387 protein-coding genes, 3 tRNA genes, 7 pseudogenes and 1 riboswitch (1 of these 398 only partly in view) are annotated in these 461,373 nt (G+C 74.6%); of the genes and pseudogenes, 257 read left to right on the top strand and 140 right to left on the bottom strand.

Features of this window, described 5'->3' with window-relative positions; translation table 11 throughout:
• From ACVMYR_RS07935 to ACVMYR_RS07875, 13 genes are all read left to right on the top strand, one after another.
• Positions 1–503, top strand: the 3' portion of a protein-coding gene (locus ACVMYR_RS07935) for a DUF4397 domain-containing protein (protein WP_077936547.1). It extends 331 nt beyond the left edge of the window; the window shows 503 of its 834 coding nt (coding positions 332–834); the start codon falls outside the window, past its left edge; it ends in the stop codon at positions 501–503.
• The gene (locus tag ACVMYR_RS07930; RefSeq protein WP_077936548.1) at positions 500–1,165 is read left to right on the top strand and encodes a class F sortase; all 666 of its coding nucleotides are present in this window, start codon (positions 500–502) and stop codon (positions 1,163–1,165) included. The genes ACVMYR_RS07935 and ACVMYR_RS07930 overlap by 4 nt, the downstream gene beginning before the upstream one ends.
• A gap of 89 nt (positions 1,166–1,254) precedes the next feature.
• Positions 1,255–2,430, top strand: a complete 1,176-nt coding sequence (locus ACVMYR_RS07925) for a cysteine desulfurase family protein (protein ID WP_091274403.1) — start codon at positions 1,255–1,257, stop codon at positions 2,428–2,430.
• Positions 2,431–2,466: 36 nt separating this feature from the next.
• Positions 2,467–3,540: a tRNA 2-thiouridine(34) synthase MnmA gene (gene mnmA / locus ACVMYR_RS07920; RefSeq protein ID WP_457121447.1), complete on the top strand. Its 1,074-nt coding sequence runs from the start codon at positions 2,467–2,469 to the stop codon at positions 3,538–3,540.
• 94 nt (positions 3,541–3,634) lie between these two features.
• Positions 3,635–4,639, top strand: coding sequence for a uroporphyrinogen decarboxylase/cobalamine-independent methonine synthase family protein (locus ACVMYR_RS07915; RefSeq protein ID WP_077936554.1), 1,005 nt, complete (start codon positions 3,635–3,637; stop codon positions 4,637–4,639).
• 36 nt (positions 4,640–4,675) lie between these two features.
• A complete protein-coding gene (locus tag ACVMYR_RS07910) occupies positions 4,676–5,044 on the top strand; it encodes a VOC family protein (protein ID WP_457121446.1) in 369 nt (122 codons plus the stop codon).
• Between the two features lie 59 nt (positions 5,045–5,103).
• The gene (locus ACVMYR_RS07905) at positions 5,104–6,117 is read left to right on the top strand and encodes an ADP-ribosylglycohydrolase family protein (RefSeq protein WP_457121445.1); all 1,014 of its coding nucleotides are present in this window, start codon (positions 5,104–5,106) and stop codon (positions 6,115–6,117) included.
• A 770-nt stretch (positions 6,118–6,887) separates the two neighbouring features.
• A complete protein-coding gene (gene ligA / locus ACVMYR_RS07900; RefSeq protein WP_457121444.1) occupies positions 6,888–9,023 on the top strand; it encodes an NAD-dependent DNA ligase LigA in 2,136 nt (711 codons plus the stop codon).
• Positions 9,024–9,214: 191 nt separating this feature from the next.
• A complete protein-coding gene (locus ACVMYR_RS07895) occupies positions 9,215–11,614 on the top strand; it encodes a putative bifunctional diguanylate cyclase/phosphodiesterase (RefSeq protein ID WP_457121443.1) in 2,400 nt (799 codons plus the stop codon).
• A gap of 148 nt (positions 11,615–11,762) precedes the next feature.
• Positions 11,763–12,068, top strand: coding sequence for an Asp-tRNA(Asn)/Glu-tRNA(Gln) amidotransferase subunit GatC (gene gatC, locus ACVMYR_RS07890; protein WP_007075103.1), 306 nt, complete (start codon positions 11,763–11,765; stop codon positions 12,066–12,068).
• Positions 12,065–13,540 carry an Asp-tRNA(Asn)/Glu-tRNA(Gln) amidotransferase subunit GatA gene (gene gatA, locus ACVMYR_RS07885; RefSeq protein ID WP_077936556.1) on the top strand — a complete coding sequence of 492 codons (1,476 nt, stop codon included), beginning with the start codon at positions 12,065–12,067 and terminating at the stop codon, positions 13,538–13,540. Before gatC ends, gatA begins: the two co-directional genes overlap by 4 nt.
• 13 nt (positions 13,541–13,553) lie before the next feature.
• Complete coding sequence (gene gatB, locus ACVMYR_RS07880) at positions 13,554–15,050, top strand: Asp-tRNA(Asn)/Glu-tRNA(Gln) amidotransferase subunit GatB (protein ID WP_457121442.1); 1,497 nt, start codon at positions 13,554–13,556, stop codon at positions 15,048–15,050.
• Positions 15,051–15,170: 120 nt separating this feature from the next.
• Positions 15,171–17,528 carry a transketolase-like TK C-terminal-containing protein gene (locus ACVMYR_RS07875; protein ID WP_457121441.1) on the top strand — a complete coding sequence of 786 codons (2,358 nt, stop codon included), beginning with the start codon at positions 15,171–15,173 and terminating at the stop codon, positions 17,526–17,528.
• 556 nt (positions 17,529–18,084) lie between these two features.
• Here ACVMYR_RS07875 and ACVMYR_RS07870 read toward each other — a convergent pair.
• Positions 18,085–19,611: a metallophosphoesterase gene (locus ACVMYR_RS07870; protein ID WP_077936560.1), complete on the bottom strand. Its 1,527-nt coding sequence runs from the start codon at positions 19,609–19,611 to the stop codon at positions 18,085–18,087.
• Between the two features lie 71 nt (positions 19,612–19,682).
• The gene (locus tag ACVMYR_RS07865; protein ID WP_457121440.1) at positions 19,683–20,855 is read right to left on the bottom strand and encodes a PQQ-dependent sugar dehydrogenase; all 1,173 of its coding nucleotides are present in this window, start codon (positions 20,853–20,855) and stop codon (positions 19,683–19,685) included.
• Positions 20,856–20,918: 63 nt separating this feature from the next.
• Between ACVMYR_RS07865 and ACVMYR_RS07860 the strand changes: the two genes are divergently transcribed.
• Positions 20,919–21,845, top strand: coding sequence for a 2-hydroxyacid dehydrogenase (locus ACVMYR_RS07860; RefSeq protein ID WP_431892561.1), 927 nt, complete (start codon positions 20,919–20,921; stop codon positions 21,843–21,845).
• A 23-nt stretch (positions 21,846–21,868) separates the two neighbouring features.
• Here the strand turns inward: ACVMYR_RS07860 and ACVMYR_RS07855 are convergent, their stop codons facing one another.
• Positions 21,869–22,243: a PH domain-containing protein gene (locus tag ACVMYR_RS07855; protein WP_077936563.1), complete on the bottom strand. Its 375-nt coding sequence runs from the start codon at positions 22,241–22,243 to the stop codon at positions 21,869–21,871.
• 289 nt (positions 22,244–22,532) lie between these two features.
• On the opposite strand from ACVMYR_RS07855, the gene ACVMYR_RS07850 reads away from it, so the two are divergent.
• Positions 22,533–25,184, top strand: coding sequence for a putative bifunctional diguanylate cyclase/phosphodiesterase (locus ACVMYR_RS07850; protein WP_457121439.1), 2,652 nt, complete (start codon positions 22,533–22,535; stop codon positions 25,182–25,184).
• 33 nt (positions 25,185–25,217) lie between these two features.
• Here ACVMYR_RS07850 and ACVMYR_RS07845 read toward each other — a convergent pair whose 3' ends face one another.
• Positions 25,218–26,237, bottom strand: coding sequence for a LacI family DNA-binding transcriptional regulator (locus ACVMYR_RS07845; RefSeq protein ID WP_043962251.1), 1,020 nt, complete (start codon positions 26,235–26,237; stop codon positions 25,218–25,220).
• A gap of 304 nt (positions 26,238–26,541) precedes the next feature.
• Here ACVMYR_RS07845 and ACVMYR_RS07840 point away from each other — a divergent pair, with 304 nt between their 5' ends.
• The 7 genes from ACVMYR_RS07840 (at position 26,542) to ACVMYR_RS07810 (ending at position 36,709) form a co-directional block, all read left to right on the top strand.
• A complete protein-coding gene (locus ACVMYR_RS07840; RefSeq protein WP_077936564.1) occupies positions 26,542–27,825 on the top strand; it encodes an ABC transporter substrate-binding protein in 1,284 nt (427 codons plus the stop codon).
• Between the two features lie 139 nt (positions 27,826–27,964).
• The gene (locus ACVMYR_RS07835) at positions 27,965–28,972 is read left to right on the top strand and encodes a carbohydrate ABC transporter permease (protein ID WP_043962254.1); all 1,008 of its coding nucleotides are present in this window, start codon (positions 27,965–27,967) and stop codon (positions 28,970–28,972) included.
• A gap of 65 nt (positions 28,973–29,037) precedes the next feature.
• Entirely contained in the window at positions 29,038–29,880 is an 843-nt protein-coding gene (locus tag ACVMYR_RS07830; RefSeq protein ID WP_431892625.1) for a carbohydrate ABC transporter permease, read from the top strand.
• Positions 29,877–32,333, top strand: coding sequence for a glycoside hydrolase family 2 protein (locus ACVMYR_RS07825; RefSeq protein WP_457121438.1), 2,457 nt, complete (start codon positions 29,877–29,879; stop codon positions 32,331–32,333). The genes ACVMYR_RS07830 and ACVMYR_RS07825 overlap by 4 nt, the downstream gene beginning before the upstream one ends.
• Positions 32,334–32,486: 153 nt before the next feature.
• On the top strand, positions 32,487–34,529 hold the full coding sequence (locus tag ACVMYR_RS07820; RefSeq protein ID WP_457121437.1) for an FAD-dependent oxidoreductase: 2,043 nt from the start codon (positions 32,487–32,489) through the stop codon (positions 34,527–34,529).
• A gap of 90 nt (positions 34,530–34,619) precedes the next feature.
• A complete protein-coding gene (locus ACVMYR_RS07815; RefSeq protein WP_091274448.1) occupies positions 34,620–35,015 on the top strand; it encodes an ArsR/SmtB family transcription factor in 396 nt (131 codons plus the stop codon).
• The gene (locus ACVMYR_RS07810; RefSeq protein WP_457121436.1) at positions 35,012–36,709 is read left to right on the top strand and encodes a SulP family inorganic anion transporter; all 1,698 of its coding nucleotides are present in this window, start codon (positions 35,012–35,014) and stop codon (positions 36,707–36,709) included. Before ACVMYR_RS07815 ends, ACVMYR_RS07810 begins: the two co-directional genes overlap by 4 nt.
• Positions 36,710–37,272: 563 nt before the next feature.
• On the opposite strand, the gene ilvD is transcribed toward ACVMYR_RS07810, so the two are convergent.
• Positions 37,273–39,120, bottom strand: a complete 1,848-nt coding sequence (gene ilvD, locus ACVMYR_RS07805; RefSeq protein WP_457121435.1) for a dihydroxy-acid dehydratase — start codon at positions 39,118–39,120, stop codon at positions 37,273–37,275.
• A 111-nt stretch (positions 39,121–39,231) separates the two neighbouring features.
• Between ilvD and ACVMYR_RS07800 the strand changes: the two genes are divergently transcribed.
• From ACVMYR_RS07800 to serA, 5 genes are all read left to right on the top strand, one after another.
• Positions 39,232–41,658 (top strand): putative bifunctional diguanylate cyclase/phosphodiesterase, encoded by a 2,427-nt coding sequence (locus ACVMYR_RS07800; RefSeq protein ID WP_457121434.1) that lies wholly within the window; start codon positions 39,232–39,234, stop codon positions 41,656–41,658.
• Between the two features lie 193 nt (positions 41,659–41,851).
• Positions 41,852–43,732: an acetolactate synthase large subunit gene (locus ACVMYR_RS07795; protein ID WP_077936572.1), complete on the top strand. Its 1,881-nt coding sequence runs from the start codon at positions 41,852–41,854 to the stop codon at positions 43,730–43,732.
• A 2-nt stretch (positions 43,733–43,734) separates the two neighbouring features.
• Positions 43,735–44,250 carry an acetolactate synthase small subunit gene (ilvN, locus tag ACVMYR_RS07790; protein ID WP_043962263.1) on the top strand — a complete coding sequence of 172 codons (516 nt, stop codon included), beginning with the start codon at positions 43,735–43,737 and terminating at the stop codon, positions 44,248–44,250.
• A gap of 68 nt (positions 44,251–44,318) precedes the next feature.
• Entirely contained in the window at positions 44,319–45,332 is a 1,014-nt protein-coding gene (gene ilvC, locus ACVMYR_RS07785) for a ketol-acid reductoisomerase (protein WP_043962264.1), read from the top strand.
• A gap of 266 nt (positions 45,333–45,598) precedes the next feature.
• Positions 45,599–47,197, top strand: a complete 1,599-nt coding sequence (serA, locus tag ACVMYR_RS07780) for a phosphoglycerate dehydrogenase (protein WP_043962265.1) — start codon at positions 45,599–45,601, stop codon at positions 47,195–47,197.
• Between the two features lie 138 nt (positions 47,198–47,335).
• Here serA and ACVMYR_RS07775 read toward each other — a convergent pair whose 3' ends face one another.
• Together ACVMYR_RS07775 and ACVMYR_RS07770 are read right to left on the bottom strand one after the other, a co-directional pair.
• Positions 47,336–47,692 carry a hypothetical protein gene (locus ACVMYR_RS07775; RefSeq protein WP_176734050.1) on the bottom strand — a complete coding sequence of 119 codons (357 nt, stop codon included), beginning with the start codon at positions 47,690–47,692 and terminating at the stop codon, positions 47,336–47,338.
• Positions 47,693–48,040: 348 nt separating this feature from the next.
• Positions 48,041–48,916, bottom strand: a complete 876-nt coding sequence (locus ACVMYR_RS07770) for an FAD:protein FMN transferase (protein WP_457121433.1) — start codon at positions 48,914–48,916, stop codon at positions 48,041–48,043.
• A 226-nt stretch (positions 48,917–49,142) separates the two neighbouring features.
• On the opposite strand from ACVMYR_RS07770, the gene ACVMYR_RS07765 reads away from it, so the two are divergent.
• Both ACVMYR_RS07765 and ACVMYR_RS07760 read left to right on the top strand, forming a co-directional pair.
• Positions 49,143–50,174 carry a 3-isopropylmalate dehydrogenase gene (locus tag ACVMYR_RS07765; protein ID WP_077936575.1) on the top strand — a complete coding sequence of 344 codons (1,032 nt, stop codon included), beginning with the start codon at positions 49,143–49,145 and terminating at the stop codon, positions 50,172–50,174.
• A gap of 173 nt (positions 50,175–50,347) precedes the next feature.
• On the top strand, positions 50,348–51,442 hold the full coding sequence (locus ACVMYR_RS07760) for a branched-chain amino acid aminotransferase (RefSeq protein WP_077936576.1): 1,095 nt from the start codon (positions 50,348–50,350) through the stop codon (positions 51,440–51,442).
• Positions 51,443–51,594: 152 nt separating this feature from the next.
• On the opposite strand, the gene ACVMYR_RS07755 is transcribed toward ACVMYR_RS07760, so the two are convergent.
• From ACVMYR_RS07755 to ACVMYR_RS07740, 4 genes are all read right to left on the bottom strand, one after another.
• Entirely contained in the window at positions 51,595–52,335 is a 741-nt protein-coding gene (locus ACVMYR_RS07755; protein ID WP_457121432.1) for a tyrosine-protein phosphatase, read from the bottom strand.
• Positions 52,336–52,432: 97 nt separating this feature from the next.
• Entirely contained in the window at positions 52,433–52,891 is a 459-nt protein-coding gene (locus ACVMYR_RS07750) for a PRC-barrel domain containing protein (protein WP_396791746.1), read from the bottom strand.
• A 167-nt stretch (positions 52,892–53,058) separates the two neighbouring features.
• Positions 53,059–53,589 carry a carboxymuconolactone decarboxylase family protein gene (locus ACVMYR_RS07745; RefSeq protein ID WP_457121431.1) on the bottom strand — a complete coding sequence of 177 codons (531 nt, stop codon included), beginning with the start codon at positions 53,587–53,589 and terminating at the stop codon, positions 53,059–53,061.
• A gap of 2 nt (positions 53,590–53,591) precedes the next feature.
• Positions 53,592–54,152 carry a peroxiredoxin gene (locus ACVMYR_RS07740; protein WP_077936579.1) on the bottom strand — a complete coding sequence of 187 codons (561 nt, stop codon included), beginning with the start codon at positions 54,150–54,152 and terminating at the stop codon, positions 53,592–53,594.
• Positions 54,153–54,523: 371 nt separating this feature from the next.
• Here ACVMYR_RS07740 and cimA point away from each other — a divergent pair, with 371 nt between their 5' ends.
• Positions 54,524–56,107 carry a citramalate synthase gene (cimA, locus tag ACVMYR_RS07735; protein ID WP_077936582.1) on the top strand — a complete coding sequence of 528 codons (1,584 nt, stop codon included), beginning with the start codon at positions 54,524–54,526 and terminating at the stop codon, positions 56,105–56,107.
• Between the two features lie 6 nt (positions 56,108–56,113).
• Here cimA and ACVMYR_RS07730 read toward each other — a convergent pair whose 3' ends face one another.
• Positions 56,114–57,019: an endonuclease/exonuclease/phosphatase family protein gene (locus tag ACVMYR_RS07730; RefSeq protein WP_457121727.1), complete on the bottom strand. Its 906-nt coding sequence runs from the start codon at positions 57,017–57,019 to the stop codon at positions 56,114–56,116.
• 441 nt (positions 57,020–57,460) lie between these two features.
• Between ACVMYR_RS07730 and ACVMYR_RS07725 the strand changes: the two genes are divergently transcribed.
• The 8 genes from ACVMYR_RS07725 (at position 57,461) to ACVMYR_RS07690 (ending at position 64,373) form a co-directional block, all read left to right on the top strand.
• Positions 57,461–57,991: a hypothetical protein gene (locus ACVMYR_RS07725; protein ID WP_043962274.1), complete on the top strand. Its 531-nt coding sequence runs from the start codon at positions 57,461–57,463 to the stop codon at positions 57,989–57,991.
• 167 nt (positions 57,992–58,158) lie between these two features.
• A complete protein-coding gene (locus tag ACVMYR_RS07720; protein WP_091274476.1) occupies positions 58,159–59,208 on the top strand; it encodes an AAA family ATPase in 1,050 nt (349 codons plus the stop codon).
• A gap of 65 nt (positions 59,209–59,273) precedes the next feature.
• Positions 59,274–60,290 carry a DUF58 domain-containing protein gene (locus ACVMYR_RS07715; RefSeq protein ID WP_077936584.1) on the top strand — a complete coding sequence of 339 codons (1,017 nt, stop codon included), beginning with the start codon at positions 59,274–59,276 and terminating at the stop codon, positions 60,288–60,290.
• Positions 60,287–61,246 (top strand): VWA domain-containing protein, encoded by a 960-nt coding sequence (locus ACVMYR_RS07710; protein ID WP_077936585.1) that lies wholly within the window; start codon positions 60,287–60,289, stop codon positions 61,244–61,246. The genes ACVMYR_RS07715 and ACVMYR_RS07710 overlap by 4 nt, the downstream gene beginning before the upstream one ends.
• A gap of 71 nt (positions 61,247–61,317) precedes the next feature.
• Positions 61,318–62,181, top strand: coding sequence for a S1C family serine protease (locus ACVMYR_RS07705; protein ID WP_396791751.1), 864 nt, complete (start codon positions 61,318–61,320; stop codon positions 62,179–62,181).
• Between the two features lie 120 nt (positions 62,182–62,301).
• Complete coding sequence (locus tag ACVMYR_RS07700) at positions 62,302–62,607, top strand: hypothetical protein (protein ID WP_457121430.1); 306 nt, start codon at positions 62,302–62,304, stop codon at positions 62,605–62,607.
• Positions 62,608–62,616: 9 nt separating this feature from the next.
• Positions 62,617–63,042, top strand: coding sequence for an alternative ribosome rescue aminoacyl-tRNA hydrolase ArfB (gene arfB / locus ACVMYR_RS07695; RefSeq protein ID WP_043962281.1), 426 nt, complete (start codon positions 62,617–62,619; stop codon positions 63,040–63,042).
• A 173-nt stretch (positions 63,043–63,215) separates the two neighbouring features.
• The gene (locus ACVMYR_RS07690; protein WP_457121429.1) at positions 63,216–64,373 is read left to right on the top strand and encodes a cellulose binding domain-containing protein; all 1,158 of its coding nucleotides are present in this window, start codon (positions 63,216–63,218) and stop codon (positions 64,371–64,373) included.
• A 211-nt stretch (positions 64,374–64,584) separates the two neighbouring features.
• On the opposite strand, the gene ACVMYR_RS07685 is transcribed toward ACVMYR_RS07690, so the two are convergent.
• The 3 genes from ACVMYR_RS07685 to ACVMYR_RS07675 form a co-directional block, all read right to left on the bottom strand.
• On the bottom strand, positions 64,585–65,301 hold the full coding sequence (locus ACVMYR_RS07685) for an O-methyltransferase (protein WP_091274494.1): 717 nt from the start codon (positions 65,299–65,301) through the stop codon (positions 64,585–64,587).
• Between the two features lie 86 nt (positions 65,302–65,387).
• Entirely contained in the window at positions 65,388–66,254 is an 867-nt protein-coding gene (locus ACVMYR_RS07680; protein WP_077936590.1) for a 3-methyladenine DNA glycosylase, read from the bottom strand.
• 38 nt (positions 66,255–66,292) lie between these two features.
• Positions 66,293–67,750: a hypothetical protein gene (locus ACVMYR_RS07675; RefSeq protein ID WP_077936591.1), complete on the bottom strand. Its 1,458-nt coding sequence runs from the start codon at positions 67,748–67,750 to the stop codon at positions 66,293–66,295.
• 165 nt (positions 67,751–67,915) lie between these two features.
• On the opposite strand from ACVMYR_RS07675, the gene ACVMYR_RS07670 reads away from it, so the two are divergent.
• The 4 genes from ACVMYR_RS07670 (at position 67,916) to ACVMYR_RS07655 (ending at position 69,518) form a co-directional block, all read left to right on the top strand.
• The gene (locus tag ACVMYR_RS07670) at positions 67,916–68,719 is read left to right on the top strand and encodes a fumarylacetoacetate hydrolase family protein (protein ID WP_077936592.1); all 804 of its coding nucleotides are present in this window, start codon (positions 67,916–67,918) and stop codon (positions 68,717–68,719) included.
• Between the two features lie 126 nt (positions 68,720–68,845).
• Positions 68,846–68,917 (top strand) — tRNA-Gln (locus ACVMYR_RS07665).
• Positions 68,918–69,050: 133 nt separating this feature from the next.
• A tRNA-Glu gene (locus ACVMYR_RS07660) sits at positions 69,051–69,123 on the top strand.
• Between the two features lie 322 nt (positions 69,124–69,445).
• Positions 69,446–69,518 (top strand) — tRNA-Glu (locus ACVMYR_RS07655).
• A 175-nt stretch (positions 69,519–69,693) separates the two neighbouring features.
• On the opposite strand, the gene ACVMYR_RS07650 is transcribed toward ACVMYR_RS07655, so the two are convergent.
• Positions 69,694–70,380, bottom strand: coding sequence for an IclR family transcriptional regulator (locus tag ACVMYR_RS07650; RefSeq protein ID WP_013284529.1), 687 nt, complete (start codon positions 70,378–70,380; stop codon positions 69,694–69,696).
• A gap of 49 nt (positions 70,381–70,429) precedes the next feature.
• Between ACVMYR_RS07650 and leuC the strand changes: the two genes are divergently transcribed.
• The 4 genes from leuC (at position 70,430) to ACVMYR_RS07630 (ending at position 75,550) form a co-directional block, all read left to right on the top strand.
• The gene (gene leuC / locus ACVMYR_RS07645) at positions 70,430–71,872 is read left to right on the top strand and encodes a 3-isopropylmalate dehydratase large subunit (RefSeq protein ID WP_077936593.1); all 1,443 of its coding nucleotides are present in this window, start codon (positions 70,430–70,432) and stop codon (positions 71,870–71,872) included.
• Positions 71,873–71,888: 16 nt separating this feature from the next.
• A complete protein-coding gene (gene leuD / locus ACVMYR_RS07640) occupies positions 71,889–72,476 on the top strand; it encodes a 3-isopropylmalate dehydratase small subunit (protein WP_091274509.1) in 588 nt (195 codons plus the stop codon).
• A gap of 172 nt (positions 72,477–72,648) precedes the next feature.
• Positions 72,649–73,371 (top strand): HU family DNA-binding protein, encoded by a 723-nt coding sequence (locus tag ACVMYR_RS07635; RefSeq protein WP_396791760.1) that lies wholly within the window; start codon positions 72,649–72,651, stop codon positions 73,369–73,371.
• Between the two features lie 154 nt (positions 73,372–73,525).
• Entirely contained in the window at positions 73,526–75,550 is a 2,025-nt protein-coding gene (locus ACVMYR_RS07630; RefSeq protein WP_457121428.1) for an endonuclease/exonuclease/phosphatase family protein, read from the top strand.
• A 155-nt stretch (positions 75,551–75,705) separates the two neighbouring features.
• On the opposite strand, the gene ACVMYR_RS07625 is transcribed toward ACVMYR_RS07630, so the two are convergent.
• From ACVMYR_RS07625 to cofC, 4 genes are read right to left on the bottom strand one after another with little or no spacing between them, the layout of a single operon-like run.
• A complete protein-coding gene (locus ACVMYR_RS07625; RefSeq protein WP_457121427.1) occupies positions 75,706–76,584 on the bottom strand; it encodes an NUDIX hydrolase in 879 nt (292 codons plus the stop codon).
• A 15-nt stretch (positions 76,585–76,599) separates the two neighbouring features.
• On the bottom strand, positions 76,600–79,080 hold the full coding sequence (locus ACVMYR_RS07620) for an RNA degradosome polyphosphate kinase (protein ID WP_457121426.1): 2,481 nt from the start codon (positions 79,078–79,080) through the stop codon (positions 76,600–76,602).
• 53 nt (positions 79,081–79,133) lie between these two features.
• Positions 79,134–79,331 carry a cold-shock protein gene (locus ACVMYR_RS07615; RefSeq protein WP_077936598.1) on the bottom strand — a complete coding sequence of 66 codons (198 nt, stop codon included), beginning with the start codon at positions 79,329–79,331 and terminating at the stop codon, positions 79,134–79,136.
• 31 nt (positions 79,332–79,362) lie between these two features.
• On the bottom strand, positions 79,363–79,995 hold the full coding sequence (cofC, locus tag ACVMYR_RS07610; protein WP_457121425.1) for a 2-phospho-L-lactate guanylyltransferase: 633 nt from the start codon (positions 79,993–79,995) through the stop codon (positions 79,363–79,365).
• A gap of 123 nt (positions 79,996–80,118) precedes the next feature.
• On the opposite strand from cofC, the gene ACVMYR_RS07605 reads away from it, so the two are divergent.
• Genes ACVMYR_RS07605 through ACVMYR_RS07590 form a run of 4 tightly spaced genes read left to right on the top strand, consistent with a single transcriptional unit; the run spans position 80,119 to position 83,857 of the window.
• On the top strand, positions 80,119–80,865 hold the full coding sequence (locus tag ACVMYR_RS07605) for a lysophospholipid acyltransferase family protein (protein ID WP_043962296.1): 747 nt from the start codon (positions 80,119–80,121) through the stop codon (positions 80,863–80,865).
• Positions 80,862–81,869: an NAD(P)H-dependent glycerol-3-phosphate dehydrogenase gene (locus ACVMYR_RS07600; protein WP_077936620.1), complete on the top strand. Its 1,008-nt coding sequence runs from the start codon at positions 80,862–80,864 to the stop codon at positions 81,867–81,869. Before ACVMYR_RS07605 ends, ACVMYR_RS07600 begins: the two co-directional genes overlap by 4 nt.
• A 55-nt stretch (positions 81,870–81,924) precedes the next feature.
• On the top strand, positions 81,925–83,052 hold the full coding sequence (locus ACVMYR_RS07595) for a cystathionine gamma-lyase (protein ID WP_077936621.1): 1,128 nt from the start codon (positions 81,925–81,927) through the stop codon (positions 83,050–83,052).
• Between the two features lie 52 nt (positions 83,053–83,104).
• Positions 83,105–83,857 carry a putative protein N(5)-glutamine methyltransferase gene (locus tag ACVMYR_RS07590; RefSeq protein ID WP_077936600.1) on the top strand — a complete coding sequence of 251 codons (753 nt, stop codon included), beginning with the start codon at positions 83,105–83,107 and terminating at the stop codon, positions 83,855–83,857.
• Positions 83,858–84,025: 168 nt separating this feature from the next.
• On the opposite strand, the gene ACVMYR_RS07585 is transcribed toward ACVMYR_RS07590, so the two are convergent.
• Together ACVMYR_RS07585 and ACVMYR_RS07580 are read right to left on the bottom strand one after the other, a co-directional pair.
• Entirely contained in the window at positions 84,026–84,238 is a 213-nt protein-coding gene (locus tag ACVMYR_RS07585; protein ID WP_043962297.1) for a DUF397 domain-containing protein, read from the bottom strand.
• 3 nt (positions 84,239–84,241) lie between these two features.
• A complete protein-coding gene (locus ACVMYR_RS07580) occupies positions 84,242–85,087 on the bottom strand; it encodes a helix-turn-helix domain-containing protein (protein WP_043962299.1) in 846 nt (281 codons plus the stop codon).
• Positions 85,088–85,315: 228 nt separating this feature from the next.
• Here ACVMYR_RS07580 and ACVMYR_RS07575 point away from each other — a divergent pair, with 228 nt between their 5' ends.
• From ACVMYR_RS07575 to ACVMYR_RS07565, 3 genes are all read left to right on the top strand, one after another.
• Positions 85,316–85,519 carry a hypothetical protein gene (locus ACVMYR_RS07575; RefSeq protein ID WP_043962300.1) on the top strand — a complete coding sequence of 68 codons (204 nt, stop codon included), beginning with the start codon at positions 85,316–85,318 and terminating at the stop codon, positions 85,517–85,519.
• Positions 85,516–85,731 carry a hypothetical protein gene (locus ACVMYR_RS07570; RefSeq protein WP_043962301.1) on the top strand — a complete coding sequence of 72 codons (216 nt, stop codon included), beginning with the start codon at positions 85,516–85,518 and terminating at the stop codon, positions 85,729–85,731. The genes ACVMYR_RS07575 and ACVMYR_RS07570 overlap by 4 nt, the downstream gene beginning before the upstream one ends.
• A gap of 203 nt (positions 85,732–85,934) precedes the next feature.
• The gene (locus ACVMYR_RS07565; protein ID WP_077936601.1) at positions 85,935–87,032 is read left to right on the top strand and encodes a D-alanine--D-alanine ligase family protein; all 1,098 of its coding nucleotides are present in this window, start codon (positions 85,935–85,937) and stop codon (positions 87,030–87,032) included.
• Between the two features lie 100 nt (positions 87,033–87,132).
• On the opposite strand, the gene ACVMYR_RS07560 is transcribed toward ACVMYR_RS07565, so the two are convergent.
• Positions 87,133–87,759 carry a DUF3515 family protein gene (locus ACVMYR_RS07560; RefSeq protein WP_457121726.1) on the bottom strand — a complete coding sequence of 209 codons (627 nt, stop codon included), beginning with the start codon at positions 87,757–87,759 and terminating at the stop codon, positions 87,133–87,135.
• A gap of 9 nt (positions 87,760–87,768) precedes the next feature.
• Positions 87,769–88,002 (bottom strand): Lrp/AsnC ligand binding domain-containing protein, encoded by a 234-nt coding sequence (locus ACVMYR_RS07555; protein ID WP_043962303.1) that lies wholly within the window; start codon positions 88,000–88,002, stop codon positions 87,769–87,771.
• A gap of 248 nt (positions 88,003–88,250) precedes the next feature.
• Between ACVMYR_RS07555 and ACVMYR_RS07550 the strand changes: the two genes are divergently transcribed.
• Together ACVMYR_RS07550 and ACVMYR_RS07545 are read left to right on the top strand one after the other, a co-directional pair.
• A complete protein-coding gene (locus tag ACVMYR_RS07550; RefSeq protein WP_457121424.1) occupies positions 88,251–89,189 on the top strand; it encodes a thiamine-phosphate kinase in 939 nt (312 codons plus the stop codon).
• 30 nt (positions 89,190–89,219) lie between these two features.
• Positions 89,220–89,687, top strand: coding sequence for a GNAT family N-acetyltransferase (locus ACVMYR_RS07545; protein ID WP_077936604.1), 468 nt, complete (start codon positions 89,220–89,222; stop codon positions 89,685–89,687).
• Between the two features lie 126 nt (positions 89,688–89,813).
• Here ACVMYR_RS07545 and ACVMYR_RS07540 read toward each other — a convergent pair whose 3' ends face one another.
• Positions 89,814–91,103 (bottom strand): ATP-grasp domain-containing protein, encoded by a 1,290-nt coding sequence (locus ACVMYR_RS07540; protein ID WP_457121423.1) that lies wholly within the window; start codon positions 91,101–91,103, stop codon positions 89,814–89,816.
• A 92-nt stretch (positions 91,104–91,195) separates the two neighbouring features.
• Entirely contained in the window at positions 91,196–91,387 is a 192-nt protein-coding gene (gene rpmB / locus ACVMYR_RS07535; RefSeq protein WP_007075181.1) for a 50S ribosomal protein L28, read from the bottom strand.
• A gap of 221 nt (positions 91,388–91,608) precedes the next feature.
• Between rpmB and ACVMYR_RS07530 the strand changes: the two genes are divergently transcribed.
• Both ACVMYR_RS07530 and recG read left to right on the top strand, forming a co-directional pair.
• A complete protein-coding gene (locus ACVMYR_RS07530; RefSeq protein WP_457121422.1) occupies positions 91,609–93,258 on the top strand; it encodes a DAK2 domain-containing protein in 1,650 nt (549 codons plus the stop codon).
• Positions 93,255–95,480, top strand: coding sequence for an ATP-dependent DNA helicase RecG (recG, locus tag ACVMYR_RS07525; protein WP_077936607.1), 2,226 nt, complete (start codon positions 93,255–93,257; stop codon positions 95,478–95,480). The genes ACVMYR_RS07530 and recG overlap by 4 nt, the downstream gene beginning before the upstream one ends.
• Positions 95,481–95,705: 225 nt before the next feature.
• Here the strand turns inward: recG and ACVMYR_RS07520 are convergent, their stop codons facing one another.
• Positions 95,706–96,986, bottom strand: coding sequence for a hypothetical protein (locus ACVMYR_RS07520; protein WP_077936608.1), 1,281 nt, complete (start codon positions 96,984–96,986; stop codon positions 95,706–95,708).
• A 311-nt stretch (positions 96,987–97,297) separates the two neighbouring features.
• Between ACVMYR_RS07520 and rsmD the strand changes: the two genes are divergently transcribed.
• From rsmD to mutM, 8 genes and pseudogenes are all read left to right on the top strand, one after another.
• A complete protein-coding gene (gene rsmD, locus ACVMYR_RS07515) occupies positions 97,298–97,861 on the top strand; it encodes a 16S rRNA (guanine(966)-N(2))-methyltransferase RsmD (RefSeq protein WP_077936609.1) in 564 nt (187 codons plus the stop codon).
• Positions 97,858–98,346, top strand: coding sequence for a pantetheine-phosphate adenylyltransferase (gene coaD, locus ACVMYR_RS07510; RefSeq protein WP_043962312.1), 489 nt, complete (start codon positions 97,858–97,860; stop codon positions 98,344–98,346). The genes rsmD and coaD overlap by 4 nt, the downstream gene beginning before the upstream one ends.
• 270 nt (positions 98,347–98,616) lie before the next feature.
• Positions 98,617–99,114: an SPFH domain-containing protein gene (locus ACVMYR_RS07505; RefSeq protein ID WP_043962313.1), complete on the top strand. Its 498-nt coding sequence runs from the start codon at positions 98,617–98,619 to the stop codon at positions 99,112–99,114.
• A gap of 109 nt (positions 99,115–99,223) precedes the next feature.
• Positions 99,224–99,787 carry a YceD family protein gene (locus tag ACVMYR_RS07500; protein ID WP_043962314.1) on the top strand — a complete coding sequence of 188 codons (564 nt, stop codon included), beginning with the start codon at positions 99,224–99,226 and terminating at the stop codon, positions 99,785–99,787.
• Between the two features lie 5 nt (positions 99,788–99,792).
• Positions 99,793–99,966 (top strand): 50S ribosomal protein L32, encoded by a 174-nt coding sequence (rpmF, locus tag ACVMYR_RS07495; protein ID WP_043962315.1) that lies wholly within the window; start codon positions 99,793–99,795, stop codon positions 99,964–99,966.
• A gap of 114 nt (positions 99,967–100,080) precedes the next feature.
• On the top strand, positions 100,081–101,106 hold the full coding sequence (locus ACVMYR_RS07490) for a phosphate acyltransferase PlsX (protein ID WP_077936622.1): 1,026 nt from the start codon (positions 100,081–100,083) through the stop codon (positions 101,104–101,106).
• Between the two features lie 97 nt (positions 101,107–101,203).
• Positions 101,204–101,929: pseudogene (gene rnc / locus ACVMYR_RS07485) on the top strand (ribonuclease III); the annotation flags it as partial.
• A 256-nt stretch (positions 101,930–102,185) separates the two neighbouring features.
• Complete coding sequence (gene mutM, locus ACVMYR_RS07480) at positions 102,186–103,043, top strand: bifunctional DNA-formamidopyrimidine glycosylase/DNA-(apurinic or apyrimidinic site) lyase (RefSeq protein WP_077936611.1); 858 nt, start codon at positions 102,186–102,188, stop codon at positions 103,041–103,043.
• A 5-nt stretch (positions 103,044–103,048) separates the two neighbouring features.
• Here the strand turns inward: mutM and ACVMYR_RS07475 are convergent, their stop codons facing one another.
• Together ACVMYR_RS07475 and ACVMYR_RS07470 are read right to left on the bottom strand one after the other, a co-directional pair.
• Complete coding sequence (locus tag ACVMYR_RS07475; protein ID WP_457121421.1) at positions 103,049–103,927, bottom strand: endo alpha-1,4 polygalactosaminidase; 879 nt, start codon at positions 103,925–103,927, stop codon at positions 103,049–103,051.
• A gap of 203 nt (positions 103,928–104,130) precedes the next feature.
• Positions 104,131–105,423 carry a CAP domain-containing protein gene (locus ACVMYR_RS07470; protein WP_457121725.1) on the bottom strand — a complete coding sequence of 431 codons (1,293 nt, stop codon included), beginning with the start codon at positions 105,421–105,423 and terminating at the stop codon, positions 104,131–104,133.
• 356 nt (positions 105,424–105,779) lie between these two features.
• Between ACVMYR_RS07470 and ACVMYR_RS07465 the strand changes: the two genes are divergently transcribed.
• From ACVMYR_RS07465 to ACVMYR_RS07455, 3 genes are all read left to right on the top strand, one after another.
• Positions 105,780–105,974, top strand: a complete 195-nt coding sequence (locus ACVMYR_RS07465) for a hypothetical protein (protein ID WP_036374707.1) — start codon at positions 105,780–105,782, stop codon at positions 105,972–105,974.
• Positions 105,975–106,286: 312 nt separating this feature from the next.
• Positions 106,287–109,955, top strand: a complete 3,669-nt coding sequence (gene smc, locus ACVMYR_RS07460) for a chromosome segregation protein SMC (RefSeq protein ID WP_457121420.1) — start codon at positions 106,287–106,289, stop codon at positions 109,953–109,955.
• Positions 109,955–110,572, top strand: coding sequence for an HAD family hydrolase (locus ACVMYR_RS07455; protein WP_457121419.1), 618 nt, complete (start codon positions 109,955–109,957; stop codon positions 110,570–110,572). The genes smc and ACVMYR_RS07455 overlap by 1 nt, the downstream gene beginning before the upstream one ends.
• A gap of 68 nt (positions 110,573–110,640) precedes the next feature.
• Here ACVMYR_RS07455 and ACVMYR_RS07450 read toward each other — a convergent pair whose 3' ends face one another.
• The 3 genes from ACVMYR_RS07450 to ACVMYR_RS07440 form a co-directional block, all read right to left on the bottom strand.
• Positions 110,641–111,162 carry a DinB family protein gene (locus ACVMYR_RS07450; protein WP_077936614.1) on the bottom strand — a complete coding sequence of 174 codons (522 nt, stop codon included), beginning with the start codon at positions 111,160–111,162 and terminating at the stop codon, positions 110,641–110,643.
• Between the two features lie 125 nt (positions 111,163–111,287).
• Positions 111,288–111,728 (bottom strand): MarR family winged helix-turn-helix transcriptional regulator, encoded by a 441-nt coding sequence (locus ACVMYR_RS07445; RefSeq protein WP_052503669.1) that lies wholly within the window; start codon positions 111,726–111,728, stop codon positions 111,288–111,290.
• Between the two features lie 26 nt (positions 111,729–111,754).
• Positions 111,755–113,473 carry an alkaline phosphatase D family protein gene (locus ACVMYR_RS07440; RefSeq protein WP_457121418.1) on the bottom strand — a complete coding sequence of 573 codons (1,719 nt, stop codon included), beginning with the start codon at positions 113,471–113,473 and terminating at the stop codon, positions 111,755–111,757.
• A 149-nt stretch (positions 113,474–113,622) separates the two neighbouring features.
• Here ACVMYR_RS07440 and ftsY point away from each other — a divergent pair, with 149 nt between their 5' ends.
• From ftsY to ACVMYR_RS07400, 8 genes are all read left to right on the top strand, one after another.
• Positions 113,623–114,810: a signal recognition particle-docking protein FtsY gene (gene ftsY, locus ACVMYR_RS07435; RefSeq protein ID WP_077936616.1), complete on the top strand. Its 1,188-nt coding sequence runs from the start codon at positions 113,623–113,625 to the stop codon at positions 114,808–114,810.
• Between the two features lie 7 nt (positions 114,811–114,817).
• Positions 114,818–115,681, top strand: a complete 864-nt coding sequence (locus tag ACVMYR_RS07430; RefSeq protein ID WP_176734053.1) for a phosphotransferase — start codon at positions 114,818–114,820, stop codon at positions 115,679–115,681.
• A gap of 182 nt (positions 115,682–115,863) precedes the next feature.
• Entirely contained in the window at positions 115,864–117,273 is a 1,410-nt protein-coding gene (locus ACVMYR_RS07425) for an ammonium transporter (RefSeq protein WP_077936617.1), read from the top strand.
• Positions 117,274–117,298: 25 nt separating this feature from the next.
• Positions 117,299–117,637, top strand: coding sequence for a P-II family nitrogen regulator (locus ACVMYR_RS07420; RefSeq protein ID WP_176734061.1), 339 nt, complete (start codon positions 117,299–117,301; stop codon positions 117,635–117,637).
• Positions 117,638–117,651: 14 nt separating this feature from the next.
• Positions 117,652–119,973: a [protein-PII] uridylyltransferase gene (locus ACVMYR_RS07415; RefSeq protein ID WP_457121417.1), complete on the top strand. Its 2,322-nt coding sequence runs from the start codon at positions 117,652–117,654 to the stop codon at positions 119,971–119,973.
• Positions 119,974–120,155: 182 nt separating this feature from the next.
• On the top strand, positions 120,156–121,712 hold the full coding sequence (ffh, locus tag ACVMYR_RS07410) for a signal recognition particle protein (protein WP_077936623.1): 1,557 nt from the start codon (positions 120,156–120,158) through the stop codon (positions 121,710–121,712).
• Positions 121,713–121,781: 69 nt separating this feature from the next.
• The gene (locus tag ACVMYR_RS07405; RefSeq protein WP_077936624.1) at positions 121,782–122,360 is read left to right on the top strand and encodes a Uma2 family endonuclease; all 579 of its coding nucleotides are present in this window, start codon (positions 121,782–121,784) and stop codon (positions 122,358–122,360) included.
• A gap of 18 nt (positions 122,361–122,378) precedes the next feature.
• On the top strand, positions 122,379–123,458 hold the full coding sequence (locus tag ACVMYR_RS07400; RefSeq protein WP_043962330.1) for an amidohydrolase family protein: 1,080 nt from the start codon (positions 122,379–122,381) through the stop codon (positions 123,456–123,458).
• Positions 123,459–123,537: 79 nt separating this feature from the next.
• On the opposite strand, the gene ACVMYR_RS07395 is transcribed toward ACVMYR_RS07400, so the two are convergent.
• Complete coding sequence (locus ACVMYR_RS07395) at positions 123,538–124,128, bottom strand: TetR family transcriptional regulator (RefSeq protein WP_457121416.1); 591 nt, start codon at positions 124,126–124,128, stop codon at positions 123,538–123,540.
• Between the two features lie 405 nt (positions 124,129–124,533).
• Here ACVMYR_RS07395 and proS point away from each other — a divergent pair, with 405 nt between their 5' ends.
• Together proS and ACVMYR_RS07385 are read left to right on the top strand one after the other, a co-directional pair.
• Positions 124,534–125,940: a proline--tRNA ligase gene (gene proS / locus ACVMYR_RS07390; RefSeq protein WP_457121415.1), complete on the top strand. Its 1,407-nt coding sequence runs from the start codon at positions 124,534–124,536 to the stop codon at positions 125,938–125,940.
• Between the two features lie 284 nt (positions 125,941–126,224).
• Positions 126,225–127,799, top strand: coding sequence for a chloride channel protein (locus ACVMYR_RS07385; RefSeq protein ID WP_457121414.1), 1,575 nt, complete (start codon positions 126,225–126,227; stop codon positions 127,797–127,799).
• Positions 127,800–127,861: 62 nt separating this feature from the next.
• Here ACVMYR_RS07385 and fxsT read toward each other — a convergent pair whose 3' ends face one another.
• From fxsT to ACVMYR_RS07355, 6 genes are all read right to left on the bottom strand, one after another.
• Complete coding sequence (gene fxsT / locus ACVMYR_RS07380; protein WP_077936628.1) at positions 127,862–130,852, bottom strand: FxSxx-COOH system tetratricopeptide repeat protein; 2,991 nt, start codon at positions 130,850–130,852, stop codon at positions 127,862–127,864.
• The gene (locus ACVMYR_RS07375; protein WP_457121413.1) at positions 130,849–132,183 is read right to left on the bottom strand and encodes an FxsB family cyclophane-forming radical SAM/SPASM peptide maturase; all 1,335 of its coding nucleotides are present in this window, start codon (positions 132,181–132,183) and stop codon (positions 130,849–130,851) included. The genes fxsT and ACVMYR_RS07375 overlap by 4 nt, the downstream gene beginning before the upstream one ends.
• Positions 132,180–132,416: a hypothetical protein gene (locus ACVMYR_RS07370; RefSeq protein ID WP_457121412.1), complete on the bottom strand. Its 237-nt coding sequence runs from the start codon at positions 132,414–132,416 to the stop codon at positions 132,180–132,182. The genes ACVMYR_RS07375 and ACVMYR_RS07370 overlap by 4 nt, the downstream gene beginning before the upstream one ends.
• Positions 132,417–132,571: 155 nt before the next feature.
• On the bottom strand, positions 132,572–135,961 hold the full coding sequence (locus ACVMYR_RS07365) for an SAV_2336 N-terminal domain-related protein (RefSeq protein ID WP_457121411.1): 3,390 nt from the start codon (positions 135,959–135,961) through the stop codon (positions 132,572–132,574).
• Entirely contained in the window at positions 135,961–136,971 is a 1,011-nt protein-coding gene (locus ACVMYR_RS07360; protein ID WP_043962337.1) for an AAA family ATPase, read from the bottom strand. Before ACVMYR_RS07360 ends, ACVMYR_RS07365 begins: the two co-directional genes overlap by 1 nt.
• A 35-nt stretch (positions 136,972–137,006) precedes the next feature.
• Positions 137,007–138,926, bottom strand: coding sequence for a VMAP-C domain-containing protein (locus tag ACVMYR_RS07355; protein WP_431893888.1), 1,920 nt, complete (start codon positions 138,924–138,926; stop codon positions 137,007–137,009).
• A gap of 286 nt (positions 138,927–139,212) precedes the next feature.
• On the opposite strand from ACVMYR_RS07355, the gene ACVMYR_RS07350 reads away from it, so the two are divergent.
• The 12 genes and pseudogenes from ACVMYR_RS07350 to ACVMYR_RS07295 all read left to right on the top strand — a co-directional run bounded on the left by ACVMYR_RS07350 (position 139,213) and on the right by ACVMYR_RS07295 (position 147,158).
• Positions 139,213–139,860: a DUF402 domain-containing protein gene (locus ACVMYR_RS07350; RefSeq protein WP_077936634.1), complete on the top strand. Its 648-nt coding sequence runs from the start codon at positions 139,213–139,215 to the stop codon at positions 139,858–139,860.
• A 253-nt stretch (positions 139,861–140,113) separates the two neighbouring features.
• Positions 140,114–140,575 carry a 30S ribosomal protein S16 gene (gene rpsP / locus ACVMYR_RS07345; RefSeq protein WP_043962341.1) on the top strand — a complete coding sequence of 154 codons (462 nt, stop codon included), beginning with the start codon at positions 140,114–140,116 and terminating at the stop codon, positions 140,573–140,575.
• 1 nt (position 140,576) lies between these two features.
• Positions 140,577–140,810 carry an RNA-binding protein gene (locus ACVMYR_RS07340; RefSeq protein WP_036374728.1) on the top strand — a complete coding sequence of 78 codons (234 nt, stop codon included), beginning with the start codon at positions 140,577–140,579 and terminating at the stop codon, positions 140,808–140,810.
• Positions 140,810–141,367 carry a ribosome maturation factor RimM gene (rimM, locus tag ACVMYR_RS07335; protein ID WP_043962343.1) on the top strand — a complete coding sequence of 186 codons (558 nt, stop codon included), beginning with the start codon at positions 140,810–140,812 and terminating at the stop codon, positions 141,365–141,367. The genes ACVMYR_RS07340 and rimM overlap by 1 nt, the downstream gene beginning before the upstream one ends.
• 19 nt (positions 141,368–141,386) lie before the next feature.
• Complete coding sequence (trmD, locus tag ACVMYR_RS07330) at positions 141,387–142,175, top strand: tRNA (guanosine(37)-N1)-methyltransferase TrmD (protein WP_043962344.1); 789 nt, start codon at positions 141,387–141,389, stop codon at positions 142,173–142,175.
• A 140-nt stretch (positions 142,176–142,315) separates the two neighbouring features.
• Positions 142,316–142,672, top strand: a complete 357-nt coding sequence (gene rplS, locus ACVMYR_RS07325; RefSeq protein ID WP_043962345.1) for a 50S ribosomal protein L19 — start codon at positions 142,316–142,318, stop codon at positions 142,670–142,672.
• 193 nt (positions 142,673–142,865) lie between these two features.
• Positions 142,866–143,737 (top strand): annotated as a pseudogene (lepB, locus tag ACVMYR_RS07320) (signal peptidase I).
• 9 nt (positions 143,738–143,746) lie between these two features.
• Entirely contained in the window at positions 143,747–144,382 is a 636-nt protein-coding gene (lepB, locus tag ACVMYR_RS07315; RefSeq protein WP_043962347.1) for a signal peptidase I, read from the top strand.
• A 71-nt stretch (positions 144,383–144,453) separates the two neighbouring features.
• Entirely contained in the window at positions 144,454–145,005 is a 552-nt protein-coding gene (locus tag ACVMYR_RS07310; RefSeq protein WP_457121410.1) for an NUDIX hydrolase, read from the top strand.
• Positions 144,999–145,811 (top strand): ribonuclease HII, encoded by an 813-nt coding sequence (locus tag ACVMYR_RS07305; RefSeq protein WP_457121409.1) that lies wholly within the window; start codon positions 144,999–145,001, stop codon positions 145,809–145,811. Before ACVMYR_RS07310 ends, ACVMYR_RS07305 begins: the two co-directional genes overlap by 7 nt.
• A complete protein-coding gene (locus ACVMYR_RS07300; RefSeq protein WP_007075222.1) occupies positions 145,808–146,131 on the top strand; it encodes a DUF2469 domain-containing protein in 324 nt (107 codons plus the stop codon). The genes ACVMYR_RS07305 and ACVMYR_RS07300 overlap by 4 nt, the downstream gene beginning before the upstream one ends.
• Before the next feature lie 391 nt (positions 146,132–146,522).
• A complete protein-coding gene (locus ACVMYR_RS07295; RefSeq protein WP_457121724.1) occupies positions 146,523–147,158 on the top strand; it encodes a murein hydrolase activator EnvC family protein in 636 nt (211 codons plus the stop codon).
• 171 nt (positions 147,159–147,329) lie between these two features.
• Here the strand turns inward: ACVMYR_RS07295 and ACVMYR_RS07290 are convergent, their stop codons facing one another.
• From ACVMYR_RS07290 to ACVMYR_RS07270, 5 genes are all read right to left on the bottom strand, one after another.
• Positions 147,330–148,511 carry an aminotransferase class V-fold PLP-dependent enzyme gene (locus ACVMYR_RS07290; RefSeq protein WP_457121408.1) on the bottom strand — a complete coding sequence of 394 codons (1,182 nt, stop codon included), beginning with the start codon at positions 148,509–148,511 and terminating at the stop codon, positions 147,330–147,332.
• Between the two features lie 96 nt (positions 148,512–148,607).
• On the bottom strand, positions 148,608–149,582 hold the full coding sequence (locus tag ACVMYR_RS07285; protein ID WP_457121723.1) for a tyrosine recombinase XerC: 975 nt from the start codon (positions 149,580–149,582) through the stop codon (positions 148,608–148,610).
• Between the two features lie 197 nt (positions 149,583–149,779).
• Positions 149,780–150,970, bottom strand: coding sequence for a DNA-processing protein DprA (locus ACVMYR_RS07280; RefSeq protein WP_077936640.1), 1,191 nt, complete (start codon positions 150,968–150,970; stop codon positions 149,780–149,782).
• Positions 150,967–152,487: a YifB family Mg chelatase-like AAA ATPase gene (locus ACVMYR_RS07275; protein WP_457121407.1), complete on the bottom strand. Its 1,521-nt coding sequence runs from the start codon at positions 152,485–152,487 to the stop codon at positions 150,967–150,969. Before ACVMYR_RS07275 ends, ACVMYR_RS07280 begins: the two co-directional genes overlap by 4 nt.
• A 13-nt stretch (positions 152,488–152,500) precedes the next feature.
• Positions 152,501–152,860 carry a YraN family protein gene (locus ACVMYR_RS07270; RefSeq protein WP_043962354.1) on the bottom strand — a complete coding sequence of 120 codons (360 nt, stop codon included), beginning with the start codon at positions 152,858–152,860 and terminating at the stop codon, positions 152,501–152,503.
• A 209-nt stretch (positions 152,861–153,069) separates the two neighbouring features.
• On the opposite strand from ACVMYR_RS07270, the gene ACVMYR_RS07265 reads away from it, so the two are divergent.
• The 8 genes from ACVMYR_RS07265 to ACVMYR_RS07230 all read left to right on the top strand — a co-directional run bounded on the left by ACVMYR_RS07265 (position 153,070) and on the right by ACVMYR_RS07230 (position 162,250).
• The gene (locus ACVMYR_RS07265; protein WP_457121406.1) at positions 153,070–154,410 is read left to right on the top strand and encodes a hypothetical protein; all 1,341 of its coding nucleotides are present in this window, start codon (positions 153,070–153,072) and stop codon (positions 154,408–154,410) included.
• 226 nt (positions 154,411–154,636) lie between these two features.
• Positions 154,637–155,500, top strand: coding sequence for a 30S ribosomal protein S2 (gene rpsB, locus ACVMYR_RS07260; protein WP_077936643.1), 864 nt, complete (start codon positions 154,637–154,639; stop codon positions 155,498–155,500).
• 153 nt (positions 155,501–155,653) lie between these two features.
• Positions 155,654–156,481 carry a translation elongation factor Ts gene (gene tsf / locus ACVMYR_RS07255; protein ID WP_077936644.1) on the top strand — a complete coding sequence of 276 codons (828 nt, stop codon included), beginning with the start codon at positions 155,654–155,656 and terminating at the stop codon, positions 156,479–156,481.
• A 194-nt stretch (positions 156,482–156,675) separates the two neighbouring features.
• Positions 156,676–157,443: a UMP kinase gene (gene pyrH, locus ACVMYR_RS07250; RefSeq protein ID WP_077936645.1), complete on the top strand. Its 768-nt coding sequence runs from the start codon at positions 156,676–156,678 to the stop codon at positions 157,441–157,443.
• Positions 157,444–157,524: 81 nt separating this feature from the next.
• A complete protein-coding gene (frr, locus tag ACVMYR_RS07245; protein WP_043962359.1) occupies positions 157,525–158,082 on the top strand; it encodes a ribosome recycling factor in 558 nt (185 codons plus the stop codon).
• 352 nt (positions 158,083–158,434) lie between these two features.
• Positions 158,435–159,754: a phosphatidate cytidylyltransferase gene (locus ACVMYR_RS07240; RefSeq protein ID WP_457121405.1), complete on the top strand. Its 1,320-nt coding sequence runs from the start codon at positions 158,435–158,437 to the stop codon at positions 159,752–159,754.
• 104 nt (positions 159,755–159,858) lie between these two features.
• On the top strand, positions 159,859–161,010 hold the full coding sequence (rlmN, locus tag ACVMYR_RS07235) for a 23S rRNA (adenine(2503)-C(2))-methyltransferase RlmN (RefSeq protein WP_077936647.1): 1,152 nt from the start codon (positions 159,859–159,861) through the stop codon (positions 161,008–161,010).
• 31 nt (positions 161,011–161,041) lie between these two features.
• Entirely contained in the window at positions 161,042–162,250 is a 1,209-nt protein-coding gene (locus ACVMYR_RS07230; protein ID WP_457121404.1) for a DivIVA domain-containing protein, read from the top strand.
• A 106-nt stretch (positions 162,251–162,356) separates the two neighbouring features.
• Here ACVMYR_RS07230 and ACVMYR_RS07225 read toward each other — a convergent pair whose 3' ends face one another.
• Positions 162,357–162,578, bottom strand: coding sequence for a DUF2631 domain-containing protein (locus tag ACVMYR_RS07225; RefSeq protein ID WP_096761598.1), 222 nt, complete (start codon positions 162,576–162,578; stop codon positions 162,357–162,359).
• A 266-nt stretch (positions 162,579–162,844) separates the two neighbouring features.
• Here ACVMYR_RS07225 and ACVMYR_RS07220 point away from each other — a divergent pair, with 266 nt between their 5' ends.
• Together ACVMYR_RS07220 and ACVMYR_RS07215 are read left to right on the top strand one after the other, a co-directional pair.
• Entirely contained in the window at positions 162,845–164,407 is a 1,563-nt protein-coding gene (locus ACVMYR_RS07220; RefSeq protein WP_077936649.1) for a Rieske 2Fe-2S domain-containing protein, read from the top strand.
• Positions 164,408–164,568: 161 nt separating this feature from the next.
• Positions 164,569–165,207 carry a TMEM175 family protein gene (locus ACVMYR_RS07215; RefSeq protein WP_457121722.1) on the top strand — a complete coding sequence of 213 codons (639 nt, stop codon included), beginning with the start codon at positions 164,569–164,571 and terminating at the stop codon, positions 165,205–165,207.
• A 64-nt stretch (positions 165,208–165,271) separates the two neighbouring features.
• Here ACVMYR_RS07215 and ACVMYR_RS07210 read toward each other — a convergent pair whose 3' ends face one another.
• From ACVMYR_RS07210 to ACVMYR_RS07185, 6 genes are all read right to left on the bottom strand, one after another.
• Positions 165,272–166,246 (bottom strand): hypothetical protein, encoded by a 975-nt coding sequence (locus ACVMYR_RS07210; RefSeq protein ID WP_457121403.1) that lies wholly within the window; start codon positions 166,244–166,246, stop codon positions 165,272–165,274.
• Positions 166,247–166,259: 13 nt separating this feature from the next.
• A complete protein-coding gene (locus ACVMYR_RS07205; RefSeq protein ID WP_457121402.1) occupies positions 166,260–167,825 on the bottom strand; it encodes an AAA family ATPase in 1,566 nt (521 codons plus the stop codon).
• Positions 167,826–167,835: 10 nt separating this feature from the next.
• Positions 167,836–168,399, bottom strand: coding sequence for a hypothetical protein (locus ACVMYR_RS07200; RefSeq protein WP_077936652.1), 564 nt, complete (start codon positions 168,397–168,399; stop codon positions 167,836–167,838).
• On the bottom strand, positions 168,396–168,560 hold the full coding sequence (locus tag ACVMYR_RS07195; RefSeq protein WP_158229388.1) for a hypothetical protein: 165 nt from the start codon (positions 168,558–168,560) through the stop codon (positions 168,396–168,398). Before ACVMYR_RS07195 ends, ACVMYR_RS07200 begins: the two co-directional genes overlap by 4 nt.
• A gap of 1 nt (position 168,561) precedes the next feature.
• Positions 168,562–170,337: a hypothetical protein gene (locus ACVMYR_RS07190; RefSeq protein WP_457121401.1), complete on the bottom strand. Its 1,776-nt coding sequence runs from the start codon at positions 170,335–170,337 to the stop codon at positions 168,562–168,564.
• A 258-nt stretch (positions 170,338–170,595) separates the two neighbouring features.
• Entirely contained in the window at positions 170,596–171,333 is a 738-nt protein-coding gene (locus ACVMYR_RS07185) for a Crp/Fnr family transcriptional regulator (RefSeq protein ID WP_198956481.1), read from the bottom strand.
• 483 nt (positions 171,334–171,816) lie between these two features.
• Here ACVMYR_RS07185 and ACVMYR_RS07180 point away from each other — a divergent pair, with 483 nt between their 5' ends.
• The 3 genes from ACVMYR_RS07180 to ACVMYR_RS07170 are packed head-to-tail and all read left to right on the top strand — an operon-like array spanning position 171,817 to position 179,083.
• A complete protein-coding gene (locus ACVMYR_RS07180; protein ID WP_457121400.1) occupies positions 171,817–173,139 on the top strand; it encodes a hypothetical protein in 1,323 nt (440 codons plus the stop codon).
• Complete coding sequence (locus ACVMYR_RS07175) at positions 173,136–175,118, top strand: caspase family protein (RefSeq protein ID WP_457121399.1); 1,983 nt, start codon at positions 173,136–173,138, stop codon at positions 175,116–175,118. The genes ACVMYR_RS07180 and ACVMYR_RS07175 overlap by 4 nt, the downstream gene beginning before the upstream one ends.
• Positions 175,115–179,083: a CHAT domain-containing protein gene (locus tag ACVMYR_RS07170; RefSeq protein WP_457121398.1), complete on the top strand. Its 3,969-nt coding sequence runs from the start codon at positions 175,115–175,117 to the stop codon at positions 179,081–179,083. The genes ACVMYR_RS07175 and ACVMYR_RS07170 overlap by 4 nt, the downstream gene beginning before the upstream one ends.
• Positions 179,084–179,128: 45 nt before the next feature.
• On the opposite strand, the gene ACVMYR_RS07165 is transcribed toward ACVMYR_RS07170, so the two are convergent.
• Together ACVMYR_RS07165 and ACVMYR_RS07160 are read right to left on the bottom strand one after the other, a co-directional pair.
• Positions 179,129–180,754 carry a phytoene desaturase family protein gene (locus ACVMYR_RS07165; RefSeq protein WP_457121397.1) on the bottom strand — a complete coding sequence of 542 codons (1,626 nt, stop codon included), beginning with the start codon at positions 180,752–180,754 and terminating at the stop codon, positions 179,129–179,131.
• An 11-nt stretch (positions 180,755–180,765) separates the two neighbouring features.
• Positions 180,766–181,524 carry a TetR/AcrR family transcriptional regulator gene (locus tag ACVMYR_RS07160; protein ID WP_077936659.1) on the bottom strand — a complete coding sequence of 253 codons (759 nt, stop codon included), beginning with the start codon at positions 181,522–181,524 and terminating at the stop codon, positions 180,766–180,768.
• 110 nt (positions 181,525–181,634) lie between these two features.
• Here ACVMYR_RS07160 and ACVMYR_RS07155 point away from each other — a divergent pair, with 110 nt between their 5' ends.
• Together ACVMYR_RS07155 and ACVMYR_RS07150 are read left to right on the top strand one after the other, a co-directional pair.
• The gene (locus ACVMYR_RS07155) at positions 181,635–183,875 is read left to right on the top strand and encodes an MMPL family transporter (protein ID WP_457121396.1); all 2,241 of its coding nucleotides are present in this window, start codon (positions 181,635–181,637) and stop codon (positions 183,873–183,875) included.
• 66 nt (positions 183,876–183,941) lie between these two features.
• On the top strand, positions 183,942–185,126 hold the full coding sequence (locus ACVMYR_RS07150) for an alkaline phosphatase PhoX (protein ID WP_077936661.1): 1,185 nt from the start codon (positions 183,942–183,944) through the stop codon (positions 185,124–185,126).
• 365 nt (positions 185,127–185,491) lie between these two features.
• Here ACVMYR_RS07150 and ACVMYR_RS07145 read toward each other — a convergent pair whose 3' ends face one another.
• Complete coding sequence (locus ACVMYR_RS07145; protein WP_077936663.1) at positions 185,492–188,686, bottom strand: DNRLRE domain-containing protein; 3,195 nt, start codon at positions 188,684–188,686, stop codon at positions 185,492–185,494.
• A 453-nt stretch (positions 188,687–189,139) separates the two neighbouring features.
• Here ACVMYR_RS07145 and ACVMYR_RS07140 point away from each other — a divergent pair, with 453 nt between their 5' ends.
• A complete protein-coding gene (locus tag ACVMYR_RS07140) occupies positions 189,140–196,483 on the top strand; it encodes a ricin-type beta-trefoil lectin domain protein (RefSeq protein WP_457121395.1) in 7,344 nt (2,447 codons plus the stop codon).
• A gap of 42 nt (positions 196,484–196,525) precedes the next feature.
• Positions 196,526–196,936 carry a hypothetical protein gene (locus tag ACVMYR_RS07135; RefSeq protein ID WP_457121394.1) on the top strand — a complete coding sequence of 137 codons (411 nt, stop codon included), beginning with the start codon at positions 196,526–196,528 and terminating at the stop codon, positions 196,934–196,936.
• A gap of 520 nt (positions 196,937–197,456) precedes the next feature.
• Here ACVMYR_RS07135 and ACVMYR_RS07130 read toward each other — a convergent pair.
• The gene (locus ACVMYR_RS07130; protein WP_457121393.1) at positions 197,457–198,296 is read right to left on the bottom strand and encodes a YhjD/YihY/BrkB family envelope integrity protein; all 840 of its coding nucleotides are present in this window, start codon (positions 198,294–198,296) and stop codon (positions 197,457–197,459) included.
• Between the two features lie 52 nt (positions 198,297–198,348).
• On the opposite strand from ACVMYR_RS07130, the gene ACVMYR_RS07125 reads away from it, so the two are divergent.
• The 6 genes from ACVMYR_RS07125 to ispG all read left to right on the top strand — a co-directional run bounded on the left by ACVMYR_RS07125 (position 198,349) and on the right by ispG (position 203,491).
• Positions 198,349–198,897, top strand: coding sequence for a GNAT family N-acetyltransferase (locus ACVMYR_RS07125; protein WP_077936669.1), 549 nt, complete (start codon positions 198,349–198,351; stop codon positions 198,895–198,897).
• A 214-nt stretch (positions 198,898–199,111) separates the two neighbouring features.
• Positions 199,112–199,519 carry a hypothetical protein gene (locus ACVMYR_RS07120; RefSeq protein WP_457121392.1) on the top strand — a complete coding sequence of 136 codons (408 nt, stop codon included), beginning with the start codon at positions 199,112–199,114 and terminating at the stop codon, positions 199,517–199,519.
• An 84-nt stretch (positions 199,520–199,603) separates the two neighbouring features.
• A complete protein-coding gene (locus tag ACVMYR_RS07115) occupies positions 199,604–199,747 on the top strand; it encodes a hypothetical protein (protein WP_457121391.1) in 144 nt (47 codons plus the stop codon).
• 52 nt (positions 199,748–199,799) lie between these two features.
• A complete protein-coding gene (gene dxr / locus ACVMYR_RS07110; RefSeq protein ID WP_457121390.1) occupies positions 199,800–201,059 on the top strand; it encodes a 1-deoxy-D-xylulose-5-phosphate reductoisomerase in 1,260 nt (419 codons plus the stop codon).
• Positions 201,059–202,309 (top strand): M50 family metallopeptidase, encoded by a 1,251-nt coding sequence (locus ACVMYR_RS07105; RefSeq protein ID WP_077936672.1) that lies wholly within the window; start codon positions 201,059–201,061, stop codon positions 202,307–202,309. Before dxr ends, ACVMYR_RS07105 begins: the two co-directional genes overlap by 1 nt.
• 9 nt (positions 202,310–202,318) lie before the next feature.
• Positions 202,319–203,491 carry a flavodoxin-dependent (E)-4-hydroxy-3-methylbut-2-enyl-diphosphate synthase gene (gene ispG, locus ACVMYR_RS07100; RefSeq protein ID WP_457121389.1) on the top strand — a complete coding sequence of 391 codons (1,173 nt, stop codon included), beginning with the start codon at positions 202,319–202,321 and terminating at the stop codon, positions 203,489–203,491.
• Positions 203,492–203,727: 236 nt separating this feature from the next.
• On the opposite strand, the gene ACVMYR_RS07095 is transcribed toward ispG, so the two are convergent.
• Positions 203,728–204,333 carry a PadR family transcriptional regulator gene (locus ACVMYR_RS07095; protein WP_457121388.1) on the bottom strand — a complete coding sequence of 202 codons (606 nt, stop codon included), beginning with the start codon at positions 204,331–204,333 and terminating at the stop codon, positions 203,728–203,730.
• 174 nt (positions 204,334–204,507) lie between these two features.
• Between ACVMYR_RS07095 and ACVMYR_RS07090 the strand changes: the two genes are divergently transcribed.
• Positions 204,508–205,347, top strand: coding sequence for a GNAT family N-acetyltransferase (locus ACVMYR_RS07090; RefSeq protein WP_091277485.1), 840 nt, complete (start codon positions 204,508–204,510; stop codon positions 205,345–205,347).
• A gap of 210 nt (positions 205,348–205,557) precedes the next feature.
• Positions 205,558–209,124 (top strand): ATP-binding cassette domain-containing protein, encoded by a 3,567-nt coding sequence (locus ACVMYR_RS07085; protein WP_457121387.1) that lies wholly within the window; start codon positions 205,558–205,560, stop codon positions 209,122–209,124.
• Positions 209,125–209,233: 109 nt separating this feature from the next.
• Here ACVMYR_RS07085 and ACVMYR_RS07080 read toward each other — a convergent pair whose 3' ends face one another.
• Both ACVMYR_RS07080 and ACVMYR_RS07075 read right to left on the bottom strand, forming a co-directional pair.
• Positions 209,234–210,301: an NADH:flavin oxidoreductase/NADH oxidase gene (locus ACVMYR_RS07080; RefSeq protein ID WP_077936678.1), complete on the bottom strand. Its 1,068-nt coding sequence runs from the start codon at positions 210,299–210,301 to the stop codon at positions 209,234–209,236.
• Positions 210,302–210,323: 22 nt separating this feature from the next.
• Positions 210,324–211,667 (bottom strand): dicarboxylate/amino acid:cation symporter, encoded by a 1,344-nt coding sequence (locus tag ACVMYR_RS07075; protein WP_457121721.1) that lies wholly within the window; start codon positions 211,665–211,667, stop codon positions 210,324–210,326.
• A gap of 409 nt (positions 211,668–212,076) precedes the next feature.
• On the opposite strand from ACVMYR_RS07075, the gene pcaF reads away from it, so the two are divergent.
• The 5 genes from pcaF to ACVMYR_RS07050 all read left to right on the top strand — a co-directional run bounded on the left by pcaF (position 212,077) and on the right by ACVMYR_RS07050 (position 218,542).
• On the top strand, positions 212,077–213,282 hold the full coding sequence (gene pcaF / locus ACVMYR_RS07070) for a 3-oxoadipyl-CoA thiolase (protein ID WP_077936679.1): 1,206 nt from the start codon (positions 212,077–212,079) through the stop codon (positions 213,280–213,282).
• 180 nt (positions 213,283–213,462) lie between these two features.
• Entirely contained in the window at positions 213,463–214,275 is an 813-nt protein-coding gene (locus tag ACVMYR_RS07065; protein ID WP_077936682.1) for an SAM-dependent methyltransferase, read from the top strand.
• Positions 214,276–214,380: 105 nt separating this feature from the next.
• Positions 214,381–216,561 carry a putative bifunctional diguanylate cyclase/phosphodiesterase gene (locus ACVMYR_RS07060; RefSeq protein ID WP_457121720.1) on the top strand — a complete coding sequence of 727 codons (2,181 nt, stop codon included), beginning with the start codon at positions 214,381–214,383 and terminating at the stop codon, positions 216,559–216,561.
• Entirely contained in the window at positions 216,558–217,058 is a 501-nt protein-coding gene (locus ACVMYR_RS07055) for a DUF456 domain-containing protein (protein WP_431893856.1), read from the top strand. Before ACVMYR_RS07060 ends, ACVMYR_RS07055 begins: the two co-directional genes overlap by 4 nt.
• Positions 217,059–217,987: 929 nt before the next feature.
• Positions 217,988–218,542 carry a hypothetical protein gene (locus ACVMYR_RS07050; protein ID WP_457121386.1) on the top strand — a complete coding sequence of 185 codons (555 nt, stop codon included), beginning with the start codon at positions 217,988–217,990 and terminating at the stop codon, positions 218,540–218,542.
• 119 nt (positions 218,543–218,661) lie between these two features.
• On the opposite strand, the gene ACVMYR_RS07045 is transcribed toward ACVMYR_RS07050, so the two are convergent.
• Both ACVMYR_RS07045 and ACVMYR_RS07040 read right to left on the bottom strand, forming a co-directional pair.
• Complete coding sequence (locus tag ACVMYR_RS07045) at positions 218,662–218,850, bottom strand: DUF397 domain-containing protein (RefSeq protein WP_091277468.1); 189 nt, start codon at positions 218,848–218,850, stop codon at positions 218,662–218,664.
• Positions 218,837–219,634: a helix-turn-helix domain-containing protein gene (locus tag ACVMYR_RS07040; RefSeq protein ID WP_457121385.1), complete on the bottom strand. Its 798-nt coding sequence runs from the start codon at positions 219,632–219,634 to the stop codon at positions 218,837–218,839. The genes ACVMYR_RS07045 and ACVMYR_RS07040 overlap by 14 nt, the downstream gene beginning before the upstream one ends.
• A 243-nt stretch (positions 219,635–219,877) precedes the next feature.
• On the opposite strand from ACVMYR_RS07040, the gene ACVMYR_RS07035 reads away from it, so the two are divergent.
• The 9 genes from ACVMYR_RS07035 (at position 219,878) to ACVMYR_RS06995 (ending at position 230,505) form a co-directional block, all read left to right on the top strand.
• The gene (locus ACVMYR_RS07035; protein WP_457121384.1) at positions 219,878–220,144 is read left to right on the top strand and encodes a hypothetical protein; all 267 of its coding nucleotides are present in this window, start codon (positions 219,878–219,880) and stop codon (positions 220,142–220,144) included.
• Positions 220,145–220,221: 77 nt separating this feature from the next.
• Complete coding sequence (locus tag ACVMYR_RS07030; protein ID WP_457121383.1) at positions 220,222–220,413, top strand: hypothetical protein; 192 nt, start codon at positions 220,222–220,224, stop codon at positions 220,411–220,413.
• Positions 220,406–220,690: a hypothetical protein gene (locus tag ACVMYR_RS07025; protein WP_457121382.1), complete on the top strand. Its 285-nt coding sequence runs from the start codon at positions 220,406–220,408 to the stop codon at positions 220,688–220,690. The genes ACVMYR_RS07030 and ACVMYR_RS07025 overlap by 8 nt, the downstream gene beginning before the upstream one ends.
• Before the next feature lie 67 nt (positions 220,691–220,757).
• The gene (locus ACVMYR_RS07020) at positions 220,758–222,350 is read left to right on the top strand and encodes an amino acid permease (RefSeq protein ID WP_457121381.1); all 1,593 of its coding nucleotides are present in this window, start codon (positions 220,758–220,760) and stop codon (positions 222,348–222,350) included.
• Between the two features lie 23 nt (positions 222,351–222,373).
• Positions 222,374–223,738, top strand: a complete 1,365-nt coding sequence (locus ACVMYR_RS07015) for a glutamine synthetase family protein (RefSeq protein WP_457121380.1) — start codon at positions 222,374–222,376, stop codon at positions 223,736–223,738.
• Between the two features lie 122 nt (positions 223,739–223,860).
• Positions 223,861–225,216: an aldehyde dehydrogenase family protein gene (locus tag ACVMYR_RS07010; RefSeq protein WP_457121719.1), complete on the top strand. Its 1,356-nt coding sequence runs from the start codon at positions 223,861–223,863 to the stop codon at positions 225,214–225,216.
• A gap of 1 nt (position 225,217) precedes the next feature.
• The gene (locus ACVMYR_RS07005) at positions 225,218–225,985 is read left to right on the top strand and encodes a 3-oxoacyl-ACP reductase (protein ID WP_457121379.1); all 768 of its coding nucleotides are present in this window, start codon (positions 225,218–225,220) and stop codon (positions 225,983–225,985) included.
• A gap of 92 nt (positions 225,986–226,077) precedes the next feature.
• Positions 226,078–226,626, top strand: coding sequence for a pyridoxamine 5'-phosphate oxidase family protein (locus ACVMYR_RS07000; RefSeq protein ID WP_457121378.1), 549 nt, complete (start codon positions 226,078–226,080; stop codon positions 226,624–226,626).
• Between the two features lie 150 nt (positions 226,627–226,776).
• A complete protein-coding gene (locus ACVMYR_RS06995) occupies positions 226,777–230,505 on the top strand; it encodes a SpoIIE family protein phosphatase (protein WP_457121377.1) in 3,729 nt (1,242 codons plus the stop codon).
• A 96-nt stretch (positions 230,506–230,601) separates the two neighbouring features.
• Here the strand turns inward: ACVMYR_RS06995 and ACVMYR_RS06990 are convergent, their stop codons facing one another.
• The gene (locus tag ACVMYR_RS06990; RefSeq protein WP_091277543.1) at positions 230,602–230,916 is read right to left on the bottom strand and encodes an STAS domain-containing protein; all 315 of its coding nucleotides are present in this window, start codon (positions 230,914–230,916) and stop codon (positions 230,602–230,604) included.
• Positions 230,917–231,043: 127 nt separating this feature from the next.
• On the opposite strand from ACVMYR_RS06990, the gene map reads away from it, so the two are divergent.
• Complete coding sequence (gene map / locus ACVMYR_RS06985) at positions 231,044–231,901, top strand: type I methionyl aminopeptidase (RefSeq protein ID WP_077936689.1); 858 nt, start codon at positions 231,044–231,046, stop codon at positions 231,899–231,901.
• Complete coding sequence (locus tag ACVMYR_RS06980; protein WP_077936690.1) at positions 231,898–232,611, top strand: VIT1/CCC1 transporter family protein; 714 nt, start codon at positions 231,898–231,900, stop codon at positions 232,609–232,611. Before map ends, ACVMYR_RS06980 begins: the two co-directional genes overlap by 4 nt.
• Positions 232,612–232,624: 13 nt before the next feature.
• Here ACVMYR_RS06980 and ACVMYR_RS06975 read toward each other — a convergent pair whose 3' ends face one another.
• The 7 genes from ACVMYR_RS06975 to ACVMYR_RS06945 form a co-directional block, all read right to left on the bottom strand.
• The gene (locus ACVMYR_RS06975; RefSeq protein WP_077936691.1) at positions 232,625–233,335 is read right to left on the bottom strand and encodes a hypothetical protein; all 711 of its coding nucleotides are present in this window, start codon (positions 233,333–233,335) and stop codon (positions 232,625–232,627) included.
• Positions 233,336–233,399: 64 nt separating this feature from the next.
• Positions 233,400–233,864, bottom strand: coding sequence for a nitroreductase/quinone reductase family protein (locus ACVMYR_RS06970; protein WP_396730716.1), 465 nt, complete (start codon positions 233,862–233,864; stop codon positions 233,400–233,402).
• Positions 233,865–233,891: 27 nt separating this feature from the next.
• Positions 233,892–236,624 (bottom strand): FtsX-like permease family protein, encoded by a 2,733-nt coding sequence (locus ACVMYR_RS06965; protein ID WP_457121376.1) that lies wholly within the window; start codon positions 236,622–236,624, stop codon positions 233,892–233,894.
• On the bottom strand, positions 236,621–237,493 hold the full coding sequence (locus ACVMYR_RS06960; RefSeq protein WP_431893838.1) for an ABC transporter ATP-binding protein: 873 nt from the start codon (positions 237,491–237,493) through the stop codon (positions 236,621–236,623). Before ACVMYR_RS06960 ends, ACVMYR_RS06965 begins: the two co-directional genes overlap by 4 nt.
• Positions 237,490–238,083: a PadR family transcriptional regulator gene (locus ACVMYR_RS06955; RefSeq protein WP_043962407.1), complete on the bottom strand. Its 594-nt coding sequence runs from the start codon at positions 238,081–238,083 to the stop codon at positions 237,490–237,492. Before ACVMYR_RS06955 ends, ACVMYR_RS06960 begins: the two co-directional genes overlap by 4 nt.
• Positions 238,084–238,174: 91 nt before the next feature.
• Positions 238,175–238,624, bottom strand: coding sequence for a ferritin-like domain-containing protein (locus ACVMYR_RS06950; protein ID WP_431893836.1), 450 nt, complete (start codon positions 238,622–238,624; stop codon positions 238,175–238,177).
• The gene (locus ACVMYR_RS06945) at positions 238,621–239,124 is read right to left on the bottom strand and encodes a hypothetical protein (RefSeq protein ID WP_457121375.1); all 504 of its coding nucleotides are present in this window, start codon (positions 239,122–239,124) and stop codon (positions 238,621–238,623) included. Before ACVMYR_RS06945 ends, ACVMYR_RS06950 begins: the two co-directional genes overlap by 4 nt.
• 173 nt (positions 239,125–239,297) lie before the next feature.
• Here ACVMYR_RS06945 and rimP point away from each other — a divergent pair, with 173 nt between their 5' ends.
• The 18 genes from rimP to ACVMYR_RS06855 all read left to right on the top strand — a co-directional run bounded on the left by rimP (position 239,298) and on the right by ACVMYR_RS06855 (position 258,455).
• A complete protein-coding gene (rimP, locus tag ACVMYR_RS06940) occupies positions 239,298–240,005 on the top strand; it encodes a ribosome maturation factor RimP (protein ID WP_457121374.1) in 708 nt (235 codons plus the stop codon).
• Entirely contained in the window at positions 240,002–241,045 is a 1,044-nt protein-coding gene (nusA, locus tag ACVMYR_RS06935; RefSeq protein WP_043962410.1) for a transcription termination factor NusA, read from the top strand. Before rimP ends, nusA begins: the two co-directional genes overlap by 4 nt.
• A 16-nt stretch (positions 241,046–241,061) precedes the next feature.
• Entirely contained in the window at positions 241,062–241,394 is a 333-nt protein-coding gene (locus ACVMYR_RS06930) for a YlxR family protein (protein ID WP_077936697.1), read from the top strand.
• Between the two features lie 93 nt (positions 241,395–241,487).
• A complete protein-coding gene (infB, locus tag ACVMYR_RS06925; RefSeq protein ID WP_228987082.1) occupies positions 241,488–244,511 on the top strand; it encodes a translation initiation factor IF-2 in 3,024 nt (1,007 codons plus the stop codon).
• Positions 244,512–244,601: 90 nt separating this feature from the next.
• The gene (locus ACVMYR_RS06920; protein ID WP_043962412.1) at positions 244,602–244,895 is read left to right on the top strand and encodes a DUF503 domain-containing protein; all 294 of its coding nucleotides are present in this window, start codon (positions 244,602–244,604) and stop codon (positions 244,893–244,895) included.
• A 136-nt stretch (positions 244,896–245,031) separates the two neighbouring features.
• The gene (rbfA, locus tag ACVMYR_RS06915; protein WP_457121373.1) at positions 245,032–245,535 is read left to right on the top strand and encodes a 30S ribosome-binding factor RbfA; all 504 of its coding nucleotides are present in this window, start codon (positions 245,032–245,034) and stop codon (positions 245,533–245,535) included.
• Entirely contained in the window at positions 245,532–246,572 is a 1,041-nt protein-coding gene (locus ACVMYR_RS06910; protein ID WP_043962413.1) for a DHH family phosphoesterase, read from the top strand. Before rbfA ends, ACVMYR_RS06910 begins: the two co-directional genes overlap by 4 nt.
• Positions 246,573–246,636: 64 nt before the next feature.
• The gene (locus tag ACVMYR_RS06905; RefSeq protein ID WP_043962414.1) at positions 246,637–247,044 is read left to right on the top strand and encodes a hypothetical protein; all 408 of its coding nucleotides are present in this window, start codon (positions 246,637–246,639) and stop codon (positions 247,042–247,044) included.
• A complete protein-coding gene (locus ACVMYR_RS06900) occupies positions 247,044–247,253 on the top strand; it encodes a DUF6186 family protein (RefSeq protein ID WP_176734147.1) in 210 nt (69 codons plus the stop codon). The genes ACVMYR_RS06905 and ACVMYR_RS06900 overlap by 1 nt, the downstream gene beginning before the upstream one ends.
• Positions 247,254–247,789: 536 nt before the next feature.
• Entirely contained in the window at positions 247,790–248,302 is a 513-nt protein-coding gene (locus ACVMYR_RS06895; protein WP_457121372.1) for an AAA family ATPase, read from the top strand.
• A gap of 180 nt (positions 248,303–248,482) precedes the next feature.
• Entirely contained in the window at positions 248,483–249,811 is a 1,329-nt protein-coding gene (locus ACVMYR_RS06890) for an MATE family efflux transporter (protein WP_077936702.1), read from the top strand.
• A 116-nt stretch (positions 249,812–249,927) separates the two neighbouring features.
• Positions 249,928–250,812: a tRNA pseudouridine(55) synthase TruB gene (gene truB / locus ACVMYR_RS06885; RefSeq protein ID WP_043962416.1), complete on the top strand. Its 885-nt coding sequence runs from the start codon at positions 249,928–249,930 to the stop codon at positions 250,810–250,812.
• 84 nt (positions 250,813–250,896) lie between these two features.
• Positions 250,897–251,832: a bifunctional riboflavin kinase/FAD synthetase gene (locus ACVMYR_RS06880; protein ID WP_043962417.1), complete on the top strand. Its 936-nt coding sequence runs from the start codon at positions 250,897–250,899 to the stop codon at positions 251,830–251,832.
• 629 nt (positions 251,833–252,461) lie between these two features.
• Positions 252,462–252,731: a 30S ribosomal protein S15 gene (gene rpsO, locus ACVMYR_RS06875; protein ID WP_043962418.1), complete on the top strand. Its 270-nt coding sequence runs from the start codon at positions 252,462–252,464 to the stop codon at positions 252,729–252,731.
• A gap of 414 nt (positions 252,732–253,145) precedes the next feature.
• A complete protein-coding gene (locus ACVMYR_RS06870) occupies positions 253,146–255,527 on the top strand; it encodes a polyribonucleotide nucleotidyltransferase (RefSeq protein ID WP_353899047.1) in 2,382 nt (793 codons plus the stop codon).
• Between the two features lie 135 nt (positions 255,528–255,662).
• Positions 255,663–257,033, top strand: a complete 1,371-nt coding sequence (locus tag ACVMYR_RS06865) for a M16 family metallopeptidase (protein WP_396790466.1) — start codon at positions 255,663–255,665, stop codon at positions 257,031–257,033.
• Between the two features lie 97 nt (positions 257,034–257,130).
• Entirely contained in the window at positions 257,131–257,898 is a 768-nt protein-coding gene (gene dapB / locus ACVMYR_RS06860; RefSeq protein ID WP_077936719.1) for a 4-hydroxy-tetrahydrodipicolinate reductase, read from the top strand.
• 74 nt (positions 257,899–257,972) lie between these two features.
• Positions 257,973–258,455, top strand: a complete 483-nt coding sequence (locus tag ACVMYR_RS06855) for a GNAT family N-acetyltransferase (RefSeq protein WP_396790468.1) — start codon at positions 257,973–257,975, stop codon at positions 258,453–258,455.
• Here the strand turns inward: ACVMYR_RS06855 and ACVMYR_RS06850 are convergent.
• On the bottom strand, positions 258,436–260,550 hold the full coding sequence (locus tag ACVMYR_RS06850) for an amylo-alpha-1,6-glucosidase (protein WP_457121371.1): 2,115 nt from the start codon (positions 260,548–260,550) through the stop codon (positions 258,436–258,438). The genes ACVMYR_RS06855 and ACVMYR_RS06850 overlap by 20 nt on opposite strands.
• A gap of 121 nt (positions 260,551–260,671) precedes the next feature.
• Here ACVMYR_RS06850 and ACVMYR_RS06845 point away from each other — a divergent pair, with 121 nt between their 5' ends.
• From ACVMYR_RS06845 to ACVMYR_RS06830, 4 genes are all read left to right on the top strand, one after another.
• A complete protein-coding gene (locus ACVMYR_RS06845; RefSeq protein ID WP_077936707.1) occupies positions 260,672–261,700 on the top strand; it encodes a LacI family DNA-binding transcriptional regulator in 1,029 nt (342 codons plus the stop codon).
• Between the two features lie 24 nt (positions 261,701–261,724).
• Positions 261,725–262,969, top strand: a complete 1,245-nt coding sequence (locus ACVMYR_RS06840; RefSeq protein ID WP_457121370.1) for a sugar ABC transporter substrate-binding protein — start codon at positions 261,725–261,727, stop codon at positions 262,967–262,969.
• Between the two features lie 70 nt (positions 262,970–263,039).
• On the top strand, positions 263,040–264,119 hold the full coding sequence (locus ACVMYR_RS06835; RefSeq protein ID WP_077936709.1) for a carbohydrate ABC transporter permease: 1,080 nt from the start codon (positions 263,040–263,042) through the stop codon (positions 264,117–264,119).
• Position 264,120: 1 nt separating this feature from the next.
• Positions 264,121–265,023: a carbohydrate ABC transporter permease gene (locus ACVMYR_RS06830; protein ID WP_353899041.1), complete on the top strand. Its 903-nt coding sequence runs from the start codon at positions 264,121–264,123 to the stop codon at positions 265,021–265,023.
• An 18-nt stretch (positions 265,024–265,041) separates the two neighbouring features.
• Here ACVMYR_RS06830 and ACVMYR_RS06825 read toward each other — a convergent pair whose 3' ends face one another.
• Complete coding sequence (locus ACVMYR_RS06825) at positions 265,042–266,085, bottom strand: sigma-70 family RNA polymerase sigma factor (RefSeq protein WP_457121369.1); 1,044 nt, start codon at positions 266,083–266,085, stop codon at positions 265,042–265,044.
• A gap of 68 nt (positions 266,086–266,153) precedes the next feature.
• The gene (locus ACVMYR_RS06820) at positions 266,154–266,750 is read right to left on the bottom strand and encodes an N-acetyltransferase family protein (RefSeq protein ID WP_457121368.1); all 597 of its coding nucleotides are present in this window, start codon (positions 266,748–266,750) and stop codon (positions 266,154–266,156) included.
• Between the two features lie 35 nt (positions 266,751–266,785).
• On the opposite strand from ACVMYR_RS06820, the gene ACVMYR_RS06815 reads away from it, so the two are divergent.
• Entirely contained in the window at positions 266,786–268,030 is a 1,245-nt protein-coding gene (locus ACVMYR_RS06815; protein WP_457121367.1) for a glycosyltransferase family 87 protein, read from the top strand.
• Here ACVMYR_RS06815 and ACVMYR_RS06810 read toward each other — a convergent pair.
• A complete protein-coding gene (locus ACVMYR_RS06810; protein ID WP_457121366.1) occupies positions 267,952–268,503 on the bottom strand; it encodes an N-acetyltransferase family protein in 552 nt (183 codons plus the stop codon). The genes ACVMYR_RS06815 and ACVMYR_RS06810 overlap by 79 nt on opposite strands.
• Positions 268,504–268,582: 79 nt before the next feature.
• Here ACVMYR_RS06810 and ACVMYR_RS06805 point away from each other — a divergent pair, with 79 nt between their 5' ends.
• The 6 genes from ACVMYR_RS06805 to ACVMYR_RS06780 all read left to right on the top strand — a co-directional run bounded on the left by ACVMYR_RS06805 (position 268,583) and on the right by ACVMYR_RS06780 (position 275,651).
• Positions 268,583–269,812, top strand: a complete 1,230-nt coding sequence (locus ACVMYR_RS06805; protein WP_457121365.1) for a winged helix-turn-helix domain-containing protein — start codon at positions 268,583–268,585, stop codon at positions 269,810–269,812.
• Positions 269,809–270,375: a DUF2752 domain-containing protein gene (locus tag ACVMYR_RS06800; protein WP_077936716.1), complete on the top strand. Its 567-nt coding sequence runs from the start codon at positions 269,809–269,811 to the stop codon at positions 270,373–270,375. The genes ACVMYR_RS06805 and ACVMYR_RS06800 overlap by 4 nt, the downstream gene beginning before the upstream one ends.
• Positions 270,376–270,758: 383 nt before the next feature.
• Entirely contained in the window at positions 270,759–271,502 is a 744-nt protein-coding gene (gene thyX, locus ACVMYR_RS06795) for an FAD-dependent thymidylate synthase (protein WP_457121718.1), read from the top strand.
• 46 nt (positions 271,503–271,548) lie between these two features.
• Positions 271,549–272,472 (top strand): 4-hydroxy-tetrahydrodipicolinate synthase, encoded by a 924-nt coding sequence (gene dapA, locus ACVMYR_RS06790; protein ID WP_043962432.1) that lies wholly within the window; start codon positions 271,549–271,551, stop codon positions 272,470–272,472.
• 57 nt (positions 272,473–272,529) lie between these two features.
• Entirely contained in the window at positions 272,530–274,218 is a 1,689-nt protein-coding gene (locus tag ACVMYR_RS06785; protein WP_077936717.1) for a ribonuclease J, read from the top strand.
• A gap of 221 nt (positions 274,219–274,439) precedes the next feature.
• Positions 274,440–275,651, top strand: coding sequence for a S1 family peptidase (locus ACVMYR_RS06780; RefSeq protein ID WP_091277414.1), 1,212 nt, complete (start codon positions 274,440–274,442; stop codon positions 275,649–275,651).
• 66 nt (positions 275,652–275,717) lie between these two features.
• Here the strand turns inward: ACVMYR_RS06780 and ACVMYR_RS06775 are convergent, their stop codons facing one another.
• Positions 275,718–277,529 (bottom strand): YbjN domain-containing protein, encoded by a 1,812-nt coding sequence (locus tag ACVMYR_RS06775; protein WP_457121364.1) that lies wholly within the window; start codon positions 277,527–277,529, stop codon positions 275,718–275,720.
• Positions 277,526–278,005, bottom strand: a complete 480-nt coding sequence (locus ACVMYR_RS06770) for a type III secretion system chaperone family protein (protein WP_043962436.1) — start codon at positions 278,003–278,005, stop codon at positions 277,526–277,528. The genes ACVMYR_RS06775 and ACVMYR_RS06770 overlap by 4 nt, the downstream gene beginning before the upstream one ends.
• A 113-nt stretch (positions 278,006–278,118) precedes the next feature.
• On the opposite strand from ACVMYR_RS06770, the gene ACVMYR_RS06765 reads away from it, so the two are divergent.
• Entirely contained in the window at positions 278,119–280,587 is a 2,469-nt protein-coding gene (locus tag ACVMYR_RS06765; RefSeq protein WP_077936720.1) for an FtsK/SpoIIIE family DNA translocase, read from the top strand.
• A gap of 618 nt (positions 280,588–281,205) precedes the next feature.
• Here the strand turns inward: ACVMYR_RS06765 and ACVMYR_RS06760 are convergent.
• Positions 281,206–281,451 carry a hypothetical protein gene (locus tag ACVMYR_RS06760; protein ID WP_077936722.1) on the bottom strand — a complete coding sequence of 82 codons (246 nt, stop codon included), beginning with the start codon at positions 281,449–281,451 and terminating at the stop codon, positions 281,206–281,208.
• An 89-nt stretch (positions 281,452–281,540) separates the two neighbouring features.
• A complete protein-coding gene (locus ACVMYR_RS06755; RefSeq protein WP_457121363.1) occupies positions 281,541–281,855 on the bottom strand; it encodes a DMT family transporter in 315 nt (104 codons plus the stop codon).
• A 66-nt stretch (positions 281,856–281,921) separates the two neighbouring features.
• A riboswitch (guanidine-III (ykkC-III) riboswitch) is annotated at positions 281,922–281,986 on the bottom strand.
• Positions 281,987–282,077: 91 nt separating this feature from the next.
• Between ACVMYR_RS06755 and ACVMYR_RS06750 the strand changes: the two genes are divergently transcribed.
• The 7 genes from ACVMYR_RS06750 to pspM all read left to right on the top strand — a co-directional run bounded on the left by ACVMYR_RS06750 (position 282,078) and on the right by pspM (position 288,501).
• On the top strand, positions 282,078–283,001 hold the full coding sequence (locus tag ACVMYR_RS06750; RefSeq protein ID WP_077936723.1) for an ornithine cyclodeaminase family protein: 924 nt from the start codon (positions 282,078–282,080) through the stop codon (positions 282,999–283,001).
• An 85-nt stretch (positions 283,002–283,086) separates the two neighbouring features.
• Positions 283,087–284,586 (top strand): 30S ribosomal protein S12 methylthiotransferase RimO, encoded by a 1,500-nt coding sequence (rimO, locus tag ACVMYR_RS06745; RefSeq protein ID WP_077936724.1) that lies wholly within the window; start codon positions 283,087–283,089, stop codon positions 284,584–284,586.
• A 77-nt stretch (positions 284,587–284,663) separates the two neighbouring features.
• On the top strand, positions 284,664–285,266 hold the full coding sequence (gene pgsA / locus ACVMYR_RS06740) for a CDP-diacylglycerol--glycerol-3-phosphate 3-phosphatidyltransferase (RefSeq protein ID WP_431895415.1): 603 nt from the start codon (positions 284,664–284,666) through the stop codon (positions 285,264–285,266).
• A 50-nt stretch (positions 285,267–285,316) separates the two neighbouring features.
• On the top strand, positions 285,317–285,892 hold the full coding sequence (locus ACVMYR_RS06735) for a CinA family protein (protein ID WP_043962443.1): 576 nt from the start codon (positions 285,317–285,319) through the stop codon (positions 285,890–285,892).
• A gap of 156 nt (positions 285,893–286,048) precedes the next feature.
• Positions 286,049–286,507: a helix-turn-helix domain-containing protein gene (locus tag ACVMYR_RS06730; protein WP_457121362.1), complete on the top strand. Its 459-nt coding sequence runs from the start codon at positions 286,049–286,051 to the stop codon at positions 286,505–286,507.
• 207 nt (positions 286,508–286,714) lie between these two features.
• Complete coding sequence (locus tag ACVMYR_RS06725; RefSeq protein ID WP_077936725.1) at positions 286,715–287,596, top strand: PspA/IM30 family protein; 882 nt, start codon at positions 286,715–286,717, stop codon at positions 287,594–287,596.
• A gap of 71 nt (positions 287,597–287,667) precedes the next feature.
• Positions 287,668–288,501: a phage shock envelope stress response protein PspM gene (gene pspM, locus ACVMYR_RS06720; RefSeq protein WP_043962446.1), complete on the top strand. Its 834-nt coding sequence runs from the start codon at positions 287,668–287,670 to the stop codon at positions 288,499–288,501.
• Positions 288,502–288,508: 7 nt separating this feature from the next.
• On the opposite strand, the gene ACVMYR_RS06715 is transcribed toward pspM, so the two are convergent.
• From ACVMYR_RS06715 to ACVMYR_RS06700, 4 genes are all read right to left on the bottom strand, one after another.
• Complete coding sequence (locus ACVMYR_RS06715) at positions 288,509–292,204, bottom strand: multicopper oxidase domain-containing protein (RefSeq protein ID WP_457121717.1); 3,696 nt, start codon at positions 292,202–292,204, stop codon at positions 288,509–288,511.
• 179 nt (positions 292,205–292,383) lie between these two features.
• The gene (locus ACVMYR_RS06710; RefSeq protein WP_457121361.1) at positions 292,384–293,241 is read right to left on the bottom strand and encodes a zinc finger domain-containing protein; all 858 of its coding nucleotides are present in this window, start codon (positions 293,239–293,241) and stop codon (positions 292,384–292,386) included.
• A 63-nt stretch (positions 293,242–293,304) separates the two neighbouring features.
• Entirely contained in the window at positions 293,305–293,580 is a 276-nt protein-coding gene (locus ACVMYR_RS06705) for a CPCC family cysteine-rich protein (RefSeq protein ID WP_043964189.1), read from the bottom strand.
• A gap of 56 nt (positions 293,581–293,636) precedes the next feature.
• The gene (locus tag ACVMYR_RS06700; RefSeq protein WP_457121360.1) at positions 293,637–294,419 is read right to left on the bottom strand and encodes an SAM hydrolase/SAM-dependent halogenase family protein; all 783 of its coding nucleotides are present in this window, start codon (positions 294,417–294,419) and stop codon (positions 293,637–293,639) included.
• A gap of 139 nt (positions 294,420–294,558) precedes the next feature.
• Here ACVMYR_RS06700 and ACVMYR_RS06695 point away from each other — a divergent pair, with 139 nt between their 5' ends.
• On the top strand, positions 294,559–295,092 hold the full coding sequence (locus tag ACVMYR_RS06695; protein WP_457121359.1) for an RBBP9/YdeN family alpha/beta hydrolase: 534 nt from the start codon (positions 294,559–294,561) through the stop codon (positions 295,090–295,092).
• Positions 295,093–295,226: 134 nt separating this feature from the next.
• Here ACVMYR_RS06695 and ACVMYR_RS06690 read toward each other — a convergent pair whose 3' ends face one another.
• Positions 295,227–295,547 (bottom strand): hypothetical protein, encoded by a 321-nt coding sequence (locus ACVMYR_RS06690; RefSeq protein ID WP_091277398.1) that lies wholly within the window; start codon positions 295,545–295,547, stop codon positions 295,227–295,229.
• Between the two features lie 683 nt (positions 295,548–296,230).
• Between ACVMYR_RS06690 and ACVMYR_RS06685 the strand changes: the two genes are divergently transcribed.
• From ACVMYR_RS06685 to ACVMYR_RS06655, 7 genes and pseudogenes are all read left to right on the top strand, one after another.
• The gene (locus ACVMYR_RS06685; RefSeq protein ID WP_457121716.1) at positions 296,231–297,442 is read left to right on the top strand and encodes a helix-turn-helix domain-containing protein; all 1,212 of its coding nucleotides are present in this window, start codon (positions 296,231–296,233) and stop codon (positions 297,440–297,442) included.
• A 177-nt stretch (positions 297,443–297,619) separates the two neighbouring features.
• Positions 297,620–297,790 carry a hypothetical protein gene (locus tag ACVMYR_RS06680; RefSeq protein ID WP_457121358.1) on the top strand — a complete coding sequence of 57 codons (171 nt, stop codon included), beginning with the start codon at positions 297,620–297,622 and terminating at the stop codon, positions 297,788–297,790.
• A complete protein-coding gene (locus tag ACVMYR_RS06675; protein WP_457121357.1) occupies positions 297,780–298,979 on the top strand; it encodes a helix-turn-helix domain-containing protein in 1,200 nt (399 codons plus the stop codon). Before ACVMYR_RS06680 ends, ACVMYR_RS06675 begins: the two co-directional genes overlap by 11 nt.
• A gap of 10 nt (positions 298,980–298,989) precedes the next feature.
• A pseudogene (locus ACVMYR_RS06670) lies at positions 298,990–299,103 on the top strand (hypothetical protein); the annotation flags it as partial.
• A 34-nt stretch (positions 299,104–299,137) separates the two neighbouring features.
• A complete protein-coding gene (locus ACVMYR_RS06665; protein WP_457121356.1) occupies positions 299,138–299,554 on the top strand; it encodes an SgcJ/EcaC family oxidoreductase in 417 nt (138 codons plus the stop codon).
• A 160-nt stretch (positions 299,555–299,714) separates the two neighbouring features.
• A complete protein-coding gene (locus ACVMYR_RS06660; RefSeq protein ID WP_457121355.1) occupies positions 299,715–301,187 on the top strand; it encodes a hypothetical protein in 1,473 nt (490 codons plus the stop codon).
• 171 nt (positions 301,188–301,358) lie between these two features.
• Positions 301,359–302,087: an SHOCT domain-containing protein gene (locus ACVMYR_RS06655; protein WP_457121354.1), complete on the top strand. Its 729-nt coding sequence runs from the start codon at positions 301,359–301,361 to the stop codon at positions 302,085–302,087.
• On the opposite strand, the gene ACVMYR_RS06650 is transcribed toward ACVMYR_RS06655, so the two are convergent.
• From ACVMYR_RS06650 to ACVMYR_RS06640, 3 genes are all read right to left on the bottom strand, one after another.
• Positions 302,062–302,487, bottom strand: a complete 426-nt coding sequence (locus ACVMYR_RS06650) for a hypothetical protein (protein WP_457121353.1) — start codon at positions 302,485–302,487, stop codon at positions 302,062–302,064. The two genes, ACVMYR_RS06655 and ACVMYR_RS06650, sit on opposite strands and share 26 nt — an antisense overlap.
• A complete protein-coding gene (locus ACVMYR_RS06645; protein WP_077936733.1) occupies positions 302,484–302,834 on the bottom strand; it encodes a hypothetical protein in 351 nt (116 codons plus the stop codon). Before ACVMYR_RS06645 ends, ACVMYR_RS06650 begins: the two co-directional genes overlap by 4 nt.
• Positions 302,835–302,925: 91 nt before the next feature.
• Positions 302,926–303,327, bottom strand: a complete 402-nt coding sequence (locus ACVMYR_RS06640) for a nuclear transport factor 2 family protein (RefSeq protein ID WP_077936734.1) — start codon at positions 303,325–303,327, stop codon at positions 302,926–302,928.
• A gap of 182 nt (positions 303,328–303,509) precedes the next feature.
• Here ACVMYR_RS06640 and ACVMYR_RS06635 point away from each other — a divergent pair, with 182 nt between their 5' ends.
• Together ACVMYR_RS06635 and ACVMYR_RS06630 are read left to right on the top strand one after the other, a co-directional pair.
• Complete coding sequence (locus tag ACVMYR_RS06635) at positions 303,510–304,811, top strand: MFS transporter (protein ID WP_457121352.1); 1,302 nt, start codon at positions 303,510–303,512, stop codon at positions 304,809–304,811.
• Between the two features lie 84 nt (positions 304,812–304,895).
• Positions 304,896–305,798, top strand: a complete 903-nt coding sequence (locus tag ACVMYR_RS06630) for an aminoglycoside phosphotransferase family protein (protein ID WP_198956486.1) — start codon at positions 304,896–304,898, stop codon at positions 305,796–305,798.
• A gap of 42 nt (positions 305,799–305,840) precedes the next feature.
• Here ACVMYR_RS06630 and rox read toward each other — a convergent pair whose 3' ends face one another.
• The gene (gene rox / locus ACVMYR_RS06625) at positions 305,841–307,268 is read right to left on the bottom strand and encodes a rifampin monooxygenase (protein ID WP_457121351.1); all 1,428 of its coding nucleotides are present in this window, start codon (positions 307,266–307,268) and stop codon (positions 305,841–305,843) included.
• A 397-nt stretch (positions 307,269–307,665) separates the two neighbouring features.
• Between rox and ACVMYR_RS06620 the strand changes: the two genes are divergently transcribed.
• The gene (locus tag ACVMYR_RS06620) at positions 307,666–309,033 is read left to right on the top strand and encodes an RICIN domain-containing protein (RefSeq protein WP_457121350.1); all 1,368 of its coding nucleotides are present in this window, start codon (positions 307,666–307,668) and stop codon (positions 309,031–309,033) included.
• A gap of 171 nt (positions 309,034–309,204) precedes the next feature.
• On the opposite strand, the pseudogene ACVMYR_RS06615 reads toward ACVMYR_RS06620, so the two are convergent.
• Positions 309,205–313,882, bottom strand: a pseudogene (locus ACVMYR_RS06615) (ATP-dependent helicase).
• A gap of 182 nt (positions 313,883–314,064) precedes the next feature.
• Here ACVMYR_RS06615 and ACVMYR_RS06610 point away from each other — a divergent pair.
• Complete coding sequence (locus ACVMYR_RS06610; RefSeq protein ID WP_077936747.1) at positions 314,065–314,412, top strand: hypothetical protein; 348 nt, start codon at positions 314,065–314,067, stop codon at positions 314,410–314,412.
• A 5-nt stretch (positions 314,413–314,417) separates the two neighbouring features.
• Here the strand turns inward: ACVMYR_RS06610 and ACVMYR_RS06605 are convergent, their stop codons facing one another.
• Positions 314,418–316,007, bottom strand: a complete 1,590-nt coding sequence (locus ACVMYR_RS06605) for a mucoidy inhibitor MuiA family protein (RefSeq protein ID WP_457121715.1) — start codon at positions 316,005–316,007, stop codon at positions 314,418–314,420.
• Between the two features lie 183 nt (positions 316,008–316,190).
• On the opposite strand from ACVMYR_RS06605, the gene ACVMYR_RS06600 reads away from it, so the two are divergent.
• From ACVMYR_RS06600 to ACVMYR_RS06560, 9 genes are all read left to right on the top strand, one after another.
• On the top strand, positions 316,191–319,034 hold the full coding sequence (locus ACVMYR_RS06600; protein WP_457121349.1) for a Na+/H+ antiporter subunit A: 2,844 nt from the start codon (positions 316,191–316,193) through the stop codon (positions 319,032–319,034).
• Entirely contained in the window at positions 319,031–319,504 is a 474-nt protein-coding gene (locus tag ACVMYR_RS06595; RefSeq protein WP_077936750.1) for a Na(+)/H(+) antiporter subunit C, read from the top strand. Before ACVMYR_RS06600 ends, ACVMYR_RS06595 begins: the two co-directional genes overlap by 4 nt.
• Positions 319,501–321,015, top strand: a complete 1,515-nt coding sequence (locus ACVMYR_RS06590) for a Na+/H+ antiporter subunit D (protein WP_457121348.1) — start codon at positions 319,501–319,503, stop codon at positions 321,013–321,015. Before ACVMYR_RS06595 ends, ACVMYR_RS06590 begins: the two co-directional genes overlap by 4 nt.
• Before the next feature lie 156 nt (positions 321,016–321,171).
• Positions 321,172–321,816: a Na+/H+ antiporter subunit E gene (locus tag ACVMYR_RS06585; protein ID WP_228986795.1), complete on the top strand. Its 645-nt coding sequence runs from the start codon at positions 321,172–321,174 to the stop codon at positions 321,814–321,816.
• Positions 321,813–322,076 (top strand): monovalent cation/H+ antiporter complex subunit F, encoded by a 264-nt coding sequence (locus ACVMYR_RS06580; protein WP_043962461.1) that lies wholly within the window; start codon positions 321,813–321,815, stop codon positions 322,074–322,076. The genes ACVMYR_RS06585 and ACVMYR_RS06580 overlap by 4 nt, the downstream gene beginning before the upstream one ends.
• Positions 322,077–322,138: 62 nt before the next feature.
• Positions 322,139–322,462: a monovalent cation/H(+) antiporter subunit G gene (mnhG, locus tag ACVMYR_RS06575; protein ID WP_431895476.1), complete on the top strand. Its 324-nt coding sequence runs from the start codon at positions 322,139–322,141 to the stop codon at positions 322,460–322,462.
• Positions 322,463–322,737: 275 nt separating this feature from the next.
• A complete protein-coding gene (locus tag ACVMYR_RS06570) occupies positions 322,738–324,126 on the top strand; it encodes a hemolysin family protein (protein ID WP_431895456.1) in 1,389 nt (462 codons plus the stop codon).
• Positions 324,123–325,190 (top strand): hemolysin family protein, encoded by a 1,068-nt coding sequence (locus ACVMYR_RS06565; protein ID WP_077936754.1) that lies wholly within the window; start codon positions 324,123–324,125, stop codon positions 325,188–325,190. The genes ACVMYR_RS06570 and ACVMYR_RS06565 overlap by 4 nt, the downstream gene beginning before the upstream one ends.
• 139 nt (positions 325,191–325,329) lie before the next feature.
• On the top strand, positions 325,330–326,259 hold the full coding sequence (locus ACVMYR_RS06560; protein WP_457121347.1) for a sporulation protein: 930 nt from the start codon (positions 325,330–325,332) through the stop codon (positions 326,257–326,259).
• 105 nt (positions 326,260–326,364) lie between these two features.
• Here ACVMYR_RS06560 and leuE read toward each other — a convergent pair whose 3' ends face one another.
• Positions 326,365–327,033 (bottom strand): leucine efflux protein LeuE, encoded by a 669-nt coding sequence (gene leuE / locus ACVMYR_RS06555; RefSeq protein WP_350670613.1) that lies wholly within the window; start codon positions 327,031–327,033, stop codon positions 326,365–326,367.
• Complete coding sequence (locus tag ACVMYR_RS06550; RefSeq protein ID WP_457121346.1) at positions 327,030–328,226, bottom strand: bifunctional pyridoxamine 5'-phosphate oxidase family protein/GNAT family N-acetyltransferase; 1,197 nt, start codon at positions 328,224–328,226, stop codon at positions 327,030–327,032. The genes leuE and ACVMYR_RS06550 overlap by 4 nt, the downstream gene beginning before the upstream one ends.
• An 87-nt stretch (positions 328,227–328,313) precedes the next feature.
• Here ACVMYR_RS06550 and ACVMYR_RS06545 point away from each other — a divergent pair, with 87 nt between their 5' ends.
• From ACVMYR_RS06545 to rny, 7 genes are all read left to right on the top strand, one after another.
• On the top strand, positions 328,314–329,651 hold the full coding sequence (locus ACVMYR_RS06545) for an aminotransferase class I/II-fold pyridoxal phosphate-dependent enzyme (RefSeq protein ID WP_457121345.1): 1,338 nt from the start codon (positions 328,314–328,316) through the stop codon (positions 329,649–329,651).
• A 76-nt stretch (positions 329,652–329,727) separates the two neighbouring features.
• Positions 329,728–330,432 carry a UdgX family uracil-DNA binding protein gene (locus tag ACVMYR_RS06540; protein WP_431895462.1) on the top strand — a complete coding sequence of 235 codons (705 nt, stop codon included), beginning with the start codon at positions 329,728–329,730 and terminating at the stop codon, positions 330,430–330,432.
• A gap of 144 nt (positions 330,433–330,576) precedes the next feature.
• Positions 330,577–331,941 carry an MFS transporter gene (locus tag ACVMYR_RS06535; protein WP_457121344.1) on the top strand — a complete coding sequence of 455 codons (1,365 nt, stop codon included), beginning with the start codon at positions 330,577–330,579 and terminating at the stop codon, positions 331,939–331,941.
• A complete protein-coding gene (locus ACVMYR_RS06530; protein WP_077936762.1) occupies positions 331,932–332,132 on the top strand; it encodes a DUF3046 domain-containing protein in 201 nt (66 codons plus the stop codon). Before ACVMYR_RS06535 ends, ACVMYR_RS06530 begins: the two co-directional genes overlap by 10 nt.
• Before the next feature lie 184 nt (positions 332,133–332,316).
• Positions 332,317–333,363: a recombinase RecA gene (gene recA / locus ACVMYR_RS06525; RefSeq protein WP_043962471.1), complete on the top strand. Its 1,047-nt coding sequence runs from the start codon at positions 332,317–332,319 to the stop codon at positions 333,361–333,363.
• A 14-nt stretch (positions 333,364–333,377) separates the two neighbouring features.
• Positions 333,378–334,154: a regulatory protein RecX gene (locus ACVMYR_RS06520; protein WP_431895463.1), complete on the top strand. Its 777-nt coding sequence runs from the start codon at positions 333,378–333,380 to the stop codon at positions 334,152–334,154.
• 755 nt (positions 334,155–334,909) lie between these two features.
• Entirely contained in the window at positions 334,910–336,676 is a 1,767-nt protein-coding gene (gene rny, locus ACVMYR_RS06515; protein WP_043962473.1) for a ribonuclease Y, read from the top strand.
• A gap of 102 nt (positions 336,677–336,778) precedes the next feature.
• Here rny and ACVMYR_RS06510 read toward each other — a convergent pair whose 3' ends face one another.
• The 4 genes from ACVMYR_RS06510 to ACVMYR_RS06495 all read right to left on the bottom strand — a co-directional run bounded on the left by ACVMYR_RS06510 (position 336,779) and on the right by ACVMYR_RS06495 (position 340,093).
• On the bottom strand, positions 336,779–337,663 hold the full coding sequence (locus ACVMYR_RS06510) for an amino acid ABC transporter permease (RefSeq protein ID WP_457121714.1): 885 nt from the start codon (positions 337,661–337,663) through the stop codon (positions 336,779–336,781).
• On the bottom strand, positions 337,660–338,334 hold the full coding sequence (locus ACVMYR_RS06505; RefSeq protein WP_431895465.1) for an amino acid ABC transporter permease: 675 nt from the start codon (positions 338,332–338,334) through the stop codon (positions 337,660–337,662). The genes ACVMYR_RS06510 and ACVMYR_RS06505 overlap by 4 nt, the downstream gene beginning before the upstream one ends.
• 78 nt (positions 338,335–338,412) lie before the next feature.
• A complete protein-coding gene (locus tag ACVMYR_RS06500; RefSeq protein WP_387159580.1) occupies positions 338,413–339,279 on the bottom strand; it encodes a glutamate ABC transporter substrate-binding protein in 867 nt (288 codons plus the stop codon).
• Positions 339,280–339,337: 58 nt separating this feature from the next.
• Positions 339,338–340,093, bottom strand: a complete 756-nt coding sequence (locus ACVMYR_RS06495) for an amino acid ABC transporter ATP-binding protein (protein WP_043962476.1) — start codon at positions 340,091–340,093, stop codon at positions 339,338–339,340.
• 194 nt (positions 340,094–340,287) lie between these two features.
• On the opposite strand from ACVMYR_RS06495, the gene selD reads away from it, so the two are divergent.
• On the top strand, positions 340,288–341,277 hold the full coding sequence (selD, locus tag ACVMYR_RS06490; protein WP_077936767.1) for a selenide, water dikinase SelD: 990 nt from the start codon (positions 340,288–340,290) through the stop codon (positions 341,275–341,277).
• A 190-nt stretch (positions 341,278–341,467) separates the two neighbouring features.
• A complete protein-coding gene (locus ACVMYR_RS06485) occupies positions 341,468–341,947 on the top strand; it encodes a hypothetical protein (RefSeq protein ID WP_457121343.1) in 480 nt (159 codons plus the stop codon).
• 114 nt (positions 341,948–342,061) lie between these two features.
• Here the strand turns inward: ACVMYR_RS06485 and ACVMYR_RS06480 are convergent, their stop codons facing one another.
• Positions 342,062–342,298, bottom strand: a complete 237-nt coding sequence (locus ACVMYR_RS06480; protein ID WP_043962479.1) for a DUF2277 family protein — start codon at positions 342,296–342,298, stop codon at positions 342,062–342,064.
• 52 nt (positions 342,299–342,350) lie between these two features.
• Between ACVMYR_RS06480 and miaB the strand changes: the two genes are divergently transcribed.
• Positions 342,351–343,850 (top strand): tRNA (N6-isopentenyl adenosine(37)-C2)-methylthiotransferase MiaB, encoded by a 1,500-nt coding sequence (gene miaB, locus ACVMYR_RS06475; RefSeq protein WP_457121342.1) that lies wholly within the window; start codon positions 342,351–342,353, stop codon positions 343,848–343,850.
• A gap of 49 nt (positions 343,851–343,899) precedes the next feature.
• Here miaB and ACVMYR_RS06470 read toward each other — a convergent pair whose 3' ends face one another.
• The 3 genes from ACVMYR_RS06470 to ACVMYR_RS06460 all read right to left on the bottom strand — a co-directional run bounded on the left by ACVMYR_RS06470 (position 343,900) and on the right by ACVMYR_RS06460 (position 348,415).
• Positions 343,900–344,865 (bottom strand): pectate lyase family protein, encoded by a 966-nt coding sequence (locus ACVMYR_RS06470; protein WP_077936768.1) that lies wholly within the window; start codon positions 344,863–344,865, stop codon positions 343,900–343,902.
• Between the two features lie 299 nt (positions 344,866–345,164).
• Entirely contained in the window at positions 345,165–346,817 is a 1,653-nt protein-coding gene (locus tag ACVMYR_RS06465) for a cellulase family glycosylhydrolase (RefSeq protein ID WP_077936769.1), read from the bottom strand.
• Between the two features lie 389 nt (positions 346,818–347,206).
• The gene (locus tag ACVMYR_RS06460; protein WP_077936770.1) at positions 347,207–348,415 is read right to left on the bottom strand and encodes a DUF349 domain-containing protein; all 1,209 of its coding nucleotides are present in this window, start codon (positions 348,413–348,415) and stop codon (positions 347,207–347,209) included.
• Positions 348,416–348,567: 152 nt separating this feature from the next.
• Here ACVMYR_RS06460 and ACVMYR_RS06455 point away from each other — a divergent pair, with 152 nt between their 5' ends.
• Genes ACVMYR_RS06455 through dapF form a run of 3 tightly spaced genes read left to right on the top strand, consistent with a single transcriptional unit; the run spans position 348,568 to position 351,180 of the window.
• Positions 348,568–349,392 (top strand): hypothetical protein, encoded by an 825-nt coding sequence (locus tag ACVMYR_RS06455; protein WP_457121341.1) that lies wholly within the window; start codon positions 348,568–348,570, stop codon positions 349,390–349,392.
• On the top strand, positions 349,389–350,327 hold the full coding sequence (miaA, locus tag ACVMYR_RS06450; protein ID WP_457121340.1) for a tRNA (adenosine(37)-N6)-dimethylallyltransferase MiaA: 939 nt from the start codon (positions 349,389–349,391) through the stop codon (positions 350,325–350,327). Before ACVMYR_RS06455 ends, miaA begins: the two co-directional genes overlap by 4 nt.
• Positions 350,328–350,334: 7 nt before the next feature.
• Positions 350,335–351,180: a diaminopimelate epimerase gene (gene dapF / locus ACVMYR_RS06445; RefSeq protein WP_457121339.1), complete on the top strand. Its 846-nt coding sequence runs from the start codon at positions 350,335–350,337 to the stop codon at positions 351,178–351,180.
• A 120-nt stretch (positions 351,181–351,300) separates the two neighbouring features.
• On the opposite strand, the gene ACVMYR_RS06440 is transcribed toward dapF, so the two are convergent.
• On the bottom strand, positions 351,301–352,776 hold the full coding sequence (locus ACVMYR_RS06440; protein WP_091277321.1) for an NAD-dependent malic enzyme: 1,476 nt from the start codon (positions 352,774–352,776) through the stop codon (positions 351,301–351,303).
• A 206-nt stretch (positions 352,777–352,982) separates the two neighbouring features.
• On the opposite strand from ACVMYR_RS06440, the gene hflX reads away from it, so the two are divergent.
• Together hflX and ACVMYR_RS06430 are read left to right on the top strand one after the other, a co-directional pair.
• Positions 352,983–354,434 (top strand): GTPase HflX, encoded by a 1,452-nt coding sequence (hflX, locus tag ACVMYR_RS06435; RefSeq protein ID WP_091277320.1) that lies wholly within the window; start codon positions 352,983–352,985, stop codon positions 354,432–354,434.
• Between the two features lie 104 nt (positions 354,435–354,538).
• The gene (locus ACVMYR_RS06430) at positions 354,539–356,227 is read left to right on the top strand and encodes a hypothetical protein (RefSeq protein ID WP_457121338.1); all 1,689 of its coding nucleotides are present in this window, start codon (positions 354,539–354,541) and stop codon (positions 356,225–356,227) included.
• Positions 356,228–356,389: 162 nt separating this feature from the next.
• Here the strand turns inward: ACVMYR_RS06430 and lexA are convergent, their stop codons facing one another.
• Positions 356,390–357,175 carry a transcriptional repressor LexA gene (gene lexA, locus ACVMYR_RS06425; RefSeq protein WP_043962489.1) on the bottom strand — a complete coding sequence of 262 codons (786 nt, stop codon included), beginning with the start codon at positions 357,173–357,175 and terminating at the stop codon, positions 356,390–356,392.
• A gap of 584 nt (positions 357,176–357,759) precedes the next feature.
• Between lexA and nrdR the strand changes: the two genes are divergently transcribed.
• The 9 genes and pseudogenes from nrdR to ACVMYR_RS06380 all read left to right on the top strand — a co-directional run bounded on the left by nrdR (position 357,760) and on the right by ACVMYR_RS06380 (position 366,771).
• Complete coding sequence (gene nrdR / locus ACVMYR_RS06420) at positions 357,760–358,272, top strand: transcriptional regulator NrdR (RefSeq protein WP_043962490.1); 513 nt, start codon at positions 357,760–357,762, stop codon at positions 358,270–358,272.
• 64 nt (positions 358,273–358,336) lie between these two features.
• Positions 358,337–358,804 (top strand): annotated as a pseudogene (locus ACVMYR_RS06415) (vitamin B12-dependent ribonucleotide reductase); the annotation flags it as partial.
• Positions 358,805–359,686: pseudogene (locus ACVMYR_RS06410) on the top strand (LAGLIDADG family homing endonuclease); the annotation flags it as partial.
• Positions 359,687–359,863: 177 nt separating this feature from the next.
• Positions 359,864–362,332, top strand: a pseudogene (locus ACVMYR_RS06405) (vitamin B12-dependent ribonucleotide reductase); the annotation flags it as partial.
• A gap of 132 nt (positions 362,333–362,464) precedes the next feature.
• On the top strand, positions 362,465–363,418 hold the full coding sequence (locus tag ACVMYR_RS06400; protein WP_457121337.1) for a DUF2332 family protein: 954 nt from the start codon (positions 362,465–362,467) through the stop codon (positions 363,416–363,418).
• Between the two features lie 77 nt (positions 363,419–363,495).
• Entirely contained in the window at positions 363,496–364,944 is a 1,449-nt protein-coding gene (locus tag ACVMYR_RS06395) for an alpha/beta fold hydrolase (protein ID WP_457121336.1), read from the top strand.
• Between the two features lie 96 nt (positions 364,945–365,040).
• A complete protein-coding gene (locus ACVMYR_RS06390) occupies positions 365,041–365,772 on the top strand; it encodes a class I SAM-dependent DNA methyltransferase (RefSeq protein ID WP_457121335.1) in 732 nt (243 codons plus the stop codon).
• Positions 365,773–365,830: 58 nt separating this feature from the next.
• A complete protein-coding gene (locus ACVMYR_RS06385; protein WP_043962494.1) occupies positions 365,831–366,073 on the top strand; it encodes a DUF5522 domain-containing protein in 243 nt (80 codons plus the stop codon).
• A 146-nt stretch (positions 366,074–366,219) separates the two neighbouring features.
• Complete coding sequence (locus tag ACVMYR_RS06380; RefSeq protein ID WP_396792437.1) at positions 366,220–366,771, top strand: hypothetical protein; 552 nt, start codon at positions 366,220–366,222, stop codon at positions 366,769–366,771.
• 33 nt (positions 366,772–366,804) lie between these two features.
• On the opposite strand, the gene ACVMYR_RS06375 is transcribed toward ACVMYR_RS06380, so the two are convergent.
• Positions 366,805–367,488: a metal-dependent transcriptional regulator gene (locus ACVMYR_RS06375; RefSeq protein ID WP_043962497.1), complete on the bottom strand. Its 684-nt coding sequence runs from the start codon at positions 367,486–367,488 to the stop codon at positions 366,805–366,807.
• A gap of 156 nt (positions 367,489–367,644) precedes the next feature.
• Here ACVMYR_RS06375 and ACVMYR_RS06370 point away from each other — a divergent pair, with 156 nt between their 5' ends.
• From ACVMYR_RS06370 to ACVMYR_RS06360, 3 genes are all read left to right on the top strand, one after another.
• Entirely contained in the window at positions 367,645–368,493 is an 849-nt protein-coding gene (locus tag ACVMYR_RS06370; RefSeq protein ID WP_457121334.1) for a sulfurtransferase, read from the top strand.
• Positions 368,494–368,614: 121 nt separating this feature from the next.
• Positions 368,615–369,796, top strand: coding sequence for an acetoin utilization protein AcuC (locus ACVMYR_RS06365; protein ID WP_077936783.1), 1,182 nt, complete (start codon positions 368,615–368,617; stop codon positions 369,794–369,796).
• Positions 369,797–369,826: 30 nt separating this feature from the next.
• On the top strand, positions 369,827–372,385 hold the full coding sequence (locus tag ACVMYR_RS06360; protein ID WP_457121333.1) for a bifunctional acetate--CoA ligase family protein/GNAT family N-acetyltransferase: 2,559 nt from the start codon (positions 369,827–369,829) through the stop codon (positions 372,383–372,385).
• A 132-nt stretch (positions 372,386–372,517) separates the two neighbouring features.
• Here ACVMYR_RS06360 and sigB read toward each other — a convergent pair whose 3' ends face one another.
• Complete coding sequence (gene sigB / locus ACVMYR_RS06355; RefSeq protein WP_043962501.1) at positions 372,518–373,534, bottom strand: RNA polymerase sigma factor SigB; 1,017 nt, start codon at positions 373,532–373,534, stop codon at positions 372,518–372,520.
• 239 nt (positions 373,535–373,773) lie between these two features.
• Here sigB and ACVMYR_RS06350 point away from each other — a divergent pair, with 239 nt between their 5' ends.
• Positions 373,774–374,562: a sporulation protein gene (locus tag ACVMYR_RS06350; RefSeq protein WP_043964209.1), complete on the top strand. Its 789-nt coding sequence runs from the start codon at positions 373,774–373,776 to the stop codon at positions 374,560–374,562.
• An 85-nt stretch (positions 374,563–374,647) separates the two neighbouring features.
• Here ACVMYR_RS06350 and dtd read toward each other — a convergent pair whose 3' ends face one another.
• Both dtd and ACVMYR_RS06340 read right to left on the bottom strand, forming a co-directional pair.
• Positions 374,648–375,070, bottom strand: a complete 423-nt coding sequence (gene dtd, locus ACVMYR_RS06345; protein WP_077936784.1) for a D-aminoacyl-tRNA deacylase — start codon at positions 375,068–375,070, stop codon at positions 374,648–374,650.
• A gap of 55 nt (positions 375,071–375,125) precedes the next feature.
• Entirely contained in the window at positions 375,126–376,610 is a 1,485-nt protein-coding gene (locus ACVMYR_RS06340; RefSeq protein ID WP_228986788.1) for a DUF7782 domain-containing protein, read from the bottom strand.
• A gap of 131 nt (positions 376,611–376,741) precedes the next feature.
• On the opposite strand from ACVMYR_RS06340, the gene ACVMYR_RS06335 reads away from it, so the two are divergent.
• Positions 376,742–377,326, top strand: a complete 585-nt coding sequence (locus ACVMYR_RS06335) for an HhH-GPD-type base excision DNA repair protein (protein ID WP_077936785.1) — start codon at positions 376,742–376,744, stop codon at positions 377,324–377,326.
• 57 nt (positions 377,327–377,383) lie between these two features.
• The gene (locus tag ACVMYR_RS06330; RefSeq protein WP_431894275.1) at positions 377,384–378,589 is read left to right on the top strand and encodes a low temperature requirement protein A; all 1,206 of its coding nucleotides are present in this window, start codon (positions 377,384–377,386) and stop codon (positions 378,587–378,589) included.
• 92 nt (positions 378,590–378,681) lie between these two features.
• Here the strand turns inward: ACVMYR_RS06330 and ACVMYR_RS06325 are convergent, their stop codons facing one another.
• Positions 378,682–378,993 (bottom strand): hypothetical protein, encoded by a 312-nt coding sequence (locus ACVMYR_RS06325; protein ID WP_043964213.1) that lies wholly within the window; start codon positions 378,991–378,993, stop codon positions 378,682–378,684.
• A 12-nt stretch (positions 378,994–379,005) separates the two neighbouring features.
• On the bottom strand, positions 379,006–379,320 hold the full coding sequence (locus tag ACVMYR_RS06320) for a hypothetical protein (protein WP_457121332.1): 315 nt from the start codon (positions 379,318–379,320) through the stop codon (positions 379,006–379,008).
• Positions 379,321–379,445: 125 nt separating this feature from the next.
• Between ACVMYR_RS06320 and ACVMYR_RS06315 the strand changes: the two genes are divergently transcribed.
• On the top strand, positions 379,446–379,802 hold the full coding sequence (locus ACVMYR_RS06315; RefSeq protein ID WP_077936787.1) for a DUF3099 domain-containing protein: 357 nt from the start codon (positions 379,446–379,448) through the stop codon (positions 379,800–379,802).
• 50 nt (positions 379,803–379,852) lie between these two features.
• On the opposite strand, the gene ACVMYR_RS06310 is transcribed toward ACVMYR_RS06315, so the two are convergent.
• Positions 379,853–380,770, bottom strand: coding sequence for a carbohydrate kinase family protein (locus tag ACVMYR_RS06310; RefSeq protein ID WP_457121331.1), 918 nt, complete (start codon positions 380,768–380,770; stop codon positions 379,853–379,855).
• The gene (locus ACVMYR_RS06305; protein WP_457121330.1) at positions 380,767–381,693 is read right to left on the bottom strand and encodes a pseudouridine-5'-phosphate glycosidase; all 927 of its coding nucleotides are present in this window, start codon (positions 381,691–381,693) and stop codon (positions 380,767–380,769) included. The genes ACVMYR_RS06310 and ACVMYR_RS06305 overlap by 4 nt, the downstream gene beginning before the upstream one ends.
• 87 nt (positions 381,694–381,780) lie before the next feature.
• Between ACVMYR_RS06305 and ACVMYR_RS06300 the strand changes: the two genes are divergently transcribed.
• From ACVMYR_RS06300 to ACVMYR_RS06290, 3 genes are all read left to right on the top strand, one after another.
• On the top strand, positions 381,781–381,999 hold the full coding sequence (locus ACVMYR_RS06300) for a DUF3039 domain-containing protein (RefSeq protein WP_043962508.1): 219 nt from the start codon (positions 381,781–381,783) through the stop codon (positions 381,997–381,999).
• A 38-nt stretch (positions 382,000–382,037) separates the two neighbouring features.
• Positions 382,038–382,688, top strand: coding sequence for a trimeric intracellular cation channel family protein (locus tag ACVMYR_RS06295; protein ID WP_077936790.1), 651 nt, complete (start codon positions 382,038–382,040; stop codon positions 382,686–382,688).
• A gap of 205 nt (positions 382,689–382,893) precedes the next feature.
• A complete protein-coding gene (locus tag ACVMYR_RS06290) occupies positions 382,894–384,627 on the top strand; it encodes a DEAD/DEAH box helicase (RefSeq protein WP_396792424.1) in 1,734 nt (577 codons plus the stop codon).
• Positions 384,628–384,710: 83 nt separating this feature from the next.
• On the opposite strand, the gene ACVMYR_RS06285 is transcribed toward ACVMYR_RS06290, so the two are convergent.
• Together ACVMYR_RS06285 and ACVMYR_RS06280 are read right to left on the bottom strand one after the other, a co-directional pair.
• Positions 384,711–384,944 (bottom strand): DUF7455 domain-containing protein, encoded by a 234-nt coding sequence (locus ACVMYR_RS06285; protein WP_036374862.1) that lies wholly within the window; start codon positions 384,942–384,944, stop codon positions 384,711–384,713.
• 245 nt (positions 384,945–385,189) lie between these two features.
• Positions 385,190–386,791 carry an RNA polymerase sigma factor gene (locus tag ACVMYR_RS06280; RefSeq protein WP_043964218.1) on the bottom strand — a complete coding sequence of 534 codons (1,602 nt, stop codon included), beginning with the start codon at positions 386,789–386,791 and terminating at the stop codon, positions 385,190–385,192.
• 287 nt (positions 386,792–387,078) lie between these two features.
• Here ACVMYR_RS06280 and ACVMYR_RS06275 point away from each other — a divergent pair, with 287 nt between their 5' ends.
• Positions 387,079–387,894, top strand: coding sequence for an inositol monophosphatase family protein (locus tag ACVMYR_RS06275; RefSeq protein ID WP_077936792.1), 816 nt, complete (start codon positions 387,079–387,081; stop codon positions 387,892–387,894).
• A gap of 32 nt (positions 387,895–387,926) precedes the next feature.
• Here the strand turns inward: ACVMYR_RS06275 and ACVMYR_RS06270 are convergent, their stop codons facing one another.
• Positions 387,927–388,442: a LytR C-terminal domain-containing protein gene (locus ACVMYR_RS06270; protein WP_431894270.1), complete on the bottom strand. Its 516-nt coding sequence runs from the start codon at positions 388,440–388,442 to the stop codon at positions 387,927–387,929.
• A gap of 434 nt (positions 388,443–388,876) precedes the next feature.
• On the opposite strand from ACVMYR_RS06270, the gene ACVMYR_RS06265 reads away from it, so the two are divergent.
• Both ACVMYR_RS06265 and ACVMYR_RS06260 read left to right on the top strand, forming a co-directional pair.
• Positions 388,877–389,173: a DUF4193 domain-containing protein gene (locus tag ACVMYR_RS06265; protein ID WP_007075406.1), complete on the top strand. Its 297-nt coding sequence runs from the start codon at positions 388,877–388,879 to the stop codon at positions 389,171–389,173.
• 228 nt (positions 389,174–389,401) lie between these two features.
• A complete protein-coding gene (locus ACVMYR_RS06260) occupies positions 389,402–390,307 on the top strand; it encodes a hypothetical protein (RefSeq protein WP_256091812.1) in 906 nt (301 codons plus the stop codon).
• A gap of 49 nt (positions 390,308–390,356) precedes the next feature.
• Here ACVMYR_RS06260 and ACVMYR_RS06255 read toward each other — a convergent pair whose 3' ends face one another.
• A complete protein-coding gene (locus tag ACVMYR_RS06255) occupies positions 390,357–390,860 on the bottom strand; it encodes a DUF3093 domain-containing protein (protein WP_431894266.1) in 504 nt (167 codons plus the stop codon).
• Between the two features lie 83 nt (positions 390,861–390,943).
• Here ACVMYR_RS06255 and dut point away from each other — a divergent pair, with 83 nt between their 5' ends.
• From dut to ACVMYR_RS06235, 4 genes are all read left to right on the top strand, one after another.
• Positions 390,944–391,450 (top strand): dUTP diphosphatase, encoded by a 507-nt coding sequence (gene dut, locus ACVMYR_RS06250; protein ID WP_043962514.1) that lies wholly within the window; start codon positions 390,944–390,946, stop codon positions 391,448–391,450.
• 25 nt (positions 391,451–391,475) lie between these two features.
• Positions 391,476–392,111 carry a DUF3710 domain-containing protein gene (locus ACVMYR_RS06245; RefSeq protein WP_091277287.1) on the top strand — a complete coding sequence of 212 codons (636 nt, stop codon included), beginning with the start codon at positions 391,476–391,478 and terminating at the stop codon, positions 392,109–392,111.
• Positions 392,112–392,277: 166 nt separating this feature from the next.
• Positions 392,278–392,661: an OB-fold nucleic acid binding domain-containing protein gene (locus ACVMYR_RS06240; protein ID WP_043962516.1), complete on the top strand. Its 384-nt coding sequence runs from the start codon at positions 392,278–392,280 to the stop codon at positions 392,659–392,661.
• Between the two features lie 31 nt (positions 392,662–392,692).
• Positions 392,693–393,403 (top strand): DUF3159 domain-containing protein, encoded by a 711-nt coding sequence (locus ACVMYR_RS06235; protein ID WP_457121329.1) that lies wholly within the window; start codon positions 392,693–392,695, stop codon positions 393,401–393,403.
• Positions 393,404–393,470: 67 nt separating this feature from the next.
• Here the strand turns inward: ACVMYR_RS06235 and ACVMYR_RS06230 are convergent, their stop codons facing one another.
• Both ACVMYR_RS06230 and ACVMYR_RS06225 read right to left on the bottom strand, forming a co-directional pair.
• The gene (locus tag ACVMYR_RS06230; RefSeq protein WP_043962518.1) at positions 393,471–394,160 is read right to left on the bottom strand and encodes a potassium channel family protein; all 690 of its coding nucleotides are present in this window, start codon (positions 394,158–394,160) and stop codon (positions 393,471–393,473) included.
• Positions 394,161–394,162: 2 nt separating this feature from the next.
• Positions 394,163–394,828 carry a potassium channel family protein gene (locus ACVMYR_RS06225; RefSeq protein ID WP_043962519.1) on the bottom strand — a complete coding sequence of 222 codons (666 nt, stop codon included), beginning with the start codon at positions 394,826–394,828 and terminating at the stop codon, positions 394,163–394,165.
• A gap of 162 nt (positions 394,829–394,990) precedes the next feature.
• Here ACVMYR_RS06225 and ACVMYR_RS06220 point away from each other — a divergent pair, with 162 nt between their 5' ends.
• From ACVMYR_RS06220 to dxs, 4 genes are all read left to right on the top strand, one after another.
• Complete coding sequence (locus ACVMYR_RS06220) at positions 394,991–397,063, top strand: APC family permease (RefSeq protein ID WP_431894263.1); 2,073 nt, start codon at positions 394,991–394,993, stop codon at positions 397,061–397,063.
• Entirely contained in the window at positions 397,060–398,445 is a 1,386-nt protein-coding gene (locus ACVMYR_RS06215) for a class I SAM-dependent RNA methyltransferase (protein WP_457121328.1), read from the top strand. Before ACVMYR_RS06220 ends, ACVMYR_RS06215 begins: the two co-directional genes overlap by 4 nt.
• An 85-nt stretch (positions 398,446–398,530) precedes the next feature.
• Positions 398,531–399,676, top strand: a complete 1,146-nt coding sequence (locus ACVMYR_RS06210; RefSeq protein ID WP_457121327.1) for an anhydro-N-acetylmuramic acid kinase — start codon at positions 398,531–398,533, stop codon at positions 399,674–399,676.
• Positions 399,677–399,749: 73 nt separating this feature from the next.
• Positions 399,750–401,681: a 1-deoxy-D-xylulose-5-phosphate synthase gene (gene dxs, locus ACVMYR_RS06205; protein ID WP_396792409.1), complete on the top strand. Its 1,932-nt coding sequence runs from the start codon at positions 399,750–399,752 to the stop codon at positions 401,679–401,681.
• 124 nt (positions 401,682–401,805) lie between these two features.
• Here dxs and ACVMYR_RS06200 read toward each other — a convergent pair whose 3' ends face one another.
• The gene (locus tag ACVMYR_RS06200; RefSeq protein ID WP_457121326.1) at positions 401,806–402,996 is read right to left on the bottom strand and encodes a hypothetical protein; all 1,191 of its coding nucleotides are present in this window, start codon (positions 402,994–402,996) and stop codon (positions 401,806–401,808) included.
• Between the two features lie 308 nt (positions 402,997–403,304).
• Between ACVMYR_RS06200 and ACVMYR_RS06195 the strand changes: the two genes are divergently transcribed.
• Together ACVMYR_RS06195 and ACVMYR_RS06190 are read left to right on the top strand one after the other, a co-directional pair.
• Complete coding sequence (locus ACVMYR_RS06195) at positions 403,305–405,089, top strand: hypothetical protein (protein ID WP_457121713.1); 1,785 nt, start codon at positions 403,305–403,307, stop codon at positions 405,087–405,089.
• On the top strand, positions 405,089–407,035 hold the full coding sequence (locus tag ACVMYR_RS06190; protein ID WP_457121325.1) for a hypothetical protein: 1,947 nt from the start codon (positions 405,089–405,091) through the stop codon (positions 407,033–407,035). The genes ACVMYR_RS06195 and ACVMYR_RS06190 overlap by 1 nt, the downstream gene beginning before the upstream one ends.
• Before the next feature lie 91 nt (positions 407,036–407,126).
• Here the strand turns inward: ACVMYR_RS06190 and ACVMYR_RS06185 are convergent, their stop codons facing one another.
• Positions 407,127–408,995 (bottom strand): hypothetical protein, encoded by a 1,869-nt coding sequence (locus ACVMYR_RS06185; RefSeq protein ID WP_457121324.1) that lies wholly within the window; start codon positions 408,993–408,995, stop codon positions 407,127–407,129.
• A gap of 112 nt (positions 408,996–409,107) precedes the next feature.
• On the opposite strand from ACVMYR_RS06185, the gene ACVMYR_RS06180 reads away from it, so the two are divergent.
• The 4 genes from ACVMYR_RS06180 to ACVMYR_RS06165 all read left to right on the top strand — a co-directional run bounded on the left by ACVMYR_RS06180 (position 409,108) and on the right by ACVMYR_RS06165 (position 415,236).
• Complete coding sequence (locus tag ACVMYR_RS06180) at positions 409,108–410,415, top strand: outer membrane protein assembly factor BamB family protein (protein WP_457121323.1); 1,308 nt, start codon at positions 409,108–409,110, stop codon at positions 410,413–410,415.
• Positions 410,416–410,537: 122 nt separating this feature from the next.
• The gene (locus ACVMYR_RS06175) at positions 410,538–411,206 is read left to right on the top strand and encodes a response regulator transcription factor (protein ID WP_457121322.1); all 669 of its coding nucleotides are present in this window, start codon (positions 410,538–410,540) and stop codon (positions 411,204–411,206) included.
• Positions 411,203–412,384: a sensor histidine kinase gene (locus tag ACVMYR_RS06170; protein ID WP_457121321.1), complete on the top strand. Its 1,182-nt coding sequence runs from the start codon at positions 411,203–411,205 to the stop codon at positions 412,382–412,384. Before ACVMYR_RS06175 ends, ACVMYR_RS06170 begins: the two co-directional genes overlap by 4 nt.
• 314 nt (positions 412,385–412,698) lie before the next feature.
• Positions 412,699–415,236 (top strand): malectin domain-containing carbohydrate-binding protein, encoded by a 2,538-nt coding sequence (locus tag ACVMYR_RS06165; RefSeq protein ID WP_457121712.1) that lies wholly within the window; start codon positions 412,699–412,701, stop codon positions 415,234–415,236.
• 156 nt (positions 415,237–415,392) lie between these two features.
• On the opposite strand, the gene ACVMYR_RS06160 is transcribed toward ACVMYR_RS06165, so the two are convergent.
• A complete protein-coding gene (locus ACVMYR_RS06160) occupies positions 415,393–415,536 on the bottom strand; it encodes a hypothetical protein (RefSeq protein WP_158229390.1) in 144 nt (47 codons plus the stop codon).
• On the opposite strand from ACVMYR_RS06160, the gene ACVMYR_RS06155 reads away from it, so the two are divergent.
• Entirely contained in the window at positions 415,514–415,897 is a 384-nt protein-coding gene (locus ACVMYR_RS06155) for a VOC family protein (RefSeq protein WP_457121320.1), read from the top strand. The genes ACVMYR_RS06160 and ACVMYR_RS06155 overlap by 23 nt on opposite strands.
• Positions 415,898–415,987: 90 nt before the next feature.
• On the opposite strand, the gene ACVMYR_RS06150 is transcribed toward ACVMYR_RS06155, so the two are convergent.
• From ACVMYR_RS06150 to ACVMYR_RS06135, 4 genes are all read right to left on the bottom strand, one after another.
• Positions 415,988–416,701 carry a hypothetical protein gene (locus ACVMYR_RS06150; RefSeq protein WP_457121319.1) on the bottom strand — a complete coding sequence of 238 codons (714 nt, stop codon included), beginning with the start codon at positions 416,699–416,701 and terminating at the stop codon, positions 415,988–415,990.
• Between the two features lie 163 nt (positions 416,702–416,864).
• Positions 416,865–418,934 carry a 3-hydroxyacyl-CoA dehydrogenase NAD-binding domain-containing protein gene (locus ACVMYR_RS06145; RefSeq protein ID WP_457121318.1) on the bottom strand — a complete coding sequence of 690 codons (2,070 nt, stop codon included), beginning with the start codon at positions 418,932–418,934 and terminating at the stop codon, positions 416,865–416,867.
• Positions 418,931–420,151 carry a thiolase family protein gene (locus ACVMYR_RS06140; protein ID WP_457121317.1) on the bottom strand — a complete coding sequence of 407 codons (1,221 nt, stop codon included), beginning with the start codon at positions 420,149–420,151 and terminating at the stop codon, positions 418,931–418,933. Before ACVMYR_RS06140 ends, ACVMYR_RS06145 begins: the two co-directional genes overlap by 4 nt.
• Before the next feature lie 241 nt (positions 420,152–420,392).
• Positions 420,393–421,721: a ribonuclease D gene (locus tag ACVMYR_RS06135; protein ID WP_457121316.1), complete on the bottom strand. Its 1,329-nt coding sequence runs from the start codon at positions 421,719–421,721 to the stop codon at positions 420,393–420,395.
• A 385-nt stretch (positions 421,722–422,106) separates the two neighbouring features.
• On the opposite strand from ACVMYR_RS06135, the gene ACVMYR_RS06130 reads away from it, so the two are divergent.
• Both ACVMYR_RS06130 and ACVMYR_RS06125 read left to right on the top strand, forming a co-directional pair.
• Entirely contained in the window at positions 422,107–423,273 is a 1,167-nt protein-coding gene (locus tag ACVMYR_RS06130; protein ID WP_396792464.1) for a S1C family serine protease, read from the top strand.
• A gap of 86 nt (positions 423,274–423,359) precedes the next feature.
• A complete protein-coding gene (locus ACVMYR_RS06125; RefSeq protein WP_457121315.1) occupies positions 423,360–424,442 on the top strand; it encodes a hypothetical protein in 1,083 nt (360 codons plus the stop codon).
• Positions 424,443–424,625: 183 nt separating this feature from the next.
• Here the strand turns inward: ACVMYR_RS06125 and ACVMYR_RS06120 are convergent, their stop codons facing one another.
• Complete coding sequence (locus ACVMYR_RS06120; protein ID WP_043962537.1) at positions 424,626–425,198, bottom strand: DUF3000 domain-containing protein; 573 nt, start codon at positions 425,196–425,198, stop codon at positions 424,626–424,628.
• Between the two features lie 206 nt (positions 425,199–425,404).
• Here ACVMYR_RS06120 and hemE point away from each other — a divergent pair, with 206 nt between their 5' ends.
• Genes hemE through hemQ form a run of 3 tightly spaced genes read left to right on the top strand, consistent with a single transcriptional unit; the run spans position 425,405 to position 428,624 of the window.
• On the top strand, positions 425,405–426,496 hold the full coding sequence (hemE, locus tag ACVMYR_RS06115) for a uroporphyrinogen decarboxylase (protein ID WP_077936815.1): 1,092 nt from the start codon (positions 425,405–425,407) through the stop codon (positions 426,494–426,496).
• Positions 426,497–426,510: 14 nt separating this feature from the next.
• Entirely contained in the window at positions 426,511–427,926 is a 1,416-nt protein-coding gene (gene hemG, locus ACVMYR_RS06110; RefSeq protein WP_396792390.1) for a protoporphyrinogen oxidase, read from the top strand.
• Positions 427,923–428,624 (top strand): hydrogen peroxide-dependent heme synthase, encoded by a 702-nt coding sequence (gene hemQ / locus ACVMYR_RS06105; RefSeq protein WP_043962540.1) that lies wholly within the window; start codon positions 427,923–427,925, stop codon positions 428,622–428,624. The genes hemG and hemQ overlap by 4 nt, the downstream gene beginning before the upstream one ends.
• Positions 428,625–428,727: 103 nt before the next feature.
• On the opposite strand, the gene ACVMYR_RS06100 is transcribed toward hemQ, so the two are convergent.
• From ACVMYR_RS06100 to ACVMYR_RS06090, 3 genes are all read right to left on the bottom strand, one after another.
• Positions 428,728–429,753 carry a lytic polysaccharide monooxygenase auxiliary activity family 9 protein gene (locus ACVMYR_RS06100; protein ID WP_457121711.1) on the bottom strand — a complete coding sequence of 342 codons (1,026 nt, stop codon included), beginning with the start codon at positions 429,751–429,753 and terminating at the stop codon, positions 428,728–428,730.
• A 200-nt stretch (positions 429,754–429,953) separates the two neighbouring features.
• Positions 429,954–430,544, bottom strand: coding sequence for a GNAT family N-acetyltransferase (locus ACVMYR_RS06095; protein ID WP_308291159.1), 591 nt, complete (start codon positions 430,542–430,544; stop codon positions 429,954–429,956).
• Between the two features lie 115 nt (positions 430,545–430,659).
• Positions 430,660–430,920 carry a hypothetical protein gene (locus ACVMYR_RS06090; protein ID WP_043962543.1) on the bottom strand — a complete coding sequence of 87 codons (261 nt, stop codon included), beginning with the start codon at positions 430,918–430,920 and terminating at the stop codon, positions 430,660–430,662.
• A gap of 161 nt (positions 430,921–431,081) precedes the next feature.
• Between ACVMYR_RS06090 and ACVMYR_RS06085 the strand changes: the two genes are divergently transcribed.
• The gene (locus tag ACVMYR_RS06085; protein ID WP_077936819.1) at positions 431,082–431,357 is read left to right on the top strand and encodes an isoamylase early set domain-containing protein; all 276 of its coding nucleotides are present in this window, start codon (positions 431,082–431,084) and stop codon (positions 431,355–431,357) included.
• A 39-nt stretch (positions 431,358–431,396) separates the two neighbouring features.
• Here ACVMYR_RS06085 and msrB read toward each other — a convergent pair whose 3' ends face one another.
• A complete protein-coding gene (gene msrB / locus ACVMYR_RS06080) occupies positions 431,397–431,807 on the bottom strand; it encodes a peptide-methionine (R)-S-oxide reductase MsrB (protein WP_077936820.1) in 411 nt (136 codons plus the stop codon).
• A gap of 47 nt (positions 431,808–431,854) precedes the next feature.
• On the opposite strand from msrB, the gene ligD reads away from it, so the two are divergent.
• Complete coding sequence (gene ligD, locus ACVMYR_RS06075) at positions 431,855–432,883, top strand: non-homologous end-joining DNA ligase (RefSeq protein WP_457121314.1); 1,029 nt, start codon at positions 431,855–431,857, stop codon at positions 432,881–432,883.
• Between the two features lie 27 nt (positions 432,884–432,910).
• Here ligD and ACVMYR_RS06070 read toward each other — a convergent pair whose 3' ends face one another.
• On the bottom strand, positions 432,911–433,207 hold the full coding sequence (locus ACVMYR_RS06070) for a hypothetical protein (RefSeq protein ID WP_043962547.1): 297 nt from the start codon (positions 433,205–433,207) through the stop codon (positions 432,911–432,913).
• Between the two features lie 164 nt (positions 433,208–433,371).
• Between ACVMYR_RS06070 and ACVMYR_RS06065 the strand changes: the two genes are divergently transcribed.
• From ACVMYR_RS06065 to ACVMYR_RS06050, 4 genes are all read left to right on the top strand, one after another.
• Positions 433,372–436,563 (top strand): FtsX-like permease family protein, encoded by a 3,192-nt coding sequence (locus ACVMYR_RS06065; protein ID WP_457121313.1) that lies wholly within the window; start codon positions 433,372–433,374, stop codon positions 436,561–436,563.
• On the top strand, positions 436,560–439,373 hold the full coding sequence (locus ACVMYR_RS06060) for an FtsX-like permease family protein (protein WP_457121312.1): 2,814 nt from the start codon (positions 436,560–436,562) through the stop codon (positions 439,371–439,373). The genes ACVMYR_RS06065 and ACVMYR_RS06060 overlap by 4 nt, the downstream gene beginning before the upstream one ends.
• A gap of 145 nt (positions 439,374–439,518) precedes the next feature.
• A complete protein-coding gene (locus ACVMYR_RS06055) occupies positions 439,519–440,511 on the top strand; it encodes an ABC transporter ATP-binding protein (protein WP_077936825.1) in 993 nt (330 codons plus the stop codon).
• A complete protein-coding gene (locus tag ACVMYR_RS06050; protein WP_457121311.1) occupies positions 440,508–441,266 on the top strand; it encodes an ABC transporter ATP-binding protein in 759 nt (252 codons plus the stop codon). Before ACVMYR_RS06055 ends, ACVMYR_RS06050 begins: the two co-directional genes overlap by 4 nt.
• 109 nt (positions 441,267–441,375) lie before the next feature.
• On the opposite strand, the gene ACVMYR_RS06045 is transcribed toward ACVMYR_RS06050, so the two are convergent.
• Positions 441,376–441,828, bottom strand: coding sequence for a GNAT family N-acetyltransferase (locus ACVMYR_RS06045; protein ID WP_091277239.1), 453 nt, complete (start codon positions 441,826–441,828; stop codon positions 441,376–441,378).
• 74 nt (positions 441,829–441,902) lie between these two features.
• Here ACVMYR_RS06045 and ACVMYR_RS06040 point away from each other — a divergent pair, with 74 nt between their 5' ends.
• Positions 441,903–442,379 (top strand): potassium channel family protein, encoded by a 477-nt coding sequence (locus tag ACVMYR_RS06040; protein ID WP_091277237.1) that lies wholly within the window; start codon positions 441,903–441,905, stop codon positions 442,377–442,379.
• A 46-nt stretch (positions 442,380–442,425) separates the two neighbouring features.
• Here the strand turns inward: ACVMYR_RS06040 and ACVMYR_RS06035 are convergent, their stop codons facing one another.
• Both ACVMYR_RS06035 and ACVMYR_RS06030 read right to left on the bottom strand, forming a co-directional pair.
• Positions 442,426–443,988 (bottom strand): alpha/beta hydrolase, encoded by a 1,563-nt coding sequence (locus ACVMYR_RS06035; protein ID WP_396792460.1) that lies wholly within the window; start codon positions 443,986–443,988, stop codon positions 442,426–442,428.
• A 69-nt stretch (positions 443,989–444,057) separates the two neighbouring features.
• Entirely contained in the window at positions 444,058–445,170 is a 1,113-nt protein-coding gene (locus tag ACVMYR_RS06030; RefSeq protein ID WP_043962554.1) for an ATP-dependent DNA ligase, read from the bottom strand.
• Positions 445,171–445,317: 147 nt separating this feature from the next.
• Here ACVMYR_RS06030 and ACVMYR_RS06025 point away from each other — a divergent pair, with 147 nt between their 5' ends.
• The gene (locus ACVMYR_RS06025; protein WP_043962555.1) at positions 445,318–445,530 is read left to right on the top strand and encodes a hypothetical protein; all 213 of its coding nucleotides are present in this window, start codon (positions 445,318–445,320) and stop codon (positions 445,528–445,530) included.
• A 14-nt stretch (positions 445,531–445,544) separates the two neighbouring features.
• Here ACVMYR_RS06025 and ACVMYR_RS06020 read toward each other — a convergent pair whose 3' ends face one another.
• Entirely contained in the window at positions 445,545–446,033 is a 489-nt protein-coding gene (locus ACVMYR_RS06020; RefSeq protein WP_457121310.1) for a GNAT family N-acetyltransferase, read from the bottom strand.
• A gap of 71 nt (positions 446,034–446,104) precedes the next feature.
• Between ACVMYR_RS06020 and ACVMYR_RS06015 the strand changes: the two genes are divergently transcribed.
• Positions 446,105–446,620 carry a DUF1990 family protein gene (locus ACVMYR_RS06015; protein ID WP_396792372.1) on the top strand — a complete coding sequence of 172 codons (516 nt, stop codon included), beginning with the start codon at positions 446,105–446,107 and terminating at the stop codon, positions 446,618–446,620.
• Positions 446,621–446,667: 47 nt separating this feature from the next.
• On the opposite strand, the gene ACVMYR_RS06010 is transcribed toward ACVMYR_RS06015, so the two are convergent.
• The 9 genes from ACVMYR_RS06010 to ACVMYR_RS05970 all read right to left on the bottom strand — a co-directional run bounded on the left by ACVMYR_RS06010 (position 446,668) and on the right by ACVMYR_RS05970 (position 457,642).
• A complete protein-coding gene (locus ACVMYR_RS06010; RefSeq protein WP_457121309.1) occupies positions 446,668–447,585 on the bottom strand; it encodes a DNA-3-methyladenine glycosylase family protein in 918 nt (305 codons plus the stop codon).
• Positions 447,586–447,926: 341 nt separating this feature from the next.
• A complete protein-coding gene (locus tag ACVMYR_RS06005; RefSeq protein WP_043962560.1) occupies positions 447,927–448,586 on the bottom strand; it encodes a COG4315 family predicted lipoprotein in 660 nt (219 codons plus the stop codon).
• Between the two features lie 207 nt (positions 448,587–448,793).
• Positions 448,794–449,579, bottom strand: a complete 786-nt coding sequence (locus ACVMYR_RS06000; protein ID WP_077936834.1) for an anti-sigma factor family protein — start codon at positions 449,577–449,579, stop codon at positions 448,794–448,796.
• Positions 449,576–450,274, bottom strand: coding sequence for a sigma-70 family RNA polymerase sigma factor (locus tag ACVMYR_RS05995; RefSeq protein ID WP_043962562.1), 699 nt, complete (start codon positions 450,272–450,274; stop codon positions 449,576–449,578). Before ACVMYR_RS05995 ends, ACVMYR_RS06000 begins: the two co-directional genes overlap by 4 nt.
• An 84-nt stretch (positions 450,275–450,358) precedes the next feature.
• Complete coding sequence (locus ACVMYR_RS05990) at positions 450,359–451,216, bottom strand: spermidine synthase (RefSeq protein WP_043962563.1); 858 nt, start codon at positions 451,214–451,216, stop codon at positions 450,359–450,361.
• A complete protein-coding gene (locus ACVMYR_RS05985; protein ID WP_043962564.1) occupies positions 451,216–452,187 on the bottom strand; it encodes a hypothetical protein in 972 nt (323 codons plus the stop codon). The genes ACVMYR_RS05990 and ACVMYR_RS05985 overlap by 1 nt, the downstream gene beginning before the upstream one ends.
• 68 nt (positions 452,188–452,255) lie before the next feature.
• Positions 452,256–454,730: an AAA family ATPase gene (locus ACVMYR_RS05980; RefSeq protein ID WP_457121308.1), complete on the bottom strand. Its 2,475-nt coding sequence runs from the start codon at positions 454,728–454,730 to the stop codon at positions 452,256–452,258.
• Positions 454,730–455,878 (bottom strand): exonuclease SbcCD subunit D, encoded by a 1,149-nt coding sequence (locus tag ACVMYR_RS05975; protein ID WP_077936836.1) that lies wholly within the window; start codon positions 455,876–455,878, stop codon positions 454,730–454,732. Before ACVMYR_RS05975 ends, ACVMYR_RS05980 begins: the two co-directional genes overlap by 1 nt.
• 9 nt (positions 455,879–455,887) lie before the next feature.
• A complete protein-coding gene (locus tag ACVMYR_RS05970) occupies positions 455,888–457,642 on the bottom strand; it encodes an ATP-binding protein (protein WP_043964232.1) in 1,755 nt (584 codons plus the stop codon).
• Positions 457,643–458,025: 383 nt separating this feature from the next.
• Between ACVMYR_RS05970 and ACVMYR_RS05965 the strand changes: the two genes are divergently transcribed.
• Positions 458,026–459,570, top strand: coding sequence for a M4 family metallopeptidase (locus ACVMYR_RS05965; RefSeq protein WP_457121307.1), 1,545 nt, complete (start codon positions 458,026–458,028; stop codon positions 459,568–459,570).
• Between the two features lie 82 nt (positions 459,571–459,652).
• Here ACVMYR_RS05965 and ACVMYR_RS05960 read toward each other — a convergent pair whose 3' ends face one another.
• On the bottom strand, positions 459,653–460,480 hold the full coding sequence (locus tag ACVMYR_RS05960; RefSeq protein ID WP_457121306.1) for a pyrimidine reductase family protein: 828 nt from the start codon (positions 460,478–460,480) through the stop codon (positions 459,653–459,655).
• Between the two features lie 152 nt (positions 460,481–460,632).
• On the opposite strand from ACVMYR_RS05960, the gene ACVMYR_RS05955 reads away from it, so the two are divergent.
• The gene (locus ACVMYR_RS05955) at positions 460,633–461,178 is read left to right on the top strand and encodes a plasmid pRiA4b ORF-3 family protein (RefSeq protein ID WP_396792364.1); all 546 of its coding nucleotides are present in this window, start codon (positions 460,633–460,635) and stop codon (positions 461,176–461,178) included.
• The last annotated feature ends 195 nt before the right edge of the window (positions 461,179–461,373 follow it).

Here is a 461,373-nt window from a genome sequence, read left to right as displayed (position 1 = left end):
CGCACCTCGACGAGGCCGGCAAGCCCAGGATCACGCCGTTCGCCAACGACACCGCCAAGGTCGACGCCGGCAAGGCCCGGCTGATCGTCCGGCACACCGCCGCCGCCCCGGCCGTGGACGTGCGGGCCGGCGGAAAGCCCGTCTTCGAGGACCTGACCAACCCGAACGAGGCGAAGGCCGACGTCGACGCCGGCACCGTCTCCGCCGACGTGGTGCTCGCCGGCACCGACACCGTGGCGATCGGTCCCGCCGACCTGGACCTGAAGGAGGGCACCGCCACCATCGTCTACGCGATCGGCTCGGCCGAGGCCAAGAACCTCGACCTGGTCGCGCAGACCATCACCGGCCTGCACTCCGCCCCGGGCGGCGTGCCCAGCGGCACCGGCGGCCAGGCCGGCACCGGCGTGCAGACCTGGTGGTACGTGCTGGCCGGCGCCGGCGTCCTGCTGCTGGTCGGCGGCGGCGTCCGGGTCGCCGCCACGGCCCGGACGTCCCGCCGGTGACGGTGCGCAACCGCGGCGCGCTGGCGGCGATGGCCGCCGGCGCTGCCGCGCTCACCGTCGCCGCCGTGGTCGCCTGCGGCTCGCAGCCCGCCGAGGACGTCGGCGCGGACGACGCGGCGGCCCTGGCCGTGGCCACCGGATCGCCGGCCGCGAGCGCCCCCGGTGGCCCGTCGGTGCCGGTCACGGCCGGCGAGCTGCCCGCCGGCGACGCGACCGTGCCGCCGGTGCGGCTGCGCATCCCGGCGATCGACGTCACCGCCCGCGTCGACCCGGTCGGGGTCAACCCGCGCACCGACGAGTTCGAGGTCCCGCCCAGCGTGGACCGGATCGGCTGGTACCGGTACGGCCCCGGCCTGTCCGCCGACGCCGGGTCGGTGGTGATCGCCGGCCACGTGGACAGCGCCGAACAGGGCAGGGGGGCGTTCTTCCGGCTGCGGGAGCTGGACCGGGGCGACACCGTCACCGCCACCGGCGGCGACGGGACGACGCGCGAGTACCGGGTCGTCGCCCGCGAGGAGTACGCCAAGACGAAGATCCCGCTGGACCGGTACTTCGCCCGCGACGGCAGCCCCCGGCTCACGCTGATCACCTGCGGCGGCCCGTTCGACCCGCAGACCCGCCGATACCGGGACAACATCGTCGTCACCGCCGTCCCGGTGTGAGCGGTCGCGCCCCGGGGTCCTGGCGCCCCGGGGCGCGGGTGACCTCCGGAGTCGGGCCGGCGCGAGGCCGGTCAGTAGGCTGAGCGGCGATGGCATACCTGGATCACGCGGCGACGACTCCGATGCTCGACGAGGCACTGGAGGCGTACGTGGCCGCCGCTCGCGAGGTCGGCAACGCGTCGTCACTGCACGCGGCGGGCCGGCGCGCCCGTCGCCGGGTGGAGGAGTCCCGCGAGCGGGTGGCCGCCGCGCTGGGCGCCCGCCCCTCCGAGGTGATCTTCACCGGCGGCGGGACGGAGAGCGACAACCTGGCGGTCAAGGGCATCTTCTGGGCCCGCCGGGCCGCCTCCCCGGCCCGCCGCCGGGTGGTCTCCAGCGCCGTCGAGCACCACGCCGTCCTCGACACGGTCGACTGGCTGGCCGAACGCGAGGGCGCCGAGGTGGGCTGGCTGCCGGTGGACGCCGCCGGCCGGCTCGACCCGGAGGCGCTGCGCGCCGAGCTGGCCGACCACGGCGACGCCGTCGCCGTGGTCACCGCGATGTGGGCCAACAACGAGGTCGGCACCCTGCAACCGGTGGCCGCGCTGGCCGCCGTCGCCGCCGAGCACGGGGTGCCGTTCCACACCGACGCGATCCAGGCGGTCGGCCAGGTGCCCGTCGACTTCGCCGCCAGCGGCGTCTCCGCGCTGACGGTCACCGGGCACAAGCTCGGCGGCCCGGCGGGGGTGGGCGCGCTGCTGCTCGCCCGCGACGTCGCGGCCACCCCGCTGCTGCACGGCGGTGGCCAGGAACGCGACGTGCGCTCCGGCACCCTCGACACCGCCGGCATCGTCGCCTTCGCGGTCGCCGTTGAGGCGGCGGTGAAGGGCCAGCAGGAGTACGCGGCCCGCGTCGCCGCCCTCCGCGACGACCTCGTGCGGCGGGTCCGGCACGCCGTGCCCGAGGTCGTCTTCAACGGCGACCCCGACGACCGGCTGCCCGGCAACGCGCACTTCTCCTTTCCCGGCTGCGAGGGCGACGCGCTGCTGCTGCTGCTCGACGCCCAGGGCATCGCCTGCTCCACGGGCTCGGCCTGCTCGGCCGGGGTGGCCCAGCCCTCCCACGTGCTGATCGCGATGGGCGCCGACGACGACCGGGCCCGCTCCTCGCTGCGCTTCAGCCTCGGCCACACCAGCGGCCAGGCCGACGTCGACGCGCTCGTGGCGGCCCTGCCGGCGGCGGTGGAGCGGGCCCGCCGCGCCGCCGCACTGCGCGCGCCCCGCTGACCGGTACGCTCGGAGCGGGGAAGGGAGCGTGACGGGGTGAGGGTGTTGGCGGCCATGTCCGGCGGGGTCGACTCCGCCGTGGCGGCGGCGCGGGCCGTGGAGGCCGGGCACGACGTCACCGGCGTGCACCTGGCGCTGGCCCGCAACCCGCAGACGTACCGCACCGGGGCGCGCGGGTGCTGCACGCTGGAGGACTCGCGGGACGCCCGCCGCGCCGCCGACGTGCTCGGCATCCCGTTCTACGTGTGGGACATGGCCGACCGGTTCCACGCCGACGTGGTCGACGACTTCGTCGCCGAGTACGCGGCCGGCCGCACCCCGAACCCCTGCCTGCGCTGCAACGAGAAGATCAAGTTCGCGGCGGTGCTGGACCGGGCCGTGGCGCTGGGCTTCGACGCGGTGGTCACCGGCCACCACGCCCGGCTCGGCCCCGACGGGCTGCTGCGCCGCAGCGTCGACGCGGCCAAGGACCAGTCGTACGTGCTCGCGGTGCTGACCCGCGCCCAGCTCGACCGGTCGGTCTTCCCGCTCGGCGACTCGACCAAGGCCCAGGTCCGCGAGGAGGCGGCCCGGCGCGGCCTCGCCGTCGCCGACAAGCCCGACTCGCACGACATCTGCTTCATCGCCGACGGCGACACCCGGGGCTTCCTCGCCGGCCGGCTCGGCGAGGCGCCGGGCCAGGTGGTCGACGTGCTCACCGGCGCGGTCGTCGGCAGCCACACCGGCGCGTACGCGTACACGGTGGGGCAGCGCCGGGGCCTGCATCTGGACCGGCCCGCCCCCGACGGCCGCCCCCGCTACGTGCTCTCCATCACCCCGAAGACCAACACCGTCACGGTGGGGCCGGCCGAGGCGCTGGAGGTCTCCACGGTGCGCGCCGACCGTCCCGTGTGGACCGGCGGCGAGCGCCCCGACGGGCCGATCGAGTGCGAGGTGCAGCTGCGCGCCCACGGCGACGTGGTGCCCGCCACGGTCGAGCTGACCGGCGACACGCTGCGCGCCGAGCTGCGCCGCCCGGTGCGCGGGGTCGCCGCCGGCCAGGCCATCGTCGCGTACCGGCCCGACCCGGCCGGCGACGTGGTGCTCGGCTCGGCCACCATCGCCGGCTGACGCGCCGCCCGGCTCGACCAGCGCCGCGTGCGCGGTGCCCGGCTGTGCGACACATCGCCGCGTGCCGCCGGCCGCCGACCGGTACCCTTCGCCCGTGACAGCTAGCGCGTGGCCCTGGCCCCTCGGCGCGGCGACCGGCATCGGTTCGTTGCCCGGCACCGACATCGCCGAGGCGCAGCGGATCGTCCTCGGGGAGCTGCCCGCCCTGCCCCACCTGCCCGAGCTGCCGGCGCGCGGCCCCGGGGCGGACCTGATCGGCCGCACCGGCGGCCTGCTGGTCGAGCTGCCCGTCGAGCTGTACGCGGCCCACTGGCGGGTCGCCCCCCGCCCGGGGCGGGAGCTGCGCCGGGCCCGGGACCTCATGGAACGCGACCTCGACCAGCTCGCCGAGCAGGCCGAGGAGTACGCCGGCCCGGTCAAGGTGCAGGCCGCCGGCCCGTACACCCTGGCCGCCGGCATCGACCTGCCGATCGGCGGCCGGATGCTGCGCGACCCCGGCGCGGTGCGGGACCTCACCGGTTCCCTCGCCGAGGGGCTGCGCGCCCACCTCGCGGCGGTCGCCCGCCGGCTGCCCCGGGCCTCGGTGCTGCTCCAGCTCGACGAGCCGTCCCTGCCGGCCGTGCTGGCCGGGCGGGTGCCCACCGAGAGCGGCTTCGGCACGTACCGGTCGGTGCCGCAGCCCGACGCGGCGGACCTGCTGCGCACGGTGGTCGAGGCCGTCGGCGTGCCGGTGGTGGTGCACTGCTGCGCGCCGGATGTCCCGCTGGAGCTGATCCGCTCGGCCGGCGCGGCCGGGGTCGCCCTGGACCTCGCCCTGGTGAAGGATCTGGACCCGCTCGGCGAGGCCATCGACGCCGGGCTCGGGCTGCTGGCCGGCGCCGCACCGGCCACCCCGCCGCCCGGCGGTCGCGCGCCGACCTCCGCCCAGGTCGCCGATCGGGTACGCCAGCTCTGGGACCGCCTCGGCTTCCCGCGCCGCCGGCTGCCCGAGCAGGTGGTGGTCACCCCCGCCTGCGGCCTCGCCGGGGCCACGCCGCAGCACGTGCGGGCGGTGCTCGCGGCGTGCCGGGACGCGGGCCGGCGACTCGCCGAGGACTGAGGTTTCCTGTCGCACCCCGTGGGCAGGATGACGCACATGATCGGACAACTGCGCAGCACCGTGATCGACTGCCCCGATCCGCGTGCCCTCGCGGCGTTCTACGCCGAGCTGACGGGCCTGCCGCTGGCGGAGGGTGACTCCGACGGCGACGAGTGGGTGGTGCTCGGCGGCGACCCGGGCCAGCATCCCCGCCTCGCGTTCCAACGCGCCCCCGACCTGCGCCCGCCGACCTGGCCCGACCCGGAGCGGCCACAGCAGCTCCACCTCGACGTCACCGTCACCGACATCGAGGCGGCCGAGCGGGCGGTGCTGGCGCTGGGCGCGCGCCGGCTCGACGGCGAGGGGGAGGGGTTCCGGGTCTACGCCGACCCGGCCGGCCACCCGTTCTGCCTCTGCTGGGACTGACCCGGGACCGACCGGCCCGTCTGTGTCCCGTCGCATGGCGGGGATCGCCGGGGCGCGGCATGATCACACGGGTGATCGACTCCTCGCTCCGGCGGGCCTCCGGCTCGCTGCTCGGCCTGGCCTACGGTGACGCGCTGGGCCGCCCGACCGAGTTCCTGACCGTCGCCGAGATCCACCGCCGCTACGGTCCGTCCGGCCCCCGCGAGCTGGAGGGCGACCCCGCGCTGGTCACCGACGACACCCAGATGGCGCTCGCGGTGGCCTGGGCGCTGCACGACGCGCCCGCGTACACCCCGGCGGCGGTCGAGCCGCTGCTGCGGGAGCGCTTCGTGGCCTGGTCGGTCAGCCCCGACAACAACCGCGCGCCGGGCATGACCTGCCTGCGGGCCTGCGCCGAGCTGTCCCGGGGGGTGCGCTGGCAGGAGGCCACCGTGGCCGGCTCGAAGGGCTGCGGGGCCAACATGCGGGTCACCCCGGTCGGGCTGCTCGCCGTCGACCTGGACACCCTGGCCGGTCTCGCCCAACTCCAGGCGGGCCTGACCCACGGCCACCCGACCGGGCTGGCCGCCAGCGAACTGACGGCGTACGCGGTCCGCCTGCTGCGCGACGGCGCCGCGCTGGCCGAGCTGCCGGCGCTGCTCACCGACCGGGCCCGGGAGCAGCGCCGGGTCTACCGGTCGGACTGGCTCGGCGACCTGTGGCAGCGTCCCGGCGTCGACTCGCCGGAGGAGTTCATCGCCCGCGGCTGGGACGAGTGCCTGGGCGCCCTGGGCCGCCTGACCACCACCCTGACCCGCCCCGACGACGGCGGCGACCCGTGCCGGCGTACCGGCGAGGGGTGGGTGGCCGAGGAGGCCCTGGCGACCGCGCTGCTCTGCGCGCTGTGGCACGCCGACGACCCGGTCGGCGCGCTGGCCCGCGGCGCGACCACCGCCGGCGACTCCGACTCCATCGCGGCCCTGGCCGGCGCGTTCGTCGGCGCGGCGCACGGCCTGCCGGCCTGGCCGACCGACTGGGCCACCCGCATCGAGTACGCCGACCAGCTCGCCGCCCTCGCCGCCGCCCTCGACTGACTGCTCCCCGGCCGGCTGCCTTTCTCTTCGCCCCCGACTGCTCTCTCCCCCGGCCTGCCTCTCGACCCACCCCCCGAGCCGGCGGCGGGTCGAGGGCGGATGACTGCTGCCGGGACATAGGGAGCTGAGTCGAATACGACATCAGCGCCCTGCGAGGCAGCCCGACCACGGGCGGCGACATGCTCGGCGGTGCGCCAGCGGCCCGGCAGCGTTGCGGCGGTAGGGCGGTGGGGCGGTAAAGCGGTGGGGCAACGTGGCGGCCTGAACGCGCTGCTCGCGTTGTCCCGACCGATCCCCGTTGAGGCGGGTCGGGCGCTGGCAGGAGGCCGCAGGTCGACCCGCACACGCGATGCCGACTCGTTGCCGGCCGGAGCGCCTCGGACATCGTGCGGCGTTCCCTGGGAGACGCAGCGACAGGGCAGGCTGTGTGCCGAAGCCAAGCGATGATCGTCTGCTGATCATGGAGACGGGCGTCGGCGTGTCGTCTCCATGATCAGCAGACGATCATGGCGGGGTGGGGATGGCCTGGTGGTGGGGGGCCTGGGCGGTGGGTGGCTCGGCCGCGGGGCCTGGCGGCGGATGGACCGGTGGCGGATGGACCGGCGGCGGGGTGATGTCGTTGGTGACTCAGCTCCCTAGGCACCGCAACTGCCCACGTTCCCTCGCGTGACGTCGGCTGCTCCGCCCAGGCCGCGGATTGTCCCACCGTCCCGATACGGTGCGGGGGTAGCGTGAACAGGGAGGTCGACACGGTGTCCGAAGCCGGCAGCATGTCCGAGGAAGCCGTTCCACAGCAGGTGAGCCCGGCGCAGGAGGCGGCGGCGGGCCCCGAGCCGACCCCCGAGGCGCGGGAGCGGCACGCCACCCTCAGCCAGGAGCTGACCGAACACCAGTACCGCTACTACGTGCTGGACGCCCCCACCATCTCCGACGCCGACTTCGACCGGCAGTTGCGCGAGCTAGAGGCCCTGGAGGCCGAGTTCCCCGCCCTGCGCACCCCCGACTCGCCGACCCAGCGGGTCGGCGGCACCTTCTCCACCGACTTCACGCCGGTCACCCACGCCGAGCGGATGCTCTCGCTCGACAACGCGTTCGCCGACGAGGAGTTGGCGGCCTGGGCCGAGCGGGTGGAGCGGGACGCGGGCGGCCCGGTGCCCTACCTCTGCGAGCTCAAGGTCGACGGGCTGGCGATCAACCTCACCTACGAGAAGGGCCGGCTGGTGCGGGCCGCCACCCGGGGCGACGGGCGCACCGGCGAGGACGTCACGGCCAACGTCCGCAGCATCCGCGACGTGCCGGCGCGGCTGACGCCGTCCGACGACTTCCCCGATGTGCCCGAGTTCGTCGAGGTGCGCGGCGAGATCTACTTCCCGATCGCCGGCTTCGCCGACCTCAACGCGAGTCTCGTCGAGCAGGGCAAGGCGCCCTTCGCCAACCCGCGCAACGCCGCCGCGGGCAGCCTGCGGCAGAAGGACCCCCGGATCACGGCCTCCCGGCCGCTGCGGCTGGTGGTGCACGGCATCGGCGCCCGGCGCGGCTACACGCCGACGGCGCAGTCCGAGTCGTACGCGGCGCTGCGCTCGTGGGGGCTGCCCACCAGCGACCGCTGGCGGGTCGTGCCCGACCTGGCCGGCGTCGCCGAGTTCATCGCGTACTACGCCGAGCACCGGCACGACGTCGAGCACGAGATCGACGGGGTCGTGGTCAAGGTGGACCCGGTCTCCATCCAGGGCCGGCTCGGCTCGACCAGCCGGGCCCCGCGCTGGGCGATCGCCTTCAAATACCCGCCGGAGGAGGTCAACACCAAGCTCCTCGACATCGAGGTGGAGGTCGGGCGCACCGGCCGGGTGACCCCGCGAGCCCTGCTCGAGCCGGTCCTGGTGGCCGGTTCCACTGTCGCCTACGCCACTCTGCACAACGCCCGTGAGGTGGAGCGCAAGGGGGTGCTGATCGGCGACACGGTGGTGATCCGCAAGGCCGGCGATGTGATCCCCGAGGTGCTCGGCCCGGTGGTCGACCTGCGCCCCGCCGACGCCAAGCGGTTCGAGATGCCAGCGGACTGCCCTTCCTGCGGCACCGCCCTGCGCCCGGAGAAGGAGGCGGACGTCGACATCCGCTGCCCCAACAGCCGCAGCTGCCCCGCGCAGCTGCGCGAGCGGGTCTTCCACCTCGCGGGCCGGGGCGCGTTCGACATCGAGGTGCTCGGCTACAAGGGCGCGGCGGCGCTGCTCGACGCGCAGGTCATCACCGACGAGGGAGACCTGTTCGGGCTCGACGCCGAGCAGTTGGCCCGGTCGCCGTTCTTCGTCAACAAGGACGGCAGCCTCGGCAGCAACGCCGCCAAGCTCCTCGACAACCTCGCCGTGGCCCGGGAACGCGACCTGTGGCGGGTGCTGGTCGGGCTCTCCATCCGGCACGTCGGCCCGACCGCCGCCCAGGCCCTCGCCCGGCACTTCCGGTCGATGGCGGCGATCCAGGCCGCCAGCGAGGCGGAGCTCTCCTCGGTCGACGGCGTCGGCCCGACGATCGCGGCCAGCATCGTCGAGTGGTTCACCGTCGACTGGCACCGCGAGGTGGTCCGCAAGTGGGCCGAGGCGGGCGTACGGATGGCGGAGGAGGCCGGCGACGAGGGGCCGCGCCCGCTGGAGGGGCTCACGGTCGTGGTGACCGGCACCCTGAGCGGGTTCTCCCGCGACCAGGCCGCCGAGGCGATCCAGGTGCGGGGTGGCAAGGTCACCGGCTCGGTCTCCAAGAAGACCGGCTTCGTGGTGGTGGGCGACAACCCGGGGTCCAAGGCCGACAAGGCGGCCACCCTGAAGGTGCCGGTGCTCGACGAGGACGGCTTCCGGGTCCTGCTCGACCGGGGCCCGGACGCGGCCCGGGAGGTGGCCCGGGTCGGCGAGTGACCCGAGCGGGAGCGCGGCGGGCCCGCGGCGGGCGACCGCCGGGGCACCTTGACCGCACCTGGCCGCGTATACCAAGTTAGTTACGACTAGGACCGATTCGCGGCTGTCATCTCTGAAAAGCGGCACCCAGGGCGTTTCATGGTGGTCACGGCGGGCACAGGGCCCGCCGCGACCGCTGCCCGGGAGGTGCGATGGAGGCCGTCGATCCGCGAAACTCCGTCCCGCCGGGACGGGTGACGCCCTTCTTCGGTTTCGTCGCCGCCGTCGCCGCGCTGGCGGTGCTGCTCTCCGCCGGGCCGCTGGCCGCGCTGGCGGGCCGGCTCGCCGAGCTGCCGGCGGCGTTCTGGACGATGGCGGCGCTCGCCGTCGTCTGCGACGCGCGGCCGTTCGTGCCGCCCGGGCGGCGGCAGTCGTCGGCGGTCTTCCCGTCCACCTGCTTCACCTTCGCCATCCTGCTCGGCTGGGGGCTGGGCCCCGCCGTGGCCGTGCAGACCGTGGCGGTGGTCGTCTCCGGCTGGCGGATGGGGCACGCCGCGTGGCGCTCCGGCTTCAACGCCGCCCAGTACGCCTGCGCCCTCGCCGCCGCCTCGGCGGTCACCGCCCTGGGGCCGGGGAGCATCTTCGCCGGCGGGCGGCTGCGCGCGGTCGACGTGCTGGCGGTGGGCGCGGCGACCGCCGTCTGGTTCGCGGTCAACTACGGCCTGGTCAGCACCGCCATCCGGCTGCGCTTCGCGGACCGCTGGTGGCCCGGCGTGCGGTCCGGCCTGGGGTACGAGCTGATCTCCACCGGGTCGCTGCTGCTGCTCGCCCCGGTGCTGGTGGCCGCCGCCCGGGCCAGCGCCGCGCTGATCCCGCTGGTGCTGGTGCCGCTGTTCGCGGTGTACCGGATGGCCCGGCTCGCCGCCGAGCAGGAGCACCTCGGAGCGCTCGACCCGCTCACCGGCCTGCCCAACCGCAAGGCGCTGCTGGCCGAGGTCGCCGAGCAGGTCCACCTGCACGCCGAGCGCTCCGCGCGCAACGAACCGGACGCCCAGCTCGCGCTGCTGCTGATCGACCTGGACCGGTTCAAGAACGTCAACGACGCGCTCGGCCACGCCGTCGGCGACCGCCTGCTGATCGAGGTCAGCGCCCGGCTGGCCGGCGCGGTGGGGGAGCGGGACCTGCTCGCCCGCCTCGGCGGGGACGAGTTCGCCATCGTCAGCACCGGCCTGGCCGGCGTGGACGCCGCCCGCGCCACGGCCGAGCGGCTGGTCGCCGCGCTCGCCGAGCCGGTGTCGCTGGACGGGCTGCCGCTGGACGTCGGCGGCTCCATCGGCATCGCCATGTATCCCGAACACGGCGAGGACTTCGCCACGCTGATGCGCCACGCCGACGTCGCCATGTACGACGCCAAGCACCGCAACGACACCATCGCCGTCTACGCCGCCGAGTCCGACCACAACTCGGCCGAGCGGCTGGGGCTCCTGGCCGACCTGCGGCGCGTACTCGAGGCGGGGCCGGTCGGGTCGGCGGAGCGCGACGCGCCGGTCGGTGCGCGCGGCGGCGACGGGGCCGCGCTGCCGGCGGCGCTGTCCGCGGCGGCGGGCGGGCCGGTCGACGCGGGACGGCCGGCACCCGCCGGGCCGGGCCGGTGGCGGGCCCGCCGGCACCGGCAACGCGTGGAGCCGGACCACCCCGACGACCTGATCAACCGGATCGTCACCGCCGCCGACCCGATCCGCCGGCGGGCCGCCGAGCCCGACGCCGAGCCGGGCGGGGCGGACGCCGTGGTGCCGGTGCCGCAGGCCGGGCCGGCGCGCGGCGACGCCGACGGCGCCGGCCGGATCACGATGTACTACCAGCCGCAGGTCGCCATCGCCACCGGCGAGGTCGTGGGCGTCGAGGCGCTGCTGCGCTGGCGGCACCCGCGCCGGGGCATGGTCGATCCGGAGGAGCTGATCCGGGTCGCCGAGCAGAGCGCCGTGATGCGGCTGCTCACCCGCCGGGTCGTCGACGACGTGGTGGAGCAGCTCGCGAAGTGGTCGGCGGCCGGGATCACCCTGCGGGCCGCGCTCAACGTCAGCGTCCGGGACCTGCACACCGGCGAGATCGCCGACCAGATCGCCGACCGGCTGGCCCGCTACGGCGTCCGGCCCGACCGGCTGCAACTGGAGATCACCGAGGGCGCGCTGATGGCCGACCCCCGCCGGGTGCTGGCGACCATCTCGCGGCTGCACGCCATCGGGGTGGCCATCGCGCTGGACGACTTCGGCACCGGCTACTCCAGCATGCAGCACCTGCGCCGGCTGCCGCTGTCGGAGGTCAAGGTGGACCGGTCGTTCGTGCTGGGGATGGCCGACGACGCCGACGACGCCGCGATCGTCCGGTCGATGATCGAGCTGGCCGGGGCGCTCGGGCTGCGGGTCGTCGCGGAGGGCGTGGAGGACGAGCGGACCTGGCGGCTGCTGCACGCCGCCGGCTGCGACGTGGCGCAGGGCTGGTTCTACGCCCGGCCCATGCCCGCCGGGGAGCTGACCGACTGGCTGGCCCGCTACCGGCCGCTGCGGCCGGCGGCCCGCGAGGCGGAGAGCCGGCCCCCGCAGGCCCGCTGACCCCGCCGCCGCGCCGGCCGCAGGGGGAGTCGGGGACGCCCGGCCGGTGCCGGGCAATAGACTCGCTGCGGTCACCGCGCGTCATCGTCGTTCCCGGCGCGCGGCAAGCCACCGCCAGATGCAGCAGGACAGCCAGAAGGGGGCACTGATGGCCGCCATCTCCCGCGAGGAGGTCGCGCACCTGGCGCGACTGTCGCGGCTCGCCGTCACGGAGGAGGAGCTGGACACCTTCGCCGGCCAGCTCGACACGATCCTCCAGGCGGTCGCCCAGGTCGGCGAGGTCGCCGCGGCGGACATCCCGCCGACGTCCCACTCCGTGCCGTTGACCAACGTGCTGCGCGAGGACGTGGTGGTGCCCGGCCTGACCCCGGCCGAGGCCCTGTCGGGCGCGCCCGACGCCGAGGAGCAGCGGTTCCGCGTCCCGCGGATCCTGGACGAGGATGTGGCGTCATGACCGACCTGACCAAGCTGACCGCCGTCGAGATCGCCGGCCTCGTCGCCGGCGGCCAGACCTCGGCCGTCGAGGTGACCCAGGCCCACCTGGACCGCATCGCCGCCGTCGACGACCGGGTGAACGCCTTCCTGCACGTCGATGCCGACGGCGCGCTCGCCGCCGCCCGCGCCGTCGACGAGCGCCGGGCCGCCGGTGAGGAACTCGGCCCCCTCGCGGGCGTGCCGGTCGCCGTCAAGGACGTGCTCACCACCAAGGGCGTGCCGACCACCGTCGGGTCGAAGATCCTGGAAGGCTGGCGCCCGCCGTACGACGCGACGATCGTGCAGCGGCTGCGCGCCGCCGGCACGGTGATGCTCGGCAAGACCAACATGGACGAGTTCGCGATGGGCTCCTCCACGGAATACTCGGCGTACGGGCCGACCCGCAACCCGTGGGACACCGACCGCATCCCCGGCGGCTCCGGTGGCGGCAGCGCCGCCGCGCTCGCCGCGTACGAGGCGCCCCTGGCCATCGGCTCGGACACCGGCGGCTCGATCCGCCAGCCGGGCGCGGTCACCGGCACCGTCGGCGCGAAGCCCACCTACGGCGGCACCTCCCGCTACGGCCTGGTGGCGTTCTCCTCCTCGCTGGACACCCCCGGCCCGTGCGCGCGTACGGTGCTCGACGCGGCGCTGCTGCACGCGGCCATCGGCGGCCACGACCCGCGCGACTCCACCTCCATCCCGCAGCCGGTGCCCGACGTGGTGGCCGCCGCCCGACTCGGCGCGACCGGCGACCTGACCGGCGTGAAGCTGGGCGTGGTCACCGAGTTCTCCGGCGAGGGCGCGGAGCCGGGCGTCGCGGCGGCGTTCCGCGACTCCGTCGACGCCCTGGCCAAGCTCGGCGCGGAGATCGTCGAGGTGTCCTGCCCCCACTTCAAGTACGCGCTGCCGGCGTACTACCTGATCGCCCCGAGCGAGTGCTCCTCGAACCTGGCCCGCTTCGACGGCGTCCGGTTCGGGCTGCGCGAGGGCGACGACGGCAACCGGTCTCTCGAAGAGGTCATGTCGCTGACCCGGGACGCCGGCTTCGGCCCCGAGGTCAAGCGCCGGATAATGCTCGGCACGTACGCGCTCTCCTCGGGCTACTACGACGCCTACTACGGGCAGGCGCAGAAGGTCCGCACCCTGATCACCCGCGACTTCACCGCCGCGTTCGAGCGGGTCGACGCGCTGATCTCGCCGACCACCCCGTTCGTGGCGTTCCCGATCGGCGCGCGCACCTCCGACCCGTACCAGATGTACCTGGCCGACCTGTACACCATCCCGACCAACCTGTACGGCGGGCCGGGCATCTCGGTGCCGTGCGGCCTCTCCGACGGGCTGCCGGTCGGCCTGCAGGTCATGGCCCCCACGATGGCCGACGACCGGATGTACCGGGTCGCCGCCGCGCTGGAGTCCGCGGTCGGCACGTTCACCCCACCGGCACTGTGAGGCAGGAGCACCGATGACCACGACGACCTTGCCCGCGTACGACGACGTCGTCGCCCGCTACGAGCCGGTGATCGGCCTGGAGACCCACGTCGAGCTGGGCACGAACACCAAGATGTTCTGCGGCTGCCCGACGGACTTCGGCGGCGAGCCCAACACCCGGGTCTGCCCGGTCTGCCTGGGCCTGCCCGGGTCGCTGCCGGTGGCCAACAAGGCGGCGATCGAGGCGACGATCCGGATCGGCCTCGCGCTCAACTGCTCGATCGCCTCGTGGTGCCGGTTCGCCCGGAAGAACTACTTCTACCCGGACATGCCGAAGAACTTCCAGATCAGCCAGTACGACGAGCCGCTCTGCGTCGACGGCTACCTCGACGTCGAGGTGGGCGGCGAGCTGGTGCGCATCGGCATCGAGCGGGTGCACCTGGAGGAGGACACCGGCAAGACCCTGCACGTGGGCGGGGCCACCGGCCGCATCCACGGCGCGACGGAGTCGCTGGTCGACTACAACCGGGCCGGCATCCCGCTGGTGGAGATCGTCACCAAGCCGGTCCCCGGGACCGGGGCGCTGGCCCCCGAGGTGGCCCGCGCGTACGTCACCGAGCTGCGTGACGTGATCCGTTCGCTGGGCGTCTCCGACGTGCGGATGGAGGAGGGGTCGCTGCGCTGCGACGTCAACACCTCCCTCAACCTGCCCGGCCAGGAGTGGGGCACCCGCACCGAGACCAAGAACGTCAACTCGCTGCGCTCGGTGGAGCGGGCCGTCCGGTCGGAGATGCTGCGGCAGGCGTCGGTGCTCGACGCGGGCGGCCGGATCACCCAGGAGACGCGCCACTTCCACGAGGACACCGGCGACACCACCCCGGGCCGGTCGAAGGAGACCGCGACGGACTACCGCTACTTCCCGGAGCCGGACCTGGTGCCGCTCGCCCCGGACGCCGCCTGGGTGGCCGAGCTGAAGGCGGCCCTGCCGGAGCTGCCCCGGCTGCACCGCCGCCGCCTCCAGGAGCAGTGGGGCCTGTCCGACGCCGACATGCAGTCGGTGCTCAACGCGGGCGCGGTCGAGCTGATCGAGGCGACCGTCGCCGCCGGGGCCACCCCCGTCGCCGCCCGCAAGTGGTGGCTGGGCGAGCTGTCCCGCCGGGCCAACGAGACGGGCGTGGAGCTGGCCGACGTCGGGGCCACCCCGGCGCAGGTCGCCGAGCTGCAGGGCCTCGTCGACGCGGGCAAGCTCAACGACAAGCTGGCCCGCAGCGTCCTGGAGGGCGTGGTGGCCGGCGAGGGCTCGCCGACGGAGATCATGACCGCCCGGGGCCTGGAGGTCGTCTCCGACACCGGCGCGCTGACCGCCGCCGTGGACGAGGCGATCGCCGCCAACCCGGACATCGCCGAGAAGATCCGCAGCGGCAAGGTCGCGGCGGCGGGCGCGCTGGTCGGCGCGGTCATGAAGACCACCCGCGGCCAGGCCGACGCGAAGACGGTCCGCGAGCTGATCCTCTCCCGCCTCGGCGCCTGAGACGCAAGGAGGGGGCCCTTGTTAACGCTTTCTGTATAGGAAGGGCCCCCTCCTAACACCCGCACCCCCACCCCCACCCCCTCGCGAGGCGTCAACGGCGACGCCCGGATGGAGCACCCCGTGAACCAGCACGACCTCGACGTCCTCGACGAGATCCAGCGCCGGGTGCTCTGGCTCGCCACCCGCACCGTCGACGCGGCCAACCACGACCGGGACACCGGCGACGGGGTGAAGGTCGGCGGGCACCAGGCGTCCAGCGCGTCGCTGGTCACGGCCATGACCGCGCTGTGGTTCGCGCACCTCGACGCCGCCGACCGGGTCGCGGTGAAGCCGCACGCCTCGCCGGTGTTCCACGCGATTCAATACCTGCTCGGCAACCTCGACCGGTCCTACCTGACGCGGCTGCGCGCCCGGGGTGGCCTCCAGTCGTACCCGTCGCGCACGAAGGACCCCGACGGCGTCGACTTCTCCACCGGCTCCGTCGGCCTCGGCGCCGCCGCGCCGCTGTTCGCCGCCGTCACCCGCCGGTACGTCGACGCGCACTTCGGCGCGCGCCCCCGCTCCCGGTTCGTGGCGCTGATCGGCGACGCCGAGCTGGACGAGGGCAACATCTGGGAGGCCGTCGCCGACCCCGCCACCACGGGCCTGGGCAACGTGATGTGGCTGGTCGACTTCAACCGGCAGTCCCTCGACCGGGTCGTGCCCGGGGTGCGGATCAACCAGTGGCGCGGCCAGTTCGAGGCCGCCGGCTGGCACGTCGTCGAGGTCAAGTACGGCCGCCGGCTCGCGCAGGCGTACGCGCGGCCGGGCGGGGAGGCGCTGCGCGACTGGATCGACGCGATGCCCAACGAGCAGTACCAGTCGCTGTTCGGGCTGGCCGGGCCGGCACTGCGGGAGCGGTTCTGCGACGGCGCGCCGGCCGGCATCGCCGAGCTGATCGCCGACGTCACCGACGACGAACTGGCCCCGCTGGTCACCGACCTGGGCGGGCACGACCTGCAGGCGATGCTCGACGCGTACGCCCAGTGCGACGCGGTCACCGACCGGCCCAGCGTCGTCTTCGCGTACACCGTGAAGGGTTGGGGGTTGCCCATCGCCGGCAATCCCCGCAACCATTCGGCGCTGCTCACCACCGCGCAGGTCGACGAGCTGCGCGCGGCCCACGGCCTGACCCCCGCCACCGAGTGGGACCGCCTCGACCCGGCGTCGCCGGCCGGCATCCGGGCCGGCGCGCGCCGGGAGGCGCTGTCCCGACCGCCGGCCGGGCGGGCGCTGCCGGTCGCCGTTCCGGAAACCACGAGGGTACGCGCGAACCGGCCCGTCTCCACCCAGGAGGTCTTCGGTCGGGTGCTGGTGGAGCTGGCCCGCGACGAGGGCGTCGCCCCCTACCTGGTGACCACCGCGCCCGACGTGGCCACCTCGACGAACCTCGCCGGGTTCATCAACAAGACGGGGGTGTTCGCCCCGACCGAGCAGCGGTCCTGGACGGAGGACCGGATGCTGCGCTGGACCGAGAGCCCCGCTGGGCAGCACATCGAGCTGGGCATCTCGGAGATGAACCTGTTCCTGCTGCTCGGCCAGCTCGGCCTGTCGTGGGACCTGTCGGGGCAGCCGCTGCTGCCGGTCGGCACCGTCTACGACCCGTTCGTGCTGCGCGGCCTCGACGCGTTCCTCTACGGCACCTACTCGGGTTCCCGGTTCGTGGTCGCCGGCACCCCGTCGGGCATCACCCTGGCTCCCGAGGGCGGCGCGCACCAGTCCACGATCACCGCGTCGGTGGGGCTGGAGCTGCCCGGGGTGACGTTCGTCGAGCCCGCGTACGCGGCCACCCTCGACTGGCTGCTCTGCGACGCCCTCGGGCAGATCGCCGCCGGGGGCACGCCGGCCAGCACGGCCGCGCCGGTCGAGGACGGGGCGTACTACTTCCGGCTCAGCACCCGCCCGATCGACCAGGCGCCCTTCGAGGCGGCGCGGGCGCGGCTCGGCGACGCGGTGCTGCGCCGGCAGGCGGTCGCCGGGGCGTACCGGCTGGTCGACGCGCACGCGGCGCACCCGGAGCTGGCCGACGCGCCGGTGGTGCAGCTCGCCGCCTCCGGCGCGGTGCTGCCGGAGGTGCTGGCCGCCGCCGCCGAACTGGCCGAGGAGGGCGTGGCCGCGCACGTGGTGGACGTGACCAGCCTGGACCGGCTCTACCGGGCGTGGCAGCGCACCCTGCGCCAGGGGGTGCGGACGGCCACCGTGCCGAGCGTGCCGGGGGCGCTGCGGTCGGCGTTCGTCGACCGGGTGCCGGTGGTGACGGTGCACGACGCGGCCTCGCACGCGATGGCCTGGCTCGGCTCGGCCGTCGGCGCCCCGGCGGTGCCGCTCGGCGTGGACGAGTTCGGCCAGTCGGGCAGCGTCCGCGAGCTGTACGAGCTGCACGACCTGCTGCCCGGGAGCATCGTCAACGCGGCCCTGGCCGCCCTCTCGCTGCGCTGACCCCCGCCCCGCCCTCCGCTGGCTTCCGTCGCCGCGCCCGCTGCCGCCCGCTGCCCCGCGCCGGTCCCGCCGGCCGCGCCGGTCCTACCCCTAACGGGCTGCGGTTCGTTGCGCTCCGTGGTCAGTGCCGCTCTGTAGCTTTCCGTGACCTTCTCCGTCGGCCTCACCTCACCTTGCCCTCCCTTTGCTCTGCACCCATCGACGCAACACTGCCGCTGATTTGCGGAAACGGTTGACACTCCCCGATCGACCTCTGGTGGGGTGATTGCCGAGGGTGACTGTTGCGTCGATGGGTGCAGAGCAAAGGAGGCGACGGGGTGGGTCGACAGGCGCTGCTCGGTGACACACTGTCACGGTTGACCATGGCTTCGTAGGTCCGCAGCAGGTCCGCGGTATGCCTGCGGCAGGTCCGCGGCCCGCAGGTCGGGGGCCCGCTGCCCCGTACCGGCCGGGCCCGTGCTGCCCCGTACCGACGGCCCGCGCGGGCGCTCGGGCGGCGAGGGCAGCGGAGCGGCGGGGGTGAGTGGGGGCGAGCGGGGTGGGCGGGGTGGCCGGGTCAGCGGGTCGGGGTCGGGGTGACCGGCACCTGGTCGCCGGCCTTCGGGTTCTGCACCACGTGCCGCTCCAGGTTGACCTGCGCCTGGCCGGTGCCGCCGACGGTGATGTCGTCGTACGCCTGGAGCAGTTTCTCCTTGTCGAAGTAGAGCACCGTCATCGACAGCGGGGTGGGCTTCTCGCCCTCCAGGCCGCGCAGCCCCGCGCCGCCGGTGGACCCCTCCACCATCAGCTGCGTCGGCATCTGGCCCGGCGCCTGCGGCAGCTTGGAGACCTGCCGGGCGTGGGTGTGCCCGGCGAGCACCAGGGGACAGGTGCCCGACAGCGGCCCCGCCGACGCCGGGTCGTGCACCAGCGCGATGTTCACCGGCTTGGGCGAGTTGCGGACCGTGGTGGCGAGCTGTTCACCGGCCCCGATCACCTGGTCGGCCACCTCGCTGGTGAGGCCGCTGCCGGCCGGCGAGGTCTCCTTGTCGGGGGTGAACCGGGGGTCGCCGATGCCGGCGATGGTCAGCCCGGCGACGGTGGTGGTCGAGTTGTTCAGCACGATCGCGTTGGGCTGCTGGGCCACCGCCGCGGCCGTCTTGCCCGAGTCGTGGTTGCCCCGGATGTAGACGTACGGCTTCTTGAGCAGCCCGATCGAGCCGACGAACGACGCCTCCGGCTCGCTGCCCCAGTCGGTGATGTCGCCGGTGTCGATCACCACGTCGATGCCGAACTGCTCCACGACCGTGCGGATGAGCTGCCACCCGGTCGGGTTGAGGTGCATGTCGGAGACGTGCAGGACCCGGGTGGTGCCGGGGGCCGGCTCGTACACCGGCAGGGCGGAGACGGTGGTGTAGAGCTGGCTGACGTTGCCGACGAGGCGCTGGAGCTGCTCGGCGTACTTCGTGTAGTCGTTGGCGATCCGGCGGGCGTCACCGACGATCGCGGGGGCGTTGACCAGCAGCCCCTCGTACCGGGGCTCCTCGATCGCCTGCGGGCGGATGGTGGACGCGGCGAGGCCGAGGCTGCCGGCGGTGACCAGCAGCGACAGCCCGCCCGCCCAGGCGGTGCGCCGGGTGTCGCGGAACACCAGCCCGGCGAGGATGAGGGTGACCAGCACGGCCGCGCCGACGGTGCGCAGCCCGAGGCGCAGCACCCCGTTGCGGACGTCGGTGACGGCGGACTGGCTGGCCCGGCTGATGCTCGCCGGGTCGTCGATCAGCGCCTCGGTGCGCCGCTGGTCGAGGGCCCCGAGGCCGACGGTGAGGTGGGTGGGCCCGTCGTGGCTGTCGAGCTGGAGCGCGCCCAGCGGCGGGATGTCGACGGTGGTGCCGCCCTCCAGCGACGGGGTGAGGCTCAGCTCCGCGCGGAACGGCCCGATGTCGGTGTGCACCCGCCCGCCGGCGAGGGTGCCGATGACCGCCCCGGCCAGGGAGATCACCAGGACGGCGAGGACCACCCCCAGCCGCCGGACCCGGCCGCGCCCGGCCGTGCGGGGCGCGGCTTCGCCGGCGCTGCGCTCTTCGTTCTCCTGCCCGTCCATGCTGAGATTCTGACCTGCCCAGTGAAGGATCTTGGCAAACCCGGGATTCCGGCCCTGCTGGCGGCGGCGGGTCAGCTGCGGCCTGCGCCGCCGTCGGTGAAGACGAGACGCAGGATCCGGTCGTCCTCGGGGGCCGGCTGGCCCCGCCCGTCGTGGTTGGAGGTGGTGACCCAGACCGACCCGTCGGGGGCGGCGACCGCGCCGCGCAGCCGGCCGTACCGGCGGGTGAGCAGCTCCCGGGGCTGGCCGAGCACCGTGCCGGTGTCGGTCAGCTCGACCAGCCACAGCCGCTGCCCGCGCAGGCAGGCGGTGACCAGCAGCCGGTCGGTCGCCGCGAGGCCCGAGCAGGAGGCGTCGGTGGTGCGCCACTGCACCAGCGGGTCGGCGTACCGCCGGTCGTCGGCCTGGCCCTCGACCTGGGGCCAGCCGTAGTTGCCGCCCTTGGTGATCTGGTTGATCTCGTCCCAGGTGTTCTGGCCGAACTCGACGGCGTACATCCGCTTGCCGGCGTCCCAGGCCAGGCCCTGCACGTTGCGGTGGCCCAGGGACCAGACGGGGGAGCCGGCGAACGGGTTGCCCGGGGCCGGCTTGCCGGCGGTGGTGATCCGCAGGATCTTGCCGCCCAGGTTCTTCTGGTCCTGCGCGGCCTCCCGGTTGCCGGCGTCGCCGGTGCTCGCGTAGAGGAAGCCGTCCGGCCCGAAGGCGAGCCCGCCGCCGTTGTGGATGCCGGCCTTGGGGATGCCCGTCAGGATCGGGGTGGGCGCCCCGTCCAGGTCCAGCTTGACGATGCGGTTGTCGTTCTCGGCGGTGTGGTAGACGAAGATCGTCTGGTCGGTCGCGTAGGTGGGGGAGACCGCGATCCCCATCAGCCCGCCCTCGCCGCCGGGCACCACGCCGGGCACCGTCCGCACCGCCGTGACCGTCAGCCCGCCGCGCAAGGAACCGGGGCCGACCTGGAGGATCCGGCCGCTGTCCCGCTCGGTGACCAGCGCGCCGCCGTCGGGCAGGAACGCCATGCCCCACGGCACCCGCAGCCCCTTGGCCAGCACCGTGGTGACCACCTGCGGGCCGGCCCCGGCGGGCGCGGAGACCGACGGGGTGGGCAGGTTGGGCGGCTCGCCGGCCGGGTCCGGCTCCGGCTCGCCGAAGCTGCACCCGGCGGCGGCCAGCAGCAGCGCCGCGCAGGACGCCGCGACGACCGCCCGCAGCGGGCTCTTGCGGGGGTACGGGGCTCCGGTGCTCACCCGGCCCAGCCTAGCCGCCCGGCGGTGCCGTCACGGGGCCCGCACCGGCTATCGTCGGCGTCCGTGAAGGTATGGATTCCGCACCCCGCCGGCCGCGCCCTCCTCGGCGAGGTGCCGCCCGGGGTCACCGTCGAGGTGGCCGAGGACCCGTCGCGGCTGCCCTCCGAGGTGGCCGGCGTCCGGTTCTGGGTGCCGCCGTTCCTCTCCGGCGTGGACGCCACCGCCCTGCTCGGGAGGTTGCCCGACCTGCGGGTGGTGCAGCTCCTCTCGGCCGGCGCGGACGCCTGGGCGGGCCGGGTGCCGCCCGGGGTGACGCTCTGCGACGCGCGCGGCGTGCACGACGTCGGCACGGCCGAGTGGGTGGTCGCCGCGATCCTGTCCCAGGTGCGCGGCTTCCCCGCCTTCGCCCTCGCCCAGTCCCGCCGCGAGTGGGCCTACGACCGGCTCTGCCCGACCGACGAGCTGGCCGGCAAGCGGGTGCTGATCGTCGGGGCGGGCTCGATCGGCGCGGCGGTGCGGGCCCGGCTCGCCCCGTTCGAGGTGACGTTCACCCTGGTCGCCCGCACGCCGCGTCCCGCCGAGGGGGTGCACGGGGTCGACGAGCTGCCGGCGCTGCTGCCCGAGGCCGACGTGGTGGTGGTGCTGGTGCCGCTGACCGACGCGACGCGCGGCCTGGTCGACGAGAAGTTCCTCGCCGCGATGCCCGACGGCGCGCTGCTGGTCAACGCCGCGCGCGGCCCGGTGGCCCGCACCGACGCGCTGGTCGCCGAGCTGGCGACCGGGCGGCTGCGGGCCGCGCTGGACGTCACCGACCCGGAGCCGCTGCCCGCCGACCACCCGCTGTGGGAGCTGCCGAACGTGCTGCTGACCCCGCACGTCGCCGGCTCGGTGCGCGGGCTGCTGCCCCGGGCGTACCGGCTGGTGGCCGAGCAGGTCCGGCGCTTCGCCGCGGGGGAGCCGCTGGTGAACGCGGTGTCGGACGGCTACTGACCGGCCGGCCCACGGCGGTGGGGTCAGGCGGCCGGGCCGGGCAGGTTCTGGCCGGTGGCCGCGACGAGCCGGGGCAGTTCGCTGCCGCGCACCCCGGGCAGCACGAGCAGCTCGCCGTCGTCGAGCCGGGCGACCGCCCGCCCCCGGGCGTCGGCGCCCAGCTCGACGACCCGGTCCCAGGCGACCCGGCGCTGCCCGGCCAGCGCCCGCAGGCGCAGCTCCCGGGCGTCGGCCTCGGTGCCGGCCCGCCAGGCCCAGACCCCGATCGCCAGCGGGACGAGCAGCACGGGCACGAAATACCACCCGGCGCTGGCCAGCGGCAGGGCCCCGATGAAGGCGATCACCGCCGCGACCAGGATCGCCTGGTTGTGGCGGAAGCGGACGGTCTCGGTACGCACCCGGAGATGATCCCACCCGGCCGGTGTGACCCGCCGGCCGGGCGGCGGATGGCCGGCGGGGGGCAGTGACCCGAATCACGCCCACCCGGTCCGCCGCGTCCGCGTCCGGCGGTGACGATGAATCGTTCTCCCGTGTTGGGCGCGTTCACCCGCCGCGCCATGCCATGCCGCTGGCGGGCCCGTCCACCGGGCGGCACCGCCCCTCATCCCGGCCCGGCGACCGCAACCGCCGTGCCGGGACGCACCGCCGTACCGCATCCGCCCGTGCCCCCTCACGAAGGCGACCGCCGTGCCCGTCGCGTACCCCTCAGGTGTTCCCCGCCTGCGCCCCGCCGACCTGCTGGTGCTGGCGGCGGTGGCGCTGCTCGTCCTCGCCGGGCTGGCCGGCGCGGTCCCGCCGCTGGCCGTGGTGGCGCTCGCCGGGGCCGCCGGCAGCGCCCTCGCCGGGGCCCGGCTGTCCCGGCTGGTCGTCCCGGCCCGGGGCGGTGACCCCGCCGGGGACGACGTCGCGCGACCCGGCCCGTGGCGTGGCCCGCGGGTGCGGCCCGCCGCCGGGCTGCTCCACGCGGCGGTGCTCTCCGTCGGGCTGACCGTCGCGGTGCTGCCGCTGGTCGCCGCCGGACTGCGCGTCGCCGTCGGCGCGGCGGGGCTCGGCCTCGCCGCCGTGCTGCACACCGTCGGGTTGCTCCTGCTGCCCGGCCGCACCCGGCTTGCGGCGCGCGCCCGGGTGCGCCACGCGACGGACATCGTCAGCCTGGGCCTGAGCCTGCACTTCGCCGCCTGGGTGCTGCTGCCGACGGAGCAGGCCCCGCTCGCCGCCCGGATCGCGGTGGCGTCCGGCGGGTTCGGCTTCGCGGCGGTCGGCGTGGCGGCCCTGGCCGACTGGCGACGCCGCCCGGGCGCGGCGGTCTGCCTCCTGGGCACCGGGGCCGCCCAGTTCGGCCTGCTCGCGCTGATCGTGCTGCTGGCCTACGGCGCGCCGGACCGCGCGGCCCTGGCGACCGTGCCGCCGCTGGTGGCCGGCGTGCTGCTCACCGCGGCCGGGGTCCGGCGGGTGGCCGCCGGCGACCCGAGGCGGGCGGGGGGCCCGCCGCCGGTCTGGCCCCGGGTCAGCGCGCCCGCGGGCATCGCCACCCTGGCCGCCGCCGGGCACCTGGCCGCGTACGGCCCGTTCAGCACCGGCATGGTCCTGCTCGGCCTCTCGGTGATCCCCCCGCTGGTCGTCCGGGAGCTGATCTCCGCAGCCGACAACCGTCGGTACGCCGGCCGGCTCGCCGCCCAGGAGGCGCACTTCCGCGCGCTGGTCTCCGGCGGCAACGACCTGATCCTGCTGCTGGACGACGCGCTGCGGGTGCGTTGGCAGTCCCCGGCGGCGGCCCGGCTCTTCGCCCTCACCGACGCGGACGTGCTCGGTCGGCACTTCGCCGACCTGCTGCACCCGGACGACGCGGGGCGGATCGCGCGGCTGCTCGACGGGGTGCTCGCCGGTGACCGGCCGACGCTGCTGCCGGCGCGGATGCGCGACGGGCGCGGGGCGTGGCGGGAGACCGAGTCGACGGTGAGCGACCAGCGCGGCGTGCCCGAGGTCCGCGCGCTCGTGCTGCACGTGCGCGACGTCGGCGAGCGTCGCCGGTTGGAACGCGCGGTGCACCAGTTGGCCGCGACCGACCAGCTCACCGGGCTGGCCAACCGGCGGGAGCTGCTGCGCGAGCTGCGCGCCCGCCGGGGCGGGTCGGGGGCGCTGCTGGTGGTCGACCTGCACGGCCTGGGCGCGGTCAACGACGGTCGCGGGCACGCGTTCGGCGACACGGTCGTGGTCGAGGTGGCCCGCCGGCTGCGGGCGGTGGCCGGCCCGGAGGACCTGGTGGCCCGGCTGGTGGGCGACGAGTTCGCGGTGCTCACCGACGTGGGCCCCGTGCTCGCGTACGGGCTGGGCACCCGGCTGCTGGCGGCGCTGGCGGAGCCGTACCGGATGGCGGGCGACGAGGAGGTCCGGTTGCAGGCGAACGTCGGCCTGGCCGAGGTCGGCGGCGTGGGGCCCGACGACGTGCTGCGCCAGGCGGACCTGGCCCGCCGCCGGGCCGCCCAGCTCGGGCGGGACCGCATCGAGTGGTACGACGCATACCTGGAGGAGCAGCTGGTGCGCCGGCTCGACCTGGAGCGGGAGCTGCCCGGCGCGGTGGCCCGGGGCGAGCTGGACCTGGTCTACCAGCCGGTGCTGGGGCTGGCCGACCGGCTGCCGGTGGGCACGGAGGCGCTGCTGCGCTGGCGTAGCCCGGTGCTGGGCACGGTGCTGCCGGCCGAGCTGCTGCCGGTCGCCGAGGACCTGGACCTGATCGGCGAGGTGGGCCGCTGGGTGCTGGACCGGGCGTGCCGTCAGCTCGCCGACTGGTCGGCCGGCGACCGACGGCTGTGGATGTCGGTGAACGTCACCCCGGGGGAGCTGACCGCGCCGGACTTCCTGCCCCGCACGGCGGCGGTGCTGGCCACACACGGGGTGCCGGCGGACCGGCTGGTGGTCGAGGTGGCCGAGCCCCGCGTCGGCCCGGAGCTGCCGGCGGTGGTGGCCCGGCTCGCCGGGCTGCGGTCGCTCGGCGTCCGCACGGCCCTGGACGGGTTCCGGGCCGAGCACGCCTCGCTGGCCCAGCTCCGCCGGCTCCCGGTCGACCTGTTGAAGCTGGCCCCGGCGGCGTCGTCCGCGCACCGACCCGACGCGGCCGGTGCGGGCGGGCCGGTGCGGCCGCCGCTGACCGACGTGGTGGTCGGCCTCGGCCAACGCCTCGGCCTGGAGGTCGTCGCGGCGGAGCTGGAGACCCCGGCGCAGGTGGACGCGGCGGCGCGGGCCGGCTGCCGGTACGGGCAGGGCCACGCGCTGGCCCGCCCGGCGACCGCCGAGCGGGTGGAGGCGTACTTCGAGGAGTTCCCGTCGGCGTCCCGGTGACCGCTTAACCGGTTCAGTCGACCCTGGCCCGGCTCACCGTGCCCGGGGTGGTGCCGTGCTGCCCCGGGGGGTGAGGTGCGCCGTCTCGCCCTGTACGCCGCTGACCGGCTCGCCCGCGATCACCTGGAGCAGCTGCCGGGCGGCGTGCGCGCCGTACGCGGGGATGTCCCGGCCCAGCGCCGTCAGCGGCGGGTGCACGAGCTGACACAGGGGCGAGTCGTCCCAGGCGACGATGGACAGGTCGCCGGGGACCGTCAGGCCCATCTCCTGGGCCACGGACAGGCCCGCCACCGCCATCACGTCGTTGTCGTAGATGACGGCGGTGGGGCGGTGCGGGGAGCTGAGCAGCCGCCGGGTGGCTCGGGCCCCCTCCTCGCCGGTGTAGTCCGACCAGACCGTGACCGACTCGTCGAGCCCGAGCCGGGCGCACACCTCGGTGAAGGCGTCGCTGCGGACCTCGGTGTGCAGCAGCGAGGGCAGGCCGCCGACCCGGGCGATGCGGCGGTGCCCCAGGGCGACCAGGTATTCCACGGTCTCGACCAGCGCCGTGGCGTCGTCGGACCAGACATGGGCCAGCCCGCCGGTGTGCCCGGGGCCGCCGATCACCACGGCCGGCAGTTGCAGCTCCTCCAGCGCCGGCACCCGCCGGTCGTCGGTGCGCAGGTCGCAGACGAAGACCCCGTCGACGCGGCGCTCGGCCCACCAGCGGCGGTAGACCGCGATCTCGGCGTCGGGGTCGGCGACCACCTGGAGGGTCAGCGCGTACGAGCGGGCGGACAGCTCGGCCTCGACGCCGCTGATCAGCTCCATGAAGAACGGCTCGATGCCGAGTATCCGGGCCGGGCGGCACAGGGCGAGGCCCACGGCGTTGGCGCTGGCGCCGGAGAGCGCCCGGGCGGCGCTGCTCGGGCTGAACCCGATCTCCGCGGCGATGGCCAGGATGCGCTGGCGGGTCGCCTCGGAGACGCCGGGCTGCCCGTTCAGCGCGTACGAGACCGCGCCCTTGGAGACCCCGGCCCGCCGCGCGACGTCGGCGATGGTCGGCCGCTTCACCGGCGTGTTCCTCCACTTGCTCGGCCCGCCCCGGGGCGGGTGCACGGTGCCGGGGTGGCCGGCGGCCCTCACGCTACTGCAACCGGGTGGGGCCGGCGGTCGGGGCCGGGCCCCGTGCGTGGCGTGGCCCCGGGGCTGCGCTTGCGCGGTTAAGCCTGCGCAGGACACCGAAAGGTTACGGAACAGGCACTCAGTTAACCGGCCGTTGACACTGGTGGGGTCGGCCCGTACGGTGGCGTCACTTATCCGGTTCAGTCAACGTCTCTCGATGTCGGGAGCGTTTCCATCTTGCTCGGAGGAAGACATGAGACGGTCCTGGAGCCACTGGGCCCGCGCGGTCGCCGTGGGGGCGGTCGGCCTGACCATGGTGGCCGCGTGCAGCGGCAGGAGCACCACCGGCGGTGACGACGCGGGTGGCGGCACGGTCACCCTGAAGATCAATTTCTGGGGCGACTTCGGGCTCCAGGACCTCAAGACCAAGTACGAGGCCGAGCACCCCAACGTCAAGATCCAGCTCAACTCGGGCGAGTACAACGCCCAGCACGAGGACCTGCAGAAGAAGCTGGTCGCCGGCTCGGGCGCGGCGGACATCGCCGCCATCGACGAGGGCTACGCCGTGCAGTTCCGCGGCCAGTCCGACAAGTTCGTCAACCTGCTCGACAAGGGCGCCGGGTCGCTCGAGAGCAAGTACCTGCCGTGGAAGTGGAAGCAGACGCTCTCCGCCGACGGCAAGACCCAGATCGGCCTCGGCACCGACGTCGGCGGCCTGGCCATGTGCTACCGCACCGACCTGTTCGCCGCCGCCGGGCTGCCCACCGACCGCGACCAGGTCTCCGCGCTGTGGCCCACCTGGGACAAGTTCATCGAGGTCGGCCAGCAGTACACCGGCAAGACCAAGAAGAAGTTCATCGACTCGGGCACGAACCTGTTCAACCCGATCCTCGGCCAGCAGCAGGTCGGCTTCTACACCGAGCAGGAGCAGCTCCAGATGGACGGCGGCCCGAAGGTCGCCTTCGACTACACCGTCAAGGCGCTCCAGGCCGACATCTCCGCCAAGCTCGTCAGCTTCCAGGCCGACTGGGACAAGGGCTTCACCAGCGGCGCGTTCGCCGTCCTCGCCTGCCCGGCGTGGATGCTCGGGCACATCAAGGAGACCGCCCCCGGCACCGAGGGCAAGTGGGACATCGCGGCCGTGCCCGGCGGCGGCGGCAACTGGGGCGGCTCGTTCCTGACCATCCCCAAGCAGAGCAAGAACGTCGACGAGGCGTACAAGCTGCTGGAGTGGCTGGTGCAGCCGGAGCAGCAGATCGAGATCTTCAAGAAGGTCGGCAACCTGCCGTCGCAGCCGGCCCTCTACGCCGACCCGGCGATCGCCGAGTTCAAGAACCCGTTCTTCAACGACGCCCCGGTCGGGCAGATCTTCCCGAAGATGGCGCAGGGCCTCACCCCGCAGTACCAGGGCAAGAAGAACGGCCCGACGCGGGTGAACGTGGAGAACGTCATCCGGCGGGTGGAGAACGGGACGCTCAAGCCGGACGCCGCCTGGGCCGAGGCGGTCAAGGAGGCCGAGAAGGCCAGCAAGTCCTGACGCCCCGGCGACCGGTGGCGGGGCGGCCCGGCCCCGCCACCGGTCGCCGCCCCGGCCTCCGCGTCGCCCCCGGCGCGGGGGCCGGGCAACGCCCTCCCCGACACCCCCGCACAGTCCGACCGGCCCTGGAGCGTCCCCCATGTCCACCACCCGCGCCGCGCCACCGTCCCCCCGCTCCGCGCCCGAGCGCGGCACCGGCGGATCCGGGGCCGACGAGCGGCGGCTCACCTGGCGCAACCGGCTGTACCGCTTCGACATGCGCTACATGCCGTACCTGATGATCGCGCCGTTCTTCCTGCTGTTCGCCGTCTTCGGCCTGTTCCCGCTGCTGTTCAACGGCGTGGTGTCGCTGCGCAACTACGAGCTGGACGACCCGACGCTGCCGTACTGGGCCGGGTTCGACAACTTCGCCCGGCTCGCCGGCGACGAGGACTTCTGGAACGCCCTCTACAACACCTTCGGCATCTTCCTGCTCTCCTCGCTGCCGCAGCTGCTGCTCGCCCTGGTGATCGCCTCGCTGCTCAACCGCAGGCTGCGCGCCCAGACCTGGTGGCGGGTCGGCATCCTGCTGCCGTACGTCACGCCGATCGTCGCCTCCACGATGGTGTTCAGCGTCTTCTTCTCCCGCGACTTCGGCATGGCCAACTGGCTGCTCGGCCCGTTCGGCGGGGGCGACGCCCCGATCGACTGGCGGGCCGACAAGCTGCACTCCTGGATCGCCGTCGCCACCATGGTCAACTGGAAGTGGATCGGCTACAACGCGCTGCTCTACCTCGCGGCGATGCAGTCCATCCCGCGCGACGTCTACGAGGCGGCGGCCATCGACGGCGCCGGCCCGTGGAAGCAGCTCTGGCGGATCACCGTGCCGATGATCCAGCCGGTCGTCGTGTTCACCGTCGTGCTCTCCACCATCGGCGGCCTCCAGTTGTTCACCGAGCCGATGCTGTTCGACCTCAACGCGCAGGCGGCCACCGGCGGCCCGAACGGCGAGTGGCAGACCATCGCCCAGCTCATCTACAAGGTGGGCTGGAAGGACCTCAACCTCGGCTACGCCGCCGCGATGTCCTGGGCCCTGTTCCTGATCATCCTCGTCGTCGCCGGCATCAACACCTGGCTGACGAGCCGCCTGTCCGGAGGGCGCAAATGAGTGTCGACACCGCGCCGCGGCCCGTGGAGCAGGCCCCCGCGCCCCGGGGCCGCCGGGCCCGGCTGATGGGCCGCGCCCCGCAGGACACCCCGGCGGGCCTCGGGACGTACCTGCTGCTGGCCGTGACGATCCTGTTCTCGGTCTTCCCGCTGTACTGGATGTTCGTCATCGCCACCAGCGACGACGAGGCCCTCGCGAAGATCCCCCCGGCGGTCGTGCCCGGCAACCAGCTCCTGGTCAACCTGGAGGAGGTCTTCTCCCTCCAGGACGTCTTCTTCGCCGCCGGCCTGATCAACAGCTTCATCGTCTCCACCGTGGTCACCGCCTCGGTGCTGTTCTTCTGCTCGCTGGCCGGGTTCGCGTTCGCCAAGCTGCGCTTCAAGGGCAGCGGCTGGCTGATGCTGTTCGTGGTGCTCACCCTCACCGTGCCCAACCAGCTCGGCATCGTGGCGCTCTACATCGTGATGGGCAAGCTCGGCTGGAACGGCACCCTGCTCGCCGTCATCGCGCCCGGCCTGGTCACCGCGTTCGGCGTGTTCTACATGCGGCAGTTCATCGTCAACTCCGTCCCCGACGAGCTGGTCGAGTCGGCGCGGGTGGACGGCGCGACCACCATGCGGATCTACTGGAGCATGGTGCTGCCGGCGATCCGGCCCGCCCTCGCGGTGCTCGGCCTGCTCACGTTCGTGGCCACCTGGAACGACTTCCAGTGGCCGCTGATCACGCTCAGCGGCACCGACTTCCCCACCTCGATGGTGGCCATCTCCGACCTGGCCAGCGGCAACTACGTGATCTACCGGCGGGTGCTGGCCGGCGCGTTCGTCGCCACGATCCCCCTGCTGGTCATGCTGTTCGTCGGCGGGCGTCAGATCGTCCGCGGAATCATGGAAGGCGCGGTGAAGTCGTGATCCGGCAATCGTTGCACGAGGGTTGGCTGCTGCGGGCCGTCGCCGGCGGCCAGGTGCCGCCGCAGGTGGCCGGCCGGTCGGTCCCGGCGACCGTGCCCGGCTGCGTGCACACCGACCTGCTCGCCGCCGGCCTGATTCCCGACCCGTACCTCGACGACAACGAGACGGCGCTGGCGTGGATCGGGCGCACCGACTGGGTCTACGAGACCACGTTCGACGCGCCGGCCGGCGACGCCGACCGGGTCGACCTGGTCTGCGCCGGCCTCGACACGGTCGCCACGCTCGCCGTCAACGGCGTCGAGGTCGGCCGCGCCGAGAACATGCACCGGGGCTACCGGTTCGCCGTGGCGGACGCGCTGCGGCCGGGGGCCAACACGCTGACCGTCCGGTTCGACTCGCCGTACCGCTACGCCGAGGCGCACCGGGACCGGCTCGGCGACCGGCCCAACGCGTACCCCGAGCCCTTCAACTTCATCCGCAAGACGGCCTGCAACTTCGGTTGGGACTGGGGGCCGACGGTCGTCACCGCCGGCATCTGGCAGGACATCGGCCTGCACGCCTGGTCCACGGCCCGGCTCGCGACGGTCCGGCCGCTGGTCACCGTCGCCGACGGCGTCGGCCGGGTCGAGGTGGTCGTCGAGGTCGAGCGCGCCGCCACCGCCGGGCAGGCCACCGCCGACGAGCCCGTCACCGTCCGCGCGACGGTGGCCGGGTCCGCCGCCGAGGCCGTCGTCGCGGCCGGGGAGCGCACGGCCGCGCTGACCGTCGAGGTCCGCGACCCCGCGCTGTGGTGGCCCCGGGGGTACGGGGACCAGCCGCTGCACCCCCTCGACGTGACCCTGCACGCCGCCGACGGCCGGGAGCTGGACGCCTGGTCCCGCCGGATCGGCTTCCGCACCGTGCGCCTGGACACCGCGCCCGACGCGCACGGCTCCGCGTTCACCCTGGTCGTCAACGACGTGCCGGTGTTCGCCCGGGGGGTCAACTGGATCCCCGACGACGCGTTCCCCGACCGGGTCACCCGGGCGCGGCTGGCACACCGCTTCGACCAGGCCGTCGGGGCGAACATCAACCTGCTGCGCGTCTGGGGCGGCGGCCGGTACGAGTCGGAGGACTTCTACGAGCTGGCCGACTCCCTCGGGCTGCTGGTGCAGCAGGACTTCCTGTTCGCCTGCGCCGCGTACCCGGAGGAGGAGCCGTTCCGCTCCGAGGTGGAGGCCGAGGCGCGCGAGCAGGTCACCCGGCTGGCCGCCCACCCGTCGCTGGTGCTGTGGACGGGCAACAACGAGAACATCTGGGCCTGGCACGACTGGGGCTGGCAGGAGCGCCTCGCCGGGCGTACCTGGGGCCGGGGCTACTACCTGGAGCTGCTGCCGGCGATCGTCGCCGAGCTGGACCCGACCCGCCCGTACTGGCCGGGCAGCCCCTGGTCGGGCACCGAGGACGTCCACCCCAACGACCCGGCGCGTGGCAGCATGCACATCTGGGACGTGTGGAACACCGACGACTACACGAAGTACCGCGAGTACGTGCCCCGGTTCGTCGCCGAGTTCGGCTACCAGGCGCCCCCGGCGTACGCGACGCTGCGCCGGGCCATCTCCGACGACCCGCTCGCCCCCGACTCGCCCGGGATGGCCCACCACCAGAAGGCCATCGACGGCGACGCGAAGCTCCAGCGGGGCCTGGACGCGCACCTGCCCCCGCCGGCCGACTTCGCCGAGTGGCACTACTTCACGCAGCTCAACCAGGCCCGCGCCATCCAGCTCGGGGTGGAGCACTTCCGCTCGCACCGGCCGGTGTGCATGGGCACCATCGTGTGGCAGCTCAACGACTGCTGGCCCGTCACCTCCTGGGCGGCCGTCGACGGCGACGGCCGGCGCAAACCCCTGTGGCACGCGCTGCGCCGCGCGTACGCCGACCGGCTGCTCACCGTCCAGCCCCGCGACGGCGGGCTGGCGCTGGTGGCCGTCAACGAGACCGGGCAGCCGTGGCGGGCCGCCGCCGCCGTCACCCGGGTCACGGCGGACGGCGAGCCGAGGGCGAAGTCGACGTACGACCTCGACGTGCCCGCGTACGCGACGGTGGAGCTGGCGCTGCCGGCGGACCTGGCCCGGCCGGAGCAGGCCCGGCGGGAGCTGCTGGTCGCCGAGGCCGACGGCGACGCCGGGCGGGCGTTCTGGTTCTTCGCCGAGGACCGCGACGCCGACTGGCCCGTGGCGGAATACGACGCCACGGTCGAGGAGGTCGACGGCGGGCAGCGGGTACGCGTCACCGCCCGCACGTTCCTGCGCGACCTGACCCTGTTCCCGGACCGGCTCGACCCGGCCGCCGAGGTCGACGAGGCCCTGGTGACGCTGCTGCCAGGGGAGTCGGCGACGTTCACGGTGCGGGCCCCGCGCCCGCTCGATGCGGCCGCCCTCACCGTGCGCCCCGTCCTGCGCACGGTGAATTGAAAGGAGGGGCCCCCTGTTAACGCTTTCTGTATAGGAAGGGGCCCCTCCAAACACCCCGCAGGCGCTTGACAGCGGCCGAGCGCATGCACGAGAGTCGATGCGTTCCCGAGGTGCGGCGGCGCGCGCCTTCCCCTTTCCCGAAGGGCCTGCGCGATGCCGCTCTCGTTCGACCGCCGCCACCTGCTGCGCCTCGGCGGCGCCACCCTCCTCGCCGCCCCCGCCACCGGCCTCGGCCTGCCAGTCCAGGCCGCCGCCGGCCCCGGCCTGCCCGCCCTCGCCGCCGCCACGGTCACCGCCGACCTGGTCGTCTACGGCGCGACCTCGGCGGGGATCATGGCCGCCGTGCAGATGCGCCGGCTGGGGCGCACCGCGCTGATCGTGGAGCCGGGCGGCCACGTCGGCGGGCTGACCACCGGCGGCCTCGGCTACACCGACAGCGGCACCAGCGCCGCCATCGGCGGCCTCGCCGGGGAGTTCTACCGCCGGGTCCACGCGAAGTACGCCGGCACGGCCGTCACCCCCACCTCGCCGATGCGGCTGGTCTTCGAGCCGCACGTCGCCGCCGCCGTCTTCGCCGACCTGCTCGCCGAGCACGCGATCCCGGTCTACCTCGACGCCCGGCTCGCCTCCGTGACCCGCGCCGGCGACCGGCTCACCGGCCTGGCCACCGACGACGGGCGGCTCTTCGCGGGCGGGATGTTCGTCGACGCCACCTACGAGGGCGACCTCATGGCGGCGGCCGGGGTGTCGTACGCGGTCGGCCGGGAGGCCAACTCGGTGTACGGCGAGACGATCAACGGGGTGCAGCTGCGCGGGGCGCACCAGTTCACCCTGCCCGTCGACCCGTACGTGGTGCCGGGCAACGCCGCGAGCGGCCTGCTCCCCGGCATCTCCGCCGCCCCCGTCGCGCCCAACGGCACCGGCGACGACCGGATCCAGGCGTACAACTTCCGGATGTGCCTCACCCGGGCCGCCGACCGGATCCCGTTCCCGAAGCCGGCCGGCTACGACCCGGCCGACTACGAGCTGCTGCTGCGCTACGTGCAGGCCGGCTACACCGGCCCGTTCTTCACCACCCAGAGCGTCGGCGGCGGCAAGACCGACTCCAACAACACCGGGGCGTTCTCCACCGACTTCATCGGGGCCAGCCACGGGTATCCGACGGCCACCTGGGCGCAGCGGCAGACGATGGTGGCCGAGCACCGGGCGTACCAGCAGGGTCTGCTGTGGTTCCTGGCCAACGACCCCCGGCTGCCGGCGTCGGTCCGGGCCGACACCGCCGCCTGGGGCCTGGCCGCCGACGAGTTCACCGCCACCGGCGGCTGGCCACCCCAGTTGTACGTCCGCGAGGCGCGGCGGATGCTCGCCGACTACGTGATGACGGAGCGGGACTGCCGGGGCGCGGTGCGGGTCGCCGACTCGGTCGGCCTGGCCAGCTACACGATGGACTCGCACAACTGCCAGCGGGTGGTGGTGAACGGGGTGGTGAAGAACGAGGGCGACGTGCAGGTGGGGGTGCCGGGGCCGTACCCGGTCAGCTACCGGTCGATCGTGCCCGCGCAGGGGCAGTGCGCCAACCTGTTCGTCCCGGTCTGCCTGGCGGCCAGCCACATCGCGTACGGCTCGATCCGGATGGAGCCGGTGTTCATGATCCTCGCGCAGTCCGCCGCGACGGCGGCGAAGCTGGCCCTGGACGCGGGCGTGCCGGCGCAGCGGGTCGACGTCGGCGCCCTCCAGGCCCGGCTGCGCGCCGACGGGCAGATCCTCACCTGGCCGCCCGTCACCGAGGGCGAGATCGTGGTCGACAACCGCTCGGTCGGGGTGACCCGGGGCGGGGTCTGGGTGGGCAGCACCCAGGTCGGCGGCTATTTCGGCACCGACTACGAGCACGACGGCAACACCGGCAAGGGCGTCAACCGGCTGCGGTTCACCCCGGCGCTGCCGGCCGCCGGCACGTGGACGGTTTACCTGCGCTGGACGGCCGATCCGAACCGGGCGAGCAACGTCCCGGTGGACGTGGCGCACGCCGGTGGCGTGACCACCCGCACGGTGGACCAGCGCGGCTCGGGCGGGCAGTGGGTGTCGCTCGGGGCGTACGAGTTCGCGGCGGGCTCGGCGGGCAGCGTGCTGATCCGCACGGAGGGCACCGACGGGTACGTGGTGGCCGACGCGGCCCGGTTCGTCCCGGTGGCCTGACCGGGGCGCGGGGTGTCCCGGCTCACGACTTGAAGACTTCTGCAAGTGGTAAAGTCTTCACGTATGGGTCGTCGAGCCGGGAGTCCCCAGGTGTCCGTGCCGCTGTACCAGGCCAAGGCCGAGCTGTTCCGCACCCTCGGGCACCCCGTGCGCATCCGCGTGCTCGAACTGCTCCAGGACGGGCCGAAGCCCGTCCGCGACCTGCTCGCCGTCATCGACGTCGAGGCGTCCAACCTCTCCCAGCAGCTCGCCGTGCTGCGCCGCGCCGGCATGGTCGCCTCCCACCGCGACGGCCCGCTGGTCATGTACTCCCTCAGCACCCCCGACGTGGCCGACCTGCTGGCCGCTGGGCGGCGCATCCTCGGCGCGGTCCTCACCGACCGCGACGCCCTCCTCGACGAGCTGCGCGCCGACGCCGTGCCGACTGCCGGCCCGGCTCCGGCCGCCAGCGGGGAGACCGGCTCGCGGCCCGGTGCGGGCCGGTGAGCGCCGCCACAGCCGCGACAGCCGCCACTGCCGCGACCGCCGCCGTCCGCGACCGCGTCCTCGGCCTGCTGCCCGGCCGCGCCGACTGGCACGCCGTACGCCGCTCGCCCCGCCGCGACCTGCTCGCCGGCCTCACCGTCGCGATCGTCGCCCTGCCGCTGGCCCTCGCCTTCGGCGTCACCTCCGGGCTCGGCGCGCAGGCGGGGCTGGTCACCGCCGTCGTCGCCGGTGCCGTGGCCGCCGTCTTCGGCGGCTCCAACCTCCAGGTCTCCGGCCCCACCGGCGCGATGACCGTGGTGCTGGTGCCCGTGGTGCAGCAGTTCGGCCCGGCCGGGGTGCTGATGGTCGGCGCGATGGCCGGCCTCGTGCTGATCGCCCTCGCGCTGGCCCGCCTCGGCCGGTACGTCCGCTACCTGCCCACCCCCGTCATCGAGGGCTTCACCGCCGGCATCGCCGTGGTCATCGCCCTGCAACAGGTGCCCGCCGCGCTGGGCGTCACCGACGCGCACGGCGACCGGGTGTGGGCGGTGGCCGCCGACGCGGTCGCCCGGTTCGTCGTACACCCCCGGCCGGCGGCCCTCGCGGTGGCCCTCGGCGTCGCGGCGCTGATGCTGCTCGGTGGCCGCTGGCGGCCCGGCGTGCCGTTCTCCCTGCTCGGGGTCGCCGCCGCGACGATCCTCGCGGAGACCGCGCCGGTCGACCTGGTCCGCATCGGCGCGCTGCCGCAGGGGCTGCCCGCGCCGTCGCTGGGCTTCCTCGACCCCGGTGCCGTCGGCGTGCTGCTGCCCTCCGCGCTCGCCGTCGCCGCCCTCGCCGCCCTGGAGAGCCTGCTGTCGGCCACCGTCGCCGACGGCATGACCGTCGGCGAGCGGCACGACCCCGACAAGGAGCTGTTCGGGCAGGGGCTGGCCAACCTCGCCTCCCCGCTGTTCGGCGGCATCCCCGCCACCGCCGCCATCGCCCGCACCGCCGTGAACGTGCGCGCCGGGGCGTCGTCGAAGCTGGCCGCGCTGACCCACGCCGTCGCGCTCGCCGCGATCGTGCTCGCCGCCGCGCCGCTCGTCGGCCGCATCCCCCTCGCGGCGCTCGCCGGGGTGCTGCTCGCCACCACCGTACGGATGGTCGAGGCCGCCTCGCTCCTGGCGCTGGCGCGCGCCACCCGGGGCGACGCGCTGGTGCTCGTGCTCACCTTCGCCGTCACCGTGATCTGGGACCTCGTGACCGCCGTGGCCGTCGGCATCGCCGTCGCGATCGTCATCGCGCTGCGCGCGGTGGCCCGCAGCGCCAGGCTGGAGCAGGTGCCCCTCGACCGGGGCGAGCACAGCGCCGAGGAGCACGCGCTGCTCGACGAGCACATCGTGGCGTACCGGCTGGACGGGCCGCTCTTCTTCGCCGCCGCGCACACCTTCCTGCTCCAGCTCTCCGACGTCGCCGACGTGCGGGTGGTCATCCTGCGGATGTCCCGGGTGTCGGCGCTGGACGCCACCGGGGCACACGTGCTGGGCGACGCCATCCGGCGGCTGCGCGGCCGGGGGATCACCGTGCTGCTCTCCGGCATCACCCCCGGCCACGACCAGGTTCTCGCCACGCTGGGGGTGGCCGACGAGCTGCGCCGCGACGGGCTGGTCTTCCCGGACACCCCGGCGGCCATCGCGTACGCCCGCGGCCTGCTCCGGGGCGCGCCCACCGCCTGAGCGCCGCGCCGCCTGAGCGGCGCGTCATGTCGGGGAGGTGGCGGTATCTCGCGTCCAGGACACCCCCATCTCCCCGACATGATGTTGATCAACCCTCGGGTAGTCGACGAACTGCACTGCCACGCCAGGCCCACGCCGGTCGCCGCCACCGTGGTCACCGCCGCGAGTGTGGCCACCGCCAACGACCTCGCCACCTGTCACCCAGGCGCGCGGCGAACCCTCCGCCGCACGAGCAGAGTCCTGAATCAGCCCCTGCCGTCACGATCCGTCGGGCGCGCTCCAGGGCGCTCGGCGAATCGAGTTGGGCGCGGAGCCCGAGCATGCGCAACGCCGTGATGAGCGGCAATGCCGCCGCGACCGTCGTCGTCGAGGCCGGCCAGCGGCCGGACGGTCGCTTCCACAAGTGTGGATCGTGGACAGTTGCCGTTCGCTGCGTGCGGGAACTGTCCACGATCGGCCACGGCCGACGTGCCGCAGGCACCCGGGCCTGCCCGGGCGGGGAACGCCGGGTGGTGAGAAGGGGCCCCTTCTATACGCCAGGCGTTAACAAGGGGCCCTTCCTTCTACTCCGGGACGCGGCGGTAGGCGCCGTCGCTGGCCGACGTGGCCATCGACGCGTACGCGCGCAGCGCCGCTGACACCGGGCGCTGCCGGTCGGCCGGCGTGTACGGCTTGGGGCGCTTCTCCTGTGCGATGCGCCGCGCCTCCAGCACGTCCGCGGGCACGTTCAGCTCGATGGACCGGCCCGGGATGTCGATGACGATCTCGTCGCCGGGCTCGACCAGGGCGATGAGGCCGCCGGAGGCCGCCTCGGGGGAGACGTGCCCGATGGACAGCCCGGAGGTGCCGCCGGAGAACCGGCCGTCGGTGAGCAGCGCGCAGGAGCGGCCCAGCCCCCGCCCCTTGAGGAACGAGGTCGGGTAGAGCATCTCCTGCATGCCGGGGCCGCCCTTCGGGCCCTCGTAGCGGATCACCACCACGTCGCCGGCGACGATCTCCTTGGCCAGGATCGCCGTGACGGCGTCGTCCTGCGACTCGTAGACCTTGGCCGGGCCGCGGAAGGTCAGGCACTCCTCGGGCACGCCGGCGGTCTTCACCACGCACCCGTCCGGGGCGAGGTTGCCGTGCAGGATGGCCAGCCCGCCGTCGGCGCTGTACGCGTGCTCGCGGTCCCGCACGCAGCCGCTGGCCGCGTCGGTGTCCAGCGTCGACCAGCGGTTGGTGGTGGAGAACGGCTCGGTGGTGCGCACCCCGCCGGGGGCGGCGTGGAACAGCTCGATCGCCTCCGGGGTGGCGGAGCCGCCGCGCACGTCCCAGTCGGCGAGCCACCGGGCGAGGGTGGGGGAGTGCACGGAGTGCACGTCGCGGTGCAGCAGCCCGGCGCGGTCCAGCTCGCCGAGGATGGCGGGGATGCCGCCGGCGCGGTGCACGTCCTCCATGTGGTAGTTCGGGGAGTTCGGCGCGACCTTGGCCAGGCAGGGCACCCGGCGGGAGACGGCGTCGATGTCGGCGACGGAGAAGTCCAGCTCGGCCTCTCTCGCGGCGGCGAGCAGGTGCAGGATCGTGTTGGTGGACCCGCCCATGGCCACGTCGAGCGCGACGGCGTTCTCGAACGCGGCCCGGCTGGCGATCTGCCGGGGCAGCACGGAGGCGTCGTCGCCGTCGTACCACCGCTTGGCGATCTCCACGACGGTGCGCCCGGCCTCGACGAACAGCGACCGGCGGGCGGCGTGGGTGGCCAGCGTCGAACCGTTGCCGGGCAGGGCCAGGCCGATGGCCTCGGTGAGGCAGTTCATCGAGTTGGCGGTGAACATGCCGGAGCAGGAGCCGCACGTCGGGCAGGCGGACCGCTCGATCTCGCCGAGCTGGTCGTCGGTGACCGCCTCGTTGGACGAGGCGATCATCGCGTCGATCAGGTCGATCTTGGAGTGGACGATCCCCTCGATCGCCACCGTCTTGCCGGCCTCCATGGGGCCGCCGGAGACGAAGACGGTGGGGATGTCGAGCCGCAGCGCGGCCAGCAGCATGCCCGGGGTGATCTTGTCGCAGTTGGAGATGCAGACCAGGGCGTCGGCGCAGTGCGCGTTGACCATGTATTCGACGGCGTCGGCGATCAGCTCGCGGCTGGGCAGCGAGTAGAGCATGCCGCCGTGGCCCATGGCGATGCCGTCGTCCACGGCGATGGTGTTGAACTCGCGGCCGACCCCGCCGGCCTCCGCGACCGCGTCGGCGACGAGGCCGCCGAGGTCCTTGAGGTGTACGTGGCCGGGGACGAACTGGGTGAAACTGTTGGCGATGGCGACGATCGGCTTGCCGAAGTCGTCGTCGGTCATCCCGGTGGCCCGCCAGAGGGCCCGGGCGCCGGCCATCGTCCGACCGTGGGTGGAGGTCCTCGACCGCAGCTCAGGCATGGGTACCAGTCTTGCACCGCCGGAGGGGCAACCGCCGGGGCGCGGCCCCGTGTCCCAACAGATGCACACCCGGCCCCCCATGGGCGGCGGGCATCCGGCACAGTTGGGAGCGTGTACTTCCCCCCGGGCATGATCGCCGTCGTGGTGCTGAGCGGCCTCGTCGCCGCCGGCGCGACCGCCCTGTTGGTCGCCTCCGCCCGGCGGGGCGGCCGCCGGTGCGGGCGGGCCGCCGGGCTGGTCGCCGTGGCGGGGGGCTTCGCGGTGGCCGGCCTCGCGGTCGGGCTGGCCGTGGCGCTGACCGGCGAACACCTGGCCCACCGGCAGGGGCAGCGCACCGGCTGGGCCACGCTGGTCTCCGCCGGGGTCGCGGCGAGCGCGCTCGCCTTCGGCGCGGGCCTGCTGCGGCTGCCCGGCGCGGGGGCGACCCGCGCGGCGACGGCCCGCCTCATCCTCGACAGCGTGACGATGGCCACCGCGCTCTGGTTCGTGGGCTGGGTGCTCTTCTCCGAGCCGACCCGGCTGCTCGGCGCCGCCACCCCGATGGCCTGCGCGCCGATCCTGCTGGCCACCGTCAGCGTCGCGCTCACCGCCGGGCTCACCCTGATCGTGCTCCTGCGCGCCGCCCGGCCCCGCCGCCGGTTGGCCCTGCTCGGCACCGGGATCACGGCGGTGACCTCCGGCGGGCTCGGCATCGCCGGCGGGCTCTGCCAGGCCGTGCCGGGCATGGTGCTGGCCGGCGCCGCGCTGCTGGCGGCGGGGCTGTTGACCGCCGCGCTGGTCGTGCGCCGGGCCGACCCGCCGGGGCAGCTCGACGTCGACCTGATCGGCTCCGACGGCGCGTACGCCTTCGTCCCGATGGGCGCGATGGCCGCCTCCGCGATGTACCACCTGATCCAGGGCGGCCGGTTCGACGCGCTGGGCATCGTCGCCGGCAGCCTGGAGGGCTTCGCCCTGGTGGCCCGGCAATACCTGGCCCTGCACGACGTGCGCCGCTACGCGGGCCGGCTTGCCGAGCGGGAGGCGCACTTCCGCGAGCTGGCGCACACCGACCCGCTGACCGGCCTGGCCAACCGGCGGGGGCTGCTGCGCGCCCTGCACCAGGCCACCGGCTCCGGCGACCCGTGCGTGCTGCTCGGGCTGGACCTGGACGGCTTCAAGAACGTCAACGACATGCGCGGGCACGACGTGGGCGACGAGGTGCTGGCGGAGGTGGGCCGGCGGCTGCGCGGCAACCTGCGCCCCGACGACCTGGCCGCCCGGCTCGGCGGGGACGAGTTCGCGGTGCTCGTGCCGGGCCGCCCGGTCGAGGCGGGGCGGATCGCCGAGCGGCTGCTGGGGGTGCTCGGCGACCCGTACGACCAGCCGGGCGGGCCGGTCTTCCTGTCGGTGAGCATCGGGGTGGCCGGGCTGCCCGACGAGCCGGACACGGAGCTGCTGCTGCGCCACGCCGACCTGGCCCTGCGCTATGCCAAGCAACGCGGCAAGAACCGGATCGAGCACTACGACGGCGCGTACGACAAGTTGCTGCGCCGCCGCACGACGCTGGAGCACGAGCTGCGCGGGGCGATCGAGCGCGACGAGCTGCGGCTGGTCTTCCAGCCGGTGGCGTCGCTGCCGTCGGTGCGCCCGGTGGGGGCGGAGGCGCTGCTGCGCTGGCACCACCCGGAGCTGGGCCACGTGCGCCCGGACGAGTTCATCCCGCTGGCCGAGGAGTGCGGGATGATCGCCAAACTCGGCGCGTGGGTGCTGCACCAGGCGTGCTACCAGCTCTCCCGTTGGCTGGCCGACGGGCACGACGTCTGGGTGTCGGTGAACGTCTCGCCCCGGGAGCTGCACGCCCCGGAGTACGTGGTCCAGGTCGCCGACGCGCTGCGCGCCCACCACGTGCCGCCGCAGCGGCTGGTGCTGGAGGTCACCGAGCACGCCGTCGCCACCGACCTCGACGAGCTGATCCGGCGGCTGACCGCGCTGCGGCGCACCGGCGTCCGGATCGCCCTCGACGACTTCGGCGCGGGATATTCGTCACTCGGCCAGCTGCGCCGGCTGCCGATCGACATCCTCAAGATCGATCACGGGCTGGTGGCCGAGCACGAGCCGGTCCGTCCGGCTGGCGCGGACGGGCCGCCCTTCGCCCCGATGGTGGACATCGTGATGCGCCTGGGGCACCAGCTCGGGCTGGAGGTGATCGCCGAGGGGGTGACCAATCCCACCGAGCTGGCCGCCGTGGTCGCCGCCGGCTGCCGGTTCGGCCAGGGCGCGCTCTTCGGTTGGGGGGTGCCGGCCGAGCACCTGGAGGCGATGCTGGAGGCCGCGACGTCGCCCGGGGCCCGCCGGTCCCCGGCCCCGCCGGCCCCGGTGCGGCCGGCGCGCCTGCCCGCGCAGCGCGCCGACTGGGACGGGCCCGCCCCGCGGGCCGACTGGGACGGGTCCGCGCAGCTCGCGGGGGGTGCGGGCGGCGCGTCGGGGCAGGACGCGCCGACGTCCGTTAACCAAAATGTGGGATCAGTTGACTCATCGCGTGAGATGCGGCAGGCTTGACCGCATGTCGTCGAACCGGTCTCCGCGAGTACTTACCTGAGCGCACTCTCCGTCGTCGAGAGTGCGCTGGCCCCGTGCATGTCTGCACGAGGGCCGTTTTTATTGCCATCGGACCCATCGCATCGGTGCGGGCACCCGCCCGCGTCGCACGCTTGCAGAGCACCAGCCACTCCAGCCGAAGGCCTGAACCGCAATGACGAGACCCACGCCAGAGACACTCGCCCACTCCGCCCGCCGGGCCCGCGCCGGTGCCGAGCCCGCGACCGACGCCGCGGCGACCGGCCGCGCCGCCGCCGTCCCGGCCGCCCCGGCCGTACGGCAGCCCGAGCCGGTCCAGCTCTCCGGGGCCGGTTCCCTCGTGCGGTCCCTTGAGGCGCTCGGCGTCGACGTCGTGTTCGGCATCCCGGGCGGGGCGATCCTGCCGGCGTACGACCCGCTCTACGACTCCACGGTGCGGCACATCCTGGTCCGGCACGAGCAGGGCGCCGGCCACGCCGCCACCGGTTACGCCCAGGCCACCGGCCGGGTCGGCGTCTGCATGGCCACCTCCGGCCCGGGCGCGACGAACCTGGTCACCCCGATCGCCGACGCGTACATGGACTCGGTGCCGATGGTGGCGATCACCGGCCAGGTCGCGCGGCCGTCGATCGGCACGGACGCCTTCCAGGAGGCGGACATCCAGGGCATCACCCTGCCGATCACCAAGCACAACTTCCTGGTCCAGACGGCCGAGGAGATCCCGCGGGTGCTCGCCGAGGCGTTCCACCTGGCCTCGACGGGCCGCCCCGGCCCGGTGCTGGTCGACATCCCCAAGGACGTCCTGCAGGCGCAGACCACCTTCTCCTGGCCGCCGACGCTGGACCTGCCCGGCTACCGGCCGACCCTGCACCCGCACGGCAAGCAGATCCGGGAGGCGGCCCGGCTGATGACCAGCGCCCGCCGGCCGGTGCTGTACGTCGGCGGCGGCGTGCTCAAGGCCGGGGCCACCGAGGGGCTGCGCCGGCTGGCGGAGCTGACCGGCATCCCGGTGGTCACCACGCTGATGGCGCTCGGGGCGTTCCCCGACTCGCACCGGCAGCACCTGGGCATGCCCGGCATGCACGGCACCGTGGCGGCCGTCTACGGCCTGCAGAAGGCCGACCTGATCGTGGCGCTGGGGGCCCGGTTCGACGACCGGGTGACCGGCAAGCTGGACTCCTTCGCCCCGGACGCGACGATCGTGCACGCCGACATCGACCCGGCCGAGATCGGCAAGAACCGGCACGCGGACGTGCCGATCGTCGGCGACGCGAAGCACGTGATCGAGGAGCTGATCGCGGCGGTCACCACCGAGCGGGCCGCCGGCCGACCGGCCGACCTGGGCGACTGGTGGACCCAGCTCGACGACCTGCGCGAGCGTTACCCGCTGGGCTACGAGGAGCCGGCCGACGGCACCCTCTCCCCGCAGTACGTGATCGAGCGGCTCGGCAAGATCGCCGGCCCGGACGCGGTCTACGTGGCCGGCGTCGGGCAGCACCAGATGTGGGCGTCGCAGTTCATCTCGTACGAGAAGCCGGGCACCTGGCTCAACTCCGGTGGCCTCGGCACGATGGGCTACGCGGTCCCGGCCGCGATGGGGGCCAAGGTCGGGCGGCCGGACACGGTGGTCTGGGCGATCGACGGCGACGGCTGCTTCCAGATGACCAACCAGGAGCTGGCCACCTGCGCGCTGGAGGGCATCCCGGTCAAGATCGCCGTGATCAACAACGGTAACCTCGGCATGGTCCGGCAGTGGCAGACGCTGTTCTACAACGAGCGCTACTCCAACACCGAGCTGGGCACCCACAAGCACCGCATCCCCGACTTCGTCAAGCTCGGCGAGGCCCTCGGCTGCGTCGGCCTGCGCTGCGAGAACGCCGCCGACGTCGACAAGACCATCGAGGCCGCGATGGCGATCAACGACGCCCCCGTCGTGATCGACTTCGTGGTCGGCAAGGACGCGATGGTGTGGCCGATGGTGGCCGCCGGCACCAGCAACGACGAGATCATGTTCGCCCGCGGCGTCCGCCCGGCCTTCGACGAGGACGACATCTAACCATGACGATGCACACGCTTTCCGTGCTGGTGGAGAACAAGCCGGGCGTCCTGGCCCGGGTCTCCGGGCTGTTCTCCCGGCGCGGCTTCAACATCGACAGCCTCGCCGTCGGCGAGACCGAGAACCCGGACGTCTCGCGGATCACCATCGTGGTCAACGCCGAGTCGTCCCCGCTGGAGCAGGTCACCAAGCAGCTCAACAAGCTGGTCAACGTGCTCAAGATCGTCGAGCTGGACCCGCAGGTCTCGGTCGCCCGGGAGCTGCTGCTGGTCAAGGTCCGCGCCGACCGCGCGGCACGCAGCCAGGTGCTGGAGACGGTCAACCTGTTCCGCGCCCGGGTCGTCGACGTCGCGCCCGACACGCTGACGATCGAGGCCACCGGCACCCCCGACAAGCTGGACGCGCTGCTGCGCGACCTCGAACCGTACGGAATCAAGGAGATGGTCCAGTCCGGGACGGTGGCGATCGGGCGCGGCTCGCGCTCGATCACCGCGGGCCCGGCCCTGCGGGCCGCCTGATTCCCCGCACCACCGACCGCACAAGCCACGACGGGCCATACCCGGGCCGCCGTACGAAAGGGAAGTCAATGAGCGTTGAGGTGTACTACGACGACGATGCCGACCTCGGCCTGATCCAGGCCAAGAAGGTCGCGGTGATCGGGTACGGCAGCCAGGGCCACGCCCACGCGCTGTCGCTGCGCGACTCCGGCGTCGACGTGGTGATCGGCCTGCCGGCGGGCTCGAAGAGCCGGCCCAAGGCCGAGGAGCAGGGCCTGCGGGTGCTCACCCCGGCGGAGGCCGCGGCCGAGGCCGACGTGATCATGATCCTGGCCCCGGACACCGCGCAGCGCGGCCTCTACACCGAGGCGATCGCCCCGAACCTGGCCCCGGGCAAGGCGCTCTTCTTCGGCCACGGCTTCAACATCCGGTACGACCTGATCAAGCCCCCGGCCGACGTGGACGTGGCGATGGTCGCCCCGAAGGGCCCGGGTCACCTGGTCCGCCGTCAGTACGTCGACGGCAAGGGCGTGCCCTGCCTCGTCGCCGTCGAGCAGGACGCCAGTGGCACCGCGTTCGCCCTGGCCCTGGCGTACGCCAAGGGCATCGGCGGCACCCGGGCGGGCGCGATCAAGACCACCTTCAAGGAGGAGACGGAGACCGACCTGTTCGGCGAGCAGGCGGTCCTCTGCGGCGGCGCGGCGGCGCTGGTGCAGACCGGCTTCGAGGTGCTCACCGAGGCGGGCTACGCCCCGGAGATCGCCTACTTCGAGTGCCTGCACGAGCTGAAGCTGATCGTCGACCTGATGTACGAGGGCGGCATCGCCCGGATGCGCTACAGCGTCTCCGACACCGCCGAGTACGGCGACCTGTCCCGGGGCCCGCGCGTCGTCGACGCCCGGGTCAAGGAGGAGATGCGCAAGATCCTGTCCGAGGTGCAGTCGGGCGAGTTCGCCCGCGAGTGGATCGCCGAGGACGACAACGGCCGCCCCAACTTCGCCAAGTGGCGGGCCGAGGGCGCGGCGCACCCGATCGAGGCGACCGGCCAGAAGCTGCGGTCCATGATGAGCTGGGTCGACCGGCCGATCACCGAGACCGCCTGAGCACTGCCCGCACCGCGGCGACCCGCCCGACGCTCTCCCCGGCGTCGGGCGGGTCGCCGTGTCATTTCACCCAGCCTTAACACCCTTGACATGTCGGGTTTGTGAGGGCACTCACCCCAGCGTCCGGGGCACGCCGGGCGGCCCGCGCCCTACGATCGCGGGTAGGTGCGTAGCCGGCACCTGACGGCCATGGCACGAACCAGCGCAGGGCGCAGCGCGGCGCCCCGTCGCCCCGGCCGACCGCCATACGACCTCTACGAGGACCGATGAATCCTGTCGTACTGATCGCCGAAGAACTCGCCCCCGCCGCCATCGAGGTGCTCGCCCACGACTTCGACGTCCGTCACGTCGACGGCACCGACCGCCCGGCCCTGCTCTCCGCGCTCTCCGAGGCCGACGCGGTGATCGTGCGCAGCGCCACGCAGATCGACGCCGAGGCGATCGCCGCCGCCCCGCGGCTGAAGGTGGTCGCCCGGGCCGGTGTGGGCCTGGACAACGTCGAGGTGCCGGCCGCCACCGCGCGGGGCGTCATGGTCGTCAACGCCCCCACCTCCAACATCGTCTCCGCCGCCGAGCAGGCCGTCGCGCTGCTGCTCGCCGTGGCCCGCAACACCGCCAGCGCCAGCGCCGCGCTCAAGGCCGGCGAGTGGAAGCGGTCCAAGTACACCGGCGTCGAGGTGCAGGGCAAGACCGTCGGCGTCGTCGGCCTCGGCCGCATCGGGGTGCTTTTCGCGTCCCGGATGGCCGCCTTCGGCACCCGGCTGATCGCGTACGACCCCTACATCCAGCCGGCCCGCGCCGCCCAGCTCGGCGTGCGCCTGGTCGGGCTGGAGGAGCTGCTGCGGGAGAGCGACTTCATCTCGATCCACCTGCCGAAGACCCCGGAGACCGTGGGCCTGATCGGCGAGAAGGAGCTGGCGATCGTCAAGCCGGGCGTGCGGATCGTCAACGCCGCCCGGGGCGGGCTGGTCGACGAGCAGGCCCTGGCCGACGCGATCGCCGAGGGCCGCGTCGGCGGCGCGGGCGTCGACGTGTACGCCAAGGAGCCGTGCACCTCCTCGCCGCTGTTCGCCTTCGACAACGTGGTGGCCACCCCGCACCTGGGCGCGTCCACCGCCGAGGCGCAGGACAAGGCCGGCCTCGCCGTGGCCAAGAGCGTGAAGCTGGCCCTGCAGGGCGAGTTCGTGCCGGACGCGGTCAACGTCCAGGCCGGCGGCGTCGTCGCCGAGGACATCCGCCCGCTGCTGCCGCTGGCCGAGAAGCTGGGCCGCGCGTTCACCGCCGTGGCCGGCGGGGTGGCCGCCAGCGTCACCGTCGAGGTGCGCGGCGCGGCCGTCGCCCACGACGTGTCGGTGCTCAAGCTCGCCGCGACCAAGGGGCTGTTCAGCTCGGTGGTCGAGGAGCAGGTCACCTACGTCAACGCGCCGCACCTGGCCGCCGAGCGGGGCGTCGAGGTCAACCTGGCCAGCCAGGCCGAGACGACCGACCACCCGACCCTGGTGACGGTCCGCGGCGCGCTGCCCGACGGCCGCACCGTCAGCGTCTCCGGCACGGTCGCCGCGGCGGGCGCCCGCGACGTGCTGAAGCTGACCGAGGTGGACGGCTTCGACGTGGAGATCGGCGCGGAGGGCATCCTGCTCTTCCTGCGCTACGTGGACCGCCCGGGCGTGGTCGGCACCGTCGGCACGCTGCTCGGCGAGGCCGGCATCAACATCGCCGCCATGCAGGTGGCCCGCCGGGAGGCCGGCGGCGAGACCCTGATGACCCTCACGGTCGACCAGGCCCTCGGCGCCGACCTGCTCACCTCGGCGGCCGACTCGATCGGCGCGACCTCGGCCAGCGCCGCCGACCTGCGCGACGAGTAGTAGCATCCGTCCATCGTGGACCGTCGCGCACGGTCCACCTGGGACGACCGCGGGGCCCGGCCGAATCGGCCGGGCCCCGCGTCGTGTCGTACCGCGTCGGATCAGATCGTGTCGGGTCGGTTCAGCGGACGGGCCGGTTCAGCGCCGGGTGCGCGCGGGCGGCGGATAGACCGAACCGTCCTGGTAGTCGAAGAGCATCAGGTCGTACTCGCCGGCCAGCCGCTCGATGTCGAGCAGCACCTGGTCCTCGCAGGCGGGGTTGAGGTTCATCTCGATGTGGTCGTTCGCCGCGTGCAGCGGCGCGACCTCCCACGGGGTACCCGGGCCGGCCGGCCGGTCGGGATACCTGGCCGTGATCGCCCGGTAGAAGGCGACGACCCGCGGGTCCGGGTAACGTTCGCCGTGCTGCCCCTGCCGGCACCGTTGCACCGCTGCCCGCACGTCCGCGGGCGTGGCCCCGTCCGGGAGGGCCCACACGCTCAGATCGAAACTCACGGCGGACAGCGTGCCATCTTGTGGCCGGGAAGTCACCGCGACCCCACCGCAGGTCAACCGCGAATGTTCCGACCGTCCCCCGGAGACGGTCCGCTGTGGAGACTCTTGCGTCGAGTTGCGTCGATTCGCTAGCGTACTCGTGCGGTCACTGGCTGAGTTCGGTCGTCGGCCCGTCTTCGGGTGGCGTGGTCTGACCTCGGGCCCGGCCGGTCCCGCACCCCTCGATTGCGCGAGCCACGCGCACTCGTCGCTGATCGGCCCCCACGGTCGTTGCCGAGACCGTGGGGGCCGATCGCCGACCACCCGGCGGCCGGGATGCGAAGGCCGGCCGGTGCGGATGGCGTGCGCTCAGCGCCGGCGGTGGGCGAACAGCGCCCGGTAGTCCGATCCGTTGCGGAACCAGGCCAGTCCCGCGGGGCCGGCGGCGTAGAGCGCGGTGGCGTAGGCGTCGGCCACCGCCAGGTCCGGGCCGATCACCGTGGCCGCGTCGAGCTGGTCGGCCGGCTCCCCGGTGTGCGGGTCGACCACGTGGCCCCGCCGGCCGGTCACCCCGGAGGTCCCCACCGCACCGGCCGTCATCTCCAGCGCCAGCGGGGCGCGCCGGGGGTCGGTCGGGTGGTGCACCGCCACCCGCCACGGGCCGCCGTGCGGGGCGTGGCCGCGCACGACGAGGTCGGCGCCGGTGAGCACGGCGTAGTCGTGGATGCCGGCGGCGCGCAGCCGGGCCGCGGCCCGCTCCACCGCCCAGCCGCCGAGCAGGCCGCCTGGGTCGAAGCCGCCGGGCACCGCCCACGCGTCGAACCAGCCGTCGGTGGCCGCCCGCATCGCGGCGCACCGGTCGACCAGGTCGGCCAGCGGCGCGTACGACTCGGGGCTGATCTCTCCCCGGCGCAGCCGGGAGACCAGGCTGTCGGGGCGGGTCGGGCCGTAGGTGAGGTCGACGGCGCGCAGTTCGGCGACGGCGTCGGCCAGCGCCGCGCCGACCCCGCGCCGGCCCAGCCAGCTCGGGGCGTTGAGCAGCAGCGAGTATTCGGCGGTGCCGGTCCGGACGGTGTGCTGCACGGCGATCCGGTCGACGGCGGTGCCGCCGGCGGCGTCGAGGCGGTGGCTGCGGGTGCCCAGCCGCAGGTCGGGGCGGCGGCTGGCGAAGGCGGTCTGGTCGACCCAGCGGGTGCGCGGCTGCTGGTCGACCCAGCGCTGCCGGGGTTGCTCGTCGATGCGCATCGCTGCCGCTCCTTCGCTGACGGCGCCGCAGCACCGCGGCGACCACCCGTCCGGGCCCCCGTGACCCGTTCGCCACCGACCCTACGCAGGGAAGTTGACCGCACCATGAATCCCACCTGGGAGCCTGCTGTGCATTCCGCTTTCCCGAATTGTGGAAGGCTCGTACCGGGAGGCGGGACGGGGCCGTACCGTTGGGCGAAGACGACGAGGCGAGGGAGCTGAGGACGTGGCACGCATCGCGGTGGTGGCCGGTGACGGGATCGGACCCGAGGTGGTCGCGCAGGCCCTCAAGGTCGTCGACGCCGTGCTCCCCGGGGTGGAGACCACCGCCTACGACCTCGGCGCGGCCCGCTACCACCGCACCGGCGAGGTGCTGCCGGAATCGGTGCTGACCGAGCTGGCCGGGCACGACGCGATCCTGCTCGGGGCCGTCGGCGACCCGACCGTCCCGCCGGGCGTGCTGGAGCGGGGCCTGCTGCTCAAGCTCCGCTTCGCCTTCGACCAGTACGTCAACCTGCGCCCCTCGCGGCTGTGGCCCGGCGTGGCCGGCCCGCTGGCCAACGTCAAGCCCGGCGAGGTCGACCTGGTCGTGGTACGCGAGGGCACCGAGGGGCTCTACGCCGGGGCGGGCGGCTCCCTGCACCGGGACACCCCGGCCGAGGTGGCCACCGAGGAGAGCCTGAACACCCGGCACGGCGTGGAGCGGGTCATCCGCGACGCGTTCGCCCGGGCGTCGCGCCGCGAGCGGCGCAAGGTGACCCTGGTGCACAAGACCAACGTGCTGACCCACGCCGGGTCGCTGTGGGCCCGCGCCTTCGAGGCCGTGGCCGCCGAGCACCCCGACGTCGCCACGGAATACCAGCACGTCGACGCCGCCGCGATGTTCCTGGTCACCCAGCCCCAGCGCTACGACGTGGTGGTCACCGACAACCTCTTCGGCGACATCCTCACCGACATCGCCGCCGCCGTCACCGGCGGCATCGGGCTGGCCGCCAGCGGCTGCATCAACCCGTCCGGGGCGTACCCGTCGATGTTCGAGCCGGTGCACGGCTCCGCGCCGGACATCGCCGGCCAGGGCGTCGCCGACCCGGTCGCCGCCGTGCTCTCCGCCGCCCTGCTGCTCGACCAGCTCGGGCACGCCGAGGCCGCCGCCCGGGTCACCGCCGCCGTCGGCACGGAGCTGGCCAACCGGGGCGCGGGCGTACCGTTGCGCACCGCCGAGGTAGGCGACCGGCTCGCCGGCTACGCGGTGGCCTGAACGACCGGGTAGCCGTCGCGCACCCGGCGGCCGGCACCGCCGGCACCCCTGTCAGAAGCCACCGCCCGTCGGTTGGCGCTACCCGCTGAACGAGCGTTCGGGGTAGGTTTCTGGCAGCACTTTCCTCCGGCGTGCGGTCCCGCGCGCCGTCGTTCCCCAGGGAGGCACGCGCGATGAGCGGTGGTGACATGCTCGACTTCGAGATCCGTCCGAATCCCACGCCGGTATCCGCCGTCGAACGGGCGGCCCTGCTCGCGGCCCCGGGGTTCGGCCGCGTCTTCACCGACCACATGGTCACGATCCGGTACGCCGAGGGCAAGGGATGGTACGACGCCCGGGTCGAGGCGCGCGGGCCGATCCCGATGGACCCGGCCTCCGCCGTGCTGCACTACGCGCAGGAGATCTTCGAAGGGCTGAAGGCCTACCGGCTCGCCGACGGGTCGATCACCATGTTCCGGCCGGAGGCCAACGCCGCCCGGTTCGTCGACTCGGCCCGCCGGATGGCGATGCCGGAGCTGCCCCCGGAGCTGTTCGTCGACTCGCTGCGCCGGCTCGTCGACATCGACCGGGACTGGATCCCGGAGGGCGACGGGGCCAGCCTCTACCTGCGCCCGTTCATGATCGCCAGCGAGGTCTTCCTCGGCGTCCGGCCGTCCAACGAATACCTCTACGTGGTGATCGCCTCCCCGGCCGGGTCGTACTTCTCGGGCGGGGTCAAGCCGGTCACGGTCTGGGTCTCGCCGGACTACACCCGCGCCGCCCCCGGCGGCACCGGCGCGGCCAAGTGCGGCGGCAACTACGCCGCCTCGCTCGCCGCCCAGGCCGAGGCGATCGAGGCCGGCTGCGACCAGGTCGTCTTCCTCGACGCGGTGGAGCGCCGCTACGTCGACGAGCTGGGCGGGATGAACGTCTTCTTCGTCTACGACGACGACACCCTCGTCACCCCGCCGCTGACCGGCACCATCCTGCCCGGCATCACCCGGGACGCCCTGCTCACCCTGGCCGCCGAGGCCGGCCACCGGGTCGAGGAGCGGCCGGTCAGCTTCGCCGACTGGGAGGCCGACGCGGCCAGTGGCCGGCTGCGCGAGGCGTTCGCCTGCGGCACGGCGGCGGTGATCACGCCGATCGGCCGGGTCAAGTACCCCGACGGCGAGTTCGCCGTCGCCGACGGCGGGCAGGGCCCGGTGACCACGGCGTTGCAGCAGCGGCTGGTCGACATCCAGCGCGGCCGGGCCGCCGACCCGCACGGCTGGGTGACCCGCCTGTAGGTGCAAGGAAGGGCCCCTTCTTAACGCATTCTGTAGAGGAGGGGCCCCTTCTTAACTCCGCCGGGCAGCCCGACGGGGCGGGCGGGCCGGGCGGGGCGGGCGAGTGAGCTGGCGGGCCGGGTAGGCCGGGTTGGTGAGCTGGCGGGGCGCGCTCACTCCAGCAGGTGGTCGCGGAGTGCGGCGAGCTGGGCGTCGGTGACGCCGGCGTGCCGCAGGTAGCCCTCCGCCGAGCCGTGCCCCTCCCGCAGCTCGGCCAGGAACAGCGTCATCGCCTCGGCGGGCGAGGCCAGGTAGGGCGCCGGCAGGTCCCGGGCGTCCGGCATGGTGGCGGCCACCCAGGCGCTGAACCGCTGCGACGCCTCGGTGCTCAGCGCGTAGTCGGCGGCGATGTCGGCGTCGCTCACACCCAGCGCCGACAGGGTCAGCGCGCAGACGATCCCGGTGCGGTCCTTGCCGGCCACGCAGTGCACGACGACCGGCTCGGCGGCGCTGTCGGCGATCAGCCCGACCGCCTCGGCGAGCCCGGCCGCGCCGGTGCCGGCGAGGGCGGCGTACCGGTCGGCGAGGAAGCGGGCGAGGCTCGAACCGGGCTCGTACTGCGCCTCCGCCCAGTCGACGTGCTCGGGGTGGATGTGCCGGTAGGCGAGCCCGGGCAGCTCCGGGACCCTGCCGTCCCGGGCCACCTCGGTCGGGCGGCGCAGGTCGATCACGGTGCGCACGCCGAGGGCGGCGAACGCCTCCCGGTCGGGGCCGTCGATGCGGTGCGGGGAGTCGGAGCGGTAGAGCCGCCCCCAGCGGACCGCACGCCCGTCGCCGGTCGGGTAGCCGCCGACGTCGCGGAAGTTGAACAGGGCGGTGAAGGGGATCCTGCGCTTGTCCTCGGTCGCGTCCACGCTGACACCGTAACCGTCGGTGGGCCGGAACCCCACCGGCCGTTACGGCGAACGGCGGCCGTCACCGTGAGCGCCGGCCGCTGCGGCGGACGGGGGCTCAGCGCGCGGTGCCCGGGGGCAGGTTGCCGTAGCTCTCGTCGTAGTAGCCGCCGAGCCGGTCGCGGAACGCCGGGTCGCTGTGGCTTTCCTCGTCGTACTCGGGGGCGGCCTTGATCTGGTCGCGCTCCCGGTCGACGTACACGGTGCGGGCGTCGTGGTCGACGTGGTTGACCGTGCCGGCGGGCAGCATGACCTTCCTGCCGAAGATCCAGGGGCCGGTGTCGACCACCAGGTAGCTGCCGCCGACCTCGTGGCTCGCGCTGTCGATCTTGCCGACGCCGCCGTCGGTGGCCTCGACGTGGTAGCCGACGAGGTCGGCGTCGGCGACCGAGGGCCGGTCGCGGTAGCTCCACGGGTCGAACGCCCCGGCGGGGGCGCCGCCGGCGATCGCGCCCTGGTCGCCGTGCCGCATCGGGTCGGGCGTGCCGGTGGCGGCGTGCGGGTCGAGCCTGTCCATGGGTGCTCCTGCCCCGACCGTCGTGGTCGTCTCGGAGGGATCGTCTCCGAACGACCACCTACCCGGGCCCCGGGCCGCCTACACGCCGGCCCCTCGCCGGGCCGCCCACACGCGGACACCCGCCGGGCCGCGGGGGTGCGGCGCCGGCGGGTGTCCGGGCGTACGGCTCAGACGAGCGCGGCCTGCGCGTCGAGGGCCACGGCGGCGGCGTGCACGACGGCGGCGATGCGCAGCCCCTCGTGCACCTGCTCCCGGGTGAACCCGGCGGCGCGCAGGGTCTTCTCGTGCGACTCCAGGCAGACGCCGCAGCCGGTGATCGCCGAGACGGCGAGGCACCACAGCTCGAAGTCGCCCTTCTCCACGCCCGGCCGCGCGATGATCTGCATCCGCAGCCGGGCCGGCATCGACGCGTAGTTCTCGTCGCCGATGAGGTGCTTGGCCCGGTAGTAGACGTTGTTCATCGCCATGATCGTCGCGGCGCCCTTCGCCGCCTCGACCGCCTCGGGGGTGAGGTGGGTGGCCGCCTCGGCGGCGATCTCCCGCAGCACGACCGGGTTGCGGGCGGCGACGGCGCAGGCCAGCGCCGTGCCCCACGCCTGCTCCGGCTTGAGGGTGGAGGCGCCCACGGTGGAGCCCAGGTTGAGCTTGATGTCCTTGGCGTACTCGGGCAGGGCCGCCTTGATCGCGTCGAGGCCCATCGTCAGGCCCCGGCGCCGGCGAGCAGCCTGGTGGCGTCGAGGGTGTCGCCGCCCTTGTTCCAGTTGCACGGGCACAGCTCGTCGGTCTGCAGGGCGTCGAGCACGCGCAGCACCTCGGAGACGTTGCGGCCGACGGAGCCGGCGGTCACCATGGCGAACTGGATCTCGTTGTCCGGGTCGACGATGAAGGTGGCCCGCTGGGCCACGCCGTCGGCGCCGAGCACGCCGCAGGCGTCGGTCAGCTCGCGCTTGATGTCGCTGAGCATCGGGAACGGCAGCTCACGCAGGTCGGGGTGGTCCTTGCGCCAGGCGTAGTGGACGAACTCGTTGTCCACCGACACGCCGAGCACCTGGGCGTCCCGGTCGGCGAACTCGCCGTTGAGCCGACCGAACTCGGCGATCTCCGTCGGGCAGATGAACGTGAAGTCCTTCGGCCAGAAGAAGACCACCCGCCACTTGCCCTCGTACGACTTGTGGTTGATCGACTCGAACGCCCGGTCGGCGTCCAGCGAGACGCAGGCGGTCAGTTCGTACTCGGGGAAGCGGTCACCGACAGTGAGCACGGGTCCTCCTTGACAGCGGCACGGGGCCGGTAACTTGATCGGTTCCAGATACTGCCGCAGTGGTGTTTCGGCTCGGTAGCGGCCGGATGACTTGTGAAGTCGATCACCAGCGGCGCGTTTCGCCCGTGGGCGACCCGACCTGCGGTATGGCCACCCTCCGTGACCGTCCCGACATGTGGATTGTTCCTCCCGAAACCCGGGTGGGGGTGGCAGAGTGGCGACCGTGACCAGCACCGTCGTCATTATTGGCAACTAGCGCGCCCGGCAACCGACTCGCCGAGCGCGCAGACCTCCCGCATCCGCGGGGGGTCTTTTTGTTGGTCCCCCTCCGCCACCCCCACCCGTCCCGCCCGCGCCCGAAAGGACTCCCCATGACGTTCCAGCTGTACGACACGACGCTGCGCGACGGTGCCCAGCGCGAGGGGCTCACCTACTCGGTGGTCGACAAGCTCGCCGTGGCCCGACTGCTCGACGAGTTCGGCGTGGGCTTCATCGAGGGCGGCTGGCCGGGCGCGGTGCCCAAGGACACCGAGTTCTTCCGCCGGGCCCGCACCGAACTCGACCTGAAACACGCCCTGCTCGTGGCGTTCGGGGCCACCCGCAAGGCCGGCGTCGCCGTCGCCGACGACCCGCAGGTGCGGGCGCTGCTCGACGCGCAGACCCCGGCCGTCGCGCTGGTCGCCAAGGCCGACCTGCGGCACGTCGAGCGGGCGCTGCGCACCACCGCGCAGGAGAACCTGGCGATGATCCGGGACACGGTGCGCCACCTCGTCGCCGAGGGGAGGCGGGTCTTCGTCGACGGCGAGCACTTCTTCGACGGCTACCGGCACGACCCCGCGTACGGCGCGGAGGTCGTGCAGACCGCGCTGGCCGCCGGCGCCGAGGTGATGGTGCTCTGCGACACCAACGGCGGCATGCTGCCCTCCCGCGTCAGCGCCGCCATCGCCGACCTGACCGCCCGCACCGGCGTCGACCCGGCCCGCCTGGGCATGCACGCCCAGAACGACACCGCCTGCGCGGTGGCCAACACCATCGCCGCCGTCGAGGCCGGCGTGCGCCACGTGCAGGGCACCGCCAACGGCTACGGCGAGCGTCCCGGCAACGCCGACATCTTCGCCGTCGCCGCCAACCTCCAGCTCAAGCTCGGGCTGCCGGTCCTACCGGAGGGCTGCCTGGAGCAGATGGTGCGGGTCTCCCACGCCATCGCCGAGATCGCCAACATCGCCCCCGACACCCACCAGGCGTACGCCGGGGCCGCCGCCTTCGCCCACAAGGCGGGGCTGCACGCGAGCGCGATCAAGGTGGATCCGCTGCTCTACAACCACGTCGACCCGACCGTGGTGGGCAACGACATGCGGATCCTGATCACCGAGATGGCCGGCCGGGCCAGCGTCGAGCTGAAGAGCCGCGAGCTGGGCCTGGACCTGGCCGGCCATCCGGAGACCCTGTCCCGGGTGACCCGGCGGGTCAAGGAGCTGGAGGCCGGCGGCTGGTCCTTCGAGGCCGCCGACGCCTCGTTCGAGCTGCTGGTCCGCTCCGAGCTGCCCGACGCCGCCCCGGTCCGGCCGTTCGCCCTGGAGTCCTACCGGGTGCTGGTCGAGCACCGGGAGGACGGCTCGGTGGTCTCCGAGGCCACCGTCAAGATCCGGGTACGCGGCGAGCGGCTGATCGCCACGGCCGAGGGCAACGGGCCGGTCAACGCGCTCGACGAGGCGCTGCGGGTCGGCCTGTCCCGGCACTACCCGGAGCTGCGCGACTTCGAGCTGGCCGACTACAAGGTGCGCATCCTGGAGGGCAGCCACGGCACCGGCGCGGTGACCCGGGTGCTGGTGGAGACCGCCGACGGGGCGGGCCGCGACTGGACCACCGTCGGCGTGCACCCCAACGTCGTGGAGGCGTCCTGGCACGCCCTCGTCGACGCCCTCACCTACGGCCTGGACCGCGCCCACGTGTAGGGCGGCTCAGGCGGCGGGCAGGCGCAGCTCGGCGAGGACCGCGCGGTGGTCGCTGCCCGGCACCGCGCGCACCGACACGGACCGGACGGCGATCTGCCGGTCCACCAGCACGTGGTCGATCGTCACCGGCGGGATCGGGTCGCCGTCGTACGGGCCCCAGGTGCCGACGAGCCCGGCGCCGGTGGCGTCGGCCGCGTCGACGTACCCGGTGGCGAGCAGGTCGCGCAGCGGGGCGTGGTCGAGGGTGGCGTTGAAGTCCCCGGCGAGGATCGACAGCCCCGCGTCGGGGGTGGCCGGCGGCTGTGCCGCCAGGTCGGTGCGCCAGAACCCGACCTGGTCCAGCGCGTACGGGGCCGCCGGGTGGGCCGACTCGACCCGCACCGGCGGCCCGCCCGGCGGGGTGAGCGTCCCGTACGCCTGGGTGAAGCCCCAGCCGCCGCGGTGCTGCCGGATGCCGCCCCCGGCGATGGGGAAGCGGGCGTAGAGCCCCGAGCCGACGGTGCCGACCTGCGGGTTGAGCTGCCGGTGCGGCAGCAGCCCGGCCAGGCCGAGCCGGTCCAGCTCGGCCGCCGCGCCCGGGGTGAACTCCTGCACGGCCAGCACGTCGACCCGCAGGTCGCGCACCAGGCCGACCACGGTGCCGGCGTCGGCGGCACCGGCCAGCAGGTTGGCGGTGAGCACCCGCAGCGTCGGCCCGCCGGCCCGCGGCTGCGCCGACGGCACGGCCCGGGGCGCGACCACGGCGATCAGCGCCACCGCGACCAGGGCCGCGACCGCCGCCGGCCAGCGGCGCCGCAGGGCGAGCGCGAGCAGCAGCGGCACGGGCGTCCAGGCCGCGACGTACGGGGTGAAGGCGACCGCCTGCACCGCCGGCCCCCGTTCGAGGCCGGGCAGGCGTACCGCCGCCCACATCAGCCCGGGGGCCACCGCGAGCCAGCACAGCCAGGTCCTGATCCGGGCGGCGCGACCGGCCGGGCGGGCGCGGGTGTCGGCGTAGGTGAGCACGTCGACACCGTAGCGGCAGTGCTCGACCGGCGACGCCACCCGCGCCGGGCAGCCCCCATCATGAATTGTCGAGCGTTCATGTTTCGCAATTCGAAGGGCGGGCTGAAACAGTCTGAAACGCCGCCGTCTGCCATTGACCACGCGCTTTTGGCGGTGCTACTTTCCACCTGGTTCCAGCCTCGATGTGCACGGCAATATTGGCTGCTCAAGGCGGGTGTGGGTGCTTCTCCAGCCGGCTTGGCGGCGGTCGCTCAGGCGACAATTTTGCGGTGTTGGCAGGCTCGGATAAAACCGGCTCGTTGTTTCGCGAGTCGGTCGTGTCGACACGGTCAACAAGGGGGACCTGTCATGGCAAGAATCATTTCCCGTAGGGCGGTCGCGGTCACGTTCGGCGCGCTGGTGCTGACGCTGGCCGGCGGCGGGATCGCCGCCGCCCAGACCACCACGGCGGCCAGGCCCGCGGCCCAGTCCGGGCAGCCGGGCGAACGCGCCGCCGCGCCGTCCGGACAGCCGCAGCCGACGGTGGCCGAGGCGGCGGCGGCCAAGGCGGCGATGAAGAAGGGGGTGAGCCCGTCCTACGTCAACGGCTCCACGTCCTTCGCCGTCGTCAGCAGCGCCGGCACCCTGCTCCGCTCGCGGGACGCCGTCTCCGCGACCAAGTACGGCCCCGGCCAGTACCAGGTCATCTTCAACCGCAGCCTGACCAGCGCTGCCTTCGTGGCCACGATCGGCACCACGGACTCGTGCTGCATCCCGCCGGCCGGTGAGATCTCGGTCGCGCCGCGGCTGGCCACGCCGAACGGGGTCTTCGTGCAGACGTACGACTCCACCGGCGCTCCCGCCGACCGGCCGTTCCACCTGGCCGTGTTCACTCCCTGACCCGTACGCGGGCGAGGGTGCCGGTCCCGGCGACGGGGCCGGCACCCTCGCGCCGTCCGCGCCCCCTGCGGCCTTCGGTGGCGGATGACGGTCCTCGTCCCGGTTCGGCCCGGTAAGGTGCTCGAATTCCGACGTTTGCCCGGGTGCCGGCCCGGGAAGCAAGCACCGTGACGGACATCTCGGACACCCTGGCCAGCCTGCCCACCGCGGTCGATCCCGATCCGAGCGGCGTCGAGCTGGAACAGACCCTCTTCGAGGTCAAACGCGTGATCGTCGGGCAGGATCGGCTCGTCGAGCGCCTGCTCACCGCCCTCGTCGCCGGCGGCCACTGCCTCCTGGAGGGGGTCCCCGGCGTGGCGAAGACCCTCGCCGCGCAGACCCTCGCGACCGTGGTCGGCGGGACCTTCTCCCGGATCCAGTTCACCCCGGACCTGGTCCCCTCCGACATCGTCGGCACCCGCATCTACCGGGCGTCGAAGGAGAGCTTCGACGTCGAACTCGGCCCGATCATGGCCAACCTCGTGCTCGCCGACGAGATCAACCGGGCCCCGGCGAAGGTGCAGTCCGCGCTGCTGGAGGCGATGGCCGAGCGGCAGGTCTCCATCGGTGGGCGCGCCTTTCCGGTCCCCACGCCGTTCCTGGTGCTTGCCACCCAGAACCCGATCGAGTCGGAGGGGGTCTACCAGCTCCCCGAGGCGCAGCGGGACCGGTTCCTCATGAAGATCGTCGTCGACTACCCCGGGGACGCCGACGAACTGGCCATCCTCTACCGGATGAGCACCGACCGGCCCACCCCGCGCAGGGTCCTCGACCCCGAGCGGCTGCGCGCGCTCCAGCGGCGGGCCGGCGACGTGTTCGTCCACCACGCCATCGCCGAGTACGTCGTCCGGCTGATCCTGGCCACCCGGGACCCGGGCCGGTTCGGGCTGCCCGAGATCGCGCCGCTGCTGGCGTACGGGGCGAGCCCCCGGGCCACCCTCGGCCTGGTCGCCGCCGCCCGCGCCCAGGCGCTGCTGCGGGGCCGCGACCACGTGCTGCCCGAGGACGTCCGGGAACTGGCGGTCGACGTCCTGGCCCACCGGCTGGTGCTCTCCTTCGACGCGGTCGCCGACGGGGTCGCCGCCGAGGCGGTGGTCCACCGGCTGGTCGACGCCGTGCCCCCGCCCCGGATCGCCGCCCACCACACCGGATACGCCACCGACCTGGCGGCGGCGTGAGGGGCCCGGCCGCCCCGCCCGCCGGCTCCGCCCGGGGAACACGGGACGCCGGGGGAGCCGGGCCGGTGCCGCCGGACCCGACCCTGGCCGACCTCGCGCCGGACCGGCGGCTGCGCCGGCTGGAGCTGACCGTCACCCGCCGCCTCGACGGGCTGCTGCACGGCGAGCACCGGGGCCTGCTGCCCGGGCCCGGCAGCGAGGTCGCCGGCAGCCGCGAGTACCGGCCCGGCGAGGACGAGGTGCGCCGGATGGACTGGGCGGTCACCGCCCGCACCACCGTCCCGCACGTCCGCGAGGTGGACGCCGACCGGGAGCTGACCACCTGGCTGCTGGTCGACGCCAGCCCCAGCATGGAGTTCGGCACCGCCGAGCTGGACAAGCGCGAGCTGGCGGTGGCCGCCGTGGCGGCGGTCGGCTTCCTCACGGCGGGCTCCGGCAACCGGCTCGGCGCGCAACTGCTCGGCGCGCACGGGCTACGCCGGTTCCCCGCCCGGGGCGGGCGTACCCACCTGCTCGGTCTGCTGCGGGCCCTGCTGGCCGCGCCGCGCGCCGCCGGGACCGACCCGGCCGCCGGCCCGCCCGCCGCGCCCGGCCTCGCCGACGGGCTCGTCGCCGTGGGCCGGGCCGCCACCCGGCGCGGCCTCGTCGTGGTGGTCTCCGACCTCCTCGACGGGCTACCGGACGACCCGGCCGACCCGCCGCCCTGGGAGGCGGCGCTGCGCCGGCTCGCCGTCCGGCACCAGGTGCTCGCCGTGGAGGTGACCGACCCGCGCGAGCTGGAACTGCCGGACGTCGGCCTGATCACCCTGGTCGACCCGGAGACCGGCCGCCGGCGCGAGGTCTGCACCGGCGACCGCCGGCTGCGCGAGCGGTACGCCGAGGCGGCCCTCGCCCAGCGCGACCAGATCCGCCAGGTGCTGCGCCGGTGCGGGGCGGCCCACCTGCCGCTGCGTACCGACCGCGACTGGTGCGCCGACATCGTCCGGCACGTGCACGCCCAGCGCCGGCTCGCCCTGGCCCCGGCGGCCAGCGGCACCGGCCGGACGGCCCGCCCCGGCGCGCTGTCGGGAGGTGCCGCGTGACCTGGCAGTCGCCCCTGCGGCTCTGGCTGCTGCTCGGGGTCGCCGCGCTCGCCGTCGGCTACCTGCTCGCCCAGCGCCGCCACAGCCGGTACGCGGTCCGCTTCACCAACCTGCGGCTGCTCGACCGGGTGGCCCCGCACCGCCCCGCGTGGCGGCGGCACGTGCCGGCCGGCCTGTTCCTGGCCATGCTGGCGTTGCTGGTGGTGGGCTTCGCCCGGCCCAGTGCCGAGGTGCGGGTGCCCCGGGAACGGGCCACCGTCATGGTGGCGGTCGACGTGTCGACCTCGATGCTCGCCTCCGACGTGGAACCGGACCGGCTCAGCGCCGCCAAGGAAGCGGCCCGGCGCTTCGTCGACGGCCTGCCCGAAGAGTTCAACGTCGGGCTGGTCGCGTTCGCCGGCAGCGCCGCCGTGCTGGTGCCGCCCGGCACGGACCGGGAGGCCCTGCACGACGGCATCGAACGCCTCGCCGAGGGCAGCACCGGCGTGCAGGGCACCGCCATCGGGGAGGCGATCAACACCTCCCTCGGCGCGGTGCGGGCGCTGGACAGCCAGGCCGCGAAGGACCTGCCGCCGGCCCGGATCATCCTGCTCTCCGACGGCGCGAACACCTCCGGTATGGACCCGATGGAGGCCGCCGCCGAGGCCGTCGACGCGAAGGTGCCGGTGCACACCATCTCGTTCGGCACCCCGTCCGGGTTCGTCGACCGGGGCGGGCGGCCCATCCAGGTGCCGGTGGACGGGCAGACCCTCAAGGCGGTCGCCGACTCCACCGGCGGCGGCTTCCACGAGGCGACCAGCCGCGAGGAGCTGCGGGCCGTGTACGACGACATCGGCACCTCCGTCGGCTACCGCACCCAGCGGCAGGACGTCTCCGCCCGGTTCATCGGGCTGGGCCTGGTGCTGGCCATGGGCGCTGCGGCGGGATCGATGCGGTGGTTCTCCCGGCTGCCCTGAACGCGGCGGCCCCACCGGCCGGCCCGAGCCGGCCGGACCTCCCCGACAGACGTGGACGTGAGGAGCAGCGGATGGCAGTACAGACCGGACTGGGCGAGCCGCGCGGGCCGTGGTTCGTCTCGCCCGAGCTCGACCCCGACGGGCGTGGCCGTCGGGACGTACCCGGTGGGGGCGGGGCCGACCGGCGGCGCAGCTGGCAGGGCCGGCTGCTGGCCGCCGCCGGGGTGGTGGCGCTGTCCACCCTGTCCGGTGCGGCGGCCGGCGCCTGGGTCGCCGACTCACCCGACGTGCCGGGCCCGGAGGCGGCGTCGGCCGCGCCGGTGCCGGCGGAGCTGGTGACCGCGGCGGAGCGCACCGTGCCGGGGGTGGTGTCGGTGCTGGTGGGCGGGGCCGCCGGAAGCTCGGCGACCGGGTCCGGGTTCGCCATCGACGACCAGCAGCACCTGATCACCAACGACCACATCCTCGCCAAGGGGGGCGGCGGGGCGGTGACGGTGGAACTGCCGGACGGCCGGCGGTTCGCCGCCGAGGTCGTCGGCCGGGAGCCCGGCAGCGACCTGGCCGTGCTGCGGGTGCCGCCGGACGCCGGCCTGTCCCCGCTGCCGCTGGCCAAGCCGGGCGCCACCCGGGTCGGCGAGCCGGTGCTCGCGGTCGGGTCCCCGCTCGGGCTGGCCGGGACCGTCACCGCGGGTATCGTCAGCGCGCTCGACCGTCAGGTACGCCTCGGCACGAACCGGCACCGCGCCGTGCAGACCGATGCGTCCATCAATCCGGGCAACTCCGGCGGCCCGCTGGTCAACGCCCGAGGTGAGGTGGTCGGGGTGAACACCGCCATCGCCACCATCGACGGCAGCGGCTCGATCGGCATCGGCTTCGCCATCCCGATCGAGCAGGTGCAGCAGAGCGCCGACGCGATCATCGGAAAGGGCGGCTGACCTGGGCCGGGCCGCGCTCCCGGGCCGCTCCCGGGCGGCGCGGAGGGGAGAATTGGCAGATATTGGGCGTGGGATCATCGGCCCATGGAAATATCACGCTGAGTATGGATACTCGCGAGGATGAAGCGAGAAGTCATCGCGGCCCTGCTGGTGGTGGGCCTCCTCGTCGGATGCGGCGTCGGGTCGGCGTACGCGCGGGCCCGCCGCGGATGGGTCGACTACCGCACCGCGCGCAACACCGTCCCGGGCGCGCGCCGCGCCGCCTTCGGGCTGATCCGGGCCGTCACCACGAAGGTCGGCGTGATCGCGCTGCTGCTCGTCGGGGCGGTCGCGTACGCCGCCGGCTCCGGCGACGACCGCGCGGGACCGGCGCCGGGCCCCTCGGCGACCCCCACGGCCACGCACGGTGCCCGGGCGGGGCGCTAGCCTGCTCACGTGGACGACGGACTGCGGGTGACCGACCGGCTGGTCGTGCCGGCCGCCGAGCTTCGGGAACGCTTCTCCCGCTCGTCGGGGCCGGGCGGGCAGGGCGTCAACACCACCGACTCGCGGGTGGAGCTGAGCTTCGACGTCGCCGGCTCGCCGAGCCTGCCCGAGCCGTTGCGCGCCCGGGCCCTCGACCGCCTGGCCGGCCGGCTCGTCGACGGGGTGCTCACCATCGCCGCCAGCGAGCACCGGGCCCAACTCGCCAACCGGGAGGCGGCCCGGGAGCGGATGGCGGCCCTGCTGCGCGAGGCGGTCGCCCCGCCGCCCCCGCCGCGCCGCCCGACCCGCCCGTCGAGGGGCGCGAAGGAACGCCGCCTCGCCGACAAGAAGCGCCAGGCGCAGCGCAAGCGCGACCGCCGGGTCGACGGCGACTGACCGCGCCGCGCGCTGCGCCGTCCGTGCCGCGCCGGCGCCGTCCGTGCCGCGGCGGCTCGGGGCGGAACGTGGGAGGCGGTTGAGCGCGACGCCGGGGTCTGCTGGAATGGATCCGGGAGCAACAGGGCCGTCACCGACCGCGTACGACGCCACGTGACAGGAGTTCCTCCGCCATGCCCCGAAAGCCCTTCCTCTCCGCCTTCCTCGCCGCCCTGGCGGCCGTGCCGCTGACGCTGCTGCTCGGGCTCGTCGCCGCGCCGCCCGCCCTGCCGGCCGCCGCCGACCCGGTGCGCGTCATGCCCCTCGGCGACTCCATCACCGGCTCGCCCGGCTGCTGGCGCTCCATCCTCTGGAACCGCCTCCAGTCCAGCGGCCACACGAACGTCGACTTCGTCGGCACCCTCGGCCCGCAGGGCTGCGGCCAGCCGTACGACGGCGACAACGAGGGCCACGGCGGATACCTGGTGACGAACGTCGCCAACCAGAACCTGCTGCCCGGCTGGCTCTCCGCCACCGACCCGGACGTCGTGCTCATGCACTTCGGCACCAACGACGTGTGGAGCAACATCGCCCCGGCGACCATCCTGGCCGCGTACTCCAAGCTGGTCGACCAGATGCGGGCCAGCAACCCGGCGATGCGCGTGGTCGTCGCGAAGATCATCCCGATGGCCCCCGCGAGCTGCGCCGAGTGCGGGCAGCGGGTGGTGGCGCTCAACAGCGCGATCGACGGCTGGGCGGCGGGCAAGACCACCGCGCAGTCGCCGATCGTGGTCGTCGACCAGTGGACGGGCTTCAGCACCGCCGCCGACACCTACGACGGGGTGCACCCGAACGCCGCCGGTGACCAGAAGATGTCGGACCGCTGGTACCCGGCGGTGGTCGCCGCGCTGACCGGCACCACCCCCACGGCGACCCCCACGGCCACTCCCACGGCCACCCCCAGCGCGACCCCCACGGCCACGCCGACGCCCACCCCGCCCGTCACGCCGACGTTGTCGCCGCCGGTCACCCCGACCTCGAACCCCGGCGGCGGGTGCACGGCCGTCTACCGGATCGTCGGGCAGTGGCAGGGCGGCTTCCAGGGCGAGGTGACCGTGCGCAACACGGGCACCGCCGCGCTGGGCGGCTGGACGGTCCGGTTCGGCTACGCCGACGGCCAGCGGATCAACCAGGCGTGGAACGCCGACGTGACGCAGAGCGGAACCGCGGTCACCGCCCGGAACGTGGGCTGGAACGGCGGCCTCGCCCCCGGTGCCGAGGCGACCTTCGGGTTCCTCGCCAGCGCCGGCTCCAGCAACCCGGTGCCGCAGACGAGCTGCGCCACGTCCTGATCCCCGGCCGGGCCGCGCGCTCGGGCTGACCGCCCCGCCGCCGCCACCCTTCGTTCCCGTCCCTTTGCTCTGCACCCTGATCCGCAACAGTCACCGTCGGTGACCGCTGCGCCCGTGGGTGCAGAGCAAAGGGCGGAGAAGTGGTGGGTGGGGGTGGGGGTGTGGATGGGGCGGTCGGTGGAGGTCGGCGCGCGGCGCCGCCGGCCCGCCGTCAGCGGGTGTGGTGGTGCGCCGGCCCCGGCAGCAGCCAGTGGTTGAAGTCCCAGCTGAAGACCGAGGTGCAGGTCATCCGCTGGACGCCGGGCTTGAAGCCCCACAGGTCGAGCCGGCCGAGGCCGTGGGCGGCCAGCTCCGCCGCCGCCGGGTCGGTCGTCGCGAGGTCCGTGTCGTCGAGGACCACCAGGCCGGACGGGGCCAGGTACTTCGGCGCGACCCGGGCGCAGACGGTGCGGGAGGCGCCGTCGATCACCACCACGTCCCAGGGGGCCCCGTCGGCGATCGCCGTCACGTACGGGGAGTCCGCCGAACCGTCCCACCAGCCGTCGGCGCAGGGCACGTGCCGGATCTCCCCGTTGGCCGGCTGGGGGAGCTGGGCGAACCAGGCCGCGTCGTGCTCGACGGAGACGATCTCGCCGACCCGGCCGGGCCAGGCGAACCAGGACGTCGACGACCCCGAGCCGTACTCGAACACCCGCACGCCGGGGTGCAGCACCTCGTCCAGCCACCGCACGGCGGAGTAGCTGAGCCAGGGCAGCGGCCGGCCTTCGCCGTCGACGGGTGCCGCGCCCACGGACCGGTGCCAGCCCTGCCCGCGCAGGGTGGCCAGGGCCTCCAGCGACGTCCGCGCCTCGCGGCGGGAGCGCGGAATGCCGGGCGCGGTGCGCAGGATCAGGCCCCGCGCCCGCCCGGCGAGTGATCGTCTGGTCATGGTGCTCCCGTTTCCTCGGCCTCGCGCGTACAGGGAGCCAACGAACGACGAGTGCAAAAGGTGATGAAAGGTGCGAAACGGGGGTGTCAGGCCAGCGCGGCGAGCAGGCGGGCCCGCAGGCCGGCGGCCCGCTCGGCGAAGCCCCGCTGGGCGGCGGCGTACTCGGCCCGTCCCTCCGGCGTCTCCACCCGCACCGGCGGGTAGCCGAGCGCGGCGAGATCGTAGGGGCTGGCCCGCATGTCCAGGGTGCGGATCTCGCGGGCCAGCGCGAACGCGTCCGCCACCAGCTCGCTCGGCACCAGCGGCGACAGCTTGTACGCCCACTTGTACAGGTCCATGTTGGCGTGCAGGCAGCCCGGCTGCTCCAGCTCGTGCTGCCGCTCCCGCGTCGGGGTGAGCACGTTCAGCGGCCGGGCCGGCGCGGTGAAGAACCGGTACGCGTCGAAGTGGCTGCACCGCACGCCCCGCTCCTGCACGACCTCGGCGGTGCGGGCCGGGCTGAGCCGCAGCGGCCACGCGTTGTGGCGTATCTCCTCCTGGGTCTGCCGGTAGACCATCGCCCACTCGTGCATCCCGAAGCAGCCCAGGTGCGCCGGCCGGCCCGCCGTCGCCGCGAGCAGGGCACGGATCCAGCCGAGCGATTCGGCCCGCCGGGCGCGTACCGCATCGGTGTCGAGGGCGAGCCCGGCGGACGTGGCGCGGTAGTCCCGGCCGAACTCGGCCGGGTCCGCGCCGCGCAGCACGACCCCCGCGCCCGGGTGCCAACGGCGCAGCTGTGCCGGACGGTGCGAGTAGTAGGTGAAGAGGAAGTCCTCCACGGGGTGCTTGTGCCCGGCGCGGCGGCGGGCCAGGTGCGGGGCCAGCCACGCGTCGACCCGCTCCTCGTGGGCCCGCCGCCGCGCCTGCCAGTCGGCCAGGTCGAGCGGCGCGGCGGGAGCGAGGGCGGCGGTCACCCGACCAGCGTACGGCCGCCGCCCCCGCCGACCCCGCGTCAGGGCACGTCGACCCGGACCCCGGCGGAGAACACCCCGCTGCGCAGCTCCAGCTGCCTGGGCCGGTCCGTGCCGTCGACCGTGAACACCAGCGGCAGCACCAGCCGGCTGCCCGCGGCCAGGGGCTGGCCGAAGACGTCCCGCCCCTGGTTGGCCAGTCGGGTGGCGGCCTCGTCGGTGCTGACCCAGGTGCCCCCCGGCAGGTACGCCCGCTGCATCTCGCCGTGCCAGGTCTGCTGCTCGGGGGTGAGGTTGCGCACCCCGACCGTGGCCTGGCACTGCCGCCCGGCGGCCGACGACGCCGACGGGCAGGCGATCCGGTAGACGGTGAACTCCAGCGCCTGCTCCCGCAGCGGCATGCCGATCACGCCGGTGGTGCTGGTGCCCACCCACGCGCCGGTGCTCGGCTGCTTGGTGGTGTCGATCGCGGCGACCCGTCGGGTGGCCGTCAGCGTCGCGGCGAGCACCACGCCGGCCAGGACCGCGGCGGCCGCCCCCACCAGCAGCCACACCGGGGGCCTGCGGCGGCGGGCCACGGCGACCGGCGCGACCGGACGGGGCTGTCCGCCCTGGCCGGGTGCCGCCGCCGGGGCCGTGCCGGAGGACCCCGCGCCGGTGCCGGCGTAGACGGTCCCCGCACCGGCGGGCCGGTTCCCCGCACCGCCGGATCCGGTGCGCCCGCCGGTCGACGCGGCCGTGGCCCGGGCGCGGCGGTGCCGCTGCCACCACCAGAGCCCGCCGGCCGTGAGCAGGAACACCCCGGCCAGCGCGGCGAGCAGCGCCGCGGGCCGCCGCCAGGCCGGCGCGTCCGTGGCCTGGGCCACCGGGACCGGTGAGCGGTCCCAGGTCGCGGTCGCGCAGTCGTACGGCCGGTCGCCGCCGGCGGCGAAGGCGCAGGCCGGTGCGGACAGGGCGCGGCCCGGCGCGGCGGTGGTGAGCGCCGTGTGCAGGGTCGTGGTGCTGCGCGGCGGGAGCCGCAGCTGCCAGGTCACCTCCGTGGTGGTGGCCGAGCGGCTGGTCCGCCCCCCGGGCGTGACCCAGGTCGCCGACGTGCCGGGCGGCAGCTCCTGGCGCACGGTGGTGGCCACGGGCATGCTGCTGGCGTTGCGCACCTGGACCTGGTAGCCCGGGGCCGGCGTGCCGGCCGGCGTGACCGCCACCGTCACGGCGGACGGTCCGCCCCGCGTCGGCACGACCACGGACGGGGAGACCAGTGGCGGCGGCGCGGGGGCCGCGGGCGTCGCGGTGCCCGTCGGGGTCGCGGTGTCCGTCGGCGTCGGCGCCATCGTGGCCGCCGCCGCCCGCAGCGCCCCCTGTGGCGGTGCGGCTCCGGGTGCGGTGGCCGCGGGCGTGACGGGCTTCGGGGCCACCGTGGGCAGCGCCGGCACGGCGGCGAGAATGCCCAGGCAGTGCACGAACACTGCGAGGGCCCTGTGGTGTCGTCTCGATGCAGGCATACGAACGAACCTCCGGTAGCCGACGCTAGGTGCGGCTCCCCGCCGTGCGGGTACGAAGCGGCGAACCCGGCCCGCGGCGGCGGCATCCGGCGTACGCTGGCCCGCCGCGCGCCGCCGAGCGCCCGGTGCCGGTGCCGCCCGGGGCGGGCGGGCTAGATTGGCCTGGTGCGTATCGCTCGTTTCGCTCATGCCAAGGGAATGTCGTTCGGGGTCGTCGAGGGCGAACCGGGGGCGGGCCCGGAGGGCCTGACCGTCGCCGAGATCGAGGGTCACCCGTTCGGCCAGATCCAGTTCAGCGGCGCCCGGTGGGCGCTCTCCGACGTCCGGCTGCTCTCCCCGATCCTGCCCAGCAAGGTGGTCTGCGTCGGCCGTAACTACGCCGAGCACGCCGCCGAGCTGGGCAACGACGTGCCCAAGGAGCCGCTGCTGTTTCTCAAGCCGTCCACCTCCGTGATCGGGCCACGGGACGCCATCCGGCTGCCGATCTTCTCCAAGCAGGTCGAGCACGAGGCCGAGCTGGCCGTGGTGATCGGCGCGCCGGGGGCCCGCCGGGCCGACCGGGCCGCCGCCGAGCGGGCCATCTTCGGCTACACCTGCGCCAACGACGTCACCGCGCGGGACCTCCAGCGCTCCGACGGGCAGTGGACCCGGGCCAAGGGCTTCGACTCGTTCTGCCCCATCGGCCCGTGGATCACCACGGGGCTCGACGTGACCGACCTGGAGGTCCGCTGCGAGGTCGGCCGCAACCCGGACGAGATGGAGGTACGCCAGCTCGGCCGCACCCGGGACATGGTCTTCGACGTGCCAGCCCTGGTGTCGTACGTCTCGCACGTGATGACGCTGCTCCCCGGGGACGTGGTCCTCACCGGCACGCCGGCCGGGGTTAGCCCGCTCACGGAGGGGGATACGGTCACCGTGCGTATCGAGGGGATCGGGGAGCTGAGCAACCCGGTCGTCCCGGTGACCTGAGTCGTCGGGAAGCCCGAAGCCGCAGGCCAGATGCGGTTTCGGGCCCCCGATTTGGCCTGTGGGGGGCGGGAGGGTAAAGTTTCTCTCCGGTGCCGCAAGGCGCCGAACGGCACCGCGAGGTGCCAATGGGGTATGGGGTAATTGGCAGCCCGACTGATTCTGGTTCAGTTAGTCTAGGTTCGAGTCCTGGTACCCCAGCAACCGGCGTTCGTGAGAGTGTCGGTCGCTGGATCAAGTCGGAGAGCGCTCCGGCCCGCGCAAGCGGGCCAGAATGATCTCTGGTAGTTTTCAGCGGCACCGCCCGGCAGGGCGGTGGAGCAAGACAGGTTCTGGCCCCGTCGTCTAGCGGCCCAGGACGCCGCCCTCTCAAGGCGGTAGCGCGGGTTCGAATCCCGTCGGGGCTACAGGTTATCCAGCCCGTCTCACTGTGGTGAGGCGGGCTGATTTGCGTCCCAGGCTGTGTCGGCGGTCGGCCCGGTGCCGGCCTGCTTCGTGCCGAGCCTGCTCCGGTGCCGGGCCGGCTTGGTTCCGGCGTTCTGCCTCGTGCGGGCCCGCCTGTCTCGCGCCGGCCGCCCGTTCTCGTGCGGCCCGTTCTCGTGCGGGCGGCCTGTCGCGTGCCGGCCCGGGATGCCGTGGCGCGACGCGCACCCCTGTGCGCTCACCCCCGGGGCCCGTCGCTAGAATACAGCGGCACCGTCCGGCAGGGCGGTGAAGCAGGAAAGTTCTGGCCCCGTCGTCTAGCGGCCCAGGACGCCGCCCTCTCAAGGCGGTAGCGCGGGTTCGAATCCCGTCGGGGCTACACCCAGGAAGGCCCGTCTCACCCCGGTGAGCCGGGCCTTCCCCCATTCCTCCGCCCCCTGCCCCACCCCACCCACTCCGTGTCGGTGATCAAGAGATTTGCGTCAGGTTCGGTGCGACAGATGACGCAAATCTCTTGATCACCGGGGGCGAAGGGGGCGGGGTGGGTGGGTGGGTTAGAGGCCGCTCAGGCGTTGGCCGGCTCGGACCACGGCCATGGCGTGGCGTTCGCCGGGGCGGCGGCCGAGGCGTTCGATCGGGCCGGAGATGCTGATCGCGGCGATCACCCGGCCCGTGCGGTCACGGATAGGGGCCGAGACGCTCGCCACACCCGCCTCCCGCTCGGCGACGCTCTGCGCCCAGCCGCGGCGGCGCACCTCGGCGAGGGTGCGTCCGGTGAACTTCGACCGGGGCAGCAGCGGCATCACCGCCTCCGGTGGCTCCCAGGCCAGCAGGATCTGCGCCGCCGAACCGGCGGTCATCGGCAGCACCGAGCCCACCGGGACGGTGTCCCGCAGCCCGCTGGCCCGCTCGGCGGCGGCCACGCAGATCCGCTCGTCCGCGCGGCGCAGGTAGAGCTGGGCGCTCTCCCCGGTGGCGTCGCGCAGCGCGGCCAGTAGCGGCTCCGCCGCCGTCAGCAGCACGTCCGGCGCGGCGTTGGCGAGCTCACCGAGCCGGGGGCCCGGGCGCCAACGGCCCTGGGTGTCCCGGACGAGCATCCGGTGGATCTCCAGCGCCTGTGCCAGCCGGTGCGCGGTGGCCCGGGGCAGCTTGGTGCGTTCAACGAGTTCGGCCAGGCTGGCGCCGTCGACACAGGCGGCCAGGATGACCACCGCCTTGTCGAGAACGCCGACACCGCTCATACTGTGTCCCACAAGCCGAAATTTACCTCCCAGAATTTAGGATGTCCAGATGGTGGGAGACACTCGACCGAGGACCCTGGCCGAGAAGGTCTGGGACGCGCACGTCGTCCGGTCCGCCGACGGTGAACCGGACCTGCTCTACATCGACCTGCACCTGCTGCACGAGGTCACCAGCCCGCAGGCCTTCGACGGCCTGCGGCTCGCCGGCCGCCGCGTGCGCCGCACCGACCTCACGCTCGCGACCGAGGACCACAACACCCCCACGGGGTACGCCGACCCGGCGTTCTCGCAGCGGCGCGGCGACCTGCTCACGATCGCGGACCCCACCTCCCGCACCCAGATCGAGACGCTGCGCCGCAACTGCGCCGAGTTCGGCGTGCGGCTGCACCCGCTCGGCGACGCCAACCAGGGCATCGTGCACGTCATCGGCCCGCAGCTCGGCGTCACCCAGCCCGGCATGACGATCGTCTGTGGCGATTCCCACACCGCCACCCACGGCGCCTTCGGCGCGCTCGCGTTCGGCATCGGCACCAGCGAGGTCGAGCACGTGCTGGCCACCCAGACGCTGCCGCAGGCCCGCCCGAAGACGATGGCCGTGAACGTCACCGGCCAGCTCGGCCCCGGCGTCACCGCCAAGGACCTGGTGCTCGCCCTCATCGCCCAGGTCGGCACCGGCGGTGGCCGCGGCCACATCGTGGAGTACCGGGGCGAGGCGATCCGCGCGCTCTCCATGGAGGGGCGGATGACCGTCGCCAACATGTCGATCGAGTGGGGCGCCAAGGCCGGCATGATCGCGCCGGACGAGACCACCTTCGCGTACCTCAAGGGGCGGCCGAACGCGCCCCAGGGGGCCGACTGGGACGCGGCGGTGGAGTACTGGCGGAGCCTGCCCACCGACGAGGGCGCGACGTTCGACGCCGAGGTGACCCTCGACGCGAGCCGGATCACGCCGTTCGTCACCTGGGGCACGAACCCGGGCCAGGGTGCGCCGCTGGGCGCGGCAGTCCCCGACCCGGAGGAGTTCGCCGGCGAGTCCGAGCGGGCCGCCGCCCGCCGCGCGCTGGAGTACATGGACCTCACCCCCGGAACTCCGCTGCGCGACCTCTCCGTCGACGTGGTCTTCGTCGGCTCCTGCACCAACGGCCGCCTGGAGGACCTCCGCGCCGCCGCCGACGTGCTGCGCGGACACACGGTCGCCGACGGCGTACGGATGCTCGTGGTGCCCGGCTCGGCCGCCGTCCGGGAGGCCGCCGAGGCCGAGGGGCTGGACAAGGTCTTCACCGACGCCGGGGCCGAGTGGCGGTTCGCCGGCTGCTCGATGTGCCTGGGCATGAACCCGGACACGCTCGCCCCGGGTGAGCGTTCCGCCTCGACCTCCAACCGCAACTTCGAGGGCCGCCAGGGCCGGGGCGGACGCACCCACCTGGTGTCGCCGCCGGTCGCCGCCGCCACCGCCGTGGTCGGCCGGCTCGCCGCCCCCGCAGACCTGTAGAAGGGCAGCCGCACAGATGGACAAGTTCACCGTGCACACCGGCACCGCCGTGCCGCTGCGCCGTTCCAACGTGGACACGGATCAGATCATCCCCGCCGTGTACCTCAAGCGGGTGACCCGGACGGGATTCGCCGACGGGCTCTTCAACGCGTGGCGGGAGGACCCTTCATTCGTGTTGAACGATGCCGCGTATTCGGGTGCGTCGATTCTTGTGGCGGGCCCGGAGTTCGGCACGGGGTCTTCCCGGGAGCACGCCGTGTGGGCGCTGCGCGACTGGGGGTTCAAGGCGGTGGTCTCGCCCCGGTTCGGCGACATCTTCCGCGGCAATGCCCTCAAGGAGGGTCTGCTGCCGGTCGAGTTGGAATTGCGGGCCGTCGAGGAGTTGTGGTCCCTCGTCGAGTCCGACCCGACCACCCCGGTCACCGTCGACCTGGCGTCCCGTGAGGTCCGGGCCGGGGACGCCACCTGGTCCTTCCCCCTCGACGACTTCAGCCGCTGGCGGCTGATGGAGGGGTTGGATGACATTGGACTCACTCTTCGGCACGAGCCCGACATCACCTCCTACGAGCGCGGCCGGAGGCCGTTCCTGCCCTCCGTGGCATAGCCGTACGCCCGATCCCGCATCGGTTTCCGCCCCCACCGGCCTCGCCGGTGGGGGCGAATCCGTTACGACACAAGGGCTTTTTTCCACCGAATGTTTGTGTCCAGGCAGCACAGGGCATACCGTGCGCGCAGAATGGCTCGCGTCGAGTCAGTTGCACAATCGGGAGGAAGTCGTGAACAAGGCCGAGCTCATCGAGGCGCTCGCCGTTCGCCTGGGGGACCGGAAGACGGCGACGGCCGCGCTCGACGCGGTCCTCGCTGAGGTCCAGGCGGCGGTCACCAAGGGCGAGAAGGTGGCGATCACCGGATTCGGAGCGTTCGAGAAGCGCGTCCGGGGTGCGCGAACAGCGCGCAACCCGCGTACCGGCGAGGCGGTGAAGGTCAAGAAGACATCCGTCCCGACCTTCCGGGCCGGCGCCGGTTTCAAGGAGATGGTGGCCAGCGGGAAGGTGCCGAAGGCCACGGTGGCGGCGAAGAAGACCGCCACGGCCGCCACCAAGGCGACGACCGCCAAGGCCACCACGGCCAAGGCGGCCGGGACCAAGGCCACCACGGCCAAGGCCACCACCGCGAAGGCGGCCGGTGCCAAGGCCACCGGGGCGAAGGCCACCGCGGCCAAGGCGGCCGGGGCCAAGGCGACGGGGGCGAAGGCCACCACCGCGAAGGCCACCACCGCGACGAAGAAGGCCGCCCCGGCGAAGGCGACCAAGACGACGGCGGCCAAGACCGCCACCAAGAAGGCCGCCCCGGCGAAGAAGTCGGCGGCGGCGACCAAGTCGACCGCGGCGAAGAAGACCACCACGGCGGCGGCCAAGAGCACCACGGCCAAGAGCACGGCGGCCAAGAAGGCGCCGGCGAAGAAGTCCCCGGCCAAGAAGGCGGCCACCAAGCGCTGACCGGCCGGCACCGTCCCGCGGGGCGCCCACCCGAACGGTGGGCGCCCCGCGGTGTGCGTGGGCCGGACAGCCCGCGCCGTCCCCACCGTTGACCGGCGGCGTGCCCCGCGCGGAGAATCGCCGAACCCCTCAAACGGTCGGCGAAAGGCAGCCCGTGCGCTACCGCCACCTCAGCACCGCCGCGCTCGCCCTCGGCATCGTCGTGCTCACCGACGTGCTGCGGGTCTTCCTCCCGTCGGTCATCACCATCTTCGGGCAGGCCGCCACCACCCCCGCCGAGCTGCTCGGCGCGTTCGCGCTGGGCTGGTTCGTGCTCGCGCTCGCGTTCCCTCCGCTGGTCCGCCGGCTCGGGGCGCGGCCCGTCACGCTCGCCGCCGCCGTCGCGCTGGGCGGCGCGCGGCTCGCCCTCACCGCCGGAACAGGCGGCCGTACGCAGCTCTGGCTGGCCACCGTCGGCCTCCTCGCCGGACTGCTCTGGCTGGCCGGCACCGCCGCCACCACGGGCCGGCCGGTGCCGGGGCTGGCGCTGGGCATCGCCCTCGGCGCGGTCGTGCACGCGGTGCTCGGCACGTACGACCTGGTCTGGCGGGGTGGCCCGGTCGGGTGGGCAGGGAGCGTGGCCCTCGTGGCGGTGTTCCTGGTCGCCGCGGCCCGTCCCGCGCGGCCGGCGGAACCGGGCGCGGCCCGCGTGTGGCTGCTCGCCGGCCCGGCGTTGCTGCTGACCGGCCTCGTGGCGCTCTCCCCGGCGGTGGCCGCGACGGCCGCCTCCTACTGGCGCGGCCCCGGCGGCGGGCTCTCCTGGCCACCGGAACCCGGCGACGTGCCCACCCTGCCGGCCTGGGCGGTCGGCATCTTCCTGCTCGCCGCGCTGGCCCGGCCGCCCCGGGGGCGCTGGCGGGTGGCCGGCCCGCTGGCGCTGGTGGTCGGCGCGGTGCTGTTCGCCACCCGCGACGCCGGGCTGCTGGGGCCGGCGGTCGTGCTGACCGCCGCCGGCACGGGCGCCTGCCTCGCCCTCGCCGCCGCCGTGCCGCCCGCCGCCGTGCCGTCCGACGCCGCGTCACCCGGTGCCGCCGTGCCGCCCGTCGTCGCCGTGCCGCCTGCCGGTGCCGTGCCGCCCGTCGTCGCCGTGCCGCCCGCCGGTGCCGCGCCGTCCGCTGTCCCGTCGGCTGCCGCCGCGTCGTCCACTCCCGGGGTCGCGCCGGGCCGGCCCGGCCTCGCGGCGGTGCTCGGCATGCTGCTCTTCGCCGTCGCCGCCGTCGGCTACTACGCCGCCTACGACCTCGGCTACCCCAACGCCGCCGTGCCGGTCGCGATGGCCGGCCTCGTCGCCGCCGTGGCCCTCGGTGGGCCCCGGCGGGCGACGTCCACGCCGCCCCGACGGTGGGTTCGGGGAACCGCCGCGGCCTGCGGCCTCGTCGTGCTCGTCGCGACGGGACTGCCGTCGGGCGCTTTCGCCCCGCTGCGGCCCGGCACGCCCCCGGCGGCGGTCCGGGTGGTGGCCTACAACATCCGGATGGGGTTCGGACTGGACGGTCGCTTCGACCCCGACGGGCTCGCCCGGGTGGTCGCGCGCGAGCGCCCCGACATCGTGGTCCTCGGCGAGGTGGACCGGGGCTGGCTGCTCAACGGTGGCCACGACACCCTCGCCCTGCTCGCGGCGCGGCTGCGCATGCCGTACGTCTTCGCGCCCGCCGCCGATCCGCTCTGGGGCGACGCGGTCCTTGGCCGGTTCCCCCTGACGGCGGCCCGCAGCGAGCGGCTGGCCGCGGTGGGCGCGCCCACCGGAGCCCAGGCGCTCGGCGTCACCGTGGACCTCGGCGGCGGCGTACGCCTCGCGGTGGTCGCCACCCACCTGCAGCCGCCGCCGGGGCGGGAGCCCGTGGCGCAGGCCCGCGCGGTGGCGGGCTTCGCCCTCCGGTACGCCGCCGGACTGCCTCTCGTGGTCGCCGGTGACCTCAACACCGAGCCGGGCGCCCCGGGCTATGCGGAGTTCACCCGTGCGGGGCTGGTGGACGCCCTCGCCTCGGCCCGGCCCCTGCCAACCAGCCCGGCGGACGAGCCGCGCGAACAGATCGACCACGTGCTGGTCTCGGCGGGCATGCGCGCCGCCGACCCGGTGGCACCCCGCAGCACCGCCAGCGACCACCTCCCGGTCGCGGTGACCCTGGCCCTGCCGTGACGCCCGTCCACCCTGCCCGCCCTAGCCCTGCCGTGACGTCCACCCTGCCCCGCCCTGGCCCTGCCGTGACGCGCCCGCCCGCTGCGTCGGGCTGCGGGTGTGGGTGGTGAGAGGGGAACCCTTCTCTACCGTATGCGTTAAGAAGGGGCCCTTCCTTACCAGCGGTCGGCGGCGAGGAGGCGGTCGGCGGCGAAGGCGAGCAGCCAGCCGCCGCCCTTTTCGGTGGTGAAGTCGCCGGCGCGGCCGGTGAGGCGTTCCAGCGCGCCGGGCAGCACCTTGCCCTGGCTGCACGCCCCGGCCGCGCCCCCGGCGGCGGCCAGCTCGGCCAGGCAGGCGGCGGCGGCCAGCGCCCGCTCGTGCGGGTCCTGGCCGGGCCGCGGCTCGTCCAGGTCACCGGTCACCTCGACCGGCAGGTCGAGCAGGGCGGCGGCCGGGTCGAGGGTCTGCACGCAGCGGCGGGCGGACGCGGACAGCAGCCGGGTCGGGCGGACCACCGCCACCAGGGGCGCGAGGGCGTGCGCCTGGGCCCAGCCGGTGGCGTCGAGCGGCCGGGCGGAGTCCGGCCCGGACCAGGTGCCGCGCTGGCCGGCCTGCGCGTGCCGGACCAGGGCCACCGTCGCGGTGACCGGCGGAAGGGCGGCGAACGCGGTCAGCACCTCGGCGTCGTGCGGGTAGCTGACCAGGCGGGCGGCCTCCCCGACGGGCAGCCAGCGGATGTCGTCGACCTCGGTGTCGGGCTGGAAGCCGCCCGTGTCGACGGCCCGCATCGACCAGTAGTCGACGACCTTCGGCCGGCCCTCGCTGCGGTAGCGCACGGTGGGCAGCCGCACCTGCGGCACCGCCCGCACGTCGGCCTCCTCGGCGACCTCCCGCACGGCGGCCAGCAGCGGGTGCTCGCCCGGCTCCAGCTTGCCCTTCGGCAGCGACCAGTCGCCGTAGCGGGGGCGGTGCACGAGGCAGACCAGCACGCCGCCATCGGCCTGCCGCCAGGCCACCCCGCCCGCCGCCCGGATCACGCGTTCCCCCTCCGGCATCCGCTCAGCCTAGGCTCATCCGGCCGTGCCGCCGACCCGGCGCAGCAGCAGGTCCTGCAGATGGGTCGGCAGGGCCTGCTCCGCGCCGGTGCGCCGGGTCCAGGAGCCGTCGCCGTGCAGCTCGAACGCCTCCACGTCGGGGCTGAACGCGGCGGTGAGCACGTGGTCCAGCTCGGCGCGGGCCACCGGGTCGCTCACCTGCACCAGCGCCTCCACCCGGCGGTCCAGGTTGCGGTGCATCAGGTCGGCCGAGCCCATCCAGAACTCGGCGGAGCCGTTGTTGCCGAAGCGGAAGATCCGGGAGTGCTCCAGGAACCGGCCGAGGATCGAGCGGACCCGGATGTTCTCCGACAGCCCCGGCACCCCGGGGCGCAGCGTGCACATGCCCCGGATCAGCAGGTCCACGTGCACCCCGGCCCGGGACGCCCGATAGAGCGCGTCGGTGACCTCCTCGTCGACCAGCGAGTTGACCTTGAACTGGACCAGCCCGGGCATGCCGAGCCGGACGTGGCTGATCTCCCGCTCGATCCGCTCGATCAGCCCCCGCCGGATGCCCTGCGGCGCCACCAGCAACCGCCGGTACGCGGTCTGCCGGCTGTAGCCGGTCAGCACGTTGAACAGGTCCGTCAGGTCCGCGCCGATCTCCGGGTCGGCGGTGAGCATGCCGAAGTCCTCGTACAGCCGGGCGGTCTTCGGGTGGTAGTTGCCGGTGCCGATGTGGCAGTACCGGCGGATCTGGTTGCCCTCCTGGCGCACGACCAGGGCGGTCTTGCAGTGCGTCTTGAGGCCGACCAGGCCGTAGACGACGTGGCAGCCCGCGCGCTCCAGGGTGCGCGCCCAGCCGATGTTGGCCACCTCGTCGAAGCGGGCCTTCAGCTCCACCAGCACCACCACCTGCTTGCCGGCGGCGGCGGCGTCGACCAGCGCGTCGACGATGGGGGAGTCCCCGCTGGTGCGGTAGAGGGTCTGCTTGATGGCCAGCACGTCCGGGTCGGCGGCGGCCTGCTCCACGAAGCGCTGCACGCTGGTCGCGAACGAGTGGTACGGGTGGTGCACCAGCACGTCGCCGTCGCGCAGGGTGGCGAAGACGCTGCGCGGCACCTCGCCCTCGGTGAGCCGGGGATGGGTGGCCGGCACGAACGGCGGGTCCTTCAGGTCGGGGCGGTCGGCGTCGCCGTAGAGCTGCCACAGCGCCGACAGGTCGAGCAGGCCGCGTACCCGCAGCACGTCGTGGCTGTCCATGTCCAGCTCGCGGACGAGCAGCTCCAGCATGTGGTCGGAGATCGAGGCGGCGACCTCCAGGCGCACGGGCGGGCCGAAGCGGCGGCGGGCCAGCTCCCGCTCCAGGGCCTGCAGGAGGTCCTCGTCGCGGTCCTCGTCGACCTCCACCTCGGCGTTGCGGGTGACGCGGAACAGGTGGCACTCGACGACCTGCATGCCGGAGAAGAGCTGCCCCAGGTGCACCGAGATCAGCTCCTCGACCGGGAGCACCCGCACCCCGGGGGACTCCCGGTCGACCCGGACGAAGCGCGGCACGTTGTTCGGCACCTTGACCCGGGCGAACAGCTCCGAGCCGCCGTCGGGGTCGCGGACCGCGACGGCCAGGTTCAGCGACCGCCCGGAGATGTACGGGAACGGGTGCGCCGGGTCGACCGCGAGCGGCGTGAGCACGGGGAAGATGTGTTCCCGGAAGTAGGTGCGCAGCCGTTCCCGCTCGGGCGCGTCCAGGTCCGTCCACCGCAGGATGCGGATGTCCTCGGCGGCGAGCTTCGGCAGCACGTCGTCGACGAAGCAGGAGGCGTGCCGGCCGACCAGCTCGGCGGTCCGCTCGCCGATCCGCTCCAGCTGGGTACGCAGCGGCAGCCGGTCCCCGCCGCGCACCGGCAGCCCGGCGGACTGGCGACGCTTCAGGCCGGCGACCCGGACCATGTAGAACTCGTCGAGGTTGCTGGCGAAGATCGCCAGGAACTTGGCCCGCTCCAGCAGCGGCGTGCGCGGGTCCTCGGCCAAGGCGAGCACCCGGGCGTTGAAGTCGAGCCAGGACAGCTCCCGGTTGAGGAACCGGTCCTCGGGCAGCGGCACCGGCGGCGCGGGCTCGTCGTCCGTCAGGGGGTCGACGTCGAGCACCTCCTCCAGCCCGGCGGACGCCGCCGCCCGACCCGGTGGGGCCGTCGTCGGGTCGGCGGCTTCCGGTGCGCCCAGGGCCGCCGCCCGTGCGCCCATGACCGCTGCCGGTTCGCCCCCGGTCGTTCCGGCGGGTTCGGCCGGTTCGGTCGTTCTGGCCGGTTCGGCCGCATCGGCCGCCTCCGGCGTGTCGCGTGGGCGGAACCGGCCGTCGGCGCCGCGCCGGTGGGACCCGTTGCGCCGGCTCGCCGGCTCGCCGGGCGCGGGTCGGTCGTCGGCGGGCGCGGGTCGGTCGTGGCCGGGCGCGGGGCCGTCGCCGGCGGGTCGGTGGTCGGCGGCCGGGCCGGTGGGGTGCTCGCGAGGGGTGCTCACCCGCTCATAATGTCCCGGAACGGGTTAACGCAAAATGAACTTGGGTGGGGAGCTCACGGCATCGTCGGCAACGTCACCCGGACGATCTCCCCGGCGGCGTCGGTCTCGACCCGGACCCGCTGGCCCAGCCGCAGCAGCCGCAGGCCGGAGGCGTCGAAGGCCCGCGCCGGGAACGTCAGCTCGGTGCCGTCGTCGAGCAACAGCACGCCGCTGCGCGTCGCCGCGTCGTAGGTGGCCACGGTGCCCTGCATGCCAGCACCGTACACCGGTGCCGGCGGGGGCTCAGCCCGCGCCGGTGAGGGCGGCGGTGTGCGGCCCGGGCCCGAGCCGGGCGGCGGCGGCCAGGTCGGCCGCGGTGTCGACGTCCCGACGCAGGGTGGGCCAGTCGCCGGCCAGCGGCAGCGCCCCGCCCGCCTCGTGCGCCGCGGCCGAGCCGACCCCGAACCGGGGGTCCAGCGGCACGCCGGGCGGCGCGGCGAGCAGCACCGTGCCGGTCCCCGGGGTGTCGGCCACGAACCGGCGTACCCCCGGCGGGCCGGCGGCGATCGCGCGCAGCGCGGCGGTCAGTTCGGCCGGGCGCAGCGCCGGCAGATCCGCTGTGAGCCCGGCCACCCACCCGCCGCCGGCGGCCGCGACCGCCGCGCCGAGCCGGAAGGCCGCGTTCAGGCCGGCGTCCGGCGGGTCCGGCACGACCCGCACGCCGGCCGCGCGGACGGCCGCCGCCACGCGGGCGTCGCGGGTGACGACCACCACCCCGGCGACCGCCGGGCACGCCCGCACCGCGGCGACCGTGTCGGCCGCCAGGGCCAGCGCCAACTCCTCGTGGGGTACGCCCGGCAGCGCCCCCCGCAGCCGGCTCTTCGCCACGCCGAGGCGCTTCACCGGCACCACCACAGTCCAGGTCCGCTGCCGCACGGCACAATCCTGCCAGTCACCCCGGCGGTACCCTCACTGGCCGTACCGGGGGCGAGCAGGCATGATTTCGCTGCGGGCGGCACGGGCGGGTGCGGCGTGGGGTCGGGGCTACGAGGAGGCAGGGTGACGCGGCGCAGGCTGGGGTTCTGGCAACGGTTCGCCGTGGTGCTGGTCAAGCCCGTCATGACGGTCTGGACCCGGCGCACCTGGCGGGGCATGGAGCACCTGCGCCACGACGGCGGCATCATCATCGTCCCCAACCACCTCTCGCACGCCGACCCGCTGGTCTCCGCGCACTTCGTCTACGACGCCGGGCGCTGGCCGAGGTTCCTCGGCAAGGCCAGCGTCTTCCGGGTGCCGGTGGTGGGCTGGATCCTGCACCGCTGCCTCCAGATCCCCGTCGAGCGCGGCACGGTCGACGCCGTCAAGTCCCTGGACGCCCTCGTCGCCGCCCTGCGCGAGGGCGGCGCGGTGGTGATCTACCCGGAGGGCACCACCACGCGGGAACCCGACCTGTGGCCGATGAGGGGCAAGACCGGGGCCGCCCGGCTGGCGCTGGCCACCGGCGCGCCGGTGATCCCGGTCGCCATGTGGGGTCCGGAGCGGCTCTTCGACCCCCGCAACAACCGGCTGGGCCTGCGGCCCCGCATCCCGGTGACCGTCGTCGCCGGGCCGCCCGTCGACCTGAGCCGGTGGGCCGGCTCCACGCCCACCAAGGCCACCCTGGAAGAGATGACCGACACCATCATGCTGCGCCTGCGCGACCAGCTCGCCGAGATCCGGGGCGGGACGCCGCCGCCGCTGTGGGAACGACCGGCGCGGGCCGCCGGGGCCGCCCGCCCGACGCGGGGGCGGGAGGACGCGGCGTGACCGGCCACGTGGCGGTGCTGGGGGCCGGGTCGTGGGGGACCGCCTTCGCCAAGATCCTTGCCGATGCCGGCCGGGACGTGACGATCTGGGCCCGGCGGCAGCCGGTGGCCGAGGCGATCCGGCTGCGCCGGCACAACCCGGAATACCTCCCCGACCTGCGGCTGCCCGACCGGGTCACCGGCACCGGCAGCGCCGCCGAGGCGATCCGGGGCGCGGAGATCGTGGTGCTCGCGGTGCCGTCGCAGACGCTGCGCGGCAACCTCGCCGAATGGGTCGGCGACCTGCACCCGGACGCGACCCTGGTGTCCCTGATGAAGGGCATCGAGCTGGGCACCACCAAGCGGATGAGCGAGGTGATCGTGGAGACCGCCCGGGTCACCCCGGACCGGGTGGTCGTCGTCTCCGGCCCCAACCTCGCCCCCGAGATCGCCGCCGAGCAGCCCGCCGCCACCGTGGTCGCCGGCACCGACGACCGCCGCGCCCAGCTCGTCCAGGCGTCGATCCGCACGCCGTACTTCCGGCCGTACACCAACGACGACGTGATCGGCTGCGAGCTGGGCGGGGCCGTGAAGAATGTGATCGCCCTCGCGTACGGGATCGCCACCGCGATGGGCTTCGGCGACAACACCCGGGCGATGCTGATGACCCGGGGGCTCGCCGAGACCGCCCGCCTCGGGGTGGCGCTCGGCGCGGACCCGATCACCTTCGCCGGCCTGGCCGGGATGGGCGACCTCGTGGCGTCCTGCTCGTCGCCGCTGGCCCGTAACCGCACCTTCGGCGAGCACCTGGGCCGGGGCGAGACCCTGGAGCAGGCCCAGGCGGCCACCCGGCAGACCGCCGAGGGCGTGAAGAGCTGCCTGGCGATCCGGGACCTGGCCCGCGCCCACGGGGTGGAGATGCCGATCACCGAGCAGATCGAGCGGATCTGCCACGAGGGGATGGACCCCCGGCTCGCCGTCGATGCGCTGATGAGCCGCACCGCCAAGCCCGAGTCGTACGAGTGAGGCGGCCCGCGTGACGACCCCCGGCACCGACGGCGAAGGCACCGACGGCGAACGCATCGGCACCGACAGCGCCGACGGCGACGGCACCCGGTGCGTGCGGGCCGGGCTGCCCGAGCCAGCCCCGGGGCAGCCGTTCCTGCCCGGCCCGGTCTTCGCCGCGCCCTACCACCTCGACCCACGGCAGGGCCCGGCGGCGACGCCGAACGGGTACGGCCGCCCCGACAACCCGACCCGGCGGCTGCTGGAGGCGGCCATCGGCGAGCTGGAGGGCGGCGACGTGCGCGTCTTCGCCAGCGGGCAGGCGGCGATCACCGGCCTGCTGCTGGCCGTGCTGCGCCCCGGCGACACGGTGGTGCTCCCCGCCGACGGCTACTTCCCGGTGCGGGCGTTCGCCACCGACACCCTCGCCGGGATCGGCGTGCGGGTGCTGTTCGCGCCGACCGCCGGGCCGTACCCGTCGTTCGCCGGGGTGCGGCTGGTGCTGCTGGAGTCGCCGGCCAACCCCGGCCTGGACGTCGCCGACGTGCCGGCCCTGGCCGCCGCCGCGCACGCCGCCGGGGCCCTGGTGGCGGTGGACAACACCACGGCCACCCCGCTCGGCCAGCGCCCGCTTGACCTCGGCGCCGACGTGGTCGTCGCCTCCGGCACGAAGGCCCTGACCGGCCACTCCGACCTGCTGCTCGGGTACGTGGCGACCCGTTCCGCCGGGCTGCTCGACCCGGTCACCGCCTGGCGCACCATGACCGGGGCGGTGCCGGGGGCGTTCGACGCGTGGCTGGCGCACCGCTCCCTGGCCACGCTGGACCTGCGGCTGGCCCGGCAGAGCGCCAACGCCGAGGCGCTCGCCCGGCTGCTTGCCGGCCGCCCCGACGTCACCGGCGTGCGCTGGCCGGGGCTGCCGGGCGACCCGGCGTACGCGCTGGCGTCGGCCCAGCTGCGTCGGATGCCCGGGGTGCTGTCGTTCGACCTCGGTGACGCCGAGCGGGTGGCCCGTTTCCTCACCGCGTCCCGGCTGGTGGCCGCCGCCACGTCGTTCGGTGGGCTGCACACCACCGCCGACCGGCGGGCGCAGTGGGGCGACGACACGCCGCCCGGGTTCGTCCGGCTCTCCTGCGGCGTGGAGGACACCGCCGACCTGGTCGCCGACGTCACCGCCGCCCTGCAAGGAAGGGCCCCCTGTTAACGCATACGGTAGAGAAGGGTCCCCTTCTCACGCTCAGTCCACGGACGCGCTCGTGTCGCGGCTGCGCGCCGCCGGCTGCGTCTTCGCCGAGGAGGAGGCGGAGCTGCTCGCCGCCGCCGCCGACACTCCCGAGCGGCTCGCCGACCTGGTCGAGCGGCGGGTCGCCGGCCTGCCGCTGGAGCACCTGCTCGGCTGGGCCGAGTTCTGCGGCCTGCGGGTCGGCGTCGACCCGGGCGTGTTCGTGCCGCGGGCGCGTACCGCGTTGCTGGTGTCGGCCGCCGCGGCGGTCACCGGGCCCGGCGCGGCCGTGCTGGACCTGTGCTGCGGGTCCGGTGCCGCGGCGCTGGTGCTCGCCGGGCGGCTGCGTCCCCGCTGGCTGGCCGCCGCGGACCTCGACCCGGCCGCCGTGGCGTGCGCCCGGCGCAACCTCGCCCACCTCGGCGTGCCCGTCTACCAGGGCGACCTGTACGAGCCGGTGCCGACCGAATGGCGGGGCCGGCTCGACCTGATCGTGGCCAACGCCCCGTACGTGCCGACGGAGGCGGTGGCGCTCATGCCGCCCGAGGCGCGGTTGCACGAGGCGCCGGTGGCGCTCGACGGCGGGTCGGACGGGCTGGCCGTGCTGCGCCGGGTGGCGCGGGGGGCGGTGCACTGGCTGGCACCGGGCGGGCACCTGGCCGTGGAGGCCGGCGCCGGGCAGGTCGAGGCGCTGTGCGCCGCGCTGGCCGACCTCGGGTTGACGCCGTCCGTGGCGTACGACGAGGAGCTGGACGCGACCGCGGTGACCGCCCGCCGGCCCGGCTGACCTCGGCGGACCGCGCCCCGGTGCTCCGGCTCGGGCGGGGTGCCGGCGGGCCGGAACGAGGTGGTGGCCCACCCGCCGGCCGGCGGTGCGGACCGGACGGCGGGTGGACCACGACGGTGGCCGCGCGGGCCGGCCGGGACGGGACCCCCCGGCCGGCCCGCGCGGCGGTCAGGGGCGCCGGGAGGTGAGGGGCGGCGCGGCGGCGAACGCGGCCCACGCGGTCGGCGGGAAGAGCAGCGCCGGGCCCGTCGGGTCCTTCGAGTCGCGGACGGCCACCGCGCCGGGTACGACCGCCATCTCCACGCAGGCTCCCTCGTCGCCGCTGCGGCTGCTCTTGCGCCATCGCGCCGTGGCGAGGGCCGCGCTCGTCGTCGGGGTCATGTTCTACCGTCCTTTCAGGAGTCGGAGGAGCTGGTCCCGGGTGGCCGCAGGGCTGAGTGCGACCGTCCGCAGGTGCTCCATGATCTTGGTGCAGGTACGCAGGTCACCGGGCCGGTCGAGGACCATCTGGCCGGCGACCGTTTCCACCGACGCGATGTGCGGGTCCTCCGGGTCGGGGAACTCCAGGATGTGCAGCGAACCCCGGGTGCCCCGGTGGTAGCCGGCGGACAGGGGGATCACCTGGACCGTGATGTTGGGCAGCTCGGCCATCTTCAGCAGGTGGTGCAGCTGCGCCTCCATCACGGCCTGGCCGCCCACGGGGCGCAGCAGGGCGCCCTCGTCGATGATCGCGTCGAGGATCGCCGGATCGTCACCGGTGATCCGCTGCTGCCGGTCGAGTCGCAGGTGGACCCGCTGCTCGACCTGCTCGTCGCTGAGGGTGTGCGGGCCGCCCCGCATCACCCCCCGGATGTAGTCCGCGGTCTGGAGCAGGCCGGGCACCACCGACGGCTCGAAGTTGGCGATGCCGGTGGCCTCGGCCTCGAGCGCGATGAAGTCGATGGTCCGCCGGTCCAGCAGGTACGAATAGGACACCCACCAGCCGGGCTTGCGGGCGTCCTTGGCGAGCTGGACGGCGGCGGCGAGCTCGTCGGCGCCCACCCCGTAGAGGGTGAGCAGGGCGCGCACCGTGGCGGGGCTGATCAGCGTCTGGGCGTTCTCGTACCGGGACAGGGTGCTCCGGGTGCTGTTGATCTCGTCGGCGGCGGCTTCGAGGGTGAGGCCGGCCGCCTCCCGGTGCGTACGCAGCGCGATGCCGAGCCGTCGGGCCCGGGCCGTCTTCGGTGCCATGCGTCGATGGTGACATACATGGCCGGGAGTGTGCACATGAGAGAACGGCGATGAGAGTTGCATTCACGCCAGTCCACATGTCAACCTGTGACCAGTTCCTCACTGCCGGTTGTCGTGGCGACGGCGGTGGTGAGTGACCGGAGGGGATGGGGCGCGTGGCGATCGGGTTTTCTCCCCCGTACCCGATCGCCGCGTGCCGCCACCCGGGACGCACCGGAAGGGACTCGGATGACGGTGACCGCCTGCTGGCCCCGGGTGTCGCGGTGCCGCTGGTGCGCACACCCCGTGCTGCGCGACAACGACGACGCGTGGATCCACGCCCACCTGGCGTACGTCTGCCGGGACCGCTCCGGCGGGTTGGCGGCGACCACCGCGGAGCCGGAAGGGTCGCCCGGCCGGGCGGCGTGGGGCGCTGCGGGAGGCCGGCGGTGACCCGGTTCCTGGTGGTGCTCACCGACGTCCGCCCGGTGGACGACGTGCGCCGCGACGAGCGGCAGGCCCCCGAGCGGAGACGGCAGGTCGTCGGGGCGAGTAGCCGGGAGGCGGCCGACCGGATCGCCGGCGCGTTCATGGCGCTGGGCATGGTGCGGGCCGGGCGGCAGCGGGTGAAGGTGATCGCCGTCGGCCGCCGCTACGGCCTCTGACGCGTCGCCCGCCGCCCGCCCGGGAGCCGCTGTCCGCCGTGGCGTGATTACGCAGCGTATATGCACTGTTGACCGGTTGCGCGGTGCTGCCGCTTCTCCCCGGGTATCAACTCCGTTGTCCGGCCACGCACAGTAAGGTCATCCGGGTGAGCGCCACCGGCGAGCACCACGAGCCTCGCAGTCGCGAACGAAAGGGTGACCGAGTGACCACCCCAGGCAAGACCCGTGTGGCCCTCGTCTTCGGCGGCCGCAGCCCCGAGCACGGCATCTCCTGCGTCAGCGCCGGCAGCGTGCTCAGCGCGCTCGACCCGGACGAGTTCGAGGTGGTCCCCGTGGGCATCACCCGCGCGGGTAAGTGGGTGCTGACCAGCGGCGACCCGGCCCAGCTGGCGATCAGCGCCCGGCGGCTGCCGGAGATCACCGCCGAGGCCGGCGCCGACCTCGTGCTGCGGGCCGACCCCACCGGCAACGGGCTGCTGGTGCTCGACCCCGCCGAGGGGCCCCGGGTGCTCGCCGACGTCGACGTGGTCTTCCCCGTGCTGCACGGCGCGTACGGCGAGGACGGCACCATCCAGGGCATGCTGGAGATGGCCGGCATCCCCTACGTCGGGGCGAACGTCTTCGCCTCCGCCGCCGCGATGGACAAGGAGTTCACCAAGAAGCTCTGCGCCGCCGAGGGCATCCCCGTCGGCCCGTACGCGGTGCTGCGCAGCGGGGTCACCCTGTCCGAGGAGGACAAGCAGCGGCTCGGGCTGCCCGTCTTCGTCAAGCCGTCCCGGGCCGGCTCTTCGTTCGGCATCACGAAGGTCGACGACTGGGCCGACCTGGAGGCCGCCGTCGCCACGGCCCGGGAGATCGACCCGAAGGTGCTGGTCGAGGGCGCGATCGTCGGCCGGGAGGTCGAGTGCGGCGTGCTGGAGGGCGAGGCCGGGGGCGGCGCGGAGGCGTCCGTCCTGGCCGAGGTGCGGGCCGGCGGCGACCACGACTGGTACGACTTCGAGGCGAAATATCTCTCCGAGCCCGAGTACGACCTGCCGGCCACCCTGCCCGACCACGTCACCCGGCAGGTCCAGGACTACGCCGTCCGGGCGTTCGCCGCCCTGGACTGCGCCGGGCTGGCCCGGGTCGACTTCTTCGTCACCCCGGACCTGGACGTCTACCTCAACGAGATCAACACGATGCCCGGCTTCACCCCGACGTCGATGTTCCCGCTGATGTGGGCCGCCTCCGGGCTGGAGTATCCGAAGCTGGTCAACCGACTGATCCGCACCGCCCAGCGGCGCGGCGTCGGCCTGCACTGAACGCGCGCAGCCGCCGGGGCGACCGGCAGGCGCAGCCGACGGCGGTGGCCGGTCAGCCGCCGCAGCCGGTGAGGACCGGCCAGCCGGCGGGAGCTGCCGGTCAGCCGGTGCAGCCGCCGGGGGCGTCGCCGCCCGAGGGCACCGAGGCGATCACCACGTCGGAGATGGGGCTGACCCACTGCAGGGCCGCCCCGTACGTGCGGGGCACGGTCACCCGCACCGCCGTCTCCCGGTCCAGCGTGGTGAGCACCGTCGCGTCCGGGCCCTCGGCCGCGTACCAGCAGACCTTGTTGACGACCCAGATGTCGTCGGTGTCGCCCGGCTCCGGCTCGGCGCCGCCGCAGGCGATGGTGAGCGCCGGGTCGCCGTACGCGGCGTTCTGCTCGGGGCCGGCGGTGACCGGCCGCTGGGCCAGGTCGCGCACGGTCGGCGGGAGCTGCGACGTCAGCGCGCGGCACACCGTGGCGGGCCGCTCGGCCAGCCGGGGGGCGGCCATCTCGACCGGCGCGGTGGACCGCGGCCCGGCGCTGGTCGCCGCCGGGCCCGGCTCGGCGGCCGGGGCGTCCGGGGTCAGCTTGGCGAAGGTGAACCCGGCCACGGCCACGGTGACCGGCACCGCGACCAGCGTGGCCAGCAGCGCCGCGTTGCGGTTGGCCCGGTCCCGGCGCGGCGCGCCGGCGTCGTCGCTCGTGCCCGCCCCGGCGGGGGACTCGGAGGAGGAAGTGATCTCGTCCACTTACAGGCGCACCACCGAACACGTGAGGGTGCGGGTGATGCCGGGCACCATCTGCACGTTGCTGACGATGAGCTTGCCGAGCTCGTCGACCGTGTTGGCCTCGGTGAGCACGACCACGTCGTACGGCCCGGTGACGGCGTCGACCCGCACCACGCCGGGAAGGTCGCCGATCAGGCCGGCCACGTCACGCGCCCGACCCACCTCTGTCTGGATGAGGATGTACGCCTGTACCACGACTCGACCTCCGTCCGTCGCCGCCGCTGGGCGGCCCGAAGGGTGAAACTACCTTACGGACCAGGTCTGATCCCTATCGGTGGCCAAGGAGAAGCGGTGAGCGAGCGCGACGGGCGCGACGGCGGGCGGGGCGCGGGACGATCCCGCGGCCACGGCGGGCGGGACGCCAAACGATCCCGGGTTCACGGCAGCCGGGGCGCGGGGCCGTCCCGGGTCCACGGTGGGCACGGGCGCGGCGGGGAGCGGGCATGAGCGTGACCGGAATCGGCGAGTTCGGGTTGATCGACCGGGTCACCGCCCGGCTGCCCCAGGGGGCGTCCTGCCTGCTCGGGCCCGGCGACGACGGGGCGGTGCTGGCCGCGCCGGACGCCCGGGTGGTCGCCTCCACCGACGTGCTCGTCGAGGGGCGGCACTTCCGCCGGGACTGGTCCGCCGCCCGCGACGTCGGGCACCGGGCGGCGGCGGCCAACCTGGCCGACATCGCGGCGATGGGTGCCACCCCGACCGCCCTGCTGGTGGCCCTGTGCATGCCGGCGGACCTCGACCCGGCCTGGGCCGAGGAACTGGCCGACGGGCTCGGGGCCGAGGCCGCCACCGTGGGCGCGAGCGTGGTCGGCGGCGACATGTCGGCGAGCCCCACGCTCACGATCGCCGTCACCGCCCTGGGCGACCTGGGCGGCCGGTCCCCGGTCGTCCGCTCGGGGGCCCGCCCGGGGCACGTCGTGGCGCTCGCCGGCCGCAGCGGGTACGCCGCCGCCGGCTACACCGTGCTGTCCCGGGGCTTCCGCACGCCGAAGCTCCTGGTCGAGGCGTACCGGCGGCCCGAGGTGCCGTACGCGGCCGGGCCGCACGCCGCCCGGCTCGGGGCCACCGCCATGATCGACGTCTCGGACGGGCTGCTGGCCGACCTCGGGCACGTGGCCCGCGCCAGCGGGGTCGGCATCGACGTGCGGCGGGACGCCTTCGAGGTGCCCCGGCAGATGCGCGACGCCGCCCAGGCGCTGGGGGTCGACCCGTACTCCTGGATCCTCGCCGGCGGCGACGACCACGCGCTGGCGGCCACGTTCCCCCCGGCGGTGGCGCTGCCCGACCCGTGGCGGATCGTCGGCCGGGTGACGGAGGGCACCGGCGTGACCGTCGACGGCGAGGCGTACGACGGCCCGGCCGGCTGGGACCACTTCCGGTAGGGGACCGGCCGGCGACGTACCCTTTCCCCCGTGAGCGAGATCGAGATCCGCGCGGCCCGCTTCGACTCCCCGGAGGCCCAGGAGCTCATCCGGGCCGCCCTGGCGGACCTGGGCCGGCGGTACGGGGGCAGCGGCGACGACACCCCGGTCGACGCCGCCGAGTTCGTGCCGCCGCACGGCGCGTTCCTGGTGGCCTACCTCGCCGGCGAGCCGGTCGGGTGCGGGGGCTGGCGCAGCCACGGCGACGACGGGGAGACCGCCGAGCTGAAGCGCATGTACACCAGCCCGCAGGCGCGGGGCCGGGGCGTGGCCCGGGCGGTGCTCGCCGCCGTCGAGCGGTCCGCCCGCGAGCACGGGCGCAAGCAGCTCGTCCTGGAGTGCGGCGACAAGCAGCCCGAGGCGATCACCATGTACAGCGCGGCCGGCTACGAGCGCATCCCGAACTTCGGCTTCTACCGGGACCACCCGGGCTGCCTCTCCTTCGGCCGCACCCTCTGACCGAGCCGCTGCCCGCCGCGCCCTGGCCGGCCCGCGCCCTGGCCGGCCCGTGCCCTGTTCGTCGGGGTGGCTGCGCGGCGGCGGCCCGTGCCCTGGTCGGCTGGGCGGCTGCGCGGCGGCGGCCCGTCAGGCGACGGTGACGCGGATCTCGGCCGCGGCGGCGCGGGCGGCCCGCTCGGCCTCGGCCGGGTCGACGCCCCAGGCCAGCACGTGCCCGCTGCGCCGGCCCGACGACGTGACCGGCGCGACGGTCGCGCCGACGGCGGTGTCGAGCTGCACCTCCAGCACCCCGGGCACCCGGCGGGCCGGCCGCAGCCCCTCGACGCCGGTGACGGTGCCCGGGTCGGCGAGCAGGAACTCCACCGCCGCCGCCCCGGTCGGCCGGGTCGGCAGCGCCGGCCGCTCGCCGCGCAACACCCGCAGGTACGCGTCGATGAAGCCGAACTCGTAGCCGATCGAGATCAGCGCGGTGATCATGTCACCGGGCAGCCGGGCGGCGCACTCCACCAGGTGTGGCACGCCGCCCGCCTCGGCCGGCTCGGTGCCGGGGCGCGGGCCGACGACGATCCACTCGCTGTGCAGCACCCCGGTGCGGAACCCGGCGGCGGCGCACAGCCGCCCCGCCGCGTCGAGCAGGTCGCGGCGGACCGCCCCGGGCAGCGCCGACGGGACGGTGTGCCCCGTCTCGACCGGCAGGGGACCGGGCAGCACCCGCTTGTCGGTGACGTTGCCGAAGATCACCTCGCCGTCGGCGACGAGCAGCTCGACGCTGTGCTCCCGGCCGTCGAGCACCTGCTCGGCGAGGACCTGCGTGGGCAGCCCCCGGTCGGTGGCCTCCGGCGGGGCCTCGGGGGCCGCGGTGGCCGCCCAGGCGGCCGGGATCTCGGCCGGGTCGGCGACCAGCCGCACCCCGAGACTGCCCGAGCGCCGGGTCGGCTTGAGCACGCAGCGGCCGCCGTGCCGGCGCGCGAACTCGACCGCCTCCGCCGGCCCGCCCACCAGCTCGTACGCCGGGTTCGGCAGCCCGGCGTCGGCGGCGAGCAGCCGCATCCGGTGCTTGTCGGAGAAGACGTCGGCGGCCTCCGCCCCGGCACCGGGCAGGCCGAGGCGGGCGGCGAGGCGGGCGGCGGCGCCCACGGCGTACTCCAGGCCCGGCATGACGAGGCGGGCCCTGGCCAGATCGGGCTCGCGGGCCAGCAGCGCGTCCGCGTCGAAGCCCGTCTGGTATTCGGCCGGCACGACCCGGGCCAGGACGGACAGCCGCCCGACCAGCTCGTCGATGCCACGCCGGCTGATCACGTCGGGCTCCTCGACGACGACCACGCTGCCCGCCGGCAGTTCCTCGTCGAACCAACGCAGGGTGCCCAGCGAGGCCCCGACGACGATCATCTCGGCGGGGCCCAGGTCCAGGTCCAACGGTGCCTCCGTGCTGCGTACGCGGACGCCACAAGCCGGCGGGCCCTCGGGCCCGCCGGCTTGTCGACGATGGGTGGGTCGGCGCTACCGCGTCAGGCGCGGGTGACCTTGCCGGCCTTGATGCAGGAGGTGCAGACCTTCAACTTCTTGGTGGTGCCGCCACCGGCCGGGGTGCGCACCGACTGGATGTTCGGGTTCCAGCGGCGGTTGGTCCGCCGGTGCGAGTGGGACACGTTGTGGCCGAAGCCCGGCCCCTTGCCACAGACGTCGCACACGCTAGCCACGGGATACTCCTGGGATTGATACGTTCATGAGGTCGCCGCCAGGCGCAGCCCGGGCAACCTGGCCAGGTTACCCGATCCCCCCGTCGCCGCCCAACCGGGCCCCTGGTGACGCCGGGGCGGGGGCACTTCCGGCGCCGGTCGCCGCGATGCCGCCCGCCAGGTCGCCGACATCGTGGCGTCGCCCCCGGCGGGTGTCGGTGCGCGCCAGTAGGCTTCCCGACGTGCTGGACACCCTCGACGCCGCCGCGGTGCGCCGCTGGTGCGCGGGCGGGCTGGCCGCGCTGCGCCGGCACCAGGGCGAGATCGACGACCTCAACGTCTACCCGGTCCCCGACGGCGACACCGGCACCAACCTGGTGCTCACCCTCACCTCGGCCCAGCAGGCGCTCGCGATGGACCTGGCCACCCTGCCCGACGGCGGGTCCACCGCGCACGGGCACGCGCTGCGGCTGATGGCGCGCGGCGCGCTGCTGGGCGCCCGGGGCAACTCCGGGGTCATCCTGTCGCAGATCCTGCGCGGCCTCGCCGACACCCTGGCCGCCGCCCCGGCGGTGCGGGGCCGGCAGCTCGCCGCCGCGCTGGGCGACGCCACCGCCGCCGCCTACTCCGCCGTCGCCCAGCCCGTCGAGGGCACCGTGCTCAGCGTGGTCGCGGCGGCGGCCCGCGCGGCCGGCTCGGCCGACAGCGACGACCTGCCCACCGTCGCCCGGGTGGCGGCCGGCGCGGCGGCCGAGGCGCTGGCCCGCACGCCAGAACAGTTGCCGGCGCTCGCCCGCGCGGGCGTGGTCGACGCCGGCGGCCGGGGGCTCTGCCTGCTGCTCGACGCGCTGGTCGAGGTGGTGACGGGCGAGAGCCCGCGCCGGCCCGCCCCCGCGCCCCGCCCGGTCCGCCCGCCGGCCACGGCCGCCCGCGAGACCGGCTCGACGGACTACGCGTACGAGGTGCAGTTCCTGCTCGACGCCGAGGCCGACGCGGTGGCCCGGATGCGGCAGACCCTCGCCGGGCTCGGCGACTCGCTGGTCGTGGTCGGCGACGGGGCCACCGACGCGGCGTCGGCCACCTGGAACGTGCACGTGCACGTCAACGACGTCGGCGCGGCGGTCGAGGCGGGGGTGGAGGCCGGCCGGCCGCACCGGATCTCGGTGACCCGCTTCGCCGACCAGCCGCCCGCCGCTTCGGCCGACGCCGTCGCGGCGCACGGCACGGCGGCACCGGCGGGCGACGGCCGGGCGGCAGTGGTGGTCGCCTCGGGGGCGGGCATCGCCGAGCTGTTCACGGGCGAGGGGGCGACGGTGGTGCCGGGCAACCCGTCCACCGGCGAGTTGCTCGACGCGATCCGCGCCACGGCCGCGGCCCGGGTGGTGGTGCTGCCCAACGACCCGAACACCCAGGCCGTCGCCAACGCCGCCGCGCGGGAGGCACACGCGCTGGGGGTGCGGGTCAGCGTGGTGCCGACCCGGTCGCCGGTGCAGGCGCTGGCCGCGCTCGCCGTGCGCGACCCGCAGCGCCGCTTCGCCGACGACGTGATCGCGATGGCCGAGGCGGCGGGGGCGTGCCGCTACGCCGAGGTCTGCTGGGCCAGCCGCGAGGCGCTCACCGTCGCCGGCCCGTGCCGCCCCGGCGACGTGCTGGCCCTCGTCGAGGGCGAGGTGCACCTGATCGGGGCCGACCTCGCCGACACCTGCACCGCCGTGGTCGACCGCATGCTCGGCGGCGGCGGGGAGCTGGTCACCCTGCTCTCCGGCGCGGACGCCCCCGAGGGGCTGGCCGACGCCGTCGCCGAGCACGTCGCGCGGCGCTGGCCGTTCGTGGAGGTCCAGGCCTACGCGGGGGGCCAGCCGCACTATCCGCTCCTGGTGGGGGTCGAATGACGACGACGTCCGAGCCGGCCACGGTCGACACGCCGCTGAAGAAGCTGGTCGGGGAGAAGACGGCCAAGGCCCTGGCCGCCCACCTCGACCTGCACACCGCCGGCGACCTGGTCCACCACTTCCCCCGCCGCTACGACGAGCGCGGCGAACACACCGACATCCGGTCGCTCGACGTCGGCGAGCAGGTCACCGTGCTGGCCCAGGTGCGGCGCACCGACGTGCGGCCGATGCGCCAGCGCCGGGGCAAGCTGCTGGAGGTCACCGTCGGCGACGACTCCGGCGGGGTGCTCACCTGCACCTTCTTCGGCAACCAGGCGTGGCGGGAGCGGGAGCTGCGCCCCGGCCGGTGGGGGCTGTTCGCCGGCAAGGTCACCGAGTTCCGGGGCAAGCGCCAGCTCAACGGCCCGGAATACGTGCTGCTCGGCGAGGGCGGCGACGGCGAGGCCGCCGCCAACGAGGAGGTCGAGGAGTTCGCCGGGGCCCTGATCCCGGTCTACCCGGCCGCCGCGGCGGTGCCGACCTGGGTGATCGCCCGCTGCGTGCGCGTGGTGCTGGACACCTTCACCCCGCCGGAGGACCCGCAGCCCGCCACCGTCCGGGCCACCCGCAACCTGATCGACCTCGGCACCGCCCTGCGCGAGATCCACCGGCCGTCGAGCAAGGAGGCCCTCTACCGGGCCCGCCGCCGGCTCAAGTGGGACGAGGCGTTCGCCGTGCAGCTCACCCTCGTGCAGCGCAAGCACCGGGCCGCCGCCTGGCCGGCCCGATCCCGGCCGCCGCGCCCCGGCGGGCTGCTCGACGCGTTCGACGCCCGGCTGCCGTACGAGCTGACCGGCGGCCAGCGGGCCGTCGGCGCGGAGATCGCCGCCGACCTGTCCACCGCCCACCCGATGCACCGCCTGTTGCAGGGCGAGGTCGGCTCCGGCAAGACGGTGGTGGCGCTGCGGGCGATGCTCCAGGTGGTCGACGCCGGGGGCCAGGCCGCCCTGCTCGCCCCGACCGAGGTGCTCGCCGCCCAGCACCACCGGGGCATCCTCGACCTGCTCGGCCCGCTCGCCCGGGCGGGGGAGCTGGGCGCCGCCGACGGGGCCACCTCGGTGGAGCTGGTCACCGGCTCGCTGGGCGCGGCGGCCCGCCGCCGGGCCCTCGCCGAGGTCGCCGCCGGCCGGGCCGGCATCGTGCTCGGCACCCACGCCCTGCTCTACGAGGGCGTCGACTTCGCCGACCTGGGCCTCGTCGTGGTCGACGAGCAGCACCGGTTCGGCGTGGAGCAGCGCGACGCGTTGCGCGCCAAGGCGGAGCAGCCGCCGCACGTGCTGGTGATGACCGCGACGCCGATCCCGCGCACCGTGGCGATGACCGTCTACGGCGACCTGGAGGTCTCCGCGCTCACCCAGCTCCCGCAGGGGCGCTCGCCGATCGCGTCGCACGTGGTGCCGGCCGCCGAGAAACCGGCGTTCCTCGACCGGGCCTGGCGCCGGGTGCGCGAGGAGGTCGCCGCCGGCCACCAGGCGTACGTGGTGTGCCCCCGGATCGGGGATGCGGGGTCGGGTGGCTCGGGGTCCGGGTCGGAGGAGGAGCCGCCCCGGGAGGACGACAACGGCCGGCGGCCCCCGCTCGCGGTGACCGAGGTCGCCCCGCTGCTCGCCGAGGGGCCGCTGCACGGGCTGCGGATCGGGATCCTGCACGGGCGGCTGCCCGCCGACGAGAAGGACGCCGTGATGCGCGCCTTCGCCGACGGCGAGCTGGACGTGCTGGTCGCCACGACCGTCATCGAGGTCGGCGTCAACGTCCCCAACGCCACCGTGATGATCGTGCTGGACGCCGACCGGTTCGGCGTCTCCCAGCTGCACCAGCTGCGCGGCCGGGTGGGTCGGGGCTCGGCGGCGGGGCTCTGCCTGCTGGTCACCGAGGCGGCCGAGGGCTCGTCGGCCCGGGAACGCCTCGACGCGGTGGCGTCCACCACGGACGGCTTCAAGCTCGCCGAGCTCGACCTGGAGCAGCGCCGCGAGGGCGACGTGCTCGGGGCGACCCAGTCCGGCCGGCGCTCGCACCTGCGGCTGCTGTCCCTGCTGCGCGACACCGACCTGATCCGCGACGCCCGCGCCGAGGCGATCGCGCTGGTGGAGGACGATCCGGAGCTGGCCCGCCATCCGGCGCTGGCCGCCTCGGTGGCCGCCCTGGTCGACGCCGAACGCGCGGAGTACCTGGAAAAGGGCTGACTTCGCGTTGGTCCCAGGCCGATGATCGACTCCATGTCGGCGACATGGCGGTATCAGCGGGGCCCGGATACCGCCATGTCGCCGACATGACAGCCCGCGATCCGCGATCGAGACGCGAGGCACCCGCCACCCGCCGACCGTCACCAGACACACGGCGAGGGCGCGCCGACCGGGTGGTCGACGCGCCCTCGCAGGTGCGTCAGATCAGTTCAGGCCGTGGCCCGATCAGGCGGTGAAGCGGATCCGCCGACGACGGGCCATCACGAAGAGCACCGCGCCGACCGCGAGCAGGGCCACCGCGCCGGCGGCGATGCCGCCGGCCGCCGCGCCGGTCACGGGGAGGCCACCCTCCTGGTCGCCGCCGCCGGAGCCGCCCTCCTCGCCGTCCTCGCAGTCCTTCGGCTGCTCCCACTTGATCGCCTCGCCGGAGGCGAGGTCACCGGTGACGGTCACGGTCAGGCCCGGGCTCGCCGGGAAGGTGACGGTGACGTCGCGGCCGGCCTCGACCGTGACGGTCTTCGGCTCGCCGGTGCTCGGGGTGAAGGTCGAGGTGAGGGTCGCGCCGTTCTCCGGGTTGGCGATCCGGAAGATCAGCTCGTCGCAGGTCGACTCGTAGCCGCCGTCGGGCTCGCCGACCTCGGGCTCCTGGCAGTCCTCGGGCTTGGCCCAGCCGCCGGTGAAGTCCTCCATGCCGGGGGCGGTGACCTTGAGTTCCTGCGCCTGGCCGGGGTTCAGCTTGCGGGTCTCGATCTTGCGCATCGGCACGGAGACGGTCTCGGTGTAGCCGCCGCTGCCGGTGATGGTGAACGCCGCCGCCGCGTTGCCGCTGCGGTTGACCAGGGTCAGCTCGACGTTGCCCTCGCAGTCGGACTCGGCGATGACCTCGGGGGCGGGGCTGCAGGTCTCGGAACCGCCGTTGTACCAGGCCTCCTGGGGCTTGCCCGTCGACTGGGAGCCGGGGGCCTTGGGGCTGCCGACCTTGCGGTGGCCGTACCGCGAGCCGTTGTCGGTGAGCGGGTCGATGATCTCGTCACCGAAGACGAAGTCGACCTGGGTGTAGCACTGCGGAACCTCGACCTTGAAGTCGAGGGTGGCCACGCCCAGCTCGCCCGCGCCGACGCCGGTGAACTTCTTGACCGACTTGTCCAGCACGTACTGGGGGAAGGCGACCTTCGCCGACGGGGCGACGTAGGACACCAGCGCGAAGGACTGCTCCTGGCCCTCGCAGAGCGGGCCGTTGACCAGCGTGATGCTGGCCTCGCCGCGCTTGCCCTTGAAGGTGTGCGTGTAGCGGGCGTCGGCCGCGCTGACGCAGGCCGGCCCCTCCGGGGCGGGCGAGGTCGGCGTGACGGTCGGACTGGGCGACGCCGTGGCGGTCGCCGACGCCGACGGCGAAGGGCTGGTCGCCAGGGCCGGCGACGAGGCCGCGAACGCCGTGGCGAGGCCGGCCAGGGCGGCGGCGGCCACGACGAGCGGCCGCCGTGGCGACAGCTTGGGACGGATCACGCGTACTCCCGGGGTGAAGAAACGTCAGGGCGCGGCGCGGGCAACGGCGGTCAGCGGTCGCGGCCGGTGAGGCGCGCCCGCGACGACGCCTCCCGGCGCCGGGTGGGCCGGCGGAGCGCAGCCGGCACCCGGCAGACCCTAGCGAGAACGCGCCGACCGTTACAGCGCTCAGATAGCCCTAAGGGTGATGTTATCAATTTGAGATCATTGATATACGAAACGTGATCACATCGGGACGCTGGTGGTACACACGGTGCCGCCCGCCCCGGCGCCGGCGTCGCGTAGCGTCGGGGCATGAGCAGGAGCAGTCGGTGACCCGGATCGTCGCCGGGACGCTCGGCGGCCGGCGCATCGCCGCGCCGCCCGGCGCCGGAACCCGGCCCACCTCCGACCGGGTCCGGGAGGCGCTGTTCAGCGCCGTGCAGGCCGACGTCGACCTGGCCGGGGCGCGCTTCGCGGACCTGTACGCCGGATCGGGCGCCGTCGGCCTGGAGGCGCTGTCCCGGGGGGCGGCGCACGTCCTGCTGGTCGAGTCCGACCCGCGCGCCGCCCGCGTGGTGCGGGAGAACATCGCCGCGCTGCGGGCCGCCCCGGCCGCGCGGCTGGTCACCGGCAAGGTCGCCACCGTGCTGGCGGCCGGCCCGGACGGCGGGCCGTACGACGTGGTCTTCGCCGACCCCCCGTACGCCGTACCCGATGCCGACGTCACCGCGATGCTGGCCGCGCTGGTCGACGGCGGCTGGCTGGCGGCGGACGCCCTCGTGGTGGTGGAGCGCTCCAGCCGGAGTGGCCCGGTCGGCTGGGTGGAGGGCGTCACTGCCGAGCGCAGCCGCCGTTACGGCGAGACCACCCTTTGGTACGGTCGCCGATCATGAGACGTGCGGTGTGTCCCGGCTCTTTCGACCCGGTCACCAATGGACACCTCGACATCATCGGGCGGGCCGCCCGGCTCTTCGACGAGGTGATCGTCGGCGTGCTGGTCAACCAGTCCAAGAGCGGCCTGTTCACCGTCGAGGAGCGGATCGAGATGCTCCGCGAGGTCACCTCCTCGTACGACAACGTGCGGGTCGCGTCCTTCCGGGGCCTGCTGGTCGACTTCTGCCGGGCCCAGCGGGCCAGCGTCCTGATCAAGGGCCTGCGGGCGGTCAGCGACTTCGACTACGAGCTGCAGATGGCCCAGATGAACATCGGCCTGGCCGGCGTCGAGACGCTGTTCATGCCGACCAACCCGCTCTACTCCTTCCTCTCCTCCAGCCTGGTCAAGGACGTGGCGAAGTGGGGCGGCGACGTCTCCGCCCACGTCCCCGACCTGGTCCGCGAGGCCCTCCAGGTCCGGCTCGGCCCGCCGCCGCGCCCCTGACCGGCGGGGCGACGACCCCGGCCCGACCGGCGGCCGACGACCTGACCGGCGGGGCGTGACGACCGGTTCGGCCGGCGGCCGACGACCTGGACGGCGGGGTGTGAAGACCCCGCCCGGCCGCGACACGGCGCCCTGACCGGCCGCGACACGACGCGCCGGGCGGGGTGGATCGGCGGGCGGTGGCCGGGGCGCGACATGATGGTTCGAGCGGGAACCCGGCCGTAGCCCGCATCATGTAGGTCGGCCGACGACGACAGGAGTGAGGTACCGGTGGACCCGCTCGACCGCATCGACGAACTGATCGCCATGGTGGAGCAGGCCCGCTCCGTCCCGATGTCGCGGAACAACTGCATGGTCGACCGGGGCGAGATGATCGCCGCGCTCGACGAGCTGCGCGCCGACCTTCCCGCCGACCTGCGCCGGGCGGCGGCCCTGCTGGGGGAGCGGGACAAGATCATGGAGGCCGGCAAGCGGGAGGCCGACCGGATCATCAGCGAGGGTGAGGCGGAACACGCCCGCCTGGTGTCGGTGAACGAGATCACGGTCTCGGCCGAGCACGAGGGCGCCCGGATCATCGCCGAGGCCCGCGCCGAGGCGCAGCGGCTGCGCGAGGAGGTCGACGACTACGTCGACACCGCGCTGGCCAACTTCGAGCAGTTCCTCACCCGGGCGCTGGCCTCCATCGAGCGCGGGCGGGACAAGATGCACGCGCTGCGCGAGATCGGCACCTTCGGTGGGGACGAGGCGGAGCGCCCGTTACCCTTCTGAGCGGCACCTCAGCAGCCGACAGGCGGGGCGGGCGTCGCCCCCGGTTCGACGGTCCGGCGGTCGTCCAGGTAACCTTTTTTGTCGGCCTCTCACCGGCCGGAGTCTGACTATGCCCAAACACTCGCCTTCATCACTCAACCCCAAGGCGCCGCTGGTCCTCGACACGAGGGACCTGCCGCGTCGCCCTGGCGCGTTGCGTACGCTCCGGCGGGTCGTCCCGGCACCGAAGGACCTCGGCGTGGAGTTGATCGGCGTGCCGGAGGGCGCGGACCTCGACCTCGACCTGAGGCTGGAGTCGGTGTCCGAGGGGGTGCTCGTCTCCGGGACCGTGAGCGGTCGCGTCAAGGGCGAGTGCGGGCGTTGCCTGCGTGAGATCGACGACTCGGTGGCCGTGCCCGTCCAGGAGCTGTACGCGTACGAGAACAGCACCACGGACGCCACGACCGACGAGGACGAGGTGGGCCGGATGCAGGACGATCTGATCGACCTGGAGCCGGCGCTGCGGGACGCGGTGGTGCTCATGCTGCCGACCAACCCGCTCTGCCGGGAGGACTGCCCAGGGTTGTGCCCCGAGTGCGGGGTGCACTGGGACGATCTGCCGGCCGACCACAGTCACGAGCAGATCGACCCGCGTTGGGCGGGCCTGTCGCAACTGAACCGTACAGAGGAGTAGGAACCGTGGCCGTCCCGAAGCGCAAGATGTCGCGCAGCAACACCCGGTCCCGCCGGGCGAACTGGAAGGCGACCGTGGTGGCGACCACCGCCTGCCCGCAGTGCAAGTCCCCGAAGCTGCCGCACGCCGCGTGCTCCGTCTGTGGCACGTACAACGGCCGCCAGGTTCTCGAGGTCTGACCTGGACGCCGAGTGACGCCCCCGACCCCCGGTCGGGTGGCGCGCGCATCCTGGCGATCGCCCGGTGCCCCGGCTCCCGCCGTCGCCGGCCGGCCCGTTCCGGCCGGTGTCCCGCTGGAGCCGGGCACCGCGCGGATCGCCGTTGACCTCCTCGGCGGGGACGATGCTCCCGCCGTCGTGGTTGACGGCGCTCTGCGGGCCATGCGCGCCGACCCGGACCTGCACCTTCTGCTCGTCGGCCCCGCCGAGGTGGCCGACGAGCTGATCGGTGCGCTCGATCCGGCGCAACGCGCCCGGGTCACGGTCCGGCCGGTGCGCGCCGCCGTCGGCATGGCCGAGAATCCGGTCGCCGCCCGCGCCGACAGCACCGTACGCACGGCGGCCACCGCCGTCCGCGACGGCCTCGCCGACGCGATGGTCTCCGCCGGCTCCACCGGCGCGACCGTCACCGCGGCGGCGCTCGGCCTCGGCCGGTGGCCGCACGTGCGCCGGCCGGCCCTGGTCGCGACCCTGCCGGCGGTCGCCGGACCGGTGGTGCTGCTCGACGTCGGCGGCTCCCTGGAGCCGGGCCCCGCCACCCTCGCGCGGCACGCCGTGCTCGGCGCGGCCTACGCGGCCGTCGCGCACGGCGTGGTCGAGCCGCGCGTCGGGCTGCTGTCGGTGGGCACCGAGGCGGGCAAGGGGGACCGGCTGCGCCGCAGCGCCGACCCGGCGCTCGCCGCCGCGCCGCTGCCCTGCGCCGCGCGCTACGTCGGCCTCGTCGAGGGGTACGACATCGCCTCCGGCCTGCGCGCCGACGTGGTGGTCACCGACGGGTTCACCGGCAACGTGCTGCTGAAGGCGATCGAGGGCGCGTACGCGATGGCCGGCGGGCCCCCGCCCGGCGGCGGTGCCCCCCGGGCCGCCGCCCTGCTCGGGGTGGCCGGCACGGTGGTGGTCTGCCACGGCGCGGCCCGCGGCCAGGACGTCGCCTCCGGCATCGCCCTGGCCGCCCACCTGTGGCGTCGGCGGGCCACCGACACCGTCTCCGTGCTGCTCGGCGTCCCCGGCGGCGCCGGCCCGGCCGGGGTGGCCCCGGAGACCTCCGCGCAGCCCGGTGACCACACCGAGCGCACCACCGACACCGAGGTGAGCCTGTGACCGCCCGTACCGTCCCGACCGGCCGCGTCGGCGCGCCGGCACCGGCGGGTGCGCCCGGCGCGCGCCGCCCGGTCGTGAACCGAGAGGTAACCGCATCATGACCATCGACAAGCGGCGGCGTGCGCCCATCGGTCACCTGGAGGCCGCCTTCGGGGTCTCGCTGGACGCGGAGCTGCTGGAGCGGGCGCTGACCCACCGCTCGTACGCGTACGAGAACGGCGGCCTGCCCACCAACGAGCGGCTGGAGTTCCTCGGCGACTCGGTCCTCGGCGTGGTGATCACGACCGCGTTGTTCCACAACCATCCCGACCTGCCGGAGGGCCAGCTCGCCAAGCTGCGGGCGAGTGTGGTCAACATGCGGGCGCTCGCGGACGTGGCACGGGGCCTGGGCCCGGACGGGCTCGGCGCGTACCTGCTGCTGGGCAAGGGCGAGGAGAGCACCGGCGGCCGGGACAAGGCGAGCATCCTCGCCGACACCCTGGAGGCCCTGCTCGGCGCGATCTACCTCCAGTACGGGCTGGACACCGCCGCGATCGTGATCCACCGGCTGTTCGACCCGCTGATGGCCGAGTCGGCCGGGCGGGGTGCCGCGCTGGACTGGAAGACGAGCCTCCAGGAGCTGACGGCCGCCCTCGGGCTGGGCGTGCCCGAATACCGCATCGAGGGCACCGGGCCGGACCACCTCAAGACGTTCACCGCCTGGGTGGTGGTCGCCGGCAACCGGTACGGCGGGGCGGAGGGGCGCAGCAAGAAGGAGGCCGAGCAGCGGGCCGCCGAGTCGGCCTGGCGGGAGCTGACCGCCCAGGCCGAACGGGACCGGGCAGCCCAGGCCGAACGGGACCGGGCCGAGCAGGCCGAACGGGACCGGGCCGAGGCGGCACAACGGGAGCGGGCCGCCGCCGAGGCGTCGGACGGGCCCGTCGAGCCGGGCGCGGTCAACGGCACGGACGTCGTGGGCGTCGTCGAGGTCGACGCGGCGGGCGCCGTGGGCGCGTCGGCGCTGGTCGCCGCCGACGGTGAGCCCGCGGACGCCCCGACCGGCAGGCCCGCCGACGCCCCGGCGGCCGGCGAGGCGAACCGTGCCTGAGCTGCCCGAGGTCGAGACCGTCCGGCAGGGCCTGGCCCAGTGGGTCACCGGCCGCCGGATCGTCGGCGTCGAGGTGCGCCATCCCCGGGCGGTGCGCCGGCACCTGGCCGGGCCGGCGCACTTCGCCGACGTGCTCGCCGGGCGGACGGTGCTTGACGTGCGGCGGCGCGGCAAGTATCTGTGGCTGCCGCTGGACAGCGGAGACGCGATCGTCGGCCACCTCGGCATGTCCGGTCAGCTCCTGCTCCAGCCGGCGACGGCGGCCGACGAGCTGCACCTGCGGGTCCGGTTCCGGTTCGCCGACGACGGGCCCGAGCTGCGCTTCGTGGACCAGCGCACGTTCGGCGGGCTGGCGGTCTCCTCCGGCGGGGCCGAGCTGCCGCCCGAGATCGCGCACATCGCCCGGGACCCGATGGACCCGGAGTTCTCCGACAGCGCCTTCGTCGCCGCCCTGCGCCGGCGGCGCACGGAGGTGAAGCGGGCGCTGCTCGACCAGACCCTCGTCTCCGGCGTCGGCAACATCTACGCCGACGAGGCGCTGTGGCGGGCGAAGCTGCACGGGGCCCGGCCCACCGACCAGCTGACCGCGCCCGTCGCGCAGCGGCTGCTCGGCCACGTCCGGGACGTCCTCGGCGAGGCGATCAAAGAGGGCGGCACCAGCTTCGACGCCCTCTACGTCAACGTCAACGGCGAGAGCGGCTATTTCGACCGGGCGCTCAACGCGTACGGGCGGGAGGGCGAGCCGTGCCCGCGGTGCGGCGCGCCGCTGCGCCGGGAGGCGTTCATGAACCGCTCCTCGTACAGCTGCCCCCGCTGCCAGCCCCGGCCCCGGGCCGCGCTGCGGGGCTGACCCGCTCAGGGGCCGCCGGTCCCGCCCCGCGCCGGGGCCGGCGGGGCGTCCGGGCAGGCGTCCCGCCACGCGTCCAGCTCGCGCCGCTTCTGGATGGAGGCGAAGCCGTAGCCGAGGGTGGTCACGCAGAACTCGTCCGGGTCGCCCGTGTATTCGACGTGGAACACCGGCTTGCTGGCGTCCGCGAACGGCAGCAGCTTCGCGCACTGGCGCAGCCGGACGCACTCCTCGTTGACGGCGAAGTCGAAGTCCGGCGCGAGGGCGGTCACCTGCGGCACGTCCCCGAGCAGGCCGGGGGACAACTCCAGTGAGCGGGCCAGGGCGGCGGCCCGCCGGTTGAACCGCAGCTGGTCGTCGAAGTCCAGGTCGAAGCCGGTGGGGTGGGCGTAGCCGTCGGCGTCGGCGAGGGCCACCGCCCCGAAGCCCTTGCCCCGGCACAGCCGCAGCCGGTCGGCCAGGATGGGCTCCAGCACGTCCCACCGCCGCACGTCCACCCACCGGGTGCCGGGCGACCGGCCGGCCGCGCCGCCGACCTCCGGCGGGTACCGGTCGGCGTCCGGGTCGGTCCGCGCGTACGCGCCGACGCCGACCTGGCAGACCAGCCGGCGGTCCCGGCCGCGCAGCGCCGCGGTCTCGGTGCTCGTGGTACGCACCGGGTCGAGCAGAAACACGTCCGCCTCGACCGTGGTGTCGAGCGGGCCGGTGAGCTGCCACTGCCAGCGCCAGTGCCGGGCCTGGCCGGGCGGCCACGGGGTAGGCGCGCCCGGCGGCGTCACCACGGCTCGGCAGCCGTACGCCGTCGTCAGCAGCGTCAGCGCGACGAGCAGGCGCAGCAGTCGGCGCGACGCGCGCCCGACGCGGGGCGACGGCGGCCCGATCCGCATCGGCAGCTCCGCAGGTCGCGGGCGGCGTCGAACCGCCCGGAGGCGGGTGCGCCCACCGGCCGCCCGCAGCGGACCGGCCGCCGGTCGCCCCGAGGCGGACCCGCCGCCAAGGGCACCGCCCCGGCGCGCCTCACCGGGTCAAACGAGCGTGGCCCCCGGGACGACTCGCCTCTCCCCGTCCCGGGGGCCACGCCCGGCCCGGGTCAGCGTGGCGTGCCGAAGTCCTGCGTCCAGTACGGCCCGTTGCTGTTGGCGACGCCGACGCCGATCTCGGTGAAGGAGCAGTTCAGGATGTTGGCGCGGTGCCCGGGGCTGTTCATCCAGGCGTCCATCACCGCGGCCGGGGTCTGCTGGTTCCACGCGACGTTCTCGCCGTACGCGCGCCAGGCGTAGCCGGCCCGGTCGAGCCGCTCGCCGACGTCGCTGCCGTCGCTGCCGTCGTGCGTCATCTTCCGGTGGTCGGCCTGGTCCTGGCTGTGCGCCTGGGCCGCCGCCATGAGCTTGTCGTCGATCTTCAGGGCGCCGCACCCGGCCTTGGCCCGCTCCGCGTTGACCAGGTTGACGACCTCCTGCGCCTGCGCGCTCACGCCCGGCGCGGCGGCGACGCGGGGCGTGGCGGGGGCGCTGCTGCGCTGGTTGCTCCGCGACGCGGCGGTGGTCCGGCTGGGCTTCGGGGTCGGCTTGGCGGTCCGGCTCGGCGACGGCGACGGGCTGGCGCTGGTCGGCGAGGCGCTCGGCGAGGGCGTCGGCGACGGGCCGGCCGAGGTCGGGTCGGCCGGGTCGGCGGGCGCGGCGACCGGCGCGTCGGCCGCGGCCGGGTCGGTCCGTGGGGCGTCCCCGCCGGGCAGCACGAGGGCGCCGACGCCGAGGCTCACCACCAGGGTGGCCGCTGCGGCGGCGCCGCCGATCAGCAGCGGGCGCGGGAGCCGACGGGCGGGCCGGTGCCGCCCCTCGCCGCTGCCCGCGGCGGTGTCGGCGCGGCGGGCAGCGAGGTCGGCCGGCTGCCCGGCGGCCGGCGTGGCCGAGCCCACGGCCGGGCCGGCGACGACCGGGCCTTCGACGATCGGGAGCGCCCGGGTGTGCTCGGCCGCCGGGGCCGGCTGGCCGGCCGGATACCACTGGTCGGAGGCCCGTTCCGGCGCGTGCCACCGATCGCCCGGTGGTTCCGGCGACTGCCACTGTCCGCTCGGCTGTTCCGGGGAGTGCCATTGCCCGCTCGGCCGTTCCGGTGCGTGCCATTGCCCGTTCGGCTGTTCCGGCGAGTGCCACCGGGCGGTGGGTTCGCCCGCCCACGGCCGGTCGGCCGGCGGCGCAGGGGGCTGGTCGGTGTGCCGTTGGTCACTCGGCTGGTCCGGTTCGTCCCCGAACAGGTAGGTCGACCGTGGTGCCGGGCGGTCGGTCAGCCAGGCCGGCTCGTCGGCCGGGGGCTCCTGGCGCCACCGCGCGCCCTCCGGGTCGTTCGGGTCGGTCCAGCCGTACACGCCTGTCGCCTCCATGGGTCGGTTGCGGGCCGGGGTGACCGTACGGGCGCGCCGCAAGCTGCGGCAACGTGGCTAAGAAAGAGTTAAGACGAAAGCGGTTCGCGTGGGGTGAGTTCCGTTGTTCCCGGGCGTACAGTTAACGCGTCCGGACAGAGCGTGTCCGCGCCTTGTGGCAGCCACCGACAAGCGGCCCGGCCGACGTGAAGATGATCTACGGCCTGCGGTAACTTGACGAATGAGGGGTTGTCGGCTCAATATGTAGGTGTCGCCAGTCGCGCCCGGTCGTGCCCAGAATCGCTGGGAATGACAGCCGCGAACGAGTGGGCGCGCGTTGGTCCGGCCTTTCCGGCAGCGCATATCAAGGAGTCAGCATGGCGAAGGCCCTCTACGGCCACGTAGGTGCAGCGCCCGATCGGCGTCTGCTCGACGAGGTCACCCGACTGCGGTCCAGGGTTCAGGCTCTGGAGTTCGAGATCACGCGCCTGCGTGCCGAGAACGATCGGCTTGCGGCGGCTGCGGCGGAGGCGGACGACCTCCTCCGTCTGGCCGAGCCGGCGCTGACCTGATCTCCAGTAGGTCCGACAACTGAATCGCACCACGCAGAAATCGCGCGCCGACACTTATGTGCCGGCGCGCAGCCATGTCCGGGGCAATTTCCCCGTACCATTTTCTGATCTTGAATAATTGATCAAGCTCTGCCTCGGCCGAGGCCGTCCGATCCGTACCGGGAAAACCGGTACGCGGCGTCCCGGCCGGCCGCCGACGCGGGCCCGGGGCGGGTCGCGTGCCCGAGCGCCGGCGAGACCGGGTTAGTCTGCGGGTTCACCAGGTCCGCGCAGCCCACGACGCTCGGCGGCCACCGGACGAGGATCGAGAAGGTGTATCTCAAGAGCCTGACGGTGAAGGGGTTCAAGTCCTTCGCCTCCGCGACGACGCTGAAGCTGGAGCCGGGGATCACCTGCGTGGTCGGCCCGAACGGCTCCGGCAAGTCCAACGTCGTCGATGCCATCGCCTGGGTGCTCGGTGAGCAGGGCGCCAAGGCGCTGCGCGGCGGCAAGATGGAGGACGTCATCTTCGCCGGCACCGCCGGGCGGGCCCCGCTGGGCCGGGCCGAGGTCACCCTCACCATCGACAACACCGACGGCGCGCTGCCCATCGAGTACACCGAGGTCTCCATCACCCGCCGGATGTTCCGCTCCGGCGAGAGCGAGTACGAGATCAACGGCGACTCCTGCCGCCTGCTCGACATCCAGGAGCTGCTGTCGGACTCCGGCATCGGCCGGGAGATGCACATCATCGTCGGCCAGGGCCGCCTCGACGGGATGCTGCACGCCAAGCCGGAGGACCGGCGGGCGTTCATCGAGGAGGCGGCCGGCGTCCTCAAGCACCGCAAGCGCAAGGAGAAGGCGCTGCGGAAGCTCGACGCGATGCAGACCAATCTCAACCGCCTGACCGACCTCACCGCCGAGCTGCGCCGCCAGCTCAAGCCGCTGGGCCGGCAGGCCGAGGTGGCCCGCCGCGCCGCCGCGATCCAGGCCAACCTGCGCGACGCCCGGCTGCGGCTGCTCGCCGACGACCTGCACACCCTGCGCGCCACCCTGGACCGGGAGATCGCCGACGAGAGCGCCGCGCGGGAGCGACGCCAGGAGGTCGAGGCGGAGCACACCGAGGTGCAGGGCCGGCTCGGCGAGCTGGAGGCCGCCCTCGCCGAGGACGCGCCGCTGCTCGCCGCTGCCCAGGACACCTGGTACAAGCTCTCCGCGCTCTCCGAGCGGTTCCGCTCCGTCGAGCAGCTCGCCCGCGAGCGGCTGCGCCACCTCACCGCCACGCCCGACGACGAGCGCCCCGGCCGCGACCCCGACCAGCTGGACGCCGAGGCGGAGCGGGTCCGCGAGCAGGAGGAGGAGCTGCGCGGCGCGCTCACCGACGACCAGATCCGCCTCGCTGAGGCCGTCGAACAGCGGCAGGAGCTGGAACGGCAGCTCGCCGCCGCCGAACGGGAGCTGGTCGCCGCCGCGAAGGCGATCGCCGACCGGCGCGAAGGGCTGGCCCGGCTCACCGGCCAGGTCAACTCCGCCCGCGCCCGCACCACCAGCGCGGGGGAGGAAATCGAGCGGCTCGCCGCCGCGCACGCCGACGCCCTCGCCCGCGCCGAGCAGGCGCAGGCCGACCTGGACGCCGTCGCCGAGCAGTCCACCGAGGCCGACCGGGACAACGCCGACCTCGACGACCGGCACGCCGAGGCCGTCGCCGCCCAGGAGCGGGCGCAGGCCGCCGCCCGGTCGCTCGCCGACGCGGAACGGGCCGCCGAGAAGGAAGCCGCCACGCAGAAGGCCCGCGAGGAGGCGCTCGCCATCGGCCTGCGCCGCAAGGACGGCGCGGGGGCGCTGCTGGCCCGCGCCGGCGAGGTGCCCGGCCTGCTCGGCAGCCTCGCCGGGCTGCTCACCGTCGCCCCCGGCCACTCCGCCGCGCTCGCCGCCGCGCTGGGCGGGCTCGCCGACGCGGTCGCGGTCACCGGCGTCGACGAGGCCGTCGAGGCGATGCGGCTGCTCAAGATCTCCGACGCCGGGCGGGCCGGCCTGCTCGTCGGCAGCCCCGCCGGGCCGGGCATGACCGGCGGCGCCGACGCCCTGCGCCCGAAGCTGCCCGCGCACGCCCGCTGGGCCCCCGACCTGGTCGAGTGCTCCGCCGAGCTGCGCCCCGCCGTGCACCGGGCGCTGCGCGACGTGGCCGTCGTCGACGACCTCGCCGCCGCCGCCGAGCTGGTCGCCGACAACCCGGAGCTGCGCGCGGTCACCCCCGACGGCGACGTCGTCGGGGCGTACGCGGCGGCCGGCGGGTCGGCGAAGGCACCCAGCTTCATCGAGGTGCAGGCCGCCGTCGAGGAGGCCCGGGGCAACCGGCTCGCCGCCGAGCGCACCGCCGCCGAGCTGCGCGAGCAACTCGTCGAGGCGCGCGCCGAGGTCGCCGCCGCCAAGGAGGCCGTGCAGCACGCCGCCGCCGCGAAGCGGGAGGCCGAGAGCCACCGCAACGCCGCCGCCCGCCGGCTGGCGGAGCTGGGCGCCGCCGCCCGGTCGGCGAAGGCGGAGACCGACCGGCTCGGCGAGTCCCGCGCCCGCGCCGAGGCGGCCCGGGAACGGGACCTCGCCGCTCTGGCCGAGCTGGAGGAGCGGCTGCGGCTGGCCGAGGCCACCCCGATCGACGCCGAGCCGTCCACGGACGAACGCGACCAGCTCGCCGCGATGGTGCCGCAGGCCCGGCAGAACGAGATGGAGGTCCGGCTCGCCGTGCGTACCGCCGAGGAGCGGGTCTCCTCGATCGCCGGCCGGGCCGACTCGCTGCGCCGGCAGGCCGCCGCCGAGCGGGCCGCGCGGGAACGCGCGGCGGCCCGACGCGCGGCCCGCGCCCGGGGCGCGACCATCGCCCGCGCGGTGGCCGGCGGCGCCCGCGAGGCGCTGGCCCGGCTCGCCGTGTCGATCGCGCGGGCCGAGGAGCACCGCGACGCCGTGGCGCGCGAGCGGGCCGCCCGCGAGGCCGAGCTGTCCGAGGTACGCGGCGCGGCGAAGCGCCTCGGCGCGGAGCTGGAGCGGCTGACCAGCCAGGTGCACCGGGACGAGGTGGCCCGCGCCGAGCAGCGGCTGCGCATCGAGCAGTTGGAGGCCAAGGCCGCCGAGGACTTCGGCCTCGACGTGGAGACGCTCCTCGCCGAGTACGGCCCGACGCAGCCCGTACCCCCGACCCAGGCCGACGTGGCGGCGGCCGAGCGGGACGGGCTGCCCGTGCCCGAGCCGGTCCGCTACGAGCGGCCGGTGCAGGAGAAGCGGGCCGCGAAGGCGGAACGCGAGCTGACCCTGCTCGGCAAGGTCAACCCCCTGGCGCTGGAGGAGTTCGCCGCGCTGGAGGAGCGCTACAAGTTCCTCTCCGAGCAGCTGGAGGACCTCAAGGCCACCCGCCGGGACCTGCTGACCGTGGTCAAGGACGTCGACGAGCGCATCCTGGAGGTCTTCGCCAGCGCGTTCGCCGACACCGCGCGGGAGTTCGAGCAGGTCTTCACGGTGCTCTTCCCCGGCGGCGAGGGGCGGCTGATCCTCACCGACCCCGAGGACCTGCTCACCACCGGCGTGGAGGTGGAGGCCCGGCCGCCCGGCAAGAAGATCAAGCGGCTGTCGCTGCTCTCCGGCGGCGAGCGGTCGCTGACCGCCGTGGCGATGCTGGTGGCGATCTTCCGGGCCCGGCCCAGCCCCTTCTACATCATGGACGAGGTCGAGGCGGCCCTCGACGACGTCAACCTGGGCAGGTTGATCACGCTGCTGGCACAGTTGCGGGAGAAGAGTCAGCTGATCGTCATCACGCACCAGAAGCGGACGATGGAGATCGCCGACGCCCTCTACGGGGTGACCATGCGCAGCGGGGTCACCCAGGTGATCAGCCAGCGGCTCAACCGGGCCGAGGGTGAGCAGGGGCCGCCCGCCCGCGCCGCCATCGACGGCGGCGTCGGCCGGGACGGCGACGACCAGCGGCACGGCCGCGGCGAGGAGAAACAGTAGTGGCTCGGGAACGCGCGACGGCGCTCCTGGTGGATCTCGACGGGGTGCTGCGGCGCTGGGACCCGGCGGTCGCCGCCGGCGTGGAACGGGACTACGGCCTCGCCGAGGGGGTGCTCACCGAGATCGCCATGCACTGGGGACGCCTCCAGCCGGTGCTCACCGGCCAGGTCAGCCACGCCGACTGGGTCGCCAGCGTCGCCGACGCGCTGGCCGACTCGGCCGGCGGCGAGCAGCGCGCCCGCGCCGCCGTGGAGCAGTGGCAGCGCTACCGGGGCGAGGTCGACCCCGACGTGCTGGCGTTCGTGCGCGAGGTGCGGGCGGCCGGCGTACGGGTCGGGCTCGGCACCAACGGCACCGACCTGCTCGACACCGACCTCGCCGCGCTGGGCCTGACCGACGAGCTGGACGTGGTGGTCAACTCCTCCGTCGTCGGGGTGCACAAGCCGGCGAAGGAATACTTCCAGGCCGCCTGCGCGGCGCTGGACACCCCGCCGGCCCGGGTGCTGTTCGTCGACGACGAGGACTGGGCGATCCGGGGCGCGCGGGCGGCCGGGCTGTCGGCGTACCGGTGGGACGGGCCGTCGGGGCTGCGCTACCTGCGGGCGGCCCTGGCGTAGTGAGCGGTCGTCCCGGGGCCGGCGGGCTGCCGGCCCCGGGTTCTGTCACTCGCCGGCCCCGGGGGCCGTCACTCGCCGGTCACGCCGTCGATGCGTTCCCGGATCAGGTCGGCGTGGCCGTTGTGCCGGGCGTACTCCTCGATCATGTGCAGGTAGACCCAGCGCAGGCTGAACGTGCGCTTCTTGGGCCCGACCTCGGTGAACGTCTCGTCGAGGGAGCGGCCCGCCGCGGCGGCGCGGGCGAGGCCGACCTCCCGGTGGTAGACGGCGAGGTCGGCCTCGGCGTCGGCGGCGCTGACGTCGTGGTCGGCGTCGGGGTTCTCCGGCGTGAAGTACGGGTAGTCGACGCGCTGCCCGGCGAAGCACTCCCGGAACCACCACGCCTCCACCTCGGCCAGGTGCCGCACCAGGCCGAGCAGGCTCAGCCCGGACGGCTCGACGCTGGGCGTGCGCAACTGCTCGGCGGTCAGCCCGGCGCACTTGAGCAGCAGGGTCTGCCGGTGGTAGTCCAGCCAGCCGTCGAGCATGGTGCGCTCGTCGCCGACGAACGGGGCGTCGCTGCGGGTGGTCTGCGGTGCTCTCCAGGTCATCCGCCCATCCTGGCGGCTACCCCCGACAGCGGCCACCGCATTGCGCGCCGTCCGGCGCGACGCGGGGTGTTAGGAAGGGGCCCTTCCTATACAGAAAGCGTTAACAGGGGGCCCTTCCTTGCACCTCAGTCGAGGGCGTCGTTGAAGCGGCGAAGCAGGCGGCCGAAGTCCTCCACGTCCCGTCTCGACCAGCTCTCCACTATGCGCCGAAACATGGCCAGCCGGGTCGCCCGGGCGGCGTCGAACCGGCGCTGCCCCTCCTCGGTCAGGGTGAGCCGCCACGCCCGGCGGTCCTCCGGCTCGGGCTCCCGGCGCACCAGCCCGAGCGCCTCCAGGCCGTTGATCTGTCGGCTGAGCGTCCCCTTGCTGATCCCGAGCCGGGCCGACAGGTCGGTCAGCCGGGTCGCGTCCGACCGGCGCAGCCACAACAGCAGCCCGTACGCGTTCTGGTCCAGGTCGGGGTGCACCTCGCGGGCGACCTCGAAGGAGAGCGAGCGGCCCCGGCGCAGCAGCGCGGTCAACTCGTGCTCGACGAACCGCAGGATCTCCGGGGAATGATCGTCCACGCCGCAAGGGTACGGGCGCGACGGGCTCAGCCCTCGGAGGCGAGCCGCCTTCGGAACACCGTTCGCAGGTGCCCGTCGCCGGTGGTGCCCTCGATCGTCACGTCGGCCGTGCGTCCGGTGTGGGCGAGGGTGGCCACCGCGTTGCCGAAGTACGGGCCGGCCAGCTTGCGCCAGCGCACGCTCGGGCGGCGTACCCCGGCGCAGCGGGCCAGCGCGCGGGTGGCCCCGGCCGGCCCCGGCGACCAGCCCAGCCGCATCAGCGGGCGCATCGCCGCCGGCACCTGGTTGTGGATCGGCGAGCAGGTCAGCTGGTGCACGGGGGTGTGCACCGCCGGGTCGGGGAAACGGGCCCGGGCCACGTACGAGTGGTGCACGTCGCCCGACAGCACGCTGATCGACGCCGGCGGCGGGTACGCCGGCCCCGCGCCGACCCGGTCGCCGGTGTGCCCGGCCGGGCCGCTGCCCAGCCGCGCGAAGAGTGCGCCGAGGGCGTCGAAGGAACGGCGGAACGCCGCCCAGTGCTCCAGGTCGAGCGCCCGGCGCAGCCGCTCGGCGAACCCGGCCACCCAGCGGTGCCGGGAGTCGGCGAGCTTCTCGTTCCACGCCTCCACGTGGTGGATGCCCGGCGGCAGCAGCCAGGGCAGCGACGCGCCGACGACGAGGTGGTCGTAGACGCCGTGCGCCCGGTCGAGGAACCAGGACCACTCGCCGGGCGGCAGCATCGCCCGGTTGCCCCGCTCCAGCACCCGGCTGCACCGGTTGTCGAGCATCACCAGCCGCGTGCGCCCCAGGTCCAGGGCGTAGCTCCACTGGTACTGCACCGCGCGCCAGCGTTCGGTGTCGTGCGCCTCGTCGGCCTCCCTGTCGACCCGGGCGCCGAACTCGCGCAGCACCTCGGTGGCGTCCGACGCGGCGGCGGTGACCTTCCGGTAGACGGGGTCGGCGGCGATCTCGTCGGGGTCGAGGTTGCCCAGGTGCTGGTAGACCCAGTAGGAGGCCAGGCCGCTGCCGATCCGCTCGGCCCACCAGGGCTGGGCGCGCATGTCGTCGCGCCACGACGCGGAGGTGTTCCAGTCGTCGATCACCTCGTGGTCGTCGAAGATCATCACGCTGGGCACGGTCGAGAACAGCCAGCGGATCTCCGGGTCGCGCCACGACTCCAGGTAGAGCTTGGTGTATTCGTCGAAGCTGACCACCTGCGTCGCCGGGGCGCCCTCCGGCCGCCTGCGCCGCCGCTTGAGCAGCCGCCGCACCGTCGGTGAGGTCTCGTCGGCGTAGACCTGGTCGCCGAGCAGCACCAGCAGGTCGGGCTGGGCGTCGGCCCGGCCCGGGTCGGCCATCAACCGCCGGGCGTACGCGTCGAGCGCGTCCGGGGGCAGCTTGCGGGCGGTCGAGTGCTGGGTGGTCTCCCGGCAGGAGCCGAAGACCAGGCGCACCGGCTGGTCCCGGTCGTCGGCGGCGCGGGTGCGGATCACGCTGGGCGGGAAGGCGGACCGGGGCTCCGGCCAGGCGAGCTCGTCGTCGACCAGCACCTCGTACGTCGTCGCGCTGTCCGGGGTGAGCCCCTCGACGACGACGAGCGCGTAGTGGTGGTCGTACGCGGAGAAGGTGGTCGCGGCCCCCTCGGCGCCGTCGGCCGTGCGGACCCGGACCGTCGCGGGCGCGCTGGTCTCCACCCAGACGGTGGCCCGCGTGCCGACGACCCGGCGCAGCAGCGGGCCGATGAGCAGGCGGGGAGCCGGCATGGGGAACCTCCAGGAGACGAGACGATCTCATCATTTCTACCCGGTCGGCCGTCGCGCCACCCCTGGCCGCCGCGAGCGTACCCGCAGCTCGCACCCCCGTCGGTAGCGGTGGCTGGGACGTCGTCGCCGGCATCTGACAGGATTTCGGCATGACGGAATACCTCCTCATCGCGCTCGCCCTGCTCGGCGTGCTGATCCTCGGCGGCCTCGGGCTGGTGGTGCCGCGGCTGCGTCGGCGCCCGCAACCGCCGCTGCCGGAGACGGAGGTGGACACCCGGGCCGGGCAGGACCTCGCCGGGCCGCCCGTCGAGGCGCCGGAGGCGGACCTCGCCACGGGGATCCTGGTCGAGCCCCCGCCCGTGGTGGAGGCGCCGCCCGCCGTCGAGGTGCCCGAGCCGACCGCCGGCCGGCTGGTGCGGCTGCGGTCCCGGCTGTCCCGCTCGCAGAACGCCTTCGGCAAGGGCCTGCTCGGCCTGCTCAGCCGGGACCGGCTCGACGAGGACACCTGGGAGGAGATCGAGGACAGCCTGATCACCGCCGACGTCGGCATCGACTCGACCCGCCAGATCGTCGACCGGCTGCGCGAGCGGACCCGGGTGCTGGGCACCCGCACCGTCGACGAGCTGCGCGCCCTGCTCGCCGCCGAACTGGTCGACGCCCTCGACCCGACCCTGGACCGGTCGCTGCGCACCGCGCCGTCCGACGGGGTGCCGGCGGTGGTGCTGGTGGTCGGCGTCAACGGGGCCGGCAAGACCACCACCTGCGGCAAGATCGCCCGGGTGCTGGTCGCCGACGGCCGCAGCGTGCTGCTCGGCGCGGCCGACACGTTCCGCGCCGCCGCCGCCGACCAGTTGGAGACGTGGGGCGGCCGGGTCGGCGCGGAGACCGTCCGCGGACCGGAGGCCGCCGACCCGGCCAGCGTGGCGTTCGACGCGGTGAAGCGCGGCATCGACACCGGCGTCGACACGGTGCTGATCGACACCGCCGGCCGGCTGCAGAACAAGGTCGGCCTCATGGACGAGCTGGGCAAGGTCAAGCGGGTCGTGGAGAAGCACGGGCCGATCGACGAGACCCTGCTGGTGCTCGACGCCACCACCGGCCAGAACGGCCTGGAGCAGGCCCGGGTCTTCACCGAGGTGGTCAACGTGACCGGCGTGGTGCTGACCAAGCTCGACGGCACCGCCAAGGGCGGCATCGTCATCGCCGTGCAGCGCAAGCTCGGCATCCCCGTCAAACTGGTCGGGCTCGGCGAGGGCAAGGACGACCTCGCCCCGTTCGACCCGGCGCAGTTCGTCGACGCGCTGCTCGGCACCGAGCCGCTCGCCCGCGACGCGTAACCTCGCAGTGACCAGTGACGATCGCGCCTATGCCGGGTGGCGCGAGGACCGCCACCCCGCGCCGGGCCTCGGGAGACCGTACGTGACTTCGCAGGAGATCCCGCTGCACGGCGGGAACGTCAGCACCGTCGTCCGGGTCGGCGACACCGTCCGGCGCAACGCCGGCCCGTGGACGCCGTCCGTGCACGCCCTGCTGCGCCACCTGGAGTACGTCGGGTTCACCGGCGCGCCCCGGGCGCTCGGCATGGACGAGCGCAACCGGGAGGTCCTGTCGTACCTGGAGGGGGAGTGCGGGGAATACCCGCTCGCCCCGCACTGGGTCACCGACGAGGCGCTGGTGACGGTCGCCACCATGCTGCGGATGTTCCACGACGCCCAGTACGGTTTCGCCCCGCCGCCCGGGGCGGTGTGGCGCTCGTTCGGCCCGCCGCCGCCGGACACCGAGGTGATCTGCCACCACGACGCCGCCCCGCACAACGTGATCTGGCGGCCGGACGGCACCCTCGGGCTGATCGACTTCGACCTCGCTTCGCCGGGCGCGCGGATCTACGACGTGGCGTACGCGGCGTGGACCTGGGTGCCGATCTTCTCCGACCGGGACTCGATCACGCTCGGCTGGCGGCACCCGGACCGGCCGCGCCGGCTGCGGCTGTTCGCCGACGCGTACGGGCTGATCCCGCGCGACCGGCACCGGCTGGTGCGCACGATCCGCAAGCGCGTCGTGGACCACGTGGAGGGGATCCGCCGGATGGCCGCCGCGGGTGAGCCGGCGTTCGTCCGGATCGTGCACAAGGGTCACCTCCGCCGCCCGATGCGCGATCTGCGCCTGTTGGACTACGAACGGCACGCGTTGGAGTACGCGCTGCGCTGAGCCCCGCCCCGTCCGGCGGTCGTGAGGTTTTCTTCACACGTCCGAAACACAGCGTCACGGGCCGGAAATCGCGTGGTGACGCTGAAGGAAACAGGAGGCGACCAAGCTTCCGCGCAACCGGCGTACGGGCGACGCTGCCCCGGAAGCCGCGAAGGAGGGAACTTCACCTTTAGGAGGCCAGCGTGCCTGAAGCACCGACGATCGACGGCGGCAACACCGTTTGGCTGCTGGTTTCGACCGCGCTTGTGCTGCTCATGACGCCCGGACTGGCGCTGTTCTACGGCGGGCTCAACCGGGCCAAGGGCGTGCTCAACATGATGATGATGAGCTTCTCCGCCATTGGGCTCATCTCTGTTCTGTGGTGGTTCTACGGTTTCAGCGTCGCCTTCGGGACCGACGTGAACGGCTTCTGGGGCGACCCGGGGGCGTACCTCGGCACCAAGACCTTCCTGGCCGAGACCGATCTGTGGGGCGCCACGGCGGAGAACCCCAGCGGCATCGGGGTCCCGCTCTACGTGTTCATGGCGTTCCAGATGGTCTTCGCGGTGATCACCGTCGCGCTGATCAGCGGCGCGATCTCCGACCGGGCCAAGTTCGGCGGCTGGCTGCTGTTCGCCTTCGGGTGGGCCACGCTGGTCTACTTCCCGGTCGCCCACTGGGTGTGGGGCGGCGGCATCATCGGCGGTGACATCCACGCGCTGGACTTCGCCGGTGGCACCGCCGTGCACATCAACGCCGGCGCGGCGGCCCTGGCCGTGGCGCTGGTGCTCGGCAAGCGGCTCGGCTGGCCCCGCGAGGGCATGAAGCCGCACAACATCCCGCTGGTCGCGCTCGGCGCGGGCCTGCTCTGGTTCGGCTGGTTCGGGTTCAACGCCGGCTCGGAGCTGACCGTCGACTCGGTCGCCGGCCTCGCCTTCATCAACACCCAGCTCGCCACCGCCGCGGCGGTGCTCGGCTGGCTCGCGGTGGAGTGGATCAAGGACAAGAGGCCGACCATGGTCGGTGCGTCCTCCGGCGCGGTCGCCGGTCTGGTCGCCATCACCCCGGCCTGTGGCTTCATCGCCCCCTGGGCCGCGGTCCTGCTCGGCATCGTCGCCGGTGCGGTCTGCGCGCTCGCCATCGCCCTGAAGTACAAGCTCGGCTACGACGACTCCCTCGACGTGGTCGGCGTGCACTTCGTCGGTGGCTGGATCGGCTCGCTCTGGCTCGGCCTGTTCGCCACCAACTCGGTCAACTCCGCGATCACCGACGTGGTCGGCGCCTCCGACGGCCTGTTCTACGGCGGCGGGGTCACCCAGCTCGGCCGCCAGGCCATCGCCGGCCTGATCGTGACGGTCTGGTCCTTCGGGGTCGCCTGGCTGCTCGCCTTCGCGATCGAGAAGACGATCGGCTTCCGCCTCAAGCCCGAGGCCGAGGTCGAGGGCATCGACCTCGCCGAGCACGCCGAGAGCGGTTACGACCTCTCCGTGGCCGGTGGCAGCGGCGGTGGCAGCGCGTTCGCGCTCGCCGGGATCGGGACGCCGGCGGGCGCCGCCGGCACCAAGCCGGCCTCGGACGAGTCCGAGCCGGTCAGCGAGAAGGTCGCCGGTTAACGTTCCTGGGATGGAGGGGTTGGACATGAAGCTGGTGACCGCGGTCATCAAGCCGTACCAGCTGGACGCGGTGAAGGAGGCCCTGCACGCCCTCGGCGTGGCCGGGCTGACCGTCAGCGAGGTCCAGGGCTACGGCCGACAGAAGGGGCACACCGAGGTCTACCGGGGTGCCGAGTACACGGTCGAGTTCCTGCCGAAGATCCGGGTCGAGGTGCTCACCGACGAGATCGACGTCGAGAAGATCGTCGACGCGATCGTCGGCGCCGCCCGGACCGGCAAGATCGGCGACGGCAAGGTGTGGGTGACCGGCGTCGAGGACGTCGTGCGGGTCCGCACCGGCGAACGCGGCCTGGACGCCCTCTAGGCCGGCCCGACCAGATGACCTCGTTGATCAAGGGGAACGCGTCGGGCAACGCCGGCGACGGCGACGGCGACGCGAACCTCTTGATCAACGAGGTCGTCGGCGTACCCGGGGGGATCGGGGAGGCGGCGCGCAGGGCGCGGGCCGCCGCGTTCGAGCGGTGGCTGGTGCCGCTGCTGCCGGACCGGCCCGGCATCGCGCTGGTCGCCGTGGGCGGGCTCGGGCGGCGGCAGTGCGCCCCGTACGGCGACCTCGACCTGGTGCTCGTGCACGCCGGGGTGCCCGGCATGGACGAGCTGGCCCCCCAGCTGTGGTATCCGATCTGGGACGCCGGCCTGCGGCTCGACCACTCGGTGCGGACCCTGGCCGAGGCCCTGTCCGTGGCCCAGGACGACGTGAAGGTCGCCCTCGGCCTGCTCGACGCCCGGTACGTCGCCGGCGACCGGGAACTCGCCGACACCCTGGCCCGCACCGCCGCCGACCACTGGCGGCGCACCGCCGTCCGCCAGCTGCCCGCCCTCCGGGAGATCACCGAGGCCCGCTGGCAGGCCCACGGCGAGCTGGCCTTCCTGCTCGAAGGCGACCTCAAGGAGGCGGCCGGCGGGCTGCGCGACGTGGGCATCCTGCGCGCCATCGCCACCGCCGGCATCACCGACGCGCTGCGCCCCGCCGTCCGGGCCGCCCACCTGCGCCTGCTCGACACCCGCGACGCCCTGCACGAGCAGGCCGGCCGCCGCGTCGACCGGCTGGTCGCCCAGGAACGCGACGGCGTCGCCGCCCGGCTGGGCCTGCGCCAGCCGGCGGGCGACGCCACCTCCGGGGCCGTGGCCCCGCACGACGGCGACGTGCTGCTGCGCCGCGTCGCCGGGGACGCCCGCACCGTCAGCCACGCCCTCGACGACGCCTGGCGGGCCGCCGACCGGCTGCGTTCCCGCCGCCGGGGGTCCGACCCCCGCCCGGTGCGCCGCCCGGTCGCCCGGGACGTCGTCGAGCACGACGGCGAACTGGTGCTGGCCCGCACCGCCATCGGCGCGCGCCCCGACCCGAGCCTGTCCCTGCGGATGGCCGCCGCCGCGGCCACCACCCGGCTGCCCATCGCCCGCGCCACCTGCGAGTGGCTGGCCGCCTACTGCCCGCCGCTGCCGTCGCCGTGGCCGCCGGACGCCCGCGCCGCCCTCATCACCCTGCTCGGCGCGGGGCCCGGCCTCGTCCCCGCCTGGGAGACCTGCGACCGGTACGGGCTGATCGACGGCTGGCTGCCCGAGTGGACCCGGCTGCGCAGCCTGCCCCAGCACAACCCCGTGCACCGCTACACCCTCGACCGGCACCTGGTGCAGACCGCGTACGAGGCGAGCCGGCACACCCGCGACGTGGACCGGCCGGACCTGCTGCTGCTCGGCGCGTTCCTGCACGACATCGGCAAGGGGCTGCCGGGGGACCACAGCACCGTCGGCGCGCCGCTGGCCGAGTCCGTGGCGGCCCGGATCGGCCTGCCCGGGCCGGAGGCGGCGCTGATCGGCACGCTGGTCCGGCTGCACCTGCTCCTGCCCGACGTGGCCACCCGCCGCGACCTGTCCGACCCGGTGACCATCGCCCGGGTCGCCGAGGCCGTCGGCGACGGCACCACCCTGGACCTGCTGCACGCCCTGGTGCGCGCCGACGCGGCGGCCACCGGCCCGGCCGCCTGGTCGGACTGGAAGGGCCGCCTCGTCGCCGAACTCGTCGCCCGGGTCCGCACCGCGCTGGACACGGGAGTGCTGCCCGCCCCGCCCGCCCCCGACCCGGCGCTGCTCGACGGGCCGCTGCCGGTCGTACACCTGACGGGGGACCGGGTGGCGGTGGCCGCGGCCGACCGGCGCGGCCTGCTCGCGACGGTGGCCGGCTGCCTGGCCCTGCACCGGCTGGAGGTGCTCTCCGCCGACGCCTCCACCGTCGACGGCCGGGCCCTGGTGGAGTGCCGGGTGCAGCCCCGCTACGGCCTGCCGCCCGACCCGATCGCACTCGGCGGCGACCTGCGCCGGGCGGTCGCCGGGGACGTCTCGGTCACCCAGCGGCTGCGCGGCCGGGCGCTCGCCGCGCGCGGCTCCGGCGCGGCCCCCCGGGTCGTGTGGCACCGGGACGCGGCGACCGACGCGGTGCTGCTGGAGCTGCGCGCCGCCGACGCGGCCGGCCTGCTCTACCGGGTGACCTGCGCCCTCGACGAGGCCGGCGCGCAGGTGCGCGCGGCCCGGATCTCCACCCTCGGCGGGGACGTGGTGGACGCGTTCTACCTGGTGGGCGGCTGGCCGGCGGACGACGAGCGGGCCCGCCTGGAGGCCGCGGTCCTCGCCGCCGTGTAAGGAGGGGCCCCTTGTTAACGCTTTCGGTATAGGAAGGGCCCCCTGTTAACCACTGCCGCCGGGAGCACGGGTGCTGGGCGGGCCGGAGCGCGGGTGCGGCCGGCGGGCTACCCTAGCCATGGCCGGACACCTGCGCCCGGTCGCGTTGTGCCCGCCGAAACACTGACAAACGGGATGTTCGCGTGTTTGACACCTTGAGTGACCGCCTCTCCGGGATCTTCACCAAGCTCCGCGGCAAGGGCCGGCTCACGGACGCCGACATCGACGCCACGGCGCGCGAGATCCGCCTGGCGCTGCTGGAGGCCGACGTCGCCCTGCCGGTGGTCAAGGGCTTCATCGCGAACGTCAAGGAGCGGGCGCGCGGCTCGGAGGTCTCCCAGGCGCTCAACCCGGCCCAGCAGATCGTCAAGATCGTCAACGAGGAGCTGATCAACGTCCTCGGCGGCGAGGGGCGGCGGCTCCAGTTCGCCAAGCAGCCGCCGACGGTGATCATGCTCGCCGGCCTCCAGGGCTCCGGCAAGACCACCCTGGCCGGCAAGCTGGCCCGCTGGCTCAAGGCGCAGGGCCACCAGCCGCTGCTGGTCGCCGCCGACCTCCAGCGCCCCAACGCCGTCGGGCAGCTCCAGGTGCTCGGCGGCCGGGCCGGCGTCGAGGTGTACGCCCCGGAGCCCGGCAACGGTACCGGCGACCCCGTGCAGGTGGCCCGCGCCTCGATCGAGCACGCGAAGCGGGCCGCCCGGGACATCGTCATCGTCGACACCGCCGGCCGGCTCGGCATCGACGCCGAGATGATGCGGCAGGCCGCCGACATCCGTGACGCGGTCGACCCCGACGAGGTCATCTTCGTCATCGACGCGATGGTCGGTCAGGACGCCGTCCGCACCGCCGAGGCGTTCCGCGACGGCGTCGGCATCACCGGCGTGGTGCTGTCGAAGCTCGACGGCGACGCCCGGGGCGGCGCCGCGCTGTCGGTGCGCGAGGTGACCGGGCAGCCGATCCTGTTCGCCTCCACCGGCGAGAAGCTGGAGGACTTCGACGTCTTCCACCCCGACCGGATGGCCAGCCGGATTCTCGGCATGGGCGACGTCCTCACTCTGATCGAGCAGGCCGAGGCGGCCTTCGACTCCGATCAGAAGGAGAAGATGACCGCCAAGCTGATGGGCGGCGAGCAGTTCACGCTGGAGGACTTCCTCGACCAGCTCATCGCGGTGCGCCGGATGGGCCCGATTGCCAACGTGCTGGCCATGATGCCGGGCATGGGGCAGATGAAGGACCAGCTCGCCGAGCTGGACGACAAGCACTTCGACCGGGTCACCGCGATCATCCGGTCGATGACCCCGGCGGAGCGCACCAACCCGAAGATCATCAACGGCTCGCGCCGGGCCCGCATCGCCAACGGTTCGGGCGTCACCGTGATGGACGTCAACCAGCTGCTCAACCGCTTCGCCGACGCGCAGAAGATGATGAAGCAGATGGGCGGCATGATGGGCCTGCCCGGCGGCGGCCGGCGCAAGGCGACCAAGTCGCCGAAGAACAAGCGCAAGGGCACCAAGGGCGGCAACCGGCCGCGTACCGGGGCGGGCGCGGGGATGCCGGGCGGGTTCCCGGGCGGCATGCCGCAGCTTCCGCCGGGCCTGGACCCGGGCGACCTGGCCGGCGGCCAGGGACTGCCCCCGGGCTTCAAGCTTCCGAAGATCGACTTCAACAAGCTCGGCAAGGGCGACAACCGGCCCCGCTGACGCGTGTCGGTGACGGTGGGCGACGGCCTCGGCGCTTAGGGTGGTCGTCGCCCCCTGGGAGGAGATGTCATGACCGCAGCGCCCATCCTGCCCGAACGGCACGAGTGGACGGTCGACGACCTCGGCGACCTGCCGAAGGACCTTCCGTACGAACTGATCAACGGAAGGTTGATCGTGCCGTCGCCGACGCCGCTGCACCAGTTTGTCTGTGCTCGGGTGATGTTCGCCCTCGAACTGCACTGCCCGGACGACTTCTTCGTCAGCATGGACCAGTCCCTGTCGATCGACCGTCGCAACGAACCACGACCGGACGTGGTGGTCATCCGGGTCGAGAAGGCCAATCGTTCGCCAGTGCCGGTCCAGGACGCCCTGCTCGCCGTCGAGGTCATCTCTCCCGACTCCACCATCCGCGACCGGCACGAGAAGGTCCGCCTCTATGCCAATGCCGGAGTGGGGGCCTACTGGGTCATCGATCCGCTGCGCGAGAAGATCACCTTTACCGAGCTGCTCCTGAGTCCCAAGGGCGGCTACGAGCCCAGTGTGGAAACCGACGGACTGGTCACCATCGACCGGCCCTGGAAGGTGACGCTCGACCTTCCGGCGTGGTCGCAGCGCCGGCAGGAGGTCCTCGCGCGGACGAAGAAGTGATCGGGTAGGACTGTGCGCATGGCTCTGCATGTGCGCGGTGTGCTCCTGCCCGACGACGAGGTCCGGGACCTGTGGCTGGTCGGCGACCGGGTCACCTTCGACCCGGTGCCCGGCGCGGAGACGGTCGTCGACGGCGGTTTCGTGCTCCCCGGGCTGACCGACGCCCACTGTCACCTCGGCATCGCCCGGGGCGGCGCCCCGATCACCTCCCTCGACCAGGCCCGCGCGGCGGCCCACGTCGACGTCGACGCCGGGGTCCTCGCCATCCGGGACGCGGGCTCGCCGTACCCGTACCCCGAGCTCGACGACGACCCGGGGCTGCCGCGACTGGCCCGCGCGGGCCGGCACGTCGCCCCGCCGCGCCGCTACCTGCGCGACATCGGGGTCGAGGTCGACGCGCCGCAGGTGGCCGCCACCGTCGCCGCGCAGGCCGCCGCCGGCAACGGCTGGGTCAAGCTGGTCGGCGACTGGATCGACCGGGGCACCGGCGACCTCGCGCCCGCCTGGGACGCCGACACGATGACCGCCGCCGTCGCCGCCGCGCACGCCGCCGGGGCCCGGGCGGCGGTGCACACGTTCTCCGAAGCGGGCGTCGAGATCATGGTGCGGGCCGGGGTGGACTCCGTCGAGCACGGCACCGGGCTGAGCCTCGACCTCATCGACCTGATGGCCCGCCAGGGCACCGCCCTGGTCCCCACGATGATCAACATTCGGACCTTCGGCGGGATCGCCGAGCAGGCCCGCGCGAAGTTCCCCGGGTACGCCGACCACATGCTCGCCCTGCGCGACCGCTTCCCCGAGGTGGTCCGGTCGGCGTACGAGGCGGGGGTGCCCATCTACGTCGGCACGGACGCGGGCGGCGGCATCGACCACGGGCTGGCCGCCGAGGAGATGCTGCTGCTGCACTCCCAGGCCGGCATGCCGGCGGTGGACGTCCTCGCCGCCGCCTCCTGGCGGGCCCGGGAGTGGCTCGGCTTCCCCGGCCTGGTCGAGGGCGGCCTCGCCGACCTCACGGTCTACCCGACCGACCCCCGCCGCGACCTCAGCGTGGTGCGCACCCCGAGCCGCATCGTCCTGCGCGGCCGGGTGCTGCGCTGACCGCCGACGCGCCGACCGTCAGCGCGCGCCAGTCCGTCGCGGGGCGGGGCCGGGGCCGCTGTGCAAGGGCGGCGGAGGGTCAGGGGATCGGGGCGAAGAGGCGGGTGGCCAGCGTGGCGAGGGCGTCGGCGGTCTGCTCGACGGGGGAGCGGGGCAGCACGATGTGGCTGACCACCAGCCGGACGACGGTGTCGGCGGCGAACGCCAGCGCGGCCGGGTCGGCGACGGGCAGGTGGCCGGCGGCCCACTCCAGCAGCACGGCGGTCGACTCGGTGAGCACCAGCTCGGCGCGCGTCGTCAGGTAGGGCAGCAGCTCGTCCGACCCGCCCCGGGCGCTGGTCAGGATCGCCTTGATCAGCGGGTTGTCGGCCGCCGCCGCGAGGGTGTGCGCGATCGCCGCGTACGCCGCCGCCCGCAGATCGTCGCCGTGCTCGTCGAGGCGGGCCCGCACGTCGGTGACGAACCGGTCCACCTCGCGCCGGGCCAGCGCCTCGGCCAGCCCCGCCTTGGTGCCGAACTCGTTGTAGACCGTCTGCCGGCTCACCCCGGCCGCCGCGGCGACCCCGCCCATCCGCACGCCGTCCCAGCCCCCGGCGATCGTCTGCGCCCGGGCGGCGTCGACGATGCTGTCCCGCAGCCGCTGCCGGGCGGCGTCCCTCACTTCACCCATGGTGGTCGAAGTCTACGGCCGGCCTGAGTGGTGTCGTCGCCCGCGCGGCCGAGCGCGGCGGCCGCCACTACTGTCCGTGATGCTGGCCTGGCGGTGCAGGGCGTCCGTGCTCCCCTTTGCTCTGCACCCACCGGCGCAACACCTTGTCCCAACAGGGTGGATGCAGGAATGCGGCGGGCGGAGGTGCGTGAGGTCGCGTCGCGCTGCGTGAACCGTTGCATATATGGGTGCAGAGCAAAGGGGTTCGCTGGTCGATGGTGCTGCCGGTGGGTGGGACTGTGCCGCGTCACGGGCCACGAACGAGCCCTGCCGTGCGGGGTGACGATCCAGCCCCGGCGGGACGGCGCGGGGCGGGAGCGCGCCCGATGACGGCGTCGCGGGGCGGGGCGCATAGGATGTGCGGTCATGGCACGCGTGCTCACTCCCCGGGCGGAGGACTTTCCCCGCTGGTACCAGGACCTGATCGCCAAGGCGAAGCTGGCCGACAACGGCCCGGTCCGGGGGACCATGGTCATCCGACCGGCCGGCTACGCCATCTGGGAGCGGATGCAGGCCGAGATGGACGCCCGGATCAAGGCGGCCGGCGCGGAGAACGCGTACTTCCCGCTGTTCATCCCGGAGAGCTACCTCAAGCGCGAGGCCGAGCACGTCGAGGGCTTCTCGCCGGAGCTGGCGGTGGTCACCCACGGCGGCGGTAAGCAGCTCGCCGAGCCGGTGGTGGTGCGCCCCACCAGCGAGACGGTGATCGGCGAGTTCATGGCCAAGTGGATCGACTCCTACCGGGACCTGCCGCTGCTGCTCAACCAGTGGGCGAACGTGGTCCGCTGGGAGCTGCGCCCCCGGATCTTCCTGCGCACCAGCGAGTTCCTCTGGCAGGAGGGGCACACCGCCCACGCCACCCGTGAAGACGCCCGCGCGTACGCCCGCAAGATCCTGCACGAGGCGTACGAGGACCTGATGGTCAACGTGCTCGGCATCCCGGTCGTGGTGGGCCTCAAGACCGCCCGGGAGCGCTTCGCCGGGGCCACCGCCACGTACACGTGCGAGGGCATGATGGGCGACGGCAAGGCCCTCCAGCTCGGCACGAGCCACGAGCTGGGGCAGAACTTCGCCAAGGCGTTCGACATCAGCTACTCCTCGGCCGAGGGCGGCCGGGAGCACGCTTGGACGACGTCCTGGGGCACCTCCACCCGGATGCTCGGCGGCCTGATCATGGCCCACGGCGACGACAACGGCCTGCGGGTCCCGCCGAAGCTGGCGCCCGTGCAGGCGTACGTGATGATCGTCAAGGACGGCGAGGGCGTCGGCGAGGCGGCGGCCAAGCTGCGCGACGGCCTGCGCGACGCCGGGGTCCGGGTCGCGCTCGACGACCGCACGGACACCGCGTTCGGCCGCCGGGCCGTCGATGCCGAGCTGCGCGGCTATCCGGTACGCGTCGAGGTCGGCCCCCGCGACCTGGCCGCCGGCAACGCGGTCGTGGTCCGGCGCACGGACGGCTCGAAGTCCCCGACCCCGGTCGCCGACGTGGTCGGCGCGGTCCTGGCCGCCCTGGAGGCCGACCAGCGCGCCCTGCACGACCAGGCGCTGACCCACCGCCAGTCCCGCACCGTGGAGGTGGCCACGCTCGCCGAGGCGATCGAGGCGGCCGCCACCGGCTGGGCCCGCGTGCCGTGGTCGGCGGTCGGCGTGGCCGGCGAGGCCGAGGCGAACGGTCAGGGCGTGACGGTGCGCTGCCTGCTGCGCGCCGACGGCTCCGTCCCGGACTCGGAGGACGAGCCGGAGCTGGTCGCGATCCTGGCCCGCGCCTACTGACCCACCGCTTCCGCCGAGGGGCGGCCGGCACCCGCCGGCCGCCCCTCGGCGTGTCTCCGGCCGGCGGGCCGGCGTCACCCGGGCGCGGCGGCGCGCGTTGGTCCGGTCGGGATGCCGACTCGTCGAGCGGGTCACGCGGCAACGGATCGGTCGCTATCATCGGGCACGCGAGTGGCGGTCGACGATGGACGGTCACCCCGGCACACGTTCGGTTGCCAGCTGCTCGACGAGGCGGGCGACGCACCGCCTCGTGCTCCGAGGCGCGCTGGTGATGGAGTTTGCCGATGAGCGGTAGGGGCGGGCCGGGGGCCCTGCGCCGGTGGCTTCCCCTGGCCACGCTCACCGGCGCGCTCTCCGGCCTGGCCGCCGCCGCGTTCGCCGAGCTGCTGCACCTCGGCAACGAGCTGCTGCTGCGCGGCATCGGCGGGCACGAGGTGCCGGGCCTGGCCGGCGAGGGCGGCCCGGCCGAGGCGGGCGGTTTCCCGACCCCGCTGCTCATCCCCCTGCTCGTCGCCGCCGGCGCGTTCGTCGCCACCGCCCTCGTCGTCTGGGTCGCGCCCGAGACCAGCGGGCACGGCACGGACGCGGCGATCCACGCCGCCCACCACGACCCGACCGGCATGCGGGCCCGGGTGCCGGCGGTCAAGATGCTCGCCTCCGTGGTGCTGATCGGCTCCGGCGGCTCGGGCGGCAGCGAGGGGCCCACCGCGCAGATCACCGCCGCCCTGGCGTCGGTCGTGGCCCGGCGGTCCCGGCTGACCTACGAGCAGGCCCGCATCACGGTGGCGATGGGCCTCGCGGCCGGCGTGGGCGCCATCTTCCGGTCCCCGCTGGGCGGGGCGCTGCTCGGGGCGGAGCTGCTCTACCGGGCCGACGTCGCGGCCGGCGTGGTCGTGCCGGCGCTGCTCGCCTCGGCGGTGTCCTTCCTGGTGTTCGGGCTGTTCCACGGCTTCGAGCCGATCTTCGGCACGGTCGCCGGCACGGGGTGGGACCATCCGGCCCAGTGGCTGGTCGTCCCGCTGCTGGGCCTGCTCGCCGGCCTGCTCGGCCGGCTCTACGCCTGGGCGTTCTACGCGACGGCCGGCTTCTTCTCCTCGGCCCGGATGCGCCGGCTGCCCCGCGTGCTGCGGCCCACCCTCGCGGGCCTGGTGGTCGGGGCGATCGGGCTGGCCGTGCCGGGCGTCCTGGGCACCGGCTACGGCACCGCCCAGCGCGCCTTCGACGCCGAGGCGATGCTGTCGACCTCCGTGTGGCTCCTGCTGGCGATCCCGCTCGTCAAGATCGTGTCCACCTCGCTGTCGGTCGGCTCCGGCGGCTCCGGCGGCATCTTCGGCCCGGGGCTGGTGATCGGCGCGACCGCCGGGGCGGCGGTGTGGCGGCTGCTGGAACCGCTCGGGCTCGCCCCCGGCTCCCCGGCCCCGTACGTGATCATCGGAATGGCGGCGTGCCTCGGCTCCATCGCCCACGCGCCGCTCGCGCTGGTCGTGATGGCGGCCGAGACCACCGGCAACCTGAGCCTGCTCTTCCCGGCCATGCTGGCCACAGGCATCGCCTGCCTGGTCGTCGGCGACCGGACCCTCTACCGCAGCCAGCTGCGGGACCGCTCGGAGGACCCACCGGCACCCGGCAGCGCCCTTGGCGGCCCCGCCGTGGTCGGGCCGCGGGCGCCGGCCTCCGGTCCACCCGCCGGCCGGGCCCCGGCACCGTCCGGGCGACGCCCGCCGCGCCGTGCGGCCGGCCGGCCCCGCGAGCGCCAACCCGCCGGGACGGCCCGCGTGCCGCGCCGCTGGACGGCCAGGCGCTATCCGCCGCCCGACCCCGCCGACCGGGCCGGCGAGCTGACCGGCCGCGAGGGCTGACCGGCCGCGAGGGTTGACCAGCCGCGAGGGCTGACCTGCCGGGCCGGACCGGCGCGCCCGGCTCAGGTCGGCGGCGGTTCCACGTCGCAGTCCAGCCGCGTGCGGGCCGCCGCCGCCTCCGCCTCGGGGTGGCCGACCCCCAGCGTCCGCTCGTAGCCCGCCATGGTCTCCCGCAGCAGCTCGCGGGCCCCCTCGTGGTCGTCGTCGGCCCGCCGGTCGTCGGCCAGGTTGGACGCGCAGGCCAGGGTGTACGGGTGCGTCGCGCCGCGCACCCGGCGCAGGCGCTCCAGCAGCTCCTCGCCGAGCCGCCGCGCCGCGCCCACCTCGCCCAGCGCCCGCAGGTCGCTGGCCAGGTTGGTGGCGCAGGCCAGGGTGTACGGGTGGTCCGGGGCGAGCACCTCCGCCAGCCCCGCCCGGGTGCGCTCGTCGAGCCGGCGGGCCTCCTCGGGCTCCCCTGTCAGCCGCAGGCAGATCGCCAGGTCCACCGCCGCGCACAGGGTGTACGGGTGCTCGTCCCCGGCGGTGGCGCGCAGCCGGTGCACGGCCTCCTCGGCGCGGGCCCGCGCCCCCGGCACCTCGCCCAGGCAGCGCAGGTCGTTGGCGAGGTTCGTGGCCGCCGCCAGCGTCTCGGCGTAGTCCGGCCCGAACCGGTGCCGGTGCCGCGCCAGGCAGCTGCTGGCCAGCCGGTACGCGTCGAGGTATTGTCCCGCCTTACGTCGGGTGACCGCGAGGTTCTTCATCGCCCGCAGCGAGTCCGGGTGGTCGGGGCCGAAGAACACGCCGTACCGCTGGTAGACGCCCTCCTGCATCTCCCACGCCCGCGCGTACTCGCCGCACTCGCGCAGGTCTCGCGCGACGTTGTTGGCGGAGAACAGGGTCGACCGGTTCTCCTCACCGGCGAACCGGATCCGGTAGCGGCGCAGCGCCTCCTGGTCCAGCTCCAGCGCCTGGGGGAACTCGCCCATCATCCGGTGCGACACCGCGAGGTTGTGCGCGGTGAGCAGCGCCCGCGGGTGGTCCGGTCCGAGCGCGCGCAGCGCCTGCCCGTGGGCCTGCCGATCCAGGTCGTACGCGCTCCGCCAGTCGCCGAGCCGGCGCAGGCTGGCCGCCAGGCCGTTCGCCGCGCCGAGCGTCTCCGGGTGCCCCTCGCCGAGCTCCGTGCGGGCGCGGGTCAGGTTCGCCTCGTCCAGCGCCCGGGCGGCCCGGTATTCACCCCGGCTGCGCAGCGCGTTGGCCAGCGTGACGCTCAGCGCCACCACGTCGGGGTGGCTGCGTTCGATCACCTCCACCCAGGCCGCCCGCGCCCGGCTGCCCAGGCGCTGGCAGGCGGTGTACTCGCCCCGGGAGAAGAGGTAGCGGCACAGGTTGATCACCAGGGCGCGTACGGCCGGGTCGTCCGCGGCGGCGGCCACGTCGGCGGCCTCGGCGTGCACCAGCAGGTCGGCGTACCGGGGGCGGTGGGCGATCTGGTCCGGCTCGCCCGGATCGGCGGCGGCGAGCAGCCGGCGGGCCGCCCGGGCGTACATCCGGCGCTCGGCCTCGGTGAGCTGCTCGCGCAGGAACTGCTGGAAGACCCGGTGCAGCTGCACCGTCTCCCGGCCGTCGCGCTCGCCGATGCGGGCCAGCCCGCAGGCGCTGATCTCCCGGAAGATGTCGCCCCGGGACATCACGTCCCCGATCTCCTCGTCGAGCGGGGCGGGCAGCTCGACGGCCGGCCGGCTGCCGCCCGGCGGGCCCAGCAGCAGGGTCAGCGGCACCGGCTCCGGGCCGAGGAACGCGCACAGCCGCAGCAGCTGGGCGGCCGACCGGCGGCGCTCCCGCAGCCGGTTCATCGGCAGCACCCAGGCCATCACCACCTGCCGCTCGTACGCCGCGACCCGGGCCTGGCTCAGCAGCGCCGTCATCCGCTGCTCGCTCTCGGCGAGGTAGTCGCGCACGGGCAGGTGCGAGGTCGACAGGTAGCCGGCGGTGGCGTCCAGGGCGAGCGGCAGGTCCCCGAAGCGGTCGGCCAGCTCGACCGCGTCCGGCTCGGTCAGCCGGGGCGCGCGCCGGCGCAGGAACTCGACGCTCTCGGCCCGCCGGTAGACGTCCAGCTCCAGCACGTCGGCGCTGGACCGCCAGCCCTCGTCCCGCGAGGTCACCAGCACGTGGCACCGCCCCCGGGGCGCGCGGCCGGTGGGCAGCAGCCGGGTCAGCTCCTGCGGGGTCGGCGCGTTGTCGAAGATCAGCAGCCAGTCGCGTACCGGCTCGCCGCGGCGCAACGCGTCCAGCACGGTGTCGGCGGTCACCCCGAGGTCGTCGCTGATCCGCAGGCCCAGCGAGGCGGCCAGCCCGGCGAGGTCGGCCCGCACGGTGGCGAGCTGCTCGCTGCGCACGTACCAGATCAGGTCGTAGCAGGCGGCGAAGCGGTAGGCGTACTCGATCACGAGCTGGGTCTTGCCGACCCCGGCCGTGCCCAGCACGGCGGTCGGCACCACCGACGTCACCCCCTCGGTGAGCCGGTCCCGCAGCTCCGTCAGGGGCTCCTCCCGCCCCGTGAAGTGCGGGTTGCGGGACGGGAAGGGCTGGCTCCAGTGCCGGGGCTGGTCGGGCGGCCAGGGCGTGCCGGAGGGCCGCTGCTGCTCCGGGGCGGCCAGCCCGAACAGGGCGAGGACCTCGCCCCGGGCGTCGGCCTCGTCCATCGTGCCGAGCACCGGGCACTGCGCCGGGGTGAGGAACGCCGGCCGGCGGGAGCCGACCGAGACCGGGCGGAACGCGTCGCCCCGCTCCGCCCGCAGCGCGGTCACCGCCTCCGCCCATCCGGGCGCCGGCCCGGTGCCCCCGCGCAGCAGCGCGTCGCTGAGCACCAGCAGCAGGCCGGCGTCGTCGCCCGTGGCGTCGCGCAGCAGCGCGGCGGGATCGTCGGTGGCCCGGGGCTCGATCCGCCGCGCGACGGCGTCGGCCCCGCCGCGTTCGAGCTGCTCGCAGAGCCACTCCGCCCACAGGCGGTCCGTGCCGACGTGCGCCACGACGATCCGTCGCCGGCCTTCGGCGGCGCTGCGCTGAGCGGTCATCGAGCCTCCCCCGTGCCGGCCGTCGGGCGCACCGCGGCCCGGTCGGCGCGGTCCGGAGCTCCGAGGATAGTTTCCGTCGTCCCCACCGCAGCGCCCGTCCGTCCTATCGGGAACCCGACAGCGGGCCGGTCGGGCGTCGCCCGGGGCCCGCCGGGTCGGTCCGGACGACGGGCGGCACCCGGCGCGGCCGCGCCCGCGACCCGCCGGGCCAGGTGGTCGATCAGCCGGTAGAGGTCCGGGCAGTAGACCGACGGGTTGTCGAAGCCCCGCCCGGCGCGGAACCGGTGCGGGTACAGGCCGCCTCCGCAGACCCGCTGCGCGGGGCAGACCCGGCACGCCGTGGGCAGCCTGGCCGCGCCGCGCTGGCCCGCCCGCACCGCCGGGTGCGCCAGGGCCGCGTCGAACCGGTCGGCGTGCACGGTCAGCCCGGTCGCGGCAGCGCCCGGATAGGCCGCCTTGAGCGTGTCGACCAGCTCGATCTCGCCGTCGGTCTCCACCACCACGTACGCCGCCGGGGAGAGCCCCACGGACTCGATCCGGCTCGCCCCGCCCAGCAGCAGCACCAGGATTTCCTCCAGCATCCGCACCCCGGTCTCCCGGCGCGGCGCGGCATACCAGCGCTCGAAGACCGCGATCAGCCAGTCGGCGTACGGCGTGCGGGCCGGATCGGCGGGTCGGCCCGGCGGCGGGGTCGACCAGGTGCCGTGGGGCAGCAGGAAGTCGACCGTCGGCGGGGCGAACTCCAGCAGCGACTCGTAGGCGCGTACCGGGTCGGTGGCCAGGTCCACGGTGGCCAGCAGACCGGCGAAGAGCGGCCGGTAACGCGGCCCCGTCAGCAGCTCCAGGGCCCGGACCGTCGCCGGGTGGCTGCTGCCGCCGTCCGGCCGGCGGCGGTGCCGGTCCGTCGCGGCCCGGTCGCCGTCGAGGCTCACCCCGACGCGGACGTCGTGCCGCCGGAACAGCTCCAGCATCCGCCGGTCCAGCAGGGTGCCGTTGGTCTGCACCACGAAGGAGAGCGTGATCCGTGGCCCGGCCAGCCGGCGCAGCTCCGTCACCAGCTGTTCCAGCCGGTGCGCCCCGGCGAGCAGCGGCTCCCCGCCGTGCAGCACCACGCTGGCCGCGGTGAGCCCGTGCCCGCGCAGATGCTCGGCGATCCGCTCCCCGGTGCGCCGCACCACCGCGGTGCTCATCACCCGGGGCCGGCGGGCCCAGCTCTGGTCGGCCATCTCGTAGACGTAGCAGTAGTCGCAGGCCAGGTTGCACCGGCTGTGCACCTTCAGCACGAACTCCTGGAACGGCACCGGCGCGTCCTGCGGGCCGTCGGCCCTCACCGCCGGTGCTCGTCGGGCCCGGCGGGCGGGTCGCCCCGGCCCGCCGTGTGCGCGACCGTGGGCACCCCGCCGTTCTGGTTGTTGAACCGGGCGACGGCCAGGGCCCCGGCCGCCGCCTCGGCCCGGACCCGCCGGATCGCGTGTCGGAGCACGTCGGGGCCGGTGCGTTCCAACTCGTCGAGGAGTTCGTCCGGCAGGATCGTCGGTGCGGGCCCGACTTCGGCTTCCCTCATGCGCTCGGCCATCCTTCCGCCAAGTGCCGCAGGCCGCGCTCCGACGGGCGACCAAGATATGAACTTCGATGCCAGAAGCCGAGGATATCTCCTGTGCGCCCGCCGAAGAGCCCGAGCGGCCGGGCGCCCGGCCCCGCCCGCCCCGGCCGGTGCGGTCAGTCGCTCCCGGCCAGCCGGTCCAGCAGCTCCCGGGTCGCCACCGCGTCTGGGTCGTCCTCGCCCCCGCCGCGGGCCTGCCCGGCGAGCACCTCCCGCAGCTCACGGCGGGCGCCGTCGAGGTCACCGAGCCCGACCAGCGCCCGCGCCGCCGCGTGCCGGGCGGCGAGGGTACGGCGGTGCTCCGGCCCGAGCCGCTGGGTCAGGACGTCGACCACCGCCCGCAGCTCGTCCCGCGCCTCGGTGAACCGGTCCGCGTCGATCAGCGCCCCGCCGAACGCGGCCCGCACCTCCACGGTCCGGTCGCCGTCGGGCCCGTGCCGGCGGCCGTACAGCTCGACCGCGCGCCGGTAGCACGCGACCGCCGCCGCGCGTTCGCGTAGCGCGACCAGCACCTCGGCCAGCAGCCGGACCCGGTCGGCCGAGCGGGGGTCGGCGGCGGGCGTCACGTCGACCGCGCGCACCAGGGCAAGACGCGCGGCGTCCAGGTCGGCGCGGGAGCCGAACCGCTCGGCCCGTGCCCGCAGCGCGTCACTCAGGTCGGTGAGCAGCCCCGCGATCCCCGGGCCGGTCGGCGGCGAGACCCGTACCGCCTCCTCGAACCGGGCGCACGCCTCCTGGATGTCGCCGGCGTCGCCCTCCGCGCCGTACCTCAGGCGGAGGGCGTCGCCCAGCGTGGCGAGGTGGTGGTGCCGGTCCGGGTGGGAGCCGGGCACCGCGTCGAGCAACCGGCGGGCGGCGTCGACCAGCTCGTCCAGGTCGGCGCCGCGGTGGTCCAGGGCGGCGCGGGGCCGCAGCACCCGGGTGAGGGTGGCCAGGCACTCGGCGTACGCCAGGTCGTCCCCGTCGCTGGCCGCCACGGCGGACCGCGCGGCCGCCAGCGCCGCGTCCAGCTCGGCCGGGTCGCCGGTCGCGGCGAACAGCTCGCTGTGCGTCTCGGCGAGGCCCCGCAGCACCCGGGCGTCGCCGTCGCGGCCGGCGGCCTCCGCGTAGAGCTGCGCCGCGCGGTGCAGGACGCCCGGCTCGCCGTCGGCGGCCCGGCGCAGCAGTTCGGCCAGGCGCACCTGGCGGCTGAGCCGCGCCGGGGTGTCCGCGGCGGCACCGGCCACCGCGTCGGCCCGGTGCAGCGCGGCCCGGTCGCCGGTCAGCACGAAGCGGCGCAGCAGCGCGTCGACCGCCCGCAGCCGCAGGTCGTCCCGGTCCGCGCCGGTGGCCGTCCCGGCCGCCGCGAGATAGAGCTGCACCGCCTCGTCGAGGTCGGCCGCCGCGCCGAGCCGGTCGGCCCGCACCACCAGCGCGCGGGCCAACCCGACGGCGGCCCGCGAGCCCCCCGCCCCGGGCCCGCCGGCGGCGACGACGCCGCGGAACAGGCCGACCGCCGCGGTCAGGTCGCCCGCCGTGCCGCGCTCGGCGAACAGTGCCAACCGGACCTCGGCGAGGTCGAGCACCAGCTCGGGGTCGCCCACCCCCCGGCCGCCGCGCACCACCTGCTCCAGGATGGACGCCGCCTCCAGCAGGTCGGCGGAGGCCCCGGTCAGCCGGAACCGGGCCCGTAACGCGCGGGCCAGCTCCGGCAGGTCAGCGTGGGCCGGGTCCCGGGCCGTCGCCCGCCGCAGCGACCCGATGGCCGCGTCCAGGCCGGCGAGGTCCCGCTCCTGCACGGGCGGGTCCTGCCCGGCCGCGCCGGACGCGGGCGGGACGGTCGGAGGCTTCCCGTTGACCTTGTGCGGCGGCTCCGGGGCTCCGTCCTCGACGAACGCGATCAGCTCCCGGTGCCGGCCGCCCAGCCGGGTCAGCACGGTGGCCGGGAGGCGGCCGATGGGCGCGCCGAGGGCCGCGTGGCCGGTCGTCCCCGGCGGCCCGCTCAGCGCCGCGGCGAACTCCCGCATGCTGATGCCCATCTGCCCGGCCAGGAACCGGGCGATCTCGTGCCGCAGCCGCACCAGGTCGGTGTGCAGCAGCAGCTCCCGGAGCATCGGCCGGACGCCGGAGTGGAAGTCGAACCGCAGGTCGCCCGCAGGGCCGGGCTGGCGGACGAGCAGCCCGCCGAGCAGCACCTCCGCCAGGTGCGCCGGGTGGGTCGGCGTCGCCGATGCCTGCTGCACCAGGCGCATGACCGGCAGGGTGACCGGCAGCTCGGCGAGCTGGGTGGCGAGCCGGAGCGCCTCCGGGCTGGCGGTGGCCCGGAACCGGCGTAGCCGGTGGGCGGCCGCCTCCGGGCCTCCTCCGGCGGGCGGCTCGGCGGCGGCCGGCGGACCGGGCTGCGGCGGCAGGGTGATCACGGCGTCGATCGAACCCGCTCCCGTCCCGGTCAGGCGGGCCCACCCGGCCAGCCAGTCCGGCTGGATCTGCAGCACCGGCACCGGCACGATCCCGGTCAGGTCGCGGCCGGGCCGCCACTGCCGGGGCGTGAACCGGAGCTGCCGGTTCGCGGCACCGCCGTCCGTCGCCGTCAGCCGGCCGCGCACCGGCACCAGGCCGCTGCGCCGCCACATCCGTTGCGGCAGCGGTTGCAGGATGGCCACCGTCTCCCGCCGGGCCCAGTCCTGCAGGGTGCGGAACATCGAACCGTCGTGCCACTGCGGCCCGGCGCAGTCGCTGACGACGAGGATCAGCCGGCGTCCCCTCGGGTCGAGCAGCTCCCGCATCGAGTGCCCGGGAACGCCCGGGCCGCCGGCCGCCCCCACCTCGAACCGCTGCCCCGGCCCGGACGGCAGCCGTACCCGCTCCACGCGCCGGAACGCCCCCAGCCGGGCCAGCACCGCCGCCAGGTCGTCGACCAGCGGGTGCCACACGGCCATCGACGCCCCGGCGTCCACGGCCAGGGTCAGGTCGAACCACGGTCGGCGCACCTGCCGCAGGACGGGCAGCCACAGGCCCTCCTCGACGATCCGCGTCGCGGTCGCCTCCTCGTCGACGACCACGGCGCGCGGGTCCGGCACCCGCCGCCGCAGCGGCCGCAGGCTGCGGGTCAGCGCGCGGGCGTCCAGGGCGGGCGGCTCGGGGGCGCGCACCGGCAGCCCCCCGCCGCCCCCGCGGCCTGCGCCCGCGCCGGGGGCCGCCGGGGCCGGCAGGTGCAGCTCGACCCAGCGCCGCGGGGTGGTCGCCCCGGGCCCCGGCGGCGGGTCGACCCCGCCCCCGGCCGGGCGGACCCGGGAGCCTGGCCCCGGCCCTGCCGTCGGGTCGGCAGCCTCCGGCGGGTCGGCCTCCCCGGGCGCGGCCGACCCCGGGGTGGAGCCCGACGGGGGATGCGCCGACGGTTCCCCCCGCGACGGCGACGCGCCGTCCCCGGGGAGGAACCGGGCCAGCCAGAGCGCCTCCGCGACCTCCCTCGGCAGGGCGTCGAGGCCGCCGCCGCGAAGCGCCTCCACCAGCCGGGCCGTGCGCATCAGGAATCAGGTCCCGCGTCGAGTTGCCGCAGCACCAGGTCCGCCAGCCGCTCCCGGTCGGGCGGCCCGCCGTCGGGCGCCTGGACGGTGAGGTAGATGGCGTTGAGGAGCTGGTCCGTGGCGAGGGTGCCGCGCTCGCGCCGGGCCAGGAAGAGCTCCACCAGCTCGGCGGTGTCCGCCGTCGGCTCGGTGCCGAAGTGGGCGGCCACGATGGCGCCGAGCTGCTCGGCGTCCGGCTGCCCCAGATCGAGCCGCAGGCACCGCCGGTGGAACGCGGGGGAGAACTCCCGCTCACCGTTGCTGGTCATCAGCACCAGCGGGAACGCGTTGCACCGCACCACGCCCCGGTGCACCCCGACCAGGTCGTCGCTGCCCTCGACCGGCAGCTCCACCCGGGGCTGGCTGGCGGCGATCCGTTGCAGCTCCGGGATCGGGTACTCGCCCTCCTCGAAGATGTTGAGCAGGTCGTTCGGCAGGTCGACGTCGCTCTTGTCGATCTCATCGATCAGCAGCACCCTCGGGTGCTCGTACGGCAGCAGGGCCGTGCCCAGCGGCCCCAGCCGCAGGTAGCGGCCGATCTGCAGGTCGCCCGTCGTGCCGAGCTGGTGGTGCAGGCTGGCCTCCTGGAGCCGGCCGATCGCGTCGTAGCTGTAGAGCCCGTCGGCCAGGGTGGACCGGCTGGTGACCGGCCACCGCAGCACCGGGCCCAGGGCCAGCTCGTGCGCCACCGCGTACGCGAGGGTCGACTTGCCCACGCCGGGCTTGCCCGTGATCAACAACGGTCGGCGCAGATAGAGCGCGGCGTTGATCAGCTCCAGCTCGTCCGGGCGGGGCCGGTAGCTCACCGCCCGGTGCTGCTCGCCGAGCCGTCGCCCGACGCCACCGTCCAGGCTCGACGGCGGCGGCACCAGGGGGGTGCCGTCGAACACCCGCCAGGGCGGGGGAGGCGGGAGCCGGAGTATCCCGGAGTGGGGCCGACCCGTGCCCCGGTAGATCCACCAGTCCTGCACGTCTCTTCCCTCCTGTCGGCCGGCCCGCGCCGGTCTCACCACTGCGCGTCGAGCGTCGAGGTGTCCCGGAAACGCCGGAACGGGTTGTCCCAGAGCAGGACCAGCCGGTGCCCGCAGTGGTTCTCGTCGCGTGCCTCCACCGCCGCGGCCCGCAGCTGCCGCACGTCCAGGGGCAGCGCCCCGATCGGCCGGTGCCGCAGCCGGGGCTCCAGGTCCGCGAGGAACGCCTCGCCCCGGCAGGCGCCCGCGCCGCCCGGGCCGCCGTGCCGCTCGCAGCCGACCCGGCTCCACAGCGCCACCGGCGTCCCGGCCCGCAACGCGACCTCCAGCAGGGTGCGCCGGGCCCGGTCCGTGGTCGGGCCGGGCAGCAGCACGCCCGCCGGGTTGGTGCGGGTGAGGTGGGCGTAGAACCAGGTCGGCCCGACGTCGACCCCGCAGCCGACGGTGGCGAACGACATGCCGTCGCCGTCCGCCGACAGCGCGTCCCAGTGCTCCTCGGCCTCCGGCCGGGAGCCCGACTCCTCGTCGTCGGCGAGCCGCACCAGCACGGGCCGGACCAACCCGAGCGGGACGGGGTCGTGGTCGAGGATCCACTCGTCGACCGGCAGGTCCAGCAGTTCCGGCGGCAGGGTCAGCTCGACCATCACCCGGCGGCCCCAGCCGAGGTGGCCCAGCCCGAGGCGCAGCAGCCGCCGCAGCGCCGCCTCCAGCTCCGGCACGGGGATCGGCTCGTCCTGCTGGTCGAGGCAGCGGACGTCGTCGCGGCTGCGGTAGACCGACATCGACAGCAGGTACCGCTGCTGGTCGTGGCCCGCCGGGGTGACCTCCAGCAGCACGGACGACAGCTCTGCCGGCGTCGGCGTCCACGCGGTGGTGTGCCTCGCGAGCTGCGCCCGCTGGCCGAGGCGCATGGCCAGGTCGTCGATCCAGGCCCGGAGCACGGCCCGCTCGGCGTCCCGGCAGCGGGGGATCAGCTCGGTGGCGAGGACCAGCAGCGGGTGCAGCTCCCCGCGCCGGGCCCGCGTCACGTCGTCGAGGGCGCCGATGACGTCGCGCCGGTCCAGCAGCGGCTGCGCCGGCGTCGGCGCGGCGGGCCCGCCGCACGCCCGCTCGTAGAGCTGGTACGCGTCCTCGGCCGGTGGCAGCAGGGCCAGCAGCCCCCGCAGCCGCGCCTCCTCGGCGGCGCGCAGCACCGGCAGCCGGGCCGCCGGGTTGAGCAACTCCGCGACCTCGGGCCGGACCGTCTCGGTGCGCCGGTCCCGCAGCCGGTCGATGGCGTACGCCCAACTGCCGTCGGCCCCGTGGTGCCGATCGTGCCCGCGCCACAGCTCGCGCAGCAGGGCGATGGGCAGCCCGCGCAGTTCGGCCAGGGGGATGGCCAGCCCGCCGTACGCGTCACCCGGCCGGTGGGGGGTCTGCACCATCGCGCACACCTCACCGGTGGTGAGGTCCAGCACCGGGCTGCCGGGGCTGCCCTTGGCGAGTTCGTCACCGCGCAACCGCAGCGCGGTGGCCCCCCGGACGCCCTGCGGGCCCGCCGACCGGGGCCAGGCGGGGGTGGCCTCCGCCGTGGCGTGCTCCCCGGCGAAGCCCACGGTGTGCAGCGGCGTGCCCTCCGGCGGCGGCTGCTCGCCGAGCCAGACGCACGGGTGCCCGGCGGGCGCGTCGGCGACCCGCAGCACGGCGAGGTCGGGCGGGGACCAGACCGGCTGGCCGCCGGGTGAGGACGGGGCGGCGTGCACCACCTGCGCGGTCAGCGCCCGCCCGTCCCAGCGCACCGGCAGCACGTCACCCTGCCGGCCGCCCACCACGTGTGCGCAGGTCAGGGCGAAGCCGGGGGCGACGAAGAAGGCGGTGCCGCCGGGGACGTCCGCGCCGGGAAGCACCTCGAGCACGGTGGAGCGCAGGGCCCGGCCGAGATCGTCGAAGCCGTCGGTGACCAGTGGAGCTCCCATGGTGTCGCCCCTCAGTCGTGCGCCCCGGCGGACACGGGGCGGACGGCCCCGCCCCCGCGCCGGCCCGGCTGCGGGACCCGCACGTCCTCCGACACAGGTCCGTCCTTCCCTCGACGACGCGCGTCCATCACACGGTAGCGATTCAGCGACGGGGATCGACAGCCCGCAACGGCCGATCGGGTGTCGGAACATGGGCTCCCGGGCCGCCGTCCGCCCGCCGCCCGTCGTCCGCCTCCGCCGCCGGTGCCGCCGCGGGCCGGGAGCGTCGCCCGATAGGGTCGGTGCCATGAGGTTCGCGCCCGGCCGGTTGATCGTGCACCGCAACGTCCGGCGCGGCCGGATCGGCTGGGCCCGGACGGGGCGGGTGGTCAGCGACGACGAGCGCGGCCTGCTGGTCTACGTCGCCCGCGACTCGCCGGTGGCCAACGAGGTGACCGCGGCGGGGCTCGGCCTGCGGGCGGTGCCGTTCACCGAGTGGGCCACCTCGTCGTACCGGCTGGCCCGCGGGCGGTGGAACGGGCCGGCGCTGCTGAAGTTCCTGCCCGTGGGCGAGGCGCACTCCGTCTGGTGGTTCTCCGACGCCGCCGGCCGGTTCAGCCACTGGTACGTCAACCTGGAGGAGCCCGGCGTGCGCTGGGACGACGGTGACCTGGCCGGGGTGGACATGGTCGACCAGGACCTCGACGTGGTGATCCGGCCCGACCGCACCTGGGAGTGGAAGGACGAGGAGGAGTTCGCCGAGCGGCTGGCCTTCCCCGCCGACTACTGGGTGGCCGACGAGGCCGCGGTCCGGGCCGAGGGGAAGCGGGTGATCGCCCGCGCCGAGGCCGGTGAGTTCCCGTTCGACGGCACCTGGTGCGACTTCGTCCCGCCGTCCGGGTGGGACGTGCCCGGGGCGCTGCCGCCCGGCTGGGACCGCCCGCCCGCCCGCTGACACGAATCACCCAAACGGCGCGAAGTGCTCTTTTCGGTGCCGTCGGGCGGCGGCCCGGCCGGCCGATGTGAGGAATCCCGGCCCGATCTGGCAGAATGGGTCGCTGGTATCCGGCGCGCGTCCGGCGCCCTCTACCCCGGGCGCGTCGCCAGTCCACCGAGCAGTCTCCGGCCCAACCCCACTGTGCCGGTCGACACTCACCCGTGCACCGCCCGGACCGGGCCGGTGAGATCGCAACAGGAGCGAAACAACTGTGGCCGTAAAGATCCGGCTCCTGCGGATGGGCAAGATCCGCAACCCGCAGTACCGCATCGTCGTCGCCGACTCGCGCTCCAAGCGTGACGGTCGCGCGATCGAGTTCGTCGGTGTGTACCAGCCGAAGGAGGACCCTTCGGTGATCGAGGTCAAGTCGGAGCGGGTCCAGTACTGGCTGTCCGTCGGCGCGCAGCCGAGCGACGCCGTGCAGCGCCTGCTGGAGCTGACCGGTGACTGGCAGAAGTTCAAGGGCCTGCCGGCCCCGCCGCCGCTGAAGGTCGCCGCCGAGCGCGCCGACCGCAAGGCGGCGTACGAGGCCGAGGCGAAGGCCGCCGCCGGCCTGGCCGACGCCCCGGCGAAGCCGGCCAAGAAGGCCGCCAAGGCCGAGGCCCCGGCCGCCGAGCAGGCGCCGAAGGCCGAGGAGCAGCCCGCCGCGGACGCGGCCGGCGAGCAGGCCTGACATGGCACTGCGTCCGGCGCTTGAGCACCTGGTCAAGGGCATCGTCGACCACCCGGACGACGTCCGGGTCCGGCTGGTCGACAACCGTCGGGGCAAGCGGCTGGAAGTCCGCGTGCACCCGGAGGACCTCGGCACGGTGATCGGGCGGTCCGGCCGGACCGCCAAGGCGCTGCGCCAGGTGATCGGCTCCATCGGTGGGCGCGGCGTGCGCGTCGACATCGTCGACTCGTACTGATGCGGCTCATCGTCGGCCGGATCGGCAAGCCGCACGGCATCCGCGGTGAGGTCACCGTCGAGGTGCGCACCGACGAGCCCGAGGCACGCTTCGCGCCCGGTTCGGTACTCGCTACCGAGCCGGGCGCGGCGCCGCCGGCCAACCCCGCTCCCGGCCCCGGCGTGCCGTTCCGGGTCCCGGCCGCGCTGACCGTGGAGTCCGCCCGCTGGCACCAGGGGCGGATGCTGGTCGCCTTCGAGGGCATCGGAGAGCGCGACGTCGCCGAGGCGCTGCGCGGCACCCTGCTGGGGGTGGACAGCGCCGACGTCGCCCCGCCGGAGGACCCGGAGGAGTTCCACGACCACCAGCTCGTCGGGCTGGCGGCGGTCACCCCGGCCGGCGAACACCTCGGCGAGGTGGTCAAGATCGACCATGCGCCCGCGTCCGACCTGCTGGTGCTGCGCCGCCCCGAGGGGCGCACGGCGCTGATCCCGTTCGTCAGGGCGATCGTGCCCGAGGTCGACCTCGCCGGCGGTCGCGTCGTCGTCGACCCGCCCGGCGGCCTGCTCGACCTCTAGGCCCCTGGAGCACCCGCGCATGCGCGTCGACGTCGTGTCGATCTTCCCCGAGTACCTCGCCCCGCTCGACCTGTCGCTGATCGGCAGGGCCCGGGCCGCCGGGACACTGCGGCTGGCCGTACACGACCTGCGGAGCTGGACCCACGACGTGCACCGCACGGTCGACGACACCCCCTACGGGGGCGGGCCCGGCATGGTGATGCGGCCCGAGCCGTGGGGCGAGGCGCTCGACGCCCTCGCCCCGGCCGAGCTGGCCCCGGACGGCGTCACCCTGCCCCGGCTGCTGGTGCCGTCGCCGGCCGGTGAGCCGTTCACCCAGGCCATGGCGCACGAGCTGGCCGCCGAGTCGCACCTGCTCTTCGCCTGCGGCCGGTACGAGGGCATCGACCAGCGGGTGCTCGACCACGCCGCGACCCGGATGCGGGTCACCGAGGTCTCCCTCGGTGACTACGTGCTCTTCGGCGGCGAGGTGGCCGTGCTGGTGATCCTGGAGGCCGTGACCCGGCTGCTGCCCGGGGTGCTCGGCAACGCCGGCTCGCTGGACGAGGAGTCGCACGCCCACGGGCTGCTGGAGGCGCCGATGTACACCAAGCCGGCGACCTGGCGCGGGCACGAGGTTCCGGAGGTGCTGCGCTCCGGCGACCACGGCCGGATCGCCCGCTGGCGGCGCGACGAGGCGCTGACCCGTACCGCCGCCCGCCGGCCCGACCTGCTCGCCGCGCTCGACCCGGCGAGCCTGGACAAACGGGACCGGGCGGCCCTGGACCGGGCCGGATTTCCGCTGCCGGCGGGGGATGTGGCAAAGTAGGGAGGTTGCCGTGACCGCCCGCGCCGCGGGCGGCTGCGAGGATCCTCGACCGGGGCCGTCCGCGGTCGCCACCCGGGGATCAGAATCACCCATTCGCGCACCGACTGACGGTGCGCCGTGAGCCTCACGAGGACGCAGCGATGAACATCCTGGACGCCCTTGACGCCCAGTCGAAGCGGGTCGACATCCCCCAGTTCCGCGCCGGTGACACCGTCAAGGTGCACGCGCGGGTCGTCGAGGGCAGCCGGTCCCGGGTCCAGATCTTCCAGGGCGTCGTCATCCGCCGCCAGGGTGACGGCCTGCGCGAGACCTTCTCGGTCCGCAAGATGAGCTTCGGCGTGGGTGTCGAGCGGACCTACCCGGTGAACAGCCCGGCGATCGACCGGATCGAGATCGTGACCCGTGGCGCCGTGCGCCGCGCCAAGCTCTACTACCTGCGCGAGCTGCGGGGCAAGAAGGCCAAGATCAAGGAGCGCCGCGAGAAGCAGCCGAGCTGACTTCCCGCTCGCCACGCCGCCTGAGCTGCGCGGATGTCGTACGGGCCCGGCCCGGTTACGCTGGTCGCACGGGCGCAGGCGGGTATCGATGCGTCGCGGCGTGAGCCGCGGTCGCGGATCGTCCCACTACCGCCCGTGGGGCCTCGTCGAGGCTCCCGGGCGGTAGTGGCGTTTCTGCGAACCGGGGAGTGGCATGGTGCGCACGCTTGACGAGGGCGACGCGGTCGATCCGTGGCGTCGGCGGGAACGACGTTCCCGCCGGCAGATGCCGCTGTGGCAGGAGCTGCCGCTGCTGCTGATCGTCGCCTTCTGCCTGGCGGTGCTGATCCGCACGTTCCTGCTCCAGGCGTTCTTCATCCCCTCCGGCTCCATGGAGGACACGCTGCTCATCAACGACCGGGTGCTGGTCAACAAGGTCGTCTACGACGTCCGCGACCCGCAGCGCGGCGAGGTGGTGGTCTTCCGGGGCACCGACAAGTGGGTCGCCCAGGAGGTCCAGGAGCCCGAGCCCGGGATCGTCGGCAAGTTCGGCCGCACCGTCGGCGACCTGGTCGGGGTGAGCCGCCCCGGCGAGAAGGACTTCATCAAGCGGGTGATCGGCCTGCCCGGGGACCGGGTGCGCTGCTGCGACGCCCAGGGCCGGGTCACCGTCAACGACATCCCGCTCGACGAGCCGTACGTGGTCCGCGACTCGCCGCTGGACCTGCCGCCCAACCCCGCCGAGTGCCGGTCGCGGCGCTTCGACGAGGTGGTCGTACCGCCCGGCCAGATCTTCGTCATGGGCGACCACCGGCTCGTCTCCCAGGACGCCCGCTGCCAGGGCCCGGTCCCGATCGACAACGTCGTCGGCCGGGCGTTCGCGGTGGTCTGGCCGTCGTCGCGGTGGGCGTCGCTGCCGGTGCCGGAGACCTTCGCGACGGTCACCGGGCCCACCCCGGCGGCCGGGCAGCCCCTGGCCCCGGTGCGGCCCAGCGGCACGGGTGGTGTGCTGCTGCTCGTCCCGGTGTCGGCTGCGCTGTCCGTTCTCGCGCGTTCCGGTCGGCCGGTGCGCTCGCGGCGACGTAGGCTCCACCCGTGATTGACGAGCAGACCGACAAGAAGAGCGGCTCCTTCTGGAAGGAGTTGCCCATCCTCCTGGGCGTGGCGATCCTGGTAGCGGTGCTGGTGCGGGCCTTCGTGCTCCAGACCTTCTACATCCCGTCGCCGTCCATGGAGAACACCCTCCAGATCAACGATCGGGTGCTGGTCAACAAACTGGTCTACGACTTCCGGTCACCGCACCGGGGCGAGGTCGTGGTGTTCAAGGCACCGACCGAGTGGAGCGGCAACCCCGACGGCGAGGACTTCATCAAGCGGGTGATCGGCGTCGGCGGCGACCACGTGGTCTGCTGCGACCCGCAGGAGCGGATCATGATCAACGGCAAGCCGATCGACGAGCCGTACATCTACTCCGCCAACGGCCAGCAGGACAAGGCGGCCGACCAGGAGTTCGACATCACCGTGCCGCAGGGGCGGCTGTGGGTGATGGGCGACCACCGCTCGGCGTCCGGCGACTCGCTGGAGCACTGGCAGCAGTCGGGCCAGAACATCGACAGCGCCACCATCCCCGAGGACCAGGTGGTCGGGCGGGCGTTCACCGTCTTCTGGCCGGTCGACCGGGCCACGTGGCTCACCGTGCCGAAGTCGTTCGACGACGTGCCGAACCCCTGACCCGCCCGCGCGACCCTAGCGGCTCCCGGGTGGGCGTGGGCGTCGGGGGCCGCGTCTGGCAGGCTGGGACGGTGACGGTCTACACCCCCCGACGCGCGGCGCGCGTGCTGCTCGTCGACGCCGCCGGCCGGGTGCTGCTCCTCGCCGGGCACGACCCGGCGCGGCCCGACCACCGATACTGGCTGACCCCCGGCGGCGGGCTGGAGCCGGGCGAGTCCCCGGCGGCCGCCGCCGCCCGGGAGCTGGCCGAGGAGACGGGCCTGCGGCTGACCCCGGCAGAGCTGGGCGAGCCCGTGGCGCAGGAGCGGATCCGGTTCCCGTTCGGCGCCGCCCACTACGAGCAGGAGCAGCAGTTCTTCCTGGCCCGGGTCCCCGGGTGGGAGGTCGACACGGCGGGCTTCGACGCCGTCGAGCGGGCCAGCATCACCGGGCACCGCTGGTGGCCGCTCGACGAGCTGGCGGCCACGACCGAGCGCTACTACCCGGCCGACCTGCCGGCGCTGCTGCGCCGGGCGCTCGCCGCGCGCCCCGAGGCGTCCGGCCCGCCGGCCGTGGCCGACGCGCCCGCCGGGTCCGCCGGGTCCGCCGGTGTCGGGTCCACCACCGGGGGTACGCCGTGCTGACCCCACCGCGCACCGTCGTGCGCCGCGAGGCCGGGCTGTACGCGCTGGAGCGCGCCCTGCAACGCCGGGGCTTCCGGCACGTGGCCGGTGCCGACGAGGCCGGGCGGGGCGCCTGCGCGGGCCCGCTCGTCGCCGCGGCGGCGGTGCTGCCCGAGGGGCGACGCGGCGAGATCGACGGGCTGGCCGACTCGAAGCTGCTCACCCCGGCCAGCCGGGAGCGCGTCTACGAACAGGTGGTCGCCCGCGCCCTCGCGTACGCGGTGGTGGTGATCCCGGCCGAGGAGGTCGACGCCCGTGGCCTGCACGTGTGCAACCTCGCCGCGATGCGCCGGGCCCTCGCTTCGCTGGCCACCCGCCCCGACTACGTGCTGACCGACGGCTTCGGCGTCGACGGCCTGGACGTGCCGGGGCTGGCGGTGTGGAAGGGCGACCGGGTGGCGGCCTGCGTCGCGGCGGCCAGCGTGCTCGCCAAGGTCACCCGGGACCGGATGATGGTCGAGCTGGACGCGGCGTTCCCCGGCTACGGCTTCGCCGAGCACAAGGGCTACATCACCGCGGAGCACACGGCGGCCCTGCGGGAGCGCGGCCCGTGCCGGGAGCACAGGTTCTCGTACGTCAATGTGGCCGCCGTTTCCGGCCTGGACGGGCGGCCACCCAGATCCCGCCGACCGGTGGGTGCGCGGCCGGTCGAGCCGATGGAGCGTTTCGAGGCGTCAAGGGGTACCGTCGGCGTGGCGTTGGGCGAGCAGCCCCGACCTCCCGCGCCGGTGGGGGAGGATGTGGTCATGGAAGGCGGAGTGCGATGAGCGCGGAAGATCTCGAGAAGTACGAGACCGAGATGGAGCTCCAGCTCTACCGGGAATACCGCGACATCGTCCGTCAGTTCTCGTACGTGGTGGAGACGGAGCGCCGCTTCTACCTGGCCAACCAGGTGGACCTGCACGTGCGCAACTCCGACGGCGAGGTCTACTTCGAGGTCGAGATGCACGACGCCTGGGTGTGGGACATGTACCGTCCGGCCCGGTTCGTCAAGAATGTCCGGGTGATGACGTTCAAGGACGTCAACGTCGAGGAGCTGGAGAAGCCCGACATCTCCCTGCCGGCCGACTCCGGCTTCGGCGGCTGACGGCCCGGCCCGCACCGGCACCGCACCGCACCGCCCGGCACCCGGGCTCGCCCAGCACGTGTCCTCCCGGCTGCGCCAGCCCCGCGAAGCGCCACCGCCGCCCCGCCCACCGCCCGCCGGATCCAGCCCTCACGTCGCCCGCCGACGGTGGTCACCTCCACCGGCGCCGTGTGGAGGCGTTCCGCGCCCACCGGCGCATAGCAGATCATCGGGCCGGGCGGGGGTTGTCCACAACGACGCCGGTCGTCCACAGGCGAGCCGCGGGCGGTGGCGGGCACCCCGGGATTCCGGCACGCTGCCTGGCATGTGGACGAGGCACGCGCCGGGCGACACCGGCCTGGGCAGGAACACCGGCGCGGGTGGCCCCGGCACGGGCGGTGGCTCGCCGGGCCTGAGCAGGTCACGTTCGGCGGCGGCGGCCGGGACCGTCCTGTGCGGGTTCCTCCTCGCCGCCACCTCCGGCTTCACGTCGGTCGCTTCCGCCACCTCCGGCTTCGGCCCGGTCGCTCCCGGCCCGGTCGCTCCCGGCCCGGTTGTTCCCGGCCCGGTCGCTCCCGGCTCGGCTGTTCCCGGCCCGGTCGGTCCCGGCCCGGTCGGTTCCGACTCCGGTTCCGGATCCCCTGCCTTCCGGTGGCCGATCGACGGGGCGCCGCGCCTCACCCGCCGCTTCGAGCCGCCGCCGCAGCCATGGCTGCCCGGGCACCGGGGCGTCGACCTGAGCGCCGAGCCGGGGGCCGTGGTCCGCGCCGCCGGGACCGGGGTGGTGCTCTTCGCCGGGCAGGTCGCCGGGCGTCCCGTGATCACCATCGGGCACAGCGCCGGGCTGCGGACCACCTACGAGCCGGTGGCACCCGGCGTCCGGGCCGGTGACCCGGTGGCGGCGGGGGCGCCGCTGGGCCGGCTGCAACCCGGGCACGTGGGCTGCCCGGACCGGGCCTGCCTGCACTGGGGCCTGCGCCGGGGCGAGGAATACCTGGACCCGACGGCCCTGCTCGGCCTCGGCCCCGTCCGGCTGCTGCCGCTCTGACCGTCGCCCCGGCCCGGGCCGCTCGGCTGCCCCGGGCGCGCTCACCCGGTCGGCGAGTCGACGCCACGCGCCTGCGGGTGGCGTCTCACCGCTGCACATGGTGGCATCCCGGCCCCACGATGCCCCCCATGTCGCCGGCCTGGCGGGGCAGGGGCCAGCACGTGCCGGTCGTCAGCGCTGGGCGAGCAGCGCCGGCAGCCGGGCGGCGAGGCGTTCGTACTCGTGCGGCGCGTTGTAGACCTGGCCGCACACCCGCAGCCAGCCGCGACCGTCCCAGGACATCACCGCCACCTCGGCCGACAGCTCCTCGGCGATCCGCTCGCGCAGCGCGCGGGCGGCCTCGATCGTGGTGGCCAGCCCGGCCGGCAGCGGGACGATCCGCATGGCCACCGTCGGCCCGCCGGGCTCCGGCAGGTCGGCCGGCGCCACCCCCAGCGCGTCCCCCAGCACCCGCTGCCCGTACGCGGCCAGCGCGGCGTTGTGCACGCGTACCCGCTCGACGCCGAGGCTGCGCAGGGTCCAGACGCCGGCCGGCGCGGCGAGCCACGACGTGTAGTCCAGGGTCGCCTGCCACTCGACGTTGCCCGGGAAGCCGGCATCCTGCTCCCAGGAGACCACCAGCGGCTCCATCCGGTCCCGCCACGGCGGCGCCACCACCAGCGCGGCGGTGCCGCGCGGGGCGTACCCCCACTTGTGCAGGTTGCCCACCCAGAAGTCCGCGCCGATGCTCGCCACGGGGGTCGCCAGCATGCCCGGCGCGTGGGCGGCGTCGACGAGCACCGGCACCCCGTGGGTGCGGGCCGCCGCGACGATCGCCGCGACCGGGAACAGGCGGGCGGTGGCGGAGGTGAGCTGGTCGACGACGAGCAGCTTGGTGCGGCCGGGGCGCAGCCCGGCGCGGACGATCTCGACGACCTGCTCGTCGGTCGCGGTCAACGGCACCGGCAGGATCCGCCGGGTCGCCCCGGTGCGCCGGCACTCGCGGTCGACGGAGAAGCCGACCGCGCCGTAGCCGTGGTCGGTGGTGAGCACCTCGTCGCCGGGGCGCAGGCCCAGCGACTGCAGCACCACGGCGACGCCGGTGGTGGCGTTGCCGACCAGGGCGGTGCCGTCCGGGTCGGCGCCGAGGAAGGCGGCCAGGTGCCGGCGGGTGTGGGTGATCCGGTCCACCAGGCTGAGCCCGAAGAAGCGCAGCGGGTTCGCCTCCATCTCGTCGCGCAGCCGCTGCTGGACGCGCTGCACGTTGACCGGCACCGCGCCGAACGAGCCGTGGTTGAGGTGGCTCACCGCCGGGTCCAGCGAGAAGAGCAGCCGGGCGCCGGGGATGGGTTCGGGCGGCTGCGGCGCGCTCATCGCATGATCGTAGCCCGGCACGGTGGGCCGCGCCCTGCGACGAGGACCGGACCGCCGCGGGGTCGGCCCCCGTCGGCCGGGGTGGGACCGTCCGGCTCAGGCGCGCGGGTGGGCCTGCCGGTACGCGGCCCGCAGCCGCTCGACCGACACGTGGGTGTAGATCTGCGTGCTGCCCAGCGACGAGTGCCCCAGCAGCTCCTGCACCGCCCGCAGGTCCGCGCCGCCCTCCAGCAGGTGGGTGGCGGCCGAGTGGCGCAGGCCGTGCGGGGTGGTCCGGGGCAGGCCGGCGGCCTCGGCGTACCCGGCGACGACCCGCCGCGCCGTCGTCGGGTGCAGCCGCCCACCCCGCGCCCCCAGCAGCAGCGCGTCCCCGGAACCCGGGCCGGCCAGCGCGGGCCGCCCGGCCCGCAGCCACTCGTCGAGGGCGCGTTGCGCCGGCACCCCGTACGGCACGGACCGCTCCCGGGAGCCCTTGCCGAGCACCCGCACCACGCGGCGGCCGTGGTCCACGTCGGCGGTGTCCAGGCCGCACGCCTCGCTGATCCGTACGCCGGTGGCGTAGAGCAGTTCGAGCAGGACCCGGTCGCGCAGCAGCACCCCGCGCGCCACCGCCGCCTCCCGCTCCCCGCCGCCGGTCGGGTGGACGTCGGCGGAACCGGGCCCCTGCGGGGGCACTCCGCCTCCCGGGTCCCCGGGGCCGGCCGGTGCCCGCATCAGGGCGGCCGCCTGGTCGGCGCGGAGCACGGTCGGCAGCTCCCGGTGGGCACGGGGGCTCGCCAGCGGCGCGGCCACGTCGGTCGGCATCAGCCCGGCGCGGTGGGCCCACGCGCTGAAGGCGCGCGCCGCGGCGGCCCGGCGCGCCATCGTGGTGCGGGCCGCCCCGGTCGTGCGCTGCTTCGCCAGCCAGCTGCGCACCACGCCCAGGTCGAGGCCCGCCACCTCGGCGCAGCCCATCCGGGCGGCGTGGTCGAGCAGGGAGACCAGGTCGCCGACGTACGCGCGGACGGTGTGCGCCGAGCGGTTGCGCACCCGGGCCAGGTGGTCGGCGAAGTCGTCGACCGCCTCCCGCATCGGCGTCGGCAGCGCCGCGTGCGTCGCCCTGCTGTCGGGACCGGCCCGGCTCACCGGGGACCGCCCCGCGCGCCCGCCACCCGCCGCCGCACCCGTCCATGGCCTCGCACCGGCTCAGCTTACGAGCGCGCGGCGAGCCCGGCCGGGCACCGACGCGGCCGGGGTCGGTGCGGCGGGCGGCACCGGGCGCCGGCGGCTCACCGGGGCCTCGCCGGGGCGCGGGCGGGGCTGGTGGCCAGCGCGTACCCGTCGTCGCGCCGGCGCACCAGGCCCAGCTCCTCCAGCAGGGAGAGCTTGCGCAGGGCGGTCCGGACGTCCACGCCGGCGCGGGCGGCCAACCGGTCGACGCCGACCGCCCCGCGGCGGGGCATCGACTCCAGCACCTGCGTCGCCTCGTCGTCGAGCAGGTCCCGGGGACGCTGCGGGGCGCGTGCGGGCGGGGCGAGGTCGGCGCCGATCCGGCCGACCTCCTCCAGCACGTGCGCCACGCCGGTGACCAGCCGGGCCGACGGGTGCTCGCGCAGCAGCTCGTGGGCGCCGACCGACATCGCGGAGGTGACCGGCCCCGGCACCACCATGGCGCGCCGGCCGGCGGCGAGGGCCCGGTTGACGGTCTGCGTCGCGCCGCTGCGGGCCGACGCCTCCACCAGCACCGTGCCCCGGGTCGCCGCCGCGATCACCCGGTTGCGGATGAGGAACCGGGGCCGCAGCGGCTCCGACCCGGGCGGCCACTCGCTGACCAGCAGCCCGGTCTCGCCGATGCGGTCGAACAGCGCGGTGTTGCCCATCGGGTACGGCCGGTCGATCCCGCAGGCGAGCACCGCCACCGTCAGCCCGCCCGCGTTGAGCGCGCCCCGGTGCGCCGCCGCGTCGATGCCGAACGCGCCGCCGGAGACCACCGTCCAGTCCCGGTCGGCCAGCCCGTAGCCCAGCTCGGTGGCGACGTGCACCCCGTACGGGGTGGCGGCCCGCGCGCCGACCACCGAGACCGCCCGGTCCAGCGCGTCGCCGAGCGGCCACCCGCCGCGCACCCAGAAGCAGAGCGGGGGCGCGGTCTCGACGTCCACCCGGCGGGTGGTGCCGGGCAGGGCCAGCCGGCGCAGGTGCTCGACGGTGACGGGCCACTCCCCGTCGCCGGGGGTGACGAGCCGGGCGCCCAGCCGTTCCGCGCGGGCCAGGGCGTCGGCCGCCACCGCCCGGGCGTCCCCGTCCCGGCAGCGGGCGGCCACGGCGGCGCGCAGCCGGTCGTCCGGTGCCCCGCCGCGCAGCAGCAGATCCAGTGCGCCGGCCGCGCCGAGCTCGTCGACCAGCCGGTGCACCGAGCGGGTGCCCGGCTCGGCCAACCAGGTCAACGCCACCCGGGCCAGCCGGTCGTCGTCGCCGTTCACGCCCCGTCCCCCATCCTCAGCTGCATCGCCTCCCGGACGTCGTCGGCGTGCGGGCGGTCCCGCCCGTCGAGGTCGGCGATCGTCCACGCCATCCGGACGACCCGGTCGAAGCCGCGCGCCGACAGCGACCCGGAGTCGAGCCGCCCGCGCAGCTCCCGGGTGTCCCGCCCGGGCAGCCGCAACGGCGGCCGGCGCAGCCAGGGGCCGGGCACCTCCGCGTTGACCCGCCAGCCGCTGCCTGCCCAGCGGTCGGCCGCGGCCCGGCGGGCGGCCGCCACCCGGGCCGCGACCGTGGCCGACGACTCGCCGGTCGCCCCCGCCTCCATCAGCTCCGCCGCCCGCAGCGGCGGCAGGGTCACCTGCACGTCGATGCGGTCCAGCAGCGGGCCCGAGAGCCGGCCGAGGTAGCGCCGGCGGACCAGCGGCGCGCACTCGCAGTACGCGTCGCCGGCCGGCCGCGCGCAGGGGCACGGGTTGGCCGCCAGCACGAGCTGCGTCCGGGCCGGGTATTCGGTGCCGCCCCGGCTGCGGGCGAGCTGCACCCGGCCGTGCTCCAGCGGCTGCCGCAGCGCCTCCAGGGCTCCCTTGCCGAACTCCGGCGCCTCGTCGAGGAACAGCACCCCACGGTGGGCGAGCGACACCGCGCCGGGGCGGGCCAGCCCGGACCCGCCGCCGACCAGCGAGGCCACCGTGGCGGTGTGGTGCGGGGCCTGGAACGGCGGGCGGCGCAGCAGGCGACCGCCGGCCGGCAGCAGCCCGGCGATCGAGTGCAGCGCGGTGACCTCCAGCGCCGCGTCGTCGTCCAGCGCGGGCAGGATCGACGGCAGGCGCTCGGCGAGCATGGTCTTGCCCGCCCCGGGCGGCCCGAACAACGCCAGGTGGTGCCCGCCGGCGGCGGCCACCTCCAGGGCCCGCCGGCCCAGCGCCTGCCCGGCCACCTCCGACAGGTCCGGCCCGTCCGGCCCCTCCGCCGGGGCGGGGCCGGGCGGCTCGATCAGGGGCGTGCCGTCCCGGACGAAGTCGACCATCCGGTGCAGCGTGTCCACGGCGCGCACCCGGACGCCCGGGACGACCGCCGCCTCGGCGGCGTTGCCCACCGGGACGACCACCCGGTGCAGCCCGGCCCGCGCGGCGGCGGCCACCATGGGCAGCACCCCGCGCACCGGCCGGACGGTGCCGTCGAGCCCCAGCTCCCCGAGCACGACCACCCGTTCCAGCGGCAGCAGCGGCAGCTCGCCGGAGCCGCCGAGCAGCGCCACCGCGATCGCCAAATCGAAGGCCGAACCGAACTTCGGCAGCGTGGCCGGCAGCAGGTTGAGGGTGATCCGCCGGTTGGGCCAGCGCTGGCCGGAGTTGACGATCGCGGCGCGGACCCGGTCGCGGGCCTCGTGCAGGGCGGTGTCCGGCAGCCCGGAGATCGCCACGGCCGGCAGCCCCGGGGCGAGGTCGGCCTCCACCTCCACCACGTGCCCGGTCACCCCGACCAGGCCGACGCAGAGCACCTTCGCGTAGCTCACGCCCGGCCGCCCATCAGAACGCGCCCTTGAGGTGCTCGACCCGGGCCGCGCCGGCGTCGGGCAGCTCGACGGAGAGGACGTCGAAGCGCACCTCGCCGGCCGTGGTGCCGGTCTCGGCGAGCCAGCGGGCCGCCAGCCCCCGCAGCCGGCGAGCCTTCGCCGGCACGACCGCCTCGGCCGGCGTCCCGTAGTGGGTGGTGCGTCGGGTCTTCACCTCGCAGAAGGCGAGCACGGGGCCGTCCCAGGCGATGATGTCGATCTCACCGGCGGGGCAGCGCCAGTTGCGGGCGACCGGGCGCAGCCCGGCTCCGATCAGGTGCCGGACGGCGCATCGTTCCCCGTACGCGCCGACGGCCTGGTTCCGCTTCGTCATGGGCGGCACCATGCCGAACCGGGGCCGCCTCCGCCGTACGCCTGTGGACGACGGAGGCGGTTGTGGACGAACGGACGATCATGCCCTTGCTGTGCTATGTGCGGACGGCCGGGCGGTGTCCGTTTCCGCGTACTCCTGCGGTTTGTCGCCGCCGACGCGCCGTCCGTCCGGATGGCGCGGGGGTGCGCCTGTCACATACGGTGCCGATCGTGAACGCACGACGGAGCTTTCCCGAAGATCAGGAGTCGCGTTGGTACCCCGGCGAGCGCGGGTACGGCGAGTCGGACTGGCGTCCGGCGGGCGACGACCGCTATCGAGCGGACGAGTTCCGCGTCCCTGACCAGCGCGGCGACACGGGCGAGCGGCGTTACGACGAGTTGACCGACCCGCCCGTGGGCCGGTACGGCGAGACCGGGCGGCACGGCGCGGACGACGCGTTCGGGGCCACCGATCCCGACACGGACAGTTACCGTCCCGCGCGGTCCCGCCGGTCCGACACGGGCTCGTTCGGGGTGTCGATGGACGAACTCGCCGCCGAGCGGGAGGCGCGCCGGGCGGCGCGGGCCGCCGAACCGGCCCCGTCCGCCGACGCGGCGCTGCCGGCCGGTCAGCACTCCGTCGAGTTCCCGCTGCCGCCCGCCCAGCGGGCCGTGGAGTTCCCGCTGACCATCGGCCAGCGCCCCACGCCGGTCTCCGCCCCGGGGCACGACGACCGCTCCCCGTCCGGCCCGGCGCGCGACGACCGGTCGCTGCCCGGCCTGGCGCCCGAGGACCGGGCTCTGTCCGCTCCGGGGCGCGACGACCGGTCGCTGCCCGGTCCGGCGCGCGAGGGCGCTCTGCTGTCCGGTCCGCCGCGCGAGGCGGGTCCCCGGGACGCCCCGCTCGACGCGGACCCGCTCGGCGTCGACCCGGTGGGGCGCGGGCCGGAGCCGCTCGGCGGATACCCGATCATCGAGCCGGGTCGCACCGGCGAGTCGGGCCGCTACGCCGAGCCCGGCCGCCCGGACGGGCCGGCGGACCGGGGCGCGGGGGAGTGGGGCCCGCTCGACCGGGCCGCGGTCGCCGCCAGCGCGGCGGAGCCGGCGCGCGCCGCCGAGCCGGGCCGCCCCGCCGAGCCGCCGCATCCGCTGGACCTGCCGACCGGGCCCATGCCCCCGGTGGCGCCCCGTCCGGACCTGCCGCCGCCCGGCCTGGACCCGGCGTACGCCCCGGACGGGCTGCGGCGCCCCGGCCCGGCGCCCTCCGACGGCGTCTACCGCACCCGCCGCCCGGCGCTCGCCGTGCTGATCGCGGTGCTGGTGGTGGTCTTCGAGGTCCCGGCCCTGCGGGTGCTGCGCCACGGCCTGCTCGGTGACCCGCTGTCGGCGGCCGACGTCGTGGTGGGCACCTTCCTGGTCGGCGGGCTGCCGATCTTCGGCATCGGGCTCTACGGGCTGCGCACGGGCGGTCTCGCGCTCACCGACGGCAGCCGGGGCTGGCTTCGCCCGCCGACGGCGTACCTGACGGTGGGCCTGGTGCTGTTCCTCGCCGCCGCCCTCGCCGCCCGCTGAGCCGCCGCCCTCGCCGCCCGCTGACCGGCGGGCCGGGCAGGGGCGTACACTGGGCGCTTGGCGACCGCCTCGCGCGGTCGACCTCGCGCGCCCTCTCCACGTCTCGTGGGGCGGCGGCCTCCCTGGTCCCGATCATGATCGGGCCCACCACGGCCGGCGACCGGGCGCCAGGACGCCCGGTCGCCGGCCGGGCGGCGTAACCAGGGATCACAAGGAGTACCCCACCATGGCCGTCGTGACCATGCGTCAGCTGCTGGAGAGCGGTGTCCACTTCGGGCACCAGACCCGCCGCTGGAACCCGAAGATGAAGCGCTTCATCTTCACCGAGCGCAACGGTATCTACATCATCGACCTGCGCCAGACCCTCGACTACATCGAGAAGGCGTACGAGTTCGTGCGCAACACGGTGGCCGAGGGCGGCAGCATCCTCTTCGTGGGCACCAAGAAGCAGGCCCAGGAGGCCATCTCCGAGCAGGCGACCCGGGTCGGCCAGCCGTATGTCAACCACCGCTGGCTCGGCGGCATGCTGACCAACTTCCAGACGGTGTACAAGCGGCTCCAGCGGATGAAGGAGCTGGAGGCGCTGGGTGACCTGAGCGGCACCGCCGCCGGTTACACCAAGAAGGAGACCCTTCAGCTCTCCCGCGAGAAGATCAAGCTCACCAAGACCCTCGGTGGTCTGCGGGACATGCAGAAGCTCCCGGCCGCGGTCTGGATCGTCGACACCAAGAAGGAGCACATCGCCGTCGACGAGGCCCGCAAGCTGGGCATCCCGGTGATCGCGGTGCTCGACACCAACTGCGACCCCGACGAGGTCGACTTCCCGATCCCGGGCAACGACGACGCGATCCGCTCGGCCGAGCTGCTGACCCGGGTCGTGGCCGCCGCCGTCGCCGACGGCCTCATCGCCCGCTCGGGCCGTCGCCGGGGCGGCGACGAGAAGCCGGAGCCGGGCCAGGTCGGCGCCGACGAGCCGCTGGCCGAGTGGGAGCGCGAGCTGCTCGAGGAGCCGAAGAAGGCCGACGAGCAGCCGGCGCAGCCCGCCGCCGAGCAGCCGGCCGAGCAGCCGGCGGCCGCCGCCGCGGAGTGACCGCGCCGCCGCGCCCCCGCCGTCCGTTTCCCCGGGCGGCGGGGCGTGGCGGGTACGCCGGGCACGCCCGACCCGGATCCGGGTGACCGGCCCCGGCTCGACCCACCCGGCCCCCAGACCAACCCACCGAGTCCCAACACCGAAGAGAGAGTCATGTCCAACTTCACCGCCGCGGACGTCAAGAAGCTCCGCGACCTCACCGGCGCCGGCATGATGGACTCCAAGAAGGCGCTGACCGAGGCCGAGGGCGACTTCGACAAGGCCATCGAGATCCTGCGCGTCAAGGGCGCGAAGGACGTCGGCAAGCGGGCCGGCCGCACGGCCGCCAACGGCCTCGTCGCCCACTCGGGCAAGGCGCTGCTGGAGCTCAACTGCGAGACCGACTTCGTCGCCAAGAACGACGCCTTCATCGCGCTGGCCCAGCAGCTCGTCGAGCACGGCGAGGCCAGCGGCGCGACCTCCGCCGAGGAGCTGCTCGCCAGCAGCATCGACGGCAAGCCGGTCGCCGACCTGATCCAGGAGCAGTCCGCCAAGATCGGCGAGAAGCTGGTGCTCAACCGCTTCGCCAAGCTGGACGGCACCGTCGCGGTCTACCTGCACCGCAAGAGCCAGGACCTGCCGCCGGCGGTCGGCGTGCTGGTGGAGTACGCCGGCAAGACCGACGAGGCCGGGGACGCCGACGCCCGCGCTGTCGCCATGCAGATCGCCGCGATGCGGCCGAAGTACCTCACCCGTGACGAGGTGCCGGCCGACGTCGTCGAGTCCGAGCGGCGCATCGCCGAGCAGACCGCCCTCGAGGAGAACAAGCCCGCGGCGGCGCTGCCGAAGATCGTCGAGGGCCGGGTCAACGCCTTCTTCAAGGACTACGTCCTGATCGAGCAGGCGTCGGTCGCCGACAACAAGAAGACCGTGAAGCAGGTGCTGGCCGAGGCCGGCATCGAGGTGACCCGCTTCCTGCGGTTCGAGGTCGGCCAGGCCTGAGCCGCCGGTCGGGCGCGTGACGCGCGCCCGGGGGCAGGGAACATCGACGAGGAGGCCGCTGGTGTACGTGACAGGCACCGCGGCCTCCTCGTCCCATGCCTGGCCCGTGTCGCCGAACCGGCGGCGTAGGGTCAGCGACGGCAGGTACGCGGTAACCGGGGCACGTGGGGTGCGGCCGGGGAAGGGCGGGGCGGATGACGCAGGTTGTGAGTGACCGGAGCCTGGGGGCGGATGATCCGACCGCCCCACCGCCCGGCCGGGCCCGCCGGGTGGTGCTGAAGCTGTCCGGCGAGGTCTTCGGCGGCGGCGCGATCGGTGTCGACCCCGACGTCGTCCAGGCCATCGCGCGGCAGATCGCCACCGTGGTCCGCCGCGGCGTGCAGGTCTCCGTGGTGGTCGGCGGCGGCAACTTCTTCCGCGGCGCGGAGCTGCAGAAGCGGGGCATGGACCGCGCCCGCGCCGACTACATGGGCATGCTGGGCACCGTGATGAACTGCCTGGCCCTGCAGGACTTCCTGGAGAAGGAGGGCATCGAGACCCGGGTGCAGAGCGCCATCACGATGGCCCAGGTCGCCGAGCCCTACATCCCGCTGCGCGCGATCCGGCACCTGGAGAAGGGCCGGGTGGTCATCTTCGGGGCGGGCGCGGGCATGCCGTACTTCTCCACCGACACGGTGGCCGCCCAGCGGGCCCTGGAGATCCGGGCCGACGTGGTGCTGATGAGCAAGAACGGCGTGGACGGCGTCTACACCGCCGACCCCCGGATCGACCCGACCGCCAGCAAGCTCGACTCGATCACCTTCTCCGAGGTGCTCCGCCGCAACCTGCGGGTCGCCGACGCCGCCGCGTTCAGCCTCTGCATGGAGAACGGCCTGCCGATGCTGGTCTTCGGCGCGCAGGGCGACGACACGATCATCCGTGCGGTGGGTGGCGACAAGATCGGCACCCTGATCACCGCCTGAGCGGCCGCGGGCCGCGCGAGACGGCCCTGCGACACCACAGCACAGCCCACGACGAGCACAAAGAAGGAGGCGAGGAGACCGGTGATCGACGACACCCTCCTCGAGGCCGAGGAGAAGATGGAGCGGGCCATCGAGCACGCCAAGGAGGAGTTCGGCGCCATCCGCACCGGTCGCGCCAACGCCGCCATGTTCTCCAAGGTCATCATCGACTACTACGGCACCCCCACGCCGCTGCCCCAGATGGCGTCCATCGGGGTCCCCGAGCCGCGCATGGTCATCATCAAGCCGTACGACAACTCGCAGATCGGCGCCATGGAGCGGGCGATCCGCGACTCGGACCTCGGCGTGAACCCGAACAACGAGGGCAACCAGCTGCGCATCCTGCTGCCGCAGATGACCGAGGAGCGCCGCCGCGAGATGATCAAGGTGGCCCGGCACAAGGGCGAGGAGGCCAAGGTGGCGGTGCGCAACATCCGCCGCAAGGGCAAGGAGGAGCTGGACCGGCTGGTCAAGGACGGCGAGGTCGGCGAGGACGAGGGCCGGCGCGCCGAGAAGGACCTCGACGACCTGACCCAGAAGTTCGTCGCCACCGTCGACGAGCTGGTCAAGCACAAGGAGAGCGAGCTGCTCGAGGTCTGAGCCGCGACGGCCCCCGCCGGGGCCGTCGCGCGTGACCTGCCGTGGCACCGGTGTGCCGCCGTCGTCGGGCGGCGGCGCCGGTGCCTGCGTCGTCACGGGCCGAATCGCCCCTCGTCGTCACGGGCCGAAACCGGGCGAACCCGGGGCGCACCGCCGGTGGCGGCACGGAGGGCTCGTCCACCCTGCCGGGGCGACCCGTGCAGTAGGCTCGGCACGATTCCGGCCACCACGCGGTGAACGGGCGGGATCGCCCGGCCGTCGCGCCGGTCAATCGGACGGAACAGTCGTCGTAGGGGATGGTCTTGGTCGTACGTCATGTGGTGAGCCCCGTACCGCGTCCGTTCGGTGCGTGATGTCCCACCTCGACCCCTACCGCAGCCCCGAGTCCCGCAGCTGGGACCGGCCGGACGCCCCGGCCGCGCTCCCCTGGCCCGACCGTGATCTGGAGCCGGGGCAGTGGGCCCGCAGCGCCACCACCGACGCGTACGCTCCCGCCGTCCCGGGCGGCCGGCCCGAGACGCGCCGCCCGGCGGGGCGCCCGGAGCCGTTCGACGCGGACGCCACCGACCCGTACGGTGCCCGCCCGGTGCCCGACGAGCCGTCGCGGCCCGGTGACCCCGTCGACCGACCGGGCTGGCCCGGTGCCCCGGGGGCGGGTGGAAGGCCCGCTCCCGAGCGCCCCGACGGGCCCCTCCCCGGCGGCCCGCCGGCCGGTACGGCGTACCCGCCCGACGAGTCGGCCGGCCCGGCGTACCCGCCCGGCGGCGGTGCCGAGCCGGAGCCGCCCCGGGGGCGGCGCGGGCCCGGCCGGCGACGGGCGAGCGCCGAGCGACCGCCCACCCAGCAGCCCTCGCCCGGCCGCGCCGGCCGCAACCTGCCGGCGGCGATCGGGGTGGGCGTCGGCCTCGGCGCGGCCGTCCTGCTGCCGCTCTTCTTCTACCTGCCCGCCTTCCTCCTCGTGCTCGCCGCCGCGATCGCGATCGGCATCTGGGAGATGGCCCGGGCGGTCCGCCGCAGCGGGGCCCACCCGCCGCTGGTGCCGCTGATCGCCGGTGGCGTGCTCACGGTCGGCCTGGCCTGGTTCGCCGGCCCCGACGCGCTCTGCCTCGGCCTGCTGGTCACCGTGCTCGGCACGATGATCTGGCGGCTGGGCGACGGGCCGGGCGACTACCAGCGCGACCTGACGGCGGCCACCCTCATCGCCGTGTACGTGCCGTTCCTCGGCGGCTTCGCGGCGATGCTCGCTGCCGCGCCCGGCGACGGCCACCTGCGCGTGCTGGTCACCCTGGTCGCGGTGGTGCTCTCCGACACCGGCGGGTACGCGGCGGGGGCCAACCTCGGCAAGCATCCGATGGCCCCCTCGATCAGCCCGAAGAAGTCCTGGGAGGGCTTCGCCGGCTCGGTCACCGCGGCGGCGGCGGGCAGTGCCCTGCTGATCTGGCTGCTGTTCGACGTGGCCCCCTGGTGGGGCGCCCTGTTCGGCGTGGCCGTGTCCTGCGCGGCGGTCCTCGGCGACCTGGCCGAGTCCATGATCAAGCGGGATCTCGGCGTGAAGGACATGAGCAACCTGCTGCCCGGCCACGGCGGCCTGATGGACCGCCTCGACTCGATCCTGTTCGCGGTGCCCACCGCGTACCTGTTGCTGGCGGTTTTCGTCCCGGTGGTGGGCTGAGGCATGAATCACGCCGGTCAGCCCGTTCCGGCCGCGTGGTCGGGTCCGATTCGGCACCTCCGGCCAGGTGCGTCGGGCGAACGGCGTGGGAGACTGGACGGGTCATGACGAGCCTTCCCCTGATCCCTGTCACCTCGGACGCCCCCGCCGCACGCCGCGCGGCCATGCCGCCCCGCCACCTCGCCGACCTCGACCTGCCGGCCCGGCAGGCCCTGGTGGCCGAGCTGGGCGAGCCGGCGTTCCGCGCGAAGCAGATGTCCACCCACTACTTCGGCCGTCTGGTCCGCGACCCCGCGTCGATGACCGACCTGCCCGCGGCCACCCGGGACAGGCTGGCCGCCGCGCTGCTGCCCACCCTGCTCACCCCGGTCCGCGAGCTCGCCTGCGACGACGGCGCCACCCGCAAGGCGCTCTGGCGGCTGCACGACGGCTCGCTGGTGGAGAGCGTGCTGATGGGATATCCGGACCGCGTCACCGTCTGCATCTCCAGCCAGGCGGGCTGCGGCATGGCCTGCCCGTTCTGCGCCACCGGCCAGGCCGGGCTGACCCGCAACCTGTCGACGGCCGAGATCGTCGACCAGGCGGTCTACCTGGCCGGTGTGGCCGCCTCCGGCGCGGTTGCCGGCTCCCCGCCCCGGCTGTCCCACGTCGTGTTCATGGGCATGGGCGAGCCGCTGGCCAACTACTCGCGCGTCGTCGCGGCGATCCGCCGGCTGGTCGCCCCCGCCCCCGAGGGGCTCGGCCTGTCCCAGCGGCACATCACCGTCTCCACGGTCGGCCTGGTCCCGGCGATCCGCCGGCTGGCCAGCGAAGACCTGTCGGTGACTCTTGCGTTGTCCCTGCATGCGCCCGATGATGAGCTGCGCGACGAACTCGTGCCGGTCAACCAGCGGTGGAAGGTCGCCGAGGTGCTGGACACGGCGTGGGACTACGCGGCCCGCACGGGGCGTCGGGTGTCGATCGAATACGCGATGATCAAAAACGTGAACGACCAGCCGTGGCGGGCCGACCTCCTCGGCCAGCTGCTGGCCGGCAGGTTGGCGCACGTCAACCTCATCCCGCTCAACCCGACCCCGGGCAGTCGGTGGGACGCGAGCCCGAAGCCCGTCGAGCGGGAGTTCGTCCGGCGTCTGCGCGCCGCCGGGGTCTCGACGACGGTGCGGGACACCCGGGGGCGCGAGATCGACGGCGCGTGCGGGCAGCTCGCCGCCGCCGGGGACAGGGACACCGAGACGCCGCAGGAGGCAACGGCGTGACGGGGCGTACCGAACGAGACCAGGAGACATAGTGGCGAGTCAGGGTCAGCGTTTCCGGCGTAAAGCGCTCCGCCGGGGATACAAGGTCGACGAGGTGGACGCCTTCCTGGACCGGGTCGAGGCGACGCTCGACGGCCGGCCCGTCGGCGCGCCCGTGGCCTCCCAGGAGGTCCACGACGTCGTCTTCCGGGTCCGCTTCAACGGCTACGACGAGTGGCAGGTCGACCTGCACCTCGACCGCGTCGAGCGGCAGCTGGCCGAGTTGGAGGAGCGCGGCGGCTCGCCCGGTCGCGGCGCAGACCCCCGAATGCCCGACCGGATGGGTCCGCCGGACCGGATGGGCCCGCCGCTGCGTGACGACCGGGGGCCCGCCCCGATGCGCGACGACCGGGGACCGCTCACCATGCGTGACGACCGGGGGCCCGCGCCGATGCCGCAGCCCATGCCGCCCCGGCCGATGCCGGCGCAGGCCGGTCCGCCCGGCGACCGCTACGGCCGGTACGACGAGCCGACCGGCGGTTTCTCCGGCGGGTACGACGAGCCGACCGGTGGCTTCTCCGGCGGGTACGACGGGCCGCGCGGCGGCTACGACGCACCTCGCGGTCCAGGTGGCCCAGGTGGCCCGGGTGGTGGCCCGATGGGTCCGGGTGGCCCGATGGGTCCCGGCCCCGGCCCCGGCATGGGGCACGGCGGTCCGCCGCCCCGGGGCCTGCCTCCCGGCCCCGGCGGCTACGGCCCGGACGAGCAGCGCTTCGACGGCTTCGAGGCGGGGCGGCACGGGCGGGCCGACATGACCGCCGAGATTCGGATGCCCGAGCGGGACCTTCGCGAGCTGCGCGGCCGTGGCCCCGCCGGCTCCCCGCCCATGCCGCCGCAGCCGATCGGGGGCCCGCCGCCGATGGCCGGCCCGCCCGTGGGTGGCCCCCCGGTGGGTGGCCCGCCCGTCGGGGGCCCTCCGGCCGGCGGCCCGCCGATGGCCGGTCCGCCCGGCAGCGACCTGCACCGGGTGGACCAGATCCGCCGCAGCTTCCAGGTGCGCCGGTTCGGCAGCGGGTACGACCCGGACCAGGTCGACCGGCTCTTCGAGGGCATCCTCGGCGGCATGGCCGGCCGGGGCCCGATGCCGGTCAACCCGAAGGACCTGGACACCCTGCGCTTCGGCCTGGTGCCGGGCGGCTACTTCGAGGCCGAGGTCGACGCCGCGCTCAAGGACGTCCAGGACATCCTCTTCGGCCGCTGACCGCCCGGTGGGTGCGGCAGACCTGCCCGCGCCGCAGCACGCGTACACGACGAAGGGCCCGCCCCGACCGGGGTGGGCCCTTCGTGCGGTGCCGGTCCGGCCGGGGTCAGGACCGCAGGCCGTTGCGGCGCAGCACCGTGTCGCCGACGACGATGGCCAGCAGCAGCACGGCCAGGCCCACCAGCCAGATGTCCTCGACCCTGCCCTCGTGGTTGCCGCACAGCATGGCCAGCAGCGCCAGCGCGGAGACCACCGCGCCGATCCGCCCGGCCTTGCGGTGCCCAGGCTTGTGCTGATCTGGCGACGTCACCGGCTCGCTTCCTGCCACTGTCGGTCCTTCCCTCGCGATCGGATCTCCGGTTAGTCTGGCACGCCCCGTGGCTGACCTCGTGCGGTGGGGGTTTCCCGCCGGCCCCGCACCCGCCGGCCCGCACCCACCGCCGGTGCCCCGTGCCGGCCACCGGCGCCCAGTGGACCGGCCGGAGGCCGGAGGACCCGGGCCGGAGGGCACTACCGGCGTCGCGGGCCGGCGACCAGACTGCCTCCGGTAGCGTCGGGACGTACACCTTGATTGTCTTTTTGAGGGGGACTGCGGTGCGAGTGACCGGTACGGGACACGCCAGCATGCGGATCGACACGGCCGCGGGCAGCATCCTGTGCGACCCGTGGGTCAATCCCGCCTACTTCGCCTCGTGGTTCCCGTTCCCCGACAACTCCCAGCTCGACTGGGAGACCCTCGGCGACGTCGACTACCTGTACGTGTCGCACCTGCACCGGGACCACTTCGACGCCGCGCACCTGCGCGACTTCGTCTCCAAGGACGCCACCGTCCTGCTGCCCGAGTTCCCCACCTCCGAGATGGAGGACGAGCTGCGGGCGCTGGGCTTCACGAAGTTCCTGCGGGCCCCGAACGAGCAGGTCGTGGAGCTCGACGGCGGCCTGCGGATCATGATCCAGGCGCTCACCAGCCCGACCGACGGCCCGATCGGCGACTCCTCGCTGTGGGTGGAGTACGACGGGGTGCGGCTGCTCAACCAGAACGACGCCCGGCCGACCGACCTGAGCGTCTTCGCCGAGCTGGGTCACGTGCACGCGCATCTGCTCCAGTTCTCCGGGGCGATCTGGTATCCGATGGTCTACGAGCTGCCGCAGTCGGCGAAGACCGCGTTCGGCAAGCAGAAGCGGGAGCGGCAGTTCGACCGCACCTGGCGCTACATCGCCGACCTGAAGGCCGACCACGTCTTCCCGATCGCCGGCCCGCCGTGCTTCCTCGACGACGACCTGTGGCAGTTCAACGACATCCACGGCGACGAGGGCAACATCTTCCCCGACCAGTCGGTCTTCCTCGCCGAGTACGCGAAGGTCGGCGGCACCAACGGCATCGTGCTGCTGCCGGGCAGCGTCGCCGAGGTGACCACCTCGGGGGCGACCACCACCCACCCGCAGCCGGTCGAGGAGTTCTTCGCGAACAAGGCCGCCCACCTGGAGGAGATGCGGGAGCGCAAGCGCGGCGTCATCGAGGCGGAGAAGGCGTCCTGGCGGCACCCCGAGGTCGACGTGCTGGCCGGGATGAAGCGCCGCATCGAGCCGCTGCTGGAGGAGTCGATCTACCTGGCCAAGGGCGTCGGCGGCCCGGTCCGCTTCGACCTGGTCGACTACGACGGCGAGAGCGTCGAGTCGATCGTGGTGGACTTCCCCGGCAAGGAGGTGCGGCCGTACGCCGACGAGAAGGTCCGCTACCGGTTCCGCACCGAGCGGGCCCTCGTGGAGCACCTGCTGTACATCGGCGAGGTCGACTGGGTCAACTCGCTCTTCCTGTCCTGCCGGTTCTCGGCGGCCCGGATCGGCCAGTACAACGAGTTCGTGTACGCCTTCTTCAAGTGCCTGTCCACCGAGCGCCTCCAGTACGCCGAGGGCTGGTACGACGAGCACGAGCGCACCAGCGACGCCGAGGACATCACCCTCGGCGACTGGGTGGTGCAGCGCCGCTGCCCGCACCTGAAGGCGGACCTGACCCGGTTCGGCATCGTCGAGGGCGACCAGCTCACCTGCCAGCTGCACGGCTGGAAGTTCGACCTGCCCAGCGGGCGCTGCCTGACCAGCGTCGGGCACAAGGTCCGGGCCCACCGCGCGGACGCGTCCGCCCCGACGCCCTGACCCGGCGTTCCGCCCCTTCTGCTCCGTTCCTTCCCGTTCCGCCCCGCCCGCAGGTGACCATGGAGTCGTGACGGGCGGGGCGGGGTCGTGACCGGCGGGTTGGCGTCGTGACCGGTGGGGCGGACGAGGCGGCCGGCTACCGGTACGGGCGGCGCAGCGAGATGGCCCGCGACGCCTCCCGGGTGGAGGCGTTCAGCGACGCCGTGATCGCCATCGTGCTGACCCTGATGGCGGTCGAGCTGCTCCAGTTCGCACCGCAGAATCCCACCGGGTCGGACCTGGCGGGCGCGCTGTTCCACGAGTGGCCGTCCTACCTCGCGTACGTGATCACCTTCGCGATCGTCGGCCAGGTGTGGCTCACCCACCACAACATGTGGCGGTACGTGGTCCGCGTCGACCAGCTGCTGCTGGTGCTGAACCTGCTCCTGCTGCTCTTCGTCGCGGCCATCCCGTTCGCCGCGAACCTGCTCTCGGACAACCTGCGCGGCCCGGTCGGCGACCAGCGGCTCACCGCCGCCCTCTACGTGGCCACGGTGCTCGGCGAGGCGCTCTTCTTCAACCTGAGCTGGTGGTGGGCGCGGCGGCGCAACCTGCTGCACCCGGACCTGGACCCCCGGTTGGCCCGGGCGGTGGCCCGCCGGTTCCTGCTCGGGCCGCTGCTCTACCTGGTCGCCTTCGCGGTGGTCTTCGTCGACCCGGTGCTCAGCCTGGTCGCCTACCTCCTGCTCGTGGGCCTGTACCTGGTCCGCGGCCCCGGCGACCTGCCCCCGTCGAAGGAGCGCGCACCCGCCGGACGCTGAGGCCCCGCCGGACGGCGCGAGATACCGGACGCGTCACCAAGGGTCCCCTCCCCGCCAGCGGCGATCAGGTGCCCGGCGGGCGCAGCCGCCGGGGCACGCAGCGGTTCGGCAACTCCGCCCCGTCCAGCTGAGGGAACTGTGCCCGGCACCAGGCGTCGACCCCGTCCTTCGAGTCGGCCGGCACGACGGCGAAGGTGAGCCAGAGGGGCTTCCCCTCATACAGTTGTTGCCGACCGTAGTCGGTGCTGAGCAGGAGGATCACCCGGGCCTCACCGCCGAATTCCGTGCGGAGCTGCTGGTGCTCGGCGAGGATGTCGGTGGCGTAGAAGGTGTGCGAGCCGTTCGCCGCCCGCTGCTCGGGGTCGACGATGCCCACGCTCTTCGAGGCGAGCTGGGCGACGTACCGGCCATCGAGGCTGATGGTGGGCAGATCCTGCTCGTGGAGCCGGCTCAGCTCCGTCAGGGCCGCCGCCTCGGGGTCCTCGGGAGCCGGGGTCGTGGTCGGGGTGCCGGTGTCGGGGGAGCCTTCGGCCGACGGGAGCGGGTCGCCGCCCGGGGCGACGGGCGCGCTGTACGGGTCGGGAGACGGCCCCGGCCCGTCGTAGGTGCTTCCGTCGGCGGCACCCGGGTCCATCCGGTACGCCCCGTAGGCCGTGCCGACGAGGAGCAGCAGGACGACCAGGACCAGCCCGGCCGCCTTCCGGAGCGCGGCACCTGCCGGCCGCTGCGGGTCGCCGGTCGGCGGTTCGAGGGGACGCCAGGGAACAGGCTCCGGTGCGGTCGCCGGGTCGACTGGCACCACCGGCAGACCCCCGAAGGCCGCCGGGTCCAGCGGCTCGTCCCGCTCGGCGGGGGCGGTGCGGGCGGGCGCTCCGGCGCCCGTGGCCCGGATCGCCGCGCCGTTGGCCGCGGAGGCGGGGGCCGGTCCTTCGGGGCGGGTGCCGCCGGGCGGCGGCTGCGGGATCTGATCGGCCAGGTCGCCGACCAGCTCCCGCAGGTTCCAGATCGGCCTCTCCGCGCCCTGCCGCTCGTCGCTCATCCTCGCCCCCCGATCACGCGTCGCCCGGCACCAGCACCCGCCGGCGGGGCTCGCCGTCGGACGCGGCGGCCGTGACCGGGGCGCCGGCCGGCACCGCCCGGTCCCGACCCCAGCTGCGGATCTCCGCGATCTGCTCCGGCTGGGTGCGGCTCAGCGGGATGGTGTTGACGAAGGTGTCGACGACGAACTCGGTCGGCGGGCAGGACCGGTCGCCCCGCAGCAGCATCTCGGTGCCCACCTCGTTCATGGCCGACTCGATGTCGGAGCCGGCGAACCCGTCGGAGAGGACGACCAGCCGGGGGAGCAGGTCGCCGTCCGGTTCGGTGTCGAGGTAGCGCCGGTAGTAGAGCCGGATGATCTCCGCCCGGTCGGTGTCGTCGGGCAGGTCGACGAAGAACAGCTCGTCGAAGCGGCCCTTGCGGAGCAGCTCCGGCGGCAACGAGCGCACGTCGTTGGAGGTGGCCACGACGAAGACCCGGGACCGGGATTCCTGCAACCAGTACAGGAACTGCCCGACCAGACGCCGGCTCACCCCGGTGGAGTCGTACTGACCGGCGAGCCCCTTCTCGATCTCGTCGATCCAGAGCACGCAGGGAGCCGTCCGGTCGGCCATCTCCAGCGCCTCCCGCAGCCGGGTCTCGGACTGTCCGACGTACATGCCGAGGATGGTCGCGAAGTCGAGCCGGTACAGCGGCATCCGCCACTGGGCCGCGACGGCCTTGGCGCAGCGGGACTTCCCGCAGCCGGGCACGCCGACCAGCAGCACCCCGCGCGGCGGACGCAGCCGGGTCTCGCTCAGGTCGGCGAGCATCACCTGGTGCTTGCGACGTAGCCAGGCCCGCAGGCTGGTCAGCCCACCGAGTCCACCGTCGGCCGAGTCGACGTGCACCCGTTCCAGGCCGGCGAGATCGCCGAAGTGCTTGTCCTTGAACTCCGCCATCCGGGCCACGTCGTCGCGGCGCAGGTGTCCGCTGGCGGCCATCGTGGCCAGCACGTTGATCGCGGTGCCCTCGGGAACCCCGACCAGGAACTCGGCGGCACGCCGGGCGTCGGCGTCGGTCCAGTCGATGGTGACCGCGCCCTGCTGCTCCTTGAGGAAGTCGGTGACGATGCCGTACATCTCAGGGGCGTCGGGCAGGTCCAGGACGATGCTCATCCCGAGACGTTGCAGGCCACTCCACAGCGGCGTGTCGGTGACCAGGACGATGCTGCCGGAGCGGGCGTCGGCGAGCCGCGCGAGTTCCGCGATGTGCCGGGTGGCCGGGGAGTCGGCCGTCAGATCGTCGGGTTCGACGAAGACGATCGTCGCCTGGGCCCGCCGGGACAGTTGGGCGGCGGCGAAGTCCATCGCGGCCACCAGCGAACGCTCCTCCTGCACCTGGGCGTTGGTGCGTAGGTCCCGCAGCCCGGCCGCCCTGGTGTGCAGCCAGAACGGCAGGCCGGCGCGGCGTGCGCTGCCGGCAACCTCCCGCAGCAGCCGGACGGCGCGCATCGGCTCGACGGTCCGCACGCTGATGAGCGGCACCCGGGCGGCGACGTAACTGTCGAGGTCCCTGCGGGCCTCCAGGTAACGGGACATGATCGCTTCCTCAGTCGGGGGTCGCCGGGCCGGCGACGATGATCCGGCGGCGAGCCGGTCCGGCGGGGTCGGTGGCCCACTCGTCGACCGGGCCGGAACCCGGGGCGGTGGACGCGGTCAGCGGGTTCTCCCGTACCGTGCGCATCCTTGCGTGCACCAGCGGGCCGTCACCGCCCTGCCGACGCAGCTGCTCGACGCCGTCCTCCAGCGCCCGCTGGACCAGCTCGATCTGGGCGTCGACGAGGCCGAGCAGGTGTCGGCCGAGCGGCTCGGGCAGCCCGGGGCTGCCGGCCACCGCCCGGATCGACGCCAGTCCCCGGCGGCCCTGCACCAGGGCTCGCGCCCACTCGAACTCGTCCCCGGCGGCGGCCATGGCTGCCAGCAGTCCGTCCGCCCAGAGCTTCAGCCGCTGGTCCAGCGCGCCGGTGAGCATGGCCACGAAGCGGGCCCAACCGTCGGCGGGCAGGGCCGCCTCGACCAGCTTCGGCAGCCCGCCGGGGGTGGCCGACTGCTCGGTGCGCCAGCGGCGCAGGAACGTCACCCAGGTCTGCAGGTCGTCGCCGTGGCTGTTCACGGGTCGGCCCGGTGCGGCCGGCGCACGAGGATCTCGCCGGGCGGCAGCGGCTCCCAGTCGGGCAGCTCCTCGACGACCTGCCGCCGGCGGTCGGTGGCGGGCGGCGGGGACGCTGGCCGGGCCCAGGGTCGGGGCTCCGGAACGTCGTCACGGTCGATCATTTCACTCCCCCTTGTCGGTCCGGCCCACCGCGCGGCGTTCGTGCGGTGCTCCCGGCCCGCCGGCCGTGGCCAGGTCGGCGATCAGGGCGGTGACGCGGCTCGCGTCGCTGTCGGCGGCGGTGAACCGGTCCCGCCAGGCTTCGAGTTCCATGCCGGCGGCCCGCAGGCCGCGCAGTGCCTCGTCCCGGGCGTCGTCGATGAGCCTCCGGACCCGCTCCTGCTCGGCGGCGGCGGCCTCCGCCCGGCCCTTGAGGACCACCGCCCAGACGCCGCCGGTCAGGGCGGTGGCGAGCAGGCCGATCCCCGCGCCACCCACGGCGAGCCCGATCAGCAGCACGACGAAGAGCACCACCAGCGGCCCGATCAGGCTCTTACCCCAGTCGAAGGCGAGACCGTCGACGAAGGGCCGACCGTAGCGGTTCCAGTGGGCGTCGAGCGAGCGTTCCAGGGTGCCCATCGGCTGGTCGAAGGAGCCCGTCCAGGAGGGCGGCCGGAACGCGGCCACCCCGCTGAGCGCACCCGGGTCGACGGCCACCTCGACGGTTGTCGGCGCGGCGATCCGATAGTCGTTGGTGAACCCCGCGTGGGCCTCGCCGATCCAGTCGTGGCAGGCCGCCATCGCCAGCCGCTGGGTCTGTGCGGAGACCGCCAGGGTGTGCGGGGCGAGGGCACAGTCGGTCTGCAGGCTGAGGTAGTCGCGGGTGTCGTCGAGGACGTCGACCTGGGCGCGGGCGACCTGCTGCGCCGCGGCGAGGTCGCCGTCGGCCTTTACGATGGCCTCCTGCTCGGCCAGCTGCCGGCGCAACGGCAGCTCCTCCCGGTCGTACTCGGTGACCAGTTGGTCGAGCAGCTCGTCCACGGCGTCCTCGATCCGGCTGCTCGGGGTGGCCTCCGCGGCCAGCACCGGGGTGTACCGGTCGAGGATCGACCCGTGCGCCTGGGCGTGCGACAGCATCAACCGCAGCTGCGGCCACTGCGGCGACGCCTCGGCCAGCCTGGGGAAGTCCTCGTCCAGCCCGTCGACGCGGACGTGGCTGGTCAACTCGACCCGCCAACGCCGCACCTGGGCGGAGATCACCGCCTCGTCGTCGAGCAGGAGCCGACGCCACCCGTCGAGCCGCTCCTGGACCAGGGCCAGCCCGGCGGGGCCGAACGCACCCTGGGCGGTGGCCTCCAGGATGACCGGGAACTCCCGGCCCAGGGCTGCCGGGTCCTGGGCGTCGAGGTAGTGCCGCAGCCACCGCACGGCCGCTGGCCCGCGATCCTGCCGGCGCAGCACCAGCGCCATGAACAACGCGGTCCGCTCGGGGGAGTGCTGGTAGGCCTCCTCCACCGCGCGGACGCACAGTTGCGGGTCGTCGCCGGCCCAGGCGGCCAGCGTCACCAGCACGGGCGCCAGCCAGTAGCGGGAGTTCTGCACCAGCAACTCCTCGCTGACCGCCCGGACGGTCTCCTCCCGGACCAGTCCCTGGTCGAAGGCGCGGAGCATGCCGACCGCCGTGCGGCGGACCACCTTGTGGTGGCCGAACTGCTGCTCGATGTCGTTCTTGAGCTGACCGACCCTGGCCTCGGCGCTGTGCAGGTTCTTGGTGCGCTGTGCCTGCTGTTCGAGGCGAAGCACAGCGTTGTGGAGCGTCGCCAGTTGGTCCTGGGTGATCCGCTGCTTGACCCCGATGTCGTTGACCTGCCGGCCGACCTCGCCGACGGCGTTGCTGATGGCGACGAGGTCGCGCCGTTGCTGCCGCAGAACGTTCTCTACCGCTCTCAGTTCGGACATGGCTCCCCCGCTTTCGATGCGCTGGTGAATGCCCATCGGTATTGATCCGCGAGCCCGGAATCGTCGACGGTGAGGAGCCGACCCGAGTCCCGTGTGCGTGACGTGAATTCGCGCCCCGTGGCGCAGAGGTATTTGGCGCGGTGATATTCCGCTGCTGTGGATGGTTGCCGGCAGGGGCCGGACGTCGCGTCGACCGAATGTGTCGAAGAGTCAGCCGATCGGATACGGGCCGCCGACTCGTTTCCTGTCGGAGGACCGTCAGGTGGCGGGCTCGTCGCCGGTCGTGGGCCCGGCGTGCTGGGCCACCCGGGCGAGGGCTGTCGGATCGGCGATCGTGATCTGGCGGTATTTCCAGCGGAGCACCCCCGCCTCGCGCAGTGCCCGCAGCGCCTTGTGGACCGTCGCCGGTGCGACACCGACCAGGGTGGCGAGTTCGGGCTGGCTGAGCGAGAGCCCTATGTCGACGCCGCCGTCGCCGGCCCGCGTGCCGTACCGGGTGGCGATCTCGATCAGTGCCCGGGCCAGTCGCACCTCCGCCGGGTACGCGAGGAAGTCGGTGCGCCGCCGGTTGGCCCAGCGCAGCCGCTCGGCGACGATGGTGGTGACCAGGCGGGCGGCCTCGGGGTGCCGGGTGAGGATGTGCCGGAACGCCTCGGCGGTGAGCAGCCGGCCGGTGACCACGCCGCAGGCCGTGACCGTGGCCATGCGGCGAGGACGCTCGGCCAGGGCCGCCGTCTCGCCCACGATGTCACCGGCCGTGCGGACGGCCAGGAGCGCCTCGCAGGTCTCCGCCAGGCTGGTGACCTTGACCAGGCCGCCGGTCAGCAGCACGACGTGGCTGGTCGTGGCCCCCTCGGTGAGGAGCCGTTCGCCCGGCTCGAACCGGACGGGGCTGCCCCGACCGAGCAGCACCTGCCGGGTCTCCTCGGGTAGCCGCCCGAGGAAGCCGTTCGGCGGCCATTCGCGCGGGCGCGCGTTGGCACCGTCCACTCCCACCTCGCGGGCACTATCGACGCCGGCTGACCCGGCAAGTCTGCGGTACCGGTGACCCGGCCGCAATGCGTCGGTGGTGGGGCGTCCGGCCGGTGTCCACCGGACGGACGCGGTCACCGCTGTCGACCGGACCCTCATGTCACTCCTCACCACGTGCTCTGCGGTGGAGCGTCGCACGGGCCGGGCCGGGGGATCCCGGAAAATTCCGAGATTCCCTCGGGTGCTCGGGTCGACCATGGCAACGGGGGGCGACAGATGGGTGATTCGATGCGACTGCGATGTGCCGGTGTGTCAATTGACGGACACTGCGGCCGAGATGGCCGGAACGTCGGCGATGATCGGGCACCGCGCGGGAACCGAACATTTGCGTATCCGTCGGCGGGGCGACCGAATGCGCGCGCCCGGGTGCGGCAACCGATGTTGCCGTTGGGGCGAGAACTGCGGGAAGACGGGGGCGAATCACTTGCTCACTGCACTGGCGAACACGTGGGCGCAAACGCGCGGGCGACGCCGGACGAGAGCCTCCCGGTGTTGATCGACCCGCCGATGCGCCCGGCCGACGTACTGGCGCGGGCGCCGCTGTGCCCCGGCGGGTCCCGCGACGGCGTACCCGACGTCGGCGTCGATCCGGGTGCGGTCAGCCTGGGCCGCCCCCTGGTCTTCCCGGTACCGGCCGACGAGCTGCCCGGCCCCCTGCGGCTCCGGGCGCGGGCCACCGAGCAGCGGTACTACGGTGTGCTCTTCGCCTTCGACCTGGACCCGCTGCCGGACGGTGGCCGGCACACCTCGGTCCGGTTCGAGGTCACCCTCACCGACGAGGCCGTCCGTGCCGTTCGGCTCGACGCCGACGGCGGCGCCCTCGGGTTGACCTTCGACGCCGACCCGCCCCGGGCGGCCACCGTCGCCGCCGACCGGGCGGCCACCGCCGCCGGTGCGCGTCCCGGCTGGCTCACCCGGCTGGCTCCCCGGCCGGGAAGGCCCCGCGCCTGGTCGTACGGTGCCCAGCGCCACCGCTTCGGGTGGAACTACGAGGGCACCGGGCTGCCCCTGGCCTACGGCATGCATGCCCTGATCGAGGTGCCCGCCGCCACCACCGTGCTCACCGGCCGGCTCGGCGTGCGGGTCCAGGTCCGGCCGGGGCGGCGACACCCGGGCGGCGTTCGCCTGGCCACCGTGCGCGAAGCGGTGCCGTTCCACGAGGAACTGCCCGGCCGGGCCGAACCCACGGCCGCAGCGGTCCGGCTCTGCCTGGCCGCCGATGTGGTGGGTTACAGCCGTCGTCCCAACCATCTGGCCGAACGCACCCAGTCCTGGCTGGTCCGGGCGTTGGCCGAGGCGCGCCGCGCGGCCGGCGTCGACGAGGCGGCGGTGGCCGTGCAACCGCAGGGCGACGGTGAGTTCTGCGTGTTGCCGGTCGGCGTCGACGAGTCGACCGTCATCCCCCGGCTCGTCGGCGGTCTCGCGGAGGCGCTGCGGCGCACCAACGACGGCCTGCTCCAGGCGGAGCGGATGCGCCTGCGCGTGGCGTTGCACCGCGGCCTGATGAAGCCGGCGGACGGCGGGTGGGTCGGTGACGCGGCGATCGCGGTGCACCGCATCCTGGACAGCCCGCCCCTGCGGGCCGCCCTGACCGACAATCCGCAGGTCGACTTCGTCCTGGGCGTGCCGGACGTGCTCTACCAGGACGTCATCCGGCACTCGCGGGTGCCTCCGCTGCCGGACCGGTTCACGCCGGTCACCATCGACCTGCCGGAGAAGCGGTTCGTCGAGCACGGCTGGCTGCACGTGCCCCACGGGGAGGGCGGGTGAACGGGCGGCTCTTCGCGCTGTTGGTCGGCATCGACCGGTACCGGGCGGTCACCCCGTTGCAGGGCTGCGGCAACGACGTGGCGCAGGCGGCGGAGTTCCTCCGGGGACGCGTCCCGGCGCAGCGGGGCCCGGCGATCAAGGTGCTGCTGCACGAGCAGGCCACCCGCGAGGCGGTGGTCGACGGGCTGCGTACGCATCTCGGCCAGGCCGGGCCGGGCGACACCGCGCTGTTCTGGTTCAGCGGGCACGGCTCCCGGGCGGCGGTACCGCCGGAGTTGTGGCACCTCGAGTCGGGCGGGAAGCTGCAGACGCTGCTCTGCCACGACAGCCGCCACGGCGGCGTGCCCGACCTGTACGACAAGGAACTCCTGCTCCTGCTCGGCGCGGTCGCCGCCACCGGCTGCCATGTGGTGGCGGTGGTGGACAGCTGCCACTCGCACGGGGCCACCCGCAACCCGCAGCGGTCCGTCGCGGACCTGCCCACCGCGCCCGCGGTGGAGGCGCTCCTGCCGCAGCTGCGGCGGGCCGCCGCGCGGCCGCCGGTCGAGTACGTCTCGCTCGCCGCCTGCCGGTCGTTCGAGACGGCGACCGAGGACTGGCTCGACGGCCGGTGGCACGGGCTGTTCAGTTGGGGGCTGCTCGCTGCGATGCGCCGGCTCGGCCCGGCGGCCACCTACCGGGAGCTGCTCACCGCCGCCCGGTGCGAGGTGGAGCAGTACTCGTCCCGGCAGGTGCCGCAGTTGGATCCGGTCACGCCGGGCATCGCCGACCAGCCGTTCCTCGGCGGCCGGGTCCGTCCACCGGCCACGGGGATGTGGCTGCGCCGGTCCCGCCACGAGTGGCGGATCGACGCGGGCTCGTGCCACGGCCTGTCGACCGGTGCCGACGGCGACGACAGCCGCGTGGCCGTCGCCGGCACGGAGAACGAGGCGCGGATCCTGCGGGTGGGGGCGAATCACAGCGTCGTGGCCCCGATCGGTTGGGAGCCGGACGAGGACACGCAGTACCCGGTGGTGCTCAGCCGGGTGCCGATCCCGCAGGTCACCGTCGCCGTCGAGGGTGACCACCACCCCACGGTCGAGCTGGTGCTGGCGGCGCTCGGCACGGCCGGTCCCACCGGCGGCCCGTCGCCGTACGTCCGACCGGTCCCCGGTGCCGCCTCCGCAGAGGGGCCCCAGCTGCGGCTGCGAGCCGACCAGCCGGGCCGGGTGGGCATCCGGGACCGGGACGACGCCCCGATCTGTCCCGACGCCAGCGACGTGTCCGGCGACGGTGCCCGGCGGCTGGTCGCCACGGTGGAACACCTGGCCCGGGTGCGCCGGGTCCGGGCGCTGACGAACCCGGTGTCCGGGCTGGCCGGCGCGGTGTTCCTGCAACTCGTCGAGGCCCGGGCGACGGAGGTGACCGCCCCGGCGCACCGGCCGGCGCTGCTGCCCGGCCCGGACGGCGCGATCCATCTGCGCTACCGCCGGGACCGGGGCCGGTGGGTCGCGCCGACGGTCTTCGTCCGGCTGCACAACCACAGCTCCCGGCAGCTCTACTTCGTCCTGCTGAACGTCACCGAGGGCCATCGGGTGCACACCGGCCTCTTCCCCGGCGATCACGTCGCGCCGCGGTGGGCCGCCGCCGCCCTGCACGGTCGCCCGGTGGAGCTGCGGCTCCCCGACGACCAGCCGGTCACCCCGGGTGCCCGCACCCGCGACTGGCTGATCCTGCTCGCCGCCGAGGAGGAGTTCAGCTCGGCGGCGTTCGAGCTGCCGGACCTGTCCGGGGCGGGGTCGGGCCGGGGCCGGGTGCCGCGCGGGGTGACCGGGCTGCTCGGTCGGCTGGGTCTGGCGGCGGCGCACCGCGACGCCGGGGCCGTCGACGGCCCCGCGAGCGACTGGTTCACGCTGACCCTGCCGATCGTGACCGAGGTGCCCGGCAGCGCCACGGTGCCCGCCGGCGGTGTCGACGACGGGCAGGCCGTGGCGACGTGACCGGCCCGCACGACCCGGACCAGCCGCCGCCGGACGAGTGGATCGACCTGCTGCTGCGGCACCAGGAGAACCCACCGCCGGGTGCGGATCCGGCCGGGCTGGCGGGGCTGATCGGCGAGGCGTTCCTGCAGCGGTACGCCGACGACCCGGACGACGCGCACCTGGCCACCGCGATCGAGCAGCTGACCCGGGCGCTGCACGGCTCTCCGCACCACGCCGACGCGGCCGGCTGGCACTACGGGCTGGGGCTGGCCCACGGTGAGCGCGCCCGGCGGGCGGTGGCAGCGGTGCTCGCCGGCTCCGCCGAGCGGCCCGAGGGGCCGGCCGTGAGCCAGGACCGGGCGGTGGCCCACCTGACCGCGGCCTACCGGGGCTGGCCGTCGGACGATCCCGAGCGGGACGCCGTGGCCGTGGAGTTGCTCGACGAGGTCTGGGACCGGTTCCAGTGGCAGGTCCTGGACCTCGAACCCGACTCGCCGGCCGCCCACGCCGAGCTGGACCGCATGGAGCGGGCCATGGCCGGGGTCACCGTCGGCGACGCCGACCCACACCGGGCCCGGTACGCCCGGATGTTCGGCGGCTTGGCCCGGCTGGCCCGCTACGACTACGCCGGTGAGCGGCGCCAGGACCTCGACGAGGGCGTCGCGCAGCTCACGGCCGCCCTGGCCGCCCTGCCTCCGGAGACCCCCCGCTACGCGGTCGCCTCCGACGAACTGGTCGCCGGATACCTGGAGCTCACCGGCCTGGACGAGGACCGCACCTGCCTGGACCTGGCCATCGCCGTGGGCGACCGGGGGATCAGGGCCGCGCGGCCGGGCCAACCCGGCTGGCTCAGCCTGCACCGCAGCCAGGGGTGCGGGTACGCGACCCGGTGGGACCTCGACCAGGACCCGGCGGACGTCGCGGCGGCGATCCACTGCTGGCGTACGGTGCGGGCGGAGGACCCGGACGCCGCCTCGGCGGTGGCCCTGGCCGAGCTGTTGCACAGCCGCGCGGAGCTGACCGAGGACCCCGACGGTCTCGCGGAGGCCGTCGAGCTGCTCGCCGGCGCGTTGCCGGAGGCGGCCGAGGCCGGGCCGGTCTGGCAGCGGCTGGGCGAGATCCACCTGCTGCGTTGGCAGCGGGGCCGGGAGCCCGGCAGTCTGGCGGCCGCGGGCGACTGCCTGGACCGGGCGCTGCGCGGCGGCCTGCCGGCGGATGCCCTGTTCGCCGTGCACCGGACCCGGCTCCTGGTCGCCTGGGAGACGACGACCCACGAGGAGACGGCCGAACCGGGCTCGTTGCCGCCGGGCCTGGGCCGGTTGCGCCGAGTCGTGCAGGAGGCCACCGACGCGCTGCACGCCGCGACCGATGCCACGCCGACCGCGCGGGCCACCCTGGCCGGTCTGATCCTCTACGCGGAGTGCACTGTGATCGGCATCATGCTCGACGACGCCGACCTGCCCCACCTGCGGTCGTTGCTCGCGATCGCGAGGACCGCCGACGCCGACCCGCCGCCGGGATTTCCCGGGGCGATGGACCTCGTCGAGGGCGTTCTGGACGACGCCGCCGCGAGCAGCAGCACCGACTCCGCCTCCGACTTCGGGGTCACCAGGTTCGCCGCCGCGCTCAACGACCGGCACCTCGACGAGCCCGCCGCCCTTCGAGGGCTGACCAGGCTGGCGCTGCTCTCCCGGGGCGCCCGGCTCGGCGACCTGCGCAGCTTCCGCGCCGGTGCCGGCCGGCCGGACGGGGCGACCGACGCCGTGGAGGGGGACGCCGGACGTACCGACGCCGAGTCCGAACTCGTCGAGGTCGCCTTCCACGTCATCCGGCACGGCGCCCGGCGGGATTTCGCGGCCATGCGGGAGGCGATCCGCAGGGCCGACGGGCTGCGCGACCGGATCGGTCCGTCGCGGGTGGTCCGCCAGCTCGTCGACCCGATGCTCGACGCCGGCCGGAGCCTCTACGCCATGAACACCCATGGCCCGCTGCCGCCCGCCGGGGCGCCGGTGCCACTGCCGGCCGGGCGGCTCTCCATCCGGACCGTGGCGACGATGGCCATGAACGCGGCGGTCCAGCTCGCCGTGGCCCGTCGGTGGGCGGACCACGAGCTGCTCCGGCGCTGGGCCGACCACCTGGCGGGGGCCGCCGACCGGCTGGAGCCGGTGGACCGGATGTCGCTCGTGCTGCTGTCCCTCGCCGCCAAGGCCGAGCTCTGGCGGGCCGCCGCGCTGCGGGAGCGCGCCGCCGCGGCCCGGGCCGCCCGGTATCTCGCCCGGGCCCGTGCCGCCGGCCCCGATTCCGCCGGATCGCTCTGGGCCGAGCTGGTCGGCGACCACGCCGAGGCGCTGCGCCGGTCCGGGGATCCGGACCGGGCGGAGGCGCGGCGGCTCGGGCTGGCCGGGCTGCGGGCCCGGGCCCGGGACGTCCTGCTCCAGTCCGGCACCGATCAGGCGCTGGAGGCGGCCCGGTCGGCTGCCGACGCCGCGACCCGGGTGGTCCGGTGGTGCCTGCAGGACGAGGCCGACGACGACCTGCTCGCCGCCCTCGACGCGGGCCGGAGCCTGACCCTGCAGGCCTCCACCGCCGGCCGCACCGTGCCGGAGCTGTTGGGCCGGGCCGGCCGCGCCGACCTGGCGGCGGAGTGGGAACAGTCCGGCGGCCTGGGCCGCGACCAGGTCACCGGGGATCTGCTCGGGGCGGTGGTCGCCGCCAGCGAGGTCCCGGACGATCTGCGTCCCCGGGTGCTGCGCGCGCTGGAGGGCGCCGGCCTCCTCGACGACCTGCTGCCTCCACTGAGGCCCGACGACGTGCGGGCCGCACTCCGCGCCCTGGACCTCGACGCCTTGGTCTATCTGGTGCCGGCCGCCCCGGGGGTGCCGGGGCTTGCGGTCCTGGTGCCCGCCACCGGTGAGATCCTCCCGCAGGAGTTCCCCGACCTGACCGTGGCACCCGGCGCGCCGGTGCGCCGGCTGCTGGCAGCGGCCCTGGGCCCGACCGGCACCGGGCCACGGGTGGCGGGACCGGTCGGCGGCGACGTGGGCGAGACCGGGGCCGACGTGGCCGCGACCCGGATCGACGACCTGTGCCGGTGGGCGTGGCGGGCGGTGCTCGGCCGGCTCGTCGACGACCTGCGGGCGCTGCGGCCCGGCCGGCCCGCCCGGGTGGCGCTGGTGCCGATGGGACTGCTCGGGCTGGTCCCCTGGCACGCCGCGTACGAGCAGACCGCGGCCGGCCGGCGGTACGCCATGCACGACCTGGTGGTCTCGTACACGCCGTCGGCCCGGATGCTCTGTACCACGGCGGCGCGACCGTCCCGTCCCGTCCGGTCCGCCCTGGTCGTCGGGGATCCCCTCGGCGACCTGCGGTACGCCGGTGTCGAGGCCCACGCCGTGTTCGAGCGGTTCTACCCCGACGGCGACTATCTGGGGGCGGCGCATCCCGACCCGGGGCGGCGGGCCACCCGGGAGAACGTGCTGTCGTGGCTGCGTACCGCCGGGGTGGGTCCCTCGATGCTGCACTTCGCCTGTCACGGCCGGGTGGAGCCGGCCCTGCCGGCGGACGCCCACCTGGTGCTGGCCGACGGGCCGCTGCCGGCCCGGGAGCTGCTGGAGGTGTCGCGCCGGGCCGCGCTCGACCTCGGCCGGGTGTTCCTGGCAGCCTGCACCACGAATGTCGCCGGTGGCGATCACGACGAGGCGTTCAGCCTGGCCACCGCCTTCCTGGCCGCCGGCGCGCACACGGTCTTCGGGTCGCTGTGGCGGGTGCCGGACGACGGCACGTCGTTGCTCATGTACGTGGTGCACCACCTGCTGCGACAGGGCCACGCGCCGGCCGACGCCCTGCGGCGGGCCCAGCTGTGGATGCTCGACCCGGACCGGCGGCCACCGGCCGGCATGCCCCCCGAGTTGGCCGCGGCGTGTGGCGGGGCGTCGCTGGCGCAACCGCTGTCGTGGGCCGCGTTCACCCACCTCGGGTGGTGAGAGGGGAACCCCTCTCTACCGTAGGCGTTAACAAGGGGCCCCTCCTTACACCAAGTCGGCGAGGATGCGGCGGGCCGCGTTGTGGCCGGCCGCCCCGATGACGCTGCCCGCCGGGTGGCAGCCGGCGCTGCCGGCGTAGACGCCGTCGACGCCGGTGGCGTACGGCATCCGGTCGGTGAAGGAGACGGTGTTGTCGACGTGGTGGATGTGCCCGCCGGTGATGCCGAAGTGCGCCTCGATGCCGGCCGGGGTCAGCGGCACGGCGTCGGCGATCAGGTCGCCGGTGCCGGGCGCGTACCGCTCGCAGATGCCGATCAGCCGGTCGACGTAGCCGGGCAGGGCCGCGTCCCAGGTGCCGTCGGCGAGCGCGTAGGGCACCGACTGCACGAACAGGGCCGACGAGTGGTGCCCTTCGGCGTCGGACAGCGACGGGTCGACGGTGGTGTGCAGATACCACTCGATGGTGGGCTCGGCGGGCAGCCGCCCGGCCTGCACGTCGGCCCACATGGCGCGCAACGCCGCCATCGGCGGCTCGCCCCCGCCGCCGACCAGCGACGCCGAGCCGGGCAGCAGGTGGATGGTGGAGCCGAACGGGCTGGGCGCGCCGGGGGGCAGGCAGGAGAAGCGGGGCAACCCGGTCAGCGCCAGGTTGACCTTGAGGGTGGTGCCGGGCCGGCGGACGGCCGCCATCCGCGCGCCCAGCTCCGCCGGGAGCGCGCCGTCGGGCAGCAGGTCCATCAGCCGGTACGGGTCGCACGCCCCGAGCACCACCCGGGCGGCCACGTGCCGGCCGTCGGCGAGGGTCACGCCGCTGGCCGCGCCGCCGTCGAGAGTGATCGCGGTGACCGGGGCGTCGGTCAGGATGCGCGCCCCGGCGGCGCGGGCCGCGTCGGCGAAGGTGCGCGAGACGGTGCCCATGCCGCCCTCGGCGATCATCCAGGTGCCGTCGGATCCGGGCAGTCGGCACATGTTGTGCACGAGGAAGTTGTGCCCGGTGCCGGGGTCGTCCGGGCCGGCGTTGAGCCCGGACAGCCCGTCGGTGACCGCGTACATGCTGACCAGCAGCTCGGAGCGGAAGTCGAAGCGGGCCAGGTAGTCGGCGACGGAGCCGCGCACGAGGTCGACGAAGACCTGCCGCAGGGCGGGCCGGACGTGCCGCTGCGCGATCTCCTCGGCCGGCAGCGGCTCGGCCAGCCAGGCGGGCGCCAGGTCGTCGCGGAGCTGGGCCAGCTCGGCCTGCATGGCGTCGTCGGCGGCCACGTCGGCGGGGGAGAAGAAGTCCGCGAGCTGCCGCCGGGTGGCGGCCGTGTCGCTGCCCATCAGCAGGTACGGCGACCCGGTGCCGCCCGGGGTGGGCAGGAAGTAGTGCGGGTCGCGGCGCAGCACGGGGATGCGCACGTCGAGCGTGGCGAGCAGCTCCGGCGGCATCAGGCCGAGCAGGTAGGACCCGGTGGAGTGGCGCAGCCCGGGCACCTTCGGGAACGGGTTCTCGGTGCGGGTGGCCCCGCCGATCACCCCGGCGGCCTCCAGCACCAGCACGTCGAGGCCGGCGCGGGCCAGCAGGATCGCCGAGACCAGCCCGTTGTGCCCGGAGCCGACGACCACCACGTCGGCGCGGGCCGGCAGGTCACTCGCGTTGCTCGTCGCGGTCGTGCCGCTGTGCTCGCTCATGCTGGGGCAGCCTAGTGCCGCGCCGACCCGGCCGGGGGGCCGTCGCCGTTCCCGGTCGGCGGGCCGCCGTCGGGTGCCCCGCGCAGCTGGCCGAGCAGCGCGGCGAGTTCGGTCTCGAACAGCGCCCCGGGGGAGTCCACGGCCCAGGTGAGGTGGCCGAAGACCTCCATGGCGACCAGGCCGTAGAGCCGGGTCCAGGCCGACAGGAACGCGTACGCGACCTCGATCGGCAGCTCGCCGTGCTTGGCGGTGAGCGGGGCGAGGTGGCAGCCGAGCTGCTGGTGCAGCACGTCGGCCGGGGGGCCGGGCAGCGCCGCGCCCCAGGTCAGCGCGAGGAACGGGGCGAGGAAGACCGCCCCGAACCGCGCGCCCGGGTGCTCGGCGTCGGCGCAGGCGTCGGTGAACGCGGCGACCCCCGGGACGGGGTTGCCGAAGATCAGGCTGAACTCGGCGGGGTGCGCGACGGCCCAGTGGCGCATCGCCCGGCACATGGCCGTGAGCTGGTCGACGGGTTTTCCGCCGGCGGCGTCCCGGGCCGCCTCGATGATGCCGCGCAGCTCGTCGTAGAGGTCGCCGGCCAGCGCGCCGACGAGGGCCTCCAGGTTGGGGAAGTAGCGGTAGATGGCGGGCGCGGTCATCCCCATGTCGCGGGCGATGGCGCGCAGGGAGATCGCCTCGACCCCGCCGGTCACGAGCAGCCGGCGAGCCCCGTCCTTGATCTCGGACAGGGTGGTCGCGCGTAGCCGTTCCCGGCGGGTCGGTGCGGACATGCGTGAACCCCCTTGACTGGAGCGAACACCGTAGTAATAGTAAACGGCGTTCACTTCTGAGAGCCATGGTTACTGACCACGACCTTAAACGGTCGGTGAGGGGGAATGCGATGTTCGACTGGTGGGGGCGGGTGGTGGTGCGGGCCCGCTGGGCCGTGCTGGCCGCCGCCGTGGCGCTCATGGCGCTCGGCGCGACCTGGGGGACCGGCGTCTTCGGCCAGCTCAGCGGTGGTGGGTTCGCCGACCCGGCCAGCGAGTCCAGCCGCACGGCCGAGCGGATCACCGCCGAGCTGGGCCGGCAGGGCGCCGACGTGATCGTGCTCTGGTCCAGCGACACCGCCACCGTCGACCAGCCGGCGTTCCGCGACCCGGTCGCCGCCACCGTCGCGGCGCTGCGCCAGCGCCCCGAGATCGACAGCGTGACCACCTTCTACGACACCCCGGCGCCCCACCTGGTGTCCACCGACCGCCGGGCCACCTACGCCCTCGTCCAGCTCGACGGCGTCGACGAGGACGCCCGCGCCGAGGCGTACGACGCGGTGCGGCCCGCGTTCGACGCCCCCGGGCTGCGCACCGAGCTCGGCGGCGCGGTGGCCTTCCAGCGGTACGCCAACGAGCAGACCACCGAGGACATCACCCGCGCCGAGCTGCTCTCCATGCCGGTGCTGCTGGTCCTGCTCGTGCTGATCTTCGGCGGGCTGGTCGCCGCCACCACCCCGCTGCTCGTCGGCGGGCTCGCCATCCTCGGCGCGTTCGTCGCCGTCCGGCTGCTCAACATGATCACCGACATGTCGATCTTCGCGATCAACGTGATCACCCTGATCGGCCTCGGCATGGCCGTCGACTACGCCCTGTTCGTGGTCAGCCGGTTCCGCGAGGAACTCGCCGCCGGCCGCGACACCGCCGAGGCGGTACGCCGCACCATGGCCACCGCCGGCCGCACCGTCCTCGTCTCCGGGCTCACCGTCGCCCTCGCCATGGCCAGCCTGCTGGTCTTCCCACAGCCGTTCCTGCGCTCGATGGGCCTCGGCGGGATGGCCGCCGTGCTGGTCGCCATGCTCGCGGCGCTCACCGTGCTGCCGGCCCTGCTCGCGGTGCTCGGCCGCCGGGTCGACGCGGTGCGCGTACCCGTGCCGTGGCGGCGTGGGGCGGGCCGTGGGCGGCCGGCGCACGCCGACACCAGCGGCGCCTGGGCCCGGATCGCGCGCAGCGTGACGCGCCGCCCGGTGCCCTACCTGGTCGGGGTGGCCCTGATCCTGGGGCTGCTGGCCACCCCGTTCCTGCGCGCCGAGTTCGGCGGCGTCGACGAGCGGGTGCTCCCGGCCGACGCCGGCCCCCGGGTGGTCTCCGAGCGGATCGCCGCGCAGTTCCCCGGCGGCACCATCGCCCCGATCGACGTGCTGGTCACCGGCGTGCCGGCCGACGCGGTCGGGCCGTTCGCCGACCGGATCGCGGCGGTGCCCGGGGTGACCGGCGTGCGGGTCGCCGCGACCCGGGGGGCCTCGACGCTGCTCGCCGTCGCCTACCCGGGCGAGCCGACCGGCGACGCCGCCCGGGACCTCGTCGGCGACCTGCGCGCCCTGCCCGCCCCGGACGGCGCGCGGGTGCTCGTCGGCGGCCGGCCCGGCGTCGACCGGGACCTGCTGGGCAGCCTCGGCGACCGGCTGCCCTGGATGGCCCTGCTGATGGCCGGCGCGACCCTGCTGCTGCTCTTCCTCGCGTTCGGCTCGGTGGTGCTGCCGGTCAAGGCGGTGCTGATGAACCTGCTCTCCATCGGCGCGTCGTTCGGCGTGGTGGTCTGGATCTTCCAGGACGGGCACCTGTCCGGGCTGCTCGGCTTCACCTCGACCGGGTTCATCGAGCCGAGCAACGTGATCCTCATGCTCGCCGTGCTGTTCGGGCTGGCCACCGACTACGAGGTGTTCCTGCTCTCCCGGGTCCGCGAGGAGTGGGACCGCACCGGCGACAACACCGCGTCGGTGGCCGCCGGCCTGCAACGCACCGGCCGGATCATCACCGCCGCCGCCCTGCTGCTGGTCATCGTGGTCGCCGGCTTCGCCACCGGCGCGATGGCGTACATCAAGCTGATCGGGGTCGGCATGATCGTGGCGATCGTGGTCGACGCGACCCTGGTCCGGGCGCTGCTGGTGCCGGCCACCATGCGTCTGCTCGGCCGCTGGAACTGGTGGGCCCCGGGCCCGCTCGGCGCGGTCTACCGCCGCTTCGGCATCCGCGAGTCGGACGACCCGGCCGGACCCGGGGCCGGCGGCGCGGCGGAACAGGCCGCCCCGGACGCGGTCGAGCCGGAGCCCGCCGGGCCGGAGAGCCGTCACCCCGCGTTCATCGGGTAGTCACTGGTGTCGATGCCCCGCCGGCTCTACCGTCGGTGGGGCATCGACCCTACCGGGAGGTAACCGATGGACCGTCGTACCGTCCTGCGCGCCACCGTCGCCGGCGGGGCCGCCGCCTTCTGCGGCAGCCTCTGGGCCTCCGCCGCCCTCTCCGCGCCGGCCCTCGCCGCCGGGCCGGCCCAGCCCGGCCCCGGCCCGTACGGGGACCTGCTCGCCGCCGACGCCAACGGCATCCAACTGCCCGCCGGTTTCACCAGCCGGGTGGTCGCCCGCTCCGGGCAGCGGGTCGCCGGCACCTCCTACCTGTGGCACTGGGCCCCCGACGGCGGCGCGTGCTTCCCCGCCCCCGACGGCTGGATCTACGTCTCCAACTCCGAGATCCCGCTCGCCGGCGGCACGTCGGCCGTGCGGTTCCGCGCCGACGGCAGCATCGCCTCGGCGTACCGGATCCTCGGCGGGACCAACCTCAACTGCGCCGGCGGGGCCACCCCGTGGGGCACCTGGCTCTCCTGCGAGGAGGCGCCGCTCGGCCGGGTCATGGAAACCTGGCCCGACGGCAGCCGCGCCGCCGAGGAGCGCACCCGGATGGGTCGGTTCACCCACGAGGCCGCCGCCTGCGACCCCGACCGGGGCGTCGTCTACCTCACCGAGGACGAGGAGGACGGCTGCTTCTACCGGTTCGTCCCCGACACCTGGGGCGACCTGCGCACCGGCCGGCTCCAGGTGCTCTGTGCGCCCGCCGGCCAGGTGACCGGCCCGGTGACCTGGGCCGACGTGCCCGACCGAGACGGCTTCCCCGTGCCCACCCGCCGCCAGGTCGGCGCGGCACAGCACTTCGACGGCGGCGAGGGCTGCTGGTACGACCGGGGCACCTGCTGGTTCACCACCAAGGGCGACAACCGGGTCTGGGCGTACGACGCCGCCAACCAGCGCCTCGACCTCGCGTACGACGACTCGCTGGTGCCCGCCGGGGCGGCCCCGCTCACCGGCGTCGACAACATCACCGGCACCCGCTCCGGCGACCTGTACGTGGCCGAGGACGGCGGCAACATGGAGATCAACATGATCACCCCGGCCGGCGTGGTCACCCCGTTCCTGCGCCTGCTGGGGCAGTCCGGCTCGGAGCTGACCGGCCCGGCCTTCTCCCCGGACGGCAGCCGCCTCTACTTCTCGTCGCAGCGGGGAGTCAGCGGGGCGGTCACCGGCTCCGACGGCATCACGTACGAGATCACCGGCCCCTTCCGCCGCTGACCCCTGACCCTGACCGCTGGGCCGCCGACGATTGCCCTCCGAACGGCTGCGCCACCGGATGCCCGGAGGTCGCTGACGTGACCCGGCCCGCCCGCTAGGGAGCTGAGTCACTTACGACATCACCCACCCACCCCAGTACCCGATGGCCACCCCAGCACTCCGGTGATCAAGAGGAATGCGTCAGGAATGATCTCGACGATGACACATTCCTCTTGATCACCGCGCCGGGCCGGGACGCGCCGGGGCCGGTAGGGAGGGCGGGGAGGGCCGGGCGGCGTGATGTCGTAGGTGACTCAGCTCCCTAGTGGCTGTTCACCGCATTGGCGGGTTCTGCTTGCGGAGCCTGCTGGTTGTCGTGAGGTGGATCAGCCGAAGGACTTCATGGTGCTCCAGTCCGCGCCCAGCACGACCTTCACCGGGGTGCCGGCACTCGTGGCGGAGGGGTGGTAGACCCGGATCTGACCGTCGGCGCCAGACCGGACCCAGAGGTCGGGCACCTGGTCGCCGCTGACGTCCGGGATCGCGATCACCGAGCTCATCGCCGCCTCCGTCCAGCCGGTGCCATAGGAGACGTCGCCGTCGCGCGAGTTGGCGGCCTGCTTGAGCGAGTGCAGGTCGACGCTGCCCGCTGCCGCCCCGGGCAGGCCGTGGCGGACGTACATGTTGCCGTTGTCCAGGTTGCGCCAGAGCAGGTCGGGGGTGCCGTCGACGTCGACGTCCGCCACGTTGACGATGTCCCTGCGCCCCCAGGCGGACCCCTCCATCAGGGTCGCCTCCTGGAAGCTCGCCCCGGTGTAGCCACCGAGCATCCAGAACGCCGTCCCGGCCCGCACCACCAGGTCCGGCCGTTGATCGCCGGTGACGTCACCGACGGCCTTGATCTGGGTCCAGGTGCCCGGATCCGGCGCGCCGGGCGGCAGCAGGACCCGCAGCCGGCGGTTGACGTCGAAACTGCCGTACCCGTCGCCGGGGTAGAGCCAGAATCGGCCGTCGGGGGTGCGGGCGAACAGGTCGGTGACGCCGTCGCCCGGGTAGGCGTCGTCGTACTTGGCGATCAGGGCCGCCTTGGCGGCACCCGCGTCCCACCAATGTCCCGGCGGGTTCAGTTCGTTGCCGGTGGTGTAGGAGGCGGCGAGCCACGAGTACAACTCGCCGCCCTCATCGCCCGCGTAGGTGCGCAGGTTGCCCGTGGCATCGACGAGGATCAGGTCGGGCAGGTCGTCGCCGGTGACGTCGCCGGGTTTGTCGGCCGTCTCGCTGGGCGGCACGTAGAAGGTGTAGTCGGTGCGGACGCTGCGGTTGCCGACCGCGTCGAGGGCGTACACGTGCAGGGTGTTCGGGCCGGCGTGCCGGGGAGCCAGACCGGCCACGGTGGCCTTGCCGCCGCTGGCCGGGATCGTGAGGGGGTTGATGCTCTCGAACGAGTAGGTGAACTGGGCGGCGCCCGCCGCGCTGAACTCGACCGGCCCGGTCTGCCCGAACTTCACGGTGGACCAGGTGGCGCCGTCCGGGGTCGCCTCCAGCCACACGTTGCTGGCGACGTCTGGAGCCGGGGGCGCGGAGGCGTCGATGGTGAAGCGGCACGGCTCGGTGCCGGGCGGGTAGTACGAGGAGGAGGCGTTCGAGGAGTCCTCGGCGCGGACGTCCCAGGAGTAGGTGACCCCGTCCTCCAGGTCGCTGGGGAGGATCGTCCGGCTGCCTATTCTGTAGTCACCCTCGGCTTGCGTGTCGGTGACGAGGGTGCCCGCGGGCACCGTGGTGCCCGTCCGCCAGAAGCGGAAGCGCAGCCCCTTGAGGTTGCCGTCCGGGTCGATGGCCTTCGCCGACAGGGAGATCGTGGTCCGGGCGATGGTGGCGCCGCCGCCGGGGCCGGGCACGCAAGCGCCGCCGGGCGAGGTCCGGCCGTCCGTCGGTTCGCCCGGGGGACGGTTGTGGACGACCTCCAGCTCGGCCGTGTTGGCCTTGAACTTGCGCCAGGTCAGCGTGTCGGACTCGCTGGTGGCGCGCATGCCGAGGGTGATGCTTCCCCAGCCCTTGGTGGCGGCCTCCTGTGCCGCGCCCAGCACGTCGAACCGGACGTACTCGTCGTCACAGCTGCTGCCGTAGCCGTGGGCGAAGGACCGCTTCTGCTGCACGGACTCCCATGCCGGTTGCTTCTGCCAGGTGCTGCTGGAGGAGATGGCTCCGGTGAGCCAGAGCTGCATCTCCCGGGCCGTGCAGGACCAGGAGTGGTTGTTCAGCACCCGGAAGCCGGCCTCGCTGACCACCGTTCCCTTGATCTTGCTGTCGAAGCCCATTCGCCAGAAGGAACGCGTCGTCAGGGGGGTGTCCTCGTCGTAGCCGACCCGGGCGTCCGAGGTGCCGCTGTTGAAGTTGGTGCTGTGGTAGGTGTTGGTGTTCGGGCTCTGCTTGTAGACGGTGGCCCAGGACTGCAGTCCTGTCTTGAGGGTCGGATCGAGGAAGAGCGGGAAGAGCGCCTCGGGATCGGTGAGCAGGCCGGTGGCGGCGGCGTCCAGGTGCAACCGGGCCTCGCCGGTGTCCTCACCGTCGAGTCGGGTGGGCATCGGGCCCTGACGGGAACCGGGCTCGGCGCCGCTGAGGCCGGAGAGCTGTAGCACGTCGGCGCTGGTGTCCACTGCCGTGCGCAGCGGCGTCTCGGGCGAGGTGGGTTCCCGGCCGGCGGAGTCCCAGGCGAACGGGCTGGGGATGGAGCCGATCTCCGCACCGCTGGCCGGGTCGAGGATCTGCACCCCGCTGGTGAGTTGCTGGTGGCGGAAGACGGCCGTCGCGGACCGAAGCCCGTAGGTCAGGGTGTCGACGGCGTCGAGGGTGGCGGCGTTCCGGTTCTTGACAATCAGCAACTGCCCGAACCCGCCCTCTTCTCGGGCGACGACGAGTAGGTCGACACCGGGCAACACCTCAGGGTAGAGCGCGCGGGGCCCGTCCAGCACCGGTTCCGGCAGGAGGCCGGGCCACAGGTACGTGATCGTGTGGCCGTCGATCTGCACCTCGGCGAGGGCGGTCTCGGCGGGACTCTCGGGCTGGTGGGCCGGGGCGAGCCGCAGGGAGTTGGTGGTGCCGCTCGACTGCCCGCCCTGCTTCGCCGCGGAAGGGCTGCCGGCGGAGAAGCGGACCGGCACCGGCGCGTTGGCCGGCGTGACATCGAGCCCGGCGGGGGTGTTGCCGGCCCGGGCGAGGGTGGTGTCGATCGGGGCCCACTGCCCGGAGGCGGTCTTCGCGCGCTGGGGCACCGCGTGGAAGGTGGTGCGGAGCTTGCTGTCCGGGCGCGCCCAGGTGAGCGAGGTGGCGGTGGTGGCGGTGTCGACGGGCACCTCCTGACCGGTGCGTCGGGCCTCGGCCATCGCGGCCGCGTAGTCCCGGCCGACGGTGTCCACCGGCGCGGCCTCGGTGGCCCGCTGTGGTCGGGAAGGTCGGCTGTCGTCGGCGCGTAGCCAGTACGGCAGCCCGGCCACGAGGAGCGCGACCAGCAGGAAGCCCAGGGTGCAGAGCTGCCGGGTACGCGTACGCAGGAAAGGGCTGAGCAGGCGAGGCACGGTCACGGCGGTCTACTCCCGTGGGGGCCGGGCGGACAGGGCGGCGGCAACGACGAGCGATCCCGTCCGGCGGAGGGCCACGGGGCAGCAAGCGCGGGCACACGATCGCACAACCAGTCGCCAGCTCGTCACACTTTCTTCCGTTATCGATTCGTGATCTTGTACGCGCTGTCGTCGAGAGTCGCGACCAAGAGTTGACCTATGCGGCTTTCCTCGGCCCAACTTGCCGGTCATGTGCGGATTGATCCGTCAAGGGGGGAATCCGTTGCCTCGACGGCCCTCGCGAGGAAATAAGCCGTGACCAGGATCACTGGCATGTCGCTCTGATCACGTCCAGTTACCTTGAGTAAGAGTGCTGGTTGATCCACAGTGCTCAGGCGTGCCACGCCCGGCGCGTGCCGTGCCATCGCGGTCGTACCGCGATCTCTTCCGTCTTCGCGCCTGGGTGGGAGCCGACGTATGCCTGGTACCGGATTGCTGTCCCGACGGCGTCCCGGCCGACCCGCCCGACCGGTCACGGGCCGCCGGCGGTGGTCGCCCACCCGTCGGGCCCTGGCGCTGGCGCTCTCGGTCAACCTGCTGGTGGCGCTCGCGCCTGCGCAGGCGTGGGCGGTGCCCGGCGCTGGGATGAGCCGCACCGGGATGCCGGTCGAGCTGCCCGATATCCCCACGATCAAGCACGTCGACCACGACGCGGACGCCGAGACGGAGCTGACCACCGCCGACGAGGTGCCGGTGGACCCGTACGAGCCGCAGGCGGTCACCCCGTGGCAGCAGGACAGCGGCGAGGTGGACCTGACGGCCGCGACCCCCGGCACGCCGCTGCCGGTCGAGGACCTGCCGGTCGCCCTCGGCGTACCCGAGGGCGGCGACCCGGCCGACCTGGCCGGCACCTGGAAGGTCGACCTTTCCAGCCCGGAGGCGTCCCAGGCCGTCGGGGCCCCCGGCCTGATCATGAAGATCACCCCGCCGGTGACCGCCGACCCGGACGCGGAGGTCGCCCTCAGCGTCGACTACACGCCCTTCGCCGACCTCTACGGCCCGCAGGCGGCCGACCGGTTCGGCCTGGTGCTGCTGCCCAGCTGCGTCTACGACGACCCGGACGGCGGTGACTGCGCCCCAGACACCGGCGGCGCGCCGCCCCTGGCTTTCAGCCCCTACCAGGCACCCGGCCCGGACGCCGGGGCGGCCGTGTCCAGCGAGACGGAACTGGTGCCGGCCGACGAGGCGCCGACCGCGACCGACGACGACGGCACCCGCCGACTCGTCAACGGCAGTGTCTCGATCGGGTCGCTGCTCGCCGGCCCGAGCGGCGCCGCGGGCGCGCGCAGCGCCGCGAGCGCCGCCGGCGCCGGGGTCGTCGGCGTGCTCGACACCGGGGCCTCGGCCGGTGGCGACTACACCGCCACCCCGTTGCTCTCCTCCGGTTCCTGGGCGGCCGGCGCCTCCTCCGGCGCGTTCACCTACGGCTACCAGGTGCAGGTGCCGGAGGCTCCCGGTGGCCTGATGCCCCGGGTGAACCTGGGCTACTCCTCGCAGTCGGTCGACGGCCGGACCTCGGCCACCAACAACCAGGCATCCTGGATCGGCGACGGCTGGGACTACAGCGCCGGATCCATCACCCGCAGCTACGCCAACTGCACGCAGGACTCGAAGAAGTCGGGTGCGAACAACGCCACGCACCGCACCGGCGACCTGTGCTGGGGCTCCGACAACGCGACCCTCTCCCTCGGCGGCATGACCACCGAACTCGTCTGGGACGCCGACGAGGAAACCTGGTTCACCGCCAACGGCGACGGCTCCCGGGTGGAGCTGGTCGAGGACACCGGCAAGGCGAACGGCGATGCCGACGGTGAGTACTGGATCGTCACCACCCGCGACGGCACCCGTCACCACTTCGGGATGCACCGCCTCCCCGGCTGGTCCACCGGGGACCCGGTCACCAACTCGGTGCTGACCGTCCCGGTCTACGGCAACCACGCGGGCGAGGACTGCTACCAGGCGGGCAACTGGGCCGGCTCGGTCTGCACCCAGGCCTGGCGCTGGTCGCTGGACTACGTCGAGGACGTCCACGGCAACGCGATGAGCCTGTGGTGGGCCAAGGAGACCAACCACTACGCGCGCAACTTCAACTTCAAGGCCCCCGTTTCGTACGACCGGGGCGGCTACCTCACCCGGATCGACTACGGGCAGCGCGCCAACACCATCTTCTCCGCCGCCCCGGCCGCCCAGATCACCTTCACGGTGGCGGAACGGTGCTTCGCCGAGGGCACCGTCACCTGCACCGAGGCCAACTTCACCAGCAGCGACCCGGCCAAGTACCGGATCTGGTACGACACCCCGGCTGACCTGCGTTGCAGTGACGACAAGAAGTGCTGGAACGCCTCCCCGTCCTTCTTCACCCGCAAGCGGCTCGACAAGATCACCACCTCGGCGCAGCGGCAGCCCGGCAGCACCGCCCGCCAGGTGGTCGACGAGTACCAGCTCGCGCAGGCGTTCCCCACCACCCGGACCGGCCCGAACACCGCGCTCTGGCTGGAGTCGATCACCCGCACCGGGTACGGGCCCACCGGCGGCACCGACAAGATCACCCTGAACCCGGTGCGCTTCGAGGCGAACCCCGAGGACATGCCGAACCGGGTGCGCAACGACGACCGCCCCGGGTTCTCCCGGCTGCGCATCGCCCGGATCATCAACGAGTACGGCGGCGAGACCGTCGTCAGCTACAAGCAGCCGACGGGCGGCTGCGCCACCGGCACCGGGCTGCCCGGCAAGACGGACACCACCGCGCTGAAGAACAACAACCGGCTCTGCTACCCGTCGTTCTGGCACCCCGACCCCAGCGCTGAGGAGATCGACTGGTTCCACAAGTACGTGGTGGACAGCGTCGAGGAACTACCCGCCATCGACGGCCCGGCGGTCAGCACCCTCACCCGGTACAGCTACGCCGACCCGGGATGGAAGCTCGCCGAGCAGGAGTTCACCAAGAAGTCGGCCCGGACGTACTCGCAGTTCGCCGGCTTCGCGCAGGTCACCGTCCGCACCGGCGAGACCGACGCGGACCACGGCGACGGCAGCGTGGCGACGAAGTCCGTCACCCGCTACTTCCGGGGCATGGGCGACGACGTGTCCGTCGAGGACATCGCCGGCCAGGAGATCGCCAAGGACCGCGAGCCGTTCGCCGGCCGCATCGCCGAGGAACTCACCTACCCCACCGCCGACGCCGCGGCCGGCGACTGGCTCACCCGCAGCGTCACCTACCCGCAGGCCGAGGAACTCGGCCGGCGCGACCGGGACGACGGGCTCAGCCCGCTGCGCGCCTGGCGGGTCACCGACTCCCGGGTGGTCGCGCACAGCCGCTCCTCCGGCTCCGGCGACGACACCCGCACCACGCGGAAGGTCGAGACGAAGACCAGCTACGACGCCACGCACGGCCTGCCGACGCAGATCGAGTCGCTGGGCGACACCGGCAAGACCGGCGACGAGACGTGCACCCAGCTCAGCTACCTGCACCGGCTCGACCGGAACCTGGTCGGCCTGACCCAGCAGATGCTGACCAGCCCCACCACCTGCGCCGCCGCCACCTGGACGAACCTGGCGTCGCTCAGCTCCGCCAGCCGGATCGGCTACGACGGCGCGGCGTACGGCACCGCCCTGGCGGCGGACACCCGCGCCCTGGTCACCCAGACCTGGTCGCTGAAGGGCGACGGCTCCGGCTTCCAGTCCGACGGCACCGTCGGCTTCGACGCCCTCGGCCGGGTCGTCTCCCGCACCGACCCCGACCTGAAGACCTCCACGACCACCTACACCCCGACCGCCGGCCAGCCCTTCCAGGTCGAGGAGAAGAACTCCCTCGACCACCGGCAAATCCAGGAGTTCGACCCCGGCCGCGGGGTCGTGGTGCGCAGCACCGACCTCAACGACCGGGTCAGCGAGTCGAAGTTCGACGCCCTGGGCCGCCTCGTCGAGGCGTGGGCCGCCGGCCGCACCCCGTCGGCCGGGGCGATCCCCGACTTCCGGGCCGAGTACACCATCCAGGCGGGCAAGCCCCCGTACGTCACCACGAAGGCCCGCAGTCACGAGAACCGGGTGGAGACCGCGGTCACCATCTACGACGGCCTGGGCCGGGAACGGCAGAGCCAACAGGAGGCCGTCGGCGGCGGACGGCTGATCACCGACACCCTCTACAACCGGGCCGGCGAGGTGGGGCAGACCCGCAATGCCTACTACGCCGACGGCAACCCGAGCGGCACCCTGTTCACCCCGGCCGCCGACACCGCCGTGCCCAACGCCACCCGCTACACCTACGACGGGCTCGGACGGGTCGTCGAGGAGATGCCCGTCCACAACGGCGTCGAGGTGCCGCTGCGGTCCACCCGCTACGAGTACGGCGCGGACCACTCCACCGTGCTCAACCCGGCGGGCGCGGCCTCGTACCGGCTGTTCACCGACGCCCTGGGCCGCACGGCGCGGGTCGACACCTACACCAAGGGCGACCGCAGCGCCTTCGTCTCGATGCGCTACCAGTACGACCCGCAGGGCCAACTGACGCGGGCCACCCACTCCGAGAACCCGAAGGAGTGGACCTGGAGCTACGACCACCGGGGCCGGCCGGTCAGCGCCACCGACCCGGACACCGGCGTCACCACCCTCACCTACGACCACCGGGACCGGCAGGTCACCAGCACCAACGCCCGGGGCGTCACGGTGTGGAACGGCTACGACGAGCTGTCCCGCCCCGTCCAGCAGCGGCTCGGCGGCAGCAGCGGCACCCTGCTCGGCGAGTACACCTACGACACGGTGGCCGGCGGCAAGGGCCTGCCGGCGACCGCCACCCGCTACACCGACGGGCTGCCGTACACCCAGAGCATCGGCGGCTACACCGACGACTACCAGCCGACGTCGACCACGCTGACGCTGCCCGCGAGCATCGCCAGCACCTGGGGGCTGCAAACCTCCTACACGTACGGCTACACCTACACCGACACGGGCATGCCCGAGTCGACCGTGCTGCCCGGCGTCGGGGCGCTGCCCACCGAGAAGGTGCTGGTCCGCTACACCAAGGACGGCCTGCCCCTGTCGGTCTCCGGCAAGGACTGGTACGGCGCGGAGACGGTCTACTCGCCGTACGGCCAGGTGTTGCGCTCGACGCTCGGCGCGCAACCGCACCGCGTCTGGGCCATGGCCTCGTACGACGACGCCAGCGGCGCCCTGACCAGCCAGCAGGTCTACCGCGAGAAGGCCGGCGCCACCGGCGTCGTGGGCGGCAACCTGGTGTCGAACCGCCACTACTGGTACGACAACGCCGGCAACGTCCTGGCCATCCGCGAGCAGGCCGACGGCATCCAGGAACGGCAGTGCTTCCAGTACGACGCGCTCGGCCAGCTCAAGCGGGCGTGGACCGCCGCCGACCAGGCGTCCTGCGCGCCCGGCCCGGCGGGCACCGGTGGGGTGCTCAACGTGGCGGCCGGCGCGGACGGCTCCGGCTACTGGCAGGAGTACGAGTACGACCTGCTCGGCAACCGCACGGAGCTGGTGGAGAAGGACCTCACTGGCGACACCGCCAAGGACGCCACCACCACCTACGCCTACGGCAGGGCCGACGGCAGTCAGCCGCGCACCCTCACCACGGTCACGAAGAACTACGTCACCCCGGCCGGCGCCGCGATCACCGCCGCCGCCCAGCGGCTGTACGAGCTGACCGGCGAGACGAAGTCGGTCACCTCGGTGCAGAACGGCGACGAGCAGACCCTGACCTGGACGTACGACGGCCAGGTCGAGCGAATCACCGGGCAGGGCAGCAAGGGCCGGACCTCGTACGTCGGCCTGGGCAACAAGTGCCTGGACCTGAACGCCGGCCACGCCGCGGCCGGTCAGCCGGTGCAGTTGTTCGCCTGCAACGACACGGTCGCACAGAAGTGGGCATTCACCCCGGCCGGCGGGCAGCCCGACCCCAACCTGGGCACCCTGTCCATCTACGACACGTGGTGCGTCCAGCCGACCGGCACGACGGCCGGGTCGGCGGCGCAGATCCGCGCCTGTGACGGTGGCACCGACCAGCGGGTGGAGCGCCTGTCCACCGGGCAGCTCCGGCACACCTCGTCGGGGCTGTGCCTGACGGTGCGCGACGCGGCAACCGCCGACGGCACCCCGATCGTGCTGGCCGCGTGCGCGGGCGGGGCGGCGGCGCAGCAGTGGCAGGCGCAGAACGAGACCCGGCACATCTACGGGCCGGGCGGCTCACGGCTGCTGACCGTGCAGGGCCGGCAGGCCACCCTGCACCTGGGCGAGTCGCAGGTGACCACGCAGCAGGGCGGCGCGTTGGTGAGCAGCCAGCGCTCCTATGCGGCCCCGGGCGGATCGGTGCTGCGGTACGCCCACGGCACCAACCCGTCCGCCCTCGCCGCCGTCGTCGGCGACCACCAGGGCACCCCGTACGCCGAGGTCACCCTCGACGCCAGCATGACCACTCGGATCCGCAAGCAGGACCCGTTCGGCAACCAGCGCGGCACCGCCGCCCTGGCCGCCAACATGCAGACCCCGACCGGGTTCCTCGGCGCCCGACGCGACGACCCCTCCGGGTACGTCCCGCTGGGTGCCCGCCTCTACGACCCGAGCGTGGGCCGGTTCCTCTCCGCCGACCCGGTGCTGGACACCGCCGACCCGTTGCAGTCCAACGGCTACACCTACGCCCACAACAACCCGGCCACCCACACCGACCCCTCGGGCCTGTCCATCTCGCTGACCCCGTCGGAGACCGCCGCCGCCCTCGCCGGCGCGGGCCTGTCCGCAGCCCAGGTCGCCGACGCCCAGGCCATCATGGGCAAGTCCGTCACCTCGATCATCCTCTCCGTCGCCTGGGACGTCCTGAAGGACTTCCTCGGCATCAACGCCGCCCTGGGCTGCTTCGGCGGCAGCGTCTGGTCCTGCATCGACCTCATCAGCAACGGAATCCCGGCCTGGAAGGCGATCAAGAGCGCGGCGAGGATCGCCAACGCCGTACGACGCACCTTCAACGCCATCCAGGCTCTTCAGAACGCCAAACGCACGGCCGAGAACGTTCTGCGTGCCGCGAGGGCCGCCGAGACCGCCGCCCTCAACGCCAAGAAACTCGCCATCGAACGCGCCAAGCAGGCGGCCCAAGCTGCCAAGAAGAAGGCCCAGGACAAGGTCAACACGGTCAGCAACCGCGCCACCGAACAGGCCAAGAAGACCGGCAACCCCGTCCAGAAGCAGGCCCAGGCCCGCGCAAACCCCAAGGGCTCCACCGCAGCCACCACCAGAAACGGCGGCGGAAAGTCAGCAGACTCCAAACCCGGCGGCTCCTCCGGCGGCTCCAGCCGCTCCAACGGTGGCTCCAGCGGTGGGGGCGGTGACGGAAAGAAGACTGCGGTGCTAGGAGTGCAGCAGCACAGCAACAAGCTGGCAGCAGAGCTTCGTGAGGCAAACCCGGGCGCGATATATGAAACTTACAATGACCCGAAGCTTGCCCGAGTTAGTCCTGGGGAGTTTCGGCCGGAGTGGATGAATCGGGTATCTGCCGCAGTTGGCGATGCGGACGGGTACGACATTGCCATCTCCCTGGATGGGCTTGGCCGCTACGGGAGCGATCCCGCCGAGATCTTCCGGAGTGCCGTCAAGGAGGGCGCGAGAGTTGATGGGCGGGGCTTGCCCATGACGTGTGCTACCTGTTGGGAGTTAAGGCAGGTCTTCAGGGCGGTCTCTTGGGGGGACCGTGCCGCCGGGAGCGTGCAGTTCTACAGTGGCGGTAAGATGCTCGATAAATTCAACCCATTTGGCTAGTGCATCGGGCCAGTGGCCGGATCTAAAGCTGTGAGGAGTTAGGTGGTCGTCTACGAAGTTGAATGTGCGCCAGAGGATCGTCCGGATCTCGTGCCTCCACCGGCGAGCTACGGTTGGGCGCACTTCCATGCGTTCACTGCGCTGCTCGCTGCAGAAGAGCGGATACGCCTTGAGGAAATGATGGACTACGGGGGTGTGGTTCCCTGGTCTAGGGTTGAAACCTGTCTTCGGCCGATATTTGATCTGAGTCTTGTTGTTGACGGAGTGCTGCCGCTGAAGTGGGTCATAGGAATGCAGTCGCGTCTGCATGAGGTGTGTGCCGCATGGAAGGGTGGATTCTATGCTGGAAGTGTAGAGAGGGATATGAAGGGGGAGCAGTTTGCTGAGCTGGTGAGGTTGGTTGCGGTTGTCGATTATTGTGTAAGTGCGGGGCGGTCAATTAGGATTCGATGAGGTGCGTTGATTAATTGATCGGTGCCTTCTGGTTTGACTGAGGGACGTATGGTGGTCGCCTTCGTGTTGCTATCTCTTCTTCCGAGGAGTTGGCTGCCGCTTTCTATTCGTGCTAGTTCAACCCGTCTCCGTCAATCTTGCTCATGTTGAATGCAGGTGCGATGAGGTAAGCGGTCAGTGGCGGGTCCAGGCGATGAAGCGGGCGGAACGGTCCGCCGGATCAACCTTTTCCGGGTGCGTACGCAGCCGGTCGGCGATCGCATCGTGCATCAGCACGCACAGGTGGACCGCCAGCCCGACCTGCTCGCTCGTATTCGGCGCGTAGGCAGAGCTTCGCCGACCGGCATGGCCACGGCGCGGCACAAGCCCGGCACTGCCACGCCGGGCTGGCCGTCAGGCGCCGGCGCAGTTCGGCAGCGACACCCCGTACCTACTGCTCATGAACGTCGCCGGTCCCAACGTCCGGGCGGGTTGGCCGGGCCGCGTGCTCACCGTGCGGCGGCGCGGCGGGACCATCTGCTCACCGTGCGGCGGCACGGCGGGACCGCCAGTCCGACAGGGCGAGCGTCGCCGAATACCCGGCCAGCACGATCACGTGGAACAGATAGAGCCAGAGCAGCACCGCCACCCCGCCGCCGATCGCGTCGAAGCCGCCGAACGGCACCCCCAGGTCGAGCGGCAGCGAGGCGAACAGCACGAAGCCGTGCAGGAACCCGGACAGGTTCGCCGCCGTGAACGACCCCATGCCCAGCGTCGACAGGAAGTCGGGCGACGCCGGCCCCACCACCCGGAACACCCACATCAGCACCGGGGTGAGCACCAGCCAGACGCCGAGGAAGGACAGCACCACGCCGAGCGCGCCCCGCCAGCCGCCCTGGCGCACCAGGTGGGTCGTCACCGGCAGGGCCAGCAGGATCGACAGCAGCAGCGCGGGGGCGGGCGCGAGCAGCGGGAGCAGCAGCAGCCGGCCCCGCCAGCCGACCAACGCCCCGCCCGGCTCGCGCGGGGCGGCCACCGACACGAACGCCCGGCGCAGCCCCTCGCCGTACAGCGACGCCGGCAGCAGCGAGGCCAGGGCCAGCGCCGGGGTCAGGCCGAGCCCGGCCTCCAGCAGCGCGGCCACCGCCCGGTTGGCACCGATGTCGGTGGGCAGCGTCTCGATGGCGTACGAGGTGAGCCGCCGCACCCGGTCCGCCCCGGCGACCAGCCCCGTCGTCCAGATGGCCAGCAGCGCCACGGGCACCACGGCGATCGCGCCGTAAAACGTGATGGCGGCGGCGTGCAGCGACAGGTCCCGCCCGCGTACCGGCCGGAACGCGGCGCTGACGATCCGCTTCGCCCGCTGCCATCCGTCTGCCACCGCGACCTTCTTCCCCGTCCCGCCCCCCCGTCACGCATTACGATCCCGCGTCATGACCGTGCTCACCACGGAACGCCTCGTCGTCCGCGACTGGACCGCCGAGCCGGGCGACCTGGCCCGGATCTACGACATCTACTCTCGTGCCGAGGTGGTGCGCTGGCTGGGCGCGGCCCCGGGCCTGCCGCTGACCGACCCGTCCGGCGCGGTCGACCGGCTCGCCGCCTGGCGGGAGCGGCACGCCGCCCACGGCGACCGGTACGGCACCTGGGCGATCGAGACGCGCGCCGACGGGCGGGTCGTCGGCACGGTGCTGCTCAAGCCGCTGCCGGGCCGCGACGAGCGCGTGCCGACCACCGACATCGAGGTCGGCTGGCACCTGCACCCCGACTCGTGGGGCCACGGGTACGCCACCGAGGCGGCCCGCGCGCTGGTGGCCCGGGAACTGGCGACGGGCACCCCGCGGGTGTGGGCGGTGGTGTCGCCGGGCAACACGGCGTCGGCGGCGGTGGCCCGACGACTCGGCATGGCCTACGTGGGCCGGCGCACCGACTGGTACGGCGGCGAGGAGCTGGACGCCTTCGTCCTCCGCCCCCACGCCTGACAGCGCCTGGCGGGCGCGTCACCGCAGCCGACAACGCTGGCAACACCGCCACGCGGACCCTGGGGATGCACCCCGCTGGTCGGTGCCGACACTTCACCTGGTCAGCCGTTGCCGGACCGGTGCCGGCGGCCTACGCTCGTGCCCGCGCCGGCAGCCCCGGGGAGATCCCAGGCAACCTCGGCAGGCCGGGTTTGCGACAAGCAGGAGGACGGACATGGTGGTGCCGGGCGGTCCCCAGGGCTATGCCCCGCTGTCGGCGGGCACCCGCCCGGGTGCAGCGGGGGCCCGCCCGGGGAGTGCGGCGGCCACCGCCGTCGCCGTGGTCGCGGTCGTGCTCCTGGTCGTGCTCGCCCTGATCGTGGCACTGGTCGGGATGTTCCTACCGATGGCCGCGGACGCCTGCGGCACCGAAGGAACCGAGGGGCTGATGATCTGCGGGCCAGCCGGTGAGTTGGCGGTGCTCGCACCGACCGGCGGTGCCGTGCTCGGGGTGCTGCTCGCGCTCGCCGGGTTCCTCCCGTTGCCGTTGCGGCACCGCCGGTTGGTCTTCATCGGCCTGGGCTACCTGTTCGTCCTCGGCGGCCTCGGGATCGGCTTCCTGGTGGCCTTCAGCGGCTGGTGACGTGATCCGGCCACCCGTTTACCCAGGCCCGACTTCCGTCGGACAGGTTGTGCGATGCGCTGCGTCGAGGGCTGCGACGGCTAGGTGCCGACCCTGCCCCTGTACGAGCTGGTCGACGGCGAATACCGCCCGCTGGCCGTCGCCGCGGCCGGCAGCACGTTCACGATGATCCGCCCGTTCGGGTTCACGGTCGACCCGGCCGACCTGCTGGACGACGAGGCGCACTGACGGCGGCGAGGCTCCCAGCGGGCGCATAGCCCGGCTGGGGAAGAATGGGCGGGTGACAACTTCCCGCGATCTTGTGCTGCTCGGCTCGACCGGTTCGATCGGCACCCAGGCCATCGACATCGTCCGGCGCAACCCCGACCGGTTCCGGGTGGTGGCGCTCGGCGCCGGGGGCGGGAACGTCGAGCTGCTCGCCGCGCAGGCCCTCGAACTGCGCGTCGAGGCGGTCGGGGTGGCGAAGGCGTCTGCCGCGCAGGACCTCCAGCTCGCCTTCTACGCCGAGGCGAGCCGGCGCGGCTGGTCCAGCGGCGAGTTCAAGCTGCCCAAGATCGTGGCGGGGCCGGACGCGATGACCGAGCTGGCGCAGTGGCCCTGCGACGTCGTACTCAACGGGGTGGTCGGCTCGCTGGGGCTCGCGCCGACCCTGGCCGCGCTGCGCGCCGGGCGTACCCTCGCCCTGGCCAACAAGGAGTCGCTCGTGGCCGGCGGCCCGCTCGTGAAGGCCGCGGTGACGCGGCCGGGGCAGATCGTGCCCGTCGACTCCGAGCACTCGGCGCTGGCCCAGTGCCTGCGCGGCGGCACCAGGGGCGAGGTGCGCCGGCTGGTGGTCACCGCCAGCGGCGGGCCGTTCCGGGGGCGGCGGCGCGACGAGTTGACGCAGGTCACGCCCGAGCAGGCCCTCGCGCACCCGACCTGGAACATGGGGCCCGTCGTCACGATCAACTCCGCGACGATGGTCAACAAGGCGCTGGAGGTGATCGAGGCGCACGAGCTGTTCGACGTGCCCTACGCCGACATCACCGTCATGGTGCACCCGCAGTCGGTGATCCACTCGATGGTCGAGTTCGCCGACGGGTCGACGCTGGCCCAGGCCAGCCCGCCCGACATGCGGCTGCCCATCGCGCTGGGCATCGGCTGGCCCGACCGGGTGCCGGACGCCGCCGCCGCCGTCGACTGGACCACCGCGCACACCTGGGAGTTCGCCCCGCTCGACGACGAGGCGTTCCCGGCGGTGGCGCTGGCCAAGGCGGCCGGCGAGGCGGGACGCTGCCGCCCGGCGATCTACAACGCGGCCAACGAGGAGTGCGTCGCGGCGTTCGTCGCCGGCCGGCTGCCGTTCCTCGGCATCGTGGACACCCTCCGGCGGGTGCTGGACGACGCTCCCGATTTCGCCGAACCAGGTACCGTCGAGGACGTGCTCGCCGCCGAGTCGTGGGCGCGCGCGCACGCGCAGGAGATCATCGTGGCGTCACCATCGGCGGCGTCGTCGGTCTCGGCGGCGTCGTCGGCATCGGCATCGGTGGAAGGAGCTTGATGGCGTACCTGCTCGGGGTGGTCCTGTTCGCCCTGGCCATCCTCGTCTCGGTCAGCCTGCACGAGGCGGGGCACATGCTCACCGCCAAGGCGTTCGGGATGAAGGTCACCCGCTACTTCGTCGGCTTCGGCCCCACCATCTGGAGCTTCAAGCGGGGCGAGACCGAGTACGGCCTCAAGGGCATCCCCCTCGGCGGCTTCTGCAAGATCGTCGGCATGACGCCGCAGGACGACGACGTCGAGCCGGGCGACGAGCACCGCGCGATGTGGCGCTACCCGGTCTGGAAGCGGACGATCGTGATGTCCGCCGGGTCGGTCACCCACTTCGCGCTGGCCCTCGTCGCGACCTGGATCATCGCCGTCTCCGCCGGCCTGCCCAACCCCGACTTCCCGACCACCGACGCCGAGGCCCGCCAGGAGCCGGCGGTCATCGCCCTGGCCAAGTGCGTGGTGCCGGAGAACGCCGTGCGCGAGTGCGCGGCGAGCGACCCGGCCAGCCCGGCCGCGACGGCCAACCTGCGCGACGGCGACCGGATCACCTCGCTCAACGGCACCCCGGTCAACAACTACGGCGAGCTGCTGACCGCGCTGCGGGCCACGAAGCCGGGCGACACCGCCCAGATCGGGTACGTCCGCGACGGCCAGCCCGGCACCACGAGCACCGTGCTCGCGCAGACCCAGCGCCCGCCCCTGGACGACCCGAAGGGCACGGTCGGCCCGGTCGCCGCGCTCGGCATCGGCCTCCAGTTCAGCACCCCCACCCGGGTCCAGTACGGCCCGGTCGCCGCCCTCGGCGGGACCGCCCGGTTCACCGGCGACATGGCCGTCGGCACGTACGAGGCGATGAAGCGCATCCCGCAGAAGGTGCCCGCCCTCTGGACGGCGATCACCGGCGGCGAGCGGGACGTGGACACCCCGATCAGCGTGGTCGGCGCGAGCCGGCTCGGCGGCGAGGCCGTGGAGAACAACGCCTGGCTGGTGTTCTTCATGCTGTTCGTGTCGCTGAACTTCTTCATCGGCGTGTTCAACCTGCTGCCGCTGCTGCCGCTCGACGGCGGCCACATCGCCATCGCCTGGTTCGAGCGGGTCCGGTCCTGGGTCTTCGCCCGGTTCGGCCGCCCGGACCCGGGCCGCGTCGACTATCTCAAGCTCATGCCCATCACGTACGTGGTGATCCTGATCGGCGGCGTGTTCACGCTGCTGACCGTCACCGCGGACGTCGTCAACCCGATCACGCTCTTCTCAAGGTGAGTGCCTGAAGTGACCGCAGTCAGTCTCGGTATGCCCGTCGCGCCGCCCCCCGCGCTCGCCCCGCGCCGGGCCAGCCGCCAGATCATGGTCGGCTCGGTGCCGGTCGGTGGGGGCGCGCCGGTGTCGGTGCAGTCGATGACCACCACCCTCACCTCCGACGTCAACGCCACCCTCCAGCAGATCGCCGAGCTGACCGCGTCCGGCTGCCAGATCGTCCGGGTCGCCGTGCCCTCGCAGGACGACGTGGAGGCGCTGCCGGCGATCGCCCGCAAGTCGCAGATCCCGGTGATCGCCGACATCCACTTCCAGCCCAAGTACGTCTTCGCCGCGATCGACGCCGGCTGCGCCGCCGTGCGGGTGAACCCGGGCAACATCCGGCAGTTCGACGACAAGGTCAAGGAGATCGCGAAGGCGGCCGGCGACGCCAGGGTGCCGATCCGCATCGGCGTCAACGCCGGCTCGCTGGACAAGCGGCTGCTCGCCAAGTACGGCAAGGCCACCGCCGAGGCGCTGGTCGAGTCGGCGCTGTGGGAGTGCTCACTGTTCGAGGAGCACGGCTTCCGCGACATCAAGATCTCGGTGAAGCACAACGACCCGGTGGTCATGATCCGGGCGTACCGGCAGCTCGCCGAGCGCTGCGACTACCCGCTGCACCTCGGCGTCACCGAGGCCGGGCCGGCGTTCCAGGGCACCATCAAGTCGGCGGTCGCCTTCGGCGCGCTGCTGGCCGAGGGGATCGGCGACACGATCCGGGTGTCGCTGTCCGCCCCGCCGGTGGAGGAGATCAAGGTCGGCAACCAAATCCTGGAGTCGCTGGGGCTGCGCGAGCGGGGCCTGGAGATCGTCTCCTGCCCGTCGTGCGGGCGGGCCCAGGTCGACGTCTACAAGCTGGCCGAGGAGGTCACCGCCGGCCTGGAGGGGCTGCCGGTGCCGCTGCGGGTGGCCGTCATGGGCTGCGTCGTCAACGGTCCGGGGGAGGCCCGCGAGGCCGACCTCGGCGTCGCCTCGGGCAACGGCAAGGGGCAGATCTTCGTCAAGGGCAAGGTCGTCAAGACCGTCCCCGAAGGGCAGATCGTGGAGACGCTGATCGAAGAGGCGCTGCGGATCGCCGACGAGATGGGCGCGGAGCTGCCCGAGGAGCTGCGGGACCTGCTCCCGGGGGCCACCGTCACGGTGCACTGACCCGCCGCACCACGCCGCACCATGCGCCGACAGGGGGCCGTTCCGCCGGGAACGGCCCCCTGGTCGTGTGCCCTGCTGTGCCGCGCGTGCCTGCTGTGCCGCGCGTGCCTGCTGTGCCGCGCGTGCCTGCTGTGCCGCGCGTGCCAGTTGTGCCACGCGTGCCTTGTGCGCGGGCGGTGCCCGGGGCGTGAGAAGGGGACCCTTCTCGACCGTATGCGTTAACAGGGGGCCCTTCCTTACCCCTCGGCGAGGATGGCGTAGAGCTTGCGCCGGGTCTCGGCGAGCACCTGCGCGGCCCGCTCCCGCTGGTCGTCGGTGCCGGTCATCATCACCTGCCGCAGCGCGTGCATCGCCTGCGTGCCGGCGTCGCGGATGTCGTGCCAGCTCGCGACGGTGTCCTCGGCGAACTCGCCCCACGGCGGGGCCTGCGCCGCCTCGTCGGCCTCGGCCCGGCCCGCCTCGGTGACGGTGAACCGCTTGCGCCCGCCGCCGGCCTCCTCGGTCGCGGCGGCGACGACGCCCTCGTCCTCCAGGAGCTGGAGGGTCGGGTAGATCGACCCTGGGCTGGGCCGCCAGGCCCCGCCGGTGCGGGAGTCGATTTCCTGGATCATCTCGTAGCCGTGCATCGGCCGCTCGGTGAGCAGGGCCAGCACGGCGGCGCGGACGTTGGGCCGCCGCCCCCGGCCGCGCCCCCGGTGGCCACCCCGCCCGCCGCCGTGCGGGCCCCCGTGGCCGGGCGGGCCCGGCGGGAAGGGCGGGCCGGGGGGACCGGGTGGGAACGGCGGGAAGCCGAAGCCCCGCATCCGCGCCTCGTGCATGTGCGTCCGTCGGTGGAACCCCATGGTTCTCTCCCCTCGAAGTTCTGTCGCTGATGCATCAACGATATATCGCCAACCGGTCGGCAACAACTCGGTTCTGCGCCGCCGGCCGCCGGGCCGCCGGGGACCCCGGCCCGGCCCACGGCGGACTCCGTACTCGGCCGGCGGGGCGGGCGGCCGATCTGGCAGGCTGGAGGCGTGCTGACGGCGCCGGTGCGGCAACTCGGGGAGTCGGAGCGGCGTGCGGTCGAGCGGCTGCTCGACCTCGACCCGTTCGCGGGGGCGCAGGTCGCCGAGCGGGTCACCGCGCGCGGGCTGGCCTGGTGGCGGGCCGAGGCGCGCATCCTGGGCTACGGCGCGCGCCGCCACCTCGAGTCGATCTGCTGGCTCGGCGGCAACCTCACCCCCGTGCTCGCCTCGGAGTCGGCCGTCGCCGCCTACGCCGAACTGCTCGCCGCCGAGGAACGGCTCTGCTCGTCGATCGTCGGCCAGGCCGACGCGGTGCTCGGCCTCTGGGACCGGCTCTGCGGGCACTGGGGGCCGGCCCGGGACGTCCGGCCCAACCAGCCGCTGCTGGCCACCGACGCGCTCCCGTCGGTCGTCGTCGACCCCGACGTGCGGCTGGTACGCGGCAACGAGGTGGACCGCCTCTTCCCCGCCGCCGTCGCCATGTACACCGAGGAGGTCGGCGTCTCGCCGCTGGTCGAGGACGGCGGGCGCGGCTACCGGCGACGGGTCGCCGACCTGGTCCGCACCGGGCGGGCGTACGCGCGGTTCGTCGACGGCCAGGTCGTCTTCAAGGCCGAGCTGGCGGTGGTGACCCGGCACACCGCGCAGGTCCAGGGGGTCTGGGTCGCCCCGGAGTGGCGCGGCCGGGGGATCGCCGCGGCGGCGATGGCGGCGGTCACCCGGGACGCGCTGCTGCGGGTCGCCCCGACCGTCAGCCTGTACGTCAACGACTTCAACCTGCCGGCCCGCCGCGTCTACGAACGCTGCGGGTTCCGCCCGGTCGGCACCCTCGCCACCGTCCTCTTCTGAGGTGCAAGGAAGGGCCCCCTCTTAACGCCTGCGGTAGAGAAGGGTTCCCCTCTCACCCCGGGCGCGGGGAGCGCGGGGGTGCGGGGAGCGCGGGGCGCGGTGGGTGGGGAGGGCACCCGGGCGGGTGGCGCGGGCGGTAAATGCGTTGAAGGCGTCGGCCGGATCACGGAGGGTGGAAACACCGCCACCCGAGTGTCCGGAGGGACCGACATGCGCCTTTTCCGTGACCTGTGGGCCACCTCGGCACGCCGGATGACGCTGGTGGCGACGCTGATCGTGCTCGGCGCCGCCGGCCAGGCCGCCGCCGCGGCGCTCGCCGGCCCGGTGCTGGTGCACCGCTCGGGCCTCCTGTTCGCGGTCCTGGCCGTGGCGCTGTGCGCGGCCGTCGTCACCGACCTCACCATCGGGCTCGTGATGGCCGGCGTCACCGCCGACTGGTCGGCCGACGTGCGGCGGCGGCTGTGCCGGGTGGCGCTCGGGCAGGACCTGCCCACCCTGGAGGGCACCCCGGTCGGCGAGCTGCTGGACCGCATCGACGGCGACGTCTACCAGGTGGCCTCCGAGGTGCGCGGGCACGGCGTACGCATCGCCCAGATGAGCGCCACCGGCCTGCTCTCCACGGTCGTGGCCATGTTCGTCTGGTGGCCGGCCGGGGTGAGCATGCTCGCGTTGACCGCGCTGCTCGCCCTCGTCCTGCGCCGCCCGACGCGGCGGATCGCCCCGGCCCGGATGGCCGAGGAGGAGGCCTGGACCGACCTCGCCGCCGTGATGGAGGAGGCCGTCCACGGCCAGGATGACGTGCGCACCAGCCTCGCCCGGCCGTACGTGCTGCGGCTCTTCGCCCGACGCGCGGCGACGGTGCTGGCCCGGGGCAACCTGGTGTGGCGGATGTCCGCGTGGGTGACCGCGACCGGTGCCGGCGTCATCCGCGTCGGCATCGTCGGGGTGGTCCTCGGCGGGGCGTGGGCGCTGGCCGCCGGCCGGATCGACGCGGCCCGGCTGACCGCCGTCTGGCTGCTCGTGCTCGCGTTCGGCGCGACCGTCGAGCACGTCAGCCGGATGGTGCCCGAGCTGCAGTACGCGCTTGGCGCCTGGGGGCGGGTGCAGCTGCTCCAGGACGCCCCGCAGGAGCCGGCCGGCGGTCGGGAGCCCGTCGACGGCGACCTGGTCGTGCGCCACCTCACCTACCGCTACCCGGCCGGCGGCTCCGACGGCGACCGCGCGCCGGCGCTGCGCGACGTCTCGCTGACGTTCGCCCGGGGCCGGTCGTACGCCCTCGTCGGCCGCACCGGCTCCGGCAAGTCGACCCTGGCCAAGGTGCTCACCCGGGCCGTGGACCTGCCGCGCGGCACCGTCCTGCTCGGCGACACCGACCTGCTCGACCTCGACGTCGAGCTGCTGCGCCGGTGGATCGCCGTGGTGCCGCAGCGCACCGAGATCCTGGCCGGCACCCTCGCCGAGAACGTCGCGCTGTTCGACCCCGACCTGCTCGCCGACGCCGCCCGGGCGCTGGACGAGCTGGGGCTGACCGCCTGGATCGCCGGGCTGCCCGACGGCCTGGACACCCGGCTGGGCGAGGGCGGGCACGTGCTGTCCGCCGGGCAGGAGCAGCTCGTCGCGTTCGCCCGGATCCTGGTCCGCGACCCGTACGTGGTGATCCTCGACGAGGCCACCGCGCGGCTGGACCCGGTCACGGAGACGCTGGTGCAGCGGGCCACCGACCGGCTGCTCGCCGACCGGATCGGCATCGTCATCGCCCACCGGCTCTCCTCGGTGCGCCGCTGCGACGAGGTGGTGGTGCTGGCCGACGGCGCGGTCGTCGAGGCGGGGCCGCTGCACACCTCGGAGCGGTTCGCCGAGCTGCTGGCCGTCAGCCACGCCTCCGCGTACGCCGGAGCGGGTGTCGGAGCGGGTGTCGGGGCCGGCGCGGGCGTCGGCGGGCGGGCCGGCGGCGCCGCCGCCGTGCTGACCGACCCGCCGCGGTCGGACGCGCCCGGCGGCCCCGGGGAAGCCGGCGCGCCCGGCGGGTCCGACACGCCCGTCGGGACCGCGCGGGTGAAGGTCGAGCCGCCCGAGCTGCCGCCGGCCCCGCGCACCCGCACGATGCGGGAGATCCTCCGCCTCACCACCAACAACCCGCGGTACGGCCTCGCGGCGATCACGCTGTTCGGCTTCGGGGGTCTGCTCGGCCTCGACGGCTCGATCCTGCCCTGGCTCTGGGCCGACCTGGTCGACGGGGTGGGCGGCCCGTGGTGGCCGGCGGTCGGCATCGTCGCCGCGCTGCTGGTGACGACACCGGTGCCCTACCTCACCAGCACCATGTTCCCCAACTGGTGGGTGCGGCAGATGCTGCGGATCAGCCTGCGGCTGGTGCACGGGCAGACCGGCCCGCGCCGGATCAGCGGGCACACCCCGGCGGAGGTGGTCGCCCAGGGCGGCGACACCGAGCGGGTGGTGATCCTCGCCGACAACATGCTCGACCAGGCCATCTCCGTGCTCATCGTGGTGACCATGACGTTGGTCTCCGGCAGCTGGGTCCCGGCCCTGTTCTTCGCCGGGACGATGGTCGTCTCCGGGCTGGCCGCGACGCTGTTCGGGCCGCGCCTGGAACGGTCGGCGCGGGCCACGGTGGCGGCGCGGGCGGCGTTCGCCACCGCGTTGGTGTCGTCGCTGTCGGCGGCCCGCACGGTGAAGCTGGCCGGCGCGACCCGGCCGGTGCTGGGCCACCTGGCCGACCTCGACACCGCCCGCAGCGAGCGGCAGCGGCGGGAGATCTCCGTGCAGGTCTGGGCCCGGTCGACGCCCGCCCTGGCCAGCGGCCTGCTGCCGATCGGCGCCTGGGCGCTCTACCTCGGCGGTGGGCTGTCCGCCGGGGCGACCCTGGTCGCGGTCTCCACGCTCGGCGCGGCCCGCTGGTTCGCCTGGACGACGGCGTCGCTGGTGTCCCAGCTGCCGTCGGCCCGGGTGTGGACGCGCCGCACGGTCGCGATGGCCGGGGTCGGGGCCTACTCGGCGTCGGTGCCAGGGGTCGACCTGACCGCCGGCACCGCGCCCGCGCCGGAGCCCCCGCCCCGGCGTCCGCTGCGCCGGCTGGAGCTGGCCGGCTTCGGCGCGCTGCACACCGACGGTACGCTCGCTGCCCACGACGTCGACCTGACCGTCGAACGCGGGCAGCTCGTGCTCGTCGTCGGGCCGGTCGGGTCGGGCAAGTCGTCGCTGCTGCGCGCCCTCGCCGGGATCGTGCACCACACCGGCACCCTGCGCTGGAACGGCGAGCCGGTCACCGAACCGGAGGTGTTCCTGCGTCCCCAGCAGGTCGGCTACGTCGGCCAGCTGCCCCGGGTGCTCTCCGGCACCGTCGCCGACAACGTGGCGCTCGGGCACGACGTGGACGCCGCCGCGGCGGTGTCGACGGCCCAGCTCGAACACGACCTGGCGGCGGCCGGTGGCGTCGGTGAGGGCGGGTTGGGCCTGCTCATCGGGCACAAGGGCACCCGGCTGTCCGGCGGGCAGCTCCAGCGGCTGGCGCTGGCCCGGGCGCTGGCCCCGCGTACGGAACTGCTGGTCGCCGACGACGTGTCCTCGGCGCTGGACGTCACCACGGAGCTGGAGCTGTGGGCGGCGCTGCGCGAACACGGGGTGACGGTGGTGGGCTCGACGTCGAAGCGGGCGGCGCTGGTCCGCGCCGACCAGGTGGTGGTGCTTGTCGACGGCACCGTCGCGGCCCACGGCCCCTGGCGGGACCTGGAACGGGACTGGGGCCACCTGGCCGGCTGACCCGCCCGCGCCGCCGCTGACCCGCCCGCGCCGCCGCTGACCCGCCCGCGCCGCCGCTGACCCGCCCGCGCCGCCGCGGGCGCGGGCCCGCGGCGGCGGGCGGGTGGGGTCAGAAGGCGCGCTCGTACTGGGCGGGCCAGTCGGGCGTCGCGCCGAGCTTCGCCGCCGCCCGGCGGGGCCAGTACGGGTCGCGCAGCAGCTCCCGACCCAGCAGGACCAGGTCCGCCTCGCCGCCGGCCACGATCTGCTCGGCCTGCTCCGGCTCGACGATCAGGCCGACCGCGCCGGTCGCCACGCCCGCCTCCCGGCGGATCCGGGCCGCGAGCGGCACCTGGTAGCCGGGGCCGACCGGGATGGTGGCCCGGGGAGCCGCGCCCCCCGACGAGGCGTCCACCAGGTCGACGCCGGCCGCCGCCAGCTCCCCGGCGAGCACCACGCTGTCCTCGACCGTCCAGCCGCCCTCGGTCCAGTCGGTGGCGGAGATCCGGGTGAGCACGGGCACGCTCTCGCCGACCGTCGCGCGCACCGCGCGGGCCACCTCCAGGGCCAGCCGCATCCGGCCCGCCCGGTCCCCGCCCCAGCCGTCGGCGCGGTGGTTGGTCAGCGGCGAGAGGAACTCGTGCAGCAGGTACCCGTGCGCGGCGTGGATCTCCACGGCGGCGAAACCGGCGTCCACCGCGCGGCCGGCGGCGGTGGCGAACGCCTCCACCACCCCCGCGATCCCCGCCTCGTCGAGCGCGGTCGGCACCCGGTAGTCCGGCACGAACGGCTCCGCGCCGGGGCCGACCGGCGTCCAGCCGCCCTCGGCGTCGGGCACCCCGCCGCGCCGGGGCGCCCATGGCCGGTACGTCGACGCCTTGAACCCGGCGTGCGCGAGCTGCACCGCCGGCACCGCGCCCTGCGCCGCGACGAACGCGGTGACCGGCCGCCACGCGTCGACGTGCGCGTCGGACCAGAGCCCGACGTCCTGCGGGCTGATCCGGCCCTCCGGCACCACGGCGGTCGCCTCGGTGAGCACCAGGCCCGCACCACCCACCGCGCGGGAACCCAGGTGTACGCGGTGCCAGTCGGTCGGCAGGCCGTCGGGACCCGCGCTGTACTGGCACATCGGGGCCAGGGCGACCCGGTTGGGCAGGGTGACGGCGCGCAGCGCCAGGGGCGTGAACAGGCTGCTCATGTCGTGATCCTCTCCGGAACTGTCAGGCGGGGACGGGAGCCGGCTCACCGGCGCGGGAGGGCCGCCCGGCGTCACCCGTCCCGGGGTCGGCGAGGCCGCCGCGTCCGGCGTCGCCCGGCTCGGGGTCGGTGAGGCCGCGGCGACCGGCCGAGTCGTACGCGGCCCGGTCGAGAGTGCCCTCGCGGGCGGCCACGATGGTCGGCACCACGGCCTGGCCGGCCACGTTGGTGGCGGTGCGGATCATGTCCAGGATCGGGTCGATGGCCAGCAGCAGGCCGGCGCCGGCCAGCGGCAGGCCCAGCGTGCTCAGGGTCAGGGTGAGCATCACGATAGCGCCGGTCAGGCCGGCGGTGGCCGCCGATCCGACCACCGACACGAACGCGATGAGCAGGTAGTCGCCGACGCCCAGGTCCACCCCGAAGACCTGCGCGACGAAGATCGCCGCGAGGGCCGGGTAGATCGCGGCGCAGCCGTCCATCTTCGTGGTCGCCCCGAACGGCACCGCGAACGAGGCGTACTCGCGGGGGACGCCGAGGCGCTCGACGGAACGCTGGGTCACCGGCATGGTGCCGACCGAGGAGCGGGAGACGAACGCCAGCTCGATGGCCGGCCACGCCCCGGCGAAGAAGCGCAGCGGGTTGAGGCGGCCGGCGGCGAGCAGCAGCAGCGGGTAGACCACGAACAGCACGATCGCGCAGCCGACGTACACGGCGGTGGTGAACTTCGCGAGCGGGGCCAGCAGGTCCCAGCCGTACGACGCGACGGCGTTGCCGATGAGGCCGAGGGTGCCGATCGGGGCGAGCCGGATCACCCACCACAGCGCCTTCTGCACGATGCTCAGCAGCGACCGGTTGAGCGCCACGAACGGCTCGGCGGCGTCGCCGACCAGCAGCGCCGCCGCGCCGACCACGAGGGCGAGGAAGACGATCTGCAGCACGTTGCCCTCGACGAACGCGCCGACCGGGTTGGTCGGGACGATGCCGGTGAGGAAGTCGGTCCAGGAGCCGGTGGTCTTCGGCGGGGCGGCGGCGCCCACGTCGAGGGTGACGCCCCGGCCGGGGTCGGTGAGCAGGCCGAGGCCGATGCCGATGCTCACCGCGATCAGCGCGGTCGCGCCGAACCAGAGCAGCGTCTTGAGCGCCAGCCGGGCGGCGTTGGCGACGCCGCGCAGGCTGACGACGCTGACCACGATGGCGGTGAAGACCAGGGGCGGCACGGCCAGCTTCAGCAGCTGGACGAACAGGTCGCCGACGGTGTCGAGGGTGCTGGCCAGCCAGCTCAGGTCGTTGGCGCGGGCGACGAAGCCCAGCGCCACGCCGAGCACGAGGCCGAGCAGGATCTGGAGGGAGAAGGGAAACTTGCGCAGGGCGGAAGCCATGGGAACGTCCAAGTGGGGTCAACGGCGGTCGGGCGGGCGTCAGGAGGAGACGGGCCGCGCCGGACAGACGCCGCTGGCCTGCCGTCGGAGGTCGACGTACAGGCGGACGGTGAGGTCCCAGACGTTGGTCATCGCCCGCCGACGATACGCCCAGCCGTTCGCCGGGTGGAAGGACCGCCCGGCGTGAGGCTCCTTACACAGCCAACCGTCGATGCGCCGGCCCGCGCTGTGGAAGCAGCGTTAGGAAGGGCCCCTTGTACAACAGAATGCGTTAACAGGGGGCCCTTCCTTGCACGGGCCGCGCGGGGCGGTCGCGGCGTGGATATCCTGGGGCCGCCTCGCCGCGACCCGGCGGGCCCGTTGAGTATCGGCCTTCCCACCCCGAAGGACTACGTCGATGACCGTGGCATATCTCGTGGCCGGTGTCCGCACCCCCATCGGCCGGTACGCCGGCGCGCTCGCCGGGGTGCGCCCCGACGACCTCGCCGCGCACGTGATCCGGGAGCTGGTGGCCCGCCACCCGTCGGTGGACTGGGCCCGCGTCGACGACGTGGTCCTCGGCTGCGCCAACCAGGCCGGCGAGGACAACCGCAACGTCGCCCGGATGGCGGCACTGCTGGCCGGCCTGCCCGGCGAGGTGCCCGGCAGCACCGTCAACCGGCTCTGCGGCTCGGGCCTGGACGCCCTGGCCACCGCCGCCCGGCAGGTCGTGGCCGGCGAGGCGGAACTGGTCGTGGCCGGCGGCGTGGAAAGCATGAGCCGCGCGCCGTTCGTCATGCCGAAGGCCACCGCCGCGTTCTCCCGGGCCGCCGAGGTGTACGACACCACGATCGGCTGGCGGCTGGTCAACCCGCTGATGGAGCGGGGCTGGGGCATCGACTCGATGCCGGAGACGGCGGAGAACGTGGCCGCCGAATTCGGCGTGGACCGCGCCGCGCAGGACGCGTTCGCGTACCGGTCGCAGCAGCGGGCCGCGAAGGCGCAGGCCGACGGCCGGTTCGCCGAGGAGATCGTGCCGGTGACCGTGCCGGCGGGCCGGCGCGAGACGAAGCTGGTCGACGTCGACGAGCACCCCCGGGAGACGACGCTTCCGAAGCTCGCCGCGCTGCCCACCCCGTTCCGTGCGGGCGGCACGGTGACCGCCGGCAACTCCTCCGGGGTCAACGACGGCGCGGTGGCGTTGCTGGTGGCCGGTGAGGCGGCGGTGGCCCGCTACGGTCTCACCCCGCTGGCCCGCGTCACGGGGGCCGCCGCGGCCGGCGTGCCGCCCCGGATCATGGGGATCGGGCCGGTGCCGGCGACCCGTAGGCTGCTCGACCGGCTCGGCGTCGGCCTCGACGCTGTCGACGTGATCGAGCTGAACGAGGCGTTCGCCGCGCAGTCGGTGGCGGTGCTGCGCGAGTGGGGCCTGCCCGAGGACGCCGAGCACGTCAACCCCAACGGTGGGGCGATCGCCCTGGGCCACCCGCTGGGAGCCAGCGGGGCCCGGCTGGCCCTGACCGCCGCCCTGGAGCTGCGCCGCCGCGACGCCCGCCGGGCGTTGGCGACGATGTGCGTCGGGGTGGGGCAGGGCATCGCGCTGATGCTGGAGTCAGTCGGCTGACCGGCCGCCCGGCCACGGCCCGGTCGGGAAACAGACCTCGCGAATGGTGGAACCTGCGGCTTAGAGTGTGGAACACCACAGACCTGCGGGTCTGCCGGTCGGCGTGCCCGGCGTCCCCGTGCCGTGTCCGCCGACCGGCACGGCCCGTGGCGCGGCGACCACTGGCGGGAGCGACACAGGATGGCGGACGGACTTCCCACCGAGATCGACCTGAGTCGACCGAGCGCGGCCCGGGTCTACGACTACTTCCTCGGCGGCGCGCACAACTTCGAGATCGACCGGCAGTTGGCCGAGCAGATCGCCAGCATGACGCCGAACCTGGCCGCGACCATGCGGGCGGGCCGGGAGTTCCTGCGCCGGGCGGTCCGGGCGCTGCTGGACGCCGGCATCGACCAGTTCCTCGACATCGGCTCGGGGATTCCCACCGTCGGCAACGTCCACGAGGTGGCGCAGGCGGCGAACCCGAAGGCCCGGGTGGTCTACGTCGACATCGACCCGGTGGCGGTGGCGCACAGCCGGGAGCTGCTGGCCGGCAACGACCTGACCGGGGTGATCCACGCCGACCTGCGGCAGCCCGAGGCGATCCTCGCCGCGAGCCGGTCCATGGGCCTGCTCGACCTCGACCGCCCGGTCGGCATCCTGCTCGCCGGGGTGGTCCACTTCGTACCGGACGCCGACCGTCCCGCCGACCTCCTCGCCACCCTGCGGGCGGCAGCCGCCCCGGGCAGCTTCCTGGTCGTCTCGCACTCCACGTTCGAGGACCAGCCGCAGGAGATGCTGGACGCCCAGCGGCTCTCGGCGCGCACCGCCACCGAGATCACGCTGCGCTCCCGCGCCGAGATCACCGGCTTCTTCGGCGACTGGACGATCCTGGAGCCGGGCGTGGTGCACATGCCGCTCTGGCGTCCCGACTCGCCGTCCGACGTGGACGCACAACCCGAGCGGTTCGGCGCGTTCGGCGGCGTCGCCCGGTACGACCAGCCCGCCGGCTAGGCCGTCGTGACAGCCGTGCCGGAACCCGGCGGTGACGCCACAGCCCTGCCGGAGCCCGGAGGCGACGCGACCGCCACGCCGGCGACTGGCGACGACACCACCGCCGTGCCGGCGACCGGCGGCGGGGGCTTCAGCCGGGCCGGCGCCCAGTCGTACGCAGCCGCGTGGGCCCGCGCGGCCCGCCGGCTCGGCTTCGTGCCGCTCAGCGCGGCCGAGGCCGAGCGGCTGCTCCTCGAACATACGGAGCAACTGGCCGGGGCGCTGCTGGCCGAGGCGTTCACCGCCCGGCCGGCCGAGAGCGTCGGCCGGGTGCTGGTCGAGGCGCACCTGGCCGAGCCGGGCCTGCTCGACTGGTCGGTTGCGGCGCTCGGGGACCGGTTCGTCGCCCAGGTGCTGCCCGACCGGGCGGGCCGCCCCGGCACGGCCCAGCGGGTCGCCGCCCTCCAGGGTGGGCTCGCCGCCGGATTCGCCCGGGCGCTGCGCGACCGCACCTTCACCCAGCAGGAACGCATCGCCCGCAGCGCCTGGCAGGCGCGGGACCTCGTCGAGCAGGCGCTGCGCGACAGCGAGGCGCGGTTCCGGGCCGTCTTCGTCGGGGCGGCCATCGGCATCGGCATCGCCGGCGTCGACGGGCAGATCATCGAGGTGAACCAGGCGTTCGCCGACATGCTCGGCTACAGCGTCGACGAGCTGCGCCGCACGAACGTGGCGTCGCTGTTCCACCCCGACGACGCCGCCGGGATGTGGGAGCTCTACCAGGCGCTCATCGAGGGAAAACACGACGCGGCCCGGGTGGAGAAGCGCTACTACCGCAAGGACGGCAGCATCGTCTGGACGGACCTGGCCGTCTCGCTGATCCGGCACGACGACGGCCGGCCACGCTTCACCGTGGCGATGATCGAGGACATCACCGAGCGGTACGAGCTGCAACAGCGGCTGCGCTTCCAGGCGCTGCACGACCCGCTGACCGGCCTGCCCAACCGTACGCTGTTCTTCGAGACCCTCGGCCAGGTCCTCGCCGACGCGGGCCCGGACCACCGGATCGGGGTCTGCTTCCTCGACCTCGACGGTTTCAAGGCGGTCAACGACAGCCTCGGGCACGACCTCGGCGACCGGCTGCTGGTGGTGATCGCCCGGCGGCTGGCCGAGTGCGTCTCCGGGCACGGGCACCTGGTCGCCCGGATGGGCGGCGACGAGTTCGTCATCCTCGTCGACGGTGGCGAGGACCTCGACGACGCGGTGGGCGTCGCCGAGATGGCCCTCGCCGCGGTCTCCGCCCCCGTGCACGTCGGCGACCAGCAGCTGGCCGTCTCCGCCAGCATCGGCATCGTCGAGTGCCCGGCCGGGGAGACCAGCGCGTCGGAGCTGATGAAGGCCGCCGACACCACCCTCTACTGGGCGAAGGCCGAGGGCCGGGGCCGGTGGGCCGTCTACGACCCCGAGCGCAGCGCCCGCGACATCGCCCGCTCCGCGCTGGTCGCCGGCCTGCCCGCCGCGCTGGACCGGGGCGAGTTCGTGGTCCACTACCAGCCGATCGTGTCGCTGCTCGACTCGTCGATGGTGGCCGTGGAGGCGCTGGTCCGCTGGCAACACCCGGAGCTGGGCCTGGTCGGGCCGGACCAGTTCATCGGGTTGGCCGAGGAGACCGGGCTGATCGTCCGCCTCGGGGAATGGGTGCTCGGGCAGGCGTGCCGCGACGCCGAGGCGTGGCGTCGCGCGTACCCCGAGGCGAAGCTGGTGGTCAGCGTCAACCTGGCCGCCCGGCAGGCCAACGACCCGGCCATCGTCGAGACGGTGGCGGGCGCGCTGGGCCGCACGGGCCTCCCGGCCGCGCTGCTCCAGCTCGAACTGACCGAGAGTGCCGTGATGGGCACCGCCGGTGAGCCGCTGCGCGCGCTGCACCAGCTCGCCGACCTGGGCGTACGGCTGGCGATCGACGACTTCGGCACCGGATACTCGAACCTGGCGTACCTGCGGCGGATGCCCATCCACTGCCTCAAGCTCGCGGGGCCGTTCGTGGAGGGCATCCGGCCCGGCGACGCCTCCGCCGCTTCCTCCTCCGCCTCCTCTGACGACCACCGCGACGAGCGGATCGTGGACGCGCTGGTGCGGCTGGCGCACGCGCTGGAACTATGGGTGACCGCCGAGGCGGTGGAGACGGAGGCGCAGGCGGAGCGGCTGCGGTCGCTGCGCTGCGACACCGGGCAGGGGCGCTGGTTCGGCCCACCCGTGCCGGCGGCCGAGATCACCGCCCGGCTGCGCGACGATGCCGAGGGGGCACCATGAGTCTCACCGATTCGCAGGCGGTGGTGTCGATCGTGGCCGCGCTGGCCATCCTGGCCGGGCTCGCCGGGGTGATCGTGCCGGGCCTGCCCGCGCTGCCACTGTGCTGGGGCGGGGTGCTGGTCTGGGCGATCTTCGGCACCGCCGGGGCGGGTCGCTGGCTGGTGCTGGCCGCCGCCACGCTCGTCGCCGTCGGCGGCGCCGTCGTCAAGTACCTGTGGCCGGGCCGCAACCTGAAGAATGCCGGCGTGCCGACGTCGTCGCTGCTGGCCGGCGGGGTGCTGGGGCTGGTGGGCTTCTTCGTGATCCCGGTCGTCGGCCTGGTCGTCGGCTTCGTCGGCGGAATCTGGGGAGCCGAGCGGCTGCGGCTGGGCAGCAACCAGCTCGCCTGGCCGTCGACGGTGCACGCGCTCAAGGCCGCCGGGCTGTCGATGCTGGTGGAGTTCCTCGCCGGGCTGGTGATCGCCGTGCTCTGGGTGGGCGGGCTGATCTTCGCCTGATCCTCGCTCGGCTGTGGCCGGTGTGGCGGCGCGGGGCGGTGCGCCGCATGTGAGAGAGAGGTGAACGCCCCGCGCCGCCGCAGGCCGGGCGTTGCCGAGCGCCCGGCGGGGCCCGTCCGGATCGGGCCTGGTCACAGGCTCAAGGATGCGCGTCGCGGGCCGGTTGCGGCAAGGCGATTACTTGGTACGGGGTGGGGCGCGTTCGTTGCGGTGCGTCGTGGGTGGGGGTTCGCCGGGGCCCGCCCGCTCCGGGCGGTCAGGCTTGATCCCTCCGCGGGCGGGCCCCGGCGAACCCCTGACGTGCTTGCGGTCCGTGTGGACGCGCACGGTCCCGCTCGACGGGGTGCTTGGCTGCCAGGGAGCACAAGATCGTGCTCGATCAGGGAAAGAGTCCCTCGCTGCCGGGCGGGTAGCCACTCTTTCGTGGATCGAGCACGATCTTGCGCGCTTGCGCCGCTCAAGGGCGGCTCCGGGAAGCCGCCCGACACCGGAACTGCGAGATCTTGGAAGAAAGTGGCCCCCCTGAGGGCCCGAATCTTCCAAGATCTATGCGGTCCTCGCCTGCCTGTCGGCAGCGACGAATCTGTTTCTGGTGGCGGCGATCCTGCTGTCTGCTGTCTGAGGGCGGGTGCCGTGCTTCTCCGGACATCGACATGCCCATTTGGCTGTCTGCCTTGTCGCATTCGCTGTCGTGGCTCGGCAGGTGCACGACGACGTCGCAGCGCATCCGCTTCCGGGCTGTAGGTCCAGCTGCGATTCTGGGTATCCTCCGAGGCGGCCCGCGGCGAGTTGCGCTTTCGCTGCCATTGCCGCAGTGACACGGGGAGCGCAATGTGAACGAGACCGGATGGGAAGCCGGATCTGTTCCCGCAGGCGGCAGAACAGGGCCGAGAAGAGGGCTCGTGTTCGCTGTGCCCGCCGTGATACTGGTGTTGGCTGCGCTCGTGGCCGTCGTGGTGTTGCGCCATCAGGACGCGGGCCCGCAACGTCCTCCTGCGCTGCAAGGTGCTCGCGGTGAGCCGGGGGAGGAGCAACTCGCCTCCCCCGCCGCCACCCCCTCCGGCCCGGCGCCGGCCCTGGCCGGCGCGACGCCGAGCCAGGTGACGGACGCCTGGGTCGAGCGGTGGCCCGGCCCGGTGACCGTCAAGGGCTCGCTGCACACCATCCAGGTGACCCTGCCCGGCACGCAGGACCAGCTTTCGGCCGCGGTCGGTCAGCCGTCCAAGGACCGCCGGGACGAGGTGGGGCAGGTCCTGTGCATGGTCAAGCTGCACGGCGCCGTGCAGCGGCCCTTGCTGCAGACCCTGGTGGACGGCTGCCTCGGTCCGGTCCTGCGCCCCGAGGAGCGCAAGACGGTGCTGGGCTGGCTGGTGGACACGGACTTCTCCGTGCCTCGTGCGGAGACCCGGGAGTCCGACCGGTTCGAGCTGACTGCGAACCACAACTCCGACCAGAACTTCGCGCTCACCCTGTACGCGCGCTGACCTGCTGGGGTGCCTCCCGGGGCCCGCCTGGCGAGTCACGTTGTTGGTGCTGCGACTGTAGGCGGCGCACGCGAGGCCGAGCTGTCACCGGACGGCCCTGCGTGCGAGCCGGAGCGAGGTCAGAAGTGCTTGGTGTGTTCGACGAACGCGCGCCAGGTCTGCGGGGTGAACGCGAGCACCGGACCGGAGGGGTCCTTGCTGTCGCGGACGGCGACCACCTCGGTCAGGTTGTCGGCCACCTCTACGCAGTCGCCGCCGCTCGTGCCGCTTCGGGTGGACTTCTTCCATCGCGCGCTACTGAGGTCCATGTTGGCTCTCCACTTCCTTCATCAGAGCGAGGGACAGGTCGCGCGGCAGGGCGAGTCCTCTCACACCCTCCCATCGTCCCAGAAGCGTAGCCATCTCATCCTCGCTGTCGGTGACCAAGCCGGAGAGTTGGTTCTCCAGGTGTCCCACCCAGCCCCCATCGGCGGACCTGGCCAGAGCGAGTGGGCCGGACAGGCCGACGTGCAGGCCGGTGTAGCACGGGATGACGTGGATGTGGACGTGGGGGAGGTCGGCCATTCGCAGCAGGTGGGCGAGTTGTTCGGCCATGATGGCGTCGGTGCGGCGTAGGGCTGCCTCGTCGATCACGGCGACGACCTGGGGTGGGTGTTCGCGTACCAGGATCTCCTGTCGCTCCAGGCGGGCCGCGACCTGCCGCTCGACTTCAGCCTCGGGCTTGGTGTCGTCGAAGCGCAGCACGGCGCGGGCGTAGTTTTCGGTCTGGAGCAGGCCGGGGACGAGCGTGGGGTTGAAGTATCGGAGCTGCGTGGCGTTGCGTTCGGCCTCCAGCCACGGGCGGAACCACGAGGGCTGGCCATCCCGTTCGGCCATCCGCAGCAGGGACTCGAACAGGCCGCCCGTGTCGAGCACCTCGTCCATGCGCTTGACGTACGCCTTGTCGAGCGGCCGGGTGCCGGTTTCCACCGCCGAGATCGTCGAGGCCGAGTAGTTCGCGCGTCGGCCGAGTTCCTCCTGGTTGAGGCCGGCGGCTGTCCGGATGCGACGGAGCTGCGTGCGTATCAGATCGGCGGTCTGCTCGCTTTCCATGCCTTCTCCAGATTCTCGTCGTGATCGCCAGGCGTCGCCCGGTCCTGCCGGGCGTCGTCGAGGGCTGCCGAGCGCGGCGCGGTGACTCCAGAGGTGCTCCGGGACCAGGCGCGATGGCTTCTCAGCGTAGTTCCGCGATCAGCAGACTGTCACCCGGCGGGCGGATGTGCAGGGACGTCGCCCGCCGGTCTTCGAGTCAGGGGAGAGGCGCATGGGCAGGTGGCATGGCGGGCGGGACCCGAGGTGTCCACAGTGAATCCGCTGGTCGTCGTGGGTGACGTGTTGACGCTTCAGCCGTGTGACTACTGCATCGGGCAGGTGGTGCTGCGGCTGAAGGTCACCTACGTTCCCCGGTACGCAAACTTCCTGGCGTCGCAATGGGTGCGGCTGGAGGGGCTGGAGCTGCGCCCCGACGGCACGCCGTGCCGGGAGCGCGTCGTCATGGTCCGGGTGCAGGCGATCCGCGACGCCCCGCCGGTCCGCCCGGGGCCGGGGGTGCGGGGGCGGTGACGGGCCAACACCCACCGAGGTACGCGGGCGGTCCCTGTTTCACCTGCGGCAGGCCGTGGCCGTGCTTCGAGCGGCAGGTGGCGAGCCTCGTCGAGTTCGCTGGCATGGGGGACCTGCTCGTGGCGTACCTGGGGGACTGGCACCGGCTCGGGGTCGAGGAGCGCAGGCGGCGCGGCCTGCCGTTCGACCCGGAGTTGGAGGCGCGGCACCTCGGGTGGCTCGACATGGTGCTGCCGGCGCGGGACGGGCGGGTCGTCGGCGATGGCTGAGGCCGCGTCGAGGAGCTTGGCCTGCGGGGACCTGCTGCACGTCACGTCGGCCGCCAGCGTGCAGTTCGTCCGGCCGATCTTCTTCCGGGTGATCCGCGTCCACGAGGACTGGCACACCTATCACGGGTGGCTGTGGCTGGACGGCTACGAGGTCGACGCTAGGGGCGACGCGGTGGCCCGCCGCTCGATCTTCGTGCAGCCGGCGGGGCTGCGCCGGTTGGCCGGCGTCCCGCGTCCGGCGGCGGCGCGCCAGGGGCGGCAGGCCGTGGCGTATTGACCATCGTGATCGGCGGGACGAGACTCGGGCGCACGCGTTTCCGGCAATCCTCGCCAGGAGGTGTGCAGTGGCCACGACGCCCGCGCCGACCGCCGAACAGCCGATGGACGACGACGCCCGCCGGCTCGCCGAACTCGGTTACCAGCAGGAGTTGCGCCGCAAGTGGAGCGGCTTCTCCAACTTCGCGATCTCGTTCTCGATCATCTCGATCCTGGCCGGCTGCTTCACCACGTTCGGCCAGGCGTGGAACAACGGCGGGCCGGTCGCCATCTCCTGGGGCTGGCCGCTGATCTCGCTGTTCATCCTGGTCATCGGATTCTGCCTGGCCGAGCTGGTGTCGGCGTACCCGACGGCGGGCGGCATCTACTGGTGGGCGGCGAAGATGGGCCGGCCGGTGCACGGCTGGTTCACCGGCTGGCTCAACCTGATCGGCCTGGTGGCGGTCACCGCGTCGGTCGACTACGGCTGTGCCACGTTCCTCAATCTCACCCTGTCGGCGCTGTTCGACGGCTGGGCGGGGACGCTGCGGCAGGCGTTCGTGCTGTTCGTGATCATCCTGGCGTTGCACGGGCTGATCAACATCTTCGGGCATCGGATCATCGACGTACTCCAGAACGTCTCGGTGTGGTGGCACGTGGCCGGCGCGGCGGCGGTCGTCGCCATCCTGGTGTTCGTCCCGGACCGGCACCAGAGCTTCCAGTTCGTCTTCACCGAGCGGTTCGACAACTCCGGCTTCGGCGACGGCGGCACCGGCGGGTGGACCTTCTGGTTCTACGTGCTGCCGTTGGGCTTCCTGCTCACCCAGTACACGATCACCGGCTTCGACGCCTGCGCGCATGTGTCGGAGGAGACCCGGGGCGCGTCGAAGGCCGCCGCGCAGGGGCTGTGGCGGTCGATCTTCTATTCGGCGGTGGGCGGCTGGATCCTGCTGCTTGCCTTCCTGTTCGCCGCCACCGACGTGGACGCGATCAACGCGGCCGGCGGGTTCTCCGGGGCGATCTTCGAAACGGCGCTCACTCCGTTCTTCTTCAAGACCGTCATCATCGTCTCCACCATCGGGCAGTTCTTCTGCGGCATGAGCTGCGTGACGTCGATGTCGCGGATGGCGTACGCGTTCAGCCGGGACCGGGCGGTGCCGGGCTGGCGGCTCTGGTCGCGGGTGGACCGCAACGGCACCCCGGCCAACGCGATCGTCGGCGCGACCGCGGCCGGCCTGGTGCTCACCCTGCCGGCGCTCTACGAGAGCCCGTCCGGCATCCCGGTCGCCTTCTACGCGGTGGTCTCGGTCGCGGTGATCGGGCTCTACCTCTCCTTCGTCATTCCTATCGTGCTGCGGCTGCGGATGGGCGACCGGTTCACCCCCGGCCCGTGGACGCTCGGCCGCCGCTACAAGCTGCTCGGCTGGGTCGCGGTGGTCGAGATCGCGATCATCTCGGTCTACTTCGTGCTGCCGATCGTGCCCGCCGGGGTGCCCGGCCACGCCGACTTCAGCTGGTCGGCGGTCAACTACGCGCCGCTCGCCGTGGGCGGGGTGCTGCTCGTCGTCGCCGTCTGGTGGTACGCCTCGGCGCGTAAGTGGTTCACCGGCCCCCGTCGTACGGTCGAGGGGTTTGCCGACGGCTCCGGCGCGGGCATTGACGGTGATCCGGTCAGGCAGTAGACCTTGGTGATGGAGGCCCGCGCATGAGCAGAGCACCGCTGTCCCTCGAAGAGTTACGGGCGGCGGTCGCCGCCGGCAAGCTCGACACCGTGGTGCTGGCCCTGGTCGACATGCAGGGCCGGTTGCAGGGCAAGCGGTTCCACGCGCCGTTCTTCCTCGACCAGGTGGTGGAGAACGGCAGCGAGGGGTGCAACTACCTGCTCGCCGTCGACGTCGACATGAACACCGTCGACGGCTACGCGATGTCGAGCTGGGAGCGCGGGTACGGCGACTTCGCCATGGTGCCCGACCTGGAGACGCTGCGCCGGGTGCCGTGGCAGCCGGGGACGGCGATGCTCCTGGCCGACCTGGCGTGGCTGGACGGGTCGGGCCCGGTGGCCGCCTCGCCCCGGCAGATCCTGCGTCGCCAGCTCGACCGGCTCGCCGCGCACGGGCTGACCGCGTACGCGGGCACGGAGCTGGAGTTCGTCCTCTACCGCGACTCGTACGAGGACGCCTGGCGGCGCGGCTACCGCGAGTTGACCCCGACAAACCAGTACAACGTCGACTATTCGCTGCTCGGCACGTCCCGGGTGGAGCCGCTGCTGCGGCGCATCCGCACCGAGATGGCCGGCGCGGGCCTGACCCCGGAGAGCGCGAAGGGCGAGTGCAACCTCGGCCAGCACGAGATCGCCTTCCGCTACGACGAGGCGGTGGCCTGCGCGGACCACCACGTGATCTACAAGAACGGGGCGAAGGAGATCGCCGCCCAGGAGGGCATGTCGATCACCTTCATGGCCAAGCCGAACGCGCGGGAGGGCAACTCCTGCCACATCCACTTCTCGCTGCGCGACGCCGACGGCCGCTCGGCGATGCTCGGCGACGGGCCCGCGCACCTGAGCGTCACCGGGCAGCGGGTGCTGGCCGGGCTGCTGGACACGATGCGGGAGTTCAGCCTGCTGTTCGCCCCGAACGTCAACTCCTACAAGCGCTACCAGCCGGGATCGTTCGCCCCGACGGCGCTGCGCTGGGGCACCGACAACCGCACCTGCGCGCTGCGGCTGGTCGGCCACGGCCAGGGCATGCGGGTGGAGAACCGGGTGCCCGGGGCGGACGTCAACCCGTACCTGGCGATCGCCGCCCTGGTGGCGGGGGCGGTGCACGGCATCGAGCGGGAGCTGGAGCTGGGCGAGGAGTGCACCGGCAACGCGTACGACGATCCGGCCGCCGAGCGGGTCCCCGGCACCCTGCGCGACGCGCTGGGCCTGTGGGAGTCCTCGACGATCGCCCGCGCGGTCTTCGGCGACGAGGTCCACGCCCACTACGCCAACATGGCGCGCATCGAGCTGCGCGCCTTCGACGCCGCCGTGACGGACTGGGAACTCCAACGCGGCTTCGAGCGCCTCTGACCCACCCCTTTTCTCTCCCGCGATCTTGCAGTTGGGGCCCCTGCCATGGGAGCTTGGCGGCATTTGTGGGGGCCGAAACTGCAAGATCGCGGGAGCTGGAGAGGGAGGGCAGGGTGGGGGATGTGACGCGGGTGGTTGATCCCGCCAGCGGGACGGTGGTGGGGGAGGTCGTCGCCACGACGGCCGAGGAGGTCGATGCCGCCGTCGGGCGGGCCGCCGCCGCGTTTCCGCGGTGGCGCGACGTCGCGCCGGGGGAGCGGGCGCGCCTGCTGCGGCGGTTCGCCGCCCTGGTCGACGCGCACCTGGAGGAGCTGGCGCTGCTGGAGGTGCGCAACTCGGGGCACACCATCGGCAACGCCCGCTGGGAGGCCGGCAACGTCCGCGACGTGCTCGACTACTACGCGGGCGCGCCGGAGCGGCTGACCGGGCGGCAGATCCCCGTGCCCGGCGGGCTGGACGTCACCTTCCACGAGCCGCTGGGCGTGGTCGGGGTGATCGTGCCGTGGAACTTCCCGATGCCCATCGCCGCCTGGGGGTTCGCCCCGGCGCTCGCCGCCGGCAACACGGTGGTGCTCAAGCCGGCCGAGCTGACCCCGCTGACCGCGCTGCGCCTGGCCGAGCTGGGCCGCGACGCCGGCCTGCCCGAGGACGTGTTCACCGTGCTGCCGGGCCGCGGCGACGTGGTCGGCGAGCGGTTCGTCACCCATCCGGCCGTCCGCAAGGTCTGCTTCACCGGGTCCACCGAGGTCGGCACCCGGATCATGGCCGGCTGCGCCGCCCAGGTGAAGCGGGTGACCCTGGAGCTGGGCGGCAAGAGCGCGAACGTCGTCTTCGCCGACGCCGACCTGGAGCGGGCGGCGGCCACCGCGCCGTACGCCGTCTTCGACAACGCCGGCCAGGACTGCTGCGCCCGGTCGCGGATCCTGGTGCAGCGCCCGGCGTACGACCGGTTCCTGGAGCTGCTGGAGCCGGCCGTGCGGGCGCTGCGGGTGGAGGACCCGGCGCGGGAGACGGCCGAGATGGGCCCGCTGATCTCCGCCGCCCAGCGGGACCGGGTCGCCGGGTACGTCGACGGGGCGCGCGTGGCCTTCACCGGCTCCCGCCCCGACGGCCCCGGCTTCTGGTACGCCCCGACGGTGCTGCTCGCCGACTCCCCGGCCGACCGGCACTGGCGGGAGGAGATCTTCGGCCCGGTCGTGTCGGTGCTCCCCTTCAACGACGAGGCGGACGCGGTCCGGCTAACCAACGACACCGAGTACGGCCTGTCCGGCTCGGTCTGGACCCGGGACGTGGGCCGGGCGCTGCGGATGGCGCGGGCGGTCGAGGCGGGCAACCTCAGCGTCAACTCGCACTCCTCCGTGCGGTACTGGACCCCGTTCGGCGGGATGAAGCGTTCCGGGCTGGGCCGCGAGCTGGGCCCGGACGCGCTGCACGCCTTCACCGACGTCAAGAACGTGTTCATCAGCACGGAGGAGTGAGATGCAGGGACGGCTTCAGGACCGGGTCGCGGTGGTGACCGGTGCGGGCAGCGGGATCGGGCTGGCCACGGCCCGGCGGTTCGCCGCCGAGGGGGCGCGGGTGGTCTGCGTCGACGTCGACGCGACGGCGGGCGGGCGGGCCGCGCAGGAGGTGGGCGGCGAGTTCGTCGCCTGCGACGTGGCCGACGAGGCGGCCGTGCGGGACCTCTTCGACGGCGTGGCGCAGCGGCACGGCCGGGTGGACGTGGCGTTCAACAACGCGGGCATCTCCCCGCCCGACGACGACTCGATCCTGGAGACGGGCCTGGACGCCTGGGAGCGGGTGCTGCGGGTCAACACGACGAGCGTCTACCTGTGCTGCAAGTACGCGATCCCGCACATGCGCCGGCAGGGCAAGGGCTCGATCATCAACACGGCGTCGTTCGTGGCGCTGATGGGGGCGGCCACCTCGCAGATCGCGTACACGGCGAGCAAGGGCGGGGTGCTGGCGATGACCCGGGAGCTGGGCGTGCAGTTCGCCCGGGAGGGCATCCGGGTCAACGCGCTGTGCCCCGGGCCGATCGCCACCCCGTTGCTGATGGAGTTGTTCGCCGCCGACCCGGAGCGGGCCGCCCGCCGCCTCGTGCACGTGCCGATGGGCCGGTTCGGCCAGCCGGAGGAGATCGCCGCCGCGGTGGCGTTCCTGGCCAGCGACGACTCGTCGTTCATGACGGCCGCGCAGTTCGTGGTCGACGGCGGCATCACCGGCGCGTACGTCACCCCGCTGTGAGGCGCGGCGGGGCCGGCACACACCCCGGCCCCGCCGTCCCGCCATGCGGAAGGGTTGTCCCACTTTTCGGTAAGCGGTGCCAGGATGGCGACATGAAGGTTCACGAGGCCATCGACGGGCGGCTGCGGGCGTTCATCGAGGAGCAGCCCGTCTTCTTCGTCGCCACCGCACCCTCCGGGGCCGACGGGCACGTCAACGTCTCGCCGAAGGGCATGCGCGGCACCTTCGTCATCCTCGGCCCGCGCCGGGTGGCGTGGATCGACTTCCACGGCAGCGGCGCGGAGACGATCGCCCACCTGCGCCAGAACGGCCGCATCACGCTGATGTTCTGCGCCTTCGCCGGGCCGCCGAACATCGTCCGGCTGCACGGCCGGGGCACGGCGGTGACGGTGGAGGACGACGGCTTCGCCGAGCGGCTCGCCGACTTCCCCGACCCGCCGGACCTGCACTCCGCCCGCGCGGTGATCACCGTCGACGTCGACCGGGTCAGCGACTCCTGCGGGTACGCCGTCCCCCTGATGCGCTACGAGGGCGACCGGGACCTGCTGATCCGCGCGCACTCCCGCCGCACCGCCGAGGACCTGGTGACCTACCGGGCCACGAAGAACGCCGCGAGCATCGACGGCCTGTCTGTCTTCTGACCCCCGGCGGCGTCCCGCGCGGATGAGACGCGGGTAACCAGCGCATCACGGCGGGGATGCGTTACGTTGCTGGTCCGTCTGGGTACAAGGCGGGTCACGGCGGCGGCGATCATGCGGTCGCCGGGGGTGACGGCCGGCGCGGGAGGATGCATGAGCTCGGCCCAGGGGGGCGAGGACGGCCAGCATCCGTCCGTCGGCACCGTCGAGGAGGCGTTCCCGCCGCAGCTCACGGCCGCGTGCGCCGCCGGCGGCGAGATGGGCGAACGCCTACTCCGCTTCGACTGGGCGGCCAGCCCGCTCGGCGCCCCGTCCGGCTGGCCGCCGGCGCTGTGCCACGCGGTCGCCATGATGCTCTCCTCCCGGGCGCAGATCGTCATGTTCTGGGGCCCCGAGCACCGCGCCTTCTACAACGACGCCTACCTGCCGACCATCGGCGACAAGCATCCCCACGCCATCGGCCAGCCCGCCCACGAGCACTGGCGGGAGACCTGGGACGTGCTCGGGCCCCTGCTGGGCTCGGTGCACAAGACCGGCGAACCGTACCGGGGCGAGAACCACCCCTTCGTGCTGCACCGGCACGGCTTCCTGGAGGACGTCTACTTCGACATCTCGTACGACCCGATCCGCGCCGCCGACGGCGGCATCGACGGCGTCCTCTGCCTCGTCAACGAGACCACCGGGCGGGTGCTCGGCGAACGCCGGCTGCGCGCCCTGGCCGAGCTGGGCTCCGACCTGGCCGAGGCCGAGAACGTCGCGGCCCTGGGCCGGGCTGCCGCCGGGGTGCTCGACCGGCACCGGGCGGACGTGCCGTTCGCCCTGATCTACCTGCGCGACGACGCCGGGCAGCTCACCCTCGCCGGGCGCAGCGGCAGCGGGCTGCCCGCCCCCGCCGGGCACGGCGCCGACGATGCCGCCGGGGTGGTCGCGCCGCTGCCGCTCGGCGAGGCGGCCACCGCGACGGTGAGCCGGGTCGCCGACGGCGGGTCCGCCACCACCATCGACGTGGCCGACCTGCTGCCCCACCTCGACGCCGGCGTGGCCGCGCAGGCGCTGGTGCTGCCGGTCACCGCGACCCACGAGCCGATGGGGGCGCTCGTCGTGGGCGTCTCCGCCCGGCTGCCGTTCACCGACGAGTACCGCACCTTCTTCGACCTGATCGCCGCCCAGCTCTCCCGCGCCGTCGGCCGGCAGCGGGCGTACGAGCAGGAGCGGGACCGGGCCGCCGAGCTGGCCGCGCTCGACCGCGCCAAGACGAACTTCTTCGCCAACGTCAGCCACGAGTTCCGCACTCCGCTGACCCTCGTGCTGGGCCCGCTGGAGGAGCTGCTCGCCGACCCGACGCTGCCCGATCCCCACCTCGACCGGCTCACCATGATGCACCGCAACGCGCTGCGCCTGCTCAAGCTGGTCAACACCGTGCTCGACTTCTCCCGCCTGGAGTCCGGCCGGCTGGCCGCCCACTACCAGCCCACCGACCTCGCCGACTACACCGCCCGGCTGGCCAGCACCTTCCGCTCGGCCACCGAACGCGCCGGCCTGCGCCTGGTCGTCGACTGCCCGCCGCTGCCCGCGCCGGTCCACGTCGACCGGGACATGTGGGAGAAGATCGTGCTCAACCTCGTCGCCAACGCGGTGAAGTTCACCTTCGACGGCGAGGTGCGGGTCCGCGTCCGGGCGGTGGACGGCGCGGCCCAGCTGGAGGTCGCCGACACGGGCGTCGGCATCGCGCCCGAGGAGCTGCCGCACGTCTTCGAGCGGTTCCACCGGGTGCCCGGCGTCCGCTCCCGCACCCACGAGGGCACCGGGATCGGGCTGGCGCTGGTCCGGGAGCTGGTGGAGATGCACGGCGGCCGGGCCGAGGCCAGCAGCGTCGCCGACCGGGGCAGCACGTTCACCGTGACCGTGCCGTTCGGTGCCGCCCACCTGCCCGCCGACCGGGTCGCGGCCGACGCGCCGGCCGCGTCGCCGGAGCTGGGGCAGGCCCGGCTCTTCGCGGCCGAGACCGCGCTGTGGACCGGCAGGCCGGGTCGGCCCGGAGCCGGGGAGGTGGCCGGGTCGACCGGCGGAGACCGGGCCGCGGCGGGCCGCATCCTGCTCGCCGACGACAACGCCGACCTGCGCGAACACGTCGTCCGGCTGCTGCGCCCGTCGTGGGAGGTGGTGGCCGTGCCGGACGGCGTCGAGGCGCTGCGCCGGGCCGTGGAGGCACCCTTCGACCTGGTGCTCACCGACGTGATGATGCCGCGGCTCGACGGCTTCGGCCTGGTGACCGCGCTGCGCGCCGACCCGCGTACCCGGCACGTGCCCATCGTGCTGCTGTCGGCCCGGGCCGGTTCGGCGGAGGCCGTCGCCGGCCTCGCCGTCGGCGCGGACGACTACCTGACCAAGCCGTTCTCCGGCGAGGAGCTGATCGCCCGGGTCCGGGCCAACGTCGAGCTGGGCCAGCTCCGGGGGCAGATCATCCGGCGGCTGCGGGCCCTGGCCGACGCCGCCGTCGCCGTGAACACCGCCCGCACCACCGCCGAGGTGCTCCAGGTGGCCGCCCGGCACGCGCTCGGCCTCGCCGAGGCCGCCCGGGTGGTGGTCACCTCCACCGGGGCCCGCTACGAGGCCGACGGCGGCGGGACTGCCGCCGTCGAACCGTCCGTCGTGCTGCCGCTGACCGGCAGCGCCGGGGAGACGCTGGGCGAGCTGCGGATCTGGGGCCACGCCGAGGACGCCGCGGACCCCGGCCACGCCGCGCTGACCCAGCTCGCCCGGCTGGTCGGCGTGCGGCTGGAGAACGCCCAGCTCTACGAGGCCGAGCACCGCATCGCCACCACCCTCCAGCACAGCCTGCTGCCCCGGTCGCTGCCCCGGCTGCCCGGTGCGGTGGTGGCCAGCCGCTACCTGCCCGGCAGCGCCGACGTCGAGGTCGGCGGCGACTGGTACGACGTGATCCGGCTCGACGACGACGAGCTGGTCCTGGTCATCGGCGACGTCGTCGGCAAGGGCGTGCGGGCCGCCGCCTCGATGGGCCAGCTCCGCAACGCGCTGCGCGCGTACGTGCTGGAGGGCTACGACCCGGGCGAGTCGCTGACCCGGCTCAACCGGCTGGTCGGCTCGGCGGAGCAGCCGTCGTTCGCGACCGTGGTCTGCCTCTGGTTCTCGCCCCGCACCGGCCGGCTCCGCTACGCCAGCGCCGGGCACCCGTCCCCTTTGCTGATCCGAGGAGACGACGTGGCGTTCCTGCACGACCGCGCGCTCGGGCCGCCGGTCGGCGCGATCCCCGGCGCGTCGTACCGGACCGTGGACGACGCGCTGGCCCCCGGGGCCCGGCTGCTGCTCTACACCGACGGGCTGATCGAGGACCGGCAGCTCGGCCTCGACGCGGCCCTCGCGCAGCTGCGCGCCGACGCGGCCGGCGGCGAGCACGTCGCCGACCTGGTCGACGCGGTCGTGGAGCGGGTCGCCGCGCGGCCGCTGCGCGACGACGTGGCGGTGCTCGCGCTGGAGGCGGCCGAACCGAACCGGTTCGCGCTGCGGCTGCCCGCCGACCCGACCCGGCTGAGCGTGCTGCGCCGCCGGCTGGAGGACTTCCTCACCGCCCACCGGGTCGGCGAGAACGACCTGTTCGACCTCACCGTCGCGGTCTCCGAGGCCGCCGCGAACGCCATCGAGCACCCGGTCTGCCCGGCCGAGCCGACCATCGGCGTGGAGGTGACCATCGCCGACGGCACGGTGGTGGCGACGGTCCGGGACAGCGGGCAGTGGCGGGAGTCGACCGGCGCGGGCTTCCGCGGGCGCGGACTGGCGCTGATCAGGGCGCTCGGCGACCTGACGGTCAGCCGTACCGCCGAGGGGACGCAGGTGACGCTGCGCCGGCGGCTGCGGGGCTGAGCGCGCCCGGGGCGGGCCTCGCGCCGGGCCGGCCGGGCCGGAGGCGGCTCGCCGGCCGGGGCTCGGCTCGCGGGGGCTCGGCTCGCCGGCCGGGGCTCAGGCGGGGGCGACCCAGTCCTGACCGGCCAGGCCGGAGATCTCCAGCACCCGGCGGACCTGCCGCGACGGCAGCACGGTGAGCGCGCCCGGGAAGCGCTGGGCGAGCCGGACCACGGCATGGATCGCCGCCGAGTCGAAGAACGTGACCTCCCGCAGGTCGAGGGTCACCCGACCGGCCGGCTCGCGCAGCGCGGCCTGGAGCATCGTGTCGGCCGTGGCCATGTCCACCTCGCCGACGACCACCACGCGGACGTGGTCGCCGTCGGTCTCCGTGCGGGCGGAGAAGACGGGAGCGGCACCCCCTTGATCCACGCAGAACACGATGGCACAGCGGAAGTGGCTCGGCAACAACCGGTCGGCCGAGGCCACGGGCCGGACCGCCGCCACCGCCGGGACCCGGCCGCGCCGCCCGCCGCCCGGCCGGCGATAGGCTTGCGCCATGACCGTCCGTGCGCCGCTGACCCCCGGCACGCTCACCCCGACGCGACCGGTGCCGCCCGACATCGTCCGACCGGAGTACGTGGGCAAGAAGCAGCCCCGGCAGTGGACCGGCTCGCACGTGCAGACCCCGGAGACCATCGAGCGGATGCGGGTCGCCGGCCGGCTCGCCGCCCAGGCCACGCAGCTCGCCGGCGAGCACTGCAAGCCGGGGGTGACCACCGACGAGATCGACCGGGTGGTGCACGAGTTCCTCTGCGACCACGGGGCCTACCCGTCGACGCTGGGCTACAAGGGCTTCCCGAAGTCCTGCTGCACCAGCCTCAACGAGGTGATCTGCCACGGCATCCCCGACTCCACCGTGCTGTGCGACGGCGACATCGTCAACGTCGACGTGACCGCGTACATCGGCGGGGTCCACGGCGACACCGACGCCACCTTCTGCGTCGGCGAGGTCGACGAGGAGGCCCGGCTGCTGGTCGAGCGGACCCACGAGGCGATGATGCGGGGGATCAAGGCGGTCGCCCCGGGCCGGCAGATCAACGTGATCGGCCGGGTCATCGAGTCGTACGCCAAGCGGTTCGGCTACGGCGTGGTCCGCGACTTCACCGGCCACGGCATCGGGGAGGCCTTCCACAGCGGCCTCTACGTGCCGCACTACGACAGCCCCCGACCGACCGACGTGATGGAACCGGGCATGACGTTCACCATCGAGCCGATGATCACCCTCGGCACCCACCAGTACGACATGTGGGACGACGGCTGGACGGTCGTCACGAAGGACCGGAAGTGGACCGCCCAGTTCGAGCACACGATCCTCGTCACCGAGGACGGCCACGAGATCCTGACCCTGCCGTGAGCGACACCCCGGCGGCGCTGCGCGAGGCGCACCACGCGGACGTGTCCGGCGGCTGGCTGCGGCCGGCCGTGTTCGGCGCGATGGACGGCCTGGTCACCAACATCGCCCTGATCGCGGGCGTCGGCGGCGGCGGGGTGTCGCCGCACAGCATCGTGCTCACCGGCGTCGCCGGCCTCGTCGCCGGCGCGATCTCGATGGGCCTCGGCGAGTACACGAGCGTCCGGTCGGCCAACGAGCAGGTCGCCGCCGAGGTCGCCAAGGAACGCCGCGAGCTGGAACGGCACCCGGAGGCGGAGGCCCGCGAGCTGGCCGACGCGTGGGTGGCCCGGGGGCTGTCCCGCGACCTCGCCACGCAGGTCGCCGAGGCGGTGCGGGCCAACCCGGAGGAGGCGCTGCGGGTGCACGTCCGGGAGGAGCTGGGCGTCGACCCGGACGACCAGCCCAGCCCGTGGGCGGCGGCGATCTCGTCGTTCCTGTTCTTCTCGGTCGGCGCGCTGATCCCGCTGCTGACCTACCTGCTCGGCGCCACCAGCCTGTGGCTCGCGCTGGCCGTCGGCGGGGTCGGGCTGTTCGCGGCCGGGGCGATCGTGGCCCGGTTCACCAACCGCGCCTGGTGGAGCAGCGGCGTGCGGCAGCTCCTCCTCGGCGCGGCGGCGGCCGCCGCGACGTACCTGGTCGGCACCCTCATCGGCATCCAGGGCGGCCTGTAGGCAGGCGCGCCGGTCAGCCGGCGAGGAGGTCGTCGACGGTGCCGTCCACGGGGCGGCCCCGGGCGGCCAGCTCCTCGGCCTGCCGGGCCAGCACCGCGCCGACCTCGGTCATGTCCGCCCCGGCCAGGCCGGTGCGGCGCACCGCGTCGCCCGGGTCCCGGAAGTAGGTGCGGCCGAGCAGCCCGTTGACCGTGGCCGCCGCGAGCCGGGCCTCGCCGAGCATCAGCAGCGCCTGGTCCGTCTCGTACCACTGCGCGAGCCGGGCGGCCCGGGCGTGCGCGGCGCAGCCCCTGTACCACGCCTGCCGGGCAGCGCCGGTGAACTCCGCCGGCCGGGCCCGGGCGAGCGTGGCCAGGTGCTCGTCGCGCAGGGCCGGCAACCAGCCGGTCGGGTCGTGCAGCGCCCGGGTGGTGACGTACCGGTCGGCGACCAGCGGCCACAACGCCGTGATCGACCGGGCCCGCTCCAGGTGGTCGTCGGCGGCCGTGACGGTCAGGTCGACCAGCACGCCGTCCACCCGACGGGTCGCCGGTCGCGGCCCCGTGCCGGGCCGGTAGGTGGCGATCAGCAGCCCGACCTCGCCGTCCCCGCCGCCGTCGTCGTCGCCGTGGGCCAGCGGGCCGTGCACCGCCACGGCCAGGACGTCGGCCGGGAAGCGCCGCCGGGCCGCCGCGGCGACCCGCTCCGCCACCGACCACCGGGGGTCGTCCTGGTAAGGCTCCACGCGGCCCCACCCTAGTCAACCGGCGGCGGGACCGCCCGGTCCGCCGCGCCCGGTGCCGGCCCGGTCAGCGGGGCACCAGGCGGAAGACCCGGATCTCCCGCCCGCCGGCCCGCTCGACGTACGTCTCGTACGCCGGCCACTCGGTGGTCAGCAGCCTCCAGAGCCGGTCACGTTCCGCGCCGGTGGCCACCTCGGCCCGCACCGCCAGTCGTCGCCCCCGCACGTCGACCTCGGCGGTCGGGTCGGCGAGCAGGTTCAGCGCCCAGGCGGGCTGGTGCTGCTGCCCCCAGTTGGAGCCGACCACCACGAAGGCGTCGCCGTCCGGCACGTACAGCAGGGGGTTGCTGCGCGGCAGGCCCGAGCGACGGCCGGTGGTGGTGATGACCAGCGAGGGGACCAGGCCCAGCGCGACCACCCGTCCTTTGGTGAGCCGGCCGACCGCCCGGTCGACGGGGACGAGCAGCCGGATCGTGGCGCCGAACCAGCGGTGATGGCCGAGGCGGCGGGTCAGGGTACCGATAGCGGACACGCGGCCAGTGTGCCGCCTGGGCGGCGGTCAGTCGAGGCGGCGCTCCACGGCCAGCCGGGACCGGGTGAACAGGGCCGCGCCGGCCATCGCCACCAGCGGCACCACCACCAGCACGCCCAGCGTGAGCCACGGGACCAGGATCGGGTACGGCTCCTGCACCGGCCAGGCCGCGGCGATCCGGCGGTTCAGGGCGACCAGGATGATCACCGCCGTGCCCAGCCCGACCACGATGCCCAGCGCCGAGCCGAGCACGGCGATCACCCCGGCCTGGCACAGCGAGAGCACCCGCCGCATCCGGGGGCTGGCGCCCACGGCACCGAGGGTGGACAGGTCCGCGCGCCCCTCGGCGGCGGCGAGGCCGGTGGCGACCGCCGCCGCGCCCACCGTGATCAGGCCGGAGCCGACGGCCAGCACCAGCAGCAGCGACCGCTCGTCGCTGCCCCACGTCCCCCGCTCGACGATCACGTCGAGCCGGCCGAGCCGGCGCAGCTCGACGTCGAGGCGGTCCTGCTGGGCGGTGGTCGGTGCGGCGGCGGTGGCCACCGCGTACCCGATCTGGCGGGTGTCGAGCCCGAGCCGGGCGGCGGCGGCGCGGGACACCGTGAGCTGGTCCACCCCGACGCCGCCGCGCAGCGCGTACCCGGGGACGGTGGCGGTCCCGATCACCGCGGGCTCCGGGGCGTCCCCCACCCGGGTCGCCGTGAGGGTGAGCCGGCCGGCGAGGAGATACCGCTCGTCGGTGACGACCGCGCCGCCGGCCGCCAGCACCCGCCGGGCGGCGGCCACCTCCTCGGGACCGGCCCCGGTCAGCGCCGCCAGCGCGTCGCCGTCGTCGACCGAGACGGGCACGGAGTAGCCCGTCGGGTATCCGCCCTCCACCCACCCGCTGCAGCGCGGGTCGCTGCGGGCGCGGGCCCGCACGGCCGCGTCGCGCAACTGCTCCACCTGGTACGGGCAGGCCCGCCCGGCCGGCAGTTCCACCCGGACGTCGCACCACTCGCCGTCGCCGAACGGGGCGGGGCAGGCCGGGGCGTCGACCCGGGCCACCGTGCTGCCCGGCAGCGTCGCGGCGACCATCTCGGCGACCCGGGGCACCGGCGGCAGCGGCGTCCCGTCGCCGGGGCCGATGACCATGGCGTGCCCGTACGGCATGGCCGGCAGGTAGCTGGCGTCGGTGCGGGCGCTGTCGCTGGCCACGTAGACGCCGAGGGCGACGCTGCCGGCGACCGCGGCCATCACCGCCGAGATCGCCGGCGCGGCCGAGGAACGGTTGCGGCTGGCGTCGCGCAGCGCGATCCGGGGCGCGAGCGGCAACCACCGGCCGGCCCGGGCGAGCACCCCGACCAGCGTCGGGGTGACGAAGACCAGCCCGAGCTCGCCCAGGACCACCCCGGCGAAGAGCACGACCGTGACACCCCGGGTGGCCCCGAGGGCGGCCACCGCCACGCCGACGACGGCCAGCAGCGCCCCGATCAGCGGCCAGCGCCGCCGGTGCTCCGGCGCGCTGCGTCGCCCGGCCAGCCCGGCCACCACGTCCTGCCGCGCGGCGGTCCAGGCCGGCGCCAGGGCCGCGAGCACCCCGGCCAGCACCGCGACGACGGCGATCGCCGCCAGCGCGGCCGGGAAGACGCGGTACGCCCCGAAGCGCGCCCCGAAGACGTACTCCTCGATGAGCGGCCGGGCCGCGAACGCGCCGGCGACGCCCAGCGCCAGCCCGGCGGCGGCCCCCGCGCAGCCCAGCACCACCCCGTCGGCCAGCACGATGCGGCGCAGGTGCGCGGCGTCGCCGCCGGCCACCGCGACCAGGGCGAGGTCGCGGCGGCGACGCCGCACGCCGACGGCGAACGCCGGCCCCACGAGCAGCACCACCTCGAGCAGGCCGAGGCCGGCCACCAGCAGCGCGGTGCCGGTGTCCTCGGCGGTGGGCGCGATGCTCGTGGTGCCGGGCTCCGCCGTGGGGTGCGGCGCCGGGGTGCGGGCGACCACCACGATCCCGCGCGCGTTGAGCCGCTCGGTCAGCCCGGGGCCGGCGTCGGCCGGCAGGTCGACGAGCCAGCTCGACTCGCCGCGCGGGTCGCCCGGTTGATTCGTGGGGGGCAGCGCAACGGTGGGCCGCAGGTTGTCGGGGAACTCCACCACCCCGACCACGGTCCGCTCGGCCGACCCGTCGGCCGGGGCGATCCGGTCGCCGAGGCCCGCGCGCAGCCGACGCAGCGCCGCGCGGTTGAGCCCGACCTCGTCGGCCCCGGTCGGGGGGCGGCCGGCGAGCACCCGGCCCTGCCCCCGCAGCAGCGGGTCGGTCAGGTCCAGCAGCCGCCCGTCGACCGTCTCGCGCCGGCCCCCGGCGCGGGCCTCGAACGGCACCCACCAGCGGACCTCGGCGACGCGGCTCCCGGCCGGCAGCAGGGCGGTCAGCTCGTCGGCGGTGACCGGGCGGCTCCGCCCCGGCACGCCGTCGCGCTGGTAGGTGGTGTCGCCCCAGGCGTCCTGCGCCACCGGGCCCTCGGCGACCCAGCGCAGCTCCGCGTCGGCGGCCCCGAGCCGCCGGTCGATCCGCTCGGCCCGGCTCAGCTCCGCCATGTCGTAGCTGACGGCGGAGAGGGCCAGCCCCAGCACCGGCAGAGTGATCATCGCGAGCACCAGCGCGGTCCGGCCACGGGCCCGGCGCGCCTCCCGCCGGGCGATGCGCAGCGCGGCCCGCCACGAGCGCAGCGCCGCCAGCAACCGCCGTACGCGGGCGGGGTGGCGCGCGCTGTTCACCGACCGCTGCCGGCCAGCAGCTGCTCGACACTGCCCAGCGGGGCCGTCGAGTCCACCATCACCCCGTCGCGCAGGAACACCACCCGGTCGGCCCAGCCCGCGTGCCGGGCCTCGTGGGTGACCAGGACGGCGGCGGCCCCCGCGTCGACCCGGCGGCGCAGCAGGCGCAGCACCGCCTCGCCGGTCTGCGAGTCCAGCGCGCCGGTCGGCTCGTCGGCCAGCACGAGCCGCCGCTCGCCGACCAGGGCCCGGGCGATGGCCACCCGCTGCTGCTGCCCGCCGGAGAGCTGGTCGGGGAAGCGGTCGCCCAGCTCGGCGAGGCCCACCTCGGCGAGCGCCGCCCGGGCCGCCCGCCGCCCCTGGCGTACGCCGACGCCGTCGAGTTCGAGGGGGAGCGCGACGTTCTCGGCGGCGGTGAGGCTGCCCAGCAGGTTCAGGTTCTGGAAGATGTAGCCGATCCGCCGGCGGCGCAGCCGGGCCAGCGCGCGGGGGTCCAGCGCGCCGAGCGCCTGCCCCTCGACGCGGATCTCGCCCGCGGTCGGGCCGTCCAGGCCGCCGGCGAGGGCGAGCAGGGTGGACTTCCCGGAGCCGGAGGGGCCCATCACCGCGACCAGCTCGCCGGGGGCGACGGTGAGACTCACCCCGCGCAGGGCGTGCACGGCGGCGTCGCCGCTGCCGTGGGTGCGGTGCACGTCGCGGACGTCGAGCACGGCCGTGGTCGCCGGCCCGTGCGGGTCGTCGCCGGGGCGGGCGGCCGCGTCGGGGCCGGCCCGGTCGACGGGCCTGCCCTGGTCCGCCGGGCCGCCGGGGCCGTGGTGCGGGTCGGGCGGGTCGGGGCGGGTCGTCGGCGCGCCGCCCGTCCCGCTCATCGCCGCGCCTCCTCGCCGTCCCGGTCCGCCTCCGCCGGCCGCCCCGGACCGGCCCGCCCGCCGGGCCCGGGGGCGGGCCGGTGCCGGACGAGGCTCGTCTCGCAGTGGTCCAGCCAGCGGATCTCCGCCTCGGCCTGGAACACCATCGCGTCCAGCACCAGCCGCCAGGGCAGGTCCTCGGGGCGGTCGCTGGCGTACTTCAACCGGGTGAACTCCTGCAACGCCCGCATGGTCGCGGTGCGCTGGGTCTGCACCACCGCCCGCACGTCGACCCCCGGGGTGGTCAGGGCCAGGGCGAGCTTGATCGCCAGCTCGTCGCGGGGGCGGTCGGTGCGGCTGATCGGGGTCGCGAACCACAGCGCCAGGTCCGCCCGCCCGGCATCGGTGATCTCGTACGGTCGCTGTCCCGCCTCGCTCTCCGGCAGCGGCCGGACCAGCCCGTCCCGCTCCAGCCGGGAGAGGGTGGTGTAGACCTGCCCGATGTTCAGCGGCCAGGTCGAGCCCGTCGACTCCTCGAACGCGGCCCGGAGCTGGTAGCCGTACATCTGGCCGCGTTCGAGGAGCGCGAGCAGGCCGTGACGGATGGACATGGCTCCGAAGTATGCATACCTGGTATGCCGCCCGCAATCGCGGGTCCCGCCGGGGCGACCAGCGCAAACGCTGCGGTCCCGGTCAGCGCGGTCAGGTGGGGCGGCCGGGGAAGGCCACGGTGACGGGAGTCACCCCGGCGGTGCGCCGCCACCGGGTGGCCCGGACCGCGCAGTCGGTCAGCGCCGCGAGGGCCCGGTTGCGGTCCTCGCCCGCGGTGTGCGGCAGCGCCGCGCGCCAGAAGGCGGCGGTGCGTTCCTCCACCTCCACCGCCAGCCGCAGCGCGCTCGCGGTGTCGGTGACGGGGAACGGCAGCGTGTATCCGGCCTTGTCGGCGGGGACGGTGCCGCCGGCCGCGCTGAGCTGGAGCACCAGCGCGTCCCGCCGGGACCGGTGCGCCGCCTCGGCGCGGCGGGCGGCCGTGCGGGCGGCGTCGGCGAGGCGCACCCCGATCACCCCGTACGCCCAGACCGCGGCGTACTCGGCGGTGAGCGCGCCGCCCAGGGCCTCGGCCGGGCCGGACGGTGCCTGGCGGTGTCTCACTTCAGCGCCTCCACGTGGGTCGCCCGCGCGGCGGCGATCGAGCCCACCAGGGCGGCCCGGTCGGCCGGGGCCTCGGCACAGAGCTTCGCGGCCGCCTCGCGCCCACCCTGCTCGGCCTCGCGCAACGCGGCCAGCACCGCCGCCCGGTCGCCGGTGGTGGCCTCCGGCGACGGCCCAGGCGAGGCGGCCAGGCGGCCCGTCAGCTTCGCCAGTTCGGCGGCGTGCGCCTCGTGGGCGTCGGCGATCGGGGTGAGCAGCGGGGCCAGGCCCGGGTCGGCGGCCAGGGCGGCGCGGTGCCGGGCGGCCAGCTCGCGGGCCTGCGTGGCGAGGGGTTCGAGCGGGTCGGGGGCCTGGTCCAGCCGGTCGCCCCGGTCGAGAAGGTCGCAGCCGGTCAGCGGCGCGACGGCCGCGCCGAGCGCCAGGAGCGCGCCCGCGCGCAGGAGGTTTCGCCGGGAATGCCCGAGTGCTCGGTCGTGCGGTGTCGTTCTGCGCCTTGCCACCGGACAAGTCAACACCATCGGAGCGGACACGTGGGTCAGGGGCGTCGGTGCGCCGCCCGGCCCGCCGCGCCGCAGGCGCGTTACGCTCTGCGCAGCCACCGGCGCGTCTGCCCCGGTGGCGTGCCGGCATGGCGTCCCGACCGGGCGTCGTCGTTCACGAAGGGGTGCGCCAGATGACGCAACGGGGCCGTACCACCAGGTCGACGGGGCCGACGGGGAGACCCCGACGCGCCGACGGCCCTCGTGGTGGTGACCGCGTCGGCGGCCCCCGGGTGGACCTCGCCGCGCGGCGGTCGCGGTTGCGCGCGGTGATCGAGCCGGTGGTCAACGGGGCCGGGTACGACCTGGAGGACGTCTCCGTCTCCCGGGCCGGCCGCCGGCACGTGGTGCGGGTCATCGTCGACGCCGACGGCGGGATCAGCCTGGACGCCGTCGCCGACGTCTCCCGGGCCGTCTCCGCCGCGCTCGACGCGGCCGAGGAGTCCGGCGGCGACATCCTGGCGGGCGAATACCAGCTGGAGGTCAGCTCCCCCGGGGTGGACCGCCCGCTCACCCTGCCCCGGCACTGGCGGCGCAACGTCGGCCGGCTGGTGAAGGTGACGGTCCGGGCCCCGCTGCCCGGGCAGCGCGCCGAGCAGCCCGCCGGCGACCGGCAGGTCACCGGCCGGGTGGTCGAGGCCGACGACGAGCGCGTGGTGCTGGAGACCGACTCCGGCCGCGCGGAGTTCGCCCACGCCGAGCTCGGCCCCGGCCGGGTGCAGGTGGAGTTCCACCGCCTCGACGAGGTGGCCGACGACGAGCTCGACGAGATCGCCGACGACGAGTCCGGCGACAGCTCAGACATCGACGACGAAGATGATGTGGAGGACGAGGAGAGGTGAACATCGACCTCGCGGCGCTGCGCGCACTCGAGCGCGAGCGGGAGATCCCGTTCGACACGATCCTCGCGGCGATCGAGACCGCGCTGCTGACCGCCTACCGGCACACCGACGGGGCCGAGCCGCACGCCCGGGTCGAGATCGACCGCAAGACCGGCGCGGCCCTGGTCTACGCCCAGGAGCTGGACGACGACGGCACGGTGGTGCGGGAGTGGGACGACACCCCGCACGACTTCGGCCGGATCGCGGCCATGACCGCCAAGCAGGTGATCCTCCAGCGGCTGCGGGAGGCCACCGACGAGGTGCACTTCGGCGAGTACGTCGGCCGCGACGGCGACCTGGTCACCGGCGTGGTGCAGGCGCACGAGGCGCGCAGCGAGAAGGGCATCGTCAGCGTCGACCTGGGCAAGCTGGAGGGCGTGCTGCCGCAGTCGGAGCAGGTCCCCGGCGAGCGGTACGCCCACGGCGAGCGGATCCGCTGCGTCGTGGTGCATGTCGCCAAGGGCATGCGCGGCCCCCAGATCACCCTGTCCCGGTCCCACCCGGCGCTGGTGAAGAAGCTGTTTGCCCTGGAGGTGCCGGAGATCGCCGACGGCACCGTGGAGATCGGGGCCATCGCCCGGGAGGCCGGCCACCGCACGAAGATCGCGGTGCGTTCCACCACGCCGGGCGTCAACGCCAAGGGTGCCTGCATCGGCCCGATGGGGCAGCGGGTCCGCGCCGTGATGAGCGAGCTGCACGGCGAGAAGATCGACATCATCGACTGGTCGGACGATCCGGCGACCTTCGTCGGCAACGCGCTCTCGCCGGCCAAGGCGCTGCGGGTCGAGGTGGTCGACCTGGCCACCCGGACGGCCCGGGTGACCGTGCCGGACTTCCAGCTCTCCCTCGCGATCGGCCGGGAGGGGCAGAATGCCCGGCTTGCCGCCCGATTGACCGGTTGGCGGATCGACATCCGCTCGGACGCGGAGCAGGCGACGACGGCCGCGCGGGGCGGGGCTGATCACGTCCGGGAGCCGGGCGGCGCGATCTCGGGCAGCTAGGGGTAGACTTCTTCCAGTGGTACGACGCGCGCTGCCGGAGCGCACCTGTGTGGGCTGCCGGCGACGTGCGCCGGCCAGCGAATTGCTGCGGATCGTCGCGGTCGGCGACGAGGCTGGTCACAGCCTCCGGCCCGATCCGGCTCGCAGGCTGCCGGGTCGGGGAGCGAACATGCACCCGGATCCGGCCTGCTTCGCGCTGGCAGTGCGCCGCCGTGCCTTCGGGCGCGCGTTGCGCGTCACCGGGGTCGTCGACCACGGTGTGCTGGCCGAGCACGTCGATGCGCCAACCACTACGTCCGGTCATCCCGACCGGGCGAGGGTCGCTAGCAAGGTAGGACGACCGACATGAGCACACGATGAAGTCCCTGAAATGACCAGGCTTCAAGTGCAGGAGTGAGGTCGCTGCGGGTGCTGCCCGCACGACCTCGGAGTGAGGAGTGCAGTGGCAGGTAAGGCCCGCGTACACGAGCTTGCCAAGGAGCTCGGGGTCGAAAGTAAGACAGTTCTCGCCAAGCTGAAGGAAATGGGCGAGTTCGTGAAGTCCGCGTCCAGCACCGTCGAGGCGCCCGTCGCCCGTCGGCTGCGCAACGCCTTCGTCGCCTCCGCCGGCTCGCCGGCGCCGTCCGCCCCTTCGGCGGCCAACCAGAGCCCGACGTCGACCCCGACTCCGACGCCGTCCCCGACCCCGGGTGCCCCCCGGGTCACGGCGAAGCCGATGCCGCCCCGGCGGCCCGGCCCGCCGACCCCCGGACCGAAGCCCAAGGGCCCGGTCCCCGGCCCGCCGCAGCCGGCGACCCCGGTCGCCAAGCCGGCGAGTGCCCACGACATCGAGGTGGCCGCCGCCGAGGCGCGCGCCGCCGCGCTGAAGGCCGAGCAGGAGGCTGCGGTCAAGGCCGCCCAGGCCGCCCGCCAGCAGCAGCGTGAGAACGTCCGCCGGGAGCCTCCGGCGGAGGGCGGTCCCCGTCCCGGCCCGCGTCCCGGTCCGGGCGCGATGCCGCCCCGCCCGGGTTCCCCGGCCGCCGGTCGCCCCGGTGGCCCGGGTCAGGGCCAGGGCCCCGGCGCCCGGCCGGGCGGTCGTCCGCCGGCGCGCGGCGCCGGTAACAACCCGTTCGGCATCCAGGGCGGTCAGCAGCAGCAGCGGCCCCCGGCCGCCGGTGCCGGTGGCCCCCGGCCCAGCCCGGCGGGGATGCCGCCGCGGCCGAGCCCGGCCTCCATGCCGCCCCGGCCCAGCCCGGCCTCCATGCCGAGCCAGCGTCCCGGCCGGCCCGGTGGCCCCGGTGGCCCCGGCGCGGGTCGTCCCGGCGGTGGCGGCGGAGCCGGTCGTCCCGGTGGCGGCGGTGGCTTCCGCGGCGGTCCCGGTGGCGGCGGCGGTGGCGGTGGCTTCCGCGGCGGTCCCGGTGGCGGCGGCGGTGGCGGTGGCTACCGTGGCGGTCCCGGTGGCGGCGGCGGTGCCCCCGGCGCCGGTGGCGGTTTCCGGCCGGGTGGCCCGGCCGGCGGCGGTGGCCGTCCGGGTGGTGGCGGTCGCGGCCGTGGCGGCGGCGCCGCGGGTGCCTTCGGGCGTCCGGGCGGCAAGCCGACGCGGGGTCGCAAGTCCAAGAAGCAGCGCAGACAGGAGTTCGACAACCTGTCGGCCCCGACCATGAGCTCGGGTGCCCCCCGGGGTCAGGGTCAGGTCGTCCGGCTCTCCCGTGGCGCGTCGCTGTCGGACTTCGCCGACAAGATCAACGCCAACCCGGGTTCGCTGGTCCAGGAGATGTTCAACCTGGGCGAGATGGTCACCGCGACCCAGTCCTGCTCCGACGAGACCCTGCTGCTGCTGGGTGAGCACCTCGGCTTCGACGTGCAGATCGTCAGCCCGGAGGACGAGGACCGCGAGCTGCTCGCGCAGTTCAACATCGACCTCGACGCCGAGGTCGCGGAGGACCGCCTGGTCAGCCGTGCGCCGGTCGTGACCGTCATGGGTCACGTCGACCACGGTAAGACCAAGCTGCTCGACGCGATCCGCAAGGCGAACGTGGTCGCGGGCGAGGCCGGTGGCATCACCCAGCACATCGGCGCCTACCAGGTCCACGTCCCGCACGAGGGCGAGGACCGGGCGGTCACCTTCATCGACACCCCGGGTCACGAGGCGTTCACCGCCATGCGTGCCCGTGGTGCCCAGGTCACGGACATCGTGGTCCTGGTGGTGGCGGCCGACGACGGCGTGATGCCGCAGACGATCGAGGCGCTCAACCACGCCAAGGCGGCGGACGTGCCGATCGTGGTGGCGGTCAACAAGGTCGACAAGCCGGAGGCCAACCCCGACAAGGTCCGCCAGCAGCTGACCGAGTACGGGCTGGTCGCCGAGGAGTACGGCGGCGACACCATGTTCGTCAACGTGGCCGCGAAGCCGGGCATCGGCATCGACGAGCTGCTCGAGGCCGTCCTGCTCACCGCCGACGCGTCGCTGGAGCTCACCGCTCCGATCGACGGGCCGGCGCAGGGTGTGGCCATCGAGGCCCACCTGGACAAGGGCCGGGGCGCGGTGGCGACGGTGCTGGTGCAGAAGGGCACCCTGCGGGCGGGCGACTCGATCGTCGCCGGTGGGGCGCACGGCCGGGTCCGGGCGATGCTCGACGAGAACGGCAACCAGGTCGCCGAGGCGGGCCCCGCCCGTCCGGTGCTGGTGCTCGGTCTCACCGCGGTCCCCGGGGCGGGCGACACCTTCCTCGCGGCGGCCGACGACCGCACGGTGCGGCAGATCGCCGAGCAGCGGCAGGCACGGCGGCGGGCGGCGTCCTTCGCCAACTCCCGCGGCCGGGCCACCCTCGAGACGCTCATGGAGCAGCTCAAGGAGGGCGAGAAGACCTCGCTCAACCTGGTGCTCAAGGGCGACGTCTCCGGTTCCGTGGAGGCGCTCGAGGACGCGCTGTTCAACCTCGACATCCCCGAGGAGGTCCAGCTCCGGATCATCCACCGGGGCGTGGGCGCGATCACCGAGAGCGACGTCATGCTCGCGAGCGCCTCGTCCGAGGCGGTCACGATCATCGGCTTCAACGTGCGGGCCGCCAACAAGGTCCGCGAGATCGCCGACCGCGAGGGCGTGGAGATCCGGTACTACACCGTCATCTACCAGGCCATCGAGGAGATCGACGCCGCGCTCAAGGGGCTGCTCAAGCCGGAGTACGAGGAGGTCGAGCTGGGCAGCGCGGAGATCCGCGACGTGTTCCGCTCGTCCAAGGTCGGCAACATCTCCGGCTGTATCGTCCGGTCGGGCATCATCCGCCGCAACGCCAAGGCGCGGCTGCTGCGGGACGGGTCGGTCGTGGCGGACAACCTCACGATCAGCTCCCTCAAGCGGTTCAAGGACGACGCGACGGAGGTCCGCGAGGGCTTCGAGTGTGGTCTGACGCTGGGCGGTTACAACAACGTCCAGGTCGGCGACGTCATCGAGACCTTCGAGATGCGGGAGAAGCCGCGCGCCTGACGCGTCCGACGCACTGATCGAGGGGTTTACGCCCGCAACGGCGTAAACCCCTTGATCATGCGGGGGTCACCGCGGGTATCGTCCGGGGCGATGTTCACCGGAACCGTGGTCTTCGACCTGCTGCTGCCGGGCGACTCCCGGTCGCTCAAAACCAAGAGATCCTACGTACGGCCGATCGTGGCGGCGCTGCGCCGCTTCGAGGTGTCGGCCGCCGAGGTGGGGGCGCTCGACCTGCACGGTCGGGCGGAGATAGCCGTGGCCGTGGTGGCCGCGGAGGGCGCGCACGTGCGCGAGGTGCTCGACTCCTGCGAGCGCCTCGTGGCGGGCCGCCCGGAGGTCGAGCTGCTGTCGGTCCGCCGACGCCTGTACGGCGACGACGACTGACCGTGCGGCGGTGCCGCCCTGCACCGGCGGCCGGCCCGATCGCGAAGGTAATGTTCGAACTGTTGGCCGGTCGGATCCGGCGGCGCCCCGCGCCGCCGGATCCGACCGGAAGTCCGACGCCGTGGAGGTGGGCGAGATGACGGATCCGGCCAAGGTACGCCGGCACGCGGAGCGCATTCGCGAACTGGTCGCGTCGGTGGTGCGGAGCCAGATCAAGGACCCGCGGCTCGGCATGATCACCATCACCGACGCCCGGATCACCGCCGATCTGCGCGACGCCACGGTGTTCTACACCGTCCTCGGTGACGCGGCGGCCCAGTCCAGCACGGCGGCGGCGCTGGAGAGCGCCAAGGGGATGCTGCGCAGCACGGTCGGCAAGGCCCTCGGGCTGCGCCACTCGCCGAGCCTGACGTTCGTCCTCGACGACGTGCAGGACCAGGTCAAGCAGATCGACGACCTGCTCGCGGCGGCCCGCCACGCCGACGCCGAGGTGCAGCGCCTCGCCGCCCAGGCCAAGTACGCCGGCGACGCCCAGCCGTACCGGCTCGACGAGGACTCCGACGAGGCCGACGACGAGGCCGACGAGGTCGCGGGCTCCGCCGCCGGCTCCGACGCACCGCGCGGCGCGGACCGGCCGTGACCGACCCGGCGGCCGGGGCGGCCGGCACCGGGCCCGGGGAGGCCGACTGGGCGGCGGCCGTGGCGGCCGTACGCGACCTGCCGGCCGACGCGCAGGTCCAGCTGATCTGCCACGTCAACCCCGACGGCGACGCGCTGGGCAGCATGCTCGGCTTCGGGCTGGGGCTGCGCCAGCTCGGCGTACGCCAGCTCCGGGCGACCTTCCCCGGCCCGCCGGAGGTGCCGGAGCCGTTCCGCGCGCTGCCGGGCCTCGACCTGCTGGTCCCCGAGGAGGACGCGTACCCCGCGCCGGACCTGGTCGTCTGCTTCGACGCGGCGAGCGAGTCGCGGCTCGGCGGCCTGGTCGACCGGCTCGCCACGGCCGGCACGGCGCTGGTGCTCGACCACCACGCGTCGAACACCCGGTTCGGCGGGATCAACCTCGTCGACCCCCGGGCCGCGGCCACCTCCGTGGTGGCCGAGGAGCTGCTGGCCCGCCTCGGGGTGCGGCTGGACGCGGGGATCGCCGAGGGCCTCTACGTCGCCCTGACCACCGACACCGGGTCGTTCCGGTTCGAGGCGACCACCCCGGCGGTGCACGAGCTGGCGGCGCGGCTGCTGGCCACCGGCATCCGCCCCGGCGACATCTCCCGCCGGGTCTTCGACACCCGGCCCTTCGGGGCGGTGCGGCTCTTCGGCGAGGTGATGTGCCGGGCCCGCCTGGAGCCCACGGCGGCCGGGGGCAACGGCCTGGTCTGGACGTACGCCACGCTCGACGACCTGGCCCGGCACGACCAGCGACCGTACGTGCTGGAGGCCCTGATCGACTCGGTGCGGTGCACCGCCGAGGCGGACGTGAGCTGCGTGGTCAAGCAGGTCCGCCCCGACGAGTGGGCCGTCTCGATGCGCAGCAAGGGCGCGGTGGACGTCAGCCGGGTCGCGGTCGCCCTCGGCGGCGGCGGCCACACGTTCGCGGCCGGCTTCACCGGCCGGGGCAGCGCCGACGACGTGGTGGCCAGCATCCGCGCCGAGCTGGACAAGGCACTGATCGAGGCGTAGATCAGGGACGACTCCGGGGGGTGTCGGCCTTCCTGCGCTGCGTGATGGCGGGGAGAATCGGGGGATGGAGCACCCGAGCGAGCTCTCCGTCGCGGAGACCCGGGCGTGGGAGCGCCCCGTGGTCACCGTGCCGGTGCTGGTCTGTCTCTCCCTGGTCGGCGGGCAACTGCCCTCGTTCTCCGCCTCGGCGAACCTCTACACCCTCGGCACCGGGGGAGCGTTGATCTGGCTGGGCCTGGGCAACCGGGTGCCGCGCCGGCCGGCGCCGCGCCGGCTCGGCGCGGGGGCGGTCTGGTGGGTGCTTCCGGTGGCCGTGTTCGGCGTCTTCGAGGGGGTCACCTTCGTGCTGGCCGTCGGCGACGAGTTCCCCACCTTCTCCCGGCTGGCCGACCCCCTGCTGGAGGACGAGCTGGTCCGTTCCGCGGCCTGGTTCGCCTGGCTGGCCGCGTTCTGGGGGCTGGTGCGGCGATGATGCGGGCCCTCGCCATCGGTGGCTTCCTCACCGCCCTGGCGCTCTTCGCCGCCGTCGAGTGGGCGGCCCGCCGCCCGGGTTCGCGCATCCCGTCGCTGGCCGACGTCTGCGCCTACGTCATGCGATACGAGGTGGGCCCGGTCCCCGTCGGCCGGATCGGCCTGTTCGGCTTCTGGTGGTGGCTCGGCTGGCACTTCCTCGCCCGCTGACCGGGGTGCCGACCGTGCTCCCCCGGTGGCCGGTGCGGGTGCCCGGCCGGCACCTCGCGGGCAGCCCTCGTCGCGTCCAGATGGCGGGAACAGTGGGCAGCATGTGGACCTGAACGATAACTTGGGAATCGATCGGTGCCGTGGCTGCGGCGCTGGTCCGCAGGCGGTGGCGTCGCACCCGACGCCGCCTCCCCCCAGGGTCGGACCGACCCCGGCGCACGCGTCCAGACCGGCCGCTCCGGTGATCCCGGGCCGCCGACGGGCGTCCAGCACGACCGGCCGTCGGGCCACCGTGTCCCCGTGACCCGCATCCCTGGAGGGAATCACCATGCCCAGCAAGCCCAAGCCCGAGAACACCGACGAGGCGCGCGAGCAGGCCCGCCGCGCGCTCCAGACGTCGATGGACACCCGTCAGTGACCCACGTCGACCGGCGGTGATGCCGCCGACGCCCCGCGCCGTCGGCATCACCGCCCGACCGGTCCCGCCCGACCGGTACGCCCCCTGAGCCCTCTCGCCCCGGCTACCCTCGTCGGTCATGCGGCGGATCCTGGTCGTCGGCAGCTCCGGTGCCGGCAAGAGCACCCTGGCCCGCGCGGTCGCCGGGCGGCTCGACCTGCCGCTGGTCCACCTCGACCGGCACTACTGGCGGCCCGGGTGGATCGCCCCCGACCACGCCGTCTGGCGCACCACCGTCGCCGAGCTCGCCGCCGAGCCCGCCTGGGTGATGGACGGCAACTACGGCAGCAGCCTCGACCTGCGGCTGCCCCGCGCCGACCTGCTCGTCCTGGTGGACCTGCCCTGGCCGCTCTGCCTCGCCCGGGTCGTCCGCCGCCGCTGGGCCCGCCGCTCGTCCGGCCGCCCCGATCTGCCCCCCGGCTGCCCCGAGCGCCTCGACCTCGACTTCCTCGGCTACGTCGTGCGCTATCCGCGCCGGTCCCGCCCGCGGGTGCTCGCCGCAGTGGCCGCCCATGCCCCGGGGCTGCCGGTGGTCCGGCTGCGCAGCCCCGCCCAGGTGCGCCGCTGGCTGGCTCTCCTGCCGTCCCGCTGAGCACCCCGGCCCGCGGTCGACCCCGCGCTGCGTCGGCCCCGGAACCGGACCCCGCCGCCGAACGGCCGTGCCTGCGCCGCGACCACCTCGGCGAGCATCCGCCGGAAGGCGGGCGTGGGCCATGAGTAAGGAATCGTCGGTCTTGCAGCCCTTACCCGGATCGTGTCAGGATCGGCGTCGATGACTCAACCCGCCCCCGCCCCGTCCGCCGTCGCCTCGCCGCGCCGGATCGCCGTGCTGGCCCTGCCCGCGCTCGTGGTGCTCGCCGCCGAGCCGCTCTACGTGCTGGTCGACACGGCGGTCATCGGCCACCTGGGCCGGGTGCCGCTGGCCGCGCTCGCCGTCTCCGGCACCGTGCTGACCCTGATCGCCTGGTTGGGCACCGTCCTGGCGTACGGGATCACCGGACGGGCGGCCCGCCGCTTCGGCGCCGGTGACCGCTCCGCCGCCGTCGCGGAGGGGGTGCAGGCGTCCTGGCTCGCGCTCGCGGTGGGGGTGCTGGTCGCGGCCGGCATGCAGTTCGGCGCGGGCCCGCTGGCCGAGGCGCTCGCCGGTCCCGGGGAGGTCGCCGACGCGGCGGCACGGTGGCTGCGGGTCGCCGCGCTCGGCGCGCCCGGCCTGCTGCTCGCCGCCGCCGGCAACGGCTGGCTGCGCGGTGTGCAGGACACCCGCCGGCCGCTGTGGTTCGTGCTCGGCCCCAACCTGCTCTCCGCGGTGCTCTGCGTCCTGCTGGTCTATCCGGTCGGCTGGGGGCTGACCGGCTCGGCGGTGGCGAACGCGCTGGCGCAGACCCTCTCCGGCGGCCTGTTCGCCGCCGCCCTGGCCCGCGAGCGGGTGGCCCTGCGGCCCCGCCTACGGGTGATCCGCCAGCAGTTGGTGCTCAGCCGGGACCTGCTGGTGCGGGGCGTCGCCTTCCAGGCGAGTTTCCTGTCCGCCACCGCCGTGGCCGCCCGGTTCGGGGCGGCGGCCGTCGGCGGGCACCAGATCGCCGTACAACTGTGGTTCTTCACCGCCCTGGTGCTCGACGCCCTCGCGATCGCCGCGCAGGCGCTGGTCGGGGCGGCCCTCGGTGCCGGCGACGCCGCCGTCGCCCGGGCCCTGGCCCGCCGGATGGCGCTGCTCGGCGCGGTCTGCGGCGTGGCGTTCGCGGTGCTCATCGCCGCCGGGGCAGGCGTCGTGCCCGGCCTGTTCAGCTCCGACGACCAGGTACGCGGGCAGGCCGCGGTCGCCTGGCCGTGGCTGGTGGCGTTGCAGCCGATCGGCGGCGTGGTGTTCGCCCTCGACGGGGTGCTGATCGGCGCGGGTGACGTCCGCTACCTGCGCAACCTGACGATCGTCGCCGCGCTCGGCGGGTTCCTGCCGGCGATCTGGCTGGCGTACGCGTTCGACCTGGGTCTCGGCGGCATCTGGGCCGGCCTGACGCTGTTCGTGCTGCTCCGGCTGGCGGCCCTGCTGCTGCGACTGCGCTCCGGCGGCTGGGCGGTGGTCGGCGCCGTGCGGGGGATGTAAGGAAGGGCCCCCTGTTAACGCATTTGGTAGAGAAGGGCACCCTTCTCACCAGGGGTGCGCCGCATTGTGCCGTGCGGTGGCGGGGGGCGTGACGCCGTCTGGCAGGCTTGGCGGTCGTGAGCGCAGACGGTCTGATCGTGGTCGACAAGCCCGGCGGCATGACGTCGCACGACGTGGTGGCGCGGATCCGTCGCCTGGCGCGCACCCGGCGGGTCGGGCACGGCGGCACCCTCGACCCGATGGCCACCGGCGTGCTGGTGATCGGGGTCGGTCGGGCCACCCGGCTGCTGACGTACGTCATCGGCGCCGGGAAGAGCTACGCCGCCACCGTACGGCTCGGGCAGGCCACCGTGACCGACGACGCCGAGGGGGACGTGATCACCGTCACGCCCGCCGACGCCGTCGCCGACGAGGCGGTCCGGGCGGCGTTCGCCGCGCTCACCGGCGACATCGACCAGGTGCCGAGCGCGGTGAGCGCCATCAAGATCAACGGCGAGCGGGCGTACAAGCGGGTGCGCGACGGCGAGAGCGTCGACCTGCCCGCCCGCCGGGTCACCGTCAGCCGCCTCGACGTGCTGGCCGTCCGCCGGGACACGCCCGGCGTGGTGGACGTGGACATCGACGTGACCTGCTCGTCCGGCACGTACATCCGGGCGCTGGCCCGGGACGCGGGCCTGGCGCTCGGGGTCGGCGGCCACCTCACCGCGCTGCGCCGTACGGCCGTCGGCGGTTTCGCCCTCGGCGAGGCCGCGACCCTCGACGAGCTGGAGCGGCGCGCCCCCGAGGTGGTGAACCTGCCCCTCGACGCGGCGGCCGACCGGTTCTTCCCGCGCCGGGAGGCCACCGCCGACGAGGCGAAGGTGCTCTCCCACGGCGGCCCGCTCGACCCGGTCGGGATCGCCGGGCCGTACGCCGTCTTCGGCCCCGACGGCGCTTTGATCGCTATCGTCAGCGAGCGGGACGGTCGGGCGCGCGCGGAGATCGTGCTCGCCCCGGCGTGACGGCGGGGACAGGTGACCGCCGGCCCCGGCCGGCGGGGTACGACCGGCCGAGGCCGGCAGGGGCAACGACAGGGGAGGAGCGTCATGCAGCGGTGGCGGGGGTACGACGCCACGCCCGACGGCTGGGGCAGTTCGGTCGTCACCATCGGCGTCTTCGACGGCGTGCACAGGGGCCACCAGGCGACGATCGGGCACACCGTGGCCCGCGCCCGTGAGCTGGGGGTGCGGTCGGTGGTGGTGACGTTCGACCCCCATCCGGCCGAGGTGGTCCGCCCCGGCTCGCACCCGGCGGTGCTCACCGAGCTGACCCGCAAGGCCGAGCTGATCGAGGCGTTGGGCGTGGACGTGCTCTGCGTGGTGCCGTTCACGCCGGAGTTCTCCCGGCTGCCCGCCGACGCGTTCGTGCACGACATCCTGGTCGAGCACCTGCACGCCACCCTCGTGGTGGTGGGGCAGAACTTCCGGTTCGGGCACCGGGCGGCCGGCGACGTGGCGCTGCTGGAGGAGCTCGGCCGGACGTTCGGCTTCGCCGTCGAGGACGCGCCGCTGGTCGCCCAGGACGACACCGTCTTCTCGTCCACGTACATCCGGGCCCGCATCGACGCCGGCGACGTCGCCGCGGCGGCGGCCGCGCTCGGCCGTCCGCACCGGCTGGAGGGGGTCGTGGTCCTGGGCGACCAGCGCGGCCGGGAGCTGGGCTTCCCGACGGCCAACCTGCTCTGCCACCCGCACGCGGCCGTGCCCGCCGATGGCGTCTACGCCGGCTGGTTCCTGCGCAAGGACGGCCGGGAGCGGATGCCCGCCGCGATCTCGGTGGGGACCAATCCGACGTTCTCCGGCCGGGACCGGCGGGTCGAGGCGCACGTGCTGGACTTCTCCGGCGACTTGTACGGCGAGCGGGTGGCCCTGGACTTCACCGAGCACGTGCGCGGCCAGGTGCGGTTCGACGGGGTGGAACCGCTGATCGCCCAGATGAACCAGGACGTGGCGCGGATCCGCCGGATGCTGGGCATCGCCTGACCGTCAGGCCGGGTCGGCCCAGCGGCCGGTTGGCGGCGTGCCCCATCGGTCGGGTCGCCGCCATGTCGGCGGGTGTGGCGCCGCCATGCCTCCGGGTGTGGCGCCGCCGTGGCGCGCGGGCAGCCGCCGCGGCGCGCGGGCAGCCGCCGCGGCGCGCGGGCAGCCGCCATGTCGCGCGGGCAGGCCGCCGCCATGTCGGCGACATAGCGGCTTCCCGCCGCCGGGATACCCCCATGTCGCCGCCATGGCGTGCGGGCAGCTCGCGGGCAGCCGCCGCGGCGCGCGGGCAGCTCGCGGGCAAGCCAGCCAGGCGTGGCGCGCCGGCAACTCGCCGACGTGGCGCGCGAGCGGCTCGCCGGCCGGCGGAAGCGCCCGCCGGGCCCGCGCCAAGGCCCGCCCACCAAGGCCCACCAAGGCCCGCCAAGGCCCGCCAAGGCCGGCCGCCGGGCCCGCCCGGCCGGCCTTGGCGGGCGGTTCCGCGCGGGGCTGGTAGGCTGGCTGGGACGTCGGCTGACCGACGTGGGGCCTCGCGTGCCTGCACGACGCCGCGGGAGCGAGGAGCCGGTCCGTTTCCGGTCCCCTGACCGATCCGACGGACATCACCGAACAACCCACGAAACAGGGAGAACATGGCGCTCGACCAGGAAGCCAAGGCCAAGATCCGCGCGGAGTACGCGACCGCCGAGGGCGACACCGGCTCGCCGGAGGTGCAGGTCGCGGTCCTCACCAAGCGGATCGCCGAGCTCACCGAGCACCTGAAGGTGCACAAGCACGACCACCACAGCCGCCGTGGGCTGCTGCTGCTGGTCGGCCGTCGCCGTCGGCTGCTCAACTATGTCCAGAAGAAGGACATCAACCGCTACCGGTCGCTCATCGAGCGGCTCGGCCTGCGCCGATGACGTCACGGGGGAGCGGCCCGCGCGGGCCGCTCCCCCGTTCGGCGTCCACCACCTGAGCGCCCGTTCAGGCGTCCGGGATCGGGCGGAACAGGCCATCGGGCCGGAGGGAAGGTCCGGAAGGAACCACCTCCCGGTGACCGAAGGAACGGCCCTCACGGTCTGAGGGCACTGAAGAACAACCGGGCACTGAAGAACAACCGGATACGAAGAACGGCCCTCAGGGTTTGAGGGCACGAAGGAACAACAGGGGCCGCGCGACCACCCGACAGGGAGCCGGTCAGCGTACCGGTCTCCGGTAGTGGCCCCCGGGAGCCCCGGCAGTCGCCGGCACCCCGGGCGCTTCGATCGAAGACCGGCCGTCTGAGCAGCTCCCCGCGTCGCGGACCCCCCGATGCGAAGGAGCACCACCGCACTATGACCGAGCACAACCTCGGCACCGAGTCCCGCACCGCCGTGATCGACAACGGGTCCTTCGGCACCCGCGAGATCACCTTCTCCACCGGCCGGCTGGCCCGCCAGGCCGCCGGCTCCGTCGTCGCCCAGCTCGGCGAGACGGTCGTCCTGTCCGCCACCACCGCCGGCAAGCAGCCGAAGGAGCAGTTCGACTTCTTCCCGCTGACCGTCGACGTCGAGGAGCGGATGTACGCCGCGGGCCGGATCCCCGGCTCGTTCTTCCGCCGTGAGGGCCGGCCCAGCGAGGACGCGATCCTCACCTGCCGGCTGATCGACCGGCCGCTGCGCCCGTCGTTCGTCAAGGGCCTGCGCAACGAGGTCCAAGTCGTCGAGACCGTCCTCGCGCTCGACCCGCAGCACCCGTACGACGTGGTCGCGATCAACGCCGCGTCGATGTCGACCAAGCTCTCCGGCCTGCCGTTCTCCGGCCCGATCGGGGCGACCCGCGTCGCGCACGTGGACGGCCAGTGGGTAGCCTTCCCGACCCTGGAGGAGCTGGCCCGGGCCACCTTCGACATGGTCGTGGCCGGCCGCACCCTCGCCGACGGCGAGGTCGCGATCATGATGGTCGAGGCCGAGGCGACCCCGCACGCCGTGACCCTGATCGCGGGCGGCGCCACCGCGCCGACCGAGGAGGTCGTCGCCAGCGGCCTGGAGGCCGCCAAGCCGGCCATCCGCGAGCTGTGCCGCGCGCAGAGCGAGCTGGCCGAGGTGGCCGCCAAGCCGGTCGCCGAGTTCCCGGTCTTCCTCGACTACCAGCCCGACGTCTACGACGCGGTGGCCGACGTGGCCCGCGCCGAGGTGGCCGAGGCCCTCAAGATCGCCGGCAAGGCCGACCGCGAGGAGGCCCTGGACCGGATCAAGGCCAAGGTCGCCGAGGAGCTGGGCGGCCGTTTCGAGGGCCGGGAGAAGGAGCTGTCCGCCGCGTTCCGGTCGCTGACCAAGTCCGAGGTCCGCAACCGGGTGCTGCGCGAGCAGGTCCGGATCGACGGCCGGGGCCCGCGTGACATCCGCCCGCTGACCGCCGAGGTCGGCGTCCTGCCCCGCGTGCACGGCTCGGCGCTGTTCGAGCGCGGCGAGACCCAGATCCTGGGCGTGACCACCCTCAACATGCTGCGCATGGAGCAGATGGTGGACACCCTCTCGCCGGAGAACCGCAAGCGTTACATGCACAACTACAACTTCCCGCCGTACTCGACCGGTGAGACCGGCCGGGTCGGCTCGCCGAAGCGGCGCGAGATCGGCCACGGCGCGCTCGCCGAGCGGGCGCTGATCCCGGTGCTGCCCTCGCGCGAGGAGTTCCCGTACGCCATCCGGCAGGTCTCGGAGGCGCTCGGCTCCAACGGCTCCACCTCGATGGGCTCGGTCTGCGCCTCGACGCTGGGCCTGCTCTCGGCCGGTGTGCCGCTGAAGGCGCCGGTGGCCGGCATCGCCATGGGCCTCATCTCCGACGAGGTCGAGGGCAAGACGCGGTACGTGACGCTGACCGACATCCTCGGTGCCGAGGACGCGTTCGGCGACATGGACTTCAAGGTCGCCGGCACGCCGGAGTTCGTCACCGCCCTCCAGCTCGACACCAAGCTCGACGGCATCCCGTCGGACGTGTTGGCCGCCGCGCTGCAGCAGGCGTACGAGGCCCGGCAGACCATCCTCGACGTGATGCAGCGGGCCATCGAGGCGCCGGCCGAGATGTCGGAGTACGCGCCGCGGGTCACCACCGTGAAGATCCCGGTCGACAAGATCGGCATGGTGATCGGCCCGAAGGGCCAGACGATCAACGCCATCCAGGACGAGACCGGCGCCGAGATCTCCATCGAGGACGACGGCACCATCTACGTCGGCGCGACCAACGGCCCGTCGGCCCAGGCCGCCGTCGACCGGATCAACGGGATCGCCAACCCGACCCTGCCGAAGGCGGGGGAGCGGTTCCTGGGCACGGTGGTCAAGACCGCCGCGTTCGGCGCGTTCATCTCGCTGCTGCCGGGCCGCGACGGCCTGCTGCACATCTCCAAGGTGGGCGACGGCAAGCGGGTCGACAAGGTCGAGGACTTCCTCAACGTCGGCGACAAGGTCGAGGTGGAGATCGCGGACATCGACGCCCGCGGCAAGATCTACCTGGACAAGGTCCGCCCGGAGGGCGCCGAGGCGCCGGCCGCCACCGGCGAGGTCGCCGGCGACGAGCGTCCGGCCGGCCGGGGCGGCGACCGGGGCCCGCGTGACCGTGGGGACCGCGAGCGCGGCGACCGGGGCGGTCGTGGCCCGGGCGGCGGCGAGCGCGGCCAGGGCGGCGGCGAGGGCGGCGAGGGCGGCGAGCGTCCGCGCCGCCGGACCCGGCACAGCTGACGTTCCCACCACCACCACCGCCGGCCGCCCGGGACGGGCGGCCGGCGGCACCGCACCACCCACCCCTCGTCGAACTGAGAGCAGGTTTCCGTGAGCCGGGCCCAGCGCGCGTCTTTCCCTGCGGGTCGACGGGGGGTGGCCCCGTCCGGGGCCGTCCGGCACGCCGCCGGGGGGCAGCCCGGGCGGGCCGGCGGGTCGGCCCGCGCGGTCACCCGCACGCTGAGCGACGACCCGCTGGGCGGGACGGTACGCCGTACCGTGCTGCCCAGCGGGCTGCGCGTGCTCACCGAGGCGATCCCCGCGATGCGCAGCGTGTCGTTCGGCATCTGGGTGTCCGTCGGCTCCCGCGACGAGACCGGCCCGCAGGCCGGTGCCGCGCACTTCCTGGAGCACCTGCTCTTCAAGGGCACCCACAAGCGCACGGCCCTGGAGATCTCCGCCGAGATCGAGGCGGTGGGCGGCGAGACGAACGCCTTCACCACGAAGGAATACACCTGCTACTACGCCCGCGTGCTGGACGAGGACCTGCCGCTGGCCATCGACGTCATGTGCGACGCGGTCGCCGACTCGCTGCTGGAGCCGGCCGACGTGGAGACCGAGCGCGGCGTCATCCTCGAAGAGATCGCCATGCACGACGACGAGCCGGGCGACGAGGTGCACGACCTGTTCACCCGCGCCGTCTACGGCGACCACCCCCTCGGCCGGCTGATCTCCGGCACGGAGGAGACGGTCACCCCGATGACCCGCCGGCAGATCCAGGACTTCTACCGCCGCCACTACACCGCGCCGCAGATCGTGGTCGCCGCCGCCGGCAACCTCGACCACGCCGTCGTGGTCCGGCTGGTCCGCGAGGCGCTCGCCGGCACCCCGCTGGACACCGGCCCGGCGGCGCCGGCTCCGCACCGGTCGGCCACCCCGGCGGTACGCGTGCAGCCCGCGGCCACCCTGGTCGAGCCGAAGGAGACCGAGCAGGCGCACGTCATCCTCGGCTGCCCCGGCATCGACCGCGTCGACGGGCGGCGCTTTGCCCTCGGGGTGCTCAACAACGTCCTCGGTGGCGGCATGTCCAGCCGCCTGTTCCAGGAGATCCGGGAGCGGCGCGGCCTGGCGTACTCGGTCTACTCCTACGCCAGCCAGTACGCCGACAGCGGCGTGTTCGCCGTGTATGCCGGCTGCGCCCCCGGCAAGGTCGACGAGGTGCTGGAGCTGACCCGGGCGGAGCTGCGCCGGGTGGCCGCAGACGGGCTGACGGAGGCCGAGGTGGCCCGGGGCAAGGGGATGAGCAAGGGCTCGTTCGTGCTGGGCCTGGAGGACACCGGCTCCCGGATGAGCCGGCTGGCCAAGGGCGAGCTGCTCTACGGCGACCTGATGCCGGTGGACGAGCTGCTGGCCCGCGTCGACGCGGTGACCGCGGCCGACGTGAACACCCTCGCCGCCGAGCTGCTGGCCCAGCCGATGTCCCTGGCCGTCGTCGGCCCGTTCGGCGAGCGCGACTTCTCCGCCTGACCGGCGGCCCGGCCCGTCGCGGCGGCGTCGCCGTCCGCCCGTGGGACGGCCGGCGACCGGCCCGGTGCGGCCGGTGCGGCTGGGATAGGTTGTGGCCGTGACTGACGAGCAGGGGAAGGGCCCGCAGGGGCCGATCCGGGTCGCCGTGCTGGGTGCCCGGGGCCGGATGGGCGTCGAGGTGTGCCGGGCCGTCGAGGCGGCCGCCGACATGGAGCTGGTGGCGGCGCTCGACCAGGGCGACGACCGGTCCGCCGCCGCCGGGGCCGAGGTGGCAGTCGACTTCACCACCCCCGACGTCGTGATGGACAACCTGCGCTGGTGCGTCGAGGCGGGCATCCACGCCGTGGTCGGCACCACCGGCTTCACCGGGCGGCGGCTCGACCAGGTGCGCGACTGGCTGGCCGCCCGGCCGGAGGTGGGCGCGGTGATCGCCCCCAACTTCGGCATCGGCGCGGTGCTGATGATGCAGTTCGCGGAGCGGGCGGCCCGCCACTTCGAGTCCGTCGAGATCATCGAGCAGCACCACCCGCGCAAGCTGGACGCCCCCAGCGGCACCGCCACCCACACCGCCCGCCGGATCGCGCAGGCCCGCGCCGAGGCCGGTCTGGGCCCCGCCCCGGACGCCACGAAGGACGAGGTGCCGGGCGCGCGGGGGGCCGACATCGACGGGGTACGCGTGCACGCCGTCCGCGCCACCGGCCTGGTCGCCCACCAGGAGGTGCTGTTCGGCACGGCCGGCGAGACGCTGACCATCCGGCACGACTCGTACGACCGGGTGTCGTTCATGCCGGGCGTGCTGCTGGCGGTGCGCGCGGTGCGTACCCGCCCGGGCCTGACCATCGGCCTGGACCCGCTGCTCGACTGACGGGCCGCGCCCACCGGGCCGGCGCGGCGGGGAAAGCGGTCGCCGGCCGGCCGCGCCGCACCTAGGCTGCCCGGGTGATCGACTCGAAGCTCCGCGACCGCGCCGGCCGGCACGTCACCCTGCGTCCGGTCGACGACGACAACTGGCGGGCCGTCGCCGACGTCGCGCCCCGCGACGACCAGCGCGCCTGGGTCTACCCGATGGCGGCCCGTTACCTGCTGACCAGCCTGCGCGGCGACGTGTGGACCTCCCTGGCCGTCTACGCCGACGACACCGTCGTCGGGCACGTCATGTGGGGCGTCGACGACGACGGCGCCCGCTGGCTCGGCGGGATGGTCGTCGACGCCGCCGAGCAGGGCCGGGGGGTCGGGGCGGCCACGGTGGCGACCCTGGCGACGTGGCTGCGCGCCCAGCCCGGCTGCGCCGCCGTGCGCCTGTCGTACCACCCCGACAACCCGGCCGCGGCCACCCTCTATCCCCGCCTGGGCTTCGCGCCGACCGGCGAGTGGGAGGACGACGAGGTGGTCGCCGAGCTGGTCACCCCGCCGACCCCCTGACGCCCGCCTCGGCGGCGGGGCGGGGGGCGGGGACCGGGGTGGCGGTCAGGGCCGACGGGAGGCGGTCGACGGTGGCCTCGCCGGCGGCGGTGACCGTGACGTCGACCCGGGCGCCCGCGACGCGCAGGTTGCGCGCGGCGAGGGCGCCGAGCCCCGGGCCGGCGAGCGGGGCCAGGCGCACCCGGCCGGCCGGCACGTCGGGGTAGAGCCCGACGCCGGCCTGGAGCAGCAGCACCGCCGAGGCGGCGGACCACGCCTGCGGCCGGCACGCCGCCGGATACGGCACGGGCCGCCCGAGCAGCTCCCGGTCGTCGCCGCCGTACAGCTCGGGCAGCCGGTGGTCGAACGCCTCGGCGGCGGCGAGCAGCCCGTCGGCCAGGCCGAGCGCCGCCGTGCGGTAGCCGGCCCGGGCCAGCCCGGCGAGCACGATCGCCGTGTCGTGGGTCCAGATCGAACCGCAGTGGTACGACAGCGGGCTGAACCCGGCGTCGCCGGTGGACATGGTGCGCAGCCCGAAGCCGCCGGCCAGGGCCTCGGTGGTGAGCAGCCGGGCCACCTGCGCCGACTCGTCGGTGGTGAGCAGCCCGGTGCCGAGCAGGTGGCCGATGTTGCTGGTCAGCGAGTCGACCGGGCGCTTGTCCCGGTCCAGCGCCAGCGCCGGCTGGGGGCCGTGCGGCCCGTCGACCCAGAAGGTGGCCCGGAACCGGTCGGCCAGCCGGGCCGCGTGTGCGCGCCACCGGTCCCCGCCGGGGCGGTCGAACGCGTCCAGCAGCGCCGCACCGGCGACCGCCGCCTCGTACGCGTAGCCCTGCACCTCGGCCAGGACGATCGGCGCCTGCGCCTGCCGGCCGTCGCGGAACCGGACGGCGTCGCCCGAGTCCTTCCAGCCCTGGTTGGCCAGGCCGTGGCCGGTGGTGTCGACGTACTCGACGAGGCCGTCGCCGTCGGCGTCGGCGTGCTCGCCGAGCCAGGCGAGCGCGGCCTCCAGGTGCGGCAGGAGCGGCTGCACCTGCTCGGCCGGCAGCCCCCAGCGCCACGCGTCGTGCAGCAGGGCGACCCAGAGCATGGTGGCGTCGACCGTGCCGTAGTACGCCGGCGGCAGCCGCAGCCCCGCGCCGGCGGCGAACTCGTGCCGGCGCAGCTCGTGCAGGATCTTGCCGGGGGCCTCGCCGGTGGCCGGGTCGACCCGCGTGCCCTGCCGCCGGGCGAGCACCCGCAGCGTGCCGGCGGCCAGCTCGGTGCCCAGCGGCAGCAGCATCCGGGCCGCCCACAGGCTGTCGCGCCCGAAGAGGGTGAGGAACCAGGGCACCCCGGCGGCGAGGAAGACGTCGCCGGGGTGGGCGGGCTCGGCCAGGCGCAGGGCGTGCAGGTCGTCCAGGGAGCGGTCGAGCAGGCGCACCAGCCGCCGGTCGTCGGCGGTGACCTCGGGGCGGGCCCAGGTGGGTGCGGCGGGCGGGGCGGTCACCACGGCGCGGGGGTCGTCGACGGCGAGCCGCCAGCGCAGCGTGACCGTGCCGCGCGGGGGCAGCTCGACCGGCCAGCTCAGCCGGGGCGCGGTGGCCCGGTCGCCGGCGGCGTCGACGGTCGCGCCCTCGCCGGTGACGGTGACGGTGGTGTCGCCGCCGGACCAGGCGAGGCGGCCGGGGCCGTCGGTCCGTGCCGCCAACGGGTCGGCGGCGTCGCCGGACTTGACCAGCTCGATCGGGGCGAGGTCGCAGCTGAGGTCGACGCTGACGGTGGCCCGTACCCCGGTGGCGGCGGTGGAGACGACGTGGATCTCCTCGGCGAGGCCGGCCGGTGCGAGGCGGCGGACCCGGTCGACCCGGACGGTCGGGTCGGGCCCGGGGTCGCCGAGCCACCGGGCGAGGCCGGCGAAGCGGGCGGCGTGCGGGCCGACGGGCCCCCGGGCCAGCGCCTCGGGCTCGCGGTCGTCGACGCGCAGCTCGGCCCGGGACAGCACGCGGGCGTCGGCGTGGAAGACGCCCTGCACGCCGGACGGGCGGACCTGTCCGGCCGCGTCGCCCAGCGCGCTGGTCGGGGCGTGGACCAGCCCGACGAGGTCGTGCAGCAGGGGTTGCAGGCGGGGTGGGGTCACGGCGGGGCTCCAGTCTTGACAGATCGTCCGGGGCGGTGCAAGGTTCGAAACATTCCGGCAACTTGAACGATCTAATCCTGCCGGATCGGCATTTGATCGTTCAAGACCGCAAGGGGGATTCATGTCGCAGAAGGTGACCATCTCCACTGTGGCCGCGCATGCCCGGGTGAGCCGCCAGACGGTGTCCAACGTGCTCAACGCGCCGCACATCGTCCGCGAGGAGACCCGACTCCGGGTGCAGGAGGCGATCACCGAGCTCGGCTACCGCGCCAACCAGGCCGCCCGGCAGATGCGCACCGGCCGGTCCCGGCTCATCGCCGTGCGCATCGAGCCGACCCGGGACGGGATCAACGGCTCCGTGCTCGACCGGTTCCTGCACGGGCTCACCGAGACCGCCGAGAGCGCCGGCTACCGGGTCATGCTCTACACCGCCACCGACGCCCACCAGGAGATCGACGCCTTCGACGACCTGCTCGGCGCGTACGACCTGGACGCGTTCGTGCTCACCGGCACCGAGCGCGGCGACCCCCGTACCGCCTGGCTGGCCGGGCGGGACGTGCCGTTCGTGACGTTTGGCCGCCCGTGGGACGCGCCCGACCCGCACCCCTGGGTCGACGTCGACAACGCCGCCGGGACGGCCCAGGCCACCCGCCACCTGCTGGCCACCGGCCACCGGCGGATCGGCTACATCGGCTGGCCGCTGCCCACCTCGGCGGTCGGCGGCGAGCGCCGCTCCGGCTGGCACGAGACGCTGCGCGAGGCCGGCGTCGACCCCGGCGGGCTGGACCGCGAGACCGTCGACGGCATCGCCGAGGGCGAACGGACGATGCGCGAGCTGCTCGCCGCGGCCGAGCCGCCGACCGCCGTCGTCTGCGCCAGCGACTCCCTCGCCCTCGGCGCGCTCCAGGCGGTGCGCGGAAGCGCCGCGTACGCCCCGCCCGCCGGCCCCCCGACGCCCGGCGGGCCCGTCGCCGTCGTCGGCTTCGACGACACCCCCGTCGCCGCCGCCGTCGGCCTCACCAGCGTCAGCCAGCCCCTCGGCGTGGCCGCCGCCCGCTGCGTCGACCTGCTCACCGGCGTGCTCGACGGGCAGCCCGTCGACTCCCCGGTGCTGCTCCAGCCCTCGCTGGTGCGACGCCAGACCGCGTGACCCCACCACCCCCAGGAGAGTGAGATGACACCCCGATCCCTGCGCCGCGCGACAGTCGCCGGCGTCGCCGCCGTGGCGCTGCTCGGCTCCGCCGCCTGCGGCAGCGGCTTCGACGACTCCACCGACGCCGCCCAGTCCACCGGCCCGGCCAGCCTCCAGATTCTGATCGGGTCCTCCGGCGACGCCGAGACGAAGGCGGTCCAGGCCGCCGCCGCGACGTGGGCCGCCGGCTCCGGAAACAGCGCCACCGTCACCCCGGCGCAGGACCTCACCCAGCAGCTCGGCCAGGCCCTCGCCGGCGGCAGCCCGCCCGACGTCTTCTATGTCGACGCCAGCCGGTTCGCCGACTACGCCAGCGTCGGCGCGCTGGAGCCCTACGGCGACCGGATCAGCAGCCCGGACGACTTCTACCCCAGCCTGCGCACCACGTTCACGTACGACGGCAAGCTCTACTGCGCGCCCAAGGACTTCTCCACCCTGGCGCTCCAGATCAACACGGACCTGTGGGCGAAGGCCGGCCTGACCGACGCCGACGTGCCGACCACCTGGGACCAGCTCACCGCCGCCGCCCGCAAGATCAAGGCCAGGGGCCTGGTGCCGCTGGCCCTCGGCGACACCCGGGACCGGATCGGCGCGTTCCTCGTGCAGAACGGCGGCTGGCTGGTCAGCCCCGACGGCAAGCAGGCCACGGCTGACACCCCGGAGAACCTGGCCGCCCTCCAGTACGTGCGGACGATGCTGGACGAGGGCCTGGCCCGGTACCCGAAGCAGCTCGACGCCGGCTGGTCCGGCGAGGCGTTCGGCAAGGGCAAGGCCGTCATGACCATCGAGGGCAACTGGATCAAGGGCGCCCTGCAGAACGACTTCCCCGACGTGAAGTACCGCGTCGTCGAGCTGCCCGCCGGCCCCAAGGGCAAGGGGACGCTCTCCTTCACCCAGTGCTGGGGCATCGCCGCCAAGAGCCGGTACAAGGAGCAGGCGATCAGGTTCGTCGAGGCGATGACCGCCGGCGACCAGCAGATGACGTTCGCCAAGGCGTTCGGCGTCATGCCGTCCCGGCAGTCCGTGCGCGACCAGTACACCGCCGCCTTCCCGGCCGACAAGCCGTTCGTCGACGGCGCGCAGTACGCCCAGGGCCCGGTGAACGCGCCGAAGATGGACAGCGTCCTCGGCGACCTCGACACCGGCCTGCAGGGGCTGGCCAACGGCGACCCGAAGGCCGTCCTCGTCCGCTTCGACGCCAACGCCAAGGCGGCGCTCGCCGGCTGAGGTGCAAGGAAGGGCCCCTTATTAACCGTATGCGTTAACAAGGGGCCCTTCCTTCCAGGGAGGAGGGAAGATGGGCAACCGCGTCGCCCGCGGCGTCCGGAGCAACGAGAACCTCGCCGGGTGGCTCTTCGTCGCCCCGGTGGTCGTCATCCTCGGCCTGTTCCTGCTGCTGCCGATCCTGATGGCGCTCTGGGTGAGCCTCACCGACTGGAACGGCCAGGGCAGCCCGTTCACCGGTCGGGTCCCGTTCGTCGGGGCCGACAACTACACCCGGCTGTTCGCCGAGGAAGGGCTGGCCCGCCGCGACTTCATGACCAGCCTGCGCAACAACGCCTACTACGTGGCGATCGTGGTGCCGACCCAGACGGCGCTGGCCCTCGGGCTCGCCCTCGTCGTCAACAACCGGATGCTGCGGGGCCGGGGATTCTTCCGCACCGCGTTCTACTTCCCGTCGGTGACCAGCTCGGTGGCGATCAGCGTGGTCTTCCTGTTCCTGTTCGCCAACTCCGGCGCGGTCAACGCCCTGCTCGGCATGCTCGGCATCCGGGGGCCGCAGTGGTTCGCCGACTCCCGGGGCGTGCTGCACCTGCTGCTCGGCGCGGTCGGCGTGGACGCGCCGCCGGCCGCGCTCGCCGCCGGCGGGCCGCTCGGGCTGAGCTGGTGGGACTGGCTGTCCGGGCCGAGCGTCGCCATGGTCTCGATCATCACGCTGGTCGTCTGGACCACCTCCGGCACGTTCATGCTGATGTTCCTCGCCGCGCTCCAGAACGTCCCGGTGGCCCTCGACGAGGCCAGCACCCTCGACGGGGCCGGCCGCTGGCAGCGCTTCCGGCACGTCACCCTGCCGATGATCAAGCCGACCACGTTCCTCGTGCTCACCCTCGGCCTGATCGGCTCCTGGCAGGTCTTCGACCAGGTGTACGTGATGAGCCAGGGCGAGCCGGCAAAGACCACGCTCACCCCCGCGTACCTGTCGTACCGCACCGCGTTCCGGGACTTCGACTACGGCTCCGGCGCGGCCATCTCGTTCGTGCTGTTCCTGATCATCATCGTGCTCACCCTGCTCCAGCGCCGGCTGATGGCCGACCGGGAGCCCGCCGCGCCCCGCCGCGGCCGGTGGTGGCGTCGACGCGTACCGGAAGGGGGTTGAGATGGCCGTGCTCACCGACCGGCCGGCGGCACCCGCGCCGCCCGCCCGGCCGCGCCGCGCCCACGACCGCGCGGCCCGCACGCTGGCGAGCCGCCTCGTCGGGTACGCGATCCTGGTCTTCTTTGCGCTGGTGTTCCTCTACCCGTTCGTCATCCAGATCGGCAACTCGCTCAAGACCGAGCCGGACGCGGCGGCCAACCCGCTCTCGCCCATCCCGGACCCGCTGTCGCTGGCCGGCTTCGAACGGATCTTCGCGGGCACCGCCTTCCCGCTCTGGCTCGGCAACTCGCTGCTGGTCACCGTGCTGGTCACCCTCGGCCGGGTGTTCTTCGACTCGCTCGCCGGCTACGCCCTGGCCCGGCTGCGCTTCCGGGGCCGCGCCGGGCTCTTCGCCGCGGTCGTCGCGGTGCTGGCGGTGCCCGGCGTGGTGCTGCTGATCCCGAAGTTCCTCGTGCTCAACCAGCTCGGCATGTACGACAGCTACGCCGGCCTGGTGGTGCCGCTGCTCGCCGACGCGGCCGGCGTGTTCATCATGAAGCAGTTCTTCGAGTCGATCCCGGTCAGCGTGGAGGAGGCCGCCCGCATCGACGGGGCGAGCGTCTTCCGCACGTTCTGGTCGGTGGTGCTGCCGATGGCGAAGCCGGCGCTGATCACGCTGACCATCCTGTCGTTCCAGGGCTCCTGGAACGAGTTCCCGCACAGCCTGGTCGCGGTGCAGGACCCGGACCTGTTCACCCTGCCGCGCGGCCTGGCCGACCTGGTCAGCGGCTCGCTGGGCAAGGGCACCCAGTATCCGCTCAAGCTCGGCGCGGCGCTGCTGGCCACCATCCCGGTGGCGGTGCTGTTCGTGGTCTTCCAGCGGTATTTCGTGCGGGACGCCAACGACGGCGCGGACAAGGGCTGACCGGGCCGCCGGGCCGGCTCAGGGCAGCCGGTCCGGCAGCCCGAACAGCGGGAACAGGGCCGGGTCGAGGAAGTAGTTGAGCCGGGCGACCCGGCCGCCGGAGCAGCCGACCAGCTGGATCGAGAACGGCCGGTGACCGCCCGCCGGGTCCCGCCGGTATTGCGCGAACCCCGGGCCGCCGTTGACCGCCACCGGGACCAGCCGGGAGCCCGCGCAGCCGGCCCCCGGGCCGGTCATCCAACACCCGATGTCACCCGCGCCGCGCAGCCAGAGCCGGTAGGGCGGCATGGTCTGCACGGCGTCCGCCCGCAGCAGCGCGACCAGCGCGTCGATGTCGTACCGCTCGAAGGCGCGCACGTAGCGGTCGAGCAGCTCGCGGTGCGCGGCGTCGAGGGCGGCGGCCGGCGGGTCGGCGTCGACGCCCCGGGCGGCCAGCGTCGCGCGGGCCCGCTGCAACGCGCTGTTGACCGCCGCCACGCTGGTGTCGAGCAGGCCGGCGACCTCGTCGGCCCGCCAGCGCAGCACGTCGCGCAGGATCAGCACCGCCCGCTGCCGGGGCGGCAGGTGCTGCAACGTCGCGACGAAGGCCAGCCGCACCGACTCCCGGGCCACCGCCACCTCCGCCGGATCCCCGCCAACGGGCAGCACCCGGGCGTCGGGGGCCGGCCCGACCCACTCCCCGGCGGGCCGGGGCTCGCCCAGCGCCGACAGCACCGGCGCCGACGGCCCGGCGAGGTCGGTCGGGACCGCCCGGCGGGACCGGCCGCGCAGCAGGTCGAGGCACACGTTGGTGGCGATCCGGTAGACCCAGGTGCGGACGCTGGACCGGCCGTCGAACGCGGCCAGCCCCCGCCAGGCGCGCAGCAGCGTCTCCTGGACGGCGTCCTCCGCGTCGAAGGCCGAGCCGAGCATCCGGTAGCAGTAGCCGGTGAGCTCCACCCGGTGCCTCTCCAGGTGCTGCTCCGACGGCGGGTGCTGCTCCGACGGCGGGTGCTCCTGCGGCCCGGCCGGCGCAGGGGCTGGGGCCGGCGTCGCGCGGGCACGACTCGTCGACACGCTCATCCCGCCACCGTAGGCGGCACCACCGACATTCCCGGCAACCCCGACGCGCCGGCAGGCAGACCGCGTGGTCAGCCGCCGGCGGCGTCGCCCTCCGCCGCGCCCTCGGCGGGCACCGCCACGTGCAGCCGGAGCTGGTTGACCAGCATGTCGTCCACGTCGAGGGCGCGGGCCGCGCCGTCGGGCTCCCAGCCCGCGCCGGTGAGGAACTTCCGGGTCGCCGCGTCGGCGTCGAACGCCCACGCCACCGCCCGGTCGAAGCCGTCGGAGCGCCACAGGTCCACGCTCGCGGCCAGCAGCCGGCTGCCGTGCCCGCGCCGCCCCCAGCGCGGCTCGACCAGCAGGTCCGTCACCGCCACCACGCCGGACCCGAGCGCCTCGGCCGGCTCGTTCGGGGCGAGGGACTCGGCGTCGGCCGGCCCGGACGCGGCAAATCCCACCAGATACGATTGTTCGGCCTGTTCGACGGCGACGAGCACCCGGTGCGCGCCCGAGGGCGGCTCCTGCACCGCCGCGCTCCACCGCCTGGCGAGATACTCCTCGTCCAGGTTGTCGAGCACGTGCCGGGGCAGGATCCGGCGATACGCGACCCGCCAGGTCGCGAGCTGGATGCGTGCGATCTCGCCGGCGTCTTCCGGACGCGCCGGGCGGACGTACCCGAGAGCCATGGGACGGAAGCCTACGCAGGGCGAGGGAGGCCACGGTGGCGCAGGGTGCCAAACGGACGATCGGGCAGGTCGCCGCGGTGGTCGGGCTCGCCGTCGCGGTGACCGCGTTCCTGTCCGTGGCGGCTGTGCGGCACGGCTTCTTCGACCTGAAGGTCTACTACGGCGCGCTCCACTTCTGGGTGCACGACGGCGGGGAGATCTACGACTTCCTCAAGCCCGGCACCCAGTACGGCTTCACCTACCCGCCGTTCGCCGCCCTGGTCATGCTGCCGATGGCCCTCCTGCCGTGGCCCGCCGCGATCGCGGTGAGCGTGACCGCGTCCGTGGTGACCAGCGCCGTGCTGATCTGGTGGCTGCTCGCCCCGGTCGCCCGCCGCTGCGGCTGGACCGGCTGGTTCGCCCTCGCCGTGGCGCTCTGCCTGGCCGCCGCGTTCGAGCCGATGCGCGAGACGGTCAACTTCGGCCAGGTCAACATGCTGCTGCTGTTCCTCGTCGCGGTGGACCTGCTGCGGCTGCTGCCGGCGGGCAACCGCTGGGCGGGAGTGGGCATCGGGCTGGCCACCGCGATCAAGCTGACCCCGGGGATCTTCCTCGTCTACCTGCTGGTCACCGGCCGCTGGCGGGCCGCCCTGACCGCCGCCGGCACGGCCGCCGGGGCGACCCTCGTCGCCGCCGCGCTCTTCCCCGACGCGTCCCGCGAGTTCTGGACCTCCGCGCTGTGGAACACCGGCCGCGTCGGCGAGCTGGCGTTCGTGTCGAACCAGTCGCTGCAGGGCGTGGTCGCCCGGCTCAACCCCGAACACCCCAGCACCGTGGCCTGGCTGGCGCTGGTCCTCGCCACCCTCGCCGTCTGGGCGTGGCGCTCGCGGGCCGCCGTCCGGGCCGGCGACGAGGCCACCGGCCTGGCCCTGACCGGCGCGCTGATGTGCCTGGTCAGCCCCGTGACCTGGGTGCACCACCTGGTCTGGCTGCTGCCGGGGCTGATCCTGCTGGTCGACAACGGCACCGCGGCGCCCGCGCGCAGCCGCCGGCGCCGCGTCCTGCTGGCCGCCGCGATCATCGGGTACGCCCTGCTGTGCAGCCGCATCGTCTGGGCCTGGGAGAAGGACTTCACCGGCGTCGACGGCTTCCTCGGCAGCAACACCTACGTCTGGATCAGCCTCGCCCTGCTGCTGTTCCTGCCCGTGCGCCGCCCGGCGGATCAGCCGTCGAGCAGCCCCGCGTACCTCAGCTCGACCAGCCCGAGCGGGGGCGCCCCGCCGGCCAGCGGCACCGGGTAGGTGGTCCGCTCGCCGTCCGGCGACAGCCCGGACCGCTCGTAGAAGCGCCGGGCCCGCCGGTTGTCCCGCAACACCCACAGCCGGTACGCCGTCCAGCCCCGCCCGGCCAGCCGCTGCTTCGCCGCCGCCAGCAGCCGCCCAGCCGTCCCGTCGCCCCAGAACGCCCGGTCGACGTACATGGTGAGCACCTCGCCGAGCGTGTGGTCGAGGTCGGCCCGGTCCTGGTTGTTGCGGTACGGGCCGAACGTGGTGAACCCGATGACCGCGCCGTCGCGCTCGGCGAGCAGCGTGGTGAACGGGTGCTCCGGGTCGGCCGTGCCCAGGTCCCGGCGGCGCTGCGCCCAGGCCGCCACGTTGAGCCGGGCCAGCACCTCCGCCGGCATGAACCCGGCGTAGCCGTCCTGCCAGCCGTGCACGTGCACCCGGGCCACCGCCTCGGCGTCGTCCGGCTCCTCGGGGCGGATGATCAGCATGCGTCCGTTGTATGCCCCGGTGGCCGTGACGTCCAGCCAGCCGCACCGGTGTCGTACCCCTGGATTAGGGTGCCCGACGATGACCGCACCGGAATCGCTCTCGCTCGCCCAGGCCCGCCGGGTCGCCCTGGCCGCCCAGGGCTTCGCCGACCCACCGCCCGCCGGCGTGCCCACCCGCCGGCACCTGCGCCGGGTGCTCGACCGGGTCGGGCTGATCCAGATGGACTCGGTCAACGTGCTGCAACGCGCGCACTACCTGCCGCTCTACAGCCGGCTCGGGCCCTACCCGACGGCCCTGCTCGCCGCCGCCGCCTACCGCCGCCCCCGCGAGCTGTTCGAATACTGGGGGCACGAGGCGTCGCTGGTCCCCGTCGGGCTGCACGCGGCGCTGCGCTGGCGGATGGCCAAGGCCCGCGACGAGGCGTGGGGCGGGATGCGCCGCATCGCGCAGGAGCAGCCCGAGCTGGTGGCGTGGGTGCGCGATGAGGTCGCCGCCCGGGGCCCGCTCACCGCCGCCGAGATCGAGCACGACGCGCCCCGGGAGACCGGCAACTGGGGCTGGAACTGGTCGACCGTGAAGCGGGCGCTGGAGTTCCTCTTCTGGGCCGGCGAGGTCACCGCCGCCGACCGCACCCCCTCGTTCGCGCGCCGCTACGACCTGCCCGAGCGGGTGTTGCCGGCCGCCGTGCTGGACGCGCCCACCCCGACCGACGCCGAGGCGCACCGCGCCCTCGTCGCGATCGCCGCCCGCTCGCTCGGCGTCGCCGCCGAGCCGGAGCTACGCGACTACTTCCGGCTGCCCGTCGCCGGGGCCCGGCGGGCGGTCGCCGAGCTGGTCGAGGCGGGCGAGCTGACCCCGGTCACGGTCGAGGGCTGGCGGCACCCGGCCTACCTGCACGCCACCGCCCGGCTGCCCCGCTGGGTGCGGGGCAACACCCTGGTCAGCCCGTTCGACCCGCTGGTGTGGGAGCGGGGCCGCACCGAGCGGCTGTTCGGCTTCGCCTACCGCATCGAGATCTACGTCCCGGCCCCGCAGCGGGTCCACGGCTACTACGTGCTGCCGTTCCTGCAGGGGGAGCGGTTCACCGCCCGGGTCGACCTCAAGGCCGACCGCAAGGCCGGCGTGCTGCTGGTGCCGGCCGCCTGGGGCGAGCCGGGCGTCGATGCGGGGGAGACGGCGGTGGCCCTGGCCGCCGAGCTGCACCGCCTGGCCGGCTGGCTGGGCCTCAGCGCGGTAGCCCCGCCCGCCGCCGGTGACCTCGCTGTTCCGCTGGCCGCCGCCCTGAGGAGCATGGCCGGTGTACCGTGAGCGGCGTGACGAGCGTCGACGGCCCGGCGGCCCCGCACCCGCACCCGCACCCTGACGCGCAGGCGCCCGCGCCCGCGCCGGGGGAGTGGCCGCCGGGGGCGTACCCGGTGGCGGAACCCGACCGGCTGACCCGCCTCGTGATGCGGGTGCACGCCCGGTCGCCGCGCTGGGCGGCCCCCCTGGCCGCGCTCGGCTGCGTCGGCCTCGGCATGGCGTACGCGCTGCTCAGCGACCCGACCCGGGCCGCGCCCGACGCCGCCCCCAGCTGCCTGCTGAAGCTCACCACCGGGCTGGACTGTCCGGGCTGCGGCGGCACCCGCGCGCTGTGGTACGTGCTGCACGGCGACCTGCCGGCCGCCGCCCGGCACCACTTCCTCTTCGTCTTCGCGCTGCCCTTCCTGACCTACCTGTTCGTCGCCTGGGCGGGCCGGCAGGCTTTCGGCTGGCGGCTGCCGCAGCCCCAGGTCAGCTCGAAGGTGATCGGCGGCTTCCTGGCCCTGTGGCTGGTCTTCTCGGTGGCCCGCAACCTGCCCTGGGCCCCCTTCACCTCCCTCTACGTCTGACCTGGGCCCCGCCTGGCCGGGGCCGCGTCTGACCTGGCCTGTGTCTGGCCCGGCCTGTGTCTGGCCCGGGCGGGCAGCTTGGCGCACGCCTGCGCGATCGGATGCGGAGCCTGCGGGCCATAGCGAGCTGAGTCGTTTACGACATCACCGCCGCCCACGGGCTGCCGCGACTCCGGCTGGGGCCCGACTCCGGCTGCGGCCCGGCCCCGGCCTCGTCCCGACCCCACCCTGATGTCGTAAATGACTCAGCTCCCTAGGCGGGAAACCGGGACGGTCCCTTCCGGTGGGCGACGCGCCGGGCCAGCGGGTGACCGCCGTTGCACCGGGCGCGCCCGACTTGGGCGGCCGGCCGGCGGGCCACTACAGTCCCTGGCATGCCGGAGATGGTGCAGCCCCAGGTCAAGCTGATCGCGTGGACCCAGTTCCAGGCCCCGGACGACGTGCCGTGGTCGACCGACGCCGAGGGCGGCCAGGCGCTCGCCGAGTTCGCCGGCCGGGCCTGCTACCAGAGCTGGTCCAAGCCGAACCCGGCCACCGCCACCAACGCCGGCTACCTGGCGCACATCCTGGAGGTGGGGCACCTGTCGGTGCTGGAGCACGGCTCGGTGAGCTTCTACTTCACCGGGGTGTCCCGCTCGTTCACCCACGAGCTGATCCGGCACCGGCACTTCTCCTACTCCCAGCTCTCCCAGCGGTACGTCCCCGAGCGCGACGCCGCGATGGTCGAGCCGGCGGTGATCGCCGACGACCCGGAGCTGCACAAGCGGTTCGTCGAGGCCGCCGAGGCGAGCGTGCGGGCGTACACGGAGCTGCTGGAGGGCCTGGAGCAGCGCTTCTCCGACGAGCCCAACCCGACGCTGCGCCGCAAGCAGGCCCGGCAGGCGGCCCGCGCGGTGCTGCCCAACGCCACCGAGACGCGGATCGTGGTCACCGGCAACTACCGGGCCTGGCGGCACTTCGTCGCGATGCGGGCCACCGAGCACGCCGACGTGGAGATCCGCGAGCTGGCCGTGGAGTGCCTGCGTCAGCTCCAGCGGGTCGCCCCGAACGTGTTCGCCGACTTCGTCATCTCCACGCTGCCCGACGGCACGGAGGTGGCGGCCAGCCCGCTCGCCGAGCTGTCCTGAACCCTTCCCCACCGGCCCGCCGGTGGTCGTCCGCTAGGTTGTGAGCATGACGCACGACCACCCTGTTGCCGCCGACCGGGCGGTGTCCCGCCCGTTCGGCCGAGTGCTCACGGCCATGGTGACCCCGTTCACCTCCGACGGTTCCCTGGACCTCGACGGCGCCGTACGCCTCGCGAACCACCTCGTCGACGAGCAGGGCAACGACGCGCTCGTGCTCAACGGCACCACCGGCGAGTCGCCCACCACCACCGACGCGGAGAAGGAACGCCTGATCCGGGCCGTGGTGGAGGCGATCGGCGACCGGGCGCGGGTGGTCGCCGGGGTCGGCACCAACGACACCCGGCACACCATCGAGCTGGCCGCGTCGGCCGAGAAGGCCGGCGCGCACGGCCTGCTGGTGGTGACCCCGTACTACAACAAGCCGCCGCAGAGCGGGCTGGTCCGGCACTTCACCGCCGTCGCGGACGCCACCGGGCTGCCGATCATGCTCTACGACATCCCGCACCGCTCCGGGGTGCCGATCGAGACCGAGACCCTGGTCCGGCTCGCCGAGCACGACCGCATCGTCGCGGTCAAGGACGCCAAGGGTGACCTCACCGCGACCTCGTGGGTGACCAGCCGCACCGACCTGGCCTTCTACAGCGGGGAGGACTCCCTCGTCCTGCCCGCGCTGGCGGTCGGCTGCGTCGGGGTCGTCGGCACCTCGACCCACTTCACCGGTGCGCTCACCCAGCGGATGATCGAGGCGTACGACGCGGGCGACCCCGGCACCGCGCTCGCCCTGCACCGGCGGCTGCTGCCCCTGTTCACCGGCGTCTTCCGCACCCAGGGCACGATCCTGGTCAAGGCGGGCCTGGCGGCCCTGGGCCTGCCGGCCGGCCCGGTGCGGCCCCCGCTGGTGGACGCCACCCCCGACGAGATCGCCCAGCTGCGCGCGGACTGCGCGGCGGCGGGTCTGGAGCTCCCCTGAGATGACCGAACGACACGACGGACGCCGGGCGACGGCGTCGCAGAATGAGGTGGACGCGTGACCGAGGCGCACAACGAGGGCGAACTGCCCCCGCCGCTGCCGGAGGGCGGCCTGCGGATCATCCCGCTCGGCGGGCTCGGCGCCATCGGTCGGAACATGACCGTCTTCGAGTACGACGGCAAGCTGCTCATCGTCGACTGCGGGGTGCTCTTCCCCGACGTCGAGCAACCGGGCGTGGACCTGATCCTGCCCGACTTCGGGCCGATCCTGGACCGGCTCGCCGACGTGCAGGCGATCGTGCTCACCCACGGCCACGAGGACCACATCGGCGCGGTGCCGTACCTGCTCGCCCACAAGCCGGACATTCCGCTGGTCGGCTCGCAGTTCACCCTCGCCCTGGTCGAGGCGAAGCTGGCCGAGCGGCGCATCCAGCCGTACACGCTGACCGTGCGGGAGGGCGGCCGGGAGCGGCTCGGCCCGTTCGAGTGCGAGTTCTTCGCCGTCAACCACTCGATCCCCGACGCCCTCGCGGTGGCCATCCGCACCCCCGCCGGCCTGGTGCTGCACACCGGCGACTTCAAGATGGACCAGCTCCCCCTGGACGGCCGGATCACCGACCTGGCCGGCTTCGCCCGGCTCGGCGCGGAGGGCGTCGACCTGCTGCTGTCGGACTCCACGAACGCGGAGATCCCCGGCTTCGTCACCCCGGAACGGGAGATCGGGCCGGTCCTCGACTCGATCTTCGCGAAGGCGAAGGGACGGATCATCGTCGCGTCGTTCGCCTCGCACGTGCACCGGGTGCAGCAGGTCTTCGACTCGGCCGTCGAGCACGGCCGCAAGGTGGCGCTGATCGGCCGCTCGATGGTCCGCAACATGGGCATCGCCCGGGACCTCGGCCTGCTCAACATCCCCGCCGGCCTGGTGATCAGCATCGAGGAGGCGACGGCGCTCCCGCCGGAGCAGATCGTGCTGATGTCCACCGGGTCGCAGGGCGAGCCGATGAGCGCGCTCGGCCGGATGGCCAGCGGCGACCACCGGCACATCACCATCGCCCCCGGTGACACGGTGGTGCTGGCGTCCTCGCTGGTGCCCGGCAACGAGACCTCGGTCTACCGGGTGATCAACCGGCTGGCCCGGGCCGGCGCGGTGGTCGTGCACAAGGACGTGGCGAAGGTCCACGTCTCCGGCCACGCCCCCGCCGGTGAGCTGCTCTACCTGCTCAACGTGACCCGCCCGAGCAACCTGATGCCGGTGCACGGCGAGTGGCGGCACCTGCGGGCCCACGCCCGCCTCGGCATCGAGTCCGGGGTCGCCCCGGACCGGGTGGTGCTCTGCGAGGACGGCGACGTCGTCGACCTGGTCGAGGGCCGCGCCAGCCTCGTCGGCCACGTCAAGAGCCGGTACGTCTACGTCGACGGCCTCGCCGTGGGCGACGTCAGCGAGTCCCTGCTCACGGAGCGGCGGATCCTCGGCGACGGCGGGTTCATCGCCACCACCGTCGTGGTCGACTCGGTCACCGGCAAGGTCGTGGGCGGCCCCACCGTCTCGGCGAAGGGCTTCTCGGAGGACCCGGAGGCGTTCAACCCGGTCGTGCCGCTGGTGACCGAGGCGCTGAACCGGGCCGCCGCCGACGGCATCACCGACCCGCACCAGCTCCAGCAGATCGTCCGGCGCACCGTCGGCCGGTGGGTCAACGACAAGTACCGCCGCCGGCCCATGATCGTGCCGACGGTCGTCGAGGTCTGACGCCCGCACCGCCGCGTTCCGCGCGTACCGACGCCGGCCCACCCCCGAGCGGTGGGCCGGCGTCGGCGCTTCTCCCGCCGGCCTGGGGTACGGACACCGACGCCGCAGGGTTCAACGCCGACGGGAAAAATTGTTCCGGGTCGATCGTTCAACCATCCGGCGGTTTGTCCCGTACTCCGTGCCGGCAGGCGTACCCGCGTCGGCCGGGAGGAGCGTGGCGGATGGACCGCAGACGGATGACAGCCATCGGCGTACTGGTGGTGGCGGCGGGAGCGGCGGCGGTCGTGGCCCTGCCGTCGTTCGCCGGGGAGGGTGCCGCGCCGCCGGCCGGGGACTCCGGGCGGGCCACCGCCCCGGCCGGGGTGGACCAGAAGGTCGTGGACGCGATGAGCCGCGACCTGCGGCTCACCCGCGAGCAGGCGGCGCAGCGGCTGAAGACCGAGCGCTGGGCCGCCGGCACCGTCGACAAGCTCCGGACCGAGCTGGGCGAGGACTACGGCGGCGCCTGGCTCAGCGCCGACGGCCGTACCCTGACCGTCGCGGTCGCCGACCCCGGCCGGGCCGACGCCGTACGCGCGGCCGGCGCGGTGCCGAAGCAGGTCGCCCGGGGCGTGGGGGAGCTGGACACCATGAAGACCCGGCTCGACCGGTCCGGCGGCGCGGTCGGCCGGGCCGTCACCGGCTGGTACGTCGACGCGCCCACCAACTCCGTCGTGGTGGTGGCCCGGGCGGGCCAGGAGGCGGCCGGTCGCCGGTTCGCGGCGGCCAGCGGGCTCCCGGCGTCGGCGGTGCGGGTGGTCAGCTCGACGCGGGCCCCCCGGCTGCTCGCCGACCTGCAGGGCGGCGACGCCTACCTCATCAACGGCAACTCCCGCTGCTCGGTCGGCTTCGCCGTGGTCGGCGGCTTCGTCACCGCCGGGCACTGCGGCCAGGCCGGCGACCGCACCACCGGGGTCGACGGCTCGCCGCAGGGCGTCTTCGCCGCGTCGTCCTTCCCCCGCGACGACTGGGGCGTCGTGCGGGTCACCGGCGACTTCCAGCCGCAGCCCGTGGTGAACGACTTCAACGGCGGCGCGGTGCCCGTCAACGGCTCGCAGGAGGCCCCCGTCGGCGCGTCGATCTGCCGCTCCGGCTCCACCACCGGGGCGTTCTGCGGGGTGATCCAGGCGAAGAACGCGACGGTCAACTACCCGGAGGGCACGGTCACCGGGCTGACCCAGACCAACGTCTGCGCCGAGCCGGGCGACTCCGGCGGGTCGTGGATCTCCGGTGACCAGGCGCAGGGTGTCACCTCGGGCGGGGCGGGCGACTGCACCGTCGGCGGGGTCACCTTCTTCCAGCCCGTCAACGAGATCCTCCAGGTCAACGGGCTGACCCTGGTCACCGCCGACGGTGGCAACAACCTCCAGAGCGGTCGCCGCGTGCGGCGCTGATTCCGCCCCGTGTGCCCTGACCGGCCCGGCACCACCGCGCGGGCCGGTCAGGGCGAGCCGGGCCGGTCAGGGCAGCGCCGCGACCGCCTCCGCGTACGCGACGCCGGTGGCCACGGCCGCGGTGACCAGCACGTCGAGCTGGGTGGGGGCCACCCCGTGGGCCAGGTCCGTGGTCACGTCGCCGGCCAGCACCAGCTCCCCGCTGCCGTCGTCGTGCGCGTACGCCTTCGGCAGCAGCCGGTCGTGGTTCCAGGCGTTGCAGAAGGCGTACGCCTCCGCGCGCCGCCCCGCCGCCAGCCGCCGGACGGCCAGCACCCGGGCGTGCAGGATCTCGCCCCGTTCGCCGGCCTGCCGGAACTCGATCACCGCCGGACCCCACCGCCCGACCACCGCCGGGCCGCGCATCGTCCAGGCGTCGCCGCGCCGGTCCAGGGCCTGGGTGACCAGGGCGACGGTCAGCGCCCCCACCTCGTCCCCGGCCAGTTCCCGCCCGGCCTCCCGCCCCGCCGGCCCGCTGCCGCCCTTGCCGCTGCCGTCGCGGTCTTCGTCGAACTCGTCGTTCCCGCCGTCGTCGTCGCTTCCGTCGTCGCCGGCCGCCTCGTCGGCGGGCAGCGGCACCACCGGACCGGCGACCGGCCGCTCGGCCAGCAGGGCCGCGATCCGGCCGGACTGGTGCCCGGTGCCGTTGCGGGCGTCGAAGCTGCCGGCGAGCCCCGTCGCCAGTTCGGCGAGCAGCCCGCCGAGCCGGGCCACGTCGATGTCGTCGCCGGCCCGACCGACGCCCCGCCCGGCGGGGGCGGCGGGTCCGGGCATCCGCCGGTCGCCCCGCCCCGCCTCGGCGGCGAGGGCGCACAGCAGCGCCCCGGCGGCGGCGAACTCCATCGCGGCCAGGTCGTCGGACGGACGGTCCAGCCGGGGCAGCTGCTCGGCGAGGATGTCCAGCCCCCGGTCCAGGTGCCCGCCCAGCGCGCAGAACCGCAGGTGCGCGGCGAGCTGCCCGAACGCCGTCCGCTCCCGCCGGTGCCGCCGGTACGCCGTGACGTGCGCCCGGCCCGCCCGCTCCGGCTCGCCGGCGCGCAGCAGCGGCAGCAGCGCCCCGGCCAGCGCCCGCTCCGGCTGGTCGGTGCAGTACGCCCCGCCGCCCCCGGCTGTCCCGGCCCCGCCAGCTCCGGCTGTCCCGGCCCCGCCAGTCTCGGCCGGGGTTGCCGCCGTCGGGCCGTCGACGATCGGGCGCAGCTCGGCCAGCGCCGCCGCCCAGTCACCCCAGCCGGCCAGCAGGTCGGCGCGGCGCGACGGGGCGCAGGCCGGACAGCCGGCGGCCGGGTCGGCGGGGGCGGTGCGCCAGCGGTCGTACCAGCGGCGGGCCTCCGGCTCGTCGCCGAGGTGGTCGGCGAGGCGGCAGCGCAGCTCGGCCACCAGATCGCTCACCGCCGGGTCGCCGGCCCCACCCGGGGCGGGCCGGGCCAGGCCCTTCAGCCCCGGCGTGGGCCGGGCCAGGTCGTCCAGCGCCGCGCGGGTCTGGCCCAGGCCGACCCGGGGCGTGCCGAACGCGGCCTCGACCGCGAAGCGCTGGTAGCGGCGCAGCTCGGCGGCCCGCTCGGCGACCGGCCCGGTCGTGGGGACCTCGGCGGTGGCGTCCGCGGAGGCGGCGTCGAGCAGCTCCCGGCAGCGGCGGACCGGCTCGAACAGCCGCCACCGCTCGCCCCGCCGCAGATACAGGTCCATCAGCGCGAACCGCGCGTCCAGCCCGGTGGCCAGGTCGCCGGCCGCGTCGGCGGCCGACGCGATCCGGTCCAGCTCGACGGCGCGTTCCTCCCCGTCGGGCAGGTCCCCGGCGGCGGCCAGCCGGTCGGCCCACCGGCGCGGCTGCCCGGTCACGGCCGCGCCCCGCCCGCGAGCTGCCCGACCGCGGCGGCGAGCTGACAGCCGGTCGAGATGCCACAGTCGAGCAGCTGGTCGAGCTGGTGCGGGGTCACCCCGCGCTCCAGATCGGCGATCACCTCGCCGCAGACCAGGGCCCGCCCGTCGTCGTCGACGTGCACGAACGCCTTGGGCCAGTACCGGTCGTGGTTCCACGAGTTGCAGAAGGCGTGCAGGGTCGGCACGTACTCGATCGGGAAGGTCGGCGCGGCTATCGTGCGCACCTGGAGGATCTCGCCGCCCGCCCCCATCCGCAGGAACCAGACGAGCGCGTCATCCCACCGGCCGAGCAGCCGGCCCGCCGGATCCGCCGCCACCGCGTACCCCCGACGGCGCAGCACGGCCGCGATCAGCTCGTCGGTCAGCGGCCGCAACGCCCCGGGGTGCCCGGCCAGGGGGCCGTCCGGGCCGTCCTCGATCTCGGGCGACGCCATCGGGCATCCCTTCTGAGGCGAATAACACAACAGGCGGCGTCGCCCGTGCTGCGACGCGCGGACACGACCCGGAAAAGCGGCGATCCGCCGGGTCCCGCCGTTACGGTGACTCTATGGCGGGCCGTACCTCTCAGGCGAGCCGGCGACGCGGCGCGTCGCCGCGCGGCACCACGAACAGTCGTGCCCGTCAGCCGGCGAAGAAGACCACCAAGGCGGCGCCCCGGCGGCGCACCGCCCCCCGGCCGGGGCCGGCCGTCCACGTGGGCCGGGCGATCGGTGCGGTGTGGATGGGGCTCGCGCACGGCGTCGGCTGGGCGGTGCGGGCCGCCGGCCGGCAGGCCGCCTCGGCCCGCGACCTCGACCCGGAGCACCGCCGCGACGGCGCGGGCCTGCTGCTGCTCGGGCTCTCCCTGCTCAGCGCGGTGGCCCTCTGGTTCTCCGGTGCCGGCCCGGTGGGTGCCCGGCTCGCCGACACCGTGCGGCTCTTCCTCGGCGCGATCTCGATCGTCGTCCCGGTGCTGTTGTCGATCGGGGCGTGGCGGCTGATGCGCACGCCGTCCGACCCGGAGCACCGGGGGCGGGGCCTGGTCGGCTGGGGGTCCATGCTGGTCGCCACCGCCGCGATGCTGCACATCGGACAGAACCCGGTGGACCCGGTCCAGCGTGACTATGCGGGCGGCCTGATCGGTGCGGGCGTCGGCAACGTGCTGGAGACCGCCGTGACCGCCTGGGTGGCCGTGCCGCTGCTGCTCCTGCTGCTGGTCTTCGGCCTGCTGGTGGTCACCGCGACGCCGATCAACAAGATCCCGGAGCGGCTCGGGCTGCTCGCCGGCGCGGTGGTCGGCCCGCCGCCGGCCGCCGAGGAGGCCGAGGCGGAGCCCGTCGAGAAGAAGCCGGCCCGCCGCCGCCCGGCCAAGCGCGCCGCGCCGCCGCTGCCGGACCCGGACGACTTCGATGAGGAGGCGTACGAGGGCGCCGACCTCCAGGAGACCGTGGTGCTGCCCCGCAAGCCCCCGGCGAAGGTGCCCGCCACCCGCAAGCCGGTCGAGCCGCCGGAGCACTCGCCGCCGCCCACCCGGGCGGAGCAGCTCGCGCTCACCGGCCTGGCCGGCGACTACACGCTGCCCCCGGCCAACCTGCTCAGCGGCGGGGCCGCCCCGAAGACCCGCAGCAAGGCCAACGACGAGGTCATCGCCGCCCTCACCGGCGTGTTCGACCAGTTCGGCGTCGACGCCGAGGTCACCGGCTTCACCCGGGGCCCGACGGTCACCCGGTACGAGGTGGAGCTGGGCCCGGGCGTGAAGGTCGAGCGGATCACCCAGCTCTCCCGCAACATCGCGTACGCGGTGAAGTCCCCGGACGTCCGCATCCTCAGCCCGATCCCGGGCAAGAGCGCGGTCGGTGTGGAGATCCCGAACACCGACCCGGAGAACGTGGCGCTCGGCGACGTGCTGCGCTCCCGCGCCGCCACCAGCGACCACCACCCGATGGTGGTGGCGCTCGGCAAGGACATCGAGGGCGGCTTCGTGGTGGCCAACCTCGCGAAGATGCCGCACATCCTGATCGCCGGGGCCACCGGCGCCGGCAAGTCGAGCTGCCTCAACACCCTGCTGGTGTCCATCCTCACCCGGGCCACGCCGGACGAGGTGCGGCTGCTGCTGATCGACCCGAAGCGCGTCGAGATGACCGGGTACGAGGGCATCCCGCACCTGGTCACCCCGATCGTGACCAACGCGAAGAAGGCGGCGGACTCGCTGGAGTGGGTCGTCCGCGAGATGGACATGCGCTACGACGACCTCGCCGCGAACGGGGTCCGACACATCGACGACTTCAACCGCAAGGTGCGCACGGGGGAGATCAAGGCCCCGCCGGGCAGCGAGCGGGAGATGCGGCCGTACCCGTACCTGCTGGTGATCGTGGACGAGCTGGCGGACCTGATGATGGTCGCCCCGCGCGACGTGGAGGACTCGGTCGTCCGCATCACCCAGCTCGCCCGGGCCGCCGGCATCCACCTGGTGCTGGCCACCCAGCGGCCCAGCGTGGACGTGGTCACCGGCCTGATCAAGGCCAACGTGCCGTCCCGGCTGGCGTTCGCCACCTCGTCGCTGGCCGACTCGCGGGTCATCCTCGACCAGCCGGGTGCGGAGAAGCTGCTGGGGCGCGGCGACGGGCTCTTCCTGCCGATGGGCGCGTCGAAGCCGATCCGCATCCAGGGCGCCTGGGTCACCGAGCGCGAGATCGCCGACGTGGTGAAGTTCTGCAAGGACCAGCGGGAGCCGGAGTTCCGCTCGGACGTGCTGGCCCCGGCACAGGACAACAAGAAGAAGATCGACGAGGAGATCGGCGACGACCTGGACCTGCTGGTGCAGGCGGTCGAGCTGGTGGTCACCTCGCAGTTCGGCTCGACGTCGATGCTCCAGCGCAAGCTGCGGGTCGGCTTCGCCAAGGCCGGCCGGTTGATGGACCTGATGGAGACCCGGGGCGTGGTCGGCCCGTCGGAGGGTTCCAAGGCCCGCGACGTGCTGGTCAAGCCGGACGAGCTGGAGGAGGTCCTCGCCGGCCTCGGCGGCGCGGACGACTGACCCGCCCGCCGGACCCCTTCCCGAGCCCTCCCCGGCCCCTTTCCGGCCCCTCCCCGGTTTCTTCGCGGCCTTTCTTCCGGCCCGGCACTTCGGCGCTGCCCCTGCTCTCGTCCTCCACCGGCGTGGCCGGGCAACGCTCTGAGCCCCGCTTCCCCGGTTGCCGGCCCCGACGCGGGCCGACCGAGCTTGCTCACCGTGGGTGATGGATCTGGCGATCTGACTCAGGGTCATGTTCAGTCCGGCGCGCCGGACTCGCCGCGCGCCCTTTGCTCTGCACCCAGGGACGCATCACCCCCTTGACCAGCAGGTCTGTGAAACCGGCGGGCGGCGGGAAGGAGCGGCCGATCGCGCTGCGTGAACTGTTGCGTATCCGGGTGCAGAGCAAAGGGAGCGAAGGAGGTGGTGGCGTCGAGCGGAGCGGTTGCTGCGTGTCACGATCCGGGGCGGGTGGAGCACGGCCACCCGCCGCCGCCGGCCGCCCGCGCCGGCGAGGGCGGGGTGGACGGCGAGGGCGGGTCGACGGCGAGGGGCCCGCCGGGAATCCGGCGGGCCCCTTCGGTCGCGGTCGGGTGCGCTGTGGCGCTGTGGCGCTGTGGCGCTGTGGGGTGGGCTGGGTGCTCAGGCGTTCAGGATCACCGCGCTGAGGATCATGCCGAGCACGGCGCCGGCCACGCTGGCAGCGGCGGCGTACCAGCCGAGCGGCTTGTCGCCGAGGACCGCGCCGACCACGCCGAGGATCACGCCGAGCAGGCCGAAGATCAGCGGTGACACGAAGACCGCGAGGGCGGCGAAGACGAACGCGACGATCGTGCAGATCCGGGCGGCGTTGGTGCGCGGGCGGGTGGTGGCGTGGGTGTCGGCCATGACGTCCTCCGTGGTGAGCCTCGATCTACCGTCGATCGATCACTACCCACCGGTGCCGGAAACTACGCATCCCGGCCAGCGGAAGACCTTCAGTGGAAGACCTTGAGGCCGACCACCCCGGCGACGACCAGCAGCAGGCAGGCGATGCGGGGCAGGCTCGCCGACTCGTGCAGCGCCAGCATGCCGACCAGCGCGGTGCCGACCGCGCCGATGCCCACCCAGACCGCGTAGCCGGTGCCGACGGGGATCTCGCGCAGCGCGTACGCCAGGCCGGCCATGCTGAGCACCAGCGCGACCGCGAACACGACCGACGGCACGAGCCGGGTGAAGCCGGCGCTGCGGTCGAGGGCGACCGCCCACGCGGTCTCGAGGAGTCCGGAGATCACCAGCACGATCCAGGCCATGGCGCGACACCTCTGCTTCGGCGCCCGGACCTGCGGTGTCGGGGCGAGTGGGGCTCGGTACTGACACGTGAGGCGTCTTGGCCTGACCGGGTACGCCCACCACTCGTCCGGGGCGACCCTGGGGCCGCCGCGACCGACGTTAGCACCGGCCGGGCGGTGCCGGGGGTGAGCCGGACCACCACCGATTGACATGAACCTCACTTCAAGTTGCAGTATTCGGTCATGCCGCTGCTCTTCGCCGACCCCGACGTCGCCGCCGCGCTGGACGCCCCCACCACGGTGGCCGCGATGCGCGACGCCCTGCTCGCCGCGCACGCCGGCCGCCTGGTGGCCCCGCCCCGGGCCGCCGCGGCGCTGGGCGGGGGACGGATGGTGCTCACCGCCGGGCACCTCACCGGCGAGTGGTACGGCTTCCGCTCGTACGACACGTTCGGGCACCCGGAGGGCGAGCAGGTGGTCGTGCTGCACGACGGGCGCACCGGGGCGGTGCGGGCGGTCGCGGTCGGGGACGAGCTGGGCTCCCGGCGTACCGGGGGGCTCGGCGGGGTCGCCGTGGACGCCCTGGCCCGGCCGGACGCCGTCACGCTGGGCGTGGTCGGCTCGGGCACGCAGGCGTGGACCCAGGTCTGGGCCGCCGCCGCGGTGCGCCCGCTGCGCGAGGTCACCGTGCACAGCCGCTCGGCCGCCCGGCGGGAGGCGTTCGCCGCCCGCGTCCGCGCCGAGCTGGACGTGCCGGCGCGGGCGGTCGACTCGGCGCGGGCCGCCGTGCGGGAACGCGACGTCGTGGTGCTCGCCACCACCGCCGTCACCCCCGTGCTCGACGCCGCCGACCTGGCCCCCGGCACCCACGTCAACACGGTCGGCTTCAAGCAGGTCGACCGGCACGAGTTCGGCACCGACCTGCTGGACGCCGCCGATGTGCTGGTCACCGACTCGCCGGCGCAGGCGGCGGCGTACGACCCGCCGATGCTGGCGACGCTGCCCGCGTACGCCGGGCGGTTGGGTGACCTGGGCGCGGTGCTGGCCGGCGACGCCGCCGGCCGGACCGGCGCGGACCAGGTGTCGGTCTTCTGCTCGACCGGCCTGGCCGGCACGGAGGTCTTCCTGCTCGACCGGCTGGTCCGGGTCGGCGCGGCGATGGCCTGAGCCGGCCCCGGGCGGCGGGCGACGTGCGGGGGCGATCCGGGTGGCCGCCGTTGCGGGCCGCCGTCCGCCCGCCCGGTACCCTCGGATGGTGTCTGCCACCGCCCCCTCCCCGCAATCCGCCGGCCGCCGCGTCGCCCTGCTGACCCTGGGCTGCGCCCGCAACGAGGTCGACTCGGAGGAGTTGGCCGCCCGGCTGCACGCCGACGGTTGGCAGGTCACCACCGACGGCGAGGGGGCCGACGTGGTGGTCGTCAACACCTGCGGCTTCGTCGAGAAGGCCAAGCAGGACTCGATCCAGACGCTGCTCGCCGCCGCCGACACCGGCGCGAAGGTGGTCGCGGCCGGCTGCATGGCCGAGCGGTACGGCCGGGAGCTGGCCGACAGCCTGCCCGAGGCGCAGGCGGTGCTGAGCTTCGACGACTACCCCGACATCGCCGCCCGGCTCGACGCGGTCGTCGCCGGCGAGGCGCTCGACGCGCACACCCCGCGCGACCGGCGGGAGCTGCTGCCGCTGACCCCGGTCGCCCGGCGCGACAGCGCCGTCTCGCTGCCCGGCCACGGCACGCCCCGGGCCGCCGTGACCACCGACGAGCACACCCCGGCCCACCTGCGGCAGGTGCTGCGGCGTCGGCTCGACACCGGCCCGGTCGCGTCGCTCAAGCTGGCCAGTGGTTGCGACCGCCGCTGCGCGTTCTGCGCCATCCCCGCCTTCCGCGGCGCGTTCGTCTCGCGTACGCCCGACGAGCTGCTCGCCGAGGCGGAGTGGCTGGCCAGGACGGGCGTGCGGGAGCTGGTGCTGGTCAGCGAGAACTCGACGTCGTACGGCAAGGACCTCGGCGACCCCCGGGCGCTGGAGAAGCTGCTGCCGCAGCTCGCCGCGATCGACGGGATCGTCCGGGTCCGGGCGAGCTACCTCCAGCCCGCCGAGACCCGCCCCGGCCTGGTCGAGGCGATCGCCACGACACCCGGCGTCGCGCCCTACTTCGACCTGTCATTCCAGCACTCCAGCGAGCCGGTGCTGCGCCGGATGCGCCGCTTCGGCTCCACCGACCGGTTCCTGGAGCTGCTGGCCGCCGCCCGTGCCCTGGCCCCGGAGGCCGGCGCGCGGAGCAACTTCATCGTCGGCTTCCCCGGCGAGACCCGGGGCGACGTCGACGAGCTGGTCCGGTTCCTCAGCGCGGCCCGGCTCGACGCGATCGGCATGTTCGACTACAGCGACGAGGACGGCACGGAGGCCGCCGGCCTGCCCGGCAAGGTCTCCGCCGCGACGATCAAGCGCCGGTACGACCGGCTCAGCGCCCTCGCCGACGAGCTGTGCTCGCAGCGGGCCGAGGAGCGGCTCGGCTCCACGGTCGAGGTGCTGGTCGACTCGGTCGACGACGGTGTGGTCGAGGGCCGGGCGGCGCACCAGGCCCCCGAGGTGGACGGCTCCACCACCCTGGTCGCCCCGGCCGACGGCGGGGTGGACCTGGCGGCGCTGCGCCCCGGCGACCTCGTGCGCGCCACGGTGACCGCCACCGAAGGGGTGGACCTCGTCGCCGTCCCGGATGAGATGATCTCGGCTGCGCCCGGCGCGGCACGGTGACGGCGGGCCCTGAGAAGGCGGGGGAGCCACGTGGTGCGGTGTCAGGTTCGCCGCGGCAGCCCGAGCGGGGTGCGTCGATGACGCCGGCGGCGGAGCCGGCGCAGCCGCCGGTGGTCGCCCGGGTCCCGGTGCTCAACGCGGCCAACGGGCTGACCCTGCTGCGGCTGGTGCTGGTGCCGGTCTTCGCGGCCTCGGTGGTCGCCTCCGGCGCGACCCACGCCGGGTGGCGGATCGCGGCCTGCCTGATCTTCGCCGTCGCCTCGGTCACCGACCTGGTGGACGGCTGGATCGCCCGCCGCTTCGGCCTGGTCACCTCGGTCGGCAAGGTGGCCGACCCGATCGCCGACAAGGCGCTCACCGGCGCGGCCCTGCTGCTGCTGTCCTGGTACGGCCTGCTGCCCTGGTGGGTGACCGGCGTCATCCTGGTGCGGGAGCTGGGCATCACGGCGCTGCGGTTCTGGGTGATCCGGCACGGCGTCATCGCGGCCAGCCGGGGTGGCAAGATCAAGACGGCGCTGCAGATCCTGGCCATCACCTGGTACCTGTGGCCGATGCCGGCCGGGCTCGCCGCCGTCGGCCCCTGGCTGATGGCAGCCGCCGTCGGCGTCACGGTGGTCACCGGCTTCGACTACGTGGCCCAGGCGCTGCGCCTGCGCCGGCCCGCCCGCGAGGATGCGTAGACCGGCGCGGGGACGCGTAGACCGGCCGGCGCGGGGAAAGGGACGTTTCCATGGGAACTGACGCGAACGGGCACCGGCCGGTGGGCAGCCCGGCGGCCGGCGTGGTGCACCGCCTCGCCGAGCGGCACGAGACGCTCGCCACCGTCGAGTCGCTCACCGGTGGGCTGCTCTCCGCCTCGGTGGTGGAGATCGCCGGGGTCAGCGGTGTCTACCGGGGCGGCCTGGTCGTCTACGCCACCGAGCTGAAGTCGGTGCTGGCGGGCGTACCGGAGGACCTGCTGGCCGAGCGCGGCCCGGTCGACCCGGACGTGGCCCGCGCCCTGGCCGAGGGCGGCCGGCGGCGCTGCGGCGCGGACTGGGGGCTCGCCACCACCGGCGTGGCCGGGCCGCAGCCGCAGGACGGCAAGCCCGTCGGGCTGGTCTACGTCGCGGTGGCCGGGCCGGCCGGCGCCGAGGTCCGCCGGCTCGACCTCGACGGGGGCCGCGACCACATCCGGACCGCCGCGGTGATCGAGGCGTTGCGGCTGCTCGCCGAGCGGATCGACGCGGCGGGGCCGGTCCCCGGGGCGGGCGCGCCGGAGGCCGGCGACGGCGACGCCGCGCCCGCCGGGGCGGCCCGCCGCTGAGCCTGTCGGCCAGAAGGACGGGCGGGGTGGGATGTCACCGGGGCCCGCAGCGGGTACGGTTGCGGGAAGGCTCCGACGCGTGGCGTCGACGCCGGGGCGGCACGCCGCGCCGGCACGGCGTCGGTGAAGAGGGTGAGACCCGTCAGGGGAGGTGCGATGGTCCTGCTACGCCGGGTGATCGGTGACGCACTGCGGGCGCGCCGGCAGGGGCAGCACCGCACCCTGCGCGAGGTCTCCTCCGCGGCCAACGTCAGCCTGGGCTACCTGTCCGAGATCGAGCGCGGCCAGAAGGAGCCCTCCAGCGAGCTGCTGGCCGCCATCTGCGACGCCCTGGGCGCCCGCCTCTCCGAGCTGCTGCGCGAGGTCAGCGACACGATGGCGCTCGCCGAGCAGCTTCCCGGCGTGCTGGTGCCGGTGCAGGACGAGCCGGCCGAGCCGGTCGAGTCCCCCGTGGCCCGCGCCTCGGTGCGCAAGTCGACCGGCCGGGGCGTCCGGCAGGTCACCTCCGGCGGCCCGGTGGCCGTGGCGGTGCACCAGGACTCGCCGCTGAAGGCGACCCTGCGCACCCGCGTGCGCCCCGCCGAGCGCGACCGCGACGTCGTCTGCGCCGCCTGATCCCACCGCCTGCCCGCAGGTCGCCCGAGGACGTGGTCGGGCTTTCCCGCGCCGCGTACTGTTGATCAGACGGTGGCGTGCCGCCGGTGACGTACGGATGCCGGGCTGGCGCCCGGCTGGGACGATGGGGGTCACCGCCGCACGACCACCGGCCGGACCGCCCGGCCCGGCCGGGCGGCGCGACTCTACTGAGGGGATACCGCGGAGATGGCGAACCCGTTCGTCAAGGGCTGGAAATACCTGATGGCGCTCTTCGGTGCCCGGATCGACGAACACGCCGACCCCAAGGTGCAGATCCAGCAGGCGATCGAGGAGGCGCAGCGCCAGCACCAGGCGCTGGTGCAGCAGGCGGCGGCGGTGATCGGCAACCAGCGGCAGCTGGAGATGAAGCTGTCCCGCCAGATGACCGAGGTCGAGCGGCTCCAGGGCAACGCCCGGCAGGCCCTGGTCCTCGCCGACCAGGCCCGCGCCCGGGGCGACGAGGCGGAGGCCGGCAAGTACGAGCAGACCGCCCAGGTCCTCGCCACCCAGCTCGTCTCCGCCGAGCAGGCCACCGAGGACCTGAAGACCCTGCACGACCAGGCGCTCGGCGCCGCCGCGCAGGCCCGCCGGGCGGTGGAGAACAACTCGATGATCCTCCAGCAGAAGCTGGCCGAGCGCACCAAGCTGCTCAGCCAGCTCGAACAGGCCAAGATGCAGGAGAGCGTGGCCCAGTCGCTGGAGTCGATGTCGTCGCTCACCGCCTCCGGCAGCACCCCGTCCCTGGACGCGGTGCGGGACCGCATCGAGCAGCGCTACGCCACCGCGATGGGCCGCGCCGAGCTGGCCGGCAACTCCGTCGAGGGCCGGATGCTGGAGATCCAGAAGGCGTCCCTGGACTCGGCCGGCTCGTCCCGGCTGGAGCAGATCCGCGCGAGCATGGCCGGCGAGCAGCTCGCCGGCCGGCAGGACCGCCCGGCCGTGGGGCAGCAGGGGCAGGCCGCGCCCGCCGCCCCGGCCGTCGACCCGGCCGCCGCGGCCCGGCTCGACCAGCTCCGGGCCAGCATGGGCCAGGACCGCGGCACCGGGGACACCAGCACCGCCGGCTGAGCGGCACCGACGGCCGCCGGCCGGGCGGCCCCGGCACCGCCCGACCCGGCGGCCGGAACGAGGAGGCACGGGTGGCAGACGAGCGAGCACGATACTTCCGCCAGCTGCGCAGGCTGCGGCGGTCCGCCCGCCGGTGGAGCGTGCTGGGCGGCGGGCTGACCGGGGCGGCGGCGGTGCTCACCCCGTACGCCGGGCTGGGTCTGCCCGACGCGGCGTGGGCCGGCGCGGCCGGCAGCGCGGTGGCCCTGGCCGCCTGGCGGTGGATCGACCTGCGGGCCCTCGCGGCGCGCCCCGCGCCCCCGGCCCTCGACCCGGCCGAGGCCGCGGCCCGGTCCCGGGCCCGGCTCGTCGCCGCCGTGGAGCGGCTCCCCGCCGGGCAGGGGGTGGTGGCGGAGGTGCGCCGCGCCCGGTCCCGGCTGGCCCTGCGCGGCACCAGCGTGGCCGAGCCGTGGGCCCGGCTGGACCGGGCCGCGCTCACCCTCGGCGGGATGACCGGCCGGCTGACCGGCCTGGCCGAGCCGGCGGTGTCCGAGGCCGCCGCCGCCGACCGGTCGCTGCGCGAACTGGCGGGGCGGGTCGCCAGCGTCGAGCGGGCCCTGCGGCTCGCCCCCGCCGACGCCCGCGCCCCCCTTGCCGAGGCCCACCGTGAGCTGTCCGCGCAGCTGGAGAGCGGGGTGGCGGCGTACGAGCGGCTGGTGGTGGCCGCCGCCGGCTACCTCGCCGAGGACGCCCGCTCCGACGCCGGTCACCTCGGCGGCCGGGCCGCCAGCGAGCAGGCCGCCGCGTCCCGGCTCGCCGAGGCGACGGACCTGCTGCACGGGGTGGCGTCGGCGCTGGCCGAGCTGCGCACCGTCGGCGAGCCCCTGCGCACCGTCGGCGACCCGCTGCGCACCCCCACCCACTGACCCGGCCTCACCCGGGCGTGGTCACGGCGACCGCCGGGGTGAACGGGGAGCTGCCGACGACGTTGCCGGCCCGCACCCGGTAGTGGTAGGTCACGCCCCGGGCCAGGCCGGTGTTGACGAACCCCCGCCCGTGCACCGTGAACGCGGCGACCTCCCGCTCGAACGCCGGGTCGACCGCCCGCTGCACCAGGAACCCGGCCCCCGGGCCGCCCGGCGGGTCCGCCGCCCAGGTCAGCGTCACCGTCGCGGTGTCCGGCGCGGGGGCGCTCGCGACGGCGGTCAGCCCGGTCGGCGCGGCCGGCCGGGGCGGGCTGGTGACGGCGGCGACCGTCGACCACGGCGACGCGACCCCCAGGTACGTGGTGCGCACCCGGTAGTAGTAGGTGGTCTCCGGGGCGACGACGGCGTCCACGTGCTGCTCCTGCACCCCGACGGCCGTGGTGGCGGGGCCGCTGGTGAACGTCGGGTTGGTGGCCCGCTGCACGTCAACGCCGGTGGCGAAGGAGCGGTTCGCCCAGCGCAGCGCCACCCGCAGCGGGGCGGCCGGCGGGATCACCGCGGCCAGCCCGGTGGGCGCGGCGAGGCGTACCGACGCCGGCACGCCGTTGGACCAGGCCGAGCAGCTCACCTCGTTCTCCGCCCGGATCCGGTAGTGGTAGGTGACGCCGGGGGTGACCGTGGAGTCGGTGTACCGGGTCGCGGCGGCGGCCACGGTGATCGCGGTGACCCCCTCGGTGAACGCGACGTCGGTGGCCCGCTGGAGCAGGTGGCTGCTGGCCGGGGGCCGGCCGCCGTTGCCGGTCCAGGTCAACGCGATCGCCGGCAGCACGGTCGCCGATCCGGGCACCGGCGTGGCGGTCAGCCCGGTCGGGGCGAGCGGGGCGACCCGCAACACCAGCGGGCGGCTCATGCCCTGGTCGCGGTGGCCGGCGAGCTGGCTGTGCCAGCGGTACTCCCACCCCATGTTGACCAGCTGATTGACCACCGCCGCCGGCCGCCCGTCGACGGGGCTGACGGCCGTGGAGCCGATCCGGGCGCCGGCCGGGCGGGTCGGGTCGAGCAGCCGTACGCTGTCGCCGATCTTGAATGGCAGGGCGGGGGCGACCGGCCGCAGCGCCACGATCACGTCCTCGCGGGGGTTGACCCGCACCGTCTCCTTCCAGCCCAGCTCGTTGGGCTCGGGCGGGCGGATCGCCCCGTCCCAGCCGACCCGGTTGACCAGCTGCACGTCGCAGCCGCCGACGTGCACGGGGTGGGTCTGCGGGGTGTTGCCGACGATCCGCCAGAGCTGGGTGCCGTCGGCGGGCGCGCCGACCTGCACCGTCGGGTCGGCGATCACCAGCGTCTCGGTGGCCGGGTCGACCGGCCCGAGCGGCAGGGTGGCCGGACCCAGCGGCCCGGCGTGCGGGTGGGCCACCCCGAGCCGGCCGGCGACCCGCCCGTACGCCGGGTCGAAGACGTGCTGCACCACCTTCACCGTCAGCGGCAGCGTCACCGGCGCGGCGGCGCCGACCGGGGTGAAGCTGACCGCGATGGCGTGCGCCGTGCCGACCGTCTCCCGGGCCGTGCGGGTGCCGAACGCGCGGTCGTACGCCGGTTGCGGCACGATCGGCGGGCGCTGGCTGGCCGCGTACGCGCCGGGCAGCCGCTCGGCCAGCCGGTCGAGGTCGTACGGCTCGGCCGGCTCGCCGGCCACCCGGAACTGGAGCAGGGTGCGGGTGTTCGGCCCGTACCCGGGCAGGGTGCCGGGGACGCCGCCCACGGCGGTGCGGTCCGGGGCGCCCGTGTGGTGGTCGTTGCGGGGGTCGAAGCGGGGCAGCGGGGCCGGGCAGTCGTTGTAGAGGATCAGGGTGGACCCGGGCGGGACGGCCGAGAAGTCGACGACGACGTCGGCCCGCTCCCCGGGGGCGAGCAGCAGGGTGTGCCCGTCGACGTTGAGCACCGTCGGGTCCTGCCGGTCGTACCGGTAGCCGACCGGCCGGTTCGGCAGCACCGCCGGGGCCGGCAGCAGGCCGCACTCGTTGCCGACCTGGATCAGCGCCGGCCCGGCGGCGGCCGGGTCGGGCACCCCGCCGTCGCGCCCGTCCACGGGCCAGTGCGGCGGGCGGCCGGGCGCGCGGGCGGCCTCCACCATCGGCACCTCGCCCGCGTCGGCGTCGAGCAGCCCGCCGTCCGCGTCCCACATCGGCCCGTCGGAGCGGGCCCGGTAGAGCTGGAGGTTGAGGGAGCGGTCCGCGCAGGCGTTGAGGATCCGCAACCGGTACGCCTTCGGCGCGACCGTCAGGTACGGGTACGCGACGCCGTTGACCAGCGGGGTGTCCCCGTACGCCTCGGGCACCGCCGACGGGTGCGGCACGCCCGGGGCCAGCGGCGGCTCGTCGGGGTCGGCGACGGGATCGTGGTGCGGGTTCGGCACGGGCCCGCCCGTGGCCCCCGGCGCGGTCGCCGGGGCGGCGTCGTCGGGCCCCGGTCGGCCAGGCGGCGCGTCGGCCGGGGGCGTGGGGCGGGTCCACGGGCCGTAGTCCCAGCGGCCGGTCGGGTTCGTCCCCGACGGGTGGGACGGGTGCTGCCGGGGCTGGTAGACGTGCGGGTGCCAGAGGCTGCCCCGGGCTCCCCAGCGGTCCCGGTCCCACGTCGGGTCCTGGCCGGCGAGCTGCGTGTCGTCGGGCACGAACGTGCGGTCGGTGACCACCAGCGGGAGCTGCTCGGCGGGCAGCACCCCGTCGGCGACGAGGCCCTCCTCGGCCTCGTCGGTGAGCAGATAGACGGCGAGCTGCCCGGAGCAGACGGTGAGCCGGGACAGGCCGAGGGTGTTGTCGTGCAGCCACATGAGCCGGCCGCTCTGCTCGTTGGGGTAGTAGAGCGTGGTCGCCCCCGGGCCGGGCGGCGGCATGTCGGGCACGTGGGTCAACCCCACCCCCGTCGGGTACGGCGTGATCTCCCCGGCCGGCGTCACCCACTGCCACGGGTTGCCGGCGCTGATCCAGCCGGTCTGCCCGCCGTGCAGGTGCGGCACCGCCCGGTTCTGCGGGTAGGGCGCCGGCCCGTCCAGCGGGCCCGGCCCGGCCCCGTCCAGCGTCGCGTCGACGGGCAGGAACAGCTCCCCGGCCCGGCCGGTGGGCAGCTGGTTGATGAACTTGATCCGCACCGGCCGGCCGCGCCGGGCCACGATCACCGGCCCGCACAGGTACGGCCGGTCGGGCGGGGCCACCGTGTTGTGCCCGGTGCCGTCGGTGCCGAGGTTGAGCTGCCGGTAGCCGCGCAGCCGGGTGGCGGGCAGGTCGCGGTGCAGGCGCTGGGCGTACTCCTGGAGGCCGATCTCGTAGTAGTCGCAGCCCGGCCACGTGATGGTGTCCGGCACGGCGACCGGCAGCCACCCGCCCAGCTCGGTGCGGCCCCCCTCGCCGGGCCGGGGCAGCGCGTCGACGAACTTGCGCAGGCCCGTGCCGGGGGCGACCCCGGCGCGTTCGTCGGGCGCGGGGACCGGCACCGGCAGCGGGCTGGTGGCGAAGTTGGGCACCGGGCCGAAGCAGCGCGGGACGGCCCCCGGGTCGAGGCTGGCCGGCGCCACCTCCTCGGCTTCGGCCACGTCGGGCCCGGTCGCCTCGGCGGTCCGGGCCGCCGGCACGGTCGGCCCCGGCTCCGCGCCGGTACGCGCGGGCCGGTCGACGAAGTTGGAGCGCAGTCTGCGGAACAGCACGATGGCTCTCCCCGGATCGATCGTGGCGTGGCGACCGCCACCCCCTCGGGGCGGCCGCACCCGCCCGTTGACGGTCGGTGAGCACTCAACCGCAGCATGCGACGTCGGAGGGCCGGTGCGGAACTACCCAATCGTCCCTATCTGCGGACGTCCCGGACGCTGGGACGGCGTGTCGCCGCAGGTCAGGGTGTCGGCGCGGGCTGGCAGGCCGGGCACCAGTAGGTGACCCGCTCGCCCAGCTCCTCCTTGCGGATCGCCGTGCCGCAGCGGCGGCACGGCTGGGCGCGCCGGCCGTACACGTAGCTCGTCTCGCCCCGGCGCAGCGACCCGGTGGTGCTCTGCGTCCACCGTCCCCGGTTGGCCGCCAGCAGCCGCTGCGCGAGCGCCACCGTGCCGGCCAGGTCGGGCACCGCGCCGACCGGCGTCCACGGCGACAGCCCGCGCAGGAACAGCACCTCGCACTTGTAGAGGTTGCCCACCCCGGCCAGGTTGCGCTGGTCGAGCAGCGCCTCGCCGATCGTCGCCTCCGGTGCGGCGGCGAGCCGGCGGACCGCCTCGGTGGGGTCCCAGTCCGCGCCGAGCAGGTCCGGCCCGAGGTGACCGACGAGGGCGTCCTCCTCGGCGGTCGGCACCAGCGCCAGCTCGTGCAGGTGGTAGCCCACGGCGACCGCGTCGGGCGCGCGCAGCACCACCCGGATCAGGTGCGCGGGCCGGCCCGTCCAGCGTTCCCCCGGCGCGTACGCCCGCCACGCCCCGTCCATCCGCAGGTGCGAGTGCAGCGTCCAGTCGGCGACCCCGCCCGGGCCGCCCGACGCCCGGCTGCGCCCGCCCGGAGGCGGGCCGGCCTGTGGTTGCCGGCCGGGCGCGGCGAGCCGCAGCAGCAGGTGCTTGCCCCGGCTCGCCGACTCGCGCACCGTCCAGCCGGCCAGGTCGGTGCCGGCCAGCCGGGGCACCCGGAAGTCGGAGGCGGTCAGCCGGGCACCGCCGAGCGCCCGCCCCAGCACGCGGGCGGTGTTCCAGACGGTGTCGCCTTCGGGCATGCCGCCATTGTCCCCGCCCGGGCGGCGTTCACCCTGGCCGGGGCGGGGTGGGCGCCCCGAGGGTCAGGGGCGCTCCTCCGGGCGGGCCGGGCGCACCATGTCCTGGTAGCGGGGGTGGCTGGCGCCGTAGACGGCGAAGTTGAGCCGGGCGAGGGTCAGGCTCAGGTCGCCGTTGGGGCCGCCCCGGACCACGTCCGCGTCGGCGTCACTCTGACCGTCGTCGGTCCAGAAGCAGACCGGGCACGTGCCGCCCCCGGTCAGCGAGGCGCAACAGGGACATGCCGAAGGAACCCACTGAACACCCACCGGGAGAGCATTCCACAACCGACGATCCGGCATCACTCCGACGGTGGGCCGATTTCACGTTCCGGCCACCTCCTCTTCGGCGGTGACGGTCAGCCCTCTTCGGCGGTGACGGTCACCAGGTCACCCGGTGCGACGCCCAGCACGTCGGCGGCCCGTCCGCCGTTGACGGCGGCGGCGACCAGGCCGGCCGAGTCGACGTACGCGACCAGCGCGCCGGGCGGGGCGTCGCCGAACGTGCGCCCGTGCGCCGCCGCCCGACCGGCCACCCGCAGCCGGGCCGGCAGCGGGGCGAGCCGCCCGCCCGGCGCGGCGAGCTGCACGTTGCCGAAGTGGTCCACGGTCAGCACCTCGGCGGCGAACCCGCCCGGCTCGTCCCGCACCACCGGCCCGGGCAGCCGGACCAGGCCCGCCGGGTCGACCGCCGGCCCGGCGTCGGCCAGCGGCGCGCCCGCCGCCAGCCGGGCGGCCACCGGGGCGAAGACGTCCCGGCCGTGGAAGGTGCGCGACACCTGCGGGGCCAGCCACTGCGGGTTGGTCAACTCGACGGCGGCCGTCACCCCGCCGAGCGCGGCGGCGGCGTCCGGCAGCAGCCCGTTGTCCGGCCCCACCAGCGTCCCGCCCGGCGTGGCCAGGGCCACCCCGCGCCGGGCGGTGCCCACCCCCGGGTCGACCACCGCGACGTGCACCCCCACCGGCAGGTACGGCACCGTCTGGGCGAGCACGGCCGCGCCACGCCGCACGTCCGCCGGTGGCACGAGATGGGTCACGTCGAGCACCCGCGCGGCCGGGGCGATCCGGGCGATCACCCCGTGGCAGGCGGCCACGAACCCGTCGGCCAGGCCGTAGTCGGTGGTCAACGAGATCCACGCCATCGGCGTCCTCCTCCGTGCTCGCTCGTGCTCGTGCTCGGCCTCGCGCCTGCTCGGCCTCGCGCCTGCCTGGCCCGGTTGCTTGCCTGCCTGACCGGCGCGGGGCGGCGCGGCTGCCGGCTCGACGCTAGCCTCCCGAGGCATGACGCGCGTGCTGCTGGTGCCCGGCCGCAACGACCCCCTGCCCGAGCACTGGCAGGAGTGGCTGGCCCGCCGAGATCCCGCGCGCCGCTGGGTCCGGCACGCCACCGGAGGGCGGTACGTGGCCGACGAGCGGGTCGCCGCCCTCGCCGCCGCCCTCGACGGGGTCACCGAGCCGACGGTGCTGGTGGCGCACAGCGCCGGCTGCCTCACCGTGGCGTTGTGGGCGGCCTCCTGCGGGCCGGGCCCGGTGCGGGGCGCGCTGCTGGTCACCCCGCCCGACCTCGACGAGCCGTGGACGGACGGGACGTCGGTGCTGCCGGCCCTGCCCGACGTCCCGCTGCCGTTCCCGTCGATCCTGGCGGCCAGCCGCACCGACCCGGTGATGACGTACGACCGGGCGGAGCACTGGGCCGGGCGGTGGGGAGCCGATCTGGTCGACCTCGGCGACGCGGGGCACCTGACGACCGCCGACGGCTACGGCCCGTGGCCCCTGGCGGAGACCCTGATCGCCCGCCTGGTCCCCCGTCGGTAGGGGACCGGTAGACCTTGGAAGCTGGTGGCCCCTCCAGGGGCCGGGATCTTCCAAGATCTCCGATGCTCGCTCGCTTCGGCCCGCGGACGACGAAGCCCCGCCTCGGGCTGAGGGGGCTTCGGGTCAACGCTCGGTCAGGCCGTCTGTAGCTCGCGAACGTGTTGATGGCTGGGCGCAAACCGGGGCCAGTCTGCGGTGTTGCACCCGGCTGCGTGCAGGGCCGTACGCAGGTCCATCATGAAGCCCGCCCCTGCGATGTTGAAGTCGGCGGCCTCGACGGTGGTCTCGAACTCCGCGTACCGGTCGGGCAGCCTCGCGGCGAGGTCGACGTCCTCCCGGCCGATGGCGTTCAGTTGCTCCATCACCTCGTCGAGGAACGCCTCGAACTGCTCGTCGGTGCCGTCCGGGTCGGCGAAGAAGGTCATCTCGGCAGCGAGACGGATCTCGGTCTTCATCTGTCCTCCCAGCAAGTCACCCGGTGCAGCTGCGCCCGCATGTTGCGCAGGTAGTTCGGGTTGGATGGCGTGGTCGACATGGTCTTGATGCACCTGCACGAATTTGGGCACTTCAGCTTGTAGTGCTTGTTTCCCCCGCCCGTGACGGTCCAACCGGCTCGTTCCGCCTCTCTTAGCAAGTCCTCGTATGCGCCACCCTTAGCGTGACGGGGTCGTGTCACTGGGTGAACGCCCTCCGTGCTGCAATGGTGACATGGTCGGTGCGCCGATGGATCCACCATCCGGCTAAGTCATCCTCGGTGCGGCTTCGTCGAATAGGCGTTCGACCAGGGAGTTCGCCTGCCTGGGTGGGTATGTGCATGGATGGAGTCCTTCCGGGCTGCGTCCTTTGGGCGTGCGCTCACCAAGTCGCGATCTTGCTGATCGTGTCTGAGTGGTCGCCGAACGTGAGAAGGGCCCATCGTCGAGCCGTAGGAGCGTGGCCGCAACATCCGCCTCCGCCTGGCGGTTGTCGGCCATCCGACTTCAGGGTTCGATTCACGCTAGAAGCCGAGGCATATCGGGCAAATGCCCGAGCGGTGGCTCCAATGCTGCTGGGTGCCGCAAGGGTGACGAGCTGCCACGCTCATGAGTACCGTGGGAAGGCGCCCTGGGTGGGTGGCGCGTCACGCTGGGAGGTCGGGATGGACGCCATGCCGGAGCTGACCTTCGGGCAGCGGCTGAAGCTCTACCGTGAACGGGCGGGCAAGACCCGCGCTGTGCTCGGCGGCTTGGTGGGCCGCAGCGCTGAGTGGGTGAAGGCCGTGGAGAACGATCGCATCCTGCCGCCGCGCGTGCACATGCTGGATCGGATCGCCCGCGCGCTCAAGGTCGACGTTTCCGCCCTGGTCGGGGAGCTGGGCGACCGGTCCGCCGCCGTCAACGGGCCGGAGCATCCCGCGCTCGCCTCGGTGCGCGACGCCGTCAACCGCGTCGCCTTGCCAGGTGCCGCGACCGCTCCGCCGTTGGCGCAGCTCAGCCAGCGTCTTGCCGCAGCCTGGCGGGCCCGCCACGAGTCCTCGGACCACCGGACGGTGCTGGCACCCGTGCTGCCGGACCTGGTCCGGGATGCGCAGCGCGCCGCGCTGACGTACGAGGGGGTCGATCGCCGTCGGGCGCACGCGCTGCTGGCCGAAACCCTCGGACTGGCCCAGATGTACCTCGCCTACCAACCTGCCGCCGAGCTGATCTGGCGCGTCGCCGACCGGTCGATGATGGCGGCGCAGGAGTCCGGCGATCCGGAGGCGGTGGCCCGGGCGGGCTGGTTCCTGTGCCAACTCCACCGGGACTCGGGCGACTGGGATGCCGCCACGACGGTGGCGCTGGACCTGCTCTCGGCGCTGGAGGCACGAGCGGTCGACGCGAGCCCGAACCTGCTCGCCCTCTGGGGCGCTCTGCACTTCGAGGCCGCCCACATCGCCGCGCGGGCGGGGGAGGAGGGCCGTGCCTGGCGGTACTGGGATCTCGCCGACGAAGTGTCCCGGCGGCTGCCGCAGGGCTTCTACCAGCAGCAGACGTCGTTCTCCCGGATCATCATGGCCGCGCACGCGGTGACCCTCGCCATCGAGTTGCAGAAGCCCGGTGAAGCGCTGCGACAGGCCAACCGTCTCGATCCGGCTGCCGTCCCGTCGAGGCCGCGCCGCGCCCGGCACCTGATCGAGGTGGCTCGCGCACACCGCGCCAAGAACGACACCGGATCCACCGTGGAGGCTCTCCGCCAGGCGTACGACGCGGCACCGGAGACGATCCGCTTCAACGGCTACGCCCGTCAGATCGCCCTCGACCTGCTGGACGGGCCCAGGTCGGCACGAAACGGCGTACGCGATCTCGCGTTGAAGGTCGGCCTCGTCTCCTGACCCGGGGTAGGAACCTTACCCATTCTGCACGGTAGCGCTCCGTAGGTTTCTCCTTGCGGAGCGCGGTTGGCGGTGCGTGTCTCCGCAGCTCGGCCATTCAAGATCATTGCCGGGCGCGGCGGCGTCGGTCCTTCGCGAGCACGCTGCCGCACCTTCGTGACCAAGGGGAGTGGGCCAATGACAGGCAGTGAACGCGATGAGTCGACGTCCAGCCGGGGTGAGCGGATCGAGGAGGCGGAGCGGGAGGCGGCCCGGCAGCGCATTCTCGACCAGGCCGAGGCGGAGCGGATACCGGTGGAGGAGACGACCCGGGCGGTGCCGGACCGGCGGTGGCGTCGTGGGCGGTGACGAGTTGCCGCCAGGCCGTCGGGTGGCGCAGTGGCGGGTTCGGCGCGGGTTGACGCAGCAGATGCTGGCCGACCGGTTGGGTAAGTCGAAGAGCTGGGTGGACAAGGTCGAGCGGGGTGTCCGCGCCCTGGACAAGGTGTCCACCCTCCAGGAACTCGCCGTCGTCCTGCGCGTCGACACTTCGGTGCTGCTGGGCCGTGACGTGCAGCCGCCCGAGGTGACCGAGCGCGTGGAGGGCGTCGAGCGGATCCGGGCGGCCCTGTCGACGTACGACATTGCTCTCGGCGCGGGGGCGGCCCGGAGCGTCGTGTTGCCGGCGGACCGGTTGGCCCGGGACGTCACGCACGCGTGGATCACGTTCCAGCACGCCCGCTACCCGCAGGCGGTCGTGCTGGTACCGGGCCTGCTGGCGGCGGCGCAACGCGTGCACGCCGAGGACCCGGACCCGGGGCGGGCGGTGCTGGTGGAGGCGTACCGGGTGACCGCTTCGCTGCTGGTGAAGCTCGGCGAGGGCGAGTTGGGCTGGCTGGCCGCCGACCGGGCCATGGGCGCCGCAGCCGGCGAGCCGGTGCTGGTGGCCGCCGCCTGCGTGCAGCTCGGCCAGGCGCTGCGCGCCAGCGGGCGGGCGCGGGCGGCGAGGTCGGTGACCCTGGCCGCCGCGTACCGGATCGCCCCGCCCGACCCCGACGACGGCATCCCGGCGGAGCTGTCGTTGTGCGGGACGCTGCTCGTGCAGGCCGCCCTCGCGGCGGCCCGCGACGGAGACCACCGGTCGGTGGCCGACCTGCTCGACGAGGCCGGTGACCTGGCGGCGCGGGTGGGCGACGGCCACGACCATCATGCGACGGCGTTCGGCCCCACGGCCGTCGACGTGGCCCGCGCCGCGGCAGCCGTCGAGTTGGGCGCAGCCCGCGACGCGGTCGCCTGGCACGAGAAGGCGGTCAGGCGGAACGCCTGGCGGTGGCTGCCGCCCGAGCACCGCGCCGCGCACCTGCTCGACGCGGCGCGGGCGTACCTGCGCGCCGGCGACCCGCGCGGGGCCGGCCGGGTGCTGCTCGACGCCGAACGCGCCGCCCCGGCCGAACTACGCCACCGCCCCGCCGCCCGGCAGGTGATCGCCCAGGTGACCCGCACTCCGCACGCCCCGGCCACCCTCGTCCAGCTCGCCCTCACCCTCGGCCTGGCCTGACGACGTCGCCCGGCGGTGGGGATCCGAGCTGGTCGACCTCGGCGACGCCGGGCACATGACGACCGCCGACGGCTACGGGCCAGGCTCGACGGTGACGTTGCGTTCCGGGCCACACCACTGTTGACCTGAAGTTCGGTTCAGGTTCCACCATGTTGGGCATGGACGCAACGATTGACCGTCACGCTGAGATCGCAGCCATCGAAGACGTGGTCGCCACCGTCGAACATGCGCAGCGCAACGAACTGGTCGAGGAGTTCGTCTCCCTGTTCCGCGAGGACGCCATCTGGACCACCGCGGCCGGCAAGCTCCTCGTCGGTCGGGACGCCATCGCCGCGTTCACCAGGCAGGTCCTGCCCGGCGCGATGAAGGACCTCGTCCCGTCGTACGAGGTCGTGCACGTGCTCTTCATCCGGGCGGACGTGGCCGCGGTCAAGGTCCGCCAGCGGTACTCCTCCCGGGAGGGTGAACCACGGACCGACCTGGGCGAGGGCACCCCGATGTACGTGATGTCGAAGGAGGACGGTCGGTGGCGACTCACCGCCAACCAGAACACCGCCGTGGCACCCACCGCATAGGAGACGCCCCCCCGCCCCCGCCCCCACCCACGCGTCGGTGATCAAGAGGTTTGCGTCATCGGGGAGATCAATCCTGCCGCTTTCCTCTTGATCACCGATGGGAGTGGGCGGGGCGAGAAGGGGTTCGGGCGCCAGCCGGCGACATGCGATCATCGCGGTCATGAGAGGTCGTCGCGAACGGCTGAACCCGGCCGAGCGACGGCTCCGCTCGGCGTTCCTGCACGGTGCGGAGCTCGACCTCGCGGGCGCGCGTGATGCGGTCCGCGCCGACATCGTCGCCGATCTGCTGACGCGCGCGGTCGACCAGGCCGATCATCCGAGAGCGGCGCTGCGACTGCGAAACGCCAGGATCGTCGGCCGCCTCGACGCCCGGCAGGCCAACGTCGCCGCGCCGGTGTTCCTCGCCGGGGTGAGCTTCACCGACGTCGTGGACCTCACCAACGCCCGCACCGCAGGCGTCACTCTCGTCGACTGCGTGCTGCCCGGCCTCCGGGCCCGGCTCGTGGAGGTGCGAGGTGACCTCGACCTGACCGGGTGCGAGGTCACCGGCGCCGTCGACCTGCGCGATGCGCGGATCGGCGGATCCGTCACCCTCGACCGCGCCACCCTGGGTGACCCGGAGGCCGGGGGCGACGCGCTCGCCGCCGCGCGGATGACCGTGACCGGTGATCTGAGCGCCAGGGCCGGATTCGTCGCGTACGGCCGGGTGTGGCTGTCCTCGGCGACCATCGGCGGTGACGTGCTGCTCAGCGGTGCCACCGTCCGCAACCCGGCCGGGCCGGCCATCGACGCCAACCGCCTCACCATCGCCGGCAGCTTCTCGGCCAGGTACGGGTTCACCGCCGAGGGCGGCATCATCCTGGTGCACGCGCAGATCGGCAACCAGCTCAACTTCACCGAGGCGCGGATCGACGCCAGGGGTGGCTGGGCCCTGCACGTCGGCGGTGCCCGGGTCGCGAGTCTCTGGCTGACCTTCGCCACGCCGCCGGTCGGCCGGGTACGCCTCAGCGGCCTGCAGGCCGACTCGATCTTCGACGATCCGGCGACCTGGCCGGCGGCACTCGACCTGCTCGGATGCACCTACCGGCTGCTGATCGCACGATCACCCGCACCGCGCGGCTCGCCACTGCCACCGCAGCCGGTCACCGTCGCGCAGCGCCTGGACTGGCTGCGCCGGAGCCCCGACGGGTACGCGCCCGCGCCGTACGAGCAACTGGCCGCCCACTACCGGCAGAACGGCCAGGACCAGGAGGCCCGGCGCGTGCTCCTGGAGAAGCAGCGCCGACGCCGGGCCACCCTGAGCCTCCCCAAGCGGATCCTCGGGTACGTCCTCGACGGTGTCATCGGCTACGGCTACCGCAACTGGCTCGCCGGCGCCTGGCTGGCCGGGTTCTGGCTGCTCGGAACGGTGACGTTCACGGTGCAGCCGTCGACTCCCCGCGCCGGCACGGCGCCGGAACGCAACCCGGCACTACAGTCCCTCGATCTCCTCCTGCCGATCATCAACCTCGGGCACGACGGTGCCTGGCTTCCCGTCGGCGCCAGCCAGTACGTCTCGGCGCTGCTCGTCCTCGTCGGATGGACGCTGACGACCGCGGTCGTCGCCGGCCTCACCCGCCTGCTCAACCGCTGACCACGCGCGGTGTGCCCTGCTCGACCTGGGCGCGTGCCGGGTCGCGCGGGCGTCCTCGGCGGCGGCAGGTGGGGCGCTCGCAGGATGCCGCTCACCGCGCCGCCGCCCGTTGACGGGGCTTGCGATCATCGAGCTTCGACCGTCTCCGGGAGCGTGGATGTGAAGGCCGCAGTGCGTGAGATCGCCGCCCTGGGGGTCGGCCTGACCGGCATCGTGCTGCTGGGCGTCGGGCTGGATCGGGTGCTCGACATCGGCAGCTGTTCCACGGGCGGTTCCTACGTGGTCGCCCGCCCGTGCCCCGAGGGCTCGGCGGTCTGGTTCTGGCTGCCGACGGCCGGCGCGATCATGTGGATCCTGGGTCTCGTTGCGGGTAGGCGGAGCTTCACCGAGCCGGGCGCCGGGCAGGTCCTGTGGACCGTCGGCTTCGCCGGAGGCGGCGCCGCCATGCTGGTCAAGGTGCTCACCCAGCCGTCCATGCCACCGGACGCGAGGCTCGGTGCGTCCATCGTGGCCGCCGTGTTCATCCCGATGGGCCTGGGCGTCGGGGTCGTCGGGATCGTGCAACTCGTCCGCGGGCGGCGCGGGCGCGGCAGCGGTCCCCGCCGGACGAGGAACGGCGACCCACGGGGTCGGGACGGTCAACCGGGTGCCGGGCGCGATGCGTGGTCGCGGCTGAAGGCCCTGAACGACCTGCGGAGCACCGGGGCGCTGACGCGGGAGGAGTTCGTCGCGCTCAGAGCCGACCTGGCCGACTCCGCGTCGGACGGCCGGCGGGCACCGGCGACCGACCGCGTCGCCCTGATCCGACAGCTTGCCGACCAGCGGGCCTCGGGAGCCCTGAGCGCGGAGGAGTTCGAGGTCGGCAAGCGCGGCGTCATGCGCGGTGAACGGGTCGACTGACCCGGGCTTCGAGGCCGTCGCCGGCCGGGACGTGCGGGACGACGCTCGATGGTGCGCCCTCGACGGTCGGCGTCCACGTGAACAACGGTCCCGTGGCCAGGCTCCCCGCCAGCGCGACAACCAGGTAGATCAGCACCACGCCCGCCGGTGACCAGGCGAAGTGGCGAATCCAGTAGTTGTCTCGGGCGAGCCGCGCGAGCAGCGCCCCCACTATCGGTAGCGCCAGGTTGAGCACCACCGCCGTGGTCAGGAGGGTCTCCGTGGTCGAGCCGAACGCCCGCGCCGCCGTGTGGGTCGGCACGTAGGGCGAGGACACCCGGCGGACCAGCCCGACGACGAACAGGAACGGCACGCCGTAGAGCCAGGCGAAGAAGAGCACGCCGAGCCCGACGCGCCTCATCGGGCGGCCTGCCAGAATCCGCCGGCCAGCACGGCGAGCCCGACGGTGACCGACACCGACAGGGTGCCGGCGAGGACCGGGGAGGGGACCCGGCGCGCGAGCAGCGGGGTGATCGCCAGCGTGGTGAGCAGCATGGCCGCGAGAACCGGCGCGCCGACGATCGCCGCCAGGGCGAACCCCTCCTGCGGTGTCAGGCAGGCGAAAATGACCGAGCAGTCCCGGTTCGGGTTCTCCGGCACGCCTACGAGTCCGACGAAGACCGCGGCGGTCACGGTGGCGTACCAGCCGAACGCGACGAGGAGGCTCGACCCGAACGAGCCCCGGCGCGGCGCTTCCGCAACATTCATGCTCGTGACGTTGCCAGGGCTATGGTGCCTGGCCCATCCGCATCCGTACTCAATCCCGACCGCCCGGTCCGGCGACGGCCGCCCTTGCGGGTCAGCGGTCGGAGGGATCGCCGGGATCGGCGGTGGACGGCTGCGTCGGCCAGAACGGCCACTCCTCGAACGAGTCGCAGCGCCCGTCCTCGGCGAAGCGCATGATCCACAGGTCGCGAAACTCCTGGTCGGCCGGGTCGCCGTACCGGACCTCCACCCGCGCCACCGCGGTGTCGTCCTCGACCGCGACGACCTCGCTGGTCATGTGGAACACCTCATCGGGGCCCTCCCGCTCGGCTTCCCACATCCGGGCGATGGCCGGCAGCCCGACGACCGCCTTCTGGTACGGCCCCTGCAGATAACTGGCCTGTTCGGTGAAGATCGCGCTGAGCGCCGCCGTCCCCGGCGTCCGCCATGCGCGCTCGTATGCCGCGATCCAGCCGGTCACGTGTTTCCGGTCCATGAGCCCCAGCCTGCCACCCGGTCGCACTCGGCCTGCCGTTGACGATGCGCCCGCTTCCGCCGGGAGCCATCCTGCGCAGGTCGACACCGGTCCAAAATGGGTCGATCGGGCCATGCGGATCGGCGACCATTTGCGGGTGTCTCGCGGCCGGCGGGGCGCGACCGACTTCACGTGGGGGACCGGTGCTCGCTCCGCTGCGCCATCGCGCGTTCCGCTGGCTGGCCGCCGGCCGCATGGTCAACATGCTGGGCAACGGCGTCGCGCCCATCGCCCTGGCCTTCGCCGTGCTCGACCTGACCGGCTCGGTGCGTGACCTGGGCCTGGTGGTCGGCGTCAGATCCCTGATGACCGTGCTGTTCGTGCTCTTCGGCGGCGTGGTGGCCGACCGGATTCCGCGCCGGCTGGTGCTGGTCGGCTCCAACGTGCTGGGCGCGGCGACGCAGGCGGCGGTGGCCGCCGTCGTGCTCACCGGCACGGCGACGATCCCGCTGCTGCTGGCGCTCGGCGCGGCCAACGGCGTCGTGAGCGCCCTGGCCCAGCCGGCGTCGGCCGCCGCGACGCCGCAGACCGTTCCGCCCGAACTGCTCCAGCAGGCCAACGCGCTCATCCGGCTCGGCATCAACGCGGGCTCGATCGGCGGCGCGGCGGCGGGCGGCCTCCTCGTGGCCGCCGTCGGACCCGGCTGGGGGCTCGCCGTCGACGCGGCCACCTTCGCCGTCGCGGCCGTGGCCTTCGCCGGGGTCCGGGTCGCCGCCCCGAAGGCCAGGAGCAGCCGTACGGGTGTCGTCGCCGACCTGCGGGTGGGCTGGACGGAGTTCACCGCGCGTACCTGGGTGTGGGCGGTGGTGCTCGGCTTCATGGTCCTCAACGCGTGCCTGGCCGGCGGCGTCAACGTGCTCGGCCCGGCCGTCGCCGACTCGACTATCGGCCGCGGCGGCTGGGGCGTGGTGCTGGCCGCGCAGACCGTCGGGATGGTGCTGGGCGGGCTGATCGCCCTGCGGATCCGGGTGCGCCGGCTGCTGCTGCTCGGCGTGGCCTGCATGTTCGCCGAGTCGCTCCTGCTGCTCGGGCTGGCCCTGGCACCCACGATCCTCGTGCTGGTGGCCGCCGCGTTGGCCGTCGGCATCGCCGTCGAACAGTTCACGGTGGCCTGGGACACGTCGATCGCCCAGCACATCCCGGCCGACCGGCTGGCGCGCGTCTACTCGTACGACATGTTGGGGTCCTGGATCGCCATGCCGCTCGGCCAGGTGGCGGTCGGGCCGCTCGCCGCGACGATCGGGGCCCGCGACACGCTGCTGGCCCTCGCCGGGCTGGTGGTGCTCGCCGTCGGGGGCATGCTGGCCAGCCGGGACGTGCGCCGGCTGCGGGCGTTGCCACCCGGCCGGCCCGCCGGGGAGCCACCCGCCGCCGACGGCCGGCCGGCCGACCCGGCGCCGGCCCGGGCGGGCGGCGACGCCGCCGACAGGACCCCGGTCGGCTGACGCGGCAGCTCACGGCGCATCCCCACCCCGGCCCACGCGGATAACCGGTGGATGCCGGCGGCGGTGTCTTCTACCGTGCCGGTGGTGCCCATTCACGCCGATGAGATCCGCGCCACCGCCGAGCAGGTGCGCCGCCTGGTGGCGGACCAGTGTCCCCGCTGGGCCGACCTTCCCGTGACGCCCCTGCCCGACGAGGTGGAGGGCACCGATCACGTCCTCTTCCGGATCGGCGACGAACTCGTCGCCCGGATGCCCAAGATCGCCGGGGCGGTCGGCCAGGCCGAGTCCGACGCGCGGTGGCTGCCCACGCTCGCCCCCCACCTGCCCGCGCGGGTACCCGTCCCGCTGCACGTCGGCGAGCCGGGCGCCGGGTTCCCATGGCCGTGGACCGTGGTGCCGTGGTTCGCGGGACGCACGCCGCCCCGGCTCGGCTGCGACGACGTGCGCCTGGCCCGCGACCTGGCGGACTTCGTGCGGGCCCTGCACCGGGTGGACCCGGCCGGGGGCCCGGCCAAGGCGCCCGGTGCCCGGGGGGCCGCCCTGCGCCACGTCGACGACGCCGTGCGGCGGGTGCTGCCCCGGCTCGCCGCGCACGACGACGGCTTCGACGTGCGCGCGGCCGAGGCGGCGTGGGAGGTCTGCCTGGCCGCTCCCGAGTGGGACCGCGAGCCGGTGTGGATCCACGGTGACCTGCAACCGGGCAACCTGGTCACCGACGACGGACGGCTGGTCGCGGCCATCGACTTCGGCGCGCTCGGCGTCGGCGATCCGGCCCCGGACGTGGCCCCGGCGCTGTGGACGTTCACCGGCGCGGCCCGGGAAACCTACCGGGAGGCGATCGGGTACGACGACGCCACCTGGCGGCGCGCCTGCGGCTGGGCGCTCGCGCCCTCGCTGACCGGCATCGACTACTACCGGCACACCTTCCCCCGCATGGCCGAACACGGCCGCCTGATGGTCCGCGCGGTCATCGCCGAGCTGGCCTGACCGAACCTCACCGGGGTGGCCACCCCACCCGGAGCGGGCGGGTCAGGCGGTGGCGGGGCCGAACCAGGTGGGTAGGTGGTCGCGCAGGTCCTGCTGGTCGTCACCGACCCACGCCACGTGGCCGTCGGGCCGCAGCAGCACGGCGGGCACGTCCAGTTCCTCGCTGCCGTCGGCGACGTGGTCGACGCGGTCGGCCCAGCCCGCCACCGAGAGCTTGCCGGTCCGGTCGAGCAGCAGCCCCCGGCCGCCGCGCGTCAGCTCGTAGAGGCGTCCGCGCCCCAGCCGGACGTCGCGCAGCCGCCGGCCGAGCAGGTCGTGGCCCGCGCCGAAGTCGTACCGGATGCTGATGGCGATGATCTTCTCGGTCAGGTGCCGGCTCACGTCCTCGTAGTCCATCAGCTCCGCCACCAGCCGGCGCACGGCCTGGGCCCCCGGCTCGGTGGACACCAGCTCCATCTGCGCGCGGGTGTTGTCCAGCACGTCGGCGGCGACGGGACGCCGCTCGGTCTCGTAGCTGTCCAGCAGCCCCGGCGGCGCCCAGCCGTCGACCTGGGCGGCGAGCTTCCAGCCGAGGTTGAACGCGTCCTGGATGCCGAGGTTGAGCCCCTGCCCGCCGGTCGGCGGGTGGACGTGCGCCGCGTCGCCGGCCAGCAGCACCCGGCCGACCCGGTAGCGCTCGGCCAGCCGGGTGGAGTCGCCGAAGCGGGACAGCCAGCGCGGCGAGTGCGCGCCGAAGTCGGTGCCGCCGTACGCCCGCAGTTGTCGCTTGACCTCGTCGAGGGTCGGTGGGATTCGGCGGTCCTCGGCCACCCCCTCGGCGGGCACGACGACGCGGTACACGCCGTCGCCCAGGGGCATCGCGCCGAAGCGCAGCTGGGTCTTGCGGACCTCGGCGCTCACGGCGGCGAGGGTCTCGGGTGACGCGGTCAGCCGCATCTCGCCCAGCAGCGTCTCGACCTTGCTGGGTTCGCCGGGGAAGCCGACGCCGAGCAGCTTGCGCACCGTGCTGCGGCCGCCGTCGCAGCCGACGAGGTAGCGGCAGCGCAGCCGGGTGCCGTCGGCCAGCTCGGCGGTGACGCCGTGGTCGTCCTGGCTCAGCCCGACCAGTTCGCCGCCGCGCCGGATCTCGACGCCGAGTTCGACGGCGTGCTCGGCCAGCAGGCGGTCGGTGGTGGTCTGCGGGATGCCGAGCACGTACGCGTGCGCGGTGTCCAGGCCGGTGGGCGGCGGCTTGGGGATGGCGGCGAAGAAGCCGCCGACCGGGTACTGCTGGCCGAGCGCGAGGAACCGCTCCAGCAGGCCGCGCTGGTCCATGATCTCGATGCTGCGCGCGTGCAGCCCGAGCGCGCGCACGACCGGGGTCGGCTCCGCCTCCTTCTCCAGCAGCAGCGTGTGTACGCCGTGCAGCCGCAGCTCGCTGGCCAGCATCAGGCCGGTCGGTCCGCCCCCGACCACGATCACGTCGAACATGGATGTCCCCCATACGTAGACGAGCCCGTCCATACTGCGCGGATCACCGATATGCGCAGCTACGGGGCCCGGCGGACGATTCTGCGGCATCACCCGGGTCTTGCCGCAAGGCCCCGGGTGCGGTATATGTTGAGAGTGGCAGGGAGTCGTCGACTCCTTGCCTTTCGTCTTTTCCGGCCCTGTTGCCGGCTTCTTTCCCGAGTGATGCGGCGCGAGTGATGCGGCCGCGATCGCCGGACCTGTGGTGCAGCCCGCGTAGGCGGCCCGTGTTGACCGCAGACGTCATACGTATTACTTTAACGTTAATCGATGGATTGGCGGCGCCTCCGGCCGCGTACCCGACGCCTGCCCGCCGGAGGGCCGATCCACCACGCACCCGATCCAGAAGGAGTCGCCCATGTGGAGACATCGGCTCGTCGTCGGTGCCGTCGCGGGAGCGGCGGCGCTCGTCCTCGCGGCGGGCGGCGCGGCGATCGCCGCCGGAGCCGGCCCGGTCGCCTACGCCAATGACGTCGGCACCCTCGCGACAACCGCCGGATGCGGCCAGGCGCCGGCGCTGACCAGCGGCACCCGCACGATCTCCAGCGGCGGCCAGAACCGCTCGTTCATCCTGCGGATCCCCGACAACTACGACCGCAACCATCCCTACCGGTTGATCTTCGCGTTCCACTGGAACGGCGGCACCGCCAACGAGGTCGACTCGGGCGGCACCAGCGGATACCCGTGGTCCTACTACGGCCTCCGCGCGCTGTCGAACAACTCGGCGATCTTCGTCGCGCCCCAGGGCATCGGCAACGGCTGGGCCAACAGCGGCGGCCGCGACCTGACGTTCGTCGACGACATGCAGCGGCAGATCGAGGCCGGTCTGTGCGTCGACACCACGCAGCGCTTCGCCATGGGCTTCAGCTACGGCGGCGGCATGAGCTACGCCATCGCCTGCGCGCGGGCCACGGTCTTCCGGGCGGTCGCCGTCTACTCCGGCGCGGAGCTCAGCGGATGCAGCGGCGGCACCCAGCCCATCGCGTACATCGGCATCCACGGGCTGCGGGACGGCACCATCCCCATCTCCACCGGCCGCTCGCTGCGCGACAGGTTCGTCAGGAACAACGGCTGCACCCCGCAGAACCCGCCCGAGCCGGCGCAGGGCAGCCTCACGCACACCCTCACCTACTACTCGGGCTGCCGGGCCGGCTACCCGGTGGCGTGGGCCCCGTTCGACGGCCCGCACGCCCCCAACGCCGTCGACGGCTCCGCCGACCCGTACGCGCCGGGCGAGAAGTCCTGGACCCGGCCGGTCGTGTGGAGCTTCTTCACCCAGTTCGACGGCACCACCCCGCCGACGTCCTCGCCGACCCCGACCCCGACCAGCAGCCCCGCGCAGGGCAGGCAGGTCGTCGGCGGCCAGTCCGGACGCTGCGTCGACGTGCCGAACGGCAGCACCACCAACGGCACCCAGACCCAGCTGTGGGACTGCACCGGGGCCGCCGCCCAGAGCTGGACCCACACCGCGGGCCGGCAACTCCAGGTGTACGGCACCAAGTGCCTCGACGCCAGCGGCGCGGGCACCAGCAACGGCACCCAGGTGATCATCTGGGACTGCCACGGCGGCACCAACCAGCAGTGGAACGTCAACGCCAACGGCACCATCACCAACGCCCAGTCCGGGCTCTGCCTGGACGCCAACGCCGCGGGCACCGCCAACGGCACCAGGCTCATCCTCTGGTCGTGCAACGGGCAGCAGAACCAGCAGTGGAGCCTGCGCTGACCCGCGACCGACCCTGACCGGTGGCCCTCGGGCGACCAGTCGATGCCGGCCCGGCCTCTCGATCCGCCGGGCCGGCATCGTCGCCGGCTCGTGCGCGACCGGGTCGCCACCGGGCAGCTCACCGTCGACGCCTTGTGGCCGGCCGGTTGGCCGGTTGGTCGGTCAGCGGTCTCAGCCGCGCAGTCGCAGGCCGCGCGGGGTGGCCCGGAAACCGGCGGAGGTCAGCGCGTCGCGCAGCGGGGACGCCGACACGGCCTCCCCGTCGGCCCGCTCCACCGAGATCGCGCCGAGCGCGCCCGTGCGCACCGCGTCGGCGAGCGCCCTGCCGGCCGCCGCGAGGGCGTCGGGGGCGTCGGCGAAGGAGAGGATCGTCCGGCCGCCCCGCTCGACGTAGAGCACCAGGTCGCCGCCGACCAGCACGACCAGCGCGCCCGCCTTGCGCCCCGCCCGGTGCCCGCTCGCCGGGGCGGCCCCGTCGCCGGAGTCGACGGCCCGCTCGGGCCAGGGCAGCGCCGCACCGTACGGGTTGGCCGGGTCGGTGGCGGCGAGGACGAGCGCCCCGCCCCGGCCCCCGGCCTCCTGACCCCCGCCGCCACGGCTCGCGGTCGGGTCGGCGAGGGCGCGGATCCGGTCGACCGCCCCGGGCACCGCGAACTGGGCCGCGCCCAGCCCCTCCACGAAGTAGCCCCGCCGGGCCGCCCCGCGCTCCTCCAGCGCCGACAGCACCGGGTAGACGGCTGCGAAGCCACCCGTCACCTGCTCGGCGACGACCGCCCCCCGGGTGACGACGCCGTGCCGCTCCAACAGCACGTCGGCGAGCGCGGCGGCCCGCCGGGTCGGGTCGAGGTCGCGCTCCGGCAGCCGGGACCAGCGGCCCGCCACCGTGGGCGGGCCGCTGCGGCTGGGCAGCGCCACCCGGCCGGGACGGCGCAACCGGGTGCGCGGCGCGGCCGGCCGGGACCGGTGCGCCCCGCCGCCGCCGAGCGCCGCCCGCAGCGGGGCGAGGGTGTCGTTGGTGAGGTGCCCCGCCCACACCAGGTCCCAGATCGCGGCGGTCAGCGCCGCGTCGTCGGTGCAGCCCACCCGGTCGGACAGCGACCGGAAGAACAGCGCCTGCCCGTCGCCGAGCGCGTCGAGCACGGCGTCGTGCAACGGGGTACGCGCGAGCGCGTCGTCCGGCGGCGGGAGCAGCAGCGGCGCGGCGTCGGCGTACGCGAGGGTGACCCAGCCGTCGCCGCCGGAGATCGCCCCGGACCCGGCCCACAGCACCTCGCCACCGGCGCACAGCTCGTCGAGCTGGGCGGGGGAGTAGTCGGCGACCCGGCCGGGCAGCACGAGGCGTTCCAGGGCGGACGCCGGCACGGCCGCGCCCTGCAACTGCTCGACGGCGGCGGCGACGGCGTCCACCCCCCGCGCCGACGAGCCGACCTGCTGCCAGCGGGGCAGGAACGCGGCCAGTGCCCTCGGCGGCACCGGCTCGATCTCCCGGCGCAGCGCCGCGAGGGAGCGGCGGCGCAGCAGCCGCAGCACCTCGGCGTCGCACCACTGGGTGCCCACGGTGTCGGGGGCGAACTCGCCGGAGACGACCCGCCCGGCGGCGGCGAGGCGGCGCAGCTCCTGCTCGACGACGGCCGCGCCGAGCCCGAAACGGGCGGCGCAGGTGGCGGCGGCGAACGGGCCGTGGGTGCGGGCGTACCGGGCGACCAGGTCGCCGAGCGGGTCGGCCACCGGGGCGAGGTGCGCCTCGGCCACTCCGACCGGCAGGGCCACGCCGAGGGCGTCGCGCAGCCGGGCGGCGTCCTCGACGACGACCCAGCGCTCCTCGCCGGCGACGCGCACGCGCAGCAACCGGCGGGCCGCCGCCAGGGCGGTGAGCCAGTCGACGGGCACGCCCCGTTCGGCCAGCTCCGCCTCCGACAGGTCGCCGACGGTGCGCAGCAGCTCGACGGCGTCCTCCGCGTCGCGGGGCCGGCGCTGTTCGGTCAGCCAGCGCAGCTGCTGGTCGGTCTCGGCGAGCACCGCCGGGTCGAGCAGCTCCCGCAGGTCGACCCGGCCGAGCAGCTCGCCGAGCAGCGCCGAGTCCAGCGCCAGGGCGGCGGCCCGCCGCTCGGCCAGCGGCGCGTCGCCCTCGTAGAGGAACGCCCCGACGTAGCCGAACAGCAGCGAGCGGGCGAACGGCGACGGCCGCTCGGTCTCGACCTCGACCAGGCGCACCTTGCGGGCGGCCAGGTCGCGCATCAGCCCGGCGAGGGCCGGCTGGTCGAAGACGTCCTGGAGGCATTCCCGGGCGGCCTCCAGGGTGACCGGGAAGTCGGCGTACTCGCGGGCGACGTCGAGCAACTGGGCGGCCCGCTGGCGCTGCTGCCACAGCGGCTGGCGGCGGCGCGGGTCGCGGCGGGGCAGCAGCAGCGACCGGGCCGCGCACTCCCGGAACCGGGACGCGAACAGCGCCGACGTGCCCACCGACTCCTCGACGAGCTGGGCGATCTCGTCGGGCTCGAAGAGCACCACGTCGGCGCCGGGCGGGGAGTCGGCGGTGTCGGGCAGCCGCACCACGATCCCGTCGTCGGACGGCATGACCTGGGCGTCCACGCCGTACCGCTCGGCGAGCCGGCGGCCGATGGCCAGCGCCCACGGGCCGTTGACGCGGGCGCCGAGCACGCTGTGCACGGCGAGCCGCCAGTCGCCCAGCTCGTCGCGGAACCGCTCGACCAGCACCGTGCGGTCGTCGGGCAGGGACCGGGTCGCGGCCTGCTGCTCCCGCAGGTAGGCCAGCAGGTTGCCGGCGGCCCAGTCGTTGAGCCCGCCGGCGCGCAGCGCGGCCACCGCCGCCTCGTCGCCGTGGCGCAGCAGGGTCCGCACCCGGGCGCCGATGGCCCGGCCCAGCTCCACCGGGCGGCCGAGCTGGTCGCCCTTCCAGAACGGCATCCGGGCGGCCTGGCCCGGGGCGGGGGAGACCAGCACCCGGTCGGGGGTGATCTCCTCGATCCGCCAGGACGACGAGCCGAGCAGGAACACGTCGCCGACCCGCGACTCGTAGACCATCTCCTCGTCCAGCTCGCCGACCCGGGCGGCCCGCTCCGCCCCGGCGAGGAAGACGCCGAACAGGCCCCGGTCGGGGATGGTGCCGCCGCTGGTGACGGCGAGCCGCTGCGCGCCGGGCCGGCCGGTGAGCACGTCGGCGGCGCGGTCCCAGACCAGCCGGGGCCGCAGCTCCGCGAACGCGGTCGACGGGTAACGCCCGGAGAGCATGTCCAGCACGGCGTGCAGCGCGGAGTCGGGCAGCTCGGCGAACGGCGCGGCCCGGCGGACGACGACGGCCAGGTCGCCGACCCGCCACGGTTCGAGGGCCACCATCGCGACGATCTGCTGGGCCAGCACGTCAAGGGGGTTGCGCGGGTGGTGCAGCTCCTCGATCGCCCCGGCGGCCATCCGCTCGGCGACGACGGTGCAGGAGAGCAGGTCGCCCCGGTGCTTGGGGAAGACCACGCCCCGGGAGACCGCGCCGACCTGGTGCCCGGCCCGGCCGACGCGTTGCAGGCCGGCGGCGACGCTGGGCGGGGCGGCGATCTGCACCACCAGGTCGACGGTGCCCATGTCGATGCCCAGCTCCAGGCTGGACGTGGCCACCACGGCGGGGAGCTGGCCGGACTTGAGGGCCTCCTCGATGTGCTTGCGTTCCTCCCGCGAGACGCTGCCGTGGTGGGCGCGGGCGACCACCGGGGCGGCCCCGGCCGCCGCGCCCGCCTGGGCCATCACCTCGGCCGGCAGCCGGGCGGGCGGGCCGCCCGGGGACCCGGGACCCGGCCCTGCGGCGGTCGGCCCCGGGCCGGCCTGCCCCGGGCCGGCCGACCCGGGGCAGGCCAGCTCCGCACCGGCCAGCTCCTCGGCGGCCAGCTCGTTGAGCCGGGCGCAGAGCCGCTCGGCGCTGCGCCGCGAGTTGGTGAAGACGATGGTCGACCGGTGCGCCCGGACCAGCGCGTAGACCCGTTCCTCGACGGCGGGCCAGATCGACGCCCGGCGCGGGGCCGCCCAGGTCGTCGGGCGGCGGCTCCTGCTCGTCGAGCCGGGTCATGTCCTCCACCGGCACCTCGACGCTGACCTCGATGGTCTTGGCGCTGGGCGGCTGCACCACGTCGACCGGGCGGGCCCCGCCGAGGAACCGGGCGCACGCGTCGATCGGCCGGACCGTGGCGGACAGGCCGATGCGCTGGGCGGGGGCGGGCAGCAACTCGTCGAGGCGTTCCAGGGAGAGCGCCAGGTGCGCGCCGCGCTTCGTCCCGGCGACCGCGTGCACCTCGTCGACGATGACCGTCTCGACCCCGCGCAACGAATCCCGCGCCGCGGAGGTGAGCAGCAGGAACAGCGACTCGGGGGTGGTGATGAGGACGTCCGGCGGGGTGCGGGCGAAGGCCCGCCGCTCGTCGGCGGGGGTGTCGCCGGTGCGCATCCCGACGGTGATCTCCGGCGGGGCGACGCCGAGCCGGGTGGCGGCCTGCCGGATGCCGGCCAGGGGCGCCCGCAGGTTGCGCTCCACGTCGACGGCGAGCGCCTTGAGCGGGCTGACGTAGAGCACCCGGCAGCGCTGGCGGGGCTCGGCCGGCGGCGGCGAGGCGGCCAGCCGGTCCAGCGACCAGAGGAACGCCGCGAGGGTCTTGCCGGAGCCGGTGGGCGCGACCACCAGGGCGTTGCGGCGGGCCGCCACCGACCGCCAGGCCCCGATCTGGGCGGGGGTGGGCGTGGCGAAGGCCGCCGAGAACCACTCCCGGGTCGCCGGGCCGAATCCCGCCAGCACCCGGGCCGCCTCCGCCGCGCCGAAACCGGCCGTCACCTTTGCCACGCCTTCCATCCTGCCCCGGGGGTGGGACATCCGCCTGGGCCGGACCGGTGCCGGCGGTCGACACCCGCGAAGTGCCGCAAGGCCGGTTTGTGGATGGAATGGGGCATTGTTCCGTTAAGTCTTACTTAACTGCTTGCTTCTGCGTCGCCACCTAAAGTAACTTTGCGGAAGTGAGACGTGGAGGAGTGCGCATGGTCGTCGAGGAGCGGGTAGCCGGTGCGGGCACCGACGTGCTCATCCGGAAGGTCGACAGCCATCTTGCCGCACTCCGCGCCGGTCTGCACGGCCCCGAGTTGGAGCTCGCCGAGCGGCTCGCGGCCTGCCTGCGCGAGCTGGTCCGGCAGACCGCCCAGTCCAGCGCGGCCGACCGGGGGCAGGTCCGCGCCGCCGTCCACTACTTCGTCCTGCGCCGGGAGAGCCGGGGGCGGCTGCTCTCCGTGCGTTCGCTCGCCGCCGCCCAGCGCGTGGTCAACAAGGTCGTCGTCCAGCTCGACCGCCCCGACCTGCTCGTCGAGACCCGCCGCGACCTGCTGGTCTGAGACCGTCACTCCCGCCAGCCGGTCAGCTCCACCCCCTTGGCCAGCTCGACCCTGAAGCCCATGGTGATCTCGCCGCTGTCGCCCGGTTCGAGGCGCAGCCGCCAGGTCAGCTCGCCCAGCTCGGTGCGCTCGGCCGGCGCCGGTGCGATCGTGGCCTCCCGCACGACCACCGCCTCGTCGCGGGACACCGGCACCTGGTCGCGCACCTCCACGGTCGCCGGTCGGGGCGTGTGGTTGGCAACGGTGATCCGATACTCCACGTCCCGGCGTCGGGTCGAGCCGAGCGTGGCCCGGGTGTCGGCGCGCCGACCCAGCTTCCGCTCCACCCGCACCCGGTCGTCCACGCCGAGCGCCAGCTCCGTCTCCTCGCCGGGCGCCCACGTCGGCAGCCGGGTGGCCGCGACGAAGTCCGCGCCGTGGAAGACCGCCGCAGGGCCGGGCAGCAGCGTGTGCGCCGAGGTGTTGCGCACCGTCGCCCGCAGGTGCGCCTCGGCCGCGCGCACCGGCACGGTCACGTGGTCCAGCCGCGCCGGCAGCTCCAGCACGGCGATCGTCGCCCGGTACGCGCTGCCGTCCGCCGGCACCGCCACCGGCCGTGCCGGCCGGTAGGTGGCCGCGCTGACCCCCTGCTCGACCGTTGCCACGCTCTCGTGCACCTTGGGGCGCGGCGCGCCCGACCGGGCCGCCCCGCCTACCGCGGCGACCTCGAACGCGGGCCCGCCGGGCGGGGCGGGCGCCGGCACCGCGCCGAAGCTCGCCGCCGGCATGGCCGCCTTCGGCAGCGGCCGGACCCGGTCGAGATACCACGGCGACAGCTCGGGTACGCCGGTCGCCGCCGCCGGCCGGGCCGTCGAGAGCTGGAGTACGCACTCCGGCCAGTCCTCGCCGGTGTCCTGACTGACCAGGCCGAACCAGGTGACGGTCACCGTGTCGTCGACCAGCCGCAGGTCGTAGGAGGGCTGCCAGCGGGCCCCGTCGACCAGGTAGGTCAGCTCCAGGTCCAGCTCGGCGTCGTCGACGTCCACCGCCACGGTCACCTCGGCGGCCAGCCGGTCCGGCTCCCGCTTGCCGTGCGCCGCCTCCAGTTGCCGCCGCACCGCCGCCAGGTCCTCGGTCAGCTCCGTCCGCCGCTGGGCCAGCTCCCGTCGCCGCCCGTGGGAGTCGGCGAGCTGCCCGGCCACCGAGTCGGCGAAGGCCGCCACGTCGGCCGGCTCGGCGTCGCCGGCGGCGAGCGCGCGGGCGTACGTGCCGCCGGCCCGCTCGGCCAGCCCGGAGAGGAACTGCCCCCGCTGCTCCTCGACCGCGTACGCGTCGTCGACCCCGGCCAGCTCGTCGGTCAGCTCCCGGCTGCGCTCCTCCAGCTCGCGGACCTGCCCGTCGGCGCTGCGCGCCTGCCGCCACGTGGTCACGTCCACGCCGAGCACGGTCGCCGCGCCCCGGCCGCCGACCCGCAGCGAGTCCCGGTGCAGCCCCAGCGGCAACGGGGCGATCCGTACCCGGTGCTCGCCGGCGGTCAGCCGGGCGCTGCCCCGGCGGGTGACCCGGGCCCGGTCCGGATAGACGGTGACGCCGACGACGGGTGCTTCGATCTCCACTGCGTTCACGGCGGCGAGGATAGCCGGGCGATGCTCGTGGCCTCGGTGGGCCGGCACGGGGTCTCCGCCCACACCCGCCACGGGAAAATCCGGCAAAACCGCCCATCAGGCCGGAAACTGGCGTCTGATCGATGATAGGCGTCTCCCTCGGGCGCGCTGCTGCCACCACGACCGGGAGCGCGGGTGCTCGTACTGCTGATCCTCCACCTGGTGGCGGCGCTCGTCGCGCCGCTGCTGGTGCGGTGGTGGGGCCCGCGCGCCTGCTACCCCCTCGCGCTCGCGCCGGCCGCCGCGTTCGGCTGGGCCGTGGCCCGTACGCCGGCCGTGCGCGACGGTGGGGCCGTCGTCGAGGCGTACCCCTGGGTGCCGCAACTGCGGCTGGAGCTGGCCCTGCGGCTGACCACCCTGTCCTGGCTGATGACCCTGCTCGTCGGCGGCGTCGGCGCGCTCGTGCTGGTCTACTGCGCGCGCTACTTCGCCGCCGGGTCGGCCGGGCTGGCCCGGTTCGCGGCCGTGCTGGTCGCCTTCGCCGGCGCGATGCTCGGCCTGGTCCTCGCCGACGACCTGCTGCTGCTCTACGTCTTCTGGGAGCTGACCACGATCTTCTCCTACCTGCTGATCGGGCACAGCACCACGCGGCGGGCCAGCCGGTGGGCGGCGGCGCAGGCGCTCACCGTGACCACGTTCGGCGGGCTGGCGATGCTCGTCGGGTTCCTGATGCTCGGCCGGCACACCGGCGGGTACCGCTGGTCGGAACTCGCCGGGGCCGGGCTGCCGGCCGGCGGCTACCTGGTCACCGCCGTGCTGCTGGTGCTGGCCGGGGCGCTGGCCAAGTCGGCGGTCCTGCCGTTCAGCGGCTGGCTGCCGCAGGCGATGGCCGCGCCGACACCGGTCAGCGCGTACCTGCACGCGGCGGCGATGGTGAAGGCCGGCGTCTACCTGCTCGGCCTGCTCGCCCCCGTGCTGGCCACCGCCGGCCCGTGGCGGCCCGTGACGGTCACCGCCGGCCTGCTCACCATGCTGGTCGGCGGGTGGGCCGCGCTGCGCCAGTGCGACCTGAAGCTGCTGCTGGCGTACGGCACCGTCAGCCAGCTCGGCCTGCTCACCGTGGTGCTGGGCGCGGGCACTCCGAAAGCCGCCCTCGCGGGCACGGCGATGCTGTTCGCGCACGCCCTGTTCAAGGCGGCCCTGTTCCTCGTCGTCGGCGCGATCGACCACAGCGCCGGCACCCGCGACCTGCGGGAACTGTCCGGGCTCGGGCGGCGGGCCCCGCTGCTGGCCGCCGTCGGGACGCTGGCCGCCGCCTCGATGGCCGGGCTGCCCCCGCTGGTCGGCTTCGTCGCCAAGGAGGCCGTCCTCGCCGCGTTCACCGACCAGCCGGTGGTCCTCGCCGGGCTCGTCGCCGGCACGGTGCTCACCGTCGCCTACACGGCCCGCTTCGTCTGGGGGGCGTTCGGCACGCGCCCGCACGCCGAACGGACCGAGCCGCAGCCCGTACCCGCCGCTATGCTCGGGCCGCCCGCCCTGCTGGCCGTCGCCGGGCTGGCCGCCGGGGTGCTCGCCGGCCCGGCGGGCGCGCTGCTGCGCCCGTACGCCGACCTCTTCGGCCCGGTGCCCGAGCACCTCGCGCTCTGGCACGGGCCGACCCTGGCGCTCGGCCTGTCCGTCCTGGCCCTCGCCGGCGGCGCGGCCCTGTTCGCGCTGCGCGGCCCGCTCGCCCCCGTGCTGGCCCGGGTGCGCGCGCCGGTGGGCGGCGCCCAGGGGTACGAGTGGCTGACCCACCGCTTCGACCGGCTCGCCATCGAGGTCACCAGCGCCACCCAGCGCGGCTCCCTGCCGCTGTACCTCGGCACGATCCTGCTGGTCCTCGTCGTCGTGCCCGGCGGGGCGATGCTCGCCGCCGGCCCGTGGCGGCAGGGGGTCCCGCTGTGGGACACCCCGCTGCAACCGGTCGTCGGCGTGGTTTCGGCGGTGGCCGCGCTGCTCGCCGTCGGCGCGCGTCGCCGGCTCACCGCCATGCTGCTGGTCGGGGTCACCGGCTACGGCACCGCGATGATGTTCGTCCTGCACGGCGCGCCCGACCTGGCCCTCACCCAGTTCCTGGTGGAGACGGCGACCATCGCGGTCTTCGTGCTGGTGCTGCGCCGGCTGCCCGAACGGTTCTCCGCCCGCCCGCTGCGCCGCAGCCGGTGGGCGCGCCGCGCCGTCGGGGCCGCCGTCGGGGTCGTCCTCGCCGGGCTCTGCCTGGTCGCGGTCGGCGCCCGCACCGCGCCGTCGGTCTCCCGGGCGTTCCCCGAGCTCGCCGTCAGCGAGGGGCACGGCCGCAACGTGGTCAACGTGACCCTGGTCGACATCCGGGCCTGGGACACCATGGGGGAGATCTCCGTGCTCGTGGTGACCGCGACCGGGGTGGCCAGCCTGATCTTCCAGCGCTCCCGCACCGGCCCCCGCCCGCGCCGCCCCCGCCGCCCCGAGCGCCCCGCCCAGCGGGGACCGCAGCGGCCGGTGTGGCTGCGCGGCGGCCCCACTCTCGCCGAGCGCCGCCGGTCCATCGTCTTCGAGGTCGTCACCCGGCTGCTCTTCCACACCATCGTGCTGTTCTCCCTGTTCCTGCTCTTCTCCGGCCACAACGCCCCCGGCGGCGGCTTCGCAGGCGGCCTGGTCGCCAGCCTCGCCCTGACCGTGCGCTACCTCGCCGGCGGCCGGTACGAGCTGGCCGAGGCGGCCCCCGTCGGCGCCGGCACGGTCCTCGGGGCCGGCCTGGCGGTGTCCGTCGGCACCGGCGCGTTCGCCCTCCTCGCCAGCGGGTCCGTGCTCCAGAGCGCGAAGATCGACCTGTGGCTGCCCGGCGTCGGCGACTTCTACGTCGTCACGTCGCTGTTCTTCGACATCGGGGTGTACCTGATCGTGGTCGGCCTGGTACTGGACATCCTGCGCAGCCTCGGCGCCGAGGTCGACCGGCACATCGAGGCGGCCGGCAAGACCGAACGCGGGCTGATCGTCGACCCGCAGGGGCGGCGGCCGTGAACGGCAGCGGAGCGACCCTGGTGCTGGTCGTCCTCGTCGGGGTGCTCGCCGGCACCGGCGTCACGCTGCTGCTGGAGCGCAGCCTGACGAGGATCCTGCTCGGCGTCGTCCTGCTCGGCAACGGGGTCAACCTGCTGATCCTGCTCGGCGGCCGGTCCGGGGACGCGCCTGTCGTCGGCACCGCACCGGTCGACCGGATGAGCGACGCGCTGCCGCAGGCGATGGTCCTCACCGCCATCGTGATCACCTTCGGGCTCACCGCGTTCCTGCTGGCCGTCGCGTACCGCAGCTGGTATCTCACCGGCAACGACGAGGTGCAGGACGACCTGGAGGACCGCCAGGTCGCCGAGCTGGCCGCCCGCAACGAGCTGCCCGCGCGCGACCTCGGCGGCGAGGGCCCCGACGGCGACCCGGAACAGGTCGACCCGGAGCCGCACCTGCGCCGGCAGCACCGGGGGGAGACGCCGTGACGGGGTACGGGCCGCTCGTTCCGCTGCCGGTGGTGGTGCCGCTGCTGGGCGCCGCCCTCACCCTGCTGCTGGCCAACCGGCCCCGGCTCCAGCGCGCCGTCAGCGTGGCGGTGCTCGCCGTCACCCTGGTGGTCGCCGTGGTGCTGCTCGTCGAGGCGTACCGGCACGGGCCGGTCGTGGTGAGCATCGGCGGCTGGCCCCCGCCGGTGGGGATCGTGCTGGTCGCCGACCAGCTCGCCGCGCTGATGCTGGTGGTCTCCTCCGCCGTGACGCTGTGCGTGCTGCTCTACTCGATCGGGCAGGGCCGGGGGGACATCGGCGAGTCCGCCCCCGTCACCATCTACCACCCCACCTACCTGGTGCTCACCGCCGGCGTCACCAACGCCTTCCTCGCCGGCGACCTGTTCAACCTCTTCGTCGGCTTCGAGATCCTGCTGGCGGCGAGCTTCGTGCTGATCACGCTCGGCGGCACCGAGGGCCGGATCCGGACCGGTTCGACGTACGTGGTGGTCAGCATCCTGTCCTCGATGATCTTCCTGGCCGGGGTAGGGCTCGTCTACGCCGCCACCGGCACCCTCAACATGGCCCAGCTCGCCGGGCGGCTCGACGCGCTGCCCGACGACGTACGGCTCGCCCTGCAGCTCACCCTGCTGCTCGCGTTCGGGATCAAGGCGGCCGTGTTCCCGCTGTCGGCCTGGCTGCCGGACAGCTACCCGACCGCGCCCGCCCCCGTCACCGCGGTCTTCGCGGGCCTGCTCACCAAGGTCGGCGTGTACGCGGTCATCCGCACCGAGACCCTGCTGTTCCCCGGCGGCGACGTCGCCGGGCTGCTGATGGTGGTGGCCGCGCTGACCATGGTGGTCGGCATCCTCGGCGCGGTCGCCCAGTCGGACATGAAGCGGCTCTTCTCGTTCACGCTGGTCAGCCACATCGGCTACATGATCTTCGGGGTGGCGCTGAGCAGCGTCGCCGGCCTGTCCGGGGCGATCTTCTACGTGGTGCACCACATCACCATCCAGACCACCCTGTTCCTGGTCGCCGGGCTGGTCGAGGCGCGCGCCGGCAGCACCGACCTGCGCCGGCTCGGCGGCCTGGCCCGGGTGGCCCCGCTGCTCGGGATCCTGTTCTTCGTGCCGGCGATGAACCTCGCCGGGATCCCGCCGCTGTCCGGGTTCCTCGGCAAGCTGGGCCTGCTCCAGGCGGGCGTCGGCGAAGGCGGCGTGCTCCCCTGGGTGCTGGTCGCCGCCGGCACCGCCACCAGCCTGCTCACCCTCTACGTGGCGTCCCGGGTGTGGAACATCGCGTTCTGGCGGGCACCGCAGCTGGTCGCCACCGACCCGCCGACCCGACTGCCCACCCTGATGGTCGGCGCCACCACGGCGCTGGTCGCGCTGGGCCTGGTGCTCACCGTGGCCGCCGGCCCGCTGTTCGGGGTGACCACGGACGCGGCGACCGACCTGCGCGCCCGCACCCCGTACGTGCGCGCCGTCCTCCCCGGCGGCGCGCCGTGACCGGGCGGGCCGGCCGTCCCGGTGGTCCCGGTCGGGGGTGCGCGGTGAGCGGCCGGGCGTTCCGTCCTGGCGATGCGCCGGCGGCCGTCGGGGGTGTGCGGTGAGCGGCCGGGCGTTTCGTCTTGGCGATGCGCCGGCGGCCGTCGGGGGTGTGCGGTGAGCGGCCGGGCGGCCGGGGGCCGGCGTCGGGGGCCGGTCGCCGACCCCGACGCCCCGGTGACCCGGGTGCGCGCCCGGCTCGGCCGCTGGCGGGACCGGCTGCTGACCCTGGCCTGGATGGCGCTGATCTGGTGCCTGCTCTGGGGGCGGTTCTCCTGGGGCAACCTGCTCGGCGGGCTGCTCGTCGGCGGGGCGGTGCTGCTCTTCTTCCCCCTGCCGCCGGTCACCTTCGGCGGCCGGCTGCGCCTGCGGGCGCTGCTGGAACTGGCCGGCCGGTTCGTCACCGAGCTGGTCAGCGCGAGCATCCACGTGGCGTGGATCGCGGTGCAGCCGGGCTACCGGCCCCGCGGCGCGATCATCGCGGTGCGGCTGCGCGTGCGCACCGACCTGAACCTGGCGCTCACGGCGGAGGCGATCTCGCTGGTGCCCGGCACTCTGATCGTCGAGGTGGACCGGGAACGAGGCGTGCTCTACGTGCACGTGCTCGACGTACGCGGACCGGAGGACCTGACCGGCAGCCGCGACCGGATCCTCGCCACCGAGGCGCGGATCGTCCGCGCGATCGGCTCGGCCGCCGAACTCCGCCTCCTCGCCGCCCCCGCCGCTCCCGTTCCTCCCACCGAGAGGGGGGCCGACCGGTGAAGGTCGTCCTCGCCACCGTGCTCACCGTGCTCCTGTCGGTCACCGCGCTGCTGGCGCTGGCCCGGATGTACCGCGGCCCGTCCCTGCTGGACCGCGTGATCGCCGCCGACGTCCTGCTCAACACGATGGCCGGCGCGGTCGGGGCGGAGGCGGCGGTCAACCGGCACGCCACGACCCTGCCCGTGCTCGTGGTGCTCTCCCTGCTCGGCTTCGTCGGCGCGGTGGCCCTGGTCCGCTTCGCCGTCCGGGAGGAGTCGTGAACGCGGGTGTCGTCGTCGCCCCGCTGGGCGCCGCTCTCGGCGTTCCGCTCAGTGCGGGTGTCGTGGCCGACTGGCTGGGCGCCGGCTGCCTGGTCGCCGGGGGACTGCTCAGCCTCGCCGCCGGGATCGGCGTGCTGCGCTTCCCGGACGTGCTCGACCGGATGCACGCGGCCACCAAGCCCCAGGTGCTCGGCGTGCTGCTGCTGCTCGCCGGGGTGGCGCTGCGGCTGCGTACCCCCGACGACGTCGGCATGATCGTGCTGGTGGCGGTCTTCCAACTGGCCACCGCTCCGGTGGCGGCCCAGATGGTCGGCCGCGCGGCGTACCGCTCGGGCCGGGTCGACCGCTCCCTCCTCGACGCCGACGAACTCGCCGACGGGGGGTAAGGAAGGGCCCCTTGTTAACGCATTCTGTATAGGAAGGGCCCCTTGTTAACGAGGTCGGCTCCCAGGCCACGTTCCACCCAGCGGGGTGAGAAGGGTGCCCTTCTCTACCGTATGCGTTAACAAGGGGCCCTTCCTTGCACCTTCAGCGGGCGCTCAGCCGACGCCGATAAAATGGGCGGCATGATCGACTCTTCTGCCCAGGAGGGCAGCAGTAGCCAGCCGGGTCGTGCCCGGCATCTTCCCGTCCCGACGACCCCGGGAGCCCTGAGCGACCCGTGTTGATCGTCGTCGGGCTTGCCCTCATCACCGTTCTCACCGCCGCCACCGGCTACTTCGTGGCCCAGGAGTTCGGCTACGTCGCCGTCGACCGGGGCCGCCTCCGGCAGCTCGCCGACGACGGCGACCAGGCCGCCGCCCGGGCCCTGGAGGTCACCGGTCGGCTGTCGTTCATGCTCTCCGGAGCGCAGCTCGGCATCACCGTGACCGCGCTGCTGGTCGGCTACGTCGCCGAGCCGTACCTGGGCGCGGGGCTGGCCGAGCTGCTCGGCGTGGCCGGGGTATCCACGGCCGTCGCCCTGCCGCTGTCGGTCGCGCTGGCGCTGGTCATCGCGACCGTGGTGCAGATGGTCCTCGGGGAGCTGGCCCCGAAGAACCTGGCCATCGCCCGCGCCGAGTCGCTGGCCCGGGCGCTGAGCCGGTCCACCCTGATCTACCTGAAGATCGCCGGGCCGGTGATCACCCTGTTCGACAAGGCCGCCGTGCGGCTGCTGCGCCGGCTCGGCATCGAGCCGATCGAGGAGCTGCCCAGCGGGGCCACCCCGGAGGACCTGGAGCAGATCATCGCCGAGTCCCGCGAGGAGGGGCACCTCGACGCGGAGATGTCCGACCTGCTCGACCGGGGGCTCGACTTCCGGGAGCTGACCGCCGGGGAGGCCATGGTGCCCCGGGTCGACGTGCACACCGTCCGGGCGCACGAGCCGCTGAGCCGGGTGGTGGAGCTGCTCGACACCGGGCACTCCCGGTTCCCCGTACGCGGCGCCGACGGCGTCGACGACCTGGCCGGCGTCGTCGGCATCGCCGACGTGCTGGCGGTGCCCCCGGCCGAGCGCGCGACGACCCCGGTCAGCGCGGTGGCCGTACCCCCGTTGCTGGTGCCCGAGACGTTGCCGCTGCCGACGGTGCTGGACCGGCTGCGGTCCGGGCACCGGCAGCTCGCCTGCGTGGTCGACGAGTACGGCGGCTTCGCCGGCGTGATCACGCTGGAGGACCTGGCCGAGGAGCTGGTGGGCCCGATCCGCGACGAGGACGACCCGCCGGAGCGGGCGCCGGCCCGGCAGGACGACGGGTCGTGGGTGGTGCCGGCGCGCTGGCGGATCGACGAGGTCGCCGACAGCACCGGCATCGAGCTGCCCGAGGCACCGGAGTACGACACCGTGTCCGGGCTGGTCATGCGGGAGCTGGGCCGGGTGCCCGAGGTGGGCGACCGGCTGGAGATCATGCTCCCCGTCGACGGCGACGCCGAGACCGAGGCGCGCGCCCTGGTCGAGGTGCTGGCCGTGGACCGGCACGTCGCCGACTCGGTCCGGCTCCGGCTCGCGGGCGGCACCGCCGCCGCCACGGGTCGGGCGGCGGGCAGCCGTCGGGGTGGGGAGGCGGCGGCATGAGCCCCGGCATCGCCCTCGTCGTCTCCGTCGTGCTGCTGGCGCTGAACGGGTTCTTCGTGGCCGCCGAGTTCGCGCTGGTGGCCAGCAAGCGGTATCGGCTGGAGCAGGCCGTCGCCACCGGCGGTGGCCGGGGGGCCCGCGCGGCACTGGACGGCGTACGCGAGCTGTCCCTGATGCTGGCCGGCGCGCAGCTCGGCATCACGCTGTGCACCCTGGGCCTCGGCGCGCTGGCCGAGCCGGCGATCGAGCACCTGCTCAGCCCGCTGCTGCACGCCGTGGGGCTGCCGGCCGCGGCGAGCCACGTCGTGGCGCTGGTCTTCGCCCTCGGCCTGGTCACCTTCCTGCACCTGGTGGTCGGCGAGATGGCCCCGAAGTCGTGGGCGATCACCGACGCGGAGCGGTCGGCGACCCTGCTGGCACTGCCGTTCCGGGCCTTCGCCCGGGTGGCGCGGCCGGTGCTGTCGGCGCTGAACGCGCTGGCCAACGCGATGCTGCGGCTGGTGCGGGTGCGCCCGCAGGACCAGCTCGCCCAGGTGCACGGCCCCGACGAGCTGCGGATCCTGCTGGAGCAGTCCCGCGAGCACGGGCTGCTCGGCGCGGAGCAGCACCGGATGCTCACCAGCATGCTGGAGCTGCAGGGCACCACGGTCGCCCAGGTGATGGAGCCCTTCGACCGGATCGTCACGGTCGGCCGGGAGGACCCGGCCGAGCGGGTCGAGCAGGTCTCCCGCGACAGCGGCCGGTCCCGGCTGGCCGTGCTGGACGCCGGCGGCGAGGTGTGCGGCCTGGTGCACGTGCGGGAGGCCGTGCGGGCCACCACGACGGGCCGGGCGGCGACCGCCGGGGAGCTGATGACCGACGCGTTCACGCTGCCGGCGTCCGCGTCGGTGACGGAGGCCGTGACCGCGATGAAGGGCCGGCGGGCCCAGCTCGCCCTGGTCCGCAACGGCGGCGGCCCGACCCGCCCGATTGGTTTCGTGGCGCTGGAGGACCTGCTGGAGGAGGTCATCGGCGAGTTCGACGACGAGACCGACCCGGTGCCCCGGGGCCGCCGGATGCGCTGACGCCCTCTGCCGCTCGTCGACGCCTGCGGCCGGCCCGGCACCACCGGGCCGGCCCCGGCGTCCGCGCCGGGCGGGCAGGACTGTCCGGCCGCCGGCGGGGAAAGCCGTGCCACCACCGAGGGGGTACGGAGGAAGCGCCGTGCGGCTGACCGGGGTGTCGCCGGAGTCCGGCTGGACCGGGCTTTCGGTGCGGACCACGCTGCCCAACCCGAGCACCCGTCCCGGGCTGCGGCTGCCCGGCCGGGTCACCCTGCACGCCGGGCCGGACGACGTGCCGGTTCGGCGGCTGCGGCTCGGCCTGGTCACCCAGGTCGAGCCGGACGACCCGGGAGCGCCGCGGCGGCTCGTCCAGTTCCACCAGGTGACGATCGCGGGCGCGTTCGTGGTGCCGGCCGGGCGGCGGCGGGCGGTCGACTTCGCCGTGCCGCTGCCCTGGGAGACCCCGGTGACGATCTTCGGCGGGGTGCCGCTGATGAGCCTGCGGATGGGGCTGCGCACGGAGGCGTCCCTCGACGTGGACCTGGAGCAGGGCGCGCTGGTGCCGATCTTCGTGCATCCCCTGCCGACCCAGCAGCACGTCCTCGCCGCGCTGGACACGCTCGGCTTCAGCATGCGCCAGGCCGGCCTGGTCGACGGCCGGCTGCCCGGGGTGGAGCAGGCGCTCCCGCTGCACCAGCGGCTCGGCTGGTGGGTGGCCCCGCTGTACGCCGGCCCGATCACCGAGCTGGAGGTGATCTTCGTGGCGAACGCGGCGGGCCTGGAGGTGCTCCTGTGGGCCGACCGCCGGCTCTCCCTCGCCGGAGTCACCCACCAGAGCATCAGCCGGTTCCGGGTCTGGCACGCGGGCGCGGAGCGGCTCGACTGGGTCGCGGTGGTCGACGGCTGGCTGCGCCACGCGATCAACCGGCACGCCGCCGCGGCAGCGCACGCCGACTGGTCGGCCCAGATCACCGAGTCGGCGCACGTCAGTCGGCCCCCGGACCAGCCGGTCCGCCCCGGCTATGGCCTCGGCGGCACCGCCGGTGGCGCGGGCATCGGCGGGGGCGGCGGAGGCGGCGACGGCACGTGACGCCTGCCGTGCCTGCCGTGCGCCGCCTGCCGTGCGCCGCGTGCGCCGGGGGCGCGGTAAGAAGGGGACCCTTCTATACCGTATGCGTTAACAAGGGGCCCTTCCTTACACCGAGGCGGTGGCGAGCTTGACGCTGAAGCCGAGGAAGACCGCCGCCACCCCGGTGGTCGCCCCGGCGGCCAGCCGCCGCCGCTGCCGGAACTGCGCCGCCAGGAACGTGCCCGCGAAGATCAGCGCGGTCAGGTAGAGCGCGCTGGTGACCTGGGCGATCAGCCCGAGCAGCAGGAACGACAGCGCCGGCCAGGCGTACCCGGGGTCGACGAACTGGATGAAGAACGACACGAAGAACAGGATCGCCTTCGGGTTGAGCAGGCTGATCACCAGCGCCCGCCGGAACGGGCTGCGCAGCTCCGCCGGCTCGGCGGCGTCGATCAGGCGCGGCGCGGCGGGGTCGTTGCGGTCCCGCCAGCGCCGCCACGCGCCGCGCAGCATGGTCAGCCCGACCCACCCGAGGTACGCCGCGCCCGCGTACTTCACCACGAGGAACAGCGGCGGGTACGCCTTGAGCAGCGACGCCACCCCGGCCGCGGAGAGCGTCATCAGCGCCGCGTCGCCGAGGAAGACTCCACCGGCGGCCCGGTAGCCGGCGCGTACCCCGCGCTTGGCGGCGGTGGAGAGCACGAAGAGCGAGTTGGGGCCGGGGAGCAGCACGATCGCCACGGTCCCCAGCACGTACGTCCAGATGTCGGTGATGCCCAGCACGCCCGACATCATCGCGCCGGCACCGGGCCGGGGCGAAGCCGTTCCCGCAGCCTGGCCTGTGCGTTCGGCCACTCCTCGTCGGTCAGCGAGTACTGCACGGTGTCCCGCCAGGTGCCGTCGGGGCGCAGCCGGTGCCGGCGCAGCACCCCCTCGCGGGTGGCGCCGAGCCGCTCGATGGCCCGCTGGGAGCGTTCGTTGCGGATGTCGGTGTGCCAGACCACCCGCACCGCGCCCAGCTCCTCGAAGGCGCGGGTGAGCAGCAGCAGCTTCGCCTCGGTGTTGACGCCGGTGCGCCACCAGGGCCGGCCCAGGTAGGTGTAGCCGATGGCGACCGCCCGGCGGTCGGGGTCGACCTCGTAGTACGACGTGCTGCCGACGACCGCCCCGGTGACGGCGCAGCGCTGCACCCACGGCACCCGCTCCCCGCGGTGGTGGGCGTCGAGGGCGGCCCGGATCGTCTCGGCCGTGCCGGCCGGGTCGGCGGGGCGGTGGCTGCCCAGGTGCTGCCACACCTGCGGGTCGGCGGTGGCGGCGTGCAGCTCGTCGGCGTGCGCGAGGTCCAGCGGTTCGAGGACGACGTGCGCGCCCCGCAGCACGGCCGGCTCCAGCCAGGGCGAGCGGTCCGGCCGCAGGTATGCAGGCAGCGGCGCGGTCACGCCCGCGTCGGGCTCGGGCCGCCCGGCGGTCAGCCGCAGCGGCAGCACCCCGGCCCAGTGCGGAAGGTCGTGGTCGCCGGGTTCGTCGCGTACGCCGCCGGTGCGGGTGCGGACGGAGACCTCGCGCAGCGGCAGCGCCAGCACGGCGGTCTCGGCGAGTTCGCGGCGGCTGGGCGGGCGGCTGTCGGCGCTGCGCCCGGCGGCGACCTTCTCCACCAGGGCGGTCATCGCGGCCGACTTCTCCCCGGCGTCGGTGACCAGGTGCGCGGTGCCGTGCGCGACCACCGACCGGTAGTTGGCGCTGTGGTGGAACTGGGAGCGGGCGTAGATCAGCCCGTCGAGCAGGGTGACCGCCACGCAGACGGGCAGGCCGTCGCCCCGGGCGGCGAGCAGCGGCCGGCTGCCGGTGGAGCCGTGCAGGTAGAGCGTGTCGCCGACGCGGACGTGCAGGGTGGGCAGCACCCGGGGCTCGCCGTCGACCGTGAACGCGAGCGCGCAGTGGTACGCCTCGTCGAGCACGGCGTGCGCGGCGGCCCGGTCGTAGCTCATCCGGTCGCGGCTGCGGGTGGCGGTGGTCCGGGGGGGTGGGTGGGTACATGCGAGGACCCGCTTTCGTACTAGTACAATCCTCGAATTGTGTCAGCACGCTATCAGGTCACCGGCCGGACGGCCGCCGAGATCTCCGCCAGCATCGAGTCGGGCGTCCGCGTCGGCGACCTGCCCGCCGGGGCCGCCCTGCCCCCGGTGCGGGCCCTCGCCGCCGAGCTGGGCGTCAGCCCGGCCACGGTGGCCCGCGCCTACCAGGACCTGCGCCAGCGCGGCCTGCTCGCCACCGCCGGCCGGCACGGCACCCGGGTCCGCCCCCGGCCGCCGGTCGCCACCCGCCGCGCGCTGCGCCCGAGCACCGCGCCCGGCGTCCGCGACCTGTCCCTCGGCGAGCCCGACACCCGGCTGCTCCCGCCGCTCGGCCCGCACCTGGCCGCGCTCGCCGCCGACTTCGGCACCCCCATCGGGTACGCGTCGGCCGGCGTCCTGCCCGAGCTGGCCGACGCGGCCCGGGAGCGGCTCGCCGCCGACGGGGTGCCCGCCGCCGACGTCACGGTCACCGGCGGGGCGCTCGACGGCATCGAGCGGCTGCTCGCCGCCCACCTGCGCCCCGGCGACGCGGTCGCCGTCGAGGACCCGGGCTGGGCCAACCTCCTCGACCTCGTCGCCGCCCTGGGGCTGCGCCCGATCGGGGTGCCGGTGGACGACGAGGGCCCGATCGAGGCCGGCGTACGCGCCGCGCTGGCCGCCGGGGCCCGCGCCCTGGTCGTGACCAGCCGGGCGCAGAACCCGACCGGGGCGGCCGTCTCCGCCGACCGGGCCGCCGCGCTGCGCGCCCTCCTCGCCGGCCGCGAGGACCTGCTGCTGATCGAGGACGACCACGCCGCCGAGCTGGCCCGCGTACCGCTGCACCCGCTCGCCGGGGCGGCCGGGGCGTGGGCCTTCGTCCGGTCGGTGAGCAAGCCCTACGGGCCCGACCTGCGGCTGGCCGTGCTGGCCGGCGACGAGGCCACCGTCGCCCGGGTCGCCGGCCGGGCCCGCGTCGGCGCCGGCTGGGTCTCCACCGTGCTGCAACGCCTCGTGCTCGCCCTCTGGCGTGACCCGGCCACGGCCGCCCTCGTCGATCGGGCCGGCGCCGACTACGAGCGCCGCCGGGGCGACCTGCTCGCCGCGCTGGCCGCGCGGGGGCTGGCCGGGCACGGCCGCACCGGCATCAACGTCTGGCTCCCGGTGCCCGACGAGACCAGCGCCGTCACCGCCCTGCGCGACGCCGGCTGGGCGGTGGCCCCGGGCGCGCTGTTCCGCATCGCCGCCGCCCCCGGCGTGCGCGTCACGGTCAGCCAGCTGGACCCCGCCGACCTCCCGGCCCTGGCCGACGCGATGGCCAGGGCCGTCCACCCCCGCCCCCCGTCGGCCTTCACCGCCTGAGGGGCCGTCCCCGGGGCGGGGCGCGCCGGGTGGGGGTGCCCGGGTGGGCGCGGCCACGGCGGGTAGAAAGGTCGCCATGACCGACAAGACCGACACCGCCCCCGGTGCGCAGCAGTTCATCCCGCCGCAGGCCGACACCCTCGACGCGCTGCGCGCCGCCGCGCGCGGCTGCCGGGGCTGCGAGCTGCACCGGGACGCCACCCAGACGGTCTTCGGCCGGGGCGGCGCCGACGCCCGGGTGGTGCTGGTCGGCGAGCAGCCCGGCGACATGGAGGACCAGAAGGGGCTGCCGTTCGTCGGCCCGGCCGGTCGGCTGCTGCGCCGGGCGGTCGACGACGCCGGGCTCGACCCGACGGGGCTCTACCTCACCAACGCCGTGAAGCACTTCCGCTTCGAGCTGCGCGGCAAGCGGCGCATCCACCAGACCCCGGACCGGGTGCACGTCACCGCGTGCCGCCCCTGGCTGGTGGCCGAGTTCGCCCGGCTGCGCCCGGAGGTCGTCGTGGTGCTCGGTGCGACCGCGGCAAAGGCGCTGCTCGGCCCGTCGTTCCGGGTCACCCGGCAGCGCGGCACCCTGATGCCCTGGCCGGCGTCGGCCGAGCGGCCGGAGGACTTCGCCCGGGTGCCGGTCGACTCGGCCGGCGGGGTCGCCGACGCACCGGCGGCCCGGCTCCTGGCCACGATCCACCCGTCGGCGGTGCTGCGCGCCGACGACCAGGACACCGCGTACGCCGGACTGGTCGCCGACCTCAAGGTCGCCGCCGCCGCCCTCCGGACCTGACCCACCCCCCCCGGCCCGGCCTGCCTCGATCCTGGGCAGTTGTCGTTGCGACGGGACCGCAACTGTCCAAGGTCCGGGGGGTTGCGTGAGGATGGGGCGAGCCGCACCCCCGCCGGAGCCCCGGCCGTCACCGAGGAGCCACCGATGGCCACCGACCTCACCACACCGGCCCCCGGCCGCGTCGACGTCGCCCCGATCCAGCGCCGCACGCTGCGGCTGCTCGTCGTGACCCAGATCATCGGCGGCATCGGGGTCACCATCGGCATCTCGGTCGGCGCGCTGCTCGCCGCCCGGGTCGCCGGCACGGCGGTCGCCGGCCTGGCGCAGAGCGCCGCCGTGGTCGGCGGCGCGTTGCTCGCCGTCCCGGTCACCCGGATCATGACGGGGCACGGCCGCCGGCCGGGGCTGGTCACCGCGTACCTGGTCGGGGCGGCCGGGGGCGTGCTGGTGGTGGTCGCCGCGGCGACCCGCCAGGTGCCGCTGCTCTTCCTCGGCATGCTGCTGTTCGGCGGGGGCTCGGCGGCCAACCTCCAGGCCCGCTACACGGCCGTGGACCTCGCCGAGCCGGCCCGCCGGGGCCGCCAGCTCTCCCTGGTCGTCTGGGCCACCACGATCGGGGCGGTGGCCGCGCCGAACTTCGCCGCGCTGGCCGACCGCACCACCCGGGGGTGGGGGCTGCCGTCGCTGGCCGGCCCGTTCGCGTTCAGCGCGGTGGCGTTCGCCCTCACCGCCGGCGTACTGCTGGTGCTGCTGCGGCCCGACCCGCTGCTGACCGCGCGCCGGTTGGCGGACGCCGAGGCCGCTCCCGCTCCCGAGGCCGCTGCCGACGCCGCTCCCGCTGCTGCCGCCGGCAGGGCCGCCGGGCCGGCGGCGGACCGGCGGCGCGGCGCGGGGATGCGGACCGCCTGGCGGGTGGTCCGCGAGCGGCCGGCGGCCCGGCTCGGCATCGCCGCCGTCGCGGTCGGCCACCTCGTGATGGTCGCGGTGATGTCGATGACCCCGGTACGCCTCGGCGAATACCACGACGACTCCGCCGTGCTCGGAGTGGTCGGGGTGGTGCTCAGCCTGCACATCGCCGGCATGTACGCGTTCTCCCCGGTGGTCGGCTGGCTCACCGACCGGCTCGGCCGGCGGCCGGTGATCCTCGGCGGCCTGGCCGTGCTGCTGGTCGCCTGCGCGGTGGCGGGCGCCTCCGGGCACCACACGCCCGGCCTCTCGGTCGGCCTGGTCCTGCTCGGGCTGGGCTGGTCGGGGACCATGGTGGCCGGCTCCACCCTGCTGTCGGAGTCGGTGCCGGCCGACGTACGGCCCAGCGTGCAGGGGCTCTCCGACCTGACGATGGGCCTGGCGGGGGCCGCCGCCGGGGCGCTGAGCGGGTTCGTCATGCAGGTCGCCGGGTATCCGACGCTGACCGTCCTGGCGGCGATCGCGACGGTGCCGCTGCTGGCGCTAGCGTTGCGTGCGGTGCCCGGGCGGGCGCCGGACGAGGAGGACCGACCGTGCGGCTGACCGACTTCTGGACCCGGCTGGAGGAGGCGTTCGGCCCGGGGTACGCGACCAGCATCGCCTCGGACCAGGTGCTGTCCCAGCTCGGCGGGCGGACCATCGAGCAGGCCCTCCGGTCGGGTGAGCAGACCCACGTCGTGTGGCGGGCGGTGGTCGCCGCATACCCCGACCGGGTGCCCGCGCGACTACGCTGAGCAGCCTTTTCTTTCCTCCCGCGTGTCGCTTGCCGAGTCGTACACCTGTTCGGCTATTGTCCACAGCGGGGTGCTCGTCCACAGCTCGCGGCCCGTCGGCTGGTTTTCTGTCGGACCCAGCGCCTAGCGTGTCCGCGTGACGCGAAGCTCAGGAAAGACGCCGGCGAAGGCAGGGGTGGCAACGATGGCGGCAGGTCCTGACCGGGAGAAGGCGCTCGACCTTGCTCTCGCTCAGATCGACAAGCAGTTCGGCAAGGGTTCGGTGATGCGCCTGGGGGAGCGCCCTGTCGTGCAGACCTCGGTCATCCCGACCGGGTCCATCGCCCTCGACGTGGCCCTCGGCGTGGGGGGCCTGCCCCGGGGCCGGGTGGTCGAGATCTACGGCCCGGAATCCAGCGGTAAGACGACGGTGGCCCTGCACGCGGTGGCCAACGCCCAGCGGGCCGGCGGCATCGCCGCGTTCGTCGACGCCGAGCACGCGCTCGACCCGGAATACGCGAAGGCCCTCGGCGTCGACACCGACGCGCTGCTGGTCTCGCAGCCCGACACGGGCGAGCAGGCGCTGGAGATCGCGGACATGCTGGTCCGCTCCGGCGCGATCGACATCATCGTGATCGACTCGGTGGCGGCCCTGGTGCCGCGCGCCGAGATCGAGGGTGAGATGGGCGACAGCCACGTGGGCCTCCAGGCCCGGCTGATGAGCCAGGCGCTGCGGAAGATCACCGGTGTGCTCAACAACACCGGCACCACGGCGATCTTCATCAACCAGCTCCGCGAGAAGATCGGTGTCATGTTCGGCTCGCCCGAGACCACCACCGGTGGCCGGGCGCTGAAGTTCTACGCCTCGGTCCGGCTCGACGTGCGCCGCATCGAGAGCCTGAAGGACGGCACCGACGTGGTCGGCAACCGCACCCGGGTCAAGGTGGTGAAGAACAAGGTCGCCGCGCCGTTCAAGCAGGCCGAGTTCGACATCATGTACGGCAAGGGCATCTCCCGCGAGGGCTCGCTCATCGACGTGGGCGTGGAGCAGGCGATCATCCGCAAGTCCGGAGCCTGGTACACGTACGACGGCGACCAGCTGGGCCAGGGCAAGGAGAAGGCCCGCGAGTTCCTCCGCGAGAACCCGGACGTGGCGGCCGAGATCGAGAAGAAGATCCTGGAGAAGCTCGGCGTCGGGGTCGGCGCGGGCGACGCCGCCGGTGGCCCGGAGCTGCCGCCGGTCGACTTCTGACCGGCCGCTGACCAGTGACAGGACGACGCGCCCGCACGGGGCGGGGCTGGGATGCCAGCCCGCCCCGCGCGGGTGACGCCGACGGTTCGCCCCGTCCCCGGCGCGGCCGGCGCGGCTCCTCCGGCGGGGCGTTCTCCCCGCAGGTCGACGCCGATGCCCCGGGCGACGCCGACGACCGGGGTGCCACCGGGGTGCCGCAGGACGCCGATGCTCCGCGCGGCACCGGGGCCCCGCCACGTGACGAGGCGGAACTGGCCCGGGAGATCTGCCTGCGTCAGCTCGCCGTGCGTCCGCGCACCCGGGCCGAGCTGGCCGCCGCGCTGGCCAAGCGGGGGATCTCCGAGGAGGTGTCCGCCGGGGTGCTCGACCGGTACGACGAGGTCGGCATCATCGACGACGCCGCGTTCGCCCGCGCCTGGGTGTCCAGCCGGCACGCCGGCCGGGGGCTGGCCCGCCGGGCTCTCGCCAACGAGCTGCGGCGGCGGGGCGTGGACGGCGAGGTGGCCAGCGAGGCCCTCGACGAGCTGGACGAGGAGACCGAGGCCGAGACGGCCCGGGCGCTGGTCGACCGGAAGCTGCGTACGGCCCGGGGGGAGCCGGACGCCGTCTTCCGTCGCCTCGTCGGCATGCTCGCCCGCAAGGGCTACCCGCCGGGGGTGGCGATCCGGGCGGTGAAGGACGCGCTCGCCGCGCAGAGCGCCGAGGCGGCCGAGTTCGCCGACGGCATCGACGCCGACGCGCTCGCCGATGCGGAGGGCGACCTCACCCCGGACACGCGCCCGCTCGACTGAGCGGCCGGGCCGAGGCGCCCGGTCGGTGGGCGAGCCGCCGCAGCCCGGCCCGGCCGGGTGAGCACGCCGGTGCGGCCCGGCCGAGGGGTGCCGACGATTACGACGGCGCCCGCCGGATCCGGTCTTCTTTGTCCGGTCGTGTCCGGCGTGCCATCAGCGTTGGGTGACTCGTCAACTTCTCTCCGTTCGGGGGGTTTGATCATGAGTCCTTGACCAGACGGCACCCGGAGACCTAGCCTCGCCATACAGGCTCACATTGCCCGACCAAGCGCAAGCAAAGCGCACAACATAGATCGCGTAACAGAACAGCATCACTTTGGCCGGCTCGCCGGCCTGCGGTGTCAGCTCCGGACAGGCCGGTCCGGGGCCGGCACGACAACTGCACCCGGCCGTCGGCGATGCCCCGTGGGCACCGTCGGCGGAAAGCTACCCACGGCCAGTCGCTCAGGTCGGGCGTCTCAGAGCCGCAGCGCACGTGCCCACCCGGCACGCTCACTGCGGCGCCGACGTTCAGGGGAGGCGGCCATGGCGGGGCGGCAGAGGTCCACGGGTGGTCCCGGCGGGACGGCGGTCGGCGACGGCGCACGCCGTGGCGCACGGGCGATGGCCAACAACGGTGCACGGGCGGCCGCAGGCAGTGTTACGCGACCGGTGGCCGGCAACGGTGCGCTGGCGGCGGTCGGCAGCGTTACCCGACCGGTGGCCGGCAACGGCGTACGGGCGGCGCGGTCCCGGTCCGACGCGGGGACGCGGCCGTGAACGCCTTCGACGCCGTCCTCCTCGGGGTGGTGCTGCTGCTCGTCCTGGTCGTGGTCGGCGCGGTGCTGGTGGGCGTGCGGACGATGCGCCGGCTCAGCGCGGCACCCCGCCCGGAGGACCCGGCCTACATCGCCGAGAAGGACCGTCAGGAGCAGTCGCTGGCCGCCCTGCGCACCGCCGCCGACGAGGTGAACAGCACCATCGACGTGGCCAAGTCCGCCGCGTCGGCGGCGCGCGCCGAGGCCGCCGCCGCGAAGGCCGAGGCGAAGGCGGCCCGGGCCGAGGCCCGCCGAGTGCTCGACGACGCCCGGGCGGAGGCCGACACCGTCCTGGAGCGGGCCCACAAGCAGGCCGAGGCCGACGCCGAGCAGCTGCGCACGGCGGCCCGCCGCAGCGGGGAACGCGAGGTCGCGGTGCTCGCCGCGACCACCCGGGAGCAGGCCGCCGAGGTGGAACGGCGGGCCGCCCGGATGGACGAGCGGGAGCGCCTGCACACCGAGGAAGTGGAGCGGCTGGCCGACCGGGAGCGGCAGCTCACCGCCGCCAGCGCCGCCCTCGCCGCCCGCGAGTCCGCGCTGGCCGAGCGCGAGCAGGCCGTCGCCGAGGCGGAGGAGCAGCGCCGCCGCGAGCTGGAGCGCGTCGCGGGGCTCACCGCCGACGCGGCCCGCGCCGAGCTGATCGAGGTGATCGAGACCCAGGCGAAGCGGGAGGCCGCCCTGCTGGTGCGGGACATCGAGTCCGACGCCCGCAACACCGCCGAACAGCGCGCCCGGCACATCGTGGTGGACGCCATCCAGCGGGTGGCCAGCGAGCAGACCGCGGAGAGCGTCGTCAGCGTCCTGCACCTGCCCGGCGACGAGATGAAGGGGCGGATCATCGGCCGGGAGGGGCGCAACATCCGCGCCTTCGAGTCGGTCACCGGGGTCAACCTGATCATCGACGACACCCCGGAGGCCGTGCTGCTGTCCTGCTTCGACCCGGTGCGCCGCGAGGTCGGCCGGTTGACGCTGGAGAAGCTGGTGCTCGACGGCCGGATCCACCCGCACCGGATCGAGGAGGTCTACGATCTGGCCCGGCAGGAGGTGGAGCAGCTCTGCCACCGGGCCGCTGAGGACGCCCTCGTCGAGGTCGGCATCACCGAGATCCACCCCGAGCTGGTGAGCCTGCTCGGGCGGCTGCGCTACCGCACCTCGTACGGGCAGAACGTGCTCAAGCACCTCGTGGAGACCGCGCACATCGCCGGGATCATGGCCGCCGAACTGCGGCTGGACGTGCCGACCATCAAGCGGTCGGCGTTCCTGCACGACATCGGCAAGGCGCTCACCCACGAGGTGGAGGGCAGCCACGCCATCATCGGCGCCGACCTGGCCCGCAAGTACGGCGAGAGCGAGGACGTCGTCCACGCGATCGAGGCGCACCACAACGAGGTGCCGCCGCAGACCATCGAGGCCGTGCTCACCCAGGCGTCCGACGCCTGCTCCGGCGGGCGGCCGGGGGCGCGGCGGGAGAGCCTTGAGGCGTACGTCAAGCGGCTGGAGCGGATCGAGGAGATCGCGGCCGGGAAGCTCGGCGTGGAGAAGGTCTTCGCCATGCAGGCGGGCCGGGAGATCCGGGTGATGGTCAAGCCCGACGACGTCGACGACATCGGCGCGGCGGTGCTGGCCCGGGACGTGGCCAAGCAGATCGAGGAGGAGCTGACCTACCCGGGGCAGATCCGGGTGACCGTGGTCCGCGAGTCCCGGGTCACCGAGATCGCCCGCTGAGCCGGCGGGGCCCCATCCCGGCCCGGGTTGCCGGGGCTGCGGGACGGGGCCGTGACCGTGCGGGATTGCAGGGGTGGGTCGGGCGGTGTCGCTTTGCCGGGCTCAGCCCTGCGGCTCGGTGACCGCCTGTTCGAGGACGGGGGCCGGGCCGGCGGTGGTCTTCTTCGCGGCGCGGAACCCGCGTCGCTGCGTGCGTCGGTCGAGCCAGCCCGCCAGCATGGTGATCAGCGAGTTGATCACGATGTAGATCGCGGCCACCACGATCGCCGCCGCCACCACGTTGCCGTAGTTGGCCGAGAGGTCGTTGACGCCGCGCTGGAGCAGCTCGGGGAAGGCCACGATGTAGCCGAGCGCGGTGTCCTTGAGCAGCACGACCAACTGGCTGACGATCACCGGCAACATCGCCCGGGCGGCCTGCGGCACCAGGATGAGCTGCATGACCTGGCTCTTGCGCATGCCCACCGCGTAGGCGGCCTCGGACTGGCCCCTCGGGATCGAGTGGATGCCGGCGCGGAACGCCTCGGCGAGCACCGACCCGTTGTACAGGGTGAGGCCCACGACCACGGACCAGAACGCCGAGACGGGACCCTGGATGAGGAACGGCACGCCGTAGAAGATGAAGAAGATCATCAGCAGCAGCGGCACGGCCCGGAAGAACTCCACCACGACGCCGGACGGCACCCTGATCCACCAGCGGTCGGAGAGCCGCCCGACGGCGAAGACGATGCCGAAGGCGAGCGACAGGACCATTCCGGTGGCTGCGGCGAGCAGGGTCTGCCGCAGGCCGGGGATGATGAACTGGGTCCAGGTGTCCGGCTCGGCGAACGGCTGCCAGAGCCGGCCTTCCCACTGCCCGGCCTCGGCGAACCTGCGGTAGACCCACCAGAGCAGGGCGACGAGGCCGACGCCGAAGACGACGCTGAGCACCGCGTTGCGGATGCGGGCGCGCGGCCCCGGGTGGTCGTACAGGACCGTGCTGCTCATCAGCGCTTCACCGCCATTCGGTTGGCCAGCCAGCCGAAGAAGTAGCCGGTGGGGATCAGGATCGCGGCGAAGGTGCCGGCGAACACCAGGAAGATCGGGATGACCGCGTCCCCGTTGCTGTTGATCAGGTCCTTCATCACGCTCGACGCCTCGATGAGGCCGATGGTGCCGACGATCGTCGCGTTCTTGCACAGCGCGATGAGCACGCTGCCAAGCGGCGCCACCACTGCCCGCCCGGCCTGGGGCAGGATCACGATCCGCAGCGTCTGGAAGAAGGTCAGCCCGATCGCTCGGGCCGCCTCGGCCTGGCCGGCGGGGACGGTGTTGATGCCCGAGCGGACCGCTTCGCAGACGAACGCGGCCGTGTAGACCGACAGGCCGACGACGCCCAGCCAGTAGTTGTTCAGGTCCAGTTCGTCGGAGAGGCTCAGCCCCAGCGTGGAGAAGAGGCCGAAGTAGCAGAAGAAGACGATCAGCGTCAGCGGTGTGTTGCGGAAGATGTTGACCCAGGCGACGCCGACTCCGCGCAGCACCGGCACGGGGGAGACCCGGAACGCGGCGAGCAGCACGCCCAGCACCAGCGCGAAGAACGCCGACGCGCCAGTCAGCTTGAGGATCCACAGGAAGCCCGACACGTACGCGTCGAGGTTGGTCTGATCAGCGAATACGTGCATCCGTCGACTCCCGGGGCAGGTCGTCCGCGTCGTGACGGTCCGGGGCCGGCGCCACTAGGGCGCCGGCCCCGACCTCCGTCAGACGCTGCCGCAGTTGGTCAGCTTGGTGGTGTCCAGCTCGGGCGCGGCCTTGCCGCTCTTGCCCAGCGTCGAGTCCCAGGCGGCCTTGTAGGAGCCGTCTGAGGCGGCGGCCTTGAGGATCTCGTTGACCTTCTCGCAGCCGTCCTTGTCGTCCTTCTTCAGGCCGATCCCGTAGGGCTCGCTGGAGAAGGGCTTACCGACCACCTTGAACTTGCCGGCGTACTGCTCCTGCGCGGCGTAGCCGGCCAGGATGATGTCGTCGGTGGTCACCGCGTCGACCTGGCCGTTCTCCAGCAGCGGCAGGCACTTCGAGTACGAGTCGAACTGCTGGAGCTTGGCCTTCGGGTGCTCGGTCTGGATCCGCTTGGCCGGGGTCGAGCCGGTCACCGAGCAGACGGTCTTGCCGTCCAGCCCCTCCGGCCCGGCGAGCGTGGAGTCCGCCTTGACCAGCAGGTCCTGCCCGGCGATGAAGTACGGCCCGGCGAAGCTGATCTTCTGCTTGCGCTCGTCGTTGATCGTGTACGTCGCCACGACCAGGTCGACGGTGCCCTGCTGGATGAAGGGCTCGCGGTTGGCGGAGACGGTGGTCTTCCACTCGATGCTGCCGGCCTCGACACCGAGGCCCTTGGCGATGATCTTGGCGATCTCGACGTCGAAGCCCTCGTACGTGCTGCCGGTCTGGAGGCCGAGGCCGGGCTGGTCCGCCTTGACGCCGATCACCAGCTTCTTCTGGTTCTGCGCCTTACCGATGATGCCCTTGGCGCCCGAACCACCGGACTCGCCGTCGCTGTCGCCGCCGCAGGCGGCCATGCCGAACGACAGGGCGGCGGCCATGGCGACTGCCGCCACGCGCTTCATACGCATACTTCTCTCCTTCTTCGACGGAGCCCGCCGGGGGACGACGCGCTCCACGGACGGACGCCTAGTGCGTCAGGATCTTCGACAGGAAGTCCTTGGCGCGTTCGCTGCGCGGGTTGGCGAAGAACTCGGCCGGGGGAGCGTCCTCGACGAGCTGGCCGTCGGCCATGAAGATGACCCGGTTGGCCGCGTGCCGGGCGAAGCCCATCTCGTGGGTGACCACCACCATGGTCATGCCGTCGCGGGCCAGGGAGGTCATCACCTCCAGCACCTCGCCGACCATCTCCGGGTCGAGCGCGCTGGTGGGCTCGTCGAACAGCATCGCCTTGGGCTGCATTGCCAGCGCGCGGGCGATCGCCGCCCGCTGCTGCTGGCCGCCGGAGAGCTGGGCAGGATACTTGTCGGCCTGGTTGGCGATGCCGACCCGGTCCAGCAGGGCCAGCCCGCGCTCGCGCGCGGCGGCCGGCTTCTCCTTGCGGACCTTGACGGGGCCGAGCGTGACGTTCTCCAGGATCGTCTTGTGCGCGAAGAGGTTGAACGACTGGAACACCATGCCGACCTCGCTGCGCAGCCGGGCCAGCGCCTTGCCCTCGGCGGGCAGCGGGGTGCCGTCGAAGGTGATGGTGCCGGAGCTGATCGGCTCCAACCGGTTGATCGCCCGGCACAGCGTCGACTTGCCCGAGCCCGACGGTCCGATCACGACGACGACCTCGCCCCGGCCGACCGAGAGCGAGACGTCCTGCAGCACGTGCAGCGGCCCGAAGTGCTTGTTGACCCCGTCCAGCACGATGAGCGGTTCGGCCGTCGTCACGTCGTCCACCGTCCCTGTCGTCACGTACGTCTGGGTCGGATGACCCCCGGTCCGGCCACTGTAGGCGGGCCGACATGGCGGATCGCCACTCATCTGGTCACGGTGCGGTAACACCGGTAACGATCCGCACCGGGAGTCCGGTATCCGTCTTCGACCGGCCCGTCCGGCTGGCGGCGGGGCCGGATCGAGGCGATCATGGGGGGATGACCGAGCCGCTTCGCCTGACCGACTACGCCCGTGGCGGCGGCTGCGCGTGCAAGATCCCGCCCGGGGAGCTGGAGGCGATGGTCGCCGGCCTCGGCCCGGCCAGCGGCACGGCCGACCTGCTGGTCGGGCTGGAGAACGGCGACGACGCCGCGGTGGTCCGCCTCGACGAGCGCACCGGCCTGGTGACCACCGCCGACTTCTTCACCCCGGTCGTCGACGACGCCTACGACTGGGGGCGCATCGCCGCCGCCAACGCGCTCTCCGACGTGTACGCCATGGGCGGCACGCCGCTCGTCGCGCTCAACCTGCTCTGCTGGCCGCGCGAGCGGCTGCCGCTGGAGCTGGCCCGGGAGGTGCTGCGCGGCGGCCAGGACGTGGCCCGGGAGGCCGGCTGTCACCTGGCCGGCGGGCACAGCGTCGACGACGACGGCCCGAAGTACGGGCTCGCGGTCACCGGCGTGGTCCGGCCCGAGGAGCTGATCACCCTCGACGCCGGGCGGGCCGGGCTGCCGCTGTCGCTGACCAAGCCGCTCGGCGTCGGGGTGCTCAACACCCGGCACAAGGCCACCGGCGAGCGGTTCGCCGAGGCGGTCGCCTCGATGGCGGCGCTGAACCGGGACGCCGCCCGGGCGGCGGTCGCCGCCGGCATCCGGTGCGGCACGGACGTGACCGGGTTCGGGCTGCTCGGGCACGCCTCGAAGCTGGCCCGGGCCAGCCGGCTCACGGTGGCGATCGACGCGGCCCGGGTGCCCTACCTGCCGGGCGCGCGGGAGGCGCTGCGCGACGGGTACGTCAGCGGCGGCACCCGGCGCAACCTGGACTGGGTGACGCCCTGGACCGACTTCGGCGGCGCCGACGAGGGGGAGCGGCTGCTGCTGGCCGACGCGCAGACCTCGGGCGGGCTGCTGGTCGCCGGGGAGCTGCCGGGGGCCACGGTGATCGGCGAGCTGCTGCCGCGCGGCGAGCACCTGCTGGTCGTGCGCTGACGGCGAGGGGCTGGCACCATAGCCGATAAACTGTCGTCTTTCCGCCACTGTCCGCGACGGCGGTGCAGGAAATTTTGCCCGGAATGGTCACAGACCGGTAACTTGCCCCCGGCTGCGGTCAAATGCCCCCCACCATCGTCAGTAAGGCCCGATCCGGAGGCCGGTGGGACGAACGCAGCGAGGAGGCGGCGTGACCGAGCTGTGGAACTGGAGAATCGACGGGGCACCCCCGGTGGAGGTGTACCCGGCGCTGGCCGAGGCCCTGGGGCGGGTGGTGATGCCGCTCGCGGTGGCCGATCCGGCGCGGCTGCCGACGTACGCGGTGATCTGCGACGTCTGGGAGGCGCCGGGGGTGTTCGGCACCATGGTGGACTGCTACGGGGTGCCCGAGAGCCTGACGGAGCTGCCCTGCGTCGCCGCGCTGGCCCGGCTGCTCGGCCGCAACTGCGTGCTGCGCGACGACACCCTCGACGCCGGCCGGCACCTGCTGGTCGCGCCCGACGGCACCATCCGCCCGGTGCACTTCGACGTGCGGGAGACCGACGACGGCGAGGTGCTGAGCAACCAGCGGCTGTGCACCGTGGCCCACCCCGGCTGCCGGGGCTGGTCGCGCTGCCACCGGTCGAGGTGGGTCCCGGACTCGGTCTTCCCGGCCCTCGCCGCGGCCTGACCGCCGGGGTCGACCGACCCGGAGCCCCGGGCGCTGCCCGGCGGCCCCGGTCCAGCCCGGCCCCCGGCGGCCCCGGTTCAGCGTTCGCTGGCCCGGGGCCGCGGCGTCCCCGGCTCAGCCCTCGGTGGCCGGGCGCTGCGGGGCGCCGCCGCGCACCACGAGCTGGTCGAGCAGCGTCGCGGTGGCCTCGGCGACGGCGGCCACCGCCGCGTCGAACGCCGCCGCGTTGTGCGCGGCCGGCGCGCGGAACCCGGAGATCTTCCGGACGTACTGCAACGCCGCCGCCTCGATGTCGGCCCGGCTCACCTCCGGCACGTACGGCTCACGCAGGGTCTTGATGCTGCGGCACACGGCTCCTCCTCGTTCGGGTTCTGTCGGCTCGTGCGGATACGCTGTGCGGGTCATGACTACCGCAGCCGCGGGCAGCCCCCGCACCTACCAGGTGCGCACGTACGGCTGCCAGATGAACGTGCACGACTCCGAGCGCATCTCCGGCCTGCTGGAACAGGCCGGCTACGTGCGCGCCGCCGATGCCGACGGTAACCCCGACGTGGTGGTGTTCAACACCTGCGCCGTCCGGGAGAACGCCGACAACCGGCTCTACGGCAACCTGGGTCACCTGCGCCCCGTGAAGGACAAGCACCCCGGGATGCAGATCGCCGTCGGCGGCTGCCTCGCCCAGAAGGACCGCGGCGACATCGTCCGCAAGGCCCCCTGGGTGGACGTGGTGTTCGGCACGCACAACATCGGCTCGCTGCCGGCGCTGCTGGAGCGGGCCCGGCACAACGCCGCCGCCGAGGTGGAGATCCTGGAGTCGCTCGACGTCTTCCCCTCGACGCTGCCGACGCGGCGCGAGTCGACGTACGCGGGCTGGGTGTCGATCTCGGTGGGCTGCAACAACACCTGCACGTTCTGCATCGTGCCGTCCCTGCGCGGCAAGGAGAAGGACCGCCGCCCCGGCGACGTCCTCGCCGAGGTCCGCGCCCTGGTCGACTCGGGCGTGCTGGAGGTGACCCTGCTCGGGCAGAACGTCAACTCCTACGGCGTCGAGTTCGGCGACCGGCTCGCCTTCGGCAAGCTGCTGCGGGCCTGCGGCGAGGTCGACGGGCTGGAGCGGGTGCGGTTCACCAGCCCGCATCCGAAGGACTTCACCGACGACGTGATCGCCGCGATGGCCGAGACCCCGAACGTCTGCCACTCGCTGCACATGCCGCTGCAGTCCGGCTCCGACGACGTGTTGAAGGCGATGCGCCGGTCGTACCGGTCGGAGAAATACCTGGGGATCATCGAGCGGGTCCGGGCGGCGATGCCCGACGCGGCGATCACCACCGACATCATCGTCGGCTTCCCCGGCGAGACCGAGGCCGACTTCCAGCGCACCCTGGACGTGGTCCGCGAGGCCCGCTTCTCCTCGGCGTTCACGTTCCAGTATTCGAAGCGCCCCGGCACGCCGGCCGCCACCATGCCCGACCAGCTGCCCAAGCAGGTGGTGCAGGAGCGCTACGAGCGGCTGATCGCGACGGTGGAGGAGATCACCTGGGCGGAGAACCGCAAGCTGGTGGGGCAGCAGGTCGAGGTGCTGGTCGCCGTCGGCGAGGGCCGCAAGGACGAGCGCACGGGCCGGATGTCGGGCCGGGCCCGCGACGGCCGCCTCGTCCACTTCGACGTGGGGTCGCTCGCCGGCCAGATCCGCCCCGGCGACATCGTGCACACCACGGTCACCTACGCCGCCCCGCACCACCTCAACGCCGACGGGGAGCCGCTGGCGCACCGGCGCACCCGGGCCGGCGACGCCGCCGAGGCCGGCCGCGCCCCGCGTACCCCCGGGGTGTTGCTCGGGCTGCCCACGGTCGGCGCGCCGGCCGCGGCGCCCGCGCAGACGACCGGCTGCGCGGCGCACTGACGCGATCGGGGCCCGCCGCACCGGCGGGCCCCGACCAGGTTGCGCCGGGTCAGACCGAGATCCGGCCCGCGCCCGCGCCGCCCGTCACGATCGACTTGACGCTGCTCGCGCTGTCGAGGGTGTACGAGTACGGGATGCTCTTCACGCTGCCGCCGGTCTGGCCGCTGCCGGAGCTGACGAAGTAGTTGTTGCGGGCGACCAGGGTGCCGGGCCCGGAGCTGCCCTCGCCGAGGTGGAACGGGTCGCTGACGCTCTCGAAGTAGTTGCCCTCGACGAGCACGCCGGCGCTCATGGTGGAGGCCACGCCGTAGCCGCTGTTGCGGTAGTAGTAGTTGTTGTAGACGTGCACCGGGTTGCCGAAGCGGACCCGGGGGTGGCGCTGGGTGCTCGCGTCGAACCAGTTGTGGTGGTAGGTCACCCGCAGGTGGCCGGTGTCCTGGCTGGCGTTGTCGTCGCTGTGCCCGAGCAGCATCGACTTGTCGTGGTTGTAGACCCGGTTCCACGACACGGTGATGAAGTCCGAGCCGCGCTTGATGTCGACCGCGCCGTCGTAGCCGCCGGTGAAGGTGTTGTGGTCGACCCAGACGTTGGTCGCCGACTCCTGCACGTTGATCGCGTCGTCGTTCCAGCTCCTGAACGTGATGTTGCGGATGATCACGTTGCGGTCGCCGCTGATGTTGAAGCCGCAGCCGGAGATGGTCGCGCCCGGGTTGCCGAGGATGGTCTTGTTCGACCGGACCCGCAGCATGCCGGTGCAGGAGATGGTGCCGGAGACCCGGATCACCGCCGCGCTGCTGGATCCGACGGCGGTGGTCAGCGCGGAGGCGCTGGTGACCGTGGTGGTCGCGGCGCTGCCGCCGCCCGTGGTGCCCCCGTTCTGGGTGGCCCAGCCGACCAGGTCGGTGGGGCCGGCCGAGGCCGGGGCGGTGGCGACGGTGAGGGCTCCGGCGACGAGGGCGGAGGCGGTGGCGGCTGCGGCGAGCAGCGTGGTGCGACGTCGTGCCGTGATGCGCATGTGCTTCCCTTCGGTGGTCGCGGGTGCGCGGACCGGTCGGCCGACCGCTGACGCCGGTGCCCGGTGCGGCGTCTGGGTCGGCCGGAGACGGTGGTCCGGGTCCCCGCCGGTGTGGACTGCCCTGGGGTGAGAAGCGGCTCCCGTGCTGGCCCGCCGAAAGACTCAGGCAAGCGCTTTCCGATGTAAACAGAGACATAGATCGATGTAAACCCTTTGTGCCGACCATCCCGACCTGCGCAAAGATCAGCGGCCGGCACCCGTGTCGGGTGCCGGCCGCCGTCATGCGGTGACGCGCGGGCTCAGCAGGCCACGCCGTTCAGCTTGACCGTGCCGGGCGCCGAGGCGGACCCGTTGGCGGTGAAGCCGACGGTCACCGAGGCGCCCGCCGCGAGCGACGCGGACCAGGCCGGCGCGGCGGCCGTCACCGCCGTGCCGGACTGCGTCACGGTGGCGTTCCATCCGCTGACCAGCGTGACCCCGGCCGGCCAGTTCCAGGTCACCGACCACGGGTTGACCGCCGACGAGCCGCCGTTCTTCACGGTCAGCTCGCCCTGGAAGCCGCCCGCCCACGAGTTGACCTGCTTGTAGGTGGCGGTGCAGCCACCGGCCGGCGGCGGCGTGGAGGTCGGCGGCGGGGTGGAGGTCGGCGTGGGCGTGGGCGTCGGGTCGGTGGGCGTCCGGGTGGGCGTGGGCGTGCCGGTCGGGTCGGCCCCGCCGCCCAGCGGCGCGATCAGGTACGGCTGGAGGATCGCCTGCTTCGCGGTGTTGACGTTGGTCCAGTCGTCCAGCGCGATGCCGCCGGTGTCACCCGAGTTCGGGTTCCACGACCAGTAGGTGAACGACATCCCGTTGACCCCGGTGCCCGTGTACGCCATCAGGTTCTCCAGCCACACCTTGTCGCGCGGGTCGGCCAGGGTGCTGCCGAACTCGCCCATCATGATCGGGGCGATGTTCTGCTTGTAGAGGTATCCCCAGTACTTGTCCCAGATCGCCGGCAGGTTCGCCGGGTAGTCCGGGGCCTTGAACCAGTTCTGCTCGTAGACGCTGGTGGCGTACTCGTGCGGGGAGTAGACCAGCCGGTTCGCCACGTTCAGCCGGACGGGGAACTGCCCGGCCTTGGACAGGTTGCCGCCCCACCAGCCGCAGTCCTCGTCGTTGCTGGGGTCGTTGTCCCAGACGTCCGACAGGCCGCCGCTGGGGCAACTCACCCCCTCGACGAAGATCAGCCAGTTCGGCTGCACCCCGAGGATCGCGTTGCCGGCCCGCTCGGCGGCCAGCCGCCAGTCCCGGGCGGTGTCGCCGCAGCCCCAGCAGGCGCCGGTGGCCGCCGGGTTGGTGCCCTCGGCGTGCGGCTCGTTGTGCAGGTCAGCCCCGATGACGGTCGGGTTGTTCGCGTACCGCTGGGCCAGCATCTTCCAGTCGTTGATCCAGGTCGCCTCCGAGACGGTGGAGGTGTACCAGAGCGGCGACTGCCCGGCCGCCGTCGGCCGGTGCCGGTCCAGGATGACCCGCATCCCCTTGCTGCCCGCGTAGGCGATGACCTTGTCGAGGATCTGCAGCGGCGACAGCCCCACCAGGTCGGGGTTCACGAAGTCGTTGATGCCGCTGGCCGTCGCACCCGGCTTCAGCGCGTCGTTCGAGTACGGGATGCGCAGCGTGTTGTAGCCGAGGCGGGCCATCGTGTCGAGCTGACCGCGCCACGGGTTGTTCGACCACAGACCGTGGAAGGTCTTGTTGTCGGTCTCCATGCCGAACCAGTTGATGCCGGTCAGGCGGACCGTCGCGCCGGTGCTGTCGACGATCTTGCTGCCGTTGGTGTGCAGGTAGCCGGTGCCGGTGCCGCCGGTGGCGGCGGCTGCCGGCGCGGTGCCGACGGCGGCGGCGACGAGGACGCCGGCCGCGGCGGTGGCGAGCGCGGTGAGCGCGCCGCCGAGGGCGGTGGATCTGTGCATGCGAACTCCACTTCGGATGCCGGCGGCCGCACGGGGCGGCGCGGGCGGGGAACCAGGGGGAGGGCCGTCGCCCGGTGCCCGCAGGGCGGCGTGCCGACCGGCAGGCACGGGGTGCTGCCGACCGGCGTGTCGACGGGCAGGCACGGGGTGCCGACCCGGGACGCGCGATGCGGGGATACGACGGCGACGTGGACGCAACTGCTCGCGGTGAACCGGCGACGCGCGACGGCGAACCCGCCGTCGGTGCCCCTCGCGCCGGTGCTGCTACCTAGCTCCGCGGACCATTGTCATCAGCTCACCTGGATGCGTCAACCTGCGGGGGACTCGCCCCGGACAGCCGGAAGCCCCCGGCCCCGCATGGGGGACCGGGGGCTTCCGGGACGGTCAGCTCAGCCGGCCTGCTCCGCGAGCTGGAGGAACTGCCGCTTCGACGCGAGCGCCTGCTCGGCCTCCTTGATCCGCCGGTTGTCCCCGGCGGCCTGGGCCCGGGCCAGCCGCTCCTCGGCCTCGGCCACCTGCGAACGCATCTGGGCCAGCAGCGGGTTGTCCTCCTTGGTGGTCCGACGCCACGCCGAGTCCATCACCTCGCGGACCTTGTCGTCGATCACCCGCAGCCGCCGCTCCAGCCCGGCGGCGGCCTCCCGCGGCACCCGGCCGGCCTCGTGCCACTGCGCCTGGATCTCGCGCAGCTTGGCCTGGGCGCCCTTCGGGTCGGCGTCGACGTCGAGCGCCTCCGCCTCGGCGAGCAGCGCCTGCTTGCGCTCCAGGTTGGCCCGCTGCTCGTTGTCCCGCGCCGAGAACACCTCGCTGCGCCGGGTGAAGAACGCGTCCTGGGCCGCCCGGAACCGTTCCCAGAGCTTCTGCTCGGCCTCCTTGGCGGCGCGCGGGGCGGCCTTCCACTGGTTCATCAGGTCCTTGAGCTGGTTGGCGGTGGCCGCCCAGTCGGTGGAGTCCCGCAGCTTCTCGGCCTCGGCGACCAGGTCCTCCTTGACCTGCTGTGCCTGCTTGCGCTGCGAGTCCAGGGAGGCGAAGTGCGCGCCCCGGCGGCGGGTGAAACCGTCCCGGGCGGCGGCGAACCGCTTCCACAGCTCGCCGTCGACCTTCTTGTCGACGCCCCGGATGGTCTTCCACTCGTCGAGGATCTCCTTGAGCCGGTCCCCGGCGGTCTTCCAGCCGGTCGACTCGGCGGCCAGCTTCTCCGCCTCCTCCACGAGGGCGGTCTTGCGCGCCAGGGCCTCGCCCCGCGCGGCCTCCCGTGCGGCGCGCGCCTCGCCCGCCTTCTCCTCGGCGACCGCGGCGAGCTTGTCCAGCCGCGCGGCCAGGGCGTCGATGTCGCCGACGACGTGCGCCTCGGCCAGGGAGGCGCGGATCCGGCGGATCGTGGTCAACGAGTGTCCGGCGTCCGCCGCGCCCGAGTTGAGCCGTGCCTCGGTCAGGTCCACCTCGGTGACCAGGTCCGCGAAGCGGCGGGCGAAGTGGGCCAGTCCCTCCTCCGGAGCGCCCGCCTGCCAGGATCCGACCACTCGCTCGCCCTCGGCGGTCTTGACGTACACGGTGCCGTCCGCGTCCACCCGTCCGAAGGCCGTCCAGTCGCTCATGTGCCCATCCTCGTTCTCCCGGCGTCGACGGGCCAGGGCCCGCGAGCGCCGCCACGGCGCAGCAAAGTTACTCCCGGCATTGTCACAGGTCCGCCCCCGTCCGCGTCGAGCGCCTGTCGTCGACCGTGACCATACGGTGTCCTAGCCCCCCGATGACCGGATCGGCGCGGGGACGCACCGGCGGGTCCCGCTACGGTGAACGGGTGCCTCTGGTCGCCGCCGCCGTCTGCCCCCACCCGCCCCTGATCGTGCCCGAGCTGGCCGGCGCCGCCGCCGCTGAGCTGGACGAACTCCGCCGCGCCGCCGACGCCGCCGTGGCCCGGCTGCTCGTCTGCGCCCCCGACGGGCTGGTGCTGCTGGGCACGGGGCCGGCCACCGGGTGGATCGCGCCGCCGGCCGTCGGCTCCTTCCGCCCCTGGGGAGCGGACCTGTCCGTCCCCCTCCCGGCGGGGTTCCACGACGACAGCCCGCTGCCGGCGCGTGCCGTCCCGGTCGCCGGTGACGCCCCGGCGACGGCGGACGCCCCCACGCTCCCGCTGAGCCTCGCCGTGGGCGCGTGGCTGCTCGCCCGGCACCGGGTCGGGGTGCCGGTCGACGCCGCCCAGGTGGCCGCCGCGGCGACCCCCGCCGAGCTGGCCGCGCTGGCCGGGCAGGTGCACCGGCACCGCCCCCGGGTGGCGCTGCTGGTGCTCGGGGACGGCTCGGCGTGCCACGGCACGAAGGCCCCCGGCTACGCCGACCCGCTCGCGGGAGCGTACGACGACGGGGTGGCCCGGGCCCTGGCCGGCGCGGACGCCGAGGCGCTGCTCGGCCTCGACCCGGCGGTGTCGGCGCGGCTGAGGGTCGCCGGGCGCGCGCCCTGGCAGGTGCTGGCCGGCGCGGCCCGGGCGGCGGGCGGCGACTGGCGGGGCGACCTGACCTACCACGACGCGCCCTACGGCGTCGCCTACTTCGTGGCCACCTGGGAGCCGGCGTGACCGCGGGCAGCGACGGGCGTGCCGGGCGCGGCACCGTCGTCGCCGTCGTCGGGCCGACCGCCGCCGGGAAGTCGGCGCTGAGCATCGCCCTCGCCCACGCCCTCGGCGGCGAGGTGGTCAACGCCGACTCGATGCAGCTCTACCGGGGCATGGACATCGGCACGGCGAAGCTCACCCCGGCCGAGCGGGACGGGGTGCCGCACCACCTGCTCGACATCTGGCCGGTGACCGAGCCGGCCAGCGTCGCGGAATACCAGCGGCTGGCCCGCGCGGCGGTCGACGACATCCTGGCCCGCGGCCGGGTGCCGCTGCTGGTCGGCGGCTCCGGGCTGTATGTGCGGGCGGTGCTGGAACGGTTCGAGTTCCCCGGCACCGACCCGGCGCTGCGCGCCCGGCTGGAGGCGGAACTGGCGGCCGCCGGCCCCGCCCCCCTGCACGCCCGGCTGCGCGCGGCGGACCCGGCGGCGGCCGAGGGCATCCTGCCCGGCAACGGCCGGCGGATCGTCCGGGCCCTGGAGGTCATCGAGCTGACCGGTGCCCCGTTCACGGCGGCGCTGCCCGAACCCACCCCGTACTACCCGTCGGTGCAGCTCGGCGTCGACCTGGACACCGCAGCCCTCGACGAGCGGATCGCGCTGCGGGTGGACCGGATGTGGGCCGACGGCCTGGTCGCCGAGGTCCGGGGCCTGCTCGACCGGGGGCTGCCCGAGGGCCGCACGGCCAGCCGGGCACTCGGCTACCAGCAGGTGCTGCGCTTCCTCGCCGGCGAGCTGACCGAGGCCGAGGCGCACGACGAGACGATCCGGGCCACCCGGCGGTTCGTCCGCCGGCAGCGCTCCTGGTTCCGGCGCGACCCGCGGATCCACTGGCTGGACTCCGCCGACCCGGGGCTGGCCGAGGCGGCCCTGAGTCTCGTCGGCGCGGTTGCGCGATGATGGGGGCGTGGAGTTCACCAAGGGACACGGCACCGGCAACGACTTCGTCATCCTCCCCGACCCGGACGGCGCGCTCGACCTGACCCCGGGCCTGGTAGCGGCGCTGTGCGACCGGCGGCGGGGCCTCGGCGCGGACGGCGTCCTGCGGGTGGTGCGGGCCGCCAAGCACCCCGAGGGGACGGGCCGGGCCGGCGAGGCCGAGTGGTTCATGGACTACTGGAACGCCGACGGCTCGTTCGCCGAGATGTGCGGCAACGGCGCGCGGGTCTTCGTCCGCTACCTGCTGGAGCAGGGGCTGGCCGCGCCCGTCGACGGCACCGTGCCGGTGCTCACCCGGGCCGGCCTGGTGCGGGCCCGCGTCGAGGGCGACGACATCGCCGTGGAGATGCGCCGCCCCCGGCTGTACGACACGTCGACCGCCGCCCTGGGCGGGCTGACCCTCACCGGCACCGCCGTGGACGTCGGCAACCCGCACCTGGTCTGCGCCCTGCCGGCCGGGCTGGAGTTGGGCGCGCTCGACCTCACCCGGGCCCCCGCCTTCGACCCGGCGATCTTCCCGGCCGGGGTGAACGTCGAGTTCACCGTCCCCGGCGACCCGGTCGACGGCACCGACGGGCACGTGCTGATGCGGGTCCACGAGCGGGGCTCCGCCGAGACGCTGTCCTGCGGCACGGGCGCCTGCGCGGTCGCCGCGGTCGCCCTGCGTGACGCCGGCCGGGACACGGGCACGATGACGGTCGACGTGCCCGGCGGTCGCCTGACGGTCACGGTGACCGACGACTCCTGCTGGCTCGCGGGCCCGGCCCTCCTGATCGCCACCGGCACGGTCACCCCGACGACCCTGCCCCACTGACCTCCCGCCCCCGCCCGGGCCGGGCTCGGGCCGGTGATCAAGAGAGAAGCGTCAGGGTTGACCTCGACGATGACGCAAACCTCTTGATCACCGAGGCGAACCGGGGGGACGTGGGGTGGGTCAGGGGGTGGCGCTGGCGGCGGCGGCGATCTCGGGGAGGTCCGCCGGGCCCGGGTCGGCGGCCGGCGGGGGAGTCGCGGCGGCGGGGGTCTGCGCGGCGGCGCGGACGGCCGCCGCGACCGCCGGGGCCACCCGGGAGTCGAAGACGCTGGGCACGATGACCGTCGGGTTGATCTTGTCTTCGCCGACGACGTCCGCGATGGCCCGGGCCGCCGCGATCGCCATCTCCTCGGTGAACTCCTCGGCGTGCGCGTCGAGCATGCCCCGGAACACGCCCGGGAAGGCGAGCACGTTGTTGATCTGGTTGGGCTGGTCGGAGCGGCCCGTGGCGACCACGGCGGCGTGCTTGCGCGCCTCCCGGGGGTCGACCTCCGGGTCGGGGTTGGCCAGCGCGAAGACGATCGCGTCCTTGGCCATCGTGGCGATGTCGTCGCCGGTGAGCAGGTTGGGCGCGCTCACCCCGATGAACACGTCCGCGCCGCGCACCGCCCCGGCCAGGTCGCCGGAGTAGTTCTCCTTGTTGGTGTTCTCGGCCAGCCACTGCCAGGCCGGGTTGAGCCCGGGCAGGCCGCGGTGCAGGGCGCCCTGCCGGTCGTACGCGATGATGTCGCCCACGCCCTGGCGCAGCAGCAGCTTCATGATCGCGGTGCCGGCCGCGCCCGCGCCGGAGACGACCACCCGCACGTCCGCGAGCTGCTTGCCCACGACGCGCAGGGCGTTGGTGAGCGCGGCCAGCACGCAGATCGCGGTGCCGTGCTGGTCGTCGTGGAACACCGGGATGTCCAGCGCCGCGCGCAGCCGAGCCTCGATCTCGAAGCAGCGCGGCGCGGCGATGTCCTCCAGGTTGATCCCGCCGTACGCGGGCGCGATCGCCTTGACGATCGCCACGATCTCGTCGGTGTCCTGGGTGTCGAGCACCACGGGCCAGGCGTCCACCCCGCCGAAGCGCTTGAACAGCGCCGCCTTGCCCTCCATCACCGGCAGCGACGCCGCCGGCCCGAGGTTGCCCAGGCCCAGCACCGCCGAGCCGTCGCTGACCACCGCGACCGTGTTGCGCTTGATGGTCAGCCGGCGGGCGTCGGCCGGGTTCTCCGCGATCGCCATGCAGACCCGGGCCACCCCCGGCGTGTACGCCCGGGACAGCTCGTCGCGGTTGCGCAGCGCGACCTTGGAACTCACCTCGATCTTGCCGCCGAGGTGCAGCAGGAACGTGCGGTCGGACACCTTGCGCACGTCCACCCCGTCCAGGGCGGTGAGCGCGTCCACGACCTGGTCGGCGTGGCCGGCGTCGGCGGTGTCACAGGTGAGGTCGACCAGCACGTGGGTCGGGTCGGAGTCGACCACGTCCAGCGCGGTGACGATCGCCCCGGCCTCGCCGACGGAGGTGGTCAGCCGGCCGATCGAGGACGCGTCCGCCGGCACGGAGATCCGGATCGTGATCGAGAATCCCGCGCTCGGAAGTCGGGTGATGGCCACAGGATTCCCTCCGTCAACGCTGATCGGGGTCGGTCGTACCTCGCCCGCATTTCTACTCGCCCGCCCGGATCGCGGAGCACTCACCCCCACGTTCGGTGGTCCACGCGACGGGCATATAGCGGGTGCGTCCGGCGTTGACACGTGTCAGGATTGGTCGTACGCGACAGAATCCGTCGCCACGGCATATAACGGACAGGAGGCGCGGCTTGCGCGACCAGGAGACCTACGTACCCTTCACGGACGACGAGCTCGAGGCGACCACCGGGGAGTTCGAGCTGTCGGAGCGGCAGGCGCTGCGGCGGGTCCCTGGCCTCTCCACCGAGCTCACCGACATCACCGAGGTCGAATACCGCCAGCTCCGGCTGGAGCGGGTCGTCCTCGTCGGGGTCTGGACCGAGGGCACGCAGACCGACGCCGAGAACTCCCTCACCGAGCTGGCGCTGCTCGCCGAGACGGCCGGCTCGCAGGTCCTCGAAGGGCTCATCCAGCGCCGCAGCCGCCCCGACCCCGCCACCTACATCGGCCGGGGCAAGGTCGACGACCTCGGCGCGGTGGTGCTCGCCAGTGGCGCCGACACGGTGATCTGCGACGGCGAGCTGTCGCCGTCCCAGCTGCGCAACCTGGAGCAGCGCACCAAGGTCAAGGTGGTCGACCGCACCGCCCTGATCCTCGACATCTTCGCCCAGCACGCCAAGAGCAAGGAGGGCCGGGCGCAGGTCGAGCTGGCCCAGCTCGAATACCTGCTGCCCCGGCTGCGCGGCTGGGGCGAGACGCTGTCCCGGCAGACCGGTGGCTCCGGCCGCGGCGGCGGCGCGGGCGGCGGCGTGGGCGTCCGCGGCCCCGGTGAGACCAAGCTGGAGACCGACCGACGGCGCATCCGGCACCGCATCTCCCGGCTGCGCCGCGAGATCAAGGCCATGCGGACGGTACGCCAGACCAAGCGCGCCCGCCGGTCCCGCAACGCGGTGCCCGCCGTGGCCATCGCCGGCTACACCAACGCCGGCAAGTCCAGCCTGCTCAACCGGCTGACCGGCGCCGGCGTGCTGGTGGAGAACGCCCTGTTCGCCACCCTGGACCCGACCACCCGCAAGGCCACCGCCCCCGACGGGCGGATCTACACCCTGTCCGACACCGTCGGCTTCGTCCGGCACCTGCCGCACCAGATCGTCGAGGCGTTCCGCTCGACGCTGGAGGAGGTCGCCGAGGCCGACCTGGTGGTGCACGTCGTCGACGGCACCCACCCCGACCCGGAGGAGCAGGTCCGGGCGGTCCGCGAGGTGCTGGCCGAGGTCGGCGCGGACCGGCTCCCCGAGCTGCTGGTGGTCAACAAGACCGACGCGGCCGACGAGGAGACCCTGCTGCGGCTCAAGCGGCTGTGGCCCGACGCCGTGTTCGCCTCGGCCCGCTCGGGGCGGGGGATCGACGAGGTGCGGGCGGCCATCGAGACGCGGCTGCCCAGCCCCGCCGTGGAGGTCCGGGCCGTGCTGCCGTACGACCGGGGGGCCCTGGTCGCCCGGGTACACCGGCAGGGCGAGGTGCTCAGCTCCGCCCACCTGCCCGAGGGCACGATGCTGCACGTACGGGTCAGCGAGGCGCTCGCCGCCGAACTGGCGCCGTTCGCCACCGACGAGGGGCGGGTCGCCGCTGCCGCCCGGTGAACCCGGGCCCGGCACGGAATGCGACAGCGAGGGGCACACCGGACCACCGCGACGGGCGGTCCGGCGTGCCCCTCGCGTTTACGCGGGCATGCGACACTGACCCCATGCGCCGCGCTGTTTCCTCGGTCACGGTTGCCCTCGGCCTGCTCGGGGCGACCGTGGCGCTCACCGGAGTCGCCCTGGCCGCGCCCGCCCCCGGGGCCGCCGCCGCCCCCGAGCCGACCCCCGGCAAGAAGCGCTGCGCCGTCACCGACGAGCGGCTGCGCGAGCTCTCCGGCCTGGTGGCGACGAAGAGCGGCTACGTCGTGATCAACGACGGCACCACCATCGAGGACCGCAAGCGGGTGTTCTTCCTCGATACCAAGTGCCAGGTGACGAAGGAGGTCCGCTACTCGGGCAACGGCCCGCTCGACACGGAGGACCTGGCGCTCTCGCCGGACGGCGGGAAGCTCTGGATCGGCGACATCGGCGACAACATCACCAGCACCCAGCGCCGGGAGCGGGTCGCGGTGTGGAGCATGCCGGCCGACGGATCGACCCGGCCGGTGCTGCACCGGCTGTCGTACCCGGAGAAGAAGCCGCACGACGCCGAGGCGCTGCTGATTGGCGACGACGGCAAGCCGCTGATCATCACGAAGGTGGCCAGCGGCAAGGCCGAGATCTTCACCCCGGAGGGCAAGCTCAACAGCGGCGACACCGACCCCGTGCCGATGACCAGGGTCGGCGAGATCTCGCTGCCGAAGACGAACACCCCGAACGTGCTCAACACCATCGGCCGGGTCGCCATCACCGGCGCCGCCCGCTCGCCCGACGGCAAGAAGGTGGTGCTGCGCACGTACGCGGACGCCTTCGAGTACGACGTCTCCAGCGGCGACATCGTCGGCGCGCTGACCGGCGGCAAGCCCCGCGTCACCCCGCTGTCGGACCCGTTCGGCGAGGCGATCTCCTACACCCCCGACGGCAAGTCGTTCGTGACCGTCTCCGACGGCGGCGAACTGGGCGAGGACGAGGCCATCGAGATCCTCGCCTACACCCCCGCCACCACCGGTGCCGAGGCGTTGACCGGCGGCGACGCCGGCCCACCGAAGCCGGCGGCGGAGAAGTCGTGGATGGAGGGGCTGAGCCTCGACGAGATCACGTACCTCATCGCGGCAGTCGGCGTGATCGGCGCGCTGATGGTCGGTGCCGGCATCGTCGGGATCCTGCGGGCCCGGCGGCGTCCCGCACCGCCCGACGACCCGGCGGGCGACGCCGACCTGCCGGAGCGCGACGAGTTCCCGCTCAACGCCGGTCCGGGCGGACCCGCGCGGGGGCGGCCGGTCGAGGACCCGCCGCCGGGCGGCGGCCGGGGCCGGGGCGGCGTCTACGGCGGAGCGCCGGCGGGCGGTGGCGGCTACCCCGCGACCCCGGCTGCCGCCGGCGGGCCGCGCCCGCCCTCCGGCGGCGTGTACGGCGGTGCGGCCCGCCCGGCGGGTGCCGCCCGCCCACCACAGGGCGGCGGTGTGTACGGCGGCGGCGGAGGGCGGCCCGCCGGCGGCGGCTACGGCGGCGGGCAGCCCGGCGGCGTTCCCCCCGGCCGGGGCGGCGGGGCGGCGCAGCCGGACCGGCCGGCCCAGCCGGGCCGTGGCGGGGTCTACGGCGGGCGGGCCGAGCCGCCCCGGCGCGGGCGCGACCCCCGGGACCCCCGGGACCCACGCGGAGGACGACACGGCGACGGCGGGCCCGGCGACGAGCGCGACGGCTACGGCCAGCCGCCCGGCGGAGGCCGCGAATACCGGGGCGACCGCTACTGACCGTGGTCACGCCTCGACGCGGGGTCGGGCTTCAAGGTCGGGGCGATCGCGGCGGCGACCGCCGTTGATCTTCCGGCCCGGGTGCGCGGGCACCCGGGCCGTTCCTCGCGGGGCCGGCGCCCTCCGGCTACCCGTCGGCCGGGGCCGGGGGCCGGCAAACCGTCAGATGCGGCGCAGGACGGCGACGACGCGACCCATGATGGTGGCGTCGTCGCCCGGGATCGGGTCGAAGGCCGGGTTCTGCGGCATCAGCCAGACGTGGCCGTCGCGGCGGCGGTAGGTCTTCACGGTCGCCTCGCCGTCGAGCATCGCGGCGACGATGTCGCCGGCCTCGGCGGTCGGCTGCTGCCGCACCACCACCCAGTCGCCGTCGCAGATCGCCGCGTCCAGCATCGAGTCGCCCTTGACCTGGAGCATGAAGACCTCGCCCTCGCCCACCAGCTCGCGGGGGAGGGGGAAGACGTCCTCCACCGCCTGCTCGGCGAGGATGGGGCCACCGGCGGCGATCCGGCCGAGCATCGGCACGTACGCCGGGGCGGGGCGCTGCGAGCGGCTCGCCTCGTCGTCGAGGGTGTCGCTGGGAGTCCGCACGTCCACCGCGCGCGGGCGGTTCGGGTCGCGCCGCAGGAAGCCCTTCTTCTCCAGCTCCTTGAGCTGGTAGGCGACGCTGGACGGGGAGACGAGGCCGACGGCCTCGCCGATCTCCCGCACGCTCGGCGGGTAGCCGTGCCGCTCGACCCAGGTGCGGATGAACTCCAGGATGCGGCGCTGCCGCGCGGTCAGGTCGACCGTGGCCGGGTCGGGGAAGCTGCTGACCACCGGGGTGACCGGACGCACGGCCGGCTGGGCGGCCCGGCTGCGCGCGGCGCGGGGGCGCCGGGTGGCCGGCGGACCCGCCTCGGTGCTCTGCTGCGGGTTCTTCGGCCGGCTGGCCCGGTCCTCGGTCACGTCCGTCCTCCCTGGTCGGCGCTCGGTGCCCGGCGGCTCGGGGGCTGTGGGGTCGGAGCCGCGCGCGGTTGCCTCGACCGGTCCGCGTGGCTCGCCGGCCCGGTTGTTCTTGACCGTATAGGTGAGATCGGTCATTTTCAAACATCTGTACGACCTTCGTCGGCGTGTCGGACTCGAAAAGCGGGAAATCCGAACGCCTGTTCTGATAAATGGTACGCGCGCTCGAACGTCAGTTCGACGTTCGCCCTGCCCGGCCCTCGTTCGAGGGCTGGTCGGCCGCAGGGCGTGACCGGGAGGACGCATGCCGCGTTGGGGCTTTCGGCGGTCCTGCGGAGGGGGTGTCGACGTGATTCTGGCGACGCGCCGGACACGCCCCGGCGAACTTGACCACGGTCCGCCGGACGCATACGGTCAACCCCTAGATGTAGTAGTCACACGGGCGTAAGTCGCCTACAGGTTGGGTTCGACTACCGACCGCACTCCCCGCTACCGCACCCGGTGGTGGTCCCCGAGCGGGGCCGGCGCCGCGGTTTCGCGTGCCCGGGGATGCCTGTCGGCCCGCCGTCGATGAAGGAGGTCAGGCGATGCGGTGCCCATATTGCCGGCACGCCGACTCCCGGGTCGTCGACTCGCGGGAGGCCGACGACGGCCAGCTGATCCGGAGGCGGCGGTCCTGCCCCGAGTGCGGCAAGCGGTTCACCACCGTCGAGGAGGCGGTGCTCGCCGTGGTCAAGCGGAGCGGGGTGACCGAGCCGTTCAGCCGCATCAAGATCGTCGGTGGGGTGCGCAAGGCGTGCCAGGGGCGACCGGTCGACGAGGACTCGATCGCCCTGCTCGCGCAGAAGGTCGAGGAGACCATCCGGGCCAAGGGGGCCGCCGAGATCCCCAGCCACGACGTGGGCCTGGCGATCCTGGGCCCGCTGCGGGACCTGGACGAGGTGGCCTACCTGCGCTTCGCCAGCGTCTACCGCTCGTTCGACTCCCTCGCGGACTTCGAGCGCGAGATCGAGACCCTACGGGCCGCCGCCCGCGCCCGGGAGGGCGCCGGGGCCGGCGACGGGGCGGCCGCGGCGGGGGCCGCCGGCCGTACCAATTGATTTTCCTGGTTTCTGACAGTTTGGACGCGCGGCGGGTGACCGCGCAGACGAGGGGGCGGATGAGATGGCGGGGGACGGCGTGACAGCAAGCCGGACGCGGACGAAGGCCAGCACCGGCCTGAAGGTCGAGCGGGTGTGGACGACCGAGGGAGTCCACCCCTACGACGAGGTGACGTGGGAGCGCCGCGACGTCGTGATGACGAACTGGCGGGACGGCTCGATCAACTTCGAGCAGCGCGGGGTCGAGTTCCCCGAGTCCTGGAGCGTCAACGCGGCCAACATCGTCACCACCAAGTACTTCCGGGGCGCCGTCGGCACCCCCGAGCGGGAGTGGTCGCTGCGGCAGCTCATCGACCGGGTGGTCAGCACCTACCGCGCCGCCGGTGAGGAGCACGGCTACTTCGCGACCCCGGCCGACGCCGAGGTGTTCGCCCAGGAGCTGACCTGGATGCTGCTGCACCAGGTGTTCAGCTTCAACTCGCCGGTCTGGTTCAACGTCGGCACGCCCTCACCCCAGCAGGTCAGCGCGTGCCTGCCCTACGACTCGCTGGTCAGCACCCCCGGCGGCCTGGTGCCGATCGGCAAGCTGGTCGAGGAGAACGCCGTCGGGGCCAAGGTGTACGACGGCGGCGGCCTGACCAGAATCGTCGCCGTCAAGGCCAACGGGGTGCGCGAGGTCATCCGGCTGCACACCAAGGCGGGTTACCAACTCGACGTCACGCCGGACCACGTGGTGTGGAAGAGCACGGGCGACGGCACGGGCCAGTGGGTCGAGGCCGGCACGCTCGCGCCCGGCGACAAGCTGGAATGGCACCGCACCTACGCCTACGGCGAGAGTGAGATCGACCTGCGGGAGATCCGCGAGGCCGCCCTCGCCGGCTGGTTGCAGTCCGATGGTTTCGTGGGGCAGTACGACGAGGGCACCAACCGGTCGCTGACGATCGAGGCGATGACCGTCAACGACGACGAGCTGGACTGGGTCACCGTCACCCTCGACGAGGTCTTCGGCGACGCGCACCGGCACGAGCGCACGGTGACGACGCAGAGCGACGAGCTGGACTGTCGGCGTACCCGTCTCTACGGCGAGCACCTGCGCCCGTTCGTGCAGAAGTGGGACCTGCTCACCCGCGGCGTCGAGATGGAGGTGCCGCGGCAACTCTTCACCGCGCCGTTGCCGGTCGTCGCGGCGTACCTGCGTAGCATCTTCCAGGCCGAGGGCTACGTCTCCGCGCGCGAGCATTCGACGCTCGTCGCGGTGGACATGGTCTCGGAGAAGCTGATCCGGGGCGTGCAGAGCCTGCTGCTGCGCTTCGGGATCTTCTCCCGCGTCGCGCACAAGCCCGACCCGCGCTCGAACCGCAAGGACTGCTGGTCGGTCCGGATCCAGAACGACGGCGACCGCGACCTCTTCGCCACCCACATCGGGTTCGTCGGCGCGGAGAAGATGGCCAAGCTCGAGCAGAGCTTCGCCAAGGCGGGCCGGTCGGCCGGCGGCGTCAAGCGGCTGGAGATCGACCGCATCGAGCCGCTCGGCGCGATGGAGGTCTACGACATCCAGACGGAGAGCGGCGAGTTCCTCGCCGGTAACCTCCGGGTGCACAACTGCTTCATCCTCTCCGTCGACGACTCGATGGATTCGATCCTCGACTGGTACAAGGAGGAGGGGCTGATCTTCAAGGGCGGCTCCGGCTCCGGGGTCAACCTCTCCCGGATCCGCTCCTCCCGCGAGCTGCTCTCCTCCGGCGGCACCGCCTCCGGCCCGGTCAGCTTCATGCGCGGCGCGGACGCCTCCGCCGGCACGATCAAGTCCGGCGGCGCCACCCGGCGCGCGGCGAAGATGGTCATCCTCGACGTCGACCACCCGGACATCGAGGAGTTCGTGATCACCAAGGCGCGCGAGGAGGACAAGATCCGCGCGCTGCGGGACGCCGGCTTCGACATGGACCTCGGCGGCAACGACATCGTCAGCGTGCAGTACCAGAACGCCAACAACTCGGTGCGCGTCTCCGACGAGTTCATGTCGGCCGTCGAGAACGGCGGCGGCTTCGACCTGCGCGGCCGGCTCGACGGGCAGACCATCGAGACCATCGACGCCAAGAAGCTGTTCCGCACCATCGCCCAGGCCGCCTGGGAGTGCGCCGACCCCGGCCTCCAGTACGACGACACGATCAACGACTGGCACACCTGCCCGGAGACCGGGCGGATCACCGCGTCCAACCCGTGCAGCGAATACCTGCACCTGGACAACTCGTCCTGCAACCTGGCCTCGCTGAACCTGATGAAGTTCCTGCGGGCCGACGGCGGGTTCGAGGTGGAGAAGTTCGTCCGGTCGGTCGAGTTCGTCATCACCGCGATGGACATCTCGATCTGCTTCGCCGACTTCCCGACCGAGCGGATCGGCGAGACCACCCGCGCCTACCGGCAGCTCGGCATCGGGTACGCCAACCTCGGCGCGCTGCTGATGGCCTCGGGCCTGCCGTACGACTCGGAGCAGGGCCGCTCCGTCGCCGCCGCCATCACCTCGCTGATGACCGGCACGGCGTACCGCCGCTCGGCCGAGCTGGCCGGCATCGTCGGCGCGTACGACGGCTACGCCCGCAACGCCGAGCCGCACAAGCGGGTCATGCGCAAGCACGCCGCCGCCAACGACGAGATCAAGCCCACGAGCACGGTCGCCACCGCGATCGTCCGGGAGGCCACGAAGCAGTGGACCCAGGGCAACAAGGTCGGCGACAAGTACGGCTGGCGCAACTCCCAGGCCGCGGTGCTCGCTCCGACCGGAACCATCGGCCTGATGATGGACTGCGACACCACCGGCGTCGAGCCCGACCTGGCGCTGGTCAAGTTCAAGAAGCTGGTCGGCGGCGGCTCGATGCAGATCGTCAACCAGACCGTCCCGCGCGCCCTGCGCAGCCTCGGCTACCCCGAGGAGCAGGTCGAGGCGATCGTCGAGCACATCGCCGACCACGGTCACGTGGTGGACGCGCCCGGTCTCAAGCCGGAGCACTACCCGGTCTTCGACTGCGCCATGGGCGAGCGGTCCATCGCGCCGATGGGGCACGTGCGGATGATGGCGGCCGTCCAGCCGTTCATCTCGGGCGCCATCTCCAAGACGGTCAACATGCCGGAGCAGGCGACCGTCGAGGACGTCGAGAAGATCTACTTCGAGGGCTGGAAGCTCGGCCTGAAGGCGCTGGCGATCTACCGGGACAACTGCAAGGTCGGCCAGCCGCTGTCGGTGGCCAAGCCCAACAAGGTGACCGCGTCGGTCGAGGCCCCGGTCGAGGCGGAGAAGGCCGTCGAGAAGGTCGTGGAGAAGGTCGTCGAGTACCGCCCGGTGCGCAAGCGGCTGCCGAAGAAGCGTCCCTCGGAGACCGTCAGCTTCTCCGTCGGCGGCGCGGAGGGGTACCTCACCGCCTCGTCGTACCCGGACGACGGCCTGGGCGAGGTCTTCCTGAAGATGTCGAAGCAGGGCTCGACCCTGGCCGGCGTGATGGACGCCTTCTCGGTGGCCATCTCCATCGGCCTGCAGTACGGCGTCCCGCTGGAGACGTACGTCAGCAAGTTCACCAACATGCGCTTCGAGCCGGCCGGCATGACCGACGACCCGGACGTGCGGATGGCCGCCTCGGTGATGGACTACATCTTCCGTCGCCTGGCCCTGGACTTCCTGCCGTACGAGCGCCGCGCCGAGCTGGGCATCTTCACCGCCAAGGAGCGGGCCGCCCAGCTGCGGGCCGAGGCGGAGGCGGAGAGCGCCACGGTCAGCGGTGCGGACCTCACCGCGATGGCGGCCTCCGCGCCGGTCGAGTCGCCCGAGACCAAGGCCGGGCCGGGCCAGCAGGCCACGGTCGGTGCGGTCGCCCAGCCGGCGCAGGAGCTGGCCGACGTCGCCGCCGCGAAGCCGGCCCCGTCGGTGGGCTCCAGCACGGAGCTGCTGGAGGCCGTGATCGGCAAGGCCGCCGACGCGCCGCTCTGCTTCACCTGCGGCACGAAGATGCGCCCGGCGGGCAGCTGCTATGTCTGCGAGGGCTGCGGGTCGACCAGCGGTTGTAGCTGATTGCGGCAACAGGTCGGGCCCGGGCGCGTCAGCGCCCGGGCCCGACCTGTTGGTAAGGAAGGGCACCTTGTTAACGCCTACGGTAGAGAAGGGCACCCCTCTCACACCCCGCAGAGCGGCTAGCCTTCGTCGATGACGACAGGTGTGGATGCGGCGGTCGCCGCCAGCTACGTCGATTTCGCCGACCGCGAGGCGCGCGGGGTGTCGCCCGCGTACGAGCGGCTGGCCCGCTTCGTCGCCCGCGACGGGCGCCTGCACGCGCTGCTCGGCACGGTGCCGGAGGCCAAGCGGCAGCCCAATCTGCTGTTCGCCGTCGTCCGGCTGCTCGGCGGGCCCGTCGAGGACCCGGCCGCGTTCGGCGAGTTCGCGGCGGCCCACTGGCCGGCGGTCGCGGCGCAGCTGCGTACCCGCGCGACCCAGACCAACGAGGCCGGCCGGTGCGCGGCGCTCCTGCCGGTGCTGGCCGCGCTGCCGCAGCCCCTCGCGCTGCTGGAGGTCGGCGCGTCGGCGGGGCTGTGCCTCTATCCCGACCGGTACTCCTACCGCTACGGCGACCACCGGGTCGGCTCCGGGGAGCCCGTTCTCGACTGCGCGCTCACCGGTGCCGCGCCGCCGGACCGTCCGCCCGTGGTGGCGTGGCGGGCCGGGCTGGACCTGAACCCCCTCGACGTGACCGACCCCGCCGACGTCGCCTGGCTCGACGCCCTCGTCTGGCCCGAGCAGGCCCACCGCCGCGCCCGGCTGCGGGCTGCGGCGGCCGTCGCGGCGGCCGACCCGCCGCTGCTCGTGCGCGGCGACCTCGTCGACGACCTGCCGGCGCTGGCCGCGCGGGCGCCCGCCGGCGCGACCCTGGTGGTCTTCCACACCAGCGTGCTCTATCTGGTGCCGGCTCCGCGCCGGGCGGCCTTCGCCGATCTGGTACGCACGCTGCCCGGCCACTGGCTCGCGAACGAGACCCCGGAGGTGCTGGGGCACGACGCGCTGCCGGAGCCACCGGACGGGACGCTGCACAACGTGCTCACGCTGGACGGCACGCCGCTGGCCTGGACGAGGCCGCACGGCCAGGCGGTCACCTGGTTCGCGTGACGCCCCGCGCGGGGTCACGCCGAGCGGCGTCGCCCACTACGCTGGGTCCTCCTGGCGTCCTGACGGGGGAGGTCGGCGTGACGAGGCCTGCCGTTCGTGTGCTCCTCGCGGTGCCGCTTCCCGCGCTCTGGGGGCTGGTCGCGGGGTGGTGGACCCCGCGCGGCCCCGGGGCCGAGGGCCCGGCGCTGGTCTCGATCGGCGTCAGTCTCGCCGTCGGGCTGGCCGCCGGTTGGCTGAGCCGGTCCCGGTGGGCGATGGTCGCCGCCCCCGTTGCGTACGCGGTGGCGGTCGAGCTGGCCCGGATCCGGCTGCGCGGGCCGAGCGTCGACCGGCCGCACCTGAGCGGTTTCGGCGTGGTCGTGCTCCTCACCGGGCGCGGGGTGCACGGCGCGCTCTCCCTGCTGCCGCTGCTCGTCGGTGCCGCGTACGGTGCCGGGATCGCCCGCCGGTCGGCCGGTGGCGACGGCCGGGGGCCGGTGCTGCGCTGGGCCGGTCGCAGCGCGGTGGGGGTGCTCGCCGCGGTGCTCGCGCTGGTCACGGTCGGCGTGGCGGTGCCGGCCCGCACCGACCCGATCCCCGGCGGGATCGCCGAGCTGACCACCGTGACCACCGCCGGTCGCGACCTCGGTCTGTTGATCCGGGGCGTGGAGCCGGCCGCGCCGGTGCTGCTCGTGGTGCCCGGCCCGCCCGGCGGGTCGGAGATCGGCTCGGTGCGCCGCCACCTGGCCGACCTGGAGCGGCACTTCGTGGTCGCCACCTGGGACCGGGCCGGCGCGCCGAAGTCCTGGTCGGCCTTCCCGCCCGCGCCGACGCTCGACGGCGAGGTGGCCGATCTCGTCGCCGTCGCCGAACATCTGCGGCGGCGCTTCGGCCGCGACCGGGTGCACCTGCTCGCCCACTCGGGCGGCACCATCCCCGGGCTGCTCGCCGTGCAGCGTCGCCCGGAGCTGTTCGCCTCCTACGTCGGCGTCGGCCAGGTGGTCAGCCTGCGCGAGGCCGACGCCAGCCAGCACGCCGACACGGTGGCCTGGGCCCGGCGCACGGGCCGGGCCGACCTCGCCGACCGGATGAGCGCGCAGGGTCCGCCGCCCTACAGGGACATCTGGGCGTACGAGCCGCTGCTGACCAATGAGCCGGCGGCGTTCGACTTCGACCGCTCCGGCAACAGCGAGGGGGCCGGCGGGGTGGTGGAGAACCTCGGCGTGCCGGAATACACGCTGCTGGAGAAGGCGCACCTGCTTCCCGGCTTCATCGACGGTTGGGACACGCTCTACCCGCGCCTGCAGGGCCTGGACTTTCGCGCCGAGGTCCGGCGGCTCGACGTCCCGACGTACCTCGTGGACGGTGAGCACGAGGTGCCGGGGCGGCTGCGCCTGCTCGACCAGTGGTATGCCCAGCTCCAGGCCCCCCGCAAGGAGCACGTTGTCATCCCCGGCGCCGGGCACCGGTCGCTGTTCCAGCGGCCCGGCCCGTTCGTCGAGCTGATGACCCGGGTACGCGCGGAGACGGAGGGCGTTGCCCGCTGAGGCGTCGCCCGCCGACGCCGCCTCCTGACCCGGCCCGCCTCGGCGCGCGGCACTCGGGCAGCGCGTCGCGTCCGGCAGCGGCTAGGGTCGCCCGTCATGGGGGAACCGAACTGGCTGCGGGAGACCCGCGCCGCGTACGACGAGGTGGCCGTCGACTACGCCCGGCTGGTCCACGGCGAGCTGGCGCGTAGGCCGTTGGAGCGGGCCCTGCTGGCCACCTTCGCCGAGCTGGTGGGCGGTGGTGGGACCACCCGGGCGGCCGCGTCCGGGCCGGTCGTGGAGGTCGGCTGCGGCACGGGCCGGATCACCGCCCACCTGTGCGGCCTCGGGCTGGGCGTCGCCGGCCTCGACCTGTCCCCGGGGATGGTCGCCGTGGCCCGCGAATCCTGGCCGGGGCTGCGCTTCGGCGTCGCCTCGATGACCGACCTGCCGCTGCCCGACGCCGGCCTCGCCGGCCTCGTCGCCTGGTACTCGATCATCCACCTGCCGCCGGAGGCGCTGCCGACTGTCTTCGCGGAGTTCCACCGGGTGCTCGCCCCGGGCGGCGAGCTGCTGCTCGCGTTCAAGGCCGGCGACCGGCGGATCCGCCTGGAGCAGGGTACGGCCACACGGTCTCCTACGACGTGCACTGGCTGCCGCCGGACCGGATCGCCGCGCAGCTCGCCGCCGCCGGGTTCGCCGTGCACGCCCGCCTGGTCCGGGAGCCGGAGGACTACGAGCGCGGCCCACAGGCGTACCTGCTGGCCCGCCGGCCCCACGACGCCGACCCGGCGTAGGCGGCGGCGGGCCGCGCGGCGGGCGCGGCGGTGGGGCGCCGAGGAGTGTTAGGAAGGGGCCCTTCCTATGCAGAATGCGTTAACAAGGTGCCCTTCCTTACACTGCGGCGGTGGGGGGAGAGCGGGTGCCGTTGGCGGACCGGCCGTTGACCGAGCCGCACCCGTCGCGGCTGCCGCCGGACCATCCGCACCGGGGGCGGATCCTCGCCGCGCACGCCGCCGCCCTCGCGGCGGGGCAGGCTGGCTATCCCGATCCGGAGACCGGCCTGTTCGTGCTCACCGCCGGTTTCCTGGCCCGCCGGGGCACCTGCTGTGGGCGAGGCTGCCGACACTGTCCGTACGTGGCCGACTGAGCCCGCCACCCCCGTACGGCACACCGCCGCCGCCGGGCTCTCGGCCGCCTGGAGCACCGCCGACCGTGGGCTTTCGCCCGAGGCGGACAACCCGTACGGTGTCGGGCGGACATCGGCGGGAACCGCCGGGAGGCGCGGAGGTTGGCGTGCGCGGTTGGATCTGCCTGGCGGGCGTGTCGGCGCTGCTGGTGACGGGGTGCGGGGCGGAGACGGCGGAGCCGGTGGCGGTGCCGCGCGGCACGCCGGTCGCGGTCGACGTCCCGGCGGCGTCCTCGGGCGGCGCCTGCCGGCTGCTCGACTTCGCCGTGGTCGAGGAGCACACCGGGGAGCGGTTCGACGTGGCGGCGGCGAGCACGCGCGACGACACCCGCACCTGCGTGCTGCGCGCGAAGCGGGCGCTGCTGCCGGAGCTGGCCCTCACCGTCACCGACACGTCGATCGACGTGGCCGACTTCACGGCCGACGTGCAGCCCGCCGGGGCCCGGAAGGTCAGCCGGCTGGGTCAGGTCGCCTACCGGCGGACCGGGGCGGCGACGAAGGGGCAGGGGCCGGTCGCCGAGGTGGGCTGGCTGGCCGCCGAGGACCGGCTGGCCGTGCTGCGCTGGACGCTGCCGAAGGGCACCGAGCGCGCCGCCGCCGAGGAGGTGGCCGGGAAGCTGGTCGCGCTGGCGGGAACGGTCGACACCCGGGCCCTGTGAGCTCTTTCGCCGGGCCCGGGTGTCGGCGTCAGGTCAGTGGGCGGCGACGAAGACCCGGGAGGCGACCTCGCGGGGCAGCCGGACCCGGTCGCCGGAGCGGTCGATGGAGACGCCGTCGCGCTCCTGGGCCACGGTGACCGTCGCGCCCGGGTCGACCCCGGCGGCGTGCAGCTGGCGCAGCACGTCGGCGTCGGTCTGCACGCTCTCGCAGATCCGCCGCACGACCACCGTGCCGGTGAGCCCGGGGAACGCGAGGTTGCGCTCGCCGTCGCTGCGGTCGGTCGGCTGCTCGGGCGTGCCCAGCTCCTCCAGGCCCGGGATCGGGTTGCCGTACGGGGAGCGGGTGGGGCGGTTGAGCAGGTCGTACACCCGCTTCTCCACCGCGTCGCTCATCACGTGCTCCCACCGGCAGGCCTCCTCGTGGGCCTCCTCGTAGGGCATCCCGATGACGTTGACCAGCAGCAGCTCGGCGAGCCGGTGCTTGCGCATCACGGACACGGCGGACGCGCGGCCCAGCGGGGTCAGTGCGAGGTGCCGGTCGCCCTCGACGGTGAGCAGCCCGTCGCGTTCCATCCGGGCGACGGTCTGGCTGACGGTGGGACCGCTCTGCCGCAGCCGCTCGGCGATCCGGGCGCGCAGCGGCGGGACGCCCTCCTCCTCGAGCTCCAGGATGGTGCGCAGGTACATCTCGGTCGTGTCCACTAGATCGTGGCGCATCGATTCCCCCTCTCGGCGGAGGCAGTTCCGCGCCCACTCGTGTCGACCAGGTGCTTCACGTCGGCGACCTCCCGGAGGTCGATGGTACCCCGGCCGCCGGACATCGCCCGCGGCCGAATCGCGAGGTGACCGCCCGGATGGTGTTGACTGGACGCCATGTCCGGTACCGAGGAGCTGCTGGTCGAGGCCGACCGGCTCGCGGCGGAGCTCGACTCCGCCGACCCGCCCGCCCTGCTCGACGTCCGGTGGCGGCTCGCCGGGCCGCCCGGCCGCGACGACCACGCCGCCGGTCACCTGCCCGGCGCGGTCTTCGTCGACCTGGACGCCGCGCTGTGCGGGCCGCCCGGCGCGGCCGGCCGGCATCCGCTGCCCGACCCCGCCGTCCTCCAGGCCGCGCTGCGGGCGGCCGGGGTCCGCGCCGGTCACCCCGTCGTCGTGTACGACGGCGGCGACGGCCTCGGCGCGGCACGGGCCTGGTGGACGCTGCGCTGGGCCGGGCACCGGCCGGTCCGGGTGCTGCACGGCGGCTTCCCGGCCTGGGCGGCCGCCGGCCTGCCCGTGTCGACCGACGTGCCCACGCCGGCCCCCGGGGACGTGACCGTCCGTCCGGGCGGGCTGCCGGTGCTCGACGCCGACGCGGCCGCCGCGCTGGCCGCCACCGGCGACGGGACGCTGCTCGACGTGCGGGCCGCGGCCCGCTACCGGGGCGAGCACGAGCCGGTCGACCCGGTGGCCGGGCACGTGCCGGGCGCGGTGAACCTGCCCGCCGGGGAGTACGTCGGACCGGACGGCCGCTTCCCGTCGGGCGGTGCGCTGCGGGAGCGGTTCGCCGCCGCCGGGGTCGCCGACGCCGCGCCCGTGGGGGCGTACTGCGGGTCCGGGGTGACCGCCGCGCAGGCCGTGCTCGCCCTGCACCTGGCGGGCCGCCCGGACGCCGCCCTCTACGTCGGATCGTGGAGCAACTGGGTGGCCGACCCGTCCCGCCCCGTCGCCACCGGCGGCTGAGCGTCCGGCACCCGACCACCAGGGGAGCCGGCCGTCGGGCGAGCCCGCCGACCAGGGAGACACCGGCCACGCAGCAGCGCGTGCGGTGGGCGGCGTCGGTGACCCGTGCGACGATGACCCCATGTCCGAGGACACGGTGGTGGTGTGGGACGAGGCCCTGCTCGCCTACGACATGGGTGACCATCCGCTCGACCCGGTGCGGGTCGAGTTGACCGTCGCGCTCGCCGGCGAGCTGGGCGTCCTGGGCCGGCCCGGGGTGCGGCTGGTCCGGCCCGAGCCGGCCGACGACGCCCTGCTGACCCGGGTGCACGACCCGCGCTACCTCGACGCGGTCCGCGTCGCCCCCCGCGACCCGCTGTTCGCCGGGTTCGGGCTGGGCACGTCGGACAATCCGGTCTTCGACGGGATGCACGAGTCCAGCGCGCTGGTCGCCGGCGCCACGGTGGCCGCCGCCGAGGCGGTGTGGCGGGGCGAGGCCCGGCGGGCGGTCAACGTGGCCGGTGGGCTGCACCACGCGATGCCGGCCCGCGCCGCCGGGTTCTGCGTCTACAACGACCCGGCGGTGGCCATCGCCCGCCTGCTCGACCTCGGCGCGCAGCGGATCGCGTACGTCGACGTGGACGTGCACCACGGCGACGGCGTACAGGCCGTCTTCTGGGACGACCCGCGGGTGCTCACCGTCAGCCTGCACGAGACCCCGCTCGCCCTGTTCCCCGGCACCGGGTTCCCCGACGAGACGGGCGGTCCGGAGGCGCAGGGCACCGCCGTGAACGTGCCGCTGCCGCCCGGGGTCGACGACGCCGGCTGGCTGCGCGCGTTCCACGCGGTCGTGCCGTCGGTGCTGCGGGCGTTCCGGCCGCAGCTCCTGGTCACCCAGTGCGGGGCCGACGGGCACCGGCTCGACCCCCTCGCCGACCTGCACCTGAGCGTCGACGGGCAGCGCGCCACCTACCTGGCGTTGCGGGCGCTGGCCGACGAGCTGTGCGAGGGCCGTTGGGTGGCCACCGGCGGCGGCGGGTACGCCCTCGTCGAGGTGGTGCCCCGCGCCTGGACCCATCTGCTCGCGGTGGCGACCGGCGACCCGATCGACCCGGCGACGCTCACCCCGCCCGGCTGGCGTGCTCTGGCCGCCGCCCGCCGCCCCGGCCGGGAGGTGCCGCTGCGGATGACCGACGACGCCGACCCCGCGTTCGCGCCGTGGCAGCCGACCGGCGAGCCGAGCTCGGTGGACCGGGCGATCGCGGCGACCCGCAAGGCGGTGTTCCCCCTGCTCGGCCTCGACCCGCACGACCCTCGGGACTGAGCCGGCGACCTGGGGAGGAGGCCGGAACCGGTGACCACAGTCGACCAGCCGGTGGACGTGCTGCTGAGCGACGGCAGCACCGTCGGGCTGCGCCCGATCCGCCCGGAGGACGCGTCGGGGATCGTGGCGATGCACGCCCGCTTCTCCGAGCGCACCCGCTACCTGCGCTACTTCTCGCCGTACCCGCGCATCCCGGAGCGGGACCTGAACCGGTTCGTCCACGTCGACCACCGTGACCGGGAGGCGTTCGTGGTGCTCGCCGCCGGGCGGATCGTCGCCGTGGGCCGCTACGAGCGGCTCGGCCCGCAGGCCCCCGAGGCCGAGGTGGCGTTCGTGGTGGAGGACGCCCACCAGGGGCGGGGGATCGGCTCGGTGCTGCTGGAGCACCTGGCCGACGCGGCCCGCCGGGCCGGGATCGTGCGCTTCGTCGCCGAGGTGCTCCCGGCCAACGGGGCGATGCTGCGGGTCTTCGCCGACTTCGGCTACCAGGTCCAACGCCAGTACGCCGACGGCGTGGTGCACCTGAGCTTCCCGATCGCCCCCACCGAGGCGACGCTCGCCGTGCAGCGGGGCCGGGAGCACCGCACCGAGGCCCGCTCCATCGCCCGGCTGCTGGCCCCCCGGGGCGTGGCCGTCTACGGCGCGAGCGCCACCGGGCAGGGCGTCGGTGCGGCCCTGCTCGGGCATCTGCGCGACGGTGGTTACCCCGGGCCGGTCGTGCCGGTGCACCCGAGCGCGGCGACGGTGGCGGGGCTGCCCGCGTACCCGTCGGCGGTCGACGCCGGCCACCCGATCGACCTGGCGGTCGTCGCGGTGGCCCCGGAGGCGGTGGGCTCGGTGGTGGCCGACGCGGCGGCGGCCGGCGCGCACGGCCTGGTGGTGATCTCGGCCGGCTTCGCCGAGGCCGGCGCGGGCGGCGCGGCGGCCCAGCGGGCCCTGGTCCGCGCCGCGCACGCCGCCGGCATGCGGGTCGTCGGCCCGAACTGCCTCGGCGTGGCCAACACCGCCGCTCAGGTACGCCTCAACGCGACCCTCGCCCCCGCGCTGCCGGCCCCCGGCCGGGTGGGCATCTTCAGCCAGTCCGGCGCGTTCGGGGTGGCGCTGCTCGCCGAGGCGGCCCGGCGCGGCCTGGGCCTGTCCAGCTTCGTCTCCGCCGGCAACCGGGCCGACGTCTCCGGCAACGACCTGCTTCAATACTGGCAGGACGACCCCGGCACCGACGTGATCATGTTGTACCTGGAGACGTTCGGCAACCCGCGCAAGTTCGCCCGGCTGGCCCGGCGGATCGGCCGGGACAAGCCGGTGGTGGCGCTGGCGTCCCCGGCCCGCCCGCCCGGCCTGGGCGGCGACGCGCCCGGCCCCGACGCGGTCGCGGTGAGCGCCCTGTTCGCCCAGTCCGGGGTGATCCGGGTCGACACGGTCGCCGAGCTGCTCGACGTCGGCGTGCTGCTGGCCCACCAGCCCCGGCCCGCCGGGCGGCGGGTCGCCGTGGTCGGCAACTCCTCGGCGCTGACCGGGCTGGCCGCCACCGCCTGCGCCACCCAGGGGCTGACGGTGGCCGCCGGCTACCCGTCCGACGTGGGCCCCCGGGCCGGGGCGGCCGAGTTCGCCGCCGCGCTCGGCGCGGCCGCCGCCGACGACGGCGTGGACGCCCTCGTCGCGGTCTTCGCCCCGCCGCTGCCCGGCCAGCTCACCGACACCGAGGCCGACTTCGCCGCCGCCCTGCCCGGCGCGCTCGACGCCGGTAAGCCGGTGGTGGCGACCTTCCTCGCCGGGCGCGTGCCGGCGGGGGTGCCGGCGTACCCGAGCGTGGAGGAGGCGGTGCGGGCCCTGGCCCGGGTCGCCGCGTACGCCGACTGGCTGCGCCGGCCGACCGGCGCGCTGCCCGAGCTGCCCCGGATCGACCCCGCCGCCGCGTCCGCCGCGCTGCGCGCCGACGGGGCCGACCCGGCGGGGCTGCTGGGCGCGTACGGCATCGACGTGGTGCCGTCGGTGCGCGCCGGGTCGGCCGACGAGGCGGTTGCCGCCGCCGGGGCGCTCGGCTGCCCGGTGGCGTTGAAGGCCGCCGCCCCCGGGCTGCGGCACCGCCTTGACCTCGGCGCGGTCCGGCTCGACCTGGCCGACGCGGCGGCGGTGCGCCGGGCGTACGCGGAGATGTCGGCGGTCTTCGGCGCGGACGTCCTGGTGCAGGCGATGGTCCCGCCCGGCGTGCCGTGCGTGGTGGAGCTGGTGGAGGATCCGGCGTTCGGGCCGGTGGTCGGGTTCGGCCTCGGCGGCGTCGCCACCGAGCTGCTCGGCGACCGGGCGTGGCGGGCGGTGCCGCTGACCGACGCCGACGCCGCCGAGCTGGTGTACGCGCCCCGGGCCGCGCCGCTGCTGCGCGGGCACCGGGGGGCCGCGCCGGTGGACCGGGCCGCCCTGGCGGAGCTGCTGCTGCGGGTGGGGCGGCTCGCCGACGAGCAGCCCCGGGTGCGTTCGCTCACCCTCAACCCGGTGCTGGCCCGCCCGGACGGCATCTCGGTGCTGCACGCCACGGTGGGCGTGGGCGCGGCGGGCGCCCGCCCCGACACGGGCCCCCGCCGCCTGTAAGGAAGGGCACCTTGTTAACGCCTTCTGCATAGGAAGGGCCCCCTCCTAACACCGCTGGGCCCGCGCCCAGCGCCGCACCGCACACGCGAGGGGCCCCGGCGAACCGCCGGGGCCCCTCCTTACGTGTGCCGCTCAGCAGGCGTACGCCTCCAGTCGCTGCGCCCGCTCCGGGGCGCGCAGCTTGAGCAGCGTGACCTTCTCGATCTGCCGGATCCGCTCCCGGGACAGGCCGAACTCCTTGCCCACCTCGTCGAGGGTGCGCTGCCGGCCGTCGTCCAGGCCGAAGCGGAGGCGGATCACCGCCTGCTCCCGCTGGGACAGGGTGGCCAGCACGATCTGCACCTCGTTGCGCAGCTCGCCGTCGGCGGCGGCAGCGCCGGGCTCGGCGGCCGGGTCGACGGCGGCGACGAAGTCGCCGAGGGCGCTCTCGCCGTCCTCGCCGACGGCCTGGTCGAGGCTGACCGGCTCCCGGTCGTACGAGATCAGCTCGATGACCTGGAACTCGGGGACGTCCATGGCCCGGGCGACCTCGGCCACGGTGGGCTCGCGACCCAGCGTGACGGCCAGCTCGCGGCGGGCCCGGACCATCCGGTTGACCTGCTCGACCATGTGCACCGGGATGCGGATGGTGCGGGCCTGGTCGGCCATCGCCCGGGTGATCGCCTGCCGGATCCACCAGGTCGCATACGTGGAGAACTTGAAGCCCTTGGTGTAGTCGAACTTCTCGACCGCCCGGATCAGGCCGAGGTTGCCCTCCTGGATGAGGTCGAGGAACGCCATGCCGCGGCCGGTGTACCGCTTGGCGATGCTGACGACGAGGCGGAGGTTGGCCTCCAGCAGGTGGTCCTTGGCCGTGCGCCCCTCGGCGACGACGATCTCCAGGTCGGCGCGCAGCTCCGTCGAGACCGGCGTGCAGGTGGCCAGCTTCTCCTCGGCGAACAGCCCGGCCTCGATCCGCTTGGCGAGCACCACCTCCTGCTCGGCGGTGAGCAGCTTGGTGCGCCCGATGCCGTTGAGGTAGGCCCGGACCAGGTCCGTGGAGACGCCGCGCTCGTCGGTGGCGTCCAGGTCGGTCAGGGTGTCGGCGGCAGCCTCGGCGTCGGTGGTGACGGCCGGGCCGATCTGGTTCTCGATCATCTGAAGGACCATCTCTGTCTCTCCCCGTGTCCACGTCGGTGCCGCGTTGCCGGCCCAGTGGTGCCGGTGACTCACACTCTGGCAAGCGGGACGTGAAACGGGAGTGAGGCGATCGGGGAACCGACAGCGGATAGGGGTGTGGCGGACCCCTGACCTTGCCAGGCCCGGCTACCGTGCCGGCAGTCGGTCGTTCGGGCCGAATCAGCAGGTCGGCGGCTCGTCGGCCGATCTTCGAGAGGGTGGAGGGCGTCGTGGTCTTCAAGCGGCTCATGCAGGCGATGGGTGTGGGCGGTCCGTCGGTGGAGACGGTGCTGAGCAATCCGAACTGCCGTCCGGGCGGTCAGTTGGAGGGCGTCGTGCACGTGGCGGGCGGCGAGCACGCGGTCGACATCGACTACGTCGCGCTGGGCCTGGTCACCCGGGTCGAGGTGGAGAGCGGCGACAGCGAGTACGAGACCACCCAGGAGTTCCACCGCCGTCAGGTGACGGGGGCGTTCCGGCTGGAGCCGGGGCAGCGCTACGACGTCCCGTTCCGCTTCGACGTGCCCTGGGAGACCCCGCTCACCGAGCTGTACGGGCAGCACCTGCACGGGATGACGATGGGGCTGCGTACGGAGCTGGAGGTGGCGCGGGCGGTCGACAAGGGCGACCTGGACGCGGTGGCGGTGCACCCGCTGCCGGCCCAGGAGGCGCTGCTGGAGGCGCTGCTGCGGCTGGGCTTCCGGTTCGCCCGCGCCGACGTCGAGCGGGGCCACATCTACGGGGTACGCCAGCACCTGCCGTTCTACCAGGAGATCGAGTTCTACCCGGCCCCCCAGTACGCCCAGGCGATCAACCAGCTGGAGGTCACCTTCGTCACCGACCCGCAGCAGGTGCAGGTGGTGCTGGAGATCGACAAGCGGGGCGGCGTGTTCACCGAGGGGCGGGACGCCTTCGGCCGGTTCACCGTCGACCACGCCACGGTGCACAACACCGACTGGGCCGCCCAGCTCGACGGCTGGCTGCGCCAGTCCATCCAGCGCCGCGGCCTCTTCTTCTGACCCCGGGACCTCTTCGGTGATCAAGAGGTTTGCGTCAGGTTCCGGGCGGCGGCTGACGCAAACCTCTTGATCACCAAGGGTGGGGTCAGAGGTCCAGGAGGAGGGTGCGGGGGCCTACGTTGACGCTCTCCACCAGCATGTGGGTGCGGAAGCGGCCCGTCTGCACCGGGGCGCCGCGCTCCCGCAGGGCCGCCACGACCGCCTCGACCAGGGGCTCGGCCACCTCGGCGGGGGCGGCGGCGGTCCAGCTCGGCCGCCGGCCCTTGCGGGCGTCGCCGTAGAGGGTGAACTGGCTGACCACCAGGATGCCCGCACCGGTGTCCGCCGCGCTGCGCTCGTCGTCCAGGATGCGCAGCTCGTGGATCTTGCGGGCCATGGTGCGGGCGGTCTCCCCGGTGTCGGTGTGGGTCACCCCGAGCAGCACCAGCAGCCCGTCGGTGACCGCGCCGACGACCTCCCCGTCGACCGTGACGCTGGCCCGGCCGACGGTCTGCACGACCGCCCGCATCAGAGCACCGCCCGTGTCGCCGCCGCCGGCATCCGCGTGGCTCTCAGCGCCCGCATCAGTCGGTCACCGGCTCGACGACGCCGCGCTCCACCAGGTGCGCCACGATCGGGCCGGCCGCCTCCGCCAGCTCCTGCGGCGTCACGTCGTGCGCGGCGGCGAGCAGGGCGAGCTGGTCGCGCATCGGCAGCCGGCCGTCCGCGCCGCCGACCAGGGCCAGCACCAACGGGTCGATCTCCTCCGTCCAGCGCAGCCCGTGCGGCATCGCCAGGACCTGCCGGTCCACCGCCCAGCCCTCGTCGCCCATGGTCGCCTCCTGCCGCAGCTGGAGCCCCTCGGCGGCCCGGTAGCGCGCGTCGAGCAGCCCGTCGGCGCCGTGCGCCCGGAGCCAGTCCTGGCGGTCGAACCAGGCGGCGATCTGGCCGCCCAGCGGCGGCTCCACCCGTTGCCGCAGGTCCTCCACCCGCACCACCGGGTCGGCGTGGCCGCCGCGGCGCAGCGAGACGATGCCGAAGCCGATCGCCTCCACCTTGTGCGCGTCGAACCAGTCGAGCCAGGCCGCCGCCCGGTGCGGGTCGGCGGCCTCCCCGACGTCGGTCAGCCACAGGTTGACGTACGCCATCGGGTCGGCGACCTCCCGCTGGATGACCCAGGCGTCCAGGCCGGTGCCGGTGAACCAGCCGGCCACCCGCTCGCCCCAGTCCTCCCCGGTGACGTGCACCCAGTTGGCCAGGTACTGCATGGTGCCGCCCTCGGTGAGCAGCCCCGGTGCGGCGGCGGCCAGCTCGGCGCCGATCGCGTCGCCGACCCGGCCCGAGTCCCGGTACACGTGGGTGGTGGTGCCCGGGCCGACCACGAACGGCGGGTTGCTGACCACCAGGTCGAACCGGCGCCCGGCGACCGGGGCGACCAGGTCCCCGCGCAGCAACTCCCAGTCCTGGCCGTTGAGCGCGGCCGTGGTGGCGGCGAAGCGCAAAGCCCGCTCGGAGACGTCGGTCGCGGTGACCCGGCGGGCGTGGGTGGCCAGGTGCAGCGCCTGCACCCCGGAGCCGGTGCCCAGGTCGAGCGCGGTCTCCACCGGCCGGCGCACCGCCGCCCCGATCAGCGTCTGGGTCGCCCCGCCGATGCCGAGCACGTGCTCGGAGTGCAGCGGCCGGCCCGGCCGGGAGCTGACCGGCAGGTCGGCGAGGACCCACCAGTCGTCGGCGTACGGCTCCAGGTCGACGCCCGCGCGCAGCCCGTCGCCGTGCCGCTCCACCAGGCCCCCGGCCAGCGCCTCGGCCACGGTCAGCGGGGCGAGCGCGGCGGCCACCGCGGCCTCCGGCTCGGTCTGGTCGCAGATGAACACCCGGATGAGGGTGGCCAGCGGGTCGAGGTCGGCGGTGGCGCGCAGGGCCGCCCGGAAGTCGTTGCGGGCGATCCCGCCGGTGGCCTGCGGTCCGAGCCGGTCGGCGATGCCGTTCGAGGTGTACGCGGCGCGGGCGAGCGCCGTCCGGAGCGCCTCGACGCCGGCGGGGGAGAGCAGCATGTCGTGTTCGTCCACGTCGCCATCCTGCCTGCCGGGGCGGCGCGCATCGGCACCGCCGCCCCGAAATCCGACCGCCGGGCGGGACCGGCCGGGCCGGGAGCCGGTGTCGGGGAGTCGGCGTCGTCCCCGGGCGGCGGACGGGCAGGATGGACCGCATGACGTTCTCGCTGCCCATCGACCCCGAGGCCAACCGGCTGCTGGAGCGCAGCCCGCTGGCCCTGCTGCTGGGAATGACGCTCGACCAGCAGATCCCGATGGAGAAGGCGTTCTCCTCGCCGTACGTGCTGACCCAGCGCCTCGGGCACGAGCCGGACGCCCGCGAGCTGGCCGGTTACGACCCGGACGCCCTGGTGGCGGTCTTCGCCGAGCCGCCCGCCCTGCACCGGTTCCCGAAGGCGATGGCCGCCCGGACGCAGGAGGTGTGCCGGGTGCTGGTCGACCGGTACGACGGTGACGCCGCCCGGCTCTGGGCCGACGTCGCCGACGGGCGGGAGCTGCTGCGCCGGATCACCGAGCTGCCCGGGTTCGGCCGGCAGAAGGCGCAGATCCTCGTCGCGCTGCTCGGCAAGCGGTACGGCGTCACCCCGGCCGGCTGGCGGGAGGCGGCCGGCGGCTACGGCGACGCCGACGCGTACCGGTCGGTGGCCGACGTGGCCGACGCGGACTCGCTGCGCCGCGTACGCGAGTACAAGCAGCGGATGAAGGCGGAGGCGAAGGCCGCGAAGGGCTGACGAAACCCGCGCCGCTCGGGCTCGTTGAGCCCGTCGGGCGTCGGGGACGGGTGGGCGATGACGGAGGACCAGCGGGGCACGGCGCTGCTGCGGGGCGCGGTGAGCTCGCCCCGGGCCAGCTTCCTGGAGCTCTTCTTCGACCTGGTGTTCGTCTTCGCGTTGACCCGGGTGTCGCAGCGGATCATCGACGACGTGGCGTCCCCCGGCCGGGACGTGTGGAGCGAGGTCGCGCAGACCCTGCTGCTGTTCCTCGCGCTCTGGCTGGTCTGGACGCTCACGGCCTGGGTGACCAGCCGCTACGAGCCGGAGCGCGGGGTCATCCAGTTCGTCGTGGTGGCCTCGATGTTCGGCAGCATGGTGATGGCCGTCGCGCTGCCCCGGGCCTTCGCCGAGCGGGCGCTGACCTTCGCCTGCGCATACCTGGCGATGCAGATCGGCCGGCCGCTGCTGGTCACCGTGGCGCTGCGCCGGCACCCCCGCCGGACGGTGACGGCGCGCATCGTGGCCTGGATGACGGTCGGCGCGCTGGCCTGGCTCGCCGGTGCCCTGGTGCCGCAGCCGGCCCTCCGGGCGGTGCTCTGGACCGCCGCACTGGCCTGGGACTACACGGGGCTGGCGCTCGGCTGGCCGGTGCCGCGTCTCGGGCCGACCCGGGTCTCCGGCTGGGCCGTGATGGGCGAACACCTGGCGGAGCGGTACCAGCAGATCTTCCTGATCGCGCTCGGCGAGACGATCCTCATCATCGGGTTCACGTTCAGCAACAGCGGCTTCTCTGCGGCCGGGTTCGGGGCGTTCGCCCTCTCGTTCCTGGTGACGGCGCTGTTCTGGCGGATCTACTTCCACCGGGCCGGGCACCTGCTGGCCGAGGCGATCCGGGTGGCCCGGTCGCCGGGGCTGCTGGGCGAGTCGGCGAGCTGGACCCACCTGGTGATGGTGGCCGGTGTGCTGGTCACGGGCGTCGGCTACGAGCTGGTCATCGACCATCCCTTCGCCCGGACGGAGTCGACGTGGGCAGTCTTCGTCATGGGCGGCCCCGCGTTGTTCCTGGCCGCCCGGGCACGCTTCGAGTACGAGATCTTCGGCCGGGTCTCCCGCTCTCGGCTGGCCGGGGTGCTGGTGCTGGTCGCGCTGGCCCCGCTGGCGCTGCGCATGTCGCCGATGGTTGCGCTCGCGTCGGCGGCCGCCGTGCTGGTGGCGATCGCCGTGAGCGACGCGGCGCGGTCGTGGGGCCGCCCGGCCGAGCGCCCCGCATCGCCGCTGTAGCGGCCCGCCCACCGCCATCCAGGGCCGCCCCGGGGCGGCCCGGGGTTCAGGCGGTCGTGGCCCGGGGCTCAGGCGCGGTTGTGGCCCGGGGCTCAGGCCGCGGTGGGCCGGGAGAGGGCGGCGAGGGCCCGCCGCACGTCGGCGAGGGACACCGTCGCCGAGTCGTCCAGCTCGGCCAGGCCGGCCTCGATCCACTGCCGCATCAGCGTGGTCACCCCGATGCCCCGGGCGTCGGCGGCGGCCCGCACCCGCTCGTACGTCTCCAGCGGCAGCCGCACCGAGCGGCTGACCATCGGCACGTCGGTGTCGGGGGTGGGCAGCTCCACGGGCGCGCCGGTGTCGATCAACTCGGCCAGCGGGTCGCCACCGCCGTGGAACTGCTTGGTCGCGTCGTTACGGTTCATCGCCACGCCTCCTCATCGGCGGAATCTGCGGCCGGCGTCGTCGTCGGAAAACCGGCGGACGGCCTCGTCGTAGCGCTTGGCCTCGGCGTCGGTCAGCTCCCGGGCGGAGAGCACGTCCCAGTCGTTGTCGGCGCCGTCGGCCTCGGCGAGCAGCACGGCCAGCCGCCTGCCGTGGCGGGCGGCGGCGTAGACGACCATCACGTCGTCGCCCAGGTGCCGGATGACCCGCCGCGGGCTGTGCAGCGCCTCCCAGACCTCCCCGGGCGTGACGTCGTAGACCCGCAGGTTGGCCAACGCCTCGTCGGTGAAGCTGAACCGGCTGCCCACGAGCGGAGCGTACCACGGGCGTAACACGCGCCGGAACGAGTCGATTTCGCTGATCAACGCCCCGCGACGAACCGATCAACGCCCCGGGATGACAGGATGGGGGCGATCCCTCTTGGAGGTTCGTGGTGAAGCGTCAGGCGTACCAGCCGATCCTGATCACCGACGCGGCCCGCAGCCAGGACGACCAGCTCACCAGCCGGCAGCGCCGCTACGTCGTGATGATGGGCGTCCGGGTGGCCTGCGTGATCGTCGGCGCGATCCTGGTCGGCGCGCAGGCGCCCATGCTCTGGCTCTGGCTGCCGCTGTGCGGCCTCGGGATGGTGCTCATCCCGTGGCTGGCGGTGCTGCTGGCCAACGACCGGCCGCCGAAGGAGAAGCACCGGCTGGCCAACCGCTTCCAGCCCCGGCACACCGACCCGGCCCCGCCGATGAGCCTGGCCGCCGAGGAGCGCCCGCACAAGGTCATCGACGCCGAGCCCTGACCGGCACGGCCCGGCCTCCCGGTGGCCGGCGCGCGCCGGGCGGGCCGCCGTCAGCCCGTCGGGCGCGCGCCGATGGTCGACACGGCCAGCGCGCCCAGGTCGCCGGCCCGGTCCAGCGCCGCCCGGGGCCCCGCCCCGGCCAGCCAGGCCGACAGCAGCCCGGCCGCGAAGGCGTCCCCGGCCCCGGTGACGTCGGCCACGGCCACCCGCCGCGTCGGCGCCACGCTGACCGTCGCCGCCCGGTCCGCCCACACCGCCCCGGCCGCGCCCCGCTTCACCACCACCCGCCGGGCCGTCGCCGTCAGGGCCCGCGCCTGCGCCGCCGGGTCCAGCCCGCCGGCCAGCACGGCCGCCTCGTCGGCGTTGACCAGGAGCAGGTCGACGTCGCGTACCCAGGTCAGGAAGGCCGCCGCGCCGACCCGCCGCAGCGGCGCCGCGGACGCCGCGTCGACGCTCGTGGTGAGCCCGCGCTCGCGCGCCGCGGCCAGCGCGCGCAGCCCGGCGCCGCGCGACCCGACGTCCAACAGGGGATACGCGGACAGGTGCAGGTGCCGCGCGTCGGGCGCTGCGGCGAGGGCGGCGTCGACGTGCCCGGCGCCCAGCCGCAGGTTCGCCCCCCGTTCGGTCACCATCGTGCGCTCGCCGTCGCCGGTGAGCACGATCACGGTGCCCGTGGTGCGGCCCACGTGCCGCTCGACGGCGCAGTCGACGCCGGCCCGCTCCAGCTCGGCGACCCGGTCGCGGCCCGCGTCGTCGTCGCCGACTGCGCCGACCATGGTCACCGGCACGCCCTGGGCGGCGAGCCAGGCGGCGGTGTTGGCGGCCTGCCCACCGCCGGTGACCCGGATCGTGGCCGGGGTGTCGGAGCCGGTGGCCAGCGGCCCGCCGAGCACCGCGACCACGTCGGTGATCAGGTCGCCGACGACGACGATCCGGCCCGGCCCGGCCGGGTGGCGCGCAGCGGTCATGCGGCGGCGCGGCCGGCGGCGGCGACCGCGATCCGGGCGGCGAGGTCGGCGTTGCGCAGGATGATCCGCACGTTCACCGCGAGGCTCGCGCCCTCGGTGGCGGAGTGGAAGTGCGCGAGCAGGTACGGCGTCACGGCCTTGCCGGTCACCCCGTCGCGCTCCAGCAGGGCGAGGCCCTCGGCGAGCGTCCGGTCGTGCAGGGCCGGGTCGAGCTGCTCGTCGGCCGGCAGCGGGTTGGCCACGATCAGCCCCCCGCCGTGCACCCCGTGGGCGTCCCGCGCGGCCAGCACGTCGGCGACCTGCTCGGGCGAGTCGACCGACCAGTCCAGGTCGAAGCCGGCATCGGTGAGATAGAAGCCGGGGAACCGGCGGGTGCGGTAGCCGACCACGGCGACGCCGAGGGTCTCCAGCCGCTCCAGGGTCGCCCCGACGTCGAGGATCGACTTGACCCCGGCGCAGACCACGGCGATCGGCGTGCGGGCCAGGGTGCCCAGGTCGGCCGACTCGTCGAAGGTCGTCGCGGCCTCCCGGTGCACCCCGCCCAGCCCGCCGGTGGCGAAGACCCCGATCCCGGCGGCGGCGGCCACCGCGCTGGTGGCGGCGACCGTGGTGGCCCCGTCCGCGCCGGCCGCGGCGGCGATCGCGAGGTCGCGCACCGAGAGCTTGCTCACGCCGTCGACGGTCGCGAGCCGGGTCAGCTCCGCGTCGTCGAGGCCCACCACGAGCTGACCGCCGACCATGCCGATGGTCGCCGGGACCGCCCCGGCGGCGCGGACGGCCTGCTCGATCTCGCGGGCCACCCGCAGGTTGTCGGGCCGGGGCAGGCCGTGCGAGACGATGGTGCTCTCCAGGGCGACGACCGGCCGCCGGTCGCGCAGGGCGGCGGCCACCTCGACGCCGAGGCGGGTGTGGAAGCTGTTCACGTCCGTTACGGTACGGGCCGGGAAAGGGTGGCCTGCGGTGGACCCGGCCAGGTCGGCCTGCCAGACTGGAAAGTTGGAGGTGCAGAAGTGAACACACAGGTTCTCGAACGTCCGGACCTGAAGGATGCCGACACCGGTCCCGAGATGTTCCACTACGTCCGCAAGGACAAGATCGCCGAGAGTGCCGTCATGGGCACCTTCGTCGTCGCGCTGTGCGGGGAGAAGTTCCCGGTGACCAAGGCCGCCAAGCCGGGCTCTCCGGTCTGCCCGAAGTGCAAGGAGATCTACGAATCCTGGGGCGAGTGACCATGGGCGGCCTCCGGCCGCCCACGTAACCTTCGGCGGTGACCACCTCCACCGCCCTGCTCCTCGCCGACCTGACCGGGGTGGCCGTCTTCGCCGCCTCCGGGGCCTCGGCGGCGGTGGCCAAGCGTCTCGACCTGTTCGGCGTCGTCTTCGTCGGCTTCGTCGCCGCGCTCGGCGGCGGGATCCTCCGCGATCTGGTGATCGACGAGGTGCCGCCGCTGGCCTTCGCCGACTGGCGCTACGCGGCGACGGCCGCGCTCACCGCCGCCGCCACCTTCTGGCTGCACCCCAGACTGGCCCGGCTGCGCACCACCGTGCTGGTGCTCGACGCCGCCGGCCTCGGCCTGTTCACCGTCACCGGCACCCTCAAGGCGCTCGACGCCGGCGTCCCGGCTGTCGGCGCGTGCCTGCTCGGCATGCTCACCGCCATCGGCGGCGGGCTCGGCCGGGACCTGCTCACCGGCGAGATCCCCGTGGTGCTGCGCCGGGAGATCTACGCGGTGGCGGCCCTCGCCGGGGCGGTCGCCGTGGCGCTGCTCGACGCGTTCGGGCGGGCCGACGCCGCCGGGCTGACCGCCGCGGCGGTGTTCGTCTTCGCGCTGCGCCTGGTGTCGCTGCGGCGGCGCTGGTCCGCCCCGGTGGCCACGCTGCGCCCGCCCCGCACCGGCGCCCGGGGCCCCGGCTCCTGACCGAGGGTGATCGTGTGCCGCCTGTTCGTGTGGTGCGAAGGGTGCTGATGTGACCAGCGTGGCGTCGCCTGGGCCCACCGGCCCGCGCTGGTTATGCTGATCCGGCCTTCGCGGCACCCGATGCGCGAGGGCCTTTTCATGGGCGGCGGCACCCGTGGCCCTCGACCGGGGCCCGCCGTCGCGCGGTCGGAGAGGAGCCTGACGCGTGGCAGCCCGGACGCCGGCGCTCGAGACGTTCCCGCCCCTGCGTGCGTGGCAGCGCAAGGCGCTGGTGGAGTACCTGCGGCGACGCACCGAGGACTTCACGGCGGTCGCCACCCCGGGGGCCGGCAAGACCACCTTCGCCCTGCGGATCGCCGCCGAGCTGCTCGCCGACGGCACCGTCGAGGCGGTCACCGTGGTCGCCCCCACCGAGCACCTGAAGACCCAGTGGGCGCAGGCGGCGGCCCGGGTCGGCATCCAGCTCGACGCCGCGTTCCGCAACGCCGACCTGCACTCGTCCGCCGACTTCCACGGCGCGGTGGTCACCTATGCCCAGGTGGGGATGGCGCCCCAGGTGCACCGGCGGCGCACCATGACGCGACGCACCCTGGTCATCCTCGACGAGATCCACCACGCGGGCGACTCCCGCACCTGGGGCGACGGGGTGAAGGCGGCGTTCGAGCCCGCCGTGCGCCGGCTGATGCTCACCGGCACCCCGTTCCGCTCCGACGACAACCCGATCCCGTTCGTCACCTACGAGCGGGGCGGCGACGGCCTGCTGCGGTCCCGCGCCGACGCCGTCTACGGCTACGCCGACGCGCTGCGCGACAACGTGGTCCGGCCGGTGCTGTTCCTGGCGTACTCGGGGGAGACCCGGTGGCGGACGAACGCCGGGGACGAGCTGGCCGCCCGGCTGGGCGAGCCGATGACCCAGGATCTCGTCGCCCAGGCGTGGCGTACCGCCCTGGATCCGGCCGGCGACTGGATGCCGCAGGTGCTGCGGGCCGCCGACGCCCGGCTGACCGTGCTGCGCAACGCGGGGATGCCCGACGCCGGCGGGCTGATCATCGCCAGCGACCAGCAGACCGCCCGCTCGTACGCGAAGCTGATCGAGCGGCTCACGGGCGAGAAGGCCGCGGTGGTGCTCTCCGACGACCAGGGCGCGTCCGCCCGGATCGCGACGTTCGCGGCGTCCGAGCAGCGCTGGCTGGTGGCGGTCCGGATGGTCTCCGAGGGCGTCGACATCCCCCGGCTGGCGGTCGGCGTCTACGCGACCAGCGCCAGCACCCCGCTCTACTTCGCCCAGGCCATCGGCCGGTTCGTCCGGGCCCGCCGGCCCGGGGAGACCGCGTCGGTGTTCCTGCCCAGCGTCCCGCACCTGTTGGGGCTGGCCAGCGAGATGGAGGCCGAGCGGGACCACGTGCTCGGCAAGCCGAAGGACCGCGAGGGCTTCGACGACGACCTGCTGGAGCGTGCCCAGCGCGACGACCAGGCCAGCGGGGAGCTGGAGAAGCGGTTCGCCGCCCTGTCCGCCACGGCCGAGCTGGACCAGGTGATCTTCGACGGCGCGTCCTTCGGCACGGCCGCCCAGGCCGGCACCCCCGAGGAGGAGGAATACCTGGGGCTGCCCGGGCTGCTCACCGCCGACCAGGTCTCCCTGCTGCTCACCAAGCGGCAGGCCGAGCAACTGGCCGCCCAGCGCCGCCGGGCCACCGAGCGGGCCGCTGAGCCGGCCGCTACGGCCACGGTGGCGCCTCCGCCGCCGATGAGCGCCGCCCAGCGCCGGGTGGCGCTACGGCGGCAACTGAACGCCCTCGTGGCCGCGCGGCACCACCGCACCGGCCTCCCGCACGGCAAGATCCACGCCGAGCTGCGCCGGCTGTGCGGCGGCCCGCCCAGCGCCCAGGCCACGATCGAACAGCTCGAGGAACGGATAGCCACGGTCCAGACCCTGTGACCGGGGGCGGAAACGGATAAGCCGGCCGGAGGCACCCAACGGGTGCCTCCGGCCGGCTTATGTCGGTATGCGGTCTCTTGGGGTCAGTTCGCCATGAGATCGGCGCCACGCCAGCTGAACTCGGGGTCCGTCGCGTACCGCACGGTGATCTTCACGAGATCCTCCGCGTACTTGTTCGCGTGGTGCCCACAGAACACCAGCTCGCTCCCGCCCGCCAGAGTGATACGGAGCTTGCCGGCAGCGTTGCAGCGGTCGCACCGTTCATCGGCGGCTGGGGGAGCCACCGTCTCGGGCGGCGGCGTGAGGGTCGGGGTCATCGCCTTCCTCCTCTGGTCGTCACCGATGAACAATCTCGTCGGTCGTTGCTCACCTATCGTGCAACACCCGACGAGGGTCTTGCCTTCCCTGTGTGCCCGCGGGGGACCGAGGTCACACCTGGCGGCAACAGTGTGCCGTGCACCAAGGGTGCCACGTCAACGATCACAATCGTGCAACCGACCGATCACCATCGGGTGTTGTACGGCTGGTGATCAAAGCGACACGGGCAGTTGACGAACGCGGGTCAGTCCAGGTAGTCACGGAGAACCTGTGACCGCGACGGGTGACGCAGTTTCGACATCGTCTTCGACTCGATCTGCCGGATCCGCTCCCGGGTCACGCCGTAGACCTGGCCGATCTCGTCCAGCGTGCGCGGCTGGCCGTCGGTCAGGCCGAAGCGGAGCCGGACCACGCCCGCCTCACGCTCGGACAGCGTCTGGAGCACCTGCTGGAGTTGGTCCTGCAGCAGGGAGAAGGAGACGGCGTCGACCGCGACGACGGCCTCCGAGTCCTCGATGAAGTCGCCGAGCTGACTGTCGCCCTCGTCACCGATGGTCTGGTCGAGCGAGATGGGCTCCCGAGCGTACTGCTGGATCTCCAGCACCTTCTCGGGTGTGATGTCCATCTCCTTGGCCAGCTCCTCCGGGGTGGGCTCGCGGCCCAGGTCCTGGAGCAGCTCGCGTTGGATCCGGCCGAGCTTGTTGATCACCTCGACCATGTGCACCGGGATGCGGATGGTGCGGGCCTGGTCGGCCATCGCCCGGGTGATCGCCTGGCGGATCCACCAGGTCGCGTACGTGGAGAACTTGTAGCCCTTGGTGTAGTCGAACTTCTCGACCGCCCGGATCAGGCCGAGGTTGCCCTCCTGGATGAGGTCGAGGAACGCCATGCCCCGGCCGGTGTAGCGCTTGGCCAGCGACACCACCAGCCGGAGGTTGGCCTCCAGCAGGTGGTTCTTGGCCCGCTCGCCGTCGCGGGAGATCCAGCCGAGGTCGCGGACCATCTCCCGGACCAGCTTCTCCTCGCCCTCCTCGGCGGCGCGCAGCCGCTCGGCGGCGTAGAGGCCCGCCTCGATCCGCTTGGCGAGCTCCACCTCCTGCTCGGCGTTGAGCAGGGGCACCTTGCCGATCTGCTTGAGGTAGGCCCGCACGGAGTCGGCGGAGGCGGTCAGCTCGGCGTCGCGACGCGCCTGCTTGAGCGCCTCGGACTCCTCGTCGTCCCACTCGAAGTCGTTGTCGGTGGCGGAGCTGGCGGCGTCGGCCGCGGCGGCCTGGGCCAGCTCGGCCGGCTCCTCGACCACCACGTCCTCGATCTCGGCGGCGAGCTCCTCCGGATCGATGTCGCCCTCGGCGCCCTCGCCCTTGGGCTTGGCGGCAGCCTTGGCCGGCTTGCCCGCGGCGGCGGCCACCGTCGCCTTGGTGGCCCGGGTGGGCCGCGCGACCTTCGCCGGGACGGCGGCCTTCGCCACCGCCTCGGTCGTCGCCTTGCGCGCGGCGACCTTCCGGGGAGCCGGCGCGGGGGCGTCGTCGGCGGCGGGCGCCTGCTTCGGAGCGGGCGCGGCCACCTTCTTCGTGGTCTTGGCGGTGGTGGCCCGGGACGCCGGGGTGGCGGACCGGGCGGCGGCGACCCGGCGGCGCGGGCTGGCCGAGCCGTCGACGACCACGGTCACCCCCGCTTCCGCGAGCGCACGCAGGATCTTCTTGGCCTGGGCCGGAGTCACCTCGGCGGACTCGACGGTGCGCGCGAGCTGGGCCGACGTGAGCTGGCCGCCGGCGCTCTGCGCGTGGGCGATCAGGGTGTCGGTGAGCGAGCGAACGTCGGCGCCGGTCTGGCGGGGTTCTGTCACGAAGACCTTCCGGAGGCGAAAAGCGAGCACGGCCGGGTTGCCCGACGCGGCGCGGAACACGGTGCCGGGCGATGTCGTTGAGGGACCCCCGTGTCCCGGGCCGGCCGGTGGCTGGCGGTCCGTGGCGCGTGGGCAGGGTGAATTGTAACGCCGTCTGCCGCGATCATCCTGCGCCGCACGGCGGACCGACTGGCGGGACCGCCGATTCGACGCAGATGTGGACTTTGTAAGGATGATACTCGCGCGCGACCCGGACGGGTCCGGTCGTGCGGGAAGGGGACGAACCTATGGACCGCGCGGTGCCGCCACCCGGGGAACTGTTGGAGATCGCCGTCGATGTCGCCCGGGCCGCGGCGGCGACCGCGCACCGGATGTGGGCCGAGGGGGTGTCGGTGGCCGCCACCAAGTCCACCGTCACCGACGTGGTCACCGCCGCCGACCGGGCCGTGGAGCGGCAGGTGCTCGACGCGCTGCGCCGGCTCCGGCCGCACGACGCGGTCCTGGGGGAGGAGTACGGCGCGGGCGACGCCGCCCCGGCCGCCCGGGTGCGCTGGATCCTCGACCCGATCGACGGGACGGTCAACTACCTCTACGGGCTGCCGTGCTGCGCGGTGTCGCTGGCCGCCGAGGTCGACGGCCAGGTGGTCGCGGGCGTGGTGCGCAACGTGTTCACCGGCGACGAGTGGACGGCCACCGCCGGGGGTGGCGCGTACCGGGCCGGGGAGCGGCTGCGCTGCTCGGCCGAGACCGACCTCGGGCAGGCGCTGGTCGCCACCGGCTTCGGCTACGACCCGGCCCGCCGGACCCACCAGGCCCGGGTGCTCGCCGGGCTGATCGGCCACGTGCGGGACGTCCGCCGGCAGGGGGCCGCCTCGGTGGACCTCTGCCTGGCCGCCGAGGGGCGGCTGGACGCGTACTACGAGAAGGGCCTGAACCTCTGGGACCACGCGGCCGGCGCGCTGGTCGGCACCGAGGCCGGGCTGCTGGTCGGCGGGCTCGGCGGGCGGCCGGCGGGCCCGGACCTGGTGATCGCGGCCCCGCCGGCGCTGTTCGCGCCGCTGCACGACCGGCTGGCCGACCTGGACGCCTCGGGCGGCCCCTGACCGCCCGGAGGTGACCGGGCCGGCCGGCCCGGTCACTTGTCGACGGGCATCGGGCAGGTGCCGGCCGGGGCGACCGGGGCGCCCAGGTCGCCGAGGGACTGGTTGACCTCCGTGGTGGTGGCGAGCTGGGCGAAGCTGTTGCCCAGGACCACGTCGACCGTGTCGTCCTTGCGCTTGATGTCGAACTTCGGCTCGGCGTTGTTGAGGAAGTACGCGCGCAGCAGGTGGGCGGAGCCGACGCCCTTCGGGCCGTACTGCAGGACGGCGACGCCGTCGAGCTGCTGCTTGGCGTTGCCCTCCTTCTTCACCTGGAACTTGCGGTTGCGGAAGTCGTCCGCCACCTTCTTGGCGAGACCCGCCTCGTCGGTGGCGTTGTAGACGTTGATCTTCACGTCCTTGTTCTCGTGCAGGGTCACGTCCGCCAGCGGCGCGCCCTCGGGGCAGCCGGCTGCCGCGCCGCCCTTGCCCTGGGTGTCGCGGACCACGGCCACGACCACGACGACCAGGGCGACGACCGCCAGCAGACCGACGACTACGAGTGCTCGCACTCGCGCAAAGCTCATCCTGGCGCTCCCCGGACGGTGATTGGGTGGCGGCGGCCGAGGGCGGGTGGGCCGCCCCGCCGGCCGTCGAGTACGCCGCTGAGGCTAACGGTTGTCCGGCGGTCGCGTGGAAACAGTCCGACATGCCGGCGCGCCAACCGGGAAGCGGGTAGTACTACCCCTATCTTCGTGTCGCCTGAGTCACATTGGGAACAACTTCGAGGTCTGGGGCGTACATCTGAGCCGCGAGGGCGGTATACATGCCTCGCCCGAGGGGGGTAAGGTACCGCGCTCGCTGGGGGAGTTTCTCTGGCGGACCCGGTCCGGCCGGTGGCCGGGTCGGGTGACCGACAAAAGTTGGTGGCCGGCAGTGGAACCGAAACAGCGCCTTCCGGCGTTACAACCGGGAGCGACCATATCGATATGGGAGAGTGAAACCGATGGCCACCGACTACGACGCCCCGCGTCGCGACGAGGTCGACCTCGGCGAGGACAGCCTGGAAGAGCTCAAGGCCCGGCGGGTCGACTCACAGTCGGGCGCCGTGGACGTCGACGAGGCCGAGGTGGCCGAGAGCTTCGAGCTCCCCGGTGCTGACCTGGCCGACGAGGAGCTCACGGTCAAGGTGCTACCGATGCAGCAGGACGAGTTCCGATGCGCCCGCTGCTTCCTGGTCCACCACCGCAGCCAGCTGGCGGTCGAGCGCAACGGCGAGCTGATCTGCCGCGAGTGCGTCTGACCGCGACAGGGCACACCAGCACCTCGACGGGGGACACCAGCGCCTCCATCCGGCGACATCAGCGGCGGCCTCATCGGTGAGGCCGCCGCTGTGGGAGCCGCCGATCCCGGGCACGTCCGCGCCCGCCGGTGCGCCACCGGCCCACGGCACCGCCGTGCGCCGGTGGCGGGGAACTGCTTGACTCGTCGGGACGGTTCCCCACCCGCCGAAGCACCGGGAGGTCGACGCATGGTCGAGCGCAGCGACGACGGCGGGCGGCCCGCCACCGACGGCACCGGCGGGCCGGAGCCCGCCCCGCCGGGCGACAGCCGCACCGGGTCCGAGCCCGCTCCGCCGGGCAGCGCCCGCACCGGGTCCGAGGCCGCCCGGCCGGGCGGCACCGGCGCGGGGGAGGAGCTGGGCGCGACGGTCGCCGCGCTGACCGCCGACGACGTCGAGCCGGCCCGCCGGCGGCAGCTGCTGACCCGGCTGGTCGGCCAGGTCCGAGGCCGGGGCCTCGCCGACCTGTTCAAGCCGCGCGCCGCCGTCCGCTGGATGACCGACGCGGTCGCTGACGTCGCCCCGCACGTGCCGATCCGGGACCTGGCCACCCTGCGCCGGCACTTTCCCGGCCTGGACGACGAGGCCCTCGCCGACCGGCTGGTCCGCAACGCCGCCCGGACGACCGCCGCGATCGGCGCGGCCGGCGGGGGAGTCGCGGCCGTCGAGTGGGCGGTCGCGCCGACGCTGCTCTCCGCGCCGGTGCTGCTGGCCGCCGAGACGGTCGCGGTGGTGGCCGTCGAGCTGAAGCTGATCGGCGAGCTGCACGAGGTGTACGGTGCCCCGCTGCCCACCGCCGGCACCCAGCGGACGGTGGCCGTGGTGCAGTCCTGGGCCAGCCAGCGGGGGATCAACCCGATGATGCCCGGGGTGGGCGTCGGCGCGGTGCTCGGCACGGCGGCCCGCAAGGAGCTGCGGGACACCCTGCTCAAGCGCTTCGGCCGCAACCTGACCACGCTCGGCCCGTTCCTCACCGGGGCGGCGGTCGCCAGCTATCTCAACCGGCGGGCCACCCGGTCCCTCGGCGAGCAGCTCCGCAAGGACCTCGGGCGGCAGCGGCGCGAGCTGCCCGGCCCGCCGCCCGCCCTGCCCTGACCGCCGAGGCGGGTGCGTGCGGGCGCCTCAGCGGGTGTCGCGGGCGGGCTCAGGCCGGCGACGACGGGCCGGCGTCGCGGGCGGCGAGGAGCGCGGCGGCCAGGCGTACCGGGTCGCGGGTGCTGACCACCCAGAACGGGGTGGGGTCGGCCGGGTCGTCCAACACCACCTGCACCGCCCCGGCGATCCAGGGGCGCTGCACCACGAACGCGAGCGGGTCCGCCCCGACGCCGAGCACCTCGCGGCGGCCGGCGGCGTCCAACGGGACGGCGTCGGCCACGAACCGCACGGGCAGGCGGGCGTCGTCCACCCGCAGCTCGCCGTCGGCCACGGCGACCCGGACGCGGCCCAGCCACCACAGGGCGGCCACCGTCGCCGGCAGCAGCACCACGAACGGCAGCCAGGCGCGCAGGCCGCCCGCGCCCAGCCACAGCTCCAGCGCGAGGAATCCGCCGAGGGCCGGCCCGGCCAGCCAGAGCCACCACGGCAGGCTGAGCCGCTCCGCGTACGTGGTGGCGGTCGTGGCGGACGTGGGGGCGGGCGATCGGCTCACTCCTGCCAGGGTACGGCGCGCGACGGCTGGTCGACCCGGCAGGATGACAGGGCACCCCGTGAACCGGACGGAAGAGGCAGACCGTGACCGACGACGTACCCGTGCCCGTGCGGCGGCTCGACCCGCAGCTGCCGCTGCCGGCGTACTCCCATCCCGGCGACGCCGGGGCGGACCTGGTGGCCGCCGCGGACGTGGAACTGCCCCCCGGCGGCCGGGCCCTGGTCCCGACCGGCCTGGCGATCGCCCTCCCGGAGGGGTACGTGGGTCTGGTGCATCCCCGGTCGGGCCTGGCGGCCAGGCTCGGCGTGACGGTGCTCAACGCGCCCGGTACGGTCGACGCCGGCTACCGGGGTGAGATCCTCGTCAACCTGATCAATCATGATCGGGAGACACCGGCGAAGATCGCCCGTGGCGATCGGATCGCGCAACTCGTTGTCCAGCGGGTGGCGCGGGCCGATTTCCGGCCGGTGGCCGAGCTGCCGCCGTCCCGGCGGGGCGTCGGCGGGCACGGCTCGACCGGCGGGCACGCCGGGCTCGTCCCGCCGCCGGCGGACCGGGCCGGCGGGCAGCCGGAAGAGGTGGCAGGGTGAGTGCGAACAGCGGAGGGTGGGTGCAGTGATCTTCTCCCGAAAGCGGGCCGGTGACGGTCGGCAGGCCCGTGACGAGCGGCCCGCCGAGGCCGTCGACGGCGCGACCGCCGAGGCGCCGGCGCGCGGCCCGTACGACGTCGCCGAGGCCCCCGACGGGGTGCAGCGGCTCGACCTGGGCAGCCTGCACATCCCGGCGGTGGCCGACGTGGAGGTGCGGGTGCAGGCCGACCCGGAGGGCGTGATCCAGCAGGTCGTGCTGGTGCACGGGCAGAGCGCCCTGCAGCTCGGCGTCTTCGCCGCGCCCCGCTCCGAGGGCATCTGGGACGAGGTGCGCGAGGAGATCCGGCAGTCGCTGTTCAACGACGGCGCGGCGGCCCAGGAGGCGCAGGGCGAGTACGGCCCGGAGCTGCACGCCCGGGTGCGCACCCCGGACGGCCTGACCGACCTGCGGTTCGTCGGGATCGACGGCCCGCGCTGGATGGTGCGCGGCGTCTACCAGGGCGCCGCCGCGACCGACCCGGCCGCCGCCGGCCCGCTGCGCGAGTGCCTGGACGGGCTGGTCGTCGACCGCGGTCAGGAGGCCAAGCCGGTGCGGGAGCCGCTGCCGCTGCGCCTGCCGCGCGAGGTCGCCGATCAGGCCGCCCCGCCCGTCGAGGCCTGAGCGGGGCACGACCGGCCCGCCCGGGCCCGCCGTCGCCGGGCCGGCCCGGGGCGGGCCGCCGGTCCCGACCCCGCGCCGGCCGGCGTACGCTGGCGGGACGGCCTCGCCCACGCAGGCCGCACCGGTGCCGGCGCGGCCTGCCGGCGGAGGAGAGGTTGACGCGGTCATGACGACCGAGGAGGGCGGCCGGGTCTCGTTCCGGCGGCTGCTGCACCGGCTCACCGCGAGCGAGGCCGAGATCGAGGCGCAGGAGCTGCGCCGGGAGAGCGCCGAGTCCGGCGGCGTGCCGGCCCGGCAGTGCGCGCGGGGCCAGGTCGTCTGCGTCAACGGCCGGCTGCGCACGGTCGTCTACACCCCCCGGACGAACCTCCCCACCCTCGAAGCCGATCTATATGATGGCAGCGACGTGGTGACCCTGGTCTGGCTCGGGCGGCGGCACATCGCCGGCATCGAGCCGGGCCGGCACCTGACGGCCAGGGGCCGGGTGGCGGTGCGCGACGACCGCAAGGTCATCTACAACCCGTACTACGAGTTGGAGCCGCCGAAGTGACGACCCGCACGCCCCCGACGGGAGGGCCGCGATGACCACCGGAGCCCAGCGGGCGGCCGAGCCCGGCACCGGGCCGGAGGACGAGGCGCCGCTGCCGACCCTCGCCGAGCAGATGGCCGACCAGCTCGGCGGCTGGCGCGGGCTGGTCGAGTCGAGCATCCCGGTGGTCGTCTTCGTCGTCGCCAACGTCGTCGGCGAACTGCGCCCCGCCGTCATCGCCTCGGTGTCCGTGGCGCTGCTCATCGCCGCGCTGCGGCTGGTCCAGCGCCGGCCGGTGCGGCACGCGGTCAACGGGCTGTTCGGCATCGGCATCGGCGCGGCCATCGCCTGGCGCACCGGCGACGAGCGTGACTTCTACCTCCCCGGCATCCTCTACGGCATCGGCTACGGGCTGGCCCTGCTGGTCTCGGCCGCGGTCAAGCAGCCCCTCGTGGGCTGGATCTGGTCGGTGCTGGTGGCCAAGGGGCGCTCCGAGTGGCGGGACGACCCGCGCCTCGTGCGGACCTTCACCCAGCTCACCGTCCTGTGGGGCGTGGTGTGGCTGGCCAAGGTCGGCGTGCAGGCCGGGCTCTACCTCGCCCACCAGGACACCGCGCTCGGCGTGGCCCGGCTGGCGCTGGGCTACCCGCCGTACGCGCTGCTGCTGCTGATCACGGTCTGGACGGTGCGCCGGGTGACCCGCGAGCGGCCGGCGGCGGGGCAGGAGCCGACGGCGGCCCCGGAGCCCCTGCCCGGCGGCTGATCCTTTCGGGCGGCGGCCACCGGGCACCGCGCCCGCCCTCACCGACGGCGTCGCCCGGCCACCAGGCTCAGCCCGCGCCGCGGGTCCGCTCGATGCTGTCCGTGCCGAGGATCACCGCGCGGACGTCGTCCTCCACCTCCGCCGTGCACACGAAGATCAGCTCGTCGCCGGCCTCGATCGGGTCGTCCGGGCTGGGCACCAGCACCCGCTTGCCGCGCAGGATGGCCACCAGGGCGGCGTCGCGGGGGATCGGCACGGCGTGGATCGGCTGCCCCACGTACGGCGCGGTCGGCGGCAGGGTGATCTCCACCAGGTTCGCCTCGCCCTGCCGGAACGTCATCAGCCGCACCAGGTCGCCGACGGTCACCGCCTCCTCGACCAGGGCCGCCATCACCCGCGGCTTGCTCACCGCGACGTCGACGCCCCACTGCTCGGTGAACAGCCATTCGTTCTCGGCCCGGTTGACCCGGGCCACCACCCGGGGCACCGCGAACTCGGTCTTGGCCAGCAGCGACACCACCAGGTTGACCTTGTCGTCCCCGGTCGCCGCGACCACCACATCACAGCCGGCGACGTTGGCCTCCTCCAGGCTGGCCAGCTCGCAGGCGTCGGCGAGCACCCACTCGGCCGCCGGCACCCGGTCGGGCCGCAGCATCCGGGGCTGGCGCTCGATCAGCATCACCTGGTGGCCGTTGTCGATCAGCTCCTGCGCGATCGAGCGGCCCACGTTGCCGGCGCCGGCGATGGCGATCCGCATGCTCAGTGCGCTCCTTCCGGCGGGCTGCCCGCCACCGAGGTCGCCGACGCCACGATGTCGTCGGTGACCAGCATGAAGACCTGGTCGCCCTCCTGCACGGCGGTGGAGCCGGTGGGCAGGGTGCCGATGCCGAAGCGGATCAGGTACGCCACCCGCGCCCCGCTCGCCTCCTCCAGCGCCCGCAGCGGCCGGCCGATCCAGTCCTTGTGCACCGGCACCTCGACGATCGAGACGGTGCTGGTCGGATCGCGGAAGATCTCCACGTTGCCCTCGGGCACCAGGTGGCGCAGCATCCGGTCGGCCGTCCACCGCACGGTGGCCACGGTCGGGATGCCCAGCCGCTCGTAGACCTGGGCCCGGCGCTGGTCGTAGATGCGCGCGGCGACCCGGGAGACGCCGAACGTCTCGCGGGCCAGCCGGGCCGAGATGATGTTGGAGTTGTCGCCGCTGGAGACCGCCGCGAAGGCGTCGGCCCGCTCGATGCCGGCCTGGCGGAGCACCTCGCCGTCGAAGCCCGCGCCGGTCACCGTGATGCCCGCGAAGTCCGGGCTGAGCCGGCGGAACGCGTCGGCGTCCTGGTCGATCACCGCCACCGAGTGCCCCCGGGACTCCAGGCTCTGGGCCAGGGTCGACCCGACCCGGCCGCAGCCCATGATCACGACATGCACGTGTCCCTCCCAAGGTGCGCGCACCCGTCCGCCGTCGACCCCTCGACTGCGAGCCTGCCACGTCGGGGTTACCAGCGGGGCACGACGGTACCCCGCCCGGTCGAACCTCCCGCTCCGCCACCCCCGGGCGACCACGGAACCGTGGTCGTACCCTTAGCGCTTGTGGCCAGTCCCACCTCGCTGCTGAAGCGGCTGCTCGTCGGTCGACCGTTCCGGTCCGACCGGCTCCAGCACACCCTCCTGCCGAAGCGCATCGCGCTGCCGGTCTTCGCCTCCGACGCCCTCTCCAGTGTCGCGTACGCCCCCGACGAGATCCTGCTGACGCTCTCCATCGCGGGCGCGTCGGCGTTCCTCTTCTCGCCGTGGATCGCCCTCGCCGTGGTGGTGGTGATGCTCACGGTGGTGGCCAGCTACCGGCAGAACGTGCACGCCTACCCCTCCGGGGGCGGCGACTACGAGGTGGCCACCGTCAACCTCGGCCCCCGGGCCGGCCTTGCGGTGGCCAGCGCGCTGCTGGTCGACTACGTGCTCACCGTGGCCGTGTCGGTCTCCTCCGGCGTGGCCAACCTGGGGTCGGTGGTGCCGTTCGTGGCCACCCACAAGGTGCTCATCGCCGTCAGCGCGGTGGTGCTGCTCACCGCGATGAACCTGCGCGGCCTGCGCGAGTCCGGCACCGCGTTCGCCATCCCGACGTACGGCTTCGTGATCGTCATCGGCGGCATGATCGTCACTGGCCTGGTCCGGTACTTCGTGCTCGGCCACGACCTGCGCGCGCCCAGCGCCGGCCTGGAGATCCAGGCCGAGCACAGCGTCACCGGGTTCGCCCTGGTCTTCCTGCTGCTGCGGACCTTCTCCTCCGGCTGCGCCGCGCTCACCGGCGTGGAGGCGATCTCCAACGGGGTGCCCGCGTTCAAGGCCCCGAAGAGCCGCAACGCCGCCACCACCCTGCTGCTGCTCGGCACCATCGCGGTGAGCATGCTCGTCGGCATCATCTGGCTGGCCCGGCTCACCGGCCTCCAGTTCGTCGAGGACCCGAACCTGCAGATCCTCTCCGGCCCCGACGGGTACGTGCAGAAGACCGTCACCGCCCAGCTCGGCGAGACGGTCTTCGGCTCCGGGTCGGTGCTGCTCTACGTGGTCGCCGGGATGACCGCGCTGATCCTCTTCCTCGCCGCCAACACCGCGTTCAACGGCTTCCCGGTGCTCGGCAGCATCCTCGCCCAGGACCGCTACCTGCCCCGGCAGCTGCACACCCGGGGCGACCGGCTGGCGTTCTCCAACGGCATCGTCTTCCTCGCCGCCGCCGCGATCGTGCTCATCGTCGGCTTCCAGGCCGAGGTGACGCGGCTCATCCAGCTCTACATCGTCGGCGTCTTCGTCTCGTTCACCCTCTCCCAGGCCGGCATGATCCGGCACTGGAACCGGCACCTGCGCACCGAGCGGGACCCGCAGGCCCGCCGCCGGATGATCAGGTCCCGGGCCATCAACGCCTTCGGCATGGTGATGACCGCCGCGGTGCTGGTCATCGTGCTGATCACCAAGTTCCTGCTCGGCGCGTGGATCGCCATCGCCGCGATGGCGGTGCTCTACGTGCTGATGCTGGCCATCCGGCGGCACTACGACCGGGTCGCCGCCGAGCTGGAGCCGACCGAGGTCCGGGGCGTGCTGCCCGCCCGCAACCACGCCATCGTGCTGGTCAGCAAGCTGCACCAGCCGACGCTGCGGGCCATCGCGTACGCCCGCGCCACCCGCCCGGACACGCTGACCGCGGTGACGGTGAACGTCGACGAGAAGGACACCCGGGACCTCCAGGCCGAATGGGAGCGGCGGGAGCTGCCGGTGCCGCTGACCGTGGTCGACTCGCCGTACCGGGAGATCACCCGGCCGATCCTCGACTTCGTGGCCAACACCCGCCGGGAGTCGCCGCGCGACGTGGTCACGGTCTTCATTCCCGAGTACGTCGTCGGACGCTGGTGGGAGAACCTGTTGCACAACCAGAGCGCGCTGCGCCTCAAGGGGCGGCTGCTGTTCGAGCCGGGCGTCATGGTCACCAGCGTGCCGTGGCAGCTCGCCTCCACCGCCGGCAAGAACCTCGACCGGCTCGACGCGACGCTGAGCCGGGGCCCGGCGCGCGGCCCCCGGGTCGCCCCGCGCAGCACTCTGCCCCCACCGGTGCCGCCGGTGGTCTCCGCCCCGCCCGGCGAGCACGGCCCGACCGAGGGGGACCGGCGATGACCCGGCCAGGCGTGGACGCGTCCCGCGCGGGTGCCGGACCGGCCCGTAGCGACGGTCGGGTCCGGTCGGCGGGCACCGGACCGGCCGACGGCGAGCGGCGCGGGCTGGAGGAGGCCGAGCGGGTCGAGTTGACCGTCGACGCCGTCGCCCCCGGCGGGCACTGCGTGGCCCGGGTCGACGGGCAGGTGGTCTTCGTCCGGCACGCGCTGCCCGGCGAGCGGGTGGTGGCCGAGGTCACCGAGGTGCACCGCGGGTTCGTCCGCGCCGACGCGGTGACGGTGCTCGACGCCGCGCCGCAGCGGGTCGCGCCGCCCTGCCCGTACGCGAAACCGGGTCTGTGCGGCGGCTGCGACCTGCAGCACGTCGCCCCCGCGGCCCAGCTCGACTGGAAGGCCGCGGTGGTCCGCGAGCAGCTGAGCCGCCTCGCCGGCCTCACCGACGCGGAGATCGACCGGCTCGGGGTCCGGGTCGCGGCGCTGCCCGGCGGGCCGCTCGGCTGGCGCTCCCGGGTCCGGTACGCGGTCGACGCCGCCGGCCGGGCCGGGCTGCTCAAGCATCGCTCGCACGAGGTGGTGCCGGTCGACCGCTGCCTCATCGCCCACCCGGCGATCCAGGCGCTGCCGGTGCTGGGGCGGCCCTGGCCGGCGGCCGAGGCGGTGGAGGCGGTGGCCTCGACCGGCGGCGACGTCACCGTCACCGCCCTGCCCGACGGGCCGACCACCCGCGTCGACGCCCCGTCGGCGGTCCCCTCCGACGGGGCGGCGGCAGCCCGGGTCGACGGCCCGGCGACGGTCCTGCCCGACGGCCCGGTGACCGTCCGGGAGGTGGCCGCCGGCCGGGAGTGGACGCTGCAGGCGTCCGGCTTCTGGCAGGTGCACCCGGCGGCGGCCGACACCCTGGTCGGCGCGGTGCTCGACCTGCTCGACCCGCAGCCGGGCGAGTCGGCCTGGGACCTCTACGGCGGGGCGGGGCTGTTCGCCGCCGCCGTGGCCGCCCGGGTCGGCCCGGCCGCCCGGGTCACCGTCGTCGAGTCCGCCGGCGAGGGCGTCGCCGCCGCCCGGGACAACCTGCGGGACCTGCCCGGGGTCGAGGTGGTGGCGGCCCGGGTGGAGACCGCCCTGGCCCGCCGCCGGATCACCGGCCCGGTGGACCTGGTGGTGCTGGACCCGCCGCGCAGCGGGGCGGGCGCGCGGGTGGTGCGGGACGTGGTCGCGGCCGGCCCGCGCGCCGTGGCGTACGTGGCCTGCGACCCGGCCGCCTTCGCCCGGGACGTGCGCACCTTCGCCGAGGCCGGCTGGGAGCTGGCGGAGCTGCGCGGCTTCGACCTGTTCCCGATGACCCGGCACGTCGAGCTGGTCGGCCTCCTGCAACCCGCGCGGTAACCGGCGCCGGGGTGATTGCAGGGGGCCCTTCCTATACAGAAAGCGTTAACAGGGGGCCCTTCCTTACATGCGGATCGTGGGGTTGATGTCGGGGACGTCGTACGACGGGGTGGACGTCGTCGCCGCCGAGTTCACCGTCGACGGGGACGACCTGCGGCTGCGGCCGCTCGGCCACGTCGGCCTCGACCACGACGAGGGGCTGCGGGCGCAGATCCAGGCGGTGCTGCCGCCGCACCCGACCACCATCGAGGCGGTCTGCCGGCTGGACAACCGGCTCGGCGAGGTGTTCGCCGACGCGGCGGCGCGCGGGGTGGAGCTGGCCGGCGGGCGGGTCGACGCGGTCGTCTCGCCGGGGCAGACCGTCTTCCACTGGGTCGACGGCGACACCGTGCGCGGCACCCTCCAGCTCGGCGCGCCGGCCCGGGTGGCCGCGCGGGTGGGCGTACCGGTGCTGGCGGACCTGCGCGCCGCCGACGTCGCCGCAGGTGGGCAGGGCGCGCCCCTGGTGCCGGCGTTCGACGCGCTGCTGCTGGGCGGCCGGTCCGGCCCGCCCCGGGCGGCCCTCAACCTGGGCGGCATCGCCAATCTCACCGTCGTCGCCCCGGGCGCGCCGACCCTCGGGTACGACGTGGGCCCGGCCAACGCGCTGCTCGACGCGGCGGCCCGGCGGTTCCTCGGCCGCCCCTGCGACCTCGACGGGGCGCGGGCGGCGGTCGGCCGGGTGCACCCCGGCCTGCTGGAGCTGCTGCTCGCCGAGCCCTACTACGCCGCGCCGCCGCCCAAGTCCACCGGCAAGGAGCTGTTCCACGCCGGGTACCTCGACGACCGGCTCGCCGCGCTCGGCGAGCCCGTGGCCGCCGACGACGTGCTGGCCACGCTGACGGAGCTGACCGCCCGGACGGTGGCCGCCGCCTGCGACCGGCATCAGGTGGCCGAGGTGGTCGCCGCCGGGGGCGGGGTGCGCAACCGGACCCTGTGGGGCCGGCTGGCCGCGCTGGGGGCGGGCCGGTGGCGGCTGCGGACCAGCGACGAGCTGGGGGTGCCGGCCCAGGCCAAGGAGGCGTACGCGTTCGCCCTGCTCGGCTGGCTGTCCTGGCACGGCCTGCCGGGGGCGGTCCCGTCGGTGACCGGGGCCCGCGAGGCGGCCGTGCTGGGCTCCTGGACGCCGGCCGGGCCGGACCGGCACGCCCCGCCGGTCGCCCCGCCGCGACGGTTGGTGATCGTCTCCTGACTGCGCACCCGGTCAGCGGGGTCGTTCCCCGGCCAGGCTGCGGACTACCGGGCGGCCGATAGACTCTTCGCTCATGAGTGCTGAAGAGGACACGGCCAACCACGGCCGGCTGCTGGCCACGGTGCGGGGTCCGCAGGACGTGAAGCGGATGACCGCCGAGCAGCTGGACATCCTCGCCGCCGAGATCCGTGACTTCCTGATCGCCAAGGTCTCCCGCACCGGCGGGCACGTCGGCCCCAACCTGGGTGTGGTGGAGCTGACACTGGCGATGCACCGGGTCTTCGACTCCCCCCGGGACCGGCTCCTGTTCGACACCGGCCACCAGGCGTACGTACACAAGATCCTCACCGGCCGGCAGGACGGCTTCGACAGGCTGCGCCAGCGCGGCGGCCTCTCGGGCTACCCGAGCCAGGCCGAGAGCGAGCACGACCTGATCGAGAACTCGCACGCCTCCACCGCCCTGTCCTACGCCGACGGGCTGGCCAAGGCGTACGCGCTGCGCGGCGAGGCGCGCTCCGTGGTGGCCGTCGTCGGCGACGGGGCGCTGACCGGCGGCATGTGCTGGGAGGCGCTGAACAACATCGCCACCTCCGGCAACCCCCTGGTGATCGTCGTCAACGACAACGGCCGGTCGTACGCGCCGACCATCGGCGGCCTCGCCGACCACCTGTCGTCGCTGCGGCTCAACCCCGGCTACGAGAAGGTCCTCGACACCGTCAAGGACGCCCTCGGCTCGACGCCGCTGGTCGGCCGCCCGATGTACGAGGTGCTGCACGCGGTCAAGAAGGGCATCAAGGACGCGGTCGCCCCGCAGGCCATGTTCGAGGACCTCGGCATCAAGTACGTCGGCCCGGTCGACGGCCACGACCTGGACGCGGTCGAGTCGGCGCTGCGGGCGGCGAAGCACTTCGGCGGCCCGGTGATCGTGCACGCGGTGACCCGCAAGGGCTACGGCTACCGGCCGGCGGAGGAGGACGAGGCCGACTGCTTCCACGGCCCCGGCGCGTTCGACGTGGCGACCGGCAAGCTCGTGGCCGCCCCGTCGGTGAAGTGGACCGGTGTCTTCGCCGACGAGCTGGTCGCGATCGCCGACGCCCGGCCCGACGTGGTGGGCATCACCGCCGCGATGGCCGAGCCCACCGGCATCGCCAAGCTGGCCCGCAAGCACCCCGACCGGGTCTACGACGTCGGCATCGCCGAGCAGCACGCCGCCACCTCGGCGGCCGGGCTGGCCCTCGGCGGGCTGCACCCCGTGGTGGCGGTCTACGCGACGTTCCTCAACCGGGCGTTCGACCAGGTCCTGCTGGACGTGGCGATGCACAAGCTGCCGGTGACGTTCGTGCTGGACCGGGCCGGGATCACCGGCCCGGACGGGCCGAGCCACTACGGCATCTGGGACATGTCGGTCTTCGGGGTGGTGCCGGGCCTGCGGATCGCCGCCCCCCGGGACGCCGCGACGCTGCGCGAGGAGCTGCGCGAGGCGATCGCCGTGGACGACGGCCCCACCGTCGTGCGGTTCCCGACCGGCACCGTCGCCGCCGACCTGCCGGCCGTGCGCCGGGTCGGTCCGGTCGACGTGCTGGCCGAGGCGGACCGCGCCGACGTGCTGCTGGTCGCGGTCGGCTCGTTCGGCCACCTCGGCATGGAGGTCGCCGCCCGGGTCGCCGAGCAGGGCTACGGGGTGACCGTGGTCGACCCGCGCTGGGTGCGCCCGGTCCCCGCCGAGCTGGTCGAGCTGGCCGCCGGCCACCGGCTCGTCGTCACCGTCGAGGACGGCGTGCGCGTCGGCGGCGTCGGCGACGCCCTCGCCCAGGCGATGCGGGACGCCGACGTCCGGGTGCCGCTGCGGGACCTGGGGGTGCCGGCCGACTGGCACCCGCACGGCACCCGCGCGCAGATCCTCGCCGACCTGGGCCTCACCGCCCAGGACGTGGCCCGCGACGTCACCGGGTGGATCTCCCGCCTGGACGCCCAGCAGGCCGAGCCGGTCCGCCTGCCCAACTGAGTGCAAGGAAGGGCCCCTTCTTAACGCCTGGCGTCGAGAAGGGGCCCCTTCTCACCTGTCCGCCGTGGGGCGGCGCGGTGCGGCGGGGCGGCGCGGTGGCGCGCCGCCGAGGGTGCGGGGCGGGTTAGCGGCCGCCGACCGAGCGGTAGTAGGTCTTCTCCGCGCCGGCCAGGCTGAACGTCGCCTTGCTCGTCGGCTGCGGCACCACCACCAGCCCCGGCCGGTCGACCAGCCGGGGCGTGCCCGGCGGCACCGACAGCGACGTGTAGCGGTTGGCCCGCCAGCTCAGCACCACCAGCGGCTGCCCCGGCACCGGCAGCACGTACGCCTGCAGCGTGTTGGCGCGGTCGGCCGGCGAGAACACCGGGTCGCCGGCCGCCGGGCGGTAGACGACGGCCGTCATCGTCCCCGTGCCGGTCTCCCAGCTCAGCTGCTCCAGGTCGGCCGGGTCGCCCCCACCGAGGGCCACCTCGCCGAGCGCGCGCACGCTCACCTTGCCCCGCGGCCACGACTCCGGCACGGCGCGGGGCGCGTCCCGGTCGCCGATGCGGCGCGGGATGCTGCCGAAGGGGCCCCGCTCGTCGGCCAGCTCGCAGGTGTCCAGGTCGTCCAGCGCCCGCCGGCCCGAGCCCGTCTCGTCCCGCACCAGCGGGTAGCGGGGGTCCGTGGTGGCCGTACCCAGGTCGAGCAGGCGGTCGGCGGCCCGGCCGCGCGGCAGCGAGCTGGTAGCCCGCAGCGTCGCGGTCAGCGGCACCGCCTGGCAGGCCGGCACGTCCACCGGGTCGGTCAGCCCGTCCCGGGTGACCAGGGCCCGGCCCTTCGGGCCGAGCAGCCGCTCCACCCGCTCCGAGAGCAGGTAGCGACGCCCGGCGCTGGTCTGCACGGGCAGCACGTCGGAGTAGACGAGGTAGCCGGGGTCGGTGTATTCGCTGGCCCGGTCGACCACGTAGCGGTTGCCGTCGCGGGTCAGTTGCAGCAGCCAGGAGGCGCTCTCGCCGGGGACGTCGGCGGCCACCAGGGCCAGCGGCGTGCCGTCGGCCTCGCCGGACCACAGGATCCCCGAGGAGGGCAGGTGCGCCCGGTCGTCGACCGGCGTCCGCCAGGCCCGGACCGCGTCGGTCACCGCCGCCGTCGCCGCCGCGTCGCCGGCCAGGCCGCCCCGCGCCGGCCACACCCGCAGCTTGCCGTCCAGGCTGTCGTAGCCCACCGGGAGGGCGTCGGGCTTGCGGTCGGCGACCGGGCCGCAGGCCGTCGCGGTCAGCAGGAGGGCGAGCAGCACGGTGGCCGTCCCGCCGCGCCGGCGCGCTGAAGCCACCTGTTACGCCCCCGATCGCGTCGCCGGTCGTGTTGCGCCCCACATGGTACGAGACGGCGGCCGGCCGCGAACCGGCACCTCGATCCCCGGCCGCGAGCCGCGCGCCGACCACCCACAAGGGACGCAACGGTGATTGTCGGGCGCGGCCCCGCCTCCGGTAGACTCCGCCGACTGTGACTCCTGCCGAGCCCCTGACCGTCGAGCCTCCGACCGTCGAGCCCCCGGCCGGCGCGGAGCCCGCAGCCGCCCCGCCGCCCGTCGGAGCCCCGCAGCCCGCCGCCGCAGCCCCCGCCTCGACCGCGACCGCCGTGGCCCCGGCCGGGTCCGCCGGGGCCCGCAGCCGGCGGCGCTGGCGGTGGACGCCCCGGCGGCGCGACCTCGCCGTGTACGGCCTCTTCCTGCTCGCCGCGCTCTGGGTGACCAGCCAGATCTGGGTCGACCCCGCCGGCCGGGTCGCCTCGCTCTACAGCAGCGACCCCGCCCAGGTGCAGTTCTTCCTCGCCCACTCCGTGCGGGTGGTGCTGCACGGCGAGTTCCCGTTCTACACCGACCAGTTCAACTACCCCGACGGGGTCAACCTGATGGCCAACACGGCCGTCCTGGCGCTGGGCATCCCGATGGTGCCGGTGACCCTGCTGTTCGGACCCGCCGTCTCCTTTGTGGTGCTGGTCACCTGTGGCCTCGCCGGCACCGCCGCCGCCTGGTACCGGGTGCTGTCCCGGCACGTCGTCCGCAACCCGCTCGCCGCCGCCGTGGGCGGCTGGTTCTGCGGGTTCTCCCCGGCGATGCTCTCGCACGCCAACTGGCACCCGAACATCATCAGCCAGTTCCTGCTGCCGTTCATCGTCTGGCGGGTGCTGGTGATCACCCGCTCGAAGCGGCCGGTCCGCGACGGGGCGCTGCTGGCGCTGCTGGTCACCGTGCAGGCGTTCATCAACGAGGAGATCCTGCTCTTCACGGCGATGGCCTGCGGGGTGTTCCTGATCGCCGTGCTGGTGCAGCGGCCGGGGCTGTGGTCGTCCGCGTGGCGGCCCCTGGGCGTCGCCGTGGCGGTGTGCACCGTGCTGGCCGGGTCGCTGCTGGCGTACCCGCTCTACGTGCAGTTCGCCGGGCCGATGGCGTACCACGGGCTCAGCGACGCCGTCCGCGACTACGGCAACGACATCGCCGCGTTCTTCGCCCCCGGCTCGCCCACCCTCGGCGGCAACGAGCGCGCCAACGTCAACCTCGCGCCGAACTACTCGGAGGAGAACGCCTTCCTCGGCTGGAGCCTCGCCCTCATCGCCGTCGGCATCGTGCTCTGGCTGCGCCGCGAGCCGATCGTCCGCGCCCTCGCCGCGACCGGCGCGTTCTTCGCGCTGCTCTCCCTCGGCGAGCGGGTGTCCTGGTGGGACCGGGAGCTGTTCACCGGCCCCTGGGAGTTCCTGGTGCGGCTGCCGCTGCTCGACGCCGTCGTGCCCACCCGGTTCGGCATGATCACCACCGTGGTGGTGGGGGTGCTGCTCGCCGTGGCCGTCGAGCGGGTCTGGGCGCTGCGCACGGCCGAGGCCCGCACCATGCGTACCCTCGGGGTGGCCGCGCTGGTCATGGCGCTGCTGCCGATCGCGCCGATGCCGCTGAAGGTCACCTCCCGCCCGCCGGTGCCGAAGTTCATCACCGCCGACCGGTGGCGCGACTACGTCGGCCCCGACCAGACCCTCGTGCCGATCCCGGTGCCGAGCATGGGCAACACGCACGGGATGCGGTGGGCCGCCACCACCAACCTCGACTTCAAGATCCCGGGCGGCTACTTCCTCGCCCCGCGCAACGGCAACACCGGCGACCCGGGCCGGTTCGGCGGGCGCCCCAGCGGCGTCGGCGAGCTGCTGGAGGACGTGGCCAGCACCGGCCGTACCCCGAAGCTCGACGACCGCCAGCGCCGCCGCTCGCTGGACGAGCTGCGGCACTGGCGGGCCGCGATCCTGGTGCTCCCGGTCGGCCAGCACAACGCCGAGCCGCTGCGGCGTACCGTCGAGGACCTGGTCGGCCCGGCGCGCCGCGAGCTGGACGTCTGGGTCTGGGACGTGCGGACCCTGACCGGCCCGTCGGCCTGATGGCCGCGCCCGCCGCCGACGTCGCGCCGGGCGGGCGGCGGCAGCCGGGCCCGGTGCGGATCCGACGGGTACGCAGCGTCGACGCCGCCGTCGTCGCCGGCTACCTCGGCCTGGCGGTGCTGCTCACCAGCCGCCAGTGGGGCCGGCCCGACCGGCTGTTCCACCAGGACAACGACCAGATGCTGTTCGAGTGGATGCTCGCCCGGGCGGCCCGCGCGGTCACCGCCGGGGAGAACCCGCTGCACAGCGCGGCCCTGAACGCCCCGGACGGGGTGAACCTGATGGCCAACACGTCGGTGCTCGGGCTGGGCGTGCCGCTGGCCCCGGTGACGCTGCTGTTCGGCACGCAGGCGGCCTTCCTCGTGGCGGTCGTGGTCAGCCTGGCCGGCACCGCCACCGCCTGGTACGTCCTGCTGGCCCGCCGGCTGGTCGGCTCCCGCGTCGCCGCCGCCGTCGGCGGCCTCGTCTGCGGCTTCGCCCCGGGCATGGTGGCCCAGGCCGGGGCGCACCTGCACATGGCCGCCCAGTTCCTGGTGCCGCCGATCCTGGCGCTGGTGTTCCGGCCCGGCACCGACCGGGTCCGCCGGCACGGGGTGGCGCTCGGGCTGCTCGTGGCGTACCAGGTCTTCGTCGGCGAGGAACTGCTCGTCTTCCTGGCGCTCGCCGCCGGGGTGTTCGCGGTGGCGTACGCCCTCGCCGACCGGGCGGCGGCCCGCCGGCTGGCGCCCGCCCTCCTCGGCCGGCTCGGCGTGGGCGCGCTGGTGGCGGGTGCGCTGCTGGCGTACCCGCTGTGGTTCCAGTTCCTCGGCCCGCAGCACTACCGGGGGATGCCCTTCCACGCGCGGGGCTTCCAGCTCGACGCGGCCTCGTTCACCGCGTCGGCCCGGCAGACGGTCCTCGGCGACGGGTACCTGCCCGGGCTGCTCTCGCCGAACCCCACCGAGGAGAACTCGTTCTTCGGGCCGGGCCTGCTGGTGCTCGCCGTGGTGGTCGTGGTCTGGCTGTGGCGTCGGCCGCTGGTGCGGGCCCTCGCCGCCGTCGGGCTGCTCGCCGCCCTGTTCTCCCTCGGCGACACCGTGCGGGTCGACGGCGCGTCGACCGGGCTGCCCGGGCCGTACCGGCTGCTGGCCGGGGTGCCGCTGCTCGACCTCGTGGTGCCGGCCCGGTTCGCCCTGATCTGCGTGCCGGTGCTGGGGGTGCTGGTCGCGCTCTCGCTGGACCGGGCGCTCACCCTGGCCCCGGCCGGCGGCGGGGCGGTGTCGGCCGGGCCAGGCTCCGGGGGCGGGGCGACCGCCTTGTCTGGGACCGGCTCCGAGGGTGGGGCGGCGGCCTTGTCTGGGACCGGCTCCGAGGGCGGGGCGGCGGCCTTGTCTGGGACCGGCTCCGGGGGCGGGACGACCGCCGACCGGCCCGGGGTGCCGGTGCGGCTGCTCTGGGGCGGGGCCGTGGCCGCCGCGCTGCTCCCGCTGGCCCCCACGCCGATCCGCACCGTGCCGACGTGGCCGGTGCCGGCGTTCGTGGCCGACGGCGGCTGGCGGGCGTACGTGCCGGCCGGGCGGACCCTCGTGCCGGTGCCGCCGGTGACCGGCGCGGGGGTGAGCCCGGCGACCTTCTGGTCGGCCCGCACCGGGCTGGCCTTCACGGCGCCGGGCGGCTACTTCATCGGCCCGAGCGGTGACGCCGACCCGACCGCACACTGGGGCGCGCCCGACCGCCCGACGGCGGCGCTGCTGCGCCGGGCGGCCGAGACCGGCGAGGTGCCGGTGGTGACCGACGCGGACCGCCGGCAGGCGGTGGCGGACCTGCGCCACTGGCGGGCGGCGGTGCTGGTGCAGGGCGGGCTGCACCGGGGCGAGGCGGTCCGCCGCACCGTCAACGCGCTCGTCGGCCCGGGGCACGAGGTCGACGGCGCGTGGGTGTGGGACGTGCGCCCCCTGGTGGGCTGACGGCCGCCGCGCCGCCGCGGCCGGCGCGCCCGCGCCGCGGCGTTAACAAGGGGCCCCTGCTATGCAGAATGCGTTAACAGGGGGCCCTTCCTTACACCTGCCAGAGCCAGACGTCGTCGACGCGCTGCGGGGGGCCGAGCAGGGCGGTCATCAGCTCGCGCAGGACCGCCTCGCGGGGATGCGCGCCGAGGACGACCACGGACGCCTTCCAGTAGCGCAGGTCCTCGACGGCCTGCCGGCGGTTCTCCTCGGTCAGCGGCGGCACGACGCCGGTGTCCATCGTGGAGTAGATAAAAGTGCTGGTCGGCCGGTTCGGGGCGCCGAAGACGCCCTCGCCGTCGGGGTTCGGCCCGATGAAGTAGCCGCCGGGAATGGGGAACTCGTGCCCGGTCAGCGCGCTCCAGCGCAGCGTGGGCAGGCCGTGCACGTTGCTCGGGATCGGCACCGGCACCAGGGTCCGGCCCGCCGGGACGTACGGCCGCCAGCCGCCGGACGTGATGAAGTGCGGCGGCGGGTCGATCCGCTCGGCGGGCAGCGGGCGGGGGACCAGCGGCAGCACGGCGAGCGCGAGCGCCGCGTACCCGACGGGGCGCAGCCAGCGGCCCGCCCGGCCGGCGGTCCCGGCCCCGGTTCCGGCCGGCGCGGTGCGGGCCAGCGCGTCCCAGGCCAGGGCGAGCAGCACGCCGACGGCGGCGGCCACCACCAGGGCCAGCCGGGTGGGCATCATCATCTCCACCAGCGGCAGGTCGTCCGGGATGTACGCCCACGGCCCGTCGATCGTGGTCTCCGCCCCGTCGAAGCGCACCACCGGGCCGATCGAGGCGACGGTGAACACGACCACCAGCACGGCGACGATCCGGGCGGGCAGCGACCGGCGCACCAGCAGCACCAGCGCGACCAGCGCCACCAGCACCAGCGGCCAGCCGAACCAGGTGTTCTGCTCGGTGAGGCCGATGGTCTTCTCCACCGCCTCGTCGCCGGCCACGGTGTCCCGGGCGAACGTGACGAAGGCCACCAGGTCCTCGCCCCAGTTGTGGAACACCCCGCCCTGCAACCCCCGGTAGGACTGCGGGCCGTTGAACTGGAACCAGATCGGGTACGCCGTGAGCAGCAGCGCCAGCGCGCCGCCGAGGCCGAGCGCGGACAGGAAACCGCGGGCGCGGGCCCACGTCGCCCGGGGCCGCTGCGCCGCGTACGCCAGCACGACCACCAGGCAGGCCAGCGCCGTGAGCAGCAGCATCTCCTCGTTGATGAAGATCTGGTACGCCACGAGCAGCCCCAGCGCCACCCCGTCGCGCCGCCAGCTGCGCCCCGCCGCGCCCAGCAGCAGCACCCGCGCCACGATCAGCGGCAGCAGGTAGTTGGAGACGAAGTTCGGCTGCCCGTTGGCGTGGTGCACGATGCCGGGCGCGAAGCCGAGGAACGCGCCGCCGAGGAACGCCGCCGCGCGCGAGCGCACCAGGTGCCGCGACAGCATCCAGTACGAGGTGGCGGCCGTCGCCGCGAGCGCCCCGCCGAGATAGAGGGCGTACGTCACCTGCGGGCCGAACAGCAGCGTCACCGGCGCCAGCGGCAGGGTCGCGCCGAGCAGCGACGTGTTCGCCATCATGTTCACCCCGTCCGGGGCGTTCTGGCGCAGGGAGAACAGCGGGTTCTCCAGGTGCTGCACGGAGTACGCGCCGTGGGCGAAGAGCCACTCGAACCAGCTGTGGTCGGTCGGCAGGTGCGACGACACGCGGTGCTCGACGTCGCCCCAGTAGTTGAGGCACACGAGGACGCCGAGGAGCACGTACGCTCCGATGGCCAGCAGGTCGGCGCGGGCCGGCCGCCAGCGGGGCCGGCGGGGTGTGCCTGTGCCCGCCGCCCCGGGCCCGGTCGACCTGGCCCCCGTTTCGACGGGTGCGGAGTCGACGGGTGCGGAGTCGGAGTTCAGCGAGGGGTCTACCACCGGCACGGCCACGACGCGCCATCGTACAGGCGCGTGCGCGCGGTCCCGGTCGGCCGGTGCGCCCCACAGCGGTCCGGGAGGACGCGTCGCGGGAGCGCCGGCCACGGCCCGGGAAGGAGCGAGGGTGACGCTGATCGACCTCGGCGAGGTGCGCGGCGACCGGGAGCCGGAGCCCGCTTCCCGGCCGCCCCGGGCGGTGGGCCGACCCCTGCGGGTGGCGCTGGCCGGTCTGCTCGCGCTGTTCGTCCTGGCCTCGTCGGCGCCCGTGGCGCGCCCCGCGTCGGCGGTGCTCGGCGGCCGGCTGGGCTCCCAGGTCGTCGTCCTCGGCGGCCGGGTCTACGTGCTGGCCCCGGAGGTGGGCACCGGCGGGTCCCGCGAGGTGACCGCTCACGCGACGCCCGCCGGGGCCGGCGCCGGCATCCGGACGCTGTGGCGTACGGCCGTGGCGAGCACCGGCCGCCTGGACGGCGTGCAGGAGCGGGACGGCGTCGCCCTGCTCATCGACTACCAGCCGGCCGGCGTGGAGACCGTCGCCGTGGACGCGGCGACCGGCGAGCGGCGCTGGCAGCAGGCCGGCTACCCGGTGCTCGCGGCCCGCGGGGGCCTGCTGCTCCTCGGCGACGACAACGAGCGGGGCGAGCTGCGGTCGGTGGACCCGACGTCGGGCCGCGTCCGGTGGTCGGTGCCGGGTCACCTGGGCCAGGCGGCCTTCCACTACCGCGACGAGGACTGGGCGGCCGATCAGGTGGCGCTGGTCACGGCCGCCGGCCGGATCGAGCTGCGCGACGCGGTCTCCGGGGCGGTGCGGGCGACCCTCGCCCCGCCGCCCGGCGGCTGGCAGGGGGGCCTGCACGTCGAGGTCAGCGGTGACCTGCTGCTGGCCTTCGAACAGGACGAGGGCGAGGTCTGGCGGGTGACCGCGTACGGCCTCGCCGCGCTGGACCGGCGCTGGGCGGTGGAGCGGCCGAGCTTCGGCTACGCGGGGACGTGCGGGAAGGTGATCTGCGCCTTCGCGTACCAGGGCTCCGAACTGTCCGGGCTGGACCCGGCGACCGGCGGGGTCCGGTGGACGAACCCCCGCTGGCAGACGGTCGTCGCGGTGCGCGGCGACCGGCTCCTGGTGATCGCCGACGACCAGGCGGGCGGCACGGCCAGCCACCTCGGCGTGCTCGACTCCGCGACCGGGAGGGAGGTCGCCGACCTGGGGCGCTGGGACCTGGCGTTCAGCCGCACCCCGGACGGGCCGTACTACGGCACCCGGCCCGACCGCGCAGGCGGCGGCCTGGTCGTCGTGGAGCTGGACCTGGCGGGGGCGGTGGCCCGGCTGCGCGACGTGCTGCCCGACGCGGCGGGGGACTGCGCGGCCGACGGCCGCGACATCGTCTGCCGCCGGCAGGCCGGCACGTACGGCTGGTGGCGGCTGCCCGCCTGACGGTCCCCCCGGCGGCCTCTCCGCCCGGTCCTCCCCGCCCGGACGCCCGGCCGGGCCGGGTGCCACGCTGGTTTGGTGGCCGGCACTAGGTTGTCGGGAGGTCGGCCGGCGAGGAGGCGGGTATGCGGGTGTTGGTGGTCGAGGACGAGCGCAACCTCGCCGACGCGATCGCGCGCGGGCTGCGCAAGCGCGGCATGGCCGTCGACGTCGCCTACGACGGCGACAGCGGCCACGAGATGGCCTTCGTCACCCGGTACGACGTGGTGGTGCTGGACCGGGACCTGCCCGGCATGCACGGCGACCAGATCTGCGCCGAGCTGGCCGCCTCCGGCACGCTGACCCGGGTGCTCATGCTCACCGCCAGCGGCACCGTCGCCGACCGGGTCGAGGGGTTGCAGCTCGGCGCGGACGACTACCTGCCCAAGCCGTTCGCCTTCGACGAGCTGGTTGCCCGGGTGCAGGCGCTGGGCCGGCGGGCCACCCCGGCAGCCCCGCCCGTGCTGGCCGTCGGCGACCTGGTGCTCGACCCGGCCCGCCGGGTGGTGACCCGGGGCGGGGCCGCGGTCGACCTGACCAACAAGGAGTTCGGGGTGCTGGCCGAGCTGCTCAAGGCGCGCGGCGCCGTCGTCTCCAGCGAGGAGCTGCTGGAGCGGGTGTGGGACGCCAACACCGACCCGTTCACCACCATCGTCCGGGTGACCGTGATGACGCTGCGCCGCAAGCTCGGCGACCCGCCGCTGATCGAGACGGTGGTCGGCGCCGGCTACCGCACCGCCGAGGGGCTGTCGTGAGCGTCCGCCTGCGGCCGACCCTGCGGCTGCGCCTCACGCTGCTCAACGGGGTGCTGCTGGTGGGCGCCGGGACGATCCTGGTGCTGCTGGCCTGGCTGCTGGTCCGCGACGCGCTGCGTCCCACCGACGAGCTGCTGCCCGGCACCACCGTGCTGCTGGCCGACGGCCGGTCCCTGGACGCGGGGGAGTGGCAGCGGCAGCTCGTCGACGCCGCGTCCCGGGAGCTGCTGGTCAAGGGCCTGCTGGCCCTGCTGGCGATCAGCGTGGTCGGGGTGGCCGGCGCGTACGCGGTGGCGGGCCGGGCGCTGCGCCCGCTGCACCAGGTCACCGCGACCGCCCAGCGCCTCGGCGAGGCCACCCTCGACCAGCGGATCGGCTGGTCCGGGGCGGACGACGAGGTGGCGGAGCTGGCCAAGACGTTCGACGCGATGCTGGACCGGATCGCCGCCGCGTTCGAGGCGCAGAAGCGGTTCGTCGCCAACGCCTCGCACGAGCTGCGTACCCCGCTCGCGGTGATGCGGACCGAGATCGACGTGACGCTCAGCGACGACGAGGCCGACGCCGCCGAGTACCGCCGGATGGCCACCGTGGTCCGCGACGCCTCGGAACGGGCCAACGGCCTGGTCGACGCCCTGCTGGTGCTGGCCCGCAGCGAGGCCCAGGCGGGGCGGCGGCTGGGCCGACGCACCGAGTGCGACTTGGCCGCCGGCACCGTCAACGCGTTGTCGGCCGTGCGCCGGGAGGTGGAGCGGATCGGGCTGCGGGTGCAGACGTCGCTGGAGCCCGCGCCGGTGGTGGGCGATCCCGGTCTGCTGGACCGGCTGGCCGGCAACCTGATCGAGAACGCGGTGCGCTACAACCACCTGCACGGCCGGATCACGGTGCGCACCGGCACGGACGGCTGCACGTCCTGGCTGGTGGTCGCCAACACCGGCTTCGAGGTCAGCCCGGGCGACGTGCCGGGCCTGTTCGAGCCGTTCCGCCGGGGCGGGCAGGAACGCACCGGGGCGCGGGGCTCCGGGTTGGGCCTGTCCATCGTCCGGGCGGTCTGCGACGCGCACGGCGGCACGGTGCGGGTGTTCGCTCAGCCCGGCGGCGGCCTGGAGGTGACGGTGACCCTGCCGGCCGCCGACGCCGTGCCCGCCGTCGCCGGCCCTTCCCCCGCCGGGCGGTCCTGACGGTCGGCCGGGCCGGCGGCCCGCCGGGCGGCCCTGACCTGGCCCCGGGGCCGGTCGTGATCGGCTGTTCGTGTGCCCCGCCCGGCTGACCCGGCGGGGTCCGCCTCCGGCGGGCAGCCCGACGTCGGGTGCTCGGGTGGAGCCGTCGCGCGGTTGGGGCAGAATCGGACGCCGCCGCTGGACTCGGCGGGCTCGGGTGCGTGAAGGTGTGATGGCGCCATGCCTCACGTGGTGCGCGCCGCCGAGCCGGCCGTCCCCGGCGGCCCGGCTGTGAGCCGCACCTCCGTCCGCACGTGCTCCGGGAGTTGCCCGTGATTCGTTCCTCGTCCCTGACCCGCCGCGCCCCGGCGGTCCTCGCCGCGATCGCGCTGACCGCCGCCGGTCTCGTCGCCGGCAGCCCGGCGAGCGCCGCGCCCGACCACGACAAGGTGGTCTCCGCCGTCCCGTCCACGGCGTCGCCGGACATCGTGGACGGCACCGTGTTCGCCATCCACGACGCCGGCACGAAGATCATCGCGGCGGGCTCGTTCACCACGGTGCAGAACCGCAACTCGGACGTGGACATCACCCGTAACTACGTGCTGGCGTTCGACAAGGCCACCGGCGCGGTGGACACCGCCTTCGTGCCGGTCGTCGACAACGAGGTGAACGCGGTGGCGGCCGGCCCGACCGCCGGCACGGTCTACCTGGCCGGCAAGTTCAACACGGTCAACGGGGTGACCCGGCGCAAGGTCGCCCTGGTCAACGTCGCCACCGGGGCCACCGTCACCAGCTTCGCCGGGCCGGCGTTCAACGGCCTCGTCGACGACGTCGCCCTGGTCGGCAGCCGGCTGCTCGTCGGCGGCATCTTCACCACCGCCGGCAACGCCAACCCGCGCGGCGGCCTCGCCTCGCTCAACGCCACGACCGGCGCGCTGGACAGCTACCTGACCACCACGCTCACCGAGAACCACAACTACGACGGGGTGAGCGGGGCCAAGGCCGGCGTCGGCGCGGAGAAGCTCGCGCTCTCCCCGGACGGCACCCAGCTCGTCGTGATCGGCAACTTCAAGAAGGCCGACGGGGTGCTGCACGACCAGATCGTGCGGCTGGACCTCGGCGCGAGCGCCGCGACCGTCGCCGACTGGAACACCAGCCGGTATACCCCGCGCTGCTCGTGGAAGGCGTTCGACTCGTACATGCGGGACGTGGCCTTCGCCCCGGACGGCAGCTACTTCGTGGTGGTCACCACCGGCGGCCAGTACAGCGGGTCGCTCTGCGACACCGCCGCCCGCTGGGAGGCCGCCGCGACCGGCGACGAACAGCAGCCCACCTGGGTCGACTACTCCGGCGGCGACACCTTTCTCTCGGTCGGCATCAGCGAGCAGGCCGTCTACGTCGGCGGGCACCTGCGCTGGCTCAACAACACCCTGGGCGGCGACAACGCGAAGGCCGGGGCCATCGGCCGGGCCAGCATCGCCGCCCTCGACCCGCGCAACGGGCTGCCGCTGTCGTGGAACCCGGGCCGGCACCCGCGCGGCTACGGCGTGGCCGAGATGCTCGTCACCCCGCAGGGCATCTGGCTGGGCTCCGACCAGTCCTGGATCGGCAACTTCCAGTACCGGCGGGAGCGGATCGCGTTCTTCCCGCTGACCGGCGGCAAGGCCCCGCACCCGACCACCACCGCCGGCCTGCCCGGCACGGTCTACCAGGCCGGCGTGCCCGTGCCGACGAACGTGCTGTACCGGGTCAACGCCGCCGGCCCCGCCGTCGCGTCGACCGACAACGGGCCGGACTGGAGCGCCGACACCGCCGACGCGCCCAGCCCGTACCACAACACCGGCAGCAGCGCCGCGAGCTACGGGGTCGTGCCCAACCTCGACGGGACCGTCCCGGCCGGCACCCCGGCCGCGCTCTACAGCACCGAGCGGTGGGACGGCACCGGCGCGCCGGAGATGCAGTGGGACTTCCCGGTGCCCGCCGGCACCGAGGTCACCGTCCGGCTCTACCTGGCCAACCGGTACGCCGGCACCGGCACCCCCGGCAAGCGGGTCTTCGACGTGACCCTGGACGGCGCGCTCGTCCTGAACGACCTCGACCTCGCGGTCACGCCGGGGCACGACACCGGCACCATGCGGGCGTTCACGATCGTCAGCGACGGCACCGTCGACATCGACTTCGGGCACGTGGTGGAGAACCCGCTCGTCAACGCCATCGAGATCGTCAAGACCGGCCCGCCGCCCGCCGGCACCGGCGACGAGGTGCAGGCCCGCTCGTACGACGGGGCGACCACGGTCGGCGCGGCCACCCCGGTCGCCAACCCCGACGACACGGACTGGTCGGAGGCGAAGGGCGCGTTCTGGGTCGGCGGCACCCTGTTCTACGGGATGGGCGGCGCGCTCCAGCGGCGCACCTTCGACGGGACGACCTTCGGCACGCCGAGCCTCGTCGACCCGTACCACGACGCCTACTGGGACACGGTGGAGACCGACTCCGGCCCGGACGGGCAGACGTACGCCGGGGTCACCACCAACTTCTACGCGGAGATCGCCAACGTCACCGGCATGCTCTACACCAACGGCCGGCTCTACTACACCCTCTCCGGCCAGAACGGGCTGTTCTGGCGCTGGTTCACGCCGGACAGCGGTGCGGTCGGCGCCGACAAGTTCACCGTCGCGGGGGTGACCGGGTTCGCCGACACCGGGTCGATCTTCCTCGCCGGCGGCACCCTCTACCGGGTCAGCCGCTCGACCGGCGCGCTGGCCTCCACCGCGTGGGCCGGCGGCGTGCCCACCGGCGCGTTCACCACCGTCAGCGGCCCCGCCGTCGACGGGGTCAACTGGCGCGCCAAGGCCGTCTTCGTCGGCCCGTAGACCCCCGCCGCACCACGGGGGCACCCCGGCCCGGCTCCGCGTTCGCGCGGCGCCGGGCCGGTGCCCTTTCCGGGGTACGCGTCGACCGGGCCCCGCCGCGCGTCCCGGCGGAAACGGCGTTGCGGGGCGGCCGGTGGCGTGCCAGGATCGTCCCCGTCAGCCCGACGGCCGGAGGGAGGTGCGGTTGATGTCCACCACGACCAGTCCCGCGCCCCGCTCCACCCGCCGCTGACCTCTGCCGATCCCGCGGGGCGCCCACTCCACCACGGAGGCGACCGTGAGCGCACGGATCAGGAACATCAGCATCGACTGTCACGACACCTACGCCCTGGCCGGGTTCTGGGCGCAGGTGTTCGGCACCGGGCGGCAGCCCGACGACCACCCCGGCGACCCGGAGGCGATGGTGCTCACCGCCGACGGGGAGACCGTGCTGTTCCTCCAGGTGCCGGAGGGCAAGACGGTGAAGAACCGGGTCCACCTGTGCCTGGAGCCGGCCGACCGGTCCCGCGACGCCGAGGTCGAGCGGCTGCTCGCCCTCGGCGCGACCCAGGTCGACGACCAGCGGCGGCCGGACGGCACCGGCTGGGTGGTGCTCGCCGACCCGGAGGGCAACGAGTTCTGCGTGCTGCGCAGCGCCGCCGAGCGGGAGGCGTCGGCCTAGCCCCGGAAACGGGCCGGGCCCCCGCGCGGTGCGCGGGGGCCCGGTCTTTCGCCCGGGCCGCCTCGCGTGAGGGGCCCGGTCACCCGCCGGTCAGGAGCGCTGCTCGATCTGGCCGCGCATCGTGACGAACTCGGCCTCCGCCTCCTTGGCGGACTTGAAGAACACCACGATCATGCCGAGGCTGCCCCGGTCGGCCCAGACGCAGACGCCCAGCGGCATGCCCGCGGTCTTGCCGTCGCCGCAGCGCGCCTCGCCGCCGAGCGGGCCCGGCTCGGTGGGGGTCATCTCCTTGACGGTCAGCTCCGTCTTGAGGCCGGCGATCGCGTCGTCCAGCTCCTTCTTCGGGTCCGCCAGCACGCCCGACGCCGCGGCGACCATCACGAGGTCCTGCTTGGCGGCGTCGCCGTAGAACGCCCCGGCGGTGCTGGTCTCGTTCTGCACGGTCGACTTCATGTCGGCGACCAGCTCGTCCGACAGCTTCGTCAGCTCCGGGTCGGTGACCTGCTTGCGGCCGGCGAGGGTGGCCGGGGCGGTGACCCGGGTCTTGGTGGCGTCGACCACGTCGCCGACCTCGTCCTTCACGGCGAACCAGGTGATCGCCGCGCCGCCGAGGCAGAGCACGAGCACCACGGCCAGGACGATGAGCACGATCTTGCCGGCCTTGGACTTCTTCGGCGGCAGCGGCGCGGCGGACGGCGCGCCGTACGGCTGGCCGGCCGGCGGCGGGTAGCCGCCCGGCTGCTGCGGGGCGGGCTGCTCCCCGTAGGGCTGCTGCGGATAGGGGTTGCCCGACGGCTGGGACATGTCGATTCAGCTCCAGTTAGTTGATCAGGAGCGGTGATCGTAGCCAGACCCACCGACAGCAGCCGACCCCGCCGGAGCGAAGGTGAGGTGAACGACGATCGCGGCGGCCGAGACGCCCACGAAAGGGACGTCCGGCCGCCGCGATCGCGGGGGAGCGGGAGGATCAGGCGGGCAGGCTGGCCACGCCGGGCGGCAGGAACCGCCGGCCGGTCACCCGCTCGCTGGTGCCCGTCCGGTCCAGGTACGGCGTGACGCCGCCCAGGTGGAACGGCCACCCCGCGCCGAGGATCAGGCACAGGTCGATGTCCTGCGCCTCGGCGACGACGCCCTCGTCGAGCATCAGCCGCACCTCCTGCGCCAGCGCGTCGAGCGCGTTGCGCCGTACCTGCTCGGCGGTCAGCGGCTCGTCGCCGACGACCAGCAGCTTGGCGACGTCGGCGTTGATCTCGTCGTCGACCACGATCGGCTGGCCCGACTCGGCGATCCGGCGCAGGTTCTCGCTGACGGCGAACCGGTCCGGGAACGCGCCGTGCAGGGTGCCGCCTACGTGGTACGCCACGGCCGGGCCGACGAGCTGGAGCAGGGCGAGCGGGCGCATCGGCAGGCCCAGCGGGTCCAGCGCGGCGTTCGCCACGTCCAGCGGGGTGCCGGCGTCGACGGCGGCGAAGACGGTGCCGAGGAAGCGGGTGAGCAGGCGGTTGACCACGAACGCCGGGGCGTCGGACACCAGCACGCTCGACTTCTTGAGCTGCTTGCCGACCGCGAACGCGGTGGCGAGGGTGGCGTCGTCGGTGCGCTCGCCCCGGACGATCTCCAGCAGCGGCAGCACCGCGACCGGGTTGAAGAAGTGGAAGCCGACCACCCGCTCCGGGTGCTCCAGCTCGGCGGCCATCGCGGTGACCGACAGGCTGGACGTGTTCGTGGCGAGCACCGCCTCCGGGGAGACGATCTTCTCCAGCTCGGCCCAGACCTGCTTCTTGACGTCCAGGTCCTCGAACACGGCCTCGATGACGAAGTCGGCGTCGGCGAACGCGGCCTTGTCGACCGAGCCGCTGACCAGCCCGTACAGCTTGGCGGCCGTGCCCTTGTCCATCCGGCCCTTGCTGACGGCCTTCTCGATCTGGGTGTGCACGTAGCCCACACCCTTGTCGACGCGGCCCTGGTCGAGGTCGGTCAGGACGACCGGCACCTGGAGGCGGCGGGCGAACAGCAGCGCGAGCTGGCTGGCCATCAGGCCGGCGCCGACGATGCCGACCTTGTTCACCGGCCGGGCCAGGCCCCTGTCGGGCGCGCCGGCCGGCCGCTTGGCCCGCCGCTGCACCAGGTCGAACGCGTAGAGCCCGCTGCGCAGCTCCTCGGAGAAGATCAGGTCGGCGAGGGCCTCGTCCTCGGCGGCGGTGCCGGCCGCGAAGTCGGCGTCCTTCGCCGTCTCCAGCAGGTCCAGCGCCTTGTACGCGGCGGGGACCGCGCCGTGCAGCCGCGCATCGAGGGTCTGCCGGGCGAAGTAGAGCACGCCCGCCCACATGTCCCTGTCGACCTCGGGCCGGGTCACGGTGATCTCGCCGCGCACCACGCCGGCCGCCCACTGCAGGGACCGTTCCAGGAAGTCGGCCGGCTCCAGCAGCACGTCGGCGATGCCCAGCTCGGCGGCCTGCTTCGGCTTGAGCATCTTGTTCTGCATCAGCGGGTTCTGCAGGATCACCTGGGTGGCGGCCGGGATGCCGATCAGGTTCGGCAGGAGCTGGGTGCCGCCCCAGCCGGGGATCAGGCCGAGCGAGACCTCCGGCAGCGCCAGGGCCGACGCCCCGCCGGACAGCGTCCGGTAGTGGCAGTGCAGCGCCAGCTCCAGGCCGCCGCCCATCGCCGCGCCGTTGACGAACGCGAACGTCGGGACCGTGCTGTCCTTCAGCCGGGCGAAGACCCGGTGGCCGAGCCGGCCGATCTCCAGGGCCTGCTCCCGGTCGGCGAGCTGCGGCAGGCTGGTGATGTCGGCGCCGACACAGAAGATGTACGGCTTGCCGGTGACCGCGACGAACGCCGGGTCCGCCGCGAGGGCGGCGGTGATCGCCTCGTCGAGGCTGGTCAGGCCGCCCGGGCCGAAGCTGTTCGGCTTGGTGTGGTCGAAGCCGTTGTCGAGGGTGATCAGGGCGGCCGGGCGGGCCAGCCCCGGCACGTTCACCTGGCGCAGCAGCGCCCGGGTGACCACCTCGTTCGGTGCGGCGAGCGCGCTCACTCGTTGCCCTCCTGTCCAGCCGGAACGGTGGAACCGGTCCAGTGCGGGTTCTCCCAGATGACCGTGCCGCCCATGCCGATGCCGATGCACATGGCGGTGAGGCCGTAGCGGACCTCGGGGTGCTCGGCGAACTGCCGGGCGAGCTGCGTCATCAGCCGCACCCCGGAGGACGCGAGCGGGTGACCGATGGCGATGGCGCCGCCCCACGGGTTGACCCGGGGGTCGTCGTCGGCGATGCCGAAGTGGTCGAGGAAGGCGAGCACCTGCACGGCGAACGCCTCGTTCAGCTCGAACAGGCCGATGTCGTCGATGCTCAGGCCGGCGATGCGCAGCGCCTTCTCCGTCGACGGGATCGGCCCGACGCCCATCACCTCGGGCTCGACGCCGACGAAGCCGTACGACACCAGCCGCATGGCGACCGGGAGGCCCAGCTCGCGGGCGGTGTCCTCGGCGGCGAGCAGGCTCGCGGTGGCCCCGTCGTTCAGGCCGGCCGCGTTGCCCGCGGTGACCTTGCCGTGCGGGCGGAACGGCGTCTTGAGGGTGGCGAGCTTCTCCAGCGACGTGTCGCGGGGCGCCTCGTCGACCGTGGCCAGACCCCAGCCGCCTTCGTCGTCGCGGATCGCCATCGACACCAGGTCGCCCTGGAGCTTGCCGTTGGCGTACGCCTTCGCGGTCTTCTGCTGGGAGGCGAGCGCGAACGCGTCCGTGCGCTCCTTGGTGATGTGCGGCACCCGGTCGTGCAGGTTCTCCGCCGTGGCCCCCATGACCAGGGCGGACGGGTCGACCAGCTTCTCCGCGACGATCCGCGGGTTGGGGTCGACGCCCTCGCCCATCGGGTGCCGGCCCATGTGCTCGACGCCGCCGGCGATCGCCACGTCGTACGCGCCCATGGCGATGCCGCCGGCCACGGTGGTGACGGCGGTCATCGCCCCGGCGCACATCCGGTCGATGGCGAAGCCCGGGACGGTCTTCGGCAGGCCGGCCAGCAGGGCGGCGGTGCGGCCGATGGTGAGGCCCTGGTCGCCGATCTGGGTGGTGGCGGCGATGGCGACCTCCTCGACCCGCTCCGGCGGCAGCTGCGGGTTGCGGCGCAGCAGCTCGCGGATGCAGCGGATCACCAGGTCGTCGGCGCGGGTGTTGGCGTACATGCCACCCGCCTTGCCGAACGGGGTGCGGACGCCGTCGACGAAGACGACATCGCGGACTTCACGGGGCACTTGAGCCTCCTTTTCGACCCTGACTCGGCCACGTCGCCGACCAGCGGCACCACGGACCGAACGAGGATCGCGGCACGGGCGTGGTCCCTCGGATGCTACTCGCCAGTAACCATCGTCGACACCACCCCCTGTGTGGCCCACCCCACACCGACGCGGCGTCCGGCGCGGGTCGGCGACCGCCGCCGACCCCGCGACCGCCGCCAACCCACCGACCGGCCCCCGACCGGCCCCGGCTGCCGCGTCAGGCCGCCGGGGCCGGACCCGCGAGCGCGGCGGTCAGGTCGGGCACCAGCAGCGCAAGCTGCCACTCGCGCGCCCCGAAGCCGCGCAGCGTCTCGGCGACCGTCGCCTCGGTCACCTCCTCCGGCGGGGTCCAGGCGAGCCGGCGGACCGAATCCGGGGCGATCAGGTTCTCCGGCGGCAGGGCGTGCTCGCCCGCGATCCGGACCACCACCTCCCGGCACCGGGCCAGCCGGCCCGCCGCCACCGGGTCCCGCTCCGCCCAGCGGTGCGGCGGGGGTGGCCCCTCCACCACCGGGGTCACCGGCAGCGCGTCGTCGGGCAACTGCCGGGCGTCGTCCAGCGCCGCCAGCCAGGTGCGGGCCAGTCGACGCACCGACCGGCCGCCGAAGCCCGGCAGGGTCAGCAGCGCCTTCTCGTCCTTCGGGTCCAACTCGGCGGCCGCCACGATCGCCGAGTCCGGCAGGACCCGTCCCGGCGCGGCGTCCCGGCGGGCGGCGATCTGGTCGCGGGCGTACCAGAGGGCCCGGATCCGCGCCTGGGCGCGCGCCCCGCGCACCCGGTGGATGCCGGAGGTGCGCCGCCACGGCTCCGCCCGGACCCGGGGCGGGCGGTCGACGCTGCGCACCAGCGCGGCGAACTCCTCCGCCGCCCACGCCGACTTGCCCTGGCGGGCCAGCTCCGCGTCGAGCACGTCACGCAGGTCGGTCAGCATCTCCACGTCCAGCGCGGCGTACGTGAGCCACGACTCCGGCAGCGGCCGGCTCGACCAGTCCGCCGCCGAGTGGTGCTTCTCCAAGCTGAAGCCGAGTAGCTGCTCGGTCAGCGCGGCCAGCCCGACCCGCTCGAATCCCGCCAGCCGGGCGGCCAGTTCCGTGTCGAACAGCCGGCGCGGGCGCAGCCCCACCTCGGCCAGGCAGGTCAGGTCCTGGCTGGCGGCGTGCAGCACCCACTCGGCGTCGGCGATGGCCAGGTCCAGGCTGCTCAGGTCGGGCAGCGGCAGCGGGTCGATCAGCACGGTGCCGGCCCCCGCCCGGCGCAGCTGCACCAGGTATGCCCGCTGGCTGTAGCGGTAGCCCGAGGCGCGTTCGGCGTCCAGGGCGACCGGGCCGGTGCCGGCAGCGAAGCGGGCCACGACCTCGGCCAGCCCGGCCTCGGTCGTCACCGGCTCGGGTGTCCCCTCGCGGGGGGCGGTCAGGGGCACGGGCCCGTCGACGGTCGGTTCGGGCCCCGCGTCCACCGGCTCCGGCGCGGCCGACGGCGGTTGGTGCGGCTCGTTTCCCGTACGGCTTTCGGCGGCCCGACGGCGCAGGGGTGGTTCGTCGGTCACCTGACAACCCTAGTGCGCGCGGCGATCCGGCGCGCGCAGCCGGGTGCGGTGTGTGTCGGCGTCGCGCGGTGTGGGTCGGCGTCGGCTACTTGACCCGGCATGCCAGGGTCGGACATCGGGGAAGACAAAGCGCGGCGGCGCGGGTACGTTCCTTCGGGCCGCCGCCCGGGACGGAACCGACGTCGGCGGGCACCAGGGCGGCGACGGGGAGGACGTGACGATGACGACGGCTGGGTACGGTGCGACGGGCCCGGGACAGGGGCCCGGCGACGGCTCGGGCGGGAGTTGGGCCGCCCCGGCGCGACCCGCCGAGCCGCCGGTGGGCGAGCCGCCCGCCGCCGCGACCCCGTCCGGCGACACCCGTCCCGGCCCGCTGCCGCCCCGCATGGACCCGCCCCGGCTCGACCCGCACCGCGGCAGCGCCGCCGTCTATCCGCAGGCCGCAGGCTCCTACCCGCCGGCCGGAGGCGGCCACCCGCCCGCCGGTCAGGCCGCGTCGCCCGGTCACTGGCCCGGCTCGTCGCCCCCGCCCGCCCAGCCCCCCGCGCCCGGCCAGTGGTCCGGTCCCGCGCCCGCCGGCTGGCCCGCCCCGCAGCAGCCACCCGCCGCCGGCCAGCAGTCGTCCGCCGCCGGCCAGCAGCCCCCGGCCGGGTACGCCGCCGCGCCGCCGTCGCCCGTGGTCCCCGGCCCGGCGTACCCGCACGGCGGGGCCACCCCGGCCCCCGGGCCGGCCTGGCCCGCGACCGCCCCGACCGGCGGGGCCACCCCGCGTCCCCGGGGCAGGGCGCTGACGTTCGTCGCGTTCGGGCTCGCCCTGGTCCTGGCCGTGGTGAGCGGCGTGCAGGCGTACCAGATCAGTCGGCTCTCCGACCGGCTGGCCGACACCGACCAGCGGCTGGCCACCGCGCAGAGCGGCGACGGCGCCCGGCTCGACGGCCTGGAGCAGCGGGCGCAGGCCCTGGAGAAGCAGGCCGGGGCGCAGTTCAACCCGGAGGCGGTGGCCAGCGCCGTCCTGCCCAGCGTCTTCCGGGTCCGGGCCGGGCAGTTCACCGGCACCGCCTTCGCGGTCGGCAAGCCCGACACCGGCGGCGGCACCAACCTGTTCACCAACTTCCACGTGGTCGAGTCGGTCTGGGTCGGCGGCGGCCGGGAGGTCTTCCTCGAACGCACCGACCAGCGCTACCCGGCCACCATCGTCAAGGTCGACGAGGTCAACGACATCGCCCAGCTGCGCACCACCAGCAAGTTCACCGGGCTGGTGACGGCGTCCGCCGCGGTCAAGCCCGGCCAGCAGATCGTCGTCGTCGGCGCCCCGCTCGGCCTGCAGGACAGCGTCACCACCGGCGTGGTCAGCGCCTTCCGTGAGGCAGGCCAGGGCTCGGGCCCGGTCATCCAGTTCGACGCGCCGATCAACCCCGGCAACTCCGGTGGCCCGGTCATCAACGGCCAGAAGCAGGTGGTGGGCATCGCCACCGCGAAGGCCCGCGACGCCGAGGGCATCGGCCTCGCCGTACCCATCAAGGTCGCCTGCGACGGCTTCCGGATCTGCTGACTTCGGCCGCTCCGCGCCGTCCGTCCCGTACCAGCCGGTTCGTCGCGGCCCCGGCCACGGGCCGCCCCACCTGGAGGAAGAGAAGAATGTCGCAGCCACCGACCGGGCCGGGGAGCCAGCCGCCGTATCCGCCGCCGGGCGGCCCCGGCCAGCCCGTGCCCCCGCAGTACGACCCGACGGGCCAGCCGGCGGAGCCCACCCGGCAGTTCGCCCCGGGTCAGTACGGTACGCCGCAGCCGGCGGCGGAGCCGACCCAGCAGTTCTCTCCGGTCCAGCAGAGCGTGCCGCAGCCGCCGCAGCCAGCACAGCCGACCCAGCCGACGCAGCCGTTCACCCCGGGTCAGTACGGTACGCCGCAGCCGGCGGCGGAGCCGACCCAGCAGTTCTCTCCGGTCCAGCAGAGCGCGTCGCAGCCGCAGCCGACGCAGCCGTTCACCGCGCCGGTGTCAACGCCGCCCGTTCCCGGTGCCGGATATCCGCCGGTGTCGACGCCACCGGTCTCGGGTGCCGGATATCCGCCGGTGTCGACGCCACCGGTTTCCGGTGCCGGGCACCCGCCGGTTTCCGGGCCGGGGCAGCCGTCGCCAGCGTTCGGCCAGCCGATGTCGGTGCCGCCCGCCTCGGGTCCGGCCTTCGGCCAGCCGATGTCCGGCCCGCCGGGAGCGATGCCGCCCTACGGCCAGCCGGGCGCGACGCCGTCCTACGGCCCGCCCGGCACGACGCCGCCCTACGGCGCCCCGGCACCGGCCGCCCGTCAGGGCGGGCGCAAGGTGCTGGTCCTGGCCGTGGTGGCCGGGCTGCTCTTCGTCCTCGGCGGCGTGATGACCGGCCTCTACGTGACCAAGAGCAGCGAGCTGGACCGCACCGAGAAGCGGCTGACCGGCCAGGTCAGCGAGCGGGACGGCACGATCGCGGCGAACAAGACCGAGATCGAGAAGCTCAAGACCGACCTGCAGGCCGTGCGGGACAAGCTCTCCAACACCGAGCAGGACCTCACCGGCACCCGGAACGACCGGGACGAGCAGGCCCGGCAGAAGAAGGTCATCGCCACCTGCCTGGACAAGCTCACCAGTGCGTTGACGGCCGCGGCGGCGAACAACAAGGCCGCGTACGACAAGGCCACCGAGGGCATGAACAAGGTCTGCGACGAGGCCGAGAACTACCTCTGACGTCGCGCAGGTAGGAAGTCCCCGACCCCGCCCCGCCCAAGCCACCATGGGCGGGGCGGGGCTGCGCCGGGCCCGGCACCTGGGGATCTTGGAGCGAAACGGCCCCTCCAGGGGCCGAAATCTTCCAAGATCTGAGGCGGGCGTCGTGCGGTGGGTGTTGGGCGGCGGGTGTTGTGCGGTGGGTCAGGCGGCGCCGGCCGGGCGGCGGTCCGGCAGGGCGGTCACCCCGGGCGGGGGGAGGCCCGCCGTCGAGGCGAGCAGGGTGCACCAGGCCATCAGGTGCGGGGTCAGGTCCTCACCGAGCGGGGTCCACGAGGCCCGGATCTCGATGTCGCCGGCGGCCGGCGGCCCGGCTAGGTCGCCGAACCGGGTCGACATGGTCTGGGTGATCGTGCCCCCGATGGCCCGATGCGGGGCGTCCTGCGCGTCCAGCGCGTCGGTCAGCCAGGTCCAGCCCACCCCGGGCAGCAGCGGGTCGGCGGCGAGGTCGATCTCCAGCTCCGCCGTGACGTAGGTGACCAGCCGCAGGGTGCCCTGCCACGCCTCGTGCCCGGCGGGGTCGTGCAACAGGATCAGCCGCCCCGTAGCCACCTCGTCGTCGTCGCGCAGCACCGTCGCGGAGAGCGCGAAGGCGTACGGCGCGAGGCGTTGCGGCGCGCCGACCTCCTCCAGGACGATCTCCGATCGGGGCGCGGCCGACCGCAGCCCGGCGACCGCGCGGGCAAAGGTCTCCGGGAGCGCGATCGGGGGGGCCATGCCGGCAGCCTATGCCGCCCGCCGCCCGGCCGACGGAACGGCACGCCGACGGCCTGCGGCAGCGGCCCTCGCGGGTGCCGGGGACGGTGGATGGTGAGAGGGGCACCCTTCTCTACCGGATGCGTTAACAGGGGGCCCTTCCTTACACGTCACAAAAGGCGGCGGGGGTGGGGGAGGGGGTCCGGGGGCGTGGCACGATAGCCGCGATGAGCACCGAGACGACGGGCACCGCCGCCCGAGACGGAGAACCCCGCCGCAGCGGGACGGGCGGGTCGCCGTTCGTCCGGGCCTGCCGACGCGAGCCCGGCCCGCACACCCCGGTCTGGTTCATGCGCCAGGCCGGCCGCTCCCTCCCCGAATACCGCGAGATCCGCAAGAACGTGGGGATGCTGGAGTCCTGCCGCCGCCCCGAGCTGGTCGCCGAGATCACCCTCCAGCCGGTCCGTCGGCACGGGGTCGACGCGGCGATCCTGTTCAGCGACATCGTGGTGCCGGTGGCCGCCGCCGGGGTGGAGCTGGACATCGTCGCGGGCACCGGGCCGGTGGTCGCCGAGCCGGTGCGCACCCTCGCCGACGTCGAGCGGATCCGGCCCATCACCCGCGCCGACGTCTCCTACGTCGACGAGGCGGTGCGGCTGCTCGTCGCAGAGCTGGGCGACACCCCGCTGATCGGCTTCGCCGGCGCCCCGTTCACGCTGGCCAGCTACCTGGTCGAGGGCGGGCCGTCGCGGACCCACGCCAAGACCAAGGCCCTGATGTACGGCGAGCCGGAGCTGTGGCACGCCCTGTGCGCCCGGCTGGCCGAGGTGACGCTGGCGTTCCTGCGGGTGCAGGTCGACGCCGGGGTGTCGGCGGTGCAGCTGTTCGACTCGTGGGCCGGGGCGCTGTCCGAGGCCGACTACCGGCGCTACGTGCTGCCGCACTCGACGAAGGTGCTGGCCGGGCTGGCCGACGCGGGGGTGCCCCGGATCCACTTCGGGGTGGGCACCGCCGAGCTGCTGCCCGCCATGGGCGAGGCCGGCGCGGACGTGGTCGGCGTCGACTGGCGTACGCCGCTGGACGTCGCGTCCCGCCGGATCGGCGCCGACAAGGCCGTGCAGGGCAACCTCGACCCGTGCGTGCTGTTCGCCCCGTGGCCGGTGGTCGAGGCGGAGGTGCGGCGGATCCTCGCCGAGGGGCGGGCGACCCCCGGCCACGTGTTCAACCTCGGTCACGGCGTCCTGCCGGAGACCGATCCGGACGTGCTGACCCGGGTGGTCGCGCTGGTGCACGAGGTGTCCGCGCGCCCGGGCGAGTAGCAGAGGGGGCGACCGTGCGGCAGCCGTGGCGGGTGGCGATCGTCGGGGGCGGGATCACCGGGCTGGCCGCCGCCGTCCGGCTGGCCGACCGGGCCCCGGCCGGCACCGAGGTCACCGTGTACGAGCAGTCCGGCGTGCTCGGCGGGAAGCTGCGCACGGGCGAGCTGGCCGGCGGTCCGGTGGAGTTCGGCGCGGAGTCGTTCCTGATGCGGGACCCGGCCGGCGGCGAGTCGGCCGCGGTGGCCCTGGTCCGCCGGCTCGGCCTGGCCGACGACATCGTGCACCCGAGCGTCGGGCAGGCCGCCCTGGCCGTCGACGGAGGGCTGCGCCCCATCCCGGGCGGGACGCTGGTGGGCGTACCCGGGGATCTGGCGAAGGTGGCGGCGGTGGCCGAGCCCGCCGCGGACGCCGACCGCGACGAGGGCCGGCCGCTGCTGGCCCCCGGCGCGGACGTCTCCGTCGGGGCGCTGGTGCGGGCCCGGTTCGGCGACGCGGTGGCCGACCGGCTGGTGGACCCGATGCTCGGCGGCGTCTACGCCGGCCGGGCCGACGACCTGTCCCTGGCCACCACGATGCCGGCGCTGGCCCGCGCGGCCCGGGTGGCGCACACCCTCGTCGGCGCGGTCCGGGCGGCGCAGGCCGCCGCGCCCCGGGCCCCCGGCGAACCGGTCTTCGGCACCCTGGCCGGCGGGCTGAGCCGGCTCGTCGAGGCCGCCGCGGCGGCCGGCGGGGCGACGATCCGCCGCGACGCGGCCGTGCGGGAGCTGACCCGGACGGCGACCGGCTGGCGGCTGACCGTCGGACCCACCCGCGACCCGGAGCTGGTCGACGCGGACGCGGTGCTCCTCGCCGTCCCGGCGCGCCCGGCGGCCCGCCTGCTGGCCGGCGTCGCCGACCTGGCCCCCGAGGCCGTCGCGACCGTCGGCGCCCTGGACTACGCCAGCGTCGCGCTGGTCACCCTCGCGCTGCCCCGCCCGGAGCTGCCGGCGCTGTCCGGGTTCCTGGTGCCGGCCACCGAGGGGCTGCTGGTCAAGGCGTCGACGTTCTTCACCACCAAGTGGGGGCACCTGGCCCGGCCGGACGGGCTGGCGCTGGTGCGCGCCTCCGTGGGCCGCTACGGCGAGGAGGCGTCCCTCCAGGTCACCGACGATGACCTGGTGGAGGCGGTGCACCGGGAGCTGTCGAAGGTGCTCGGCACGCCGCTGCCCGCCCCGGTGGCCAGCCACGTGCAGCGGTGGGGCGGGGCGCTGCCGCAGTACACCCCGGGGCACCTGGACCGGGTGGCCGCCGTGCGGGCGGCGCTGCGCGGCGCGCACCCCACGCTGGCCCTGGCCGGCGCCGGCTACGACGGCGTCGGCATCCCGGTCTGCGTCCGCTCCGGCGAGACGGCGGCCGAGGAGATCATCACGGCACTGGGAGGATCGGCATGACCGAGCAGACCAACGCGGCGCGGCTGCGGGAGCTCAACGAGAGCATCCGCTACACGATGTGGTCGGTGTACCGGGCGACGAGCCCGCTGCCGTCGCTGCGGGAGAACGTCACCGGCGAGGTCGAGGCGCTCTTCGCGGAGCTGGCCGGCAAGGACGTGACGGTGCGCGGCACGTACGACGTCGCCGGGCTGCGCGCCGACGCCGACCTGATGATCTGGTGGCACGCCGCCACCAGCGACGCGCTACAGGACGCGTACCTGCGGTTCCGCCGCACCACCCTGGGCCGGGCGCTGACCCCGGTGTGGTCGCAGCTGGCGCTGCACCGGCCGGCGGAGTTCAACAAGAGCCACATCCCGGCGTTCCTGGCCGGCGAGGAGGCGCGGGCCTACCTGTGCGTCTACCCGTTCGTCCGCTCCTACGAGTGGTACCTGCTGCCCGACGCCGAGCGGCGGGAGCTGCTGGCCGAGCACGGGAAGATGGCCCGGGGGTACCCGGACGTGCGGGCCAACACGGTGGCCTCGTTCGCCCTCGGCGACTACGAGTGGATGCTCGCCTTCGAGGCCGACGAGCTGCACCGCATCGTGGACCTGATGCGTGACCTGCGGGCCTCGGGTGCGCGCCGGCACGTCCGCGAGGAGGTCCCGTTCTACACGGGCCGCCGCCGCGCGATCGCCGACATCGTCACCTGCCTCCCGTGAGGGGTTAGGCGCAAGGAAGGGCCCCCTGTTAACGCAGAACGTTGTACAGGGGGCCCTTCTTAACACGTGCCGCCGCGTCGGGCGGGCGTCGTGCTGCCGGCCGTCAGACGGTCGGCGTGCAGGTCGGGGTCGGCGCGGTGTTGGTGCCGGACGACGAGGCGACGAACCCGAACGAGGTCTTCCCCCCGGCGGCCAGCGACCCGTTGTAGGCCACGTTGCGCGCGGTCACCGTGGACCCGCTGGTGGTCACCGTCGAGCTCCAGTAGGAGCTGACCTGCTGGCCGTTGGCCCAGGTCCAGGTCACCGTCCAGCCCTTGATCGCCGACGAGCCGGCGGTCACGTCGATCTCGGCCTGGAACCCGCCGTTCCAGGAGGAGACGGGGCGGTAGGTCGCCGTGCAGCCCCCGGTCGCCGGCGGGGTCGTCGGCGGCGGCGTGGTGGGGGGAGGGGTGGTCGGCGGGGTCGTGGTGGGCGGGGTCGTGGTGGGCGGCGTGGTCGGGCCGCCACCGCCGAAGTCCACGTCGCTGCACAGGTAGTACGACTGGTCGAGGTGGCTGGCCTGCCAGATCGTGTAGACGATGTGCCGCCCGGTGCGCCCCGGCGCGTTGGCCGGCACCTGGATCGACACGCCCGACGCCTCCTTCTTCCACTGGGACGCCGGCGTGTTGCCGATCTGGCCGGCCAGTTCCAGGTCGCTCCAGCCCAGCGGCTTGTTCAGCGCGTCGAAGCCCTGCTTGGTCACGTACACCCGGATGTAGTCCGCGCCGTGACTGGCCTGGTCGTTGAGCTGGATGCGGAAGCTGTTGGAGATCGAGGTGGTCTTCCACGCGCCGATCGTGTCCAGCGAGTTGTACTGGCCGCTCTGGGTGTGGCCGGCGCTGCACAGCTGGCCGTCGGGGATGGCGGCCTGGTGGTTGCCGGCGACGCCCTCCCGGAACAGGCCCATCCAGTTCCACATGGCCTGCGGGTCGGCCTGGAAGGCCTGCCAGCACATCGGGTCCTGGGTGGCCATGGCGGGGTTCATGTGGTCGGCGCCCCAGCGCTGCCAGCAGCCGTAGTTGCGGGACGCGGGGTCGACGACGGAACCGTGGGCGGACGCGGGGTTCGCCAGGGCGGTGGTGAGCAGCATGGCGGCGGCGGTGCCGACGGCGAGCAGCCAGGCTGCCAGGCGCGGCGTGGAACGCCGACGCGCGAGGGTGGACAATGGAGCCTCCGGGTTGAGGGGTCGACTGTGACGACGCCCGGATCTCGGGAGTTGCCCCTCCCGTGCCGGTTCGAGTTGCTCCCGTGGCGGCTCTGCTGCGAGATTCCCACACCCATAGGGATGTGTCAATTTGCGGCGCCCTCCGGGGCATCGGGGCGGGCGGGGTGCCGGCGCATCGGGGTGTGCGGGATGCCGTCCTCGACGTACTCTGGCCCGCTGACGGCGAAGCCGTGCCGCGCGTAGAAGCCGACCAGGTGGGACTGCGCCTCCAGCACGCACGGCCGGTCGCCCACCGCGGCCAGCGCCTCGGTCATCAGCCGCCCGGCGTGGCCGCCGCCCCGGGCCCCCGGCGCCACCACGACCCGGCCGATCCGCGCCAGGCCGCCGGGGTCGGCCAGGATCCGCAGGTACGCCACGACGCCGCCGTAGCTGTCGGCCCCGCCGTCGTTCCCGTCTCCCGTGCCGTCGCCCTCGTTCTCGGCGTCGCCCCCGGCTGCACTGTCGACGTCGCCCTCGGTCCGCCCGCCACCGTCAGCGGCACGGGTCAGCCACACGTGCCGGGTGCCCGGCTCGACGTCCCGGCCGTCGAGTTCCGGGTACGGGCACCGCTGCTCCACCACGAACACGTCGACGCGCAGTCGGAGCAGGTCGTGGAGGGTGCGGGCGTCCAACTCGGCGAAGGAGGCGATCCGGGCCTCGACCGTCTGCGGCGACACCCGCCGATGCTAGGCCGCCCGCCCTCGGCGCAAGGAGGGGCCCCTTGTTAACGCATTCTGTAGAGCAAGGGCCCCTTATTAACACCCGTGTTAATAAGGGGCCCTTCCTTGCGCTTCAGCGGGGGCGGGCACCGACGGCGTCGCGGATCTCCGCGCCCCGGTCGCCCTCCTCCTGGCGGGCGCAGTGGCCACAGCAGAAGAAGCGCCCCGACACCTCGACCCCGTGGCCCACGATCTTGACCTGGCAGTGTTCGCAGATCGGGGCCAGCCGGTGCGCCGCGCACTCGAAGCAGTCGAAGGTGTGCACGTCGCCGCTGACCGTGCGCACCTCGAACGCCATCCAGTAGTCGTTGCCGCAGACCTCGCACGTCGCCATCGCCGAACCCCCGTAGCCGAAAGGACAGATGTCCCCCCAGCGTGCGACAACGGCCCGAACCGGGCGGCCGAAACGACCGAAACCGGGCCGCCCAGGCGGCGTGTCGGGGTCGGCGTGTCGAGCGTTGTGCCTGGTGAAAGCCTCGACCCCCGGAGGACGACGTGATCAAGCGCAGCAGGCTCTTCGGCAACCAGACCCGGGTCACCTTCTGCCTGCCCCGCGAGGCGCCGGCCGGCCCGGTGAGCGTGGTCGGCTCCTTCAACGACTGGGAGCCGGGCCGCCACGAACTGGTCGCCCGGCGCGACGGCACCCGTACGGTGACCGTCAGGCTCCGGCCCGGGGCGTACCGGTTCCGCTATCTCGCCACCGGCGGGATCTGGCTCGACGACGAGTCGGCCGACGGGGTCGACGAGCAGGGCAGCGTGCTGCTCGTCTGACGTGGCGCGCGCCGTCGGGCGGAACCGGGCCGGCGCCCGTCAGCCCTGGGCCGGCTCCAGCCGGATCGAGATCGAGTTGACGCAGTGCCGGGTGTCCTTCGGGGTGAAGCCCTCGCCCCGGAAGACGTGCCCGAGGTGGCTGTCGCAGCGGGCGCAGCGGATCTCCGTACGCCGCATGCCGTGGCTGTCGTCCTCGATCTCCTTCACCGCGCCCGGGATCGCGTCGTCGAAGCTGGGCCAGCCGCAGTGCGAGTCGAACTTGGTGTCGCTGGGATAGAGCTGCGCCCCGCAGGCGCGGCAGCGGTAGACGCCGGGGGTCTTCGTGTCCACGTACTCGCCGGTCCACGGGCGCTCGGTGCCCGCCTCGCGCAGCACCCGGAACTCCTCCGGGCTGAGCCGGACCCGCCACTCGTCCTCGGTGCGGGGCAGTTCGTTCTCGTCAAGACTCACCCCGCAACGGTACGTCGGCTGTCGGTGCCGTGGCATATGGTCGCCAGATGGCAGGCACCGCGAAGGCCCCGGCCGCCGAGGTCGAGGTGGCCGGGCACACCGTACGACTGAGCAGCCCGGACCGGGTGATCTTCCCGGAGCGGGGCTTCACCAAGGCGGACGTCTTCGGCTACTACCTGGCGGTCGGCGACGGCATCATGCGCGCCCTGCGGGACCGCCCGACCACGCTGCAACGCTTTCCCGACGGCATCGGCGGGGAGGCGTTCTTCCAGAAGCGGGTGCCGGCCCGGGGCGTGCCGCCGTGGCTGACCACCGCCCGGATCACCTTCCCCAGTGGCCGGACGGCCGACGAGCTGTGCCCGGCCGACCTCGCCCACGTGGCGTGGGCGGCCCAGATGGGCACCGTCGTGTTCCACCCCTGGCCGGTGCGTGCCGGCCACGTCGACCACCCCGACGAGCTGCGCGTCGACCTCGACCCGCAGCCGGGCACCGACTTCGCCGACGCGGTCGCCGCCGCCACCGAGCTGCGGGCCCTGCTCGCCGAGCTGGGCGCGACCGGCTGGCCGAAGACGTCCGGCGGCCGGGGCGTGCACGTCTACCTGCGCATCGCGCCCCGGTGGACGTTCACCGAGGTGCGCCGGGCCACCATCGCGCTGGCCCGGGAGCTGGAGCGCCGCCGCCCCGACCTGGTCACCACCGCCTGGTGGAAGGAGGAGCGGGGCGAGCGGGTCTTCGTCGACTACAACCAGATGGCCCGGGACCGCACGATCGCCTGCGCGTACTCGCTGCGGGCCAACGCCCGGGCCACCGTGTCCACCCCGGTCACCTGGGACGAGCTGCCCGACGTCGACCCCGACGACCTGCACCTGGGCAGCGTCCCGGCCCGGTTGGCGCAGCGGGGCGACCCGCACGCCGGCATCGACGACGCGGCGTGGGACATCACCCCGCTGCTGGAGTGGGCCGACCGGGACGCGGCGGCGGGGCAGGGCGACCTGCCGTACCCGCCGGACCACCCGAAGATGCCCGGCGAGCCTAAGCGGGTCCAGCCGTCGAAGGACCGCGACCGGCCCCGCTGACCGCGGGCAGAGCTGACGTACGCGGAATCAGCTGATCGGGCCCATCATCGCCTCGACGGCCTCCTTCGCCGTGCGCAGGTCCGCGCCCGTCGCCTCCCGGTACGCCTTGATCGCCTGGATCTTCTGGCCCCGGGCCAGATACTCGCGGACCCCGGGCGGCTCCGGCCGCCGGTCGACCACCCCGAGGTGGTCCATCACGAGCTGGAGGCGGCGATCGATCTCGGCCAGCCGGGCCTCCGTGACCCGGTCCCGCCGGGGGCCGGCGAGCTGGCCGGCCAGCAGCAGCACGACGCCGATCGTCAGCACGATGAGGGCGATCTCCATGCCAGCCATCCAAGCAGGCCGCCGCCAGGCCCACCCCCCGGGGCAGGACCGGGCGGCCGGTGAGCGCCGGGCCATAACGGTCGGATAACGGGCGCGAACCTTTCCGTACCCGCAGTGGGTCTCTGTGTCCGTCGGCTCCGCGGGGGGCCCGGGGAGGCAGCGCGATGGTGCTGGTGTGGAGGCGGGCGTGGGCCGCCCGGGGGCTGTTGTCGGCCGCGTTGGTGGCGGCCCTGGTGGCGGTCGCCCTCGTCACCGGGCTGGCCGACTACAGCCGGCGGGCCGTCGACGCGGGAGCGCGGGCGGTGCTCGCCGCGTCGCCCGCCCAGGAACGCAGCCTGCTGGTCGGCGGCTCGGGCGGCCCCGACCGGGCCGCCTTCGCCGCCCGGGACCGGGCGGTCCGCGACCGCTTCGCCGCCGGGCTCGGCGGGGCGGCGGTGGCGGTGCGCGGGGCCCGCTACGGCACCGGGCGGGAGCTGACCGGTGACCTCGGCGCCGCGCGGGCCGGCGACGACCCGGTGTTCGCCGAGCTGACCACCCTGGAGGACCTGGCCGGGCACGCCGAGCTGGTGGCGGGGCGGCAGCCCACGGGCGGGGCCGTGCCGACGCAGGTGCTCCTGCCGGAGCGGGTCGCCGCGGTGCTCGGCCTCGCCGTCGGCGAGCGGGTGCCGCTGCGCGACCGGGCCACCGAGCGCACCGGCGAGGTCGAGGTGGTCGGCCTGTTCCGGCCCCGGGACCCCACCGGGTCGTACTGGCGACTCGCGCCGGGCGCCGTCGCGGCCGGCTCCGAGACGTCGTACGGGCCGTTCCTGCTCGACCCCGCCGACTTCGACCGGACGTTCCCCGGCACCACCTCGGCGGCCTGGCTGGTCGAGCCCGACCTGGCGGCGGTCGGGCCGGGCCGGCTGGACGCCGTGCGCCGCGCCGTCGCCACGGAGGTCGCCGACCTGCCCGGGGCGACCGGCCTCGGCTCCTCCGCCCAGACCGTCACCACCATGGACCGGCTGATCGACCGGCTGACCCGCGCCGACCTGGTGGGCCGGTCGTCGCTGCTCACCCCGCTGCTGCTCGTCCTCGTCCTCGGCGGGTACGCGCTGGTCCTGGTGGCGGCCCTGCTCAACGAGGACCGTCGGGGGCAGACGGCGCTGCTGCGCGCCCGGGGCGCGGCGCGGAGGCAGATCGCCGGGCTGGCCGTGCGGGAGGCCGCCCTGGTGGTCCTGCCGGCCGCGCTGCTCGGCCCCCCGCTCGCCGCCGAGGCCCTGCGCCGGATCGGCCGCGACCAGGGCTGGTCGGAGCTGACCGCCCGCGGCGGCACGACCCTCACCTGGGCGGTCGCCTCCGCCGCGGCGGCCGGCTGCCTGGTGGCCATGGCGCTGCCGGCGCTGCGCCGCGCCGGCACGTACGTCGCCGACCTGGCGGCCCGGTCCCGGCCGGGCCGGGGCGCGGCGGCCCAGCGGATCGGCGTCGACCTGGCCCTGGTCGGCCTGGCCCTGCTGGCCTGGACGCAGCTGCGGCGGTACTCGTCGCCGCTGGCCGGCGCCGACGGCCGGCTCGGCGTCGACCCGTTGCTGGTGGCGGCGCCCACGCTGGGGGTGCTCGCCGGTGCCGTCGTCGCGCTGCGCCTGCTGCCGCCGGCGGCCCGGCTCGCCGAACGGTTCGTCGACCGCCGGCCGTGGCTGGCCGCGACGCTGGGCATGTGGCAGGCGGGCCGCCGGCCGCACGCCGGCCCGGTGCTGCTGCTCGCGCTCGCCGTGGGCGGCAGCACCCTGGCCTGGTCGTTGGTGACCACGGGGGAACGGTCGCACCTCGACCAGGCGGACTTCACCGTCGGGGCCGACCTGCGGCTGGTCGAGCGGTCCGGGGCCGCGCCGGCCGAGCGGGCCGGCCGCCTCGCCGCCGTGCCCGGCGTGGACCGGGCGGTGCCGGCCTGGCGCGACGACATCCGGGTGGGCCGCGAGGACCTGCCGGTGAGCGTGCTGAGCCTCGACGCGGCGGCGGCGCCCGACGTGGTCCGGTTCGACGAGCGGCTCGCCGGCGAGCCGCCCCGGGCACTCTTCGACCGGCAGGTGCGCGGCCGGGCCGCCCCTCTCGGCGTCGAGCTGCCCGCCGACGCCCGTCGGCTCGCCGGCACGGTCGCCACCCCGGTGACCGATGCCGCCAGGCCGCACCCGGTGCGGGTGTCCGCCCTGCTCACCACCGCCGACGGCGGCGCGTGGAAGCTTCCCCTGGCCAGCGCGGGCAGCGACGGACGGCCCGTGCCGGTGGCCGTGGACCTGCCGGACAACGGCGGCCGGGCCTACCGGCTGGCCGGATTCGACGTCGACGCCGGGCCGGCGATCGGCTCCGGCTACGGGCTGGAGGTGACCGGGCTGCGCACGGTGGACGCGGGCGGCGCGACCAGCCCGGTGCCGCTGGCCGGCGACTGGGTGCCCCGGCTGGACGACCCGGAGAGCGCGGAGCCGGCCCGGTTCGCCGACGGCGTGCTGCGCGCCGGCCGGAAGGTGGCGCGCGTCGCGGGCGGCCGGTTCGCGACGCAGCCGACCAGCCGCTTCGCGGTGCTGCCGGCCGATGCGGGCGCACCGGTCCCGGCGCTGGTCACGCCGCAGGTGGCCCGGGCGCTGAGCGTCGGCCGGGGCGACACGATGGACGTCGTCCTCTCCGGGGTGACGCTCACCGTCGAGGTGGTCGGGGAGGTCGACGCGGTGCCGGCCAGCGGCGGGGCGGCCGGCGGCATGCTGCTGGACCTGCCGGCGGCCACGGACTGGCTGCTGCGGGCCACGGGCACCGTCCGGCCGGTCTCGGAGTGGTGGATCCGCACCGGGGCCGGCGGGTCCGCGGAGGCGGCGCGGGCGGCGGCCGACCTGCCGGGGGTGACCGTGCTGGACCGGCGGGCGGCGGCGGAGGAGGCCGGCCGCGACCCGTACTGGCTCGGCACGCGCACGGGGCTGCTCGCGGCGGCGGCGGGTTCCGTCCTGCTCGCCCTGGTCGGGCTGGGCGTGGACGTCTGGGCCACCGCGCGCCGACGGATCGGCGAGCTCGCGGTCCTGCACACCCTGGGCGCCCCGGTGCGGCTGCTCGCCCGCGCCCTGCTCACCGAGCAGACCTTCCTGGCCGGCATCGGTGTCGGCGTCGGGTTGCTGGTCGGTGCCGGGGTGGGCGCCACCATGGCCCCGCTGGTGGTGCTCACCCGGTCGGCGGACCGGCCGGTGCCGGAGGCGGCCTTCGCGCTGCCCTGGCTGCCCGTCGCCGGCACCGCCCTCGGCCTGCTGCTCGCGGCGCTCGCGTTCAGCACGGCGATCGCCTCCGGCGTCCGTCAACGCGTCGCGGCGGCCCAACTACGGATCGGCGGAGAGCGATGACCAGGGGTGGGACCGAGGGGCCTCGGCCCGCGGTGTTCGGCGGCGTGGCCGCGCTGGCGGGGGTCGTTCGCCGGGTGCGGGCGTTCGCCGGGCAGTTCGTCCTGCTGGGGGTGCTGGCGCTGGTGGCCGCGCTGCTGGTGACCGGCGTTCCGCGTACCGCCGACCGGCTCGCCGAGCAGGGGCTGCGGGAACACGTCGCCGAGCGGCCGGCCGCCGAGCGGGACCTCACCCTCACCGCCGCCGAGCTGCCGGCCGGTGGGGGCGGGGTCGTCGCGCCGGTCACCGCGACCCGGGGCCGGGAACTCGACACGCTCCAGGCGGGCCTGCCCGGGGCCGTCCGGGAGGCGGTGCAGAGCCGGTGGTTCCTCGCGGAGACCGCCTTCGGTCGGCTGACCGGCCCCGACCTCGCGGCGAAGAACTATCTCGTCGTCACCCGGCTCCGCGCGGCACCCGGCGTCACCGGGGCGGCCACCCTGACCGAGGGACGCTGGCCGGCGGAGGCGGTGGGCGCGGGGCAGCCCGTCGAGGTCGCGCTGGCCGACGACACGGCCCGCAAGCTGAACCTCCGCGCGGGCAGCCGGCTGCGGTTCAGCGGTGCCGGCGCCGAGCCGGTGCCGCTGCTCGTGGTGGGCGTCTTCGAGCCGGCGCGCAGCGCCGACGGCATCTGGAACACCCTGCCGTCGGCGCTGCGGGTGACCGAGCCGGCCGGCGACGAGGAGCCGTACGAGATGGTGGCGCTGACCAGCGACGCGGGCCTGGACGCGGCGATCGCGACCGGCGTGCCGGTCCGGTTCTCCTGGCGCTACCGCCTCGGCGACCTGGACGTGGCCGACCTGGGTGCCGTCATCGACGGCGTGCGGCGGCTGGAGCGCACGCCCCCGGCCGGGCTGAGCGTCACCCAGGCCGTGGACGTCCCGCTGCGGCAGTTCCTCGACGCGGTCTCCGCCGCCCGGACGCTGCTCGCGGTGATCGCCGCCGGGATGTTCGCCACCGTGGCGGGGCTGATCGTGCTCGCGGCCCGGCTGGCGGCCCGCCGCCGGGAGGCCGAGTTCGCCCTGCTGGTGGCCCGGGGCGGCGCACCGACCAGCGGGGCGCGGCGCAGCCTCGCCGAGTCGGCGCTGGTGGTGCCGCCGGCCGCGGCGCTCGGCTGGCTGCTCGGCCGGTTGCTGCCCGGCTCCACGGCGGGGACGGCGGGGACCGACTGGCTGGTCCTCGTCGCGGCGGCGCTGGCCACCCTGGCCCTGCCCCTGGCGACGCTGGGCTCCTCGGCCCTGCCGGGCGGCCGACGCGACCTGTCCGGCCGCCGCGCCGGTGGCCGCCGGCTGACCCTCGAACTCCTCGTCGTCGCCCTCGCCGTGCTGGCCACCTTCCTGATCCGCCGCCGGGGCCTCAGCCCCGGCTCGGTCGATCCGCTGCTGGTCTCGGTGCCGGTGCTGCTGGCCGTCGCCGCCGCGGTGCTCGTGCTGCGGCTCTACCCCTGGCCGCTGCGGCTGCTGGGCCGCGTCGCGGCCCGCCTGCGCGGCAGCGTGACGTTCCTCGGGGTGGCCGGGGCGAGCCGGTCGGCCGCCACCGGGCCGGTGGTGGTCGTCGTGGTCGCGGTCGCCACGGCCGCGTTCTGCGGGGTCGTGGCGGGCGGCATCGAGGCCGGCCGGGACCGGACGGCCACCACGGCCGTGCCGGCGTCGGCGCTGGTCGACGGGGAACGGCTCGCCCCGGACACGGGTGCGGCCCTGCAACGGTTGCCCGGCGTGCGGCGCAGCACCCCGGTGCTGCGGGAGGGCGCGCTGCGCGTCGCCGACGCCCGGGGCGTCGACGCGGGTCTCGCCGCCGTCACCGTGCTGCTGGTCGACGGGCCGGGCCTGGCCGAGACGGCGCGCGACGCCGGAGTGGACGTGTCGGTGCCGCCGGTGCTGCGGGCGGGCCGGTCGCCGGGGCCGGCACCCGCGCTCGTCTCCCCGGGGCTCGCCGCCGAGCTGGCCCGCGCGGGCCTCGACGGGACGGCCCTGGTGACCCTGCAGGGGTACGCCCAGCCGTTCCGGGTGGCCGCCACGGCCGAGGGCTTCCCGCTGGTCCCGCCCGACGTCGACCGGTTCGTGGTGCTGCCTTGGCAGGCGCTGCCCGAGCCGGTGTCGGCCGGCCTGGGCACGCCTGGTCCGGTGTCGTCCGGGCCGGGCACCCCCGGTTCGGGCGTGTCCGGCCCGGTGCCGACGGCGTTCCTGGTCTCCGGCGACGGGTTCGACGTCGAGGCGCTGCGGCGGGCGGGCGACGAGGGCCAGCGCCGCTACCAGACCGGCGGCAGCTTCGCGGCGGGGGAGCGCCCGCGCGGCGCCGAGGTGACCACCTGGCGGGGCGCCCGCCAGCAGCTCGGCGGCGGCGGCGCGAACGGCCTGCTCGTCTTCGGGTTCGCCGCGGGCGCGGCCGGGGGTGCCGCGTTCGGTCTGCTGGCGGTCGCCTTCGCGGTGCTGGCCGGTGCGCGGACGCGGGCGCAGGTGCTGTCCCGGCTGCGCACCCTCGGCCTGTCCCGCCGGCAGTGGCGGGGGCTGCTGCTGGTGGAGCTGACGCCCCTGGTCGCCGCCGCGCTGCTCACCGGCGCGCTCACGGGGGCGCTGCTGCCCCTGCTGCTCACCCCGGCGCTCGGGCTGGCCGCGTTCACCGGCGGCGAGCCGGTCCGGGTCGCGTTCTCGCCCGGGCTGGTCGGGGCCGTCCTGGCGGCCGGCGCGGTGGCGCTGGCCCTCGCGGTGACCGTGGAGACGGTGAACAACCGCCGCATGCGCCTCGGCGAGGTGCTCCGGCTCGGCGAGGGGAGCTGACCGTGGAAGACGCGGCGCAGGGAGCTGGGGGTCCGTGGAGATGCGGCGCAGGGAGCTGAGGGTCCGTGGAGATGCGGCGGAGGGAGCTCGGGGTCCGTGGAGACGCGGCGAGGAATGCTGACGATGCGTGGAGAGGGATGCTGAGATGACAGCCACTGTGACGGCGCCCGCCGCGCCGGACCTAGCCACCCTGCAACGGCGGGCCGCGCAGCGGGCGGCCGAGCGGGCCGGCGGGCACGACCGGCTGCGCGGGCACATCGTCTGCGACGGCCTGGTGCGGATCTTCAAGACCGACGGGGTCGAGGTGGTCGCGTTGCAGGGGCTCGACCTGGTCATCGACCGGGGGGAGCTGGTCGCGATCGTGGGCGCGTCCGGCTCGGGCAAGTCCACCCTGCTGAACATCCTCTCGGGGCTGGACACCCCGACGGCCGGCATCGCCCGGGTCGCCGAGTACGACCTGCTCGCCATGTCCGCCCGCCGCCGGTTGAGCTACCGCCGGCGGATGGCCGGGTTCGTCTGGCAGCAGACCGGCCGCAACCTGCTGCCGTACCTGACCGCGCTGGAGAACGTGGAGCTGCCGATGCGGCTGGCCGGGCGGCGCTCCCGGCGGGCCCGCCGCGAGCGGGCCCGCGAGCTGCTCGACCTGGTCGGCGTGGGCCACTGCGCCGACCGGCGGCCGGCGCAGCTCAGCGGCGGGGAGCAGCAGCGCTGCGCGGTCGCGGTGGCCGTGGCCAACGACCCCGAGGTGCTCTTCGCCGACGAGCCGACCGGCGAGCTGGACGAGGCCACCGGCGCGGAGGTCTTCGCCGCGCTGCGGCAGATCAACGCGGAACTGGGCGTGACGGTCGTGGTGGTCACCCACGACCACGCCGTGGCCACCCAGGTCCGCCGGACCGTCGCCATCCGCGACGGCCGGACCGCCTCCGAGGTACGCCGTACCGCGCGGATCGGCGCGGACGGCAGCACGGAACTGGTCAGCGAGGAGTACGCCGTGCTGGACCGCGCCGGCCGGATGCAACTGCCGGAGTCGTTCGTCGACGCCCTGGCCCTGCGCGACCGGGTCCGGCTCACCCTGGAACCCGACCACGTCGAGGTGCGGCCGGGCGGCCGGGCCGACGCCGAACGGAGTGACGCATGAGCGAGCAGCAGCAGTCCGGTCCCCCCGTCGGCACGGCCGCCGGGGTGGCCGCCGCCCCCGGACCCACCGCGACGGTGGACGAGGTGGTGCGGGTGGACCGGGTGAGTCGCACCTTTGGCCGGGGCGAGCGCGCGGTGCACGCCGTCCGGGACGTCTCGTTCGTCGCCGGACGGGGGGAACTGGTCGCCGTCCGGGGCCGGTCGGGCGCCGGCAAGACCACCCTGCTGAACCTGGTCGGCGGCCTGGACCGGCCCGACTCCGGCCAGGTGCGGGTGGCCGGGCACGACCTCGGGGCGGCCGGCGAGCGGGAGCTGCTGCGGCTGCGCCGGGGGACCGTCGGGTTCGTCTTCCAGACCTTCGGGCTGATCCCGATCCTCTCCGCCGCCGAGAACGTCGGGGTGCCGCTGCGGCTGGCTAAGGTGCCCGCCGCCGAGCGGGAGGAACGGGTGGCGGTGCTGCTGGAGCTGGTGGGGCTGGGCGGGCACGCCGCGCAGCGGCCGTACGAGCTGTCCGGCGGTCAGCAGCAGCGGGTGGCGTTGGCCCGGGCCCTGGCCAACGAGCCGGACCTGCTGATCGCCGACGAGCCCACCGGCCAGCTCGACTCGGAGACGGGCCGGTCCATCATGGACCTGCTCCGCGCGGTGGTGCACGCGCGCGGCATGACCGCCCTCGTCGCCACCCACGACCCGGCCCTCATCGACCTGGCCGACCGCACCCTCACCCTCCGCGACGGCCATCTGGTCCCCACCCCCTGACCCGACTCCCGCGATCTTGCACTTGCGGCCCCTCGGGTGGGGCTTTCACCCCTTTTGTCGGGGCCCGAAGTGCAAGATCGCGGGGGAGGGAGAGGGGGAGAGGGGGAGGTTAGAGGGGGAGTTTCATGCCCTCGTGGGTGGACTGGAAGCCCAGGGCCACGTAGAAGCGGTGGGCGTCGGTGCGGGACTTGTCCGTGGTGAGCTGCACCAGGGCGCAGCCGCGCTGCCTCGCCTGGTCGATCGCCCAGCGGATCATCTCCCCGCCCAGCCCCTGCCCCCGACGGTCGGAGCGCACCCGCACCGCCTCGATGAGGGACCGCTGGGCGCCGTGCCGGCCGAGCCCGGGAATGTAGGTGATCTGCAGGCAGCCCACGACCACCCCGCCGTCGTCGGCCACCACGAGATGGTTGCGCGGGTCGGCGGAGATGTCCGCGAAGGCCCGCTCGTACGCGTCGTCCACCTCGCCGACGTCGCGGGCCCGCCCCAGCACGTCGTCGGCGAGCAGGGCGAGGATGGCCGGCAGGTCGGCCCGGACCGCCTCCCGGAAGATCACTGTGCGCATGGCGTCAGCCTGACACAACGACAGCCTGCGATGTCCCGGCCGCGGGTTGCCGGGACCGGGCAGCATGATGCGGCATGGACGTCCTGCTGCAGCCGTTCCGCTGGGTCTACCGGGGCCTGGTGTGGTTCGCCAACTCGCCCCGGACGCTGATCACGTCGTACCTGCTGATGATCGTGGTGGCCGGGGTGATCTACAGCCACGTGGAGCACAAGAGCGCCACCGACTCGGTCTGGTGGGCGGTGGTCACGGCCTCCACCGTCGGCTACGGCGACATCTCCCCGACCACGGGGGCGGGCCGGGCCCTGGCGGCGCTGCTCATCTCGACCATGGTGCTGCTGGTCATCCCGCTGATCACCGCGCACTTCGCCAGCCAGTTGATCGTGGACGACGACGCCTTCGAGCACGACGAGCAGGAGGAGCTGAAGGCCGACGTGCGGCGGATGCGGGCCCTGGTGGAGGAGCTGGCGGCCCGACAGGGGATCACCCTGCCGCCGGAGCCGCCGCTGCCCCCGCCACCGGCCACCCGCCGCGCCCGCAGATCCCGCAGGTGAGCCGTCCCGCCGCGCGGGCCGGCCGGGCGGTCGACCCGGTGCGCCGTCACCGGGCCGGGCAGCGCAGCCCTTCCCGGGGCACCGTCAGCGAGATCAGGTACGCGTCCACCGCGTCGGTCACGCAGCTCGTCTGCGGGTACGCCGTGTGCCCCTCGCCCTCCCAGGTCAGCACGCGGCCCACGCCCAGCATCGAGGCCAGCGTCGCCGTCTGCTCGTAAGGGGTCGCCGGGTCGCCGGTGGTGCCCACCACCACGATCGGCGGCGCGCCGACCGCCTTCCCCGTCGGGTACGGGTCCCGCGCGCCGGGCCACTCGGCGCAGCCGAGCATGCCGACGGCCAGGGCCGGCCCGAACAGCGGGTAGGTCTGCCGCCACTGCGACTGGAGCTCGCGGATGCGCTGCACGCTGGGCTTCGCGGTCTCGTCGGTGCAGTTGACCGCGAGGTTGGCGTCGAAGAGGTTCGAGTATTTCCCGTCGGCGTCGCGGCCGGCGTACGCGTCGGCCAGCCGGAACACCTCGCCCGGGTCGCCGCCGTCCAGCCGCTCGATGGCGTGGGCCAGCTCCTGCCAGCCCGACTCCGTGTAGAGCGAGGAGATGACCGCGTAGAAGACCCAGCCGGAGGTGGCCTCCCGGCCGTCGGCCGCCTTCACGGGGGAGACCTTCGCCTTGTCGATCGCCGCGGTCACCGCCGCCCGGGCGTCCGGGGCGAGCGGGCAGCGCCCGGCGTTGGCCGCGCACCACCGGGTGAAGTTGTCGAACGCCCGCTCGAAGCCCTTCGCCTGGCCCTCCGAGCCGGCCACCAGGTCCTGCGTCGGGTCGACCGCGCCGTCGAGCACCAGGGCCCGCACCCGCTGCGGGTAGAGCTGGGCGTACGTCGCGCCGAGCAGGGTGCCGTAGGAGTAGCCGAGGTAGGTCAGCTTCTCGTCGCCGACCGCCGCGCGCACCGCGTCCATGTCGCGGGCGGCCTGCTCGGTGCCGTAGAGCGGGAGCTGGTCGCCGTACTTGTCGCCGCAGCCGCGCCCGATCCGCTCGTTGAGCGCCACGAAACCGTCGAAGGACGCCGCGGACCGCGGGTCGGGGTCGTAGCCGAAGCTGGCATCGAGGTCGGCGTCGGAGATGCACTTCACGGGGCTGGACCGGGCCACCCCGCGCGGGTCGAAGCCGACGATGTCGAAGCGTTCGGTGACCGACGGGGGCAGGCCGCCGAACGTCGGGCCGAAGGAGAGGTAGACGGCGGTGTCCACGCCGGAGCCGCCCGGGCCGCCCGGGTTGATCACCAGGGAGCCGATCCGGTCGCGTTGCTTCGTCGAGCGGGCCCGCAGCAGGGCGATCTCGAAGGTCTCCCCGGTGCCCGGTCCGGCCGTCGCGCCGCCGCCGGAGCCCCAGTTGCGCGGCACGGCGACGCGGGCGCACTCGTAGCGCATGTCGGGCGCGCGCCGGCCGACCAGCTCGTCGGCCACCTCGGGGCAGGCCCGCCAGGTCGGGGCGGTGCCCGGCGGGGCGGCCTCGCCCGCGCCCTCGGTGCGCGGGGCGAACGCGGGCAGCGTGCAGCCGGCGGCGACCACGGCCGCGGCGACGAGCCCGGCGAGGGTCAGCCGGGCCCGGCGGATCCGGTCGGGTGTACGGGTCACCGGCGCGCCTCTCGTGCTCGTGTCGACCGGTCGTGTCGACGCCTCAGGCTACGCCCGCCCCGGCGTGGGCTCGGCCGTCGCCGCCGGATCGCCGCGCAGGACCTGGTCGACGTCGTAGCGGATCGGGCGGTCGAGCTGGTCGTAGCCGCAGGACCGGGGATCCCGGTCGGGCCGCCAGCGGACGAACCGGGCGGTGTGCCGCAGCCGGTCGCCCTCCATCGCGTCGTAGCCCACCTCGGCCACCAGCTCCGGGCGCAGCGGCTCCCACTCCAGGTTCTTCGTGCCCGTCCACCGGCTCACCCCGCCGGGGATGCGCTGGCCGCGCTCGTGGTCGCCGTGCACCCACGGGTGGTCGGGGCCGACCTCCCGGTAGGGGGCCAGCTCGTCCAGCAGCTCCCTGCGGCGGGCGGCGGTGAACGAGGAGCTGACCCCGATGTGGTGCAGCACGCCGTCGTCGTCGTAGAGGCCGAGCAGCAGCGAGCCGACCACCGGGCCGGTCTTGTGCCAGCGGAACCCGGCGACCACCACGTCGGCGGTGCGGGCGTGCTTGACCTTGGCCATCAGCCGCTTGCCCGGCTCGTAGGGCAGGTCGGCGGGCTTGGCGATCAGCCCGTCGAGCCCGGCGCCCTCGAACACGTCGAACCAGCGGCGGGCCGTCTCGGGATCGGTGGTGACCTGGGTGACGTGCACCGGCGGGCGCACCCCGGCCAGGGCCCGCTCCAGCCGGGCCCGGCGCTGCGGGTAGGGCTGGGCGGTCAGCAGCTCGTCGTCGATGGCGAGCAGGTCGAAGGCGACGAAGTCGGCCGGGGTCGTCTCGGCCAGCAGCTTCACCCGCGACGCGGCGGGGTGGATGCGCTGGGCGAGCAGCTCGAAGTCGAGCCGGGGCTGCCCGTCCGGGCCGTCCCGGCGGATCACGATCAGCTCGCCGTCGACGGCGCAGCGCTCGGGGAGCTGCCGCAGCGCCTGCTCGACCACCTCGGGGAAGTAACGCGTCATCGTCTTGCCGCCCCGGCTGGCCAGCTCCACCTCGTCGCCGTCGCGGAAGACGATGCAACGGAAACCGTCCCACTTCGGCTCGTACGTCGTGCCGGGGTCGGTGGGCAGCCGCGAGACGGCCTTGGCCAGCATCGGTTCGACCGGCGGGTTGATCGGCAGGTCCACGGCGACAGTCAACCAGACGCCACCGACAGTCGTGAGGCGGATCACCGGCGGTGAGGGGACGGCGTGTCCCCGCGCGTCCCGTCCCCGCCCGCGCGACCGGATGGCGTTCGGCCAGCTCGGAGCTACCTTCGCCGGGTGCGGGAGTGGGTGCGGGAGTGGGTCTGCGGGTGCTGCGGGCGCTGGCGGGTCAGCGTCGAGCTGATCCACGGGCGCTACCGGTACCGCCTGGTGCGCCGCTACCCGGCCCGTTTCGGCGGCGGCAAGGACGTGCTCGGCGAGGTGGGCACGGTCGCCGAGCTGGAGGAGCTGCTGCGCCGCCGTACCCCGCTGACCCTGGCCGACCTCCGCGAGGCCGCCTGACCGGCGACCCCGGCTCAGGCGTCGCCGCCGGCCGACCGCTTCTCCAGCACGGCGAGGGCGATGCCGTTGGCGTCCGGGCGGTACCCGACGATCGCGTACCCGTGCCGGCGGTACAGCCGCAGGTTCCGCTCGCTGGCCGCCCCGGTGAACAGGGCGAACCGGGACGCCCGGCCGGCGCAGGCCGCCTCCACCTCGGCCAGCAGCCGGGTGCCGACGCCCCGGCCCTGCTGGTCGGGGGCCACCGCGAGCCGCCCCACGTGGGCGGTGCCGGCGTCGTCGACCAGGGCCCGGACCGACCCGACCAGGCGGTGTCCCGCGCGGGCGACCAGGACCGTGGCGGGACCGGCCAGCACGGCCAGGACCTCGTCGAGCGTCTCCGCCAGCGGCGGCAGGAACGGGTCGCCGTAGTGCTGGGCCTCGGTGACGTAGGCGGCCCGCTGCACGGTCAGGATCTCCCCGGCGTCCGCGAAGCCGGCCGGGGCGATGGTCAGGTGATCGGTCACCGGGCCAGCTCACCACAGCCGGCCCGGGCGGCCGTACCCTGGCGGGTGTCCCACGCGAGGAGGCCGCCGCCGTGCCCGAGCTGACCTACCCGCACCCCGGCGCGACCCGCGCCGGTGAGCTGCCGGCCGGGTGGCGGCACGTCCGGCACCGGGTGCCGCTGCCCGTCGGGTCCTTCGACGCGGCCGGCGCGGCGGTGCTGGGCTGGCGGCTGCACCGGGCCGCCGGCATCCGGATCGACGCGACCGCGCCCCGCGCCGCACCCGGGGTCACCGTCGTCTCCCGGCTGGGCGTCGGCCCGCTGCGGCTGGCCGCGCCGTGCCAGGTGGTCTGGGCGGCCGACGACGAGCGCCGGGCCGGCTTCGGGTACGGCACGCTGCCCGGCCACCCGGCGCGGGGCGAGGAGGCGTTCGTGGTGGAGCGCGACGACTCCGGCGCCGTCTGGTTCGAGGTGCGCGCGTTCAGCCGGCCGGACCGCTGGTTCATGCGCGCCGCGGGGCCCGCCGGCCGGGCCTTCCAACGGGGGTACGCCTGGTGGCTGGGCCGGACCCTGCGCCGCCTGTGCGCCCGCCCCGCTCAGCCCGCCTGACCGCCCCGCCCGCCTGACCGTCCCGCCGCCTCCGGCTGGCAGTCGGGTCAGTAGCGGGCGAAGGAGCGGATCGGCATCCTCGGGCCGTACCTCGGGGCCTGCACGCCCTCGGCGGCGAGCAGCACGCAGACCCGCCCCCGGTGCCCCCGGAACGGCTCCAGCAGCGCCAGCATCCGGGCGTCGTCGCCGCGCGGCTCGCCGGCCAGGGCCCAGGCTACCGTGTTCGGCACGTGGTAGTCGCCGACGCTGACCGCGTCCGGGTCGCCGTACGCGATCCGCACCACCTCGGCGGCCGTCCACGCCCCGATGCCGGGCACGGCGGTCAGCCGGCGGGTCGCCTCGGCGGCGTCGGCGCAGCGTTCCAGCCGCGCGGCCTCGGCGGCGGCCCGGCGCAGCGTGTCGGCGCGCTTCTGCTCCACCCCGAACGGGTGGAACACCCAGTACGGCGCGGCGGCGACCGCCGCCGGGTCGGGCGGCAGCAGCAGCGGCTGAATCGGCCCGGGCGCCGGCTCGCCGAAGTGGCGCACGGTCGCTGCGTACGCCCGGTAGGCCTCCGTGCCGGTGACCTTCTGCTCCAGGATCGCCCGCAGCGCCCGGGCGAAGACCTGGCCGGTGGCCGGCATCCGCAGCCCGGGGTGGCGCGCGGCCAGCCGGGCCACCACCGGGTGCGCGGCGGCCCGCTCGGCGAACCCGGTGAGGTCGTCGCGGAGCCCGGCGACGGCGTCGGCCCGCTCGACGACCCAGTCGGCCCCCGGGCCGTACCCCTCGGCGAGCAGCTCCCCGGCGGCGGCCGGGCGGAGCGCGAGGGTGGCGGGGCCGGCGGGGGTGCGGGCCGCCCACCAGAACGTGCCGGCGGCGATCCGGGCGCACGGGTCGTACGTGCTGAAGGTGAGCGGCCGGACCGACGCGGCCAGCCGGTAGCCGGCGGGCGGGCGCAGCGCCCGGCGGGCGGAGGGTTCGCTCACGCCGTCACTCTGCCACGCCCCCCGCCGGCGCGGCGCGGGGGAGTGGACGGCGCGCAAAGAGCGGCACCGCCGACGTGGGGAACGTCGGCGGTGCCTCCTTGCCGGAGCGGAGCGGCCGGAGCCGGCCGTGGGGTGCGGGGTGGGGGGACCTCGGCGGGCGCGGTTGCTGGCGTCAGCGCGCCCGCCGCCCTCCTCCGCTCCGGGAGGTCCGGCGATCGCGGCGCCGGCCGCCCTGTCGGGGGCCGGCGCCGCGGCCGGGACGCGGCGTTGCCGGTACGCCGGTCCGGTTCACGGCGGTGGTCGGTCGTGCCCTCCCCGGCCGCGACCGACCACCGGGTCCGTCAGTACGAGTAGCTGGAGTCGCCGGAGCCCGAGTCGTCCGCCGACGGCGGGGCGACCGCCTTCGGGGTGCCGGTCGGCAGGCACTCGAGGTTCTTCTTGCCGTCGGGCTGGGCGACGAACCAGGTGCCGCCGACGCCCTGGCCCTTCCACTGGCCCGGCTTCTTGTCGCCGATGTAGCGGTACAGCGGCCAGCCGCCCAGCGTGATCTGCCGGGTGCCGTCCTGCCGGGTGATGGTGCCGACCTTGTCGTCGGAGACGCCGCTGAGCTGCGGGCTGCCGTCGGTCAGCGCGGGCGGCCACACCTCGGCGCACTTGTCCACGCAGTTCGACGCGGGCGGGTCGTCGGAGTCCTTGTCGAACCGGTAGAGGACCCAGCCCTCCTCGTCGGTGACCACCTTGCCCATCCGGGCCACCTTCTTGCCGACGAGCTGGTCGGTCAGCTCGACGTCGGCCGGCGGCGCGGCGTCCGGGGCCGCGGTGGTGGCCGCCGCGTCGGGGGAGGCCGAGGCCTCCGGTTCCACTGCCGCAGTGGGCTCGGCCGCGGCCACGGCGACCGGCTCGGCCGCGCCCGAGTTCGCCCCGTTGTAGCCTGCGGGAGCGCAGGCCGTAAGTGCGACCATGGCGCTTGCGACGATGACGGTCCGCTTCAGCTGTGCCACGTGCCCTCCTCATTCTTTGCAGTTCGCCGGTTAGTACGGATCGGCTGGCTGTCAAGGTTGAAGGAATAACAGTGGTCAATTTCACTTATCTCGGTTGAACCATTCCCGGCCGCCGCGCGTACCGCCGGACAACCCCTCGGCGGCCTGCGGAAACGCCGAAACGGCGCCGGCCGCGACAGCGACCGACGCCGATTTCGGGTACGCGTGTTACATCGGCACCTGCACGAGCGGGCTGGCCACGCCGCTGGCGTCCACCGACTGCACCAGCACCTTGGCGATGTCGTCCTTCGGCACGGACGTGGCCCCGCTCAGCTCCAGCGGCAGCGGATTGGTGGTGGTGCCGTAGCCGCCCCCGGGCACCGACCAGGTCGACAGGACCTCGGTCGTGTCGTTCTTGCGGACCACCATCAGCCGGCAGGTGCGCGGCCCCGGCAGCCGCTTGAGCTGGAAGTCGATCCGGGTGCCGAAGTCCTTCGAGATCAGCCACATGTTGAGCTGCACGCCGGTGGACGCGTCGACGGCCGTGAACGGCTCGCCCTCCTGCTCGTTGCCGCCGGTGCCCGGGTCGTTCGGGCCGGTGCTCTTCCCCGGGCTCGGCGTGCCGTCGAGCGTCGTGGGCGCCGTCGGCTGCGCGCCGATCCGCTGCGTCTCACCGCCGCCGGCGACGCTGGCGATGCCGACGCCGGTGAGCCCGCCGAACACCACCACGGCGGCGGCGCTGGCCAGCATCTGCCGGAACCGGGTCCGCCGTCGGTGCGCCCGCACCGCGACCAGCGTCCGGTCCAGCAGGGCGGGGTCGGTGGCGGTCTGCTCCAGGGCCGTCATCGTCTCGCCGTCGATGTCGGAGAGCAGCCCCACCACGGGAACCATCGTCTCCAGCTCCGCGGCGCACGCCCAGCACGTGGCGAGGTGCTCCTCGAACCGCTCGGTGTCGTGCTCGTCCAGCACGCCCAGCGCGTACGCGGCGACGTCCATGTGATCTGCCCGGCTCATTCCGTCACCCCCCTCTCCTGCAGGGCCGTGCGCAGCGCGCGCAGGGCGTAGTAGACCCGCGACTTGGCGGTGCCGAGCGGCAGGCCCAGCTCCTCCGCCGCCTCCGGCACCGTCCGGCCCCGGAAGTACGTCGCCACCAGGATCTCCCGGTGCGACTGACTCAGCGTACGCAGCGCGTCGGCCACCGTCATGGTGCGCAGCACCCGGTCGGTGCTGTCCGACTCGGCGAAGGCCGTCAGGTCCCGGTCGTACGTCTCCGCCGGGCGGGCCTGTTCGCTGCGGTGCTCGTCGATGGCGATCCGCCGGGCCACCGTCACCAGCCAGGGCCGCAGCGACCCCTGCCCCTGCGCGCCGAGGCGGTGGGCGTTGCGCCAGGCCCGCAGCAGCGTCTCCTGCACGATGTCCTCGGCGCGCTGCCGGTCCCCGCCGGTGAGCCGCATCACGAACGCCAGCAGCGGCCCCGCGTGCTCGGCGTAGAGCAGCCGGATCAACTGGTCGGAGTGGCTGGTCTCAGTGGACACGGCCTGGTGCCGCCCGGGTGCTGATCTCGGAGACACCGGGCCATTCTGGCCATCGGCGGGGCGTACGTCGACCCCCCGGGTCGACCTCGACGCGCGGGACTGCGGCTGCGCGCGGGCGGACATCCAGTCCACCCTCACCGCGTCGCCGTGCCAGCCGGCCGCCACCGCATGCATGCAGACCTCCGGGTGTCCGATGACATCAGCCCGACCCCCACCGGGCATGGCCGCCCGGTGATACGCACCGGGGAGCCCAGCGGATCAACGGCGCACCGAAAAAATTCCCGGCGGGGGCGGAGTGGAGTCGGTGGCGTCGGCGTCGCGCACCACGGCCGCCCCGCCGGCGAACCGGTCCAGCTCGTCGCCGGCCAGCACCCGGCCCGGGAACCAGTCCCCGGCCGCCCGCCGGGTCAGCTCCGGCACCGGCGGGTCCACCCGGCCGGCGACCAGCACCAGGTTGCCGTAGCGCCGGCCGCGCAGCACCGCCGCGTCGCTCACCACGCAGGCCCGGGGCAGCACCGCCCGGACCGTGGCGACCTGCGCGCGGGCGTGCCGCAGCGGCGGCCCGTCGGCGACGTTGGCCAGATACCAGCCGCCGGGGGTCAGCACCCGGGCCACCTCGGCCGCGTATTCCACGCTGGTCAGGTGCGCCGGGGTGCGGGCGCCCGCGAAGACGTCGGCGACCACCACGTCGTAGCTGGCGTCGCGGGTGGACCCCAGGGTGGCCCGCGCGTCGGCGACCCGCACCCGCAGCCGGGGGTCGGCCGGCCAGGGCAGCTCCCGACGGACCAGCTCCACGAGGGCGGCGTCCACCTCGGACACCCGCTGGGTGGAGCCGGGGCGGGTGGCCTGCACGTACCGGGGCAGGGTCAGCGCCCCGCCGCCGAGGTGCAGCACCCGCAGCGGCGCGCCCGCCGGGGCGACCAGGTCGAGGGCGGCGGCGAGCCGCCGGACGTACTCGAACTCCAGGTGGGTGGGGTCGGCGAGGTCCACGTGCGACTGCGGCGCGCCGTCGAGCAGCAGAGTGAACGACCGCGGCCGGTCGGCGTCCGGGACCAGCTCGGCCTCGCCGGTGTCGACCCGCGCGGTCACCCGGCCCGTGTCCCGGCGGCGGCCCATCAGACGCGGGGACCGCGGCCCCGGGCCGCGGCGGTCAGCGCCCGGTGCAGCAGGCGGGCGTCGCCCAGCAGCGCCCGCAGGCGGCGCTCCAGGCCGGCGATCGGGACGAGGTTCTGCGGGGCGCGCGGGTCCTTGTACGGGGTGGACGCGAACCGGGGCAGCGTGACCAGCGACAGGTCGGCCAGCGCGAACGCCTCGGACTCGGCCAACTCGGCCGAGCACTCCACCCGCACGATGCCGGCCCACGGCGCGCCCCCGGAGACGGGCAGCCGCAGATACCAGGAGTAGCCGCCCCAGGCGGTGACGAGCCGGAACACCGGCGACCGCTGGCCGGCCCGCAGCCCGGTCACCACGGCCGTCAGCCGGGCGTCGAGATACTGGCTGTGCTGGGTCTTGACGTACCCGAGGGTGCGGGGCAACTGCCGACGGCTGCGCAGCGGGCCGTCGACGACCAGCAGGTCCCCGTCGACCCGGGCCGCACCGGAGACCTCCACCTCCAGCGCGGTCAGCGGCCCCTGCACGGCCGCCTGGAGCTTGTTGAGCTCGCCGGTGCCGCCGACCCGGTGCACCGGGTAGCGCACCGTGCCGGCGCGCACCTCCCGGGCCGACGGGCTGGCCGTGAACAGCCCCCGCCGCACCTGGGTGCCGGCGAGCCGCGCCGCGCCCCGCTCCAGGTCGCAGCGGACCACGCCGGCGGCGTACGAGGCGGCCACGCCCGGGAACGACGCCCCGTCGGCCTCGGCCGTCCACACGCTCGCGTCGATCCGGCGTACGCCGTCGACGAGCAGCACCACGTCCGGGGCGCGGACGCCGGGCCGGACGTCGATGGCCCGCCAGTCCACCGCCGGCAGCTCCACCTCCGCGTCGACCTGCTGGCGGCTCGGCGTGGCCGGCCCGCCCGGCACCGCCTCGAAGGACGCGCCGTAGCCCGGGTCCCAGGCGTCGACGAACAGCTCCGGCGCCTCGCCCACCGGATCGGCGCCGCCCGGCCCCGTCCCGCCCGGCCCCCGCCCGGTCGGAGCGCCCCCGCCCGGCCCCGTCACAGGCCCGTCCGTTCCACCCGGGCGGTGCGGGCGTCCTTGCGGACCTCGAACCGGACCGGGATGCGTTCGGCCAGCGCCGGCACGTGGGTGACCACGCCGACCATCCGGTCACCCCGGGCGGCCAGGCTCTCCAGGGTGGCCGCCACCGTGTCCAGGGTCGCCGCGTCCAGGGTGCCGAACCCCTCGTCCAGCACGATCGACTCCAGGCTCGCCGCCGTGGTGGACAACCCGGCGAGCTGCTCCGACAGAGCTAGCGCCAGGGCCAGCGACGCCTGGAACGTCTCCCCGCCGCTGAGCGTGCGCACCCCGCGCCGCAGCCCGGCGTCGTGGTGGTCGACGACGAAGAACTCGCCCTTGTCGTGCACCAGGTCGTACTGGCCGCCCGACAGCTCGCGCAGGATCCCCGACGCGCCGTCGACCAGCAGGTCCAGCGCCTCGGCCAGCAGCCAGCGCTCGAAGTTGTTGGCCCGCAGGTGCCCGGCCAGCGCCCGGGCCACCCGGGCCTGCCGCTCGTGCCCGGCCCGCTGCTCGCGCAGCTCGGCGGCCTGCTCGCGGCGCTCCACCAGCCGCCGGTGGGCGGCCTCGGCGCGCTCCACGGCGACGGTGGCCGCCCGCACCGGGTCGTCGGTGGCGGCCAGCCCGGCGGCGGCGAAGATCTCCGCGATCCGGTCCTGCACGGCCGCCACGGCGGCCTCCGCCCCGGCGACCGCCCCGGCCAGCCCCGGCCGGTCCGCGCGCCGCCGCGCCGCCTCCCCGCCGGCCCACCCCGTCAGCGTCGCCCAGGCCGCGGCGACGTCGTCCCGGTCGGCGGCCGGCGGGCCGAACCGGGCCAGCCCGTCGCGGGTCGCGTCGAAGTCCCGCCACGCGCCGCGCAGCCGCTCCTCGGCCGCGTCGAGGGCCCCCCGGGCCCGCCGGGCGGCGTCGCGCCCCGCCCGCACCGCGCCCGCCGCGTCGTCGAGGGCCCTGCGCAGCCGGGCGTGCTCGGCCAGGTCGTGCCGCAGCGCCGCCGGGGCGGCGGCACCGGCGAGCTGGTCGTCCAGCTCGGCCAGCCGGCCCCGCAGCTGGTCGTGCTCGGCTCGGGCCCGCAGCAGCACCCGCTCCACGTCCCGGGCCGCCGCGTCGCGTTCCTGCGCCACCCGCTGGGCCGCCTGCGCCGCCGCCCGCGCCGCCTTCCCGGCGGCGGTGGCCCGCGCCACCGCCGAACCCGCCGGCACCGCCGGCACCCGGGGCACCACCTGCTCGCAGACGGGGCAGGCCGTGCCGTCGACCAGGTGCGCCCGCAGCGCCACCGCCTGGTCGGTGGCCTTGGCCTCCTCGTGCGCCCGGAATGCCGCCTCCAGCTCCGCCTCGGCCCGCTGCGCCGCCGCCCGCGCCGCGTCCAGCGCGGCGACCGCCGCGTCGTGTTCGGCCTGCGCGGCCGTCACCGCCGTGGCCACCGACCCGGCCTGCCCGGCGAGCCGGTCCCGGTCGGCGTGCGCCTTCAGCAGCAGCCGCAGCGCGCTCTCGTCGCCCGCGCCGGCCAGCTCGCCGCGCAGCTTCTCCTCGCGCTCCTCGGCCAGCGCCACCGCGCCCGCGGCCTCGCCGACGCCGGCCCGCGCGTCGGCCACCGCCCGCGCCACCTCGGCCACCCCGCCCGGCGCGCGCACCGCGTCGAGCACGGCCAGCTCGGCGTCGAGGGCCGCCAGGGCCGCGTGCGCGTCCCGCGCCGCCGCCCGGGCCCGGTCCCGCTCCGGTACGGCAGCCGCGACCGCCTCGGCCAGCTCGTGCGCCCGCCCGATCTGCTCCTGTGCCCCGGCCAGCGCCGCGTCGTCGACGTCGGCGAGCCCGCCGAGGATCCGGTCGACCGCCTCCAGCTTGGCCTCGGCCTGCCCGGCCCGCTCGGTGGCCCGCCGCTGCACCTCCTCGTAGACGCCGAGGCCGAGCAGGTTCACCAGGATCTGCTGCCGGGTCGCCGGCCTGGCGTGCAGGAAGTCGGCGAACTGCCCCTGCGGCAGCACCACGCAGCTGGTGAACTGGTCGTACGGCAGCCCCACCGCCTCCAGCACCGCCCGGTCCATCTCGGCCGGGGTGCCGGCCACCACCTCGCCCAGGTCCTCCGGGCTGAGCCCGGTGTCCAGTTTGGTCACGTCGAACCCGGGCGGCATGAGCTGCAACCCGGCGTTGGTGGTCTTGACGTTGCCCCGGCCGTCGCGGCGCACCACGCGGGTCGCCACGTAGCGGTCCCCGGCGGACTCGAAGACCAGCCGCACCCGCGCCTCGGTGGCGGACGGGGCGAGCGCGTTGCCCAGCCCTCGCGTCCCGCCCCAGCGCGGCACCGTGCCGTAGAGGGCGAAGCAGATGGCGTCGAGCACCGTGGACTTGCCGGAGCCGGTCGGGCCGACGAGGGCGAAGAAGTCGGCGTCGGTGAAGTCGACGGTGGTCTCGTCGCGGAAGACGGTGAAGCCCGCCATGTCCAGCCGCATCGGGCGCATCAGCGGTCCACCTCCTCGAACAGCTCGTCGAACAGCTCCCGGACGTCGGCGTCGGCGTGCCCCCGGCTGTCGAGGTAGTCGGCGAACAGCTCCCGGGGCGACCGGCCGGCCCGCTGGGCGGTGCGGGCGCCGCTGCCGGGGGCCGGCACCAGCTCCGGGTCGATCCGGATCTCCAGGGCCCGGGGCAGCAGCTCCTGCACCTCCTCCCGCAGCCCGGCCCGGGGCTGCTCGCGGACGAACACCCGCAGCCAGCCCTCCGGCGGGGCGATCTCGGCGAGCTGGGCCAGGGTGCCCCGCACCGTGCGCAGCGGCACCGCCGCCGGCACCGGCACCTCCCGGATGCGCGCCGCGCTGGTCGCGGTCACCTCGACGACCGTCACCGACGGGACGTTCTCCTGCTCGCCGAAGTCGACGGCGAGCGGGCTGCCGCTGTAGCGGATCGGGCAGGGCCCCGACACCCGCTGCGACCGGTGCAGGTGGCCCAGCGCCACGTAGTGGGCGGTGCCCGGGAACACCGTCGCCGGCACCGCGTAGCCCAGGACGGTGTGCGCGTCGCGCTCGCCGCCGCCGGTGGCCGCCCCGACCACGGTGAGGTGGGCGGTGACCAGGTGCACCCGGTCGGGCTCGCCGAAGCCCTCGGTGAGCCGGCCGAGCACCCGGCCCAGGTGGTCGGCGTACGTCTGGGTGGCCTCGGCGGCGGTCAGCTCGTACATCTCCACGGCCCGCACCGCGTAGCGCTGGGACAGGAACGGCAGCGCGGCCACCCGCCAGCGCTCCCCACCGGCCGTCGTGCCGTCGATGACGTGCTCGTCGGGGTTCTCCCGCACCCCGCCGCGCAGGGTGATGCCGGCGGCCTCGGCCCACGGCCGCAGCGCGTCGAGGGCCTGGCCGTTGTCGTGGTTGCCGCCGATGGCCACCACGTCGGCGCCGGTGCGGCGCAGCGCGGTCAGCGCCCGGGTGACCAGCCGGGTCGCCTCCGGGGTGGGCGCGGCCGTGTCGTAGAGGTCGCCGGCGACGATCACCAGGTCGGGGCGCTCGGCGCGGGCGACCTCGATCACCCCGGCGAGGACCTGCTTGTGCTCCTCGGCCCGGGACTGCCCCTTGAGCACCTTGCCGACGTGCCAGTCCGAGGTGTGCAGGATCTTCATGACTGCCCCCTAGAACGGGATGTCGTCGTCGCTCGTGCCGCCGCCGGAGCCGACCACCGCGAACGGGTCGGCCGCCCCCGTGATCGACCGTAGCGTCTCCGAGGGCGCGCGACCGGCCTCGGAGACCCGGGTGGCCCACGCCGGGAAGGGGAACTCCAGGCAGAGCGGGACCGGGATGTCGGGCTGGTTGACGAACATCGTGCCCGGCTTGGCCAGCAGCGCCCGCTGCCGCTGGGCCGGCGGCAGGAAGCCGTATTCCGGGCGGGACGCCTCGGCCGGGTCGAGCCGGCCGACCACCCGGATCGCCGAGTTGGTGACGATGCGCCGCTCCACCTCGCTCGCGGTCTGCTGCGCGCCGACCAGGATCACCCCGAGCGAGCGGCCCCGCTCGGCGATGTCGAGCAGCACCTCCTTGATGGGGGAGGAGCCCTCCCGGGGCGCGTACTTGTTGAGCTCGTCGAGGACGACGAAGAGCAGCGGCTTGGCCGTGCCCGCCTTCTCCTTGCGCTCGAACTCGCTCTTGAGGGTCACGCCGACGACGAACCGCTGCGCCCGGTCGGGCAGGTTGTGCAGGTCGACCACGGTCACCTGCGCGGACTCGCTGGTGTTGATGCTGTGCGGGCGGCGGGTGGCGAGGTCGCCCCGGATCAGCCGCCCCAGGTCCTTCTTGCTGCCGATGAGCCGCCGGGCGAACGCGTTGACCGTGCCCAGCCCGACGGCGCTGCCGGCCCAGTCGCCCCGGGTCTCGTCGTCGTTGAGCTGCTCGACGATGTGGTCGACGAGGTCGGTGTAGGAGCCGAGGCGCACCCCGTCGACGCTCACCCCGCCGTCGGCGGGCTGCGCGTAGCGGGCCAGGTGGGCGGCGACCGAGTGGACGACCATCGTGTACTGCTGGCGCTCGTCGTCGGCGTCGGCGAAGACGTACGGCAGGAGGCGGTCGGCGCAGAACTCGCTCAGCGTCCAGTAGAAGCTGTCCACCCCGGTCAGCCGGCTGCTCACGTCGGGGGTGCCGGAGGAGTCGCCGACCCGGGGCGGGGCGTAGACCCGCACGTCGGGGAACGCCCCGGCGCTGAGCCCGAGCCTGGCGTAGCCGGCGCGGGTGGCGTCGTCGAGGCGGGTGTTGGGGTGGTCGAGGAACAGCAGGTCCTCGCCCTTGACGTTGAAGATCAGCGCCTTGGCGTTGACCGCGTCGCCGCCGAGCACCCCGGAACGGAAGACCGAGTAGAGCAGGAACGTGGCGAAGCTGGTCTTGGTGGCGACCCCGGAGATGCCGGAGATGGAGACGTGCGCGCCCCGGGTGCCGTCGAGGAAGTCGGCGTTGAGGTAGACGGGCACCCCGTCGCGGCCCATGCCCATCGGGATGCGCCGCTCCATCCGGTCGAAGTGCAGCGCGCGGGCCCGCGCGTCGCCCTCGGCCCGGTGCACCACCGCCCCCGGCGTCGGCGGGACGTAGACCTCCGGGTCGACCCGGGTGGTGGTGATCTCGGCGGCCTCCTGCACCATCGCCGGCAGGGTGCCGTCGGCGATGGCGAACACGTCCGAGTCGAACTGGGCGCCCTCGTGCCGCGCCCGCACCTGGGTCACCACCCCGGCGATGGTCACCGGCTCGCGGTCGGGCATCTCGCGGCGGGTCACCACCACGTCGTCGAGCTGGAGGTAGCTGCCCGGGGCCACGGCCGTCCAGAACGTCAGCGGGGTGGCGTCGGCGGTGCCGAGCACGCGGCCGACCCCCTCGCCGGGGCCGGTGGACCCGTCGTCGGTGATCGGCAGGCTCTCGGTCATCGGCCCGCTCCCGTCAGCTGGTCGTCTCGGTCACGGCACACGAGGAGCATCCTGCCGCAGGGATGTGACAGGTTGCCACGCGACGCGGCGGACGCCACCCTCCGCCCGGTACGCGATCACTCGTCGCATTCCTCCGAACGCGCACGGTGTCGCAAAATTTCTCGTCGCAGAGGTGACACGAACCGGTTGCTCGGCGCAACAATGACACCGGCACTCATCGAGGATCTTCGTTACGTCGATGTTTCGGGGTGTGCCCCTGCGGCCCGCCACCTGCGGGCCGTGGGCCGGCCCGGCGGCCACCACCGCCGGGTCACCGCCGGTCGGCACCCCCTTCCGACCGGCCGTCGATCGAAGGCAGGAGCCTCATGCGTCGTACCACTGTCCTGGCGGGCCTGGCCTCGGCCGCGCTGCTGGCCACCGCCGTGCCCGGCGCGGCCGTCGCCGCCCCGGCCGCCGCCCCCTCCGCCGACGCGTTCACCCGCGCCGTCACCCAGCTGAAGTCCCACGCCGGCGACGCCCTCGCCGGCGACGGGCAGAGCTTCACGCTGAAGAACGTCGCGACCGACGCCGACGGCACCGAGCACGTCCGGCTGCACCGTTACCTCGACGGACTGCCCGTGCTCGGCGGCGACCTGGTCGTGCACCTCGGCAAGGGCGGCGCCTGGCGCGGCGCCAGCCAGACCCTGACGGCCGCCCCGCGCCGCGCCGACCGCTCCGCGCGGCCCGCCGTCGGCGAGGCCGCCGCCGGCCGCGCCGCCCTCGCCGCCTCCACCGCCACCGCCCGCCGCGTCGACGGCACCCAGCTCGTGTACGACGCCGACGGCGCGCGCACGGCCCTCGCCTACGAGGTGGTCGTCGGCGGCGTGTACGCCGACGGCACCCCCAGCGAGCTGCACGTGCTCGTCGACGCCGCCACCGGCGGGGTCCGCAGCTCCTGGGAGGGCGTGCAGCGCGAGGGCACCGGCAACACCCTCCACTCCGGCAGCGTGCCGCTGGGCACCACCGCCTCCGGTAGCACGTACCAGCTCGTCGACGGCGCCCGCGGCGGCCACAAGACGTACGACCTGAACGGTTCCACCAGCGGCACCGGCACCCTCGTCGCCAGCGCCACCAACGTCTTCGGCGACGGCACCACGGCCAACCGGCAGACCGCCGCCGCCGACGCCCACTACGGTGCGGCCGTCACCTGGGACTACTACAAGAACACGTTCGGCCGCAACGGCATCCGCAACGACGGCGTCGCCGCCTACAGCCGGGTGCACTACAGCACCAACTACGCCAACGCGTTCTGGAGCGACTCCTGCTTCTGCATGACCTACGGCGACGGCGGCTCCGGCTTCGCCCCGCTGACCTCCCTCGACGTCGCCGGCCACGAGATGACCCACGGCGTCACCAGCAACACCGCCGGCCTGGTCTACAGCGGTGAGTCCGGCGGCCTCAACGAGGCCACCAGCGACATCTTCGGCACCCTCGTGGAGTTCTCCGCCGCCAACGCCAGCGACCCCGGCGACTACCTCATCGGCGAGAAGCTGCGCAGCACGCCGCTGCGCTACATGGACAAGCCCTCGAAGGACGGCTCCTCGGCCGACTGCTGGTCGACCACCCTGCGCTTCAAGGACGTGCACTACTCCTCCGGCGTGGCCAACCACTTCTTCTACCTGCTCGCCGTCGGCAGCGGCGCATCCGCGTACGGCAACAGCCCCACCTGTGACGGCAGCACCATCACCGGCATCGGCAACGCCAAGGCCGGCGCGATCTGGTACCGCGCGCTGACCACCTACATGACCTCGCGGACCAACTACTCGGGGGCCCGCACCGCCACCCTGTCGGCCGCCGCCGACCTGTACGGCGCCAGCAGCGTCGAGTACCGGACCGTCGCCGCCGCCTGGACGGCGGTCAAGGTCGCCTGACCCGATCGGAGTACGGCGGGGGCGGCGACGTCCCCGCCGTGCCGGAACCGCCCGCGGCCCCGGCCCCGTGCCCCCGCCCCGCCTACGAAGCGGCGGCCGGGGCCGGGGCCGGGGCTGCGTCGGGGTTGGCTTCGGGGTTGGCTTCGGCTTCGGCGTTGGCTTGGGCTTCGCGGGCGTAGCGGAGCATCAGCACGCCGTCGGCGGCGGCCAGCACGTGCCGCAGCGGCAGCTCCCGGTGCCCGCCGGCGGGCCCGGCGGCGATCCGCCCCGGCCCGGCCCCGGCGAGCAGCGGCGCGACCGTGAGGCAGACCTCGTCTACCAGATCGGCGGCGGTGAGCGCGCCGAACAGGTGCGGGCCGCCCTCGCAGAGCACCTGCGAGAGGCCGCGCCGGCGCAGTTCGGCCAGGCCGGCGGCGAGATCCACCCGGTCGGCCCCGCAGCGCACCAGGTCGGCCACCTCGGTCAGGCCCGGCGGCGCCTCGGCGGCGGCGTGGGTGAGCACCACCGGGCGCACCGGTGCGTCGGCGAAGGCGGCCTGCGCCGGGTCCAGGTCCAGCGAGCCGGAGACCACCACCAGGGTCGGATACTCGGCCAGCCCGTGGGCGCGCCGCCAGCCTCGCCGCGCCGCGTCGAGCCGCACCGCGCCGTACCCCTCGTGGCGCAGCGTCCCGGCGGCCACCAGCAGCCCGTCGCAGAGCATCCGCAGCAGGCCGAAGACCCGCTTGTCCGGCACGCCGGACAGCCCCGCCGAGTAGCCGTCGAGCGAGACCGCGCCGTCGATGCTCGTCACGAAGTTCACCCGCAGGTGGGGCCGGTCCGCCCGGCCGTACAGCGCGGTCAGCTCCGTGTCGTCCAACGGGGCCGCCGACGAAGCCGGCCAGAGACGGGAAATCGCGGTGTCGGCGCTCATTCGCCGGCCGGACCCGTGACCGGAGGGGTGGGTTCGGGGGTACGGTGCTGGCAGTCGCACCACTTCCGGCCCGGGCATTCGTCGTGCCGCCGTTCCCGGCAGGCTCGGCAGATCATGCCGGCAGCCTATGTCGTGATGGAAGGGGGCAGCACATGCCACGTCAGATATTCCAGCTGAAGGTGTCCCTCGCCGGAGTTCACCCCCTCGTCTGGCGGCGGGTGCTGGTCCCCGCCGGCTACACGCTGGACCGGCTGCACCGGGTCGTGCAGCACGCGATGGGCTGGCGCGACTGCCACCTGCACTCGTTCGAGATCGACGGCACGCAGTACGCCGAGCCCGACCCGGACGGGGAACTTGCCGTGCGCGACGAGCTGGACGTCCGGCTGGACGCGGTGCTCGGCAAGGGCAGCCGCTTCCACTACACCTACGACTTCGGCGACTGGTGGGAGCACGACATCGTTGTCGAGGACGCCGTCACCGCCGACCCGGACGAGCGGTACCCGACCTGCCTGGCCGGCGAGCGGGCCTGCCCGCCGGAGGACGTCGGCGGTCCGGCCGGACACCAGGTGCTGCTGGCCGCGCTCGCCGACCCCGCACACCCCGAGCACGAACGGCTGCGGGACTGGGCCGGCGACGCGTACGACCCGGACGCCTTCGACCCGGGCCGCGCCGCCACCCTCCTGCGCCACCTCTGCTGAGGTGCAAGGAAGGGCACCTTGTTAACGCTTTCTGTATAGGAGGGGCCCCTTCCTAACACTCGGTTGCCCGGCGGCGTGTGTGTATGTGTGTGGTGTCAGCTGTTGTTCCAGTGCTGCGCGACGAGGTCGGCGGCCTGCTGCTCCCACTGCGCGTACGCGTCGGGGTAGGCGGAGACCTGCACCGTCTGGGCGGCA

This window comes from Micromonospora sp. PTRAS2 (assembly GCF_054052245.1).
Note: the sequence above shows the minus strand (reverse complement) of the source record. Positions and strands in the feature narration are given on the sequence as shown.

Coding starts and splice junctions, on each gene's coding strand:
- ACVMYR_RS06365 (WP_077936783.1), top strand. CDS start 368,615: ATGTCCGAGGACACGGTGGTGGTGTGGGACGAGGCCCTGCTCGCCTAC.
- ACVMYR_RS06735 (WP_043962443.1), top strand. CDS start 285,317: ATGGGAACTGACGCGAACGGGCACCGGCCGGTGGGCAGCCCGGCGGCC.
- ACVMYR_RS06535 (WP_457121344.1), top strand. CDS start 330,577: ATGGCCACCGACCTCACCACACCGGCCCCCGGCCGCGTCGACGTCGCC.
- dxs (WP_396792409.1), top strand. CDS start 399,750: ATGAGTGCTGAAGAGGACACGGCCAACCACGGCCGGCTGCTGGCCACG.
- ACVMYR_RS06780 (WP_091277414.1), top strand. CDS start 274,440: ATGGACCGCAGACGGATGACAGCCATCGGCGTACTGGTGGTGGCGGCG.
- ACVMYR_RS07870 (WP_077936560.1), bottom strand. CDS start 19,611: ATGGACGGGCAGGAGAACGAAGAGCGCAGCGCCGGCGAAGCCGCGCCC.
- ACVMYR_RS06660 (WP_457121355.1), top strand. CDS start 299,715: ATGAGAGGTCGTCGCGAACGGCTGAACCCGGCCGAGCGACGGCTCCGC.
- ACVMYR_RS07215 (WP_457121722.1), top strand. CDS start 164,569: ATGGCCCGCGACGCCTCCCGGGTGGAGGCGTTCAGCGACGCCGTGATC.
- ACVMYR_RS07840 (WP_077936564.1), top strand. CDS start 26,542: ATGAGACGGTCCTGGAGCCACTGGGCCCGCGCGGTCGCCGTGGGGGCG.
- ACVMYR_RS07370 (WP_457121412.1), bottom strand. CDS start 132,416: ATGAGGGAAGCCGAAGTCGGGCCCGCACCGACGATCCTGCCGGACGAA.
- ACVMYR_RS07350 (WP_077936634.1), top strand. CDS start 139,213: ATGAGGTTCGCGCCCGGCCGGTTGATCGTGCACCGCAACGTCCGGCGC.
- ACVMYR_RS07690 (WP_457121429.1), top strand. CDS start 63,216: ATGCCCCGAAAGCCCTTCCTCTCCGCCTTCCTCGCCGCCCTGGCGGCC.
- ACVMYR_RS06275 (WP_077936792.1), top strand. CDS start 387,079: ATGGACCGCGCGGTGCCGCCACCCGGGGAACTGTTGGAGATCGCCGTC.
- ACVMYR_RS06705 (WP_043964189.1), bottom strand. CDS start 293,580: ATGCCGGATCGTCGGTTGTGGAATGCTCTCCCGGTGGGTGTTCAGTGG.
- ACVMYR_RS07150 (WP_077936661.1), top strand. CDS start 183,942: ATGGACCGTCGTACCGTCCTGCGCGCCACCGTCGCCGGCGGGGCCGCC.
- nrdR (WP_043962490.1), top strand. CDS start 357,760: ATGCGGTGCCCATATTGCCGGCACGCCGACTCCCGGGTCGTCGACTCG.
- ACVMYR_RS07105 (WP_077936672.1), top strand. CDS start 201,059: ATGGCGTACCTGCTCGGGGTGGTCCTGTTCGCCCTGGCCATCCTCGTC.
- ACVMYR_RS06695 (WP_457121359.1), top strand. CDS start 294,559: ATGACGCGCGTGCTGCTGGTGCCCGGCCGCAACGACCCCCTGCCCGAG.
- tsf (WP_077936644.1), top strand. CDS start 155,654: ATGTCCAACTTCACCGCCGCGGACGTCAAGAAGCTCCGCGACCTCACC.
- ACVMYR_RS07750 (WP_396791746.1), bottom strand. CDS start 52,891: ATGGACAGGCTCGACCCGCACGCCGCCACCGGCACGCCCGACCCGATG.
- ACVMYR_RS07585 (WP_043962297.1), bottom strand. CDS start 84,238: ATGACCCCGACGACGAGCGCGGCCCTCGCCACGGCGCGATGGCGCAAG.
- ACVMYR_RS06880 (WP_043962417.1), top strand. CDS start 250,897: ATGCAGCGGTGGCGGGGGTACGACGCCACGCCCGACGGCTGGGGCAGT.
- ACVMYR_RS07025 (WP_457121382.1), top strand. CDS start 220,406: ATGGCTGAGGCCGCGTCGAGGAGCTTGGCCTGCGGGGACCTGCTGCAC.
- ACVMYR_RS07040 (WP_457121385.1), bottom strand. CDS start 219,634: ATGGAAAGCGAGCAGACCGCCGATCTGATACGCACGCAGCTCCGTCGC.
- ACVMYR_RS06645 (WP_077936733.1), bottom strand. CDS start 302,834: ATGAATGTTGCGGAAGCGCCGCGCCGGGGCTCGTTCGGGTCGAGCCTC.
- ACVMYR_RS06130 (WP_396792464.1), top strand. CDS start 422,107: ATGGACCCGCCCCGGCTCGACCCGCACCGCGGCAGCGCCGCCGTCTAT.
- ACVMYR_RS06820 (WP_457121368.1), bottom strand. CDS start 266,750: ATGGCTCTCGGGTACGTCCGCCCGGCGCGTCCGGAAGACGCCGGCGAG.
- pcaF (WP_077936679.1), top strand. CDS start 212,077: ATGACCGTGGCATATCTCGTGGCCGGTGTCCGCACCCCCATCGGCCGG.
- fxsT (WP_077936628.1), bottom strand. CDS start 130,852: ATGACCGCTCAGCGCAGCGCCGCCGAAGGCCGGCGACGGATCGTCGTG.
- ACVMYR_RS06955 (WP_043962407.1), bottom strand. CDS start 238,083: ATGTCCATCCGTCACGGCCTGCTCGCGCTCCTCGAACGCGGCCAGATG.
- dapA (WP_043962432.1), top strand. CDS start 271,549: ATGACGCACGACCACCCTGTTGCCGCCGACCGGGCGGTGTCCCGCCCG.
- ACVMYR_RS06505 (WP_431895465.1), bottom strand. CDS start 338,334: ATGCACGTATTCGCTGATCAGACCAACCTCGACGCGTACGTGTCGGGC.
- ACVMYR_RS06755 (WP_457121363.1), bottom strand. CDS start 281,855: ATGGCCTGGATCGTGCTGGTGATCTCCGGACTCCTCGAGACCGCGTGG.
- ACVMYR_RS06750 (WP_077936723.1), top strand. CDS start 282,078: ATGCCGCTGCTCTTCGCCGACCCCGACGTCGCCGCCGCGCTGGACGCC.
- ilvD (WP_457121435.1), bottom strand. CDS start 39,120: ATGCCTGAGCTGCGGTCGAGGACCTCCACCCACGGTCGGACGATGGCC.
- dtd (WP_077936784.1), bottom strand. CDS start 375,070: ATGCGGGCGGTCGTGCAGACCGTCGGCCGGGCCAGCGTCACGGTCGAC.
- ACVMYR_RS07475 (WP_457121421.1), bottom strand. CDS start 103,927: ATGCGGATCGGGCCGCCGTCGCCCCGCGTCGGGCGCGCGTCGCGCCGA.
- rpsB (WP_077936643.1), top strand. CDS start 154,637: ATGGCCGTCGTGACCATGCGTCAGCTGCTGGAGAGCGGTGTCCACTTC.
- ACVMYR_RS06665 (WP_457121356.1), top strand. CDS start 299,138: ATGGACGCAACGATTGACCGTCACGCTGAGATCGCAGCCATCGAAGAC.
- ACVMYR_RS06460 (WP_077936770.1), bottom strand. CDS start 348,415: ATGAGCGACTGGACGGCCTTCGGACGGGTGGACGCGGACGGCACCGTG.
- ACVMYR_RS07705 (WP_396791751.1), top strand. CDS start 61,318: ATGGCAGTACAGACCGGACTGGGCGAGCCGCGCGGGCCGTGGTTCGTC.
- ACVMYR_RS07160 (WP_077936659.1), bottom strand. CDS start 181,524: ATGTCCGCACCGACCCGCCGGGAACGGCTACGCGCGACCACCCTGTCC.
- ACVMYR_RS07760 (WP_077936576.1), top strand. CDS start 50,348: ATGAGCGGTGGTGACATGCTCGACTTCGAGATCCGTCCGAATCCCACG.
- ACVMYR_RS05995 (WP_043962562.1), bottom strand. CDS start 450,274: ATGCATGCGGTGGCGGCCGGCTGGCACGGCGACGCGGTGAGGGTGGAC.
- ACVMYR_RS06680 (WP_457121358.1), top strand. CDS start 297,620: ATGACAGGCAGTGAACGCGATGAGTCGACGTCCAGCCGGGGTGAGCGG.
- ACVMYR_RS07285 (WP_457121723.1), bottom strand. CDS start 149,582: ATGCGGGAGGCGGTCGACGACTTCGCCGACCACCTGGCCCGGGTGCGC.
- ACVMYR_RS07415 (WP_457121417.1), top strand. CDS start 117,652: ATGACCTCGTTGATCAAGGGGAACGCGTCGGGCAACGCCGGCGACGGC.
- ACVMYR_RS06610 (WP_077936747.1), top strand. CDS start 314,065: ATGGTCGTCGAGGAGCGGGTAGCCGGTGCGGGCACCGACGTGCTCATC.
- ACVMYR_RS06765 (WP_077936720.1), top strand. CDS start 278,119: ATGGCGGGCCGTACCTCTCAGGCGAGCCGGCGACGCGGCGCGTCGCCG.
- ACVMYR_RS07575 (WP_043962300.1), top strand. CDS start 85,316: ATGACGGTGACCGCCTGCTGGCCCCGGGTGTCGCGGTGCCGCTGGTGC.
- ACVMYR_RS06265 (WP_007075406.1), top strand. CDS start 388,877: ATGGCCACCGACTACGACGCCCCGCGTCGCGACGAGGTCGACCTCGGC.
- ACVMYR_RS06310 (WP_457121331.1), bottom strand. CDS start 380,770: ATGACCGCTGCGCGCCACCCGGCCGGGCCGGGCCGGATCGTCGTCGTC.
- ACVMYR_RS07925 (WP_091274403.1), top strand. CDS start 1,255: ATGGCATACCTGGATCACGCGGCGACGACTCCGATGCTCGACGAGGCA.
- ACVMYR_RS06770 (WP_043962436.1), bottom strand. CDS start 278,005: ATGGCGTCGCCCGAGATCGAGGACGGCCCGGACGGCCCCCTGGCCGGG.
- recA (WP_043962471.1), top strand. CDS start 332,317: ATGGCGGCAGGTCCTGACCGGGAGAAGGCGCTCGACCTTGCTCTCGCT.
- ACVMYR_RS07195 (WP_158229388.1), bottom strand. CDS start 168,560: ATGATCGACCGTGACGACGTTCCGGAGCCCCGACCCTGGGCCCGGCCA.
- ACVMYR_RS07155 (WP_457121396.1), top strand. CDS start 181,635: ATGTTCGACTGGTGGGGGCGGGTGGTGGTGCGGGCCCGCTGGGCCGTG.
- ACVMYR_RS06810 (WP_457121366.1), bottom strand. CDS start 268,503: ATGCTGATCATCCGCCCCGAGGAGCCGGACGACGCCGAGGCGGTGGCC.
- ACVMYR_RS07205 (WP_457121402.1), bottom strand. CDS start 167,825: ATGTCCCGTTACCTGGAGGCCCGCAGGGACCTCGACAGTTACGTCGCC.
- ACVMYR_RS06805 (WP_457121365.1), top strand. CDS start 268,583: ATGACCGCACCGGAATCGCTCTCGCTCGCCCAGGCCCGCCGGGTCGCC.
- ACVMYR_RS06690 (WP_091277398.1), bottom strand. CDS start 295,547: ATGAAGACCGAGATCCGTCTCGCTGCCGAGATGACCTTCTTCGCCGAC.
- leuD (WP_091274509.1), top strand. CDS start 71,889: ATGGACAAGTTCACCGTGCACACCGGCACCGCCGTGCCGCTGCGCCGT.
- ACVMYR_RS07730 (WP_457121727.1), bottom strand. CDS start 57,019: ATGTGGGCGGCGGTACGCCTGCCCGGCCTCGAACGGGGGCCGGCGGTG.
- ACVMYR_RS06870 (WP_353899047.1), top strand. CDS start 253,146: ATGACCGAGCACAACCTCGGCACCGAGTCCCGCACCGCCGTGATCGAC.
- ACVMYR_RS06760 (WP_077936722.1), bottom strand. CDS start 281,451: ATGGCCGACACCCACGCCACCACCCGCCCGCGCACCAACGCCGCCCGG.
- thyX (WP_457121718.1), top strand. CDS start 270,759: ATGGTGCAGCCCCAGGTCAAGCTGATCGCGTGGACCCAGTTCCAGGCC.
- ACVMYR_RS06565 (WP_077936754.1), top strand. CDS start 324,123: ATGAGCCCCGGCATCGCCCTCGTCGTCTCCGTCGTGCTGCTGGCGCTG.
- ACVMYR_RS05960 (WP_457121306.1), bottom strand. CDS start 460,480: ATGAGCGCCGACACCGCGATTTCCCGTCTCTGGCCGGCTTCGTCGGCG.
- ACVMYR_RS07550 (WP_457121424.1), top strand. CDS start 88,251: ATGAGCGTGACCGGAATCGGCGAGTTCGGGTTGATCGACCGGGTCACC.
- ACVMYR_RS07015 (WP_457121380.1), top strand. CDS start 222,374: ATGAGCAGAGCACCGCTGTCCCTCGAAGAGTTACGGGCGGCGGTCGCC.
- ACVMYR_RS06335 (WP_077936785.1), top strand. CDS start 376,742: ATGGACCGCATGACGTTCTCGCTGCCCATCGACCCCGAGGCCAACCGG.
- ACVMYR_RS07190 (WP_457121401.1), bottom strand. CDS start 170,337: ATGTCCGAACTGAGAGCGGTAGAGAACGTTCTGCGGCAGCAACGGCGC.
- ACVMYR_RS07355 (WP_431893888.1), bottom strand. CDS start 138,926: ATGGGAGCTCCACTGGTCACCGACGGCTTCGACGATCTCGGCCGGGCC.
- cimA (WP_077936582.1), top strand. CDS start 54,524: ATGACGTTCCAGCTGTACGACACGACGCTGCGCGACGGTGCCCAGCGC.
- ACVMYR_RS06890 (WP_077936702.1), top strand. CDS start 248,483: ATGACTCAACCCGCCCCCGCCCCGTCCGCCGTCGCCTCGCCGCGCCGG.
- ACVMYR_RS06400 (WP_457121337.1), top strand. CDS start 362,465: ATGACGACAGGTGTGGATGCGGCGGTCGCCGCCAGCTACGTCGATTTC.
- ACVMYR_RS06700 (WP_457121360.1), bottom strand. CDS start 294,419: ATGGCGTGGATCTCGTTGACCACCGACTACGGCCTGGCCGACGGGTTC.
- ACVMYR_RS07615 (WP_077936598.1), bottom strand. CDS start 79,331: ATGCAGGGCACCGTGGCCACCTACGACGCGGCGACGCGCAGCGGCGTG.
- ACVMYR_RS06215 (WP_457121328.1), top strand. CDS start 397,060: ATGACCCGGCCAGGCGTGGACGCGTCCCGCGCGGGTGCCGGACCGGCC.
- ACVMYR_RS07045 (WP_091277468.1), bottom strand. CDS start 218,850: ATGGACCTCAGTAGCGCGCGATGGAAGAAGTCCACCCGAAGCGGCACG.
- ACVMYR_RS06210 (WP_457121327.1), top strand. CDS start 398,531: ATGTCGGGGACGTCGTACGACGGGGTGGACGTCGTCGCCGCCGAGTTC.
- ACVMYR_RS07240 (WP_457121405.1), top strand. CDS start 158,435: ATGTCCCACCTCGACCCCTACCGCAGCCCCGAGTCCCGCAGCTGGGAC.
- rimO (WP_077936724.1), top strand. CDS start 283,087: ATGGTGTCTGCCACCGCCCCCTCCCCGCAATCCGCCGGCCGCCGCGTC.
- rox (WP_457121351.1), bottom strand. CDS start 307,268: ATGTTCGACGTGATCGTGGTCGGGGGCGGACCGACCGGCCTGATGCTG.
- ACVMYR_RS07000 (WP_457121378.1), top strand. CDS start 226,078: ATGAAGGTTCACGAGGCCATCGACGGGCGGCTGCGGGCGTTCATCGAG.
- ACVMYR_RS06050 (WP_457121311.1), top strand. CDS start 440,508: ATGAGCGAGCAGCAGCAGTCCGGTCCCCCCGTCGGCACGGCCGCCGGG.
- ACVMYR_RS07830 (WP_431892625.1), top strand. CDS start 29,038: ATGGGCCGCGCCCCGCAGGACACCCCGGCGGGCCTCGGGACGTACCTG.
- ACVMYR_RS07795 (WP_077936572.1), top strand. CDS start 41,852: ATGACGAGACCCACGCCAGAGACACTCGCCCACTCCGCCCGCCGGGCC.
- ACVMYR_RS06375 (WP_043962497.1), bottom strand. CDS start 367,488: ATGCGCCACGATCTAGTGGACACGACCGAGATGTACCTGCGCACCATC.
- ftsY (WP_077936616.1), top strand. CDS start 113,623: ATGACGGAATACCTCCTCATCGCGCTCGCCCTGCTCGGCGTGCTGATC.
- sigB (WP_043962501.1), bottom strand. CDS start 373,534: ATGGTCCTTCAGATGATCGAGAACCAGATCGGCCCGGCCGTCACCACC.
- ACVMYR_RS06825 (WP_457121369.1), bottom strand. CDS start 266,085: ATGAGCGTGTCGACGAGTCGTGCCCGCGCGACGCCGGCCCCAGCCCCT.
- recG (WP_077936607.1), top strand. CDS start 93,255: ATGACGACGACGTCCGAGCCGGCCACGGTCGACACGCCGCTGAAGAAG.
- ligD (WP_457121314.1), top strand. CDS start 431,855: ATGGCAGGCACCGCGAAGGCCCCGGCCGCCGAGGTCGAGGTGGCCGGG.
- serA (WP_043962265.1), top strand. CDS start 45,599: ATGAATCCTGTCGTACTGATCGCCGAAGAACTCGCCCCCGCCGCCATC.
- ACVMYR_RS06055 (WP_077936825.1), top strand. CDS start 439,519: ATGACAGCCACTGTGACGGCGCCCGCCGCGCCGGACCTAGCCACCCTG.
- ACVMYR_RS05990 (WP_043962563.1), bottom strand. CDS start 451,216: ATGGGCCGCCGCCGGGACACGGGCCGGGTGACCGCGCGGGTCGACACC.
- ACVMYR_RS06045 (WP_091277239.1), bottom strand. CDS start 441,828: ATGCGCACAGTGATCTTCCGGGAGGCGGTCCGGGCCGACCTGCCGGCC.
- coaD (WP_043962312.1), top strand. CDS start 97,858: ATGAGACGTGCGGTGTGTCCCGGCTCTTTCGACCCGGTCACCAATGGA.
- ACVMYR_RS06620 (WP_457121350.1), top strand. CDS start 307,666: ATGTGGAGACATCGGCTCGTCGTCGGTGCCGTCGCGGGAGCGGCGGCG.
- ACVMYR_RS07095 (WP_457121388.1), bottom strand. CDS start 204,333: ATGGGGTTCCACCGACGGACGCACATGCACGAGGCGCGGATGCGGGGC.
- ACVMYR_RS06330 (WP_431894275.1), top strand. CDS start 377,384: ATGACGGAGGACCAGCGGGGCACGGCGCTGCTGCGGGGCGCGGTGAGC.
- ACVMYR_RS06090 (WP_043962543.1), bottom strand. CDS start 430,920: ATGGCGACGTGCGAGGTCTGCGGCAACGACTACTGGATGGCGTTCGAG.
- ilvC (WP_043962264.1), top strand. CDS start 44,319: ATGAGCGTTGAGGTGTACTACGACGACGATGCCGACCTCGGCCTGATC.
- ACVMYR_RS06325 (WP_043964213.1), bottom strand. CDS start 378,993: ATGAACCGTAACGACGCGACCAAGCAGTTCCACGGCGGTGGCGACCCG.
- ACVMYR_RS06160 (WP_158229390.1), bottom strand. CDS start 415,536: ATGTTCCTGATCCGTGCGCTCACGGTCGCCTCCGTGGTGGAGTGGGCG.
- ACVMYR_RS06465 (WP_077936769.1), bottom strand. CDS start 346,817: ATGCACAGATCCACCGCCCTCGGCGGCGCGCTCACCGCGCTCGCCACC.
- rbfA (WP_457121373.1), top strand. CDS start 245,032: ATGACGGATCCGGCCAAGGTACGCCGGCACGCGGAGCGCATTCGCGAA.
- ACVMYR_RS07625 (WP_457121427.1), bottom strand. CDS start 76,584: ATGCCGGAGGGGGAACGCGTGATCCGGGCGGCGGGCGGGGTGGCCTGG.
- proS (WP_457121415.1), top strand. CDS start 124,534: ATGGCACGCGTGCTCACTCCCCGGGCGGAGGACTTTCCCCGCTGGTAC.
- ACVMYR_RS07895 (WP_457121443.1), top strand. CDS start 9,215: ATGGAGGCCGTCGATCCGCGAAACTCCGTCCCGCCGGGACGGGTGACG.
- hemQ (WP_043962540.1), top strand. CDS start 427,923: ATGACCGAGCAGACCAACGCGGCGCGGCTGCGGGAGCTCAACGAGAGC.
- trmD (WP_043962344.1), top strand. CDS start 141,387: ATGCGCGTCGACGTCGTGTCGATCTTCCCCGAGTACCTCGCCCCGCTC.
- ACVMYR_RS06895 (WP_457121372.1), top strand. CDS start 247,790: ATGCGGCGGATCCTGGTCGTCGGCAGCTCCGGTGCCGGCAAGAGCACC.
- miaB (WP_457121342.1), top strand. CDS start 342,351: ATGACTACCGCAGCCGCGGGCAGCCCCCGCACCTACCAGGTGCGCACG.
- ACVMYR_RS07290 (WP_457121408.1), bottom strand. CDS start 148,511: ATGAGCGCGCCGCAGCCGCCCGAACCCATCCCCGGCGCCCGGCTGCTC.
- ACVMYR_RS06540 (WP_431895462.1), top strand. CDS start 329,728: ATGACCGACAAGACCGACACCGCCCCCGGTGCGCAGCAGTTCATCCCG.
- ACVMYR_RS06390 (WP_457121335.1), top strand. CDS start 365,041: ATGGGGGAACCGAACTGGCTGCGGGAGACCCGCGCCGCGTACGACGAG.
- ACVMYR_RS07300 (WP_007075222.1), top strand. CDS start 145,808: ATGAGCGCGGAAGATCTCGAGAAGTACGAGACCGAGATGGAGCTCCAG.
- ACVMYR_RS07420 (WP_176734061.1), top strand. CDS start 117,299: ATGAAGCTGGTGACCGCGGTCATCAAGCCGTACCAGCTGGACGCGGTG.
- ACVMYR_RS07745 (WP_457121431.1), bottom strand. CDS start 53,589: ATGGGCCTCGACGCGATCAAGGCGGCCCTGCCCGAGTACGCCAAGGAC.
- ACVMYR_RS06470 (WP_077936768.1), bottom strand. CDS start 344,865: ATGCGCATCACGGCACGACGTCGCACCACGCTGCTCGCCGCAGCCGCC.
- ACVMYR_RS07650 (WP_013284529.1), bottom strand. CDS start 70,380: ATGAGCGGTGTCGGCGTTCTCGACAAGGCGGTGGTCATCCTGGCCGCC.
- ACVMYR_RS05965 (WP_457121307.1), top strand. CDS start 458,026: ATGCGTCGTACCACTGTCCTGGCGGGCCTGGCCTCGGCCGCGCTGCTG.
- ACVMYR_RS06235 (WP_457121329.1), top strand. CDS start 392,693: ATGACCACCGGAGCCCAGCGGGCGGCCGAGCCCGGCACCGGGCCGGAG.
- pgsA (WP_431895415.1), top strand. CDS start 284,664: ATGACGCCGGCGGCGGAGCCGGCGCAGCCGCCGGTGGTCGCCCGGGTC.
- ACVMYR_RS07055 (WP_431893856.1), top strand. CDS start 216,558: ATGAGTCTCACCGATTCGCAGGCGGTGGTGTCGATCGTGGCCGCGCTG.
- ACVMYR_RS07450 (WP_077936614.1), bottom strand. CDS start 111,162: ATGACCTGGAGAGCACCGCAGACCACCCGCAGCGACGCCCCGTTCGTC.
- ACVMYR_RS07385 (WP_457121414.1), top strand. CDS start 126,225: ATGAGCGGTAGGGGCGGGCCGGGGGCCCTGCGCCGGTGGCTTCCCCTG.
- gatC (WP_007075103.1), top strand. CDS start 11,763: ATGGCCGCCATCTCCCGCGAGGAGGTCGCGCACCTGGCGCGACTGTCG.
- ACVMYR_RS06835 (WP_077936709.1), top strand. CDS start 263,040: ATGGGCAACCGCGTCGCCCGCGGCGTCCGGAGCAACGAGAACCTCGCC.
- ACVMYR_RS06260 (WP_256091812.1), top strand. CDS start 389,402: ATGGTCGAGCGCAGCGACGACGGCGGGCGGCCCGCCACCGACGGCACC.
- leuE (WP_350670613.1), bottom strand. CDS start 327,033: ATGATGTCGGGCGTGCTGGGCATCACCGACATCTGGACGTACGTGCTG.
- leuC (WP_077936593.1), top strand. CDS start 70,430: ATGGTGGGAGACACTCGACCGAGGACCCTGGCCGAGAAGGTCTGGGAC.
- ACVMYR_RS07065 (WP_077936682.1), top strand. CDS start 213,463: ATGGCGGACGGACTTCCCACCGAGATCGACCTGAGTCGACCGAGCGCG.
- ACVMYR_RS06125 (WP_457121315.1), top strand. CDS start 423,360: ATGTCGCAGCCACCGACCGGGCCGGGGAGCCAGCCGCCGTATCCGCCG.
- ACVMYR_RS06175 (WP_457121322.1), top strand. CDS start 410,538: ATGCGGGTGTTGGTGGTCGAGGACGAGCGCAACCTCGCCGACGCGATC.
- ACVMYR_RS07120 (WP_457121392.1), top strand. CDS start 199,112: ATGGTGGTGCCGGGCGGTCCCCAGGGCTATGCCCCGCTGTCGGCGGGC.
- ACVMYR_RS07085 (WP_457121387.1), top strand. CDS start 205,558: ATGCGCCTTTTCCGTGACCTGTGGGCCACCTCGGCACGCCGGATGACG.
- pyrH (WP_077936645.1), top strand. CDS start 156,676: ATGACGCAGGTTGTGAGTGACCGGAGCCTGGGGGCGGATGATCCGACC.
- ACVMYR_RS05955 (WP_396792364.1), top strand. CDS start 460,633: ATGCCACGTCAGATATTCCAGCTGAAGGTGTCCCTCGCCGGAGTTCAC.
- ACVMYR_RS07405 (WP_077936624.1), top strand. CDS start 121,782: ATGACCGCAGCGCCCATCCTGCCCGAACGGCACGAGTGGACGGTCGAC.
- ACVMYR_RS07500 (WP_043962314.1), top strand. CDS start 99,224: ATGCCCAAACACTCGCCTTCATCACTCAACCCCAAGGCGCCGCTGGTC.
- ACVMYR_RS06190 (WP_457121325.1), top strand. CDS start 405,089: ATGGCCGCGCCCGCCGCCGACGTCGCGCCGGGCGGGCGGCGGCAGCCG.
- ACVMYR_RS06995 (WP_457121377.1), top strand. CDS start 226,777: ATGAGCTCGGCCCAGGGGGGCGAGGACGGCCAGCATCCGTCCGTCGGC.
- ACVMYR_RS06430 (WP_457121338.1), top strand. CDS start 354,539: ATGCGCCGCGCTGTTTCCTCGGTCACGGTTGCCCTCGGCCTGCTCGGG.
- ACVMYR_RS06000 (WP_077936834.1), bottom strand. CDS start 449,579: ATGAGCCGGGCAGATCACATGGACGTCGCCGCGTACGCGCTGGGCGTG.
- ACVMYR_RS07700 (WP_457121430.1), top strand. CDS start 62,302: ATGAAGCGAGAAGTCATCGCGGCCCTGCTGGTGGTGGGCCTCCTCGTC.
- ACVMYR_RS07770 (WP_457121433.1), bottom strand. CDS start 48,916: ATGCGCATCGACGAGCAACCCCGGCAGCGCTGGGTCGACCAGCAGCCG.
- gatA (WP_077936556.1), top strand. CDS start 12,065: ATGACCGACCTGACCAAGCTGACCGCCGTCGAGATCGCCGGCCTCGTC.
- gatB (WP_457121442.1), top strand. CDS start 13,554: ATGACCACGACGACCTTGCCCGCGTACGACGACGTCGTCGCCCGCTAC.
- ACVMYR_RS06845 (WP_077936707.1), top strand. CDS start 260,672: ATGTCGCAGAAGGTGACCATCTCCACTGTGGCCGCGCATGCCCGGGTG.
- ACVMYR_RS07580 (WP_043962299.1), bottom strand. CDS start 85,087: ATGGCACCGAAGACGGCCCGGGCCCGACGGCTCGGCATCGCGCTGCGT.
- ACVMYR_RS07910 (WP_457121446.1), top strand. CDS start 4,676: ATGATCGGACAACTGCGCAGCACCGTGATCGACTGCCCCGATCCGCGT.
- ACVMYR_RS07005 (WP_457121379.1), top strand. CDS start 225,218: ATGCAGGGACGGCTTCAGGACCGGGTCGCGGTGGTGACCGGTGCGGGC.
- ACVMYR_RS06150 (WP_457121319.1), bottom strand. CDS start 416,701: ATGTCCCAGCCGTCGGGCAACCCCTATCCGCAGCAGCCCTACGGGGAG.
- ACVMYR_RS06500 (WP_387159580.1), bottom strand. CDS start 339,279: ATGCGTATGAAGCGCGTGGCGGCAGTCGCCATGGCCGCCGCCCTGTCG.
- ACVMYR_RS07365 (WP_457121411.1), bottom strand. CDS start 135,961: ATGCGCACGGCCCGGCTGGTGGAGGCGCTTCGCGGCGGCGGCCTCGAC.
- rplS (WP_043962345.1), top strand. CDS start 142,316: ATGAACATCCTGGACGCCCTTGACGCCCAGTCGAAGCGGGTCGACATC.
- ACVMYR_RS06710 (WP_457121361.1), bottom strand. CDS start 293,241: ATGCCCGAAGGCGACACCGTCTGGAACACCGCCCGCGTGCTGGGGCGG.
- ACVMYR_RS07210 (WP_457121403.1), bottom strand. CDS start 166,246: ATGAGCGACGAGCGGCAGGGCGCGGAGAGGCCGATCTGGAACCTGCGG.
- rpsO (WP_043962418.1), top strand. CDS start 252,462: ATGGCGCTCGACCAGGAAGCCAAGGCCAAGATCCGCGCGGAGTACGCG.
- selD (WP_077936767.1), top strand. CDS start 340,288: ATGACCGAGCCGCTTCGCCTGACCGACTACGCCCGTGGCGGCGGCTGC.
- ACVMYR_RS06285 (WP_036374862.1), bottom strand. CDS start 384,944: ATGACCCCGACCCTCACGCCGCCGCCCGAGACGGTGGCTCCCCCAGCC.
- ACVMYR_RS06230 (WP_043962518.1), bottom strand. CDS start 394,160: ATGCGGATCGCCATCGCCGGCGCCGGCAACGTGGGCCGCTCGATCGCG.
- ACVMYR_RS07905 (WP_457121445.1), top strand. CDS start 5,104: ATGATCACACGGGTGATCGACTCCTCGCTCCGGCGGGCCTCCGGCTCG.
- ACVMYR_RS06120 (WP_043962537.1), bottom strand. CDS start 425,198: ATGGCCCCCCCGATCGCGCTCCCGGAGACCTTTGCCCGCGCGGTCGCC.
- rimM (WP_043962343.1), top strand. CDS start 140,810: ATGCGGCTCATCGTCGGCCGGATCGGCAAGCCGCACGGCATCCGCGGT.
- ACVMYR_RS07470 (WP_457121725.1), bottom strand. CDS start 105,423: ATGGAGGCGACAGGCGTGTACGGCTGGACCGACCCGAACGACCCGGAG.
- ligA (WP_457121444.1), top strand. CDS start 6,888: ATGTCCGAGGAAGCCGTTCCACAGCAGGTGAGCCCGGCGCAGGAGGCG.
- map (WP_077936689.1), top strand. CDS start 231,044: ATGACCGTCCGTGCGCCGCTGACCCCCGGCACGCTCACCCCGACGCGA.
- ACVMYR_RS07395 (WP_457121416.1), bottom strand. CDS start 124,128: ATGGGTGAAGTGAGGGACGCCGCCCGGCAGCGGCTGCGGGACAGCATC.
- ilvN (WP_043962263.1), top strand. CDS start 43,735: ATGACGATGCACACGCTTTCCGTGCTGGTGGAGAACAAGCCGGGCGTC.
- ACVMYR_RS06455 (WP_457121341.1), top strand. CDS start 348,568: ATGACCGGATCGGCGCGGGGACGCACCGGCGGGTCCCGCTACGGTGAA.
- ACVMYR_RS07125 (WP_077936669.1), top strand. CDS start 198,349: ATGACCGTGCTCACCACGGAACGCCTCGTCGTCCGCGACTGGACCGCC.
- ACVMYR_RS06370 (WP_457121334.1), top strand. CDS start 367,645: ATGTCCGGTACCGAGGAGCTGCTGGTCGAGGCCGACCGGCTCGCGGCG.
- ACVMYR_RS07675 (WP_077936591.1), bottom strand. CDS start 67,750: ATGCCTGCATCGAGACGACACCACAGGGCCCTCGCAGTGTTCGTGCAC.
- ACVMYR_RS06840 (WP_457121370.1), top strand. CDS start 261,725: ATGACACCCCGATCCCTGCGCCGCGCGACAGTCGCCGGCGTCGCCGCC.
- ACVMYR_RS06040 (WP_091277237.1), top strand. CDS start 441,903: ATGGACGTCCTGCTGCAGCCGTTCCGCTGGGTCTACCGGGGCCTGGTG.
- ACVMYR_RS07835 (WP_043962254.1), top strand. CDS start 27,965: ATGTCCACCACCCGCGCCGCGCCACCGTCCCCCCGCTCCGCGCCCGAG.
- ACVMYR_RS06070 (WP_043962547.1), bottom strand. CDS start 433,207: ATGGAGATCGCCCTCATCGTGCTGACGATCGGCGTCGTGCTGCTGCTG.
- ACVMYR_RS06550 (WP_457121346.1), bottom strand. CDS start 328,226: ATGAGCTACGACCGGGCCGCCGCGCACGCCGTGCTCGACGAGGCGTAC.
- ACVMYR_RS07140 (WP_457121395.1), top strand. CDS start 189,140: ATGCCTGGTACCGGATTGCTGTCCCGACGGCGTCCCGGCCGACCCGCC.
- ACVMYR_RS06240 (WP_043962516.1), top strand. CDS start 392,278: ATGACGACCGAGGAGGGCGGCCGGGTCTCGTTCCGGCGGCTGCTGCAC.
- ACVMYR_RS06685 (WP_457121716.1), top strand. CDS start 296,231: ATGGACGCCATGCCGGAGCTGACCTTCGGGCAGCGGCTGAAGCTCTAC.
- ACVMYR_RS06960 (WP_431893838.1), bottom strand. CDS start 237,493: ATGAGCGGGACGGGCGGCGCGCCGACGACCCGCCCCGACCCGCCCGAC.
- ACVMYR_RS07820 (WP_457121437.1), top strand. CDS start 32,487: ATGCCGCTCTCGTTCGACCGCCGCCACCTGCTGCGCCTCGGCGGCGCC.
- ACVMYR_RS07270 (WP_043962354.1), bottom strand. CDS start 152,860: ATGACGAAGCGGAACCAGGCCGTCGGCGCGTACGGGGAACGATGCGCC.
- ACVMYR_RS07165 (WP_457121397.1), bottom strand. CDS start 180,754: ATGAGCGAGCACAGCGGCACGACCGCGACGAGCAACGCGAGTGACCTG.
- ACVMYR_RS07080 (WP_077936678.1), bottom strand. CDS start 210,301: ATGAGCAGCCTGTTCACGCCCCTGGCGCTGCGCGCCGTCACCCTGCCC.
- ACVMYR_RS07440 (WP_457121418.1), bottom strand. CDS start 113,473: ATGCCGGCTCCCCGCCTGCTCATCGGCCCGCTGCTGCGCCGGGTCGTC.
- ACVMYR_RS07465 (WP_036374707.1), top strand. CDS start 105,780: ATGGCGAAGGCCCTCTACGGCCACGTAGGTGCAGCGCCCGATCGGCGT.
- ACVMYR_RS06640 (WP_077936734.1), bottom strand. CDS start 303,327: ATGGACCGGAAACACGTGACCGGCTGGATCGCGGCATACGAGCGCGCA.
- ACVMYR_RS07725 (WP_043962274.1), top strand. CDS start 57,461: ATGGCAAGAATCATTTCCCGTAGGGCGGTCGCGGTCACGTTCGGCGCG.
- ACVMYR_RS06650 (WP_457121353.1), bottom strand. CDS start 302,487: ATGAGGCGCGTCGGGCTCGGCGTGCTCTTCTTCGCCTGGCTCTACGGC.
- ACVMYR_RS06830 (WP_353899041.1), top strand. CDS start 264,121: ATGGCCGTGCTCACCGACCGGCCGGCGGCACCCGCGCCGCCCGCCCGG.
- ACVMYR_RS05980 (WP_457121308.1), bottom strand. CDS start 454,730: ATGCGCCCGATGCGGCTGGACATGGCGGGCTTCACCGTCTTCCGCGAC.
- ACVMYR_RS06100 (WP_457121711.1), bottom strand. CDS start 429,753: ATGCTGCTCACCACCGCCCTGGCGAACCCCGCGTCCGCCCACGGTTCC.
- rlmN (WP_077936647.1), top strand. CDS start 159,859: ATGACGAGCCTTCCCCTGATCCCTGTCACCTCGGACGCCCCCGCCGCA.
- ACVMYR_RS06905 (WP_043962414.1), top strand. CDS start 246,637: ATGGAGCACCCGAGCGAGCTCTCCGTCGCGGAGACCCGGGCGTGGGAG.
- ACVMYR_RS06900 (WP_176734147.1), top strand. CDS start 247,044: ATGCGGGCCCTCGCCATCGGTGGCTTCCTCACCGCCCTGGCGCTCTTC.
- ACVMYR_RS06920 (WP_043962412.1), top strand. CDS start 244,602: ATGTTCACCGGAACCGTGGTCTTCGACCTGCTGCTGCCGGGCGACTCC.
- ACVMYR_RS07340 (WP_036374728.1), top strand. CDS start 140,577: ATGGCACTGCGTCCGGCGCTTGAGCACCTGGTCAAGGGCATCGTCGAC.
- ACVMYR_RS06065 (WP_457121313.1), top strand. CDS start 433,372: ATGGTGCTGGTGTGGAGGCGGGCGTGGGCCGCCCGGGGGCTGTTGTCG.
- ACVMYR_RS07685 (WP_091274494.1), bottom strand. CDS start 65,301: ATGACCAGACGATCACTCGCCGGGCGGGCGCGGGGCCTGATCCTGCGC.
- ACVMYR_RS06730 (WP_457121362.1), top strand. CDS start 286,049: ATGGTCCTGCTACGCCGGGTGATCGGTGACGCACTGCGGGCGCGCCGG.
- ACVMYR_RS07400 (WP_043962330.1), top strand. CDS start 122,379: ATGGCTCTGCATGTGCGCGGTGTGCTCCTGCCCGACGACGAGGTCCGG.
- rimP (WP_457121374.1), top strand. CDS start 239,298: ATGACGCAACGGGGCCGTACCACCAGGTCGACGGGGCCGACGGGGAGA.
- ACVMYR_RS06725 (WP_077936725.1), top strand. CDS start 286,715: ATGGCGAACCCGTTCGTCAAGGGCTGGAAATACCTGATGGCGCTCTTC.
- ACVMYR_RS05975 (WP_077936836.1), bottom strand. CDS start 455,878: ATGAAGATCCTGCACACCTCGGACTGGCACGTCGGCAAGGTGCTCAAG.
- ACVMYR_RS06060 (WP_457121312.1), top strand. CDS start 436,560: ATGACCAGGGGTGGGACCGAGGGGCCTCGGCCCGCGGTGTTCGGCGGC.
- hemE (WP_077936815.1), top strand. CDS start 425,405: ATGAGCACCGAGACGACGGGCACCGCCGCCCGAGACGGAGAACCCCGC.